Raw genomic sequence first — 453732 nt, 5'->3', positions numbered from 1 at the left:
CTCGTCGATGGTCTCCGTCCAGAGGCTCTTGCCGTCCTTGAGGTCGACCGCGGAGATCTGCGAGCAGGTCTGGTGGTCGCCCTTCTTGTTCCGCTTGCCCTCTTCGTAGGCGACCGCGACGATGCCGTCCTTGGTGACCTCGCGCGATCCCGCGCACGTCTGGCCCTTGAGCGGCAGCGTCCACAGTTCCTTGCCGTCGGCCGGGTTGTATCCGACGATCTCGTTGACGCCCGCCTTGGCGTAGACGTCGTCCGTGAGCCAGGAGCCCTTGACGCTCCATACGTCGTCCTTGGGGACCTCGGGCTGCGGGAGCTGCATGGAGACCGTGGCGTTGGTGCTGGCCGGGACCTTCTCCTTGCCGGGGCCGCTCGGGCCCTGCTCGTCGCCGCCCTTCTTGTCCTCGCCGCCCTTGCCCGTGGGGCCCGCGGAGCTGGCCTCGGTGTCGTCCTTCTTCGTCGAGGCGTAGATGACGCCGCCGCCGACGATCAGGGCGATCGCGACGACCGCACCGATGATGATCTTCATCTGGCCGCTGAGCTTCGAACCGCCGGACCCGCCGGGCGCCGCCTGCGGAGCCATCGGCATCGTGCCGGGCTGCTGGTAGGCGCCGTAGGGGGCCTGCTGCCCGTACGGCTGGGTCGGCTGGCCCGGGTAGCCATAGCCCTGGGGCTGCGTCGGCTGCCCCGGGTAGCCGTAACCCTGCGGCTGCGTCGGCTGGCCCGGGTATCCGTAACCCTGCGGCTGACCCTGCGGCGGCGGGGGCGGTGTCTGGGGCGGCGGACCGGCCGGGGGCTGGCCCGCGGGGGGCGTCGGCGGCTGGGCCGGCGGCGGGGTCTGCGGGTAGCCGTACGACGGGTTCTGCGGCTCGGGAGCCTTGCCGAAGCCCACCGGCGGGGGGTCCTGAGGGGCGCCGAAACCGCCGGGTGGGGGGTCCTGGGGCGCGCCGAACCCGCCCTGCGGGGGTTCGTTGGGCGGCTGGGGCGGCTGGGTCATGACGTCGATTCCTTGGGGACGAGAGATGAACTGAGCGACGAGGGGGGCTGGTTGCCCGACGGAGAAGTCACTTGCCGTAGGCCAGCATCAGCTTCTCCTGGCCCTTCGCGCTGCCCGAGAGCCGCGTGGTCGAGATGTAGAAACGTCCGTCCACGTAGTCGATGTCCTTCGAGAAGAAGCCGCTCTCGATCTCAGCGGTCCCCGCGGGGTTCTTCAGAAGGGTCTTCGGCTTGTGCGAACCCGCGAGCGGGATCGAGACGACCTGGCCGCCCGCGTCGTACGAAGGCGTGACGTAGGCGATGAGGGAGCCGTCCTCGACCTTCATCGGCAGCATCGATTCCTCAAGCGGGGACTTCACGCGCCAGGCCTCCTTGCCGGTGGCCAGGCTGATCGCCACGACCTCGTTGGCACCGGAGGTCGCCTCGGTCGGCAGGTAGAGGTTCTTGTCGTCGGTCGTCGCGCCGAGGCAGCCCTGCAGGCTGCCGCCGAGGAACGTCGAACCGCCGCACTCAGGCGCGAACTTCTCGTCGACGCCGACATTGGAGCGGGTGGCGCTGCTGTTGGGCTTGAGCGTGGTGATCATCCACTGCTTCTTGTCCTCATTGGTGAGGTAGACGATCGTCGGGCTCTCGGAGTAGATCCGCCCGATCCGCCAGCCCTTGTCGAACTTCTTCGTCCACACCGCGTCGCCGGTCTTGGGGTCGATCTGCTGGAGCTCGTCGTGCTCGGTGGGCGAGCTCGCCCCGCAGGAGTAGGCGACGAGCATCTTCTTGCCACCGGTGAAGCCGCTCGGGAAGCAGGTGCCCGGGTCCTTCTTGTCGGCGACGAAGAGCTCCTTGCCGTCGCTCATCCGCAGCGCCGTGCCGGACTGGGAGCGGCCGACCATCACCGTGTCGCCGGTGATGGAGAGGTCGGTGCTGAGGGACATGTCGAAAAGCCCCTCCTCCTTGACCGGCTTCGTCCAGCCCTTACTGCCGTCCGTCAGGTCGACGACCTGGATCTGGTTGCACTTGGAGTCGTCCTTCTGGCCGTCCTTGTACGCGACGACGATCTTGTTGTCCTTGGTGACCTGCGGAGTCGTGCCACAGATCTTCTGCGGGAACTTGATCGTCGGCCAGGCACTGTCGCCCGTCTTGACCTTGGAGGCGCTGATCTCCTTGTACGCCGCCTTGATGACGACGTCTCCCTGGACCCACATGCCGTTGGCGTCGGCGCCGGAGCCGGGCACCTTGGGCGCTTCCTTGTACATGAGCACCTTGGACTCGCCCGGCTGACGGCCCGCGTTGAGGTCCTCCGTCTGCTCGCCCCCGTCGCCCTTGCCGTCGCCCGGGTTGACCGGCGCGGAGTCGCTGGCCTTGGGCTTGTCGCTCTTGTCCGCGACGGGCTTCTTCTTGCCGCCGTCGTCACCGCCGACAACGGCCCAGGCAACGCCGCCGATGACCAGCGCCGCGGCCGCCACGGCCGCCACGATCAGGCCGGGCTTGCCCTTGAAGGGGTTCTTGCCGCCGCCACCGGCCGGCGGGGTACCGGGCATGCCGGGGCCGCCGGGGAACTGCTGCTGCGGGTACCCGTACTGGGGCTGCTGGCCGTAGGGGCCCGGCTGACCCGGCTGCGTGGGCTGGCCATAGGGGCCGGGCTGACCCGGCTGCGTGGGCTGGCCGTAGGGGCCGGGCTGGTTGTACGGTCCCGGCTGGCCGGGCTGCTGCGGGTAGCCGTAACCCGGCTGGGGCGCGGACGGAGTCTGCGGGTAGCCGTAACCGGGCTGCGGTGCGGGCGGCGGAGTCTGCGGGGCTCCCGTCGGCGGGGCCGGTGGCTGGCCGGGCATCTGCGGCGGCTGGCCCGGCGGTTGCGGCGGCCGGCCCGGTGGCTGCGACGCGGATCCCTGCTGTGGATCCTGCGGAGCTCCGAAACCGCCGGCCGGCGGCTGGTTGGGCGGCTGAGTCATCAGCGCTTCCCCCTTCACTGATTTTTCGGCACGCCAAGTGGTGCTCAGGCCGACCTTTCTATCACTTTGAGCCCCTCGCACAACTGACCGGTCCGCCCCCTGTTCCCAAGGGAGGACCGGCCCGTGATGCGTCCGTTACGAGACCTCTACGCGCTCTCCGCCAGCTCCAGCCAGCGCATCTCCAACTCGTCGCGCTCGCTGACGAGTTCACGCAACTCCGCGTCCAATTTGGCCACCTTTCCGAAGTCGGTGGCGTTATCGGCGATTTGAGCGTGGAGCCAGGTTTCCTTCGTGGACATCTTGTCCAGCTGCCGCTCGATCTTCTGGAGTTCCTTCTTCGCGGCGCGGGCGTCGGCGGAGGAGACGGTCTTCTGCGGGGCGGCTGCGGCCGGTTCGGCGGACGCGGGGGCGAGGGGGGCCGCGGGGGCACCTTCCGCCGCCATCCGCTTGCGCCGCTCCAGGTACTCGTCGATGCCGCGCGGCAGCATCCGCATCGTGGCGTCGCCGAGCAGCGCGAACACCTTGTCGGTGGTGCGCTCCAGGAAGAACCGGTCGTGGGAGATCACGACCATCGACCCCGGCCAGCTGTCGAGGACGTCCTCGAGCTGCGTCAGGGTCTCGATGTCGAGGTCGTTCGTCGGCTCGTCGAGGAAGAGGACGTTCGGCTCGTCCATCAGGAGCCGAAGCAGCTGGAGCCGCCGCCGCTCACCACCGGACAGATCACCGACGGGCGTCCACTGCTTCTCCTTGTTGAAGCCGAACGTCTCGCAGAGCTGCCCGGCGGTCATCTCCCGGCCCTTGCCGAGGTCGACCCGCTCGCGCACCTGCTGCACGGCCTGCAACACCCGCAGTGTCGGGGAGAGTTCGGCGACCTCCTGCGAGAGGTAGGCCAGCTTCACGGTCTTGCCGACCACGACGCGCCCCGCCGCGGGCTGTACGTCGCCGTCGGAGCGCTGCGCCTCGGCCATCGCCCGCAGGAGCGAGGTCTTGCCCGCGCCGTTGACGCCGACCAGGCCGATGCGGTCGCCTGGGCCGAGCTGCCAGGTCAGGTGCTTGAGGAGCAGCTTGGGTCCGGCCTGGACGGACACGTCCTCCAGGTCGAAGACGGTCTTGCCGAGCCGGGTCGTGGCGAACTTCATCAGCTCGCTGCTGTCCCGGGGCGGCGGCACGTCGGCGATGAGTTCGTTCGCGGCCTCGATGCGGTAGCGCGGCTTGCTGGTGCGGGCGGGGGCGCCGCGCCGCAGCCAGGCGAGCTCCTTGCGCATCAGGTTCTTGCGCTTGGTCTCCTCGGTGGCCGCGATGCGCTCACGCTCGGCACGCGCGAAGACGTAATCGGAGTAGCCGCCCTCGTACTCGAAGACGGACCCGCCCTGTACGTCCCACATGCGGGTGCACACCTGGTCGAGGAACCAGCGGTCGTGCGTGACGCAGACGAGCGCCGAGCGCCGCGTCCGCAGGTGCCCGGCGAGCCAGGCGATGCCCTCGACGTCGAGGTGGTTGGTGGGCTCGTCGAGCACGATCAGGTCGGGCTCGCCGATGAGCAGCTTCGCCAGGGCGATGCGGCGGCGCTCGCCACCGGAGAGCGGCGCGATGACGGTGTCGAGCCCCTGCGGGAAGCCCGGCATGTCGAGTCCGCCGAACAGGCCGGTCAGCACGTCGCGGATCTTGGCGTTGCCGGCCCACTCGTGGTCGGCGAGGTCACCGATGACCTCGTGCCGGACGGTGGCCTCGGGGTCGAGCGAGTCGTGCTGGGTCAGCACGCCGAGCTGCAGCCCGCCGTTGTGCGTGACCCGCCCGGTGTCGGCCTCCTCCAGCTTGGCGAGCATCCGGATGAGGGTCGTCTTCCCGTCTCCGTTGCGCCCCACGACGCCGATCCGGTCCCCCTCGGACACGCCGAGGGAGACACCGTCGAGCAGGGCACGGGTGCCGTACACCTTGCTGACTGCCTCGACATTGACCAGGTTGACGGCCATTAACGCTCCAGGGAAGGGGATCGATCGGCCTCCAGCGTAGTCGGAGGGAGCGACCACCGGCCCGGCGGCCGGTCAGGGCCCCGGATCAGCCACCCGGCCCGCCGGTGATCAGCGGCGCGCACCCGCGGGGAGCGCGCCCGCGCCCCGGCCCGCCCGCTCGACCAGCAGCCATCCGGCCAGTGCCATCCCCACCGCCACCGGCGCCGTCACGCGCACGGCGACCAGCATCGCCGTACGCCCCTCAAGGAGCCCCCCGAACCCGACCATCGAGAGGCCGAGCACCCCGAAGAGGCAGAGCGTGACCCCCACCGCCGCCGCGGGACCCGAGGCGGCGCCCGCCGCCGGCTGCTCCCGCGCCGCCACGGGCTTTTCGAAGCGGCGGAATGCCGCGACCAGCAGCGCGGTGAGCACCGCGGCCGCCGCCATCCGCAGCGGAACCTGCGCCCACCACGCCCCGGTGGCGGGCTCCGGCAGCGGCACGTCCGCGGCGATCAGCACCCCGTACACCCCGAGCATCGCCGTCAGGTGCCAGAGGAACGCCGTCATCGAGACGCCGTTCGCCGCCACCACGCCCCGCCACACCCGGGGCCGCGCGAGCCACCGCACGGCCGGCGCCCGCAGCAGCTCGACCGCGCCCACCAGCCACATCCCGTGGCAGAGCAGCGCGAAGGTGGGCGGGGCCATGTTCGAGACGCGCTCGCCGGGCATGCCCACCATCGAGAGGGGGTACGGGCCGAGGGCCACCAGGGCCGCGGCCCCCGCGAGCCCCGCCACGGCCATCAGCGCGGGCACCCGCAGCCTGCCGTCCGCCCGCAGGAAGCCGAGCTGATGCACGGCGAGCCACACGAAGGCGAAGTTCAGGAACTCGACGTACGGGACGCCGAAGGCGAAGCGCGCCACGTCCACGGCTCCCGCGGCGAGCACGAGAGCGCCGAACGCGCCCCAGCCGTACCGCTCGTGGAGTGCGAGGAGCGGCGGTGTGAACGCCACCATCGCCAGGTAGATGCCGATGAACCACAGCGGCTGGGCCACGAGCCGCAGCGTCACGTCCAGCAACGCCCCGCCCTCGCCGAGGAGTTGGAGCGCCAGGGCGGCGAAGCCCCACACCCCTATGAAGACCATCGTCGGCCGCAGCAGCCGCTGCAGCCGTGCCCGCAGGAACGCCGAGTAGACCGAGCCGCCGCTCTCCGGTGCCTTCCGGCTCAGGGAGCGGTACGACAGGGCGTGCGAGAAGCCGCCGACGAAGAAGAACACCGGCATGATCTGCAGCGCCCAGGTGAGGAGCTGCAGGCCGGGGACGGCGGCGAGGAGGTTGCCGACCGCGGTGCGGCCGTCGTCCCCGACGGTCACGGTCGCCATCAGCCAGTGGCCGACGACGACCGTGCCGAGTGAGGCGACCCGCAGCAGGTCGATGTACCGGTCACGCCCGGTGGGCGTCTTCTCGGCCAGTTCACGCACGCTTGATGCCATGTACGTACGGTCGCGCGCGCCGCACGGCGCGCGTCAGCGCGCACGTACTCAGATCGGCGCCTGAGTACGCACGCCGCTGAAGCCGCTGAACTGCTGAAGCCGCTAAAGGACCGTCGCGCCCAGGGCCGGGGAGGCCGCCACCCGTGCCGTGCGGCAGGTGCCGGAGGCCGTCAGTGCTTCGGCGACCCGTCGCGCGGACCCGGCGTCCGCGGCGAGGAACGCCGTGGTGGGTCCGGAGCCGGAGACCAGCGCTGCCAGGGCGCCCGCCTCCGTGCCTGCGGCGAGGGTGTCGGCGAGCGAGGGGAAGAGCGAGAGGGCCGCGGGCTGGAGGTCATTGGTGACGGCACCGGCGAGAGCCGCGACGTCACCCTCGCGCAGGGCGTCGAGCAGCGCCGGGGACGCCTCGGGGACGGGGGCGGCCGGGGTCAGCCGGTCGAACTCGCGGTAGACCGCGGGCGTGGAGAGCCCTCCGTCGGCGACGGCGAACACCCAGTGGAAGTCCCCGCCGACCTCAAGCGGCTCCAGCTTCTCGCCGCGCCCCGTGCCGAGCGCCGCCCCGCCCACCAGGCTGAACGGCACGTCGCTGCCCAACTCGGCGCAGATGTCGAGGAGTTCGTCGCGCGAGGCCTCGGTCCCCCACAGCGCGTCGCACGCCACGAGCGCGCCCGCGCCGTCCGCGCTGCCGCCGGCCATGCCGCCCGCGACGGGGATGTCCTTGGCGATGTGGATGTGCACGTCGGCGCTGCGCCCATGACGCTCGGCAAGGAGTTCGGCCGCCCGCGCCGCCAGGTTCGTGCGGTCCAGGGGCACCTGGTCGGCGCCGGGCCCGGAGCAGGTCACGCGCAGCTGCTCGGCGGGCGTCACGGTGACCTCGTCGTACAGCCCCACGGCGAGGAAGACATTGGCGAGGTCATGGAACCCGTCGGGGCGCGCGGCGCCCACGGCGAGCTGCACGTTGACCTTCGCGGGGACCCGTACGGTGACGCTCACGCGCCCGCTCCCTTGTGCTCGGCGATGCGCGCGAACTCCTCCACGGTGAGCCCCTCACCGCGCGCCTGCGGCGAGACCTCCGCGGCGACGAGCGCCGCCTCCGCCGCTGCCGCCGAGCCCGCCCATCCGGCGAGGGCGGCCCGCAGGGTCTTGCGCCGCTGGGCGAAGGCGGCGTCGACGACGGCGAAGACTTCCTTCTTCGTCGCGGTGGTCTTCACGGGTTCGGCGCGCCGCACGAGCGAGACGAGGCCGGAGTCGACGTTCGGCGCGGGCCAGAAGACGTTGCGCCCGATGGAACCGGCGCGCTTCACGTCGGCGTACCAGTTCGCCTTCACGGACGGCACTCCGTACACCTTCGAGCCCGGATCGGCGGCGAGGCGGTCGGCGACCTCGGCCTGCACCATCACGAGCGTGCGCTCGATGCTGGGGAAGGTGTCGAGCATGTGCAGCAGGACCGGCACGGCCACGTTGTACGGCAGGTTGGCGACCAGCGCGGTCGGGGCGGGGCCCGGCAGCTCGCGTACGAGCATGGCGTCGCTGTGCACCAGCGCGAAGGACCCGGCCTTCGCCGGGAGCCGGGCCTCGATGGTCGCGGGGAGCGCCGCCGCCAGCGTGTCGTCGATCTCGACCGCCACGACGCGGTCCGCGGTGTCGAGCAGCGCGAGGGTCAGCGAGCCGAGCCCCGGACCGACCTCGACGACCACGTCCTGCGGGCCGACGTCCGCGGTGCGGACGATGCGGCGGACGGTGTTGGCGTCGATGACGAAATTCTGGCCGCGCTGCTTGGTCGGGCGTACGCCCAGGGCAGCGGCCAGTTCGCGGATGTCGGCGGCGCCGAGGAGGCTGCCGGGCTCAGTGTTGCTCACCGCACCAGGTTACGGGGCCTGGCCCCTGGGCCTTCACCAGTCTGCTGCCGGGTGCCCCGCGGGCGGCCCTGCCCGAACGGGCCTTTCCCGCCCGCCCACCCGATTGCCCCGCAGCACCATCGGTCAGCCCCCCCCTACAACCGCCCCCCACAATGCGGCCACGGGCTAGCCCCCCGTTGCACGTACAGCTTCTTCGCGCGGAACGTCTGTTCGCCCGCGGAAGCATCCTGTGGGCGCCCCGACCCGCCCAGCGCCTGCCACGTCCGCGTGTCGAACTGGTACAGCCCCCCGTACGTCCCCGAAGCGTCCACCGCGTTCGGCCGGCCGCCCGACTCGCAGTGGGCCAGCGAGCCCCAGTTCAGGCCCTCCGCACCCGACACCGATTCCGGACGCTGCTTCGTGCCGACCTTCACGATCTGCGTCTGCGGCTCCCGTACGACCTCGGACCGCACCCGGCGCGGCTTCTGCTTGACGCCGTTGACCGTCCGCAACGCGTACGTCACCCGCCGGGTCCCCTGGTGCCCCTGCCGCTCCACGACCTCCGTACCGGCGAACAGCGAGGCGTCGTGCGTCCGCCGCACCTCGAACGGGATCGGCTCGTCCCGCACCTCCTTGTGCCCGGAGATCCGCATGACGGTGATCGTCTGCCCGTCGCGCGGGAAGCTGCCGGGCGCGACGGAGGTCGTGTCCTGGCCGTTCAGGGTGATCCCGGACTCCTCGATCGCCTCCCGCACCGTCGCCGCGTTCGTACGGAGGGTCCGCTCACGCCCGTCCGCCATGATCGTCACGGTGCGCTCGGTGCGTACGTCGAGGTCGAGGCCGTGCCGTTCGATCCGCTTGCTCCGCGACGCGGACAGGTAGGCACCCTCGGCCCGCACCCCGAGCTGCCGCAGCGCCCCGTCCACCGTGCGCGCCGTCGTCCACACCTCGCGCCGCTGCCCGTCGAGGGTGAGCTTGACCGGCCGGCCGTAGCGGACGGCGATCTCGTCGCCGCTGGCCAGGGCCGTGCCCGCGGTCGGCGCCACGATGTCGTGCGTGCCGAAGTCCACGCCCTCGTCCTCCAGCAGCTCGCCGACGTCGTCCGCGAAGGTGTGCAGGGTGCGGGACTCGCCGTCGACCGTCAGCTGCACGGCCTTGTCGTTGGCGACGAAGGCGGAGGTGCCGCCCGCGAGGAAGGCGACGACCAGCGCCTGCGGCAGCAGCCGCCGCAACGAGTCGGGCCGCTGCGACGAAGCGGTCCGCGACTGCGGCCCGGGCTTCCCCGCCGGCTTGGGCTTCGGCTTCTTGCGCCGGGCGGCCCGCCGCGCCTCGGCCCGCCCCCCGTCGGGCAGGACGGGTCCGGTGGCCTGCCGGGGAAAGTACTCCCCGGTCTCGGTGTCGGCCTCGGGCCCGTACCCGTACTCGGGCCCGAACCCGTCCCCGGCCCCGTACTCGGGCTCGGGCCCGGGCTCCGGCTCATAGGTCGTGCCGCCCCCATAAGACGTCTCGTACTGCGGCGCATGACTCACGACGATGCTCCAGCGTTCTCGTTCTGGTCCGGATCGTCCGGATCGGGCGAGGCGGACCAGAACCTAGCGGAGCAACCATCACTCTCCAAAGCAGCACGACTACTCAGTGTGGTGGTGCTGCCCTGAAGAACGGGGGTATGGGCGTTATCGGTCAGTAATCAAACGCGCGCGCCGTGTTGGCCGAGATCGCCTCGGCCATGGCGTCCTCGCCGATGCCCCGCACCGCGGCCATGGCCCGCAATGTGACCGGAATGAGATACGGCGCGTTAGGCCGTCCGCGGTAGGGAGCGGGCGTGAGGAAGGGCGCGTCGGTCTCCACGAGGACCAGTTCGAGGGGGGCCACGGCCAGCGCGTCCCGCAGACCCTGCGCGTTCTTGAACGTGACGTTGCCCGCGAAGGACATGAAGTAGCCGTGCTCCGCGCAGACTTGGGCCATCGCCGCGTCGCCCGAGTAGCAGTGGAAGACGGTGCGCTCCGGGGCGCCCTCCTCCTTCAGGATCCGCAGCACATCTTCGTGGGCCTCGCGATCGTGGATGACCAGGGCCTTGCCGTGCCGCTTGGCGATCTCGATGTGGGCGCGGAAGGACCGCTCCTGGGCGGACTTGCCCTCGGGCCCGGTGCGGAAGTAGTCGAGCCCGGTCTCGCCCACGCCCTTGACCTGCGGCAGCGCGGCGAGGGCGTCGATCTCGGCGAGCGCGGCGTCCAGCGCCTCGTCGCCGGCGGCGACGCGCGCGCCCTGCCGGGACCAGCCGTCGGGGTCGCCGTGCACGATGCGCGGCGCCTCGTTGGGATGCAGGGCGACGGTGGCGTGCACGCTCCCGTACGCGGCGGCCGTCTCCGCGGCCCAGCGCGAACCGGCCACGTCACAGCCCACCTGCACGACCGTCGTCACCCCCACCGCCGCGGCCTTGGCGAGCCCCTCGTCGACCGTCCCCGACTGCATGTCGAGGTGGGTGTGGGAGTCGGCGACCGCCACCCGAAGGGCTTCGGGCAGCGGCGGCGCGTCGTTCTTTGCGTCGGCGTCTTCAGGAGTGGAAGGCATGCCCCCGATCCTACGAAGGCGGCGTCATCCCGCCTTGCGGTGGTGGAAGGGATGCAGCAGCGCCGACAGATGCCAGTGGTGGTGCTTGGGCTCGGGGGCATCCGCCGCCCCGGCCCCGGACTCGTCCCCCGCCGCTGCCACCGCTCGCGGTGCGTGATGCCGCTGCATCAGGTCGAGCACCGACGACACCTGTCCGGCCCGCATGATCCGTACGACATGCCCGCCGCAGTTCAGGCACGTCGGCCGGGTCAGGGGCGACGGCACGTGCTGGCCGTTCGCCACGTACATCACGAATTCCTTGCCGTCGCCGTCCACGTGATGCTCGATGTCGTACGACTGCTCCCAGCCGTGCCCGCACCGCATACAGGCGAAGGCATAAGACTCGTGAACGGTATGTGTCGCGTTTATCGCGTCGGACGCCGTGGTGTGGTGACCGGTGTCGGCGATCTCACTCATGCCAGCTCCTCTTGTCCGCTGGACAAGCGCTGCCGGACCGGGGATTTCCTCCCGGCCGGAAGCGTGGGGACGGGTGCGTCCCCTTTGACCAGTGGACGCCTTTCCCGGAGCGAGCGCATCAGACCTGTCGACAGTTGAAGCCGATTTGGCCTTTCCATAGCCTTCAGGCCCGGCGCGCGGCCCGCGCTTTGCCTTTTACGATAGTCCTTTGCCCTTCGATGGGTCGGTCCGAGCCGCATTCTTTGCTGCGACCACGGCATCGAATACGTCGCGCTTGGGTAGCCCCGCTTCGGCCGCGACGGCGGCAATGGCCTCCTTGCGCCGCTCCCCCGCCTCCTCGCGCACCCGCACCCTGCGCACCAGCTCGTCCGGGCCCAGGTCACCGGGGCTCTTCTCCGGTGCGCCCTCGACGACGACGGTGATCTCACCGCGTACGCCGTCGGCCGCCCACTCGGCGAGTTCCTTCAGCGAACCGCGCTTGACCTCTTCGTAGGTCTTGGTCAGCTCGCGGCAGACGGCGGCCCTGCGTTCGTCGCCGAACGCCTCGGCCATCGCGACGAGGGTGTCGTCGATCCGGTGCGGTGCCTCGAAGTAGACGAGAGTGCGACGGTCCTCGGCCACCTCGCGCAGCCGCGAGAGCCGCTCGCCCGCCTTGCGCGGCAGGAAGCCCTCGAAGCAGAAGCGGTCCACCGGAAGCCCGGAAAGCGCGAGCGCGGTGAGCACGGCGGACGGCCCCGGCACGGCCGTGACCCGGATGTCCTTCTCCACGGCGGCGGCGACGAGGCGGTACCCGGGGTCGGACACCGACGGCATCCCGGCGTCCGTCACGAGCAGCACCCGCGCCCCGCCGACCAGCGCCTCGACCAGCTCGGGCGTCCGCGCGCTCTCGTTGCCCTCGAAGTACGAGACGACCCTTCCGCCCACCTGCACGCCGAGCGCCTGGGTGAGCCTGCGGAGCCGCCGGGTGTCCTCTGCGGCCACCACGTCGGCGGACTCCAGCTCGGTCGCGAGCCGCGGCGGAGCGTCCGCGACGTCGCCGATGGGAGTACCCGCGAGGACGAGGGTTCCGGGGGACGGGTTTCCGGGGGAATCAGCGCTTCCTGTCACCCGTCCATCCTCGCAGGCGCACGGGTAGGGCCCAGGGACGGGACTCACACAGCCGGGTTCCCTACGATGGCGCGGTGACCAGTACCGCGTCTTCCCCGGACACCCGCCAGGGCCAGGCAGCCGAGGAGCAGCAGCCGTCGTGGCAGCACAGGCTGCGCCGCTTCGGCCATGTGGCGCGCCCCACCCGGCTCACCGACGATGTCCGGGCCCGGCTCATGCCCGCGTACACCGAACCGAGCCCACGGCTGTGGGCGTCGATCGGCATGCCGAAGCGGTCCGCCGATCAACTGGTCAGGTGGTCGGGGTGGATCGGCCCGCTGCTGATCACGCTCGTCGCGGGGATCACCCGGTTCTGGAACCTCGGCAGCCCGAAGGCCGTGATATTCGACGAGACGTACTACGCCAAGGACGCCTGGGCGCTGATCCACCGGGGCTTCGAGGTCAACTGGCCCGAGAAGGTCAACGACAGCGTCCTGGACCAGGGATCGGGCATCACGATCCCCACGGACGCCGCGTACGTCGTGCATCCGCCGGTCGGCAAGTACGTCATCGGCATCGGCGAGTGGATCTTCGGCTTCGATCCCTTCGGCTGGCGCTTCATGACGGCGGTGCTCGGCACCCTGTCGGTCCTGATGCTGTGCCGGATCGGACGGCGGCTGTTCCGCTCGACGTTCCTGGGCTGCCTGGCGGGCGGCCTGCTCGCGGTGGACGGGCTGCACTTCGTGATGAGCCGCACCGCGCTGCTCGACCAGATCCTGATGTTCTTCGTGCTCGCCGCGTTCGGCTGTTTCCTGATCGACCGGGACAAGGCGCGGGAGAAACTCGCGGCCGGTCTGCCGGTGGACGAGGACGGCAGGGTGCGCCCCGACGCGTACGTCGCCGAGACACTGCGCCTGGGGTGGCGGCCCTGGCGCTGGGCGGCCGGCCTCTGTCTGGGGCTCGCCTTCGGGACCAAGTGGAACGGCCTGTACATCATGGTCTTCTTCTGCTTGATGACCGTCCTGTGGGACGTGGGCGGCCGCCGGGTCGCCGGCGCCGAGCGCCCGCACCTCGCGGTCCTGAAGCGGGACGTGTTCCCGGCGTTCGTGTCCACGGTGCCGGTCGCGATCGGCACGTACGTCCTGTCCTGGCTGGGCTGGATCCTCTCCCCGACGGACGGCACGGGCGGCTACTACCGCAACTGGGCGGCGACGGACGGCAAGGGCGGCAGCTGGACGATCCTGCCGGACTGGCTGCGCAGCCTGTGGCACTACGAACACGCGGTCTACGACTTCCATGTGGGGCTCTCGTCGCCGCACACGTACCAGTCGAATCCGTGGAGCTGGATCGTCGACGGCCGCCCCGTCTCGTACTTCTACGAGTCGCCGCTGCCCGGCAAGGACGGCTGTCCCTCCGGCACGGCGGAGAAGTGCGCCCGCGAGGTCCTCGCGCTCGGCACCCCGATGCTGTGGTGGGCGGGCGGCTTCGCGCTGCTCTACGTGCTGTGGCGGTGGGTGTTCCGCAGGGACTGGCGCGCGGGCGCCATCGTGTGCGGGATCGCGGCGGGTTATCTGCCGTGGTTCATGTACCAGGAGCGGACGATCTTCTTCTTCTACGCCGTCGTCTTCGTGCCGTTCCTGTGCCTGGCCGTGGCCATGATGATCGGCGCGATGCTCGGCCCGCAGGGGTCGAGTGAGCGGCGGCGGGTCGTGGGGGCCGCGGCCTCGGGCGTCCTGGTGCTGCTGATCCTGTGGAACTTCATCTGGTTCTGGCCCATTTACACCGGCCAGGCCATTCCGATCGATTCCTGGCGGGCCCGAATGCTCCTCGATACATGGGTCTAGACACCTGGTTGTAGGGCGCACCTTGGACACCTTCGGATAACAGCCCTCTCGCATGTCACTGCCTCCCCTTAAAGTCGGGGCGAGCGACCCTCCTGAATTCATTCGGGAGGGCTCCTGGGGAGGGGACGCGATATGCACAAAGGGGTAAAAGTCACTGTGGTCGGTGGGGTGTTCGCCGTCATGGTCGGGGGCGCGGGGTACGGCGCGTACAACTTGGTGAACGGCGTGACCGGGGGCGGCGGTTCGTCCGCGTCCGGCCCGCGGACGGTGAAGGCGGGGCCGCCGACGAGCGGCGAGATCCGCGGGACGACGGAGAAGTTCTTCGCCTCGTGGGCCGAGGGCGACGCCGAGCGGGCCGGGGGATACACGAACAACGCGGAAGTGGCCTCGAAGCTCCTGACCGGCTTCCGTGAGGACGCCCACCTGACGAAGGTGAAGCTCACGCCGGGCAGGGCCACCGGCGCGACCGTCCCGTTCTCCGTCGAGGCCACGGTGTCGTACAAGGGGAAGACCAAGCCCTTCTCGTACGACTCCGAACTGACCGTCGTCCGCGGCGAGACCACCGGCCGCGCGCTCGTCGACTGGGACCCCTCGGTCGTCCACCCGGACCTGAAGAGGGACGACACCCTGGAGACCGGCGAGGCCGCCGCGCCCCCCATCCAGGCCGTCGACCGGCATGGCAGGGCCCTGGACAAGAAGGACTTCCCCTCGCTCGGCCCGGTCCTCGACCAACTGCGCGCGAAGTACGGCGACCAGGTGGGCGGCACACCCGGTGTCGAGCTCTACGTCCGGCACGCGGACGAGAACGCGGGCACGGAGACGCTCCTCACACTCACCAAGGGCAGGGCGGGCCGGCTGAGGACGACGCTGAGCGCGTCGGCGCAGCGGGCCGCGGAGAAGGCGGTGGCGCGGCACGCGGACTCCTCGGTGGTCGCCGTGCAGCCGAGCTCCGGCGAGGTGCTCGCGGTCGCCAACCACCGGCAGGACCAGTTCAACGCGGCGCTGAACGGCAAGCTGGCCCCCGGCTCGACGATGAAGATCGTCTCGGCGGCGATGCTCATCGACAAGGGCGTGACGAAGGCGAGCGGCCCCGCACCCTGCCCGGACACCGCGGTCTGGCAGGGCCGCCGGATCGTCAATCTGCCGGGCCTGGCACCGGACGAGAACGCGACCCTGTCGGACAGTTTCGCGCGGTCCTGCAACACCGCGTTCGTGAAGCTGGTCGACGAGGACGGCGTCACGGACGAGTCCCTCCCCGAGGAGGCGCGGAACGGCTTCGGCCTGGGCCTCGACTGGAAGGTGGGCGTCCCCACGAACGACGGCTCCGTCCCGGCGTCCGCGGGCGGCGAGCGCGCCGAGAGCATCATCGGCCAGGGCAAGGTGCTGATGAACCCGCTCAACATGGCGTCGGTCACGGCGACCGCGATGACGGGGGCCTTCCGGCAGCCGGTCATCGTGGACCCGTCCCTGGACGACCGGCAGTTGGCCGAGGCGCACGGTCTGCCCTCGTCCACCGTCCGGCAGTTGCGCCAGATGATGAACCGCACGGCGGTCAGCGGCACCGGCGCCCCGGCCATGTCCGGGCTCAGCGGCAGCATCGGCGCGAAGACCGGCTCGGCGGAGGTCTACGGTCAGGACAAGCCCAACAGCTGGTTCACCGGATACCGCGAGGACGTGGCGGCCGCCGCGGTGGTGGAGAAGGGCGGCCACGGGGGCGACGCGGCCGGCCCTATCGTGGCGGCGGTACTTGCCGCAGGCAGTTGAGACTTGTGGTCGGGGCCTTCATGAAAGCCCCTTAGTGTGAGGCCTTCCGGTGCGGAGCTTGGAGGCTCTGGGATCTGCGGAGGATCAGTGGGCAAGCGAGGGCGCGCCAGCGAGCGCAAGGGCATCAAGAACATCTCGGGCATTCCCGGCGCGAAGAGCGTCAAGGTGCACCCGGGTGTGCTCGGCGGCGCCGCCGCCGTGGTCGTGTGCGGCGTGGGCATCGCCGCGTACAGCCTGATCGGCGGCTCGTCCGACGGCGATGGACCGACGGTCGACGAGAAGCCGGTGGCGGCCGGCCCGCCGACGCCCGCCGAGGTCCGTGCCACCACTCGGGACTTCCTCGCCGCGTGGGAGAAGGGCGACGTGTCCGGGGCCGCGACGCTCACGGACGACCGGACGGCGGCGAAGACCGCGCTCACCGCGTACGCCAAGGACTCCCACCTCACGAAGGTGAAGCTGACGCCGGGCAAGCGGGCGGGCGCGAAGGTGCCGTTCTCGGTCACGTCCACGGTCTCGTACGAGGGAAAGAACAAGCCCTTCGCGTACGAGTCCGAGCTGACCGTCGTACGAAGAAAGAACGACGGCAAGACCCTGGTCGGCTGGCAGCCCTCGGTGGTCCACCCGGACCTGAAGGACGGCGACCGCCTGGTCACCGGCGAGGCGGGGGACCCGCCGATCAAGGCGGTGGACCGGGACGGCGGCGAGCTGACGGCGGCGAAGTACCCCTCGCTCGGCACGGTCCTCGACAGCCTGCGCGAGAAGTTCGGCGACAAGGCGGGCGGCACGGCGGGCGTGGAGCTGCGCGTCGTGCGCAAGGACAGCACCAAGGAAGCCGAGAAGTCGGCGACGACGAAGGACGACGCCAAGGCGACGCCCGACAAGACGCTGCTCACGCTCTCCCCCGGCACCCCCGGCACCCTGAAGACGACCTTCGACGCCTCGCTGCAGGCGACGGCGGAGAAGGAGACGGCCAAGCGCGAGCAGGCCGCGGTGGTCCTGGTGAAGCCCAGCACGGGCGAGATCCTCGCGGCGGCCAACTCGAAGCCGGGCGGCTTCAACACGGCGTTCCAGGGCTCGCTGGCCCCCGGCTCGACGATGAAGGTCATCACGTCGTCCCTGCTCCTGGAGAAGAAGCTCGCGGGCGTCGACAAGAAGCACCCCTGCCCGAAGTACGTGACGTACGGCGGCTGGAAGTTCCAGAACGACGACAAGTTCCAGATCAAGGACGGCACGTTCCGCGCGAGCTTCGCCCGGTCCTGCAACACGGCCTTCATCAGCCAGGCCAAGAAGCTGCAGAACGACTCCCTGACCAAGCAGGCGCAGGAGGTCTTCGGACTCGGCCGCGACAACTGGTCGATCGGTGTCCCGACCTTCGACGGCGCGGTCCCGGTGCAGAGCGACGCGCAGATGGGCGCCTCGCTCATCGGCCAGGGCGGGGTCCGCATGAACCCGCTGAACATGGCGTCGGTGGCGGCCACGGTGAAATCGGGCACGTTCAAGCAGCCGTACCTGGTCTCCCCGGACGTCGACAAGCGCACGCTCGCGACGGCGTCCCGCAAGATGTCGGGCGGTACGGCGTCGGCGCTGCGGGAGCTGATGCACTACACGGCGGTGGCGGGCACGGCGGTCGAGCCGATGTCGGGCCTCGGCTCCGACATGGGCGCGAAGACCGGCTCCGCGGAGGTCGACGGCCAGAAGAAGCCCAACGGCTGGTTCACGGCGTACCGCGGCGATCTGGCCGCGGGAGCGGTCGTGCAGGAGGGCGGGCACGGCGGCGACTCGGCGGGCCCGCTGGTCCGCGCGATGTTCCTGGCGGGCCGGTAGCGGGTTCCTCTCACTCTCCTCGCTCCCGCCGGGACCTCTTGTCCGGTATGCGGATACCTGGTCGCGTGCCCCGTACACGGACAGCTAGCGTGCCGGGCATGAGCGCTACAGATTCCCCCGCACACCCCCGATTCGCCGCGGCCCTGACCGAGCTGGGCCTCGCCGAACTGGTCGGTGAGGTCCGCCGCTTCCCGGAGGCGACGCGCACCGCCCAGGAGGCCGCGGCGGCCATCGGCTGCGAGCTGAGCCAGATCTGCAAGTCACTGATCTTCGCGGCGGACGGCGTCCCGGTCCTGGTCCTGATGGACGGCGCCTCGCGGGTCGACCTGGAGCTCGTGCGGTGGGAGCTGTGCGCGGCGAAGGTGACGCGCGCGAAGGCGGACGTCGTCCGGGAGACCACGGGGTACGCGATCGGCGGCGTACCACCCTTCGGCCACGCGACGAAGACGCGGGTCCTTGCGGACCGTTCACTCCTCGACCACGAGGTGGTGTGGGCGGCGGCGGGCACTCCCTACGCGGTCTTCCCCATGGCGCCCAAGGACCTGATCCACCACGCGAACGGCACCGTGGTGAACGTGCGCGAGCTCGCCAAGTGACGCCGCTGGTCGCGGCGGCGGTCCTGCTGGCCGCCGTCACGCACGCGTGCTGGAACGCGATCGCGCACCACATCACCGACAAGCTGGTCGGCTTCACCCTCATATCGGGCGGCGGCCTCCTGATCGGCCTGCTCATCGCCCCGTTCGCGGCGATACCGGCAGCGGAGGCGTGGCCGTACCTGATCGTCTCGGCCGTGATCCACATCGGCTACTACGCCCTGCTCATGAAGTCGTTCAAGCTCGGCGACTTCGGCCAGGCGTATCCGATCGCGCGCGGCACGGCACCGCTGGTGGTCACCGTCCTCGCGGCGGTCTTCGCGGGCGAGATCCCCGACGGCTGGCAGGCCGCCGGTGTCGCGGTCTCCTGCGCGGGCCTGACGGGCCTGGCCCTGTGGGGCATACGCGGATCGGGCCGACGCCCCGACTGGGCGGCGATCGGCGCCGCGCTGGCCACGGGTGTCTCGATCGCGGCGTACACGGTGGTGGACGGCCTCGGCGTCCGCGCCTCCGGCTCCTCCATGGGCTACATCGCGTGGCTGATGATCCTGGAGGGCCTCGCCATCCCGGTGTACGCGGCGTACCGCTGGCGCGGTGAACTGGTGGGCCGGCTGCGCCCGTTCGCGGCGGTGGGCCTGCTCGGCGCGGCCCTCTCCGTGGCCGCGTACGGCCTGGTCCTGTGGGCCCAGACGAAGGCCGACCTCGCCCCCATCTCGGCGCTCCGCGAGTCCTCGATCATCGTGGGCGCCGCGATCGGGGCGGTGTTCTTCAAGGAGAAGTTCGGGGCGCCGAGGCTGGTGGCGGCGGGACTGATGGTGGCGGGGATCGGGTTGATGCTGCACGCGGGGTAGGGCGGCCCCCGACAAGATGTCCTCCATCGCCGGACGGGCTGCGTCTTTCAGCCCCTCCGGGGTTCGAGGCGCCCCTACAACACCCCCTTCACCGCCCGCACAAGCCCCTGGGCCCGCGGATCCGCCGTAACCCCCTTGTTCATCCCGTTCGTCACATACCCGAAGGCCACCCCCGACTCCGGATCGGCGAAGCCGAGCGCCCCGCCCCGCCCGGGGTGACCGAACGAGCCGGGCCCCAGCAGCGGCGACGCACCCCCGTGCAGCATGAAGCCGAGCCCGAAGCGGGTGTTCACGACCAGGACGCGGTCGGGCCCCGAGGACGCCTCGGCGCGCGCCAGCGCCACCGTCGACGGCGTGAACAGCCGCGCGGCGCCTCCCACTTCACCGATCAGCGAGGCGTAGAAGCGGGCCAGACCGCCGGCCGTGGCGACGCCGTTGGACGCCGGGAGGGAAGCCGCCCGGTACGCGGGGTCGTTCTCGTCCGGCTGCGGATCGATCGCCCCGAACGCACGGCTGGTGAGCGAGGCGGGATCCGCGTAGGCCTCCGCCACGTTCCGCTTGGGCCGCACCCTGAGCCCCCCGGCCGCGGCGGGAGCCTCGATCCGGCCCAGCCGCCCCGTCCGGGCCTGCTCCGACTCCGGAAGACCGACCCACAGGTCGAGGCCGAGCGGCCCGGCGATCTCCGCGGCCACGAACTCCCCGAGGGAACGCCCCGTCACCCGCCGCACCAGCTCACCGGTGAGCCAGCCGTAGGTGTGCGCGTGGTATCCGTGGTCCTCGCCCGGCGCCCAGAACGGGGCCTGCGCCGCGACCACCGCCGCGGCGAGATCCGGGTCGAGCGCCTCGGAGGGGGTCAGCGGACGGTCGAGCGCGGGCACCCCGGCCCGGTGCGCGAGCACGTGCCGGACCAGCACCCGCTCCTTGCCGCGCGCCTTGAACTCCGGCCAGCAGGAGCCGACGGGCGCGTCCAGGTCCAGCTCACCGCGCTGGTGCAGGAGGAGCAGGACGGAGGCGGCCACGCCCTTGGTCGCCGAGCGGACGATCTGCGCGGTGCCGTGCTCCCAGGGCTCGCTCCCGGCACCCCCGCCCGCGTCCCGGGTGCCGCCCCACAGGTCGACCACCGGCCGCCCGTCGCGGTACACGGTGACCGCCGCTCCCCGCTCACCGAGCTCGCGGAAGTTACGGAGGAAGGCCTCCCGTACGGGTTCGAAGCCCTCGGCCACTGTTCCGTGCACGTCAACGTCCATGACAAGCCCAACAGCCACTCGCAGCCATGGATTCCCTACCGGTTGACCTTCACTGTCTTCGGATCGAAGCCGAACGGCAGTTCAAGCCGGTGCGCCCCCATCAGGTCCTCGTCGCCGAGCAGCTCCCCCGTCGGCCCGTCCGCGGCGATCACGCCGTCGCTCAGGATCAGCGCCCGGGGGCACAGTTCGAGCGCGTACGGCAGGTCGTGCGTGACCATCAGGACCGTCACGTCCAACGAGCGCAGGATGTCGGCCAGTTCGCGGCGCGAGGCGGGATCCAGGTTCGAGGAGGGTTCATCGAGGACCAGGATCTCCGGCTCCATCGCGAGGACCGTCGCCACCGCGACCCGCCTGCGCTGCCCGAAGGAGAGGTGGTGCGGCGGGCGGTCCGCGAACTCCGCCATGCCGACCTGGGAGAGGGCCTTCTGCACGCGCGCCTCCAGCTCGGGCCCGCGCATCCCGGCCGCCGCGGGGCCGAACGCCACGTCCTCGCGCACCGTCGGCATGAAGAGCTGGTCGTCCGGGTCCTGGAAGACGATGCCGACCCGGCGCCTGATCTCCGCCATGTGCTTCTTGCCGACGGGGAGGCCCGCGACGGTGACCGTGCCCGCGCCGCCCGTCAGGATGCCGTTCAGGTGCAGGACGAGCGTGGTCTTGCCCGCGCCGTTCGGGCCGAGCAGCGCGACCCGCTCGCCGCGGCCGATCGTCATGTCGACGCCGAAGAGCGCTTGGTGCCCGTCGGGGTAGGCGAAGGCGAGGCCGGATACTTCGAGTGAGGGTGCGGAGGTCACAGGGTCCATCCCAACAGACATACGACAAGAGCGGCGCCCGGCAGGGCGAAGGCGTACGTCCACTGTGCACGCGAGGCGGTGACCTCGTCGATCACCGGCATCGAACCGGCGTAGCCCCGGCTGACCATCGCCAGATGCACCCGCTCGCCCCTCTCGTACGAGCGGATGAAGAGCGCGCCGGCGGACTTCGCGAGGACGCCCCACTGCCGGACGCCCCGCGCCTCGAAGCCGCGGGACTCGCGCGCGATCTTCATGCGGCGCATCTCGTCCGCGATCACGTCGCCGTACCGGATCATGAACGAGGCGATCTGGACGAGCAGCGGCGGCAGTTTCAGGCGCTGGAGGCCCAGGAGCAGCGAGCGCAGTTCGGTGGTGGACGCGAGCAGTACGGACGCGGCGACGCCCAGCGTGCCCTTGGCGAGGACGTTCCAGGCGCCCCAGAGGCCGTTCACGCTCAGGGACATGCCGAGCACGTCGACCCGCTCGCCCTCGGCCACGAACGGCATGAGCACCGCGAACGCCACGAACGGGACCTCGATGAGCAGCCGCTTGAGGAGGAACGGGAGGGGGACACGGGAGGCGTACGCCACCGCGCCGAGCAGGAGCGCGTACAGGCCGAACGCCCACATCGCCTCGCGCGGGGTGGAGACCACCACGATCACGAAGCAGAAGACGGCCGCCAGTTTGGTGTGCGGAGGCAGCGCGTGCACCGGTGAGTGCCCGTGCCGGTAGAGCCGGTGGGCGTGGCCCGCGCCCATCAGACGGAGGGGGTGCGGCCCGAAGGGCCTCGGTCGGAGACGGTCGCCGTGGACGCCGGGCCCGCGTCCGCCGTACGACGGCGGCGCAGCGACCAGAAGACCGCCGTGCCCGCGACGACGGTGACGCCGACGCCGATCACGCCGGCGAGGCCGCCGGAGATCCGGGCGTCGGTGATGTCCTTGACGCCGTAGTCGGCGAGCGGGGAGTCGGAGGAGGCGTGCTCCTCGGCCTTCTTGTCGATGCCCTTGTCGTGGGCGACCTTCTCCAGGCCGTCGGGGTCGGCGGAGGCGTAGAAGCTGACGAAGCCCGCGAGGACGAGGGAGGTGACCAGGCCCGCGATCCACACCTTGCGGTGAGAGGGGGCGGCTACGGGGGTGGGGGCCTCGGCTGCGGGGACGTCGACCAGTTCGCCGCCGACGCGGAGCTTGAGCTTCTGGGTCAGGCCGCGGGCGCCGTACACGAGGTCGGGGCGGACGGCGATGACGGCGCCGACGGTGAGGGCGGTGATGGCGGCCTCGCCGATGCCGATGAGGACGTGGACGCCGACCATGGCCGTGGCGACCTTGCCGATGGAGACGTCGGTGGTGCCGCCGAGCGCGTAGATGAACGTGAAGGCGACCGCGGCGGCGGGCACGGAGAGCAGTGCGGCGACGAAGGCCGAGACGGTGATGGAACGGCGGCCCCGCGGGAGCACCTTCACCAGGCCGCGGAAGGTGAGATAGGCCACGACGGTCGTGACGATGGCCATGTCCGTGATGTTCACGCCGAGTGCGGTCAGGCCGCCGTCGGCGAAGAGGACGCCCTGCATCAGCAGGACGACAGAGACGCACAGGACGCCCGTGTAGGGGCCGACGAGTATCGCGGCGAGCGCTCCGCCGAGCAGATGTCCGCTGGTCCCGGCGGCGACGGGGAAGTTCAGCATCTGCACGGCGAAGATGAACGCGGCCACGAGCCCGGCGAGCGGCGCCGTCCGTTCGTCCAGCTCGCGCCGTGCGCCCCGGAGGCTGACGGCGACCGCTCCGGCGGCGATGACCCCGGTGACGGCGGAGACGGGGGCGTTGATGAATCCGTCGGGGACATGCATGCGCGCGCTCCTGGGCAGGACAGGAAGAAGGAAGGCAGAGCGGATCGCTCGTGAACCGTTCAATGATAGTGCTTTGTTGCGAACGGTTTGCAAGAGCGGCGGCTACCCAGTTATCCCGGTCACACCTGGAGCAGGAATCGGAATATATGGGACATTGGAGTGCAGAACGCACGTGACGGTGAGGAGTTAGGCGATGTCCGCAGTAGAGCAGTACGCACGTGCCCACGTCGTCACGGACTCCCCTGACGACCAGCTCACCGTCCCCGCCGTCCTCCGGTACGACCCGGAGGCCGACCCGCTCTCGGTGCGGATCGGCCTCCCTGGTTCCCACGAGTGGACCTTCGCCCGCCAGCTGCTCGAACAGGGCCTGCGAGCCCCGGCCACCAGCGGCGACGTACACATCTGGCCCTGTGGGCGGGTCCAGACGGTCATGGAGTTCCACTCGGCGCAAGGGGTAGCAGTCGTCCAGTTCGACGCGTCAGCCCTGATCCGCTTCCTGCGCCGCACGTACGCGACCGCCCCCGTCCCGCACTGACACGTCACCTCACACGCGAACCGGCTCCCGGTCGGCGTCGGCCGCCCGAGCCGCGCCCTTCTCCGCGTCCGTGCGCAGGCCCTCACCCTCGACATCCACGTTCGGCAGAGCACGGTCCAGCCACCCCGGCAGCCACCACGCCTTCTTGCCCAGCAGCGCCAGCACCGCCGGGACCAGCGCCATACGCACGATGAACGCGTCGAAGAACACCGCGATCGCCAGACCGAAGCCGATCATCTTCACCATCTGCTCGCTGGAGCCGATGCTGTGTCCTCCCGGGGGACACCCCCGGACCCCCCACGCGAACACCGCCGTCACGACCACGGCAGCCACGACGACGGTGGGGAGAAGCGCATACCTCCCGCGCTTCTCCCCACCCCGCTCATCGGCCCTGGCTCAGACCCGGGCAGGCTCCCGATCGGCGTCGGCCGCCTGGGCTGTGGCCTTCTCGGCGTCCGTGCGCAGGCCCTCGCCCTCGACATCCACGTTCGGCAGAGCACGGTCCAGCCACCCCGGCAGCCACCACGCCTTCTTGCCCAGCAGCGCCAGCACCGCCGGGACCAGCGCCATACGCACGATGAACGCGTCGAAGAACACCGCGATCGCGAGACCGAAGCCGATCATCTTCACCATCTGCTCGCTGGAGCCGATGAAGCCCGCGAAGACCGCCATCATGATCACGGCGGCCGCCGAGACCACGCGGGCCCCGTGCCGGAAGCCGGTCACGATCGCCTGGCCGGGGCGCTCCCCGTGGACGTACGCCTCTCGCATGCGCGTCACGAGGAACACCTCGTAGTCCATCGCGAGGCCGAAGACGACGCCCACCATGAAGATCGGCATCATGCTCATGATCGGGCCGGTCTGCTCGACGCCGAAGAGTGAGCCGAGCCAGCCCCACTGGAAGACCGCGACGACCGCGCCCAGGGCCGCGAGGACCGAGAGCAGGAAGCCGAGTGCCGCCTTGAGCGGGACCAGGATCGAGCGGAAGACGACGATCAGGAGGAGGAAGGCGAGGCCGACGACGAGTGCCAGGTAGGGCAGCAGGGCGTCGTTCAGCTTCTCGGAGACGTCGATGTTCATCGCCGTCGTGCCGGTGACCATGACGCTCGCACCGGTGTCGGACTTGATGTCGGCGCCCGCGTCACGGATCGAGTGCACGAGGTTCTCGGTCTCGATGCCGCTGGGCTTCGAGGACGGGACGACGGAGATGATCGCCGTGTCGCCCGCCTTGTTGATCACCGGCGGGGCGACCGAGAGGACGTCGTCCAGCTTGGAGACCGTCGTCCTGATCTCGCCGGCCGCCGCCTTCGGGTCGTCCGAGCCCTTGAGGTCCGCGACCGTCATCAGCGGACCGTTGAAGCCGGGGCCGAATCCGTCGGAGACCAGGTCGTACGCCTTGCGCTGGGTCGTGGACGTCGGCTGGGCGCCGTCGTCCGGGAGGCCCAGTTCGAGCGAGGAGACGGGCAGCGCGGCAGCGCCGAGACCGATGACGCCGATGAGCAGCACGGTGAGCGGGCGGCGCGTGACGAAGCGCGCCCAGCGGGTGCCGAGGTTGTCCTTCGGCGCGGCTCCTTCGGCCGCGGCGGCCTTCGCCTTCCTGCCGCCGCCGAGCACCTTGCTCTTCTCGCCCGTGGGCTTGACCTTCTTGCCCGCGTACCCGAGCAGCGCCGGGATCAGGGTGAGCGCGATGAGCACGGCGATGACCACCGTGCCGGCCGCCGCGAAGCCCATCTTGGTGAGCATCGGGATGTTCACCACGGCGAGGCCGACCAGCGCGATGACCACGGTGAGCCCGGCGAAGACCACGGCCGATCCGGCAGTGCCCACGGCGCGGCCCGCCGCCTCCTCGCGGTCCCGCCCGTCGGCGAGTTCACCGCGGTAGCGGGAGACGATGAAGAGCGCGTAGTCGATGCCGACCGCGAGGCCGATCATCATCGCGAGCGTGGAGGTGGTCGTCCCCAGGTCGAGCGCGCTGGCCAGCGCGGTGATCGAGGAGACGCCGATGCCCACGCCGATCAGCGCGGTGAGCAGCGGCAGACCCGCCGCGATCAGCGAGCCGAAGGTGATGACGAGGACGACCGCCGCGACCGCGATGCCGATGACCTCGGTGGCCCCGGTCTCGGGCATGGCCTGCAGCGCGTCCCCGCCGACCTCGACCGTGAGCCCGGACTCGCGAGCCTGGTCGGTGGTCTTCTCCAGGGCGTCACGGCTCTCGTCGGTCAGCTCCATCGAGGTGACCTTGTACGAGACCGACGCGTACGCCGTGGAGCCGTCCTTGCTGACCGTCTTGGTCCGGAAGGGGCTGTCCGCCCTCGCCACCTCGTCCGAACCGGACTTGAGCGCGGCGACGGTCTTCTCGATGTCGGCCTTGTTGCCCGGGTCGGTGACCTTCTCACCGGCCGGTGCCTTGAAGACGACCTTGGCGCTCGCGCCATCGGCGCTGGCCTCGGGCACCCGCTCTTCGAGCAGGTCGAAGGCCTTCTGGGCCTCCGTCCCCGGAATGGAGAAGGAACTGGATGCGGCGGTGGGCGCGGACGCGGCGCCGACTCCGGCAAGCGTCAGGAGCGCCACCCAGATCAGGGCGACGAAGTGCCGACGCCTGAAGGCGAGTCGGCCTAGTTTGTAGAGGAAAGTGGCCACGAGGGCGTACTCCCGGTCAGGTCGTGGTGTCTACAGGGCAGGGGGGATCAGCCCGACGACGTGAGCGGTCGCGTCAGGTGGAAAGGGTGCTGAGAGGTGGTGCGGTGAGGGGGTTCGGTCAGACGCCGAGAGCGGGGAGGATCACGGCGTCGATGTAGGAACGGAGGAACTCACGGTCGACCGTGCGGTCCTCGATCAGGTCACGGGCGACGAAGCCGCCGACCATCATGTGGATGACGTAGCCGAGGGCGGGGTTGTCCGGGGCCACTTCGCCCCGTTCCACGGCCCTGCGCAGCAGTGCGTTCAGGCCGGTGATCTCCGGCTCGATGAGCAACTGCCGCAGCGCTTGGTGGAGTTCGGGGTTGTCGTGGATGACATGGAACAGGCTCCGCATCAGCGCGGCGTCCCGCTCCATCTGACAGTCGTCCGAACGGTTGGCGGTCTCCATGAGGTCGCCGCGCAGGGAGCCGGTGTCGATGTCCTCGATGGACACCGGCTTGTTGTGCTTCAGCGCCCTGGCGATCAGCTCGGGCTTGCTCCCCCACTGGCGGTAGAGGGTGGCCTTGCTGGATTTGGTGCGGGCCGCGATGGCGTCCATCGTGAGCGCTTCGTACCCGACTTCGCGGAGCAGGTCGAGCACGGCCGCGTAGAGCTCGGCCTCACGCTCGGGCGTGATCCGGCTGCGTCGCACCGTTGCCGCCTCAGCCATGATCCCTCCGCTCCTCGTCGAAACCGTTCCGTACGCCATGACTGTACCCGCGGCCTTAACGAAACGAAACCGTTTCGTACGTGTGCTGCATCACGCGGCGCACTCACCCCCGCCGCTCACCCCCGTTCACCCCCGATCGCCCCCGATCGCCCCCGTGTACGAGCCGCCCGGCCCTCTGTACGAGTTGCCGGGCCCTCCGCACCGGAAAAGCATGGTGAAGTGACCGACGCGCGCGATGAAGCCCATGCTGACCACGCCTACCTGCGATTTCCGCACCTCAGCGGCGACCGTCTCTGTTTCGCGGCCGAGGACGATCTCTGGGTGGCACCGCTGAGCCCGGACGGAGCCCCCGCGGGCCGTGCCTGGCGGGTGACCGTCGACCGGACCAAGGTGAGCCATCCGCGCTTCTCACCGGACGGCCGCCACATCGCGTTCACGACCTGGCGCAGCCTCGACCCGGAGATCCACCTCGCCCCGGTCGACGGCGGCCCGGCCCGGCGGCTCACCTACTGGGGGAGCACGGACACCCGGGTCTGCGGCTGGTCCCCCGACGGCGACATCCTCGCCGTCTCCTCGCACAATCAGCCCTTCTCGTACTTCTGCTGGGCCTACAGCGTGCCGACCGACGGATCACCCGGCGGCAAGCTGCCCTGGGGGCCGGTCTACGACATCGCGGTCAACGACATCGAGGGCGAACGCAAGACGCTTCTCCTGACCGGGAAGCCGCCGCACGAGCCCGCCGCCTGGAAGCGCTATCGGGGCGGGGCCACCGGCCGCCTGTGGCTGCACGGCGAGCAGCTCCTGCCCGACCTCGACGGCCATCTGGACGCCCCGATGTTCGTGGACGGCCGTATCGCGTTCCTCTCCGACCACGAAGGCGTCGGCAACCTGTACTCCTGCCTGCCGGACGGCTCCGACCTGCGACGGCACACCGATCACGACGCCTTCTACGCCCGGCACGCGTCCAGCGACGGCGCCCGCGTCGTCTACCAGTGCGCGGGCGACGTCTGGCTGGTCGACGACCTGTCCGCGGGCGCCGTGCCGCGCCGCCTCGACGTGCGCCTGGGCGGACCGCGCGCCGGGCGGCGGATCTACCAGGTGCCGGCCGCCCAGCACGTCGACTCACTCTCCGTGGACGCGACGGGCCGGGCCAGCGCCGTCGTCGTACGCGGCAGCCTGTACTGGCTGACGCACCGGGACGGGCCCGCCCGCACCATCACGGACACCCCGGGCGTGCGCGTGCGGCTCCCGGAGATGCTCGGCAAGGGCGGACAGGTCGCCTACGTCACCGACGCGGAGGGCGAGGACGCCGTCGAGATCGCCTATCTGCCGCGCGCCAGCGGCGACCGCGCGCCGCGCAGGCTGGCGCAGGGGAAGCTCGGCCGGGTCCTCGAACTGATCTCCGACCCCGAGGGCGAACGGATCGCGATCGCGTCGAACGACGGGCGGCTGCTCCTGATCGACGCGACCGAGGAGTCCGACGGCGAGGTGACGGAGCTGATCCGCTCCCTCAACGGACCGGTGCGCGACCTGGCGTTCTCCCCGGACGGGGCGTGGCTGACCTGGTCGCATCCGGGCATCGGCCGCTCCCTGCGGCAGATCAAGATGGCCCGCATCGAAGGGCCGGGCTGCCGCATCATCGTCGACGTCACCAACGGCCGCTTCGAGGACGAGAACCCGGTCTTCACCAGCGACGGCCGCTATCTGGCCTTCCTGTCCTGGCGCGGCTTCGACCCGGTCTACGACGTGCACACCGGCGACCTGTCCTTCCCCCTCGGCTGCCGCCCCTACCTGGTCCCCCTGTCGTCGGCGACCCCGTCCCCCTTCGCCCTCTCCCCCGACGGCCGCCCGGCGGCGGGCGGCCTCGACCCGGCCGACGGTCTCTCCCCGGCCGGCTCCGCCATCGTGGAGGTGGAGGGCCTGGAGAGCAGGGTGACGCCGTTCCCGGTCTCGGCGTCCAAGTACTCGGCCCTCCACCCCGTGAGCGGCGGCGGCCTCGTCTGGATGCGCTGGCCGATCTCGGGCGCGCTCGGCGAGACGTTCGCCAACCCGTCGGACACCTCGGGGCGCCCCACCCTGGAGTACTTCAACATCTCCAAGGGCAAGAAGTCCGAACTGGTCGACCACCTCGACTGGTTCGCGCTCAGCGGCGACGGCTCGCGGCTCGTGGTGGTCGACGAGGGCGACCTGCGCGCGGTGCCCTCGACGGAGACCGGCGACGGTGACACCACCGTCTGGATCGACCTGCGCCGCATCCTGCACGAGGTCGATCCGGCGGCCGAGTGGCGCCAGTCCTACGACGAGGCGGGCCGCCTCATCCGGGCCTACTTCTGGGAGCCGCACATGTGCGGCATCGACTGGCCCGCGATCCTGGACCAGTACCGGCCGCTGGTGGAACGGGTCGCCTCCCCCGACGAGTTCGCGGACCTGCTCCGCGAGGTCCTCGGCGAGCTGGGCACGTCCCACGCGTACGTCTCGGCGGCCCGCCGCAACGAAGGGCCGCCGCACTACCAGCGGGCGATGGGCCTGCTCGGCGCCAACCTCGTCTGCCGTGACGGCAGTTGGATGATCAAGCGGATCCTGCCCGGCGACTCCTCCGACTCCAAGGCGCGCTCGCCGCTCGCGGGCGCGGGCATCCGGGAGGGCGCGGTCCTCACCCACATCGACGGCCGCCCGGTGGACCCGGTGACGGGCCCCTTCCCGCTGCTCGCCGCTGCGGGCGGCACGACGGTGGAGCTGACGTTCCGGGCGGCCGAGCCAGAGGGCAGGTCGAGGAGGGTGGCGATCGTCCCCCTCATCAACGAACGCCCCCTGCGCTACCAGGACTGGGTGGCCAAACGACGCGACGTCGTACGGGAGTTGAGCGGGGGCAAGTGCGGCTACCTGCACATCCCCGACATGGGCGGCTCCGGCTGGGCGCAGTTCAACCGGGACCTGCGCCTGGAGGTCTCGCGCCCGGCCCTGATCGTGGACGTGCGCGGCAACGCGGGCGGGCACATCAGCGAGCTGGTGGTCGAGAAGCTGACGCGGAAGATCCTCGGCTGGGACCTGACACGCAACGCCCAGCCGGTGTCGTACGCGTCGAACGCACCCCGCGGGCCCGTGGTGGCCCTGGCCGACGAGGCGACGTCGTCGGACGGCGACATGATCACGGCGGCCTTCAAGCTGCTCGGCCTCGGCCCCGTGGTGGGCCAGCGCACGTGGGGCGGCGTGGTGGGGATGACCGGGCGGCACGTCCTGGGCGACGGGACGGTCATCACGGTGCCGATGAACGCGGGGTGGTTCGACGAGTACGGCTGGTCCGTGGAGAACCACGGCGTGGCCCCCGACCTGGAGGTGCTGCGCACGCCGCTGGACTGGGCGGAGGGCCGGCACGCCCAGCTCGACGACGCGGTGGGCGTGGCCCTCGACCTCCTGGAACGGCAGCCCGCGGCGACACCCCCGGGGCTTGAGGACGTACCGGACCGACGGCGACCGAAGCTTCCGCCACGGGGCTGAGGGGGCCTCTTGCCGGGCGGTCGATCCCCCTCCCCGCCGATTCCCCGTTGATCGAAATGCGAGGATTGTGCCCCCATGTAAGTCTGGTCGAGGCCCCTCCAACCTCACCCTCTAGGAGTGAACAAGCATGGGCATCAAGGACCAGTTCCAGGACAAGGCCAACGACCTCGCCGACAAGGCGAAGGGCTCGATGGGCGACAAGAAGGACGAGGCGAGCGAGCGCGCCTCGCAGGCGCAGGACCAGGCCGGCGAGCGCTCCTCGCAGGCCCCGGACCAGGCCCGGGATGCCGCGCAGGAGCAGCAGGACAAGTTCAACCAGGACTACGACGCCTGACACGGCGCCGCGCATGAACGTCTGAGGCCCACCCGGGACGCCGGGTGGGCCTCAGCCTTGTCCGAGCAGTCGGCTACCGCCCGGTACGCGCCTGTTCGTCGGCGGAGCCGCCCGCTCCCACGAGCCCCGTGGACACGGAGCCGAGGCGCGGCTCGAAGCGCCGCATCTCCCGCTGGCCGACCGAGCCGATGACCCCGGGCAGGTAGCCGCGGATGCCCTGCATCCCCCGCAGCCACCACTGCGCGTACACGTGGCTGGACCTGCGCTCGATCCCGGCGACGATCCGGTCCACCGCCGGGCCCAGCGGGTACGTCTTGTTGGACGGCCACGGCAGGCGTTGCCGCAGCTCCCGCATGACGTCGTCCTGGTCCGCGCCCCGCACCATGTCGGTGTCCGTCCAGGACAGGTAACCGACGCCCACCTTCACGCCCTTGTAGCCGACCTCGGCCCGCAGACAGTGCGCGTACGCCTCGACGCCCGACTTCGACGCGCAGTACGCCGTCATCATCGGCGCCGGCGTGATCGCCGCGAGCGAGGCGATCTGCAGCAGATAGCCCCGGCTCTCCATCAGGACCGGCAGGAACGCCCGGCCCGTCACCGCGCTGCCGATGAGGTTGACCTCGATCACCCGGCGCCACGCCTCGGGGTCGGACTCGACGAACGGCCCGCCGTTGGCGACGCCCGCGTTGGCGACGACGATGTCGACCTTCCCGAAGCGCTCCTTGACCTCCTGGGCGACCCGGGCCATCGCGACATGGTCCGTGACGTCCGCGTGCCAGGCCTCGGCCTCGGTGTGCAGCCGCCCCGCGACCTGCTTCAGCTCGTCCGGCTCCAGGCCGACGAGCGCGATCTTCGCGCCCCGCGCCGACAGCTTGCGCGCGAGCAACTCCCCCACACCGCGCGCCGCCCCGGTGACGACCGCGACCTGACCCTCCAGGCTGACCTTGCTCATGCGCTGCTCCCCTCAAGCCCCTGGACCTGCTGCTCGTCCACGCGTACGTACTTCTTCACGAGGTTCCTGATCCCCTCGGTGACCGTCTCCGGTGCCTCGACCGGCGTCATGTGGCCGATGCCCGGCAGCTCGGTGAGGCCGAGCGAGTCCGGCAGCATCCCCGCCAGGCGCCGCGCCAGCACGACGGGCGTCATCCGGTCGGAGGTGCCCGCGATGACCGCGGTCGGCACCGACAACTCCAGTACGCCCGAGTCGAGTTCGAGCTCGTCGAGCACGTGCGACCAGCGGTAGCGCACCACCCTCGGGCAGCCGTGCACGATCCGCGCGCACACCTCGACCCGCTCGGGAGGCGAACCCGGCCCCATCGTCGCGTACTTGAGGACCTTGCGAGCCATCGGCGTCACGGGCCCGAGCGGAGCCTTGGCCCCGAGCACCGACCGCGTCATCCGCGTCCGAACCCGCCCGGCCCGTAGCGGCACCACGGTCGACTCGGCGACGAGCCGCGAACTCCCGGTGCTGCACAGCAGAGCGGCGGCCGTGTGCTCCCGGAACCCCGGTCGCGTACTCGCCGCCATGATCGTCATGCCGCCCATGGAGTGCCCGGCGACCACCGCCTGCTCCCCCGGCTCCAGTGTCGCCGCGAGCACCGCCTCCAGGTCGTCGGCGAGGGCGGTGGTGCTGTAGCCCTCGACACCGTCCGGCGCGACACTGCGCCCGTGGCCCCGCTGGTCGTACGCGATCACCCGGTGGTCTACGGCCAGTTCACGTATCTGCGCCGCCCAGAAGGCGGTCGAGCAGGTCCACCCGTGCGCGAGCACCACCGCGGGCGCGCCCTCGGGTCCGTGCACCTCGGCGTGCAGCCGCGCGCCGTCCGCCGACACGACGGTCAGCTCCCGCGCGGCCACCGGCGGCGCGAACGGCCCGCTCGTCACATGCGTCAGCCTGCTCATGCCTTTGCCTCGGCCTTCTTCGTCGTACGCGACGTGCTCTTGCCCGGCGTGCGGGGCTCCGGCGCCGCGTCCCGCTTCGGGGGCCGCACCACCTCGTACTCGGCGAGATCGACCCGCCGTGTGGCCGCGCGGAACTCGCTCGTGGTGCCCGGCCAGATCGTCGTGTTCACGCCGTTCTCGTCGAGGTACCAGCTGTTGCAGCCGCCGGTGTTCCACACCGTGCGCTTCATCCGCTCCTGCACCTTGTCGTTCCAGGCGTGCACGGCGCTGGCCCGCACGGCGAGCGCGGCCCGGTCGCCGAGAACGTCCAGCTGCCGCATGTAGTCGGCGAGATAGTTCAGCTGCGACTCGATCATCAGGATCATCGAGGAGTTGCCGAGGCCGGTGTTCGGGCCGATGACCGTCATGAAGTTGGGGAAGCCCGCGGCGGTCGCGCCGCGCAGCGACTTCATGCCGTCCTTCCAGGTCTCCATCATCGTCACGCCGTCGGGGCCCACCACGCGGTGGGCGATCGGCATGTCGGTCACATGGAATCCCGTGCCGAAGATGATCGCGTCGACCTCGGTCTCGGTGCCGTCGGCGGCGACGACGGTGTTGCCGCGCACCTCGCTGAGCCCGCTGGCGACGACGTCCACATTGGGCTGCGCGAGCGCCGGGTAGTACGTGTTGGAGAGCAGGATCCGCTTGCACCCGATGCGGTACGAGGGCGTCAGCTTGGCCCGCAGGCCCCGGTCCTTGATGGCGCGGGCGATGTTCCGCTTGGCCAGCTGCTCCACCGCGCCGAGCTCGTTCGGCCGCTTGGTGAACGCCTGGACCTGCAACTCCCGGATGCCCCACAGGATTCCGCGCCGGGCCTGCGTGGTGAACGGCAGCTGGCGGTGCAGCCAGCGCTCGGCCCTGCTGATGGGTCGGTCCATGCGCGGCATCACCCAGGGCGGGGTGCGCTGGAAGAGGGTCAGCCTGCCGACCTCGCGCTGGATCGCGGGCACGATCTGGATGGCGGAGGCGCCGGTGCCGATCATCGCGACGCGCTTGCCGCGCAGGTCGTAGTCGTGGTCCCAGCGCGCGCTGTGGAAGACCTTGCCCTCGAAGGTGTCGAGGCCGGGGATGTCCGGGAGCTTGGGGTCGGAGAGTGGCCCGGTGGCGGAGACGACGACATCGGCGGTCAGGGTGCCGCCACTGGTCTCGATCTCCCACCACAGCTTCTCCGCGTCCCAGCGCATCAGCTTCACCTCGGTGTCGAGGCGGATGTGCGGGCGCAGCCGGAAGGTGTCGGCGACCTGCTCCAGGTACTCCTGGATCTTCTCCTGGCCCGAGAAGGTGCGCGGCCAGTCGGGGTTGGGCGCGAAGGAGAACGAGTACAGGTGCGAGGGCACGTCGCAGGCGCAGCCCGGGTAGCTGTTGTCCCGCCAGGTGCCGCCCACGGCGCTCGCCCGCTCCAGGACGACGAAGTCGGTGATGCCTTCCCGGCGCAGCCGGACCGCGGCACCCAGCCCGCCGAACCCGGACCCGACCACCGCCACCCGCACATGCTCGTGTTCACGCTCCTGCTGGCGCTCGTCCTCGGCCATGCCGCCGCCTCCCGAACTGCTTCACGACTCTGCCAGTGACCACTGGCGCAATTGGGAGAGTAGAACAGCTGCGTACTGATGGGTAGGGGTCTGGCGCATCGAGTTACCGCCGGTAGAACGCACGCCCGATCCAGCAGCACATAGGCTGCTTCCGTGGCAGACACACGCGAGTACCGCATGGAGGAGCTGGCCAGGGCGGCCGGCATCACGGTGCGCACCGTGCGCTTCTACCGGGAGCGCGGCCTGATCCCGCCGCCCCGCCGCGAGGGCCGCATCGCCTGGTACGACGACCATCACCTGGCCAGGCTCCGGACGATCGCCGCGCTTCTGGACCGCGGCCACACCCTGAGCGGCATCGCGGAACTCGCGGAGGCCTTCGAGAACGGCCGCGACGTCGGCGAACTCCTCGGCATCGGCGAACCCAGCGAGGAGACCCCGGTCCGCCTCACCCCCGAGGAACTGGCCGACCGCTTCGCCGGCGAGGTCACCCCCGAGAACTTCGCCGCCGCCCTGGACCTCGGCTACCTCGGCACGGACGGCGAGGAGATCGTCCACGTGAGCCGCCGCCTCCTGGACGTCTCGTCGGCCCTGGTCCGCGAGGGCATCCCGCTCGCGGCGGTCCTGGAGGCGGGCCAGCGGGTACGCGAACACGCGGACGGGCTGGCCGAGTTGTTCATCACGATGATCCGCGCCCACACCGCGGCCGACGCGGACGACGTGAACATCGCACGCCTTCGCCCGCTGGCGAAGAGCGTGGTGGAGGCGGAACTGTCGATGGCCCTGGACCGCCGCCTGGCCTCGGAGAAGCCGGAAGAGACCTGACGGCCTTGCCGACTTGACGACCTGACGGGCCGACAGCCCGACGGCCCGACACCCTCCCTTACCGCGGCAGGAACCACCGCGCCTTGTAGATCCCGCCGTCCACCAGCTTGTACTCGCTCTCCGGCCGATGCACGCTCACCTTGGTCGTCCACCAGGTCTCCTCGAGACCGCTCTCCGGCACGGTGCTGACAACCTGCCCCGTCCGCGGATCGTCGCCGACGGCCTTCACCGACTTCCGGGCGATCTGCTCGTGCCCGGCGAAGTCCTGCTCGAAGGACTCGCGGCCGATGTCGTACTGGAAGACGGACGCGTTCGTCGTCACCCAGAGCCGCCCGGGGCGCCCGGCCACGGGGAAGAGGTCATGGCCGCCCGGGGTCCTGCCCGGCGTCCCGACCGGGAGGCCGCGCGACGACCGGCGCGTCAGCGTGGGCCGGGCCCGCGTGCCGCCCACGGCATAGGTGACCAGCTCGTCGTCGCCGATGGCCCACAGCACCTCGCGCACCCTGTCCCAGTGCAGCCCGTGCGCACCCTTCAGCTCCGCCTCCGCGTACCGCGAGGCATGCGGTCCCTGCGAGGCCGCGTACAGCCTGACCTGCGCACCCGTGCTGCACGCCACCGCGACATTGCCGTCCGGCAGGATCTCCGCGCTGTGCGGATTGAAGAGGTCGTCGCCCGCGCCGATCGCCGCGCCCCAGTAGCGCTTGCCGGAGGGGTAGTGGACGACGGCGGTGAAACCGAAGGACGCGGTGGTCAGGACGAACGTACGGCCCTTGTGTCTGCGCACCTTCGACTCGCTCGGATACACCCAGCTGTCTTCCGGCCGCAGGTCCTCGTACCCCTTGCGCCGCATCGGCGAGAACTCCCACCGCACGACCGACGGATCACCCTGCGGGTCCCAGACCCTGCGGCGCGGATCGAGCACGAGGATCCGCTGCGTCGCCTGCTCGGTGAGGAGCACCGGCGGTGTTCCCCGGGGTACCCCTCCGGCGGCGCCGGCGGGCGACGCGGCGGCCAGCGGAAGACCGGCGCCGATCCCGGCACCCAGAGCCCCGAGCAGCACACCTCGACGAGACGGCCTCGACATACCGGACATGAAGTCTCCCCCACACGGCTGACAGTTGAGACATTGTCAGGTACGCGCTCGCAACATGCCATGGCGCCGCGCGGCATCACATGTCGTAGACCACCGTGACGGGTGCATGGTCCGACCACCGCTGCTCATGCGTGGCCGCCCGCTCGACGAACGCCTTGACCGCGCGCTCCGCGAGCCCCGGCGTCGCCACGTGGTAGTCGATCCGCCAGCCCGTGTCGTTGTCGAAGGCACGCCCCCGGTAGGACCACCAGGAGTAGGGCCCCTCGACATCAGGATGCAGCGCCCGCACCACGTCGACGTACCCGGCGTCCCCCTCGAAGACCTCGCTGAGCCAGGCACGCTCCTCGGGCAGGAAGCCCGAGTTCTTCTTGTTGCCCTTCCAGTTCTTGAGGTCGGCCTCCTGGTGCGCGATGTTCCAGTCTCCGCAGACCACGACCTGGCGCCCCTCGGCGGCGGCCCGCTGCTTGAGCCCCTTCAGGTAGGTGAGGAACTCCCCCATGAAGCGGATCTTCTCGTCCTGCCGCTCCGTACCGACCTCACCCGAGGGCAGATACAGGCTCGCGACCGTGAGACCGGGCAGATCGGCCTCGACGTAGCGCCCGCTGCCGTCGAACTCCTGCGACCCGAATCCGATCTGTACGCGGTCCGGCTCACGGCGCGTATAGAGGGAGACGCCCGCACGCCCCTTGGCGGCGGCCGGCGCGTGCACGACGTGCCAGCCCTCGGGCTCCCGCACTTCTTCCGGGAGCTGCTGGGACTCGGCCCGCACCTCCTGGAGGCAGAGCACGTCGGCCGAGGTCTCGGCCAGCCACTCGACGAAGCCCTTCTTGGCGGCGGCGCGCAGCCCGTTCACATTCACAGAGGTCACAGTGAGCATCCGGGAACGATACCGGCACACTTAAACGGATACCGCCACACCGCCGCATAGAAGTACGATGATTCGCATGAGTATTCAGTCACCGTCGCAGCGGGCCACCATAGAGCTGCGCCCCACCCCCTTCGACCACCCCGACGCGGTCAAGCTCAACGACCGCGTCCAGCTCGAATACGCGGAGCGGTACGGCGACGAGGGCGACGTCACACCCCTCGACCCGGCCATGTTCGCGGCGCCGCGCGGTCTGTATCTCCTCGCCTACGACGAGAACGGCACCCCGCTGGCCACCGGCGGCTGGCGCGGTCACGAGGAGAACGACGAGGGCTACGCGGTCGGCGACGCCGAGATCAAGCGCATGTACGTCACCCCGGAGGCCCGCGGCCTCGGCCTGGCCCGCCTCATCCTGGCGGCCCTGGAGGACCACGCGAGGGCGGCGGGGCGTACGCGCATGGTCCTGGAGACGGGCACGAAGCAGCCGGAGGCCATAGCCCTCTACACGTCGACCGGATACACCCCGGCCCCCGCGAAGTTCGGCCACTACCGCTTCGAGGACCTGAGCCGCTGCTACGTGAAGCCGCTGTAGTTCTCCGGCGCTTCATTCTTGAGGCACAGCAAAGATCCCGCCCAGTTCGATGAACTGGACGGGATCTCATGTGCAGTGGACCTGTGGGGATTTGAACCCCAGACCCCCTCGATGCGAACGAGGTGCGCTACCAGACTGCGCCACAGGCCCTTGCAACGAGTGAAACTCTAGCATCCCGATCCGGGTGCTCGGAAATCCGTTCCTGGCTGGTCACCTGGCTGGTCGGACCTCACTCGTTGGCGGCCCGTGGCCGCTGCCCGTCGTCGTACTGATCGAAGAGCGGCGTACGCCCGCGCTCGCGGGCCCGGCGCGCGGACGCCGCCCGCCGTGCGTCACTGCGACCGCCGACCCCGTCCACGCCGTCGGCGCCTTCCGCGCCCTCGGCGTACTCGGCGTACTCGTCCTCGTCCGCCTCGTCGGCGGTGGGCTCGACGGAGCTCGACCGCGCCGAGCTCCAGGCGTCGGGCGCGCCCAAGTCGACGTCACCGGTGGCCCGCGGGGCGACCGGCGCGGTCACGTACGTCGGCAGGGGCACCGGTACCGGGTCCCAGCTGTCGCCGTGGCCCGGGCGCCGCTGCCGCTCACGCTGCTGGTCCACCCACTCCGCGTGGTCGGTCTGCTCGACCAGGGCGCGGCGGTCGGCGGCGAGTGCGGAGAGGCCGGTCTCCGTCTCGACGGCCGGTCCTTCCTCCGCGTCGTCGACGACCGCGTCCGCGCCGCCCGGCGCACGTCGGCGCGGCTGACGCTCCCGCAGCCGCTGTGCGGCGACCTCGGCCCGGCGCCGGTCCATGGTGTAGGTGAAGCGGCGCCGCTCCTGGCCCCGCAGGTACACGATGTACGCGCTCAGCAGCGCGGCCGGCCCCGCGGGCGCCCAGAGGAACGCGAGTCCGCCGACAGCGGCGACGACCGTGCCGATCGTGAAGGCGATGAACAGCATCACCGTCGTGCGCCGTCGGCGCGCGAGCACCTTCGTGCGCCGGGCGCGCGCGGCGGCTTCCGCCGATGCGGCCCGCTGGGCGGGCGACTGCTGGGGGCGCGCCCCGGACGGGGCCGGGGTCGGGACCGGGGCCTTCGCCTGGGGGTGCGCCTGCGCCGGTGCGTGCGCCTGCGCTTGTGCCTGCGCCTGGGGGTTCAGTTTGGCCTTCACGGAAGGCCTCGCCGGGGGCTTCGCCGCGGGCTGTGCCTGGGACCGTGCCGGGGGCTGCTGCGCCGGGGGCTTGGCCTGCGCCTTGACCTGCGGTTCAGGCCGCTCTTCCGGGCCGCCCTGTCGAAGTGGGGGCGCGACGAAGGCCCGGACGTCCACCGCGCCGGTGGCGTTGTCCGGTTCGCGCGACTCCTCCTCTTCGGGCGAGCGCGCTTGCAGGTCCTTGGCGTACCGGCGCTCCATCCCCGCACGTCCGGACAGGAGCCGGATGGCGGTGCTGAAGCGTTCCGTCGGACGGGCTTCATTGAGCTCGTCCTGCCTACGGAGCCACATCGGCACCAAGTAGGCGGCCCAGGCCCCGACGATGACTGCGTAGATGAGGCCGCTGCTGCTCACGCCTCACACGGTAGAGGGGTTTGCTTGAGGCCATCTGCCAATTGCGCCGGTGTGTCGCACGATCTGGCTGATATCTCGAACTTTTTTTGTGACTGATGCGATCAACAGGCCACCGGGACCGTGAAATTAATGCCTCAGAGGGACCAAGTCGGGCCCCAGACGGTCGATCACCGAATTATTTCAAACACTTATTCTATTTACGCGGTCTTCCGGGGTCGTGCCTGGTGCCAGCGCCGAAGCAACCCTTCCGGTACCTCTTCCGCGGTCAGCGCGAAGACAAGATGATCGCGCCAGGCGCCGTCGATGTGGAGATAGCGTGGACGAAGCCCCTCCTCGCGGAATCCGAGTTTCTCCACGACCCTGCGGCTCGGCCCGTTCTCGGGGCGAATACAGACCTCGATACGGTGCAGCCCGACCGACCGGAAGCAATGGTCGACCGCGAGAGCGACGGCGGTGGGCATCACCCCGCGGCCCGCGACCGACTGGTCGACCCAGTAGCCGACATGGCCCGAGCACATCGATCCCCAGGTGATCCCGGCGACCGTCAACTGCCCGACGAGCCGCCCCTGGTACTCGATCACGAAGGGCAGCATGCGCCCGGCGTGCGCCTCTGCGCGCAGGTGCCGGACCATCTGACGGTACGTCGGCCGGTGCACGATCGGACCGCTGGGCGTGGGCGGCGGGATGGTCGCCTCCCAGGGGCGCAGCCAGTCCCGGTTGCGCCGGTTGACCTCACGCCAGGGCCGCTGGTCGCGCATCTTTATCGGACGGAGGGCGACATCGCCGTCCGTCAGCTCGACGGGCCAGGAAGGGCTGTTCAGCTCGCACCACCAGCGGGTCTGGGATGGTCGCCGCCCCGGAGCTGCTCGACGGCGTGCGTCAGCAGGGGCTCCAGGACGGCGAGGCCGTCCCGTACGCCTCCGGTGGAGCCCGGCAGGTTCACGATGAGCGTGCGCCCGGCGACTCCGGCCAGACCGCGGGACAGCACGGCCGTGGGGATCTTCTCCCTGCCGTACGCACGGATCGCCTCCGGGATGCCGGGCACCTCGTGGTCGATGACGGCGCGGGTGGCCTCGGGGGTGCGGTCGGTGGGCGAGATGCCGGTGCCGCCTGTGGTGAGGATCACGTCGTACCCGGCGTCGGCCCCGGCTCGCAGGGCCTGCTCGACGGGGTCGCCGTCGGGGACGACCTGGGGGCCCTCGACGTCGAAGCCGAGCGCGGCCAGCGCCTCGGCGATGATCGGCCCGCCCCGGTCGGCGTAGACCCCGGCGGCCGCGCGGTTGGAGGCCGTGACGACGAGCGCGCGGTAGGCGGTCATGCGCCGGCTCCTTCGCGGCTCCAGTCCCCCGACTTGCCGCCGGTCTTCTCCTCGACCCGCACGTCCGTGATGACCGCGCCCTTGTCGACGGCCTTGACCATGTCGATCACCGTGAGGGCGGCGACGGTCACCGCGGTGAGTGCCTCCATCTCGACGCCCGTACGGTCCGTCGTCTTCACCGTGGCGAGGATCTCGACGGCGTCATCCGCCACGGAGAGGTCCAGTTTCACCCCGGAGACGGCCAGCGGGTGGCAGAGCGGGATCAGGTCGGGCGTACGTTTGGCGCCCATGATGCCCGCGATCCGCGCGGTGGCCAGGGCGTCGCCCTTGGGGACGCCTTCCCCGCGCAGCAGCTCGATCACGCGGGGCGAGACCAGGACGCGGCCACTGGCGCGGGCGGTGCGCGACGTCACGTCCTTCGCGGATACGTCGACCATGCGGGCGGCGCCCGCTTCATCGATGTGCGTCAGTCCCTGCTGCGTACTCATGTGCTGTGGCGCTCCCGGTCCGGGGCCTCCCGCGGTGCGGCGCGAGGGGGTTTATGTGCGCGACACCGTACCGCGCGAAAGCGCCTTTCAGCCGAGCAGGACCACTTCGACGTCGGTGCCCGGCTCCACCGATGTGGTGTCCTCCGGGACGACGATCAGCGCGTTCGCGTGTGCGAGGGCCGCGACGAGGTGGGAGCCCGCGCCGCCCACGGGCCGCACGCTGCCCGCGTCGGCGTCGTACTGCCCGCGCAGGAACTGGCGCTTGCCCGCGGGGGAGGTCAGTGCCTTGTCGGCGGTGAGCGCCGCGCGTGCCGTGGGCCGGTGGACGTCCGGGAGGCCCATCAGGGCGCGCACCGCGGGACGCACGAAGATCTCGAAGGAGACGTACGACGACACGGGGTTGCCCGGCAGGGCGAGCAGCGGGGTGTGGTCGGGGCCGATGGAGCCGAAGCCCTGCGGCTTGCCCGGCTGCATGGCGAGCTTGCGGAACTCGACGCCGCTGCCCGTCTCGACGCCGTCCTCGGTCTCTCCGACGGAGGAGAGGGCCTCCTTCACGACGTCGTACGCGCCGACGCTGACGCCGCCCGTGGTGACGACGAGGTCGGCCCGGATCAGCTGATCCTCGATGGTGGAGCGCAGCGTCTCGGCGTCGTCGGCGACCGCGCCCACGCGGTAGGCGATCGCTCCGGCGTCCCGGGCCGCTGCGGTCAGGGCGAAGCTGTTGGAGTCGTAGATCTGGCCCTTGGCCAACTCCTCGCCGGGCTGGATCAGTTCGCTGCCGGTGGACATGACGACCACGCGGGGGCGCGGGCGCACCTTCACCGTGCCGCGGCCGATCGCGGCGAGGAGGGCGATCTGCGGGGCGCCGAGGACCGTGCCCGCGGCCAGGGCGCGGTCGCCCGCCTGGACGTCGCTGCCTCGCGCCCGCACATGCGCGCGTGCCTCGGCGGGGCGGTGCACACGGACCTCGCCAAAGGCTCCTTCGGGTGCGGCGCTGTGCGCGCGCATCCCGGAGACGGGGCCTTCACCGAGACCTCCGTCGGTCCACTCCACGGGGACGACGGCCTCGGCGCCGGGCGGCAGGGGTGCGCCGGTCATGATGCGGGCGGCCTGGCCCGCGCCGACCTCCGGCTGCTCGCCCTGGCCGGCGGCCACGTCACCGATGACCGTCAGGACGGCGGGGAATTCCTCGCTCGCGCCCGCGATGTCGGCGACCCGGACCGCGTAACCGTCCATGGAGCTGTTGTCGAAGGGCGGCAGCGAGACGGGCACCGTGACGTCCTCGACGAGTACGCAGCCCTGGGCGTCGAGGAGTTGGAGCTCGATGGGCTCCAGGGGGCGGACGCATCCGAGGATGTCGTCCAGGTGCTCGCTCACCGACCAGACGTGTTCCTGGCCGGTGGCTTCGGTCGTCGCGCTGCTGCTCAAAGTGCTACATCTCCTCGGACACGTAACTGCGAAGCCAGGCCTGGAAGTCCGGGCCCAGGTCTTCACGTTCGCATGCGAGTCTGACAATGGCACGCAGATAGTCGCCCCGGTCACCGGTGTCATAGCGGCGGCCCTTGAAGACGACGCCGTGCACGGGGCCGCCGACCTTCTCGTCGGCCGCGAGCTGCTGGAGGGCGTCAGTGAGCTGGATCTCGCCGCCGCGGCCCGGCTCGGTCTTGCGCAGTATGTCGAAGACGTGCGGGTCCAGGACATACCGGCCGATGATGGCGTAATTGCTGGGGGCGTCCGCCGGGTCGGGCTTCTCGACCAGGCCGGTCACCTTGACGACGTCGCCCTCGTCCGTGGCGTCCACGGCGGCGCAGCCGTACATGTGGATCTGCTCCGGGGCCACCTCCATAAGGGCGATGACGCTGCCGCCGTGCCGCTCCTGGACCTCGACCATGCGGGCGAGCAGCGGGTCACGCGGGTCGATCAGGTCGTCGCCGAGGAGCACGGCGAACGGTTCGTTGCCGACGTGCGGGGCCGCACAGAGGACGGCGTGACCGAGTCCCTTGGGGTCGCCCTGGCGCACGTAGTGCATGGTCGCGAGGTCGCTGGACTCCTGGACCTTCGCCAGTCTCGCCTCGTCGCCCTTCTTCAGAAGGGCCGACTCCAGTTCGTAGTTGCGGTCGAAGTGGTCCTCCAGGGGGCGCTTGTTGCGGCCCGTGATCATGAGGACGTCGTCGAGGCCGGCGGATGCGGCCTCCTCGACCACGTACTGGATCGCCGGCTTGTCGACGACCGGCAGCATCTCCTTGGGAGTGGCCTTGGTGGCCGGCAGGAACCGGGTGCCGAGGCCGGCTGCGGGAATGACAGCCTTGCTGATCCTTGGGGGGTGAGACTCAGTCATGTCCGTAACCATAACCGGTGCGTATGTGCGGAATCTGTGGGTCCGGACATTTTGTTCTCATATGAGCGCACATGGAAGGGTTTGTGAGCACACCATGCAGGAAACCGGTTCCGACCAGCCAACCAAGCGCACATTGCGCGGAGAATTCCTCGCGGTGAGACGCCGGTTGACTAGGGATGACGCGCAGAAGGCCGCCGTGGTTCTCGCCGACCGCGCATTGGAGCTGCCGGAGCTCTCCGGGGCGCGCACGGTCGCCGCGTACGTCTCCGTGGGGAGCGAACCGGGGACGCGCGCGCTCCTGGACGCCCTCCGCGCGCGCGGGACGCGGGTCCTGCTGCCGGTGCTCCTCGCGGACAACGACCTGGACTGGGCGGCCTATGAGGGCGAGGGCTCGCTGGCCCTCGCGCAACACCCGGGAAAGATGGCGCTCTTGGAACCCTCGGGGGCGCGGCTCGGGCCCGACGCGGTCGTGGCGGCGGACGCCGTGCTGCTGCCGGGCCTCGCCGTGGACGCCCGCGGGATGCGGCTCGGGCGCGGCGGCGGGTCGTACGACAGGGTGCTCGCCCGGCTCGGCAGGAGCGGGGCCGATCCGGCGCTCGTGGTGCTCCTGTACGACACGGAAGTCGTCGCACACGTCCCCCAGGAGCCGCACGACAAGCCGGTGCACGCCGTCGTCACCCCGTCCGGAGTACGCCGCTTCCGCTGACCCTCCGCATGCCTCCCCGTACGGCGAAAGGGCCCTCCACGCGCGCGTGGAGGGCCCTTTCACTGTCTCGTGCGGCGACTCAGGGCCGCAGCACCAGGGTGTCGTTCGTGCTCTTCTTCACGGCGCCCTTCGAGAAGGACCACGGCAGCAGCTCACCCTTGACCCACTTGCTGGTCTGGTCGGTGTAGTGCGCGCTGTAGGCGTGCCCCGAAGCGCCGGTGAGGTTGATCCACTTCGACTTGTCGAGGTCGTCGAGGTTCACCACCATGCGCATCGACGGCACCCACTGGACTCCGTAGCCGCCCGCCGCGTTCCAGCCGGTGGCGTTGACCGCCGCCTCGCCGCCGCCCAGCTTGAACGGGCCGCGGTTGAGCATGAACTGCAGCCAGCCGGGGCCTTCGACGCCCAGGGTCTGGTTCTTCAGGGTCAGCCGGTGCAGGCGGCCCCAGCTCCAGGTGTCGACGTCCTTGCCGAGCTTGGCCGTCAGGTCCCAGCGCGCGTCCTCCATGGCCCGGCCGAACAGCTGGTCACGGGTCTTGGTCGCGGCGTCCGTACGGGTCTTCGGCGACTTCCACCAGTCGTTGTCCTCGTCGTCGAGGATCGACCGGATCACTTCGTAGTAGCGGTCGCCGCCGTCGGGCTGCGCGGATTCCGCGTCGCGCTGGCCGCACTCGCGCACCCGCTCGGCCTCGTCGGCGGGACCGGTGTTCCCGGCCGGCTCGACGTTCAGGCACTGGCCCTTGACCCGCAGCTCCTTGGGCAGCTTGTTGCCGATGGAGAGCTTGAGGATGTTGCGCCAGACCGAGTTGAAGTACGCGGCAGCCGCCGAGTCGGGGTCCTGGGTGTAGTCCCAGCCCTCAAGGAGCTTCTGCGCCTCACGGACGTAGCTGTCCTTGACATCGATCTTCAGCAGCTTGGGCACCAGCAGCTTGGCGATCTCGCTGCTGTTGTCCATCTGCATCGTGCGCATGTCCTCGGTGGAGACCTTCCCACCGTTCTTGATCTTCGACTGGATCAGGTCGGTGATGCGCTGGCTGCGCGCCCCGTAGCCCCAGTCCGCCGTGAGCTCGTACGGGTAGTCGGACTTCTCCGGGTCGATCACGGCCTGGTTGGCGGTCACGATGTAGCCGCGCTTCGGGTCGTACTCGTAGGGCAGCGCGGACTGCGGGATGTAGCCGGTCCAGCGGTAGTCGGAGTCCCAGCCGGGCGCGGGCAGCGCGCCGTCGCCCTTGCCGCGGACCGGGATCTTGCCCGGCGCCTGGTAGCCGATGTGGCCGTCGCGGTCCGCGTAGATCAGGTTCTGCGAGGGCACTTCAAAAGAAGCGGCGGCCTTGCGGAAGCCCGTGAAGTCCTTCGCCTTGTTGAGCTCGAAGACGGCGTCCATCGAGTTGCCCGGCTGCAGCGCGGTCCAGCGCAGCGAGACTCCGTAGCCGTCGCCCCGGTCGGGGGCGGCGCTGTCGACGGTGGCCTTCTTGCCGACCTTCACGAGTTCGTCGTCGCGGTCGGACAGCAGGGGGCCGTTGCCGGTCTCCCGGACGGTGATCTTCTTCGACTTGCCGCCGGCGACCTTGATGGTCTCCACGCGCGTCTTGAAGGGCAGCACCTTGTCGTCGTACTCGTAACCGTCGCCCTCGAACTTCTCGAGGTAGAGGTCGGTGACGTCGGCGCCGAGGTTCGTCATGCCCCAGGCGATGTCCTGGTTGTGGCCGATGACCACACCGGGCATGCCGGCGAAGGTGTAGCCGGACACGTCGTACCGGCAGTCCTTGGAGAGCGACCGGCAGTGCAGGCCCATCTGGTACCAGGTGGAGGGCAGCTGCGGCGACAGGTGCGGGTCGTTGGCGAGCAGGGGCTTCCCGGTGATCGTGTGGTCGCCGGAGACCACCCAGGAGTTGGAGCCGATGCCGTTGCCGTTCGGGCCGAGGCCCGCGTCCGGGACGTTGTCCAGGATGTCGGAGAGGCCCGACAGCTGGGACTGCAGGCCGTTGGGGGCCTCCGTGTTGCCCGCGAGGCCCGTGCCCGCCGCGCCGCCGGTCTGTGACTGCGACTGGCTGCCCGCGCTGCCCTTGCCCTCGTACTCCTTGGTGACGCCGTTGTAGGCGCCCTCCTGGACGATGGGCTTGTTCCGGGCGTACGGGTACTTCGGGTACAGGTCCTCGATCTGGGACGGGCCCAGGCGGCTGGTCATCAGGGAGCGGTCGATCTCGTCCTGCATGTTGCCGCGCAGGTCCCAGGCCATGGCCTTGAGCCACGCCACGGAGTCGACCGGGGTCCACTCCTGGGGCTCGTAGTCGTTGGTGAAGCCAAGGGCGGCGTACTCCAGGGAGATGTCCTTGCCGCTCTTGTCCTTCAGGTAGGCGTTGACTCCCTTGGAGTACGCCTGGAGGTACTTCTTCGTCGAGGGCGAGAGCTTGGTGTCGTACTCCTTCTGCGCCACCCGGTGCCAGCCGAGCGTCCGCAGGAACTCATCGGTCTTGACCTGGCTCTTGCCGAACATCTCGGAGAGCCGCCCGGAGGTCGTATGGCGGCGGACGTCCATCTCCCAGAATCGGTCCTGCGCCTGGACGAAGCCCTGCGCCATGAACAGATCGGCGTCGGACTCGGCGTAGATCTGCGGGATTCCGTTGCCGTCGCGCTTCACGTCGACGGGACCGGCGAGGCCGTCGAGTTTGATCGTCCCCTTGGTCTGCGGGAAGGAGGCACGCACCGTACTGACGCTCCAGTACGCCCCGTAGCCGATGCCCGCCACGATGGCCAGGACCAGGACGATCACGAGGAGGCGGGCTCGCCGCCCCTTCTTCTTGCCGGACTTATGACCGGAAGAGGCGGTGGTATTCGAGGGCATCGCTGTCCTTGCTGTCCTTACGCGAGCGGCAGGGCTGGCTGGGCGGTGGTGGGAGCGCTGGAGCAACCATAGGCGCAGGGCACTGCGGCCCCGGACGCGGAGTCAGGAACGTACATCGCGACGCATCGCACGGGAGTTCGAAGGCGTCAAGAAAGCGTTAACAATTAGGTAAGGTAACGAAGTACTTGGCTCACGCGGAGGAAGGAACGGCCCCTGACTGTCCACGATCTCAACCAGCTTCTGCTCATCTGCTCGCTCGTCCTGCTCGTCGCGGTGGCGGCGGTCCGGATCTCGTCGCGCAGTGGGCTGCCCAGCCTGCTTCTCTACCTGGGCATCGGCATTGCCATGGGCCAGGACGGCATCGGCAACGTCACGTTCAACAATGCCGAGTTGACGCAGGTCATCGGCTATGCGGCGCTCGTCGTGATCCTCGCCGAGGGCGGCCTCGGCACGAAGTGGAAAGAGATCAAGCCCGCGTTGCCCGCGGCCGCCGTCCTGTCGCTCGCCGGCATCGCGGTGAGCGTCGGCGTGACGGCCGCCGGCGCCCACTACCTGGTCGGCCTGGAGTGGCGCCAGGCGCTCATCATCGGCGCGGTGGTCTCCTCGACGGACGCGGCGGCGGTCTTCTCCGTGCTGCGGAAGGTTCCGCTGCCCTCGCGCGTGACGGGCATCCTGGAGGCGGAATCGGGCTTCAACGACGCCCCCGTGGTGATCCTGGTCGTGGCCTTCTCCACGGCGGGGCCCGTGGAGCACTGGTACGTCCTCGTCGCCGAGATCGCCCTGGAGCTGGCGATCGGTGCCGCGATCGGCCTCGCGGTGGGCTGGCTCGGCGCCTACGGCCTGCGGCACGTGGCACTGCCCGCCTCGGGTCTCTACCCCATCGCCGTGATGGCCATCGCGGTCGCCGCCTACGCGGCCGGAGCCATGGCGCACGGCAGTGGATTCCTCGCCGTCTACCTCGCGGCGATGGTCCTCGGCAACGCGAAGCTGCCGCACTGGCCCGCCACCCGCGGCTTCGCCGAAGGGCTCGGCTGGATCGCGCAGATCGGCATGTTCGTCCTGCTCGGCCTCCTGGTCACCCCGCACGACCTGCTCGACGACACCTGGCCCGCGATCATCATCGGCTTGATCCTGACCATGGTGGCCAGACCGCTGGGGGTCATCGCCAGCCTGCTGCCGTTCCGCATGCCCTGGCAGGAGAAGGCCCTGATGTCCTGGGCCGGCCTGCGCGGAGCCGTGCCCATCATCCTGGCCACGATCCCGATGGTGAACGGCGTCGACGAGAGCCAGCGGATCTTCAACATCGTCTTCGTCCTGGTCGTCGTGTACACCCTCATCCAGGGCCCCACGCTCCCGTGGCTGGCCCGGAAGCTGAGCCTCGGCGACTCTTCGGGCGCTGCCGACCTGGGCATCGAGTCGGCGCCCCTGGAACGCCTTCGCGGGCACCTGCTCTCGGTGGCGATCCCGAAGGGATCGCGGATGCATGGCGTCGAGGTGGGCGAACTGCGGATGCCCGCGGGGGCGGCGGTCACGCTCGTCGTTCGCAACGGCGAATCATTCGTGCCGCAGCCCACGACGGTGCTGCAGCGCGGCGATGAGCTCCTGGTGGTCGCCACCGACCCGGTGCGCGACGCGGCGGAGCGGCGCCTGCGGGCCGTCGGACAGGGCGGAAAGCTGGCCGGATGGCTGGGAACCACTGGTCACGAGAGTCACGCCCCGGAAGGGCGGGGCAATCGCAGGTGACGGGCGCCTCAATCTCCGCATTCGCAGGGCCAACGGCGTCATTCCCTGTACGATGAAGGCACACTTCTTCTGTACCAACTGATCGAACCAACTCTGTCTGAAGCAGAGCTGGCGCCGACCGTATGGCGGCCGCGTGTCCTCGCAGTGGGCAACCGGCATCTACCGCAGTTCCGCGCAAGAGGACAGCTCTCGGCGCCGCCGCCCTGAAAAGGGGGCCGCGCTACCAGGCGGCAGAAAGGCACGGGCCGTGGCATCCACGGTCACCTCCCGCCCGGGATACGGACAGCTGCTGCGCACCCGCGGCGCCTGGACGTTTCTCCTGCCCGGCTTCGCGGCACGACAGCCCTTCGCGATGCTGACCATCTCCATCGTGCTGCTCGTGCAGCACACCACCGGCTCGTACGGCATCGCCGGTGCCGTGTCGGCCGTCACCGGTGTCTCCATGGCGGTGTTCGCCCCCTTCGGAGGCAAGCTCGCCGACCGGTTCGGCCAGCGCGCCGTACTGGTGCCCGGCGTGCTCATCCACACGGTGTCGGTGCTCTCCCTGACGGTGCTCGCGCTCTCGGACGCCCCCTTGTGGGCGCTCTTCGTCGCGGCGGTGCCCACCGGCGCCTCGCAGCCTCAGATCAGCCCCATGGTGCGGGCCCGCTGGGGCGTCAAGCTCCAGGACACCCCGCTGGCGGGCACGGCGGCCGCCTTCGAGTCGGTCACGGACGAGCTGACGTTCGTCCTCGGCCCGCTCTTCGCGACCGCGCTGTGCACGACCATCGACCCGGCGGCCGGACTCTTCACGGAGGCCGGACTCACGCTGGTGGGCGGTCTCCTGTTCGCCGCACAGAAGAGCACCCAGCCCAAGCCGGCCTCCCGCGAGGAGCACGCGCGCGTGGAGCACGTCTCGGCGCTGCGCATCCCCGGCGTACGCGTCCTGATCGCCACCTTCCTGGGCATCGGCGCGGTCTTCGGCGGCATGCAGGTCTCGCTGGCAGCCTTCACCGAGTCCATCGGCGAACCCGGCCTGAACGGCGTCCTGTACGGCACGTTCGCGGCGGGCAACATGCTCTCCGGGCTCGTCTGCGGCGCCATCGCCTGGAAGATCGCCCCGCAGCGGCGGCTCCTCGTCGGGTACACGGCGCTGACCCTGATGGCCTCCGGGCTGTGGGCCGCGCACTCCGTGGTGCTCCTCGCCGGACTCGGCCTCCTGGTGGGCGTCTGCATCGCGCCCGCGCTGATCACCGGCTACACGCTGGTCGACCGTCTGGTGGACCCGTCCGGCCGGACCGAGGCCTTCACCTGGCTCACCGGCGCCGTCGCGCTCGGCCAGGCCGCCGCCGTCACGGTCGCCGGACAGCTGGAGGACCGCTTCTGGGACGGCGCCGGATTCCTGGTGCCGCTTGGCGGTACGGCGCTGGCCCTCGCGGTGCTCGTCACCCTGCGCTCGCGGCTCGTGCCGCGGTCCGTCGGACGCACCGTGGCACGTGGCGTGGGTCACCGCGAGCCGGTCACGGTGGACTGATCTCGCGGAATACGTCACTATGGACCGTCGTTAGCACTCATCGAGTGAGAGTGCCAGGAGGAAGCAAGTGCCGACGTACCAGTACCAGTGCACCGAATGCGGCGAGGGCCTCGAGGCGGTGCAGAAGTTCACCGATGACGCTTTGACCGTATGCCCCAGCTGCGACGGACGCCTCAAGAAGGTGTTCTCGGCCGTCGGCATCGTCTTCAAGGGCTCCGGCTTCTACCGCAACGACAGCCGCGGCTCGTCGTCGAGCAGCACGCCGTCCACGGCGAACGCGTCGAAGTCGTCGGACTCCAAGTCCTCGGACTCCAAGTCTTCCGCGAGCGCTTCGTCGTCGTCCTCGTCGTCCTCGGACTCGAAGTCGTCCGGCTCCTCCTCGGGGTCGTCGTCCAGCTCCTCGAGCTCGTCGGCCGCCTAGGGCGAACCGCCCCGCGCACGTCTTTCTTCCAGGTCCCCGCCGTCCTTCGACGGCGGGGATCTCGGCGTTCCCGGGCCCGGCTACTGTGCTGGGCATGGTGAATACGGCGAACGCGACGCGGGCCGAGATCGGTGTCATCGGCGGCTCCGGCTTCTACTCCTTCCTCGACAACGTGACCGAACTCCAGGTCGACACCCCGTACGGAGCGCCCAGCGACTCCCTCTTCATCGGTGACATCGCCGGGCGGCGGGTCGCGTTCCTGCCCCGGCACGGCCGCGGACACCATCTGCCGCCGCATCGCATCAACTACCGCGCCAACCTGTGGGCGTTGCGCTCCGTAGGCGTACGGCAGGTGCTCGGCCCGTGTGCGGTGGGCGGGCTCCGGCCCGAGTTCGGGCCGGGGACGCTGCTGGTGCCCGATCAGCTCGTGGACCGCACGAAGACGCGTGCGCAGACGTATTTCGACGGGCTCCCGCTGCCGGACGGGAGCATTCCGAACGTCGTGCACGTGTCGCTTGCCGACCCGTACTGCCCTGCCGGGCGCAGCGCCGCGCTGAAGGCGGCCCGCGGCCGGGAGTGGGAGCCGGTGGACGGCGGGACGCTCGTGGTCATCGAGGGGCCGCGGTTCTCGACCCGGGCCGAATCGGTCTGGCACGCGGCGCAGGGCTGGTCGGTGGTGGGCATGACCGGGCATCCCGAGGCCGTGCTCGCCCGTGAACTGGAGCTCTGCTACACGTCGTTGACGCTGGTCACGGACCTGGACGCGGGTGCGGAGAGCGGCGAGGGCGTCTCGCACGAAGAGGTGCTCCAGGTCTTCGCGGCCAATGTGGACCGGCTGCGGACGGTGCTGTTCGACGCGGTGGCGGGGCTGCCGGCGGAGGGTGAGCGGGACTGTTCGTGTGCGGGGGCGCTGGGCGGGCTTGAGCCGGGGATTCGGCTGCCGTGAGGTGAGGGGGCCAGGGGCCGAGGGGGGGAGGAACTTCCCCTTCGGGTGAGGGAGTTGTCCACAACCGGCGAGTAGTCCACGGGGCTCAGCGGGATTCGGCGGGAGCCCGCATCGTGAGAGCGGAAGGCAAGATCCGCAGCTCTCTCGACCCCGCAGGTGGTGGCCGCCGTGGCGCACGTTCCCTCAGACATCTCCTCCCCTCCTCCTCCCCCACCGTGCCCCGTGCCGCACTTCTCCCCCGTGCGGGTCAGCGGCGGGCACCGCGGCCTGCGAAGACTGCTGCGGCACAGACGGCGGGCCATGGCCGCGGGGCTTGCGGTGACCGCGGCGGCGCTCGTGGCCGCCGGGCCGCGGAGTGCCGAACAGGCGCCGCCGCAGGGGCATCCGGCAGCCGCCGCCGCGCCTTCACGGACCGGGACGGAGCGCCCTCGGGCCGCGGCCCTGGTGACGGCGCCGGTGCGGATCGCGGACGCGGAGACGGTGCGGCTGCTGCACCGGGGCGACCGGGTCGATGTCGTCGCCTCCGACGGCTCCGCGTCGCGGGTGGTGGCCGCCGGGGCGCGGGTGACCGAGGTGCCCGGGCCTCAGGAGGGCGCGGCCGAAAGCGCGGCTGAGCCCGGGGCGTTGGTCGTGCTCTCCGTGCCACGGGCGACGGCGGCACGGCTGGCCGGAGCCGGAGCGGGCATGCGCCTGGCGGTGACGCTGTGCTGACTCACGTGCTGACCCACGTACTCCGTCGCGTACTGACTCGCGTGCCGACTCACGGTGTGTGCGACTGCATCGAATTTCTGTCAAGTCGCTCGTTCGGGTTGCCCAATTGGACAGTCCTACCAGGCCCTACCGTAGTTTGCGAAGCTGTCTGTTTCACGAACTGCATTTGCAACGAAAGGCCTCGTGGTGAGCGAGAAGAACGACCCGAGTCTCTGGGAAGGCTTCAAGGCCTTCCTGATGCGCGGCAATGTCGTCGACCTGGCGGTCGCGGTGGTCATCGGAGCCGCGTTCACGAACATCGTGAACTCCGTGGTGAAGGGTGTCATCAACCCGCTGGTCGGCGCCTTCGGCACGAAGGACCTCGACCACTACAGCTCGTGCCTGAAGGACCCGTGCGTCATGAAGGCGGACGGCACGGTCGAGAGCGGCATCCCGATCATGTGGGGATCGGTCCTCAGCGCGACCCTCAGCTTTGTGATCACCGCGGCCGTCGTCTACTTCCTGATGGTGCTGCCCATGGCCAAGTATCTGGCGAGGCAGGCCGCGCGGAAGGCCGCGAAGGAGGGCACACAGGAGATCATCGAGATCTCGGAGCTGGAGGTCCTCAAGGAGATCCGCGACGCCCTGGTGGCGCAGCGCGGCTCGGGGCACGACGAGCGCTAGCGCGGGTTCAGACGTGGTGGGGCGGCTTCTCGTCGAGGAAACGCGCCAGGTCGGCGGCGCTGTCGCCGCCGACCGGAGGCCGCTCGCCCCACCCGCGGTCCGTGTCGTCCGAAGACTGCTGCGACAGGGGATCGTCGAAGACCAGGGCGCTCTTCGGCTTCTTCGGCGCCTCGGAGTGCTCCGGGGTCTCCGATTCCTCCGGATCACGCGGTTCGGGGGCAGGGGCGGTGCTCATATGTCCAGGGTACGTCCGTGGAGCGTGGCGGCGGCCGTCAGACGGCCGTGAGCCCCTGGGCGGCGAAGATCTCCCTGGCGGCGGCCACCTCGGCGGGGGTGGGCGAGGGGGTGTCGCGCAGGGTGAAGTCCTTGCCGAGGGCGTCCCACTTCGCCTCGCCCAGTTTGTGGAAGGGCAGCACGTCGACGCGCGAGACGTTGCCGAGCGAGGCGGCGAAGCGGGCGACGCCCTCGATGTTCTCCGGGTCGTCGGTGAGACCGGGGACGAGGACGAAGCGCACCCAGACGTCCTTGCCGAGGCCGGCGAGGCGCTCGGCGAAGCCGAGAGTGGGCCGCAGCGGGCGCCCGGTGACCTTCTTGTACGTCTCGCGGTCCCAGGACTTGATGTCGAGGAGCACGAGGTCGACGTCCCGGAGCAGGGCGTCGGTGGCGCGCACGCCGAGGAAGCCCGAGGTGTCCAGGGCGGTGTGCAGGCCGAGCTCGTGCTTGAGGCGGTGCAGCAGTTCGCCGGTGAAGACGGGCTGCAGGAGGGGTTCGCCGCCGCTGACGGTGGCACCGCCGCCCGCCGCCGAGATGAACCTGGTGTACTTGGCGGCCTCCGTGATCATGTCGTCGACGGTGGTCCGCTTCCCGTCACGCATCCGCCAGGTGTCGGGGTTGTGGCAGTACAGGCAGGTCAGCGGGCAGCCCGAGAGGAACGTGACGAAGCGGGTGCCGGGGCCGTCGACGCCGGTGGACAGGTCCCAGGAGTGCAGGGATCCGGTGACGGGGCGCCGGGTGACCGCGGCCGCCGGGGTCGCCGTGTCGAGCAGGACAGCCATGGCAGAACTCCCGAACTACTGGCAGGGCGTGGTGTTCGCGGCGCCCGGAGCCGGAGTGAGGGTCCGGCTCCGGGGCCGCGGATCAGGGGTGGCTCGTGGGGAGCCGGTGGCTCAGAGGGAGCCGTGGAAGGTGCGGTTGATGACGTCGAGCTGCTGGTCGCGGGTCAGGCGGACGAAGTTGACCGCGTAGCCGGAGACCCGGATGGTCAGCTGCGGGTAGTTCTCCGGGTGCTCCATGGCGTCCTGGAGGGTCGCCTTGTCGAGCACGTTGACGTTCATGTGGAAGCCATCGCTCGCCATGTAGCCGTCGAGGACTCCGGAGAGGTTCTGGATCCGCTCCCCGGGGGTGCGGCCCAGGGCGTCGGGCGTGATGGTGTTGGTGAGCGAGATACCGTCCTCGGCGTCGTCGTAGTCGAGCTTGGCGACCGACAGCGCGGAGGCGATGTAGCCGTGCTGGTCACGGCCGTTCATCGGGTTGGCGCCGGGGGCGAACGGCTCGCCCGCGCGGCGGCCGTCGGGGGTGTTGCCGGTCTTCTTGCCGTAGACGACGTTCGAGGTGATCGTCAGGACGGACTGGGTGTGCACCGCGTTCCGGTAGGTCGGGTGCTGCCGGATCTTGCCCATGAAGTCCGAGACGATGCGCCGGGCGATGTGGTCGGCCCGCTCGTCGTTGTTGCCGTAGGCCGGGTAGTCGCCCTCGATCTCGTAGTCGACGGCCAGGCCCGTCTCGTCGCGGATGACCTTGACCTTGGCGTGCTTGATGGCGGAGAGCGAGTCGGCGGCGACGGACAGGCCCGCGATGCCGCACGCCATCGTGCGCAGGATCTCCTGGTCGTGCAGCGCCATCTCGATGCGCTCGTAGGCGTACTTGTCATGCATGTAGTGGATGACGTTCAGCGCGTGGACATAGGTCTTGCCGAGCCAGCCGAGCATCGCGTCGTAGCGCTCGGCGACGGTGTCGTAGTCCAGGTAGTCGCCCTCGATGGGCTCGAAGCCCTCGACGACGCGCTTGCCGGTCTTCTCGTCGCGGCCGCCGTTGATCGCGTAGAGCAGGGCCTTGGCGACGTTGACGCGGGCGCCGAAGAACTGCATCTGCTTGCCGACGGCCATCGCCGACACACAGCAGGCGATCGCGGTGTCATCGCCGTACTTGGGGCGCATCAGGTCGTCGGACTCGAACTGGATGGCCGAGGTGTCGATGGCGACCTTCGCGGCGAAGTCCTTGAAGCCCTGGGGCAGTTCCCGCGCCCAGAAGACCGTGAGGTTCGGCTCGGGGGCCGGGCCCAGGTTGTAGAGGGTCTGCAGGGCACGGAACGTGGTGCGGGAGACCAGCGGGCGGCTGTCCTCGCCGATGCCCGCCATGGACCAGGTGACCCAGGTCGGGTCGCCGGAGAAGCCCTCGTTGTACTCGGGGGTGCGCAGGAAGCGGACGATGCGGAGCTTGATGACGAAGTCGTCGATGAACTCCTGGGCCTCGGCCTCGGTGATGCGGCCGGCCTCGATGTCGCGCTGGAGGTAGATGTCGAGGAAGTTGTCGATGCGGCCGATCGACATGGCCGCGCCGTTCTGCTCCTTCACGGCGGCCAGGTAGGCGAAGTACAGCCACTGGACGGCCTCGCGGCCGGTGGTGGCGGGGGCCGAGATGTCGTAGCCGTACGACATCGCCATGGCCTTCAGCTCGCCCAGGGCCTTGATCTGCTCGGAGGTCTCCTCGCGGGCCCGGATGACGTCCTCGGTGGCCCACTCCTCGCCCAGCCGGTCCCGGTCGGCCTCCTTGGCGGCGATGAGGCGGTCGACTCCGTAGAGCGCGACGCGGCGGTAGTCGCCGATGATGCGGCCGCGGCCGTAGGCGTCGGGCAGGCCGGTGATGATGCCGGAGGAGCGGCAGGCGCGGATCTCGGGCGTGTAGGCGTCGAAGACACCTTCGTTGTGGGTCTTGCGGAGGTGCGTGTAGATGTCCTTGACCTCGGGGTCCGCCGCGTAGCCGTAGGCGTTGAGGGCGCCTTCGACCATCCGCCAGCCGCCGTTGGGCATGATGGCGCGCTTGAGCGGGGCGTCGGTCTGGAGGCCGACGATCAGGTCGCGGTCGGCGTCGATGAAGCCGGGCTTGAAGGCGTCGATGCGGGACGGGGTCTTCACGTCCACGTCGTAGATGCCGCGTTCGATCTCCGCGGGGAACATCGCCAGGAGCTTCTGCCAGACCTGGGTGGTGCGTTCGGTCGGGCCGGCCAGGAAGGAGTCGTCACCCTCGTACGGGGTGTAGTTCTGCTGCACGAAGTCGCGGACGTCGATGGCGTCCCGCCACAGACCGCCCTTGAAGCCGTCCCATGCCTCGCCGTGCACTGTCGTTTCCGCGGGAGTGGCAGTCATCGCAGACACCTTCCGTTTCGCCTTTTCGCTACGTGTCCATTCCACTCCGGTTTGATCGATCAGGGGCTCAGCAATGGTCCCCACTTCAGGGCCCGAGGTCCCTTCCCGCCGCCCCCGGAACCGCACTCACCCACCCTGACCTGCGGTTCCTCTCGGGACTTTGGACCCAAGTTCACTTGTGAACGCATTCACAAGAATTTCCCGGGAATCCCGTGGTACGGGGCCGGGCCCGGCGCGCCGTGGTGCGGGGCCGGGACATGCCAGTGGGCCGGGTGCTCCCACACCCGGCCCACCGTGCCGACGCCGCGAAGGGCGTCAGCTCGGGGATTCCGCGCCCTTGCGGGCGTAGAACCACCAGCAGACCGCGATACAGCTGACGTAGAAGGCCACGAAGCCCCACATCGCGCTGGTGACCGCGAAGTTGGCGAACATCGCCGGGATGAAGAAGAAGCCGTAGGCCGCGATGGCGGAGGTGAAGCCGGTGACGGCACCCGCCTCCATCTCGGACTGCTTCAGCGCCTTCGTGTAGGCGGGGGTTCCCTCCTCAAGGCCCTTCAGGTGCTGGGAGCGGAAGATCACCGGGATCTGGCGGAACGTGGAGCCGTTGCCGATGCCCGAGAAGAAGAACGCGCACAGGAAGCAGGCGAAGAAGCCGTAGAAGTTGCCGTTGTCGCCGCCGGAGGGGAGGAAGTTGATGACTCCGATGATCGAGGCCGCCATGCCGACGAACGAGATGATGGTGACCCTGGCGCCGCCGATCTTGTCGGCGATCCAGCCGCCGGCCCAGCGGGCGAGCGCACCCACGGCCGGGCCCATCCAGGCGTACGTGGCCGCGGAATAGGCCGCGTCGATCGGCGTGAACGTGGTCTTGATGAGCATCGGCAGAGCCGCGGCGAAGCCGATGAAGGAACCGAACGTGCCGACGTAGAGCCAGGTCATCAGCCAGTTGTGCTTGCGCTTGAAGATGATCTTCTGCTGGCTGAAGGGGGTCGACGCGACCTTCAGGTCGTTCTGACCGAACCACGCGACGGCGGCCAGGATCACCAGGACGGGCACCCACAGGAACGCGGCGTTCTGCAGCCAGACCGGCGTGCCGTCCGCCTTGTGCTGGGCCGAGCCCACCGCGAGGACCGAGCTGGTGATGACGATCGGGGTGACCAGCTGGACGACGGAGACACCGAGGTTGCCGAGGCCGCCGTTGATGCCGGTGGCGTTGCCCTTGTCGCGCTTGGGGAAGAAGAAGCCGATGTTGGCGAGGGACGAGGCGAAGTTGGCGCCGCCGACACCACAGAGGGCCGCGATGGCGACCATCACGCCGTACGAGGTGTTCGGGTCCTGCACCGCGATGCCGAGCCAGATAAGCGGGATGACCAGGACGACCGTGGAGAGCGCGGTGAAGCGGCGCTGGCCGATCATCGGGCCGAGGAACGTGTAGAGGACGCGCGCCGTGCCGCCGGTGATGCCGGGGATGGCCGTCAGCCAGAACAGCTGCGAGGTGGAGAAGCCGAAGCCGACGTCCTTCAGGTTGGTCGCCGTGACCGACCACACCTGCCAGACGACGAACGCGACCAGGAGGGCGGGGACGGCGATCCACAGATTGCGGGAGGCGACCTTCTTGCCGACGGACTTCCAGAAGAGCTCGTTCTCCGGCTCCCAGTCGGTGATGGTCTTGCCGGGACGGTACTGAGCGGGGTCGTACGTCGTGCCCGTGGGGGCGGTCCGTACTTCTTGAGTGGCAGGCGATCTCATGTTGGTTCCCAGTTCGCTACCGGTCCCGACCTTGCTCCGGGGCCTGACGTATCCACCGTCCCGTGCGCGGATCTTCGCGAGCAGAGTCATAGGGCATCCGTTGACCAGCCCAAAGGCACCAAGATCAGGGGTCCTTCGGACCCCGTGGGCCGCCTGCCGTACGGCGCGCGGGTATCAGTGCCGACCCGCTGGGCGCCGCAGCCCCATTCGGGGGGAGCCTTCTGCTGTGGTGGCCGCATGACGTCGACACCGGCCCCCGGGCCAACACCAGAGCCGCCGCCCGCCTCCGCCACCCTGCTGCCCCTGCGCGCACGCGGGCGCGAGGAAGCGCACCGGGCCGCGACTCCGCTGGAACTCTTCTTCGACCTCTGCTTCGTCGTGGCGGTCGCGCAGGCCGGGGCCGAGCTCGTGCACGCCGTGGCCGAGGGGCACACGGGTGAGGGCGTGCTCAACTACGCGATGGTGTTCTTCGCCCTGTTCTGGGCGTGGGTCAACTTCTCGTGGTTCGCGTCGGCGTACGACAACGACGACGTGCTCTACCGGGTCGTCACGCTCGTACAGATCGCCGGTGTGCTCGTGTTCGCCGCCGGGGTCTCCAAGGGGTTCGAGGACCACGACTTCCTGCTCATCTGGCTCGGCTACGCGATCATGCGGGTCGCGCTCACCATCCAGTGGCTGCGCGTGGCCAGCTCGGCCACGGGCGCCGAGCGCGGCACGGCGCTGCGGTACGCGGCCGGTGTGCTGGTCTGTCAGATCGGCTGGTCAGGGCTGCTGTTCCTGCCGGAGGGCGGCCGGGCCTGGCTGTTCCTCGGGATGGCGATCGCGGAGATGTGCGTGCCGGTGTTCGCGGAGCGGGCGTACACGACGGCCTGGCATCCGCATCACATCTCCGAGCGGTACGGCCTGTTCACGATCATCGTGCTCGGCGAGACGATCGCGGCGGCGACCGTCGCGGTGAAGTCCGGCATCGACGAGCACGACGCGCTGGGCGAGCTCCTGCCCATCGCGGTGGGCGGCCTGCTGATGGTCTTCGCCGCCTGGTGGATCTACTTCGTCGTGCCCATCCACGGCCGTCTGAGCGGAAACCGCCAGGCCTTCCTCTGGGGATACGGCCACTACTTCATCCTCGGCGCGGCGGCCGCGATCGGTGCCGGGATCGAGGTCGCGGTCGAGGAGGCCGTCGGCAAGGCGCATATCTCCACGTTCGCCGCGTCGGCCGCCGTGACCGTACCGATGGCGCTGTATCTCCTCACCGTCTGGCTGCTGCACTCCCGTTACTACAAGGTGGGCCTCGCCCAGCAACTGGTGCTGCCCGTGAGCGCGCTTGCAACCCTCGCGAGCACGTTCGCCGGGAGCTGGGCGGTCCTGGTCGCGGGGCTCGTGGCGACGGCCACCGTCGCGACCGGCGTGACACTCACCAGCCGGATGGCGCGCCGGGCGGCAGCCAGGTAACTGCCCCGCGTGGTACGCAAGTCGGCATGGCTTCAGCGAGCTCTCCCACCGACCCCGTGACGAACCCCGTCACCCACCCCGTAACCAACTCCCTCACCGACGTCCCCGGCCTTCGCGTGGGTCATGCCACCCGCACCGCGCCCGCTCACGAAGGCCACCTCACCGGCACCACCGTCGTGCTCGCCCCGGCGGGCGGCGCCGTCGCGGCCGTGGATGTGCGCGGCGGCGGCCCCGGCACCCGTGAGACGGACGCGCTCGACCCCCGCAACCTGGTGCAGCGCGTCGAGGCCGTCGTACTGACCGGCGGCAGCGCGTACGGCCTGGACTCCGCGACCGGCGTGATGGCGTGGCTGGAGGAGCAGGGGCGCGGTGTGCGGGTCGGCGCCGATCCGTCCCACGTCGTCCCCGTGGTCCCGGCCGCCTGCGTCTTCGACCTCGGCCGTGGCGGCGACTTCACGGCACGCCCCGACGCCACGACGGGCCGCGCCGCGGTGGAGGCGGCCGCGGGCAGCGAACCGTTCACGCCCGTCGAGGAAGGGAACGTGGGCGCGGGCACCGGCGCCGTGTTCGGGAAGGTCAAGGGCGGCATCGGCAGCGCGAGCGTCAGGCTGGACTCGGGCATCACGGTCGCCGCCCTGGTCGTGGCGAACGCGGCGGGCTCCGGGGTCGACGCGGGGACGGGCGCGCTGTACGGGCGGTACTTCGAGGGGCGGCAGGTGGTCCACCCCGCCCCCGAGGTGCACGAGCGGGCCGCACGCCGCCTGGCCGAAGCCGCCGCCGCCGGGAACGGGCCTCCGCCGCTGAACACCACCCTCGCCGTGGTCGCCACGGACGCCGAACTCACCAAGGCCCAGGCGCAGAAGCTCGCCGGTACGTCGCACGACGGCATGGCGCGCGCCGTACGGCCCGTCCATCTCCTCAACGACGGAGACACCGTCTTCGCCCTCGCGACCGGCGAGCAGCCGCTGCCGGGGGCCGGGCACAACCCCCTCGCCCTGAACGAGATCCTCGCGGCGGGCGCGGACATGGTGACCGCGGCGATCGTCCGGGCGCTCCTGGCCGCGGAGTCCGTCCGGACGCCGGGCGGCAACTTCCCCTCGTACCGGGACCTTTACGGCAAGCAAGCAGGCGAGCAGGCAGACTGACAGAGCAGCCAATCATCCTGATAGAACCCAAAGCGCCTTCTAAGGGAATTACCAGAAAGAACAGCTACAAATAGGCGCACACCAGAGCCTGTTGGGCGGCCGACGGGCCGTGCTCGTGTGCCCGCGCTCACATTAAGCGGAAGGAACCTTTCCGCCAGCAGGCAGCTCTTAACTCGTACTGGATCAGAACGCGCACTTCGCACAAAGATGGAGCAGCCCGTGACAACGTCGCACATAGCCAAGCCCCGGCGGCGCACCCTTCTGGCGGCCACCGCGCTCGCCGCCGTGGGTGCACTCGCCCTCACGGCCTGTGGCGGCGACGCGGACGCCGACGGAGACGGCAAGGACGGCAAGTCCAAGACGCAGGGCGCCGACATCACCATCTCGGCGAAGGACGGCTCGACCGGCGCGTCCATCAACGCCACCGGCGTCAAGGTCAAGGGCGGCAAGCTGACCGAGGTGAAGATGACCCTGGTCTCCACCGGGGCGGCGGTCGACGGCGCGCTCTCCTCCGACGGCACCAGCTGGAAGCCCAAGGCCCAGCTGGAGCGCGGCATGAAGTACAAGATCACGGCCGATGCCAAGGACGCCAAGGGCAAGGAAGCGACCGAGAACTCGATCTTCACCACGGTCTCGAAGGACAACAGCTTCATCGGCAGTTACACGCCCGACGGCGGCACGAAGGTCGGCGTCGGCATGCCGGTCTCCTTCAACTTCGACAAGGCGATCACCGAGAAGCAGTCCGTCCAGTCGCACATCAAGGTGACCTCCGACAGCGGCCAGAAGGTCGTGGGCCACTGGTTCGGCAACCAGCGCCTGGACTTCAGGCCCGAGGAGTACTGGAAGGCCGGCTCCAAGGTCACGATGAAGATCGACCTGGAAGGCGTGAAGGGCGCGGACGGCGCCACCGGCGTGCAGAACAAGACCGTCACCTTCACCATCGGCCGGGCGCAGGTCTCCACGGTCGACGTGAAGGCCAAGAAGATGACGATCGAGCGCGACGGCAAGGTCATCAAGACCATCCCGATCTCCGCGGGCAGCCCGTCGAACCCCACGTACAACGGGAAAATGGTGATCTCCGAGAAGTTCACCCAGACCCGGATGAACGGCGACACGGTCGGCTTCGGCGGTGAGTACGACATCAAGGACGTCCCGCACGCGATGCGCCTGTCGTCCTCCGGCACCTTCATCCACGGCAACTACTGGGGCTCGCCCTCGATCTTCGGCAGCGCCAACACCAGCCACGGCTGCGTCGGACTGCAGGACGCACAGGGCGCGGGCGACTCCAGCACGCCGGGCGCGTGGTTCTACGACAACTCCCTCATCGGGGACATCGTGACGGTCCAGGGTTCCCCCGACGAGACCATCGCGCCGGACAACGGCCTCAACGGCTGGAACATGTCCTGGAGCGAGTGGACGGCGGGCAGTGCGGGCTGATCCCAGCCGCCACTCCTGACCCTCTCACCAGGCCCAACACCGCGAGCCGCACGGGAACTTGCCGTGCGGCTCGCACGTTTTCCGGTTCCCGGGCATGATGTCCGACGCAGGGGCTACGGTATGCACTCACAAGGTGACATGCAGCAACGCCGGGAGAGACCTTGAGCGTTCCGTACGAGTACGAGACGGCGTACGAGCCACAGTCGGCCGAGCAGGAGTCTCCGCACTCTCCGCAGGAGCATCTCGAGCGGCTTCTTCGCCGCGCGATGAACTCCTTCGACCTGCCGGACGAGACGATAGGGCTCCTGGACTCCGCTCTGGCGTACGACAGTTCGCTGCACTCCGCGCACCACAGCGCGGGCCTGCACCGCGAGACCTACCGTCACACGTGGCTCCTCGCCGACGCCGGTGCGCTCACGCTCTGGGAGCTCGTGCACAACACCGGCCCCGGCAGCCACGCCCAGTACGAGCTGTACGCGGACGAGGAGGAGGCCGGCGTCGCCACCTCGCGCCTGCCGCTCCCGCCCGACACCCCCGTCGGCGTCTGCGAGCAGCCCGTCGTGCTCCAGCTCCCACCCCCCGACGAACCCCGTCATACGTACGTCCCGGACGACTCCGCGGACCACGGCCGCCGACTGCTGCGCCGCGCGGAGAACTCGGTGAGCGAGGGACGGCCCGGCGAGGACCTGGAGCGGTTACTGCGCTCGGCGTTCGCGCACCAGATCACCCAGGCCTTCGGCCGCCCCTGCCTGGCGGGCGACGCACGCCTCTGCTTCTCGCTCTACGAGCACGCGTTCCTGCTCTTCGACGGCAGCGAGCTCAGCCTCTGGGAGGTCGAGCACACCGTCACGCCCGACAAGCGGCACCGCTGCGAGGTGTACGCCTCCGAGGAAGCGGCCCGCGCGGCCATGGAGCAGCGCGCGAGGAGCATTCCCCAGCAGCGTATGAAGTAGGACAAATAGGGGCAGATTTCCGCCTCAGGGGCGGCCGTCGCCGAACTGTCGCACGAGGCCCGCGAAGGCGGCCCGCTCGTCCGGCGTCAGTTCGACCGTCTCCGCGCGCGGCGGGCCCGTCTGCGCGGGCAGCGCGCGCAGCGCCTGGGACCGGCGCCAGACGTCCACGTCGACCTGATCGCGCCGCATCACGCGCACCAGGCCCACGGCCCAGACGACGGTCGCCGCGGCAAGTACGGCCACGCCTGCCTGCTGGAGGATCGAGACATTCTGGAACATGCCGCACAGTAGACATCACGACCCGGGCCCAACGACAGGGGGGTTGTGGGACTTACGTCCTGAAGTGACGCATGTCGCACAACCCCCCTCATAGGGGCTGAAGGGGCCGAAGGGGCCGAACACCCGGAGTTCGGGTGGCCGGGCTCAGACCGCCGCCGGCACCCGCTCCTCCGCCGTGGCCTCCTCGGCCCCGGTGGCGCTCTCCGAAGGGGCCGTCTTCCGGGCGCCCTTGAGCAGGATGACCGCCACGGTCGAGACGCCGACACCGGCGACGATCGCCACCAGGTACAGCAGCGGCTGCCCGATGAGCGGCACCACGAAGATGCCGCCGTGCGGGGCCCGCAGCGTGCAGCCGAAGGCCATCGACAGGGCACCGGTGACCGCACCGCCCAGCATCGAGGCGGGGATCACCCGCAGCGGGTCGGCCGCGGCGAACGGGATGGCGCCCTCCGTGATGAAGGAGGCGCCCAGGAACCAGGCCGCCTTGCCGTTCTCGCGCTCGGTCTTGGTGAAGAGACGCCCGCGGACGGTGGTCGCCAGCGCCATGGCCAGCGGCGGGACCATACCGGCCGCCATCACCGCGGCCATGACCTTGAAGCTGCCCTCGGTCGGGTTGGCGAGGCCGCCGACGGCGAAGGCGTACGCGACCTTGTTCAGCGGGCCGCCCAGGTCGAAGCACATCATCAGGCCGAGGATGACGCCGAGGATGATCGCGTTGGCGCCGGACAGGCCCTCCAGCCAGTCCGTGAGCGCGCTCTGCAGCGAGGCGATGGGCTTCCCGATGACGAGGAACATCAGGAAGCCGACGATCGCGGACGAGATCAGCGGGATCACGACCACGGGCATGATGCCCCGCAGCACGGCCGGGATCCGCACGCGCTGGATGCCCATCACGACCGCACCCGCGATCAGGCCCGCCGCCAGGCCGCCCAGGAAGCCCGCGTTGATCGTGACCGCGACGGAGCCGCCGACGAAACCGGGGACAAGTCCTGGCCGGTCGGCCATTCCGTACGCGATGTAGCCCGCGAGGACCGGCACCAGGAAGGCGAAGGCGAGCCCGCCGATCTGGAAGAGGAGCGCGGCCCAGCTGGTGGTGTCCGTCCACACGAAGTGCTCGGCGACGGACGGCGCCTTGTCGATCTTCCAGCCGCCGATGGCGAAGCCCAGTGCGATGAGGAGGCCGCCCGCGGCGACGAACGGGACCATGTAACTGACGGCCTACTATCGCCTAGGTACTTGACCTTCCGATCGGAGGCTAGCAGTGGCTAAGCCGTCTTCCAAGTGGCAGATGCACCCCGACCTTCAACGGGCACTTGCCGAAGGGCGAACCTTCGAGGAGTGGCTTGGAGACCGCAAACCCTGTTGCTCGTACGCCCGGATCACCCAGGACCGGCGCGAAGAGAAGGGTGTCGGCCGACAGCACCGCAACTGCGACGAGTTCGCCGAGCAGCACGGATGCGCGATCGTGTACCGCTACACGGACAACCACATCACAGCCGCAGACCCCGACATCGAACGGCCAGCCTTTTTGCGTCTGGTACGCGATCTACGCGCCCGCAAGGTCGAGGAGGGGCACCCCATCCTCGGCCTATTCGTCGTGGAGGAGGAACGCGTCGTCCGCCTCCCCGAGGACTATCTCAAGCTGCACCGTGCACTCACCGTGGATAAGAACGGGCTGTACGCCATCACGGACACCAAGACTGTCCTCGATGTACACAACGATGCCGAGATGCTGGGGAGTGTCTGATTAACGGTGGATCGCCCATCTATGTCAGGTTGGCTTGATCGCTGGCCTGGAGAAGTGGAACCACCAAGTGACTGACGCAACAACAGAGGCCCCTGAGATGCCTGCGGTCGAGGCCGTGGACACGGTCGACGATCAGCTGATCGGGATGCTGGTGGACCGGGCCCGGTTCGAGGGTCTGCAGTTGACCGGCGAGGGCGGGCTGCTGCAGCAACTCACCAAGCGGGTGCTGGAGTCCGCCCTGGAGGGCGAGATCACCGGCCACCTCGGCTATGAGAAGCACGATCCGGCCGGCCGTGACAGCGGCAACTCCCGCAACGGAACTCGCTCCAAGACTGTGCTCACCGACGTCGGCCCGGTCGAGATATCCGTGCCGCGTGACGTCGAGGGCAGCTTCGAGCCGCAGATCGTCAAGAAGCGGCAGCGACGGCTCACCGGCGTCGACGAGATGGTCTTGTCGCTCTCCGCAAAAGGGCTGACGCACGGCGAGATTTCGGCTCACCTGGCCGAGGTGTACGGCGCGAATGTGTCGAAGCAGACCATCACCACCATCACCGACAAGGTGATGGACGGCATGGCCGAATGGCAGTCTCGTCCGCTCGACCCCGTCTATCCCGTGGTGTTCGTGGACGCTATCAACGTGAAAATCCGCGATGGCCATGTGGCCAACAGGCCCATTTATGTGGCCTTGGCGGTGACCGCCGAAGGGACCCGCGACATTCTCGGGATCTGGGCCGGCGACGGAGGAGAGGGTGCCAAGCACTGGCTTTCCGTCTTCACGGAACTCAAGAACCGCGGAGTGCAGGATGTGCTGATGCTCGTCTGCGACGGGCTCAAGGGCCTGCCGGACGCCGTCGAGACGGTCTGGCCCCGCACGGTAGTTCAGACCTGCATCGTTCACCTTTTGCGCAACAGTTTCCGATACGTGGCCAGGCAGGACTGGGACAAGGTCGCCAAGGCCCTCAAGCCCGTATATACGGCGCCGAACGAAGCCGCAGCCACCGAGAGGTTCCTCGAGTTCAGCGACGCCTGGGGCACCAAGTGCCCGGCAGTCGTGAAGCTGTGGTCCGACGCCTGGGCCGAGTTCGTTCCCTTCCTCTCCTTCGACGTCGAAATCAGGAAGGTGATCTGCAGCACGAATGCCATCGAGAGCGTGAACGCTCGGATCCGCAAGGCCGTTCGCGCCCGCGGGCACTTCCCGAACGAGTCCGCGGCCCTCAAGTGCGTTTACATGGCGTTGATGTCACTCGACCCGACCGGCAAGGGCCGCAAACGCTGGACCATGCGCTGGAAGGCACCCTTGAATGCCTTCCAGATCGCCTTCGAAGGCCGACTCACCCCGGCCGTGAAGTAACCATCCGAACGGGCAAGATCAACCGTTAAATTGACACACCCAGATGCTGCGTGGTCTGCTCACCTCTGCCATGGGTGAACGCGAAGTGGTCAAGGTCAAACGGCGCGTGAGTCGCAACGTCCGGGACCAGGCATTTGAGGGAACGCCGAGCGGGCCACGCCGGTTCGGATGGAAGCCCGCAGACCCGAAGGCGGGCCGCAAGGTCAATGAGAAGCTGGAGCCCGAGGAAGCCAAAGTCTTGCGCGAGGCCGTCGAGTTGGCCCTGAAGGGCAAGCACTGGGCGACCATCGTCAAGCACCTGGACGACAGCGGCTATCTGACTGTGCGTGGCAACAAATGGTCCACGACCCCGGTTCAGTACATGCTCACGAATCCCGCGCTCTGCGGATACCGCATGATCAACGGCGAGTTGGTACACGACCGAAAGACCGGCAAGCCCGTCATCGGTAAGTGGGAGACCGTCTGTACGCCGGAGGAGTGGCGCAGGCTCGTTGCCCGCTGCAACGTCTGGTTCAACCCCGAGGGGGACACGGCGTCGACTCGTTACCGCGAGAAGGTGAAGCGAGAAGGGCGGAAGGACTACCGGGGGATCGCCGAGGCGACCCGCCGGTTCCTTCTGACGAACATCGCGCGATGCGGATACGTCAAGGATGACGGCACGATGTGTCTCGCGAAGATGAAGGGGATGGGCCCTACCGGCACGAACAAGCAGGACCGGTACCGGTGCGGGGACCCACGGTGCAACAAGGTGAGCCGCCGTGCCGATCTCATGGACGATGCCATAAAGCGCATGGTGATCAAGGTTCTTGAGGAGCAGTACTCAGAGCTGGTTCCTCAGGAGCGGTCTTGGTACGGCGAGGAGACGCTTAATGCTCTGCTGGCCAAGCAGCAGGAGATCAAGGACGCGTACAAGGCCGGGGAGATCGGCCTTTCCGAGTACCTGGAGTTCAAGGACGACAATGATGCCCAGGTCGCCGCGTCGCAGAAGGACCGTGACGACTTCTACGCGGAGCAAGCCGCCAAGAACTTCCTCGCCGGGTTCTCTGCGGAACGCTGGGAAAAGGAGTTCGACATGCGGCAGAGGCGCACTGCCATAGCGATCGTGCTGCAAGCCGTCATCGTCCACCCGCTCCCTCAAGGCCGCTCACGGAGCAGCAGGTTCGATGTTGACCTGTTGGAGCCGGTACCGAGGAAGCGCTACTGAAGAAGTTCGCGCAGTTCCTCAAGCTGTCCCTCTCCCAGGCGGGGGACAGCTTTTGCTTGCGCGGTGGCCCATTCCTCGATGCGCTGCGTCACCTGGTCTTCGTCACGGGGCAACAGCCGCTCAGCGTTCAGGGTCGCGACCATCATTGCCAGGGCTCCCCTTCCGTCTTGGCACGTGCCTTCTGCTCTTGGGCTTGCTCGCGTTCGTAGCGGGCGTGAGCAGCTAGGAGTTCTTCGCCGGGGCGGTAGCCGGAGGCGAGGTACTGCCATGAGGAGTCGGTGACGAGAGTGGTGTTCTCCTCGGGAGCGGGGTGGCCGGCACGGATGCGGGCTTGCTCGGTTTGCGCGGTGCGCCAGGCTCGGCGTACGTCGCGCAGAGCGCCGAGGGTGGTGGAGTAGCGGCGGGATTTGGTGGAGAAGTGGCCGCGGAAGCCGAGCATGTGGGCCCACTTCCAGAGCTTGAGCTCAGCGAATTCGGGCAAGTGGCCCAGCGCCCAGGCGGCGCGGATCATCTGGCGGACGTGCTGCTGTACGCGCAGGTCACGCAAGGGTTCGGCTTGTCCGGTGCCGTCGCAGTCCGTGCACAGGTCGTGGAAGCCGTCCGGGCCGCGCACGTGGCCGCGACCTTGGCAGGGGCGGCAGACAAGGGTGCGGTCGACGGTGCCGGAGCCTTCGGCGCTCTTGGTGGCGTACTTGGCGACGTAGGCGGCTACCTTCTGGTCAGTGAGTTCGCCGTCCCCAAGAGCAGCAATCTCGCGCACGTCGATCCGGTCGCCCCAGGTGATCTCGCGTTCGCCGATGGCGTCTGATTCCACGGTGAGCACAGAGCGGCGGGCAGCAGTCTGTACGGCGTGGTCGAGGGCATCGGCAGTGGCCCAGGCGGGGGGCTCGGTGGTGTAGCCGTCGGGGCCGTCGAAGCGGATCACGGCGTGGAAGTGGACCAGGCCGCGCTTTTGGTACTCAGCGACCTTGGCGAACGAGATACGCACGGCGGCGTTCAGCGCCTTCTGTGTCATGCCGAGGTGGGCGGCAAGTGCGCGGCGGAGGTAGGTGGTGAAGCGTGCCCACAGGGACCCTGCATGCGCGTTCCACAGCACCGCGCCCGTGTAGTCGTACGTGGCGGGATTCAGCGGCGTGCCCAACTGCGGGGCATCTTCGGGGTGGTGGGCGCCGCAGCGGCAGGGCAGGGGCTTGCCCGCGTTGGTGGTGGGGCGGTTGTGGACGGGGCCGAAGGAGGGGGCGGTGAGTGTGGCGAACACGCGGGGGTGGGTGCGGACGGTTTCGGGGACGGTCTTGCCGCCTGACAGTCCGGCCTTGATCAGGTGGTAAGTGTCGGCGGCGTAGAGGCGGGAGCAGGCCGGGCAGCGAGAGGAGCGGCGGTTGCCGCACGCGGTCAGGAGCCGTCCGGTGGGTTCATCAGCAGTGGAGTAGGAGCGCAGAACGTTCTTGGTCGTCTTGTCGCTGGTGGTGGTCCAGCCGACGAGGTTGACGGGGCGGGTGCAGCCGCGCAGGTTGCGGACTTGCTCGGTGACGCGGTCGAAGTCGTGGAGGTTGGCCAGTTCGATGAGGTCCCGCACGGCGGGGCTGATCACGTGGCGCAGGTCGAGAGGGCGGGCCATTGTTGCGGGTGTCCCTTCTGGCGCGAGGTGGGGCCGCCGGGCAGCAACGGCAGGTGAGGGCGGTTGCTGCCCGGAGGCATGGCGGACCGAGCCCGGTGGGGCGGGGGGCGAATGGGATTGCCGGGGAGGTCGGCGGAGGGATCAGGCCAACAGAGCGGTGTGCAGGGCGGTAGCCATGGGCAGGCCGACACCGAGGCGTCGCTTGAGCTGGGCCGGGGTGATGCTCTCGCCGTGTTCGGCGCGATGAGCCGAGGCGATCGAGCGGGCTTCGTTGAGAAGCGGCTCAGGGACCTTCGCCGCAGGCACCGGCGCGGGCGTGGCCGGGACGGGCGGAGCCGGAGCGGGAGCCGGAGCAGGTGCCGGTTCCGCATCCACAACGGCGGGGAGCGGTTCCGGTTCCGGCGTCATCTCGGCAGCGGCCGGGGCCGGTTCGCTGATCGAGGCCAGGGCGGGTGTCGTGTCGCTCACGGTGTGGAAGTGGCGCAGGAGCTGCGGGCCGACCGTGCCCCATCCGAGGAGGAGCAAGGGGGCGACCGCGTCTATGGCGGCGCGGCCGTAGTGTCCGGCGGCGATGGGTTCGGCGATGTTGAGGGCCAAGGTCAGCAGTCCGGATACGTGCATCAGCCGCGTGGCTGCTTTCATCTGCTCCGGTGGGACGCCACGCAGGGAGAGGTAGCGCAGGGCCACCAGGAGCCCGACCACCGACAGGTCGACCATGGGGGCGATCAGGGGTGCGATGGGGGCCGGGACGCCAAGCCGCAGGGCCAGCGACCAGACGTTGCCGAAGGAGAAGACGAACGCCAGGGCGGCGATGACGACCATGACCACGGTCACGGTGCGCTGAGTGATCCGGTCCTCAGTCATGAGGGTTCACCTCCTTCCAAAGGGCCAGTCGGTACGGGGTGTTCGAGTCAGGCAGCCTCAGGTTCCTCCCCGAAGAGGTCGGAGAGGTCATCGACCTTGGACAGGCTCAGGCCCGTGTGCGCGATGAGGAGGTCCATGGGGTCGTGAGCGAGGTGGGCGGTGTCGGCGGCGATGCGGGCCGCGTCCGCGTCGGACACATACGGGGTCCGGATGCGGGCGAAGCCGGGCCGGGACTGGTGGCTCATGGACGCGACACCGACATAGGCCGGGTCCTGGAGGTTGATGGGGTTGGCGTCGTCCCAGTTGCGGATGTCCTCCCCCAGCGCAGCCACCGCCGCTTCGGCAGTCTTCTGCGCGAACGACAGACCGACCGGGCACACGTCACGGATGAACGTCGGGATCGCATCCCCCGTGGACTTCTGCGTGGCCAGGATGACCAGGACGCCGACGCTGCGGCCCTTCTTGACGAGGTCCTCAACGAGCCGGGCATTCTCGGCCGCAAGGCGGGCGAGCTTCTTCGTCTCGGGGTCGTTGCCCTTGTACTCGCGGAAGTAGGTGTGGGCTTCGTCGATGATCGCCACCACAAGCGGCCAGGCTGCGGACGGGCCGACATCCCACATGCTCTTGACGCCCAGTACGGACCGGATCGAAGAGGAGCGCGCACGACGCAAGTCCACGAGCCGATTGAACAGCTTGTGGGCGTCCTCCAGGTCGTCACCGACGAAGGCGTACATGCGCTTGACCAGGTCGGCGTAGTCCCCCTCATGAGCCTTTGAGACCTTGCCGTCGAAGCCGACAAACTGAATCGCGGTCGAGGGCGCCCAGTCGCAGACCAGGCGGTTGATGAGAGAGGTCTTGCCGAAGCCGGGCAGGCCAGCCACGGTCACACCCGGAACCTGTGACAGGTCGACCGTCACCGGCTGGGCGTACTCATCCACGCCCAGATCCCAGGTCGCCGCCTTCTCGGGCACCGCGCCCGTGGGCACATGCTCGGTTCGGGTGATGAGTGGGTCCACCCGCACACCCCGAATGATCACCTGGCCGGGGCCGTCCGGCAGGACCGAGACCCGCTCACAGCGCCACGCGTCCGCCAGATACGGGGCAGCCTTCTGGAACTCCTCCAGGCTCACCTTGGGCAGGCAGTTGGCCCGCACCACGACGCCGAACCGGTCCGGCTTCACCTTCAGGGCCGGGATGAGAACCCGCGGTTTCGGTGCCTTGCCGTCCGTGGCCGACAGGGACGCGAGGGCGGTGGGCGTCTTGTCGGTGACCGAGAGTCCGGCCATCGGCGCGAGCCGCTTCCAGGTCCGGCGCACCCGCACGGCTTGGCGGATGCTGGCCCTCATCATCGTGTCGGCCAACGCATAGCGCACTATCCACAGCACCGCCCACAAGGCGATGAGGGCGAGGCCCGCCCCCAGCACGAGAGGGGCGTAGCCGACCACCTCCTCCACTGACATTCACTTCTCCTTTGATTCGTAGAGGAAGGCCGCAACGGCCATTTCGAGTTCGCTCCAGTCCCACACGTTCGTCACCGGCGGGTAGCCGTAGCCGACGAGCAGCGCGGCAATGGAGTTGACGAGGGATTCGCTGAACCGGGGGTCCGGCCCGGAGTGAGGCATCGGGTAGACGCGCTCACCCCAGGGCCGAAGCGATTCCTCGCTCACGCGGCAGCCTTCTTGACCGGCTCGGCCGCAGGCGCCGGAGTGACCAGTTCCAGCGACATGGCCCGGTAGGCGATGCCGTCCATCAGCGACCCGTTGAAGATCCGCGCCCACGGGGTCGCGAACAGCTCCACCGGCCGGACCGGCATGCCGGGCATGAGCCCGTTCGGCAGACCGTCCTTCGGAACCGTGATCTTCAGGGCCTCAGCCCGCTCCTCTTCCATGAGGAACACGGTCACCGTGTAGAGCGGCTGTCCCGTCTCGCGGTCCGTCGCCAGCGTCGTCTTCTCCTGGTCCGTGTACTTCGGCACCGGCAGCGTGCCGACCATGAACGTGGTGGTCTCCAGCAGGCCAACGCGAATACGCGCCATGGGTGTTACTTCCTTCCGTTGAGCACCACCGGGGTGGCGGTGCGGGTTCAACACTGCACTACGACCGACGCCCCCGTCAACCACCTAGCGCACCCATCCCACCGAGCGCGCTAGACCACTGGACTGATGGGTGTGCGACCGATCTAGTGCGGTGGGTGTGCTAGGCGGGCTACCCTCGGCCTATGAGTCTGCCGAGGGATTCCCACACTCCGCCTTACAAGCTGGTCGCCGACGAGATCCGCCAGCAGATCCGATCCGGCCGCATCAAGCCGGGCGAACGCGTCCCGTCCTCACGCGACCTCGAAGCCAAATACGAGATCGCGAACATGACCGCCCGCAGCGCGCTGCGCCTCCTACAGGACGAGGGCCTGATCTACTCCACGCCCGGACGGGGCAATTTCGTCACTGACCCCTTGCCCTCCGAGTCCAGCCCGAAGGCCGGCCAGGCAGAGCAAGAAGGCGAACGACACATGCCCACCCCCGAGTACATGGAACTTTCCGGGCGCCTGGACGCCATAAACGCCAGACTGGACAGCCTGCTAGGCGTCTTCCAGCAGCTTGCCGGGGTCACCGAGAAGCCGAAGAAGAAGTAGCCGCCACTCCCTCGGCCACCTGACGCGCCAACTCCTCCAACCGGACGAGCTTGTCTTCCACTTCCGCCAGACGAGCCGTCATCTCCGCCGCTTCCTGCGCGTTCATTTCCACCCCGTTCATTGCGTGCCGCTCCATCCCTGCGTGCCGCTACTCATGTCGCCAGTACTCCACACAGCCCTTACCGCCCCGCTTACCAAAGCCGCTTCCGCCGCATGACGGTTCGGCCACAGCACCCGTGGTAAGCGACCTTCGAGGCCGTGGCTCCCAATCTGCCGTGCGTGTCGGACACCAGCCCGGACCGATCCCGCCCCACGGGCAACAGCTCGCGGATTTCTCGCGCTGCGGCAGTACGACCCGCTGACGCATCCCGCCTTGCGCATCACGCTTCGCCACCTCCGGTACATCGCGGGCCACACACCCGCAGGGACACCACTAGGTTCCGGAGAAACGCCGGTTTGGGTAACCGGCGATCGTCGGCTATGTTCCCGCCAGCTCACGCCCGACCGCCTCATGCCTGAACCTCCTTCTCGCGGCTCTCTCCTGCTACAGGTAGAAAAACCCGGCCTCCGTGTGACACCTACGCGGCACCAATTTCCGCCAACACACCCCCAAGGCCCCCCAAGGCGCCAGGGCGAATAGCCGGAACTCTCTTCCGGGAACCGGACACCTCCTGCCGCACGCGCGTAGAGGTGCCTTCTCTGCTGAATCCCTTCTCACCCCGGAAGGGGATCGCCAGAGACCCGTTTGTGACGCCGGACCTGAACTTGCCCAGAACATCCCGGTAACGCCCCTTCTGGTCAGTAGCACGACCGCCCGGCGTGATCGATGGGCGCAATGAACCACGGGAACCGGCTGTGCATAACTCTTCGCGATTGGGCGCCCATTGACATCCCTGAGCATCCTGACCCCGTCAGCCTGTGGATAGATCTGGATAACCCGGTGCACAGACTCTGACGAACATGGGCAGTCGCTTACCAACCGGGACTTTCTGCCTCACAAGTCCGAGCAGGGGAGCGCTCGGGCAGAACGAGGCAAGTCGCGCCGGAGCAGCACGCAGGCGACGAAGCCAAAGGCGCCCGGCGGGCGAGCTGTCCAAAGTTTCTTTACTGGATCAAGGCGGCCCGCTGACGCGGGCCGCGCGGCGCGGCGGCCGTGCCGCCGCACGCTCCTGTCTACCGCCCCGCTACGCGACGCCCCCGCCACTCGCGCCGCAAGCCCGAAGAAGCGGGCAGCAGGACCGGGAAAGAACCCTAACCAGATCGCAGCAGAGCAGCACGGCCAGACGCAGCGAGAGCCCCACCGAGGCAGACACGACCAAGCCCAGCACACCCAACACGCCAGGCACAGCAGGAATCCGCGGTGACCACACGCCGTACTCGTCAGGGCCGCGTCAGCAACGCGAAGGCCGGACACAGGCACGGTCCGTGACGCATCGAAGCAGCGTGGCTGAGACCGGCACGGGGTTGCTGGAGACACACGTGACGCGTGCCCGTTCGTCGCCCCCGCCGTCGTGGCTGACTTTCGGTGGCTGAGGCCAGAACTGGGCTCCCACCAATTGAACCGCACCATTGATTCCCTCTGACTCGACTAGTGGGAACCGGAGTTGTAGCCGCGCCCGCCGCAGAGCACGCCGACCACCCCGGTACCATCGGCACCGGGGTCCTGATCAGGGCTTCCGCGACCGGACCACCCGGAATGCTGTCCAGGCTGAGGGGTGGTCCGGTCTCTTGCTGTTCGTGCCCGCCGCTCGCATCAAGGGCGGGGATCGGGTCTTCCGGTCAAGGCCGGATGCAGATGTGGAACCCGTCCCCACCGAGCCCGCAGAACGTGGGGGAACACGTCGATCGGCTTCAGTCGGTGGGGACGGGCGTTCAGAGGAGAGTCGAGCTAGACGCCAGAGTGAAGCCGATGACCAGGCCGCACGATCCGGAGATCATGATGATCAGCAGTGGGCCGGTGAACTGTCCCAACCAGGTGATCGCTTGGCGCATCAGGTTCGCCTCCAAGCCCGCCACGGACGCGTGATGATCTCGCGGTAGGTGTGGTGTGACGGGTTCTTGCCGCAATGCTCGAAGACCCAGTCTTGGGGCTCGGCAAAGTCCTCACTGCCGGGTGACGTCTCACCGTCCACAGCACACTGCATGGCGTACGTCGTCGGCTCTGCGTCAGGTTCTCGGTCAGGTTCGAGCGTCCACGTCTCATGCTGGAGAACGGCCCGGGTACTCACAGCCCCCACCGCCCGTTGGCGACCGACACCTTGGCGCTCAGCTCTTCGGATTGGGTGGGTTGGCGGAGGGCTTCGAGCGGGACTTCCCACTCTCTTCCCCCGCGAGGCGGGCGGAGTTGTACGTGCGGGCCCTCGTGCCCCATGACAACACCCGCCTTGCCGGTGCGGTCATCCACCATGAGCGCACCGACAGCCGGTCGAACCGCGTAGTAGATCACTTGCGCCTCCTCCTTGCCGGGGGAACGAATCGACTCCAGGCCGGAGGGCCCGCGCCACCGGGCCAGCCGCTGGCATCTGTTCGCTCTCCATGCTCGAAGTTTCGCGAGTTCGACAACCACGCAGAAAGGCCCAGCTGATTACCCAACTTGGGTAACATCACCAGTGGTGACACACCGCAACGTTGGGTAGTCCGTGGGAGCTTCACGATGACCGAGCAGGCCCGTGCGCAGGAACTCCCTGCCGGGCTGCTCACCGATCCCGAGATGATTGCTGCGTGCCAGGGACGCGACTTCGCCCAGATCTTCCGGATAGTGAAGGTCAAGGCAGGCATCTACCCATCGATGATCGCCAGGAGATGCGAGCTGACGCCGAGTCGAGTCGGTGAAGTAATGGCCGGGCGCCGCCAGTTGCTCCACATGGACGTGGTCGAGCGCATTGCGGATGGCTTGCGCATCCCAGGGCACATGCTCGGGCTCGCTCGGCGGCTTTGGGAGACACCGGAGACCCTTGGAGTTGCCGAGTCTGAGGTGCCCCAGGAGCCAGAAGCAGATAGGAGCACTCACGCTTCCCTGCCAGGGCCTGATGTCGACAGCATTTTGGCGTTGACCTCCAGGACGAGCCTCAACTCAGCCACGCTCAAAGCGTTTCAATCGTCCATCGAGGACTATTGGCGACGGGATGACCAGCATGGGGGCGAGGCGCTACGGCCGGCCATCGTCGGGCAGCTGCGCTACGTGGTCGGGCTACTGGAAGAGAGCCGACCTGCCACCATTCAGAACGGCCTGTACGGGGTCGCGGCCGAGCTGGCTCGCCTTGCAGGGTGGACGTACTTCGATGCTCGCCAGTACAACCAGGCCCGCGCCTACTTCACGCAGGCATTGCAGCTGGCTAAGGAGAGCGACGACCGTCAGACCATGGCGAACGTCCTTGCCTGCATGAGCTTGCAGGCCACCTATCAGGACAAGCCCGCGGACTCCCTAGCGTTCGTGACCGCCGCCCAAGATCAGGCCCGGCCCGCACTAGGCACCACCCCACGCGTTCTGTCGATGTTGTCCATGCGGGAAGCCTTCGCGCACGCCACTCTCGGCAACAAGAGCTCCACTCACCGGGCCATCGGGGAGGCGCACCGGCACTTCGAGCAAATCCAGGAGAGCGACGTCGACCCTTCGTGGGTGGCCTACTTCAACGAACCGAAGCTCATAGTGGACACCGGTATCGCTCACGGGCAGTTGGGCGAGGCCGCAACTGCGGAACCGCTGATCGCAGATGCGATACGGCGGGAGGACCAAGCTAATCAGCGCGGTCGCGCGTTCCACTCGTTCTGGCTGGCACGCACTCAGTTGGATCAAGGCAAGATTGATCAGGCGTGCGACACGGCCACGCAGGCTTTGGCGCCCGCATCAGCGGTGGCCTCCGAGCGGGTGACGGGGCATCTCAGGGAGTTCTACGACCAGCTGGCTCCGCACAGGCAGGAGCCCGTAGCCCTCTCCTTCGAGGCGCGGCTACGGGCACTCCTACCGCCGGTCAGCGGATCGATTCATCCATGAGCAGGTAGAGGAGGCCGACGAGCGATCCACTGCTCACGATCTCCTTGCGGTCGATCATCCCTCGCACCTCCGAGAGGGGAATCCACTCGATGCGGTCCGACTCGTTCTTCTCGGTCGGAGGCCCCGCGTAGGTGGCGCCGTCAATGCGGAAGACGTGGTGCTGTGAATCAGTGATCCCGTTGGCGGGCTCGGCGTAGATGAGGGACTTGACCGGGCCAGGTTGATAACCCGTCTCTTCCAGCACTTCGCGGGCCGCCGCCTCCTCGGGAGTCTCGCCCTCCTCCACCAGGCCCATGGGCAGCTCCCAGGCCCACGAGTCCGTGATGAAGCGATGCCTCCACATCATCAGGACCTCTTGCCGATCGTTCACCACGGCGGCAACGGCCAGATGCCGAAGGCGAACGACGTGGTACTCCCACCTGCGTCCGTCGGGTTGTTGGACGTCGACCAGACACAGATTCACCCACTTGTTGGTGTAGACCTGACGCTCTCCGTGGGTCTTCCACTCCATACCTGCGGCCCCTCTCGATCGGTCTCCAGGATCTCAGACCGATCGAGGACCGGACGCAAGTTCGGCCTTTTCGCGTCAGACTGACGAGATTCCCCTCCGGCTCACCGACCCGAAGCACGTCATCGCGTACGCGGACAACGAGGCCCGGCAACAGTTCAACGCCTGCAACGCCGCCCGGATCATCAGCACTTATGCCGCAACCTCCCAGGAAAGGACTAAAGCCCTTTCCTTAAGGGCCTAAAGGCTTTTACCTTGCGTAACCTTTTCCAGGGGGATGCAACTGTCGTCCCTATATGGGATGTTGCTGTGGACCACAAGTCGCAGGACCACCGTCACGACTTGAAGAACGCAAAATGGCCCAACGTGTGGGCCTTTCGGGGAGATTTGAAGTGCAAGCCAGTAGAAATGCTCTGACTTCAGGGCCCAACAGGAGGTCCCTACAGCTGCTGTTCGCGGCGGCATTCACCGCTCTCGCAGTGCTGTTTCTCAGCATTGGACCAGCGGCACCCGCGCACGCGGCATCAAAGCGCGTCTGCGCGCCCTCCAAGAAGTGCGTAACGACGAAGAAGTACTGCCCGCCCGGCTCAAAGTGCGGCAAGCGCGTCTTCAAGGAAGTACCTAAGACTCAGTACTGCTCTTCGTCGGTTGGCTGCTTCACTTATAAGGGAAAGAACTACCGGTACACCGGCGGCCCTTCCCTGACCTCGAAGCAACAACAGCAGGTTTGGAAGTGTGCGTCTTCGCTGGGCGTTACGGGGCTTGGCGCGGCCGTTGCGACTGGCCCTGTAGGAGTCACCATCCTTGGCGTTGCCATCTCCCTCTGGGGATGCACGTGATCCAAGGCATCTCGGTCGTCGATCCAGGACTACCAGAGATCCGCCAACTGGCACGACTCTGAGGCAGGCCGCCACCGGCCAACTCTGTTACACAAGTTCGGCTCCATCTGAGCCTGCCGGACGGGTAGCTCTACAAAGGAACCCTGGCAGGAACCACGCGACAGAGGGCCCCTCCCGCAACGGGTGGGGCCCTCTTCCTTCGTGCCGGGTTACTCGCCCAGATCGATGCCCAGTTCATCAGCCAGCTCCCGCAGGACTTCAGCGGGAATCTTCGGTACCTTGGCCGCCTGACGGGTCGCCCAAAGTTCCAACTCTTCATCCATAGCGTCTCTGACCTGCACTTTCTCCAAGTGTCTTGACTCAGGTACCCGACGCCGGACATCAGCCACTTGCGGAGCTTGGTGCCGTAGCCGTCCCCGCTCTCACCCGCGTCGTCCACCGGGCTCGCCTTGGCACCCGAGGTGATCTCGCCGCGGGCGGCCTTCGCCCTGACCTCCGTGATGAGCTCGGCCGGCCTGCTGATGCCTGCCTTCACGCCGACGTCGACCGTGGGCTTTCCGGCGAAGCGGTCCTTGTCCCGTACGGGGACGTCGTGGGCGAAGATGACGCCGTCCGCGGCTTCGATGACCGCCGGGTCGAGGCGGGTGAAGCCTGCTGAGCCCTGGGTCTCCACCGTGACCTCTACGCCCGCCTCGCGGGCGGCGTTTTCCAGGGACTCGGCTGCCATGTAGGTGTGGGCGATGCCTGTGGGGCAGGACGTGACGGCGACGATACGGAACGGCTCCGCCGGGGGTGCGGGGTCTTCCGGTTGCGGGTCCGCCGTTTCTTCTGCCGCGCTGCGCGCGGGTTGTTCCCCGCTCGCCTGCCCGTTGCCCCGGATCAAGTCCGTTGCCGTTTGGGCGTCCTGCGCCGCCCGCAGCGCTGTCGTGAACTCCTCGTCCATCAACTGCCGTGCCAGCGACGAGAGAATCGTCAGGTGTGCGTCGTCGGCGCCCGCCGGAGCCGCGATCAGGAAGATGAGGTCGGCCGGACCGTCCGGCGCCCCGAAGTCGATCCCCTCGGCCGAGCGGCCGAAGGCCAGGGTCGGCTCGGTGACGTGGGCGCTGCGGCAGTGCGGGATGCCGATGCCGCCGTCGAGGCCGGTCGGCATCTGCGCCTCGCGGGCCGCCACGTCGGCGAGGAACCCGTCCAGATCGGTCACCCGGCCCAGGGCCACCATGCGCTCGGCGAGGGCACGGGCCGCCGCTTCCTTGGTTCCTGCGGACCTGTCGATTTCGAGGTCGACCAGTTCCGCGGTGATCATCTCGCTCATCGCGGGCTCCTTCGCACGCGTATCGCCCGGAGGGCGGGGGTGGGGACGGGGGTGGAGAGGGGGGACTGGGTGTGGGTGTGGGTGGGGGTCATGGCGCCGGCTCCGTCAGTACGCGGTCCAGGGGGACCTCCGTCGTGACGGTGACCGCGTCGGGCGCGAGATCCGCGGGGGTCGGCATCGCGCTGCCGGGGAGCTGGACCGCTGCCGCGCCGTGCGCCACGGCCGAGGCGAGGGCGGTGGCGCCGGTGCCGCCCGCGACGAGGAAACCGGCCAGGGAGGAGTCACCGGCGCCGACGTTGCTGCGTACGGCGTCGACCGGTGCGCTGCCGAAGTACGTGCCCGTGTCGTCCACCAGGAGCTGGCCGTCCGCGCCGAGGCTGGCGAGCACGGCCCGCGCGCCCAGCTGCCGCAGCTCTTCGGCCGCCTTGACCGCGTCGCCGACCGTCGCCAGGGGGCGGCCCACCGCTTCGGCGAGCTCCTCCGCGTTCGGCTTGACGACCTCGGGGCGTTCGCCGAGGGCGGCGAGCAGGGCCGGGCCCGAGGTGTCGAGGGCGATCCGGGCGCCGGCGGCGTGCGCGCGGGCCACCAGGTCGGCGTACCAGGAAGGGGCGAGGCCGCGCGGCAGGCTGCCGCAGCACGCGATCCAGTCGGCGCCGGAGGACCGCTCCCGCACGGCGGAGAGCAGCGACTCGGCCTCCGCCCGCGTCAGTTCGGGGCCGGTGGCGTTGATCTTGGTGAGGGTGCCGTCCGGTTCGGCCACCGCGATGTTGGAACGGGTCTGGCCCGCGACCGGGACCGGCGCGACCTCGATGCCCTGCTCGTCGAGGAGCTGGGCGACGAGCGCGCCGGGCGCACCGCCGAGCGGCAGGACGGCGAGCGTCGCCGCACCGGCCGCCGCGACCGCCCTCGATACGTTGACGCCCTTGCCGCCCGGGTCCATCCGGTCACCGGTGGCCCGGATGACCTCACCGCGCTCCAGCGAGGGGACCTCGTAGGTGCGGTCGAGGGAGGGGTTGGGGGTGACGGTGAGGATCATGCGCGTGCGTACCGTTTCTGTGCCGAACTGCTTACCACTGCCCGCGTGCGTGCGGGGGCCGTTCTTGTCCACGCCGTGCGCGTCCCCGCCGCTCATACCCGCACCACCTCCGTGCCGCCCTTCTCGATCTCCGTGGCTTCCGCGGGGGTGAGGCCGGTGTCGGTGATCAGGAGGTCCACGTCCGTGAGGTCGCCGAAGCGGGCGAAGTGTTCCTGGCCGTGCTTCGTGGAGTCCGCGAGGAGCACCACGCGGCGGGCCGCGCCGATCGCCGCGCGCTTGACCGCCGCTTCGGCGAGGTCGGGGGTGGTCAGGCCGGCTTCCGCGGAGAAGCCGTTCGCGGCGACGAAGAGGACGTCGGCGCGGATCTCTCCGTACGCCCGCAGCGCCCACGCGTCGACGGCGGCCCGCGTACGGCTGCGGACGCGGCCCCCGATGAGGTGGAGCTGGATGCCGGGGTGGTCGGCGAGGCGGGCGGCGGTGGGAAGGCCGTGCGTCACGACGGTGAACGTCGCTTCCAGCGGGAGCGAGGCCGCCAGGCGTGCGACGGTCGAGCCCGCGTCCAGGATGACGCTGCCCTCGGCCGGGAGTTCGGCGAGGGCGGCGTGCGCGATGCGGTCCTTCTCGTCGGCCGCCGTGCCCTCCCGCTCGGCGAGGTCGGGCTCGAAGTCGAGGCGTCCCGCCGGTATGGCACCACCGTGCACGCGGCGCACGAGTCCCGCCCGGTCCAGGGCCTTCAGGTCACGCCGGATGGTCTCCGCGGTGACCTTGAACTCCTCGGCGAGCGACAGCACGTCGACCCGCCCGCCGTCCCGCGCGAGCCGCAGAATCTCCTGCTGCCGCTCCGGTGCGTACATGTCCGTTCGCCTCCGAGTAATGCCCGACCCTGTGGTTTCACTCGCAGACTACGACCAGGTTCCCGCAAAGTAAACAAGCTCGGACCTCAAACAGACACAAACGGACTTTCGTCCCGTCGGGAGTGGGCTCCCACGGGCACTAGGGCCCGCCACACCCGTGTCCTACGGCCAGCGGAAGCCCTCCAGGGCCTCGATGCAGCGTTCCGCCAGAGCGGCGGGGCCCGCCTCTCCCCCGGCCGGTTCGTCACCGGCCGCCCAGGTCTCCACCGCCACCCGAACCGCCGCGCTGGCCACACCCGCCACGAGCCGCAGCTCCAGTGAGGCCACCTCTGCCCGTGGCCCTACCTCCGGTCCGTGACCCTCCCTCTCCGCCAGGATCGCGATCAGCGTCTCCTCCGAGTCATGGCAGGCCTCCGACCACACCGCCCGCAGAGCCGCACTCTCCCCCGCCATCCGCAGCAGCGCCCGCACCCACTCCAGCGCCTCGGCGTCCCCGATGGCGAGCCCCGGCGCCGCGTCGCTGTCCGGGACCAGCGCCCGCGCCGCCGCATGCCGCAGCGCGTCCCGCACCGAGAGCCCCGCGGGCGCGCCCCGCACCGCCTCCGCCCACTGCCGCGCGCCCGCGGCGAACAGCGGCGCCACGGCCTCCTCCTTCGTCGCGAAGTAGCGGTAGAAGGTGCGCGGCGCGACGCCCGCCGCTCGGGCGATGTCCTCGGCACGGGTGGCCCGGAGCCCGTTCTCGACGAAGAGCGCGGCGGCGGTGCGCGCGATGTCCAGGCGCGTCTCCGCCTTACGGCGCTCGGTGAGCGAATCAGGCGGACCGAGCGGACCGAGCGGACCGAGCCGATCGGAATGGGGCGAGTTGAGCGAACTTGCGGGCATGCGAGGCAGGTTATGCCAGCAGGCAAAGAGAGAGCCGCCCCGCCATCCCACCACCCCAGCCACCTCCGAGGCACAACATGCCCCTGTGACACAATCTGCCACCAGCATGCAGAGCCAGCAAGACCCAGTGCGTTCAAGAAGGTGGCAAGCCCGGTGCGTCGTCGACAGTTCCTGACCAACTCGGCCGGTCTCACCGGCGCCTCCGTCTCCACCCTCGGACTCGGTCTCAGCGCCTGCTCGCCCGACAGCGACACCACCACCCTCAAAGTCCTCGTCGCCAGCTACGACAAGAGCGTCGGCTCCTCCATCGGCGACCAATGGGGCGGCCTGGTCAGCGCCTTCGAGAAGGCGCACCCCACCGTCAGGATCGCCCTGGAACGCGTCCCCTTCGACAAGCTGGACCGCACGCTCGCCCGCCGGGTGAAGGACGGCGAGGCCCCCGACATCGCCCAGTCGAACGTCTTCGCCCCCTACGCCGAGGACGATCAGCTCTACGGCGCCTCCGAGCTCTTCGACATCCGCACCGAGGCCGACTTCACCCGCTCGTACGCCGAGGCGGGCTCGGTCAAGCACATCCAGTACGGCATCCCGTTCCTCGCCAGCACCCCGCGCCTCTTCTACAACAAGGCCCTCTTCAAGCAGGCCGGCCTCACCGGCGCCCCCACCTCCTGGGGCGAGCTGCGAGCGGCGGCCGTCGCGCTGAAGGGGATCGGCGTGAAGACGCCGTACGGGCTGCAGTTGGGCCCCGAGGCCGCCGAGGACGAGGCCCTGTCCTGGCTGCTCGCGGACGAAGGCGGCTACGCGGGCCTCGCGGCCGGCTACGACTTCAACACCGCGGCCAACGTCCGGACGCTGACCTGGCTGCGGGACGAACTGGTGGCCAAGGGGCTCGCGGGCGCGGACCCGGCGGGGCTCAACAGGACGGCCGCGTACGAGCAGTTCATGCGCGGGCGCATCGGCATGCTGATCGCGCACCCGGTGCTCATGGGAGCCGCCGACAAGGTCAAGTTCCCTTACGCGCATGCCGCGTTCCCGACGCGGAGTGGCGGGGCGGCGGCGCCGGTGGGCCTGAGCGACTGGCTGATGGCGTTCAAGCGGAACGGCCACGGCGAGGCGTGCGGCACGTTCCTCAGCTACCTCTACGGCCGCAAGTCGGCGAAGACGTACGGCGGCGGCCAGGCCGCGCTCCCGGTGACCGGCTCCGCGTCGGCGGCGCTGCGCGCGGACCCGGCCCAGCGCCCGCTGTGGAAGTTCATCGACCAGATGCCGCAGGCGCAGTTCCAGCCGGTCAGCCTGCGCTCGTGGCCGACGGTCCGGGCCGCCATCCGCAAGGAGATCGGAGCCGCCGTCACCAAGGGCGGCGACCCCGGTGCCGTACTCGCCTCCCTGGACACGACGGCGGCCCAGGCAGAGCTCTAGGCTCCACCCGGGCCGCACCCGCCCGCACTTCCCGGGACTCAGGAGGTCAACGCGGGCTCCCGCTCAGGAGATTCACCGGACGACGCGTCGACGACGGCATCCCCACCGCCTGTGCTCCCATCGTCGCCCTCGACATGCCGGCGCGGCTTCGACGGCAGGGCGAACATCAGCAGGAAGATCACGACGAGCACGCCGACGACCCACCACAGCGAGTTCTGGAACGCGCCCACGATCTCCATGGGCACCTCGCTCCGCGCCGCCTTCTCGTCGATCGCGCCGAAGAACACCACGGAGACCAGGCCGAGTCCGAGCGCCGTACCCATCTGCTGAACGGTGTTGAGCAGCCCGGACGCGGACCCGGAGTGCTCACGCGGCACGTCCGACAGGATGGCGTCGGTCAGCGGCGCGACGATGAGGCCCATTCCGGCGCCCATCACGACCAGCGGAAGCGCCATCTGCCAGGACGCGATGCCCGCGCCGTACCGGTCCGCCTCCCAGATGTAGAGCAGCACTCCGGTGGCCATGACGAGCGCGCCGCCCTGCAGCACCTTGCGGCCGAACCGCGGCACGAGCTTCTGCACGGACATGCCGGCCGCCACCGAGACGGCGATCGAGAACGGCACCCCGGTCGTGCCCGCCCGCAGCGCGCTCCAGCCGAGGCCCTCCTGCATGTACAGCGTCCAGACCAGGAAGAAGATGCCCATCGAGACGCCGAACACGGTCTGCACCGCGATGCCCGCCGCGAAGCTCTTCACCTTGAACAGGGACAGCTCCACGAGCGGCGAACCGTCCTTGGCCGCCTTCGCCTTCTCGTACGCGACGAGCGCGCCGAAGACCACGAGTCCGCCCGCCATCATGGCGTAACCCCACAGCGGCCAGTCCAGCTCCCGGCCGCGGGTGAGCGGGTAGAGCACCATCAGCAGGCCGAGCGTGACGAGGACGACGCCGACGAGGTCGAGCTTGAGTGCCTTCGGTGCCTTGGACTCGGTGATGAACTTGCTGCCGAGGATCAGCCCCGCGATGCCGACGGGCAGGTTGATGAGGAAGATCGGGCGCCATTCGAGCCCGAAGAGGTTCCACTGGGTCAGCAGCGCGCCGAGCAGCGGTCCCGACACGGCACCGAGGCCCACGATCATGCCGAAGAGCCCGAAGACCTTGCCCCGCTCGTGCGCCGGGAAGGTGGCGTGCACGATCGACAGGACCTGCGGCACCATCATCGCGGCCATGCCGCCCTGCAGGATCCGGGACGCGACCAGCATCTCCGGGTTGGCGGCGAAGCCGCAGAGGGCGGAGGCGAGCGTGAAGCCGCCGATGCCTATGAGGAACATCCGCTTGCGTCCGTGGATGTCGCCGAGGCGCCCGCCGGTGATGAGCCCGGCCGCGAACGCGAGTGCGTAGCCCGCGGTGATCCACTGGATCTGGCTGTACGTGGCGCCCGCGTCCTGCTGGATGGACGGGATCGCGATGTTGACGATGGTGACGTCGACCAGGTCCATGAAGGCCGCGGTCATCACGATGGCGAGGGCGAACCAGCGGCGCCGGTCGGCGGCAGCCGCTCCGGTCGGTGCTGTGGCGGGGCTGCTGAAAGTCATGAGAGGAATCTAGAAGCCATATAGGCCAGAGCGTGTCCTAGATGCGCGGCATCCTGGAAAACATGACATCAACTTCCGGCACGACTTCGGGCTCGGCGTCGGCTTCGACCTCGGCCTCAGAAAGGTCCGGCCGTTCCGGCGGTTCCGGCGGTTCCGGCGGTACGGACACCCCGGCTCGGCTGCTGCAGTTGCTCTCCCTGCTCCAGACCCCGCGGGAGTGGCCGGGCGGTGAGCTGTCCGACCGGCTCGGGGTCAGCCGTCGCACGGTGCGGCGCGACATCGACCGGCTGCGGGACCTCGGCTATCCGGTGCAGGCGAGCCAGGGGGCGACCGGCGGCTACCGCCTCGTCGCCGGCAAGGCGATGCCTCCGCTCGTCCTGGACGACGAGGAGGCCGTGGCGATCGCGGTGGGGCTGCGGGCCGGGGCGGGCCATGCGGTGGAGGGGGTGGAGGAGGCATCGGTACGGGCCCTGGCGAAGCTGGAGCAGGTGCTTCCGTCCCGGCTGCGGCACCGCGTGCAGACCCTGCAGATCGCCACGACCCCGCTGACCAGCGGGGACGGCGCGAGCATCGCTCCCGAGACGCTGACGGTGATGGCGTCCGCCGCGGCGGGCCAGGAGCGCCTCCGGTTCGCGTACCGCTCCGGTGACGGCACGGAGTCCCGGCGTCTGACGGAGCCGCACCGTCTCGTGTCGACGGGGCGGCGCTGGTATCTGGTGGCGTACGACATCGACCGCGACGACTGGCGCACGTTCCGCGTGGACCGGGTCTCGTCCCCCTTCGCGACCGGCGCGCGCTTCGTCCCCCGGGAGCTGCCGACGGGGGACGCCGCGGAGTTCATCCGCCGGTCGATGTGGCGGGGCCAGCCTTCGTACGCGATCGACGTGACGTTCGAGGCGTCGGCGGAGTCCATCGCGGCGAGGTTCCCGGCGGCCCTGGGCACGCCGGAGTCCCTGACGGCCACGACGTGCCGCCTCCGTGCGACGGTGACGGACTCCGTCGAATGGCTCGCGGTCCGTCTCGCCACGGCGGGCTGCGAGTTCGTGGCCCACGGCCCCCCGGAACTGATCACATGCCTCCAGGACATGGGTTCCCGCCTGAACCGCGCCTCCGCCCCGGCCTAGCGGGGCGGCCGACTCCCCTGCGGAGGCAAGAAAAATGAGCCCCGGTGCCGGGGGGGATGGCACCGGGGCTCAGCTATAGGGAGTCCACTGAAGGCTGGGACCGCGCCGCCTAGGCCGCCGCGTCGAAGCCCGTGTCGCGAGCCAGCTTCTTCAGTTCGAGGAGCGCGTGCTTCTCGATCTGGCGGATCCGCTCACGCGTCAGGCCGTGCTGCTTGCCGACCTCCGTCAGGGTCCGCTCGCGGCCGTCCTCGATGCCGTACCGCATCTTGATGATGGAGGCCGTGCGCTGGTCGAGGCGGCCGATCAGGTCGTCCAGTTCCTCGCTGCGCAGCAGGGTCAGGACGGACTGCTCCGGCGAGACCGCCGAGGTGTCTTCGAGCAGGTCACCGAATTGCGTGTCGCCGTTGTCGTCCACGCCCATGTTGAGCGATACCGGGTCGCGCGCCCAGTCCAGGACGTCCGTGACACGCGACGGCGTGGAGTCGAGCTCCGCGGCGACCTCTTCCGGCTCGGGGTCGCGCCCGTGCTTGCGGTTGAACTCGCGCATGACCCGGCGGATCCGGCCGAGCTCCTCCACCAGGTGGACGGGGAGGCGGATGGTGCGCGACTGGTCGGCTATGGAGCGGGTGATGGCCTGACGGATCCACCACGTGGCGTACGTGGAGAACTTGAAGCCCTTGGCGTAGTCGAACTTCTCGACCGCGCGGACCAGGCCCGCGTTCCCCTCCTGGATCAGGTCCAGGAGCGGCAGACCGCTGCGCGGGTAGCGGCGGGCGACCGCTACGACCAGACGCAGGTTGGACCGGATGAAGACGTCCTTGGCCCGCTCGCCGTCCGCGATCAGGGCTTCGAGCTCCTCGCGGGAGGCGGACTTGGCGGCGGCGGAGTCCTCGACCTCGCCGTCGATTATCTTCCGGGCGTACACACCGGCCTCGATGATCTGGGACAGCTCGACTTCCTTGGCGGCGTCGAGCAGCGGCGTACGCGCGATCTCGTCGAGGTACATGCCGACCAGGTCGCGGTCGGCGATCTCCCCGCCTACGGCGCGAACACTGCGTGCCGCGTCGGTCTCGCCGGTGGAGGCGGACTTACGACGGGCGACGGCACGGGTTGCCATGCGTGCTCCCTTGCGTGTGGAGGTCCTGGTCGGCCCTTTTCACGGGCCTCTGTGGTGGAAACCACACCCTTGCGGGTGCCCTGCTTCCGATGGAAACAACGACTGGAATCCGGACAGAATTCCCAAGCCGCGCATCTATTTTCCTGACGTTGCAGTACCCTGTGCCGCCACAAAGGGAGGCCGGATGCCGTCGGAACGTACAGAGGTGCAGGTCAGGCCGGGCACGGAGGCCGATCTCGGCGCCCTGACCGCTCTCTACAACCACTATGTACGTGAGACGGCGATCACATTCGACACGGCCGTCTTCCTGCCGGAAGAGCGCCGCCCTTGGCTGCTCTCCCATCCTGAAGACGGCCCCCACCGTCTATTGGTTGCCCAGGAGCGGGATTCCGGCCTGATCCTCGGGTACGTCACGAGTTCTCCTTTCCGGGCCAAGCCCGCATACGCCACCTCAGTGGAAGTCAGCGTCTATTGCGCGCCGGATGCCACGGGCCGCGGCATCGGCACCCTGCTCTACAAGGCGCTCTTCGAGGCCCTCGAAGGCGAGGACCTGCACCGCGCCTACGCCGGGATCGCCCAGCCGAACGACGCCTCCGGCCGCCTCCACGAACGTTTCGGCTTCCGGCACGTCGGCACGTACCGCGAGGTGGGCCGCAAGTTCGGCCGCTACTGGGACGTCGCCTGGTACGAGCGTCCCCTCGGCCCCCGGCCCCCAAGCGGGACCTAGGTCCCGCAGGCCCCGGCCTAGGTCCCGACCTAGGACGCAAGGCCGTTACGCCCCTGCTCAGGCCCCGCCTAACGTGCCGCCCATGGACGCCACAGCCGACAGCGCAGCCGACACCCCGACCGACACCACCGGCACCCTCGACGAAGCCCTGCAGCGCCTGCACGCGTCGGGCCCCGAGCGCCTGGGACGCCTCACCAACCACGCGCCGATGGCCGTCGAGGCGCTCGCCGCGCACGGCCGCTCCGGTGCGGTCCACCGCTGGCTCGAGCTGTACGCGCCGAAGTTGGAGGAGTACCCGAGCGCGGTCGAAACAATCACGGACGCCAACTGGCGTGCGGCCCTGGGCGATCCGCGCCGCGCGGCGGACTGGATCGCGTACTTCGCGAGAGAGGTCGGCGAACGCCCCTGGCGCGACGTACTCGCCGCGTGGTGGCCGCTCCTGCTGCCGGGCATGTACGGCGGCTCCACGCACCCCGTGATCCGGGTGGGGCACGCCGTCCGCACCCTCCTCACCACCCCGGAGACCGAGCCCCGCGTCACCGAACTCGCCCACGGCCTCGGCTACTGGGCCGCCCGCCACCACCCCGCCACAGGAATCGCGCTCCTGCCGGGAGGCGCCTCCTCCGCGGCCGGCGCCCTGGATTCCGTGGAGCCGATCGCGGACCGGGCCGACGGCGGTTTCCCCGCAAGGCTGGGCCGGGTCGCGGGCCTGCCCGCGTGGGCGGCCACGGTGACGGACCCCGACGAGGCGCACCGCGGGCTCACCGAGCTGGTGCGCGCGGCCACCCACCGGTACGCCACGCACGGCCACGGCGAGGAGACCATGCTGGTGCACGCCTCGACGGCGCCCAACGCCGTGCTGCGCGCCCTGCCCGCGCTGCCCCGCACCCTGTGGGCGCCGAGCCTGCACGCGGCCTGGACGGCATCGGCCGCCGTGACCGCGATGTACGCCCCGGACGCCCCGGTCGCGTACACCGCACCCGGCACCTTCGCCCCCGAGGAGGTCTTCGAGCGGGCCCTGGCACACGGTGACGAGCACGTCATCAAGTTCGCCGACACGGCACTGGACGTGGGCGACGAGCGCGCCCTGGCGTCGGCCCTGCGCGCGATCGAGATCAGCGAGCCGCTCCAGTAAGCGGTAAGCGAGATCAGCGAGCCGCTCGTCCAGGGCCGCGGCGCGGCGCCGTCAGCCGAACTGCACCGACCTCTTCGCGAGCCCCATCCAGAACCCGTCGATCACACTGCGCTGCCCCACGAGGTCCCCGGCGGCCTCCGCCGCCCCCAGCGTCACGAACAGGGGCGCGAAGTGCTCCGTGCGCGGATGTGCGAGCTCGCCCGCCGGGGACTTGTGCCGGAAGTCGAGGAGTCCGTCCACGTCGCCCGCGTCCAGCGCCTCATGGCCCCACGCGTCGAACTCCACCGACCACGACGGCGTACCGCCCTGGCGCAGTGCCGCCAGGTTGTGCGTGAAGAAGCCGCTGCCGACGATGAGCACGCCCTCGTCCCGCAGCGGCGCGAGCTTGCGGCCGATGTCCATCAGGCGCCCGGGGTCGAGGGTCGGCATGGAGATCTGGAGAACGGGGACGTCCGCGTCCGGATACATCTCGACGAGCGGGACGTACGCTCCGTGGTCGAGCCCGCGATCCGGGATGTCCTGCACCGGCGTACCTGCCCCGCGCAGCAGTTTGCGTACGGAATCGGCCAGTTGAGGGGCGCCCGGCGCTGCGTACGTCACCTGGTAGTAGTGCTCGGGGAAGCCCCAGAAGTCGTAGACCAGCGGCACCGTGTCCGTCGCACCGAGCGCGAGCGGGGCCTCTTCCCAGTGGGCGGAGACCATGAGGATGGCCTTGGGGCGGGGCAGCCCGGCGGACCAGGCACGGAGCTGGCCGGGCCAGAGCGCGTCGTCGGCCAGCGGCGGTGCGCCGTGGCTGAGGTACAGGGCGGGCATGCGCTCCTGGGTTGCGGTCATGGCGGCGCCTCCGAGAACGTGCGAAGAACGATTTACTTTAACTCTCAAGCTCTCGCTCGACGATGACCCTACTCCGACATTGTTTAACTTTCAAGAAAGGGCTGCGTACAGTGGAGTACATGGATACGGCACCCACTTCTCCCCCCGACGGGGAACCGCGCTGGCTCGACGACGACGAACAGCGCACCTGGCTCGCGTACCTGCAAGCCACCACGCTCCTGGAAGATCACCTCGACCGCCAGTTGCAGCGCGACGCCGGCATGCCGCACATCTATTACGGCCTCCTGGTCCAGCTCTCCGTCGCCCCGCGGCGGCGCCTTCGCATGACGGAGCTCGCGAGGAACACCAAGATCACCCGGTCCCGCCTCTCGCACGCCATCGCGCGCCTGGAGAAGAACGGCTGGGTGCGCCGCGAGGACTGCCCCTCCGACAAGCGCGGCCAGTTCGCGATCCTCACCGACGCCGGGTACGAGGTGCTGCGCAGGACCGCGCCCGGCCATGTCACCGCCGTACGCCAGGCCATCTTCGACCGGCTCAGCCCGGAACAGCAGAAGTCCCTCGGCGAGATCATGATGATCGTCGCCGAGGGACTTCAGCCCAAGGAGGCGGGGGCGGACCTGCCCTGGCTCCGCTAGGCCCCCTTACGCGGTACCACTCGTGGTGCTACTCGCCTTTACGCGGTTGCCACTCGCCACGCCAGGTGCACGGTGGGCGCGGTCAGTGCGCGACCACCGGGATCCGCACCTCGTCCTCCACGCCCTCGGCGTCCCCGGAGGAAGCCGGAGTGCCGCTCTGGGCACCGGTGGTGATGAGGGTGAAGGCGATCGCGGCGGCGGCGGCCAGGATGCCGACGGCCCACCAGATCGCGCTGGTGTAGCCCTCGACCATGGCCTGCGCCTGGACCAGCTTCTGGGCCGCGGGAGTCGTCGCGCCCGCCGCGTGGTCCGCGATGTACGCGGTCGTGGCGGAGGCGGCGATGGTGTTCAGGAGAGCGGTGCCGATGGCGCCGCCGACCTGCTGCGAGGTGTTGACCATCGCGGAGGCGACACCGGAGTCACGCGGCTCGACACCGTGCGTGGCCAGGGACATGGCGGGCATGAACGCCGTACCCATGCCGAGGCCGAGCAGCAGCTGCGCGGGCAGGATCAGACCGGCGTACGAGGTGCCGATCTCCAGCTGCGTCAGGAGCAGCATGCCGATCGCCGCGACCACGAAGCCCGGGCCCATGAGGAGCCGCGGCGGGACGCGGGTCATCAGACGGGCGCCGATCTGCGTGGAGCCCGTGATCATGCCGACGATCATCGGCAGGAACGCGAAGCCGGTCTTGACCGGCGAGAAGCCCTTGACGATCTGCAGGTAGTACGTGAGGAAGAGGAACAGGCCGAACATCGCGATGATCGCGAGGCCGAGCGAGAGGTAGACGCCACCGCGGTTGCGCTCGGTCAGGACGCGCAGCGGGAGCAGCGGCGACTTGACCCGCGCCTCGGTGAGGACGAACGCGGCGAGCAGAACGGCGGAGCCGACGAACATGCCGATCGTCAGGGAGTCCGACCAGCCGGCCGACTCGGCGCGCGTGAAGCCGTAGACCAGCGCGACAAGGCCGAGGGTGGAGAGGATGACGCCCGGGATGTCGAGCGGCGAGCGGTTGCGCGCACCGGCCGGCTCACGGATGACGAAGTACGCGCCGAGCGCGGCGATGACCGCGAACGGGATGTTCACGAAGAACGTCCAGCGCCAGTTCAGGTACTCGGTGAGGAAGCCGCCGAGGATCAGGCCCACGGCGCCACCGCCACCGGCGATCGCACCGTAGATGCCGAACGCCTTGGCGCGCTCCTTGGCATCGGTGAACATCACGGCGAGCAGCGAGAGGGCGGCGGGCGCGAGCAGCGCGCCGAACACACCCTGCAGGGCGCGGGCGCCCAGCATCATGGCCTCGCCGGTCGCGGCGCCGCCGAGCGCGGAGGCCGCGGCGAAACCGATCAGGCCGGTCACGAAGGTGCGCTTGCGGCCCCAGAGGTCGGCGATGCGGCCACCGAAGAGCAGCAGACCGCCGAAGGCCAGGGCGTAGGCCGTGATGACCCACTGACGGTTGCCGTCGGAGATGCCCAGGTCCTGCTGTGCGGAGGGCAGCGCGATGTTCACGATGGTCGCGTCGAGGACGACCATGAGCTGCGCGAGCGCGATGAAGATCAGCGCTTTCCAGCGCCTCGGATCTGTTTCTGACATGGGAGTAGCCACCTAGCGATACGAGTGGTGAAAAAGTGACGTAAAGACGTGAAGAAGATGCGTGCCGCGCGCCGTGCAGGCGCGTGCCACGTGCGGTGCGGGTCGAACGGCCCCGGTCGAGGCTCAGCTCTGGCGGAGGTCCTCCAAGGTCGCCGCCTCACCGGGCAGCTCGGAGCGGGCAGGCGTCATCAGGCCGTCCAGGAACAGCTGCAGATGACGGTGGACGAAGCGGTCCATGTTCAGGCACGCGGTGCCGGGCAGCGGCCTGGTGAGCTGTGAGAGGGCGACCATCAGGTCTCCGACGGCGATGTCGGTGCGCAGCTGCCCGGCCGCGCGCGCCCTGTGCATGAGCCCGTCGGTGACGGCTTCGAGCCGCTCACGGGCGTCGACCAGATCCGGATGATCGGGGTCGAAGGCCGCCTGGAGCATCGGGCACAGGGCACCGATCCGCTCGTCGGCGGAAGAATGTACGAACCGGCGCAGGGCGTCGAACGCGGCGCTCTCGTCGGCCTCGGCCGCCTTGAGCGCCGCCTCGGCGTGTGCCGAGACGCGGTCGGTGACCAGCAGGACGACCTGGTGGACCAGTTCGGAACGGTCGGCGAAGTGCCGGTAGACCGTGGCGTTGCCGACGCCGGCCCGGCGCGCGACCTCGTCGAGCGGCACGTCGGGGCCGAACTCGACGAACATCTCGCGTGCGGCGGCGACGATCCGCTCCCGGTTGCGCAGGGCGTCGGCCCGCGGGCGGGGCGTGCGGCGCTGTGCAGCGGTGGCGGTCTCCACGGCGGCTCTCCTCAGGCTGGTGATCGGGCCTCCGGACGGTGCCGGGGCCTCGATTGCGCGATGCGGGGAGTGATTCCCCGTTTCGCTCGGACACAGGTCTAAACGGGGAGACAGTCCCCGGATATTTCCCGTCCCCCGACTTTCTTCATGTGACCCGCATCACACCTAGATGCAAAAGAAACCCACGATCGGTCGCACCCAGCGAGCGCCCGCGCACCCACCGGCACAGGGTGATCGAAAGGGTGCAGCCAGGACCGGCGGCTGCCGCAAGGGGAAGGCCCACGCATGCAGCAGCCGACCTGGCGGCAGATACGCGGAGCACGACGTGGCGCGGCACTGGCCACCTGCGCCGTCCTTGCCCTCACGGTCACCACGTCGGCGAGCACCGGCCGCCTGATGGAGGAGTCCCCCACGGCGGCGGGACCCGTGTCCCTGGCCCGCGCGACGACACTCAGCCCGTGCATGATCAACGGCGCGATGGGCGTCCAGATGTCGGAGGGCATGCCCACCACCGCCGGCTACTCCCGCTCCACGGGCACCGTCCGGGCCCTGAACCTCATGGTCGACTTCTCCGACGCCCCCGGCGAGGGCACCGCGCTCGACCGGCTCGCTGAGTTCTTCCCGCAGACGTCGGACTGGTTCCGCACCAGCTCCTACGGACGGCTCGACTACCGCCCGGAATCCCCCATCCCCGACTGGCTGCGGATGCCCAAGAGCTTCAAGCAGTACGGGATAGAGCGCGGCGCCCCCTTCGACCCCGGCTACCGCGAGCTGGTCAAGGACATCGTGGCGGCGGCCGACCCGGACGTGGATTTCCGGGAGTACGACCTGGTGAACATCCTCATCACGCCGAACGCGGGCCCTTCCGCGCTCGACACGGTCCTGTCGGTGACCTTCGCGGGCAACGCCGAGGCGCCCGTCGCGGACGGCGTCCCGGTCTCCAACGCGTCCTTCGTCTACAGCCGGCAGGACGACGGCTCGGGCAGCTACCGCGAGACCGGCTACCGCGTACTCCCCCACGAGAACGGCCATGTCTTCGGCCTGCCCGACCTCTACACGCAGGAGGGCGGCGGCGCGGTCGGCCACTGGGACATCATGAGCGAGGACTGGGGCGCCAACAACGACCTGCTGGCCTGGCACAAGTGGAAGCTGGGCTGGCTCGGCGACGACCAGATCAGCTGCGCGTCGAACTCCGGCACCACCGAGCACACGCTGAGCCCGCTGCCCACGGAGGGCGGCACCAAGCTCGCCTTCGTGCCGCTGGGCACGCAGTCGGGGTACGCCGTCGAGGTGCGCACCCGCGGCGGCAACGACGAGGCGATCTGCAAGCCGGGCGTCCTCATCTACCGGGTGGACGCGGACGTCGACACGGGCCAGGGCCCTGTCACCGTCTCCGACTCCACGAAGGACAGCGGCGGCTGCACCCGCCAGCCGAACGTCCACGCGGAGCTCTCCGACGCGGCCTACGAGCCCGGCCAGACGTTCACGGACAAGAGGACGGGGGTGCGCATCACGGTGGCGGACGTCGACGAGGAGGGCCGCTACCGGGTGCACGTCACGCGGCCGTAAGCCACCGGGGTCAGCCACCGTTGACCTTGGAGGAACCGGCGCCGGGCACGGTCTGCTGCACCTGGCGCAGGAAGGCGGCGTTGTCCGGGGTCTTGCGCAGGCGCTCGATCAGCGCCTCCAGGTTGCTCTGCGGGTCCCTGCCGTGCAGGGCACGCCGCAGGCCGCGTACGGCGGTCAACTCGTCGGCGGGCACCAGGAGTTCGTCGCGGCGCGTGCCGGAAGGGGTGACGTCGACGGCGGGGAAGACCCGTCGTTCGGCCATGCCGCGGTCGAGACGGAGCTCCATGTTGCCGGTGCCCTTGAGCTCCTCGAAGTAGTAGTCGTCGGCGCGCGATCCGGTCTCCACGAGCACGGTGGCGAGCATGGTCAGGGACCCGCCCTCCTCCGCGAGCCGCGCGGCACCGAAAAGGCGCTTGGGGCCCTGGATGGCGGCGGCGTCGACACCTCCGGAGAGGGTGCGGCCACCGCTGGACGCCGCGTTGTTGTACGCGCGGCAGAGCCGGGTGAGGGAGTCGAAGAGCATGACGACGTCCTTGCCCTCCTCGGTGAGCCGCTTGGCGCGCTCGACGGCGAGTTCGGCCAGGGCGATGTGCTGCTTGGCGGGCTTGTCGAAGGTCGAGGCGAGCACTTCGCCCCGTACGGAACGCTTCATGTCCGTGACCTCCTCGGGCCGTTCGTCGAGCAGGACGACCATGAGGTGGGCCTCGGGGTGGTTCGCGCTGACGGCCGCCGCGATCTGCTGGAGCAGGACGGTCTTGCCGGTGCGGGGCGGCGCGACGATGAGGCCGCGCTGGCCCTTGCCGACCGGCGAGACGAGGTCGATGAGCCGGGTCGCGATGCTGCCGCCGCCGTCGCCCGGCGTCTCCAGACGGAGCCGCTCGCGAGGGTGCAGCGGGGTGAGGTCGCCGAACCGCGCACGCCTGTGCAGGGCTTCGGCGGAGTGTCCGTTGACCCGGTCGGCGCCGGTGAGGGTGCGGGCCTTGCCGCAGACGCCCTCGACCAGGTCGCCCGCGCGCAGGCCGAGCCGGCGGATGAGCGTGGAGGGGACCTGTACGTCGTTCGGGGTGGGGAGGCAATCGCCGGTACGGAGATGGCCGTTGGCGTTGTGACTCACGTCGAGGATGCCGGAGACGGCGACGGCGGGGGCCGCGGCGGCCGTGTTCGCGGAGGTACTGGTGGCCGGGTTGGCGGCCTGGGCGGTGCTCTTGTTACGGGTGATGGTTGCGGTACTCATGATGGGTCCTTTCGCGAGCATGCGAATGAAGGGGCCCGGCGGGACGGTGTGTTCACGTCCCGTGCGTCGGGCGGAGAGAAGAACTGCGGCAGAGGGCTTCGCGAAAGAGACTTCGGGATATGCGGAAGCTGCGAAACCACGGAGCTGCGGGGGCCTCGACGAGGCGGAAGCAAAGAAGATCGGCACCGGCGCCACAGAAAGCGGCGTACACACGTGCTGTACGGAAGGTAGCACAGCTTGCGGGGCGCGGGACGTGACGTGGGTCACCGGGATCGTACCCGGACGGCCGCACCCATCCACATGAAGCGCTCCCTGGTTGTGTGGGCCCCACACATGGGATCCCCGGGCGGCGCGCCCTTACGTTTCCGGCCATGACGAGCCCCACTCCCCGCGGTGACGCCCCCGCAGGACCCGCCGGAACCGACCTCACCGGACGCACCGCCCTGGTCACCGGCGGCGCGAGCGGCATCGGCCGGGCCTGCGCCGTGGCCCTGGCCGACGCCGGCGCCTTCGTCCATGTCGTGGACCAGCACGCCGACGCGGCCAAGGAGGTGGCCGACGGGATCGACGGTGAGGCGCACGCCGTGGACCTCGCCGACCCCGCCGCGCTCGACGCCCTGCCCGCCCGCGTCGACGTCCTCGTCAACAGCGCCGGGCTCCAACACGTCGCCGCCATCGAGGAGTTCCCCCCGGAGCGGTTCGACCTGATCCAGCGCGTCATGGTCACCGCGCCGTTCCTCCTGCTGCGCCGGACACTGCCGCACATGTACGCCCAGGGCTGGGGCCGCGTCGTGAACATCTCCAGCGTCCACGGCCTGCGCGCCAGCCCGTTCAAGTCCGCCTACGTCGCCGCCAAGCACGCCCTGGAGGGCCTGAGCAAGGTCACCGCCCTGGAGGGCGCGGAGCACGGCGTGACCAGCAACTGCCTCTGCCCCGGCTACACCCGCACGCCCCTCGTCGAGGACCAGATCAGCGCGCAGGCCGCCGCCCACGGCATCCCGCCCGAGCAGGTCCTCACCGACGTACTGCTGCGCCGTTCCGCGGCCAAGCGGCTGATCGAGCCCGAGGAGATCGCCGCCGCCGCGCTCTGGCTCTGCGGCCCGCACAGCGGCTTCGTGACCGGCGCCTCGCTCCCCCTGGACGGCGGCTGGACCGCCGGCTGAACCCCCGCTCCCCCAGCGCCATTTACCGCCATTTAGCGCCCTCACCGCACCCCACGTCCCCGTCCGTACCCCACGTCCCCGTCGCGACACGTCCCCATCGAGAAACGGATCACGCCATGGCAGCCGCAACGCCGCGTGCCCAGGGCAGGACCCCGGGCAAGCCAGGTATCGCCCGCATCATCAGCGCCAGCCTCATCGGCACCACCATCGAGTGGTACGACTTCTTCCTCTACGGCTCGGCCGCCGCACTCGTCTTCAACACCCTCTTCTTCCCCGACAGCGACCCCCTGGTCGGCACGCTCCTCTCCTTCCTCACCTACGCCGTCGGCTTCGCCGCCCGCCCCATCGGCGGTGTCGTCTTCGGCCACTTCGGCGACAAGATCGGCCGCAAGAAGCTGCTGGTCCTGAGCCTGATGATGATGGGCGGCGCCACCTTCGCGATGGGTCTGCTGCCCACCCACGCCACGCTCGGCGTCGGCGCCCCGATCCTGCTCACGGTGCTGCGCCTGATCCAGGGCTTCGCGCTCGGCGGCGAGTGGGGCGGCGCCGTCCTGATCGTCTCCGAGCACGGTGACGACAAGAACCGCGGCTTCTGGGCCTCCTGGCCGCAGGCGGGCGCCCCCGGCGGCAACCTCCTGGCCACCGGCGTCCTCGCGCTCCTCGCCGCCGTCCAGTCCGACGAGGCGTTCCTCGCCTGGGGCTGGCGCATCCCGTTCCTGCTCTCCGGGGTGCTCGTGATCATCGGCCTGTGGATACGGGTCTCGGTCTCGGAGTCCCCGCTCTTCCTGGAGGCGCAGGCCCGCGCGGAGGCCCAGGCGGCCGAGGCCGGGGCGGCGGCCAAGCAGGACGCTCCGGTCGTCGAGGTGTTCCGGCACAACTGGCGCGGCGTCCTCACCGCGATCGGCACCCGGCTCGGCGAGAACGTCTCGTACTACATCCTCACGGCGTTCGTCCTCGTCTACGTCACCGTGCACCTGGAACTGCCCAAGAGCACCGCCCTGAACGCCGTACTGATCGGCTCCGCCGTGCACTTCGTGACGATCCCGCTGTGGGGCGCGCTCTCGGACCGGATCGGCCGCAGGCCCGTCACCCTGATCGGCTCCGTCGGGATGGCCGCGTGGGCGTTCGCGTTCTTCGCGCTCGTCGACAGCGAGTCCTTCACGGTGATCACCCTGGCGGTCACGGTCGGGCTGCTCTTCCACGGTGCGATGTACGGGCCGCAGGCCGCCTTCATCTCCGAGATGTTCGACACGAAGGTCCGCTACTCCGGGGCCTCGATGGGCTCGCAGCTCGCGTCCATCATCGGCGGTGCGCTCGCGCCGATCATCGCCGTCGAGCTGCTCAAGGACTACGACTCCGCGACGCCGGTGGCCCTCTACGTCTGCGTGACGGTGGTGATCACGACGCTGACCGTGCTGGTGGCGAAGGAGACCCGGGGCCGCTCGCTCTCCCAGCGGAGCACGGCTCCCGGGGATTCCGCCGCCGCCGTGCCGTCAGCGACAATCTCGACCTGACCCGCGGCGCGCGCCCGCGCAGCGCCCGCAGTACCCCGCTCCCGGAGGCGACCCGTCGCATGTCCAGCTCCACAGACGCGTCCGGCTCCGCGGACGCCGCCCACCGGGAGCAGGCCTGTACCGCCCTGCGTGAACTGCTCGGCCTGCTGGCCGACGACGCTCCGGCCGAGCGGTTCGCCGGTCCCGCCGCCGCGGCCCGCGCGGCCGGGGCGAGCGCCGCCGAGCTCTCCGAGATCGACGAGGCCACGCAGACCGCGCTGCGGGTGCGCCGCACCCTGAACCAGCACCAGCGCAGGGAGGCCGAGCTCACCGCCCTGTTCGACACGGCAGGCGACCTCGCGGCCCTGCGTGACCTGGACGCGGTGCTGCGCGCGATCGTGCACCGGGCCAAGCTGCTCCTGCGTACGGACGTCGCGTACCTCTCCCTGAACGACCCGGCGGCGGGCGACACGTACATGCGCGTGACGGACGGCTCGGTCTCCGCCGCGTTCCAGAACCTGCGGCTCGGCATGGGCGAGGGACTCGGCGGCCTCGTCGCCCAGACCGCCCGCCCCTATGCCACCGGGGATTACGAGGTGGACCCGCGTTTCCAGCACACCACCCCCATCGACAGCGCCGTCCTCGAGGAGGGCCTGCACGCCATCCTCGGTGTGCCGCTGCGGCAGGGCACGCACGTCATCGGGGTGCTGTTCGCCGCCGACCGCACGGCACGCGCCTTCACGCCGGACGAGGGCGCGCTGCTCTCCTCGCTCGCGGACCACGCGGCGATCGCCATCGACAGCGCGCGGCGCATGGAGGAGACGCGGGCCGCGCTCGTCGACCTGAACGCGGCCTCGCAGACCATCCGCGCGCACAGCGAGGCCCTGCGCCGGGCCGAGGACGCGCACGACCGGCTGACCGATCTCGTGCTGCGGGGCGGGGACTTCACCGAGGTCGCCACGGCCATCGGCGCGCTGCTGCGGGGCGGCACGCTGATCCATGACGCGGACGGCACGGAGCTGGCCCGGGTGGTGGACGCGGACGGCACGGAACTGGCAGGGGTGGTGGACGCGGGTGCCGCCGAGCCCCGTACGCCTCCGGCCGAGGCCGTCGCCGCCTCGCGGGCCAGCGGCCGGGCCGTCCCCTTCGACGGAACCTGGGTGTGCGCGGTCCTCGCGGGCCCCGAACTCCTCGGCAGCATCGCCCTCACCGACCGCGCCGACCTGGGCGAGGCCGACCGCCGCCTCTTCGAACGCGCCGGGGTCGTGACGGCACTGCTCCTGCTCCTCCGCCGCTCGGCCGCCGAGGCCGAGGACCGCGTACGCGGTGAACTCCTCGGCGACCTGCTCTCCCTCTCCGGCACCCCGGGCCGCCTCGCCTCGCGCGCCCGCCGCCTGGACGTCGATCTGGCCCTGCCCCACTCGGTGTTCGTCGCCCACAGCGACACGGCCGCACGCCGGCTGCTGCTCTCGTCGGCCGCGCGCGCGGCCCGCGTCCGCCACGGCCTGTCCGGCCTGCACCACGACCACGTGGTCCTGGTGCTCCCGGCCGACGACACCGGCTCCCGGGCCCGCGCGCTGGCCGCCGAGCTCACCCAGGCCGCCGGGGCTCCGGTCACGGTGGGCGCCGCGGGCCCCGCCACCGGACCCGAGGCGCTCGCCCAGGCCCACGCGGAAGCCCTGCGCTGCCTCTCCGCCCTGCGCGCGCTCGGCCACACCGGCCGGGGCGCGGACCTGCCCGACCTCGGCTTCCTCGGCGTACTGCTCGGCGACGACACGAACCTCGACTCCTACGTACGCCGCACGCTGGGCCCGGTGCTCGACTACGACACCAGACGCGGCACCGAACTCGTCCACACCCTGCGGGCCTACTTCGCCTGCGGAATGAGCCAGTCCAAGGCGAAGGACGCCCTCCACGTCCATGTGAACACCGTGGTCCAACGCCTGGACCGGATCGGCCACTTGCTCGGCCCCGACTGGCAGTCCCCGGAACGCTCCCTGGAGATCCAGCTGGCCCTGCGCCTGCACGCCTACACCGGGGCGACCGCGTCTCCCTGATTCTCCTGGTCCTCGGCGGCTTTCGCGTCGGCGGCGGTGGCGGCCGGGATCAGGAAGGTGGCGACGAGCCCGAGGACGACGAAGCCCGCGGCGACATAGCCGCCGAGCGCGACCCCGTCGGTCATCGCCGCGCGCGCCGCGTCGGCGACGGACGCGGTCTCCGGCCGGTCCGCGAGGGGTCCGATGGCGGCTCCCGCGCTGTCGGTGACGGCACCGGTGAGCCGGTCCGCCTGCCCCGCGGGCACTCCCGCGTCGCCGAGCCTGTCGCGCAGGTTGGTGCTGAGGGTGGTGAAGAAGACGGTGGTCAGGGCGGCGATCCCGAGCGCGGAACCGAGCTGGCGGAAGGCGCTCTGAATGCCGGAGCCCTGCCCCGCGCTCTCCTGCGGCACCTCGGCGAGGACCACGTTGGTGACCTGGGCGGTGGCGAACCCGACGCCGATCCCGTACACGAACAGCATCAGCGCGACGGCCCACCAGGAGCTGTCCGGAGCGGCGATCAGCCCGACGCCCGCAAGGCCGAGGACCTCCAGGGCCAGGCCGATGCGCACCTGCCCGAGCGCAGGAACCTTCGCGGCGAGCGGGAAGCTCGCACCCGTCGCGACGAAGCTGCCCACGGCGATGGGCACCAGGGCTAGCCCCGCCTCCAGGGCGCTGTAGCCGAGGGTGAACTGCAGCCACAGCGGGAGCACCGCGACGATGCCGAACTCTCCGAGGCCGATGATCAGGGTCGCGATGTTGCCGTTGCGGAAGGAGGGGATCGAGAACAGCCGTACGTCCATCAGAACGCGTGCGACGTGTGCGGGGTCGCCGCTCCTGCTGAGCGCGATCTGCCGCCGGACGAAGGCGTACAGCGTGACGGCGGAGAGCACGAGGGCGACGAGAACGGGCGAGGGACCGCTCGCCCAGCTGACCCCGAGAACGTCCAGCGGCTCGATGCTGACGATCCAGCCGTACGTACGCCCTTCGACGAGCCCGAAGGCGAGCAGCCCGAGTCCGGCCGCGGAGAGCACCGCACCGGCCACGTCCACCCGCCCCTTGGACCGCGGCGAGGGAGCCATGTACAGCAGCACGCCGGCGGCGACGAGGACGGACAGGGGCACATTGATGCCGAACGCCCAGCGCCACGAGACGTGTTCGGCCAGCCAGCCGCCGAGCAGCGGGCCGAGCGCGGCGGCGGCGCCGATGGTCGACCCCCAGATGGCGAAGGCCTGGCCGCGCGCCTTGCCGGTGAAGGTCGCGTTCAGCAGGGAGAGCGAGGTCGGCAGGATCATCGCCGCGCCCGCGCCCTGCAGGAAGCGGGCCAGGATCAGCAGCCCGCTGCCGGGCGCGAGCCCGGCGAGCACGCTGGTCGCGCCGAAGACGACGACGCCCGCGACGAAGACCCGGCGGGCCCCGAAGAGGTCCGCGAGGCGGCCGGTCAGCAGGAGCAGCGCGGCGAAGACGATCGCGTACGACTCCTGGATCCACTGGGCCTGCACGGAGGTGGCGTCCAGGTCCTCGATGACCGAGGGAACGATCACGTTGACGATCGTGGTGTCGACCACGATCAGGGCGACACCGAGGGCGATGGCGACGAGACCAAGCCATCGGCGGGCGGGGGACGGATCACGCATCTCAATACCTCCATGGTGAAGTAATTCCACGATGAAGGTAAATTGGGGCCGGTAAGTTGTCAAAGCACAGCCCGCCGATGACGGCGAGCACGACAGCCGGCAGAAGAGAGGGCGGCGCGGTGGCGACGGAGGAACCGACACCCGGCGAGGTGACGGCGCAGCGCGAGCGCCTGATGGACGGGCTCAGGGGCTACGGCGAGCGCTACAACGAGCTCAGCCGCCGCTTCGCCGTCTGGCTCGGCCTGCACTCCACGGATGCCGACGCCCTGCTGGAGATCGTCACCGCCGAGGACCGCGGCACCCCGCTCTCCCCGGCCCGCCTCAGCGAACGCATCCTGCTCTCCTCGGGCGCCACGACCGCGCTCCTGAACCGTCTCGAAGGCGCGGGCCACATCGTCCGGACCCGCGAGCACGCCGACCGCCGCGTCGTCACGCTGCACAGCCTGCCCGGCATCCGGGAACGCGCCGACGAGTTCTTCACGCCGCTCGCGGTCCGGATGGACGCGACGATGGCCCAGTACCCGCCCGAACTCCTGGAGTGTTTCGAGACGTTGCTCGCGGATCTGCGGGCGACGATGGACGCGGACCTCGCGGAGCGGGACCGGGCGGCCGGGCCGGGCTGACCCGGCGAGTCCGCGCGGCTCCGGCAACCAATCCGCCCGGTGGTGGCGACTGCCCTGCGCAACGCACACCACTAGGTCAGGGCGGATGAGGCAATGAGAGCGATCGAGCACGAGCAGCGTGAGCCGCACGAGCAGCGCGGACACAAGACCGCGCGGCATCGCAGGCGCCGGCTGAACCTGGCGGTCGGCATCCCGGTGGCCATGGCGGCAGCGGCGGGCCTTGCGTACGGCGGCGGCACGGTTTTCGGGGCCACGGCGGCTCCCGCGGCCTCGGCGGGAGCTGACGCAGCCGGCGCCGCCAACCCCGCCGATGTCGCTGATGCCGCCGATGTCGCCGACGGCTTCGCCTCCGTCAACGCCCTCGGCCAGAACGGGACTTACGGCGGACGCGACGGGAAGACGGTCACCGTCAAGACGCTCGCGGACCTGGAGAAGTACGCGACGGCCTCCGATCCGTACGTCATCGTGGTCGCCGCGACGATCACGATGAACCCCAAGGGCAAGGAGATCAAGGTCGCGTCGGACAAGACGATCGTGGGGTCCGGCACCGCGGGCCAGATCGTCGGGGGCGGCTTCTTCCTGGGCCAGGGCGTACACAACGTGATCATCCGGAACCTCACGATCCGGGACTCGTACGCGGGCACGTGGAACGACAAGGAGCACGACTTCGACGCCATACAGATGGACGGCGCGCACCACGTCTGGATCGACCACAACGACCTGCGGCACATGGCCGACGGCCTGATCGACAGCCGCAAGGACACGACCTACCTGACGGTGTCCTGGAACAAGCTGAGCGACAACAACAAGACCTTCGGCATCGGCTGGACCGAGAACACCACGGCCGACATCACGATCCACCACAACTGGTTCCGCGAGACCGAGCAGCGCAACCCGTCCACCGACAACGTGGCCCACGCGCACCTCTACAACAACTACCTCCAGGACGCCCCCGGCACGGACATCAAGTCGTCCTACGGCAACTACTCGCGCGGCAACACGAGGATGGTCCTGGAGAACAGCTACTTCGAGGGCTTCAACAACCCGGTCACGAAGGACAGTTCGGCCTCGGTCGTGCAGCGCGGCAACGTCTTCGTCGGGACGAGCGGGCGCAACGAGAGCGGCGGCACGGCGTTCGACCCGAAGAGCTTCTACGGCTACACGCTCGACAAGGCGGCGGACGTCCCGGCGAAGGTGAAGGCGGGGGCGGGCCCGCGCGCGAACGTCCGCGCGTCCACGGCGACTTCGGGTACTTCGGCGACTTCAGGGGCTTCGCGGACTTCGGCTGCCGCCACCCTCACCGTGGCGAAGGACGGCAGCGGCCAGTACAGGACGGTTCAGGCGGCGGTCGCCGCCGTACCCGCGAACAACCCGTCACGGGTCACCGTCGCCATCAAGCCGGGGACGTACCGCGAGACGGTCAAGATCCCGTCGAACAAGCCGCATGTCACCCTCCAGGGCACGGGCGGCAGCCGCAAGGACACGGTCATCGTGTACGCCAACGCGGCCGGTACGCCCAAGCCGGACGGTTCCGGCGCCTACGGCACCTCGGGCAGCGCGACCGTCGCCGCGGAGGCGGACGACTTCCAGGCCCGCAACCTGACGATCTCCAACGACTTCGACGAGAAGGCCAACCAGAATCTCGCCGGACACCAGGCGGTGGCGCTGCGCACGGCGGCCGACAAGGTGTTCCTCGACGGCGTGATCGTCGAGGGGGACCAGGACACCCTCCTCCTGGACACGGCGGCCAAGGACAAGCTCGGCCGTGCGTACGTCAGGAACTCGTACGTCGTGGGCAACACCGACTTCATCTTCGGCCGGGCGACGGCCGTGGTGGACCGCTCGGTGATCACCCTCAAGAAGCGCTGGGACGGCAGCTCGCAGGGCTACGTCACCGCGCCGAGCACCGCGCCCGACCGCAAGGGCTTCCTGATCACCGACAGCACGGTCAACGGCGACGTGTCCGCGCGCAGCTTCTACCTGGGCCGCAACTGGCACGCGGGCGGCGACGCGAGCCTCGACCCCCAGACGACGGTACGCAACTCCACCCTCGGCGCGGCGATCAGGACGACTCCGTGGACGGACATGGGCGGCTTCTCCTGGAAGGACGACCGTTTCGCCGAGTACAAGAACACGGGCGCGGGCTCGGGCCCCGCGAGCGGTGACCGCCCGCAGCTGACGGACGCGCAGGCGGCGGGCCAGGAGACCGCCGACTGGCTGGGCAACTGGACCCCGGCTCCCTGAGGGGGGGCGGAGGGCAGGCCGGAAGCCACCCGGGGACCCGGCTTCCGGCTTCCGGCTTCCCGCTTCCCGCTTCCCGCTTCCCGCTTCCCGCTTCCCGCTTCCGGCTTCCGGCTTCCGGCTTCCGGGTGAGACCTCCCCCACAGCACCCCTGACGAACTCCAGCCACCCACGCTCACCCCCTCGCACCCGGACGCAACCCCATCCCACCGCGTCCGCCCCATCCGCTAGTCTGTGGTGGGCCGCTCATAGCAGCAGCCCAGGACCTCGCACGGCGCGCACGGGAGCTCTCACCCAGAGCCCCCACCACGCACCACGCAAGGCCCGCCTTCGTAGCTCAGGGGATAGAGCACCGCTCTCCTAAAGCGGGTGTCGCAGGTTCGAATCCTGCCGGGGGCACAGCGCTAAGGGCCAGTTCAGAGGCTTGATCCTCTTGAGCTGGCCCTTTTGCATGATCGGGGCCGTGCCACGCCGTGCCGCAAGGGCCCCTAGGAGTCCGCCTTGCCCCGCGCCCTGGCTCTTAGGCAGGCTTGAACGCGCGGTGCATGAGGAACACAACAGCCGTCCCGCCATGCCGACTCGGCCCGCACCACCACTCATCGGCCAGCGCATCGACCAGGAGCAGGCCGCGCCCGTGGGCTTCCGTGGCCCGGGGCGAGCGGAGGCGGACATGGGCGGGACAGCCGGGGTTATGCACGTCCACGCGCAGCGTCTCGCCCAAGCGGTACCAGCGCACGCGTACCCGCCAGGGCTCGTCGGCCTCCCCGTAGAGGATGGCGTTGGTGACCAACTCCGAGACCATCAGCTCGCAGTCATCGATGGAGCAGCTGAGCTGATGCGGCTCGGTGAACTTCCGGAACCAGCGGCGAGCGCGTCCGACCGACTCCGGGAGGGGATGGAGGACCATCCCGCCGAGTGGTTGGAGTAGGGCGTCGTCGCCAGAGTCGCCGTTGGTGCGCGTCATTGCGCTTCCCCTTCCGATAAGTGGCTAAGGCCACTCACCGGATAGTGGCATTGGCCACTTCGGGCGGCAAGAGCTTCCGGGGAATCGCCGCCCACCACTCACCCCAACGGGTAACCCTGCTCGAACGCCCAGCGCCCCGGCGGATACACGGCCTCCGCGAACTCCAGTGGACGGTCCTGCAGGTCGTAGACGACATGGTGAACCACCAGTACCGCGGCGGGCGGTTCGAGCCCAAGCTCGTCGCCCTCCTCGCGGGTGGCCAGCCGGGCGCAGACACGATCCTCTCCGTAGCTGCCTCGCCGACCGGTGGTTTCCTCGACGTACAAGACCGTTCCCTCCCGGATCCGCTCGGGCTCCAGGAGCCGGGGCGCCCTGCGGCCCAGCTCGGCCGGGAACCAGGAGGTAGACGTCTCGACGGGCCCGTCTGCCGAGTTGGTCACCCGCCGCCGCTGAACAGCCCCGCGTTCCTTGCCCAGTTCGAGCGCCTCGGCCACGTGACCGGGCGCCTCGGCATACCCGGCCGACGCGATGACCGCGTACTCCCCAGGCCCGTAGATCCGCCCCGTCTGCCGCGCCCGCCCATAGCGCTCGCGAGCCCGCCGGTGCACTTGCTGATCCCGTACGTACGTCCCCGATCCCTGCCGCTTCTCGACAAGACCCTGATGCCGCAGCGCCTCCAGGGCGCGGGCACTGGTCGGCCGGGAGACATTCCAGTCGGCGGCCAGCTGCCGCTCGGACGGCACTTCCTCGCCTGGCCGCAGATCCCCACGCAGGATCTGATCGCGCAGGTACTGGGCGATCTGCAGGTACTTGGGCAAGGCCTCAGCGATCTCGGGCACGCGACATTCCCTTCACCGACTGGCTAATACCAGTGGCCACTATAGGTGCGCACGGAAAGGACGCACCTCTACCCTGTTCTCGTGAAACGGCTCATTGTGGCGGCCGGAGGCGGCGGCGACGCGGTGGCGGCGGTGATGCTGCACGCCGCCCTGTACGGCGACGATGACGAGCCGGCGCTGATCCTGACGTACTCCTGGGACCGCCTGATCATCGACCCGGTCCCGGGCCCGCGCTCCCCCGCCGACTTCACCGGCCTGCGCCAACTCACCCCCCACGTCTGGGCAGTCCCCGGCACCGCAACGCTGAAGCCGCCGCACGCGGCAACCCTCCCCCGCCTCGCGGCCGAACTCCCCCACACCTTCGCCCTGATCGACCCATACGCCGGGGCAACAGGCATCACCCGCCAGCTGTCGGAATTGATCACCCACTTCGCCCCGGAGACGATCGACCTCCTGGACGTGGGCGGCGACATCCTGGCCCACGGCGACGAACCCACCTTGCGCAGCCCGCTGGCCGATGCCCTGACCCTGGCCGCCTGCGCCCACACCGAGGCGCCGGTACGCCTCTTGGTGGCGGGCCCCGGCCTCGACGGCGAGCTCCCCGCAGACGTCCTCCGCCCGCGCCTCGGCCCCCTGCTCACGACCTTCACGCCGGAGCACGCCCAAGCCATCATCCCGATCCTCACCTGGCACCCCTCCGAAGCAACGGCCCTGCTCACCGCCACCGCGCTGGGCGCCCGAGGCTTGTGCGAGATCCGCGACGCCGGACTCCCGGTCCCACTCACCGCCGAGGGCCCCACCGTCCACGAGGTCGACGGGGCGACGGCGTTCGCCGCCAACCGCCTGGCCCAAGCCATCACGGCAACGACCACGCTCGACGAAGCAGAGGAACACTGCCGCACGGTCTGCGGCACCTCAGAGATCAACTACGAACGAGCGAAGGCACGGGGACTGACCCAGCACCAGCGAGTCCCTGCCGTCCCGCACGACCTCCTGACCCAGATCAAGGCCTTCGAGCGGGAAGCCGCCACACGAGGAACCACATACACAACAATCCGCCGCCTCGCAGAGGCCCTGGGACTCACCACCGAAGCCCTCCCGCACCTCACCCAGCTCAACACCACGCGCACCGGCCACCTCCCGGCATCTGTGTGGAAGCTTCACCACAGGTGAGTTGCAGGATGCGCAGGGCAGGACCCCCACGGGCCTGCCCTGCGCGAAGCCCGGCACCCGGGGGCACCGCTCTAACGGGGCTTGGAAGGCCGACAGGGAGAACCATTCGCTGCTTGCGCCTACCAGTGAAAGGCCGGCACGGCGATCACCGCCGATCTGAGAGATTGAACTTTCCCTACACCCATCAAGGCGGCTCGCTCCGCTCCCCGCGCGCGGCCCGGCTCCCCGGGCCGCCGCTCCTGTCTCCGCCCCGCTCCGGCCCGGTCCACCCGGCCGCGCGACAAGAGCTGGCCGCCGACCGAACTCAGAGAATCGGTACATCGCGGCTGGGGCGGTCGGCTCCACGGCTTTACGCAGCCACGTTGGGGCGAGCCTCTAAGATCATGGCCCCAACGTCGTGCTTTAACGGGCAGGTCCACAGACTGTCCGACTCGCCGGAAGCTTAAGGGGCCATGATCACTCGCCCCAAAGCAGCTCCAGCCCAAAGCCGCTCCGCCGACCTACGAATCAGTCGCGCGGCTAGCTTCCAGCTTCTTGAAACCGTGTCTTTCGGAGACCTCTGGCGCGGTGAGAAGAATTGGCAGAGGAATGGTTCGGTCTGACCCGGCGACTTCAAATGAGAGGTTCAGTGTATAACCGTCGGCTTTCGCTACGTTCTCCGGAATTTCTCCATCACTCGAAGTCCAGATCAGTACATCAAATGCCGTCGGACCGTTTGCGATAGCGCCGTCGGCGCGCCATTGAACGCCCGAGTCTCCGGATGAAAGCCGCAGGTCACTTTGAATACCCTTAGTGAATGCGCGGTACATGGTTGTGCCGTTATGGGTTTCCAGTGATCCATGCATTCCGTGGGCGGGGAAGAAGCATGAAGAATTCATACCCTGCTCGATGTACAGCATTGCCGATGCGTGAGCAGTCCACCTCTTTTTCTCCTTGGCCAATACCTCAGAGATGGTCAGTCGCGCGTCAAGCACGGAGAGGTCCGGCAGGGTTGCTGCAGGCACCAGGAGGCGTAGCAGCTCGTGCCTGGTGGCGCTGCGTGTCCGAGTGCCATCGCGAATTGGCACCTCTCGTTCTACTGCCCCTCCGGATGGAACTGTAATTACATATGGCGAGCGATCGGTTTGAAATAGAAGGGAGGTGACGGCACCTGAATCTCCAATGGGGACTACCAGATCCGTCATCTCGGGCGCCACTAGTCCGTCAAACCTTTTGCTCATTTGCGCCCACCATTGCGCCGAGTCTTGCCGTTCCGGGTTGGTGAGGGTGTGCGCCTTTTCGTCCACTCCGATGATCCAGATGATCTCTTCGCCGCGAGCGCCATTTGCATGCCCGGCCAATTGTCTAACTTTGGCCACCTCGGGCCAAGTTGCCTTAAACTCAATGAGGGAGTCCTCGCTGGTTCGGCCGCTTAGTACGTGCTCGACTGCCCTAATGGTGATTAACTCAAGCTGCTGGCGCCTCATGCTGGTGAGCGTAGTGTGCAGGGCTGATCCGTGCCTGAGGTTTCCTGGCCTCTCGCGCTTATCAATGCTGAGTAGCGGAGGGTCTACCTGTCGGGGGACAGCTCAAGTCCCCTCCACTTCGGCGGCCGTGTTGGGGGTCGGAGCCGTCCTGAAGGCGGGGCACGCTTCCGTCTCAGTCTCCGTCTCATTCAGCGCCGTTCACGGCCGTTCAGGCAGGACGGAAGCCGGTAGCAGCTCTCACGGCCGGTCGTCCATGAACGCAGGTGAACGGCCCCGTTCAGAGTCATCGGGGCCACCACCACAGTTGGAAAGCGTGTTGATGGCTGTTGGGCATTACGGAACAACAGAGACGTACAGCAACCACAGCAGTCTCCTGGGCCGTCACCGAACCGCGACCGGGAGCCGGGCAACAGATGCCCCCTGGCAAGGGGCGCGTCGAGCTGCATTCGACTGCCGGGGGCACAGCCTGACCTGGACGAACGGGGCGTATACCCAGTTTGGGAGCTTAGGGCGTGATGCCCATGAGCGGGATCAAAACTGATGGACACGAAGTCACTCCCAACAAAGGAGACATCATGTCCACCACTACAGTTCTGCCCTTCCCCCCAGCCGAGCAGGAGTGCCCCGCCTGGTGCGCCCGCGATGCACACGCGGAGGCAGTCGGGAGCCACGTCAGCATCCCGGTGCGTCTGACCGCCCCTGCAGAAATGAGTCCGAGCCTCGAACCACCCTTGCTGTCCGTGCAGATCGGCCTCGGACACGATGAGGAAGCGCGCGGCGAGCAGCCCCGTCTATGGCTCTCGGCCGTCGACGGTACGGCTGAACTGGACTCCGCTGCCCTGGGAGAGCTCATCGCCGGCGTGGAGAAATTCGCCCTGCGGCTCCGAGGGCTGCGGCACCGGTTCGAGGCTGTCATCCTCGGCGGTGCCGCCGAAGCCGTCGACCTCTACCCGGCCGCCACTCATCCACTTGAACTCGTCGCCCCCTGCCCGCCCTGGTGCCAGTACCGGGACCAGGAGGAGCACAGCGTGACCGGGCTTCTGGCCGATCAGTTCCACGCAACGGAGGAGACCAGCATGGAATTGGCGCTGCATCCGGTGGTCCACAGTAAGTACGGGCAAGAGGCAGAGACGCTCGATCTCGTCATGGAGCACATGCCGCATGATCCGCGTCCTCTGATCGACCTCACCATCGGCACCACCCAGAAGCGGCACCACGTGGAGATGACCTTCGATGAAGCCGACCGACTGCGGTCCTGCCTCAACGAGTTCATCGCGCAGGGACGCGAGTACGCCCGCCCGGAAGCCGTCGCATCTCTGCAAGAACTGGTCGGCTACTGCGGCGTGCGGATCGTGGAGCACCGGAACAACGTGAAGGGCTTCTTCGGTCACGCCGTCGGCGATACGCGGCAAGGCGGGCCGGTCTGGGTGACCGTCCCCAAGGGAGCCGCCGGCCCATATCTGGAAGACCGGGTGAAGCATCTGCTGGCAGACATCCACGAGACACAAGAGGAACTGACCGCCACCGACGGTGCCGAGGTCCGACAGGCGGGCGCGCCGCCTGGCACCTCATGGCTGAGGGGGCAGGCGGCGGCGTGAGCCATTGAGTCAGCCGCCATGGAGGCCAGGGCGTCGTATGCCATGAACCCAGATACGGCGCCCTGGTTCACGTCTGCTTACTCGCGCGCCCCTCGCGCTAGGCGCCGCCGCTCTCACGGGACGTAGTTCAGTCGCCCCTATGCGAGACCCCAACAGTCGCTGAGATCAGCAACCGGTGACCATCCCCATCCCGTACAGATCCAGTCCGAATCCTGCCGGGGGCACCAGTCAGAAGGCCCCGGGCCGATCTTGGTCCGGGGCCTTTGACATCCGCAGTCGACATCAGCGTGCGTGATCACTGAGCGCACAAAAAGAGACGTGCCCACCCCCGACCTCTACGGGGAACGCCCTGAACATCCTCGCCAAGCAGACCCTTACGGCGAGGCCACGATCAATCCCTTTCCCAGCCCCTGCCGGAGCGAGGCTCACGCTCGGTACCGTGGACGCTATCGCCCTCGACGATGGGAATGACGTTGCAGGTCGCCTCGGCCACGCAGGCAGTAACCGCATTCTCCCCCGTGGTAATTGCCCTGCTCACGGGCCTTTTCGCCGCTCGGGCAAGTCGCCGATCAAGCTCAGACAAGATCATGGTTCGCCTGACTGCAGAAATCGCAGCAGTGGAGTCTGTCGCGGAGGGCACAACCGCCAAGTCGGTCCTCACGTCCCAAGTGGACGCGACAGCGCAGAGGTACAGCGAGATGCGTCAGCGCGAAGACTCCTTCAAGCGGGATGCCGTTGGGGTGGGCTTGGGGGTCGTTCTCAGTCTCGGCGGCATCGGCCTAGGCACGTGGGCCGCCCTCCACGGCGGCGCTTACCTGTGGTGGTGGGCACTTGCTGTCCCCGCGATCATCCTTGGTGTACCGGGCTTCTTCCACGAAGTGACGGGCGGGGACAGCAAGAAGGCGTCCACCGACGGGACCTCATCGCCGGGGCCAGGACCAGCTACCAGTTGACATCAGCGGCTGCAGATGGCTGAGAAATTGGGCGTCCAGGCAAGGCCATGACGGCCACCGTGCAGGCAGCCCAAACAAACGTCTGAAGCGGATGTTGACGCTGCGGTCCCTGGCGTCGGTCCCAGCACGGGCTCCCGATCATCGCTGAGATCAACAACCAGCGGCCCCTCCCTTCCCTGTGCGAGCCGCTCCATACGCGCCAGGCTCGACCAGAGCATGGAACGTGCGCAGGTCCCCAGGGCTGATCGCCGAGAAAGCTTCTCGCTCGGATGTCGGAGCATTTCTCATCCCCGCCTCCCCCTCAGGCGATAATCGGGGCATGGCCTCACCGCCCAGCCTCTCCGAGCTCCGCCGAGCCAAGTTTGCCCGGCGGCTGCCTGCCGAGCTCGCGGCACTTGCCGGGCCCGCCCACGGGACCGTGAGCCTGCCGCTACACCTGGCCTGGTCCGGGCTGACCGAGTTCGACCTCGACCAGCCGCGCCTGCGCATGAGCTGCTATCGCATCGTCCTGGCCGAAGGCCTCCACGACGACCTCATCCGGTACCTCGACCAGGACCTGCTCGTCAGCCTGTGGCCAACCCTGCGCACACTGATCAGCCGGGACCTCCGGGACGTCTGGGAAACCGCCTTCCCCGAGCTGGCCCCGCGCACCCGGGCTGTTGCGTGAACCTGACCGAACTGCACCGTCGCCTCCTCGCCGACGTACTGGCCGTAGGCACCCCCTATCCCCTCGCACTCACCGGTGGCTACGCCGTCCAGGCCCACGGCCTGGTCGACCGCCTCAGCCAGGATCTCGACGTCGCCACCGAGAATCCCGAAGGGATGGAGAAGATCGCAGCCACCGTGCGCGCCGGGCTGGAGGAACGCGGCTGGCGGGTGAGGACATTGGAGACCGACCCCCTCTCCGCACGGCTGATCGTCACCGATCCGCACAGCGGCGAGGAGTGCGAGGTCGATGTCCTTAAGGAAGCCCTCTGGCGTCCGCCCGTTCAGACCGAGTACGGGCTTGTCCTCTCCCTCGAAGACGTCGTCGGCACCAAGGTCCGCGCGCTGTCCGACCGCGGTCTCGCCCGTGACCTCATCGACGTCCGGGCAGCCGCAGACCGCTGGAGTCCTCCCGAACTCGAAGAACTCGGGCGCCGCCACGCCCGTGACACCTTTGATCTCACGGATCTCCAGGCACGCCTCGCCGGAGCGGACTGGATCGACGACACAGAATTCGCTGCCTACGGCCTCAGCGAGCAGGCGATCACCGGGCTGCGCCGATGGGCGCAGGAGTGGGCCGACGACATCGCCGAGCGGCTCCTGGAACTGGAAGCCCCGCACGACGAATGACTCGACTTGGGGTTCGACTTGGGGGTTTCTTGCAATCCACTGTTCTGGACAGTCCAGAGCTGGTGACCGGACGTCTCCTGTGACGTGCGGGCCCGAGCCCGGCAGCGGGCTCGGTCGTGCTCAAGGACTGGAGTCCTCGCTCGGGCTCTGGTCGGTTTCGGTTTCGGTTTCGGGCTCGTCCGCTGCGTACGGGTGGACGTAGCGGTCCTTGTTGAAGGGCTTGAACCAGTTGGCGATGCCCATGGGTGTGATGCCGAGGGCCTCGCCCACCTCGCTCTCGTCGATGCCGTCCATCGAGTCGTCGTAGAGCCACTCGTGGTCCATGTCCTCGTACACGAGGGCCGCGAAGCATTCCAGTGCCGAAGAGACGCCCTCGTCCAGGAGGCCGAACGTGTCGAGCGTGACCTCGGCCTCGTGCAGCAGCAGCCTGAGCGCCAGCTCTTCGGCCACGCAGCTCAGCTGCAGGAAACTTCCCTCCGTCAGCCGCGTGGTCAGCGCGATCGCCGTCACCAGGAATCGCCGGGCGAAACGCGCGTCGTACTGCAGGGCGTAGCGCGGGGGCAGCTCGTCCAGGAGCCACATGGGGCCGTCGCATTCGGCGACGTTCGTTCCCTCCCTGTCCAGCGCGTGCGCGTCCTGGAACAGCTCGTCCAGGAGCACGTCGGTGCCCCAGATCAGTGCCCCGGCGGCAAGCTCGGCGTCCTCGGTCGAGGTGGTAGAGACAGTAGAGGTGACCGAGTCCTGATCGGTGGCCTCGCCCCCACCGTCCTCGCCCTCCTCGCCGTCCACGCCCTCCTCGGCGTCGAGCACTCCGAACATCCCCGCGTCGAAAGCCGCCAGCCTCGGGGCCAGGGTTCGGATCTTGGCGCGGATCGCGTCGGTTTCCGCCGCCGTCCCGGTCGCGTCCGTGGATGCCGCTCCCGCGGCCAGCCCCATCAGTCGCGCTCGGCGGGACTCGACGTCATCCGGTGGCGCGTCCGGGCCGTCGGCCGCGTCCAGGCTCTCCTTCGCCAGGTCCGGATGAAGCTCCACCTGGCATCGCTCGACGGTCCAGTCCGAGAGCAGTTCCGTGCGTTCTAGCAGTTCCTCCACCAGTTCGCGTACGGACTCCTCGGCGAACTCCAGCGCCGGGGCGTCCACAAAGACCTTCAGGAGCGCCCCCCCGGGGTACACGCCCACAAATGTGTCGAGGAGTTTGATCTCCATGCCGTCAGGGCCCGCGATCTCCTCGACGGACTCGAAGCCGTCCTCGAGGAGAGCGCCGGCGCCGAACCGCTGCAGCTCATCCATCTCCGCGGTTCCGCCGGCTATCCGGGTGTCCACACTCACTGCGTACGTCACACGACACAGCCTCGCAGGCCAGCCCGCTGATCGCGCCCGCAATGCAGACTTCCCGACGACTTCGCGATGACTTCGCGACCGCATCCCCTTCATCCGGTCGCAGCGGGACCCCATCAAAGTCCACGTACTCCTGAAGGCCCCCAGGCAGACCTCACACATTCAACCTGTGTCGATTGCCCTCCCCCGGGAACACGGGAGAGGAAGTGGTGGCTTCGGGGTGTGGATGCTGGTGTTGGTTCAGGCCCGTCGCCGCTCCATGACTCCCATGATGGTCGGCACACTCCCGCGTCGCCGTCCCTCATGGTTGAGGCGGGCCGGCCGTGGCCAAGGGGAGCCGCCGCGGCCGGGCCCCGCCAGCAATCCAGCAACCGAAGCCGCAACCGCAGCCGCCGCCGCTGCCGCAACCCCAGCCGCAGCCGCTTGGCCGCACTGTTACCGCCCCCTAACACCCTCCCCGCTGTTACGTCCCCCTAATACCTCCCCGGCCAACCCCCCGCCCCGCCACCCCCCTCTCCCCAACCATGGGGACACACACTCAGGGAAAGCCGGTGCGCGCGCCCAAGAACCCCCGCGCCCGCAAGCCACGACGGCGACGCGCTCGCCTCGTCGACTACCCCCGGCACGGCAGACGCGGGCTCCGGCGGTGGCTTCCCTCCTGGCGGCAGGGGCTCGGAGGGATCGCGTTCCTCGTCGGCTCCCTCTGCTGCCTCTTCGCCTTCGTGTACGCCTCCGTCGACATCCCCGACGAGAACGCCGCCGCCCGCCGCGAGGCCAACGTCTACTACTGGGCCGACGGCACCCAGATGGTGAGCACCGGTGAGGTGAACCGGCAGAACGTGCGGCTCTCGGAGATTCCCGACGCCGTCGAGAACGCCGTCATCGCCGCCGAGAACGACACCTTCTACAGCGACTCCGGCGTCTCGCCCAAGGGCCTGGTCCGCGCCGCCGTCAACATGGTCCGCGGCCAGGAGACCCAGGGCGGTTCCACCATCACCCAGCAGTACGTGAAGAACACCTACCTCTCGCAGGACCAGACGGTCACCCGGAAGGTCAAGGAGTTCGTCATCGCGCTGAAGGTGGACCGGAAGAAGAGCAAGCAGGAAATCCTCCAGGGGTACCTCAACACCAGTTGGTTCGGGCGTGGCGCCTACGGAATCGAGGCCGCCGCCCACGCCTACTACGGCATCCCCGCCCGGCAGTTGAACCCCAGCCAAGGCGCCGCCCTCGCCGCCCTGCTCAAGGGCGCCGAGCAGTACGACCCCTCGGTGAGCGCGGTCAACCACCACCGCTCCGAAGCCCGTTGGCAGTGGATCCTCGACCGGCAGGTCAAGGCAGGGCTCATGAAGCCCGAGGTCCGCGAGAAGTTCACCACCTACCCCGAACCCCACAAGGAGTCCCGGACCACCAGCCTCGGCGGGCAGACCGGCTACCTCGTCGACGTCGCGAACAAGTACATCAAGCAGCACACCTCCCTCACCGACAAGGACCTCGCCCGCGGCGGCTACAAGATCCACACCACCTTCGACAAGGGCAAGGTCCAGCGGCTGAAGGGCGCGGTCGAGCGCGTCCTCGACCGCGACATCGACCCGAAGAAGCGCGCCGCCGACAAGGGCGTGCAGGTCGGCGCCGCCTCCGTGCGTCCGTCCGACGGCGCCATCGTCGCCCTGTACGGAGGCGCCGATGCCACCCGGCACTTCACCAACAACGCAGACACCTCCGGCGTCCCCGTCGGATCCGCCTTCAAGCCCTTCGTCCTCGCCTCCGCCCTGGAGAACGGCATCCGAACATCGGGCGGGAAGTCGGGTGGGAAACAGGCGAGTGGGAAGGGTGGGGCTTCCGTTGAGCCTTCCGTTGGGCGCGACGCACCGTGGCAGGCCGTCTCCACCGGGAGCTTCTACGACGACAACGGCTTCCTGCAGGGATCGGGCGTGCCCACCCCCGGCGGCAGCAGCAGCGACATCACCAGCACCGCCGGCCGCGCCACCGCCGGGCCCGACAGCACTCACCCCACCCTGCGCCAAGCCCTGGCGAAAGGCGGCAACGCCACCTACGTACGCCTCGGCAAGGACGTCGGGTGGGAGCGGGTGCGGCGCACCGCCGTCGCCTCCGGGCTGCTCGAAGACAGCATGGCCCGCCTGGAGCGGACCTTTCCCGTCGGTACGTCGACCCCCAGCGCGATCCGCATGGCCGGCGCCTACGGCACCTTCGCCAACCGTGGCCTGCAGCACGACCCGTACTCGGTGACCAAGGTCGCCAAGGACGACGAGACCGTCGAAGCCGAAGGGCTCACGCGTCCCGGCGCCCGCCGCGCGCTGGACCCCGATGTCGCCGACGAGGCCGCCACCGCGATGCGGGGCGTCGGCACCTCGTCCGTCCACCGCCCGGTCGTCGCCGGGCGCACCGGCGACCAGGACCGCCTCCGCTCGGCCTGGTTCACCGCCACCACCGAGGAGTTGTCGACCGCCGTGACGATGTTCCGGACCAGCCCGGACAAGCCTCAGCTCCTGCCCATGTCGGGTGTGGGCGGGGCCAGTTCACAGCACGGGAACGTCTTTCCCGTCCGGATCTGGCGCGACTACGTGAAGGGTCAAGAGTCATGAGCCGTGGTGAGTCGCGCGCGATGGCGGGTCAAGCACCGTAATCAGCCGACTCGGTGGGGGGCGGGCTTTCCCCGTCCCCCACCGGCTGCCATCGTTCCGGCATGTATCCCTATGGGCCACCGCCCGGCCCGCCTCCCCGCATCGACTCGGGGCAACTGCGGCCCCGGCGGCGGTGGTTCGTCATCGCGGGTGTGATGGCGGCGGTCTGTGTGGGCATCGGCATCGTGAGCTTCGTGCTGACGCTGAGCTCGACGATCGACTCCGTCGACGACGACAGGGCGTTCCCGAGCGGGCGGTCCGTCACGCTGCGGTTCGGGCCCGATGACGACGCCGCCATCTACGTACGCAGCCCCTTCGTCGCCCGTGCGCACTGCAAGGTGGTCTCCGGTCCTGCCGGGTCCGCGCCCCGGGTGACCGTCCCCGACGCCACCTTCACCGTGACCAAGGGCAGCGCCGAGTGGGAGCGGGCGTTCGTACTGAAGGCGGACACGGACGCGGACTACCGCGTGCGGTGCGACGACGCGGGCGGCGTCCTCACCTTCGCGCCCGGCGACGACGCCGACCTCGCGTCCTTCGTCGGCGGCATCGTCGTGACCGTCGTCGTGCCGCTCCTCGGACTCCTCGCGGGCTCCGGCATCGCGATCATCGTCGGGGTACGGCGCGGCAGGCACCGCCGGTGGCTGGAGGCCCAGGCGTACTACGGCCACCGGGACGCACCTCCCGGAACGGACGGCGGCAGCGGCAGCGGCAGCGGCAGCGGCAGCGGTTGACCTTGCCCCTGGGGCAGAGCCCATCGTCCCCGTGCCGGGCCAAGGGGCCCGGTGACGGAGGATGCCCCCATGGACGTACACCCGCAGACAGGCGAACCGCTGCTCACCATCGGTGAGTTCGCCGCCCGCGCCCGGCTCTCGCCCAAGGCACTGCGCCTGTACGACCGACTCGGGCTGCTCACCCCCGCGTACGTCGACGCCTCCACCGGCTACCGCCACTACAGCGCGGCGCAGGTGGAACACGCCCGCACCGTCGTCCTGCTGCGCCGCCTCGGCATGCCGCTCGCGGACATCACCGCGACGGTACAGCTCGACGGCGAGGAGGCGGGGCGGGCGGTCGCCGCCTACTGGGCGGACGTCGAGGAGCGGCACGCGGAGCGGCGCACGCTCGTGGGGTACCTCCGTGGACGACTGTCCGGAAGAGGTTCTGGGATGACTGACATGTCTGAGGTGCCTGAGTTGTACGGGAACGAATTCGAGGTCACTACCGTCGACGTGCCGGAGCAGTACGTCATCTGTGAGAGCAGGCATCTGCTCTCCGAGGAGCTGCCCGTCTGGATCGCCGCGTCGACGCGGCGCCTGGAGGAGGCGGCCGAGCGCGAGTGTGGCGGCATCGCGGCCCCGGCGTTCGTGGTCTACCACGCCGAGGTCACCCAGGACAGCGACGGGCCCGCGGAGGCGTGCGTCCCGGTCAGGGACGCGGCGGCGGCACGGGCCTGGGCGCTGAAGGCGGGCCGGCAGCACGGCTCGAACTCCCGCGTGGAACCCGCCCACCGGATCGCCTGCACCCGCATCACCAAGGCCCAGGTCTCCTATCCGCAGATCCTCGGCGCGTTCGAGGCCGTGGAGGCATGGGTGGCCCGGGAAGGCCTGCGGGTCACGGGACCGTGCCGCGAGATCTACTTCGTGGAGTGGGACACGGCCGGTCCCGAGGACCCGGTGTGCGACGTGGCGTTCCCGGTGGCCCCGCGCCAGTGAGCCGGCCCGGCTAGCGCGCGCTCTCGCGCAGTTCCTCGGGGCAGGCGGTGCCGCGCGGCAGCTGGTAGGGCGCGCCCAGGCGGTAGACGCCGGGGCCGGGGGCGATGAGTTCGGTCCACTTGTCGCCCTCGGCGTCCTCCGCGGCCTCCATCAGGCAGCCGTTGAGGTTGTCGAACTCCTTGGGGCGGTCCTCGTCGTCCTCGCGCTGCCGCTTGGACGCGTCGGTCTCGCGCGGGCGCTCGACGCCCTTGCCGTCGGCGTCGACGAGGCTGAGCCACGGCGAGTACGGGATCCGGATCAGGATGCGGCCCGCCTTCTTCACCTCGATCGTCATTCCGCCTGCCTCGGCACGGTCGACGACGGCGGGCGGATCGGCGAGCGGGGTCGGGTCGGTGACCTCGTACAGCTGCCAGTTGGAGTCCACCCACACCTGCTTCAGATACGGCAGGCCCCGCTCCAGCAGCGCGGCCTCGCGCTTGCCGCCGTCGCCGTCGGGCTCGCCCGTGGGCAGCACGATGTAGTGCACGGCCCAGCGCTGGAGCCACTCGTGGTAGTTCGCGGAGTTGAGGGTGTCGTCGTAGAAGAGGGGGTTGCGCTCCATGTCCGCCTGCCGGTTCCAGCCGCGGGCGAGGTTCACGTACGGCGAGAGCGCGGAGGCCTCGCGGTGGCTGCGCGCGGGCACCACCTCGACGCGGCCCTTCTCGGCGCCGACCTCCTGCAGTTCGTTGACGAGCGGCGCCAGCTCACGCGTCCAGGAGGCCTGGGGCGTCGTGTGGATTATGTCGTCGACCGCCTTGAACCCGACCCAGCCGGTGAAGCCGACGAGGGCCAGGACGATCGCATACCACTTGCGGGACTTCGGCACCGCGAACGGCAGCGCGGCCAGCAGCGCGACACCCGCGAAGGACATCGCGAGACGGGAGATGTTGGAGCCGATCTGCGAGCTGATCAGCCAGACGCCGAGCACGAAGGCCGCGTACACGGCGGTGGTGATCCGCACGGTCTTCCACTGCTTCGGCACGAGGAAGAAGACGAGGCCGGAGCAGATCAGGGGCAGCGACGCCGACCCGAACGACATCGGCTGCGTGCCGGAGAACGGGAACAGCCACGCGGAGATGCCCACGACGGCGGCGGGCGCGAGCCCGAGCGCGTACGCACCGGGATAGCGCTTGCTGAGGAACAGCGTGACGGCGACCATGCCCACGAAGAGGCCGGCGACCGGGCTGCCCATGGTCGCGAGCGCGGCGAACGGCGCGGCGACCAGCGCCTTCGCCCACCGCTTGTAGCGCCAGCGGTAGGGCCAGCAGAAGACGGCTGCGACGGCCATGAGCGCGAACATCTGGCCGAGCCCGTACGTCACGCGGCCGGACACCGCGTTGCAGAACAGCGCGAAGACACCCGCGAACGCGGGCCACAGGGGCTGCTTCACGGCGCGGCTGCGGACCAGGATCATCGTGAGCAGGGCGGCGGAGACCGTCCCGGCGATCATCATCGTGGTCCGGACACCGAGCACCGACATCAGATACGGCGAGACGACGCTGTACGACACCGGGTGCATCCCGCCGTACCAGGCGAGGTTGTACGCGGAGTCGGGGTGCCGTCCGACGAACTCGGCCCACGCGTCCTGCGCGGCGAGGTCACCGCCGCTGTTGGCGAAGGTGAAGAACCAGACGACGTGCAGGACCGCAGCGGCGGCGGTCGTGATGGTCACGGGGTTGCGCAGGAACCGGTTCCACTTGGAGTCCGGTGCGGGTGCCGCGGGCTCGGCGCCGCGCTGGGCGGGCAGCCGTATTCGCGCCCCGGTGCGGGTGCCGCCACCGGTGCCGGGCTCAGGATCGGCGTCGTCGGCTCGCGTCGGCTCCGCTGTGGCCACTTGCGGCACTCCCCGTGTCGTTCTGTCCGTCCGGGTGCCGCGCCAGGGGGGTCCGTCCCGGAACACCCCGTCGCTCAGCCCCGGCATACTGCTCTCCCCGAACTTGTGACGCTAGCACGCACGGCACCCCCCGAGGGGGGCGGCCGGACAGGGGGCACGGGCGGCGGCTTGCGCCTCCGCCCGTGCCCCCGCATCCCGTGCGCGTCCTGCTGTGCGCTCGCTGCGCGTTGTGCTCTGCGTTGCGCTGCGCGTTGTGTTGCGTGTTCCGCCGTGCGTGCCTCAGCCGACGCGCTTGAGCTTGGCTCCGAAGCCCGGCTCCGCGAGGTCCTTCTGGAGCGCGACGGGCACCTCGACGGCGCCGTCCTTGCCGTCACCGACGCTCAGCACACCCACTTCGGTGCCGGCCTTCGCCGTGTGCGGGACCGAGCCACCGGCCTTGTCGCCGAGCTTCAGCTTCACCGTCAGGCCCGACCAGCCCGCCGCGGCGACGTCCTTGGTGGCGACGACCGGGGTCGTGCCGCCCAGACCGTCGTCGACCTCGCCGACGACGTCACCCTTCTTCACGATCTTCTTGGAGGTGAGCGCACCCTGGCCCGCCTCGATGAGCTTCTTGGTGACCCCGGTGACCTCGTCGATGTTGGCCGTGCCGTTCTGCCCGTACTGGCCGAGGGCGGCACCGATGATCGTGCGGGTCTCGCCGCCGACCTTCTTCTCCGCGGCGAAGAGGATGTTGCCGCCCGCCGCGGTGGTCGTGCCGGTCTTGATGCCGATGGCGACCGTCGGGACGAGCCCGAAGAAGTTGTTCTGCTTGTCGCCGTTGAGGTCCTTGTAGCTGGGCTGGCGGGAGATCTCGTTGAAGACCGGGTCCTCCATCGCGGCCCGGCCCAGCTTCACCAGGTCCGATGCGGTGGAGACGGTCGTCTTGTCGAGGCCGCTCGGGTCCGTGTAGTGGGTGTTCTTCATGCCGAGTTCCTTGGCGGTCTTGTTCATCTTCGCGACGAACTCGTCCTCGGAATCGCTCTTGGTGTCCCAGCGGGCGAGCAGTTTGGCGACGTTGTTCGCGGACGGCAGCATGACCGCCTGCAGCGCCTCGTACTCGGAGATCTTCTGGCCCTCGGTCACCTTGACGACCGACTCGTTCTCCGCCTTGCCCGTCTCGTAGTGCTTCTGCGCTGCGGCGTCGACCGGGATGTCCGGGCCGTTGTCGCCGCCCTTCTTCAGGGGGTGGTCACGCAGGACGAGGTAGACCGTCATGACCTTGGCGATGCTCGCGATCGGCACGGGCTTCTGGCTGCCGGACGAGCCGAACGTCCCGATGCCGTTGACGTCCATCGCGGCCTGGCCCTGGCTCGGCCACGGAAGGGACGGCTTGTCGCCCTCGAAGGTGACGGTCTCCTTCGCGGTGAGCGTGAGGGTGGGGGTCGGGAGCGGACGCACTGCCTGTACGACCGCAAAGACGACCACCATGAGCAGCACCAGCGGCGTCCAGATCTTCACCCTCCGCACGGCGGTGCGGACCGGGGTCTCCGGCGGCGGCGGGGTGTTGGTCAGCTCGGCGAGGAGGTCGAGCGGGGGCCTGGGCGGAAGAGGCTGCTGGGTGGTGCGCTCGGGCCCTACGTTGGCGGCCTTCTCGGACGTGGACGCCTTTTCTGGCGTGGGCGCCTTGGCTCCGGGGGCCGGCGCGGCCGGGGGCGTCGTGCCGCTCGGCGAGGAGTGGTCCAGCGGCTTGAGCGCGACGAACTTGCTGGTGCGCTCGGCGTCCCCTTCGGACTTTGCAGCGGGCTTTGCTTCGGGCTTTGCGTCAGCCTTGTTCTCGGCCTTGTCCTCAGCCTTGCCCTTGGCTCTGTCCTCGGGCTTCTTGGCCCCGGGCTTGTGGTCGCCCAGCTTGAGCATGGTGGTCGGCTGGTCGACGGCTTTCGGGGGCAACGCCTTGAAGACGGCGGTGGCCTGGTCGACTCCGGCGGAGGGGGGCTCGGGGGTTTTGTCCGAGGCCTTGCCGTCGGTGCCGGCGTCGCTGCCGGAATCGTCGGAGTCAGAGTCGGAGTCGGTGTCGGAATCGTCGGAGTCGGAGTCGGTCTCGGCCTTGGTGCCGTCAGCGGCGTCAGCAGGCTCGGAGCTGTCGGAGCCCTCCGAGGCGGCCTCGTCACGGGACGGCTTGGCGTCGGTGTCACGGGAGCCACGCACGTCATCCGTGACAGCCGCACTCGCGGCCTTGTCACCGTCGCGGGCATCGCCCGCGGCAGCCGAAGAACTGGCTGCACCCGCGGACTCGCCGGTCTCCCGGGAGCCATCCGCGGCACCCGTCGAACCAGCCGCGTCCGCAGGCTCGTCGCCGTCACGGGAGTCACCTGCGACAGCCGTCGAACTGCCCGCGCCCGCGGCCTTGTCACCGTCACGGGAATCGCCCGCGCCCGCAGATTCGTCAGCGTCACGGGAGTCGCTTGCGGCAGCCGTCACAGCCGAAGAGCCGGCGGCGGCATCGGCGCTACGAGAGCCAGCCGCGGCACCCGAGGAACCCGCCGCGCCTTCGGCCTCGCCGGCGTCACGGGAGTCGCCCGCGACACCGTCGACGCTACGAGAGCCACCCGCACCGCCCGAGGAACCAGCCGCACCCGCAGCCTCGTCGCCGTCGCGGAAGTTGCCCCCGGCAGCCCCAGCACCGTCCGCGCCCGCGGACTCGTCAGCGTCACGGGAATCGCCCGCGCCGGCCCCAGACCCGGCCTCGCCCGCAGCAGCGTCGGCGCTACGGGAGCCCTCCGCCTCCTCGGCGTCACGGGAATCGCCCGCATCAGTCGTCGCAGCCGTCGCAGCCGAAGAACCGCCCGTACCCGCCGCCTCGCCGGGCTTGGCGTCCTCGGGCTCGGCGTCAGCCGGGGTCTCGTCCGCCGGGGTGCTGCCCTGCGCAGAAGCGGCGGAAGGTTCCGCCTCCCGGGAGTTCTTCCCGTCATCCGAGGTCGCGTCCTCCCCAGGAGCCGCTCCCTCGCCCTCCGCTGCGGCCTCCGAGGACTCGCTGGCCTCGTCGTCCGCCGAGGCCACCCACGCCGCCACGGCGGCCCGCAGCCGCGCGTCGCCCTTCTCGCCGCTCTCGGAACCCTGCGTGCCCTCAGCACTCCCGGAACCCGCGGCCCCGGCCGCCTTCGACTCCGTCACCGCCTTCGTCGAGAAGACCGCCGTCGCCTGGTCCTCCCGCGCCGCGGGGACCTCGCGGGCCACCGCAAGGCGCGGGTCGCGTTCCTCCGGCGCCGGTGCCGGCACGGACGGTTCTGCCCCAGTCGGGTTCCCCGACGACTTCCGCTGCTTCGACCTGTCGGGGGTCTCGCCCGCCACCGATGCCTCCTCGTACGCCATGCCGCTCGCGTTGCCGTTGCGCCAAAACACGGCCGGACCCGCTGTCCGAACCATGTACCAGTGTCCTGTGTGGGGGCTTAACCCCCGTGGTAGACGAGAACGACATACCTACTGGTTCCCGTACTTACCGGTCACGCACTCTCGACAGACCAATGTGAGAGGGGTCACCCTGTCATTCATCCACGCGGGGAGGCATGGATGGGCAGGAGCCGCAGAACAATTCCGGAGGAGCTTCTGCTGCTCGCTTTGGACCCGGCCACGGGTACCACAGCGCAGCCGCAGTCGCTCGACCTCGGTCTGGCCGGAGCACAGCTAGTGGAGCTGGCGCTGGCCGGACGGATAGCCCCAGACGGGGATCGTATCGCCGTGGTGATGCCACGGCCGACCGGAGATCCGACTCTGGACTCCGCACTGGAACTGCTGCGCAGGCGCGGCAGCCCGGTTCGGGCAGTCCACTGGATTGGCGGGCCCCGACTGGGGCTGCGCCAGATCTACCTCGCGCACCTGGAGCGGTGCGGCATGGTGCATGCCGTATCGGGCCAGATGTGCGGAGTACTGCCGACGACTCGCTACCAGGCGACGGACACGGCAATCAGCCGGGACATCAGGTCCCGACTGGACAGTGCGATCCGCACCGGCGTACCACCGGACCCGCGGACCGCGGCGCTCGCCGCGCTCGCTCACGCAGTGGGACTCGGCAAGCACCTCTACCCCGGCAACGAGGGGCGCTCATCGCGCTCCCGTCTCCGGGACCTGATCAGGCACGACCCGATGGGCGGCCTCGTGGCGCACGCCGTGATGGACGTCCAGAACGGTGTGGCCGCTCAGCCACGCCGCAGCCCGGCCCCAGCGGGACCGGGCGGGCCGGGCGGACCAGCCGTACCAAGTGGACCAGGCGGTGGCCGACAGCCGGCCAGGACCGTGCCGGAACCCGGTGGGGTTCCGATGCAGCCGCGCCGCGGATCCATGGCACGCGCCGTGGCCCACTGAGTCCGGTCAGGGACAGCTGCAAGGACTCACCAAAGCACCCGCAGTACCCGCAGCATCGGCAACAGCAACGCCGCACCGCAGTCCCCCAGACCCGGTTCGGGAGCCGCTGGGCCGCGCGGGGCACTGGCACCGGGACGTCCGGACGACGACACCGGTACCTCCGCCCCGCGCGGCCGCACGCCGTGGCACCGCGCGACCGGGCCGCACCCCTCACACCGTTCCTCATGTCCACCTTCACTCGCATCGGACTGCGCATTGCAGTTCGCACCGCACATCGGCTGTTTCCCAGCGGTGCGCGACGCGTTGGTGGCACTCTGCTGAACAGCAGATACGCAAAGTAGAGGCATGTAGTCGGAGGTGCACGTCCCGTGGCGTCCAATGTCAATCCCACTGTCAGGCGACGCCGGTTGGGCCAGGAGCTCCGCAGGCTCCGCGAGCTCAAAGGCATGACGGCCGAGGAGGTCGCCGAGCGCCTGCTGGTCTCGCAGTCGAAGATCAGCCGCCTCGAGAACGGCCGCCGCTCGATCAGCCAGCGCGACGTGCGCGATCTCTGCGGGGTCTACGAGGTCGAGGACCACCGCATCGTCGACTCGCTCATGCAAATGGCCAAGGACTCCCGCCAGCAGGGCTGGTGGCACTCCTTCGGCGATATTCCGTACAGCGTCTACATCGGCCTGGAGACGGACGCCGCGTCCCTGCGCGTGTACGACCCGCAGGTCGTCCCCGGCCTGCTCCAGACCCGTCCGTACGCGGAGGCGCTCATCACCGGAGCGCTGCCGGAGACCACGCCGACCGACATCGAGAAGCGTGTCCAGGTCCGCGTCCGCCGCCAGGAACGCATCAGCGCGCCGGAGAATCCGCTGCGTCTGTGGACCGTCCTTGACGAGTCCGCGCTGCGCCGCGTGGTCGGCTCCCGGCATCTCATGCGCGACCAGCTGGAGCATCTCGTGGAGCAGTCCCAACTGCCGCACGTGACCGTCCAGGTGATTCCCTTCGAGATGGGCGCACACCCCGGCCTGAACGGCCAGTACGCGATTCTCGAATTCCCGGATGCCGCGGATTCGAGCGTCGTCTACATCGAGGGCGTCACGAGCGACCTCTATCTGGAGAAGGCGAACGACGTCCAGCAGTACAGCGTGATGTACGAACATCTGCGGGCACAGGCCCTGAACGTGGACCAATCACGCCAACTCATCGCAGACATCGCGAAAGAGTACGCACGCTAAGACGTACGCCGCGCAGAAAGCCGTCCCGACCGGGAAAGTGCCGCACGGTACACCTCCACCTCGGCGAGGCGGAAGACCGCACTGGAATATGCCATCCGGTTGAGTGAACACTCTCTTCACTCAGCGATGTTGGCGAGTAGCGTCATTCACGCCATCAAGCAACATCCGTTGGCACAGCCGCTCTTGGCGGTGACCGCAACTCACCAACTGGGCAAAACGGAGTAATCATGGCAATTCATCAGGGCGCTACGAACACGTGGGTCAAGTCCTCGTATTCCACGGGAAACGGCGCATGTGTCGAGGTCAAGTCCCCTCTTTCCACGGCAATTTCGGTCCGGGACTCCAAGGTCACCGAGGGCCCCGTCCTCGCCTTCCCCTCCGACTCATGGCGCGCCTTCGTCTCCGAAGTCGGCCGGGAGACGTCACTTCTCGGCTGATACGCGCCCCGTCGCACCTCAGCACCACAGGAACAGCGAGAGATCAACAATTGCATAAGCAGAACCCGATTGAGCCCTCTCGACTGGCCCGCCGTCCCGGCCGAGGGGGCTCGGCCTTTTCCTCGCACCGGACCAGTCGAGTGAACCGACCGGCGCCATGATCTATCGAAGTTGATCGACGTATGTGTCCGTTCCCGGCACCGTCGGAATGAACGGCGCCAGCAGCTCCACCCTCCCCGCCCCGGACTCCGCCACCGCGTCCGCCCGCCCGGCGAAGTGCTCCTGCCAGCACTCCCGCGGATCGGCCTGCAGGAACCAGAGCAGCGTCAGCCGGGTGTCGACTCCCTCGACCTGCTTCACGTACGTCATCCGGTCCCCCGGCAGCGGGGTCGGCCGGAAGATGGTCACCATCGCGGCGGGCGACCCGGCGAGGGCGCGCGGCAGGTGCTTGGCCCGCAGCCACTCCAGCAACTCCGCACGCCGCTCGCCCGAATCGGCGTCGATGACTTCGAGCACGAGCCCCTGGTAGGGGTGGTCGAGCGCGTGGAAATCGCGGGGCCCGGCCGCCCCGTCCCGGTAGACGGTGGCCTCGTGGTCCTGGAAGGCCGTGAAGACGTGCGTGCGGTCCTGATAGACCCGGCCGTCCCTGTTGAGACGCTTGTTGATGCCGACGGTCCACTTCATGTGCTCGTCGTAGCGGCCCTCGGTGACCCAGTACGTGGAGAGGTAGCAGCCCGCGGTCACGGGCTGGGCGACCGCGGACTTCTCGGGGAGGCGCAGGAGTTGGAGCTCCCGGGTGGCGACCCAGCGGCGGCCCGCGTACATCCAGGGCATCGCCATCGCACCGGCGTAGTAGTGGTCGTCCTCGTACCAGCGGTTGTACGCGTACTCGTGGCCCGGGTGCGGCTCGACCATGGTGATCAGGGCGTGGCCCGGGTGCACGCCGTACGGCCCCACGCCGGCCAGCTCGCCGTAGACCTCGCTGCGGGTGTCGTCGCTCATGCCTCTCCCCATCCTCCCTCTTCCTTCCTCCGGTGGACGCCCATACTCTGACGCCCCGTCAGCAAAACTGCCAGAGCCGGGAGGCGCCCCATGCCGTCGCTCCTCGAAGGAAAGACCGTCGTCGTCTCGGGGGTCGGCGCCGGCCTCGGCCATCAGGTTGCCGCCGCCGTCGTACGGGACGGGGGCCGCGCGGTGCTCGGGGCGCGTACGGAGGCGAACCTCGCCAAGTCGGCCGGGGAGATCGACCCCGAAGGAACGCGCACCGCCTATCTCCCGACCGACATCACGGACGAGACGCAGTGCGAGGCCCTCGCGGGGCTGGCGCGCGACCGGTTCGGCGGGATCGACGCGGTGGTCCACGTGGCCGCCTGGGACAGCTACTTCGGCGGCGTACAGGACGCGGACTTCGCCACCTGGCAGCAGGTCATCGACGTCAATCTGCTCGGCACGCTGCGGATGACGCGGGCCTGCCTGCCCGCGCTCAAGGAGCGGGGCGGCTCGGTGGTGTTCATCGGCACGCAGTCGGCCGTCGCGGCGCCCTCGCAGGTGCGGCAGGCGGCGTACGCGGCCTCGAAGGGGGCGCTGACGTCGGCGATGTACTCCCTCGCGCACGAGGTGGGTCCTGACCGGGTCCGGGTGAACACGGTGCTGCCCGGCTGGATGTGGGGCCCGCCGGTCGAGGCGTACGTCCAGTTCACCGCGCACACCGAAGGGGTGCCGGAGGTGGAGGTACGGGACCGCCTCGCGGCGCGGATGGCGCTTCCGGAGCTGGCGACGGACGGCGACGTGGCGGACGCGGCGGTGTTCCTGGCGTCGGACATGGCGCGGGCGATCACGGGACAGTCGCTCCTGGTGAACGCGGGAGAGCTGATGCGATAGCCATTGCGGCGGCGCGGCTCGGGGAACGAACCACGGCTGTACGGGACTTCGGTTCCGTACAGCCGTTTCTTGCGTTTCCGCGAGGCCTCGACGGCGCCGCGCCACCCCCTCACGTCGATCAAGCATGTGAACACAGGTCAGCAAACAGAACGATTTTACTCGCTCTTGACCTCACGGGCTGTTGTCCGCAGTGTGCCCCCGAACCCACGATGAGCGGGCACTTCAGGCCGCCCAGGTCCGTATGTCACGAAACTGGCGAAGTGCACGGCATTTCAGCGCAGTTCACAAGGCGGACCCCTGGAGGGGGCACATGAACAGTCTCGACTGGGCCGTGCTCATCGGCTACTTCGGCGTGATGGTCGCGATCGGCATCTGGTCGCACAAGCGCGTGGACAACGTCAGCGACTTCTTCACCGCGGGCGGCAAGATGCCCTGGTGGCTCTCCGGCATCTCGCACCACATGTCCGGCTACAGCGCGGTGATGTTCACCGGGTACGCGGGCATCGCGTACACCTACGGCGTCACGTCCTTCATCACCTGGTCGTTCCCGATCGCGCTCGGCATCGCCATCGGCTCGAAGCTCTTCGCGCCCCGCATCAACAGGCTGCGCTCACGGCTGCACGTGGCCTCGCCGCTGGAATACCTCAAGAACCGCTACAACCTCCGGACCCAGCAGGCACTCGCCTGGTCCGGGATGCTCCTGAAGATCGTGGACGTGGCCGCCAAGTGGGCCGCCATCGCCACCCTGCTCTCCGTGTTCACCGGCATCTCGATCAACCAGGGCATCCTGATCACCGGCGTGATCACCGCCATCTACTGCACCATCGGCGGCCTGTGGGCCGACGCCCTCACCGAGCTCGGCCAGTTCATCATCCAACTCCTGGCCGGTGTCGCGATGTTCATCGCCGTGGTGGCCAAGCTCGGCCCGCACGGCGGCTTCTTCGGGGTCTGGGACGAGCCGGAGCTCGCGGGCCACGGCAAACCGCTGGTCGGCCCGTACGGCACGATCTTCCTGCTGGCGTTCCTCTTCATCAAGCTCTTCGAGTACAACGGCGGCATGCTCAACCAGGCCCAGCGCTACATGGCGACCGCGAGCCCGAAGGAGGCCGCGCGCTCGGCCCGGCTCTCGGCGATCCTGTGGCTGGTGTGGCCGGTCATCCTCTTCTTCCCGATGTGGATGTCGCCGCTCCTGGTGAACGCGCAGAAGCCCGACGGCTCCGACTCGTACGCCCTGATGACCGAACAGCTCCTGCCGCACGGCCTGTTGGGCCTGGTCATCGTCGGCTTCTTCTCCCACACGATGGCCATGTGCTCGTCCGACGCGAACGCGATCGCCGCGGTGTTCACCCGGGACGTGGCGCCGGTGATCTCCAAGCAGGCCAGGCGCTGGAACGAACGCTCGGGTCTGCTGGCGGCGCGCCTGACGACCGTCATCTTCCTCGGCCTGTCCATGGCGGTGGCCACGCAGGTCAGCTCGCCGACCTTCAAGGACATCATCACGGTGGTCATCAAGTGGGTGGCGGGCCTGATGGGTCCGATCGCGATCCCGATGATGCTGGGTCTGCTGCGCACGTTCCGCAAGTCGGGACCGACGGCGGCGCTGACCAGCTGGTCGATGGGGCTGCTCGCCTTCTGGCTGGTCAACTACCCGATCAACTGGAACGTCGAGGGCGGGGTGCCCCTGGAGTACCAGGTCTCGATCCCCCTCGCCGTCTCGCTGATCCTCTACATCCTGGTCGGCTATCTGAAGCCGGAGGACACCCCGGAACGGGACGCGATCATCGAGATGATCAACACGGACGGCTCCGCCGGTTCAGCAGCGGTTCCGCCCCCAGCTGAGGATGCTGAGGAAGTAGTTGCCCCACAGAGCCGGTTGCCGTAAACCACCGGCTTCGCCGAGTTCGTCCTCAAGCGCCGGACAGGCTGATATCTGCCTGTCCGGCGTTCGTGCTCACCTCACGCGCGCGGATACCTTGCAAGCCATCCCGGCGACGAAACCGCCGGACCGTGCAGCGCGGGCCCCTGCGTCATCTCCATGGCGAAGTCGTCCGCAAGCTCCAGGATCGTGGCGCGCCCCTCCAGCTCGGTGAGCCAGCCGGGAGGCAGCGCGGTCTCGCCGTGCAGCGCGCCGAGGAGCGCCCCGCACAGGCTGCCCGTGGCGGCCGACGCACCACCGTGGTTCACGGCGAGCCGCAGCCCGTGGCGGATGTCCTCGCCGACGAGTGCGCAGTAGACGGCGGCGGCGAGCGCGCCCTCCGCACCGCCGTCCCCCATCAGCTCCTCCACCCGGGAGGGCGTGGGCATGCCCTGCCGTACGGCACCCAGGGCGTGCTTCAGCGCATCGGTGACGGGCTGGTGGCCGGGCCGGGCGGCCAGCAGCGCGAGCGCCCGCTGGATGGCTCCGTCCAGGGACTCCCCCCGGGCGAGACCGTGCACCAGGACGGTGTGCGCACCGGCCGCGAGGTAGGCGGTGGGGTGCCCGTGCGTCTGTACGGCGCACTCCACGGCCAGTTGCAGGACCAGCTGCGGCTCCCAGCCGACCAGGAGCCCGAAGGGGGCGGATCGCGTGGCGGCCTCGGCGCCCTGCTCGTCCGGGTTCTTGGGGGCTTCCAGCGTGCCCATGGCGTCGTCCCCGAACCCGAGCAGACAGGCGCGGGCCGGCGACCGCCGGGAGTAGAGCCACTCCTCCCGGGCCAGCCAGCCGTCTTCCTTGCGCCGTTCGTCGGGGCCCCAGTCGCTCTGGGTGGCGGCCCACCGCCGGTAGGCGCGGTGCAGGTCGGTCGGCGGATGCCAGGCGCCGGTGTCGCGCCGCACCTGGGCGCGTATGAGTCCGTCGACGGTGAAGAGGGCGAGCTGCGTGGCGGCGGTGACCGCGCCGCGCCGCCCGTGCGCGACAGCGGGCTCGGTAAGCCCCTCGGCCCCATGCGCCTCGCGTATCTCCTCCAGGTCCAGCGCGTCGACGGGCGCTCCCAGGGCATCGCCGACGGCGGCGCCGAGCAGGGTGCCGCGCACCCGGCTGCGGAAGTCCTGCTGCTCGGCGCGGCCCCAGACTCCGGTGGCTGCTGCGGTGCTCACGGCACCTCCTCCCCTGCTCGCCCCCTGCACTTCTGCGCAGCACTGTAATCGACCGGGAACCGTCGGTTCTGGGCCGATGCGATATCTAAGGAGACGCCCTTCAGATCACTTTTGACCGTCCTTCACCAGGGCTTTTCATGGATCTCCGCAGCCCTCCACCACGCCGAACAGTCACCCCATGTACCGCGACCGGAGGTCGTCCCTCGCTGCTGTCACTCTGGCCAGGCGTGGGGCCAGGCGGGGGCTGTTCGTGTCGGGGGCGTCGAGGAGTTCCGTGAGGAAGTCGGTGAGTTCGGCCAGATCGTCCCACTCCACGTCGGGCGGCGCCGCGGCCAGTACGCGCTCCAGGCTCGCGTCGAGGGCCGGCCAGTCGGCCATGGCCGCGCCGGTCACCACCGCCAGGCAGTCGCGGACGGCGGCCGGCACATCGGGCTTGTGCCAGAGGCGGGTCACCTCCTGCCAGAGCGGGCGGGCCGCGGCCGTCCCCTCCGCGCCGCTCACCGCGAGGGCCAGCGCGAACGCCCCGGACCCCGCGTCCCGAGCGCGGAGCGTCAGCGCCGCGTCCCGCGCACGGTCCCACTGCCCCGTCATGCGGAACGCCTTGGCCAGCTCCTCCGCGTCCTCAGGGTTTCCGCCGGTGGTATCGGCCTCCAGCACGACGAGCGCCCGCTCCGGGTGGCCGGACCACATGTGGATCTCGGCGGTCTTGGCGCGCGTCCAGTCCGGGTCCTCGCCGATCTCCGCGTAGCGCGCGAGGTCGGCCAGGGCCTGCTCCCAGCGCCCGGTGGCCTGAGAGGTCAGCACACGGATGATGACCGCCCAGGCGTTGTCCGGCTCCGCCTCGATGGCACGGCCGAGATCCGCCGACGCCTCCTCGTAACGGCCGAGCCTGCGCAGCACGGAGCCGCGCAGGACGCGCGCAAGCCCGTGCTCGGGGTCCATTTCGAGAACCCGGTCCAGACCGGCGCGGGCCTCCTCGTACCGCTTCAGACCGTCCAGTGCCTCGGCCCGCTGGTACAGGACCCATTCGTTGTCCGGCCACAGGACGCTCGCCCGGTCGGCGTCGGCGAACGCCCGGTCGTAGTCCGACAGGAGCCGGTGCACGTTGCACCTGCGCGCCAGCGCCCAGGCGTAGGAGGGGTGGAGATCGATGGAACGGTCCAGGTCGGCCAGCGCCTCCTCCCGCCGCCCGAGGTCGTCCAGCGCGGCCCCGCGGCTCGCGTACGCCGACGCGTACGCATCGTCGAGTGCGATCGCCCGGTCGTACTCCGCGAGAGCTTCCCCGGGCTTGCCCGCGCCCCGCAGGGCGTCACCCCGCTCACAGGCCAGGAAAGCCGACTGCGGCGCCAGCCGGACCGCGAGGTCGAGGTCGGCGATCTGCTCCGCGTACTCCCCGCGCGAACGCCGCACCCGAGCACGGCGCACCAGCGCCCACGAGTACTCCGGATCGAGTTCCACCGCCCGGTCCAGGTCCGCGAGGGCCGCGTCGTCCTGCCCCAGGCCGTGCCGGGCCGCGCCCCGGGACGCCCAGGCGAACGGGTCCGCCGGGCTGACCTCGATCGCCCGGTCCAGGTCACTGATCGCCTCCGCCCACCGGCCGAGAACCCGGCGGTACTCGCCCCGCATGCCCAGGCCGTCCAGGTCGTCCGGCTCGATGGCGAGCGCCAGGCCCAACTCGTCGACGGCGGCGGCGTAGTCGCCCTGCAGGGCACGGGTCACACCCCGGCCGTAGTAGGCCCGCGCCAGCTCCGGATCGAGGCCGATGGCCCGGTCGTACTCGGCCAGCGCCTCCTCGTACGCCCCGCTCTCCCGGAGGTCGCGCCCGCGCAGTATCCGGGCGAACGCCTGCCCCCGCGCGTCGAACCCGGCACGGTCGACAAGGAGCCCCAGGGCGTCGACGCACGCGCCCTCGGTCAGCGCCGCCAGCAGGTCACGCCCCCACCTGCCGGTCGCCGCCGCGTCCGCGTCCTCCCCCGCGTCCACCAGGACCTGCGCCCAGCGCCGGGCCACGACCTCGCCCTCGCCCACGTCGCAGGCGTCCACGACATCCCGCAGGACGGCGGGCAGCGCGCCCCGCTCCCCCGCACACAGCAAGTGGTACGACTCCGCGAGCCGCAGCTCCCGCCACGCCTCGTCCCCCCACAACTCATCCGCGTCGAGACCGGCTTCCGCCTCCGCCCGCCACCCCGCGAACGTCTCCGCCAGCCGGCCGTGCGCCTCCGCCCACCCCCGCGGCGACCGCTTGCGCTGCGACCGCAGCATCGGCGCCCGCACCACGTCGTGGTACTGCACCCGGTCACCCCGGTCGCTCACGAACGGCAGCCCCCGCAGCCACCCGAAGAGGCCCGGCACGTCCGCCTCCGCGCAGATCCCCTCCACCGCCGCCCCGAACACATCCGCGTCGAGGCGTCTCGGCAGCGCGCACGCCAGTGCCGCCGCCCTGCGCACGGGGTCCCGTTCCCACTTCAGGAAGCGCTCCACGGCGGTGGCGCTCGGGTCACCCACGTCGTCCGGGGCGGCGGGCCTGCCCTCGGCGAGAGTGGAGACGAGGACGGGCAGGCCGCCGGAGAGCCGCAGGACCTCCTCCACCACCGGCTCCGCCACCACGCCCTTTCCGGCGAGCAGCCCCCGCGCCTCCAGCTCCGTGAAGGGGCCGAGCGGCACGTCCATCACGAAGTCGCCGTAGCCGCCCCATCGGGCCGTGTCGAAGGGGTGCTGCCCGGCCGTCACGACGATCACGTTGGCGGGCAGCGCTCCATGCCGGTCGGTGAGCATCAGTTCGTGCAGCCAGCCGTCCAGGAACGGCGCCGTCCGCTCGTACGTGTCGAAGAAGAGGACGATCCACGGCACCCCCTTCGCCGCGTCGGCCAGTTCGTTCAGGAGGACCGGGGTCAGGACCCGTTCCGGGGACAGGACGAGCTGTACGTCGTCCTGGCTGCCGAGGCGCGCGCTCAGACCCGCGCGCAACCGGTCGGCCCCCTGCGCCAGTTGGGCCGGGTCCACCGCTCCCGCGAACGCCCCTACTCCCGGCAGAAGACCGAGACCGACCAGGCTCGCGCGGGCGGCCGTCACACTGCCCGCCGATGGAGCGGGCGCAGCCAGGCGCCCCGGCTCCTGGGCCGGGTCGGACATCGCCGCGGCTGCCGCCGACTCGGCCTCGTGGCGACGCTCACGATGAGTCGTCAGAAGCCGGTTGAGGTCCTTGCAGCGCCTGCCCTGCAGGGCGAATTGGGCACTGATCGCCGCCATCACCTCGGGAACGCTCCCGACCGCCTCGTCGACGTACGCGGTCAGGGCGCCGTGTTCGCGCGCCAGTTGCTCCCACTCCCGCACCAACGACGTCTTGCCGACGCCGCCGATCCCATGGACATGGAAGAGGAAGCGGTGCCGGTCGTCACCCGGCGGCACGTCGAAGTTGGCGCGGAAGGCGTCCAGTTCGCCCCGCCGCCCGACGAACCCCGCCCGCCTGCGACGGCGGATCAACTCCTGCATGGACGGCTGCTCCGCCCCGGCCGACGCCACCACCGGCTCCCCCTCCACCCGTGCCCGACTGCCCTGCCCGCTTGCCCTGACCGCTGCCCAACCCGCTGTCCTGCCCCAGTCTTCCACCGTCCCCTGACCTGAGGGCCGAAACCGTGTGGCGGGAAACGGGGGGCAACGTAACGGGAATGTCCGGGCGTCGTAACAAGAAACCTGCGGGGTACAACCACCTACCCGGAACACCTGTCTCCCCTTACGTCACAGCAGTTTCCCCACAGGAGGACCAGTGCGTCGCTCACTCATAGCCGCCGTCGCGGTGACCGCGCTCGCGACCCCGTTCGCCATCGTGGCCACGGCAGGTTCCGCCGCCGCCGCACCCGCCGCGGCGAGCAAGCCCGTGACCGACTTCAACCATGACGGATACGCCGACCTCGCCGTCTCCGCCTACCGTGGCGCCGTCAGCGGCACGTCCGGCGCGGGCTACGTATCGATCGTGTACGGCTCGCCCTCGGGCGCCGACACCGCGCACGCCAAGCAGGTCGACCGCACCACCGCCGGCGTACCCGGCGACCCCGAGGAGGACGGCAGCTTCGGTGCGAGCACCGAGGCGGCCGACCTCGACGGCGACGGATACACCGACCTCGTCGCGAGCAACGGCAACGCCGCCGACGCGGTGCTCTGGGGTTCCGCGGACGGCCTGACCAAGGGTGGCGCGCTGCCGGGCGACTACGTGCAGCAGATCAAGGCCGGCGACTTCAACGGCGACGGCAAGACCGACCTCGTCGCCAACTCCCAGTCCACCATGGAGGTGCGCTACGGCCCCTTCACCCGCGACGGGAAGCCCGCCTCCACCTCGTCCGTCGAGAACGGCGACGACGGCCCCCAGGAGCTGATGGTGGGCGACGTGACCGGCGACGGCGCCGACGACCTCGTCACCGGCCACGCCATGGAGGAGATGCAGCACTCCTCGCGCCTGTGGAAGGGCAGCAAGGACGGCCTCTCCAAGACGTCGACGCCGACCAAGAAGTTCACGACGAACGGCGTCATCGCCGACGTGGACAAGGACGGGTACGGCGACCTCGTGGCCCGCGAGGTCGACGAGGTCTCCGAGATGCAGGTCTACGACGCGGGCGCCGTCCGGGTCGTCTACGGCTCCGCGTCCGGCTTCTCCAGCCGCACCGCGAAGATCACTCAGGACACCGCGGGCGTCCCCGGCGTGGGCGAGCAGGGCGACCCCGACCTGCACGACAGGGGCGACCAGTTCGGCTACTCGCTCTCCGCCGGTGACGTCACGGGCGACGGCTACCCGGACATCGCGGTCGGCGTGCCCGGCGAAGACGTCGACTCCTCCGGGGACACGGGCGCCGTCGTCCTCCTCAAGGGCGGCGCGAACGGCCTGACCGGCACGGGCGCCCAGGCCTTCAACCAGACCACGGCCGGCGTCCCCGGCGTCTCGGAGGGGGACGACTACTTCGGTGAGGAGGTCAAGCTCACCGACGTGAACAAGGACGGCCTCGCCGACCTGACCGTGGGCGTGCCCCAGGAAGACGGCACGACCAAGGACTCCGGTGCCGCCTGGCTGTTCCGCGGTGCCAAGACGGGCCTCACGACGACCGGCATCACGTCGTTCAGCCCGTCCTCGCTGGGCACCCAGGAGGCAGGCGCCCGCTTCGGCGGCGAGCTCTCCTGACCCCACCCCCGGAGGGCTGACCTTTCCCCCGAGTCAGTCAAGCACGGGAAGCAGCTCCGGGAGGTGGCCGTCCGACGCGGCGGCCGCCTCCTGGCGTTCCTGGGGCACCTCGCCGTACAGCGTCGTCCGTGCTTTCGCCGGACGGCCGGCCTCCTCCGCGATCGCGATCAGGTCCTTGACCGAGCGGTACGAGCCGTAACTGGAGCCCGCCATCCGGGAGATGGTCTCCTCCATCAGCGTGCCGCCCAGGTCGTTCGCCCCCGAGCGCAGCATCTCCGCCGCCCCCTCCGTGCCCAGCTTCACCCAGCTCGTCTGGATGTTCGGGATGTACGGGTGGAGCAGCAGCCGTGCCATCGCCACCACCGCGCGGTTGTCGCGGGTGGTCGGGCCCGGGCGCGCGATGCCCGCCAGATAGACCGGCGCGTTCGTGTGGATGAAGGGCAGCGTCACGAACTCCGTGAAGCCCTCGACTCCCTTGGCCAGCGCGTCCTTCTGCATTCCGGCGAGGGTGCGGAAGTGCCCGAGCCAGTGCCTGGGCTGGTCCACGTGCCCGTACATCATCGTGGAGGACGAGCGGATGCCCAGCTCGTGGGCCGTGCTCACCACCTCGATCCACGTCGCCGTCGGCAGCTTGCCCTTGGTCAGGACCCAGCGGACCTCGTCGTCGAGGATCTCCGCCGCCGTGCCGGGGATCGAGTCGAGGCCCGCTTCCTTCGCGGCGCTGAGCCAGTCCCGTATCGAAAGACCGGTCCTGGTCGCGCCGTTCACTACCTCCATCGGCGAGAACGCGTGCACGTGCATGCCCGGCACGCGCTCCTTCACCGCCCGCGCGATGTCGAAGTACGCGGATCCGGGCAGGTCGGGGTGGATGCCGCCCTGCATGCAGACCTCGGTCGCGCCGACCTCCCACGCCTGCGCGGCCCGGTCGGCGACCTGGTCGAGCGAGAGGGTGTAGGCGTCGGCGTCCGTGCGGCGCTGGGCGAAGGCGCAGAAGCGGCACCCGGTGTAGCAGACGTTCGTGAAGTTGATGTTCCGCGTGACGATGTACGTGACGTCGTCGCCGACCACGGACTTGCGCAGGTCGTCCGCGACGGAACACAGCGCGTCCAGTGCCGGACCGTCCGCGTGCAGCAGGGCGAGGGCCTGCTCGTCCGTCAGGCGCGTCGGGTCGTCGGCAGCCGTCTTCAGGGCCGCCCGTACGTCACCGTCGATGCGCGAGGGGACCATGCCGGGCGCCGCCTGCTCGCGCAGGGCCTCCCAGTCGCCGTACACCTCGTCGAAGTCGTCGCGGCGGTCCGACGTGCGGCCGGTGGTGTCGATGGTGCGGTGCAGGTCGGTACGGCCGGACGAGGCGACGTATCCCTCGTCGGGCTCCTGCCAGGGCAGGCCGCTCGGCCGGGCGTCCTCGTTCGCCAGGCCCGTCTCCGGGTCGACGAGCGCGCGCACGTGCGGGAGCAGGCGCGGGTCGAGCCAGGGTTCGCCGCGCTCGATGAACTCGGGGTAGATCGTGAGTCGTTCGCGCAGGCTGAAGCCCGCATCCGCGGTCTTCTCGGCGAGCTCCTCGATGTGCGGCCAGGGGCGCTCGGGGTTCACGTGGTCGGGCGTGAGGGGCGAGACGCCGCCCCAGTCGTCGATGCCCGCGCCGATGAGCAGCGCGTACTCGGCGTCCACCAGGTTCGGCGGCGCCTGGATTCGGGCGCTCGGGCCGAGGATGTGGCGGGAGACCGCGATGCACGCGGCGAGCTCCTCCAGTTCGGCGTCCGGCATGCCGCGCATCGCCGTGTCCGGCTTGGCGCGGAAGTTCTGGACGATGACTTCCTGGATGCCGTGGTACGAACGCTGGGTCGCCCGGAGGCGGAAGAGCGCGTCCGCCCGCTCCTCGTACGTCTCGCCGATCCCGATGAGGACACCGGTGGTGAAGGGGACGTTCGAGCGGCCCGCGTCCTCAAGGACCCGCAGCCTGACCGCGGGCTCCTTGTCGGGCGAGCCGTGGTGCGGGCCGCCCGGCTCGCTCCACAGCCGGGTCGCCGTCGTCTCCAGCATCATGCCCATGGACGGCGCGACGGGCTTGAGCCGCTGGAGGTCGGTCCAGGTCATGACGCCCGGGTTGAGGTGCGGGAGCAGGCCCGTCTCCTCCAGGACGCGGATCGCCATCGCGCGGACGTACGCCAGGGTGTCGTCGTAGCCTTCCGCCTCCAGCCACTCGCGCGCCTCGGGCCAGCGGTCCTCGGGGCGGTCGCCGAGCGTGAACAGGGCTTCCTTGCAGCCCATTTCGGCGCCGCGCCTGGCGATGTCGATGACCTCGTCGGGCGAGAGGAACATGCCGTGCCCGTCGCGGCGCAGCTTGCCGGGGACGGTGACGAAGGTGCAGTAGTGGCACTTGTCGCGGCACAGCCGCGTCAGCGGGATGAAGACCTTCTTCGAGTACGTGATGACGCCGGGCCGCCCCACCGCCGCGAGCCCCGCGTCGCGCACCCGCGCGGCGGACGCGGAGAGGTCCTTCAGGTCGTCGCCGCGCGCCTGGAGCAGCACGGCGGCCTCGGCGGTGTCGAGCGCGACGCCGTCCCTGGCGCGTTTGAGCGCGCGACGCATGGCGTTCGCGGTGGGCCGTGCGGGCGCTTGGGCCGGCCCCTGGGGTGCTGAGTCCTGCGGCGCGCTGTTGGTCATGCGTCCGAGCATACGAGCGACCGCTCAGAGAAACAGCCACAGGTCAGTGCCGGTCTCCGGGGGCGGGTGTGACGTGCACGTATCGCTGGAATCCGTCGAGGACGCGCAGCACCTCCGCCTCCCCGCGCGCCGGGAGCTGCACGACGACCTCGTCCACGCCGAGCTCCGCGTAGTGGGCGAGCTTGCCCTCGGTCGGCTCCACGGCGGAGAGCGCCACGTACAGGCCGGCGGGGTCGCGGCCCGCCTCGGCCCAGGCGGTGCGCAGCGCGGGGAGGGTGTCGCGCAGACCGCCGCCGCCGATGGGCAGCCAGCCGTCGGCGAACTCCGCGATGTGCGCGAAGAGCTTGGGTCCGGCGGCCCCGCCGACGAGGGTGCGCGGGCCGTACAGGGGGCCGTCCTTGCGTGGGCGTGGCGCCCGCACCGGCTTCGGGTGCACGTCGCTGGCGCGCACGCTCCCGAACTCCCCTTCGTACGCCGTCGGGTCCTCGGCCCACAGGGCCCGCATGACCGCCATCCGGTCCCGCACGAGCGCCCTGCGGGTGCGCCACTCGACGCCGTGGTCGGCAGCCTCCTCCTTGTTCCAGCCGTAGCCGATGCCGAGGGTGAACCGGCCGCCGGAGAGGTGGTCCAGGGTCGCGATCTGCTTGGCGAGGTCGATGGGGTCGTGCTGCCCGACGAGCGTGATGTTCGTGCCGAGCCCGAGCCGTCCGGTGACGGCCGCGGCCTGCGCGAGGGCCACGAGGGGGTTGAGCATGCGGGCGCACTCGGGCGGGAGTTCACCGCCGGGGTACGGGGTCTCGCGGGACACCGGGATGTGGGAGTGCTCGGGGAGGTAGAGCGCCGCGAAGCCCCGCTGTTCCAGCTCCTGGGCCAGGCGGACGGGGGTGATGGTCTCGTCGGTGAGGTAGAGGGTGGCGGCAACGCGCATGGGTCGGCCTCCGGTTGGGTCCTCGTCGTACCGCTCCCGCAGGTTCCTCGTACGGGAACGGGGGCTCACTTACTAACCGCCGACGCCACAGGAGTCCATGCCGAGTCCGCACCTCCTGTCGCCGTCCGCCTCCTGTAGTACGCGGCCGTCACCGCGACGAGCAGCGGCGCCCACAGGAGCAGCGGTGCGTAACAGGCCACGAGGACCGCCTGCCGGGCGGCGCTGTCCGTGACTCCGGGGCCCAGATCCGCGAACGCGGCATAGACGAACCAGCCGGTGATCAGGAGGAGCCCTGCGGCCCCGAGCAGCGCCGGGATCACCGCGGCGAGCGGCCGCACCCCGCGCCCGCCGAGCAGCGGTATCCATCCCGGCACGACCTCACCCCAGCCGCGCACCAGGCCCAGCGTCAGCAGGGCGAGGCATTCGGAGACGACGCTGAGCCCCAGGACGTAGACCCTCTCGCCCCAGCCGTCGACGGGCATGTCCGCCACCGGAAGTCCGGCGACCAGGGCGATGCGCCACAGTCCGGAGGGCAGCGTGGCCAGCGGGACGGCGTGGGCGGCGATGACGGCCCACCGGGGGACGTCGGGCAGTGCGCTCATCTTCAGCATGGGAGTCATGCTGGCCGCGGGCGCGGGCCCGCCGCATCGGCGTACGGGCCGATCACGGGCGCCGGGCCTCCGCCGCATGGGGGAGCGAAAAATCCGACCACCTCGCGCGCCCCCCGAACTACCCTGGCGCCGATGAGCAGAAGGCGACGCAAGAAACAGACACAACAGCTGGTCATGGCGGCGGGAATGGGCCACACCACGGTGGTGAAGAGGCTGCTGCGCGCGGGCGCGGACCCGAGGGCCGCCGACCCCGACGGCACGACACCGCTGTACGGCGCGTCCGTCCACGGCACGGCGCCCGCCGTCAGGGCACTCCTCGAAGCGGGCGCAGGCCCCGACGTGGAGAGCGGCCACGGCGACCAGGGCACGCCCCTGTGCGCGGCCGCGTGCTGGGGCCACACCGACGCCGTCCGCGAACTCCTCGCCCATGGCGCGGATCCCAACCTCCGGGAGGATCACGGCACGGGCTCCACTCCCCTGCGCTGGGCGACGCAGTGCGGGCACGAGGAGACGGCGGCCGTGCTGCGGGCCGCGGGCGCGAACGCCTAGGCGCGGGGCGCCGCGTGCCCTAGGATCCGCGGGATCCGGGCAATAGCCGAAGACTTCGGGGGAATCTGGGGGATTCCGTCATGCGACTTCGCTTCGCGACCGTATTGCTGCTGCTCGGGGCCCTGCTGGGCGGAACGGCCGGCACCGGGGTGTACGCGGCCACCCCGCGGACGGCGGCGGTGTCCGCGGCCACCTCGACGACGCACACGACGGGAGCCGTGGCCGCCAGGACGGACACGCGGGCGGCGGACGCTTCGCACTCCAAGCCCCTGACGAAGCCCGAGGCGAAGCCGAAGAAGAAAAAGAAGAAGTCGAAGGGCGGGAAGATCGGCCTGTTCCTCGGGGTCCTGGTCGTCATCGCGATCATCATCATTGCCGTGCTGGCCCTGCGCCGCGTGCGCAAGGCCCGCGGCAGCCACTGAGCACCGACCGGCCCCGCGCCGACACCACCCGCAAGCCCGACACCGCCCGTAGGTCTGTCAATTGCCTTCCCTTGACGGGGAGTTCACGGCTCAATACCAGGGTTGCCCTGCAGTCCCTTCCGACACCCTGGGGAGCCGACACATGTGCGAGGACGAACACCGCCCGGCCAGATCCGCCGACACGCCCCTGAACCGGCGCGGTCTGCTCGTGACGGGAGCCGCCGCCGCGCTTACGTTGAACAGCGTGAGCTTCGCGAGCGCCGCAGGGCGTGACTCCGCAAGTGGCGACGAGACCAGGGTGGTGCGCGGCACGCTGCCCACCGGGTCACCCGACTTCGTGTACCTGCCGGTCGAAGTCCCCGACGGCGTACGCGAGATCCACGTCGCGTACACCTACGAGAAGGTCACCGTCCCGGCGGGCACGCAGGGCAACGCGCTCGACATCGGCGTCTTCGACCAGCGCGGCACCGCCCTCGGCGGCAAGGGCTTCCGGGGCTGGTCGGGCGGCGCGCGCACGGAGTTCTTCATCCGCGCCGACGACGCCACGCCCGGCTACATCCCGGGCCCGGTCAAGGCGGGCACCTGGAACATCGCGCTCGGCCCGTACACCGTCGCACCGCAAGGCCTGCCCTACGAGGTCACGATCACCCTCAGGTTCGGGGCGCCCGGCAAGACGCCCAGGGCCGTCTACCCGCCGGAGCGGGCGAAGGGGCGGGGACGCGCCTGGTACCGCGGGGACTGCCACCTGCACTCCGTGTACTCGGACGGCAAACGCACCCTGGCCGAGATCGCGGCCGCCGCGCGCGCGGCGGGGCTCGACTTCATCAACAGCTCCGAGCACAACACGCACTCCGCGCACGCCCATTGGGCCGATCTGGCGGGCGACGACCTGCTGATCATGCTGGGCGAGGAGGTCACCACCCGCAACGGTCACGTGGTCGCCCTCGGCACGGACCCCGGCACGTTCATCGACTGGCGCTACCGCGCCCGCGACAACCGCTTCGGCAAGTACGCCCGCGAAATCCGGGACGCGGGCGGCCTCGTCGTGCCCGCCCATCCGCACGCCACCTGCGTCGGCTGCAACTGGAAGTTCGGCTTCGGCGAGGCGGACGCGATCGAGGCGTGGAACGGCCCGTACACCCCGGACGACGAGATCGCCCTGGCCGACTGGGACAGCATGCTGGTCGCCTCCGTCCGGGGCCGCAGGCCCTGGATCCCCGCCATGGGCAACAGCGACGCCCACCGCGACCCCGACCCCGTCGGCAGCCCGCAGACGGTGGTCCTCGCGGACGACCTGACGCGGGAGGCCATCCAGGCGGGCATCCGCGCGGGCCACAGCTACATCGCCGAGTCCAAGGACGTATCGCTGAAGTTCACCGCCACCGGCGGCAGGGGAAAGCAGGCGGGCATCGGCGAGCGCCTGTACGTCGAGCAGGATGCCCCGGTGACGGTCCGCCTCGACGTCACGGGCGCCCCGGGCTCCACGATCCGCTTCGTCACGGACCAGGGCGTCCTGTTCACCGGCCCCGCGATCCCGGCTTCCGGGACCGGCACGGCGGAGTGGCGGACCACGCCGTCGTACGCCGCGTACGTGCGGGCGGAGGTCCGCCACGCACCGGTGACACCGGGCCTCCCGGGTCCGCTGACGGCGTTCACGAACCCGATCTTCCTGGGCCGCCACTAGCACCGCCGGGCGGCCGGCCCTCCCCCGGCGTTCTTCCGGGGGGAGGGTCAGTCCTCGACGACCAGGGCCGGGGTGTCCCGCTTCAGGACCTCGCCGCGGAAGAACGCCGGGCTCGTGCGGCCCATCACCAGCATGATCACCACGCCGAGGAGCAGCAGGCCCACGCCGATCACGAAGACCGAGCCGACGCCGAAGACGGAGGAGCCGCTGCCGTAGGCGGGGTTCCACATGTCGATCAGGGTCTTGGCGAAGACGCCGGTCAGGAGGACGCCGCCGAGGGCCGGGAGCAGGGCCTTGAAGACGAAGCCCCGGACCGAGCTGAAGAGCTCGTGGCGGAAGTACCAGACGCAGGCGAAGGCCGTCAGCGCGTAGTAGAAGCAGATCATGAGGCCGAGCGCGTAGATCGTGTCGACCAGGACGTGCTCGGAGACCAGCGTCATGACCGTGTAGAAGACGGCGGTCGCGACACCCGCGGTGACCGTCGCGCGGCCCGGCGTCTTGAAGCGCGGGTGGACGCGTGCGAACGACGCCGGGAGCGCCTCGTACGAGGACATGGCGAGGACCGTGCGGGCCACCGGGATGAACGTGGTCTGGAGGCTCGCGGCGGCCGACGCGAGGACCGCGACGAAGAGCAGGATGCCCAGGGTCGGGCCCATCACGGGGCCCGCGAGGACGGCGAAGACGTTGTCGGAGGTGTCGGGGTTGGCGAGGCCGAGACCCTTGCTTCCCGCGCCCACCACCATCTGCGCGGCGACGGCCGTCGCGAGGTAGGAGCCGACGAGCACGACCATCGCGATGAGCGCGGCGCGGCCGGGCGTCTTGTCGCTGCCGGTCGTCTCCTCGTTGGCGGCCAGGCACGCGTCCCAGCCCCAGTAGATGAAGATCGCGAGCGAGAGGCCCGCGGTGAAGGAGGAGAACGACTTCACGGCGAACGGATTCAGCCACGACCAGGAGAAGTCCTGCGACAGGGGGAACTCGGGGGTGCCGGCCTTCTGGAAGGCCATCACCACGAAGACCGCGAGCACGACGAGCTGCAGCCCCACCAGGGCGTACTGCACACCCTTGGTGGCCGTCATCCCGCGATAGCTGATCGCGGTCGCGGCGGCGATCAGGGCGAGGCAGGTGAGGATGTGGACGGCCTTGTTGTCGTCCAGGGCCGCTATCGAGTCGTTGCCCGTGATCTCGCCCGCCAGGAGCCAGAAATACGAGGTCGCCACGCCCGCCAGGTTCGACAGGACGATGATCGTGGCGATGACCAGGCCCCAGCCGCACATCCAGCCGATCCGCGGGCCGAAGGCCTTGACGGTCCAGGTGAAGGACGTGCCGCAGTCCGGCATGGCCTTGTTGAGCTCGCGGTAGGCGAAGGCCACCAGAAGCATCGGCAGGAAGCCCGCGAGGAAGACCGCGGGCATGGCCAGGCCGACCTCGCCGGCCGTGGAGCCGAGGGTCGACGTCAGGCAGTAGACGGGGGCGACGGTCGAGATGCCGATGACGGCGCTGCCCATGAGGCCGACGGAGTTCCCGCCGAGGCCTTTGGCGCGCACGCCCCCGTCGGGGGCGCCGCTTACCGTGTCTCCGGCCTGGGGCCGTACGTCCAACTGGGTCATGAACAGGACGTTAAGTCCTGCGGTTTCCATATACGGAGGATCAGAATCCGGATCTTCCGTCTTGTAATCGATGGAGAAATCGGGGCAGCTGCCATCGATTGAGTGACCTTCTCGGTCGGTCACCTACTCATCGCGAGGCAAAAGCCAGACCGTCCGGTATGCGGGAACCGCAGCACTGTCCGTTTTGTCAGGGTTCAAAATTTTCCCGCGCCGCCTCCCCCGTGTCACATGCCGGACGGCCCGGCCCCCGCTCTAGCCCGGCCACACGATCGACTGCAGCTCGCTGTACGCGTGCAGCGCGTACGACCCGACGTCCCGGCCCACCCCGCTCTTCTTGAACCCGCCGAACGGCGCCTCCATGTTCCGGCCGATCGTGTTCACGCCGACCCCGCCCGCGCGCAGCCGCCGCGCGACACGGAAGGCGCGGGCCACGTCGCCCGACCAGACGTAGTCGAGGAGGCCGTAGTCGCTGTCGTTGGCCAGCGCGATGCCCTCCTCCTCGTCGTCGAAGGGGACCACCACCACGACCGGGCCGAAGATCTCCTCCCGGACCACCCGCATGTCGTTCGTGCAGTCCGCGAGCAGCGTCGGGGCGACGTAGAAGCCGCGGTCCAGACCGGGGCCCGCCGGGCGCTCACCGCCCGCGACGACCCGCGCGCCCTCCTTCCTGCCCAGCTCCACGTACGACTCGATGCGGTCCCGGTGAGCCGCCGAGATCACCGGGCCGACGACCGTCCCCTTCTCCCGCGGGTCACCGACCTTCATGAAGCCGATGTAGCCCGTCAGCTTCTCGATCAGGGCGTCGTGGACCGCGCGGTGCACGATCACCCGCGTCGGAGCCGTGCAGATCTGGCCGCTGTAGAAGGAGAACGTCGTCCCGATGCCCGCCACCGCCGAGTCCAGGTCCGCGTCCTCGAAGACGAGCGCAGCGCCCTTGCCGCCCAGCTCCATGAGCTGGCGCTTCATGTCCCGGCCGCACACCTCGGCGATCCGCTGCCCCACCGACGTCGAACCGGTGAAGCTCACCATGTCGACGTCCGGCGAGTCGACGGCCGCCTCACCCACCTCGGGACGCGCACCGCTCACCACGTTCACCACTCCCGGCGGCGCCCCTGCCTCCTCAAGGGCCGCCGCCATCCGGTACACCGACAGCGGGTCCTGCGGGGCGGGCTTCACGACGACCGTGTTGCCCATGGCCAGGGCGGGTGCCACCTTGCCCGCCGGGTTGGCCCACGGGTTGTTGTACGAGGTGATGCAGGTGACGACACCCACCGGCTGCCGGACGGTGAGCGCCCCCACGACGCCCGCCCTCCCCATCGGGCCCGCCTCGTTGATCTGCGGCGGCAACGCCGCCTCGACCGGCTCGGCGGCGCCTTTCGCGTACCTCCTGAAGCGCGCCACCGACACCGCGACCTGCATGCCCCGCGCCGTGCCGGTCGTCGCGCCGCTCTCGGCCTGCGCGAGTTCCGCGTACGGGACGAGGTGGCGCTGCATGATCGACGCGGCGCGGTCCAGGACGACGGCCCGTTCCTCGGGGGTCGTGCGCGACCAGGTGGCGAAGGCCTCGCGGGCGGCGCCGGCCGCCGCGTGCACCTGCTCGCGGCTCGCCTCGGGCGCCAGGCCCACGACACCCTCGGTCGCCGGGTTGATCACCTCGTAGTGCCCGCTGTCGGGCTCGACCCACGCACCGCCGATGAACAGCTGCTGCTCCCGCGGCAGTTGGTCGCTCACTTGGTGCTCACCGTCCTGGTGTCACGGCCCGAGCGGAGCACCGTGCCGGGCGTCGCGCCCGTCACCTGGTCCTCGCGGATGACCTCGACCCCGTTGACCCAGACGGCGTTGACGCCGATGGCCTTGGAGTCGAGGCGAGGACTGTCACCGGGCAGGTCGTGCACCAGCGTGGCCTTGCCCGCGTCGATGTGCTCGGGGTCGAAAAGCACGAGGTCGGCGTGGAAACCCTCCTCGATGCGCCCCCGCTCCCGCAGCCCGAAGAGCCGCGCGGGATCGTCGGTGAGCATCTTCACCGCCGCTTCGAGACCGACCAGCTTGCGGCCCCGCAGACAGTCGCCGATGAACCGGGTCGTGTACGGGGCGCCGCACATGCGGTCCAGGTGCGCGCCCGCGTCGGACCCGCCCAGCATGACGTCCTCGTGCTGCCACGCCTCCTGGCGCAGGGCCCACGACTCGGGGTCGTTGTCCGAGGGCATGGGCCACAGGACCGTACGCAGGTCGTCGTTGGCGCAGATCTCGACGAGGCACTGGAAGGGCTCCTGGCCGCGCTCGGCGGCGATGTCGCCCACGACGCGTCCGGTGAGGCCTTCGTTCTCCTTGGAGTACGTGTCCCCGATGACGTAGCGGTCGAAGTGCGTGAGCCGCCGGAAGACCCCGGCCTCCTTGCTCTCGGCGCGCCGCAGCATCTCGCCCCTGACGTCCGGGTCACGCAGCTCGGCGATGCGCTCGGGGACGGGCAGGCCGAGCACGTCTCCCCAGCCGGGGATCAGGTTCAGGGCGCAGAAGGTGCCGAGCGACATGTTCATGGGGGTGAGGATCGGCATCGTCAGGGCGACGATCCGGCCACCGGACTTACGGGCGCGCTCGCTGGCCACCAGCTGGCGCGGGACGCGCTCGGGCACGGCGGAGTCGATGGTGAGGACGTTCCAGTTGAGGGGCCGCCCCGCGGCGGCACTCATCTCGACGAACAACTCGATCTCATCGTCGCTGAACTGATCGAGACACCCGGCGACGATGGCCTCCAGCTGCGTGCCCTCGTGCTCGGCGACGGCCCGGCTGAGCGCGAGCAGCTCGTCGGGCTTCGCGTGCCGGGAGGCCACGGGCTGCCCGTCGCCGTCGGAGTGGGTGGAGGACTGGGTGGTGGAGAGCCCCCAGGCACCGGCATCCATGGCGTCATGGAAGAGCCGCAGCATCTCGTCGAGCTGCTCGGGGGTCGGCTGCCCGCCCACGGCATCCGCGCCCATGACGTACCGCCGCAGCGCGCAATGCCCCACCATGAAACCGGCGTTGACTGCGACGCGCCCGTCCAGGGCATCGAGATACTCCCCGAACGAATTCCAGGACCAGGGCGCACCCTCTTCGAGGGCCACCAGCGACATGCCCTCGACCTTGGACATCATCCGCCGCGTGTAGTCGGCGTCCTCGGGGCGCGCGGGGTTCAACGGGGCAAGCGTGAAGCCGCAGTTGCCGCCCGCGACGGTGGTGACGCCGTGGTTCAGGGACGGGGTCGCGTACGGGTCCCAGAAGAGCTGGGCGTCGTAATGCGTGTGCGGATCGACGAATCCGGGCGCGAGGACGCGCCCCTGGGCGTCTTCGCTGGTCCGCGCGTCCTCACTGACGGTTCCCGGCTCGGCGACGACGGCGATGCGCCCGTCCCGGATGCCCACGTCGGCGTCGTACGCGGGGGCGCCGGTTCCGTCGACTACGGTCGCGCCTTTGATGAGGTGGTCGAGCATGACGGTGGACAGCCCCCTTGATCGGTTTCTATCGGTGCGGAGTTGACCCGTCCAGAGCGGGTGGTGGGTGGGAGACAGCCCGTCCGGCGCTTGAGGACACGCCCGAAGGGCGAAGAGGGTGCCCCGGCTCCCGTCCGGGAAGGGGAAGCCGGGGCAGCTGGGGGTTACTTCAGGAAGAGCCCGACTGCCGCATGCGGGTGGTGCGGTGCACGGGATCCGTGTCGATCTTCGGAATCACATGCTCACCGATCAGCTTGATCGTGTTCTTCGTGTCCTCGGGCGAGATCCCGATCGGAAGACCGAAGCTGAGCTGATCGGCCCCCGCCTGCTCCCACCGCTTGCACTGCGTGAGCACCTCGTCCGGGTCACCGCAGATCATCAGCTCCTCGGCGATGAGCAGCTCGATGATCTCCTCCGTGTACTCGGGCAGCAGCTCGGGCCACTCGGGAATGCCCTCGGGCCGGGGGAAGGTGTCGTGGTAGCGGAAGAGCAGCGACTGCAGATAGTTGAGCCCGCCGCTGACGGCTATCTCCACGGCCTTCTTGTGCGTCTCCGCGCAGATCGCGGTCGAGGTCACCATGACGTTGTCGTTGACGAAGGCACCGACCGGCTCGGCCTCCTTCACGGCCGCCTTGTACGACTCCAGGACCCACTCCATGTCGGAGACCTTCTGCACGCTGAAACCGAGGACCCCGAGCCCCTTCTTGCCGGCCATCGCGTACGAGGGCGGGGACCCGGCGGCGTACCACATGGCCGGGTGCGACTTCCCGTACGGCTTGGGCAGGATCTTGCGGGGCGGCAGCGACCAGTGTTTGCCCTGGAAGCCGACGTACTCGTCCTGGAGCCACATCTTGGGGAACTCGGCGATGGTCTCTTCCCAGAGTTCCTTGGTGTGGTTCATGTCGGTGATGCCCGGCATGAAGCCCAGAATCTCGTGCGACCCGGCACCGCGGCCCGACCCGAACTCGAAGCGGCCTTCGGAGAGATGGTCGAGCATGGCGACCTTCTCGGCGACCTTGACCGGGTGGTTCACCGGGGCGAGCGGGTTGAAGATGCCGGAGCCCAGGTGGATGCGGTCGGTCGCGTGGGCGAGATAGCCGAGGAAGACGTCATTGGCGGAGAGGTGCGAGTACTCCTCCAGGAAGTGGTGCTCGGAGGCCCAGGCGTACTTGAAGCCGGACTTGTCCGCCTGGATGACGTACTCGGTCTCCTCGATGAGTGCCTTGTGCTCGGCTTCGGGGTCGACCTTGGCCCGCTTGGCGGGCACGTATCCCTGTACAAAGAGACCGAATTCCAAGGAGGTTCACCATCCTCGTGAGTATCTGCGAGTTTCTGACGAACCGTCAGATCGTGATGCGTCGACTGTTCCACCGGCCGCGAGGACCGTCAATACCCGGGGGCACGACTACTGACGTTCCGTCAGACAATGCTGACGCCCGCGAGCCACCCGCCGTCGATGACGAACGGCTGCCCGGTGATGTACGCCGAGTCGCCCCCGGTCAGGAAGAGCGCCAGCGCGGCCACCTCCTCGGGCCTGCCGATCCGTCCGAGCGGCACGAGCTTCTTGTAGAGCTCGGCGACGGCCTCCCCCGCCTCGGTGGGGTCGGCGTTCGGGTCCAGCTGCGCGGGATTGGTCATCGGGGTGTCGACGGCCCCCGGGCAGACGGCGTTGACGCGGATGTTCCTGGCGGCGAGCTCCAGCGCGGCGACGCGGGTGAGCCCGAGGATGGCGTGCTTGGTCGCGGCGTACGCGCCGACGTACGCCATGCCCGTCATCGCCGTGTACGAGGCGGTGTTCACGATGGTCCCGCCGCCGGCGGCCCCGATCTCGGGCGCGACGTTGCGGATGCCGAGGAAGCAGCCGATCTGGTTGACCTGGATGATCTGCTGGAACTCTTCGAGCGGGGTGCTGACGAGTTCGTTGAAGCGCAGGATCCCGGCATTGTTGACGAGTCCGTCGATCTTCCCGAAGGCATCCTTGGCGGCGCCGACCGCCGCGACCCAGCCGGCCTCCTGGCCGACGTCCAGGTGCACGTACTTGGCCACGTCGGCGCCGAGTTCCTTGGCGAGGGCCTCGCCCTGGTCGTCGAGCACATCGGCGATGACGACCCGCGCCCCCTCGGCGGCGAAGAGCCGCGCCTCCTGCTCGCCCTGCCCGCGCGCCGCACCGGTGACGATGACGACGCGGCCGTCCAGCTTGCCCATACGAGTCTCCTCAGTCGAGCTGTCAGTTGCGGTGCGGGGTTTGTAAGTTGACGTACTTCCGGGGTCAGTTGAGGTGCGGGGCGACCTCGGCGGCGAACGCGGCCATCTGATCCGTGAGTTCGGTGCGGCCCCGGCTGCGGAACCGCACCTGGATCTGCTGCACGCCCATCGCCCCGTAGGCGCGCAGCGACTCCGCCAGGGCGTCCGGCTTCCCGCTCAGGGTGCGCCGCCCCACCGACCACGTCGGCTCCCCCACATAGAGGGGCTCGGCGATCGCCCCCACGACGGCGGGCTCCGCGACCCCCGCCTCTTCCCTGAGCCGCTTGAGCCTGGCGATCTGCGCGGGCAGCTTGTCGCGCGGGTCGCCCTGCGGCAGCCACCCGTCGCCGCGTACGGCGGCCCTGCGGACGGCGGCGGGCGAGGAACCGCCCACCCAGATGGGCACGTGGGACTGCGCGGGGCGCGGCTGCTGGCCGAGCCCGCCGAAGTCGTAGTGCTCTCCGTGGTGTTCGGGGTACTCCTCGGGGCCGAGGGCAGCCCTGAGTGCGTCGACGGTCTCGTCGAGCACGGGCCCGCGCCGCTCGAAGTCGGCGCCGACGGCGTCGAATTCCTCCTGTACGTGCCCCGCCCCGACCCCCAGGATCAGCCGTCCGCCGCTGAGCCGGTCCAGGGTGGCGTACTGCTTGGCGCCGACCAGCGGATGCCGGAGCCCGACGACGGCGACATGGCTCATCAGCCGTACGTTCTCGGTGATTCCGGCGAGGAAGGAGAGCGTGGCCACCGGGTCGTACCAGACCGTGCTCATGGTGTCGGCGAGCCGCCGCGGGATGGCCACGTGGTCGCAGCTAGCGATGTACGCGAAGCCGCTCCGGTCGGCGGTGCGGGCGATCTCGGCGAGGTCGTCCACGGTGGCGTCCGCCTCCCACGCCTCCGCGTACATGACGCTCTGCGACTGGATCGGGAGCTGCATCCCGTAGACCAGTCGCCCCTGCGGGAAGATGTGCGCCAGCGCGTTGGCAGCCATGGGAACCCAGCCCCTCACCTAGACCTGACGGTTCGTCACAAACGAAGACGGGCCCATCGTCGTAGCTGACGGATCGTCAGGCAAGAGGTCGGCGGCGACTGCCCGAAGGTGCCGGGCCCTCAGCCGGCCGCCGTTGGGCCACCGGCCAGGCACCCGGAAGCGGGGCACCCGCGGCCTCGCAGGTGCCCCGCCCTCGCCCCGCCTTCCCTTACGCCCCGGGCCCCGCCCACAGCCCGTCGCCAGTCAGACCGAGCAGGTCGATGGCGTTGCCCCGCACGATCCGGTCGACCACGTCGGGCGCCAGGTGCCCCATCTGGGACTCACCGACCTCCCGGGACTTGGGCCAGGTGGAGTCGGAGTGCGGATAGTCGGTCTCGTAGAGGACGTTCCCGACGCCGATCGCGTCGAGGTTCCGCAGCCCGAAGGCGTCGTCGAAGAAGCAGCCGTACACGTGCTCGGTGAAGAGCTCGGACGGCGGGCGGTGCACCTTGTCGGCGACCCCGCCCCAGCCGCGGTTCTCCTCCCAGACCACGTCCGCGCGCTCCAGGATGTACGGGATCCACCCGATCTGCCCCTCGGCATACATGATCTTGAGGTTCGGGAAGCGCTCGAACTTGCCGCTCATCAGCCAGTCGACCATCGAGAAACAGCAGTTGGCGAAGGTGATCGTGGATCCCACGGCGGGCGGCGCGTCCGCCGACGTGCTCGGCATCTTGCTGCTCGACCCGATGTGCATGGCGATGACGGTGCCGGTCTCGTCGCAGGCCCGCAGGAAGGGGTCCCACTCGTCGGTGTGGATGGAGGGCAGGCCCAGGTGGGGCGGTATCTCGGAGAAAGCGACGGCGCGCACGCCTCGGGCGGCGTTGCGGCGGACCTCGGCGGCGGCGAGTTCGGCATCCCAGAGCGGAATGAGAGTGAGGGGGATGAGCCGGCCGCGCGCCTCCGGGCCGCACCACTCGTCCACCATCCAGTCGTTGTAGGCGCGCACGCTGAGCAGACCGAGCTCGCGGTCCTTGGCCTCGGTGAACGTCTGCCCGCAGAAGCGGGGGAAGGTGGGGAAGCAGAGGGCGGACTGGACGTGGTTGACGTCCATGTCGGCGAGGCGGTCGGGCACGCTGAAGGACCCCGGGCGCATCTGCTCGTACGTGATGACCTCAAGCTTGATCTCGTCCCGGTCGTAACCGACGGAGGTGTCGAGACGGGTGAGGGGCCGATGCAGGTCCTCGTAGATCCACCAGTCACCTATGGGGCCTTCATCCCCCTTCGCCCCCATGATGGGTGCGAACTTCCCGCCCAGAAACGTCATTTCCTTCAGGGGTGCCCGGACGACGCGCGGCCCGCTGTCCTGGTACTTCGACGGCAGCCGGTCCCGCCAGACATGGGCGGGCTCAACGGTGTGGTCGTCCACCGAGATGATCCTCGGGAACGTCGGCAAGGTCTCAGTGGTCTCCATGTGGTCCACGGTAGCGCCGATCTGACGACCCGTCAGCTCCTCGACGGGCATCGGTACGCGGACTGTCGCGGAAGCCTGTGTGCGTGGACCCTGTGAGAGCCGTCTCCCGGAGCTGACGCATCCGCCATGAACAAGGCAAACTGGCGGGGAGCAAGAGCCAGGCGGAGAACGGAAACAGACAAAGAGCGACAATCGCGGGCAGGGCAGGCCCGCGGCGCATGACCAGGCACGGTGACGGCCGGGTACGTCAGGGCAGCAGGGGGAGCGATGGACGGTGTACCGCGAGTACCGGACCAACGGCGTCCGGCCCCGGGGAACGCCCCCGAGGAACTGAGACCGCACTTCAGCGTGCTCGGCCCCGTACGCGCATGGCACGGCGCCGAGCAGCTCTCCATGGGCTCTCCGCAGCAGCGCGCGCTGCTCGCGGCGCTCCTGCTGCGTGACGGCCGCACGGCGACGGCGCACGAACTGATCGACGCCCTGTGGGGCGAGGAGCCGCCCTCGCAGGCGCTGGCCGCGGTCCGCACGTACGCCTCGCGGCTGCGCAAGGTACTGCCCGCCGGCGTCCTGGTCAGCGAGTCGGGCGGGTACGCGATCGCGGTGGCCGACGGCGCGCTCGACCTGGCGCTCGCCGAGGACCTGTGGGCTGAGGCGGAGAAGGCGCGCGGCGTGGCCGACCTCTGCCAGGCGCGCTCCCTGGCCAACAAGGCGCTGGGCCTCTGGGACGGCGAACCCCTGGCGAACGTCCCCGGGCCGTACGCGGAAACGGAACGCACCCGCCTTGAGGAGTGGCGCCTCCAGCTCCTGGAATCCCGCCTGGACATGGACCTGGAGGCCGGCTGCCACGCCGAAGCCGTCTCGGAGCTCACGGCCCTCACGGCGGCGCACCCCCTCCGCGAACGCCTGCGCGAACTGCTCATGCTGGCGCTGTACCGCAGCGGACGCCAGGCGGAGGCCCTCGCCGTCTACGCGGACACCCGCCGCCTCCTCGCCGACGAACTGGGAGTGGACCCGCGCCCGGGTCTGAAGGAACTCCAGCAGCGCATCCTCCAGGCGGACCCGGCGCTCGCGGGAGCCCCGGCGTCGACCCCGGAACCGGCCGCAGCGGTGGTGCGGCCCGCCCAACTGCCCGCTACCGTCCCGGACTTCACGGGCCGCGCGTCCTTCGTGTCGGAACTGAGCGAGATCCTGTCGGCGGCCGAGGGCCGCGTGATGGCGGTCTCCGCGCTCGCGGGAATCGGCGGCGTGGGCAAGACGACCCTCGCAGTCCACGTGGCACACGTGGCCCGGACGCACTTCCCCGACGGACAGCTCTACGTGGACCTCCAGGGCGCGGGCGCGCGAGCGGCCGAACCGGAAACCGTCCTGGGCGCCTTCCTCCGCGCCCTGGGAACGGCGGACTCGGCGATCCCCGACTCCCTGGAGGAGCGGGCGGCGCTGTACCGCTCGGTGCTCGACGGCCGCAGGGTGCTGGTGGTCCTGGACAACGCGCGCGACGCGGCCCAGGTACGTCCGCTGCTCCCCGGCATGGAGGGCTGCGCGGCACTCGTGACCAGCCGCATCCGCATGGTGGACCTCGCCGGGGCGCACCTCGTCGACCTGGACGTCATGTCCCCCGAGGAGGCCCTCCTCCTCTTCACCCGGATCGTCGGCGAGGAGAGGGTGACGTCGGAGCGCAAGGCCGCGCTCGACGTGGTCGCGGCCTGCGGCTTCCTCCCCCTGGCGATCCGCATCGCCGCCTCCCGCCTGGCGGCCCGTCGTACGTGGACGGTCTCGACCCTCGCCGCGAAGCTGGCGGACGAACGGCGCCGCCTGGACGAACTCCAGGCGGGCGACCTGGCGGTCAAGGCGACGTTCGAACTGGGCTACGGCCAGCTGGAGCCCGCGCAGGCCCGCGCGTTCCGCCTGCTGGGCCTGGCGGACGGCCCGGACCTCTCGCTCGCCGCTGCCGCCGCGGTGCTCGACCTGCCGGCCGAGGAGGCGGAGGACCTGCTCGAATCCCTGGTCGACACGTCCCTGGTCGAATCGGCGGCCCCGGGCCGCTACCGCTACCACGACCTGGTCCGGCTCTACGCGCGTGCGTGCGCCGAGCGGGAACTCCCGGCGGACGAGCGGGAGGCGGCGACGTCACGGCTGCTGGACTTCTATCTGGCCACGGCGGCACGGGTGTACGCGATAGAACGGCCCGGCGACCGGACGGCGGACCACCTGGAGACGACCCCGCAGGTCGGCCTGGAGTTCAGCGACGGCGCCAAGGCGTTCGACTGGCTGCACGCGGAGGCCTCCTGCATCCTGGCCTGCATCCAGCAGTCGCTGAGGCCCGGCAGTCTGCAGCGCGCGGTGGACCTGCTGCTCGCCGCGAAGGACCTGGCCGAGTCCGGCGCGAGTTCGCACCGGTACGAGGTCGCCACCCGCATGGCGCGCGAGGCAGCGGCCGCCGAAGGGAACGCACGCGCCGAGGGGCGGGCCCGGGTCAGCCTGGCGCAGGTGCTCAACAAGTTCGGGCGCTTCGACGACGCCGCCGAGGAACTCGAGTACGCCGCCGCGCTCGCCGAGGAATCCAAGGACCCCTGGACCAGCGGGAACGCCCTCAACGAACAGGGCATCGTCAACAACTGCATCAACAACCCGTCCGCGAGCGAGACATACCTCCTCGAAGCGATCGCCGTCTTCCGGGGCGACGGCAACCGCCACAGCGAGGCCAGCGCGCTGTGCAACCTCTCGCGGGCCCTCCTAGCGATGGGTCGCACTGCGAAGTCCATCGATCTGGCCCGGCAGGGAATGGCCATCTACGGCGACCTCGGCGTCACCTTCCGGCTGGCCAACGCCAAGTACACCCTCGGGCTCGCCCTCAGCCAGGCGGGCCGCCACCCCGAAGCCCTCGACCAGCTTGAGGACGCCCGGCGGATCTTCGAGGTGAACCGCCAGCGCCTGTGGCAGGGAGCGACCCACTACCGCATCGCCCAGGTCCACTTCGCGGCTCTCCGCCCGGCACAGGCGGCTCAGCACGCGGAGCAGGCCCTGAGCACCGGCTGCGTCGGCGGCGACTGGATGCGCGCGAACGTCCTGACGATCCTGGGCAGGGCTCTGGACAACCTCGGGCAGGTCGACCGCGCACGGGCCTGCTGGCGCGAGGCCCTCACCATCCACGAGGCGGCGGGCGCGCCCGAAGCGGCTCAGGTACAGCACCTCCTCAAGCCGGTCGCCGCGGTCTGACCGCCCTCCAGGGGCATTCCCACGGGCGTTCATCGAACGTTTATGGGCGGCTGCCACTCTCATGGAGTCGATCCGTCGCGTCGGGGGGCAGACGGGTCGCAAGGGCCCTTTGGATACAGTGAGCGGCCCAAACGCCCGTTCGGCGACCCTCGGGGGAGTTGCCGAACGGGCGTATCCGATGTCAGGCCCCAGCAATTCCATAGGAGTTGTCACATGAGCGAGATCAACAAGAACGACATCACGACCATGGGCGAGGGCCACACGCCGGCTCCGCCGAAGGACGGCACCGCGACCACGCAGGGCGAGGGCCACACGCCTGCCCCGCCGAAGGACGGCACGGTGACCACGCTGGGTGAGGGCCACACGCCCGCCCCGCCCAAGGACTGACCCAGGACCTATATCCCGACGGGGGACGATCGGCCGCGGTGGCGCGGAGGGGGAGCCACCGCGGCCGATGCATGTCCCGGGGGGCGTTACGGGGTGGAACGGCTGGCGCCGGGCATTACTCGATGGAAGGGCTCGCGCCACGCGGCGCCGAGCGTTAAGGGATGGACCGGCTGGCGCCACGCAGCGCCGAGCGACGGAACCGAGCATTCAGCTGCCCCGTCACTAGGGTCACTTGACGCTGATAGTCCACTAGTCCGCCTCATCAAGGGAGTTGGCATGACTCGCGCCAAGAAGATCCTCGTCATCGTGGCCGTCGCGACCGCCACCGCCGTCGGGGCCGCCGCTCCGGCCCTCGCCGAGGGACACAGCCCGGTACCGCCGGGTGGCGACCACATAGCCGTCAGCCCGCTCGGCGACGGGCATACGCCGACCATGCCGCAGGACTGACCTCAGGCGGGCCACCCGCCACCCCGATGGGGCCGAAGCATCCGCCCGGCCCCATCGCACTGTCCGCGCCCCGCCCTCGGAGGGCGGTCAGTCCGCGAGACGGGCGCCGCGGCGCCAGATGGCGCGGGTGTTGAGGGTGTCGCCGATGTCGCTGGTCGGATCGCCGTCGACCAGCAGGAGGTCGGCGCGGAGCCCCTCGGCGATACGGCCCCGGTCGCCGAGGCGGAAGCGCCGGGCCGTGGTCGCCGTGGCCGCGCGCAGGGCGCGTGCGGGCGTGAGGCCGGCTGCCACCAGGTACTGCAGTTCGTGGTGCAGGCTCGCTCCGTGCGCCAGACCCCCGAAGAACGTCTCGGACATGGACACGTCGGTACCGGCCAGCACGTCGACGCCGGCGGCCTCCAGGGCACGCACGGTGTCGTACACGTCGTCGAGCTTGCCCTGCGGGTAGCGGTTGTAGCTGGACCGCAGGGTCTCGTCCCACTTGCTGTCGAGGCGCGCGGCGACCCGGGGGTCGTCGGCGAGTTCGCTGCCGGTGATCCCCATCATCGAGGCGTTGAGGCTGATGCAGGGAACGACGAACATGCCGGCGTCCTTGATGAGACCGATGATCTCGGCAGTGTGCGGCTGGTCCATGAACACATGCGCGAGACCGTCGATACCGGCCTCGGCGGCCATCCTGGTGGCCTCCACGGTCAGCGCGTGAGCCACGGTGAGAGCCCCGTACTTCTTGGCTTCCGCCACACCGGCGTTCACGGTGGCCTGGTCGAGCATGGGCAGCCCGGGGTGCCCCTCCACGCTGCCGTCATCGATCATGAACTTGATGAAGTCGGACCCCCGGGCCAGCAGCTGAGGCACGAAGGCAGCCGCCTCCTCCGGCGTGCTGGAGAACGGCATCAGGGGCATCACCGGGGGCAGCTCCCACTTCGGCCGGAACCCTTCGGGCATCAGCTCGCTCGGGTGTCCCCCGGGCGGCGTGATACCGAAACCGGCGGAGCGCACGTCGGCAACGGTGTCGTCATCGGTGATGGCCCCCCGGTTCTCCCGGGTGTTCATCCCCTGCATCTCCAGCTCGGTCGTCACCCCGAACCGCAGGGCGAGCGCCAGGGATCCCGGGGCGGAATGAACATGGGCGTCGATGAGCCCCGGCAGCAACGTGGCACCACTGCCGTCAACAATTTCGCTGCCCCGTGGAGCCTCACCACCGACACGGGCGATCCGCCCGCCGTCGATGACCACGGTCTGCACGCCGACGGCCTTCTCCCCGTCGAAGACCCGGGCGTTCGTGATCGCGGTAAGTGCCACAGGAGCCACCTCATGTCCTTGCTCTTTCACATTTACATACCCGATGCTATGCACATACCTATCACCATGCAACTGCACACCCCGCACCCCTACACTCGGACACATGAGCAGCGCGTCTTCCCCCGAGCAGCCGGCCGACGACCCGGCGCTGGACCAGATCGGCCCGGCCCTGTCCCGTCTGCGCCGCCGCGCGCCCGCTTCACCCAAGGACCTCTCGCGCAACCTCGTGCTCAACGTGATCGCCGACGCTCCGGGCGAGACGACCGTCGGCGGCCTCGCCGCCGAGATGGGCGTCGCCCAGCCGGTGGCCAGCCGGACCGTGGCGGCGTGCATCGACGACGGACTGCTGCGCCGCGCGGCATCCCAGGCCGACGGCCGCCGCACCGTGCTGGAACTCACCGAGCACGGCGAGGCCGAACGCGCCCGCTTCGCCGCCGAACAGCGAAAGGCCTTCCAGGAAATCACCGCGACCTGGCCCCCGGAGGACCAGGTCACATTCGCCCGCCTCTTGGTCCGCTACGGCACCGACGCCACGGCTTGGTCCAAAACCCAGCCCCAGAACCGGACTTGACGATGCCGACGGGCGGCGGCCTTGGCCGAGGTCGGCCCGGGCGGCAGTAGCCGATGTCGGTGGGGGGCGGCTGGTTGGCGCGGCCTGCAGGAAACTCCCACGCCCAGCGGGCAGCCAGCACCCCACCCCAGTACGGGCTGACGCCGACGCCCAGGAGTGGACCCAGGGCGGCCGATTGGCGCCACCTGCAAGAAATTCCCACGCCCAGCGGGCAAACAGCGCCCCACCCCGGGACTTTCTTGCACCCCACCCCTCTGCACCCTTCCCAACCCCTCTCCCCCCCACCCCCACCCCCGCCATTCGACCGAGCAGCGCGACTGATGCGATCTCCGTGACGCTCACATCGAAAATCGACGCTCGCACCAGAAGAACCAGTCCGCACCCGGCAGGCAACCCGTCGCCGCCATCCACCCCACCCGCCCCTACGCCCCTCCCCCGGCCGCCCGGTCAACCAGCGTTCCTGAGGTGGAGGTGGGGCAGTCAAGGGTGGAGCGGAGCGGAATCGGCGGAGCCGACGCGACGCAGGAGCGCCCTTTACTGGGCCGCCGAAACCGCCACACTTCCGAGCACCGGGCGGCCCCGGCCACCTCCCGACCCCGGCGCATCGCAGCCCCCGCCCCTCGCGCGGCCCACCGCCGCCCGCACCTTCGCCACGAACGCCTCCGGTGCGCCGAAGACCTCCTCGGCGCCGAAGCGCAGCAGCACTCGGACTTCGGGGCACGACGCGAGGTCGTTGTACCGGGCCAGGTCCCGGCGGTGGGCCTCGCGGGTGCCGTGGTAGGCGTAACCCTCGATCTCGACCACCACGCCCTCCCCCCGGAAGAGGAAGTCCGGGCGCAGCAGGCGGCCCGACGGCGTCAAGATCTCTGCCTGGGTCTCCGGGCACAGCCCCGCATCACGCATCCGGAGCCGCGCGACCGTCTCCGCAGGTGAGCCCGCCCCCGGGTCGGCAAGCGCCAGCCACCGCCGCGCCCTCACCACCCCGGCCGCCCCCGCCACCGGCGGCGCGTCCAACGCCTCGGCCACGGCATCGACACCGCCGATCAACGGTCCCCGCCGACAACGCCCGCCGTACCGGCGGCTGCTCAGCGCCGAGTCGAGCGCCACCAGGGCGTCCTCCCTCGGGCCACCGCGCAGCAGATCCGCCAGCGTACGCACGACCGTCGTCACTCTGAGATCCCCCACCACAGCGGTCCCGCCCGGCGGCAGCGGAAGCCAGTGGACGCGAGCGCCAACCTTGCGACGTGTTCCCAGTGGGTCAGTGAACTCCAGCTCCTCCCGCAGCACTTCGATGTGCCACAGCGCCGCCGCCGACCGGTGGCTCGCCACCAGGCCCGGCATCGTCAACTGCCCGGCCCAGAGACGCACCGCGAGATCGACCGTGCGCCCCGGTTCCGCCCAGCCGCCTCCCGGAATACGCGTCCACCCCTCAGCCGCCAGGCTTCTGGACAGCGCGCTCGCCGACCAACCCGCCTCCCTGGCCCAGCGCGTGAGCAGCACCCCCTCGACAGCCAACTCCCCAAGCCCACCCCGCTCCCCCGCACTCTTCGGCTCCCTCGAACCCCCCATGACCACAGACTGCCGCACACCGGCCTCACGAGTTTCAGCCTGTGGATAACCACGCCCCTGTGGATAACCACGGCTCCCACCGTCCACTCGCAAGGCGCACCGTGGCAGGAAAGGTGGGCTGCTCGTCATTGCGGACATCGGGGTGCGACACAAGACTTGAGACACGGCTCGGAACACGACCACACGACGCCGCACCGCCCACCGCACACCGCACACCGCACACCGCATCCGGGAAGGGACCCCATGCAGATCGCGATCCTCCTCTACGACAAGTTCACCGTCCTCGACGCGATCGGCCCCTTCCAGACCCTCGCCGGGCTGCCCGGCGCCGAAGTCGTCTTCGTCGCCGAGGAGGCCGGTCCCGTACTCGACGACACCCGGAACCTCTCCCTCCTCGCCACCAAGTCCCTCGCCGAGGTGAGCAGCCCGGACATCGTCGTCGTACCCGGGAGCCCCGAGCCCGACCTGGAGAACGAGGCCGTCCTCGACTGGCTGCGGGCCGTCGACGCGACCACCACCTGGACGACATCCGTCTGCACCGGCTCCCTCATCCTCGCGGCCGCGGGCCTCCTCAAGGGCCGCCGCGCCACGTCGCATTGGCTGGCGCTGGAGCAGATCAGGCAGTTCGGTGTCGATTCGACCGGGCAGCGCGTCGTCTTCGACGGGAAGTACGTCACCGGCGCAGGCGTCTCCGCCGGGATCGACATGGGCCTCACCCTCGCCGGGAAGATCGCGGGCGACGAGCACGCGCAGACCGTACAGCTGCTCATCGAGTACGACCCCCAGCCGCCGTACGACGCCGGCTCACCGGAGAAGGCCCCGGCCGCAATCGTGGAGAAGTTCCGGGCGCAGACCGTCTCCTAGCCGCCCTCCGCCCTCAGCCCTCAGCCCTCAGCACAGACCGTGTCCTGGTCGTGTCCCGGGCGGGACTTGCACCTGACACAGTCTCCGCATGGTCACCTCGAAGCAGCGGCGGCGTCTCGGCACGGCATCCGTCCTCCTCATGGGCGCCGCCATCACCTCACTCACCGCCTGCGGCACGTCCCGGCACGACGCCACCGCAGCCTCTCCCACCGCACCCTCCCCCACCTCCTCCCACAGCGGCGCGTCCAGCGGCGCCTCCCCGTACGTGGAACCCGGTGTCGTCGACGGCGCACCCCACAACGGGGAGAGCAACGCCTACCGCCAACCCGGCGACATGTCCCCGGCGGGCGAGGAAGCGGCCCAGGCCGAGGCTGCCCGCATGGCGCCCGTCCTCAAGCGCCTGCACGGCAAGGGGAAATGGGACCCGGAGAGCGTGCGGGCAGCCCTCACCGGTGAGCTCGGGTACGAGGTCGTGGAGTACGGCGGCAAGGGCAAGGTCCTCGGCGGCGAACTCATCGTCCAGGAGATGCGATCGCGCTACGAGAACGGCGAGTACGTCACCCCCGAGGGCACCATGATCGGCCTACGCGTACGCGAGGACGCCTGCGTCACCGCCTTCGTGCAGCCGAGCAACTCTGAGGCGAAGGCCAACGGCCCCTTCATGGAAACCGGATGCATGGAACCGCCCATCGGCCACTGACCTCACGCCACGCAGACACCCAGCCACACGCCACGTCCCGTCACAACACGTCCCGCCACGCCACACAACCTCACACCGCCTTCAGCCACTCCACGAGCAGCCGGTTCACCTCGTAGGCCCGCTCCTGCTGCACCCAGTGCCCGCAGCCTTCGAGGATGTGCGAGGACGCCAGGCCGGGCAGGGTCTCCGGGTACGCCTTGATCGCGTCCGCCAGCCACGTCGTCGACGCGTCCTGGTCGCCGCCGATGAACAGTGACGGCTGGACGATCGGCGCCCCGTCCCACGCCGCAAGGTCCTCCCAGTCACGGTCGACGTTGCGGTAGCGGTTGAGCGCGCCGGTCAGGCCGGTGCGCTCGAACTCGGCCGCGTAGAAGTCGAGATCGGCCTCCGTCAGCCAGGAGGGGAGGGGCTGACCGGCGTGACCGGCCTGACCCTCTCCAGCCGGGAACCGGTCCGACATCCTTCCGCCCGGAGCCACGAAGTGGAGGCTCGGACCGTCGGCCGCCGACGGCATCGTGTCGGCGGAGAGACTCGCGTAGAACCCCGCGAGCCATCCACGCACATCAGGCTCGATCTCCGCCTCCGCCCTGCCCTCCTCCTGGAAGTAGCTGACGTAGAACTCCTCGTCGCCGCCGATCGCCGCGAAGGCGTCGGTCGGCCGGAAGCCGTTCCTCGGAGCGTACGGAACGCTCAGCAGGCCCACCGCGGTGAAGACATCCGGCTTGAGCAGCGCGGAGTTGGCGGCGATGGCCGATCCCCAGTCGTGCCCCACGATCGTCGCGGACTCCTCGCCCAGCGCGCGTACGACCCCGACGTTGTCGGCGACATGCTCCGTCATCCGGTACGCGGCCACCTCACGCGGCTTCGACGAGCGCCCGTAGCCACGCACGTCGATCGCCACCGCACGGAAGCCCGCCTCGGCGAGCACGGGGAGCTGGTGGCGCCACGAGTACCAGGACTCGGGAAAGCCGTGCACCAGGAGAACGAGCGGGCCCGTGCCCTGCTCCACCAGATGGATCCGCCCACCGGGGACGTCCACCAGTCGGTGATGCTGCGGGTAATGCGTCACGTTTCCTCCCGGACCGAAGTCAGAAATCGGAAATCCGGAATCCGGAATCCGGAATCCGGATCCACGGACACGTCCACGGACACGTCCGCGTACACGTACACGTACAGAACAACCGCGTACGCCGTGATCCTGATCCTGTCCCCCCACCTCCCCCACCCGCGAGCAACTTTGCCGATTCGGCAAATGGCTCACCAGTGCAGCGCAGTACAGCGCCCCCCGCAGCCGAAAACCCTTTGGACACCCCCGCGCCCCTCCCCGATAGTGCGGCGCATGAGCTCTCTCGTGCGCCACCTCACGTTCGACTGTTCCGACGCCTATCGTCAGGGCACCTTCTGGGCCGGGGTTCTCGGCGGGAAGATCGCCGACGACGACTTTCCCGGGGATCCCGAAGCCCTCGTCACGGCCGAGGGTGTCACTCTGCTCTTCGTCACCGTGCCCGACGCCAAGTCCGTCAAGAATCGCGTGCACATAGACCTTCAGCCGCAGGACCGCACCCGTGACGAGGAGGTCGAGCGGCTCCTGGAGCTGGGTGCGAAGGTCGTGGGCGATCACCGCAAGCCCAACGGGCGCGGCTGGGTCACTCTCAGCGACCTGGAAGGCAATGAGTTCTGCGTCGAGTGCAGCGCCGCCGAACGCGGCGAGAGTAGTTAGACAGGCGGTGACGGAGAACCAGAGGGAAGCGGACCGCACCTACCCCTTGCTGCACCGCAGTTCCTGTTTCAGGACCTTCCCGCTCGCATTCCTCGGCAGTTCCGTGACGAATTCGATCTCCCTGGGGACCTTGTAGTTCGCCATCTCGCGGCGGGACCAGGCGATCAGGTCGTCGGAGGTGAGGACCGCCCCGGGCCGCCGCACCACGTACGCCTTGCCCACCTCGCCGAGCCGCGGATCCGGGACGCCGATCACCGCCACGTCCGCCACCTGCGGGTGTACGCCGATCAGTTGCTCGATCTCTGCCGGGTAGGCGTTGAAGCCGCCGACTATGAACATGTCCTTGATCCGGTCCGTGATGCGGAGGTTGCCCGCCTCGTCCAGGACGCCGACATCGCCCGTCCGCAGCCAGCCGTCCGGGGTGACCGCCTTCTTCGTCTCCGCCGGGTCCTCGAAGTAGCCCTGCATGACGTTGTGTCCGCGTACGAGGACCTCTCCCGCGTGGCCCGGGGAAAGGTCCTCGCCGCCGGGGCTCACCACTCGTACCTCCGTGTCCGGGATGGCCCGGCCCGAGGTCGACGCGATGACCCGGGCGGCGTCTCCCTGGCGGCACATGGTGACGATGCCGCTGGCCTCGGAGAGGCCGTACGCCGTCAGGACCGTGGCGATGTGCAGTTCGGTGCGCAGGCGCTCGACCAGTTGCAGGGGGACCACCGCCGCGCCCGTCACGACCAGGCGCAGGGCCGTCAGGTCGTGCTGGTCGCGGGCGGGGTGGTCGAGGAGCGACTGGTGCAGGGTGGGCGGGCCCGGGAGGACCGAGATGCGTTCCGCCGCGACGTTGGCCAGGACGGTGTCCACGTTGAAGACCGGCTGCGGGATCATCGTCGCGCCGCGCATCAGGCAGGCGATGATGCCCGCCTTGTAGCCGAAGGTGTGGAAGAAGGGGTTCACGATCAGGTAGCGGTCGCCCTCGCGCAGGCCCGCCAGTTCGCTCCAGATGCTGTAGCAGCGCAAGGTCTGGGCGTGGGTGATGATCGCGCCCTTGGGGCGGCCGGTCGTGCCCGACGTGTAGACGATGTCCGAGGGTGCGGTGCTCTCGACGCCGTCCGCCCTGGCCCGTACGTCCTCGCCCCGTACCCCGTCGCCGCTGGCCATGAAGTCCTTCCACGTGCGGAAGTCCTCCGGGGCGTCGTCGGACAGGACCACCACCTGCTCCAGGTGCGGAAGGCCCGGCAGGGGGCCTTTCCCCTTTCCGTCCGCGGCGGCCCGGCGCAGCGAGGCCACGTACGACGTGCCGAGGAACGTGCCCGTCACGAAGAGCAGCTTCGCCCGGCTGCGTTGCAGTACGTAGGACGCCTCCGCGCCCTTGAAGCGGGTGTTGAGGGGGACCAGGACCGCGCCCGCCGACACCGCGCCGAGCGCCGAGACGATCCAGTCCAGGGTGTTGGGCGCCCAGACGGCCACCCGGTCACCGGAGTTGACGCCGTTCGCCATGCACGCGGCGGCGGCCCGCTCCACGCGTCGGCCGAGCTCGGCGTACGTGACGCGGGTGCGGCCCTCGACGACCGCCTCCCGGTCGCCGTACCGCTCGGCTGCCGCCCGGACCAGTCCCGGGATGCTGCCCCACTCCAGGTCGCCGCGCATCGCAAGCCCCTCCGCCGCAGTAGCTGACTATCCGTCAGATTAGCTGTAACCTGACGCGCTGTCAGCAGTCGGGACGACGTATGGCGAAGCCCTGGGGCCTCGCCGGTGGCGGAGGTGTCTTGCCCATGGCTTCACTCAAAGACGCTACAGCGATAGTCGGGATCGGGCAGACCGCCTTCGCCAAACAACTGCCCGAGGACGAGAAGACGTTGGCGTGCCGGGCGATCGTCGCCGCGCTCGACGACGCGGGCATCGCGCCGTCCGAGGTGGACGCGTTCGCCTCGTACACGATGGAGGAGACGGACGAGGTCGAGGTCGCGAAGGCGATCGGCGCGGGCGACGTGACGTTCTTCAGCAAGGTGGGCTACGGGGGCGGCGGTTCCTGCGCGACCATCGCGCACCTCGCCTCCGCCGTCGCCACCGGGCAGGCGAGCGTCGGCATCGCGTGGCGGTCCCGCAAGCGCGGCAGCGGGCCGCGCCCCTGGAAGAACACGGCGGTCCAACTCCCCACGCCCGCCCAGTGGACGCGCCCCTTCGGGCTGCTCCGCCCGGCCGACGAGATCGGGATGCTGGCCCGCCGCTACATGCACGAGTACGGGGCGACCCGCGACCACCTCTTCAACGTCGCCCTCGCGTGCAGGAACCGGGCGAACCAGAACCCGGCCGCGATGATGTACGAACGCCCGCTGACCCGCGAGATGTACATGTCCTCGCGCTGGATCAGCGAGCCGCTGTGTCTGTTCGACAACTGCCTTGAGACCGACGGCGCGTTGGCGTGCGTCATCGTGTCCGCCGAGCGAGCGCGGGACTGCCGGCAGAGGCCCGTGTACGTCCACTCCGTCGCCCAGGGGCTGCCCGCGCAGCACCACGGGATGGTCAACTACTGGAACGACGACCCGCTGACGGGTCCCGCGTGGACGGCGGCCCGCCAGCTCTGGAAGCAGGCGGACTTCTCGCCGGAGGACGTGGACGTGGCGCAGATCTACGACGCGTTCACCCCGCTCATCCCGCTGTCCCTTGAGGGGTACGGGTTCTGCGGGCGCGGCGAGGGCGGCGCGTTCACCGAGGGCGGCGCACTGGAGAGCGGGGGCCGCCTGCCGATCAACACCGGGGGCGGCGGCCTGAGCGAGGCCTACGTCCACGGCTTCAACCTCATCAACGAGGGCGTGAAGCAGCTGCGGGGCACGAGCACGGCCCAGGTGCCGAACGCGTCGACGTGCCTGGTCACGGCGGGCGAGGGAGTCCCGACGTCGGCGGTACTGCTGCGGGCCCCCTAGGGGCGCGAGGCTGTGACATCCGCGGCTCCGCCGCGTGAGCGCGAGCAACCACGACGCATCCCGCACCCGAAAGAGGCCAGCCACATGGCAGACGCGACAACCTCGACGACCGAGCCCCTGCTGACCCCCACCATCGACACGGACGGCGCCCCCTTCTGGCAGTACGCCGCCCAGGGCGAACTGAGAATCCAAGCCTGCACCGCCTGCGGCGAGCTCCGGTTCCCGCCCAGGCCCTGCTGCCCCCACTGCCAGTCCTTCGACAGCGAGTGGCGCAGGATGAGCGGCCGGGGCCGCATCTGGTCCTACGTCCGCCCGCATCCGCCCCTGCTCCCCGCCTACGCCGCGCAGGCCCCGTACAACGCGATCATCGTCGAGCTGGCCGATGCCCCGCACATCCGTCTCGTCGGCAACCTCGTCGCCGCCCCGGAGGCCGCGCTGAACTCCGTCGATCCCGACCGTCTCCGCATCGGGGCGAAGGTGCAGGTCGCGTTCACCGATGTGGACGGCATCGCGATGCCCCGCTGGCTCCTGGAGCGGCCATGACGGCTGCCGCGAGCGCCCTGCGCACGGAGACCGACAAGGACACGGGCGTCGCGGTCGTCACCCTCGACCGCCCCGCCCGGCACAACGCCATCGACCCCGAGACAGCCGAGCAACTCACCTCCACCTGGCGGGAGTTCCGCTTCGACGACTCCGTACGCGCGATCGTCCTCACCGGCGCCGGGGAGAAGGCGTTCTGCACCGGCATCGACCGCGACACGGACGTCCCGCAGCCCGGCTCCCCGTACTCGATGGACGATCCGCTCCTGACCATCGGACCCAAGGCGAACGACCTGTGGAAGCCGCTCATCGCCGCCGTAAACGGCATGGCGTGCGGCGGCGCCTTCTATCTCCTGGGCGAGGCGGAGTTCATCATCGCCGCCGAGCACGCCACGTTCTTCGACCCGCACACCACCTACGGGATGGTCAGCGCGTACGAGGCGATCCTCATGGCGCAGCGCATGCCGATCGGCGAGGTCGCCAGGATGTCGCTGATGGGCACGGCCGAGCGGATCTCCGCCCGGCGGGCGTACGAGACGGGCCTGGTCTCCGAAGTCACCGCGTCCACCGACCTGTTGACGGCCGCCACCCGTGCGGCCGAGGTCATCGCCGCGTGCCCGACCGAGCCGGTCCAGGGCACCGTGCGAGCGCTCTGGTCGGCGAAGGAGGCTGCCCGCACCCAGGCCCTGGCCCAGGCGCCGCACCTCATCGCGCTCGGCAACCTGCCCCCGGAGCGGCAGGCGGGCCTCTTCACGGGCCGCAGCCCCGGCTTCCGTACGAGGTGAGGCGTGGCGAGGTGAGGGGCGTACCGGGCCCCGGCCGTCGCCTGGCGACGTTCATGCACTCGGCGTAACGTCACGAGTGGACGGCCGCCGTCCGGACCCCTTCCAAAGCTGGCACGACGGCCGTCACGGCGACGACGCCACCAGGGCCCGCGCCTACGACCGAGCCGTGCCGGTCCCCCGCTCGGCGTCCAGCGCGTACACGCACCGGTCCTTGCTGCACGCGTACACGACGCCGTCCCGCACCACCGGCGCCCCGGTGATCTCGCCGCCCGTGGCCAGCTTCCAGCGCAGGCGGCCGTCGTCCGCCTTGAGCGTGTACAGCAGGTGGTCCGTCGACCCGAAGTGGATCCGCCGGTCGGCGACGACGGGTGTGCCGACGACCTCGCCGCCGGCCTGGAAGCGCCATTTCGGCGTGCCCGTCACCGCGTCCAGGGTGTAGAGCCCCTTGCCGCTGCCGACGTGGACGTGCCCGTCGGCGACGAGCACCGGCTCGATCGACGCCCGGGACTCCGTGGCGATGCGCCAGCGGTCACGGCCGTCCGTGGCGTCGAGGGCGTACACGGTGCCGAGGTAGTCGGCCAGGTACACGCCGCCGCCGGTGACGGCGGGGCCCGGCGCGAACGCGGGCGGGCACAGGAAGGCGGCGGGTGCCTCGAAGTGCCAGCGGACATGCCCGCCGACCACGTCGATCGCGAGGACCCGGGTGCCCGCGGACACGTACACGTACCCGTCCTGGGCGGGGGCGAGCCGCACCGGGACGCCGCCGCAGGATGCCGCGTCGCCGACGGGGTACGACCAGCGCTCGTCGCCCGTGCGGGCCTCCAGGGCGCGCAGGCGCGCGTCCTTCCAGACGTAGACCGTGCCGTCGTGGACGACGGGTCCCGCCTCGGGGGTCTCGAAGTCGGTCTGGGCCCCGGTGATCTCCCAGAGCTTCTCGCCGTTCGCGGCCTCCCAGGCCTGTACGCCGCCGCCGCGCGTCCCGGTGACGACGGTGCCGCGGTCAGCCTGCAGGGAGTACACCCAGGCATCGGTGTTCAGACGCCACAGGTCGGTGCCGTCGGCGCCGTCGAGGGCGTAGAGCGTGGGGCCGTCCGAGGCGTGGATGCGTCCGTCGGCGACGCCCATGGACCAGGCGACGTCCCGGGTCTTGAAGCTGCGGCGGCCCGTGCCGACGTCCAGGGCGTGCACCTCGAAGGACGTGACGTACACGAGGTTCCCCGCGACGGCGGGCGTACCCCAGACGTCGTTCGACATCCGGAAGCGCCACGGCCGCCAGGCGGCCCCCGCGTCCGGCGCGGCGGCGGGGGCGGGCACCACGGGGTCGGCGCCGTTCGTCACGGCCCTGGACCGCGACCAGGAGGCGGCGAGCCCGGTGTCGACGGGCACCGAGCTGACGGCGGCGCGTGCGTCGGCCACCCGGGGGCCGGGTCCGATCGGCACCTTCGCCCCCGCGAGGTGCACGGGCCCGGCGTCCGGCACGGCCCCGAAGGGGGGCGGCTGCGTCGGCGGGGCCGGCGGTGCGTGCCGCGGAGGGGGTGGGGCGACGGCGGGGGCGCCGCCTCGGCCGCCGCTGCGGCCCGATGAGGCGAGCGCGGCCCGCGCGGGCGGACGCCCGCCTCGGCGGGCCTCGATGAGCGCGACGGCCCGCTCCGGGAGCCAGGCGGACGCCGTGCCGCTGTCGCCGTCCTCGCTCTCCGAGGCGAAGAGGTGCGGGGCGAGCTGGGCCTGGAGGTCGGCGGGGCTGGGCCGCAGCACCGCCTCCATCTGCATGCAGGTCTCGATGAGCGGACGGAGCTCGTCCGGGAGTCCTGCCAGGTCAGGACCCTCGCGCAGCAGCATGAAGACGGTCTCGACGGGGTTCGCCCCGTGGAAGGGCGCGTGCCCGGTGGCGGCGAAGACGAGCATCGAGCCGAGCGAGAAGACGTCGCTGGCGCCGGTGACGCTGCGCGAGTCCTTCGCCTGCTCGGGCGACATGTAGGCGGGCGTGCCGACGGCGACGTTCGTCATGGTCAGACGGGTGTTGGAGACGCCGGACGCGATGCCGAAGTCGATCACACGCGGGCCGTCCTCCACCACGAGGACGTTCGACGGCTTGAGGTCACGGTGGACGAGGCCCGCGCCGTGGATGGACTCCAGGGCCTCGGCGACGCCGGCCGCGAGCCAGCGCACGGCCTGGGTGGGCAGCGGCCCGTGTTCATTCACTATTTCTTCGAGCGAGGGGGCGGGCACATAGGCGGTGGCCAGCCACGGCACGGCCGCGCGCGGGTCGGCGTCCACGACGGCGGCCGTGTAGAAACCGGACACGGCCCGTGCCGCCTCGACCTCGCGCGTGAAGCGGACGCGGAACAGCTGGTCCTCGGCGAGCTCGGTCCTGACCGTCTTGATCGCCACGCGCCGCCCTGACGCGGAGCGCGCGAGGTAGACAAGGCCCATGCCACCGGCTCCGAGCCGGCCGAGCACCTCGAACGGACCGATCCGCCTCGGATCGTGCTGCGTCAGCTGATCCACCACTTGCCCTGCCACCTCCCCGTACGCGGGCGCCGTATGAGCGGCCCCGTGCAGCGTCTCACCACCGAGCCGCTACGGCGGCACGCACCCTGATTCTTCCTGTCCGGGGCGGCGGTTGCGAACCCGGGGCGGGATCGGGGTGTTGTGGGACAAAGGAGACGCAAGGAGAAGGAGATATGTGAGCGAAAGTTGATTCGAACGTGTGACCTATTCAATATCGGCTCCCGAGCGGCGCGCGGACAGGACGCGGATACGAGAGGAATACGGCCCACAACCCCATTTGCACTCGGCCGAATCGCGCTCCGATCACCCCTCGGTAAGCTGACGGCATGACAGGACAGGTACGTACCGTCGACGGCCGCGTGGCCGGTCGGCGCGGTCAGGCGACGCGTCAGAAGCTGCTCGACTGCCTCAGCGAGATGCTCAGCTCCTCGCCCTACCGGGACGTCAAAGTCATCGACGTCGCCCGGAAGGCGGGGACTTCACCCGCGACCTTCTATCAGTACTTCCCCGACGTCGAGGGCGCCGTCCTCGAGATCGCCGAGCAAATGGCGGCCGAGGGAGCCGAGTTGACCCAGCTCCTCGACGGCCGTTCATGGGTCGGCAAGGCGGGGTGGCAGACCGCACAGGAGCTGGTCGACGGCTTCCTCGACTTCTGGCGCAAGAACGACGCGATCCTCCGGGTCGTCGATCTGGGCGCCGCGGAGGGCGACAAGCGCTTCTACAAGCTCCGCATGAAGATCCTGAACTCGGTCAACAACTCCCTTACGGACACGGTCAAGGAGCTCCAGTCCAAGGGGAAGGTCGACAAGGACGTCAACCCCGCGGCGATGGCGGGCTCCCTCGTGGCGATGCTCGCCGCGGTCGCCTCGCACCAGCGGGGCTTCCAGACCTGGGGCGTCAAGCAGACCGAACTGAAGCCGAACCTCGCACTGTTGGTGCATCTGGGCGTAACAGGCAAGAAGCCGACGAAGTAGGGCATCCAGTACGTCATCCGGTACGTCTCTTCTGACGCTCCTCAAGTCCTGTCACCGCAGCGGCGGATCACTGATGGACGGTGATCCGCCGCTGTGCTACCCGGACAGGCCCGTCACGGCGACCGGTTCGCCCGGCTGCTCCGTGCGTCTACTCCGTGCGCCGCTCCAGGCGGAACAGCCGGATCTCCCGGTCCACGCGGGACTGGTACGTCGCGTACGGCGGCCAGAACTTCAGCACCGCCTCCCAAGCCGCCTTCCGTTCCTCCCCCGCCAACAGCCGTGCCCTGACCGGGATGTCCGCACCCCGCCAGCTCACGTCGGCATCCGGATGGGCGATGAGGTTGCCGGTCCAGGCGGGATGCCCCGGGCGGCCGAAATTGGAGCCGATCAGAATCCAACTCCCCGCGTCCTCCGGCATGCAGGCCAAGGGAGTGCGCCGGGGAAGCCCGCTCTTGGCGCCGCGCACGGTCAGGATCACCCCCGGCAGCATCTTCGCGCTGAGCAGCACCTTGCCGCGCGTGAGGCGGTGCACCGTGCGGTCCATCGCGGGGATGAAGTGCGGGGCGATCTTCGCGAAGGTCCGGGTGGACGACACCTTCTGCATCAGGCGCACACCGGGGGCCATCAGACGGCCACCGTCGCCGTCGGCTGTGCGGGCGTGAACAGGTCGGCGCGTTCCGCCGCGCGGGCCCGCAGTAGGTGCCCGGGGCCGAACAGGAGTTCGTCGCTCGACGCCCGCTTGAAGTACAGATGCGCCTCGTGCTCCCAGGTGAACCCGATGCCGCCGTGCAGCTGCACGGCCTCCGACGCGGCGGTCCGCAGCGCGTCGAGGGACTGCGCGAGCGCGAGCCCTCCCACCTGCTCGGAGCCGTCCCCGGTCGCCCACGCCGCGTAGTACGCCGCCGACCGCGCGGCCTGCACCTGTACGTACACGTCCGCGAGGCGGTGCTTGACCGCCTGGAAGGAGCCGATCGGCCGCCCGAACTGCTCGCGCTGCTTGACGTATTCGACGGTCCGCTCAAGGGCCCGGTCCGCCGCGCCCACGGCCTCCGCGGCGAGCACGGTCGCGGCGACGTCACCGACGGCGGCGAGCGCGCCCGGCACGTCCGCGTCGTCGGCGGTGCCGAGCAACTCGGCTTCCACGTCGCGCAGTTCGACCCGGGCCTGCGGGCGGGTCTCGTCGAGGGATGTCTGCCGGGCCCGCACGAGTCCGGCGGCCCCCTCGCGTACGAGATAGAGGAGCGTACGGGAACGGGCGAAGCCCCCGGTGTGCGCGGCCACCAGGAGCAGCCCCGCGCTGTGCCCGTCGAGGACCTGCTCGGCCTGGCCGTAGAGCCGCCAGACGCCGTCCGCGAGCTTGGCCTGCACGCCGCCCGCACGGCCTCCGCCGGACCAGTCGCCGAGGTTGTCGCCGACCAGGCCGAGCGCGGTGGCGAGCCCGGTGCCGGGCACGGCGAGCGCCGCGGTGAGACCGCCCGTCGCGATGCGGGGCAGCAGCTCCGACCGCTGCCCGTCGGTGCCCAGGCGCTGGAGGAGCGGGGCGACGAGCGCGGCGGTGGCGAAGAGGGGTGAGGGGGCGAGGGCGCGGCCGAGCTCCTCGCTGCCGAGGGCGAGCTCCGCCGAGCCGCACCCCACTCCCCCGTACGCCTCGGGGACGGCGATGCCGGGCAGGCCGAGCTGTTCGGCGAGCGCGGACCAGAGGGCGGAGTCGTGTCCGGCGGGGGTGCGGACCGCGGCCTTCACCTCGTCCGGCCCGCAGCGTTTGGTGACGAGCTCACGAAGGGTGCGGCGGATTTCTTCCTGCTCCGCGGTGAAGGCGGCGTCCATCGGCGGGCTCCTCCCCCGGGTCGCGGCCTGGTTCCTCGGCGTCGTGCACGAGGGCGGGGCGACCCGGATCTGACGGGCCGTCATGCTAAGACGGCACCCGCGAGATGCACAGGCCCGCGACGCCACGTAACACCCTGCCGGGAGCCGCTATATCTGATGTACCGTCAGATTCATGCCAACTACCCATTCCTCCAACCCTGGTGAGACGGTGGCCCGCCCGCGCAAGGTGGCCGTCGTCGGCATATCCCTCTCCGACTGCGGGCGCGTGGACGAGGCCACGCCCTACGCCCTGCACGCCCAGGCGGCCCGCCGCGCCCTGGCCGACTCGGGCCTGGGCCGCGAGGTCATCGACGGCGTCGCGTCGGCGGGCCTGGGCACGCTCGCCCCGGTCGAGGTCGCCGAATACCTCGGCCTGAAGCCGCGCTGGGTCGACTCCACCTCCGTCGGCGGCTCCACCTGGGAGGTCATGGCGGCGCACGCGGCGGACGCGATCGCGGCGGGCCGCGCCAACGCCGTCCTCCTCGTCTACGGATCGACGGCCCGTGCGGACATCAAGGCGAGACGGCGCACGTCGAACCTCTCCTTCGGCGCGCGCGGCCCCCTCCAGTTCGAGGTCCCCTACGGCCACTCCCTGATCTCCAAGTACGCGATGGCCGCGCGCCGCCACATGCACGAGTACGGCACGACGCTCGAACAGCTCGCCTCCGTGGCGGTCCAGGCACGGGCGAACGCCGCGACCAACCCGGACGCGATGTACCGCGACCCGATCACGGTCGACGAGGTCCTCGACGGCCCGATGATCGCGGACCCGTTCACCAAGCTGCACTGCTGCATACGTTCCGACGGCGGCTGCGCGGTGCTCCTGGCGGCGGAGGAGTACGTGGCCGACTGCGCCTCCACCCCCGTCTGGGTGCTCGGCACCGGCGAGCACGTCTCGCACACGACGATGTCGGAGTGGGAGGACTTCACGGTCTCCCCGGCGGCGGTGAGCGGCCGCCTCGCGTTCGAACGGGCCGGGGTGCGTCCACAGGACGTGGACGTCGCCGAGATCTACGACGCCTTCACCTACATGACCCTGGTGACGCTGGAGGACCTGGGTTTCTGCGCGAAGGGCGAGGGCGGCGCGTTCGTGGAGAAGGGCCGCCTGCTGCGGGACGGCGAACTCCCGACCAACACGGACGGCGGCGGCCTGTCGGCCCAACACCCCGGCATGCGGGGCCTGTTCCTGCTGGTGGAAGCGGTACGGCAACTGCGGGGCGAGGCAGGCGATGGCCGCCAGGTACGGAAGGCGGGAGGAAGGCTGCCGGAGGTGGCGGTGGCATCGGGGACGGGCGGGTGGTTCTGCTCGTCGGGGACGGTGGTGCTGGGGCGGGGGTGAGGGGGCGGGGGCGAGGGGGCGGGGGCAAGGGGGCGGGGGCAAGGGGGCGGGGGCGAGGGGGCCCTCTGCCTGAGGTCGTGGGGGTGGGGGCTCGCGTAGATTCGGTGGATGGACGACTCCGACACCCGGCCCGATGACACCGCCCACGGCCGTGCCCTCCTCCGTTCCCTCCGTGTCTGGGACACCGAGCTGCCCCCGTTCGACCTGGAGGGCGCCCCCGACGCCCCGCTGGCCCTCTTCTGGCAGTGGTTCGTGGACGTCGCCGAGGCGGGTCAGGTGGAGCCGCACACCATGAGCCTGGCGACGGTCGACGAGGCGGGCCGACCGGACCTGCGCACGCTGATGCTCCACGACGCGGACGAGGCCGGCTGGCACTTCGGTTCGCACTCCGGCAGCGCGAAGGGTCGCCAGCTCGCGGGGAACCCGGAGGCCGCGCTCGGTTTCTACTGGCCCGTGCAGGGCCGCCAGGTCCGGGTGCGGGGCCGGGTCACGACGGCGAGCGCCACCGAGAGCCGCGCCGATCTCGCCCGCCGTTCGCCCGGGGCACTGGCGTCGGCGCTGGTCGGCAGGCAGAGCGAGGTGCTGCCGTCGTACGGGGACCTGGTGGCCGCGAGCCAGGCGGCCTGGGAGCACGCGCAGGCGGACCCGGACGCCCCGGCGCCGAGCTGGACCCTGTACGTGCTCGAACCGGCGGAGGTCGAGTTCTTCCAGGGCGAGGCGCGGCGCAGGCACGTGCGGCTGCGGTACGTGCGGGGGACGGACGGCGGCTGGGCCAAGGAGCTGCTGTGGCCGTGAGGACCCGCGTCACCGGCCGGGTACGGGCCACCCGCCGGGTACGGGCCACCGGACTGCGAGCCGCGCAGGTCAGCGCGTGAAGCTGTACTGCGTGAAGTCCCGCACCGGGCGGAACCCCAGCCGCTGATACAGCTCGTTGCTCGTGGGGTTGCCGACGTCCGTGAAGAGCAGCACCTCGGCCGCGCCCGCCGCAAGCGCGGCACGGCTCACCGCCGTGGTGACCGCGCCCGCGTAGCCCCGCCCGCGCAGGTGGGCCGGGGTGTAGACGGGGGCGACCCGGACCTGGCCCGCGACCTGGCGGGTGTTGCCCGCCATGGCGACGGGGGTGCCGTCGGGAGCCTCCCAGAGGGTGACGCCTCCGTAGGAGATGCGGGCGTCGGCCCACTCGCCGGCGTCCATCCCGGCCTTCTCCCCGATGGCCTCGTGGAACTCGCCGTGCCAGCGCGCGAGCAGCGCCCGGTCGGCGTCGGTGGCGACGCGCGCGCTGCCCTCCGGGGAGGGATCGGGCGGGGTGAGGGTGCCGAGGCGGTACAGCCGCTGGGGGAAGCTGACGGCGGCGTCGGCTTTCGTCCGCCGCTCCCAGGCCGCAGAGAACGCTGCTGCCGTGGCGCTCTCGGCCCCGACCCCGGCAGGTTCCAGACCCGCGTCGGCGAGAACCTCGGCGAGCTCGTCGGCGGCGGCCTCGTCCGCGAGCGGACTCAGGGCTAGGAAGTGCGGCGGGGTCCACAGGAACGCACCGCTCACGGAAGCCTCCCGTGGCCCCCGCGCTCCGTCACCGCCGGTGCGGATCCCGAAGAGGGGGTCGCTCTCCCCGTACACATGGAGCCCTCGCGTCCGCAGCATGTCGGTGACGCTGAGCAGCGCGGTGTGCGGGGCGGGCGCCGAGCGCAGGAAGGCACCCGCGCGGGAGAGGAACTCGTCGAGGTCGGAGGTCAACTGCCAGCGAGGGTACGGAGAGGAGGGCGGAGAGGAAGCCATGGGCCATGCTCCCCCGCACCACACCTTCAACAGAAGCGAATTACGGGGCGGGGCGGAGAGGGGCGGGGTGCAGGGCAGTAGAGCGACAGGCCGCAGGCCGCAGGCCGCAGGGCAGTAGGGCAGTAGGGCGGCGCCCTCACCGCACCCGCCGGAACACCGGCACCACCACACCCCCCTTGTCCTCCCCCTCCTCGCGGAACGCGACCTCCAGCGCCATCCCGATCCGGAGTTCGTGCTCGCTCTCCTCACGGTCGACGATCTCCGTCATCATGCGCGGACCTTCGGCGAGGTCGACGACCGCGGCGACGTACGGGACGCGGGAGCCAAACGGCGGCAGGTCGTTCCGGTGCACCACGGACCAGGTGTAGAGCGTGGCGTGGCCGCTCGCCCGCTCCCAGGTGACGTCCTCGCTCCAGCAGTAGGGGCAGAACTCGCGCGGGTAGTGGTGCGCCTTGCCGCACCCGCCGCAGCGGCGGATCAGGAGGTTTCCCTCGGCCGCCGCGTCCCAGTAGGGGCGGGTGAAGGCGTCCGGCTCGGGGAGGTCGAAACGCGGGGCCAGAGGTGCGGCCGAGGATGCGGTCGGGGGCGTGGCCGAGGCCTTGGTGCTCACAGAAACAGTCCCATCGCCTTGAACTCCCAGCCTCGCAAAGGACACTGACAGCACGTCACTCAAACTCCTGACGGTACGTCAGTTCAGCGCACGCCCGACACGTACGCAAGAGGCAGTGCGCGGGGGACGCGAGAGGCGTGCACGCAAGAGGCGCACCCAAGAATCGTGCGCGAGAGACATACGCATGAGGGCGTACGGCACACACACCCACCGACGTGGCACGAAACCCACGGACAGAGGGTGCGTCGCGCATACCCGTGATCAATTCGCAACCGGTTTGGGGCTTGACCGTCCCCCATCAAGTGACCACGTGATTACTCTCAGGTTCATGGCCGACACCACTCCCCCACAAGCGCCACAGCAAGACCGCCCTGTGTACGTCGTCGGCGGCGGACCCGGCGGGCTCTCCGTCGCGGCTGCGCTGCGTGCCCGCGGCGTCCGTGCGGTCGTGCTGGAGAAGTCCGACCGCGTCGGCGCCTCCTGGCGCACGCACTACGACCGCCTGCACCTGCACACCACGCGCCGCCTCTCCGCGCTGCCCGGACTCGCGATACCGCGCTCCTTCGGGCGCTGGGTGTCACGTGACAACGTGGTCCGCTACCTGGAGAAGTACGCCGAGTTCCACGAGCTGGAGATCGTCACCGGCGTCGAGGTGTCCCGCCTGGAGCGCTCCGCCGACGGCACCGGCTGGCTGCTGCACGCCAGCGGCGGACGCGAGCTGACGGGCAGCGCGGTGGTGATCGCCACCGGGTACAACCACACGCCCCACCTGCCGGACTGGCCCGGCCGCGACACGTACTCGGGCGAACTCGTGCACGCGAGCGCCTACCGCGACCCGCGCCCCTACGAGGGCAAGGACGTCCTGGTCGTGGGCGTCGGCAACACCGGCGCCGAGATAGCCGTCGACCTCGTCGCGGGCGGCGCGGCCCGCGTCCGCCTCGCGGTGCGCACTGCGCCGCACATCGTGCGCCGCTCCACGGCGGGCTGGCCCGCGCAGCGCACGGGCATCCTGTGCCGCAGGCTGCCCGTCGCGCTCGTGGACCGGCTCGCGGGCCCGATCGCCAAGGTCAGCGTCCCCGATCTGTCCGCGCAGGGGCTGCCCCGCCCCGACACCGGCCTGTACTCCCGGGTCAAGGAGGGTGCGATCCCGGTCCAGGACGTGGGCCTGATCGACGCGGTGCGCAAGGGCAAGGTCGAACCGGTCGCGGCCGTCGACTCCTTCGAGGACGGCAAGGTCGTCCTGGCCGACGGCACCCGGATCGTCCCCGAGGCGGTCATCGCGGCCACGGGCTACCGCCGCGCCCTGGAGCCGCTCATCGGCGGCCTCGGCGTACTCGACGCGCAGGGCAGCCCGCTCGTCCGCGGCGCCCGCACCTCGAAGTCGGCCCCCGGCCTCTACTTCACCGGGTTCACGAACCCCATCAGCGGGATGCTGCGCGAGATGGCACTGGACGCCGAGAAGATCGCGAAGGCGGTGGCGAGAACGGCGAGAACACTGAGCACCAGCCGCTGACAAGCCAAGCACCACGGGCCCCGCACACCTTCGCAGGGGCACCCCAGAGGTCGGCACCCCCGCCTCCGGTGGCCGGTACTGCCCCCTCCCGGCGGCCCCGCCCACCGGGAGGGGAGTAGCCCCCCGGGGCACCTGGGTACGGCTAAAGGGCGCGACCCCGCTCCAGGCTTTGCGTGCAGCACTGTTCCTGACACAGCGTCAGTTCAGTAATCTGACTATGCGTCAGTTGAGTTGCTGTCACACAGGAGCGGGCGGACCGATGCTTGGATCGACTTACGGCACCTTCACCACCGACCCCCGCCGCGCGCGTGTTGTGGCCTGCGGCGAAGCCCCGGCACCCGCCGTCCATGGACAGGCCGCCACGGCGGACGACCTGGACGTCAGCGGACGACCCCTGCACGCCGACATACCGGACCTCGACCGGTTCTTCCGCCCCGAGTCCGTCGCCGTCATCGGCGCGTCGGACGCCGAGGGGCGGCCCAACACCGGCATCACGCGTCAGCTCATGGACTGGGCCGAGCGGGGCGGCGCCCGGCTGCACCCCGTGCACCCCACCCGGCAGTCCGTCTTCGGCACCCCCTGCTTCCCCTCCGTCGCGGACCTGCCGGAACAGGTCGATCTGGCCGTACTTCTCGTCAGTGACCCCCTTCCCGTGATCGAGGAACTCGCCGAGTCCAAGGTGAAGTTCGCCGTCGCCTTCGCCTCCGGCTTCGCGGAGACGGGCGAGGAGGGCGCGGCGGCCCAGGCCCGGCTGGCCGCCGCCGTGGAACGCTCCGGCCTGCGGCTGCTCGGGCCCAACACCAACCTCAACGCCTTCGAGAAGTTCCGCGACGACCTCGAAGGACCGGCGATCGCGCTGATCACCCAGTCCGGCCACCAGGGGCGCCCCGTCTTCACGATGCAGGAGATCGGCGTACGCCTCTCGCACTGGGCGCCCACCGGCAACGAAGCCGACCTGGAGACCTCCGACTTCATCTCCTACTTCGCCGAGCGCCCCGAGGTCGGCGCCATCGCCTGTTACGTAGAGGGCCTCAAGGACGGCCGCTCCTTCCTGCTCGCCGCCGACCGCGCCGCCCAGCGCGGCGTGCCCGTCGTCGCCGTCAAGGTCGGCCGCACCGAGACCGGCGCCCGGATGGCCGCCTCACATACCGGCAAGCTCACCGGCGCCGACACGGTGGTCGACGCGGCGATGCGGCAGTTCGGCGTGATCCGCGTGGACGGGCTCGACGAACTCCAGGACACGTCCGCCCTGTTGGCGCGCGCGAGGCCGCCGCGGGCCGAGGGCGTCGTCGTGTATTCGATCTCGGGCGGCACGGGCGCGCATTTCTCGGACCTGGCGACCGAGGCGGGGCTCCGGCTTCCCGCCCTCTCCGACGCCAAGCAGGCGGAGCTGCACCAGTGGATACCCGACTACCTGAACGTCGCCAACCCCGTCGACAACGGCGGGCACCCGGTGGGCGACTGGCGCGGCCGGAAGATCATCGACGCGATCCTGGACGATCCGGAGGTGGGGGTGCTGATCTGCCCCATCACCGGCCCCTTCCCGCCGATGAGCGACAAGCTGGCGCAGGACCTGGTGGACGCGGCGGAGCAGACGGACAAGCTGGTGTGCGTGGTGTGGGGCTCGCCCGTCGGCACCGAGGAGGCCTACCGCACGACGCTGCTCGGCTCGTCGCGCGTCGCCACCTTCCGCACCTTCGGCAACTGCATCACGGCGGTGCGGGCCTATCTGGACCACCACCGGTTCACGACCCGCTACCGCTCCCCCTTCGCCGACGCCCCGCGCACGGCCTCGCCGTCCTTCCGCAAGGCGCAGGCCCTGATGCGGCCCGGCCAGCAGCTGAGCGAGCACGCGGCGAAGCAGCTGCTGCGCGCGTACGGGATTCGCGTACCGCGCGAGCAGTTGGTGACCAGCGCGGCGGCGGCCGTGCGGGCGGCGGGGCTCGTCGGCTACCCGGTGGTGATGAAGGCGTCCGGCGCGCGGCTTGCCCACAAGAGTGATCTCGGCCTTGTGAAGGTCGGGCTGACGTCGGCCAGCCAGGTGCGGGACGCCTATCGCGAACTGACCGACATCGCCCGCTACGAAGGGATCGCCCTGGACGGCGTACTCGTCTGCCAGATGGTGGAGCGGGGCGTCGAGATGGTGGTGGGCGTGACGCAGGACGAGCTGTTCGGACCGACGGTGACCGTCGGGCTCGGGGGTGTGCTCGTCGAGGTCCTGCGGGACGTGGCCGTACGGGTGCCGCCCTTCGGGGAGGACCAGGCGCTCGCGATGCTCTCCGAGCTGCGCGGGCGGCCGTTGCTCGACGGGGTCCGAGGGGGGCCGCCGGTCGACGTCGACGCTCTCGTCGAGGTGGTGCTCCGGGTCCAGCGGATGGCTCTCGAACTCGGCGACGACCTGGCGGAGCTGGACATCAATCCCCTGATGGTGCTCCCAAGGGGGCAGGGGGCGGTCGCGCTGGACGCCTTGGCCGTCTGCCGGTGAGCGGCGCCCCAGGACACCGCTGGGCGCCGATCTCCTCCCGCACGCCCACCCGCACAACCACCCGCGCACCCCGCGCCACGCGAACACGCCGCGCCGAAACCCGCGCCGAAACGGAGCCCGTCCGCTCATGACCACTCCCCCCGACAGGCCAGTTGCCTCCCTCGACTCATTGGTACTCCACGCCACTGACAACGGCGTCTCGTGGATCACGCTCAACCGCCCCGAAGCCATGAACGCCGTCACCTGGGACCAGCGCGAACGCGTCATCTCGCTGCTCGCCGAAGCCTCCGCCGACCCCACCGTCCGGGCCGTGGTGATCACCGCGACCGGCAAGGGTTTCTGCGCGGGCGCGGATCTGCGCGGGGCGCCGAGCACCGGGGAGCGCGTGCCCGGCGACGTGGCCCGCACCATCAGGCTGGGCGCCCAGCGGCTCATCGCCGCCGTCCTGGACTGCGAGAAGCCGGTGATCGCCGCGGTGAACGGGACCGCGGCCGGGATCGGCGCGCATCTCGCGTTCGCCTGCGATCTCGTCATCGCCACCGAACAGGCCAAGTTCATCGAGGTGTTCGTACGACGGGGCCTGGTGCCCGACGGCGGCGGCGCCTATCTGCTGCCGCGCCTCATCGGCCCGCAACGCGCCAAGGAGCTGATGTTCTTCGGCGACTCCGTGCCGGCCGCGGACGCCGAACGGCTCGGGCTCGTCAATCGCGTCGTACCGGCCGGCGAACTGGAGAAGACGGCCCGCGCCTGGGCGGAACGCCTCGCGACGGGGCCGACCCGCGCCATCGCCATGACCAAGCAACTGGTCAACGCGTCCCTCGGATCCGACCGCGCGACGGCCTTCGCGGCCGAGGCCGCCGCCCAGGAGATCAACATGACGACGGCGGACGCGAACGAGGGCGTGGCCAGCTTCGTGGAACGGCGTTCACCTTCGTACGAAGGCCGCTGAGAGGCCCGCGCGAACGGACGCGCACCCGTATCCGCACGCACCCGGCGCGATGCTACGCCTGCACGGGCCTTCCTATCTGACGACCCGTCAGCTTCAATGGTCGGTGTGATGGGACATGCAGGGATGGCGGCCACCGTCGTCCGATACCTCAGGTCGGTCGGCGCGCCGACCACCACCGGCCCGGTCGAAGCCCTTCCCCGCCCGCAGTTACGGGCGGTCGGCGACGACGAGCGGGCTCCCCTTGACGCGGGCGAGTTCCGGCGCGTCCTCGGGAACTTCGCCACCGGCGTGACCGTGATCACCGCGCCGGCGTCCGAAGGCGAGGCAGGCCCGGCCGGATTCGCCTGCCAGTCCTTCTCCTCGCTCTCCCTCGCCCCGCCCCTGGTCTCCTTCATGGTCGCGCGTACGTCGACGACGTGGCCGCGCATCGCGCGCGCGGGCGTCTTCTGCGTCAACGTCCTGGGCGCCGACCAGGGCGCACTGTGCCGCGGCTTCGCGGTGAGCGGAGCCGACAAGTTCGCGGGAGTGGTCTACGACGCCGCTCCCGTCACCGGCTCGCCCCGCCTGGCCGGCGTACCGGCCTGGATCGACTGCACGATCCAGGCGGTGCACACCGGGGGCGACCACCTGATCGTGGTCGGCCGGGTGGACGCCCTGGGCGCCACCGACGACGGCGAACCGCTCCTCTTCCACCGGGGCGAGTTCGGCAGGTTCGACACCCCGGCCACGTAAACGGCGGCCCCACGACGTGAACGGCAGCCCCGCTACGTGAGCGCGGGCGGTCGCACGGCCGTCTCCGCGCCGCCGCCGGCCCGCCGGATGACCAGGGCCATCAGCGCAGCCGCCGCGCACAGCGCCCCCGAGGCGATCCACATCACGTCGTACGACCCGAACGTGTCCCGCACGACACCCCCGATGACGGCCACGAGCGCGGCCCCCACCTGGTGCGACGCGAGCACCCAGCCGAAGACGATGGCGCTGTCCTCGCCGTACTGCTCCCGGCACAGGGCCAGGGTCGGCGGCACGGTGGCCACCCAGTCGAGTCCGTAGAAGACGATGAAGAAGACCATCGGCGGGTGCACGGCCGAGTCGAGCAGCAGCGGCAGGAAGAGCAGCGAGACGCCGCGCAGCGCGTAGTACACGGCAAGGAGCCGCCGCGCGTCGAAGCGGTCCGTGAACCAGCCGGACGCGATCGTCCCCACCACGTCGAAGACGCCGATGACGGCGAGGAGCGACGCGGCCGCCGTGATCGGCATGCCGTGGTCGTGCGCGGCGGGCACGAAGTGCGTCTGGATCAGTCCGTTCGTCGAGGCGCCGCAGATGGCGAAGGTCCCGGCGAGCAGCCAGAAGGGCCCGGTGCGGGCCGCCTTGAACAGCACGGTCACCGCACGCCGCGCCGCCCCCGTGGCGGGCGGGGGCTTCTCCACGAACTCCTCGGACCCGTACGGCTTCAGGCCGACGTCCGCGGGGTGGTCGCGCAGCAGCAGCCATACGAACGGGACGACGGCGAGCGCGGTCAGGGCGACGGTCACCGCGGCGGGCCGCCACTTGTACGCCTCCACCATCCAGGAGAGCAGCGGCAGGAAGATCAGCTGTCCGGACGCGGAGGCCGCCGTCAGGATGCCGGTGACGAGTCCGCGCCGCGTGGTGAACCAGCGGTTGGTGACGGTGGCGGCGAAGGCGAGCGCCATCGACCCCGAGCCGAGCCCGACGAGCAGCCCCCAGCACAGCAGGAGCTGCCAGGCGGACTGCATCCAGACGGTGAGTCCGGAGCCGAGCGCGATCACGACGAGCGCGACGGCGACGACCCGCCGGATGCCGAAGCGGTCCATCAGGGCGGCGGCGAACGGCGCGGTGAGCCCGTACAGCGCGAGGTTGATGGAGACCGCGAGGCCGATCGTGCCGCGCGACCAGTGGAACTCCGCGTGCAGCGGATCGATGAGCAGGCCCGGCAGGGAGCGGAACGCGGCGGCACCGATGATCGTCACGAAGGTGACGGCGGCGACGAACCAGGCCCGGTGGATGCGGCGGCGCCGGACCGGCGCCTCCCGGGGCGGCTCGACCGGCTGATTCACGTCTGTCTGGGTCACGGCACCCAGAATCCGGATCCGGCCGCCTCCGAACGAGTGGCCGGAGGGACAGCATTAGCTAGAATCGGGCCATGGCCTCAACGACCGGCGATTCCGGAGTGCCCGGCACCCCCGGGCCGACCGCCACCGCCCGTCACCGCGTGGTGGTCCTGGCCCTGGACGGTGTCATCCCCTTCGAGTTGGGCATCCCGCAGCGGATCTTCGGCCGGGCGCGAACCGCTGACGCCGAGCCCCTCTACGAGGTCGTGACCGCGTCCGTCCGCCCGCCGGGCCCGGTGCGCACGGACGCCGACTACTCGATCCTCGTCGAGAACGGCCCGGACTGTCTGGCCACCGCCGACACGGTGGTGATCCCGGCTTCGTACGAACTGGGTCCGGTCTACGAGGAAGGCCGCCTGACCGAGGAACTAGCCTCGGCCCTGGCCCACATCACACCGGGCACGCGCATGATCTCCATCTGCACGGGTGGTTACGTCCTCGCCGCCGCGGGCTACCTCGACGGCCGCACGGCGACGACGCACTGGTCGTCGGCGGAGCACTTCCAGCGCGTCTTCCCGCGGATCACGGTGGATCCCGAGGTCCTCTTCATCGACGACGGCGACGTCCTCACCTCGGCGGGTGTGGCGGCCGGCCTCGACCTCTGCCTCCATGTCGTACGCAGCGATCACGGATCGGTGGTAGCCAATGACGTGGCCCGCCGTACGGTGGTGCCCCCGCACCGGGACGGGGGCCAGGCCCAGTACATCCAACGCCCGGTCCCTGAACCGCAGTTGGCCACGACGACCGCCGCGCGGGCGTGGGCCCTCGCCCGCCTCCACGAGCCGATCCAGCTCCGCGACATGGCGGACCAGGAGTCCATGTCCGTACGCACGTTCACGCGGCGCTTCCGGGAGGAGGTGGGGATCAGCCCCGGCCAGTGGCTCGCGCAGCAGCGGGTGGAGCGGGCGCGGCACCTCCTGGAGTCCAGCGATCTTTCCGTGGACCGGGTGGCGCGGGATGCGGGCTTCGGTACGGCACAGTCCATGCGGGGTCACTTGCAGGCGGCCCTGGGTGTAACCCCGACCGCCTACCGCCGCACTTTCCGCGCCGGCGCGTGTCTCTCTTGAACGGTGGGGCGCCGTGGGCCCGCAGCCACCCTGAACGAACAAGCCTTTCCCGCCCACCCACCCGATTGCCCCGCAGCACCATCGATCAGCCAACGACCGGCCGCAGTCGGCAGCGCTCGCGAGGGGACGTGGCGGTATGTCCGCCCGGAGCACGGCTCGCGGCACTCCAGCCCCGAAGCACCCCAGCGGCCACCGCACGATAGCGAGGACGGACATACCGGCACGGCCCCGCACCCCAAGGGCGCGGCCTCGCACCCCAAGGCGGACCGCACCGCACCGCACCCCGCACCCCGCACCCACCCGCACCAGCGGGCCCGCTCAGAACGTCAGAACCCCCCGAGCCACCCGCCCCGCCTCCGCATCCCCCACAGCCTTCGCGAAGTCCTCCACCGGATACGTCTCCGTGACGAGCTCGTCCAGCAGAAGGCGCCCCGCCAGATAAAGCTCCGCGTACAGCGCGAAGTCCCGCTGCGGACGTGCCGAGCCATAGCGGCAGCCCAGGATCGACTTGTCCAGGAACAACGACGACACCAGGAACGACGCCTCGGCCGTGGCCGGCGGCACCCCCAGCAGGATCGCCTGCCCATGCCGGTCCAGGAGATCGACCGCCTGCCGGATCAGCTCGACCCGGCCCACGCACTCGAAGACGTGGTCCGCCCCCGTGGGCAGCAGCTCCTTCACGCCCTCCGCCTCCGCCGACGAGAAGAAGTGCGTGGCACCGAACTGCCGTGCCACGCTCTCCTTATCGGGGTTCGCGTCGACCGCCACGATCCGCGTCGCCCCGCCGATCCTCGCCCCCTGCAGCACGTTCAGGCCGATGCCACCGGTACCGATCACCACCACGCTGTCCCCGCGGTCCACCTTGGCCCGGTTCAGCGCGGCCCCGACCCCGGTCACCACCCCGCACCCGATCAACGCCGCCGACGTCAGCGGGATGCTCTCCGGGATCTTCACGGCCTGCACGGCCTTCACCACCGTGCGTTCCGCGAACGCGGAGTTCGCCGCGAACTGGTAGATCGGCTCGCCGCCCCGCGAGAACGGCTGGTCCGGCATCCCGATGGCGCGCCGGCACATGGTCGGCCGCCCCCGGTTGCACTCCCCGCACGTCCCGCAGCTGGCGATGGTCGAGAGCGCCACATGATCACCGGCCGCCACATGGGTCACCCCCGCACCGACCGCCTCCACCACCCCCGCTCCTTCGTGCCCGAGCACCACCGGCGAGGGGAAGGGAATGGTCCCGTCGATCACCGAGAGGTCACTGTGGCACAGCCCGGCCGCCGCGACGGCGACCAGCACCTCCCCCGGCCCCGGATCCCGTACGTCGAGGTCGTCGACGACCTCCACCCTCGAACCCTCGGCCTTGCTCCTGTCGAAAACGACACCCCTCATCGCGCCTCCCTCGGCAGGCCGAGCACGCGCTCGGCGATGATGTTGCGCTGAATCTCGTCCGAGCCGCCGTAGATGGTGTCGGCCCGCGTGAAGAGGAAGAGCCTTTGCAGGGCATCGAGTTCGTACGGTTCGCTCTCGCTCCAGTCCCCTGGACCGACCGCCCCCGCAGCCCCCCGTACCGCCATCGCCAGCTCGCCGAGCCGCTGATGCCACCCGCCCCAGAGCAGCTTGGCCACACTGGGAGCGCCCGCGCCGACCCCGGAGTCGGCCCGGGAGCCGCCCGAACTCCCCAACGTACGCAGGGCGTTCCACCGCATGACCCGTAGCTCCGCCCACTGCCGCACGAGGCGGTCCCGCAGCACGGGATCGTCGACGGCCCCGCTGTCGACGGCCTCCCGTACGACGCTCCCCAGCTCCTCGGCGAACCCGATCTGCTGGACGAGCGTGGACACGCCCCGTTCGAAGCCGAGGAGGCCCATGGCGACGCGCCACCCGTTTCCGGCACCGCCGACCACGTGCGCGGCGCGCGCGACCGCACCGTCGAAGAAGACTTCGTTGAACTCGCTCGTACCCGTCAACTGCCGTATGGGACGCACCTCGACGCGTCCGGGCTGATCCATCGGGACCAGCAGGAACGAGATCCCCCGGTGGCCGGTGGACCCCGCCTCCGTCCGCGCGAGGACGAAGCACCAGTCCGCCTCGTGGGCGAGCGAGGTCCAGATCTTCTGCCCGGTGACGCGGTACACGTCGCCGTCCCGCACCGCCACCGTCCGCAGCCCCGCCAGGTCCGACCCGGCGCCCGGCTCGCTGTACCCCTGGCACCACAGGGCCTCCCCGCGCGCGATGGGCGGCAGGAACTCGTCCTGCTGCTCCTGCGTGCCGTAAGCGAGGAGGGTCGGGGCCAGCAGGTTCTCGCCGATGTGCCCATAGCGCCCGGGAGCCCGCACGCGCGCGTACTCCTCGGCCCAGACGACTTGCTGGGTCAACGAGGCCAGCCGATTCCCATACACCCCCAAAACCCCAGCACCTGCACCTACACCTGCACCTGCACCGGCCCCTGCACCAGCACCCGCACCCGCACCCGCACCCGCACCCCACCCAAGCCCAATCCACCCACCCCTCCCCAACTCCCGGTCCCAGGCCCGCCTTTCCTCCGCCCCCTCGTGCTCACTCCCGGGGCCACCCCGCCCCGCCGCCCCGGCGAACACCCCCGTCAGGTGTTCGGTGAGCCACGCGCGGGCCTCCGCGCGGAACTCCTCGTCCTCCGGGCCGAATCCGAACTCCACCGCCCGGCCTACGCGTTCGGCCGGTCTTTGGCGGCGGCGGCCTTCGCCATCGCCTCCAGCTGGGCCAGCATCGGCATCGGGTCGACCCCCACCGTCCCCGGCAGGAAGTCGGCGATCTTCTCCGGGGTCCAGCCGCCCTCGACATACCCGGCCCGCAGCTCACGCGGCTGTGCCCAGACGGCGATCTTCGGGCCCGCGACCGTATAGACCTGCCCGGTGATCTTCTCCTCCCGGGCCCGCTCGCTCAGCAGATACGTGACCAGCGCGGCCACGTCCTCCGGCTCCCCGATCTCCTTCAGCTCCATGGGCACATTGGCGGACATGCGCGTGCGCGCGACGGGCGCCACCGCGTTCGCCGTCACCCCGTACTTGTTCAGGCCGAGCGCGGCGCTCCGCACCAGCGAGATGATCCCGCCCTTGGCGGCGCTGTAGTTGGCCTGCGCGACGGACCCCTGGTGGTTGCCGCTGGTGAAGCCGATCAGTGTGCCCGTCCCCTGCTTCCGCATGACCGCCGAAGCGGCCCTGAAGACGGTGAACGTGCCCTTGAGGTGGGTGGCGACCACCGGGTCCCACTCCTCCTCGGACATGTTGAAGAGCATCCGTTCGCGCAGGATCCCGGCCACGCACACCACACCGTCGATGCGCCCGTACTCGGCGAGCGCGACGTCCACGATCCGCTGCCCGCCCGCCATGGTGGAGATGTCGTCGGCGACGGCGACGGCCTCGCCGCCCGCCGCCTGGATCTCCTTGACCACGCCGTCGGCTATCTCACTGGTCGGTTCCGCCCCCTCCATGGAGACGCCGTAGTCATTCACGATGACCCTGGCACCCTCGGCCGCGGCGGCGAGCGCGACCGCCCTGCCGATGCCGCGTCCGGCGCCGGTGACGGCCACCACCTTGCCTGCCAAGAAGTTCCCCACGTCCGGCCCCTTCCCGCGGTTTCTGACGGACCGTTAGATTCTATGACCCGTCAGATACCGGAAGACAAGCCCTGCGGAGGACCCATGTCAGACTCGGCACCCACAGGTCCCACCGATTCGACCCCGGCGTCCGCCCTGCCGCCCGAGTTCCACGACATCGCCAAACGCGTGAACAACTGGGGCCGTTGGGGCTCCGACGACGAGATCGGCACCCTCAACCTCATCACCGACGAGGTCGTACGCGAGGCCGCCGCCACCATTCGCACCGGCAGGCGCATTCCACTCGCACTGCCGCTCAAGGAGGACGGCGTCCAGACCGGCCTGATACCCGGCCGGATCAACCCCCTCCACACGATGGTGCAGATCAACCAGGAGCTCTTCGGCCCCGGCACGGTCGCCACCAGCGACGACGCCGTCACGATGGGCCTCCAGACAGCCACCCACTGGGACGCGCTCACCCACGCCTCGCACTCGGGAAAGATCTACAACGGCCGCCCCGCCGACTCCATCACCGCCCACACCGGCGCGCGGTTCAGCGGCATCGACAAGGTGCCGCACCTCGTCTCGCGCGGCGTACTGCTCGACGTCGCCCGCGCCAAGGGCGTGGACCGGCTGCCCGGCGATCACGCGGTGACGCCCGAAGACCTGGCGGAGGCAGCGGAGTTCGCCGGGATCACCGTCCGCGCCGGCGACATCGTCCTCGTACGCACCGGCCAGATCCAGACCTACCTGGCGGGCGACAAGCACGCGTACGGATATCCGTCCCCCGGCCTCTCGGTCCACACCCCGGAGTGGTTCCACGCTCGCGATGTCGCGGCGGTCGCCAACGACACGCTCACCTTCGAGATCTTCCCGCCCGAGATCGAGAACCTCTGGCTGCCCGTGCACGCGCTCGACCTGGTCGAGATGGGGATGCTGCAGGGCCAGAACTGGAATCTCGAAAAGTTGTCCACAGCCTGTGCAGAAGTTTCCCGCTACAGCTTCCTGCTCTCCGCGATGCCCGAACCGTTCATCGGCGGTACGGGGACACCCGTCGCGCCCGTAGCGGTGCTGTGAGCCTTCGGATGGCGGCGGCCCGGCTCCCGCCCCGAGCGCGTCGCCGCGCGCGCCGCCATCCGGCTCCGGCGCACTGGTCCTGCTCTCCGGCCACGAAGGGACCGACGCCGACGGCGACCCACATCTCGCCGAGGACCGGGTCACAGACCACCGTCCCTCGACGTCCCCTCGCGGCGAATCGCTGCACACAAGCGTGATCAATCGGACACGGTACGTCAACACCCGTCCGGTGATTAATGAATTATGCCGCTTATGCTCCGGCCGCGCATGGCCGCGCATCGTGGCACGCGACGGCGCATGCGGGCGCCCGGCACCGCCAAGGGACCTGCCATGAGTGCGGCCATGAGCACCGTCATGAGCACCGCCACGCAGTGCTCAGACCGCTTCGTACGCGACGTCCTCGTAGGTCGCCCCGTCGAACGCGACCGCCTCGACGCCCGGCTCGCACCGGTCCACCTCGCACCAGATGCTCTTTCCCGCGCCTTCGGTCTGCCAGCCCCAGCGGTCCGCGAGGCCGTCGACGAGCTCAAGGCCCCGGCCGTTGGTCGCGTCGCCGTCCGCGTGCCGCTGCTTCGGGGGACGTGCGCTGGCATCGGCCACCTCGACCCTGACCGTGCCCGGCCCGGCATCGGCGGCCTCCTCTGGCACTTCCGGGACGTCCGGGAGCCGCATGCGCAGCACGGCCGGACAGCCCGTGTGCACCACCGCGTTGGTGACCAGCTCCGAGATCAGCAGGATCAGCGTCTCGGCCAGTGGCTCGTCGACCCCTATCCCGGAACCGGCGAGCCGTGAGCGCGCCCACCTTCGGGCCCGCCCCACCTCGGCCGGGTCCGGCCTGACCTCCAGCTGAACTTGAAGCACCTGCACCGCTCACACCATCCGAACCGGCGGACACATCGCCTCGCGACTCCACAGGGTCACGGAACGTGATCCCCTTGAGAGACAGCATGGTTGACGTTCAGTCACCCCAACAAGCGCTTCAGGCATATTCCAGCGCGAAGGAGTACGCGTGCGGCATACTGTGCGACGCGCACTGCGGGGGGTCGAACAGGCGGGCATACAGCCCCTTCCTGCACTGCGAACGGCACGCATTGCCGGGCCCGGCGCCGCCTCAGTGGCAACACCGGCATGGCTCGACCTCAGAACCACTCGCATCTCACACAAGGTACCGGAGCCGAAGCCCGACTCCATGCCGTGACGAGTCACGCATAGGACACAACCCGATATCGACGCTCAGTAGCCTCCCCCCACTTCGGGAGCTCCACAAGTCGATCACTCTCCGCACACCGGCCCCACGACGATCCCGTGGCCCCACGAGCCCCACAGCCGCCCAAGCCGTCAGAGTGCCGCCGCGAGCTCCTCCTCCGCCCGGGCCGCGGACTGCCCGAGGCCGGCACGCACCCAGGCCCGCTTCAGATGCAGATGTACGTCGGCCTCCCAGGTGAACCCCATTCCGCCGTGCACCTGGAGGCAGTCCCGCGCGTTCCTCACCGCCGCCTCGTCGGCGAGCAGCTTGGCCCCGGCGATCTCCAGTACGTCACCGGTGACGGCCGCGGCATACACGGCGACACGGGCGACCTCGGCCCGGACGAGCATCTGCGCGCAGAGGTGCTTGACGGCCTGGAACGCCCCGATGGGCTGGCCGAATTGGGTACGTTCCCGGGCGTATTGGACAGCCATCTCACAGGTTCGCGCGGCGCTGCCGAGCTGCTCGGCGGCGAGCAGGAGATCCGCCTCCGCCCCGCCCTCGCTCCCCTCACGCGACGAAGGCGCAGACGAAGGCGTAGACGCAGACACCCGATGCAGCGGCGTCAGCGGGTCGACCGACCGCAACGGAACCGCCCCCGAGACGTCACCCTGCGCGACATCCGCCGCGTCGAGCCAGGGGACGAGCCCCCCGTACGGGGCCGTCACCACGGTCACGCCCTGTGCCGCGCCGGCGACGTCGCGTGCGGCGAGGAACGTGGCCACCAGCGGCCCGGGAAGCAGCACCCGCCCCGCCTCCTCGAAGGCAAGCACGGCCTCCGGAAGCGCGAGGCCGACCCCGCCCTGCGCCTCCGGCACCCGCAGCGAGAAGAACCCGGCGTCCCCGAGCTCCCGCCAGAGGTTCCGGTCCAGGGAGGGCACCTCCGAGCCCGACGCGTCCCCGGGACCCACCGCTGCCCGTAAGGCTTCTCCGCCGAAGCGCCCCTCCAGCAGTTCACGCACTCCGCTCTTCAACGCCTGCTGATCTTCAGTGAGTTGGAAGTCCACGTGCTCCCTCACCGCCCCTTCGGGAGGCCGAGTATCCGCTCGGCCACGATGTTCTGCTGGATCTGCGAGGTCCCGGCGGCGATCGTGTAGGAGAGAGAGGAGAGGCGGTCCAGGGTCCACTCGTGGTCCAGGTCGAGGGCGCCCGCCCCGAGTACCTCGCCGGCCGCCTCGTACAGCTCCTGGCGTGCGTGCGAGTAGCGGAGCTTGAAGACGGACCCGCCGATTCCCGGCACCCCGGTCCCCGCCCGCTGCGACTCGCTGACGTTCCACTGCGTGAGCCGCCACAGCGCCCCGAACTCCGCGCCCAGCCTGCCGAGCCTGCGGCGCAGCACCGCGTCGTCCCAGCGGCCGTTCTTGCGGGCCTCGCGGGCCAGCTCGCCGAGGACCCGGCGGCAGGCGACGACCTCCCCCACGAAGGCCGTGCCCCGCTCGTACGAGAGCGTCACCATGGTCACGCGCCAGCCGTCGTTCTCCGCGCCGACGCGGTTGGCGACCGGGACCCGCACCTCGTCGAGGAACATCTCGGCGAACTCGGTGGAGCCCGCGAGCGTGCGCAGCGGGCGGACCGTGATGCCGGGTGCGTCCATCGGCATCGCGAGCCATGTGATGCCGCGGTGCTTGGGCACGTCCTCGCTCACCGGGGTCGTCCGCACGAGGAGCTCGCACCAGTCGGCGACCTCCGCGTGCGAGGTCCAGATCTTGGATCCGCTCACCACGTAGTCGTCGCCGTCGCGCCACGCGCGCGTGCGCAGTGACGCGAGGTCGGAGCCCGCGTCCGGTTCGCTGAAGCCCTGGCACCACACCTCGTCGCCGCGCAGCACGGGCGGCAGCCAGCGGGCCCGCTGTCCGGGGGTTCCTTCGGAGGCGATGGTGGGGCCCGCGTGCAGCAGGCCCACGAAGTTCGCCCCTACGTAGGGTGCGCCCGCCTTCTCGGTCTCCTCCAGGAAGATGAGGTGCTGGGTGGGGGTGGCGCCCCGCCCTCCCGCGTCGACGGGCCAGTGCAGGCCCGCGTATCCGGCGTCGTACAGCCTGCGCTGCCACCCCATGTCGTACGCGCGGCGCCCCGGCCAGTCCAACGGGTCCGGGCGCGCCGGCAGTTGGGGGAGGGTGCGGGCCAGCCACTCGCGCAGGCCCGCCCGGAAGGATTCCTCCTCCTGCGTGTAGGTGAGGTCCACGTCGCCCCCTCCGGTCATCCCTCCGGCCCCTCCGGACTATCTGATGACCCGTCAGAACGCAGGCTAGCTTCGCACCTCTGGACCGACAAGGCGGTGAGCCTTACGCTCTCGGCACGATCTGACTGCCCGTCAGTTCAGTCGGTCCGTCAGCCGGACTCCGGTCGCGAGGGGATCACATGAGCACCTCAGGGAACGCGGGGATCGAGACCGCGTACACACTCGGCGCCTCCCGCACCCTCTGGGAGCTCATCGAGCGGCGCGCCGCGCTCACCCCGGACACGGCCGTGCTGCTCCAGGCGGCCACCGACCCCGCCGACGACCGGCGGCTCACCTTCGGCGAACTGCGCGACCGCTGCGAGCGCGTGGCCGCGGGCCTCTACGAAATGGGCGTGCGCCCCGGCACGGTGGTGGCCTGGCAACTGCCCACCCGCATCGAGACCGCCCTGCTCTCCTTCGCGCTCGCCCGTATCGGCGCGGTCCAGTCGCCGGTCATCCCCTTCTACCGCGATCGCGAAGTCGGCTTCGCGCTGCGGGAGTCGAAGGCCGAGTTCTTCGCCGTGCCGGGGGTGTGGCGCGGCTTCGACCACACGGAGATGGCCGAGCGCCTCGGCGCACGGGGCATATTCAAGGCGTACGCGTACGAGGACCTGCCCGACGGCGATCCGTCCGTCCTGCCCCCGCCGCCCTCCGACGGCACGTCGGTGCGCTGGATCTACTGGACGTCGGGCACGACGTCCGACCCCAAGGGCGTACTGCACACGGACCGTTCGCTGATCGCGGGCGGCTCGTGCCTGGCGCACGCGCTGCACCTCTCCGCGGACGACGTCGGCTCGATGGCGTTCCCCTTCGCGCACATCGCGGGGCCCGACTACACGGTGATGCTGCTCCTGTACGGCTTCCCGGCGGTGATGTTCGAGACGTTCGCGCTGCCGGACGCGCTGGACGGCTACCGGCGGCACGGCGTGACCGTGGCGGGCGGATCGACCGCGTTCTACTCGATGTTCCTCGCCGAGCAGCGCAAGCTGGCGCCCGGCGAGAAGCTCATCCCCACCCTGCGCCTCCTCGCGGGCGGCGGTGCGCCGAAGCCGCCGGAGATCTATCACGCCGTCGTACGCGAGATGGGCTGCCAGCTCACCCACGGGTACGGCATGACCGAGGTGCCGATGATCACCATGGGCGCCCCGGACGACACCGCGGAGAACCTGGCGACGACGGAGGGAATGCCCCCCGATGGCATGGAGATCCGGGTCACGGACGCCGAGGGCAAGGAGGTGCCCGCAGGGGTCGACGGCGAGGTGCGGCTGCGCGGGGAGGCCGTCTGCCAGGGGTACCTGGACCCCGAGCAGAGCGCGGGGGTCTTCGACGCGGACGGCTTCCTGATCACGGGCGACCTGGGCCACGTACGGCCGACGGGGCACCTGGTCCTCACCGGCCGGGCCAAGGACATCATCATCCGCAAGGGCGAGAACATCTCCGCCAAGGAGATCGAGGACCTGCTGCACCGGCATCCGGCCGTCGGGGACGCGGCGGTGATCGGCCTCCCGGACCCCGAACGGGGCGAGCGGGTCTGCGCGGTGATCGAGCAGCGGCCGGGCGACCATGACGCGCTGACCCTGGAGTCCATGACCGGCTATCTCCGCGGGGAAGGACTCTCCACGTACAAGCTGCCGGAACAACTGGAGCTGGTGGAGGCCCTCCCCCGCAACGAGACGCTGCGCAAGGTGCTCAAGTACAAGCTGCGGGAGCGGTTCACGCGGAGCTAGCGCTCACCGCGCGGCTCACTCGGGGACGGTGAAGTACGCCGCGAACGCCGCGACGATCTCGTCCTCCGTCACCCGTCCGTCCCCGTCGGTGTCGAGCGAGCTGCCCGCGGTGCCCGCGATGTCCTCCGGAACACCAAGTGCCTTGAGCACGCGCGCCAGTTCCTGGGGGCTGACCGCACCGTCCCCGTCGCCGTCCGCGACGGCGATCACGGCGTCCAGGAACGGCCGCGCGATCTCGGCGAACCGGGCCGGGTTGTCGCGCAGCCGCTTCACGGCGCCGCCCACGAACTCCGGCTTGGTGATCCGCTGGTCGCCGTCACGGTCGGCGATCCCGGCCATGCCCTGCCAGAAGGCCTCGGCCCCGATGTAGAGCGCCTGCCCCTTCCCGGAGCGTGCCGTGGCGCCGAACTCGCTGAGCAGGGCGGCGGCCGCCGTGCTGAAGTCCTCACGGGAGATGTAGCCGTTGCCGTCCTGGTCGAAGGTGGCGAAACGGGCCGCGATCTTACGCTCGTACTCGGCACTGTCCATGGTGTTCGGGCCGCCTCACTTCTGCGGTTGGGTGCGTGTGCACAGGGGGTTCCCTGGGTGTCTCTGGCAGCGAGCGTACGTCTTCGGCGACCGCCCGGAGGCGGGAAGCCGACGCTTGTGCCAAGACCGGGACAAGAGAGGTTGTACCAGGAACCGGCTCCCGGTGATCTTTTGGGTCGCCCTTGACCCCGCCGGCTCCGCACGGCCCCGCTCCCGCCCGTCCGCGGCGCCCATCTGCCCCTGGCGCGTGGCGAGATCGGCGGCGCGGTCGGCGGCGCGGGACGGCCGGGTCACGCGGAGAGCGGAATGGCCTCCTCGTCCACCGCGGCCGCCACGTCCGGGAAGACCTCGAAGAGGCGGCGTACGCCGAGGGCGGCGAGGACGCGGTTCACGTGGGATCCGTCCTCGGCGCCCTTCGCGGGCAGTATCAGGCGCAGCCTGCCCTGACAGGAGCGGAACAGACGGCGCGTCGCGATCAGCACGCCGACGCCGCTGGAGTCGCAGAACAGGACATCCGAGAGGTCGAGGACGAGGCTGTGCCGGCCGTCGGCCACGGCGTCGTGCACGCGCTGGCGCACGACGGGCGAGGTCACCAGGTCCATCTCGCCGGACACCCGCAGCACGGCCCAGCCGTCCTGCTCGTCCACGGCCACCTGCAGCGTCACTCGCACGCCTCTCGCTCGCTGATACCGCTCGCTCGTAGCTCGCCGATGCGGAAGCCTTCCCTACGCTTCCTACGTCGCGGCTGCCCCAGCTCCTCTCCATGAAACACCAGCAACGCAGCTCCCTATCATCCGAGGCCGGGAGCAGACGCACTTTGCCTCAAAGGCAATGCGTTGTCGGTGGTGGCGACTACATTCGATGGAGGGTTTCGGTCGGGACGGGGATCGGGACGCGCACGGAACGGCACGCGCAGAGGGGGCCGCATGGCGAAGGACGCGCCGCGCCGCTGGGACCGCCGCATGCAGCAGCGACTGACGCACGGGGAGGCTGCGGCGCTCGGCGAGCTGTACGACCGCTTCGCCTCACTCGTGCACGGCCTCGCCCACCGCGTGCTCGGCGACGAGGACGCCGCCGACCGCATCACCCGCGAGGTCTTCGCCCACATCTGGGAGAACCCCGACGCGTACGACCCCAAGCAAGGCCCCCTGCGCTCCTGGGTCGCCCAGCTCACCCACCAGCGGGCCGTCCGGCGGCTGCGCCAGACCGAGTCCGCCGCCCTGGCCCGCGGCGGCGAGGGCACCACGGAGGACCTGGAGCGCAGGGTCCGCCGCGCATCGGCCGCCGCCCGCGCGGACTACATCGTCACAGCCATGCCCGCTCCGCTGCGCGCCGCCCTGGAGCTGGCCTACTTCCAGCGGCGGGACTACCGCCAGACGGCTGCCGACCTCGGCGTGACGGAGGACGAGGCGCGCCGCCGCCTCCGCCTCGGCCTGCAGCTGCTCTCCACCGCGAACGACGCGGCGGGACCGGCGGAGCCGCACCCCGCACCGGGCGCGCGTCCCGGTTACGGGAGAGCGCTGTGAACGGGCCCGACCGGCAGGAACCGTTCGAGGAACCGGACAGGGACCGCTCTGAGGCTGGGCCTGGGCCTGGGACTGGGCCTGAGACCGGCGACGGTGCGGGCGGCCTGAGTGGTCCCGGCGGCCCCGGTGAGCAGCCGGATGCCCGGCGGCCGCCTCGCATACCGCTGCCCCGCACCTCCATAGAGGACAGCGGGCAACCCTTGCCCGACCCTCCGCTCGCCCTCGACCACCGCGTCCTGAAGTCCCTGCTCGGGGCATGGGCGCTCGCCGCCTGCTCGGTCGAGGAGGCCATCGCCGTCGAGGAGCACCTGGGCCACTGCGGCCCCTGCGCGGAAGAGGCGCTGCGGCTGCGCGACGCGGTGGGCCTGCTGCACCAGGAGGAGAGCCTCGACCTCGACCCGGGCCTGCGCAACCGCGTCATCGAGAACTGCCTGGGACGGCGCCCGCCCCGTATCCCGGTGCCCGAGTGGGCCATTCCGTACGACGCGGAGACCGCCCGGCTCGACGCCCTCCTGCGCGACATCGGCGACTCGGAGTGGCACGCCCCGGTGCGCCTGCGCTGGTTCGACGAGGACAGTCCGGTCAGCCGCAAGACGACGGTGGCCGGGGTGATCGCCCACCTCCTCGCCGTGGACGGCCTGGTCGCGCTGGCCCTCGGCCTCGACGACCCGCTGGGCAGGGAGGCACCGCCGCAGGCCGACCCGGGCCGGCGCACCGAGGCGTACTGGCGCGCCTCGTACTTCCCTCCCACCCGCGCGGTGCGCGGCCCCTGGCGCGAGCAGACCCACGAGCTGATCCGCACGGTGTCCTTCACGGCGGGCGGCACGCAGGGCTCCGGCTCCGGCGGCCTCACCGTTCCGTACAGCGCCCCGGACGAGCACGGCCGCCGCGTCGAACTGCCGCTGCGGGACTCGATGCTGGACCGCGCCTTCGAGTGCTGGATCCACGCGGGCGACATCGCGGAGGCGGTGGACTATCCCTACGAACCGCCGTCGCCGCGCCATCTGCACCGCATGATCGACCTCGCCGCCCGGATGCTCCCCGGCACGATCGCCGAGCGCCGCCGCGCGGGGCTCGCCGCCCCGTCGCAGGGCCTGGTGGCGGCGGGCGCCCCGGGCCGGAGCCTGCGCCTTGAGGTCGAGGGCATGGGCGGCGGCGAATGGTTCATCCCGCTGGACTCCCCCGGCGCCGACGCGTCGCCGGACCGTGAGGTGGCCCATGTAGCGCTGGACGGCGTCGAGTTCTGCCGCCTTGCCGCGGGCCACGTGTCTCCGGAGGAGGCCGCGGCGGGGCAGGTCGGCGACCGCCAAGCGATCAGGGACGTGCTGTTCGCGGCGGCGTCACTGAGCCGGATGTGAGCTGTTCGCGGGCCCGGAGGGCCCGGAGGGCCCGGAGGGCCCACTTCAGGCGCTTCAGGCGCTTCAGGCGAAGACGACCGTGCGGTGGCCGTTCAGCAGGATCCTGCGCTCGGCGTGCCACTTCACGGCCCGCGCGAGTGCCTGGCACTCCACGTCACGGCCGATCGCGACGAGCTGGTTCGGCGTGACGTCGTGGCCGACCCGCTCGACCTCCTGCTCGATGATCGGGCCCTCGTCGAGGTCCGCCGTCACATAGTGCGCGGTCGCACCGATCAGCTTCACACCACGCGCGTGCGCCTGGTGGTACGGCTTCGCACCCTTGAAGCTCGGCAGGAACGAGTGGTGGATGTTGATGATCCGGCCGCTGAGCTGCTTGCAGAAGTCGTCCGAGAGGACCTGCATGTAGCGGGCGAGGACGACGAGCTCCACGTTCTCCGCGCGCACGAGCTCCAGGATCTGCGCCTCGGCCTGCGCCTTGTTCTCCTTCGTCACCGGAATGTGGTGGAAGGGGATGTCGTACGAGGCGGCCAGCTCGGCGAAGTCCCTGTGGTTCGAGACGACCGCGGCGATCTCGACCGGCAGCGCGCCGATCCGCGAGCGGAACAGCAGGTCGTTCAGGCAGTGCCCGAACTTCGACACGAGGAGGACGATGCGCATCTTGTCGTCGGCGCGGTTCAGCTGCCAGTCCATGTGGAAGGAGTCGCCGATCGCCGCGAAGCTCGCCCGCAGCTTCTCCACCGTCACCGGCGGCTCCGCCGAGAAGTGGACGCGCATGAAGAAGAGTCCGGTGTCGTGGTCGCCGAACTGCTGACTGTCCTCGATGTTGCAGCCGGTCATGAAGAGATAACTCGACACGGCGTGCACGATGCCCTGCTTGTCCGGGCAGGAGAGGGTCAGGACGTACTGCTCAGCGGGGTCGGCGGACGCGGCGACGGACGGCTCATTCATGCCCCTAAGGTTCCCACAACCGGCACCCGCCGCGGTCCGCCGTTCCGCGGGTCGGGACCGGTCGGCAGGAAGGCGTCCGGCAAGGCGTCCGGCAGGACGGCGGGCAGGGCCTAGTGCGGCGTCCACGAACGTTCGCCGGGGCGGCGGGAGTTGGCGGGGATGGCTCTGTTGGCCTCACTCTTGATGGTGACGTAGTCGTTGTTGAGGGTGAGGTCGGGATGGTCGAGCCGGTCAGGGCAAGGCGGTTGAGTGATGACGAGGGACAGAGGCTGCAGCGGATCGTCCGGCGGGGCCGGCATGAGTCGGTGCGGGTCCGCCGGGCTTTGATCGTCATGGCGTCGGCGTCGGGGACTTCGGTGACAGCGATCGCCCGGCTCGTCGCCGCGCATGAGGACACCGTCCGCGACGTCATCCACGCATTCAACGAGAAAGGTCTGGCCTCACTGGACCCTCAGTGGGCGGGAGGCCGTCCCCGCCTGATCAGCGATGAAGACCGGGGAATCATCATCGCGACGGCCACGGCCCGCCCCGTGACACTGGGGCAACCCTTCACCCACTGGAGTCTTCGCAAGCTCGCCGACCACCTGGCACACAACCGGGGCCGCACGGTCACGATCGGCCGGGAACGGCTGCGACAGATCCTGCACGAGCACGGCATCTCCTTCCAGCGCACCCGCACCTGGAAGGAGTCCAAAGATCCCGACAAGGACACCAAACTGGACCGCATCGAGCACGTGACCAGGGATTTCCTCGACCGGTGCTTCGCCTTCGACCAGTTCGGGCCGCTGTCGATCCGCCCCTGCCACGGCTCCTCATGGGCCCGGCAGAACAAGCCGGCCCGCCTGCCGGCCACCTATCACCGCACCCACGGCATCCGTTACTTCCACGGCTGCTATTCCCTGGGCGACGACCAGCTGTGGGGCGTGACCCGGCGCCGCAAGGGCGGCGACCACAGCCTCGCGGCACTGAAGTCGATCCGTGCCGCACGGCCCGACGGCGCACCCGTCTACGTGATCATGGACAACCTGTCGGCGAACAAGACCCCGGCCATCCGGACATGGGCCGCCAGGAACAGGGTCGAGTTATGCCTGACACCGACCAGCGCGTCGTGGGCCAACCCGATCGAGGCCCAGTTCGGCCCCTTACGGAACTTCGTCATGGCAGGCTCCCACCACCCCAACCACACCGTGCTGGCCCGCAAACTGCAGGACTACCTGCGATGGCGCAACGCGAACGCCCGCCACCCCGACATCCTGACCGCCCAACGCCGCGAACGCGCCAAAGTCCGCAGCGAACGCCGACAACGCTGGGGACGACCACGACCTCAAGCCGCCTGACCAACCCCGGCCAACGTTCGTGGCCACCGCACTAGCTCGCCGACCGCGTCATGATGCGCAGCACCTCGAGCGTCTGCGGCGGCGCGTCCGGATCCTCCCCGTCGCTGACGGAGAGCCGCACGTGCGCTTCGCGCGCCGCACGGACCGCGTCCGGCCATCCCGGGTGATCGAGATAGGCGGACACCAGCGCGTCCGGCCCCACCTCGTGCATGATCCGCAGGACCCGCAGCACCGCCGCGTCGGCCAGGGCCGCCTCCTCCGCGTCACGGAAGATCGTCCCGACGTACTTCTCGGCGGACCAGTTGTCGAGCCACGTGTCCTCGACCAGGCGGTACACGGCGTCGGTCACGTCCCCGTACTCCTCGCGCCCCGCGAGCCAGCACTCACGCTGGAACCCCGGGTCGGAGAGCATGTGGAGCGCCGAGCGCACGTTGCTTCGCCACCGCCACCACGGCATGTCGTTCGTTGGCATGCCGCCCATGGTGCTTGAGCGACGGCCACGACGGGAAGAGTTCTCCGAACCTTGCACGGTCATCGATCGTACGTTCCCCCTCGGCGCAGCCGAATCGGCCCCTGTCATTCACCTTCTTGTCACCATGCGTTGAGAGTGCGTCACTCCTTGGTTGGCACTGCGACGGAATCGTGCATGACCATGCCCGTCTCGCGACGCACCCTGCTCCCCCGCCCCTCCAAGACCGCAGCACTCGGCGCGGCCGCCCTGGTGGCGGCGTGTGCGTCCCTGACCGCCGCGTGCGGGGTCATCCCTGGTTCCACGGGGGGATCCAGGGAGGACCCCGTGACCGTCATGACCTGGGCCCCGGAGAAGACCAAGGCGACGAACAAGCCCGGCATCCCCGCGATGGCGCAGGCCTACGCGCGCTGGGTCAACGCCAACGGCGGCCTCGACGGCCGCGAGCTCAAAGTCATCACCTGCAACGACCACAACGACCCGGTGGGCGCCGCCGACTGCGCCCGCAAGGCCGTCGACAGGAAGGTCGCGGCCGTCGTCGGCTCCTACAGCCAGCACGGCCGGTCCTTCCTCTCCCCCCTCGAAGTCGCCGGCATCCCCTACATCGGCGGGTACGGCGTCACCGACGAGGAGTTCAGCAGCCCCCTGTCGTATCCCGTCAACGGCGGCGAACCGGCGCTCATGGCGGGCAACGGCCGCCAGCTCGCCGCCCGCTGCGAGCGCGTCTCCCTCGTACGCCCGGACACCATCGCCGGGGACGATCTCCCGGGGCTCCTGGACGCGGGTCTCACGGAGGGCCACCGCAGGTCCTCCGCCGACATTCGGGCGCCCGAGGACGGCACCGACTTCACGTCGCAGGCCGAGCAGGCACTGGAGCGCGCGGGCACCGGCGGCTGCGTGACGGCGGCGCTCGGCGAGCGCACGGACACGTTCTACGACTCCTACCGGCGCACCGAGGACGCGTACCCGCCCGCGAAGATCTCCTCCGTGCTCGGCAGCGTCGACCAGTCCCTCGTCGACCGCACGGGCGGCGGCAACGGCCCGTACGAAGGCGCCTATCTCACCGGCTGGTACCCCGCCGCCAGCGATCCCCGCTGGGGCGAGATGCGCGAGGTCATCCGTAGGCAGGCCTTCGGCGACAACCGGGTCGACCCGACGGACGCGGGCGTGCAGACGACGTGGATCGCCTACACCGTCCTGAAGCAGGCCGTCGAGTCGCTCGACGGCGGCGAGGTCTCGTCACGGACGCTGCGGCGGGCACTCGACGACGGTCTGGAGGTGCGGACGGGCGGGCTCACGCCCACCCTGAGCTGGCGCTTCAAGGACATGCTCGCGGCGAGCGACTTCCCGCGCCTGGTCAACGCCGACGTCACGTTCCAGATGGTGCGCGACGGCCGTCTGGTGCCGGCGCGCAAGGGGTTCGTGAACGTCTCGAAGACGCTGGAGCAGGTGCGGTGACGGTGGCCCTAGAGCTGTGACTTGTCGCGGGTGGTGAGCCCGTACTGCTTGGCGATGGCGTTCCACAACCCGGCGGCTTCCTGCTTGGCCGTGGTCGCCTCGCCGCTCGACTTGTTGGCGGCGACCGCCTGCGGCGTGATGCGGGCGTGGCCCTTCTTGCAGCCCTTCTTGCCCGCGACCTGGCCCGCCCACGCGGCGTAGTGGTTGTCGGCCGCGGCGGACGCCTTCCAGGCCTTGGTGAGGGACGCGGTCAGTTGGGCGTTGGCCGGGAGCTTGTCCACGGAGAGCCCCGAGAGGCGCGTGACCAGGCCGTTGCGCTGCTTGGCCGCGTTGCGCAGATCGGTGGCCGACTTGGCGAGGTCGGCGCACTTTCCCACGTTGCGTACGGCGCCGATCACCGAGTCACGGCTGTTGTTGCTGTCGGCGAGGAGCTTGTCCAGGGCGACGGCCTGCTCCTTGGCCGGGTCGACGGAGGGCGAGGGCTTCTCGTCGCTCGGCGCGGAGTCGGAGACGGTCTTGGGGCTGTCCTTCTCGTCGTCACCGCCACTGCTGAGGAGGGCACCGGCGCCGACGCCGATCAGCGCGATGACGACACCGATGGCCGCGAAGAGCGGCACCTTCGACCCGGTGCGGCCCCCGCCGCCGTTCCCGCGGGCCGGGGCGGCTGCCGCGGCGCGGCGTGCGGCACGGCCCCCGCCGTCGCCGTGGGCGGCGGGCTGCGGTGGCTCGAAGCGGGGCATCTGCTGGGTCGACGCGGGGCCTTCGGGCTCCGCCTGTTCGGTACGGAAGAGGCTGTCGAACTCGGCCGGCGGCTGCCGGTCGCCCGGGGCGCCGGGCCGTATCCCGAAGGGTGCCTTGCCGGGCTCGGCGGGCACGGGGGCGATGAACTGCGTGGGCTCGTTGTCGGAACCGGCCGCCGGGGGCATCGGCGCACCCGGCATGGGCGAGCGTCCCAGGAACTGCGTGGCGTCGCCCGCGGGTGCCTCGGGAGGCAGGGCACCGGGGGCGACCGGGGGTATGTACTGCGTGGCGCCTTCGTCGACGCCTGCGCCTGCGGCGGGCGTCGCGGGTATGTACTGCGTCGCGTCCGCGTCACCCGCGGCGGCGGGCGGCAACGGCGCGAGGCCTCCGGCGATGGGCGGCAAGGGCGCTCCGGCACCGGTACCGGTACCGGTGTTGCCGGGGGGCAGCTGCCCCGCCTGAGCGGCGGGCGGCAGCTGACCTGCCTGACCGGCCTGCGGAAGCGGCTGACCCTGCTGGCCGTGCTGGCCGTGCTGACCGTGCTGACTCGGATAAGCGGTGTCGGCGGGCTGCCCCGCGTGGGCTCCGCCCGCCTGATGTCTCGCGTGGGCGCCACCCGCGGGCTGCCCCGCGTGCGCCCCGCCCGGACCCTGCCCCGCGTACGGCTTGTCGGCGGCGGGCTGCCCTGCGTGCTGGCCGGCGTGCTGGCCGCCCTGAGCGTGGCTCGCGTGCTGACCGCCCTGCCCGTGACCCGCGTACGTCCCGGCTTGAGGGTGGCCGCCCTGCGGCTGCTGGCCGCCGTGCGGCGCGCCCTGTGCCTGGCCCCCGTACGCGGCGTCAGGAGCCTGCCCGCCGTACGGGCCGCCCTGCGGCTGGCCTCCGTAGCCTCCGTGGCCCCCGTAAGAACCGTCCGCGGGCTGGCCCCCGTAGGAACCGCCCTGCGGGTGGTCCTCATGGTGCTGTGCGCCCTCGGCGGGCAGCGGGGTGCCCGCTCCGTACGACTGCTGCTGGCCGGGCGCGGGGGCCCATGCCTGGCCCGAGCCGGGCGGCGGCGGGTCCGCGGGGGCCGGACCCCACGGCTGGCCCCAGGGGCTGCCGCCCGCGGGAGCCACGTGGTCGCCGGTGGTGCCGGGCATGAAGGGTTCGCTTCCGTCGGCGGGCAGCACGATGCCTTCGTGCGCGTGCCGGTCCGCGGAATGCGGATCGGAGGAAGCGGCGCCCTGCCCGCTCTGCTGCGTCACCGGGACTCCTACGAGTGGGGGACCTACGGAACCGTCGGCTCACGCTACCGGGTCGCCACAGCCGTCTGCCACGCAGCTCAAACCTCCGGCGCCGTATCAATCGCCGAAGTAACAAAAGCTCTCCGCGAAACGCTGATTACGTCACCAGGGCGGATCGATCGCGTACGGGAGTTGGCCGTTCACGGTGCGGAAAGGGCGGGGACGGGCCACGTTCACCGGTGCGCGACACATGTCACAAACCCTTCACGCGCCCGGTCCCGCACTCCTTCACGCCGCCTGGATGTCCATCCGCGCCCCGAACTCCCTTACCACCGGCTCCTCGCGGTACGGCGCGAGCCGCTGCTGGAAGTCCTCCAGATACTCGGCGCCGCGGTTCGACCGCAGCGTTCCCAGCAGTTCGACCGCCTTCGTGCCCGTGTGGCACGCCTGCTCGATGTCCCGTCGCTGCACCTGCGCCGTGGCGAGCAGGACGAGGCCGATCGCCCGCCGCCGCGCCCGGGTCTCCGGATGCCCGGCGAGGGACTCCTCGGCACTGCGCGCCGCCGCGTCCGCCTGGCCCAAGTCACGGTGACAATGCGCCAATTCATCGGCCAGATACGCATGGTCGAAGTGCCGGATCCACACCGGGTCGTCGCCCGAACCCGCTTCCCCGGACGCCCGGTCCATCGCCTCGACCGCACGGCCCGCGACGACCTGGGTCGACCGCCCGTCCCCGAGCAGCGCGTGCCCCCTCGCCTCGGCGGCGTAGAACATGGCCTCCGCGCGCGGGGTGACCCGCCCGCGCGTCCCCTCCTGGGCCGCCCGCGCCAACTGCGCGATCTCCCGCGGGTTTCCGAGCTGGGCCGCGAGATGGCTCATGGACGCGGCCAGTACGTAACCGCCGTACCCGCGGTCGCCCGCCGCCTGTGCGAGGCGCAGCGCCTGGATGTAGTAGCGCTGGGCCAGGCCGGGCTGGCCCGTGTCCACCGCCATGTACCCGGCGAGCTCCGTCAACCGCGCGACGGCGGCGAACAGTTCGCGCCCGACCGCCTCGCGGTACGACCCGGCGAGCAGCCCGGACACCACGCTGTTCAGGTAGTGCACGACGACCGGCCGCACATGCCCGCTGCCGTACTGGTGGTCGAGCTGCGTCAGCGCCTCCGTCATGGCCCGCACCGCCGCCACGTCGGAGAGCCCGACCCGCGGCCCGGCCATCCGGCCGACCTGCGCGTCCGGTGACGAGATCAGCCAGTCGCGGCTCGGCTCGACGAGCGCGGAAGCGGCGACGGACGAGCCGGACAGGAAGTCCCGCCGCCCCACGTCGCTGCGCCACAGCTCGCAGACCTGCTCGATGGCGCCGAGCACGGTGGGCGAGAACTGCAGTCCGACGCCGGAGGCGAGGTTCTTGCCGTTCGCCATGCCGATCTCGTCGATCGTGACCGTCCGGCCCAGCTTGCGGCCGAGGGCCTCCGCGATGATGCCGGGCGCCCTGCCGCGTGGCTGCTGACCGCGCAGCCACCGGGCGACCGACGTCTTGTCGTAGCGCAGATCGAGACCGTGCTCCGCGCCGCACATGTTGACCCGGCGGGCCAGGCCCGCGTTCGAGCAACCCGCTTCCTGAATGAGTGCCTGCAGCCTTTCATTGGGCTGCCGCGCGACGAGCGGCCTTGCGGCCATGGCGTACCCCCTGATGTGCACCGTGGTTCATCTGGACGGAGGGGCCGGAATCGGCCACCCCAGATGATCAATGCCCTTGGAACAAACGGAAGATGCACCACAAACGGACGATAAGTCAGTAACCGGGCTTCTTCGGAGTGCCCCAGACCTGGCTACCCGCACATGGAACCCATTCCCCATGCGCGCCCCCGGCCGTGCACCCATGCGCCCCACATGCAGGATCGATGCTCCGCCCCCGCGCACGCGACAGCCGTAACCGTAGGTGTCGGGCGGAGTTGAGAAGTCCGTGGAAGAGACCATGGGAGTCACGTCAGCCGCGCACATCCCGAAGCAGCGCGGAGAATCCTTGCTGGACACGGCCGTGCGATACGCGGAAGAGCGCCACTGGGACGTGTTCCCGGGGACGTGGCTCGAGTCCGTCGAGGGGGCCGAAATCTGCTCGTGCGGTGACGCCGAGTGCACGGCGCCCGGTTCGCACCCGGCGCGCGAGGACTGGGCGACACAGGCGACGGGCAGCGCGACCGTCGCCAGGCGGCTGTGGTCCAAGCAGCCGAAGTCCTCGATCCTGCTGCCGACAGGCCGTACCTTCGACGCGATCGACGTGCCCGAGACCGCCGGGTTCCTCGCGCTCGCCCGCATGGAGCGGATGGAGCTGACGCTCGGACCCGTGACCTGTACGCCCGACCGCCGGATGCAGTTCTTCGTCCTTCCCGGCGCCACCGCGAAGGTCCCTGACCTGGTACGCAAGCTCGGCTGGCCGCCCGCCGCGATCGACCTGATCTCGCTCGGCGAGGGGGCGTACGTGGCCGCTCCCCCGACCCGCTTCGGCGCATCGGGCGCCGTGCAGTGGGCCTGCCGCCCCACCGCGGCGAACCGCTGGCTCCCCGACGCGGAGGAGATCATCTCGCCGCTCGCCTACGCGTGCGGGCGCGAGGCGCGGCGCTAGGGGCTCTCCCTGTGGGGCCGCGCGCCCCCGACCCCCCTTCCTGAACCGCCGGAGGGGCTGGCTTCCTGAACCGCCGGAGGGGTTGGACATATCAGCCCGTCCGGCGTGGGAGGACGAACTCGGCGAAGCCGGTGACGACGGTGCCCAAGACGTATCGTGCACAGTCCAGAGACGGGGCGACGAAGGGCGGCACCGTGACCGAGGCAGCACCGGCGGCAGCACCTGGGCCCGCCCCCGCGGCGGTACGGGTGCAAGGGCTGTGGAAGGCCTTCGGGCAGCAGATCGCCGTCGCCGGGATCGACCTCACGCTCCCCGCGGGCAAGTTCATCGGCCTCGTCGGCCCGAACGGCGCCGGCAAGACCACCACCCTCTCCATGGTGACCGGCCTCCTCCGGCCCGACCAGGGCACCGTCGAGGTCGTCGGCCACGACGTCTGGACCGACCCCGTCCAGGTCAAGGCCCGCATCGGCGTACTGCCGGAAGGCCTGCGCCTCTTCGAACGCCTCTCCGGACGCGAACTCCTCGCCTACACCGGCCGGCTGCGCGGACTCCCCGGCGACGAGGTCGACAAGAGAGCGACCCAGCTCCTCGACGTACTCGACCTCGCGGGCGCCCAGCACAAACTCGTCGTCGACTACTCGACCGGCATGCGCAAGAAGATCGGCCTCGCCGCGGCCCTGCTCCACAACCCCGAAGTCCTCTTCCTCGACGAACCCTTCGAGGGCGTCGACCCGGTCTCCGCACAGACCATCCGCGGCGTCCTGGAGCGCTACACCGCCTCCGGGGCCACCGTCGTCTTCTCCTCGCACGTCATGGAACTCGTCGAGTCCCTCTGCGACTGGGTCGCCGTGATGGCCGCGGGCCGCATCCGCGCCCAGGGCACTCTCGCCGAGGTCCGCGGCGCCGCACCCTCGCTCCAGCAGGCGTTCCTCGAACTCGTCGGCGCGGGCGGGCGCGACACCGGATCGCACCTCGACTGGCTGGGCGGCGGCACCCGATGAGCACGGCACCCACGGCCGCGCCCGCCCCCTCCATCACCCCCGTCTTCGTACGGCTGAAGCTCTCGCTCCTGCGCAACGGCCTGCACCAGTCGTCCGGCCGCCGCGCCGCCTACATCGCGTCCGTCGCCGCCGCACTCCTCGTCGCCGCACTCCAGCTCCTCGGCCTGATCGCCCTGCGCGGCAACGAACACGCCGCCACCGTCTCCGTCCTGCTCACCGCGGTGCTCGCGCTCGGCTGGGCGGTGATGCCGCTGTTCTTCCCCAGCGGCGACGAGACCCTCGACCCCACCCGCCTGGTGATGCTGCCGCTGCGCCCCAGGCCCCTGGTCCGCGCGCTCCTCGTAGCGTCCCTCGTCGGCATCGGCCCGCTCTTCACCCTCTGCCTCGCGCTCGGCTCGGTCATCTCGCTGGCGCACGGCGCGGCAGCAGCGATCACGGGCGTCCTCGCCATCACCCTCACCCTGCTCACCTGCGTGGCCCTCGCACGCACGGTCGCCGCCGCCAACATCCGCCTGCTCACCAGCCGCAAGGGACGCGACCTCGCCGTCCTGAGCGGCCTGGTCATCGCGGTCGGCGCGCAGGTCGTCAACTTCGGCGCGCAGAAGCTCGGTTCGTCGGGCCTGTCCCAGCTCGACCCGGCGGCGGACGTCGTCCGCTGGATCCCGCCCTCCTCAGCGATCGCCGCCGTCGACTCCGTGAGCGAGGGCTCGTACGCCACCGGGGCCGTCCAACTCGCGCTGAGCGCCGCCGCTCTCGCCGCGCTCCTCGCCCTCTGGCAGCGCAGCCTGACCCACCTGATGACGACCCCGGACGGCTCGACGCTCGCGGCGGCGGAACCCACCAAGGCGCGCGGGGCGCGCGGCCCCGGCCGCCTGCTCCCCGGCGGACGCACCGGCACGGTCATGGAGCGCAGCCTGCGCTACGTGTGGCGCGACCCGAAGACGAAGGCCGCCTGGGTGACGTCCCTGGCCATCGGGCTCATCGTGCCGCTCTTCAACGCCCTCCAAGGAACCGGCTCGATCTACTTCGCCTGCTTCGCGGCCGGAATGCTCGGCGTCCTCATGTACAACCAGTTCGGCCAGGACACCTCGGCGTTCTGGATGGTCGCGATGACGATCTCCTCGACGCACGACGCGTACATCGAGATCCGCGCCCGCGCCCTGGCCCTCCTCGCGATCACCCTCCCGTACGCGACGCTGGTCACGGTCATCACGGCGGCGGTGCTCGGCGACTGGGCGGGCCTCCCGGAGGGACTCGGCCTCTCCTTCGCCCTGCTCGGCGCGATGCTGGCCACCGGGGCCTGGTCATCGGCCCGCTTCCCCTACTCGATCCCGCAGGAGGGCTACAAGAACGTGGCCCCCGGGCAGGCGGGCCTGGCCTGGATCTCGATCTTCGGCGGGATGGTCGCGGCGGCCCTGCTCTGCGCCCCGGTGCTCGCCTTCACCATCTGGCTGCACGTCTCGGGCGCGAGCTCCTGGTCCTGGGTGCTGCTGCCGCTGGGCGGGGCCTACGGAGCGGTGATCACGTACTGCGGCCTACGCCTCGCGGCACCGAGGGTGGCACGACGCCTGCCGGAGATCCTGTCGGCGGTCAGCAGGGGCTGAGGTCGAGCGTTCGCCCGCCCTGGAACCACCCCGAACCCCCGCGGCACGCAGACGACCCGCGAGCCGTGGTTCCCGCCGTACGAGACGGCGGGAAGCCGGCCGGACGTACCGGCGGCTCGCGGGTCGGGTGACTGCTGGGATTGGGCCGGCTGCACGCACATCACACGTGCTGGTCCGGCGCCGAAATCGAGTTGCGACGACGGGCCACTAGCCCGCAGTCACCTCACGCGTCCGGTTTCCATACATCTGCCGAACCACCTCCTCTCCGTGATGACTCACAGACTAGGAACCGGCTCCGCCCGGCTCAACCGGTTTTTCGAGCGAATGGTGAGAACGGAGATTCGGACCCGCCCTTTCCAGGTGCCCGCCCGCTTGGCGCCGGGGCCGGAGGGAACTTCGGGCCGGACCGCGACGTTCATGCGGGGCAATGATTTCGTCGAACTTCTGGGAAGTACCTGTGGGCTGCGTCACGTTCGAGTTCAATGATCTGACGTGCGGTATACGCGGAACTCGCAGAACATGCAGCTCATGAGGACACGGCCTGCAGGGGGTGCCAGGTGAGTGCTTCCCGGCGCAGCGGAACCACCGACGAGCTGGGGCCTGAAGAACCCGAGCCCGGTGGGGCCGAATTGCTCGCGGCATTGCTGGACGGGATGGACGCCGCCTTGTGCGCGTTCGACGCCGATGGGGTGGTGACGCACTGGAATCGTGAGGCCGAGCGGATTCTCGGGTGGTCGGCGGCGGAGGCCGTCGGGCGGCAGGGGTTCGCGGGGTGGGCCGTGCGGACGGCCGACGCCGAGGAGGTCGAGGCGCGGCTGATGTCCTCCATGGAGGCTCATGGGCGGCAGGTGCACGAGTTCGCGCTCCTGACGAAGGACGGCGGGCGGGTGCTGGTGCGGACGCAGTCCGCGGCCGTGCGGGGCGGGGACGGTAAGCCCTCCGGGGTGTACTGCGCGTTCAGCGAGGTCCATGCGCAGATCGACCTGGAGCGTTCCATCGCGTTGAGCGAGGCCCTGTTCGAGAACGCGTCGTGGGGTGTGGTGCTCGTCGACGCGGATCTGCGGCCCGCCGTGGCGAACGAACATGCCGCGCGGTCCCTGGGGATGGGGCGTACGGCGTTGTTGGGGCGGCCGCTCGGGGAGTTGCTCGGGCAGGGTGTGGAGGAGCTGGAGAGCGCGCTGAGCCATGTGCTCGCCGAGGGGGCGCCGCCCGCGCCCGCCGAGATGTGGGTGTCCGTGCGGGCCACGGAGAGCGGTGAGCCGGAGCGGCGTTGCTGGCGCAGCGGCTTTCTGCGGCTGGCGTCGCCGCTCGCGGAGGAGCCGGTGCCGCTGGGGGTCGCCTGGCTCTTCCTGGACGTGACGGAGGCCAAGCGGACGGAGCAGGAGGCAGCGCAACTGCGGTTCCGTTCGCAGCAGTTGCACCGGGCGGCGCGGGCCGCGGGTGAGTGCGAGGATCCGACGGAGGCGGCGACGGTCCAGCTGGACTTCGCCCTGGCCGGTTTCGCCGACCATGCGTTGATCGACCTGGTGTCGGGGACGGTGGGGGAGGAAGAGCCGGTTCGGCTCATTCGGGTCGCCGCGACGCCTGCCGGTGCTCCCGGTCCGTGTCTGCCGGTGGCCAAGGCGGGGCTGCCCGTCCGCTATCTGGAGGGCCACCCGGCCCCGCAGTGCGTGGACCGGGTGGGTTCCGTACGGGCCAGTGCGGGCACCGCGCCGTCCGACCGCGCCCGGGAGTGGGCGGCGGCCAGGCAGTGGCCGGAGGATTCCGTCCACGCGTTGTGCACGGTGTTGCGCAGCCGGGGGCGGACGTTGGGGGTGGTGACGTTCCTGCGGGGCGCGAGCCGCACCCAGTTCGAACGGGCGGACGCGACGTACGCGGAGAGCGTCTCGGCGAGGGTTGCGGCCTCGCTTGATCTGGCGGGTGTGCTGGGTTCGGGGTGAGGTCTCCGGGCCCCTGCGGGGTGCGCTGGGCGGGTCCGCCGCGGGGCCCCCGGGTGGGCCTGCTGGGTGCGTTCTCTGCGGGTGGGCCGGGTGTCCTCAAGGCCGCCGCTTCGCGGGGGGGGCCGGGTGTGCCCTCTGCGAGCGCGGGGGTCTTCGAGGCCGCCGCTTCGCGGCGGATCTTTCCCGCCCGCCCACCCGAAACCCCGTGGTGCCATCGGGATGCTCCTGCTCAGCCGTTGTCCCGCCGGGTGATCGGGCGGGTGGGCGGGAAAATCGCCGCGAGGCGGCGGCAAGGTGCCGCGACCGGCGGAGACCCGCGGCTCGGCTTGGACCGGCAGGGGCCCGCGGCTCGGCACGAACCGGCAGGGGTCCAGGATCGGGCGCGAACCGGCGAGGCCCCCGGGCTCAGCCCGGCGGCGACCCAAGCCCCCCCCGCCCCCTAAGCCGCATGCAGCGCCAGCGTCGGGGAGAGGCGCGCCGCCCGTACCGCCGGATACAGCCCCGCCACCGTCCCGATCGCCAGGGTCGCGCCGAAGCCGCCGGTCACTGCCCAGAGGGGGACTACCCAAGGCAGGCCTCCCGACCAGGCGTACGCCGCCGTCGCTGCCGCGCCGAGGGCGATTCCCGCGAGGCCGCCCAGGCCCGACAGCATCAGGGACTCCGTCACGAACTGGATGCGGATCTGTCCCTTCGTGGCGCCCATGGAGCGGCGCAGGCCGATCTCGTAGCGGCGTTCCAGGACCGAGATGATCATGGTGTTGGCGACTCCGACCCCTCCCACCAGGAGGGCGATCCCGCCGAGGCCCAGGAGCAGCGTGGAGAACGCGCCTTCCGTCGCCGCCTTCGCCTTGAGTGCCGATGACGGGTCGGAGACCTGGACGTTCCGGGGGTTCTCCGGGTCGATCGACGCGGCGAGCAGGCTGCGGACCTCGTGCACGGAGGCGTCGGTCGACCGCTCGTACACCGAGGTGGGGCGGCCGTCGAAGCCGAGCTCGCTCTTGGCCGCGTCCCAGCCCACGAGGGCCGAGCGCTCCACGTCGGGCGAGAGCGGCAGCGGGTCGAGGATGCCGACGACCGTGAAGTAGCGGTCGTCCACCCAGACTTGCTGGCCCGGACGGGTGATGCCGAGGCGGTCGGCCGCCACGTGGCCCAGGACGATCGAGGGGTAGCGGCTGTTGGCCGCGTTGAACCACGTGCCGTGGCCCATCTCGCCGCGCAGCACCTTCAGGAGACCTTCGGTCGCCGCCTTGACGCCGATGCCGCCCGTCTCGTCCTCGGGGATCTTCTCGGTGCGCCGCACGGTGTTCTCCAGGTCGCCGGTCGCGCCGACGTCCTGGACCCCCTTCACCCGGGAGACGCGGCCCGCCGCGTCGCGCGGGAGCACGACCTTCTCCCCGGAGAACATGGGCTCCCCTGGAGCGGCCACCAGCATGTTCGTCCCCAATTCGTCCAGCTCACGCATGAGTTGGGCCTTGCTGGACGACGAGATGCCGACGACCGCGATCATCGTGGCGATCCCGATGGCGATGCCGAGCGCGGAGAGCACGACCCGTACGGGCCGGCTGCGCAGTCCCGCCGAGCCGACGTGGAGGACGTCCCGCGGTCCGAGCCGCGCCGCCTTCAACCGACCCCGCGCAGTGTGCTTCGTGCGGATCATCGTGCGAGCACCTCCGCACCAGGTCCGGCGGCTCGCACATCGGCCACTACCTGCCCGTCCCGGATCCGCACCTGGCGCGGCAGCCGGTCCGCGATCTCCGTGTCGTGGGTGATGACGGCGATGGTCGCGCCATCCGCGTTGAGGTCGTGCAGGAGTTCCATGACCGCCTCGCCGGACGCCGAGTCCAGCGCCCCGGTCGGTTCGTCGGCGAGGAGCAGGTCCGGCGCCCCGACCACCGCGCGGGCGATGGCGACGCGCTGCTTCTGGCCGCCGGAGAGTTCGTGCGGGCGGTGTTTCATGCGGTCCGCGAGGCCGACCCGGTCCAAGGCCTCCGCCGCCCGCGCCCGGCGTTCCGCGCGCGAGAGCCCCGAGTACAGGAGCCCCTCGGCGACGTTGTCGCGCGCGCTGATCCCCGGCACCAGGTGGAACGCCTGGAAGACGAAGCCGATGTGCCGGGCGCGCAGCGCGCAGAGGCTGCGGTCGGCGAGCGTCGCGACGTCGTGCCCCGCGATCGCCACCGAGCCCTCCGAAGGCCGATCCAGGGTGCCGATGATGTGCAGCAGCGTCGATTTGCCGGACCCGGAAGGGCCGACGATGGCGAGGAGTTCCCCCTCCTGGACCGTGAGGTCCACGCCGCGCAGGGCGGCGACCCCGCCCGGGTACTCCTTGGTGACCCCGCCCAACTCCACGACGGCGCTCATATCTTGGGCACCCCGACCTTCGTGCCGTCCTGCAGGCCGCCGCCGGTGACCTCGACGCGTCCCTGGCCGAACATGCCGAGCTCGACCTTCACCTGGCGGGCGCGGCCGTTCTCGACGACCTGGACGCCGTAGCCGCCGCCGGGCAGTGCGAGGAGGGCGTTGACGGGGACGGAGAGGACGTCCTCGCGGGTCTCGCCGGTGAGGTTGACGATGACCGGGGACTGGTCGAAGCCGTCGACCTTGCCGGGGTCGTCGAAGGAGACCGTCACCGGGATCTTGGGGGTCTTGTCGGCGGGGTCGTCGCCCGGTTTGGCGGTCTTGCCGACGGAGGCGATCTTGCCCTTGGCGGTCGTGCCGTCCGGCAGGTCGACGGTGACCTTGGTGCCCGCCTTGGCGAGCTTCCCCTCGGCGACGTCGAGCTGGAAACGTACGACGCGCTCGGACCCCGTCGTACCGAGCACCGGTCTGCCCGGCGCGACCTGGTCGCCGACGGCCGACTCGGTGGACTTCACGCGGACGCCGCCGGGCGAGAAGGCGATCTGGTCGGGACCGACGCGGCCCGTCTGCTTCTGCTCGTGCGCCTTCTGCCACTGCTTGACGGCGGCGGCGGTGCCCGCCGTGTACGCGTCGTCGACGGCGAGCCCGGCCCCGTACCCGAGCGCCTGGAGGTTCTCCTCCAACTGCCGTACGTCGTTGCCCTCGTCGCCGGTCTTGAGCGTGCGGTACATGGGTTCGGTGCCGTACATGAGGCGTACGGGGACGCCGTTGACCTCGTACAGGCGTCCGCCGCGCTCGATGGTGGAGCCGCTGCCCGCGGACCAGGTGAGGGTGCCGGCGGTGCCCGCATTGATCTTGCGTTCCTTGGCGTAGCCGAGGGTGCCGTCGGTCTGGGTGCCGCTGCTGAGGTCGCCGCGCTCGACGGGGGCGGTGGCGGGCGGGAGCCCGGAGTCCTGGTGCGTGGAGGTGTCCTTGCCGTTGTCCGCGAGGGCGGTGACGGCGACGCCGCCGCCGGTGATCGCGAGCAGGGCCACGACGGTGGCGACGACGGCGGTGCGGCGCCTCACGCGACGATGTCCTTGCACGCCTTGGCGGCCTTCTCCATCTTCTTGACCTCGGCGCCCTCGGGCATCTTCTGGGCTTCCATCGCACCGCCGTCGAACTTCGGGTCGGGCATGTCATAGCCGTTCTCGCGCATGCACCGGGCGTACTTGAGCATCTTGTCCTTGTCGGCCTGCGAGACCGATCCGCCGCTCCCCATGCCGCTCTTGCCGGTGCAGGCCTTCATGGCGGCCTCCATCTTTTCCTTGCTCATGTCGCCGCCGATGGTGATGCCGCGGGTGTCCTCGCCGGACTTGGGCTCGGCCACCTTGACGCCGTGCTTGCGCAGGCACTCGCGCTCCTTGAAGGCGGCGTCGGCCTGCTTGCCCTTGCCGCCGTCGGCCTTGCCCTGGCTGCTGCTGTCGTCTCCGCCGGAGGAGCAGGCTCCGGCGAACAGGGCGAGCGCGGCGAATCCTGATGCGATGGCCGCCGAGCGCGTACGAGTCCTCATGGCAGTCCTCATGGCTTCCCCTTCACTGGTCTGCACTGATCACGTCGGCGCGGCAGCGCGCCGACGCGCACAGGCTGGCGGGAAGGGAAGTTTCGTTTCTCTCAACGGAGACGCTTACACCGACGAAAGGTGCACTTCAGGTACACAGGGCCGCATGCGCGTACTGCTGGTGGAGGACGAGGAATTCCTGGCCGAGATGATCGCCGTCGGGCTGCGCCGCGACGCGCTGGCGGTCGATGTCGCGGCCGACGGCCTGACGGCACTGCGCAAACTCCAGCTCGGCGAGTACGACGTGGTCGTCCTGGACCGGGATCTGCCGGGCCTGCACGGCGACGAGGTGTGCCGCAGGGTGGTGAGCCAGCGGCTGCTCACCCGCGTCCTGATGCTGACGGCGTCGGGCACGGTCCGGGACCGGGTCGCGGGCCTCGGCCTGGGCGCCGACGACTATCTGACGAAACCGTTCGCGTACGACGAGCTCCTGGCCCGCGTCCTGGCGCTCGGCCGCCGCACGCGCCCCGCGCTGCCGCCCGTCATCGAACGCGCGGGCCTGGTCCTGGACACCGCCCGCCGCCAGGCGAGCCGCGACGGCCGTCATCTGGCGCTCTCCCGCAAGGAGTTCGCGGTGCTTGAGGCGCTGCTGCGGGCGGAGGGCGCGGTGGTCAGCGGCGACGACCTGATCGAACAGGTCTGGGAGGAGGACACGAGCTACCGCACGAACGCGGTCCGCGTCACCCTCTCCAAGCTGCGGACGAAGCTGGGCGATCCGCCGGTGGTGGAGACCGTCCCGGGCGCGGGTTACCGGATCCCGGGCTGGTCGGCGTGAGGCGCTTCGGCAGGGGCTTCGGCCTCAGGGGTCTCAGAGGCCTCAGGGATCGCAGGGGCCTCCACGGCCTCAGCAGCGAACGCGGCCGTCTCACCGCCCTCTACGGCGGCATGCTCCTCCTGGCGGGCGCGCTGCTCACCGGGCTCGTCTACTTCCTGGTGCGGCAGGGGCTGTACTCCTCGATCAGTTCCGCCGTCACGACGGCCGTGCCCGCGAGCAGGCTCGGCCCGCCCTGGCGGATTCCCGTCCAGGCCGATACCACCTCGGTCCCGCGGGCGGTGCCCTCGGGCACCGCCCTGCCCACCGAGGTCACGCGGGGCCTCGCCGTCACGAAGATCAGCGATGTCGCCGAGCAGGCGGCGCTCAGCAGGCTGCTGACCGTCTCCGTAGTGGTGCTGTTCGTGTACGCGGCGCTCTCCATCGTCCTCGCCTGGTGGATGGCGGGCCGCGTGCTGCACCCGGTGAGCGTCATCACCGGTACCGCGCGGCGCCTGTCGGGCGAGAACCTGCACGAGCGGATCGCCCTCGACGCACCGCCGGGCGAGCTGAAGCAGCTGGCCGACACCTTCGACGAGATGCTCGGGCGGATAGAACAGCTGGTCAGCGCGCAGCAGCGGTTCGCCGCCAATGCGGCGCACGAGCTGCGCACCCCGCTCGCCGTGCAGCGGGCCGCCGCCGAGATCGGTCTCGCGGGTGAGCCCGACGCGGCACAGGTGGCCCGCATCCGTACGAAGCTGATCTCCGTCGCCGAGGACAGTGAGCATCTGATCGAGGGGCTGCTCCTGCTCGCCACGACGGAGCGCGGTCTGGAGCGGCGCGAGCCCGTCGCCGTGGACGTCATCGCGGACGCGGTGACGGAGGGTCTCGCGGACGAGGCGGCGCGCCTCGACGTCACCCTCTCCCTGCGTGCCGAGCCGCTCACCGTCCACGGTGACGGGGTGCTCGTGGACCGCCTGGTGCACAACCTGGTGGCGAACGCCGTGCATTACAACGTCAAGGGCGGCCGGGTCGAGGTGCGCACCGGCCCGGACGGCGTCGAGGTCACCAACACCGGGCCCGCAGTGCCGCCCGGAACGGTCCCGCGCCTCTTCGAGCCCTTCCGGCGCCTCGGGGAACGTACGCACGCGCGCGGGGAGGGCGCGGGGCTCGGTCTGTCCATCGTCGCCGCCATCGCCCGCGCACACGGCGCTCGGGCGACCGCGCAGGCGAACGGGGAGGGAGGAGGGCTCACGGTGCGGGTGCGCTTCCCCACGGGCCCGCAGGAGGCTCAGCGGCGGTAGGAGATCCGGTTGCCGCACGGCTCTCAGCGGCGGTAGAAGATCCGGTCGCCGTACTGCTCGAACACGCGGCCGTTCCACTCGTGGCCGCCGTCCACGTTCCCCGACCGCAGGAGCGGCGGCTCGACCCCGCGCGCGGCGAGCTGCTCGACGGCGGTCGCCATCATGGCCTGCATGATCGCGTTGGTGACGACGCTGGAGGCGGGCCCGAAGGGGGCGTCGACCGTGTCGAGGCTGAGCTCGGCGTCACCGAGGGCGATCTTGGAGTCGATCACGACGTCGCAGTGGTCCTTCAGGAAGGTGCCGGACACGTGTCGCGACTTCGTCTCCGTCGCGTACGCCACCGATGTCACACCGATGACCTTCAGGCCCAGCGCGCGGGCGTTCATCGCCATCTCCACGGGCAGCGAGTTCCGCCCGGAGAGCGAGATGATCACGAGTACGTCGCCGGGGCGGGCCGGTGAGGAGTCCAGGACGGCGCCCGCGAGCCCGTCGACGCGCTCCAGGGCCGAGCCGAGCGTGGCGGGCATGACGTCGATGCCGACGACCCCGGGGACGGCGAGGAGGTTCATCAGGGCGAGGCCGCCCGCGCGGTAGACGACGTCCTGTGCGGCGAGCGAGGAGTGTCCCGCGCCGAAGGCGAAGAGCCTGCCGCCGGCCTCGACGGCGTCGGCGAGCAGCGTGCCCGCCGCGTCGACGTTGCCGCCCTCCTCGTCACGCACCCGCCCGAGCAGTCCGATCGCGGCGTCGATGTACTGACCGGCCAGCTTGCTCTCGCTCTTCGAGCCCATGCGCCGAGGAACCTTTCCGGGTACGTATGTGTTCTGTTACGTATGCGTCTGTACGCATGTCCTGCACGTATGCCCTGCACGCTTTTCCTGTGTGCCGCGGATCACGTTGCGGTCTGGACCAGTGCCCTGTCAATACGGCCCGAGCACCCCGTCAAGGCCGCCCCGACCGGGTTTTCCCCTGGCGCGACCCGGTTGTCAGCGGTATGCGTCAGACTTGAGGGCAGGGCCGGCCGCACGAGCGAGATCTGAGGGGCACCCATGTCGGGGCTTATTGACACCACTGAGATGTATTTGCGCACCATCCTCGAGCTGGAGGAGGAAGGTGTGGTCCCCATGCGCGCCCGGATCGCCGAGCGTCTCGACCAGAGCGGGCCGACGGTGAGCCAGACGGTCGCGCGCATGGAGCGTGACGGCCTGGTGGCCGTCGCGAGCGACCGTCACCTGGAGCTGACCGAGGAGGGCCGCAGGCTCGCGACCCGCGTGATGCGCAAGCACCGCCTGGCGGAGTGCCTGCTCGTCGACGTGATCGGCCTGGAGTGGGAGCAGGTCCACGCCGAGGCGTGTCGCTGGGAGCACGTGATGAGCGAGGCGGTGGAGCGCCGCGTCCTGGAGCTCCTGCGCCACCCCACCGAGTCTCCGTACGGCAACCCGATCCCGGGCCTCGAGGAGCTGGGCGAGAAGGACGGGGCCGACCCGTTCCTGGACGAGGGCATGGTCTCCCTGGTCGACCTCGACCCCGGCACGGAGGGCAAGACCGTCGTGGTGCGCCGGATCGGCGAGCCGATCCAGACGGACGCGCAGCTGATGTACACGCTGCGGCGCGCGGGTGTGCAGCCCGGCTCCGTGGTGAGCGTGACGGAGTCCGCGGGCGGCGTGCTCGTGGGCAGCAGCGGTGAGGCCGCCGAGCTGGACACGGAGGTCGCCTCGCACGTCTTCGTCGCCAAGCGCTGAGGACCCCCGGGAGCTGTTACCGGGAGTTCGGGTCAACTGGCGGTAATCGTTGGGCAGTTGTGAAGACCTCAGGATCGTATGGGGTCCAAGATTCAGTGTGCCGAATCGCAGCGCCCGGACGTTTTGCGTGCGAGGCTGTCGCGAGAGGCATATGACCTGAGGGCTCTTGACCGGGTCGCCACCGGTCTGGCTGCCACGGCCGTGGGAGGGGGCAGGAAGATGTGCCCATCTGGCGAGCGGGAGCGCGTTCGCGAGCGGTGCGGATCAGCGCGTCCTTCGTGCGCGGAGGCGTACGCAGAGGTGCATGCAGAGGCGTACGCAAAGGTGCAGGCAGAGGGCCCCGGCGCCCTTGAGCGCCGGGGCCTGTCCTCCCCTGTTCTGACCCGGAGCCCCGAGCTCCCAGGGTCATCCCCTTCGGACCGTTTTCCCCGAGCGGCCCGCCCCCCGTTGAAGATCTCCCCTCGGCAGCGGCGGCCAATCCTTGAGCGTGGTCACTCGAATGAGGGGTGTTGCCGGCGATCTGGCCGCTTTCGAAAAGGGGTTCGATAGCGTGCGGGGGTGCGTGACAGAACCAGGCGTTCAGCCCGAGAGGATTCAAGGGGGGTGCCAGGAACCATGGTGCGGCGCATTGACGTGACAGGCGCGGGTGGCGTACGCCTCGCCGCCTGGGAGTTCGCCGATCCTCCCAAAACCAGGGAGACCGACGGGTCACCCGGCGGCGTGCTCTTACTGCACGGCCTGATGGGCCGTGCGTCCCACTGGGCGGGTACCGCCCGCTGGCTCGCCGAGCGACATCGCGCGGTCGCACTCGACCAGCGCGCGCACGGACAGAGCGACAAGCCCCCCGAGGGCCCCTTCACCCGCGAGGCCTACGTGGACGACGCCGAGGCCGCGCTCGTCCAGCTCGGCCTCGCCCCCGCCGTTCTCATCGGCCACTCCATGGGCGCGCTCACCGCCTGGCAGCTCGCCGCGAAGCGCCCCGACCTCGTCCGCGCCCTGATCATCTGCGACATGCGGGCCTCCGCGCTCGGTGCCGCGTCGCAGCGCGAGTGGGAGGACTGGTTCAAGGCCTGGCCCGTGCCCTTCGCCACTCTCGCCGACGTACGGAAGTGGTTCGGCGAGGACGATCCCTGGGTCGAGCGGACCAACCCCTCCCGCGGCGAGTTCTTCGCCGAGGTGATGACCGAGGGCCCGGACGGCTGGCGCCCCGTCTTCGACCGCGACCAGATGCTGAAGTCCCGCGAGACGTGGGTGTACGACGCCCACTGGGAGGATCTGGCCCAGGTCCAGTGCCCCGCCCTGGTCGTCCGCGGCCTGGACGGCGAGCTGGGCCGCGCCGAGTCCCAGGAGATGGTCCGCGTGCTGCCCCGCGGGGAGTACGCGGAGGTGGCCGACGCCGGGCACCTGGTGCACTACGACCAGCCGGAGGCCTGGCGCGAGGCCATCCAGCCGTTCCTGGACGGGGTCCTGACGGGGTAGGCCGCGGCCCACCCCGGGCAGAGCGGAGCGGGACCCGGCCTCACGGGCTGAGGCGCTCCACGGTCCAGCCCGGAGCGGCCGTGGCACTATCCTGCTCCGTCCGTACGTAACGCAGCCGGTCGTGCAGGCGGTTCGCCCTGCCCTGCCAGAATTCCACGCTCCGCGGATCGACCCGGAAGCCGCCCCAGTGCGGGGGCGCGGGCACCTGCTCGCCCTCCGGGTAACGCGCCTCCAAGTCGGCGTATGCGCGGTCCAGTTCATCGCGCGTGGCGATGACCGAGGACTGGGCGCTGGCCCAGGCGCCGAGCTGGGAGCCGTGCGGGCGGGTGCGGAAGTACGCCACCGTCTCCTCCCGGGCGACGCGCTCCGCCGTGCCCGTGACGATGACCTGGCGTGCCATCGGGTGCCAGGGGAAGAGCAGCGCGATGTTCGGGTTGGCGGCCAGTTCACGGGCCTTGCGGGACTCGTAGTTGGTGAAGAAGACGAAGCCGCGCTCGTCGTACCCCTTCAGCAGGACCGTGCGTGAGCTGGGGCGGCCCGCCTCGTCGACCGTCGAGACGACCATGGCGTTCGGCTCGTGCAGCAGGCCCGCCTCGGTCGCGGAGAGCGCCTGCGCGAACCACAGTGCGAACAGCTCGCCCGGCGTGGCGGGCGCCTCCGTCTCGATGAGTCCGTCGACGCCGTAGTGGGCACGTATGGCGGCGGGATCGGACCCGGGAGAGGCGGGTGCGGCGGATGATGAGGCTGATGCGGAGGCGGCGGCTCGATCGGTCACGCCGTCATCTTGCCGTATACGAAGGGCTGTCCGACGGGCTGTCGTCCACCACGGGGAGGTGACGTGTGGCACTGAGTGCCGCAGACCATCGCCAAGGGTGGCACCAGGGGATATCGTGCGGCTGCCGAATCGGTTGGGTGACCACCAGCCGCACGGGGCATCACCGGGGTGACCGATCCGGACCGCGAGTCGAATACCGGAAGCCGTCAGCGCACCGGCAGACCGCGGAACCGGACCGATAATGCCCACTTCTGACACATGGTCACGAGCTGTCTGTCACCACCATCTGTCGTACACATCACGAGGAGCCGCCTGATGTCCGACTTCGTACCCGGACTTGAGGGAGTCATCGCGTTCGAGACGGAGATCGCCGAACCGGATAAGGAAGGCGGCGCGCTTCGCTATCGCGGCGTCGACATCGAGGATCTGGTCGGCCACGTCTCCTTCGGCAACGTCTGGGGCCTGCTCGTCGACGGCGCCTTCAACCCCGGCCTGCCGCCGGCCGAGCCGTTCCCCATCCCGGTGCACTCCGGCGACATCCGCGTCGACGTCCAGTCCGCCCTCGCGATGCTCGCCCCCGTGTGGGGCCTGAAGCCGCTCCTGGACATCAGCGAGCAGGAAGCCCGCGACGACCTCGCGCGGGCCGCCGTCATGGCGCTCTCGTACGTCGCCCAGTCCGCCCGCGGCCAGGGTCTGCCGATGGTGCCGCAGCGCGAGATCGACAAGGCGGACACGGTCGTGGAGCGCTTCATGAAGCGCTGGCGCGGCGAGCCCGACCCCAAGCACGTCCAGGCCGTCGACGCGTACTGGACGTCGGCCGCCGAGCACGGCATGAACGCCTCCACGTTCACGGCCCGCGTCATCTCCTCGACGGGCGCGGACGTCGCGGCGGCACTCTCGGGCGCCGTGGGTGCCATGTCGGGCCCCCTGCACGGCGGTGCGCCCTCCCGTGTCCTCGGCATGATCGAGGAGATCGAGCGGACCGGCGACGCGGCCGCGTACGTGCGGCAGGCGCTGGACAAGGGCGAGCGGCTGATGGGCTTCGGCCACCGGGTGTACCGGGCCGAGGACCCCCGCGCCAGGGTCCTGCGCCGCACGGCACGCGAGCTGGGCGCTCCCCGCTTCGAGGTGGCCCAGGCGCTGGAGAAGGCCGCGCTCGACGAGCTGCACGCCCGCCGCCCCGACCGGGTCCTGGCGACGAACGTCGAGTTCTGGGCCGCGATCGTCCTCGACTTCGCCGAGGTGCCCGCGCACATGTTCACGTCGATGTTCACGTGCGCGAGGACGGCCGGCTGGTCGGCGCACATCCTTGAGCAGAAGCGCACGGGGCGGCTGGTCCGCCCCTCGGCCAGGTACGTGGGTCCCGGCACGCGGGACCCACGGGAGGTCGAGGGGTACGGGGACATCGCGAGGTAGGGCGGTCGGCCACGACCTCGGACGCCGGGCGGGCCGGACCGCGGCCCGCCCGGCGTCCGGGGCAGACCCCGCTCAGGACAGCGCCACGTCCAGCAGCCGCGCCCACTCCCCCACCACGCGCTCCCGCCGGGCCTTGTCGTCCGTCAGCAGGTTCGCCAGGCCCAGGCCCCGCGCCATGTCCAGGAGCCCCTGGACGGTCTCCCTGACGCCCGGCCGGGACTCGTCGGCGTCCAGGAGCTGTACCGCGATCCGGTGCGTCTCACGGCCCACCCGCGCCTCCAGCTCCGTCACCCGGGAGCCGAGCTGGGGCTCGTTCGACGCCGCCACCCACAGATGCAGCGCCGCCCGGAAGAGCGGACCCGTGTAGAGATCGACCAGGGCGGCCACCACCGAGACCCGGTCCTGCGCGGGCAGCTCCCGCAGCGCGGTGGACCGCTGCTCGGCCACGTACTCCACCGCCGCCGTGAACAGGTCCTCCCGCGTCGGGAAGTGATGCTGGGCGGCGCCCCGCGAGACCCCGGCCCGCTCGGCGACCACGGAGACCGTGGACCCCGCCCAGCCGCTCTCGGCGAGGCACGCCACCGCGGCCTCTAGGAGCCGCTGCCGCGTGGCACGGCTGCGGTCCTGCTTGGGCGAGCGGTCGGCCGCGGTCACAGCACCCATGGGCACTCCCGTCGTTCGAGGAACGCACCCATCCCCTCGCGCGCCTCCTCGGAGCCGAAGAGCCGCGCGGACAGGGCGATGAGCGAGTCCGTGTGGTGGTCGAATGCGTCGAGCACCCTAGCCGTGAGCAGCTTCTTCGTCTCGGCCAGGGCCTGCGGCGCCGCCTTGCGCAACCCGTCGGCCAGGGGCGCGAGCTCGGCGTCCACGTCGTCCCCCGCCGCCGTCACCAGACCGATCCGCGCCGCCTCCGCCCCGCCGAAGCGCTCCCCGGTGAGGAAGTAGCGTGACGCGGCGCTCGGGTCGAGGCGGGCGAGCAGCGGCATGGAGATGACCGCGGGCGCCACCCCGATCCGTACCTCGGTGAGCGCGAACGAAGCCCCCGGCCCCGCCACCGCCATGTCGCACACGCCGAGCAGCCCGAGCCCGCCCGCCCGCACATGCCCGTCCACCCGTGCGACCACCGGCTTCGGCAGCTCCACGATCTGCCGGAGCAGTCCCACGAGGACGGCCGGGTCCGGCGGCTCCCGCAGATCGGCGCCCGAGCAGAACGTGGAGCCGGTGTGCGTGAGGACGACCGCGCGTACGCCGGGGTCCTTGCCGCAGGTGTCGAGTGCCCCGGCGAGTTCCCGCAGCAGCCCGGCCGAGATCGCGTTGCGGTTGGCGGGGTTGTCCAGGGTGAGCGTGACGATGCCGCGCTCCGGGGGCGTGTGCACGAGTGCCATGCGTTCTCCAGCGGTTGGCGGGCGGGGCGGGCGGTGTCCCGTCGGGATCAGTACGACTGGTCAGTACGACTGATCAGTACGACTTGGGCAGGCCGAGCGTCTGGTGCGAGACGTAGTTCAGGATCATCTCCCTGCTCACCGGGGCGATCCGCGCCACCCTCGACGCCACGATCAGCGACGCGAGGCCGAACTCCTTCGTCAGGCCGTTGCCGCCGAGCGTGTGCACGGACTGGTCGACGGTCTTCACACAGGCGTCGGCCGCCGCGAGCTTGGCCATGTTGGCGGCCTCGCCCGCGCCCATGTCGTCGCCCTCGTCGTAGAGCCTGGCGGCCTTCTGCATCATCAGGCGGGCCAGCTCGATGTCGATGTGGGACTGCGCGAGAGGGTGCGCGATCGCCTGGTGGGCGCCGATCGGGCTCTTCCAGACGCTGCGTTCCTTGGCGTATCCGACGGCCCGGGAGAGGGCGTAACGCGCCATGCCGATCGAGAACGCCGCGGTCATGATCCGCTCGGGGTTGAGTCCCGCGAAGAGCTGGAGCAGCCCGGCGTCCTCGTCGCCCACCAGGGCTTCCGGGGGCAGCCGTACGTCGTCCAGGGTCAGCTCGAACTGCTTCTCCGGCGCCTGGAGTTCCATCTCGATCTGCCGCCGCTGGAAGCCCTCCGTGTCGCGCGGGACGATGAAGAGGCAGGGCTTGAGGCTGCCGGTCCGCGCGTCCTCCGTACGGCCGACTATGAGCGTGGCGTCGGCGATGTCGACGCCGGAGATGAAGACCTTGCGGCCGGTCAGGAGCCAGTCGCCGCTCGCCTCGTCCTTGCGGGCGGTGGTGGTGATCCGGTGGGAGTTGGAGCCCGCGTCGGGCTCGGTGATGCCGAACGCCATGGTGCGGCTGCCGTCGGCGAGACCGGGCAGCCAGGCCGCCTTCTGCTCGTCGGTGCCGAAGCGGGCGATGACGGTGCCGCAGATCGCGGGCGAGACGACCATCATCAGGAGGGGGCACCCGGCGGCACCCAACTCCTCCAGGACGATGGACAGTTCGGCTATCCCGCCGCCCCCGCCGCCGTACTCCTCGGGCAGGTTCACGCCGAGGTAGCCGAGCTTGGCGGCGTCGGCCCACAGCGCGTCGGGGTGGCCCTCGTCCCGGACGACGCGGGTGAGGTAGTCGCGGCCGTAACGCCTGCCGAGTGCGGCGACGGCCGCGCGCAGTGCCTGGTGCTCTTCGGTTTCGAGGACGGTGCTCATACGGATTGCTCCTCCTGTACGGCGGCTACGACTGCGAGCAGCGCCCCGACCTCGACCTGGCGGCCGGGCGCGGCGTGCAGGGCGGTGAGCGTGCCGGAGGCGGGAGCGGAGATGCGGTGCTCCATCTTCATGGCCTCCAGCCAGATGAGGGGCTGCCCGGCGGTGACCCGCGCCCCCTCGGTGAGCCCGTCGGCCAGGCGCACGACGGTGCCCGGCATCGGGGCGAGCAGGGACCCCGGCTCCTGCCGGGCGGTGGGTTCGGGGAGCAGCGGGAGCGCGGTGAGGGCGGTGTTACCGACGTACACGCGCTCGTCGCCGTACCGGCTCACGGCGAACTTCCTTCGTACGCCGTCGACTTCGAGCACGACGAGCTGACCCGAAACGGAGAGCACGCGCACCCCGTCCGCGCTCAGCCCCTCCCGCGTGTGCCGGTAGCGCACCTCGTGTTCGGTGCCGTCCGGCTCGCTCCGGAAGAGCTTGACCTGCGGCTGCGACGCGAGGTTGCGCCAGCCGCCGAACCGCGAGCGCCCGTGCGCGTCGGCGAGGGCGGCGGCCAGCGGTGCGTGCGGGTCCGGGGCGGGGGCCGCGAGCTCGGTGACGTACCGGTCGTAGAAGCCCGTGTCCATGCGGGCCTCTACGAACTCCGGATGCCGCAGGGACCGTACGAGCAGCTCCCTGTTGGTGACGGGCCCGTGGACGACCGCGCGCTCCAGCGCACCCGCGAGGGTGCGCAGGGCCTCCGCCCGCGTGGGGGCGTACGCGACAGCCTTGGCCAGCATCGGGTCGTAGTGCACGCCGATCGTGTCGCCGTCCACGTACCCGGTGTCGAGCCGCACGCCCGGCACGGAGAGCCGGTGCAGGGTGCCGGTCTGCGGGGCCCACCCGGCCGCCGGGTCCTCGGCGTAGAGGCGGGCCTCGACGGCGTGGCCGCGCGCGGGCGGGGGTTCCTCCGCGAGCCGTGTGCCCTGCGCGACCTGGATCTGCAGCGCCACGAGGTCGATGTCGAACACGGCCTCCGTGACCGGGTGTTCGACCTGGAGCCGGGTGTTCATCTCCAGGAAGTGCGCCCGGTCGCCGTCGACCAGGAACTCCACCGTGCCCGCCCCGCGATACCCGGTCACGCGCGCCGCACGCACGGCCTGCGCGTGCAGCTCGGCGACGAGCGCGCCGGCCAGACCGGGCGCCGGGGACTCCTCGATGACCTTCTGGTGTCTGCGCTGGAGGGTGCAGTCCCGCGTGCCGAGCGCCCAGACGGTGTCGTACGCGTCGGCCATGATCTGCACCTCGACGTGCCGGCCGCCCTCCAGGTAGGGCTCGACGAAGACCTCGCCGTCCCCGAAGGCGCTGGCGGCCTCCGCGCGTGCAGCCTCCAACTCACCCTTCAGCTCGCCCAGTACCCGTACGACGCGCATGCCACGTCCGCCGCCGCCGGACGCCGCCTTCACCAGGACCGGCAGATCGGCCTGGGTGACGTCCTCCAGGCCCAGCGGCGCGATGCCCATGAGTTCCTTGGCGCGCGTCTTGGAGGCCATGGACTCGATCGCCTCCGGCGGCGGCCCGATCCACACGAGCCCGGCGTCCAGGACGGCACGCGCGAAGTCCGCGTTCTCGGAGAGGAAGCCGTAGCCGGGATGGACGGCGTCCGCGCCGGCCGCCTGCGCCGCCTTCACGACGAGCTCGCCGCGCAGATACGTGTCGGCGGGCGCCGTGCCCGGCAGCCGCACGGCGGATTCGGCCTCGCGGACGTGCAGGGCGTCCGCGTCGGCGTCGGAGTACACCGCCACCGTGGCGATGCCCAGGTCGCGGCAGGTGCGGAAGACGCGGCAGGCGATCTCGCCCCGGTTGGCGACGAGTACGGAGTTGATCACCGTGGGGTTGGTTGGGTTGGTTGGGTTGGTTGGGTTGGCGGGGTTGGCGGGGTTGTCAGAGCTGGTGTGGTTCATGGGGTTCGTCATGGAGGTCCTCACATCCGGAAGACGCCGAAGCCACCGCGCGCGCCCTCGTAAGGGGCGGTGTGGATCGCGGACAGGCACAGGCCGAGGACCGTGCGGGTGTCACGGGGGTCGATGACGCCGTCGTCGTAGAGCCGCCCGGAGAGGAACATCGGCAGCGACTCCGACTCGATCTGCTGCTCCACCATCGCGCGCAGGCCCGCGTCGGCGTCGTCGTCGTAGGGCTGGCCCTTCGCGGCGGCGGAGGCGCGGGCCACGATCGAGAGCACGCCGGCGAGCTGCTGCGGGCCCATCACGGCCGACTTGGCGCTGGGCCAGGCGAAGAGGAAGCGCGGGTCATAGGCGCGCCCGCACATGCCGTAGTGCCCGGCTCCGTACGAGGCGCCCATGAGCACGCTGAGGTGCGGCACGCGCGAGTTCGACACCGCGTTGATCATCATCGCGCCGTGCTTGATGATGCCGCCCTGCTCGTACTCCTTGCCGACCATGTAGCCGGTGGTGTTGTGCAGGAAGAGCAGCGGGATGTCGCGCTGGTTGGCCAACTGGATGAACTGGGCGGCCTTCTGGGACTCCTCGCTGAAGAGCACGCCCTGCGCGTTGGCGAGGATGCCGATGGGATAGCCGTGCAGCGAGGCCCACCCAGTGGTGAGACTCGTCCCGTAGAGCGGCTTGAACTCGTCGAAGTCGGAGGCGTCGACGATGCGCGCGATGACCTCGTGCGGGTCGAAGGGCACCTTGAGGTCGCCGGGCACGATGCCGAGCAGCTCGTCCGGGTCGTACTTGGGCGGCTCGACGACGGCGACCGGATCCGCGTACGCCTTGCGCCAGTTGAGCCGTTTCACGACCCGGCGGGCCTGCCTCAGGGCGTCGCGCTCGTCCTCGGCGAGGTAGTCCGCGAGGCCGGAGGTGCGGGCGTGCATCTCGGCGCCGCCGAGCGACTCGTCGTCGCTCTCCTCGCCGGTGGCCATCTTCACGAGCGGCGGCCCGCCGAGGAAGACCTTGGCGCGCTCCTTGACCATGATCACGTGGTCGCTCATGCCGGGGACGTACGCCCCGCCCGCCGTGGAGTTGCCGAACACGACCGCCACGGTCGGGATACCGGCGGCGGACGACTGGGTGAGGTGTTTGAAGAGGGCGCCGCCCGGGATGAAGATCTCCTTCTGCGACGGCAGATCGGCGCCGCCCGACTCCACGAGGTGGAGGGACGGCAGCCGGTTGGCGTGCCCGATCTCGTGCGCGCGGAAGGCCTTCTTCAGGGTCCAGGGGTTGCTGGCACCGCCGCGCACGGTCGGGTCGTTGGCGGTGATCAGGCACTCCACGCCCTCGACGACGCCGATGCCGGTGACCATGGAGGCGCCGACGGGGTAGTCGCTCCCCCAGGCGGCGAGCGGCGACAGTTCGAGGAACGGCGTGTCCGGGTCGAGGAGTAGCTCGATGCGCTCCCGGGCGAGGAGCTTGCCGCGCTTGCGGTGCCGGGCGACGTACTTCTCGCCGCCGCCCTCAAGGGCCTTGGCCTGCTCGGCGTCGAGCTCGGCGAGCTTGGCCAGCATGGCCTCGCGGTGCTCGGCGTACTCGGCGCTCGCGGGGTCGAGCGCGGACGCGAGGACGGTCACGGGTGTACCTCCGTCGGTTCGGTCGTCGGTTCCGGTTCGGACGCGGGTTCGGTCGCTTCGAGCAGTGCGGCCGGTATGTCCAGGTGGCGGGCGCGCAGCCACTCGCCGAGGCCCTTGGCCTGCGGGTCGAAGCGGGCCTGGGAGGCGACGCCCGCGCCGAGGATTCCCCCGACGACGAAGTTCAGCGCCCGCAGGTTCGGCAGGACGTAACGCACGACCGTCAACTCCGCCGCTTCCGGGACGAGTTCGCGGAACCGCTCGACGGTCAGTTCGTGGGCGAGCCACCGCCAGGCGTCGTCCGTCCGCACCCAGACGCCGACGTTCGCGTCCCCGCCCTTGTCGCCGCTGCGGGCCCCGGCGACGAGGCCGAGGGGGGCGCGGCGGGTGGGGCCGCCCGGCGGGAGCGGTGCGGGCAGAGGCGGCTGGTCGAGGTCTTCGAGTACGCGGCTGCCGCCGGGAGCCTGGACCGGGAGGCGCTCGCCGCCGGGCAGGACGGCCACGTGGTCGACGGTGCCGCGTGCGACGTACGCCGCTTCGAAGACTCCGTAGGGGGCGCCCTTGCCAGGGGGTGCCGTGACGTGGAATCCGGGGTAGCTGCCGAGGGCGAGCTCGATCGCGGCGCCGCTCAGGGCGCGGCCGACGGGGTCCTGCTGCGGGTCGCGTACGACGAGGTGCAGGAGGGCGGAGGCGGCCTCCTCGCTCGGGGCGTCGGGGCTGTCGGTGCGGGCGAGTTCCCAACGCACCTCTTGTGGGCGCGACTTGGAGCGTGCGAGCGCGTCCTCGATCTGGGCGCGGACGAGTCCGGCCTTGGCCTCCACGTCCAACCCGGTGAGGACGAAGACGACTTCGTTGCGGAAGCCGCCGAGCCGGTTCAGGCCGACCTTGAGATCCGGCGGCGGTGCCTCTCCGCGTACGCCGGAGACGCGGACCCGGTCGGGCCCCTCCTGCGTGAGGGTGACCGTGTCGAGCCGGGCGGTGACGTCGGGCCCCGCGTACCGGGCGCCGGAGGTCTCGTACAGGAGCTGTGCGGTGACCGTGCCGACGTCGACGAATCCGCCCGTGCCGTCATGCTTCGTGATGACGCTGGAGCCGTCCTCGTGGATCTCGGCGAGCGGGAAGCCGGGCCGCAGCAGTTCTCGCGCCGAACGCTCCCCGAAGAAGGCGTAGTTGCCGCCGGTGGCCTGCGTCCCGCATTCGAGGACGTGCCCGGCGACGACGGCACCGGCGAGCCGGTCATGGTCGCCCTCGCCCCACCCGAAGTGCGCCGCGGCGGGCCCGGTGACGAGGGCGGCGTCGGTCACGCGCCCCGTGACGACGACATCGGCCCCGGCGCGCAGGCAGGCGGCGATTCCGGTGCCGCCGAGGTAGGCGTTGGCGGTGAGGGCGTCCGGGAAGCGGCTCCCGAGGTCGTCCCCCTCCACGTGCGCGACCTGCACGCCAATCCCGAGTCGGCCTGCCAACTCCCGTACGGCGTCGGCGAGTCCACCGGGGTTGAGCCCGCCCGCATTGGCGACGATCTTGACGCCCCGCTCCTGGGCGAGCCCCAGGCACTCCTCCAACTGGCGCAGGAAGGTCTTCGCATAGCCGCGCGCGGGGTCCTTGAGGCGGTCGCGGCCGAGGATGAGCATGGTCAGCTCGGCGAGGTAGTCGCCGGTGAGGACGTCGAGGGGACCGCCGGTGAGCATCTCGCGCATGGCATCGAAGCGGTCGCCGTAGAAGCCGGAGGCGTTGCCTATGCGGAGGGGCGGGGTGGAGAGAGGGACGGTTCGGGGATTGGACGGCGGGGCGGTCATCGCCCGCCCTCCCTGGCCGGGCGCCCCGGCCCCGGTGGTCCCGCGAAGGCCTGGGCGATGTCCAGCCACCGCTCGGCGTCGGCGCCTTCCGCGCGCACTGCGAGATCGTCCCGGTGCGCGCGCTGCGTGACGAGGAGGCAGAAGTCGAGCGCGGGCCCGGTCACGCGCTGGCCGGCGTCCTCGGGGCCGCTGGCCCACAGTTCGCCGGAGGGCAGCCGGAGCTCGACGCGGAAGGGGGCGTCCGGCGCGCTCAGCCCCCGTACGCCGAACGAGAAGTCCCGGGCCCGGACGCCGATGTGGGCGACGTGCCGCAGCCGGTCCGTCGGCTCCCTCACGACTCCCAGCGCGTCGGCGACGTCCTGGCCGTGGGCCCAGGTTTCCATCAGCCGGGCGGTCGCCATGGAGGTGGCCGACATCGGCGGCCCGTACCAGGGGAAGCGGGTGCCGCGCGGGGCGGCCGTCAGGGCCTTGTGCAGGGCGTCGCGCCCGGCGCGCCACTGGGAGAGCAGCTCACCCGGCGGCAGCGCGGCGCCCTCGTCGGCACCGTCGTCGACGAACGAATCGGGAGCCGCGAGGGCCTCCTCGACGAGCCGCCCGAAGGCCTCGCCGTCGGTGACGGCGGTCAGCGCGGCGCGGTCGGTCCAGGCGAGATGGGCGATCTGATGGGCGACGGTCCAGCGGTCGGCGGGGGTTGGCAGCGCCCAGCGGCTGCCGCTCAACCCCTTTACCAGGTGGTCGAGTTCCTCGCTCTCACGGCGCAGATCGTCGAGTACGGGCACAGCTTCGGACACGGCGCTCCCCTCGGGGCACGAATGGGGCCTCCCCTGCTCGAACGAAGTTGAGAGTTCGGGGAAGTGCCCCGGAGCATGGCAGCGCCCGGAGAAACAAGCAAGCGTGCTTGCATTACTTTCCGGACGACTCCGGAACGGAAGCGGCGGCGCCGAGCCCCTCGGCTTCTCCCTCTGCCCGCTCCGCCCGCCCCTCTGCCCGCCCGGCACCCTCCGTGGAAAGGAGCACGGCCTCGGGGGCGGCCCCCGACACGACGTCGCCGGACTTGCGGGCCCGGCCGCGGCCGACCTGGGTCCGCACGGCGCCCATGCTGGCGGCGATGACCAGGGAGATGGCCATGGCCTCGTTCACGGAGAGGGCCTGGTTCAGCACGAGGAATCCGGCGATGGCCGCGATGGCCGGTTCCAGGCTCATCATGATCGCGAAGGTGGAGGCGGGAAGCCTGCGCAGGGCGAGCAGCTCGAGGGTGTACGGCAGCACGGAGGACATCACCGCGACGGCCGCGCCGAGCCCGAGCACCTCGGGCCTGACCAGCTTCTCCCCGGACTCGACGAGGCCGAGCGGCAGGAAGAGGACGGCCGCGACGACCATCGCGAGGGCGAGCCCGTCGGCCTGCGGGAAGCGACGCCCCGTACGGGCGCTGAACATGATGTACGTGGCCCACATGGCACCGGCGCCAAGGGCGTAGGCGACACCAACAGGATCGAGCCCACTGAACCCGCCCCCACCCCCCAGCAAGAAGACACCGCAGAGGGCGAGCCCGGCCCAGATCAGATTGACCGCACGCCGCGACGCGAAGACGGAGAGGGCCAGCGGCCCGAGCACCTCCAGCGTGACGGCGGGGCCCATGGGGATGCGGGCGACGGACTGATAGAAGAGCCCGTTCATCCCGGCCATGGCCACACCGAAGGCGATGACGGTCCCCCAGTCGGCGCGCGAGTGCCCGCGCACCTTGGGCCTGCACACGATCATCAGCACCATGGCGGCGAAGGCGAGCCGCAGGGTCACGATGCCGAGGGCTCCGGCCTTGGGCATCACGCTCACGGCGATGGCCCCGCCGAACTGGACGGAGACGCCGCCCGCGAGCACAAGCCCGACGGGCCCGAGGGCGCCCCACCGCCCACCGGGTGCCGCCTCCTGACCACTCCTCGACGCGTCCACAGCCAACCCTTCCGCTTCTCCGACCCGATCCAGTCCACTCACCTGAACTACTCCGTCCAAGGTAATAGACCACGACAGGATTGTGGAGCCCTTTCACTGCTGTACGCAAACCGGGTCCACATTGCGGGTGCGGGCGGATGGGGCGGCAACTGCGGACCATTGCCGCGGGGCGGTGGCCGCAAGGCCTTGACGCCGGGCGTTTCCCGCAGGGCAGTGCCCGCGGGGCTGCACCCGCAGGACCGTGGCCGTGGCGCTCTGGCCGCCGGGCCACGCCGCTGGGCGGTGGCCGCGGGACCGTCACCGCCGGACCGTCACCGCCGGGCCGTCACCGCCGGGCCTCGACCGCAGGGCCCGAACCAGCCACCGGGCCGCCGCCACCGCAGCCCGTCCCGGCAGGGCACGGCGCCCCGCAGCCCAGAAGCCCCGCACCGAAGCCGTCCCCTCCTCAGCCCTCTCCCCTCAGCCCCTCAGCCAACACCTCCGCCAAATGCCGCCCCCGCACCCCGCCCCCCAGCTGCTCCAGCTGCGTCCGGCAGGAGAAGCCGTCCGCCAGGACCAGTGCGCCGCCCTCCGCCTCCGGCACGGAACCCCGTACCGCCGGCAGCAGTTGTTCCTCCGCGCACGCCACCGATACCTCGTAATGCCCCGCCTCGAAGCCGAAGTTGCCCGCGAGGCCGCAGCAGCCGCCGCTCAACTCGCCCACCAGGCCCGCCTTCTCCCGCAGGCGGCGCTCAGCCGCATCGCCGAGCACCGCATGCTGGTGGCAGTGGGTCTGGCCCACCACCGGGCGCCCGATGCGCGGTGGCGTCCACTCCGGGGCCAGTTCCTCCAGGGCCTGCGCGAACGTCCTTACGCGCCCCGCGAGTTCCCTCGCCCGCGCGTCCTCCCCCAGCAGCTCCACCAGGTCCGTCTTGAGCGCCGCCGCGCAGCTCGGTTCGAGGACCACGAGCAGCGCCCCCGAGTCGAGGAGCGGCGCCATCCGATCCACTGTGCGCCGCATCACCGCACGGGCCCGGTCCAACTGGCCCGTGGAGACGTACGTGAGGCCGCAGCAGACATCCCCCGGCGGCACCACGGGCCGCAGCCCCGCGTCCTCCAGGACCCGCACCGCCGCCCGGCCCACCGCCGGGGACAGGTGCTCCGTGAACGTGTCCGGCCACAGCACGACCGAGGGGCCGCGAGAAGCCCCCGCGGCCCCCCGCGCCCGGAACCACCTGCGGAACGACTCCCCCGCCAACCGCGGGATCTCCCGCTCCTGCGCGATCCCGCCCGCCCGCTTCGCCAGCGACGCCAGCACCCCCACCCGGGCCAGCGCGTTGGCCACCCCCGCCGTCCGCGTCCGCGAGGCAAGCCGCAGCCACACCGGCAGCCAGCCCATCGCGTAGTGCGCCGCGGGGCGCCTGCGGCCCTCGTAGTGGTGGTGCAGGAACTCCGCCTTGTACGTGGCCATGTCCACGCCCACCGGACAGTCCGACCGGCAGCCCTTGCAGGACAGGCACAGGTCGAGCGCGTCCTTGACCTCCTCCGAGCGCCAGCCGTCCGTGACGACCTCGCCCGCGAGCATCTCGTGCAGGAGCCGGGCCCGGCCTCGCGTGGAGTGCTCCTCCTCGCCCGTCGCCCGGAAGGACGGGCACATCACCCCACCTCCCGAACCAGCCGAAGCCGTACGGCACTTCGCGACTCCCACGCACCTGCGCACCGCCGCCGAGAAGTCCCCGCCGTCGTGCGGGTAGCCGAACGCCACGTCCACCGGCTCCCGCGGCAGCGGGGCGAAACGCAGGTTCGAGTCGAGCGGCGCGGGGCGCACCAGCATCCCCGGGTTCAGGAGATCCGCCGGGTCCCACACCCCCTTCACGCGCTCGAACAGCCGGACGAGGCCGGCCCCGTACATCTTCGGCAGCAGTTCGGCCCGAGCCTGGCCGTCCCCGTGCTCGCCCGAGAGGGAGCCCCCGTGCGCGACCACGACCTCCGCCAGGTCCTCCGAGAAGCGCCTGAAGCGCCGCACACCCGTATCGCTCATCAGGTCGAAGTCGATGCGTACGTGAATGCAGCCGTCCCCGAAGTGCCCGTACGGAGTCCCGCGCAGCCCGTGTTCGGTGAGCAGCCCCCGGAAGTCCCGCAGATACGCCCCGAGCCGTGCGGGCGGCACCGCGCAGTCCTCCCACCCGGGCCACGCCTCGCTGCCGTCCGGCATCCGCGTCGCCGTCCCGCTGGCGTCCTCGCGGACCCGCCACAGCGCGCGCTGCCCGACCGGGTCCGTCACGACCACCGAGTCCACCGTGTCCGCGGAGACCGCCCGCGCGATCGCCTCGGCACGCGCGCGTGCCTCGCCCTCGTCCGCGCCGCCCGTCTCCACGAACAGCCAGGCACCGCCCTTGGGCAGCCCTTCGGAGCCCCGTACGAGGTCGGCGGCCATGCCCTCCACCGTCAGCGGCCCGTGCGGAAGCAGCCCGGCGGCCGCTTCCGCCGCCGCGCTCTCGTCGGCGTAACCGAGCACCGCGAGCGCACGCGCGCGTGGCGAATCGACGAGGCGTACGACCGCCTCCGTCACCACGCCGAGGGTGCCCTCCGAGCCGCAGAAGGCGCGGGCCAGATCCACCCCGCGCTCGGGGAGCAGGGCGTCGAGCGCATAGCCGGAGATACGGCGCGGCAGCTCCGGGAAGCCGGTGCGCAGCAGCTCCAACTCGCCGTCAAGGAGCGCCCGGAGGCCGTCGGGGGCGCCGGACCAGCCCTGGCCGAGCGCGAGCCGGGCGCCCGCGCCGCTCACGACCGAGAGCGAGGAGACGTTGTCGGCGGTCGTGCCCCAGGCGACCGAGTGGGACCCGCAGGAGTTGTTGCCGATCATGCCGCCGAGGGTGCAGCGGTTGTGGGTGGACGGGTCCGGGCCGAAGGTGAGGCCGTGCGGAGCCGCGGCGCCCCGCAGCTCGTCGCAGATCACGCCCGGCTGGACGACCGCGGTCCGTGACTCGGCGTCCAGGGACACGATCCGGTTCATGTGCCGGGTGAAGTCGAGGACGAGCCCCGTGCCGGTCGCCTGCCCGGCGATGGACGTACCGGCGCCGCGGGCCACGACCGGCACCCCGCGCTCCCGGCACACGGCGAGCGCCGCCGCCACGTCGTCCGCGTCGCGCGGGGCGAGGACGCCGAGCGGCACGCGGCGGTAGTTGGACGCGTCCATGGTGTTCAGGGCCCGTGCGGTGACGGAGAAGTCCACCTCCCCCCGCACCGCTGCCCGCAGTTCCCTTTCCACGCCTCCGAGATCACTCATGCCCATATCCATGCCCTCAGGATGCCTCCGCGAAGTCCCTCACCGGCCACGACCGGGCGCCCCGCCCGCACCGGCCGTCCGCGTTCCGGAGCCCCGCGGTGTCCACGCGCCGTACGGGACGGTCTCACCCGACGGACACTCCTGAGACGGCCCGGGCGGAGCCGTTAGGCTCACCCCGTGGCTGAGATCCAGATTCCCGCTGACATCAAGCCCGCCGACGGACGTTTCGGCGCGGGCCCCTCCAAGGTGCGCACGGAGGCGCTGGACGCGCTCGCCGCCACCGGTACCTCTCTGCTCGGCACCTCCCACCGCCAGGCCCCGGTCAAGAACCTGGTCGGCAAGGTGCGCGAGGGTGTGCGCGACCTCTTCTCCCTCCCCGAGGGGTACGAGGTGATCCTGGGCAACGGCGGCTCCACCGCCTTCTGGGACGTCGCGACGCACGGCCTGATCGAGAACAAGTCGCAGCACCTGAGCTTCGGCGAGTTCTCCTCCAAGTTCGCCAAGGCATCGAAGCTCGCCCCGTGGCTGGCCGAGCCCACCGTGATCACGAGTGAGCCCGGCACGCACCCGGACCCGAAGGCCGAGGCGGGCGTCGACGTCTACGGCTTCACCCACAACGAGACCTCGACCGGTGTCGCGGCCCCCGTCAAGCGGGTGGCCGGCGCGGACGAGGGTTCACTCGTCCTGGTGGACGCCACCTCCGGCGCGGGCGGCCTGCCGGTCGACATCGCCGAGACGGACGTCTACTACTTCGCCCCGCAGAAGTCCTTCGCGTCGGACGGCGGCCTGTGGATCGCCGCGTTCTCCCCGGCGGCCATCGAGCGTGCCGAGCGCGTCCACGCGAGCGGCCGGCACGTCCCGGAGTTCTTCAGCCTTCCCACGGCGATCGACAACTCCCGCAAGAACCAGACGTACAACACCCCGGCGCTCGCCACGCTCTTCCTGCTCGGCGAGCAGCTGGACTGGATGAACGGCCAGGGCGGTCTGGACTTCACCACCGGCCGCACGGCCGCCTCCTCGCGCACCCTGTACGGGTGGGCGGAGGAGTCCAAGTACGCGACGCCGTTCGTCACGGACCCGGCCAAGCGCTCGCAGGTCATCGGCACGATCGACTTCGCGGACGAGATCGACGCTGCCGCTGTTGCCAAGGCTCTGCGGGCCAACGGCATCGTGGACACGGAGCCGTACCGGAAGCTCGGCCGCAATCAGCTGCGCGTGGCGATGTTCCCGGCGATCGACCCGGCGGATGTCGAGGCGCTGACGAAGTGCATCGACTACGTCATCGACAAGCTTTAAGTACCCGGCGTTTCTACGAAGAGGGGGCGTCCGGCAGGTATCACCTGCCGGACGCCCCCTCTTCGTCGACAGAGCTCAGCCCCTCATCTGCGGGTGCTTCGTGGCTGGTCGCGCAGTTCCCCGCGCCCCTGATCCGTCACCTGCTCAGCTGCTTGAACTTCCGCACCGCCAGCGGCAGGAACAGGAGCGAGATCGCCACCGGCCACACCACCGCCATCAGCACCGCGTTCTGCTCGACCCAGCTCGCCCCGCCCGCCCCGGGGTTGCCGAACAGCTCGCGGGCCGCCGTGCCCGTGGAGGAGACCGGGTTCCAGGCGGCGATCGGTGCCAGCCAGTCCGGCATCAGGGAGGGCGCGACGAAGACGCTGGAGATCATGGTGAGCGGGAAGGCGACCGCGTAGAGCCCGCCCGCCGCTTCCGGCGTGGGCACCACGAGCCCCAGGAACACGCCCACCCAGATCAGGCTGAACCGAAGGAACAGCAGCAGCCCGAAGGCCGCCAGGGTCTGTACGGCGCCCACGCCAGGACGCCAGCCGATCGCGAGGGCGGTGAGCGCGAGGATCGTCAGCTCGGCGCAGGCCACGATCAGGTCGGCGAGTCCGCGCCCGGCGGCCACCGCGGAGGGCGCCATCGGCATCGAACGGAACCGGTCGATGACGCCCTTGCTGGAGTCCGTGACCACCGCCATCGCGGTGTTCATGAAGCCGAAGGCCATGGTCATCACGAACATGCCGGGCATCAGGAACTGCTTGTAGTCGCCGTCCTCGCCGCCGCCGGGCACCTTCATCGCCTCGCCGAAGACGAATCCGTACAGGAGCACGGAGATGATCGGGAAGCCGAGCTGCCAGGCGATGTTGGCGGGCTGGCGCTGGAAGTGCGTGAGGTAGCGGCGGGTGACGTTCCAGGTGTCGGCGAGTGCCCAGTAGAGGCGTCCGTGCGGCGGCCGGGTGTCCGTGGCATCCGCGGTCAGTACGGCGCTCATGCCGCGACCCCCGTCTTCTCGTCGATGTCGCTGTCGCTGTCGCTGTCACTGCCGATACCGGCCTCGTTCTCCGTGCGGTGGCCCGTCAGCCGCAGGAACACGTCGTCGAGGCTCGGCCTGCGCAGGCCGATGTCCTCCACGGCGATCCCCTGGTCCTGCAAGGTCCGCGCGACGTCCGTCAGTGCGCCGACCCGGTCGGTCACGGCCGCCTGGACGCGCCGCTCCAGGTCGACGGACTCGGGGACGCCCTGCGCGACCCGGGCGACCGCCCGCACGGCCGCCGGCAGGTCGGCGGCCTCGCGCACCACGACCTCCAGACAGCTGCCGCCCACCGTGTTCTTCAGGCCGTCCGGGGTGTCGTCGGCGATGGCCCGGCCCTGGTCGATGACGGTGATCCGGGACGCCAGCTTGTCGGCTTCCTCCAAATACTGGGTGGTGAGCAGGACGGTCGTGCCGTCCGCGACCAACTTCCTTACGGTGTCCCAGACTTCGAGGCGGCCACGCGGGTCGAGCCCGGTGGTCGGCTCGTCCAGGAAGAGGACCTCGGGCGAGAGGATCATCGAGGCAGCGAGGTCGAGCCTGCGCCGCATGCCGCCGCTGTACTGGCCCGCGCCCTTGCCCGCCGCGTCCACCAGATCGAACTGTTCCAGCAGCTCCTGGGCGCGCCGCGCGGCCCGCTTGCCGCCCAGGTGGAAGAGGCGGCCGAACATCTCCAGGTTCTGCCGACCGGTGAGGACCTCGTCGACCGCCGCGTACTGGCCGGTCAGACCGATGCGGCCGCGTACGGCATCGGGCCTGCGCACCACGTCGGCGCCCGCGACCTCGGCGTGCCCGCCGTCGAGCCGCACCAGCGTCGAAAGGATGCGCACGGCGGTGGTCTTGCCCGCACCGTTCGGGCCGAGCAGTCCGTGCACCGTGCCGCGCTCCACGCGCAGATCGAAGGCGTCCAGGGCCTTCTTCTCGCCGTAGCGCTTGTCGAGCCCCTCGGCCCGTACCGCGTATGCGTTCGTCTCGCTCACTGCCCCTCCAGCGCTTCTCGTCCCGACCGTCCCCGGAGGTACTGACCGCTCCGGCACCCCTCTGGGTACGCCGTACTCAATGGAGAGTACACCGTACCCAGTTCTGTGGGTACACCGTACCCAATTACTGTCCGGACGATTAGGCTGAGCGGCATGACGAGCACGAACGGCGGCGACACCCAGCGCACCGGAAGCGACATCGCCCGCAGCCTGGAGCTGCTCTGGGACGAGGGCGAACGCCCCACGCGGGGCCCCAAGCCCGGACTCACCCTGGACCGGATCGTCACCGAGGCGGTGCGCCTCGCGGATGCCGAGGGGCTCACGGCGGTCTCGATGCGCCGCCTGTCCACGGAGCTCGGCACCGGCACGATGTCCCTGTACCGCTACGTCCCGGGCAAGAGCGAGCTGCTCGACCTGATGCTGGACCGGGTGTTCATGCCGGGCCCGGACGCCGAGCCCCCGACCGGCGGCTGGCGCGATGCCGTGGAGGCGTACGCCCGGGAGACCCTCGTCCTCTACCGCGCGCACCCCTGGCTGCTCCAGGTGAACCAGGCACGGCCGGTGCTCGGCCCCGGCTCGGTCGGCGGCCTCGAACGGACCCTGTCCGGCATCAAGTCGATGGGCCTGACCGACCCCGAGCTGATCGGCGTGATCGTCATGGTCGAGGGGTACGTCACCGGGGTCGCCCGCACCCAGGCGCACGAGACGGAGGCCGTCAAGAAGACCGGCCTGACGGACGAGGCGTTCTGGGAGGCGCAGACACCGGCCCTCGGGCGGATCATGACCAGCGGCCGCTACCCCCACCTCGCCGGGCTCTCCGAGGACGCGTTCGGCTCGCATTTCGACCATTTCGAGTTCGGCCTGCAGCGCCTGCTCGACGGCCTCGACGTGCTGGTGGCGCGACGCGAGGCAGGGGGCGGCGCCCCGGCGTGAGCGCCCCCCGCCCCCGCCCCGCTACTTCCGCCGGAACACCCGCTTCAGCCCGAAGAAGGCGGCGAGCACGACCGCGACGGCCAGGGCGCCCGTCTTGACGTCACCCCCGAGCCCGAAGCCCTCACCGCTCCCGCCACCGGCCGAACTCCCTCCGCCGGAGGACGAGTTGTGGCCGCCGCCCGCGCCTTCGACCTCGACGGGCTCGACGTCGCCCTGCTGGCCCTCGGTGCCGTAGAGGAGGGTCGTCCCGTCCAGGGTGTACGTCACGGACTCGCCCTGCCGCTGCAACGGGACGCTCAGCCGTCCCTCGCGCTTGGGCATCGCGCCCTCGCCCTTCCAGGTGTACGAGACACCACCGAGGTACCCGCGCAGGGCGAGCTGTTTGCCGTCGGGCGAGAAGGCGCCGTCCGTGGTCCAGAGCCCGGTGGTGCCCAGACGCTTGAAGACGTTGACCCCGGAGGAGGACATCCGCGCGGGCCCTTCGTACAGGGCGCCGCCCTCCTCCTTCTTGTCGGCGATGTAGATGCGGCCGGTCTTGGGGTGCACCATCATCGCCTCGGCGTCGCGCGCCCCGTCCGCGTACTTCACCGTGTACTGGGTGGCGCGGACGGTCCGGTCGCCCAGCTTCTTCGGCTCGGGCAGCTTGTAGATCCACACGTGGGACCAGGTGCCGCCGAGGTTGTCGCCGATGTCGCCGACGTAGATGTTGCCGTCGCTGCCGACCGAGACGGCCTCCACGTCGCGGGGTTTGCCGACCCCGGTCATGGTGACCGTGGCGACGGTCTTGCCCGTCTTGCCGTCCACCGCGTAGAGCAGCGCCCCGTTCTTGTCCTGGTCGTTGTGCGTCCAGTAGACGCCGGGGTGGGCGCGGGACGCGGCGAGGCCGCTGGACTCGATGATGCGGGGGTCCTTCATGGTGAACCCGTCGTGGCCGTCGTCGGCGGCGGCGGGGCCCGTGGCGGCGGCGAGAAGGAGCAGGGCCCCGGCACCGACGGCGGCGACGACACCGCTGGCACCCGTCGAAGAACGCTGTGAACGCATGGGCCAAGCCTGCCACCCCCGCGCCGGGGGGCGGACGTTCGCCGGGTGTTGAGCCTCACATCGCAGGCCGGGGCGTTGATCCGCGATGATGAGCGGATGCTCAGGTTCATGTTCGTCGGCGACTCGATGACGATCGGCAGCGCGGGGGAACACACCTGGCGCTACCGGATGTGGCAGCACCTGCGGGCCTCGCTCGGCGAACAGGACTTCGCCGTGGTGGGCCCGCGCCGCGCGCTGCACGACAAGGCCACCGGCGAACCCGTCTCGTACGCCTATGCCGGCGGCGACCCGGACTTTCCGCGCGAGCACTTGGCGGGCTGGGGCGAGGGCTGGCTGCACATGGCGCCGCAGATGGCCGACGCGGTGCGGCAGGACCGGCCCGACGTACTGCTGATCTCGCTGGGCCTGATCGACCTGGGCTTCTACACGAACGCGGAACAGACGGCGGAGAACGTGCGCCGCTGCGTCGCGGCGGCGCGGTCTGCGAACCCGCACATCCGCCTCGTCCTGCTCCCCGTGATCCCGAACATCCGGGCCAGGACGGACGCCCCGTTCGCCGCGGAGGTGGCCCGCTTCAACGTCCTGCTCGCCAAGGCGGTGGCGGACCTGGACACGGGGGCGTCCCCGCTGCTCCTTGCCTCGACGCCGCCGTCGTACGACATCGACTGCGACACGTACGACGGGACGCACCCCAACGCGAGCGGTGAGCACAAGCTGGCGGCGGCGTTCGCGGACGCGATGCACCAGGCGTGGGGCGTGGGGGCGCCGTACGAAACCACGCCCCCGGCCCTGCACGAGCTGACCGAGCTGACTGCCTGACCGGCCTGACCGAGCTGTCGGCTACCGGCTGAAGTTGGCCTTCAGGGCCTTGAGCCCGGCGATGTCCCACTTCGTGTACTGCCCGGCGTACTTCTTGCCGCGGGTCACGCTGCCGCCCTTGCCCATGGCGTGACCGCCGTTGGGCGAGCACATCACCGGCAGGTCCTTGCTGCTGTTGGTGGCGCACTCGTACGGGTCGGCGGTCCGGTTGGCGTCCGAGCCGTCCGTGTTGGCGTGGTCGAGCCCGATCGAGTGCCCGAGCTCATGGCTGATGAGGTTCCGCAGGCGGTACGGGTCGATCTTCCACGAGCCGTTCCAGTACTCGCTGTCCATCCATATCCACCCACCCCAGGCGCTCTGGTTGCCGCTGGCCGAGCAGGGGTGGGCCTGGGAGTAGCCCGGCTTGTTGCCGGGGGTGAAGGGCCGGTACTTCATGCCGACGGCTATGACATGCCGCTCGGCGGTGGAACAGGCCGTGACTTCCTTCTGATACCCACTGGCGAGCGTGAACTTGGTCCCGGTGACCGAGGTGAGCTGGGCGGCGCTCTTCTTCAACTGCGCGCGCAGCTGGGCCTCGGCGGTCCTGGCCTGGGCCGCGGTGAGCTTGCTGCCCGCGCCCGGCTTGACGATCTTGATCACGTACGGATCGGGGCTGAGTGACTCGATCCCCCGCCCGGACAGGATCCGCCATCCGGTGCCCTTGTAGACATCCCCCGCGGCATAGGCCGGATTGCTCAGCGCGACGAGCCCCGCGGCAGCGGCGACCACGCCCACAGAGCGCACGATCTTCTTCTTGACGGTCATGCCGAGATCCTCACCCACCCCACCAACAACTCCCCAACGTCCCTTCGTGCAGGGCCCCGGGCCCTCTAAGGTCGCGCGGCGTCACGCGGCGCGTAGCCCTTTGGCCTGTGAGGTCGGACGGAAGGCTGATGTCTGGCTGGGATACGTGGCGGCGGTGGCGCTGTTCGTCCACTGGTGGGCGGGGCACGAGTCCCGCCGCGGGACGAGGACCTCCACGGGCGCTGTTCGCGGTGGGCGTGTGGCTGGTGACGGTCGCGGGGGCGTACGCGATGGAGCGGGCGGGGCGCCCGGGGCCGGTGGAGGCGGCACTGCGGCGGGTCATGTACCGGGCGCGCCCCACACGGCCGACTGCCGCCGGCCCCTCCCCCCGCGCCACCGGCGGCCCCGTCACGTAGCCCGCGTCAGCCGGTTCGCCAGCGTCGACATCGTGTACGTACCGATGCCCATCACGACCTCCAGGGCGTTCCGCTCCGTATGACCGGCCGCAAGGAACTTCTTCAGCTCCTCGTCCCCGACGCCACCGGCGGTCGCCAGCACCTCCAGCGTGAACTGCCGTACCGCGTCCAGCCGTTCATCGCTCAGCGCACGCCCCTCGCGCAACGCGGCGATCAGGTCGGTGTCCGCTCCGAGCTTGCGCAGCTTCGCGGTGTGCATGGTCACGCAGATGTGGCAGTCGTTGCGTACGGCGACGGTCATGATGACAACTTCGCGGGCCACCGGATCCAGCGTCGTCCGCTCGAAGGCCGCGCTCAACTCCAGGAAGCCGTTGAGCAGTTCGGGTGACTCGGCGAGCCGCGCCACCGCGTTAGGCGTCTTCCCGAAGGCGGCGGCCGTGCGCTCCATCGCGGCGCGGGACTCGGCGGGCGCGGTTTCCACGGTGTGCTCGGCGAACAAGAGGTACCCCCTACGATGGACAACGTGGTTGACGAAAAAAAGGTAAACCAGGTTGTCGATCCCCGCAAGGGTGTTCCGACGGAGGAGTCGGAGAAGAGCAGGGAAGCAGATCGCGACGGACGCGGCTTCGAGCTGCCGCTGCTCCTCTTCGCCGGGTTCCGCACCCTGATCGACCGGCTGCACGCCGAGCTGGCCCGCCAGGGCCACCCGGACCTGCGCCCGGCCCACGGCTTCGCGATGCAGGCGATCGGCGCGCGGGGCACGAGCGCCAGCGAGGTCGGCCGCAGGCTCGGCGTCTCCAAGCAGGCCGCGGGCAAGACGATCGACCGCCTCATCACCCTCGGCTACGCGGAACGCACCGACGACCCGTCCGACGCCCGCCGCAAGCTGATCCGCCTCACCCCGCACGGCATCGACGCCCTGCGCCGCTCGGCGGCGGTCTTCGACGAACTGCACGCGGAGTGGGCCGGTCAGCTCGGCGCGGGACGCCTGCGCACGATGGAGGACGACCTGCGCACGGTCGTACCGCCGGACGCGTTCCGGCTGGACGCGGCGGGCTGGCTGGGCGGCTCGTGACCTTGTTCCCGTGCGTACCGTTGCGCTGCGCGGCTGCAGACAATCGATCGGCGGCCGGGGAGGAGCGCCCCAGTGACAGCGGACCAACCGCTGGGACATCACGCTGGGCGTCGTCGAGCAGCTGAGGACCAAATATCCGCGTCAGCGTGTGCTCTCCGACGTCCGTATCGACTACCCCGGCGACCTCAACGGCCTCCGCAGCGACGTGGCACTGGTCGCGGAGAAGGCCGAGCGCACGAATACACCCAGCCCAAGGACGGCGGCTACCACGTCGAGACGAACGTGGACTTCGGGGAAGAGGTCGACCTGACCCACACCTTCCTCGGCCTCACCTTCGACACCGCCGACTTCGCCCGCGACCGACCGCCCCACCGGCCCCGCACCCTTGCCTAGAGCGCACTTCAAGCCGTTGGCTGGGTTCCCATGGAGTACACGCAGCTGGGACGCACAGGACTCAAGGTCAGTCGACTCGTGCTCGGGACCATGAACTTCGGGCCGCTCACGAACGAACCCGACAGTCACGCGATCATGGATGCCGCGCTCGACGCGGGCATCAACTACTTCGACACCGCCAATGTCTACGGGTGGGACGAGAACAAGGGCCGCACCGAGGAGATCCTCGGCACCTGGTTCACGCAGGGCGGCGAGCGGCGCGACAAGGTCGTCCTCGCCACCAAGATGTACGGGAACATGGCCCTCGACGGAAAGCCGGCGTGGCCCAACCACGACCTGCTCTCGGCGGTGAACATACGCCGGTCCGTGGAGGCCTCGCTCAAGCGGCTGCAGACCGACTACATCGACATCTACCAGTTCCACCACATCGACCGCCGCACTCCCTTCGAGGAGATCTGGCAGGCGATCGACACCCTCATCACCCAGGGCAAGATCCTCTACGCCGGGTCGTCGAACTTCCCCGGATACAAGATCGCCCAGGCCAATGAGATCGCCGCGCGGCGCGGCAGCTACGGCCTCGTCAGCGAGCAGTGCCTCTACAACCTCGCCGAGCGCAGCGCCGAGATGGAGGTCATCCCGGCCGCCCAGGACTACGGCCTGGGCGTCATCCCGTGGTCGCCGCTGCACAGCGGACTGCTCGGCGGCGTCCTGAAGAAGGAGGGCGAGGGCAAGCGGCGCGCCGCCGGACGGGCCGCCCAGGAGCTCGCGAAGCCCGAGCGGCGCGCGCAGGTCCAGGCGTACGAGGACCTGCTCGACAAGCACGGCCTCGCCCCGGGCGAAGTGGCGCTGGCCTGGCTGCTCACGCGGCCCGGCATCACCGGCCCGATCGTCGGTCCGCGCACCGCCGAGCAGCTCACCAGCGCGCTGCGCGCCGTCGAGCTGAAACTCTCGGACGAGCTGGTCGACGCCCTGGACGAGATCTTCCCGGGTCCTGGCCCGTCGCCGGAGTCCTTCGCCTGGTAGCGGCTCCCGCGACGGATCACGCGGCCGCGGTCATCGCCTCAGCGATCACTGGCCGACCGCGGCCGCCACCGCCACGACGACGAACATCAGCACGAGCACACCGGCCATGATCCGGTTCCTGGTTTTCGGGTCCACGTAGTCGAGGTTAACCGGCTCCGCCCAGTGGCCATCGACCGACCACCTCATAGCGGGGCCGCTCCCCCGGCACCCCGCTCACGGGCAGATTGCTCCGTACGAGGGTCAGCTCGGCCACGGTCCACTCCGCGCCCCCGAACTCGGCGAGGCCGTCGGCGTACGCGCGCAGGGACGGCTCCCCGTGGCCGCGGGCCAGCGTCAGGTGCGGACGGTAGTGGCGGTGCTCCTCCATGGTGATGCCGGACCTGCGGGCCGCGGCGTCCGCCCGCCCGGCGAGAAGGCGCAGGGCGTCCACGTCACCGCGGGCCCCGGCCCACAGGGCGCGGTCGCCGAAGTGGCCGCCGCCGTGCAGGGCAAGCGGGAAGGGGGTCGTGCGCTTGGCCGCGCGGGACAGTCGCTCGGACAGCTCGGGGACGATGCCATCCTCGACCTCGGCCATGAACGCCAGCGTGAAGTGCCAGCTCTCGCGGCGCGTCCAGCGCAGGGCTTCGGCGCCCGGCAGGGCCTTCAACTTGTCCGCCGCTTCGGCCAGTTCATCCGCCGCTTCGGGGGGCGGCAACACCGCCGCGAAGAGTCTCATGGGGGTGAGTCTGGCCTCTTGCGGTTCTTTCGGGCTGAATATTTCAGCCCGTCCGGCGTTTGAGGACGAACTCGGCGAAGCCGGTGATCTACGGCCACTGTTGGCGGCGAAGCCGGTTTCGGGAAGGGGCGGGGTTGGGGAAGGCATCCCGCATGGACAGCCACATAACCATCCGCCCCGCCGGCCCCGACGACATCCCCACCGTCCTCGCCCTCTTCGACGAGGCCGTCGCCTGGCTCGTCTCCCAGGGACGCACCGGACAGTGGGGCGACAAGCCCTGGTCGGCCAACCCGAAGACCATCGCCCTGGTCGAGAAGTACCTCACCACCGGCTCCGCCTGGATCGCGGAGATCGGGGGCCAGCCGGTGGGCACGCTCACCCTGACCGACGGCCCGGGGTCGTACATCGCGCCGGTGGAGGAACCGGAGCGCTACATCCACCTGCTGGCATCGCGGCACGGCACGGGCGCGGGCGCCACCCTCCTCGCGCACGCGGCGGAAGAGACCCGGAGGGAGGGGATCTCCCTGCTCCGGGTCGACTGCTACGCGGGCGACGACGGCAAGCTCGTCGCGTTCTACGAGCGCAACGGCTTCACGCGGACCGAGGCCTTCCGCGCCCAGGAAGGCACCTGGCCGGGCCAGATCCTGGCCCGGCGCGTCTGATCCGGAGGGCCGCAGTGCCGGAGTGCCGGAGTGCCGAAGTGCCGAAGTGCCGCAGTACGGACCACGGACGGACTACGCCGCCGTGGCCATCTCCCGCGGCACGAACTGCACGTGCTGCTGCCCGCGCCGCAGATCCACCTTGAGCCGCAGGTTCGCGGCGCGGGCCAGCATCAGGCCGACGCCGACCGCGGCCACGGCGCAGATGAGGCCCCCGACGGCCATGCTGAGGCGCACTCCGTACGCGTCGGCGAGCCAGCCGAAGAGCGGGCCGCCCAGGGGGGTGCCGCCGGTGAAGACCATCATGAACAGCGACATGACCCGGCCCCGCATCTCCGGGTCGGTGGCCATCTGGACCGAGGAGTTGGCGGTGACGTTCACCGTCAGGCCCAGGATGCCGATCGGGACGATCAGCGCGACGAACATCCACAGCTCGGGCGCGAACGCGGCCACGATCTGCAGGACGCCGAAGGCGATCGCGGCCCCGGCGAGCAGCCGCAGGCGTGAGGTGCCGCGGCGGGCGGCGAGCAGCGCACCTGCCAGCGAGCCGATCGCCATCAGGGTGTTGAACAGCCCGTACATCCCCACGCCGCCGTGGAAGATGTCGTCCGCGAAGGCGCTCAGCCAGATCGGGAAGTTGAACCCGAAGGTGCCGACGAAGCCGACGAGGACGATCGGCCAGATCAGCTCGGGGTGCTTGGAGACGTAGTTCAGGCCTTCCTTCAGCTGTCCCTTGCCGCGCGGCTTGCGCGGGGTGGGGTGCAGCTCGCGGCTGCGCATCAGCATCAGGCCGGTGAGCGGCGCCAGGAAGGACAGGCCGTTGGCGAGGAACGCCCAGCCGGGGCCGACGGCCGCGGTGAGACCACTCGCCACGGCGGGGCCGATGAGGCGGGCGGACTGGAAGTTCGCCGAGTTCAGCGAGACGGCGTTGCGGACCTGGTCGGGTCCCACCATCTCGGACACGAAGGACTGCCGGGTCGGGTTGTCGACGACCGTGACGAGGCCGGTGAAGAAGGCCGCGAGGTAGACGTGCCAGACCTGGACGTTGCCGCTCAGGGTGAGCGCCGCCAGGAACAGGCCGCTGATGCTCATCGCGCCCTGGGTGCAGAAAAGCAGCTTCCGCTTGGCGAAGCGGTCGGCGATGACGCCGCCGTACAGACCGAACAGGAGCATCGGCAGGAACTGCATCGCGGTGGTGATGCCGACCGCGGCGGAGGAGCCGGTGAGGCTCAGGACCAGCCAGTCCTGGGTGATGCGCGCCATCCACGTGCCGGTGTTGGAGACAACGGCGCCGGAGGCGAAGAGCCGGTAGTTGCGTATCTTCAGCGAGCTGAACATCGACGACTTGGCGGCAGGGGACTTGTCGAGGGTGGTTGGTGCGGGGGCGGAGTCTGCTCCGGATCCCGTACTCAAAGGCGATTCGCCTCCTTGGCGTCGTACGGCACTGTCACATGCAGGCCGAGGGGCTTTTGGGTTGTGCTGTTCCTACAGGTGCGCGAGCTTCTCCAGGACGGGCGCGGCGGCGCGCAGGCGCTCCCACTCGTCCTCGTCGAGGTGCTCGGCGAGGCCGGCCAGCCAGACGTTCCGCTTGCGGCGGCTCTCCTCGAGCATGGCCTCGGCCGTCTCCGTCTGGGTCACCACCTTCTGGCGGCGGTCCTCGGGGTGCGGCTCCAGCCGGACGAGACCCTTGGCTTCGAGCAGCGCGACGATGCGGGTCATCGACGGCGGCTGCACGTGTTCCTTGCGGGCCAGCTCACCGGGGGTGGCGTGGCCGCAGCGGGCGAGGGTGCCGAGCACCGACATCTCGGTCGGGCTCAGCGACTCGTCGACCCGCTGGTGCTTGAGTCGACGGGACAGGCGCATCACGGCGGAGCGCAGGGAGTTCACGGCGGCGGCGTCGTCACCATGGGAGAGGTCCGGCATGTTCGTTAGAGTAACTCATTACTCTAGCTAAAGACCACCTGGATTCCCGCATCTCGGGTCACAGAACCCTTTAGTCACCCATATGAGTGAGGTGGCTTCGGAAAGTGAGACACGGCCCGCGGCGTGGCGGCGACCCTGTCACCCATGGGATCGACAGTGCTCAGCCTGCGGATAGACGGTGAGCTGCTCGACCGGCTCAAGCAGCACGCCGCCAAGAGGGGAATGAGCGTCCAGGACTACGTCGCCGGGACACTCATCCGCAATGACTTCGACGAGCGCTTCCAGAGCGCCGTCGAGGAGACGGAAAAGTTCTACGGGGCGGCCTGATGGCCGCCCCGTAGGCACTGACGCGAAACCCGCTCTCGCCGTTACGTGAGGCCCAGGGCCGGCATCAGGTAGTAGAAGGCGAAGACGGCCGAGACGACGTACATCGCGATCGGCACCTCACGGCCGCGGCCCGATGCGAGGCGCAGCACGGTGAAGCTGATGAAGCCGATGCCGATGCCGTTCGTGATCGAGTACGTGAACGGCATCATCATCATCGTCAGGAACGCCGGGATCGCGATGGTGAAGTCGGCCCAGTCGATCTGGGTGATCGAGCCGGACAGGATCAGGAAGCCGACCGCGAGCAGCGCGGGCGTGGCCGCCTGGGACGGCACCATCGTGGCGATGGGCGTGAGGAAGAGCGCCACCGCGAAGAGACCGCCGGTGACGATGTTGGCGAAGCCCGTACGGGCGCCTTCGCCGACGCCCGCCGTGGACTCCACGAAGCAGGTGGTGGCCGAGGAGGACGAGGCGCCGCCCGCGGCGACCGCGATGCCGTCGACGAACAGGACCTTGTTCATGCCGGGCATGTTGCCCTTGGAGTCGGTCAGCTTGGCCTCGTCGCCGATGCCCATGATCGTGCCCATGGCGTCGAAGAAGCAGGACAGCAGCACGGTGAAGACGAAGAGGATGCCGGTCAGCAGGCCGACCTTCTCGAAGCCGCCGAACAGGCTGAACTGACCGACCAGACCGAAGTCGGGCGTCGCGACCGGGTTGCCGGGCCACTCGGGCGTCGTCAGGCCCCAGGACGGGACGTCCGCGACCGCGTTGATGATCATCGCGACGATCGTCATGACGACGATGCTGATGAGGATCGCGCCGGGCACCTTGCGCACGAGCAGGCAGAGCGTGAGCAGCGCGCCGAGCACGAAGACGAGGACGGGCCAGCCGTTGAGGTGGCCGTCGCCGCCGAGCTGCAGCGGGACCGTGGTGTGCGCGGCGTCCGGGATGCGCGAGACGAAGCCCGCGTCGACGAGGCCGATCAGCATGATGAAGAGGCCGATACCGATCGCGATGCCCTTGCGCAGGCCGAGCGGCACCGCGCTCATCACGCGCTCCCGCAGGCCGGTCGCCACGAGGAGCATCACGACGAAGCCCGCCAGGACGACCATGCCCATCGCGTCGGGCCACGACATGCGGGGCGCGAGCTGGAGGGCGACCACGGTGTTCACGCCGAGACCGGCGGCGAGCGCGATCGGGACGTTGCCGATGACGCCCATGAGCAGCGTGGTGAAGGCGGCGACCAGGGCGGTCGCGGTCACCAGCTGGCCGTTGTCGAGCTGGTGCCCGTACATGTCCTTCGCGCTGCCCAGGATGATCGGGTTCAGCACGATGATGTAGGCCATCGCGAAGAAGGTGGCGAAGCCGCCGCGGACCTCTCGGACGAGCGTCGAGCCCCGTTCGGTGATCTTGAAGTAGCCGTCGATGCCACCTTGCGGGGGCTTCGGCGGCTCTTTGCTGGCGTCGACCGGAGCTGTGGCCGAGGAAGGCATGCGGGACCTCGTGAACTCAGAGAAGGGGAAGATCGTTAAGCGGCGAGTAATGATCGATTTGTTTGTTCTTACGAAAACAACCAGCCATTAACGAGCCGTTTCAGTATGAATACATGAGGGGGAATTCGCTATCTCCGCGCGTAGACCCTTGTGGTTCCAAGGCGCGGCGGCCCCCTCGGGGGCCCGCCCCGGCTACTCGTAAACTGTGCCCATGGAGAAGTGGACCCCCAAGCACGACGCGCCGGAGCCCCTGGAGGGCCCCGTCGTCGCCACGATCACGGGGGGCACGATCCTCTGGTTCGTCCTCTTCCTGGTGCAGCTGCCGTTCTACGGCTGGTTCGACGACCGCGACGCCACCTGGTGGGTGTGGACCTGCCTGGCCGGCGCGGGCCTCGGCCTGATCGGCATCTGGTACGTGCGGGGCCGCGACGCGGCGATCAAGCGGGACGCGGAGCGCAAGGCGGCGACGGCCGCGGAGTAACCCGTCCCCGGGTGGGCTACCCCGCACCCCGGGCGGTCGCGCGTACAACCACGGGACTGTCCGTGTCCTACCGTGGTCGGATCTTTGGGCCGCTCAAGGGGTGAACCCCCCATACCGCCCGTACCGTCGATGCCATGACGCATATCGACGCGGGCGCCGAGCTCGATCCGGTCCACCCGGCGGCACCGCCCGCCGGACGCGCGACGGGTCTGACGGCCGCCGAGGTCGCCGAGCGGGTCGCGCGCGGCGAGGTCAACGACGTACCCGTCCGCAGTTCCCGGTCCACCGCCGAGATCGTCCGGGCGAACGTCTTCACCCGCTTCAACGCGATCATCGGCGTGCTCTGGGTGATCATGCTCTTCGTCGCGCCGATCCAGGACTCCCTCTTCGGCTTCGTCATCATCGCCAACACGGGCATCGGCATCATCCAGGAGCTGCGCGCCAAGAAGACCCTGGACGGGCTCGCGGTCATCGGCGAGGCCAAACCCACCGTGCGGCGCGACGGCAGGGCCGCCGAGATCTCCACCTCCGAGATCGTCCTCGGCGACCTCGTGGAGCTCGGCCCCGGCGACAAGATCGTCGTGGACGGCGAGGCCGTCGAGACCGAGAGCCTGGAGGTCGACGAGTCGCTCCTGACCGGTGAGGCCGACCCGGTCATCAAGAAGCCCGGCGACCGGATGATGTCGGGCTCCTTCGTGGTCGCGGGCGGCGGCGCGTTCACCGCGACGAAGGTCGGCCGCGAGGCGTACGCGGCACAGCTCGCCGAGGAGGCGAGCCGCTTCACGCTCGTCCACTCCGAGCTGCGCAACGGCATCTCCACGATCCTCAAGTACGTGACGTGGCTGATGATCCCGACCTCGATCGGCCTCGTCATCAGCCAGCTCGTCGTCAAGGACGACAACTTCAAGGAGTCCATCGCCTACACCGTGGGCGGCATCGTCCCCATGATCCCGGAGGGGCTCGTGCTCCTCACGTCGGTCGCCTTCGCGATCGGCGTGATCCGCCTGGGCCGCCAGCAGTGCCTCGTCCAGGAACTCCCCGCGATCGAGGGGCTCGCCCGCGTCGACACCGTCTGCCTCGACAAGACCGGCACCCTCACCGAGGGCGGCATGGACGTCACCGAGCTGCGCCCCCTCGGCGGCACGGACGAGGCGTACGTACGCAAGGTCCTCGGCGCCCTGGGCGAGTCCGACCCGCGGCCGAACGCGTCGCTCCAGGCGATCATCGACTCCTATCCCGACAGCGAGGAGTGGCGCTGCACGGAGTCGCTGCCCTTCTCCTCGGCCCGCAAGTACAGCGGCGCATCCTTCAGCGAGGGCGACGGCGACAACTCGACGTGGCTGCTCGGCGCCCCGGACGTGCTCCTGCCCGACGGCGACCCGTCCCTCGCCGAGATCGAGGACCTCAACCAGCAAGGCCTGCGCGTCCTGCTCCTGGCCCGCGCCGCCGGTGAACTCGACGACCCGGACGTGGCCGCAGGGGCCGACGCCACCGCCCTGGTCGTCCTGGAGCAGCGGCTGCGCCCGGACGCCGCCGACACCCTGCGGTACTTCGAGGAGCAGGACGTCAGCGCCAAGGTCATCTCCGGCGACAACGCGGTCTCGGTGGGCGCGGTGGCGGGCAAGCTGGGCCTGCCGGGCGCGGAGAACACCGTGGACGCGCGCAAGCTCCCCACCGAACAGGGCGAGATGGCCGAGGCCCTGGACGCCAACTCCGTCTTCGGCCGGGTCACCCCGCAGCAGAAGCGCGACATGGTGGGCGCCCTGCAGTCACGCGGGCACACGGTCGCGATGACGGGCGACGGCGTGAACGACGTCCTCGCCCTGAAGGACGCCGACATCGGCGTCTCGATGGGCTCGGGCTCGGAGGCGACGCGGGCGGTCGCCCAGATCGTCCTCCTGAACAACAGCTTCGCGACGCTGCCCTCGGTGGTCGCGGAGGGCCGCCGGGTCATCGGCAACATCACGCGGGTAGCGACGCTGTTCCTGGTGAAGACGGTCTACTCGGTGATCATCGCGCTGCTGGTGGTCTGCTCGCAGGTGGAGTACTTGTTCCTGCCGCGCCACTTGACGCTGCTCTCGACATTGACGATCGGCGTCCCGGCGTTCTTCCTCGCTCTGGCGCCCAACAAGGAGCGGGCGAAGCCCCACTTCGTACGAAGGGTCATGCGGTACGCGATCCCGGGCGGCGTCGTCGCGGGCATCGCCACCTTCTGCACATACCTCCTGGCACGGCACCACTACGCGGGCGCGGGAGCGCGGGAAGCCGAGACCAGCGCGGCCACGCTGGCGCTGTTCCTGATCGCCATGTGGGTCCTCGCGATCATCGCCCGCCCCTACACGTGGTGGCGGCTCGGGCTGATCGGCGCGATGGGTCTCGGCTTCCTGCTGGTGCTGACCGTGCCGTGGCTCCAGGACTTCTTCCAGCTGAAGCTGGTGGGCACGACGATGCCGTGGGCGGCGGTCGCGATCGCGGCGGTGGCCTCACTGGTCATCGAGGTCATCTACCGCTGGGTGGACCGCCGCTTTCCGGCGTAGCCGGTTACTGCTCGGGTGTTAGTTGACGTCGACGAAGTCGCTGGTCGAGGTCACGGCCGGGGTGGTGGAGGTACCGGCGAAGACGTAGCGGAAGTAGCCGTCCGCGGAGGCCTTCACGGTCGTCTTCAGGTTGCCCTTGGAGTCGGACGTGACGGTCTTGAGGGTGGAGTAGGAGGTCGCACCCTTCTTCTTGTACTGGAGCTTCACGGGCTGCTGGGTGTAGCCCGCGTACTTCGAGGTGTCCCAGTTGGCGCGGGTCAGGGCGCCGGTGACCGTGAGGGTCTTGCCCTTCTTGATGGGCTCGGGGGAGGCGTTGGTGGTGAGGCGGGCGTAGCGCTGGACGTTGGCGTCCGACTTGTACGCCTCGTTCGTGGCCGAGTCCCCGTCGTTCGCGCCCGCGACGGCGTAGACCTTCCAGCCCGACCCGGCCAGGCCGTTGTAGAGGTCCGCCTTCGGGTCGGCGACGACCGTGACGGTGCAGGTCGAGGTGGTGGCGTTGACGACCGTGCACTTGCCGTCGAAGTCGTCCGGCGCCAGGACGCCGTCAGCGGTGTCGACGCTGCCGCCGTGGTAGAGGAAGGCGCTGCCGGCGCCTATGCCCTCAGGGTCGGTGGCCGTGACGGCCACACTGAACGTCACCTTGTTGCTGGTGCCGACCACGACGTCCTTGCCGCCGTTGACGGTGACCTTCGTGATCTCGGTGTCGCCCTCGTTCGCACCCGGCACGGCCTGCTCGGCCTTCGCGGCGAGACGGGGGGTGGACGACGGGCCGTCGGCGGCCTGGGCGGCCGGCACGACGAGTGCGGACAGAGCCAGGGTGCCGGTCAGTGCGGCCACGGTGGCACGAATGCGCATGTGTTTCCCCAGTTGGGAAGGGGGCTCCGCGGTGCATTGGGGGCTGTCACGCGGGTCCCGGTGATCTAGGAGTCTGTTGACTCGCAAGATCAGACTCACGACCTGGGCGCCTGGTTGTACGCCAAGTGAAGATTTCGTGACCGGTTCCTGGCGTACGAGATCCCGCCGCCTGCCGGGAGGGCCCCAAAGGGGCGCGAGGAACGGCGCGCCAAGCCCCCACACACCCGCAGACGAGACGACTCAGGCGGGATCCGGGCCCGGAAGGGGCGCGAGGAACTGCGCGCTCAGCCACAACGCCCCCGCAGACGAACCAGCGGCCCAGGCCCCAGGGGCGCGAGGAACTGCGCGGCCAACCCCCACGCACCCGCAGACGCAGACGAACCCGCACCCGCACCCGCACCCGCACCCGCCTCAGTCGAACCAGCGGTCCCGCTCAAGCTCATCCGTCCGGGAAGGATCCTCCAGCAGCGCCGCCACCTCGAAGCGCCGCGGCCACTGCCCCGCCGCCCAGGCGAGCCCGGCGGCCACGCCCTCCAGGGTGGCGGCGTGGACCGTGCCGTCCGGCGTCCTGCGCCAGTCCAGCTCGACGTCCCCGGCGAACAGCTCCTCGTACTCGGTGTACGTCCGAGGGGTCGAGGGACCGAGCAGGATCCGCACCGCTTCCGGCACCGGATGCACCTCGCCCTCCCCCGCGGGCTCCACCGCAGCCGTCTCGCTCAGCCTCCGCACCTGGAACAGCTCGGCCAGGTCCCCCGCCCTGCGGGGCTCCACCGGAAGCAGCGCCACTCCCCCGGCCAGCGGCAGCAGGTCGGGCGCGTCGGCGACGACCGCGTCCGCCACGTCGACCACCACGACCTCACCGTCCACCACGGCCCGCACCTCGTCCGGCAACGTCACCTGCTCCGGGTCCAGATCGGCCAGAGCCCCGTACAGCGCGTGCAGTTGGGCCGCCGAAACGGTCCTCCCCGGGTCCGCGAGCCGGTCGAGCAGCTCGGCCGCGCCACCCGGCTCCGACAGCAGGGCGGCGACCGACGTGCGGACGCCGAGCGCGCGAAGCACCTGCTCGTCGTCGAACCCCGATGCATCGGCGGCGTCGTACAGCCCTTCGAGCAACGGGTCGCCGCCCGAGGCCCGGAGACCGGCCGGACGCCGACCGCCGAGCACTGGATTCCCGCGCAGCCACCACGCCGTGTACGACCGGACGCTCTCCGTCGTGCCGTCCGGCAGCAAAATCCGCAGCGGCTGTGTCAGCGCGTCCCGCAGCGGCGGGCGCGAGAGCATGGCCAGGGCCTGCGGCCAGCAGTCCTCGTCGACCAGATCCAGGTCCCGTACGGCGGTGATCTCGGTCGCGACGGGCGGCACCGGAGTCTCGGGCAGCCGGTCGAGCACGTCCTCGCACCACACGTCGACGGCGTCCAGCAGACCCGCGTCGTCGGGCTCCGCGAAGTCACCCTCGCGCGGCTCCAGTTCATCGGGGTCGAGTACGACGTCCGTGGCGCGGACCAGGGCGAACGTGGCGAGGACACCGCAGGCGGCCAACGGCTGCTCGCCCCAGCGCTCGGCCAGCTCGGCGTCCACCGTGGCGAGTTCGTCCTCGCGCATGACCTGGGCGAAGGGGCTGCCGGGATAGACGAGTTCGCCGGCCGGAGCGAGCTCGCCGTCCTCGTCGTCGGGGAGGGCGAGCGCACCGAGCCAGGGCTCGTCGCCGGGCGCCAGGTTCGCGTCACGGACGAGCGCGAGCACGATGTCCGCGAGCTCCTCGGCGTCGAGCGCGTCCTCGTCCCACGTGTCGTCGTCGAGGGACGCGGCGACGGCGGCGCGGACCTGCGGGGTCGTCAGGACGGCGCGGGGCGTGGCGGGCAGGGCGCCGAGCTTCTCCAGGAGGGGATGCACGGCGTCGGGGTGCGCGACCTTCAGGCCGAGGCGGACGAGGGCCGCCGGGTCGCTGTCGTCGCCGATGACGGGCAGGAGCACCTGGCGGGGCCCGATGGTGGTGCGCCCTCCCCCAGAGCCGAAAGCCTGGGAGGTGCCTCCGGCCAGGGGCACGGGAAGCCCGGTGAGGCGCTCAGGGTCGACCCCGGCGAGGGTGTCGTACAGCCGGTGCCACCAGCCGGGCTCCCGCTCAAGCCCCGCCAGCCGGTCGATCGCCTCGGTCAGCGGCACGCGGGCGACACCGAGAGTGCGCAGCTCGGCACGCCGCTCAAGGCCGGCGGGCAGCAGGCTCGGCAGGACATCGGCGAGCACCCGTACGGTGTCGGCGCCCGCGCCCTCCACGACCTCCGCGTCACGCGGACGCAGCGCGACGGGAACCTCCCACTCGGGTACGTCGGGGTCCTCTTGGGGGACGGCCTCCACCGCGGGCGGCAGGAAGGCGGTGCGCGGCAGCCGGTCGAGGATGGCCTGGCGCAGCGCGCCGTCGAGCTCGCTCTTGCCGAGCGGGCCGGGGACAAGGCTGATGATGCCTTCGCCGACGGGCCGCCAGTCGGCGAGGAGTTCGGCGTACGCCTCGGCCGCGCGCTGCACGAGGAAGTCGGTGAGGGGCCCGGGCGCCGCGTGCCGCCGGGTCGTGTCGAGCGGGAACGAGGCGATGAGCAGGGCGGGCACGCCCAGCGGCTCGTCACTCGGGGTGGGCGCGTGCAGGACGGGAGCGCTGCGGGGAGCTTGCGGGGCGCCATCGTGGTCGGTGGGGACGGCCCAGGTGACGGACCAGTGGGGCCGCAGCCGCTCCTCGACGGGCCGGTCGGCGAGGAGGCCCTGCTCCAGGGAGCCCTGCCGGCTGACGGTGCGCCAGCGGGTGGCGCCGTCACGGCTGTCCTCGATGTCCACGTACCCGGGTTCGGCGGTACGGCGGAGGATGCGGACCGGGCTGTCGCCGACCTGGACGAGAACCTCCTCCAGCCCCGGAAGGGCAAGAAGAAGAGCGTCATCGATGTCACCGAGCAGCCGCAGGACGAGGTCCTCGGCGGCGGCGTCGCGCAGGGGCAGGATGACGACGGTGTCGTACCCCTCCGGGGCGGTCCCTTCGGCGGCGAAGGGGAGCCGCAGCAGCGGCACGTGCCCGTCGCGCCGCCGGACCTCGTCCCCGAGCCCCGGGCTGAACCGGGCGGTGTCGGCGGCGAGTTCACGGGCCTCGCTCAGGGACCAGCGGACCCCGCCGGTACGCCCCACGACGGCGGGCTCGTCCGAGACGGCGAGCACGGCGGCGAAGCCGACGCCGAAGCGGCCGACGGCGCCGTTGTTCTGCTCCTCCCGCTTGGCGGAGGCGCGGAGGGTGGAGAGGGATTCGACGCCGGTGGCGTCGAGGGGGGCGCCGTTGTTGGCGGCGGCGAGCACGCCGTCCCGGAGGGTGAGGGAGAGCCGCCCGGGGGCGCCTGCCCTCGCTGCCGCATCAGCGGCGTTCTGCGCGAGCTCGACGATCAATCGGTCCCGGTAGCCGCCGAGGGCCAGGTCCTCCTCGGCGTTGGCGTCCTCCCGGAACCGGGCCGGGCTGGCCGCCCAGGCATCCAGGACACCCCGCCTGAGCCGTGCCGTGCCGAACGGGTCAGTACCCTCGGCCGCCGGCCGCACGGTCTTGCTCACGGTGTCGTCTCCCTCGCTTGGTTCGCGGGGCGAACGGTATCGCGTCCCGCGCTCCCTCCGACGGCCGGTGGGCGCGCGACTGGCCGGGGGCCGCCTGCCGCCGGGAGACTTTCGCTAGGACCGCGTGGCCCTCCCGCACTCGTCCTCGGAGGGATCGTCCCGCCCGACCGGCACGCTGCGGTCGTACGGGTCCATCTCCGTGCCGGTCCCCTCCGCCCGGCGGTCCTTGCCGAAGGGCGGGGTGAGGTAGCCGGTGGGGGCGCCGCAGCCGCCGTTGGTCATGTCGAATTTGTTCGAGACGATCGAGAACGTCCCCGGCTCGGTGATCACCTTTCCGGGATCGTCCCAGCTCATGACCAACTCGCGCCGGACGATGGTGCGCACGATCTCGTCGTCGTCGCCTCCCGCGCCCGCGTCCGCGCGGGTGACCGGGTAGACGTAGGTGACGTCGGCGGTCACCTGGAGCGCGCCGCGCTTGCCCTCCCGGTAGGTGAGCAGGCCCCGGGTCTTCACGATGTCGCCGACCAGGTGGGTGCGGGAGGGCCGGAAGCGGCTGAAGAGGAGGAGGGGGTCGTTCTTCTCGCTCGGGCTCCGGAAAGCGGTCTTCAGAATGCTCTGTACGTCTTCCTGGTGGGGGTTGATCAGTGCGATCGCCTTCTCGGGACGCTCGCCCCGCAGCACCCCCCGGTCCAGGCTGGACGTGACGAGGAAGTCCCGGCTGCGGTCGAGGGCGCGCTCGACCTCGGCCTCGCTCATCCAGCCGACGGCCCTGGCCTTGGGCACGGTGATCCCGGCCGCTCCGTTCGCCCACCTCGCGGCCGGTGAACCGCGGAACGGTTCGTCCTTGGTGGGCCGTTGGGCCGCTTCCGAGGGGGGCGGCTCGGTGGGGCGGGCGGTCTCGCCGCCCATCGACGGGGAGTCGGCCTCATCACCGGCGAACAGGTCCACGACCCGTCCCGGGGCGAGCGCCGCGACCAGCAGGGCCAGCGAGGCCAGCAGCCCGACGACGTACCAACCCGTGCGGCGCTTGGGCCTCTTGGGCTGTGCGGGCGTGTAGCTGCGCCAGCCGTCCTGGCCGGCGCGGACGGACTCCGCGCGCAGCCGCTCCGTTACTTCGCGGGCGCGTGCCGAGGGTTCCTTGGGCGCGTTGGGGGTGCCTGCCGCGGACTCGCGCAGGAACCTCTCCCACTCCTCGTCGGACGTGGACGAACCACCCGACTCCGTACCCGCAGCCATTCCCCAACCCCCGGCACTCATCAGACAGCGCCCCTCTCCCCAGAGCCGCGCCCGCATAATGCCACAGAGGCCTGTCAGCCAGCCCGACCGCTGCGGGCGCCTCGCCTCGCCTCTGCCCTGCCCCGCCTCGCGCGTCGCGCATCGCGCACTCCCGCAGGGGCCTCTCCCACCCACCCACCCGATTACCCCGCAGCACGGACGCTTGCGTAGGGACAGCTAGGCGCGGTGCACCTCTCGCCCACCCGGTGCGGGGCAAACGGGCGGGGAGGCGGGAAAAACCTGCAGGGCAATCGGGCGGGTGGGAGGGAAAGATCCGCGCGAAGCGCGGGCCGGAGAGACCATCGAGCCGCAGGCAGAAGACAAGCGCACGCCAGCCACGGCAACCCCCACACCACGGGGCAATCGGGCGGGTGGGTGGGAGAGATCCGCGCGGAGCGCGGGCTAGGAAGAGACCCCCCGGCCGGAGGCAGAAGACTGGCCCCCAGCCCCGGGGAGACCCCGCAGCACCCCCTCAGGAGTGCCCGAGATCCTCCGCCGCCCCCTCCAACGGCACCGACCCCGAGTCGGGCGCGGGCCTCAGCGGGAGGACGTCGACGCGGGTCTCGTCGAGGACGGGCGCGGCGGGCCGCGACGGTTTGGGCATCACGGCAGCCTCGGAGTGCCCCCCACAGCCGTACGCGAGGGACACCACGTGCCCGTCCGCAGGACCGAACTCATTCGCGCACACCCCGAACGCCTGCCCGAGCGATCCGCCGATCGGGGCAAGGAAGCCACAGCTGACGCAGGACGCGGGCGCGGCCTGCGCCATCGCCGTCTTCGCGCCGTGCGACTCCTCCCAGCGGTCGGCCGCGGCATGCAGGCCGTAGCGGGAGAGGACCCGCGCCCGGCGCATGCCGAGCTCGTCCGCGAGCGCCGCGATGGAGCCACGCGCGGGCGCCGCCGGCAGCTCGGCGGGCGACCCCACCGTCACTTCCACGTCCTCGGCCTCGACCAGCTCCGCCATCTGCTCCGAGAACACGGAGTTCGGCGGCGGCTCCTCCTCGCCCGAGTAACCGGGCTCCAGACGCAGGTCCTCCGCGTCCGTGGGGAGCAGGTCCCCCGGGCCCATGTCGCCGGGCCGGAGCCGCTCGCTCCACGGCACCCACTCGGGGGCGAGCAGCGCGTCGGGACCCGGCAGCAGCACCGTCTCGTCGAGCGTGACCACCTTCCCGCGGGAGGCGCGGGCGACCGTCACGGCCCAGCGCCAGCCCCGGTAGCCGAAGTCCTTGCACTCGAACAGGTGCGTGACCACGCGGTCGCCCTCGACCACGACATCGACGTGCTCGCCGACCACACCGGGCGCGGCGGCATCCTCGGCCGCGTCACGGGCCAGTCCCACCGCCTCGGCGCACAGGCGGTCGGGAGTACGCGGGGTACGCGGGGTACGGCTTCGCGTTGTCGCTGCGCTCACAGGTATCGCTTCTCCATTACGCCGTCTCACGAGTGCGCCACCCATACGCGGGAGTGCGGACGGAGCGGACCTGGGGGCCGCGTCGACGTCCGCGCCCGAACGTCCTCGGGCGCACCTACGTCATCCATTCTGCGGGATGACCGAGAGGCGCGCGGCCAAGAACAACCGCCGCAGGCGCGCTACGCACGCTACCTTCTCCCGGCGCCTGGGCCTACACCGGCGTGCGGCAGCCCTCCCGCGCCAGTCGGAGCGTTTCGCCGCTTCGCGGCGTTTCTCCCACCCACCCACCCGTACATCGCGCCATTAGGGGGCACTATGGCGAGGTGGCAGCCGCAAGGTCGTCGTCCCGGGGAACAGGCGGGCGGGGCCCGGTACTGAGCCGGGCCGCCCGTCGGGTCGGCCGCGCCCTGCACCTGCCGTTCACCGGCACGGCCCGCGGCATCCGCAAGGCCACGCACGCGCACGGCGCGGGCGAGTCGGGGCTCGGCAAACTCATCGAACTGCACGCCGTGAACGGCGCGGGCGACGTCATGATCACCATCGCGCTCGCCTCGACGGTCTTCTTTTCCGTGCCGACGGACGAGGCCCGCGGCCGTGTCGCCCTCTATCTCGCCATCACCATGGCGCCCTTCACCCTCCTCGCCCCCGTCATCGGCCCCCTCCTGGACCGCCTCCCGCACGGCCGCCGGTACGCGATGGCCGCGGCGATGCTGGCCCGCGCCCTCCTCGCCCTGCTCCTTTCCGAAGCGGTGATCACGGGGAGCCTGGAGCTCTATCCCGCCGCGCTCGGCGTCCTGGTCGCGTCCAAGGCGTACGGGGTCGTCCGCAGCGCCGTGGTGCCCAGACTGCTGCCCAAGGGGTTCTCCCTGGTCAAGGCCAACTCAAGAGTCACGCTCGGTGGACTGCTGGCCACCGGGATCGCGGCCCCGATCGGCGCGGGGCTGCAGGCGCTCGGACCACGCTGGCCCCTCTACGGCGCCTTCGTGATCTTCATCGTCGGGATGCTCCTCTCCCTCTCGCTGCCGCCCAAGGTCGACTCGGCGAAGGGCGAGCACAAGGCGCTGCTCGCGTCCGACGAGGAGCATCTGCATCTGCACGCGCGCGCCGAGGCCGCGACGGACACGTCCAAGAAGCGGCGCCTGGGACTGCGTACGGTCGGGCCCGCCGTCACGCACGCCCTCACCGCGAACGCCGCGCTGCGCTGTCTCTCCGGCTTCCTCATCTTCTTCCTCGCCTTCCTGCTGCGCGAGGAACCGCTCGGCGGCCAGAGCGCCGCGGTGTCCCTGGGCATAGTGGGCGTCGCCGCCGGAGCGGGGAACGCGCTCGGCACGGCCGTCGGCGCCGGCCTGAGATCGCGGGCGCCGGAGGTCATCATCGTGACCGTCGTCGCCGTCGTCCTCGGCGTGGCGATCACCGCGGCGGTGTTCTTCGGCGCGGTGGGCGTCGCCTGCCTCGGCGCGGTGGCGGGCTTCGCGCAGGCCATGTCGAAGCTGTCCCTGGACGCGCTGATCCAGCGGGACGTGCCGGAAGAGGTGCGGACCTCCGCCTTCGCCCGCTCGGAGACCATCCTTCAGGTGGCGTGGGTGGTGGGCGGCGGAATCGGCATGGCCCTGCCGCTGAACGGGTCACTGGGGTTCTCGGTGGCCTCGGCGATCGTCGCCGTCGGCTGGCTGTCGACCGTGCGGGGCCTGCTCTCCGCGGCCCGGCACGGCGGGCAGCGCCGCCATCGGGTGGCGTGAGCCCGGCAAATCAACGGGTGCGGCACGCCGCGACCCCCACGTGGCGGGACGGCACGGGGCGCCCGATAGCCTTCGCCCATGACCTCCCTGCTCCGCGGCGGAGCCGCACACGTTCACAGCTCGGCGCGCCGCCGCCGTTCCGTGGCCGCCATTGGCGCTGTCTCCGCCGGACTCCTCGTCCTGTCGGCCTGCGACAAGCCGACGCCCCTCGCCACCGTCACGGTCGGCAGCGACTCGGTGAACACCGAGGCCTCCTGCTACAACGACGGCAAGGAGCTCAAGGAGTCCCAGATCCAGAGCTGCCTCAAGGAAACCGACGTCAAGTCCATCAAGGTCGACCCCGACGAGAAGGTCCGCTTCGGCGTCGACCCCGAGGTCGCCGAGAAGGGCTGGACGCTCCTGATGAACGGTCAGGCGCTCACCGAGGCCAGCAAGAAGACGTACGTCGTCATCCCCGGCAGCGTCTTCTTCAACCAGCAGTACGGCGGTGGCAAGAACTCCACCACCGTCAGCCTGCTGGAAGGCGGCAAGGGCACCTCGGCCAAGGCGACCGGCCTGTGGTCGTTCAAGCTCGAGAAGGACTCCTGACCGCCTCCGCGTCCCCGATGCACCCCCTGCGGCTGCTCGTGGCCACCGCCGTCCCGGCCGAACGGGACGCGGTGGCCGACCGGCTGCCCCCGTACGCCGACGCGGTGGCCGTCGGTGTCGGACCCGCCGCCGCCGCGGCGCACACGGCGGCCGCCCTCGCGCGCGCCCCGTACGACCTGGTGGTCTCCGCCGGGATCGGCGGCGGCTTCCTGCCCGACGCGCCCATCGGCTCCCTCGTGTTCGCCGACGAGATCACCGTCGCCGATCTGGGCGCCGAGACGCCCGACGGTTTCCTGCCGGTCACCGAACTCGGGTTCGGTGCCGTCACCCACCGGCCCCCGGGTTCCCTCGTACGGGATCTGGCCGCCGCCTGCGAAGGCACCTCCGCCACCGTCCGCACCGGCACCGTCCTGACCGTCTCCACCGTGACCGGCTCCGCCGAGCGCGCCGCCGAGCTGCGGCGCCGCCATCCGCGGGCTCTCGCGGAGGCGATGGAGGGATTCGGGGTGGCCGAGGCGGCCGCCGCGTACGCCCTGCCCGTCCTGGAGATACGCGCGGTCTCCAACGCCGTCGGGCCGCGCGACCGCGCCGCCTGGCGGATCGGCGAGGCGCTGGGCGCGCTGGGAAACGCGTTCGGGAAATTCGCGCCCGTACTGGAGAGTTGGAACCGGCATGACTGAAACGCCCGCGCAGGACGCGCACCCCACCCCGAACCCGCTGCGGATCGCCTACTCGCCCTGCCCGAACGACACGTTCGTCTTCGACGCCTGGGCCCACGGCCGGGTGCCCGGCGCGCCCGCGCTCGACGTGACGTTCGCCGACATCGACATCACCAACGGCATGGCGGAGCGCGGCGAGTTCGACATCCTCAAGGTGTCGTACGCCGTCCTGCCCTACGTCCTTGACGAGTACGCGCTGCTGCCGTGCGGCGGTGCGCTCGGCCGTGGCTGCGGGCCACTGGTCCTCACCCGGGAGGCCGGAACCGACCTGACGGGCAAGACCGTCGCGGTGCCGAGCGAGAAGTCCACGGCGTACCTGCTGTTCCGGCTCTGGGCGGCGGACACGCTGGCCGACGGCGTGGGCGAGATCGTCGTGCTGCCCTTCGACCAGATCATGCCCGCGGTGCGGGACGGCAAGGTCGACGCGGGGCTCGTCATCCACGAGGCGCGTTTCACCTATCAGAACTACGGGCTCAACTGCCTTGCCGACATGGGCGAGCACTGGGAGCGGACGACGGGTCTGCCGATCCCGCTGGGCGCGATCATCGCCAAGCGGAGCCTCGGCACGGAGCGCCTGGAGCAGCTCGCGGACGCCGTCCGTACGTCGGTGCGGATGGCCTGGGACGACCCCGAGGCCTCGCGGCCCTACGTACAGGAGCACGCGCAGGAGATGGACCCGGCCGTCGCCGACCAGCACATCGGCCTGTACGTGAACGAGTTCACGGCCGACCTGGGCGAGAACGGCCATGCCGCGATCCGCGGGCTGCTGACGCGGGCCGCGGCGGAGGGGCTCGTACCGCCCCTTCCGCCGGGTGCGCTCGACTTCGGCTGAGTCCCTACACGTCCAGTTGGTCCGCCACCGCCCGGAGCAGGCCGGCGATCTTCGCGCCCGACGCCTTGTCGGGGTAGCGCCCCTTCTCCAGCATCGGCGTGATGTTCTCGAGCAGCGTCGTCAAGTCCTGGACGATCGACGCCAGTTCGTCGGGCTTGCGCCGCTGCGCGGCGGCAACGGACGGCGTCGGGTCGAGGATCGTCACCGACAGGGCCTGGTCACCGCGCTGACCGGCGACGACGCCGAACTCGACGCGCTGGCCGGGCTTGAGTGTGTCGACACTGTCGGGCAGTACGGAGGAGTGCACGAAGACGTCGCCGCCGTCATCGCGGGAGAGGAAGCCGAAGCCCTTCTCGCTGTTGAACCACTTGACCTTGCCGGTAGGCACCTGAAGTCCTCGTCCTCGTACTTGTCGTCGTACGCGTCTATGCCGCGGAAAACGGCTCTGGATAGCACTACAGCGGGTCGCCCGACCCGCCGCCACCAAGACTATGGGTCCGGGGGCCGGTGACAAGACGTCCCCGGATTCTTCCTTCGCGCTGGGAACTACCCTGGTCGGGTGCGTGACAAAACCCAAGCGAATTCCGCCGGACCGGGCGATGGCCTGGTCCGGACCGGAGCAGTCATCTTCTTCGTCGGAGCCGTGGCCACTCTGGTCACGGTGGCCCCGCTGTTCCTCGGCACCGACCCGTTCCCGTCCATCGCGTACGCGGTGTGCATGCTGATGGGCGTCGGGTTCCTCGTCGCCGTGGCGGGAGTGCTGCGCGGTATCGCCGTTCAGCGCCGCCAGGCCAGGTCGGCGACTACTTAGCGGCGGCGCCTTCCACATACGCGGCGAGCCAGGCGGGGAACTCCGTCAGGTCGGTGAGCACGGCATCCGCTCCCGCCGCGCGCAGTTCCGCTGCGTCGCACGGCCCGGTGGCCACCGCCACGGAGAGCGCGCCCGCCGTACGCGCGCCGCGTACATCACCGGTGTGGTCCCCGACGTACACCGCCGCGTCGTGCTCGCGCAGTGCCTCCGCCTTCGCCTCGGCCCACAGCCAGCCGATCACCGCGTCCGCCTCGATGCCGAGGTGCGCCAGGTGGAGCTTCGCGTTCGGCTCGTGCTTGGCGGTCACCACGATCGCCCGGCCGCCGTGGGAGCGCACGGCCGCGACCGCCTCGCGGGCACCGGCCATCGCGAGCGCGGGGGCGATGGCGTATGTGGGATAGATCTCACGGTAGCGGTCGGCCATCTCCTGGATCCGCTCCTCGGGGAACCAGTGGCGCAGCTCCTGCTCCAGCGGCGGGCCGAGCCGGGAGATCGCGAGATCGGCGTCTATGTAGGTTCCGGTCTCGGCGGTCAGGGCCAGGAAGGCCTCCTTGATGCCGGGCCGGGAGTCGATCAGGGTCATGTCGAGGTCGAAGCCGACTGTCAGAGCGCGTGAGGTCATGAGGCCATTGTGCCGAGGCCCGACGGCCGGGAACGGGGCCGAAGGGCCCGCCCTTAGACTTAGCCGAGCCTTACCTCACGGGTGCTCCGCGCCTTCTCGAATCCTCCGAAACGAGCTCAGCCGATGCGTGTGCCAGCCAGACGCGCTGTCGCGATGACGGCGGCCGTCCTGGCCCTGCTGCTCGCGGTCCTGCTCAGTCTCTCCGTCGGCGCCCGCGCGATCGCGCCGTCCGCCGTCATCGACGCCCTGCTGCACGGCGGGCACAGCGACGCCGCCGAAGTCGTCCGCGAGATGCGGGTGCCGCGCACGCTCATCGGCCTGATGGTCGGCGCCGCGCTCGCCCTGGCCGGCACGGTCCTGCAGGGCATCACCCGCAACCCCATCGCCGACCCCGGCATCCTCGGCGTCAGCCAGGGCGCGTCGGTGGGCGTGGTCATGGCGATCGCGTTCGCGGGCGTGCACACACTGACCGGATACGTCTGGTACGCCTTCGTCGGCGCGGGCCTCGCGTCCGTCGCGGTGTACGCGATCGCCGCGAGCGGACGGGGCGGTGCGACCCCCGTGAAGCTCGCCCTCGGCGGCGCCGCGATCAACGCGCTCCTGGTCTCCCTGACCACCGCGGTCCTCACCACCAGGGCATCGGCCCTGGACGAGTTCCGCTTCTGGCAGGTGGGCTCGCTCTCCGGGCGCGACGCGGAGATCGTCGGGCAGATCTGGCCGTTCCTGCTTGTGGGGCTGGTTCTTGTGCTGTCCGTGGCCCGCGGCCTCGATGCGCTCGCCCTCGGCGAGGACGTGGCCAAGGGCCTCGGGCAGAAGGTCGCGACCGTACGGATCGTCGGCGGTCTCGGGGCGACCGTGCTGACCGGCGCGGGGGTGGCGGCGGCCGGACCCATCGCGTTCATCGGGCTCGCGGTCCCGCACATCGCCCGCGCGATCGTGGGCAGCGGGCATCGCTGGGTGCTGCCCATGGCCGCCGTCATCGGGCCCGTCATGCTGCTCGTCTCCGACACCGTGGGGCGCGTGGTCTTCCCGCCGAGCGAGGTGCCTGCCGGGGTGATGACCGCGCTCATCGGGGTGCCGTTCCTGGTGACGCTGGTGCGCCGGAAGGCGGTCGCGGCATGAGCGCCCAGCCGATCGCTGCGGGGCGCATACGCCCCGCCGGGTACTCGGTACTGCGGCTCCGCGGGGCCGCGTTCCTGGTGCACCGCAGGGCAGCCGTGGTCGCCGTGCTCCTCGCGCTGCTCCTGGCGGCGAGCTGCCTCGCGTACCTCTGCATGGGCGAGGCCTTCGTCGCACCCGGCGAGGTCCTGAAGGTCCTGACGGGGCAGCCCTCCCCCGACGAGCTGGTCGTGGGAACGCTGCGCGAACCCCGCATGGTCGTCGGCCTCCTCGTCGGCGCCGCCTTCGGTGTCGCGGGCGGCCTCATCCAGACCGTCGCCCGCAACCCCCTGGCCAGCCCCGACATCATCGGCATCAGCCAGGGCGCGAGCGCCCTGACGGTGGGGGCGATGACCCTCGGGGTCACCTCGGCGACCGTCCTGCCCTATCTCTCCGTGATCGGCGGCGTCGCGGCCGCCGCCCTCGTGTACGTCTTCGCCTGGCGCGGCGGCCTGCACGCCACCCGCTTCGTGCTCATCGGCATCGGCTTCGCGATCGCCCTGCGCTCCGTCACCACGCTGTTCATGACCAAGGGCGACTATCTCGTCGCCCAGCAGGCGCAGATCTGGATGACGGGCTCCCTCAACGGCCGCGGCTGGACGGAGGCCGCGCCCCTGGGGTGGGCCCTGCTCGTCCTGCTGCCGTTCGTGTTCTGGGCCGCCCGCGCCCAGCGCTCGGTGACCATGGACGACGACACGGCGACCGCGCTCGGGGTGCGCCTGGGGCACGTACGCCTCGGTCTCGTACTGCTCGGCGTGGTCCTCGCCTCCGTGGCGACCGGCGCCGCCGGGCCCGTCGACTTCGTGGCGCTGCTCGCCCCGCAGATCGCCCGCCGCCTCACCCGCACCGCGCAGATCCCGCTGTTCTGCTCGGCGCTGCTCGGCGCGCTGATCATGGTCCTGGCCGACCTGCTCGCCCGGCGTCTCTTCTCGCCCACCGAGCTGCCGGTCGGCGTCCTCACGGCGGCCGTCGGAGCCCCGTACCTGATCTGGCTCATCGTCCGAAGTCACGGCGCCCGCAGCCGTTCCGTCCGCAATGGAGGCACCTCGTGACCGCCGCCCGCCTCAGCGCCCGCGAGCTGACCCTCGCCTACGAGGACCGCGAGGTCGTGCACGAGCTCGACCTCGCGGTGCCCGACGGCAAGGTCACGGTCATCGTCGGCCCCAACGCGTGCGGGAAGTCGACCACTCTGCGCGCGCTCGGCCGCCTCCTCAAGCCCAAGCGCGGCGCGGTCCTGCTCGACGGCGAAGCGCTCGCCAAGCTGCCGACCAAGAAGATCGCCCAGCAGATCGGGCTGCTCCCGCAGACGCCCGTCGCACCCGAGGCGATCACCGTCGCCGACCTGGTCGCGCGCGGCCGTCAGCCGCATCAGCACTGGTGGCAGCAGTGGTCCGAGGAGGACGAGAGGGCGGTGCGGGAGGCGATGGAACGCACCGACGTCGCCACGCTCGCCGAGCGGTCCGTGGACGAGCTGTCGGGCGGTCAGCGCCAGCGGGTGTGGATCGCGATGGCGCTCGCGCAGGAGACCGAGCTGCTGCTCCTGGACGAGCCGACGACGTATCTCGACATCGCGCACCAGGTCGAGGTGCTCGACCTGGTGCGCCAGCTGAACCATGACCGCGGCCGGACCGTGGTCGTCGTGCTGCACGACCTCAACCAGGCCGCCCGGTACGCCGATCACCTCGTCGCCATGAGGACGGGCCGGATCGTCGCCGAGGGCGCGCCCGCCGACGTCGTCACCGAGGATCTGGTCCGCGATGTGTTCGGTCTGGAGTGTGTGGTGGTACCGGATCCGGTGACGGGCTCGCCCCTGGTCGTCCCCGGGGCTCCGTGGGCCGCCGATGCGCGCCCGCAGCCCTCGTCCGAACGAGAGGTGACCCCCAAGCCATGACCACCAGGAGCACCAGGAGCACTGGGCGCAATGGGTCCGCAAGGACCGGCTTCACTGCCCTCGCCCTGAGCGGCGCGCTCGCGCTCTCGCTCTCGGCCTGCGGAACGTCGGACTCCGATGATCAGAAGGCCGGTTCGGGCAGCACACACGTCATCAAGACCGCGATGGGGGACGTGAAGGTCCCGGTGGCTCCCAAGCGTGTCGTGGTCCTCGACACGGCCGAACTGGACTCCGCGATCACGCTGGGCGTGAAGCCGGTCGGCGCCACGCACGTCGAGGCGGCGTCGGGCTTCCCGGGCTACCTGCCCAAGGACAAGGTCAGCGGCATCAAGGACGTCGGCGAGATGCTGAACCCGAACATGGAGGCCATCGCTGCCCTCAAGCCGGACGTCATCCTCACCAGCAAGATCCGGCACGGGGCGAAGTACGAGCAGCTCAAGCAGATCGCGCCGACCGTGATGACGGAGAACACGGGCTACCCCTGGAAGGAGAACTTCCAGGTGCACGCCGACGCGCTGGGCAAGAGGGCGGAGGCGAAGAAGGCCGTCGCCGCGTACGACGCACACGCCGAGCAGGTGACCACCGCGGTCGGCGGCCCGGCGGAGGCCAAGGCGACGGAGGTCAACGTCGTGCGGTTCGTGGAGGGCGCGGACATCCGCGTCTACGGCGAGAAGACGTACATCGCCACGCTCCTCAAGGACGTGGGTCTGGGCCGCCCCGCGATCGCCGCCAAGGCCAAGGACGGCTTCTCGTACGACGTGTCGCCCGAGAAGATCGACCTCGCCGACGCGGATGTCATCTTCCGCGCCACGTACGGCGATCCGAAGAAATCCAAGCAGACGCAGACCGTCGGCAGCAGCCTGTGGAAGAACATGGACGCGGTGAAGAAGGGCGATGTCCACACCGTCGACGACGAACTGTGGATCCAGGGCATCGGCTACACGGCGGCGAACAGGATCCTGGACGAGATGCAGAAGGCGCTGGCGCGCTGACCCCTCACGGCCGTTGCCGCTGGGACCTCCACACGAGGTAGAGCGCGGAGGCGATGGCCGCGCCGCGCACCACCCACGGCCAGGTCTCGGCCATCGCGTCGCTCATGTGGCCGTCGCGGACGGGATCGCCCCAGCGGCCTTCGTTCCTGCCCCACAGCCAGGTGATCCCGGCCGCCACGGCCAGCCCCGGCAGACCCATGACGGCCCACTTCGCCTCGGCGCGGCTGAGCCTGCGCGAGGCGTAGGCGAGGAGCCAGCCACCGCCCAGGGCAAGCCAGTTGCCGAGGATGGCGCCGACGGTGAGGAGGGCTGCGGCGAGCAGGAGGAGGGGGTTGGTGAAGCGGGGGGTGGCGGGGGCGAGGGCTGCGGGCCGCCTTAGCCGAAGCCGCCGGGGAGCCTCTACGTGTTCCTCGCCGACTTCCTCGCCGTCTTCTTCCTCTTCCTCTCCCTCTTCTTCCTCTTCCACCGGGTCGGGGCGCTTCTTGGGCGGGGGCTTGAGGATCTCCGGGATTTCTACGCCGCCGGTGAAGCCCGGCACGCTGTCGGCGAGGCCGAAGGGGCTGCTGTCCACTCGCCACCAGTCGGGCTCGGAGCCGCTCTCGCCGAGTTCGTCCGTGCCCGCGAGGTGCGGCGGGGAGGGTACGTCCTCCTGGGGCGGCTCCGGTTCCTCCGCCGCCGGGCGGGGGCGGGGGCGGGGGCGGGGCACCACTCGGCGCAGGCGCTTGGGGCGTGGTTCCTTCGGCTCCGGTGTGCGCTGGGTGGGGACGGCGGGGCTGGGGGTGGCCGTCTCCGCCACGTCACCGGTGCCGGTGCCGGTGCCGGTGCCGGTGCCTGCGGCTTCCACCAGGTCCTCGGGGGAGCCGAGGCGGTCGAGGATGCGGCGTATCGCGGCCGGGCTGTCGACCGTGGCCTTGGCCCGGCTCCGGTCGATCTCGTTCCGCAGGCCGGAGACCAGGCGCATGCGGGTGCCTGACGGCAGCTGCTGTTGCTGGGCCAGGTCGCCGACGCGGCTCAGATAGTCGAAGACGAGCTGATCGCTCTCGATCCCCACGAAGTCCCCTCCGGGGCGGCCCCGTTGACGCACCGCCCTTTGTACCCGGTCCCCCGACGTTACCGCGTCCCCCGCCACCCGGGGGCCCGGCACCTCATTCCCCCTGCCCTTGCCCCGCAGCCTCCACCTGGACGAACAAGCTTTCCCGCCCACCCACCCGATTGCCCGGCAGCACCATCGATCAGCCAACGACCGGCCGCAGCCGGCGACGCTCGCAAGGGGAGGTGCCGATATGTCCGCCCGGAGCACGGCTCCCGGCACCCCAGCCCCGAAGCACCCCAGCGGCCACCGCACGATAGCGAGGACGGACATACCGGCACGTCCCCGCACCCACAGACGATGGGCCCCGCAGCCACGCACGCACCCGCAGCCGGCGACGCACGCAAGGGGACGTGCCGGTACGTCCGCCCGGAGCACGGCTCCCGGCACCCCAGCCCCGAAGCACCCCAGCGGCCACCGGACGATAGCGAGGACGGACATACCGGCACGGCACCGCACCCCAAGACGGAGCCAACCCGCAGCCCGCACGCACCCGCCGCCGGCACGGTTCGCGGTGTGGCACCGCGCCCCCAGACGGAGCGGACCCGCCCCCGTCGCGGCCCCCCGCCACAGGCACAGCCCCCAGGAACGCCCGGCCCCGCACCCCAACCCGCTACCGTGAGCCTGATGAGCACCGACGAGCAGCCCCAGCGCCCAGCGGACACCCCCCGGTCCCTCGCCGAGGCACTCCGCTCCCGTGACGACGCGTCCCTCGGCGCGCTGCTCCACGCCCGCCCCGATCTCCTCACGCCGGTCCCGAACGACCTCACCCAGCTCGCCACGCGCGCGGCGACCCGCGCATCCGTGGTCCGCGCCCTGGAGCGGCTCGACCGGTTCGCCCAGCAAGTGGCCGAGGCGCTCGCCGTGGCCCCGGAACCCGCCACGTACGAAGAGCTGCACGCCCTCGTCGCCGGCGACGAGGGCGGCGAGGGCGGTAACGCCACCGTCGATGCCGCGCTCGGCCGCGCCCTCGCCGCCCTGCGCGAGCAGGCCCTCGTCTGGGGCGCCGACGACCGCCTCCGCCTGGTCCGCACCGCCCGCGAACTCCTCGCCCCCGCCCCGCAGTACCCCTCCCCCACCGGCCTGGGCCCGACCGTCGCCGAGGCCACCGCGGGCATGTCCCCGAACCGTATGCAGGACATCGTGGCGGCGGCGGGGCTGCCGTCCACGCACGACGCGGTCTCCGCGGTGCGCTCGCTCACCGAACTGTTCACGGACCGCACCCGGATGTCCGCGCTCCTCGACGAAGCCCCCGCCGAGTCCGTCGAGGTGCTCTCGCGGCTCGTCTGGGGCCCGCCGTACGGCCAGGTCACCGCCGACCCGGCGCGCCACCTGCGCTGGCTCCTGGACCGCGGGCTCCTGCTCCCCACCGCGCCCGGCACCGTCGTACTCCCCCGCGAAGCGGCCCTGCACCTGCGCGCGGGCCGCGCCCACCGGGTGCTCGAACCGGCACCGCCCGCCATCGAGGTGCTGCGCGAACACCGTCCACAGGCTGTGGACGCGGCGGCGGCGAGCCAGGCGTACATGGCGCTCGACACGGTCGAGGAGCTCTTGAAGGACTGGGACGAGGGCGGCCCCACCGTGCTGCGCGCGGGCGGCCTCAGCGTGCGCGACCTGAAGCGGACCGCGGTCGCCCTGGACCTGCCCGAGCCGGTCGCGGCGTTCTGGGTCGAACTGGCCTACGCGGCGGGCCTCGTGGCATCGGACGGCGAGGCGGACGAGCGGTACGCGGCGACCCCCGCGTACGACGACTGGCAGGAGCTGCCCGCCGCCGAGCGCTGGTCGGTCCTCGCCACGGCCTGGCTGACGGCGACCCGCACGGCGGGCCTGATCGGCGGCCGTGACGGCAAGGACCGCACGCTCTCGGCGCTCGGCCCGCACCTGGACCGCTCGTCGGCGCCGGAGATCCGGCACCGCGTGCTCACACTCCTCACGACCCTGCCGGACGGCGCGAGCCCGACGCCCGAGTCGATCCTCGCGCGCCTGCGGTGGGAGCGCCCGCCGCGCGGCTCGGTAGGCGGCGGCACGTCCCCCCACTCCTCGCCCGGCGGGCCCGGCAGCAGCACCGCACCCATGGAGCTGCGCGCCAGGATCGCCCAATGGACGCTGAACGAGAGCGAGTTGCTGGGCATCACGGGGCGCGGCGCACTGTCCGCGCACGGACGGGCCCTGCTCGGCTCCGAGAGCGGATCGGGCGAAGAGACCTCGGCGGGGGTGGCGGCGAACCCGGGCACCTCCCAGACCGGCACCTCCCAGACCGGCGCCCACACCCTCCCCACCCCCCGGGCTCCCCACCCCTCCCCCTCCGAACTCGCCGCCCAGGGCGCGAGAGCCGCCAGACTCCTCGCGCCCCTGCTCCCCGAGCCCCTGGACCACGTACTGCTGCAGGCCGACCTCACGGCCGTGGCCCCCGGCCCGCTGGAGCGTCCGCTCGCCGAGACGCTGTCCGTGCTCGCCGACGTCGAGTCGAAGGGCGGTGCGACCGTGTACCGGTTCACGCCCGGTTCCGTGCGGCGGGCGCTCGACGCGGGGAAGTCCGCGTCCGACCTGCACGCCTTCCTGGCCTCGCACTCCCGTACGCCGGTTCCGCAGCCCCTCGCGTACCTCATCGACGACGTGGCCCGTAAGCACGGCCACCTGCGGATCGGCGCCGCGTCCGCGTACGTGCGCTGCGACGACGAGGCGCTCCTGAACGAGATCCTGGCCGACAAGCGCTCCCAGGGCCTGCGGCTGCGCCGCCTCGCGCCCACCGTGCTCGCCGCGCAGGCCGACCCCGGGGCGCTCCTCGAAGGCCTGCGCGGGATGGGCTTCGCACCCGCCGCGGAGAGCGCCGAGGGCGACGTACTGATCACGCGGGCGCACGCCCACCGCTCGCCGCCCCGCACCGCTCCCGAGCCGGTCCACGACGGCCCGCCGCTGGCCGACACCACACTGATCGGCGCGGCCGTACGCGCCATCCGCGCCGGCGACCTGGCCTCGACCATGCCCCGCAAGGCGACCCCGGAGAAGGGCGACGCGCTGCCCCGCACCACGGCGGCGGAGACCCTCGCCACGATGCAGGCCGCGGTCCTGACCGGCGAGGCGGTGTGGATCGGCTACGTCAACGCGGAGGGCGCGGCCAGCCAGCGGGTGATCGCCCCGATCCGGGTGGAGGGCGGCTTCGTCACGGCGTACGACCACACGGCGGACGAGGTGAAGACGTATCCGCTGCACCGGGTCACGGGAGTGGCGGAGCTGGCGGACGACTGACGAACGAGCCCGGCGGAACGTGAGCAGAAACGCAGGCCGGACCGTATCGGCGCGCCATGCGGCACACTGGAGGTTTGGCTTACCGAAAGGGTGCGCGCGTGAATGGTCCCCTGATCGTCCAGTCGGACAAGACTCTCCTGCTGGAGGTCGACCACGAGCAGGCCGAGGCCTGCCGCCGTGTCATCGCGCCGTTCGCGGAGCTGGAGCGTGCCCCCGAGCACATCCACACCTACCGCGTGACGCCGCTCGGCCTGTGGAACGCCCGTGCCGCGGGGCACGACGCCGAGCAGGTCGTGGACGCGCTTGTGGAGTTCTCCCGCTATCCCGTGCCGCACGCGCTGCTCGTGGACATCGCCGAGACGATGGCCCGATACGGCAGGCTCACCCTCTCGAAGCACCCCACGCACGGCCTTGTCCTGACCACCACCGACCGGCCGGTCCTGGAAGAGATCCTGCGGTCCAAGAAGGTGCAGCCGCTCGTCGGTGAGCGCCTCGACGCGGACACCGTCGCCGTACACCAGTCCGAGCGCGGCCAGATCAAGCAGACGCTCCTCAAGCTGGGCTGGCCCGCCGAGGACCTCGCCGGGTACGTCGACGGCGAGGCGCACCGCATCGACCTCGCGGAGGACGGCTGGGCGCTGCGGCCGTATCAGAAGCAGGCGGTCGAGGGGTTCTGGCACGGCGGCAGCGGTGTGGTCGTGCTGCCCTGTGGAGCCGGAAAGACGCTGGTCGGAGCCGGTGCCATGGCCGAGGCCAAGGCGACGACGCTCATCCTGGTGACCAACACGGTCTCGGCCCGGCAGTGGAAGCACGAGCTGATCAAGCGGACGTCGCTGACCGAGGAGGAGATCGGCGAGTACAGCGGTACGCGCAAGGAGATCCGCCCGGTCACCATCGCCACGTATCAAGTCCTGACGACGAAGCGCAAGGGCGTCTACCCGCACCTCGAACTCTTCGACTCCCGGGACTGGGGCCTCGTCATCTACGACGAGGTGCACCTGCTGCCCGCCCCCGTCTTCAAGTTCACCGCCGACCTCCAGGCCCGGCGGCGGCTCGGCCTGACGGCCACGCTGGTACGGGAGGACGGCCGCGAGTCGGACGTCTTTTCGTTGATCGGCCCGAAGCGGTTCGACGCTCCGTGGAAGGAGATCGAGGCGCAGGGGTACATCGCGCCCGCGGACTGTGTGGAGGTGCGGGTCAACCTCACGGACTCGGAGCGGCTCGCGTACGCGACGGCCGAGGCCGAGGAGAAGTACCGCTTCTGCGCCACGACGGCCACGAAGCGCAAGGTGACGGAAGCTCTCGTCAAGAAGCACGCGGGCGAGCAGACGCTGGTCATCGGCCAGTACATCGACCAGCTCGACGAGCTGGGCGAGCATCTGGACGCGCCGGTCATCAAGGGCGAGACGACGAACGCGCAGCGCGAGAAGCTGTTCGGGGCGTTCCGGGAGGGCGAGATCTCCGTCCTCGTCGTCTCGAAGGTCGCGAACTTCTCGATCGACCTGCCCGAGGCTACGGTCGCGATCCAGGTGTCCGGGACGTTCGGCTCCCGGCAGGAGGAGGCGCAGCGGCTCGGTCGTGTGCTGCGTCCGAAGGCCGACGGTCATGAGGCCCGCTTCTACTCCGTCGTGGCTCGGGACACCATCGACCAGGACTTCGCGGCACACCGGCAGCGGTTCCTCGCGGAGCAGGGGTACGCGTACCGGATCGTGGACGCGGACGAGCTGCTGGCCGACAACTGAGGACCAGGGCTACGGCGAGCAGCGGGTAGGGCGAGGCCAACGGCTGCTGCCACTGGGGCAGCAGCAGGTCGAGGTCACCCTGGTGCGGGACGAGCCACAGGGTGCGGGCCGTGAAGAGGGTCGCCACCGCCGCGGTCAGGCGGGGGCGGCCCTCCGCCATGAGCAGGGCCAGGAGCGGTACGCACCAGATCCAGTGGTGGGACCAGCTGATGGGCGAGGCGAGGAGCGCGGTGGCGGCGGCCAGGAGGATGCCGCGGGGTTCGCTGGGCGTGCGGGCGGCCAGCCACAGTCCGGTGCCGGCGACGAGGGCCGCGGGCACGGCCCACAGCAGCCCCGGGTGGGGGTCGTGGGCGACGCGGGCGACGAGCCCCTGAAGCGACTGGTTGTCGACGATCCACGCCTTGCCGACGCGGCCCGTCTCGAAGATCCGGTGCGTCCAGAAGTCGGCGCTGGCGGCGGGCAGCGCGAGCGCGCCGAGCGCGACGGTGCCGGTGAGGGCGGCGGTGGCGGTGAGCCCTTCGCGTACGCGCCCGGTGACGAAGAGATACGCGATGAAGACCGCCGGGGTGAGCTTGATCCCGGCGGCGACCCCGATGCCGAACCCCTTGCCCACGGCGCCCGGGGCCCTGGTCAGGTCCCAGAGGATGAGGCAGGCGAGGGCGAGGTTGATCTGCCCGAAGAGAACGGTCTGGAAGACGGGCTCCAGCCACAGGGCGAGGGAGGTGCCCGCGAGGAGGGGGGTGATGCGGGTGGGGAGCCCTGCGAGGCGACAGGAGAGGTGGACGAGGAGCGCGAGGAGGACGAGGTTCCCCACGATGAAGGCGAGCTTGAGGGCGGGGAGGGGGAGCCAGGTGGTGGGTACGAAGAGGAGGGCGGCGAACGGCGGATAGGTGGCCGGAAGCTCCCACCGGGTCACGGTGAACCCATACAACTCACTCCCGCTCACGACGGCGGCGCCTTCGGCCCGATAGACGAGGGCGTCGGCCATGGGAATGCGCTGCACGAAACAGAGGGCGGCGAAGGCGCCGAGGGAGAGACCTAGCAGCACAACGGCCGCACGCACAGGCCTCTTAACGCAACGTGACAAGCCGATGACAGAAGGTTCCTCCACGGCGGCGACCCTAGTGGATCTCGGGAATGCCCGGCCGCGGGTTCCCACCCCGCTGCACGAATCACCCACCCACCCCAGCTGCGCACGCTCCCGCCGCCCCACCCGCGAGATCCCTCCTCCCCCCTCGGCACCGCGGGGCAATCGGGTGGGTGGGAAAAGCTTGTTCGTTCGCGGGGGATGCGGGGTGAACGGGTGGGTGGGTGGGGAGCCCCGTTATCTTCTTCGCGGTTCCGCAATGGGACCGCTGGCCTCCGGGCCCGGCATGACTGTTGCCCCCTGTCGAACCGATGACCTGGGGGGTGGTGTCACCGGGCCCGAGAGGCGCCGTTGGAGACGCTGATGAGAGGTCCGACCACCGCCTGGCCTGGCGCAATGCCCGGCCGTTCGCGGGCGGCAGGTCTGCATAACGTGGATGCGCGCATACGACGCCAACGCCCTGGCCAGCACCGCACGAACCTCGTTAGGGAGGATGGGTTGGACAACATCGACGACGTGGGCGTCTTCCTGGGTCTGGACGTCGGCAAGAGCGCCCATCACGGGCACGGCCTCACCCCGGCCGGGAAGAAGGTCTTCGACAAGCAGCTGCCCAACAGCGAGCCGAAACTGCGGGCCGTCTTCGACAAGCTGACCGCCAAGTTCGACACCGTCCTGGTGATCGTGGACCAGCCCGCCTCCATCGGCGCCCTGCCCCTGACCGTCGCCCGGGACGCCGGCTGCAAGGTCGCCTACCTGCCCGGTCTGTCGATGCGACGCATCGCCGACCTCTACCCCGGCGAGGCGAAAACCGACGCCAAGGACGCCGCGGTGATCGCGGACGCGGCCCGGACCATGCCACACACCCTGCGCTCGTTGGAACTGACCGACGAGATCACCGCCGAGCTGACCGTGCTGGTGGGCTTCGATCAGGACCTGGCGGCCGAGGCGACCCGCACCTCCAACCGGATACGCGGCCTGCTCACCCAGTTCCACCCCAGCCTGGAGCGCGTCCTTGGCCCGCGCCTGGACCACCAGGCCGTGACCTGGCTGCTGGAACGCTACGGGTCCCCGGCCGCGTTGCGGAAAGCCGGCCGCCGCAGGCTCGTTGAGGTGATCCGGCCCAAGGCTCCGCGCATGGCCCAGCGGCTGATCGACGAGGTCTTCGACGCGCTCGACGAGCAGACCGTCGTGGTCCCGGGCACCGGCACCCTCGACGTCGTGATCCCCTCCCTGGCCCGTTCGCTCACGGCTGTCCACGAGCAACGACGAGCTCTGGAAGCGCAGATCGGACAGCTGCTGGAGGCTCACCCTCTTTCCGCGGTCCTGACCTCGATTCCGGGGGTCGCGGTCAGGACCGCCGCCACCTTGCTGGTCACCGTCGGCGACGGCACCGGCTTCCCCACCGCCGCCCACCTGGCCTCCTACGCCGGCCTCGCCCCCACGACCAAGTCATCCGGGACATCGATCCACGGCGAACACGCCCCCCGAGGCGGCAACCGGCAACTCAAACGGGCGATGTTCCTGTCCGCGTTCGCCGCCCTGCACGATCCCGCCTCCCGCGCCTACTACGACAAATGCCGGGCCAGAGGAAAGACCCACACACAAGCCCTCCTCCGGCTCGCCCGGCAACGGATCAACGTGCTGTTCGCGATGCTCCGCGACGGCACCTTCTACGAACCCCGCACCCCACGCCTCGCTTGACGAAAGACATAGAGGCACCCCCCGGGAGGGGATCCCGGCCCCGGGGAAAAGTGGTGGCCCCGCCCCAGGGCGGGGCATAGGATGCCCGGTCTGCCCGCGTGCCTCGCGCCCGCCGCTGACCGGACGGCAACCGGCAGCCCAGACCCGCACCCCGCCGGAGGCAACCGTGCACGCCCACCCCGACCCCCTCTCCCGAGAGCGGAACCACCTCGCCGCATCCCGCTCGGCCCTCCGAGCCATGCGCGAGGACGCCGAGGCGCTCGACATCCGCGACGTCACCGCGAACTGGGTCAACGCCGCCGTCCTGCAGAGCCAGATCGACGAGCGGATCAAGTCCCTCGCCGACCTCTCCCACACCCCGCTCTTCTTCGGACGGCTCGACTACCTCCACGCCCCCGGCGCCGACCAGGCCGAAGGCGCCGAGGGCGAGCAGTTCTACATCGGGCGCCGGCACGTCCACGACGCCGACGGCGACCCCATGGTCATCGACTGGCGAGCCCCCGTCTCGCAGCCCTTCTACCGCGCCTCCAAGAAGGCGCCGATGGACATCGCCCTGCGGCGCCGGTTCGGATACACGGGCGGCGACCTCACCGCGTACGAGGACGAGCACCTCAGTGACGCCGACGAGGTCGAGCGGACCAGCAAGCTGCTCCAGCAGGAGATCGAGCGGCCCCGCGTCGGCCCCATGCGCGACATCGTTGCCACGATCCAGCCCGAGCAGGACGAGATCGTACGGAGCGGCCTCGGGGGGTCCGTGTGCGTGCAGGGCGGGCCCGGGACCGGCAAGACCGCCGTCGGCCTGCACCGTGTCGCCTACCTCCTGTACGCCCACCGCGAGCGCCTCGCCCGGACCGGCACCCTGGTCATCGGGCCCAACAAGTCCTTCCTCCACTACATCGAGCAAGTGCTGCCCGCTCTGGGCGAGTTGGAGGTCAAGCAGGCCACCGTCGACGACCTCGTCGCCCATGTGGAGGTGCGCGGAGCCGACGAGGCCGCCGCCGCCGTCGTGAAGGGCGACGCCCGCATGGCCGACGTCCTGAGGAAGGCCCTGCGGTCGCATGTGACCATGCCCGAGGAGCCCGTGGTCGTGGTGCGCGGGTCCCGGCGCTGGCGCATCCCCGCGTATGAAGTGGAGGAGATCGTCGGCGAGTTGCTCGCTCGCGACATCCGGTACGGGGCCGCCCGCGACGCCCTGCCGCAGCGCCTCGCGCACGCCGTGCTCGTACGGATGGAACAGGCGGGCGAGGCCCCGGACGACCGCGTCCAGGATGCCGTCGCCCGTAACCCCGCGGTGAAGGCCGCCGTCAAGGCAGCGTGGCCGCCCGTCGATCCCGCCAAGCTCGTCCTGCGGCTGCTCTCCGACGCCGAGTTCCTTGCCGTGCACGCCGAGGGGATCCTCGATCACGAGGAGCAGAAGCTGATCCTGTGGGCGAAGCCCGCGCGGAGCGTCAAGGCCGTCAAGTGGTCGGCCGCCGACGCCGTGTTGATCGACGAGGCCACTGATCTCGTCGCCCGGACCCCTTCACTCGGGCACGTCGTCCTCGACGAGGCCCAGGATCTCTCCCCGATGCAGTACCGCGCCGTCGGGCGGCGCTGCACCACCGGTTCCGCCACCGTCCTCGGCGACCTCGCCCAGGGCACCACCCCCTGGGCCACCCGGAGTTGGGAGCAGGCCCTGGAGCATCTGGGGAAGGGGGAAGCGGTCGTGGAGGAACTCACCGCCGGTTTCCGTGTGCCCCGGGAAGTCATCGCGTTCGCCTCCCGGCTGCTTCCCTCCATCGCGCCCGGTCTCGCCGAGGTGAAGTCCGTCCGTGAGTCGGCGGGTTCACTCGTGGTGCACCGCGTGCAGGACGCCAGTACCGCATCCCTCGACACCGCTTCCCTAGAAGCCTGCGTCGAGTCGCTGCGCCACGAAGGTTCCATCGGGCTCATCGCCGCCGACGCCCGCATCCCCGCGCTCGCCGGAGCACTCGACGCCGCCGGGCTGACGTACCTCTCGCCCGGCGAGGAGACCACCCCCGACACCCGGCTCACGCTCGTGCCCGCCTCCCTCGCCAAGGGACTTGAGTACGACTACGTGGTCCTCCACGAGCCCGCCGCCGTGGTCGACGGCGAGCCCGACGAACGGACCGGCCTGCGGCGGCTGTACGTCGCCCTGACCCGTGCCGTCTCGGGACTCACCGTCGTGCACGCGGCGGACCTGCCGGAGCAGATCGCCCCCTAGCCGAGGGAGGCGAAGGAGTCGAGGGAGACACGCGGGACGCGGGTCATGACCCGCTCTTCCCGGAGCCCTCCGCCGACGCACCGGCGGACGGCAGGTGCGTGACGATCAGCACGATGCCGGCGAGCGTCACGACCCGCGTGGCCGCGTCCAGGCCGTTCCAGTCCTCCGACTGCCACATGGCGAACCATTCGCCGCCGATCCCGATGAACCCCGCCCCGAACAGGACGAGGAGCATCAGCAGGCCGATCGTGCCCGCCCGACGGGCCCGGTCATGGCCCTGGGAGCGGCGCAGGGCACCGATCCACAGGCCCGTCGCCGTGAGGAGGACCAGGGCCGCCAGGGTCTCCCAGACGATGATCCCGACGTACGCGGCGTCCTGGAGCGCGGTGGATCCCACCGCGCGCCACATCAGGTCGTCGTCCTTGAAGGTGGTGTCCATGGCCAGGACATGGCGTACGAACTGCTGGTTGGAGTCGAAGTCGGTGATGTTCCCGAAGGCGACGAGTGTGATGTAGAGCGCCACCGTCCCGGTGAGCAGCGTCGCGGCGACGGGCAGTGCCCCCGCCGCGAGCATCCGCTCGGCAGGACGCGTCTTGGCTGCTGGTTTCGGCATGAAGTCCCCCTTGCTGTCCGCCCAGTTGTATCGCGCCCCGCGAGAGCGCGATCAGCCACCCCGCGGGAACGCGACTGGGCGCCACGCGGGAACGCGGTCAAGCACCCCGCCCGCAACGGGAGCAAGTACCCCCGCGCGCAAGGGGATCAGGCGTCCAGCGCCACGCGCCACGCGCGCACCGCGTCCGCGGACACCGGCGCCGACCAGCCGTCGGGCCGCGACGCCCCGCCGATGTGGAACGCGTCGACGCCCGCCGCCTTGAGCCGCGGCAGGTGGTCGAGGCGGAGGCCGCCGCCGACCAGGATCTGCTGCTCGTAGCCCGGTTCGCCGGACCGCGCCGCTTCGTCGAGCAGCGTGGGCAGGCCCTCGTCCACACCCTCCGCCGCACCCGCGGTGAGGTAGGTGTCGAGGCCGGGCAGGTCCGCGAGCTGCTTGCGCAGGGCGTCGCGGGCGGGGGCCCTGTCGATGGCCCGGTGGAACGTCCAGCGGCAGCCGTCGAGCGCTCCCACCACGGCCTCGACCGCGGCCAGGTCTGGGCCGCCCGTCTCGTCGAGGAAGCCGAGCACGAACTCGTCGGCGCCCGCGCTCCTGAGCTCGCGCGCGCGGCGTACGAGAGTGTCGACGTCCCCGGCGGCGAAGCCGTCCGCGAGGCGCAGCATCACGCGCAGGGAGATGTCCACGGCGGCGCGGATCTCGGCAAAGGTCTCGCGGGACGGGGTCAGTCCGTCCGCGGCCATGTCGGTGACCAGTTCGAGGCGGTCCGCGCCTCCGGCCTGGGCGGCGACGGCGTCCTCGGCGTCGAGGGCGATCACCTCCAGGACTGCACGCTTGCTCATGGATGTCTTCCTTCGGGTCCGGGGCCGCGGGGACCGGCGGCGCGGGGGTGGGCGGCGCGGAAGCCTCGGAAGCCACCACACACAGGTCTAGTCCAATTACCCAGCCTACGCGCAGATCACCCCGGCGCGACCCAAGCGCACCGGGGTGATCGTAAAGACATGTACACGTCGATCTTGCCGAGGGTTGGCACGATCACCCACCAAGCGTTCAGCTCAGCGGCTTGAACCCCCTCAGGCGCAGGCTGTTGCCGACCACGAAGACCGAGGAGAACGCCATCGCGGCGCCCGCGATCATCGGGTTCAGGAGGCCGGCCGCGGCCAGCGGCAGGGCGCCCACGTTGTAGGCGAAGGCCCAGAACAGGTTCGACTTGATCGTGCCGAGGGTGCGGCGCGAGAGGCGGATGGCGTCGGCCGCCGCACGCAGGTCTCCTCGTACGAGGGTCAGGTCGCCCGCCTCGATCGCGGCGTCCGTGCCCGTGCCCATCGCCAGGCCCAGGTCGGCCTGGGCGAGCGCCGCCGCGTCGTTCACGCCGTCGCCGACCATAGCCACGCTGCGGCCCTCCGCCTGGAGGCGCTTGACCACGTCGACCTTCTCCTGCGGCATGACCTCCGCGACGACGTCCTCGGGGGCGATGCCCACCTCGGCGGCCACCGACGCCGCGACCGCCTTGTTGTCGCCGGTCAGGAGGATGGGCGTGAGGCCCAGGGCGCGGAGGCGGCGGATCGCTTCCGGGCTCGTCTCCTTGACCGCGTCCGCGACCTCCAGGATGGCCCGCGCCTCCCCGTCCCAGGCGACCGCGATGGCCGTACGCCCGGCCGCCTCGGCGTCGGCCTTCGCCCGCTCCAGTCCGACGGGCAGCCGTATCGCCCACTCGGCGAGCAGCGCCTCACGACCGACCAGGACCGCGTGCCCCTCGACGATGCCCTGGACGCCGAGCCCCGCCACGTTCGCGAAGTCCTCGGGGGCGGGCAGCGCGCCGACCCGCTCGGCCGCCCCCGCGGCCACTGCCTGCGCGATGGGGTGCTCGGAGGAGTGCTCCAAGGCGCCCGCAAGACGCAGGACTTCACCCTCGTCGACGCCCTCCGCCACACGCGTGGCGAGCAGGGTCATCCTGCCGGTGGTGACGGTGCCGGTCTTGTCCAGGACGATCGTGTCGACCTTGCGGGTCGTCTCCAGGACCTCCGGGCCCTTGATCAGGATGCCGAGCTGGGCGCCGCGTCCGGTGCCGACCATGAGGGCGGTCGGCGTCGCGAGCCCCAGGGCGCAGGGGCAGGCGATGATCAGTACGGCGACGGCGGCGGTGAAGGCCGCCGTCAGACCGGACCCGTTGCCGAGCCAGAAGCCGAGGGTGGCGACGGCGAGGGCGATGACGACCGGCACGAAGACGGCCGAGATCCGGTCGGCGAGGCGCTGGGCGGCGGCCTTGCCGTTCTGCGCGTCCTCGACGAGCTTGGCCATGCGGGCGAGCTGGGTGTCGGCGCCGACGCGCGTCGCCTCGACGACGAGGCGCCCGCCCACGTTCAGGGTGGCACCGGTGACGGAGTCCCCCTTGGCGACCTCGACCGGCACGGACTCGCCGGTGAGCATGGAGGCATCGACGGCGGAGGCGCCCTCGACGACCTTGCCGTCGGTGGCGATCTTCTCGCCGGGCCGTACGAGGAAGCGGTCACCGACCTTCAAGTCCCCCACGGGGATGGTCTCTTCACGACCGCCGTCCCGCAGGACGGTGACGTCCTTGGCACCGAGCTGGAGCAGCGCCTTCAGGGCGGCGCCCGCCTTGCGCTTGGAGCGGGCCTCGAAGTACCGCCCGGCCAGGATGAAGGCGGTGACGCCCGCCGCGGCCTCCAGGTAGATGTTCCCGGCGCCGTCCGTGCGGGAGATGGTCAGTTCGAAGGGGTGCGTCATGCCGGGCGTACCGGCCGTACCGAAGAAGAGTGCCCACAGCGACCAGACGAACGCGGCCGACGTGCCGACCGAGATCAGCGTGTCCATCGTCGCCGCGCCGTGCCGCGCGTTCGTGTACGCGGCCTTGTGGAAGGGCCAGGCGGCGTACGTGACGACCGGCGCGGCCAGCGTCAGGGACAGCCACTGCCAGTACTCGAACTGCAGGGCCGGGACCATCGCCATCGCGATGACGGGCACGGAGAGCAGGACAGCGGTGATCAGCCGCTCGCGCAGGGGCCGGAGTTCGTCGGCGGCCCGCTGCTCCTCATCCTCGTCGGCGGGGGCCGGATCGGTGCGGGCCGGGGCGGGCTCCTGCGCGGTGTAGCCGGTGGCCTCGACGGTCGCGATCAGGTCCTGTACGGCGATGTCCTGGCCGCGGTAGCTGACCTTGGCCTTCTCGGTGGCGTAGTTGACGGTCGCCTCCACGCCGTCCATGCGGTTCAGCTTCTTCTCGATGCGGGCGGCGCAGGAGGCGCAGGTCATGCCACCGATGGCGAGTTCGACCTCGGCCACCTCGGTGGTGCCTGGAGGGGGAGTGGTGGACATGTCTGCGGACTCCTCGCTTGGGGGTACCCGGGGTGGGTACCGCTGACAAGATCTATATATACCCCTGGGGGGTAATGGCCGCAAGGTCCGCCCCGCCTTGACTTCATACCCCTAGGGGGTATCGTCAGAACCCATGAGAAGCCGCCACCCGGCGCACGCCGCCCCCTCACTCGCCTCTCGGGAGCCGTCATGAACACCGGATTGAAGATCACCGCCTTCACCGCAGCCGTCGCCGCGACGTTCGGCACCGCGTACGGGGTCGGCCGGGGTGTCGACCCCGTGGCCGCGGAGAAGAAGCCCGCGAGCGAGCACGGCGGGCACGAGGACGGGGGCGGGGGCGGGGGCGAGCAGGAGACCCCGACGGAGACAGCGCCACCCGGCGGGCTGCAGATCTCGGAGCGCGGCTACACGCTCGCCCTGAAGACCCCCCGCATCGACGCCGAGAAGCGCGAGGAGCTGCGGTTCGCCTTGGTCAGGGGCGGCAAGGGCAAGAACGTCACGGCGTACGAGAGGCAGCACGGCAAGGAGCTGCACCTGATCGTCGCGTCACGCGACCTGACGACCTACCGCCACCTGCACCCGACGCGCGCGGCGGACGGCACGTGGTCGACGCCGGTCGAGCTGCCGCGTGCGGGCGGCTACCGCGTCTTCGCCGACTTCAAGCCCACGGGCGCGAAGGAGGGCCTGACGCTGGGGGCGGACCTCGCGGTGGCGGGGGAGCACGAGCCGAGGGCGCTGCCGGAGCCGAACAGGAAGACGTCGGTCGACGGCTACGAGGTGAGCCTCAAGGGCGAGCTTAAGCCGGGCAAGTCGAGTGCTCTGACCTTGGACGTGGAGAGGAACGGCCGGCCGGTGACCGACCTCCAGCCCTACCTCGGCTCGTACGGCCACCTGGTCGCCCTGCGGTCCGGTGACCTCGCCTACCTCCACGTGCATCCCACCGGTGAGCCCGGCGACGGCAGGACGAAGCCGGGCCCCGGGGTCTCCTTCGCGGCGACCGCGCCGAGTGAGGGGACGTACCGCCTGTTCCTCGACTTCAAGCACGAGGGACAGGTACGGACGGCAGCATTCACCGTCCAGACCGGCACCACCGCCGGGGCCGGGGCCGAGGCCGGGGAACCCCCCGAGTCCCACGACGCGGGCCACGCACACTGAGGGGGACGGGACGCTGCGAACTCTCCTACGGGCGCGTGGTGGCTGGCCGCGCAGTTCCCCGCGCCCCCTAAAGGGGCAACCCCAAGCGGCCCCCGCAAGGGGCGCGAGGAACGGCGCGAGCAACCACGACGCACCCGCAGACAACGCCTCGTCAGGGGCGCGGGGAACGGCCCGACCAGCCACAACCCACCCGCAGACGTACCCAGCACCCAGTACCCAGACAGCCCCACCCCGCAAAAGGCGAGACCCCCGGTAGGGAAACGGAACCCTCAAGTAAAGATCGGCAGCTCCGCCTCCCGCACCCCCGCCAGCTCATAGCGAGTCCCCGCCAGGGGACGCCCCGTATAAAGCCGAATCAAAGTCGCCGCATCGCCGATGTACCGGGCCGGAGGCCGGGACCCATCACTCACCCCCAGGACAAGCGGCTCATCCAGCCCCTCCACATCCGCATGCAGCGCCGGCGCCCCCGAGACCCTCCCGCTGTACTCCCCCAGCAACACCAACGCGTCCCCCAGCCCCGCCCCGCCATACGCCCCCGGCAACCCCCACGCCTCCCGCACATCCCCCGCGTGCACCCACTCCCCCAGCGCCACCCCGTCAAGCCGCCCCTTCGCCTTCGTGATGAACGGCCCCGCCTCCGTCATCCCGCGCTCCAGCTCGTCCACCACACGGGAGTTGGACCAGTCGGCACGCTCGGCGATGTCGCGGTCGTTGGCCTCCGGGGAGTACACCCCCTCCTCAAAGCGGCTCTCGACCACCCGCATCAGCGCGGAGCCGCAGTGCGCGAGCACATGCCGCACCGTCCATCCCGGACAACAGGTCCGTACCTCGAACGCGGAATCGTCCGCATCCCTCAACAGCGGTATGAGCAGGTCACGTTCAGTCCGGAGCAGCCGCCCCGGCCGCTCGGCGTCGTACGTCTCTTCGGTCCTCGTGGTCGTCATGTCGGCAGCCAACCGCCTCGTGCCGCACATGGCAACGGGGCACGGCCAGGTGACACCCAGGTGACACCCCACCCGGGCACCCCGGCGTTTAAGGTCACCCCATGCCCCATGACGACCCCATGCCCAACCGCGACAAGGAACTCCGCGCCCGCTGGCACGCGACCCTGCTCCGCGCGAGCGAGGGAACCCCCGACCCCGCGCCCTACGCGGACAACCTGCTCGCGCGCTGGGCCGAGCCTCAGCGGAGGTATCACACCACCGCCCACCTCACGGCGGTCCTCGACCACATCGACGTACTGGAGGACCACGCCGACGACCCCGAGCTGGTGCGGCTCGCGGCATGGTTCCACGACGCGGTGTACGCGCCGGACCGCTCCGAGAACGAGGAGCGCAGCGCCCGACTCGCCGAACGCGCCCTCCAGGAGGCCGGGTTGGCGCCCGCCGACACTGCGGAAGTGGCCCGTCTCGTACGGCTCACCGTCAGCCACGACCCCGCCGACGGCGACCACAACGGCGAGGCGCTGTGCGACGCCGACCTGGCGATCCTGGCCGCGGCCCCGGACGCCTACGCCGCGTACGCCGCCGCTGTCCGCGAGGAGTACTCCTTCGTGCCCGACGAGGACTTCCGCGCGGGCCGGGCCGCCGTGCTCCGGCAGCTCGTCGCGCTGCCCCGACTGTTCCGCACGCCGTACGGGGCGGCCGAGTGGGAGGGCCCCGCGCGGGAGAACCTCGCGACGGAAATGAAGCTGCTGGGCCCCTGAGGCTCCCGTACGCTCGGCGCATGATGGCGATGGGCGGGGACCAGGTCGAGGAAGCCGTGGCGCATGCGGCGAAGGTGCTGCGCGCGGCGGTGGGGCTCGACTGGAGCGTCAAGGCGGGTGGCCTCGAATGGAGTTGCCTGGAGACGGCCGAGCACATCGCGTGCGATTTCGTCTCGTACGCGGGGCAGTTGACGGGCCGGGCGACCGACGGATGGGTCCCCTTCGAGATCGCCTTCGACGAGGGCTCGGGTCCCGACGACGCGATCCGCGTCATCGAGTCGACCGGCGGCCTGCTCTCCGCGGTGGTGCGGACCACGCCGCCGGGGGTCCGGGCCTACCACCCGTACCCGCACGGCAGCGCGAACGCGGTGGGCTTCGCCGCGATGGGGATCGCGGAAGCACTGCTCCACACGTACGACATCGCGCAGGCCCTCGGCGTGGACGCGGAGCCGCCCGCCGCGCTGTGCGAGGCGGTGCTCGCCTGGCTCTTCCCGCAGGTCCAGCCCGCGCGGACGTCCGCCGACCAGTGGGCGACGCTGCTCTGGGCCACGGGGCGCGGGACGCTGCCGGGGCGCCCCCGGCTCGACTCCTGGCGCTGGCACAACTCCCTCTCGATCCCCGCCGGACGGGTCGTCCTGCGGGAGGTGCCCCCCGCCGCGGCGGCCGATCTCGCCGCGGGCGGCGCAGGGGGCTTCGCCTGGATCGAGGACGGGCCCTCCGACGGGACGCGCAGGGCCGCGGAGATGGTGATGAAGGCGTACGCGTCCGGGGTGCACCGGCCCGAGTGGGGCCTGTTCGCCCTGGTGCGCGCGGAGGACGAGACCGCGGTCGGCGGCATGGGCTTCCACGGCCCGCCGGACGAGGAGGGCGTGGCGGAGGTCGGCTACGACCTGGCGGTCGCCGCGCGGGGCCAGGGCTACGCCTCGGAAGCCCTCGACGCCCTCTCCACCCTGGCCCTGTCCCGCCCGGGGGTCACGTCCTTGCTGGCCGTGATCGACCCCGCGAACACTCCGTCGCAGGCGGTGGTCACCAGAGCGGGCTACGTCCGCATCTCGGACCGGGAAAACACGAGAGCGTACGCCCGCCGCCCCTAGCCGCTTCCCCCGATTCCCCAGCCCCCTAACGGGCCACCCCCAGCACAAAAGCCACCCCGGCCACCCACTGCGCAAAATTCCCACCCCCGGGCCCTCGCAGCACGAAGCCCAACCGGCCACCCGGCCGCCCGCAGCACGAAAGCCGACCCGGCACTCCACAGCGCAGGAGCCCACGCGCAACCCCGGCCCCCAGCCGCCTCGCCCCAAACCCCAGCCGCCCCCACCCCCCGGGAATGCCCCCAGCCGCCCCAACGTTCATGACTGTTATGCCGATACCTGACCCAGAGGCCCCCGCCCCCAAGGCTCCCCAGGCCTCCAAGGCCCCCCGGCCAGGGAAAAGCATGCCCGTAGCCGTGTACATCCTCGGCCTTGCCGTCTTCGCGCTCGGTACCAGTGAGTTCATGCTCTCGGGGCTCCTGCCCCCTATCGCGGACGACATGGACGTCTCCATCCCCCGCGCGGGCCTCCTCATCTCCGCCTTCGCCATCGGCATGGTCGTCGGTGCGCCGCTCCTCGCGGTGGCCACCCTGCGGCTGCCCCGCCGTACGACCCTCATCGCGCTCATCACCGTCTTCGGGCTCGGCCAGGTCGCCGGTGCGCTCGCGCCCACGTACGAGATCCTCTTCGCGTCCCGCGTCGTCAGCGCCTTCGCCTGCGCGGGGTTCTGGGCGGTCGGCGCCGCCGTCGCCATCGCGATGGTGCCGGTGAACCAACGTGCCCGCGCCATGGCCGTGATGATCGGCGGCCTCTCCATCGCGAACGTCCTCGGCGTCCCCGCGGGCGCCTTCCTCGGCGACAACTTCGGCTGGCGGTCCGCCTTCTGGGCGGTCGGCGCCGCCTCCGCGATCGCCCTCGTCGGCGTACTGACCCTCATCCCCCGCATCCCGCTCCCCGCCGAGAAGCCGCGCCTCAAGCAGGAGCTCGCCATCTACCGCGACCGGCAGGTCTGGCTCTCCATCGCCATCACCGCGCTCGCCGCGGGCGGCGTCTTCTGCGCCTTCTCGTACCTCTCCCCGCTCCTGACGGACGTCGCGGGCCTCGACAAGGGCTGGGTCCCGACCGTCCTCGGCCTCTTCGGGGCGGGCGCGCTGCTCGGCACGGCGATCGGCGGCCGATTCGCCGACGCCCACCTCTTCGGCGTCATGCTGAGCGGCGCCGCGGCCTCGACGGTCTTCCTAGTGGCCCTCGCGCTCTTCTCCGGTACGGCGGCCGTGGCGATCGCCCTGTCCTTTCTCCTCGGCGTCTCCGCCTTCTACACCGCCCCGGCCCTCAACGCCCGTATGTTCAACGTCGCCGGAGCCGCCCCCACCCTCGCGGGAGCGACCACGACAGCCGCGTTCAACCTCGGCAACACGGGCGGCCCCTGGCTCGGCGGCACGGTGATCGACCTCGACCTCGGGTACGCCTCCACCGCCTGGGCGGGCGCCGCCATGACGGCGGTGGCCATCGCCGCCGTCACGGTCTCACTGCGCCTGCACCGCAAAACCCCGAGCCGCGTCGTCACGACCTCCGGACCCGAAGCCGCCGGACCCGAAGCCTCCGCCCCCGAAGCCGCCAGCCAGGCACCCTCACTCCAGGGGCCGTAGGAACCGGCGCTCGTAACGCCGGATGCACCCCGTCCGGCGCGCCAGCTCAAAGGCTTCCTGGCACTCGGGATCCGTCGCACTGTCGATGCGGTACTGCTCGTACGCGGCGAGGCTCGGGAAGGAGAACAGGGCGTACGCGATGTCGCTGTCGCCCTCGCTGGGCAGGAAGTAGCCGTGGTGGTCGCCGCCGAAACGGTTGACCAGGCCGACCCAGCGGCGCCCGTACTCCTCGAAGTCGGCGACGCGGTCGGGGTCGGGATCGATCTCGTACTTCAGGTGAACGGTGATCATGGCGGCACCTTAGACACTCACCACGTACCGCGTTACGCAGGCCGCCCCTTGGGCCTCCGCAACCCCGCCTCCGTAAGCCTGCGCACCAGTTCCTTGGAGCCGATCTCGACCGCGCCCGCACGCACCGCGTCCTCGTAGCGGTGCGAGGGCAGGTCGTAGTGATCGCGCTCGAAGGCGCGCCTGGGGGCGCCGATGCCCGCCGCGAACGCGTGCAGTTCCTCGTACGAGATGTCGCTGACCAGGTGCGACCACAGGCGGCCGTGCCCCGGCCACGTCGGCGGGTCTATGTAGACCGTCACGTCAGGCCGCCCACCGGCGCCACGACGACGCCCGCCTTGCCGCACACCCAGTGCGGGTCGGGGCCCAACTCCGGTTCCACGTCCAGGGCGTGCGGGTCGCCCGAGCCGCAGACCGGGCAGATCGGCCAGCGGCCGTACCGCTCCAGGAGCGCGTCCTGGACGTCCTGGGCGACGAGCCCCGCGACGTACTCGACGCCCTCGGGCCACTGCTCGACCCACCAGCGGCGGTGCGCCACCGACTCCTCGACCAGCGAGACGACCTCGGCCTGGGCGACCTCGCGGGCCACCAGGTCGGCGAGGACAAGTGCACGAGCGGCGTGCAGCGCCTGCTCCAGAGGGTCGATCGCGTCCATGCAGCCATTGTCCACCCCACACGCAACCCGCAGGGCAACCCGGCGAGCACCCCAAGATCCACCGCCCCCGAAACCGCCACCCGGAACCAGAACCGGGACCAAAGGGGTCTTGACCCGTCCGCCCTCCGAAAATATCTTTCAAGCGTGACCAATGACGTGAAGGAAATTTTCGCGGGCGTCGCGCCCCCCGCCCCAGCGGCCCTCGCGGCCAAGGTGCGGACCCTCGCGCCGTCCATGACCCGCTCCATGCAGCTGGTCGCCGAAGCCGTCGCCGGCGACCCCGCGGGCTGTGCGGCCCTCACGGTCACCGGCCTCGCCGAGCTCACCGGCACCAGCGAGGCCACGGTGGTCCGCACCGCCCGCCTCCTCGGCTACCCCGGCTACCGCGACCTGCGGCTCGCCCTCGCCGGACTCGCCGCCCAGCAGCAGTCGGGCCGCGCGCCCGCCGTCACCGCCGACATCGCCGTCGACGACCCGATCGCGGACGTCGTGGCGAAGCTGGCGTACGACGAGCAGCAGACCCTCGCCGACACCGCGGGCGGCCTCGACACCGTCCAGCTCGGCGCCGCCGTCGCCGCCCTGGCCGTCGCGCCCCGCACCGAGATCTACGGCGTCGCCGCCTCCGGCCTCGTCGCCCAGGACCTCGCGCAGAAGCTGCTGCGCATCGGCCACATCGCCCATGCGCACTCCGACCCGCACCTGGCCGTCACGAACGCCGTCACCCTGCACTCCAAGGACGTGGCGATCGCGATCACGCACTCCGGGTCGACCGGTGACGTCATAGAGCCGCTGCGGGTCGCCTTCGAGCGCGGGGCCACGACCATCGCGATCACCGGACGGCCCGGCAGTCCCGTCTCGCAGTACGCGGATCACATCCTGACCACCTCCACCGCGCGCGAGAGCGAGCTCAGGCCCGCCGCGATGTCCTCCCGGACCAGCCAACTGCTCGTCGTGGACTGCCTGTTCGTGGGCGTCGCCCAGCGGACGTACGAGACGGCGGCCCCCCGACTCGCTGCCTCGTACGAAGCGCTCGCGCACCGCCACAGCCCGCGCGGCGGCAGCCGCTGAAACCCGGGCCCGCCCCCCAGCACGCACCGCACCCCCCACCACCCGCCCCCCCCGCCGCACACGAAAGAGCCGCACCTCATGACCTCCACCACCGACGCCGACGCCACCCCCTCCCCCGCCCCCGGTGGCGGCGAGACGTACGGCGAACTCCGCGCCCAGCTGGACACGCTCACCACGGAGGCGTTCCGGCCCGAGCTCTCCGAGATCGACCGGCAGCCCACGCTGGAGATCGCGAAGATCATGAACGGTGAGGACGCCACCGTGCCCGCGGCCGTCGCCGAGCAGCTCCCGGCGATCGCCGCAGCCATCGACGGCACCGCCGAGCGCATGGCCCGCGGCGGACGGCTCATCTACGCGGGCGCGGGCACCGCCGGGCGCCTCGGGGTGCTCGACGCCTCCGAGTGCCCGCCCACCTTCAACACCGACCCGGCCGAGGTCGTCGGCCTCATCGCGGGCGGCCCGAGCGCCATGGTCACGGCGGTCGAGGGCGCGGAGGACAGCAAGGAGCTGGCGGCCGAGGACCTGGACGGGCTCCGGCTCACCGCGGACGACGTGGTCGTCGGCGTCTCCGCGTCGGGCCGCACCCCGTACGCGATCGGCGCGGTCGAGCACGCGCGGGCCCGGTACGGCGCGCTGACCATCGGTCTGTCCTGCAACGCGGACAGCGGTCTCGCGGCAGCCGCCGACCACGGCATCGAGGTCGTCGTCGGCCCCGAACTCCTCACCGGCTCCACCCGGTTGAAGGCGGGCACCGCCCAGAAGCTCGTCCTGAACATGCTGTCGACGATCACGATGATCCGGCTCGGCAAGACCTACGGAAACCTGATGGTGGACGTACGCGCGTCGAACGAGAAGCTGCGCGCCCGCTCGCGGCGGATCGTCTCCCTGGCCACCGGTGCCTCCGACGAGGAGATCGAGACGGCCCTCGCCGCCACCGACGGGGAGGTGAAGAACGCCATCCTCACCATCCTCGGCGGAGTCGACGGCCCCACGGCCGCCGACCTGCTCGTCGCCTCGGACGGCCACCTCAGGGCCGCCCTCGACACCTCGCGCACGAACCGCACCACCAGCACCACAAGCACCACAAGCACCACCTGACCCACCTGACCCACCTGACCCACCTCTCCCAGCCGCTGGAAGAACAGCGCCACCCGCACGCACAGCAAGGCACCCCGCACATGGCAACTGACAAGAACCGCGCCACAGCCGCCGCGATCCTCCCCCTCGTCGGCGGCGCCCAGAACATCACGTCCATCGCCCACTGCATGACGCGCCTGCGTCTGAACCTCGCCGACCGCTCCCTCGTCGACGACGAGGCCCTGAAGGCGCTGCCCGCCGTGATGGGCGTGGTCGAGGACGACACGTACCAGATCGTGCTCGGCCCGGGGACGGTCGCCCGCGTCACCCCCGAGTTCGAGGCGCTGGTGGAGGAGGGCAGGTCGGCGGCTCCGGCAGTGGCCCCTGCGGCGGCCCCCGAGCACGTCCTGACCGCCGAGGAGTTGGCAGATCAGGGAGCGGCGATCAGGGCGGCCCGCAAGGAGAAGAACGCCACCCCGTTCAAGCTCTTCCTGCGGCGCATCGCGAACATCTTCGTGCCGCTGATCCCGGCCCTCATCGGCTGCGGCATCATCGCGGGCATCAACGGCCTGTTGATCAACCTGGAGTGGCTGCCGGGCATCACCCCGGCGCTCGCGGCGATCGCCTCCGGGTTCATGGCGCTGATCGCGGTGTTCGTGGGCTTCAACACGGCCAAGGAGTTCGGCGGTACGCCGATCCTGGGCGGCGCGGTCGCGGCGATCATCGTCTTCCCGGGCGTAGCGAACATCGAGGCGTTCGGTCAGAAGCTGTCTCCCGGCCAGGGCGGCGTGCTGGGCGCCCTCGGCGCCGCGGTCCTCGCCACGTACATCGAGAAGTGGTGCCGGAAGTGGGTTCCGGAGGCCCTGGACGTTTTGGTCACCCCGACCATCACCGTCCTCCTCTCGGGCCTGGTCACGATCTTCGGCCTGATGTTCCTGGCGGGCGAGGTCTCCACGGGCATCGGCACGGCGGCGAACTGGCTCCTGGACAACACCGGCGCCTTCGCGGGCCTGGTCCTCGGCGGTCTCTTCCTGCCCCTCGTGATGCTGGGCCTGCACCAGGCCCTGATCCCCATCCACACCACGCTCATCGAGCAGCAGGGCTTCACCGTCCTGCTCCCCATCCTGGCGATGGCGGGCGCGGGCCAGGTCGGCTGCGCGATCGCGGTCTACAAGCGCCTGAAGAACAACACCTCGATCCGTACGACGATCAAGTCCGCGCTCCCCGCGGGCTTCCTCGGCGTGGGTGAGCCCCTCATCTACGGCGTCTCGCTCCCCCTCGGCCGCCCCTTCGTCACGGCGTGCGTGGGCGGCGCGGCGGGCGGCGCGTTCATCGGCTTCTTCTCGATGATCGGCGAGAAGGTCGGCTCCACGGCGATCGGCCCGTCGGGCTGGGCCCTGTTCCCCCTCCTCGACGGCAACAAGGGCCTGGGCCTGACGATCGCGATCTACGGCGGCGGCCTGCTGGTCGGCTATGTCGTGGGCTTCGTCGCGACGTACTTCTTCGGCTTCAGCAAGCAGATGCTGACGGAACTCAACGTCGACACGACCGCCCATGAGCAGGTCGTCGCGGGCTCCCCCGCCCCGACCACGTCCGAGGGCCCGGCCAAGTCGCCGGCCGCGGTCTAGCCGGGAAAATCGGCGGTATCGACGGTCGCCGCGAACGGATCCGGCAGCTTGAGGCTCTCCCCGAACGGCACCCGCTCGGCGTGCTCAGCTCCCTCGCCCTGACTTTGGACGCCGCTCGCGGCGCGTTGTCCGTGAACGCCCCCGGAATTGTCCGTGATCCGTAACGGACTCAACCCCGGTGCATCCCCTTCCCCCTTTTCCTCGTCATGCCAGGTGGCCGCGCGGGACCGGGGCGCGGTGAGGGACGGGACGCAAAGGGGCGGACATGGCACGGCACAGCGGCGGGCGTGGCTGGTACGGCAAGATGATCGGGGCGGCGCTCGGGGTGACGATGCTCGCCACCGGCGCGGGCGTGTGGAGCGCACAGGCGGGCACCTCGGACGACGCACCGGCAGCCAAGAAGCCGAGCGCCGTCAAGCCCGTCGCGGCGACCATCGCGCACTCCTCGGATAAGGGGAAGCGCGGCGTCAACCTCACCATCGACGACGGCCCCGACCCCGTCTGGACCCCTCAAGTACTCGCCGTGCTCAAGGAGTACGACGTGAAGGCCACGTTCTGCATGGTGGGCACGCAGGCCGAGGCGCACCCGGACATGGTGAAGAAGGTCGTCGCCGCCGGGCACCGCCTGTGCGACCACTCCGTCTCGCACAACACCGCCATGGACAAGGACACCCACGCCTACCAGTCGAAGCAGATAGTCGACGCCGAGCGCATGATCACCAAGGCGTCCGGGGGCGTACGGCCGATGTACTACCGCGCCCCCGGCGGGGCGTTCACCCCCTACAGCCGCAAGCTCGCCGCTTCCCACGGCATGCGCCCGCTGGGCTGGAACGTGGACACCAAGGACTTCGAGCGTCCGGGCACGGACGCCATCGTCGCCACGGTCCAGCGAGAACTGCCCAACGGGCCGACCCTCCTCTTCCACGACGCCGGCGGCGACCGCACCCAGACCGTCGAGTCCCTGCGCCGCCTCATTCCCCAGCTCAAGCAGCAGGGTTACGAGTTCGGCTTCCCGGTCCGCTGATCCCTGCCTCCGGCCCCGTCCCCGGCCCCGCGTTCACGGCAGCCGCCGCTCCCGGTTGAGCCGCCTCACCTTCTCCCGCAGCACTTCGCCCGGCGGGGCCTGCCCGAGGGACTCCGGCGGGCAGTCCCACTCCCGGCCCCCGCCGAGCGGCCTGAGATGCACGAGCCCGCCCTCGCACCCCATCACCTGCCCGACGCTGCCGTCCCGGTAGTCGACGGCGTACGTCCCCGCCTCCGGCACACTCGGGTCGCCGTTCACCTCGCCCCACTCTCAAGAACGGCGGCCAGCCGCAGCGCCGTGTCGAGGTTGCAGCGCCCCAACTCCACCAGCGGCAGGGCTCCTTCCGCCGCCGCCGTCAGCGGGTCCATCCGCAGCGACGGCAGCGTGACGCCGACTTCTTCGAGCCCCGATCTCAACTGCCGCACGGCCTCCTCCGCCGCCCGCACCCGTTCCTCCGCCGTCAGCGCCATGACCTCCGCCTTTCACACTGGGTATTGCGTTTCATCACCCAGCGTGTCCGGCGCTGCGTACCCTGAGAAGCAACCACGTCCCAACAAACGGCCTTGTTGGATGAGGAGTTGCCCGTGACGCGCCCCAAGGACCTCGACCCCTCCTCGAACCCCCGCGCCCTCCTCGGATGCGAACTGCGCCACGCCCGCGAACGGAAGGGGATCAGCCAGGAGGCCCTCGGCGCGCCCCTGTTCGTCAGCGGCTCCTTCATCGGCCAACTGGAGGCCGGCACGCGCCGGATGCACCTGGAGTACGCCCAGCACTTCGACGAGGTCCTCGATACGGGGGGCTTCTTCGCCCGCAACTGCAAGGCGGTCGCCAAGTCGAAGTATCCGGATCACTTCGCTGAGGCGGCTGAGGCTGAGGCGGTCGCGACGGCCATCAAGCAGTACGCGGCCTTGCTGATCCCGGGATTGCTTCAGACGAAGGCGTACGCGACAGAGGTGTTCCGCGCCTACCACCCGACGGCGACGGACGACGTGATCGACGCCCAGGTGGAGGTGCGGCTCGAACGTGCCCGTCTCCTCGACGACCCAACAACGCCGTTGTTGTGGGTGATTGTTGACGAGGCGGCCCTCAGACGGGCGGTCGGCGGCGGTGCTGTGATGACGGAGGCGCTTCGCCACATGGCGGGCCTCGCGCGTGAACACCGGATCATCATGCAGGTGCTGCCGTTCGGCGCTGGGGCGCACGCGGCGATGGCCGGAACTCTGAGGCTCATGGAGTTCACCGACGCACCCCCGCTCTGCTTCGTTGAAGGGCCGGACATGGGAAGGCTCCTCGACGATCCAGTCACAGTCGCTCGTCACACCCTGATGCTCAATCTCCTCCAGGCCACAGCCCTCCCCCCACGGGAGTCACTGGCCCTGATCGAGTCGGTAGCGCAGGATTACGAGTATGGAGAACTGCACCCGTGAGTACGAGTACGACCTGAGCACGGCGGTCTGGCACAAGTCGAGCTACAGCGGCGGCAGCGGTAGTGACTGCCTGGAGATGGCCCACTGGCGCAAGTCCACCCACAGCGACGCCAGCAGCGGCGACTGCCTCGAAGTAGCCGACGGGCACCCGCACCTCGTCCCCGTCCGCGACTCCAAGAACCCCACCGGCCCGAAGCTCGTGTTCCGGTCCACGGCCTGGTCCGCTTTCCTCGCGGATCTCAAGGCCAACTGACTCCGGGGCTCAAGCGACCAGCGCCGAGCCCCCTTTTCAAGGAACGGGAGGCGGGCCTCAACCCGCCCTCCCTCCCTTGGAGTTGGCGGACACGATCACTTTCGGAAGGCGACTTGCCACGCAGCGTGACAACGCTCTAGCGTGCCCGAATAACGAACGACCCCCGCCAGGTGCTGACAACACCTCCGGGGGTCTGCCCAACAAGATCGAAGGAAAAGTTCGATCCATATGGATGCCATCCAGCTTAGTGCTGCCGTGCGCCCGACGCACGCGACTCCCCACCCCCTCGCCAATCCGGGCTACGGAAAGCGTTCGGCACCCGAACAACTCCCCCGTACGAACCACGACTTCCGCCATCTCCCGCCCCGCGAGGCGGCCATCGCCGCCATCCTCGACCGGCTCCCCGACGGTGCGGACATCTCCGTAAAGACCCTGGCCAAGCACCTCCCGTACGGCCAGTGCGCCCTCCGTACCGCCCTCAACAGGATTCAGGCGGCAGGGCACTTGCGTCGCGGCAGGGAACACGTGCACGGGGCGGGCAGCGCCCGCTGGGTCACTCGAACGTGGTTCTCCCGGACCGCGCGGGACGACGCGTGGTGGGCGGCCTTCACGCGTGGCGACGTGCCGGATGCGGACCCGGAGAGACCCCGGCATCCCACCCGCAGCCGCGCATTCATCCTCCTCGCGGCTCTCGGCCGCACGGCTCCCGCCCTGTCCCTCTCGTACGCGGACTGCATCGCCCTGGAACCGCAGGTCTCCGAGTGGTTCACGCGCGGCGCCACGGAGCCGGACGTACTCCACGCCCTGACCGCAGGGCTCCCCACCCCCGTCCACAGCCCGGCGGCCCTCATCCGCAACCGCCTCACGACGAAGCTCCCTCCGGAACCGACCCCCCGCCCCGCCCTCCGTGTCCTGGAGTGCGGCAGATGCGGAACACCCGGCCGCCCCGAAGCCCTGCCCGGCGGCCTGTGCGGCCCGTGCCGGGGCGAACCCGCCCCACGCCGCGAGGCGCTCCTGCCACCCGCAACGGTCCACTCCCACGCGGCAGCGGCACGCGCCGCCGCCCGTCGCCCCCAGGAAAGGACACACGTATGACCGCCCCAACGGTCCGACGGCATACGGCCGGGGCACGGTGGGAGGGAGGAGGCACCACCATGACCCCTGGCACCGATGAACGCCCGCAGATGTCCGTCGAGGACTTCGAGGAGCTCGCCCGCGTGGCCCCCGAGAGTCACGCTTGAACTCATCAACGGAAAGCTAGAGGTCAAGCACGTGCCGGACGGCGACCACGGCGAGATCATCATGTGGGTGCTCCGTCAGTGCATGATGCAGCGCCCCGAACTCGCCCTGTACGTGGAACAGGGACTGCGGGTCGACACGTACCGGAAGGGTTGCATCAGACCGGACGGCACCCTGGCCCCCGTCGGCTACTTCGCCGGACAAGGCGAATGGGCTTCTCCCAACGGCGTGCTGGTGGCCGTCGAGGTGACCTCCCGCGACCGGGACACCGATCGCCGCGACCGCCAGGACAGGCCGCGCGCCTACGCCTACGTCGGCATCCCCGTCTACCTGCTCATCGACCGCGAAAAGCACTCCGTCGTCGTGTACAGCTCGCCGGAGAACGGCATCTACCAGAGCCGCCGGCCCTACCGCTACGGCTCCGCTGTCCACATCCCCGCCCCCGTGGCCCTCACCCTCGAAACCGAAAGGCTCAAGGACTACGTCGACTGACCCCAGGCGGGTCCCGTCGCCTTCGGGACATACTTCCGCGCCCCGCGTCGGCCAAAGCTGACCGAGTCGAGCACCACCCCGGCACACCCGTCACAGCCGCGCATCCCCTACCCAGGCCCGGCGGCTCCCGCCCCCGTACGGCACGGGCGAAAGCGGCCAACTGCCCGTTGTCCGAAAGGCCCCCGCCCGCCCGGTGAATCACGGTTGCCGTCTTTCGGCGCCTACCGCGCGTATCGAGGATGGCACCTGCCGTCATCGAAGACGCACAACCGGAGGGGACCCTTCATGACCGAGTTCAACGAGCCGAACGAGCCCGACGAACAGCAGATCGCGGAGGCTCTCGGGGCCGCGGCCAACATCACGCTGGCGCCCGGCCCGAGGGAGGCCAGGGAAGCCCCCGCCGCCGCGCCCGAGCCGGACCAGGAGTGGACGCTGCCGGAGGGCAGGGCCTGGGTGTATCTCGCGGACCCCGGGCGCGGGCTCACCAAGCCGGTGATCCTGGGCGACGGCTTCAACAGCGGGCCGAGCGACCTGGACTTCTCGTGGGAGATCCTTGAGCGGGGCCCGTACCCGTTCCTCACCGAGCTGCGGCAGCGCGGTTACGACGTCATCCTGCTCGGCTTCGACGAGCGCAGCGCCTCGATCCTGGACAACGCCAGGGCCGCACGGTCGGCGATCCAGGAGGCGATCGCGCGGCGCGTCGGCAACCACCCGCTGACCGTCGGCGGCTTCAGCATGGGCGGCCTGGTCACGCGGTACGCGCTCGCCAAGATGGAGCACGACAACGTCGACCACCAGACCGAGCTGTACTTCTCCTTCGACAGCCCGCACCGCGGCGCCTGGATCCCGATCGCGCTGCAGTCGTTCGCGCACTACATCCGGCGGCTCAACGCGGCCTTCTCGAACCAGATGAACAGCCCGGCGGCGCGCCAGCTCCTGTGGCAGCACATCTCCGAGTGGGACGACTCCCCCGAGACCGACAAGGAGCGCATCGAGTTCCTCGCCGAGCTGGAGCGGGTCGGCGGCTGGCCCAGGCGCCCGAAGAAGATCGGCGTCGCCAACGGCGTGCGCACCGGCGTGGCCAACGGCATCGACCCCGGCGTACGGGCGTTCCGCGGCAAGGGCCTCGGCATCACCGGCACCCACCTCTACACGCAGCCCGCGGGCGAGGAGAAGCTCGTCGCCCAGCTCCGCGTGGTGACCCTGCGCAAGCCGCAGATCCGCACCTCGGGCATGCCCGAGATCGACGGTGCGCCCGGCGGCACCCTGGAGGGCTTCGGCATCCTCGCCGACGAGCTGAACAAGATCCCCGCGATCATCGGCCTCGGCTCGGAGGCGGAGACCCGCGAGCACTGCTTCGTCCCCTCGGTGAGCGCGGTCGCCCTGCGCGACATCGACACCCACGAGAAGCTGCACGACCCGTTCCCGGAGGACTCCGGGGACAGCGAGCTCGACGAGTACCTCTGCGCCTCCCACAACGAGGGCCACACCCTGGTCACGGAAGAACTCTGCACCTGGATCCTGGACCGCCTGCCCTAGACCGCACCGGGAAACGCCCGAGGGCGGCACCCCTTCGTGAGAAGGAGTGCCGCCCTCGGTTCGCGTGGAGCGATGAACCGCTGATCAGCCAGAGGCGGATCAGAAGTCCATGTCACCGCCCGGCATGCCGCCGCCGGCCGGGGCAGCGCCCGCCTTCTCCGGCTTGTCGGCGATGACGGCCTCGGTGGTGAGGAACAGCGCGGCGATGGACGCGGCGTTCTGCAGGGCAGAGCGCGTGACCTTCGCCGGGTCGAGGATGCCCTCGGCGATCATGTCGACGTACTCACCGGTCGCGGCGTTCAGGCCGTGGCCGATGGGCAGGTTGCGGACCTTCTCGACGATGACGCCACCCTCAAGGCCGGCGTTGACCGCGATCTGCTTCAGCGGGGCCTCGAGGGCCAGCTTCACAGCGGCGGCACCGGTGGCCTCGTCACCTTCGAGCTCAAGCTTCTCGAAGACAGCGGCTGCCTGGATGAGGGCCACGCCACCACCGGCGACGATGCCCTCTTCGACGGCGGCCTTCGCGTTGCGAACGGCGTCCTCGATGCGGTGCTTGCGCTCCTTGAGCTCCACCTCGGTCGCGGCACCGGCCTTGATGACCGCAACACCGCCGGCGAGCTTCGCCAGGCGCTCCTGCAGCTTCTCGCGGTCGTAGTCGCTGTCCGAGTTCTCGATCTCGGCGCGGATCTGGTTGACGCGACCCTGGACCTGGTCGCTCTCACCGGAGCCGTCGACGATCGTGGTCTCGTCCTTGGTGATGACGACCTTGCGGGCGCGGCCGAGCAGGTCGAGACCGGCGTTCTCCAGCTTGAGGCCGACCTCCTCGGAGATGACGGTGCCACCGGTGAGGATGGCGATGTCGCCGAGCATGGCCTTGCGGCGGTCACCGAAGCCCGGGGCCTTGACGGCGACGGACTTGAAGGTGCCACGGATCTTGTTGACGACCAGGGTCGACAGGGCCTCGCCCTCGACGTCCTCGGCGATGATCAGCAGCGGCTTGCCGGACTGCATGACCTTCTCGAGGAGCGGAAGGAGGTCCTTCACGTTCGAGATCTTCGAGTTCACGATCAGGATGTACGGGTCGTCGAGCGACGCCTCCATACGCTCCATGTCCGTGGCGAAGTACGCCGAGATGTAGCCCTTGTCGAAGCGCATGCCCTCGGTGAGCTCAAGCTCAAGACCGAAGGTCTGCGACTCCTCGACGGTGATGACGCCTTCCTTGCCGACCTTGTCCATCGCCTCGGCGATGAGCTCGCCGATCTGGGTGTCGGCGGCGGAGATGGAGGCCGTAGAAGCGATCTGCTCCTTGGTCTCCACGTCCTTGGCCTGCTCAAGGAGTGCGCCCGAGACGGCCTCGACGGCCTTCTCGATGCCACGCTTGAGGGCCATGGGGTTGGCACCGGCGGCTACGTTGCGAAGGCCCTCGCGGACCAGCGCCTGCGCCAGGACGGTCGCGGTCGTCGTGCCGTCACCGGCGACGTCGTCCGTCTTCTTCGCGACCTCCTTGACCAGCTCGGCGCCGATCTTCTCGTACGGGTCCTCGAGCTCGATCTCCTTGGCGATGGAAACACCATCGTTGGTGATCGTGGGGGCACCCCACTTCTTCTCGAGGACGACGTTGCGACCCTTGGGGCCCAGGGTCACCTTGACGGCGTCGGCGAGCTGGTTCATGCCGCGCTCGAGGCCGCGCCGTGCCTCCTCGTCGAACGCGATGATCTTGGCCATGTGAAGTGGTCCTCCCGGACAGGGGTGGCATGCTTCCGGATCGCGCCAGCGCCCGCGACGGACGGCCTGCAAGCCTTGTGGTTCCTTGCCCCACCCGGCCTGCGGGCCTCACCGACCCGATCCAAGTTCTGTCACTCTCACTCGGAGAGTGCTAAGCCCAATGATTAGCACTCGACCCCTACGAGTGCAAGCGCCTCTCGCGGATCCCAGACGTACGAGGGGCGCACGCACGGGGGGCCCGTACCCCTGTCGGGTACGGGCCCCTCATGACTCTCTAAGTCACTGGCCGATCGCGCCGAGATCAGACGGCGAGCTTGACCATGTCCGCCTGCGGACCCTTCTGGCCCTGCGAGATCTCGAACTCCACTCGCTGACCTTCTTCAAGGGTGCGGTAGCCGTCCATCTGAATCGCGCTGTAGTGGACGAAAACATCCGCACCACCGTCGACCGCGATGAAGCCGTACCCCTTCTCCGCGTTGAACCACTTGACGGTGCCCTGAGCCATGCCTAACTCCCCTATTACTGGCCCTTGCACGGACCCGCACTTCGCGGACCCGGGTCAGACCTCACCCCCCCAATGGGTTGTGGAGGCGTGCGCCGGAACGCGTCGACCGCGGCTGAATGTATCTGTCCAACTGCCCTCTGCAACAGGTCAATCGGACGAGAATTCTGGGCACGCCTGATCGGTAATATGCGAATAATTCGCCGGAGTTCAGGGCAAGTCGGGCCAGGCAAATGCCACGAGAGGGGCAAATGGGCGGGGCACTTTGGCTACTTCTTGTCGCCCTCGGGGCGACTTCGTATATGCGCTCGGCACAAACAGGGAAGCTCGCTTCCCAACTGTACCGCGCTCAACCACATGGAATTGCCCCCTCCGCTTCTCTCGCGGAGGGGGCAATGGAGATTACGCAGGGTATTTCTTTAAAGGATCAACCACCGGCGACGGCGGGAATGATGGAGACCCCGGCGCCGTCCGGCGTCGCCGTCTCCAGGCCCTGCTCGAAGCGGACGTCGTCGTCGTTCACGTAGACGTTCACGAAGCGCCGCAGCTTGCCCTGGTCGTCCAGGACACGGGCCGCGATACCGGCGTGGTTCTTCTCCAGATCGGCGATGACCTCGGAGAGATTCGCACCCTCCGCGGCGACCTCGGACTGACCGCCGGTGTAGGTGCGAAGGATGGTGGGGATGCGAACCTTGACACTCATGATTTCACCTCGGGTGTGTGGGGCCCCTTCAGGGGCGCGGGGAACTGCGCGAGGACGGACCACGACCGCCCGTCGAGGACGGCGGTCAGGCCCTACGGCGGCTAGTCGGCGAGCCCGGCGGCGCGGAACGCGTCCAGGCTGGGCCGAATCGTGGCAGTCGCCTGAGACGTCTCGGCAACAGCGTCAAGAGTCTTGAGCCCGTCACCGGTGTTCAACACAACCGTGGTCAAGGTCGGGTCGATGAGGCCCGCGTCGATCAGCTTCTTGGTGACACCGACCGTCACCCCGCCCGCGGTCTCCGCGAAGATGCCCTCGGTCCGAGCGAGCAGCTTGATCGCGTCGACGACCTGCTCGTCGTTCACGTCCTCCACCGCACCGCCCGTGCGACGCGCGATGTCCAGGACGTACGGCCCGTCGGCGGGGTTGCCGATGGCCAGCGACTTGGCGATGGTGTCCGGCTTCTGGGGGCGCACGACGTCGTGACCGGCCTTGAAGGCGGTCGACACCGGCGAACAGCCCTCGGCCTGAGCACCGAAGATCTTGTACGGCTTGTCCTCGACGAGCCCCAGCTCGATGAGCTCCTTGAGACCCTTGTCGATCTTCGTGAGCTGCGAGCCGGAGGCGATCGGGATGACCAGCTGGTCGGGCAGCCGCCAGCCGAGCTGCTCGCAGATCTCGTACGCGAGGGTCTTGGAGCCCTCGCCGTAGTACGGCCGGAGGTTCACGTTCACGAAGCCCCAGCCCTCGCCCAGCGGGTCGCCGATGAGCTCGGAGCAGAAGCGGTTCACGTCGTCGTAGTTGCCCTCGATGCCGACGAGCTCGCCGCCGTATACCGCGGCCATGACGACCTTGCCCTGCTCCAGGTCGTGCGGGATGAACACACAGGAGCGGAAGCCGGCGCGGGCGGCGGCGGCGCCGACGGCGCCCGCGAGGTTGCCGGTGGAGGAGCAGGAGAGGGTGGTGAAGCCGAAGGCGCGCGCCGCCTCGATGGCCTGCGCGACGACGCGGTCCTTGAAGGAGTGCGTCGGGTTGCCGGAGTCGTCCTTGACGAACAACTTGCCCTGCTCGACGCCGAGTTCACGCGCGAGGTTGTCGGCCTTGACCAGCTTGGTCCAGCCGGGGTTGATGTTCGGCTTCTCGGCGACGTTCGCCGGGACGGGCAGCAGGGGCGCGTAGCGCCAGATGTTGTCGGGGCCGGACTCGATCTGCTTCCGGAGTGCCTCGGGGTCACCGGTCGGCAGGTCGTACGCGACTTCGAGCGGGCCGAAACAGGCCTCGCAGGCGAAGATCGGGCCCAGCGCGTAGAGCTCGCCGCACTCGCGGCAAGAGAGGCCGGACGCGGGGCCGAGGTCCACGGAACCCGTGGTGGAGGGGGTGGTGTCGTTCGTTGCGACAGTCTGCGCAGCCATGGAGGCGAGGCCCTTTCTCCTCATCTTCCTCGCGACGCATTTCGCCGCGAGACGGAATTGGCACCTTCCCCACCGAGACCTCGCGTGCGCGGTCGGCGGGATGGTTGCCGGGGCTTCAACGGGCCGTATCCCTCTGCCCCTCTGGATGAGCGGTATGGCGCCGGGCTTCAGGGGCCCGGGGCATTTGTTACGCGATGACCCCCGACATGCGATGGTCATCCGCGTTGTTCAAGACTGTAACCGACGGCCTGGACCCTTGAGATAGTCGTCCGAACCGCGAGATGGATCACATGCAGGCCACACACAGGAGGAGCCACCCGTGCTGGAAGAGGCCGAGCGCTGGCTGACCAGGCGTTCCTGGTCCGTTGCCGACCGTCCGCTCAGCGCGCTGCTCGACGCCAAGCGGGCGTCGGGAGCCTCGGTGAGCGTCGTCCTGCCCGCGCTCGACGAGGAGGGGACGGTCGGTGAGATCGTCGCCGAGATCCGCCGCGAGCTGGTCGAGCGGACTCCCCTCGTCGACGAGCTCGTGGTGATCGACTCCGGCTCGCGGGACCGCACGGCCGAGGTCGCGCGGCAGGCGGGTGCGCGGGTCGTGCACCGGGACGAGATCCTGCCGCGCATCCCGGCGGTGCCCGGCAAGGGTGAGGTCCTGTGGCGCTCGCTCCTGGTGACCGGCGGTGACATCGTCGCGTTCGTCGACGCGGACCTGCGGGAGTTCTCGGCGGACTTCGTCACCGGCATCGTGGGCCCGCTCCTGACCGAGCCCGACGTGCACTTCGTGAAGGCGATGTACGACCGCCCCCTGGGCGAGAAGGCAGGTCAGGGCGGCCGGGTCACGGAGCTGATGGCGCGCCCGCTGCTCAACATGCACTGGCCGCAGCTCGCGGGGTTCGTCCAGCCGCTGGGCGGCGAGTACGCGGCGCGCAGGTCCCTCCTGGAGCGGCTGCCGTTCCCCGTCGGTTACGGAGTGGAGCTGGGCCTGCTCGTCGACGCGCTGCACACGGTGGGCCTGGACGCGCTCGCGCAGGTCGACGTCGGTGTGCGCAAGCACCGGCACCAGGACGGGCAGGCGCTGGGGCGGATGGCGGCGGCGATCTACCGGACGGCACAGCTGCGGCTCGCGCGCGGCCATCTCGTACGCCCCGAGCTCACCCAGTTCGAACGGGGCGAGCGCGGGTTCGAGCCGCGGACCCATTCGGTGGACACGGAGGAGCGCCCGCCGATGTCCGGCATCGCGGAGTACACGGCCCGCCGCGTGGCGTAACCACCCAGAACCGGGCATTTTGTCTACATTCCCCACTTATGTGGCTCAGACAAGTTATGTGGCTCAGACAAGTAATGGGAAGCGCGCGACGCGTCGGTGCCGTGGCCATGACGACGGCCGCCCTCACGGCAGGAGCACTCGGAGCGGCCACCGCGCCCGCCGCCGCGGAATCGCCGTACGACGACATCAGGGCCACCGGCACCATGGTCATGGAGGCGCCGGCACAGCCCGTTCCGGGGCATCAGCGGGCCGGGACCGTGAGCCGCGAGGGCACGCCGGGGGAACTGGCCGACACGGGCGGCGAGTCGGACACCATGCTGTACGCGGGCCTGGCGATCTCCCTGTTCACCCTGGGCGTTCTGGCGGTGGCGGCGGCGCGGAGCAGACGCGACCAGCGATGAGCGCCCGTACGTTTGAGCCCATCCCGGAAGGGCTAGGTTCGCCACATGGTCTCCGAGCACGCCTCCGCCCAGATCCTCGTCGCGTCCAACCGCGGCCCCGTCACGTACACCCTGGAGGAGAACGGGGAGCTGACGGCCAAGCGGGGCGGCGGCGGACTCGTCTCCGGGCTCAGCGCGATCGGCGAGTCCGACGGGGAGTCCGCGCTGTGGGTCTGCGCGGCGCTGGGCGACGGTGACCGCGAGGCGGTGCGGCGCGGGGTCGGCGAGCCCGGGGTGCGGATGCTCGACATCGACGCGGGTTCGCACGAGGGCGTGCACGCCGACGCATACAACGGGATCGCGAACTCGGTGCTGTGGTTCGTCCACCACATGCTCTACCAGACGCCGCTGGAACCGGCCTTCGGCGCGGAGTTCCGGGCACAGTGGGCGGCGTACGAGACCTACAACCGGGCCTTCGCCGAGGCGCTCGCGGAGAGTGCCGGTGCGGACGCGGCGGTCCTCGTCCAGGACTACCACCTGGCCCTGGTGCCGGGCATGCTGCGGGAGCTCCGCCCCGACCTGCGCATCGGCCACTTCTCGCACACGCCGTGGGCGCCGGTGGACTACTTCCGGATGCTGCCGGACGACATCGCGGAGCAGCTGCTGCGGGGCATCCTCGGCGCCGACCGGGCCGCGTTCCTGACGGGCCGGTGGGCGGACGCGTTCACGGAGTGCTGCGTCGCCGTCCTCGGCGGTACGTCCGGCACGCGGATCGGAGTGCACGGGCTCGGGGCCGACGCGGACTTCCTGCGGGAGCGGTCGCGGCGGGACGACGTGGAGGAGCGGCTGGTCGCGCTGCGGGAGCAGATCGGGGGTTCCGGCAACCGGAAGGTGATCGTCCGGGTGGACCGGACGGAACTGTCGAAGAACATCGTCCGGGGACTGCTGGCTTACCGGCAGCTGCTGGAGGATCGCCCCGAGTGGCACGAGCGGGTGGTGCACGTCGCCTTCGCGTACCCCTCCCGGCAGGATCTCGCGGTGTACCGCGACTACACGGCGGAGGTGCAGCGGGTCGCCGACGAAATCAACTCCCGCTTCGGTGTGGCCGGCTGGACGCCGGTGGTGTTGCACGTGAAGGACGACTTCGCGCGCTCGCTCGCGGCATATCGCCTGGCAGACGTGGCCCTGGTGAACCCCATCCGGGACGGCATGAACCTGGTCGCCAAGGAGGTGCCGGTCGTCTCCGACGAGGGGTGCGTACTGGTTCTCTCGCGAGAGGCGGGGGCGTACGAGGAGCTGGGCGACGACGCGCTCGTCGTGAACCCGTACGACGTGACGGGCACTGCTTCGGCGCTGCACGCGGCGCTGTCGATGCCGACGGAGGAGCGAGCGGAACGAACAAAGCGGCTCGCGGCGGCGGCGACGGCTCTGCCCCCGGCCCAGTGGTTCCTGGACCAGCTGCGGGCGCTGAGGGCCTGATCGTTCGAGTGGCGGACCTCCCAGCCCCGCGACCTCACCGGCGTCAACGCCGACCCGCGGACCCGGGCGCCCCCGGTGACGTACGGCTGAAGCCCGGCTCACCGGCCCGCGGGCAGGGGACCGCCGTGGACGACGGGACCACCCGCGACTACTTCGGGAACCCCCTCCCCGACCCGCCCAGCCTCGGTGCCGATCAGGGCAGTTGAGCGGCGAGGGAGCCCAGGAGCCCCACCACGCCCCGCGGGCCGTCCACCACCAGGTCGGCCCGCTCGGCGAGCTCCGCCACCTCCGCGCTGCCGCTGCACACGAGCAGGCCCCGCACCTGGTCCGAGCGGAGCTTCTCGACGGCCGCGAAGGCGGGCAGGTCACCCAGGTCGTCGCCCGCGTACAGGACGGTCTCGGCGCCCACTTCGCGTACGTAGTCGGCCAGGGCCACGCCCTTGTCCATGCCGGGGGGCCTCAACTCCAGGACCAGACGGCCCGGTTCGACGATCAGGCCGTGCCGGGACGCCAGCTCGGCGAGCGGCTCGCGCAGCGCCTCGAAGGCGGCCTGCGGATCGGCCGCGCGCCGCGTGTGCACCGCGACCGCGCGGCCCTTCTCCTCTATCCACGTGCCGCGCCAGGCGCCCATCCCGTCCAGGAAGCCCGGCAGTTCGGCGCGCACGGACGCCACCCCGGGGTGCGGCTCGGCCGCGTGCACGGTGGAGGAGACGGCGTCCCAGCGCTCGGCGCCGTAATGCCCGAGCACGACGAGGTGTTCGAGGCCGGGGACGCCCGCGAGGCCGCCGTAGCGCACCGCCACGCCCGCCGGGCGGCCCGTGACGACGGCGACGGACCGCACCTTCGGCGCGAGCGCGGCGAGGGCCGGGACGGCGCCGGGGTGGGCGCGGGCCTGCTCGGGGTCGGCCACGATCGGGGCGAGCGTGCCGTCGAAGTCGAGCGCGATCACGGCTTTCCCGGGCCCCGCGAGGAGCGCGGCCAGACCTTCGCGTCCGGCGGGGGTCACGGGCTCGGGCAGCTCGGGAAAGTACACAGGGTCACCCATGGGACCGACCCTACGCTCAACGCTCCCCGCGCCGGGACTCCCTGACCCGCCGAAGGCGGTTCACGGTGACCGGATCGTGCGCGAGGGCGCGGGGATCGTCGAGCAGGGCGTTCAGGAGCTGGTAGTAGCGGACCGGGACCAGGCCGAGCTGCTCGCGCACGGCCCGCTCCTTGGCGCCGGGACCGGCCACCCAGTCCCGGCGCTCCAGGGCGAGGATCGCGCGGTCGCGCTCGGAGAGGCCGGTGTCGGGGAACACGTCGTCCGGGGCGTCGGCCCGAGCGTTGTCAGTGGCATCGTCCTGGGCATCGGTCATGCCGGCCACGCTATTCCGAGTTCTCCTCGGTGACCGCCTTGGCCTGGATCTGGCTGAGGATCGACGCCGGATTGCCGTTCGTGTCCACGGCCTTGCCGATGTACTTCTTGACCTGGACGGAGACCTGCGCCCAGGACGTCTTGCCGACCGGGTACAGCTGCGAGGTGGGCAGCTCGTCCAGGAACTCGGCGAGCGCCTTGTCGTTCTTGTTGCCCGTCATCTGCTCGGCGGCGGAGTTCGTCACCGGCAGCAGGTCGTACTCGCGCGAGAAGTCCAGGACGTTCTTCGTGCTGTAGGCGAAGTCGAGGAACTTACCGATCTCCTCGCGGTTGCCGCGCTGCTTGAACGCCATCATCCAGTCGGCGACGCCCATCGTGGCCTGCGTGTGGCCGTTCACCCCGGGCATCGGCACCATGCCGTACTTCACGCCCTTCTTCGCGGCCATCTGCATCAGCGTGGGGTGGCCGTTGAGCATGCCCACGTCGCCGCGCGTGAAGGCGGCGAAGGCCTCGGCGCGGTCGAGCTTGGCGGGCGGCGTGGCGCCCGTCAGGCCCTTGCCGACGAGCTCGTCCTTCAGCCAGGTGAAGGTCTTCACGTTCTGCGCGGAGTCGATGTCGTACGTGCCGACGTTGTCGGTGTAGCCGCCGCCACCGCTGAGCAGCCACTGCATCGTCTCGGCCTGCGCCTCTTCCGTGCCGAGCGGCAGGGCGTAGGGGATCTTCACGCCGCGCGCCTTGAGCGCCTTGGCGTCGGCCGCGAGGTCGCTCCAGCTCTGCGGCGGGGTGAGGCCGGCGTCCTTGAAGATCTTCTGGTTGTAGAAGAGCAGGCGCGTGGAGGAGGCGAACGGCATGCCGTACTGGACGCGCTTGACCTCGCCCGCCTCGGAGAGCGGGGCCATGAAGTCGGCCTGGGTGGAGATGGAGACGAGGTCCTCGGTGCGGTACAGCTTGTCGGCCGCGGCGTAGTCGGCGTACGCGCCGATCTGGGCCATGTCGGGGGCGTCGCCCGCCTTGACCATTTCCTTGACCTTGCGGTCCACGTCGGTCCACGAGTAGACGCTGACGTCGACCTTGATGCCGGGGTTCGCGGCCTCGAACTTCTTGGCGAGCTTGTCCCAGTACTTCTGGGAGCTGTTGGCCTTGGAGTCTCCGTAGTCGGCGGCCACCAGCTTGAGGGTGACGTCGCCGGAGTCGCCCGGACCGCCGCAGCCGGCGAGTACCGCCGCCATGCCCAGTGCGGCTATCGCCGCGGTCAGTCCTGTCGCGCGCCGCTGCACAGCTGTTCCCACCCTCGATGATCTACGTGAACTGCGATTTTCCCTCGCGTATGGACACGAGGTCTACACCACCTCAGTATCGCTTGTGCAACGGCGTACCAATGACGTCCCACCGGCAAGGAGCCTTGACGCATGTCGCTCACCGCAGCAGAGATCGCAACCCAGCCCGCCTGCTGGCACCGGGCGGCCGAGGCCGCCGCCACCTTCGACGGACTGCCGAAGCCGGGCGAGCGGGTGGCCGTCACCGGGTGCGGGACGTCATGGTTCATGGCCATCGCGTACGCGGCGCTGCGGGAGGCGGCGGGGCAGGGCGAGACGGACGCGTTCGCGTCGTCGGAGTTTCCTGCGGGCCGCCGGTACGACCGGGTGGTCGCCATCACCCGCTCCGGCACGACGACGGAGGTCCTCGAACTCCTCGGCGAGCTGAAGGGCGTCGTCCCGACCACGGCCCTGACCGCCGACCCGAAGACTCCGGTGATGGACGCGGCCGACTCGGTGGCGGTCCTGGACTGGGCGGACGAGAAGTCGGTCGTCCAGACCCGCTTCGCCACGACCGCGCTCGCCTTCCTGCGGGCGGGGCTCGGTGACATCCCCGGCGTGAAGCCGGTCGCCGAGGCGGCGGCCGACGCGGAGCTCGCGGTGACGGAGCCGCTGCCGGCCACGGTGGTGGCCGCGGAGCAGTGGACGTTCCTGGGCCGGGGCTGGACGTACGGCCTTGCTCTCGAAGCCGCGCTGAAGATGCGGGAGGCGGCGGGCGCCTGGACGGAGTCGTACCCGGCGATGGAGTACCGCCACGGGCCCATCTCCATCACCGGCCCCGGCCGGGTGGCTTGGATGTTCGGCGTACTTCCCGAGGGTCTTGCCGGTGATGTCGCCCGGGTGGGCGGCGAACTGGTCGCCCACGAGGACACGGACCCCCTCGCGGACCTGATCCGCGCCCAGCGCCTCGCGGTGGCCCTGGCGGAATCCCGCGGCTACGACCCGGACCGCCCCCGAAACCTGACGCGAAGCGTCATCCTGAGCTGACCGGCTGCGCGGGGCGGGGCCACTGGACGCCGCGTACTGGTCCGGCACTCAACGCCACGCCCTGGCCCACCGCTGCGCGGCAGGTCGTCCCGTTCGTCCACCGGAGCACCCCGGGGTAATCGGGTGGGTGGGCGGGAAACATCCGCCGCGAAGCGGTGGGCCTGTGAGGACGTAGCGGACGGTCGCTCAGCGGCGCGCCATGAGCCACCGCTTCGCGGCAGGTCGTCCCGTTCGTTCACCGGAGCACCCCGGGGTAATCGGGTGGGTGGGCGGGAAACATCCGCCGCGAAGCGGTGGGCCTGTGAGGTTGGAGCCGGTCGAGACCGGTGCGGAGCACGTGGGCACCGCCAGGGGCGGGCGACCCCGCGCCCCGCCCCGGCGCGACACAAGGGGCACCCCACCCCGAAAGGGGACCTTTGGCCGGGGGCAAACACCCGGAGTGGACTAGACCTCTCGCGGGGGACGCGCGAGACTGTCCCCCGTGAGACATGTCATCGCCCTCGATGTGGGCGGCACCGGAATGAAGGCCGCCCTGGTCGGAGCGGACGGCACGCTCCTGCACGAGGCGCGGCGGCCCACCGGCCGGGAGCGCGGACCCGACGCCGTGGTCGAGTCGATCCTCGACTTCGCCGCCGACCTCCGTGCCCACGGCATCAGGGAGCTCGGAGAACCCGCCGCAGCGGCGGGCGTCGCGATCCCCGGGATCGTCGACACCGCGCGCGGCACAGCGGTCTACGCCTCGAACCTCGGCTGGCGCGACGTCCCCATGCGCGACCTCCTGAGCCGCAGGCTGCAAGGCGTACCCGTGGCCCTGGGCCACGACGTCCGCACCGGCGGCCTCGCCGAGGGCAGGATCGGCGCGGGCAAGGGCGCCGACCGCTTCCTCTTCGTACCCCTGGGCACGGGCATCGCGGGAGCCATCGGCATCGGCGGCGGCATCGAGCCCGGCGCCCACGGCTCGGCGGGCGAGATCGGGCACATCATCGTGCGCCCCGGCGGCCCGCCCTGCGGCTGCGGCCAGCGCGGCTGCCTGGAGCGGCTCGCCTCCGCGTCCGCGGTGAGCGAGGCCTGGGCGGCGGCAAGCGGCGACCCGGAGGCGGACGCCGCGGACTGCGCCAAGGCCGTGGAGTCGGGAGACCCGCGGGCCCAGCAGGTCTGGCAGAACGCCGTCGACGCGCTCGCGGACGGCCTCATCACGGCCCTCACCCTCCTGGACCCGCACACTCTGATCATCGGTGGCGGTCTCGCCGAGGCCGGGGAAACCTTGTTCACACCCCTGCGGGCGGCCATGACGGAACGCATCGTCACGTTCCAGACCCAGCCCCTCATCGTCCCGGCGGCCCTCGGGGACACCGCGGGCTGCCTGGGCGCGGGCCTGCTCGCCTGGGATCTCCTCGACGGACCCGACGGACCCGCCACCGCCCCCACCGATCCCACCAATCCCCCGGAGGTAACCGCCTGATGGCCACTAGCAAAATCCTCGCCGGTGCCCAGGTGGTCCTGCCCACCGGGACCGTTTCCGACGGCCGAGTGATCGTCGACGGCACCCGCATTGCCGGGAGCCCTCCCGGCGACGCCGAGACCATCGACCTCGCCCCGGACCACTGGGTGGTCCCCGGCTTCGTAGACATCCACAATCACGGCGGCGGCGGCGCGTCCTTCACCTCCGGCACCGTCGAGGACGTACTCAAGGGCGTCCACACGCACCGCCTGCACGGCACGACCACCGTCATCGCCTCCACCGTCACCGGCGAGATGGACTTCCTCGCCCAGCGGGCCGGGGTGCTCTCGGAGCTGGCCGAGCAGGGCGACATCGCGGGCATCCACTTCGAGGGGCCCTTCATCTCGCCGTGCCGCAAGGGCGCGCACAGCGAGGCGCTGCTGCGCGACCCCGACCCCGCCGACGTCCGCAAGCTGATGGACGCGGCCCGCGGCCAGGCGAAGATGTTCACGCTCGCCACCGAGATGCCGGGCGGCATCGACTCCGTACGGCTCCTCGCCGAGCACGGCGTGATCGCGGCCATCGGCCACACGGACGCGACGTACGAGCAGACGCAGGAGGCGATCGACGCGGGCGCCACCGTCGCGACGCACCTCTACAACGCGATGCCCGGCCTCGGGCACCGCGAGCCCGGACCGATCGCCGCCCTTCTGGAGGACGAGCGGATCACGGTCGAGCTGATCAACGACGGGACGCATCTGCACCCCGCCGCGTTCGAGCTGGCCTTCCACCACGCGGGCGCCGCCCGCACCGCGCTCATCACGGACGCGATGGACGCGGCGGGCTTCGGCGACGGCCGGTACATGCTCGGCCCGCTGGAGGTCGAGGTGAAGGACAGCGTCGCGCGCCTCGTCGAGGGCGGCTCGATCGCGGGCTCGACCCTCACCCTGGACCGCGCGTTCAAGCGCTCGGTGACCGTCGACGGGCTGCCGGTCGGCGACGTCGTGCGCGCCATCTCCGCCAACCCGGCCAGGCTGCTCGGGATGTACGACCGGGTCGGTTCGCTGGAGCCCGGCAAGGATGCCGACCTGGTGGTCCTGGACGCGGAGTTCGCCCTGGTGGGCGTCATGCGCAAGGGTGAATGGGTGATTGCGCCCAATTAGGCGTAACTCGGGCGATTTCACCACCCGTTGAAAAGGCAACAAAGTGAAGGCGGTTGGCCCGGACCTCTGGGCCAACCGCCTTCTCTTTGGCATGATCAGCCCCGAAAGAGACCGACAACAAGCGCGTTCTCCAGAGAGCTCGGGGGTGGGTGCCACGTGATCCTCACGGTGACGCTGAACGCCGCCCTGGACATCACCTACCGGGTCCCCGCCCTCGTCCCGCACGCCTCGCACCGCGTCACCGAGGTCATCGAACGGCCCGGCGGCAAGGGCCTGAACGTCGCCCGCGTCCTCGCGGCCCTCGGCCACGACGTGACGGTGACGGGCTTCGCGGGCGGCGACACGGGCCGCGTCCTGCGTGAACGCCTCGCGCCCGAGCCCCGCGTCACGGACGCGCTCGTGCCCGTCGAGGGCGCCACCCGCCGCACGCTCGCCGTCGTCGACGCGGCGACCGGCGACACCACACAGCTGAACGAACCGGGCCCGACGGTCTCGCCCGCCGAATGGGCCGCGTTCCAGGAGTCGTACGAGGAGTTGCTGCGCGAGGGCGCCGCGGCGGTCGCCCTGTGCGGAAGCCTGCCGCCGGGCGTCCCGGTCGGCGCGTACGCGACGCTCGTCCGCGCCGCGCGCGCCGCCAAGGTCCCCGTCCTCCTGGACACCAGCGGGGAGGCGCTGCGCCGCGGCGTCGCCGCCCGCCCCGACATCGTCAAGCCGAACGCCGACGAACTGGCCGAGCTGACCGGCTCCCACGAGCCCGCCCAGGCGGCCCGTGATGCCCGCCGCAGGGGCGCGCACGCGGTGGTGGCGTCCCTGGGCGCCGAGGGCCTGCGTGCCGTCACTCCTGAGGGCACCTGGCAGGCGGCGCCGCCCACCCGCGTGCGCGGCAACCCGACGGGCGCCGGTGACTCGGCGGTGGCGGGCCTGCTCTCCGCCCTGGTGGAGGAACTCCCGTGGCCCCAGCGGCTCGCACGGGCCGTGGCGTTGTCCGCGGCGACCGTGGCGGCCCCGGTGGCGGGCGAGTTCGTGCCCTCGACGTACGAAGACCTGCTCGCGCGGGTCGCGGTGACCGGGGAGGCCACCGCGGCGTGAGACCACGCGTCACCGCGCGGGCGACGCACAACGGGCCGTGCCGGCCCAGGAATTGGGGACATTCATCGTGCCACTCGTATCGACCGGCGACCTGGTATCCGACGCGCGCGCGGCGGGGCGCGGCGTCGCCGCGTTCAACGTGATCACGCTGGAGCACGCGGAGGCGATCGCCGCGGGCGCGGAGCAGGCGGGCTCCCCCGCGATCCTCCAGATCTCCGAGAACGCCGTGAAGTTCCACGGCGGCAACCTGTCCGCGATCGCGGCGGCGGCAGCAGCGGTGGCCCGCACCTCGTCGGCCCCGCTCTCCCTGCACCTGGACCACGTCATGGACCCCGAACTCCTGCGGGCCGCGCACCCCGAGGGCTTCAGCTCGGTGATGTTCGACGCGTCGAAGATGACGTACGACGAGAACGTCAAGGCGACCGCGGACGCGGTGCGCTGGGGCCACGAGCGGGGCATCTGGATCGAGGCCGAGCTGGGCAAGGTGGGCGGCAAGGAGGGCGAGGCCCCACTGGACGCGCACGCGCCGGGCGTACGGACGGATCCCGCGGAGGCGGCGGCCTACGTGGCCGACACGGGCGTCGACGCGCTCGCCGTGGCGGTCGGCTCCTCCCACGCGATGACGTCCCGCACGGCATCCCTGGACCACGAGTTGATAGCGGCCCTGAAGACAGCCGTCCCCGTGCCGCTGGTCCTGCACGGCTCAAGTGGCGTACCGGACGCGGAGATCCGGGCAGCGGTGGCATCCGGCATGGTCAAGATCAACGTGGGCACGGCCCTCAACACGGCGTTCACGGGAGCGGTCCGTGAATACCTCGCCGCCCACGAGACGGGCGTCGACCCCCGGAAATACCTCGCCCCGGCTCGCGAGGCGATGGCCGGGACGGTGGCGGGGTTCCTGGGGCTGTTGAAGCAGCCCCAGGAGTAGCCCCGGGAGAGCGTGGAGGGGTCAGCCGTTGCTGCCCTCCACGAGCCACATCTTGTCGATGTTCGCCCCGGTCGTCCCGCACAGGTCGCTCTGGGCGCAGGTGAGAGTGATCGAGTTGGTGCCCTTGGTGAGCTGGACCACCGACCAGGTGTCGGTCCAGCCCTTCTCCCAGTCCCCTTCGTCCGCGTGGGCGAAGTTCTTCATGTTCAGGGGACGGGTCTGCTTCTTGCCGTTCACGAGGATGGTGGCGTTCGAGTCCTTGCCGGGGACGCCGTAGTTCACGTGGAGGCTGTACGAGCCGCCCTTGGGAATGCCGTTGACGGTCCACGTCACCTGGGCCCCGACCTTGTCGAACCCGGAGACGTAGACACCGCCATCGGCCTTCGCGCCGTCTATGTCCGAAGCCGTGGTCGTGCCGCCCTCCAGCTTGAGCGCCTTCGCGTCCGTCTTCGGGAGCTCGGCCGGCTTCTCGGGCTTCTTCGTCGGCTTCTCGCTCGGCTTGACCGTCTCGCCCTGGGTGGCGCCGGAGCCCGCTTCCTTCTTCTCGCCGTCGTCACCGTCGCCGGACAGCATCGCGGCCGTGATCCCGATGGCGACCACCGCGACGACCGCGATCGCGGCGATCAGGAGGCCCTTGGTGTTGGGGCCGCCGCTGCGACCGCCGGAGCCCCTGGACGCCGGGGTGTACTGCGGGGCGGGGGCTCCGCCGGGCTGGGTCTCCGGGGCGGCGTAGTGCGCGTTCGGCTGGCCATAGGCCTGCTGCTGCGGGGGCACCTGCTGGCCGTACGTGGGCGCGCCCTGCGTGCCGTAGGTGTTGGGCCGGCGGTCGCCGACCGCACGCACGTGGTTGTACGAGGAGCGTGGACCCGGGTACCCGTAGCCGCCCCCGCCGCTGGGCGGGGTGGCGCCGGCCGCCTGTCCGTCTTCGTAGAGATAGCCGAACGGATCGTCGTCGCCCTCCGGCGGGTTCGGCGTGTGTTCGCCGTTATTGCCGGGCGTCATTCCCTGGTCACTCCCTCATGTCGCTGACCGGGGGAGCCTACCCGCTCCGGGTAGGCCCAAGGGGTGGCGTTCGCCTCATCCGGCCCGCCTGTGCTGCTTGGCACGGGACCGTTTCTCCACGTACATCCGCTGGTCAGCGGAGTGCAAGACCTCGTCTGCCGACATCCCGCAGTGCGCCCAGCCGATACCGAAACTGGCACCTACCCGGACCGCCCGGCCGTCCACCCGGATCGGCGGGATGATCGCGTTGCGCAGCCGGACCGCGAGGTCCTGCGCGTCGGCGCGGCAGAGCCCGTCGGCGAGGACGACGAATTCGTCGCCGCCGAGCCGCGCGACGGTGTCCCCGTCGCGGACGCCGCTGGTCAGCCGCCTCGCCACCTCGATGAGAACCGCGTCACCCGTGTGGTGCCCGAAGCGGTCGTTGATCGACTTGAAGCCGTCGAGGTCGCAGAAGAGCACGGCCAGGCCCTTGGTGCCGTCGTCCGTGTCCCCGTGCCCCTCGGGGGGCGCGACCGTGTGCACGTGGTGGTCGAAGCCGTCGGCGCCCTGCTGGAGGGCGTGCGCGTTGTTCGAGCCGTAGTCGAAGCTGTGCTGGCCGTCCGCGTCGTACACGCCGTCGTACGCCGCGTCCAGCGAGTCCACCGCGCTCGGCTGGCCCGCGTGCGGCCTGCGACAGAGCCGGGCGCTGAGGCGGGAGCGCAGCTCCGCGGAGTTCGGCAGGCCGGTGAGGGAGTCGTGCGACGCGCGGTGGGCGAGCTGGAGCTCGCGGCGCTTGCGCTCCTCTATGTCCTCGACGTGGGTGAGGAGGAAGCGCGGCCCGTCGGCGGCGTCGGCGACGACGGAGTTGCGCAGGGACACCCAGACGTACGTCCCGTCACGCCGCGCCAGGCGCAGCTCGGCCCGGCCGCCCTCGGCGGAGGTCCGCAGGAGCGTGCCGATGTCCTCGGGGTGGACCAGGTCGGAGAACGAGTAGCGGCGCATCGCGGAGGCGGGGCGCCCAAGGAGGCGGCACAGCGCGTCGTTCGTGCGCAGGATGCGGCCGTGCTGGTCACCGCCCATCTCGGCGATGGCCATGCCGGAGGGCGCGTACTCGAAGGCCTGGCGGAAGGATTCCTCGCTGGCCCGCAGCGCCTGCTGCTCGCGCTCCAGGCGGACCAGGGCGCGCTGCATGTTGGCGCGGAGGCGGGCGTTGCTGATCGCGATGGCGGCCTGGAAGGCGTACATCTGCAGGGCCTCGCGGCCCCAGGCGCCGGGCCTTCGGCCGTTGCGCGGGCGGTCCACGGAGATCACACCGAGCAGTTCGCCGCCGGCCGCGCCCGTCGCGTACATCGGGGCGAAGAGGCGGTCCGCCGGGTGCCACTCGTCCTCGAAGCGGGGCTCGGGGCCGTCGGTGTACCACTGCGGGACGTCGTCCTCGTCCAGGACCCAGCCCTCGGTGTACGAGATGAACCTCAGGGCGCCCCAGGGCTCGCCCATGGCGAGCCGCTTCTCCCAGGCCTCGCGGGAGCCGACCCGGCCGGTGATGAGGGCCTCGGCGGCGGTGTTGCCCGCGAAGGCGGCGACGACGAGATCGCCGTCCGGGCGCACGAGATTGACGCACGCCAGTTCATAGCCAAGGCCGTTGACCACGCCGTCGGCGACGGTCTGCAGCGTGTCCGCCAGGCTCCGGGCCGTGTTGAGATCCGCCACCACCTGATGCAGCTGCCGCAGGGTCGCAAGACGGACGTACGGCTCCGACTCGGTCTCCATTGCTCGCTCTCCCCGAGACCTCGACAGCAACTCCAGGATTCGCAGCGCCCTTGTGTTCCCTCAGTACCTGAGTTCTCTCAGTGTCTGATTGCCACCGTCACTGAATCACAGCGAGCAGCTCACCCGGTACACAGGGTCAACAAAATATGGGTCCTGTGACTCAAGTCACAGATGGGAAGCCTTCGTTGGTCCAGTCCACTTGCCCGGCACGGGCCCAGCGAGGGCACCGCCGGCCGCATCGGCCATCGGTCCTAGGCCCGGTCTCGGCCCAGGGCCCGATGTGGCGGCCCGAGTGGCGAGGTTAGCGTCACCCCTGTGGTTCCCGTACAGAAGACATCTCCCGGCAGCGCTTTCGCGACTCCCGCCGCCCCGCGCTCCCCCTCCCCCGGCGCCCCGCCCCTCGACGGGCATCCTGTGGGGGTGAGCAACGAAGAGTTCCGCACCGCCATGTCCCGGCTCGCCGCGGGCGTGGTCCTGGTGACCGCCTGCGAGCCGTCGCTGGACGCGGACGATCCGCAGGCGCCGGTCGGCGAGGACGTCGGCATGACCGCGACGGCCTTCCTTTCCGTGTCCCTCGACCCGCCTCTTGTGCTGGTCAGCCTGCGCGAGGGCTCCCGGATGGACGATTTGCTCGCCGAACAGCCGCTGTGGGGCGTCTCGGTGCTCTCCGAGAGCCAGCGTCACATCGCGGGCCGGTTCGCGATGAAGGGCAGGATCAGCGACCGGCTGCTCTTCGAGGACATTCCCTACACCCGGGGAGAGACGTCCGGGGCTCCGCTGATCGGCGGCGCGCTCTCGACGCTGGAGTGCCGGACCGAACAGACGGTGACAGCGGGTGATCACACCCTCGTCATCGGGCGAGTACTTTCGGCTGCCCTGCCGAGCGCCGACGGGGGCCCGCTGATGTATTTCAAGGGGAAGTACCGACAGCTCGGCTGATGGTTTCACGTTGAACGACATTTGCTGCCGCACGTTTGCCCGCCGGCCGATACGGCAGCCGGGGCTCGGCCCCCGGGCGTGACAGCGGGGCTCAGCCCCAGCCCTCTCCCGCGCGGCCACGCTTGGTCTGGCTGCGCTGCTTCTTCTCGCGCAGCCGCCGCTCGTTGATTCCCCGGGGGATCTTCGTGGCGCGGCGGGGGCGCGGCGGCGGTGCGGTGGCCTCGGCGAGCAGCGCGGCGAGGCGGGTGGCCGCCATCTCGCGGTTGCGCCACTGGGAACGGTGCTCGGAGGCCCGCACGCTGACGACGCCGCCGACGAGGCGGTTCGCGAGCCGCTCCAGGGCGCGCTCCTTCCACACCGGAGGCAGCGCCTCGGTGTTGGCCAGGTCGAACCTCAGCTCCACCTGCGAATCGCTGGTGTTGACGTGCTGACCGCCCGGCCCGGAGGACCTCGAGAAGCGCCACATGAGCTCGGCCTCGGGCAGGGAGACGGAGCCGCGGATGACATAGGGACCGGACATGGGTCCCATGGTCCCGCGTCTGTCCGGTCCACGTCACCCGCATTTACGGCGCGAGGGGCGGGAGGGGCGGGAGAGGTGAGTAAAGAAAGTAAAAGGAGCTGGAACCTCTGGGACCCCGGTCGACGTTCATAGAGGTGACGGTAGCTTCGTCCACAGTACGAAGCCCGTTCGTACGCAACGAGGGAAGGGACTCCCAACAATGGCAGTAAGCCTGTCCAAGGGTGGCAACGTCTCGCTCACCAAGGAGGCTCCGGGCCTGACCGCCGTCACCGTGGGCCTCGGCTGGGACGTCCGCACCACCACTGGCACCGACTTCGACCTGGACGCCTCGGCCATCGCGGTGAACCCGCAGGGCAAGGTCTTCTCGGACGGCCACTTCGTCTTCTTCAACAACAAGGCGACGCCGGACCAGACCATCGTGCACACCGGTGACAACGTCACGGGCCAGGGCGAGGGCGACGACGAGCAGATCAACGTCAACCTGGCCGGCCTCCCGGCCGACATCGACAAGATCGTCTTCCCGGTCTCGATCTACGACGCCGAGAACCGCTCGCAGAACTTCGGCCAGGTGCGGAACGCCTTCATCCGCATCATCAACCAGGCCGGTGGCACCGAGATCGCCCGCTATGACCTGAGCGAGGACGCCGCCACCGAGACCGCCATGGTCTTCGGCGAGCTGTACCGCAGCGGCGCGGAGTGGAAGTTCCGCGCGGTCGGCCAGGGCTACGCCTCGGGCCTCGTCGGCATCGCGCAGGACTTCGGCGTCAACGTCTGAGGTTCCTAGGCCAGTTGGCAGGCCGGTTCACGAGGGCCCCCGGCGGAATCTCCGCCGGGGGCCTCGTCGTGTCCGGCCCCACGGGTCGTTGCTTCCGCGCGGCGGCGGCAGCAGGATCGGCGGCACCACCCACCACTTGAGGGAGTGTGAGGGCCATGGCGACCGTGGTGCTGGTCGGGACGCTCGACACGAAGGGCACGGAGTACGCCTGGCTGCGCGAGCGGCTCAGGGAGTACGGCAGCGACACCCTGCTCATCGACACCGGCATACTGCCCCCGCCCGATACGGCGCCCACCCCCGACGTGCCGGCCGACGCCGTGGCCCGCGCGGCCGGGCACGACCTGGCGAAGCTGCGCGGTACGGGCGAGCGGGGCGCGGCCGTGGCGGCGATGGCGGACGGCGTGACCGAGGTGGTGCTGGACCTGCACCGGCAGGGGAAAGTGCACGCGGTGCTCGCCGCCGGGGGCAGCGGCGGCTCGTCGATCGCCGCGCAGGCGATGCGCGCGCTGCCGATCGGGGTGCCGAAGCTGCTCGTGAGCACGATGGCGGGCGGCGACGTGGCGCCGTACGTGGGCAGCAGCGACATCACCCTGATGTACAGCGTCGTGGACATCTCCGGCATCAACGCGGTCTCCCGGCAGGTCCTCGGGAACGCGGCGGCGGCAGCCGCGGGCATGGCACGCCGCTTCGAGCGCAACCACGACGAACTGGCGGGCCGTGGCCGCAAGGTGATCGCCGCGACCATGTTCGGCGTGACGACACCCGCGATCGACGCGGCCCGCGCCCGCCTCGACGCCCTCGGCTACGAGGTGCTGGTCTTCCACGCCACGGGCGCGGGCGGCCGTGCGGTGGAGAAGCTGGCGTCCGACGGCCTCCTGGACGGCGTACTGGACCTGACGACCACCGAACTGGCCGACGAGCTGGTCGGCGGTGTCCTCTCGGCGGGCCCCGAGCGTCTCACCGCGGCGGGCCGCGCGGGCATCCCGCAGGTGGTCGCCCCCGGCGCCCTCGACATGGTCAACTTCGGCCCGGCGGCGACGGTCCCGCCCCGCTTCGCGGACCGCACGCTCCTCGTCCACAACCCCACGGTCACCCTGATGCGCACGACGGCCGAGGAGATGGCCGCACTCGGCACCACCCTCGGCCACCGTCTCGCCGCCGCGCGCGGCCCCGCCGAGTTCTTCTGGCCGCTGCGCGGGGTGTCGGCGGTGGACGTGGAGGGCGGCCCGTTCGAGGACGGGGCGGCGGACGCGGCCTGCCTGGACGCGCTGCGGACGACGGTGCGGGGCAGCGGCGTACGACTGCATGAACTGGACGCGCACATCAACGACGCGTCGTTCGCGGAGGCGATGGCGGACCGCCTGGACGAACTGATCCGCGCACGCACGCTGAAGCAGACGCCCTGACACCCCGACTCGCTCGCGCAAGGAGCACCCCATGAAGACGCAGATCACCCGCAAGGAAGCACTCGCGCGCCTCAACGCCCAGGTGGCGAGCGGCAATCCGGTCATCGGGGCGGGCGCGGGCACGGGCCTCTCCGCCAAGTGCGCGGAGGAGGGCGGCGTCGACCTCCTGATCATCTACAACTCGGGCCGCTACCGGATGGCGGGCCGCGGCTCCCTCGCCGGACTGCTCCCGTACGGCGACGCGAACGCGATCGTGGTGGACATGGCCAGGGAGGTGCTGCCGGTCGTGCGCGATACCCCGGTCCTCGCCGGGGTGTGCGGCACGGACCCGTTCCGGGACATGGGCCGCTTCCTCGACGAGCTGAAGGGGATGGGCTTCACCGGCGTACAGAACTTCCCGACGGTCGGCCTGTACGACGGCACGTTCCGCACCAACCTCGAAGAGACCGGCATGGGGTACGGCCTGGAGGTCGACATGATCCGCGAGGCCCACGCCCGCGACCTCCTGACGACCCCGTACGTCTTCGACCCCGGCCAGGCGGCCGACATGGCGCGAGCCGGGGCGGACGTCCTGGTCCCCCACGTGGGCCTGACGACGAAGGGCGCGATCGGCGCGGGCACGGCCCTGACCCTGGACCAGGCGGCGACGGCGGTCCAGGAGATGCACGACGCGGCCAAGCGCGTGAACCCCGACATCCTCGTCCTGTGCCACGGCGGGCCCATCGCCGAACCGGAGGACGCGGCGCACGTCCTGTCCCGCACCACGGGCATCGTCGGCTTCTTCGGGGCGTCGTCGATCGAACGCCTCCCCACGGAGCGGGCGATCGTGGACCGGACCCGCGCCTTCAAGTCGTTGAAGAACCCGGGCTGAGCTGCACTAGCCTGCGCCGCATGATCCTCGAACCGCTCACCCCCGCGGAGGACGGCGCGCTCCCCGGCGAGCTGCTCACCGAGCTCACCGCCCTGTACGCGTCGAACCGCACGTTCCACGCGCTCTCCGGGGACTTTCCCGACCCCGACGACATCCGCCCCGAGCAGGTCGCCGCCGCGCTCGCGGACGAGCTGGCCGAGCCGGGGGCGGAGGTGCTCGTCGCCCGGTCCGAGGGGCGGGTCGTCGGGGTCGGCATCACACTGGACCGCCACCCTGACCCGGCCGACCCCGACCCGTGGATCGGCCTGCTCATGGTCGACGCCCGGCAGCAACGCGGCGGCCACGGGCGGGAGTTCGCGACCCGGATCGAGGAGCGTTTCCGGGCGGCGGGACGCGACGGGGTGCGGCTCGCGGTGCTCGAAGGGAACGACGCGGGGCTCGCCTTCTGGAGCGCGCTCGGCTACGAGGTCATCGACCACCGCCGCGACCTCCGGGCGGACCGCCCGTGCGCGGTGCTCCGCAAGCCGCTGCCGCGTGCGTGACGCCCAGGAGTGCGGGACTACGGGCGCTTCGGCTTTCCGTCCCCGTACAGCCACGGCCCCCAGATCGCCCGGACCTTCTTCCTCGCCGCGTCGCTGCCCGCGTGCTTCTCCACGTACCGCGTGAAGTCCTCGGTGTCCGCGTTGCCGTGCCGGTGGGCCTTCGTCCAGCCCTGCACGATGTCGTAGAAGGTGTCATCGCCCACCGCCTGGCGGATCTTGTGGATGACCATGCCGCCCCGCTCGTACACCGGGCTGTCCGAGATGGTCGCGGCGGACGGCGCCTTCGCGGGCGGGAAGGCCCAGACGGCGTCGTTGTCCTCCTTGTCCTCGAAGTAGTCGCCCGCGTAGATCTGGTCGAAGACCTCCTGCACGCTGTCGCCGTCGTGGTCCTCCTCCCAGAGCCACTCGGCGTACGTCGCGAAGCCCTCGTTCAGCCACATGTCCCGCCAGGACTTGGGCGTCACGGAGTTGCCGAACCACTGGTGGGCCAGCTCGTGGACGACGAGTTCGGTGCTGGGGGCGCCCGGGTAAGTCGGGCGGGTCTGGGTCTCCAGGGCGTACCCCGCGTCCTCCTCGCCGCCGACGATCGCGCCGGCCGACGAGAAGGGGTAGGGGCCGAAGTTCAGCTCCTGCCACTCCAGGATCTCGGGGATCCGCTTGAGCGCCTTGGCACTGCCCTTGACCTCCGACGGCTGCACCGCCGTGAGCACCGGGATGCCGGACTTCGTCGTCGACTTCGTCACCTTGAACGGCCCGATCGCGACCGTGGCGAGATAGCTCGCCATCGGCTCCGCGCTGTGCCAGGCGAAGGTGGTGCGGCCGTTCTTGGTCGACTCGCGGGTCAACTCACCGTTCGAGATGGCCTTCAGGCCCTGGGGAACGGTGATCCTTATGTCGTACGAGGCCTTGTCCGAGGGGTGATTGTTCCCGGGGAACCACGCCATCGAGCCGGTCGGCTCGCCCAGCGCGAGGGCGCCCTCCTCCGTCCGCAGCCACCCTTCCTCGGAGTCGTCCGCGTCGGTGATGGTCTCGGGGTTGCCGGAGTAGCGGACGATCGTGCGGAACGTCTCGCCCTTGTCGAGGTCGTCCGCGGGCCGGACCGTCAGCTCCTGCCCGTCGCGGTGGAAGGAGGCGTCCTTCCCCTCGACGGTCACGCCCTTCACCTCCAGGCCCTTGAGGTCGAGGTTGAAGGCGCTGAGGTCCTGGGTCGCGCGCGCCGTGACCTCGGCCGTGGCGGTGAGGTGCCGCGCGTCGGGGTCGTACCCGAGGGTCAGGTCGTAGTGCGCGACGTCGTAACCGCCGTTGCCCAGCTGCGAGAAGTACGGGTCACGCACGCCGTCGGCCCCGGGCGTGCCGTGCACTCCGGAGCCGCTGCAGGCGGTGAGGACGAGGGCGGTGAGGGCGGCGGCCGATGTGCCGCGCAGCGCCATGGATCGTGGGTGCACGCCTGGATCTTATGCGGCATATGTTCGGTGGGGCCATCGCGGCTTCCGGGGCGCCCCGGCCGGGGCCCGGTGTCTACAGGACGGCGATGCCCAACGGGCGCTCCCCGGCCGCGAGTCGGCGGGTGTCGCCGCTCTTCAGGTCGATGACGGTGATCCCGTTCCAGAATCCGTCGCGGGTGAAGCCGCCGGTGACGTAGGCGGTGCCGCCGTCCCCGGAGACCGCGACGTCCTCGTGCGGGCCCTCCAGCGGGAAGACCTTCTCCTTGCCGTCCTTGGTACGCATGGTCAGCGAGGGCCCCTCGTCCTCCGAGGGGTCGATGGGCCCCGTACCGACGGCGAACAGCGTGCCGTCCTCCGTGACCTGCGCCCCGTGCTGATGGGTGTTGGCCGTCATCGGCTCGATGCCGGACTCACCGGTGCGCGGGTCGAGCACGACGAGCTTCTCGCCCTCGAAGGGAAGCAGGAGCTTGCCGTCCGAGGGACGTACGGCGGCGTAGTGCGGCTTCAGCCAGGAGCCGAGGCCGCCTTCGGTGCCGTAAGGGGCGACCTCGATGCGCCGGGGCTTGAGCGAGTCGGCGCGTACGACCGTCACGTCGAAGGAGTCGTGGTCGGTCGCGTAGACCTCGCCGCCGTCCTTCGACACGTCCACGTCGAAGGGGCGCCGGCCCACCGGAACGGTCTCCGTGACCTCGCGCTTCTCGGTGTCGATGACCTCCAGCGTCCCCTTGCCGTCCGGGACGTTGACGCCGACGTAGGCGCGCTCGCCGTCCGGGGAGAGGGCGATGCCCATGCCGCCGCCGCGGTACTCGCCGGTCGTCGCGGGGCCGCTGTCGGTCTCGTACGGGATGCGGTCGACGCGTTCGCGGGTGCGGGTGTCGACGACCGCCACGGCGTCGGCGGTGGCGACCCAGGCACGGCCGTCCTCTCCCACGGCAAGGCCGTAGGGGGCCTTGCCGACCTTCACGGACTCGATGGGCCCGCGCTCGGGGTCGACGAAGGTGACGGTGTCCGCCCCGAAGTCGGCCACCAGGAGGGTGCCTTCGGGGGTGCGGTGATCGGCGGGGAGGGTGGCTGTGGCGGAGGCGGTGGTGGTGCGGGAGGGCTCGGCGCCGGCTTCGGTGGCGTTCCCGGTTCCGTCCCCGGTGCCGCAGCCCGCGAGGAGCGCGGCGGCCAGGAGGGCGGTCCCCGCGGAGAGCGCGACCCGGGAGGTGCGTATCGCCCGGGGTGCGCGTGCCGCGCGTGCCGTCCGTGCCGTCCGTGCCGCGTTCATGCGGCGGCTCGGAGCAGCCCGGTGATCTCGTCGAAGCCGCGGCGCTCCGCGTGTGCGAGAGGGGTGACGCCGTCCCGGTCGGCGAGGCCGGGCGTCGCGCCCGCGGCGAGCAGCAGCTCGACGATCTCCTGGTGCGCGAGACCGCCGTCGCCGAGGATCACGGCCTCCAACAGGGCGGTCCAGCCCAGGTCGTTGACGTGGTCGACGTCGATGTCGGTCACGCGCAGGACTTCCCGTACGTACGCGACGTGTCCGCGCTCCGACGCGGGGATCACGGAGATCCCGCCGAAGCGGTTGCGGAGCTTCAGGTCGGGCCCCGCGGGAAGCAGGACGTGCAGCATGGCGACGCTGCCGGTCACGCCGGTGGCCAGCCAGGGGCTGTCGGCGCGGTGGTCCTGGGCGTCGACGTCGGCGCCCGCGGCCACCAGGATCCGTGCGGCCTCGACGTGGTCGCCGAGTACGGCGAGCAGCAGAGGGGTGCGCAATTCGTTGTCGCGGGCCTCGACGCGTGCTCCCGCGTCGAGGGCGGCTCTCACGTCACCGGCGTTCCCGGACCGTGCGGCGTCGAGCAGCCGCAGGTCCTCGGGGGTCCTCGTCATGTTCGTCCTCCACGTCGTCGTACGGACCGGGAACAGCCTCGGCATCATGAGATCAGGTGACTTCGGCAGATCGGTGACTCAGCGGCCCAGCGATTCGCCGGCTCGCTGATTCACCGGCCCGGCAGCTTCAGCGACTTCAGCGGCTTCAGCGGCCGAGCGCCGCGACGCCCGCCTTCGCGAACTTCTCGTCCAGGTCGCCGCTCGGGGCGCCCGCGACACCGATGCCCGCGATGGGCGCGTCCTTGGCGGTGACCGGCGCGCCGCCCGCGAGGAACAGGGTGCCGGGGATGTCCTTCAGGTTCGGGGCCTGCTCCAGGCGCTTGGTCAGCTCGGAGGTCGGCGCGTTCCAGGAGACGGCGGTGTACGCCTTCTTCACGGCGGACTCGGGGGACTGCGGGCCGGCACCGTCGCCGCGCAGCTCGACGATGGTGTTGCCGTTGCGGTCGACGACGGCGACGGAGACGCGCTGGTTCTCCTTCTTCGCGGCGTCGAGGGTGGCCTGGGCGGCCTTGGTCGCGGCGGCGACGTTCAGGTGCGTCGACTGCGTGAGGTTCTTGTCGGCCGCGTCGGCGGCGACGGCGGCCTTGGGGGCGGCGGCCGGGGACTCGGCACTCGCGGAGACGGCACCGAAGGTACCGGCGCCGAGGACGGCGGCGGTGGCGGCGACGGTCAGGACGCGGGTACGGCGGGAGAGCTTCTGCACGGGGTGCTCCTCGGGTGAAGGTGGGGCTCGGAAGAAGAGGTGATCGGGGGCGATCGGGGAGGTTGTTTTCCCTGCCACCAATCCTCCGGCCGCATACGGCCCGCCCCCCTCGGCGTACCGGCTGGGAGCGGCGCGCGACTCGGCCGACACGAGGGTCAACCGATCGGTTGACCCCGCCGTGGCCCCACCGGGCCACAATGAGGTTGTTTGCCCAGTTCAGCGGCCACACGAGATGACACCAGGAGAGGGAGGCGCCCCGGTGGGACAGCGCACCTCGGCGGGACAGCGCATGCCGGGCCCCGACCTCCGTATGCCGGACCCCGACGCCCGCTGGCTCGCGGCGGTCATGCACGCGGCGTTCTACCTGCTCCTGGGCGCATCGCTGGCCCGCTTCCTGCTGCGCCACCCCGGCGGCGCACGCGTCCCGTGGATCATCGCGCTCTCGGTGGTCCTGGCCGTGCTCTACGCCCTGCCGCCCCTCACCGCGTCCCTGCGGGCACAACGTTCCGCGCCCCACCAGCCCGGCCACTCGTCCGGCTACTCCTCCGGATACTCGCCCGGCCTCGTACCGCCCGGGGCCCGCCCCAACCCCCGCCGCCTCACCTGGCTCGCCCTGGTCGTCGGGGTCTGGCTGGTCCTCGTCGTCCTCGCGCCGAGCTTCGCGTGGTGCGCGGTGCCGCTCTTCTTCGCCGGCCTGCGGACCCTGCCACCGCGCCCGGCCCTGGTCCTGGTGGCCGTCCTGACGGGCTGCGTCATAGCGTCACAGCTGCGGCTCGCGGGCCGCTACGACCCGGACTCGCTCCTCGCGCCACCCGCCGTCTCGGCGATCGCGACGGCGGTCTTCGTCCACATGCGGCGTCAGGCGGTCCGCCAGCGCGAACTGATCGACGACCTCATCCGCACCCGCCGCGAACTGGCCGCCACCGAGCGCCGCGAAGGCACCCTCGCCGAGCGCCAGCGCATCTCCATGGAGATCCACGACACCCTCGCGCAGGGCCTGTCCAGCCAGCAGATGCTGCTCCAGGCCGCCGACCGCGTCTGGGACGCGGACCCGGCCAAGGCCCGCGCCCACGTCCGTACCGCCGAGTCGATCACCGAACTCGGCCTCACCGAGGCCCGCCGGTTCGTGCACGACCTGGCACCCGCCGACCTCGCCGACGGCGGCGGCCTGGACGAGGCGCTGCGCACGCTGGCCGCGCGCACCGCGCAGGACACGGGCCTCACGGTCCGCTTCCACTCCGAGGGCACGCCCGCACCGCTCCCCGACCGGACGCAGTCCGCACTCCTGCGCATCGCCCAGGGCGCGCTCGCCAACGTGACGGAGCACGCCGACGCGACGACGGCGGCACTGACGCTCACGCACCTGGACGACCAGGTGGTACTCGACATCGCGGACGACGGCCGCGGCTTCACGCCCACCGACCGGCCGCCCGCGTCCGACCGGCGGGGGCACGGCCTGCCCGCGATCCGCGCCCGCGTGCGGCAGCTCGGCGGCACACTGACGATCGAGTCGGCACCGGGAGAGGGCACGGTCCTCTCGGTCGCGACCCCCCTCTCCCTCCAAGAAACTCCCCCCTCCCCCCAGGAGACCTCATGACGGCCTCAACCCCCACGGTCCGCCTCCTGGTCTGCGACGACCACATCGTCGTACGGGCCGGACTGCTGGCCCTGCTGGGCAGCGCGCCGGACATCGAGGTGGTCGGGGAGGCGGGCACCGGCGAGGAGGCGATCGCGCTCGCCGCGAAGCTGGCGCCGGACGTGGTCCTGATGGACCTGCAGCTGGGCGAGGGGATGGACGGGGTGGAGGCGACCCGCCGCATCACGGCGTCCGCCGATCCGGCGCCCCACATCCTGGTCCTGACGACGTACGACACGGACGCCGACATCACCCGCGCCATCGAGGCGGGAGCGACGGGCTACCTCCTGAAGGCCGAGCGCCCCGAGGAGCTCTTCGCCGCGATCCACGCCGCCGCGCAGGGCCGCACCACGCTCTCCCCGCCGGTCGCGTCCCGCGTGATGGCCCGCATGCGCAAGCCGCTGCCCACGCTCACCGACCGCGAGCTCGACATCCTCGCGCAGCTCTCCCAGGGCCTCGGGAACCGCGACATCGCCCGCGCGCTGTTCATCAGCGAGGCCACGGTGAAGACGCACCTGGGCAGGATCTACGACAAGCTCGGGGTCGACACGCGGGCGGGAGCGGTGGCGGTGGCGAAGGAGCAGCGTCTGCTGCCGTGACGCACCCCTTCCGCTCGCCGTGACACCATCTCCTACGTGCTCGACATCGGCTACGCCCTCTCCCACCGCTTTCCCGACCCCGTGCAGTTCGACTACCGCCGCGCTGACGTCCACGCGCTGCGGCACGACCTGTTCTGCGGGGACGTGTATCTCGCGGACACGAAGGCGGACCGGGAGCTGTCCACAGCCTGGGGATGGGTTCCCGTGCTGGACTTCGCCTGGGCGCTGTGCGACATCGTGGAGCAGCTGGACCAGGACCCGCGGGGCAGCCGTGCCTCTCGCCCCCAGTACGCCGAGCTCGACTTCACGGAGTCGACGGACCGCATGCTGTTCACCCGCCGCTTCGGGTGGGTGGACATCGAGGCGGACTGGATGCGGGAGGACGAGCCTCCGCTGACGTTCTCCCACGCGGAGCTGCGCCGCGAGGCACGGGACTTTCTCCAGGACGTCCTGGCGGACCTCACGGACCTCCACGAGCCCCTGGCCGAGAACCCCACAATCTGGACCCTGCAGTCCAAGTTCCCCCGCATCTAACCCTCCGGGAGGCCGCCCCCGCACCTCCCAAAGCCGGACGCTAGTCCACCCGTACCCCCACCTGCGCAGCGAACGCCGGCGCCAGATCCATCAGCTGGGTCGCACTGATCACCGCCCCCGCCAGGCAGTCGATCCCCCGAAGAATGTCCACCTCCGCCGCCTCCCGCAGGTCGACGTCCTTCATGCGGGCCCCACTGAAATCCGCCCCCTTCAGCACGCAGCCCACGAACTCCACCCGCTCGAGCGCCGCCTGCCCGAAGTCCGGCTCCACCAGCACGCAGCCCTCGAAGACGACGTCCTTCAACCGCGCCTTCCGCAGGTTCAGATAGTCGATCTTCCCGCCCCGCACGACCACCCGCTCCAGCACACTCCCGTGCAGCTGAACACCCCCGAGCCGGGCGTCCACCATCTCCACGTCCCGCAGCGAAGCCTCCACCAGCTCGGTGCCGACGCCCCGCAGCTCCGTCAGCACGGAGTCCACGAACCGCGCCCGGCTCAGCCGGGTCTCCGTCACCCCGCAGTCCGTCACCGCGCAGTCCAGGAACAGTGCTCCCCCACCGTCCTGCCCCGCAAGATCAAGCCCCCTGAACTCCACCCCGTCGTAGTCCCCGTCAGGCTCCAGCTCACCCCCGCCGAGCCCCGACTCCCCGAACTCCCGCAGCGCGGGCAACCGCACCTCGGGCCGCCGAGCCCTCTTCACCCCTGCAGCGTCCCTCTGCCGATCCCTCTGTCCCATCCACCCATCGTGCACCCACCCACTGACAACGCCCCCCGCACGCCCACGCCCCCACGCCCCGATGTCACATCCCGGCCACCCCCATCCGTCGTACCGAGTGAGAGCAGCCAACGGCACCACACCGGCCCACGACAGGAGCCCACCCCATGCCTCCCACCCGCAAGAACTCCACCCGCAACAACTCCACCCGCACCCCCACCCCCCTCACCGTCATCGGCGGCGGCCTGGCCGGCCTCACCGCGGCCATCACCGCCGCGGAATCCGGTGCCCGCGTCACCCTCCACGAGTCCCACCACACCCTCGGCGGCCGAGCCCGCACCGCCGAAGGCACGTACCGCACGAACGAAGGCCCGCACGCCCTCTACAACGGCGGCCCCCACTGGACCTGGCTCAAGCAGCGCGACCTCATCGGCCCCCTCGCCCCCCTCCCGCCCGTCGAAGGCACCCGCCTCCGCCTCCACCACCGGGGCAGGCTCCGCCGCACCCCACCTCTCGCGATGCTGAAGCTCCTGCGCCGCAAGCCCGAACAGGCGCCCGTGGACGCGGACTTCATGAGCTGGGCAACCGGCGAGGTCGGCGAGGAAGGCGCACGCGCCGCCGCGCACTACATCGCCGTGGCGACGTTCCACCACGACCCCGGCTCCCTCTCCGCCAGGTTCGTGCAGGAGCGCCTGCGCCGCGCCACGAAGCTCCCCCCGGAGGCGCACTACCCGCGCGGCGGCTGGGCCTCGGTCATCGACCGCATGGCGACACTCGCCTGGAACCTGGGCGTACGCGTGGAGACCCTGTCCCCCGTCGACACCGCCGACGCCCTCGCCGCGCTCTCCGCCAAGGGCCCGGTCGTCGTCGCCACTTCCCTCCCCGCGGCCCGCCAGCTCCTCCAGGACGACAGCCTCCAATGGGAAAGCGCCCGCACCACCCTCGTGGACGTGGCCCTCACCACCCGCAAGGGCGACCTCTTCGCCCTCTCCGACCTGGACGGCACCGGCTGGATCGAGCGGTTCACCGCCCAGGACCGCAGCCTCGCCCCCGCAGGACAGGACCTGATCCAGGGTCAGATCCCGCTCTCCCCCGCGGAGTCCAAGTCGGACGGCGCGGCCCGCGCCGACCACCTGCTCGACCTCGGCTTCCCCGGCTGGCGCGACCGCCTGGTCTGGCGCCGCGACGCCGTGTCCAACGGCCGCACCGGCGCGGTGGATCTGCCCGGCACCACCTGGCGCGACCGCCCGGCGATCGACCGCGGTTCCGGCATCTACCTGGCCGGCGACCAGGTCGCGGCGCCCGGCCTGCTCTCCGAGGTCTCCTTCAACAGCGCACTGGAGGCGGTGACGCTCGCACTGACCTCCACAAGGCTTGACCTCAAGTCCGCTTGAGGTAAGAGGCTGACACTCACGGAACAGCCACAGCCCCGCCCCCAAAGAGGCCCCCGAGCCGAGGAGCAAGCCCCATGCACGCCATCCGCCTGCACACCTTCGGCCCCGCCGAGCACCTCACGTACGAGGAGATCCCGGACCCGGCACCGGCCCCCGGCCAGGTCCGCATCGCGGTGACCGCGGCAGGCGTGCACCTCCTGGACACCGCGATCCGCGCCGGAATCCAGGGCCCCCTCCCCGAGCTTCCCGAACTCCCCACGATCCCGGGCCGCGAGGTGGCAGGAACGGTCGACGCCGTCGGCGAGGGAGTCGACGCGAGCCTGCTCGGCAAGCGCGTGGTCGCCCACATCGGCTTCGCCCCCGGCGGCTACGCCGAACTCGCCGTCACGGAGGCGTCCCGCCTGCACGAAATTCCCGACGGCATGGACGACGCGGAGGCCGTGGCCCTGATCGGAACGGGCCGTACGACGATGGGAATCCTGCAGTTCGCCGAGCTGACCCCCGACTCCGTGGCCGTCGTCCTCGCGGCGGCGGGCGGCATCGGCACGCTCCTGGTCCAGTACGCCAAGCACGCGGGCGCCACGGTGATCGGCCTGGCGGGCGGCCCGGCGAAGACGGCCCAGGTCACCGCGAACGGCGCCGACCTCGCCGTCGACTACACCAACCCGGACTGGCCGGACGAGGTCCGCACGTACCTCTCGAAGCTCGGCAGCACCGGCGAATCCGGTGGCGGCCACGGCGTACCCGGCGCCACCGTCGTCTTCGACGGAGTGGGCGGCGAGCCGGGCCGCGCCGCCGTGGACCTCCTCGCCACGGGCGGCACGCACCTCGTCTTCGGCTGGTCGGGCAAGGGCCCGCACGACGGCGAACCCCTGACGTTCACCGACGAGCAACTGGCGGCCCGCGGCATCACCCAGACCAACGTGCTCGGCCCGGCGATGATGCGAAAGGCGGGCGACGACAGCGTGGGCGGCGGCAGGGGCGACGCCAACCCCATCCGCACCCTGGAGCTCGCGGCGCTGGCCGAAGCGGCGAAGGGCCACTTCACCCCGGCCGTCCAGCGCTACCCCCTGGCACGGGCGGCAGCCGCCCACACCGACCTGGAGAACCGCCGCACCACGGGCAAGGTGGTGCTCATCCCCTAGCTCTGCCAGTGCCGCCTCTCAGACAGCCCCGAGCCCGGCCAACGCCCCGTCAGTCAGCCGGTACACGGTCCACTCGTCCTGCGGCAGCGCACCCAGCGACCGGTAGAAGTTGATCGACGGCTCGTTCCAGTCGAGCACGGACCACTCAAGGCGCTCGTAACCCCGCTCCACACAGATCCGCGCGAGCTCGGTCAGCAGCGCCTTGCCGTGCCCGCCGCCGCGCGCCTCGGGCCGTACGTACAGGTCCTCCAGGTAGATCCCGTGCACTCCGCGCCACGTGGAGAAGTTCAGGAACCACAGCGAGAACCCGACGACAGCTCCCGATGCGTCGTCCTCGGCGATGTGCGCGAACGCGGCAGGACGCTCGCCGAAGAGCGCCTCACGCAGCTGCTCCTCGGTGGCCCTGGCCTCGTCGAGCGCCTTCTCGTACTCGGCGAGGTCGCGGACCATGGCGTGGATGACGGGAACGTCGGCAGGCGTGGCGGTACGAATCATGGCCGCAGAGTACGACGCCCCTCACCCCACCCCCAACAGCCTTTCCCCACCACCAGCGCACCTCACCTCACCACCCCCAACAGCCGCCGCGCGACCTCCAGATCCTCCTCGTCCAGCGGCCGCCCGTCCTCGATCTCCCACAGGGCGTTCTGCAGCACCCGCCCCAGCGTCCACGCACGGGCCCGCTCCCGGTCGAGCCCGAGCACCTCGCTCATCGCGTCGAACCGCCACAGCACGTCGTCCGCGTCGAAGCGGTTGTTGAGCGCGGGCCAGAGGTCGAACCCGGGGTCCCCGGCCAGCGGCTTCGGATCGATGGCGAGCCACGGCTCGCGCTCGGCCGCCAGGACGTTCTCGAAGTGCAGGTCCCAGTGCAGCAGCCGGTCACCCGGCTCCCCGATCACCTCGCGCACGGCGCCCCCGCACCGCTCCACGAGCGCCCGCTCGACCGGGTCCGGGACCGCCTTCAGGGCCTCCGGCAGATCGTCGAGCATCTCCCCCGCGATGTCCGCGAGCCGCCGCACGCCCGCGGGCGCGGGAACGGAGGTGAGCCGGGCGAGCAGCTCGGCGATGATCAGGATCGCCTTGTGGGTGTCCTCCATCGTCGACAACATCCGCCCGGAGTCGAGACGTTCGAGCAGCATCGTGCCCGTGCCCGCGTCGTGATCAAGCAGCCGCACCGCCCCGTCGCCGCCCCACACCCGAAGCCCGACCGGCTCCCCCTCGGTCTCCTCGTCGAGGACCTGGAACTTGACCGCGGCAGGGGTACCGTCCCGCCGCACCACCGGCAGCACGAGCGCGGCCATGCCGTGCATCGAGGGCCCGTCGACCGTCAGCTCCCACCGCTCGACGAACTCCGCCACGCGCGCGGGCAGCGCCGCGATGAAGGCACGGCCCGGCTCCCCCGCGTACGCGTACTGCGACTCGATCAGTCCGTCCGGAATACGAATGTCGATCACGCGCGCGACGCTACCGGCGTGGGTGAATCGCCGCATGGGGATTATTCGCGACACAAGGGGCGCAAAGACCACAAGAGCCGCAAGGCGCACCAGGTCCGCCACGCAAGCCGCCCACACCTATCTCCGCAGCGCCCCGGGAACGTACATCTGGCTCGCGGCCCTCTTCGTCACGACCGTCGCGATGCACCACATGTCACCGGAGTTCGAGAAGGAGTTCCTGCTCCAGCGCTCCACGAACATCCACGAGCTGACGCAGAACCCCGTCCGGGTCCTGGTCGCCAGCGCGTTCTGGATCGACGGCGGCACCTGGCTGTCGTACGCCGTGCTCTACACCCTCTTCCACTCCACCGCCGAACGCTGGCTCGGCACGGCCCGCTGGCTCGCGGTGGCCGCGGGCGCGCACGTCATGGCCACGCTCATCAGCGAGGGCGTCCTCGCGCTCGCGATCCGCCACGGCGCGGCCCCGACATCCTCCGTCAACACCCTTGACGTCGGCGCGAGTTACGCCCTCGCGGGAGTGATCGCGGTCCTCACCTACTGGGTGCCGAGCCCCTGGAGATACGCGTACCTCCTGATCGTCCTGGCCGTGTACGGCACTCCGCTGATCACCGGCAGGACCTTCACCGACCTGGGCCACTTCACATCGGTCCTGATCGGCCTGGCCTGCTACCCGCTGACCCGAAGCGCCGTACGCCCGGCACCAAAGAGCTGGAAGCTCAGGAGACCCCCGAGGACCTGAACCCCTCAGCTCCCAGAAGCCCTGAACCCCTCAGATCCCCGAGGCCTTGAGCTCCTTGGCGAACGCGTCCTGATCGAAGAGCGCATCACTCCCCGCCTTCTTCCCGTCGATCACGACGGTCGGCGTGCCCTGCATGCCGTCATCGGTGAAGGCCCGCATGGCCTCACCGACCCACTTCTTGTACGTGCCCTTCTGCACCGCCTTGTCGAACTCGGCGCCCCGCAGCCCGTCCACCTTGTCGGCGATCTTCAGCAGGAAGGCGGGCGTGAAGGCGTCCTCGGTCTCGGTCTCGGGCTGGTTGGCGAAGACCGCGGCGTGGAACTGCGGGAACTTGCCCGCCTCCACCGAGGCCCGCAGCGCGTTCGCCGCGTTCACCGAGCCGCTGCCGCCGAGGTTGTTGTCAAGGAACGAGGCGAGCGTGTACTCGACCTTCACCCTGCCCTCGGCCACCGGCTTCACCAGGGCCTGCGCGCCCGTCTCCTCGAACTTCTTGCAGATCGGGCAGCGCGCGTCCTCATACAGCTTGACCGTGTGCCCGGCCTTCGGGTCGCCGACCGTGATCACGCCGCCCTTGACCGTGGCGGGCGTCCGCGCGAGCGCGTCGGTGCCGGCCGGCGGCTGCTTCGCCTCGGGACCGCCGGTGGACGCGGACTCCGAGGCCGACGCCGAGGCCTTGTCGTCGCTCCCGCCCGTGAGGTCCTCGGGCCCGCAGGCGGCTGCGCCCCCGGCGACGAGTGCGGTGGCTGCCACCGCGGCGACGATGCGCCCGGCCTTGCGTACGGCCATTTGAACAGTCCTCCATGATCTCGGCACCTGACGCTTCGGCATCGCCACGTGCCGGATCAACGTATCGGAACGCCCTCCCCCACACCCCTCCCCAAAGCCCCCACCAGCGCAGTAACGTCCCGCACATGAGCAGCACGATCAACGGCGGCATCTCGTACTGGTACGCGGATCACGGCACCCCGGCCCCCCGCGAACCCCTGCCGGGCGACGAGAGTGCCGACGTCTGCATAGTCGGCGGCGGCTACACGGGCCTGTGGACCGCGTACTACCTGAAGAAGGCCGCCCCCTTCCTCCGCATCACCGTCCTGGAGCAGAAGTTCTGCGGCTACGGAGCCTCCGGCCGCAACGGCGGCTGGCTCTACAACGGCATCGCGGGCCGCGACCGCTACGCCCGCCTGCACGGCAAGGACGCGGCGGTCCGCCTCCAGGAGGCGATGAACGACACGGTCACCGAGGTGATCGAGACGGCGAAGGCCGAAGGGATCGACGCGGACATCCACCACGGCGGCGTACTCGAAGTGGCGTACACCCCGGCCCAGTTGGCGCGCCTGAAGGAGTTCCACGCCACGGAGCTCGCGTACGGCGAGAAGGACCGCACCCTGCACGGCGCCCGCGAGACGGCCGACCGGGTGCGCGTCTCCGGCGCCGTCGGCTCCACCTGGACCCCGCACGGCGCACGCCTGCACCCGGTGAAACTGGTGAAGGGCCTGGCGACGGCGGTAGAGGCACTCGGCGTGACGATCCACGAGTCAACGCCCGTCACGGAGATCAAGCCGAAGCACGCCATCACCCCGTACGGCACGGTCCGCGCCCCCTACATCCTGCGCTGCACGGAGGGCTTCACGGCATCGCTCAAGGGCCAACGCCGCACGTGGCTCCCCATGAACTCCTCAATGATCGCGACGGCGCCCCTGACTCCCACCCAATGGGAATCGATCGGCTGGGAGGGCCGCGAGACGCTCGGCGACATGGCGCACGCGTACATGTACGCGCAGCGCACCGCGGACGGCCGTATCGCACTGGGCGGCAGAGGAGTCCCGTACCGCTACGGCTCAAAAACGGACAACGACGGCCGCACCCAACCAGCCACGATCGAGGCCTTGCACGAAATCCTGACCCGCTTCTTCCCCCAGCTGGCCGGAGTCGAGGTGGCCCACGCCTGGTCGGGCGTGCTCGGCGTCCCCCGCGACTGGTGCGCCACGGTCACCCTGGACCGCGCGACGGGCCTCGGCTGGGCGGGCGGCTACGTCGGCTCGGGCGTCGCCACCGCCAACCTCGCGGCCCGCACCCTGCGCGACCTGGTCCAACAGGACTCGGGCCAAGCGGGCCCCACGGACCTGACAACGCTCCCCTGGGTCAACCACAAGGTCCGCAAGTGGGAACCAGAACCGTTCCGCTGGCTGGGAGTCCACGGCATGTACGCGACGTACAACGCGGCCGACCACCGCGAACTGACCACCAACACGGCCACTTCGTCCCGCATGGCCCAGTGGGCGGACAAGGTGGCGGGCCGCCACTGAGCATTCAGTAGCCCCTCCGGCACGGGTTGTCACACCCGTGTGTCACGATCACCCGATCATTCACTGGTCACCCACGGGTGAATCACTGATCATTCACAAAGCCTGGGGGGGCTCAATGCCTGAACCACGTCCTTCTGCGAGACCCGCGCGATCTGCGAGACCCGCGGCTTCTGCCGCGCTCTTTCTCGCCCTGGCCGCACTGCTGTCCCTGCTCGTACCGTCCGCTCTGCCGGTGACGACCGCCCACGCCGCCGAACCGGAGTGCGCACCGCTGGCTCTCGCGCCGTTCGGCGATCCGGGCGCCGCGCTCGGCAAGACCACCGTCGCACCCGACGCGACGACCTGTTTCACCTTCACCACCACCGAGACCGGCATCCACCTGGTCTCGTTCGACGACTCCAGCAACGAAGCACACACCGAGGTCTACCGCGGTGACACCCGGGTCGACTGCTACGACACCGAGTACCGCACCGACGGCTGGTGCGACCTCTCCGAGAACGGCACCTACACCCTGAAGGTCGCCAACGGCGGCTGGGAGGACGCCGACGTCGCGGTCACCGTCGTACCGCTCGGAAGCGACCGCGGCTGCGCCCCGAAGAGCGGCACCGACTGGGGCCAGCAGACGCCGACGCGTACGTCGGCCAGTCCCGCCGAGATCGACTGCCAGCCCTTCGACGCCGAGCCCGGCGACCGCATCCGGCTCACCCGCGGCACCAAGGCCTACGGCGAGTCCATCGCCTGGATCACCGACGCCACCGGCGCCCGGATCTGCCCCCACTTCCCCGAGGACGGCGAGGACAGCTGCGTCCTGCCCGGCAAGGGCCCCTACCGTGCGCTCTCCCGCGTCACGTACGCGGAGAAGGGCTTCCCCGCCGAGTACGGGGTCGCGGCACGCCGCCTGAACGACCCGCAGGGCTGCCCGTCCTCCCCGGTCCGTTCCTACGGCCCGCTGACCGCACCGGACTTCACCACGACACCCTGCTTCACGGTCACCGCGGACAAGGCGGGCAAGTACCGCATCGACTCCATCGACAAGGACGGCGACACCGGCCCGGTCCGCGTACACGACCGCTCCGGCAAGACCGTCTGCCGCAACACCGAGCAGCCCTGCCGGCTGCCCGCCGCGGGCACCTACACCGCCTATCTCGACGGCTCGTCCCCCTTCCACGACACCGCTCGCGGCCTGATCGTCCTCGACCGGGCCTCCGACAACGGCTGTGTGAAGAGCGAAATAGGCGCCCACAAGGGTGAGTTCAGCTCGGCAGGACAGTACGACTGCCTGATCCTCCCCGCACCCAAGGACTCCCGCATCGCGGCGCTCACCCCGCTCAACGCCTCCGGGGTCGACGCCGACGTGGAGATCCTCGACAGCGAAGGCAACGAACAGTGCGCGGCGGAGCAGCTCGCCGCAGGCGACTGCGCGCTCACCGGTGCCGCGCCCTACCGCGCCCTCGTCCACGCCGACGGCAGCCCCCGCACCGGCCCGTACACGGTCGCCGTCCACCGCACGGACGCGGCGAACGACTGCCCCGTCCTGCCCGCGGGCAGCTTCGCCGCCGACGGGGCCAAGGCCTCCTTCTCCACCGGGGAGGGCGTCTTCTCGCGCTGCCTGACCATCCCGGCGGACGCACACACCTCGGCCGAGGCCCTGCAGCTCCTCGCCGCCTCCGGTGACGCGCCCGCCAAGTTCTCCGTGCTCGACTCCGCCGGCAAGCGCGTCTGCGACCGCACTGCCACCACCAACGGCTGGTCGCTCTGCGCGCTGACGCCGGGCAAGGCCCACACCGTCCTGGTCACCGGCCGCGACCAGCCGGCCGACTACACCCTGACGCGGCGCGACGTGACGTCGACGGCGTCGTCCGCGGGCTGCACCAAGACTCCGGCGGGCAAGGTCGGCGGCCCCTCGGTGAAGGGCACGTACGGCGCTCCCGGCTCCCTGCGCTGCCACCAGGTCACCACCGCGTCCGCCGACGACGTCCTGCACCTCGACGTGCGGGACGCCCTAGGCACCGCCAACATCACGGTCCTGGGTGACGACGGCAAGACCGACTGCACCCCGCGCAACCGGGCCTGCGCGGCCACCGGAAGCACCACCCACCAAGTCCTCGTCCAGGTGCCGGCCAACCTCAAGGCGGCGCCCGAGTACCGCCTCGACGCCCTGCGGGTCGCAACGGCCGAAGGCCCGGCCGCCGAGTGCACCAAAGTCCCCTCGATCGCCTACGGGTACGGGCCGATCACCGGCACCCTCGACGAGTCCCGTACAGCGGTGTGCGCGGTCCTGCCCACTGTCGACGGCGACCACTTCGACGCCGAGATCACCGACACGACCGGGGCCGGGACCACGGCGGTCCCCGCGCTCTACAACAACGCGTGGACCAACGGCTGCACCCTGACGATCCCTGACGGCTACGTCTGCGGGGTGAACGAATCGTCCTCCAACCCGACCAGGCCTTCCGTCCTGGTGCTCGGCCTCCCGGAGAAGGCCGCCAGCACGTCCTACCGCGCCACGCTCAAGTGCACGTTCACCCGCTGCGGCGGCGAGAAGGTGTCCATCACCGGCGTGACCCCGGCCAAGGCCCCCGGCGGCACCAAGCCCACGCTCACCGTGACGGGCACCGCCATCAACCCCGACGCGACGGTCCGGCTGACGCAGTCGGGCAGGACCCTCACCGCGAAGACGGATTCGATCTCCGCCGACAACCGCACGCTGAAGGCGACGCTCGACCTGACGGACGTCCCCGCGGGCACCTGGAACGTCAGCGTCATCGCAGGTGGGGAATACCAACGCGGCACCTTCACCGTGACCGAGCCGACGCCGCGCAACACCACCGCCCCCAAGGTGACGGGCACGGCTGCCGTCAGCTCCAAGCTCACCGCCGACACGGGCAGTTGGACGGCCGCCCCGTCGTCGTACACCTACCAGTGGAAGGCGGACGGCACGGCGATCGAGGGCGCCACGGCCTCGGCCTACAAGGTCCCGGCGGCCCAGCTGAACAAGAAGCTGACCGTCACGGTCACCGCCCACAAGGCGGGCGCCGAGGACGCCACCGCGACGTCCACGGCTGTCACGGTCGCCAAGGGCGCCGCGCCCAAGGCGACGGAGAAGCCGGCGATCAGCGGCACCGCCAAGCTCGGCAAGGTCCTCAAGGCCGCGAAGGGCACCTGGTCGCCCGCACCCGGCTCGTACTCCTACCAGTGGTACGCGAGCGGAACGAAGATCACCGGCGCGAGCAAGTCCTCGCTGACCCTGAAGTCCGCCCAGCGCGGCAAGAAGGTCACGGTCAAGGTGACGGCACACCGCACCGGCCACCACGACGGAACGTCGACGAGCAAGGCGACAGGCACCATCGCCTCCTAGCCGGCAGCACCGCACCGACGGAAACCGCGAAGGCCCAGGTCACCTCTACGGTGACCTGGGCCTTCGCCTTGCCGGAGCCCCCTGTCGGATTCGAACCGACGACCTACGCATTACAAGTGCGTTGCTCTGGCCATCTGAGCTAAGGAGGCGTGCACTGACGTGCCCGTGCAGTGTAACCAACACCGCCCGTGCCCCCGTCGAAAATTTCCTCGAAGGTCACCGGCGCAGGACTACTGACAGACGCGTCCCCCCCGGGGTACCGTCCGAGCAGTTCACTCAGGTGGACTACACCACTCCTCTCTTTACAACGGATCGTCCGGCACGTTCCTGCCGGTGAAGGGGGCCCTCACCATGGCCACTGTTTCGTTCGACAAGGCGACCCGCATCTACCCGGGTGGCGACAAGCCCGCCGTCGACCAGCTGCAGCTCGATGTCGCGGACGGCGAGTTCCTCGTCCTCGTCGGTCCCTCCGGCTGCGGAAAGTCCACCTCCCTGCGCATGCTCGCGGGCCTGGAGGACGTGAACGCCGGCGCCATCCGCATCGGCGAGCGTGACGTCACGCACCTGCCGCCCAAGGACCGGGACATCGCCATGGTGTTCCAGAACTACGCGCTCTACCCGCACATGACGGTCGCCGACAACATGGGCTTCGCCCTGAAGATCGCGGGCGTCAACAAGGCCGAGATCCGCCAGAAGGTCGAGGACGCGGCGAAGATCCTCGACCTCACCGAGTACCTCGGCCGCAAGCCGAAGGCCCTCTCCGGTGGTCAGCGCCAGCGTGTGGCCATGGGACGCGCCATCGTGCGTGAGCCGCAGGTCTTCCTCATGGACGAGCCGCTGTCGAACCTCGACGCCAAGCTGCGCGTCTCGACGCGTACGCAGATCGCCAGCCTCCAGCGGCGCCTCGGCATCACCACCGTGTACGTCACCCACGACCAGGTCGAGGCCATGACCATGGGCGACCGGGTGGCCGTACTGAAGGACGGTCTGCTCCAGCAGGTCGACTCGCCGCGCAATATGTACGACCGCCCGGCCAACCTCTTCGTCGCCGGCTTCATCGGCTCCCCCGCGATGAACCTCGTCGAGGTCCCGATCACCGACGGCGGCGTGAAGTTCGGCAACTCCGTGGTGCCGGTCAACCGCGAGGCGCTGTCCGCCGCGGCCGACAAGGGCGACCGCACGGTCACGGTCGGCGTCCGCCCGGAGCACTTCGACATCGTCGAGCAGGACGGCAGCACCGCGAAGTCCCTCTCGAAGGAGACCGAGGACGCCCCGGCGGGCCTCGCCGTCTCCGTGAACGTCGTCGAGGAGCTCGGTGCCGACGGTTACGTCTACGGCTCCGCGGAGGTCGGCGGTGAGCACAAGGACCTCGTGGTCCGCGTGAACGGCCGCCGGGTCCCGGAGAAGGGCACGCAGCTGCACGTCGTGCCGCGGCCGGGCGAGATCCACGTGTTCTCGACGTCGACGGGCGAGCGCCTCTCCGACTGAGGTCCGAGTTACAACCGCCCCACCAGCGAACGCGCAGGGCCCCGCACCGAGGTGCGGGGCCCTGCGCGTTCGCCCACGTTGTCGACAAATACCCCGGCAGACCGGTCATTTCGCCAGGCGCCCGTCAACTTTGCTCCAGAAAAACCTGAATCTCCGTCGCTCGACCGAGTGACTAAATGTCGCCAAATCATCACCGACCGCTACGCTCACTCGCGTGACGCACTCCGCCAACTACACCCAGAAGCCGCGCCGAGCCCACCGAGGCCCCGCCCGACGCATCGGCCGCACGCTCGCCCTCGTCCTGCCCGTGATGCTGGTGCTCTCCGGGACCCTCGCGGTCACCAGCGTCAACTGGTCCGGGAATTCCTCGGATTCGATGCTCACCGCATCCGCCGACGATCTTTCCGTACCGGCCAAGTCCCGCGCACCGCAGGACCTTCTGCGCGACCGGCTTCTCCTGGAGCTCCAGGAGAAGAACCCGGGCGTCGCGCTCACCCACCTCCAGCAGGAGGTGAACCGCCACCCGTCGCTCGCCAAGCACTGCGTCTCCATCGCCCGTGCCCTGGGCCGCGCGGCCGTCCGGGCGTACGGACCGACACGCGCCCAGTCGTACGCCCGCCCGGTCTGTGACACGTCCTTCGCGACGGGCGTCGCCGCCGCCCACCAGAACGGCTGATCCGGCCGGCACGTAGGGTTCCGGCATGACCGGCGACCCTCACGCTCACAGGCCCACGCAGGCCGTCGTCCTGGCCGGTGGCCAGGGCTCGCGCCTCCGTCCGTACACCGATGACCGGCCCAAGCCGATGGTCGAGATCCCTGGCACGGGGACCCCGATCATCGGCCATCAGCTTTCCTGGCTGGCGGCCGAGGGCGTGACGGACGCGGTCGTCTCCTGCGGCCATCTCGCCGAAGTGCTCCAGGAGTGGCTGGAGTCGGCCGATCTCCCCCTGAACGTCACCACGGTGGTCGAGAACGAACCCCTGGGCCGCGGCGGCGGCCTGAAGTACGCCGCCCGCCACCTCCCGCACGCGGACCGCCCCTGGTACGCGACGAACGGCGACATCTGGACCCGTTTCTCGCTGCGCGACATGGCGGCCTTCCACGCCGAGCGCGACGCCACCGCGACCCTCGCCCTGGCCCGGCCCCGCATCCCGTGGGGCGCCGTCGAGACGGACGCGTTCGGCCACATCACGGACTTCATCGAGTCCCCGCCGTCCCCGTATCTGATCAACGCGGGCGTGTACGTCTTCTCCGCCTCCTTCGCCGCGCTCCTGCCGGACCGCGGCGACCACGAGCGCACCACGTTCCCGCGCCTGGCCCGCGAGAAGAGCCTGGCGGGCTTCCCGCTGCCGCAGGGCGCGTACTGGCGCGCCATCGACACCGCGAAGGACCTCACCGAGGCCGCCAAGGAGCTGGCCGCGCAGACCGGTTGAGGTCTCCTCCCCGCGCCTCCAAGAACATCCCGCATGTCCCGCGTACGTCGACGGGGCCCCGCACAGTGACTGTGCGGGGCCCCTTTCGCGTACGGGTGGAGAGCCGGGTCAGCCGCCGCCGAGCAGGCCGCCCACGAGGCGGTCGTTGCGGCCGCCGCCACCACTCGAGTTGCCGCCGCTCGTGCCGCTCTCGGGCGCTCCGCCGCCGCTGCTGCCGCCGCTGGACGTGGGTCCCGCGGTGGCCGACGACGGAGGCTGCTGGGGCGAGGACTGCTGGGGCGGTGCCTGGCCGGCGGTGCCCTGCGTCTGGCTGGGCTGCCCCTGGCCGGTGCCGGTGCCCGCGGTGGCGGACTCGGGGGCCGCGCCCGGAGTGGTCGCCGTGGCGCCCTGCGTGGGGCTCGCGGAACTCCCCTGCGTCGGCGCCCCGGAGGCCGTGGGCCCCTGCGACTGGCCCTGACGGTGCCGCTGCTTTCCGGGCTCCTGCGGGAGCGGTGAGCCGGGCAGTTCGTTGCGCGGGGCCTCGCCGGGTCCCGGCACGGTCACGCGGTCGGCGTCCCGGACGGCGCCGCCGAGCATCGAACCGATCAGCAGCGTGAGCCCGACCACGAGCCCGCCGACGAGCCCGCCGCGCCGCAGCACACGGCGCCGCAGCTCCCAGATGTCCACCCGGGGTCCGAGCGTCCGCCAGGCCTCTCCGGCGAGGCGCCCGTCGACGGAGTAGACGGGTGCGCCGGCGATGATCAGCGGCGACCATGCGGCCAGATAGATGATGTCCGGCGCGTCGTAGGCGGGGACGGTCTTCCAGCTGACGGTGACGATGAGCGCGGCGGACAGGAGCACGCCGATGCTGGCCGCGACCCGCTGCCAGAGCCCGAGCACCGTGAGCACGCCGACGATGATCTGCAGGAAGGCGATGAAGAGTCCCGCACCCACCGGGTGCGAGAGGGCGAAGTCCCGCAGCGGCTCGGCGAGCGCCCAGGGGTGCAGCGAGTTGAGCCACTTGACCATGGAGCCGCGGTCGCCGCCGTCGAAGTACACGGGGTCGCAGAGCTTGCCCATGCCGGCGTAGATGGAGATGAATCCGAGGAAGACGCGCAGCGGGAGCAGCACGACGCCGAGGTTCATGCGGCGGCCTGGGTAATAGGCGTGCCGGACGGGGTCGGCCCCGTGCCGCTTCACGGCCTGGCGGCCGTCCTCGTCGTCGAGGCCGTCGTCGAAGTCGTCTTCCGCGTAGGGGAGTCGTTCGTCGAGGTCGCTCTCCGGCATCGGCATGCGCGGGATGAGGCGGGTCTCGGGATCGGGGTTTCTGGGGCCGATGACGGCAGGCGTGGCCTGCGTGCTCTCCAGGTCGTCCTCGATGCGGGGGATGACCTGCGTGGCGCCCCCGTCGTCGTAGGAGGTGCCGCCGCCTTCGGCCGAATGGCGCACGCCGGTTCCGCGCACCGCCTGGAGCAGTCCGGTGGCTCCGGGGTCGCCCGGTTCGGACTTCCCGCTCCAGACGACGGGCGTGCGGCGCCGTGCGGCGGAGCCGGCTGCGGGGATGCGCACGGAGTTGTCGGCAGTGCTCAAGTGCCGTGCGATTCGCGGGGATTGGGTCCGCTGCGCGGTGGGGAGCTGCACGCGGAAGCTCGCGTGGTTCACGATGACCTGGGCCGGGTCGCTCGGCACCTTCACCATGCTCAGCGCGGGAGCTTCGTCGAACCCTGACGAGCTTCCCCCCGTGGGATTGCGGGGCGTTCTGGTGTCCACACTCATCTAACCGAGTGATGTGTGTTTAGGACACTGCCTTGACCGCGGGGAAATGTCCGGACCGCGTCAAGATCTCCCAGCGGCGTCGGCCGGCCCGCGGAATCCGGGCCGGCCGACGTCCGGGGTGCTGCCTAGCGACGGCGGCGGGACGCCTCGTAGAGCACGACGCCCGCGGCGACACCGGCGTTCAGGGACTCCGTGCCGCCCGGCATGGGGATCCGGACGCGGTAGTCGCATGTCTCGCCGACGAGCCGCGAGAGGCCCTTGCCCTCGCTGCCGATGACGATGACCACGGGACCGGACAGCGCCTTGAGGTCGCCGACCTCGTGGTCGCCGTCCGCCGCGAGGCCGACGATCGCGAGCCCGGCCTTCTTGTACGCCTCAAGGACGCGGGTCAGGTTCGTGGCGCGGGCCACGGGCGTGCGCGCCGCGGCACCGGCGGCCGTCTTCCAGGCGCCCGCGGTCATGCCGGCGGCGCGGCGCTCGGGGACGACGACGCCGTGCCCGCCGAAGGCGGAGGCGGAACGCACCACGGCGCCGAGGTTCCGCGGGTCCGTCACGCCGTCGAGGGCGACGATCAGCGGGTCCTCGCCCTGGTCGTACGCGGCGGCCGCGAGCTCCTCGGGGTGCGCGTACTCGTAGGGCGGCACCTGGAGCACGAGCCCCTGGTGGTTGAGCCCGTTGGTCATGCGGTCCAGCTCGGGGCGCGGGGCCTCCATGAGGTGGATGCCGCCGCGCTCACCGGCGAGCTGCAGCGCCTCGCGGACGCGCTCGTCGTTGTCGATGAACTGCTGGACGTAGAGCATCGAGGCGGGCACGCCCTCGCGCAGCGCCTCGACGACCGAGTTACGGCCGACGACCATCTCGGAGGTGCCCTTGCCGCGGCCCTTCACGGGGCTGGGGCGGCGACCGCCGGGTCCGCCGGCCTTCTTGGCGGCGGCGTTGGCGATGCGGTTCTTCTTGTGTCCCTTGCGCGCCTCGGCGGGCGGCGTCGGGCCCTTGCCCTCAAGGCCGCGGCGCCGATTTCCACCGCTGCCGACCTGCGCGCCCTTCTTGCCGGACATGCGGCGGTTGTTAGCGGCCATGACCTACCTGTCTCTGTGTTGCGTGCGGCCGTCCGCCTGCTGCGTGCCGGCCCACTGCGTGACTGCGTACGTATATGAAGTGTGCCGCCCGGGTCGCCGGGCGGCACATCGCGAGGTCAGACGCTCAGCGCGGGCCGAGAGTCCACCGCGGTCCGGTCGGGCCGTCCTCGATGACGAGGCCCGACTGGTTGAGCTGGTCGCGGATGGCGTCGGCGGTGGCCCAGTCCTTGCGGCCACGCGCCGCCTCCCGCTGCTGGAGCACGAGGCGTACGAGGGTGTCGACGACCCCGTGGAGGTCGTCCCCGCGGTCGCTCTCGCCGGCCCAGTGCGGGTCGAGCGGGTCGAGGCCGAGGACGCCGAGCATGGCCCGCACCTCGGCGAGGCGCTCCACCGCGGCTTCCTTGTCGTCGGCGGCCAGGGCGGAGTTCCCCTGGCGGACCGTCGTGTGCACGATGGCGAGGGCCTGCGGGACGCCCAGGTCGTCGTCCATCGCGTCGGCGAAGGCGGGCGGCACGTCGGCGGCGGGCTCCACGGCGCCGCCCGCCTTCTCCATCACGCGCTGCACGAAGCCCTCGATCCGCGCGAAGGCGGACTCCGCCTCGCGCAGGGCCTCCTCGCTGTACTCGATCATCGAGCGGTAGTGCGGGGTGCCCAGGTAGTAGCGCAGGACGATCGGGCGCCACTTCTTGACCATCTCGGACACGAGGACCGAGTTGCCGAGCGACTTCGACATCTTCTCGCCGCTCATGGTGACCCAGCCGTTGTGCACCCAGTACCGCGCGAACGCGTCGCCGAAGGCCTTGGCCTGCGCGATCTCGTTCTCGTGGTGCGGGAAGATCAGGTCGATGCCACCGCCGTGGATGTCGAACTCACGGCCGAGGTACTTGTGGGCCATCGCCGAGCACTCCAGGTGCCAGCCCGGACGGCCGCGGCCCCAGGGGGTCTCCCAGGAGGGCTCACCCTCCTTGGCGGTCTTCCACATGGCGAAGTCGCGGGAGTCGCGCTTGCCGGTCTCGCCCTCGCTCTCCGGCTGCAGCAGGTTGTCCAGCTCCTGGTTGGACAGCTGCAGATAGCCGGGGAAGGACTTCACGTCGAAGTAGACGTTGCCGTCGGACTCGTACGCGTGACCGCGCTCGATCAGGCCGCGCATCATCTCGACCATCTCGGTGATGTGGCCGGTGGCGCGCGGTTCGTAGGTGGGCGGCAGGCAGCCGAGGACGTCGTAGCCGTCGTTGAAGGCCCGCTCGTTCTCGTACCCGATCGACCACCACGGGCGGCCCTGCTCGGCCGACTTCCGGATGATCTTGTCGTCGATGTCCGTGACGTTGCGGATGAACGTGACGTCGTAGCCGCGGTGGGCGAACCAGCGGCGCATGATGTCGAAGTTCAGGCCCGACCGGATGTGCCCGATGTGCGGGGCCGCCTGCACCGTCGCGCCGCACAGGTAGATCGAGACACAACCGTCGATGAGCGGGCTGAAGTCTCGGATCTGCCGGGCGCTGGTGTCGTACAGGCGAATCGTCACCACTCCAGGGTAGTGGGCGCAGGACAGTGCCCTGCGACCTCCTGGGCCAACAGGGCACGGAACTGTGACATGCGCGGGTCCGGGAAGGACCCGAAAAGGACGCGGGGGGGCCTCAGAGGCGGCCGACGACCTTGCGCGGGGTGACGCGGACGACGACGCGGGTCCCGTCCTCGGCGGAGGACTTGTTGAACTCCGCGTACTTGAGGCCGGTGTACTTCAGCGCCAGCTCGTCGATGAGCTCCTGCCCGCCCTCGGTGGTCAGCGTCGCCTCGCCGCGGATCTCGGCGTACGTGTACGGCGCGTCGAAGGGCTGGAGCAGCACCGTCACGCGCGGGTCGCGGCGGATGTTCTTCTCCTTGCGGCGGCCGAGCGTGGTGGAGAAGAGCAGGTCGTCGCCGTCCCGCTTCACCCAGACCGGTGAGATCTGGGGGCTGCCGTCGGGCTGGATCGTGGCGACGGAGATGAAGACGGGGGTGTCGAGCAGGGCCTTGAGCTTGTCGGACAGTTCGGCGGCCATTACGGATGCCTCTCTCTCGTACGTCGATGGCTGACGTGGGGCTGCGCTGTCGAGCGGTGCTGTCGAGCTGCGCGGTGGAGCCGCTGTAGGGGTGCGTTCCCTGTATTGCTCAACGCACCCCGCCCCACCGGCATTTCATCGGCCGGCAGCAGGCCGTCAGCCGGTCCGCACGACCAGTGCCGTGGCGATCGCGGCGAGGCCCTCGGCGCGGCCGGTGAGGCCGAGCCCGTCCGTCGTCGTGCCGGACACGGCGACCGGGGCGCCCGCGGCGGCGCTCAGCGTCTTCTGCGCCTCGTCGCGCCGCTTGCCGACCTTGGGGCGTACGCCGATGACCTGGACGGCGATGTTGCCGATCTCGAAGCCTTCGGCGCGCACGATCCTGGCGGCCTCGGCGAGCAGCGTCACACCGGAGGCGCCGGACCACTCGGGCCTGCTGGTGCCGAAGTGCGCGCCGAGGTCGCCGACGCCGGCGGCGGAGAACAGGGCGTCGCAGGCTGCGTGCGCGGCGACGTCGCCGTCCGAGTGCCCGGCGAGGCCCGCGCTCTCGCCCTCCCAGAGGAGCCCGGCACACCACAGCTCGCGCCCTTCCTCGAAGGCGTGCACGTCGGTGCCGATGCCGACCTGCGGGAGCGTGACCCGCGGCTGGTGCTCAGAAGCCATCGTTGGCCCTCCTGCGGGCGAGTACGGCCTCGGCCAGGACGAGGTCGAGGGGCCGCGTGACCTTGAAGGCTTCCTCGTGGCCGGGCACGACGACGACCTGGAGGCCGAGCTGCTCGACCATGCTGGCGTCGTCCGTGACGTTGTCGGTGACCGTCGCGTGGGCGCGGACGAGGGTGTCGCGCTCGAAGCCCTGCGGGGTCTGCACGGCGCGCAGGCGGGACCGCTCGGGCGTGGCGACCACGGGCTCGGGCGTGCCGGGCGCCGCAGGCTCGACCTGCTTGACGGTGTCGGTCAGGGGCAGCGCGGGGACGACGGCGGGGGCGCCGTCGCGTACGGCCTCGATGACGCCGTCGACGGTGTCGACGGGCACCAGCGGGCGGGCCGCGTCGTGCACCAGGACGACGCCGATGCCGTCCGGCAGGGCGTCGAGGCCGAGCTTCACGGATTCCTGGCGGGTCTCGCCGCCGGGGACCACGACGAAGTCGGTGCGCTCGGGCAGTGCGTGGTCGGCCAGGAGGGACTTGACCTCGGCGGCGCCCTCCGGCGGGGCCACGACGACGACGAGCGAGACGGCGCGGGAGGCGGCCATGGCCCGTACGGCGTGGATGAGCATGGGCGTGCCGTTCAGCGCGCGGAGCGCCTTGGGGGCGCCCGGGCCGAGCCGTACGCCGCGTCCGGCGGCGGGGATCACGACCGCGGTGCGGGATTCCTCAGACATCGCTTCCGTTCAGGTTTGTGTGCTCGGGAGGGCTGGGTATGGCCTTGGGGGAGTGCCGGGCGCGAGCCTTTGACCGGACCCTTCCGTGACATCTGGTCGAGCCAGCTGCTCGCCCGGCACGCACACCTGACAGCACTGATGACAGCACCGAGCACGACGTGAGTAGGACGTAAGAATGTAGGGATCGCGTCTGGGTACGAACATGCCGCAGCGCCCGGCGACACCATTGAGGGTCAGCGGGCACCGCGGCATTCATGGCGCCAAGACGTATGCGTTACGTCAGGACGCGATCAGGACGCGAGGACCTCGTCGAGCAGGGCCTCGGCCTTGTCTTCGTTCGTGTTCTCCGCGAGGGCGAGCTCGCTCACCAGGATCTGACGAGCCTTGGCGAGCATGCGCTTCTCACCCGCGGACAGTCCGCGCTCACGCTCACGACGCCACAGGTCACGCACGACTTCCGCGACCTTGATGACATCGCCCGAAGCGAGCTTCTCGAGATTTGCCTTGTAGCGACGGGACCAGTTCGTCGGCTCTTCGGCGTACGGCGCGCGCAGTACTTCGAAGACCCGGTCGAGCCCGTCCTGACCGACCACATCACGCACGCCGACGAACTCCGCATTGTCCGCAGGCACACGTACCGTCAAGTCGCCCTGAGCGACCTTCAGCACCAAGTAGGTCTTGTCCACGCCTTTGATCTGGCGAGTCTCAATGGCCTCGATCAGCGCGGCCCCGTGATGGGGATAGACCACGGTGTCGCCAACCTTGAACGTCATGTGACAGGTACCCCTTCCGTGGCTATCCATCCTAACACGAGAATCGCCTCTTCTGAATGGCGTTTTCGCAGGTCAGGGCATATCTCGGGGCTTGACAACAGCAACAGGAACGTGCTGCGAAGGGCTTCCGGAGCGGGGTATTCGCAGGTGGGAGCGGCTCTCCGGGGAAGCGGAAACGCGCCCGTTACACCCCCTTCGAGAGCGCTCCACGAGGCTGAACGTCCCGGTTTGCCGGGTTCCGAACGGTGAACTTCCGCTACTCCGTTCGGTGACCGGAGAGACACGCGAGCCCGCGTTCGACGTAAATCCGGAATTGATCAAGCGCCCCCGGTGATCAATTTCCCGGACTTCCCCGGACCACCATGCATTCCTTACCGGAAATCCGCGGGACGGGCCGTGATGACTCTTGACGGCACTTAAGTGAATGGTGAACGAGAGGCCAATGGCGCGGGCGTGACGGCCGGGGCGTGTGCGTCGGAAGACGAGCCGCGGGAGAGAGGCTCACCACCCGTAGGGGCGGGTCGGGTGCGGTGGCGCGGGAACGGCTCGGTAACCTGAGCCCGCTGACACACGCTTAGGACGGCTTTACGGCCGTCCCACCCTCCCCTACCGCTCTCGTTCAAGGAGTTGCCGCCGCCGTGAGCCGCAGCCTTCGACGTGGCGCCATTGCCGCCACCGCCATCGCGTTCTCGCTCGCGTCGCTCGCCGCGTGCGGCGCCGGTAACAACGCCCAGACGCACGAGATCAAGCCGGACAACGCCGCGACCGCCGTCGGCGACATCAAGATCCAGAACGCCATGGTGATCACCCAGCCCGACCTGAAGTCGACGGGCCCCGCGGTGATCGCCGCCACGATCTTCAACAACGGCAGTTCCGACCAGACCCTGGACGGGATCAAGGTCAACGGAACCGGCAAGACGGCGAAGATCACGCCGGCCAAGGACGACAAGACCTCCAAGCGGGGCGGTCCGCTGACCATCCCCGCCGGCGGCTCCGTCATCATCGGCGGCAAGGACAACGCGACCGCCGTCCTGCCCAGCAGCCGCGAGGCCGTCAAGGACGGCAACGCGCAGCCGGTCACCTTCGCCTTCAGCAAGACCGGCGACGTGAAGATGAAGACCTTCGTCGTGCCGGCCGAGAGCTACTTCAAGAAGTGGGGCCCGGTCGAGGTTCCCGAGGCTCCGGACTCGAAGCCGTCGACGAAGCCCACCGGAGTGGCGAGCGGTGAGCCCCACGACGGCGCCTCCGACCCCGCGGCCGAGGGCGGCCCCGCCAGCCCCTCGGACAAGCCGTCGGGCAACGCTTCCGACGCGGCCACGGACCCGTCCGGCGCCGCTTCGGAGAACGCGGGCACCCAGCACTGACGCTGTCGCGTCGCGGACAGAAAGAGGGCGGGAACCCGGTGCCGGGTTCCCGCCCTTTCACGTGCCTGCTGGAAGCTCACGCGCCCACTGAGGGGTCGTCTACGGCTCGAACTTGTAGCCGAGGCCGCGCACCGTCACCAGGTAGCGCGGGGCCCCCGGGTCGGGCTCGATCTTGGCGCGCAGGCGCTTGACGTGGACGTCGAGGGTCTTGGTGTCCCCCACGTAGTCCGCGCCCCAGACGCGGTCGATGAGCTGCATGCGGGTCAGGACGCGGCCCGCGTTGCGCAGGAGCATCTCCAGGAGGTCGAACTCCTTGAGGGGCAGGTCGACCTTGGAGCCGGAGACCGTGACGACGTGGCGGTCCACGTCCATGCGGACCGGGCCCGCCTCCAGGGCCTGCGGTGCGACCTCCTCGGGCTCGCCGCGGCGGCGCAGGACCGCACGGATGCGGGCCACGAGTTCGCGCGAGGAGAAGGGCTTGGTGACGTAGTCGTCGGCTCCTATTTCGAGGCCGACCACCTTGTCGATCTCGCTGTCCTTGGCGGTGACCATGATCACCGGGACGTTGGAGCGGCTGCGCAGCTGGCGGCAGACCTCCGTGCCGGGCAGGCCCGGCAGCATCAGGTCGAGCAGGACGAGGTCGGCGCCGTTGCGCTCGAACTCGTCGAGTCCGTCGGGCCCGGTGGCCGCGATGGCGACCTCGAAGCCCTCTTTGCGGAGCATGTAGGACAGGGCGTCGCTGAAGGATTCCTCGTCCTCGACGACGAGCACTCGGGTCACGGAAGGACCTCCGGGGCAGGAATGGGTTCGTACGCAGTGATCTCGTCGGGCCGTGCGGTGCCGGCTTCACTGCCGTCTCCGCCGTGACCGGGTCCGCGGTCGCGGGTCGCGGCTGCTTCGGGCAGCCGCAGGGTGAAGGTGGAGCCCTGTCCCTCGGAGCTCCACACGGTGACCTCCCCGCCGTGCGAGGCGGCCACGTGTTTGACGATGGCGAGGCCGAGGCCGGTGCCGCCGGTGGCCCGGGAGCGGGCCGGGTCCACGCGGTAGAAGCGCTCGAAGATGCGCTCCTTGTCCTTGTCCGAGATGCCGATCCCCTGGTCGGTGACCGCCACCTCGATGAAGTCTCCGCCCGGTGCGTTGACCCGGCGGGCGGCGATGCCCACCCGGGTGCGTGCGGGCGAGTAGTTCACGGCGTTCTCGACGAGGTTGCCGAGGGCCGCCGCGAGCTGGCCGCGGTTGCCCCATATCTGCAGGTCGGCGGTGCCGCCCGCGGCCATGGTGATCTGCTTGTGCGAGGCCTGGTGACGGCTGCGGTCGATCGCCTCCGCCACCAGTTCGTCGACACGGACGGGTTCGGCGTCCTCAAGGGGGTCGTCGTTCTGGACCCGGGAGAGGTCGATGAGCTCCTGGACGAGGCTGGTCAGGCGGGTCGCCTCGATCTGCATGCGGCCCGCGAAGCGCTCGACGGCCTCGGGGTCGTCCGAGGCGTCCATGACGGCCTCGGAGAGCAGGGAGAGCGCCCCTACCGGGGTCTTGAGCTCATGGCTCACGTTCGCGACGAAGTCGCGTCGTACGGCCTCGATGCGGCGGGCCTCGGTGAGGTCCTCCACGAGGAGCAGGACCAGGCGGGAGCCGAGGGGCGCCACGCGGGCGGAGACGGCCAGGGCCTCGCCCCGGCCGGTGCCGCGGCGTGGCAGGTCGAGCTCGACCTGGCGTATCTCGCCGTCGCGGCGGGTGTCGCGCGCCATCTGGAGCATGGGCTCCACGGCGAGCTTGCCGCCGCGGACCAGGCCGAGGGCGTACGCGGCCGAGCTGGCCTTGACGACGCTGTCCGCCTCGTCGAGTACGACGGCCGACGAGCGGAGCACGGAGAGAACCGTGTCGACGCCCGGCGGCAGTACGGGGTCTGTGTGCAGGGAGGTCCGGGTGGGGCGTTTCAGGTCGCGCTCGCTCCAGCGGAACGCCAGCATGGCGATGACACCGGTGCACACCCCGGCGATCGCTGCCGCTGCGGCGACCGCCGCGTTCACGTCCATGCCCCCAGGTTATGCGCCGGACGAGCGCCTGCCCCAGCCATCCGGGTGCCCGCTCGAACACTCGTCGCCCAGAGTTCACCGAGGGGACGGTGTTGGTTCACTTCGGCCGAACGGGTTGCCCGGGCCCGTGCGGGTGCGGCTCCGGGTGGCGCACCACGCGTCGCCCACAGTTCACCTCGGTGACAGGGGCGGTTCATTCGGGATGTCGGAAACGGACGCGTGGGACCCGCACCGTGGGAGCGTGGGGGTCACCCCCCGGGACGTACTAGAGAGGGACATCCACATGCGGGACGCGTACCACGAGGAACTTGACTCGATCGGCGAAGGCCTGGTCGAGATGGCCCGCCTCGTCGGGTCCGCGATCGGGCGCGCCACCACGGCCATGCTCGACGCCGACCTGAAGATGGCGGAGAGCGTGATCGCCGCCGACCAGAAGGTCGACGATCTGCAGCACGAGCTGGAGGCGCGCGCGATAGCCCTCCTCGCACGGCAGCAGCCGGTCGCCACCGACCTGCGCATCGTCGTCACCTCGCTGCGGATGAGCGCCGACCTGGAGCGCTCGGGCGACCTCGCCCAGCACGTCGGCAAGCTGACCCGCCTGCGCTTCCCGGCGTCGGCCGTTCCGCAGGATCTGCACGCGACGATCCTGGAGATGGGGCAGCTCGCGCAGCGGCTGATGGCCAAGGCCGCGGAGGTCATCATCACGAAGGACGTCGACCTGGCGCTCCAGCTGGAGCAGGACGACGACGAGATGGACCTGCTGCACCGGACGCTCTTCCAGCACCTGATGGACGACCGCTGGAAGCACGGCATCGAGACGGCCGTGGACGTGACGCTGCTCGGCCGCTACTACGAGCGGTTCGCGGACCACGCCGTATCGGTCGCGAAGCGGGTCGTCTACCTGGTGACCGGCGAGCACGCGGACGAGATGCAGCAGACGGGGACGCCGGTGGAGGGCGCCTGAGCCTGTTCCGTACGCAAGGAATGTGCCCCGCACCGGTGGTGCGGGGCACATTCCTGTTCTGGGCGGGCTCTGGGTACGTCAGCCGCAGCCGCCACCGCACTGGCACGGTCCGCCCGACTGGCAGCCGCAGCTGCAGCCCGGGCCGCAGCTGCAGGAGCCAAGGAGCACGAGCGCGGGCAGGCCCGGCGTGGCGGCCGCCTGCACGGGGACGGGTTCGGTCATGGGGGACTCGGCCATGGGTCTCCTCCTCGAAGGCGTACTGCCTGATGCCCCTTCCATGCCCACAGGAAGGGGCGCACCAACGGCGCACACGCGCGTGCGGCGGACCCGTCGCGTCGGGAGACCACCCACGCAACTCCCTCCACAACCTCCACTCAAATGCCTTACTGTGATGGCGCTGTAACGGATGGTTCGAAGCTCAGGTTCCTGACCTGGGTTCTTCTTATGTGGGGGGTCACATACCGTGCGTACGCGCACCATCGCGACCGCGACAGCACTCGCGGTCCTCTTCAGTTCGGCGGCCCTGGTCGCGGTGGCGTCCGGACCCGCCGCAGCGGACTCGGCGAAACTCCTGGACGTGAAGTCGGCGGCCGACGTACTCGTGGACGGGGCGCACCAGCGCGTCTACGTCTCCGACCCGGTCGAGGGCAAGATCGTCGTCACGGACTACACGGGCGCCGTCAAGGCGACCCTGGACGGGCTGCCGGACGTCGACGGCCTGGCGCTCTCGCCCGACTCCGGCCAGGTGTACGCGGCGGTCGCCGGGCTCGACCGGATCGTCTCCGTGGACACGTCCTCGTACACCCAGAGCGCCAGCTACAAGCTCGACGGCGCGGAGAGGCCGCGCACGCTGGCGATGGCGAGCGGCAAGTTGTGGTTCGGCTACGGGCCCGATACCGAGGGGGGCATCGGCTCGCTCGACCTCTCCGGCGGTGGGCCGGTCGTCGCGCTCGGCCAGGACGGCGACGCGAGTTTCTCCGCCGCGCCCGAACTGGGGTCCGACCCGGACTCGGGGATCCTCGTGGCCGGTGAGAAGGAGACGAGCAACGACTCCCTGACGGTGTACGACGTGTCGGGGCCGAAGCCGGAGCTGCGCGTCACCAAGTCGGTGGAGGGCGGCTTCTTCGACGACATCGCGGTCTCCCCCGACGGGACCCAGATCGTCACGGCGAGCGGCTCCCCGTACTACCACCCGGTGTACTCCACGGAGGATCTCTCCCCGCTGGGCCGCTACAACTCGGGGAGCTACGGCTCCGCCGTGGACATCGCCCCGGACGGCACCGTGGCGGCGGGCACCTTCTCCTGGTACGGGCCCGACGTGCACATCTACCAGCAGGGCAAGTGGTCCAAGGTGCGGGAGTACGAGTTCCCGAACACCAGTGGCAGCAGCGGCGGCGACACCCTGGTCGACGGCGGCCTCGCCTGGGCCCCGGACGGCAGCCGCCTCTTCGCGGTCTCCGACAACGGCAACGGCGCGTTCTCGCTGCGGGTGCTGACCGAGCCGGGCAAGTCGCTGCCCGCGCTCACGGTCGCCGCGCCCGAGGAGGCGACGCGGGCCAGGTCCCTCACCGTCACCGGCACGCTCACGGACACGGCGCCGCTGCCCGCCGGGACCGAACTGTCCGTGACGCGCACGGACATCGAGTCCCCCGACGGCAAGAAGCTGCCCGCGGTGAAGACCGGGGCGGACGGTTCCTTCTCCCTCACCGACACCCCGCCCGCGGGCGGCAAGGTGACGTACAAGGTCGCCTACGCGGGCGACTCCACGCACGCCGCGGCCTCCGCGTCGGACACGGTGGAGGTCTCGCGGAGCACGCCGAAACTGACCCTGAACAAGAACGGCAACGTCTACTCCTACGGCGCGGACGTCTCCTTCACGGCGCACCTCGGCACCACGTACAAGAACCGCACCGTCGAGATCTGGGCCGATCCCTACGGCTCCGACAAGCCCGACAAGCTCGTCAAGAAGGGCGTCGTGAACGCCCGCGGGGACCTGTCGGCCACCGTCGACATGAAGCGCGACACGAAGCTCACCGCGGTCTTCGCGGGCGACGCCCGTTACGCGTCCAAGAAGGCCACGTCGACGGCGTACGCCAAGGTGAAGGTCTCCACCTCCGTCTCCAAGCACTACAAGACGGGCACGATCGGCTCCACGAAGTACTACTACTTCCACAAGAACACCGACCCGGTCCTGACCACGACGATGTCGTACTACAAGGGCCGCGAGCACCGTTTCGAGCTGCAGGTGCGTGTGGACGGCACGTGGCGGTCCGGGGGCGCGAACGAGTACTACCGGCTCAACGCCGACGGCACGTCCACCGTGCGCCTGGAGGCTCCCGGCCAGTCGGGCGTCAGGGCCCGTATCCGCGCGTCGTACGTCAACGGGACCTCGGGCGACAACGTGAACTCGACGACGCACGGGGCCTGGAGGTACCTGAACTTCACGCGGTAGAGCGGGCGGCAGGGACGGTCGCCGTCTCTGCCGTCAGCGCCGTCTCCTCGGCGGGCAGCCCCCTCATCAGCGACCAGTAGCCGACGGCGGCGACCGTGCCGATGACCGCGCAGGTGCCCCAGAGCCACTGGGCTCCGAAGCGGTCGATGACGAAGCCGGACATCAGCGGGGCGACGAGCGCGGCGACGGCCCAGGACAGGGTGTACATACCCTGGTAGCGGCCCCTGCCGTGGAGCGGGGAGAGCCGTACGACGAGGCCGGTCTGCGTCGGGGCGTTCACGATCTCGGCGAGGGTCCAGACGCACACGGTGAGGGCGAAGACGCCGATGGACCCGGCGAAGGCGGTGAGCCCGAAGCCGTAGCCCGCGAGCAGGGCGGAGATGATCAACAGCCGCTGCGGGTCCCGGTGTTCGATGAAGCGCGTGACGGGAATCTGCAGAGCGACGATCAGCACTCCGTTGACGGCGATGGCCACCCCGTAGTCGGCGGCGGTGAATCCGGCCTCGCCCATGGCGACGGGCAGTCCCACGGAGCCCTGCTGGAAGATCAGCGCGATGAGGAAGGACAGGCCGACGACGCCCATGAAGCGTCCGTCGCGCAGAACGGTCCCGAGGCCGACGTCCGGTTCCGACGCCTTCTCCAGGGCGGTCCGCACGGGCCTGGACTCCGGCAGCTTCGCGAAGACGACGATGGCGCAGACCATGGTCATGGCGGCTTCGATGAGGAATCCGGCGAGGTAGCTGAACTCGGCGATGAAGCCGGCGCCCGCGGACGAGATCGCGAAGCCGAGGTTGATGGCCCAGTAGTTGAGGGAGAAGGCCCGCACCCGGTCCTCGGGGCGGACGATGTCGGCCATCATCGCCTGGACGGCGGGCCGGGAGGCGTTGCTGGCCATGCCGACGAGGAAGGCGACGGCGGCGATGGCCAGGGGGTCCTTCATGAAGCCGAGGAGGGTGACGGAGAGGGCGGTGGAGGCCTGGGCGATGAGGAGGGTGGGGCGCCGCCCGAGCCGGTCGGTCATGACGCCCGCGCCGAGCGAGGAGACGACGCCGCCGAGTCCGTGCAGGGCGGCGACCAGACCGGCGTAGGTCGCGGAGTAGCCGCGGTCGAGGGTCAGATAGAGCGCCATGAAGGTGGCCACGAAGGCGCCGAGGCGGTTGACCAGGGTGCTGGTCCACAGCCACCAGAACTCGCGGGGAAGACCGGAGACGGACTCCTTGGCGGCACGTCTCAGGGCGGCGAGTGGCATCGGGGTCCCCCACAGGATCAGGCAAGTATGTAAGTGTCGCCAGCGACAAGCGAACATTACGACCGACGATCCGGGAAGAGCCAGTGGATTAGCAGAACCCGTCAACTGTGGCCCGGCCCGTCGACGTGCTGTCCGGGCTACGGGCGGACGCGCGGGGCACCCGGCGGTTCGATTACGCTCAGGGGCATGGCCGACGCACCGTACAAGCTGATCCTCCTCCGTCACGGCGAGAGCGAGTGGAACGCGAAGAACCTGTTCACCGGCTGGGTGGACGTCAATCTCAACGAGAAGGGCGAGAAGGAGGCGGTCCGCGGCGGTGAGCTGCTCAAGGACGCCGGTCTGCTCCCCGACGTGGTCCACACGTCGCTCCAGAAGCGCGCGATCCGCACGGCCCAGCTGGCGCTGGAGTCCGCCGACCGCCACTGGATCCCGGTCCACCGCAGTTGGCGCCTGAACGAGCGCCACTACGGAGCCCTTCAGGGCAAGGACAAGGCGCAGACGCTCGCCGAGTTCGGCGAGGAGCAGTTCATGCTCTGGCGCCGCTCGTACGACACCCCGCCGCCGGCGCTGGACCGCGAGGCGGAGTACTCGCAGTTCTCCGACCCCCGCTACGCGACGCTCCCGCCGGAGCTGCGCCCGCAGACGGAGTGCCTCAAGGACGTCGTCGTCCGCATGCTCCCGTACTGGTTCGACGGCATCGTCCCCGACCTCCTCACGGGCAAGACGGTCCTGGTGGCGGCCCACGGCAACTCGCTGCGCGCCCTGGTCAAGCACCTGGACGGCATCTCGGACGAGGACATCGCGGGCCTGAACATCCCGACGGGCATCCCGCTGGCCTACGAACTGGACGCGGACTTCAAGCCCGTGAAGCGGGGCGGCACGTACCTGGACCCGGACGCGGCCGCGGCGGCGATCGAGGCGGTCAAGAACCAGGGCAAGAAGAAGTAGGCACAGGCACCACGGCTGACGCCGACGTGCTTCGGGCCCCCTGCCTGCGGGTCATCCGCCGGCAGGGGGCTCTTGTCATGGGGTGCCCGCGTCTGTGATGCCCTCGGCGAGTTCTCCCACCGCGTTCAGGATCCACTGGCCGAAGGCCGTCGGGGCGATCAGGACGCCGAAGACCAGGACTATGACCACCGTCAGCTGTTCGTCGGTTCGTTTGCGGGCCTGTGTGCGTCTCCGTAGGCGCACGATGATGATGACCGCCAGCAGAACCGCAAGGTTGATCGTCAGTACCACTGGCCAGTCCCCCCATCAGGCAAGAACGTCCCAGCTCTCTTGTGTAGACCGAACCGCGTGATGGGGGCACCCAGTTGGGTGGGGTTGGCGGCAAAGCGTCTGTTCGGGGCCGGATCGGTGGACTTGTCAGGGGCGCAGGTCCCGTTGTGCCTCGTGCAGGTTTCGGGGGTGCACCTTGTTCGTCGTCCCATAGAGCTCGATGCGGGAGTGCAGGTCTCCGGAGAAGTCCGGTACGTCGATCTGGTCGAACTCGCGGACCTCGTTGATGCCCACCGTGGCGCTGTAGGGGGCCAGGCCGTCGATCTTCGTCAGGCCCGCCCGCTCGTTGGTGACGCGGATGTTCCAGTGCGTGAAGCGGGCGCCGAAGAGCGGGCCCGCGCTCGCGTCTCCCCCGTGGCGGCCGTTGTTCTCGATCGTGATGTCCGTGCGGACGTTCGCGAACGGCATGCCCCTGTGGCTGTCGAACGTGCCCATCCGCATGGTGCCCCGCGACCAGACGTTGTAGGAGGACAGACCCTCCACGTTGATGCCGTGGAGCTGGGTGCCCGACGGCGCCGGGACCGTGCGCTCGTCGATCGTGAAGTCCTCCACGAGGTTGTCGTGCGAGCCCTCCCGGCAGAAGTACGGGTGGTGTGCGCCCCGGCCGGCGACCCGCGTGCGGCGCAGGGTGCACGCCGATGCGCTGACCAGGCCGAAGCCGTTGTCCACGTGGCGCACCACGATGTCGTCCGCCCAACAGTCGTACGCACACTGGAACGTGACCCCGTTGTACCCCTTGTCCAGGAGGTGCGGGGATTGCGGCGTCTCCACCGCCGCCAGGGTGAGCCCTTCGACTCCCGCGCCCGTCAGCGCCTTTACGTGTGTCGTCAGGCGCGGGTCCCATTCCGGGCGTACGTCCAAGGGGAGGGGGCGTTCCAGGGTGATCGTGCCCCGCATTGTGCTCTTCGCCGCGCTCTTCTTTACTGACGTGATGCGTACCGGCCACTCGTACGGGACGTACGACGTCAGTTTCGTCTTGTCGTCCCACGTGTACGCCTCGGCGCCCGCGCCGCCGCCCGCCATGTGCTCCAGGAGCGTGTGGTCCGCGTCATCCGCCAGGCGTAGGAGCACCAGGTCGCCCTTGTGGAGGTGCGTGGTGTCCCGCACCTCCAGGGTGCGGTCGCCCCGGGTCGCGGGGTGCACGGGCGTGAGGGTCCGCCACTCGTCCCGCTTGTTGCCCGTCCAGCCCTCGAAGGGCCAGGCCTTCGCCTTGATGGCCGTCGTCAGCGACTCCCAACGGGGCTGCGGGCAGAGCCAGATGAGGCCGCCCGCCCAGGACCAGCTGGACTTGTCGCCGCCGTAGCGGGAGCCGTACGGGCCGATCAGTTCCGTGAGGTTCTTCGTCGCGCGGAGGGTGGTGCGCGAACTGCCCGCACCCCTCAGCACCACGTTGTCGTGCGCGATGCGGATGATGCCGTCGATGCGGTACTCGCCGGGCGGGACGACGACCGTGCCGCCGCCCCTCCTTCCGGCTTCGGCCAGGGCCCGGTTGATCGCCGGGGCCGCGTCCCGCGTGCCGTCCGGCACCGCTCCGTAGTCCCTGACGTTCACGACCACCTTGCGGCGCGGCAGACGGCGGGTGCCGGAGAAGGCGCCCGCGCGGGCTATGTAGGGGACTTGGGGGTGCGTGTACGGGGTGGCCCTGAACTCCCGCCAGAGGGCGGGGGTCTCGGTTTCAGCGGGGACGGGCTTCGCCCACGCCGTCCCGCCGGTCGCGGCCACCGCCGCCACGGCTATCGCCCCGCCGAGTACGCCACGTCTGCTGGGGTGTTCCATGCCCGCCGCCACCTTCCATGGATGTGAACGCCATTCATGTCTGCGATGGGCGTGAGCATGCCACGGCCATCCACGGCGGGGAAGGTGTCCTGCATGGCCCGCTTGAGGCTGCGGTCTCCGTGCCGCAGTCCTGGTGCCGCCGGGTCAGTCCTGCGGCTGAGTCAGGTGGGTGAACGCGTCCAGGTTCCGCGTGGACTCGCCCCGCGATACCCGCCACGCGTACTCCTTGCGGATCGCCGAGGCGAATCCCAGCTCCAGGAGCGTGTTGAAGGAGCCGTCCGCGTTCTCCAGGACGGAGCCGAGCAGGCGGTCGAGCTCCTCCGGGGTGACCGCCGAGAGCGGGAGCTTGCCGGTGAGGTAGATGTCGCCGAGGGAATCGATCGCGTAACTCACGCCGTACAGGCGGAGGTTCCGCTCAAGGAGCCAGCGGTGCACCGCGTCGTGGTTCTCGTCGGGGTGCCGGATCACGAACGCCGTCAGCGACAGCGCGTGCTTGCCGATCCTCAGCGAGAGCGTCGTCGACAACTTGCGGGTGCCCGGGAGCGTCACCACGTACGAGCCGCTCTGCGGGCTCTCCCACTCCAGTTCCGCCTCGTCCAGCGTCCGCTCGATGATCGCGATCGCCGCTGCGTCAGCCTGATCAGCCATGATGCGAGCGTACGCGACGCCTGTGCTCATGCACGGCCGCCGTGTACACGTCCGCCGTGGCCGACGCGGCCGTGTCCCAGCCGAAGGACTGCGCGTGCTGCGCGGCAGCGGCGCCCATGCGGTCCACCAGGTGCGGGTTCTCGGCGAATTCGCGCAGCACGCGCGCGTAGTGGGCCGGTTCGTGGCCGTCGACCAGGAAGCCCGTCACCCCGTCGCGTACGGCGACCGGCAGACCGCCCACCGACGCCGCGAGGACCGGGGTGCCCGCCGCCTGCGCCTCTATGGCCACCAGGCCGAACGACTCGCTGTACGACGGCATCACCAGGACCGAGGCCGCCCGGAACCAGTCCGCCAGCTGCTCCTGGCCCACCGGCGGCTGGAAGCGGACCACGTCCGCGATGCCCAGCCTGGCGGCCAGCTTCTGCAGTCCCTCCGGCTTCGCGAGGCCGCTGCCGCTCGGGCCGCCCACCACGGGGACGACGATGTTCGAGCGGAGCTCGGGGCGCTGGTCCAGGAGGACCGCGACCGCGCGCAGCAGCACGTCCGGCGCCTTCAGGGGCTGGATACGGCCCGCGAAGAGCGGGACCAGGGCGTCCTGCGGGAGGCCGAGGCGATGGCGGGCCGCCGCGCGGCCGTCGGCGGGGCGGAAGCGGTCGAGGTTCACGCCGGGGTGGACGACGGCGACCTTGCCCGCGTCCGCTTCGTAGTGGCGTACGAGCTCGTCGGCCTCTTCGGAGGTGTTGGCGATCAGCCGGTCGGCCGCCCGCACGATCTGCGTCTCGCCGATCACGCGCGCCGCGGGCTCCGGGGTGTCACCCTCCGCGAGCGCCGCGTTCTTGACCTTCGCCATCGTGTGCATGGCGTGCACGAGCGGCACGCCCCAGCGCTCGGCGGCGAGCCAGCCGACGTGCCCGCTGAGCCAGTAGTGGGAGTGGACCAGGTCGTAGTGGCCGGGGCGGTGGCCCGCCCATGCCTGCATCACACCGTGCGTGAAGGCACAGAGCTGGGCGGGCAGCTCCTCCTTCGCCAGGCCTTCGTACGGCCCCGCGTCCACGTGGCGCACGAGGACGCCCGGAGCGAGCTCGACGGCCGGCGGCAGCGCGCCCGTCGTCGAACGCGTGAAGATCTCGACCTCGATGTTGATGGCCGCGAGCCGCTTGGCCAGCTCCACGATGTAGACGTTCATGCCGCCCGCGTCGCCCGTGCCGGGCTGGTGCAGCGGGGACGTGTGCACGCTGAGCATGGCCACCCGGCGGGGGCGGCGGTGCGTGCCGGGGAGCCGGAGCCTGCTGGGCGCTGCCGGCGAGCGACGGCCGAGCCTGGTCACGTATTGGCTCACGTGGCGGTCCTCCTTGTGCGCGCGCGGGCATGTCTCAAGGGAGGGCGTGCACGGTCCTCCAGAGGGGGAACATCGGAAGAGTCAACTCCATTTCCGCTTTGCCAAATCATTACCGGGCGGGGCTCAACCCGATCACCGGACGAGGCCCAACCCGATCACCGGACGAGATGCGGCCCGGTGATCGGACGAGGCGCGGCCCTCGCCGCGGCGCATACCCTTCCCCTTATGGCCTCCCGCACCCCTTCCCGCCCCGTGGGAACGGTGACGCGCGGGACCACGAACCCCAATCGCCTGCGCCGCATGGACCGCTGGATCGCCGCCACGCACGGCGCCGAGCTGCGGCGATCCACCGATCCCGTCGCCGTCGACCTCGGTTACGGGGCCGCCCCCTGGACGGCCGTCGAGCTGCTCGCGCGGCTCAGGACCGCCGCCCCGCACACGCGCGTGGTCGGCGTCGAGATCGATCCGGCGCGGGTCGCCGCCGCGAAGCCGTACGAGCGGGAGGGGCTCTCCTTCCGACACGGCGGCTTCGAGGTCCCGCTGCCGGGCGGGCCCGCGCTGATCCGGGCCGCGAACGTGCTCCGGCAGTACGACGAGGAACAGGTCGCCGCCGTGTGGGAACGGTTGTGCGAGCGGCTGGCACCCGGCGGACTGCTCGTGGAGGGGACGTGCGACGAGATCGGGCGGCGGCACGTCTGGGTCGCGCTCGGGCCCGAGGGGCCGCGCACGGTGACGTTCGCGACCCGCCTCGGATCGCTCGACCGCCCTTCGGACCTCGCCGAGCGCCTGCCCAAGGCGCTGATCCACCGGAACGTGCCGGGCGAGCCGGTGCACGCCTTCCTGCGCGACTTCGACCGGGCCTGGGCCGCCGCCGCTCCCTACGCCTCGTACGGCGCCCGGCAGCGGTGGATCAGGTCGGTGCGGGCCCTGGCCTCCGACTGGCCGGTGACGGACCGCCCCGCACGCTGGCGGCAGGGTGAAGTGACCCTGCCGTGGGAAGCGTTGGCGCCGCGCCGGAGCTGAGAGACACGGCGCCGGGGCCACGAGACAGCCGGCCGGGGGTGAACGCGCGGGATGCCCCCGGGTGAATGCGCGAGGCACTGACGGGTGAACTCCGCGCGCGGCGGGCCGCGGAGGGAACGATCTACCAGTGCCGTTCGTCACATGGGGCGGGTGGGGATCGGAGTTGCCGTTGCGCTCTGTCGTATTGCGCGTCGGCATGGCACCATCCCCGGGGCAACCGTAAGTTACTGACGGTAAATCAGCTTGGGGGAGGCGGACGTGACCGGCAAGCGGAGTTCGACTGTGGCTGGCCTGGCGCTGATCTGCGCGGCAGCGGTGCTGAGCACACCGGGCGCGGCCTACGCGAGTCCTGCGAAGCCAACGCCCGGCACGAACAAGTCCCTTGAGGACGTGCGCAAGGAGATCGAGAAGCTCTACCACGACGCGGGCGTCGCCACGGACGCGTACAACGCGGCGGAGGAGAAGAGCGAGAAGCAGTCCAAGCACATCGTGAAGCTCGCCCGTTCCATCACCGAGGGCCAGCGGAAGCTGGACAGGCTCAAGTCCCGCGCGGGCGCCGCCGCCCGCGCCCAGTACCGCAGCGGCGGGGTGTCCTCCGAGGCCCGGCTGATGCTGAGCGACGACCCCCAGGAGTTCCTGGACCGCGCCGGACGCATGCGGGAGGGCCACAAGGCCACCAAGGGCATGCTGACGGAGATGGAGCGGACGCAGGAAGACCTGCGGATCTACGCCAAGGACGCCACCGCCCAGTGGAAGAAGCTGGAGTCCAACCGCAAGGCGAAGGCCGAGTCGAAGAAGAAGATCAAGAAGAAGATCGCGGCCGCCGAGGAGATGGAGTCGAAGCTCGAGAAGAAGGAGCGCGAGCGGCTCCGGAAGCTCGAGGAGGAGGCCCAGCTCAAGAAGCAGTCGGCGTGGGTGAGTTCGGGCGTCCTGAAGGACATCGACGGCAAGGCGACCGGACCGGGCAAGAAGGCCGTCGAGTTCGCCACCGCGCAGCTCGGCAAGCCGTACGTGTGGGGCGCCGAGGGCCCGTCCTCGTACGACTGCTCCGGACTCACGTCCAAGGCCTGGGCCGCCGCCGGCAAGGGAATTCCGCGTACGTCACAGGAGCAGTGGAAGCAGCTCCCGCACATCGACATCAAGAACATGCGCCCCGGCGACCTGATCATTTATCACGCGGACGCCAGCCATGTCGGGATGTACGTGGGTGACGGCGCGATCGTGCACGCGCCGCGGCCGGGACGCGATGTCACCGTCGCGGGCGCGGGATCGATGCAGATCCTCGGGGTCGTGCGGCCCGACAAGTAGGCGCTCCAGGCGGAACCAGGGGGCCGGCGGGCACGAGCCCGGCCCCCTGGATCCGCGCTGTGCCCCAGGTCATGTGACCCACCGCACCCTCGGCCCGCCTCTCAACCCTCACGGCGTGATGTTCGTCATCCCTGTCGGGGGCTGTCGTGCCCAATTGCGGTCCTTGATGCGGCATATGACGGTGGCTGTTTGCCGTGCGCCATTCCAATCGGGCCTCGGCTAACGCTATGGTCCCCGTCGGTGGAGCGTTCGACCGTCGATCCACCATGCCCTCGGGGGGAGGGAAGGAACCCAAGCCATGCCCGTACCCATACCGCGGCAGAGGGCGATCCCGGCCGCGGAAGGCGGTCAGGCTCACGCTCTGCCGACGCCGTCGCCCGCACCCGTGCGGGCCACCGAACCCGTACCCACTCCCGTGGGGCACCTGCCGACGTCCAGCGACACGGACCAGCAGGCGACCGGCCCCGGCCTCAGCCTCCTGGTGATCGAGGACGACCCGGTGGGCTCCCTGAGCGTCCCCCGGATGCTCGACGCCGCGGGCAAGCCCATCCGTATCCGCACCGCCCGCAACCTCACCGAGGCCGAGCGGCTGCTCACCGACGACGTGCACTGCATCCTGCTCGACCTGGCCCTGACCGGCCCGGCCTCCGCCGCGGAGGACGACGGGGACGAGCTCGCCACGCTCAAGCACGTCCTGCGCCTCGCACCCCGGCACGCCGTCCTCGCGCTCACCGCGAGCGGCGACACCGAGGGCGGCGCCGAGGCCGTGCGGGTCGGCGCCCAGGACTATCTCTTCCGTGACGAGCTGGACGGGCGGCTCCTCAGCCGCGCCATCCGGTACGCCGTGGAGCGCAAGCGCGCGGACGCCGCCCAGCGCCAGCTGACGGAGTCGCGCCTGCGGGCCCAGGAGAACGCCCGCCTGGAGCGCGGGCTGCTGCCGACGCCGCTCCTGGACGGCTCACCGCTGCGGTTCGCCGCGCGCTACCGCCCGGGGCGTTCGCGGGCGCTGCTCGGCGGCGACTTCTACGACACGGTGCGCACCCCCGACGGCTCGGTGCACGTCATGATCGGCGATGTCTGCGGCCACGGCCCGGACGAGGCGGCGCTCGGTGTCGAGCTGCGCATCGCCTGGCGGACGCTGACCTTCGCGGGCCTGTGCGGCGACGAGCTGCTCAGCACGCTGCAGAAGGTCCTGGAGCACGAGCGGGCCGACGACGAGATCTTCGCGACGCTCTGCACGGTCGACATCGCACCCGACGGCCGCCGGGCCGGGCTCTGCCTGGCGGGACACCCGTCACCGCTGATCGCCCGCGACGGCCACCTCGCCGAGCTGCTGCCCTACGAGAACAACGGCCCGGCGCTCGGGCTCCTGCCGAACGCCCGCTGGCCGCGCCGCCAGGTGGAGCTCGGCGGCAAGTGGAGCCTGATGCTCTACACGGACGGCCTGATCGAGGGACGCATCGGCGAGGGCAACCAGCGCCTCGGCCAGGACGGCATGGTGGCGATGCTCCGCCGCCAGATCGCGGCGGGCCTGCGGGGCGACGAGCTCCTGGAGGCCGCGGTGAACGAGGTGCGTGAGCTCAACGGCGGGGATCTGACCGACGATGTCGCCGTGCTGCTCCTGGACCGCGACCGGGAACGCTAGCCGCGCCGGGAGCAGCTGCGGGGCCCCTCAGCGGGGGCCGTCCCTCAGTGGCTACCGGCCGCCGTTGTACGGCCCGTACGGACCGTCGCTGCTGGAGCCGCGGCGCCCGCCGCCGCCCCCGCCGGTGATCTGCCGGATCGCGGGGCGCACGTCGACCATGTAGACGATGGTCGCGACGAGCCCGATGATCGGCAGGAACGACAGGATGTTGAAGATCAGGTTCACGATGAAGGCGAGGCCAAGGATGATCAGCCAGAACGGCTTGGTCTTCTTGTCCGCCGCGCGATAGGCGTCCTCACGCCGGACGGCCGCGTCGACGAGCGCGAAGCCGCTGAAGACGATCAGCGCCAACGACAGCAGCCACATGAAGTTCGCGAACCCCTGCATCAGCACTACGTCCACCACCAGTCTCGGCTCTTCTTGAAGCCATACACATCGTCGAAGCTCTTGAGTACGCGGACACCGTACCCGCTACCGGGAGAACGGGCCGGGCACTTCGAGAGTGCCCGGCCCGCTCGCACGACAAGCGCCGTACCTGCCCCGCCTGCCTACTTGGCGGGGGGCGTGGTCTTCTTCGCCGCCGGCTTGCGGGCCGGGGCCTTCTTGGCGGCGGGCTTCTTCGCCGTGGCGGCGGCGGCCTTCGGCTCGGCGGACTCCGACGTCTCCGAGTCGGCGGAGGCCGGCTTCTCCTCGGCGTCGGGCTCGACGGCCACGGCGAGCTCGGTGATCTCCTCGGCGGCCTCACCGCGCCAGGTCCGCACGGCCAGCTCGCCGTGCTCGGCGACCTCTTCGTACTTCTCGCGCGCCTTCACGGCGTACTCGGCGGCGACACCGACCGAGCTGAGGGCAAGGCCCTGAGCGCTCTCGCTCAGCTTCTTCAGGTCCGTGTCGAGTGTGCCGAACAGCTCGGCGAACCTGGTCTGGATGGTCTCCTGCGCCTCCTTGGCGCGGGCGACGGCCTTGTCCTGGACGGCCTTGGTGTCGGTGTTGCGCACGGCGTCGATACGGGCCGGCGCCTCGGCGATGAGCTGCTCGATGGCGCCCGGCACCTTCTTCGCCTGCTGGAACGCCAGGTCGGCGGTGCCGACGACGAAGTAGGCGGGGGTGGTGTCGGTGAGGGTGTTGCGCAGGTCGTCCTTGATGGCCATGGCGATGGTCCTCCCGGATTCGCGTCAGCTGGGTCAGCTTGAGGGGTGGTCCTTGGTGCCGGCATCACTGCCGTCGGCCGTGCGGGGGCCGTCAGCGGTGGCGTCCACGTCATCTGCGTACGAGGACTCGTCCGTGAACGCCGAGTCGTCGGCGTACTCCGAGACCTCGAAGCCGTTCTCTTTTCTGAACGACTCGTAGATCTGCAACAGAACCTGCTTCTGCCGCTCGTTGATGGAGGGGTCGGCGAGGATGACGGCGCGCGTCTCCAGCTCGTCCCGCTCCTTCTCGTCGAGGATCCCGGCCCGGACATACAACGTCTCGGCGGAGATCCGCAGCGCCTTGGCCACCTGTTGCAGCACTTCGGCACTCGGCTTGCGCAGGCCGCGCTCGATCTGGCTCAGATACGGATTGGACACCCCGGCGGCGTCGGCGAGCTGCCTGAGCGAGAGCTGCGCGTTGCGCCGCTGCTCACGCAGATACTCACCGAGATTGCCGACGTTGAGTGATGCCATGCGTCGATACTGCACGCCCCTTGCTAACTATTGCAAGCGACTGCTTGCAAAAGTGCGCCACGCCACTGATCGCGTGCGGCGGGGCACTGGCGTGTCGAGTGGCACCCGGTGGCGCCAGTCGACGCCAGAGCGCGCCATTCAGTGTCAGCCGAGGCCACTCCCCCTGAGCCGCAGATGAAGTACCGCAGGAATTTGGGCGAGTTGGCGCCAAGTAGAGCCACCCGCTGACCTGCTCATTTACGGAGCGCGGCCGATGCTCGACACCCACAACGCCACCCATGACGCCAATAATGACTCGACATGGCACCACCCGTGTGCCACGATGGCACCACTTCAACGGAGCACGGCAAACGGTCGGATCACCGATCAGAAGGAGCAACCACCATGTCTCTCGCCCTCACCCCCCAGGACAAGGCCACCCTCCGCACCGCCGCCTACGGCGCCGTCTCGCTCCTTGCCGCCGCCGACGCCGCAGGTTCGCCCCACAAGGCCGCCACCCACGGCAGCATCGCGCTGGCCTCGGCGACCGGCCCGGTCGGTCACGTGCTCGCCGCGAAGAGCAAGGACATCAAGCTCCCCGGCAAGTCCGTCGCGGAGCTCGCCGACCACGTCCTGCCGGCCCTGACCGAGGCGATGGACCTGCTCACCAAGCAGGACCCCAACGAGGCCGACAACTTCCGCGGCACCGTCGTCGTCGCCCTCGCGGCGGCCGCCCGGCCGCACCGGGGTGCGCCCAGCCCCGCCATCGCCGAGATGACCCGCAAGATCACCAAGGCCCTCGACGCCGCCTGAGCGACGAGTTCACGGGCCCGCCCGAGTCAGTCAAAGAAGAGGAAGAAGAGGAGGGGGTCGGATCATGCAGACAGCACCGTCAGCACATGCAGCGCAGTCAGCACATGCACATGCTGCGCAGGCAGCACGGTCGGCGCGGACTCCGCAGCCGGCGGCACCCGGCGCCTTCACCGCCTTCGCCCGCTTCGTGCTCTGCGGCGGCGGGGTCGGGGTCGCCTCCAGCTTCGCCGTGGCGGCCCTCGCCTCCTGGCTCCCCTGGGCCCTGGCCAACGCCCTGATCACCGTGGTCTCCACGCTCCTGGCCACCGAGTTGCACGCCCGCTTCACCTTCGGTGCGGGCGGGCGTGCGACCGGGCGCCAGCACGCGCAGTCCGCCGGGTCCGCGGCGGCCGCGTACGCGGTGACCTGCCTGGCCATGCTGGTCCTCCAGCAACTGGTGGCGGTGCCCGGCGCGGTGCTCGAACAGGTCGTCTACCTCTCCGCATCCGCGCTCGCCGGTGTCGCTCGGTTCGCCGTGCTGCGCCTGGTCGTCTTCGCCCGGAACCGCGCGCAGGGCACGGCCACCGTCTCCCCCGGCCCCACTGCCACCGCGCTCACCGCTCACCCCGTGCACGCGACCGTCGCCCCCGCCGCCCTCTGCCCCGCGGCCTGACCCCTCTGCCCCTCTCCCCCGCGTTACCGGCCCCGATCCCCGGCGGTCGGTAACGTTGCTCGTGTGTCTGTGTCTCTCTCCGACCTGGTCCGCCTGCGCCAGGCCCGCGACCGGATGGACCGCGACTACGCGGAGCCCCTGGACGTCCCGGCGCTGGCCCGGGCCGCCCTCATGTCACCGGGGCACTTCTCGCGCAGCTTCCGCGCCGCCTACGGCGAGACGCCGTACAGCTATCTCATGACCCGCCGGATCGAGCGCGCCAAGGCACTGCTGCGGCGCGGGGACCTGTCGGTGACGGATGTCTGCATGGCGGTCGGGTGTACGTCGCTCGGTTCCTTCAGCTCACGGTTCACCGAGCTGGTCGGCGAGAGCCCGAGCGCCTACCGCGCCCGCGACCACGGCGACAGCGCCGCCATCCCGGCCTGCGTCACCAAGATCCAGACCCGGCCGGTCAGGAACGGAGAAGCGAAACCCGACGCGGGTCCGTAGCGTCGTACGCATGGAAATCAACCTGGCTCAGTGCTTCATCGCCGTCGACGACCACGACAAGGCACTCGCCTTCTACCGCGACGTGCTCGGTTTCGAGGTGCGCAACGACGTCGGTTTCGAGGGGATGCGCTGGGTGACCGTCGCGTCGCCCTCGCAGCCGGACGTGGAGATCGTCCTGGAGCCCCCGCTCGCCGACCCGAACGCCTCGGCCGCCGACCGCCAGGCCGTGGCCGAGCTGATGGCCAAGGGCATGCTGCGCGGCGTCATCTTCCGCACCAGCGACGTCGACGCGGTGTTCGAGCGGATCCGCGCAGCGGGCGGCGACGTGCTGCAGGAGCCGATGGACCAGCCGTACGGCGTCCGCGACTGCGCCTTCCGCGACCCGGCCGGGAACATGCTGCGGTTCAACCAGCCGCGCGAGAAGTAGAACGAGCCCCGGGTGGCGGGCATGGGGGCGTGGGGACGGGAGTTACGCCAGCCACGCCCCGTCCCGCATGAGGACCCTGCCGTTCAGCTCGTGCTCGCCGCGCCAGGCGCGCACCGTCCGCGGCGTCACGCGCAGATACACGTAGGAGCCGTCCGCCTTGCGCGGGTCCCAGCCGAACTTGGCGGCGAACCCGTCCGCGGCGTCCTGCGGGACCTCCCGCGCCGGGAAGCACTCCGCCTCGCCCTGCACGAGCACCACATCGGAGGTGTCCGGCAGGGAGAGGCGCACCCGGGGTTCCTTCCGCGCGTTGCGGACCGTCACCGAGGACTCGCCGGTGCACATCCACAGCGCCCGTCCGTCCCACCGGAACCACAGGGGCAGTTGGTGCGGCCCGTGCTCCGGGTGGGCCGTCGACAGCCAGATGTCCCGCTCCCGGTCGAGGCGCTCCAGCGTCTCGCGCCTGCGCTCCGGGCCCTCACGTCGAACGATCTCCGTGTTCCGCATGATCACGGACCCTAGCCAGTGCGCCCGCGACGCGCATGGGGCGCTGGACCTACTACCGGCGACCGACAACCCCCGCGCCCGCACCAAACGCCCGCCGGTAGTCCCCCGGTGACACCCCCACCTGCTTGAGGAAATGGTGCCGGAGGTTGTTCGCCGTACCGAGGCCGCTCAGTTCGGCGATCTTGTCGATCGGGGCGGACGTCGATTCGAGGAGGCTCTGGGCACGGGCCAGGCGCTGGTTGAGCAGCCACTGGAGCGGGGTCGTGCCGGTGGCCGCCTGGAGCCGCCGGTAGAGGGTGCGCGGGCTCATCGACGCGCGGCGGGCCAGGTCGTCGACCGTCAGGGGGCGGTCGAGGCGGGCACGCGCCCAGTCGAGTACGGGGCCCAGGCCCTCGTCGTCCGTCGCGGGGACGGAGAGGTCGATGAACTGGGCCTGGCCACCCGGGCGGTGCGCGGGGACGACCATGCGGCGGGCCAGTTGGTTGGCCACGTGCGCGCCCAGGTCGCGGCGGACCAGATGCAGGCACAGGTCGAGGCCCGCGCTCACGCCCGCGCTGGTCAGGACGTCGCCGTCGTCCACGTACAGGACGGAGTCGTCGACCTCCACCTTCGGGTAGCGGGCCGCCAGTTGGGCCGTGTGCATCCAGTGCGCGGTGGCCCTGCGGCCGTCGAGCAGCCCCGCCTCGGCGAGCGCGAAGGCGCCGGTGCACAGGGAGACCATGCGGGCACCCGCGTCGTACGCGCGACGCAGCGCCGCCGCCAGGCCTTCGGGCAGCGGGCGCCCCTCCTCCACGCAGGCGTCCGGCACGGACGTGACGATGACCGTGTCCGCCCCGACGATGTCGTCGAGGCCGTACGGGGTACGCACCATGAGGCCGGAGCGGGAGTCAAAGCCGCCCTCGCCCCCACCCGCGTGCGCGTTGCACAGCCGGAGGTCGTACCAGTGGTCCGACAGATCGGGCTGCGGCTTTCCGAACACCGTGCAGGGGATGCTCAGTTCGTACAGATCCCAGGACGGGATCGCTATCTCCTCGGTCACGACCAGGGCCACGGAACCAGCGCTCATGCGCCGAGCGTAAGCCGCGCCGGGACGTGGCAGGAATTTGGTGGCCACCGTCACCCCTGTCACTGTCCGGTGCCGCCGCCCGCTGCGAGCGTGGTCCACATGAACGCAGAGAACACTCACGCAGAGAACACGACCGGCAAAACCCCCGTCACCGTCATCGGGCTCGGCAACATGGGCGCCGCCCTCGCCGCCACCCTCCTGGCGAGCGGCCACCCCACCACCGTCTGGAACCGCTCCCCCGCCAAGGCCGCGCCCCTCGTCGCCCGGGGTGCCCGCCTGGCCGCCACCCCCGAAGAGGCCGTCGCCGCAAGCCCGTTGATCATCGCCTGCGTCCTCGACGACACCGCCCTGCACGCCGTCCTGGACCCCGTCGCCGCGTCGGCCCGCTCCGCAGCACCCGCCGGGCCACTCGCCGGAAAAGCCCTGGTCAACGTCACCTCCGGCTCCCCGGAGCAGGCCGAAGCGGCAGCCAAATGGGCCGGTTCGCTGGGCCTCGGCTACCTCGACGGGGCGATCATGACCACGCCGCCGGGTGTCGGCAGCCCCGAGATGATGTTCCTCTACAGCGGCTCGGCCGAGGTGTTCGAGACGTACCGCCCCGCCCTCGCCGCACTGGGCGACCCGCTGTACCTGGGCGCGGAGACGGGCCGCGCCTCGCTCTACGACGCCGCCCTGCTCGGCCTCATGTGGTCCACGTTCACCGGCTGGCTGCACGGCACGGCCCTGGTCGGCGCGGAGGCTACCCGGGCCACGGACTTCACTCCCGTCGCCGTCCGCTGGATGCGGCACGCGGTCGCCGGGTTCCTGGAGACCTACGCGCCCCAGGTGGACGCGGGGCACTATCCGGGCGACGACGCCACCGTCGACGTACAGATCGCGGCGATCGGGCACCTCATCCACGCGGCGGCCGACCGCGGTGTCGACAACGCGCTGCCGGAACTCCTGAAGGCCACCATGGAGCGGACGAGTGCCGCCGGGCACGGCTCCGACAGCTACGCGAGCGTGATCGAGGTCCTTCGAGGGGAGCACCGGGACCCGGTTCGAGTGTGACCATTCAGCAACAACATCGGATAGATCCGTAAATCCGTGCGCATGATGAGGCGTCATTGCCAACTGGTTTCGCGGGTCTTGGGGGACCGGATGAACAAGCCGCTGCGTCACATAGCCGTCTTCTGCGGGATACTCACGCTCGCCCTGCTCCTGCGGGCGAACTGGGTGCAGTTCGTCGACGGCGAGTCGCTCGCGAAGGACGACAAGAACCGGCGCGTCCAGATCGAGGCCTTCTCCCACCCCCGGGGCGACATCATCGTCGGCGGCAAGCCGATCACCGGCTCCAAGGAAGTCAGCGGCACCGACTTCAAGTACCAGCGGGTCTTCAAGGAGGGCCCCATGTACGCGCCGGTCACCGGCTATTTCTCGCAGGCCCAGGGCGCGACCTTCCTGGAGGGCGTCGAGAACGACGTGCTCAGCGGCGACGACGACCGCCTCTTCATCCGCCGCACCCTGGACATGCTGACCGGCGAGAAGCGCCAGGGCGGCGACGTCATCACGACCATCGACCCCAAGGCCCAGAAGGCCGCCTACCAGGGCCTGGTGGACCTCGACGCCCGGGGCGCGGTCGTCGCGCTCGACCCGCGCTCCGGGAAGGTGCTCGCGATGGCGAGCACCCCCTCGTACGACCCCTCGGTCTTCGCCGGGATCTCGGCGAAGGAGGGCAAGGAGTTCACGCAGCTCAGGAAGGACAAGGACAAGCCGCTCTCCAACCGGGCGCTCCGTGAGATCTACCCGCCCGGATCCACCTTCAAGATCCTCACCGCGGCGGCCGCCCTGGAGCACGGCGCGATCGACGACATCGACGAGCCCACCGGCGCCAAGGCCCCCTACAAACTGCCGCTCAGCTCGACGACGATCGGCAACGACGTGCCGGGCGCCCCCTGCAACAAGGCCTCCCTGAAGGTCGGCATGCAGTGGTCGTGCAACAACGTCTTCCTCGACGCCGCGCTCAAGGTCGGCGACGACGACATGCGCGAGACGGCGGAGAAGTTCGGCTTCAACAAGCAGCAGTTCGTCCCCGTGCGCTCGTCCGCGAGCAGTTACCCGGACGGCCTCGACAAGCCGCAGACCGCCCTGACCGGCATGGGCCAGGGCAGTGTGACCAGTACGCCGCTGCAGATGGCGATGGTCGCGGCGGGCATCGCCAACGACGGCAAGGTGATGAAGCCGTACATGGTGGAGGAGCTGCGCGGCCCCGACCTCTCGACGATCGAGAAGGGGAAGCCGGAGGAGCTCAGCCAGGCCGTCTCCGAGGACACCGCGGGCAAGGTGCAGGAGATGATGGAGAACACCGTCGATAAGGGCACGGCGAACAAGGCGCAGATCGACGGCGTCACGGTCGGCGGCAAGACCGGCACCGCCCAGCACGGCTCGAACGTCAACGACGAACGGCCGTACGCCTGGTTCGTCTCGTACGCCAAGCAGGACGACGGTTCGTCGCCGGTGGCGGTCGCGGTGTTCGTGGACCCGAAGGACATGAACATCCCGCGCTCGGAGATCGCCGGCGGCAAGCTGGGGGCGCCGATCGCGAAGGCGGTCATGGAAGCGGTACTCGCCGACTGACCCCGTCAGCACGACAGAGCCCGCCCTCAGCCCTCCAGGAGTTGTCCCGCAAGACGTTCGATGCGGGCGTGCCAGGCGGCGAGCGCCTCGTCCGTGGCCGCCACGCTGTCGAAGGGACCGCTCTGCGTGAGGACGAGCCGGGTGCCGTAGCCCGTTCCCTCGCCGAACTCCCAGCGCACCTCACCCTTGGGATGCACGGCGTACGTGAGGGACACCGGCGCCCGCAGCGCGGTGACCGGGCCCGCGGACACGCCGTCCGCGAGGAACCCGTCGGGCGCGGTGTCCCCCTCCAACGGCACCTCGCCCGAGCAGAGTTCGGCCCACACCGCGTCGGCGGACCGCACCAGCTGCCGCTCGAAACGGATGCCGTCGTCGGTGACCTGCCCGTGGCCCAGGTCGAACTGCTCCAGGTACGCCTCGTGCAGCTCGCCCGCGTCCCGGCTCACCTCGGCCTGCCCGCCGTCGAGGAACTGGCCCAGCGCCGAGACGCACAGCTGCCAGCCCGCGGCGAAGCTCGGGGCGCCGAAGCGGTCGCCGAAGGTGTGGACGAGGGTCAGGAGCGAGCCGCGGCCGTCGGGGCCGTCCGGGGCGATCTCCCAGCGCAGGTGGTCGTCGCCCCAGGTGAAGGCGAAGAGGCGGGGCTCGTCCGCGTCGGTGACCTCGCCGGTCATGCCGGGGCCCTCGTCGCCGGGGAAGTGGAAGCCCATCGCGCCACCGGGCCGCAGCTCCAGGGTCACCTCGGAGGGGAACCACTGGGCGAGGTGCTCGGGCCGGGTGATCGCGGCCCAGACCGTGGCGGGCGGGTGCGCGAGGCGGCGCTCCATCCGCAGGACGTTCCGGCCGCCGCCGGCGGGGGTGAGCGTGTCGGAGTGCGGGTTCATGAGGAGTCACCGTCCATGTTCATCAGGACTCAGCGTCCATGGTCATCGTCATCAGGACTCACCGTCCATGACGTCGAGGTGCCGTTCGAGGGCGTCGAGCCGGTCCGCCCAGAGGTGCCGGTAGTGCGCGAGCCATGCGTCGAGCTCGGCGAGGGGCTCGGGCCGCAGCTCGTACCAGCGGCGCTGCGCGTCCTGCCGCACCCGCACGAGCCCCGCGTCGCGCAGGACCCGCAGGTGCTTGGACGTGCCGGGCTGGCTCAGGCCGACCCGCTCGGTGATCTCGCCGACCAGATGGGGGCGCTCCAGCAGCAGATCGAGGATCTTCCGGCGGCTCGGCTCGGCGAGTACGTCGAACGGTATGGGCATATCCCGAACATACCTCTGCGGATATATAACCGCAACGGCATCTAAGTGAAGGCGGGGGAGCTTCACCCTTCCCAGGGCAGCGGCCTGCTGTGCAGCACGTCGAGTCGGGACACCGCCCTGGTCAGGACCACGTAGAGGCGGCTGGGCCCGCGGCGTTCCGCCTCCGCGATGGCCGCGGGCTCGACGGCCACGACATGGTCGTACTCCAGCCCCTTCGCCATGGACGCCGGCAGCACCGTCACGCGTGCGCCCAGGTCGTCCGGGCCCGCGCTCTCGATGCCCGCCGCGGTGAGGGCCTCGCGCAGGCGGGCGGTGTCCGCGTCGGCGGCGATGACGCCGACCGAGCCCTCGCGGACCAGCGCGGCCCGCACCGCGTCGACGGTGGCCGCGCCCACGTCCCGCACCTCCCGGATCCTCAACTCCCCGTCCACACGCAGCGACCGAGCGGGCGGTACGTCGACGTCGAGCGAGGCGAGGACGCGGTTGGCGAGGCCCACGACCGCCTTCGGGACACGGAAGCCGATGGTCAGCGGGGTGACGGAGGCGTCGGGTTTGCCGAGGTGGGCGAGGAGTTCGGGCCAGCCGCGGGCGGCCCACGGGGTGGTCCCCTGGGCGAGGTCCCCGAGAACCGTGAGCGAGCCGAAGTCGGCACGGCGGGCGATCGCGCGGGCCTCCATCGGGGAGAGGTCCTGCGCCTCGTCGACGACGATGTGGCCGTAGCCGCCGGGGCGTTCGAGCAGCCCGGCGATCTCGTCGAGCAGAACGAGATCCGCGGCGGACCACTTCGCCGACTTGTACGAGCGCGGGGGACTGGCCCAGCGGATCGCCCGCTGCTCGTCGGCGTCGAGGATGCCGTCGGCCGCGGCGGCCAGCGCCTCCGGGTCGGCGAGCAGGGCGGCGAGCACCTCGCCGGGCCGCGCCTTGGGCCAGGCCTCGTCGACGAACGCCGAGACGGAGCGGGCGCGGGAGATCTTCTGCAGCCAGGCGTTGTTCACGGCCCCGGCGCGGCGCTCGGCCTGCTCCTGGATGTGCCGGACGGCACGGGTGCGCACGCGCTCGCGCCCGACGGCGTACGGGGGTTCCTCGGCGCGGGCATCCGCGATGATCCGCTCCAGGTCGCCGAGCGGGACTCGCCAGGTGTACGAACCGTCCGGCACCGCAATGGAGTTGGCGGGCGGTGCGACGCGCGAGTAGAGCGCGCGGCGCAGGACCTCCGCCATACGGGCGTCGTGCTTGACGCTCGCCGCGGCCTCGCTGTCCTGGGCGCGTACGGGCGCGGTGGCCCTGGCGATCTCGTCGGCGACGGTGGACTGCCGTACGCCGGTCTCGCCGAGGGAGGGGAGCACCTCGGCGATGTAGCGGAGGAAGGTGCGGTTGGGGCCGAGGATGAGGAGTCCGGCGCGCTGCACGCGCTGGGGGTGGGTGTAGAGGAGATACGCGGCGCGGTGCAGGCCGACGGCCGTCTTGCCGGTGCCGGGGGCGCCCTGGACGCAGACGGATGCGGTGAGTTCACCGCGGACGAGGTCGTCCTGCTCGGGCTGGATGGTGGCGGCGATGTCGCGCATGGGGCCGACGCGGGGGCGCTCGATCTCTCCGGCGAGGATGCGGCTGCCGTGCGGGGGTGGCGGGGCCGGGGTCGTGGGCTCGTCCGGCGCGATCGAGACCTCCGGTCCGCCGGGGGTGTGCGACGTGCCGCCGGTGAGGGTGTCCGGCTTGGCGGCGGCCAGCGGCTCGTCCTCCAGGCCCGTGAGGTCGGCGGAGTCGCCCTTGCTGCCGGGGGCCCAGCCGAAGCGGCGGCGGACGGCGACACCTTGGGGGTCGCGGGATCCCGCCTGGTAGAAGGCGCGGGAAACGGGGGCGCGCCAGTCGACGACGAGGGGCGGGGCGGAGGGGTGTTCGCTGATGCGGAGGCGGCCGATGTGGTAGCTCTGCCCGCGGTGTTCACCGGCTTCGGCGGCCTCGGGACCGTCGGCGGCGAAGGAGAGACGGCCGAAGAAGAGGGGAGCCTCGGGAAGTTCGCGCATCGCTTTGGCGTGGCTGCGGAACTGGTAGCCGAGGACTTCGGCGTCGGCGCCGGACGCGGAGACATCGGCTCCGCTGACGACCTGCTCCTCGGCGCCGTCGACCATGCCGGTGAGGGCGGCGCGGCAGGTGTCGTGGAAGCGGCGTTCTTGGGCCAGGGCTTCGTCGGGTCGCGTCATACGACCGAGAATAATGTAACCGAGTTAAATTTGTCGCCAAGTTAAATTCGTTACCGCGACTCAGCGATGCGATACTCTCCCGCCATGACGGACGAAAAAGCGGGCGGCGACCCCGGCTCCGACCCCACCCCTGGCCCCACCCCCGGCCTGCGCGAGCGCAAGCGGCAGCGGATGTACCAGGCGGTCTCCGACGCGGCGATCGCCCTCTTCCTGGAGAAGGGCTTCGAGAAGGTGCCGGTCGCTGAGGTCGCGGCAGCCGCCGACATCTCGAAGCCGACCCTGTTCCGGTACTTCCCGGCCAAGGAGGACCTCGTACTCCACCGGTTCGCGGACCACGTGGACGAGGCCGCGCGGGTGGTGGCCGGGCGCCCCCCGAAGCGCTCCCCCCTGGACACCCTGCAGCGCCACTTCCTCGACGGCCTGGAGCGCCAGGACCCGGTGACCGGCCTGTGCGACAACGTCCACGTACTCGCCTTCCACCGCCTGCTGTACGGGACGCCGTCCCTGGTGGCACGGCTGTACGGGTACCAGGAGCGGTCGGAGAAAGCGCTGGGCGAGGCGTTGAGCGAGGCGTCCAGGAAGGCACCGAACGGGTCGGCGTCGGAGGAGGCGTCGGACGAGGAAGCGCTCGCCGCGCGCCTGGCCGCCGGCCAGATCATCGCCGTACAGCGCATCCTCGCCCTGGAGAACTGGCGCCGGATCGACGCGGGCGAGAGCGCGGAAGCGGTGTGGCCGGACGCGGTGGTGGCGGCGAACCGGGCCTTCGGCCAGCTGCGGTCGGGGCTGGAGCAGTACGCGTAGGAGACACCGCAGACGTCACCGATCCCCGATCAACACCGCCACCCCGTCCAGCACCCGACCGATCCCGAACTCGAACTCCGTGTCCTCGGCGTCCGCGACGTCGAGTACGCCCGTCGCGAGCGTCCGCCGCAGCGCCGGGAAGCGTTCGGGGGCGATCGAGGTGAGGGCGTCGATGGTGCGTGCGTACTGCCGCATCACCTCGTCGGGCTCCTTGCCCCCCGCCCTCATGGCCGTGTCCAGATCGGCCATGAAGACGACCTCGTTCCGCACGAACCCGCCCACCAGCATGAGCACGGAGAGCTTCTGGCCCTCCTCTAGCCCGCTGCCGTCGAGCGCCGCGAGCCCCTGCTCCATCCACTCCAGGGAGTGGGGGGACACGGGCGGCGAGGTGATGGGGATGCGTACGAGCCACAGGTTGCGCCGGAAGACCTCGCGCTGGGCCCGCGCCCACCACTCCAGCCGCGCCCGCCACCCCGTGATCGCCGCGGGCATCTCGGGCGGGAAGCCGGTCGCCGCGTCCTGCATGAGGACGTAGAGCTCGTCCCTGGCGGAGACGTACCGGTAGAGGGACATCGGCGAGGCGCCGAGCGCCTTGGCGACCCGCCCCATGGTGACCGCGCCGATGCCTTCCGCGGCCGCGATGGCGATGCCCGCGTCGACGATGCGATCGAGGCTCAGGCCGGGCTTGGGCCCCTTCGAGGGCCGCTCGCGCAGCCCCCAGGCGGTTTCGAGGCTCGCGGAAAGCCCCGAGCCCCCCACGCCTTCGCCCTCGTCCCGCGCACCCTCACCAGTTGCCTCGTCCGCCGCCATGGCCCGCCGTCGCCTCCTCCTCCTGAGCTGCCGTGCTTGACGCACATCGTAGTTCTGCGTAACCCTTACTCGGTAACGCGTAGACCATACGCAGTAAAGGAGTCCCGCATGCCCCCACCACCCCCAGCCGCCACTCCGGCCATCGAGGCGACAGCCCTCACCAAGACCTACGGCCGATCCGGCGGCCGAGGCGCCACCCCCGTACTCCGCGGCATCGACCTCCACGTCCCGCCCGGCACCGTCTTCGCGCTCCTGGGCCCGAACGGCGCAGGCAAGACCACAGCCGTCCGCATCCTCACCACGCTCACCACCCCCGACACGGGCACGGCACGGGTGGCGGGCCATGACATCCGTACGGGGCGTCGCGAGGTCCGTCGCGCGATCAGCCTCACCGGTCAGTTCGCGGCGGTCGACGAGACGCAGACGGGCGCGGAGAACCTCCGCATGATGGCGAGGCTCGTGGGCCTGCCCCGCGCCGCGGCCCGCGCACGGGCAGCCGAACTGCTGACCCGTTTCGACCTCACGGAAGCGGCCGACCGCCTGGTCCGCACGTACTCGGGAGGGATGCGCCGCCGCGTCGATCTGGCGGCGGGCCTGGTGGGCGACCCGGAGGTGATCTTCCTGGACGAGCCGACGACGGGCCTGGACCCGCGCAGCCGCCAGGAGATGTGGGAGGTGGTGCGCGACCTCACGGCACACGGCACGACGGTCTTCCTGACGACCCAGTACCTGGAGGAGGCAGACCAACTGGCCGACCACATCGCGGTGTTGCACGAGGGAATGATCGCGGCGGAGGGCTCGCCGCAGGCCCTCAAGTCCCTGGTGTCCGGCCACCGCCTGGAGGCGTCGCTCACCACCCACGAGGCCTACCTGCGCCTGTCCGGCCGGGCCACGCACCACTCCCCCGAGACCCTGACGCTCGGCTTCCCGACGGACGGCACGGCAGCGGACGTACGCACCCTGCTGGACGACCTGGACCCGGACCGCACGGATTTCGCGACGTTCACGCTCCGCACGGCGACGCTGGACGACGTCTTCCTGAGCCTCACGGACCCACGGAGCAAGCCCCCGACCACGGCCCCCTCACACACCCCGGGGATGACCCATGTCTGAAGCGCTGATCATGACCGGCCGGGCGATCCGCATCAGCCGCCGCAACGTGGACGCCCTGATCACGGCGATGGCGCTCCCGGTGATGCTGCTCCTGATCTTCGTCTACTTCTTCGGCGGCGCGATCAGGACGGACACCTCCTCGTACGTCACGTACGTGGTCCCCGGGGTCCTGCTCCTCTGCGCCGGCTTCGGCTCGGCGAACACGGCGGTGGCGGTGACGGAGGATCTGAAGGGCGGCATCATCGACCGCTTCCGTTCCCTGGACATCGGCGGCCCGCAGATCCTGACGGGCCACGTCTTCGCCTCGGTGGCCCGCAACGTGATCGCGACGACCCTGGTCCTGGCCCTGGCCTTCGCGATCGGCTTCCGCCCAACGGCGACCCTGCCCGGCTGGCTCGCGGCGGCAGGGGTCCTCCTCGCCTTCATCCTGGCGCTGTCCTGGCTCTCGGCAACGGTGGGCCTGCTGGCCAAGTCCCCGGAGGCGGCGGGCGGCTTCACCTTCTTCGTGAGCTTCCTCCCCTACCCGAGCAGCGCCTTCGTCCCCACCTCCACCATGCCCGGCTGGCTCCGCCCCATCGCCGACAACCAACCGGTGACGCAGGTCATCGAATCCCTCCGCGGCCTGCTCCTCGCCCAGCCGGTGGGCAGCACACCCTGGGTGGCCCTGACCTGGTGCGCGGGAATCCTGGCGGCTTCGGCGGCGGCGTCGGGGGCGCTGTTCAGGAGGCGGACGGCGTGAGGGGGCGGGTCACCGGCGCCACGAAGGTGTGGCCGCCAGACTCCACACCCCCTCGAAGTGGCTGATCTGTGTCGCGACAGCCGTCTCGGCGGCTGCCGTCCCCTCCTTGCGGGAACGGACGGCAAGGTCCGTGTTGTAGCCCTTGGGGTCGTAGACCTCGCAGTCGGGATCCTGCAAGGACATGGTGGCGACCACGTCGTAGAGGCCGCACAGCACCAGTTCCTTGTTGAAGATGCACACTTTGTCCCGCGGATCCCCGTTGTACAGGCGGTACTCGCAGTGCACCAGCACCCTGCCGTCGGCGGTCAACCGGTCGGCGAGCCTGGACAGAATCTGGTCGTACTCCCGGCACTTGGCCTCGAGCCGTGCACGGAATTCGGGGTAGTCGACGGGTTTCCCGTCGGGGCCGACGCGCGAGGGCACGGCCATCTCACGCCCGAAGTCCGGTATCAGCATCCTGACCGACACCCGCTTTGTCGGCCCCGGGTCGTCCAGAAGGCTCTCCAGCCGGTGATACAGCTCGTTGTAGAGCGTCTCGCCCGTATAGCCGAGGAAGCAGATCTCCACCTTCCTGGAGTGGAAGGCCTCGCCCACGAGACTGCCCAGGTCCCGGGAGTTGACCAGGCCCCTGTCGGGCGGCCGGGTCGAGACGGCGAGTTCCTGCACCGCGTTGTACAGCACATATCCGACCAGGCTGAGCAGCGCTCCCCCCCAGAAACACCTGCCCCGCGATCGCGTCTCCGACCGGCTTCACGAACTGCGCGGTCAGCCCGGTCACAAAGATGCCGAGCAGCAGGACACGGGTGGCCGCCGACTCGTACCGGGCCCGGTATCGACGAAGCCATCCGGTGAAGCCACCGCCCGCTGCACCACTCGCTGCCCCTGGCAAGAGCCCTCCCCCGAGCGTGCCTCTACGGCGCCGCTCTCATTCCTCCATGCTGGCCGTGCGGGAGCGCCCGGGCAAGATAGGGATTGGCCGTCGGGCTGGGGCGGAGCCCCAGCGATGCCTGCGCCGTGGCCAGTGTCATCGCATACGAGTCCACGGCCCGCTGCACGTTGGGGGCGTCCAGGTCGGCCCCGGTGACGAGTCGGTCCAGGTCCACGTAGGCGGACCGAACCACCTCGATCCAGCGGTACACCTTCCATTCCTCCTGCCACCCTGCAGTGCACGCCTCCGGCAGGCGGGCGACCCAGCGGCCGAACATGCGCTGTCTGATCTCGGGGCGGGTCGGGGTGAGATGCATGTGGCGGACCAGGTCGTACAGCGGATCACCGATCATCGCCATCTCCCAGTCGATGACGGTGAGCGGTCCGTCGTCACCGTCACGGCGTACGAGATTCCAGGGGTTGAGATCTCCGTGCAGCAAGGCGGGCCGGCGTGGTGTCAGCCGGTGACGGATCAAGATCTCCCAGAGCCGGTAGCCGTCCGGCAGACCGAGCTCCCTTGCCAGCTTCTGCGATTCCTTGGGGAGATACATGACCAGCCGCGCCAGTTCGTCGCAGAGCCACCGGTAGAAATCCGTCTTGCCGACCGTCGGGTCCAGCTGTTGGGTGTCGATCCGGGCCAACGCACCCAACTGATCGACCAGATGGTCGGCTTCGGCGGGGCGTAATCCGTCCACGGGGTGGTCCGGCGGCAGGTCTCCGGCACCTGACCCCTCGTAGGAATGGATCGCGAACCCGTCCTTCAAGTGACTTGCCCCCAGCGCCAGTACGCGGGGGGCCCGCACCGGCTCTCCCGAATCCTCGATGGCCCGCAGCACCGCGTGCTCACTGAGGATGCTGCGCTCGCGCCGCTCGGCCGAGGTCAGCTTCCGCCGGATCACGACCGGGAAGGTGATGCCGTCCACCCGGACCACGGTGTTGAGGTGGGCCGTCCCCTTGTAGACGCGGGAGGCCGGGGCGGCCCCTTCGGCGATCAGCGCTTCGAGCACGGCGGACCGGGGGAACGCGGGATGCTCCGGCACGCGCTCGTTCGGCTCCCAGGAGATCGGGGTCGCCTGCCGGATTCCCTCGGCCCGCCCCCCGAGCCGGGCAGCCCACCAGCGGAACAGCACCCGCTGGATCTCCTCCGCGTCCGGCACGCCCTGCAACTGCAGCGGAACGGCCGCGGCTTCCAGCGCCTTGCGCACGGCGTAGGTCGCCTCGTCGAGGCTCTTCTGGTCCGGCGAACTCCCCAGCGACCGGGCGGCGCGCATGACGTCCGGGTAGACGGACTGCGCGCGCTCGAAGGCCACATAGTGGTCGAGGTCCCGGCCCAGGCCGTTGACCGCCCTGGGCCTGAGGCGCTCCATCGCCTCCGCCCAGGCCGCGATCACCTCATCCCACTGATGGTCCGGGTATCGCATGCGGACGAGGTGCGTGGCCAGGTCGTGCAGGGGATCGCCGTACGTTGCCAGCTCCCAGTCCACGCAGATCAGCGGCGGATCACCTCCGTAGGAGAAGATCACGTTGTCGCGGTGCAGGTCTGTGTGGAGCAGGCTGTAGGGGCGGCGGGCCATGTTCGGCGCGCGCTCCGCCAGCCTGAGCAGCGCGTCGTCCGGAATGCCGAGTGCCGCGAAAAGCCCGCCGAACTCCGTCCAATTGGGCTGGCGGATCTGACGCTCCGCGAGATGCGCGAGAGTCCGCAGGAACGTGGGCCCGCCTTTGTCCATGCGGGGCCAGTCGGCCGGGAGCGGGGGCAGGGCCTCCCTGCGCACCTGGGTCATCTGCGCGAGCAGCGTCGCCAGGGCCTTGATCAGCAAGGAGTCGACCGGTTTGCCGTTCTGGCAGATGCTGGAGAACGGCACGCCTTCCACATAGCTGTGCACCGCGGAGTCGCCGCGCTTGGCCAGGCATTCCGGCACGTGGGGCAGCACGCCCTTGATGGCCCGCAGGATCTCCGACTCGTCCTGCCAGGTCCGGATGACGACCGGCAGCGCATCCTGGCGCCGCAGCCGCACGGTGACGGGCCGCCCCGGGTAGCGGTCGACCAGCCGGGCCATGGACTGCGTCAGCGGAAGCACGTAGTTCTGGTTGTGGTGGCCCCCGCTGACCGTCCCGTGCCGCAAGGCGTGCTCGACGAATCCGTCGTACACGTCGTGCACGTCGAGTGCTTCGTTCTCGTCGGCGGACCCCGTGAGGGGAGGGCCGGAAGGCGCCAGGGAAGGAGGACCGGGCACAGGAATGCCCACGGGCTGCTCCTGAATAGCTGAATAGTCACGCGAGGGAGGTGAAAGTGATGCACACCCTAGTGGCGCGCGAGACACCGGACGACGCGAGACCGGTAAACGATGGGCTCAAAGAGGGAGGCGCCACTCCTGAGGGACGTGGCGTTCGACGAATTTCCGCTTGGTGCCGATTCGCTCACGACTTCGCGAGAAGCGTCCAGCACGAGTCGAACCAGGCCTGCATGCTGGAGACGAAGAGGGCTCCCTGCGATTCGGGGTCCTCCTCGCGCACGTAGTGCGTGAGGGCCGAGCCCAGACCGAGCACGTCCAGGGCGTCGATCTCCTCGCCGTCATCCAGCTGGATGCGGCGCTCGATCACCTCGTACGGGCCGTGCAGCGCCTCCGTGCCGTTCAGTACGTAGAGCTTGAACGCCGGCGTCAGCGGCACTCTGCGCACCTCCACGTCCACCTCCGCCACCAGGCCCTCGGTGTGCAGGTCCCGCAGCGCGTTGCGCAGCGACGCCGTGTGCCGCCGGGTGATGTCGCGCAGGCGCAGCTGCGGACGCGGGTCGGCCGGGTCGTCCTTGGCGCGGGGGTAGGGGAGGTCGAGATCCTCGGAGGGCAGCAGGATGCGGACCGCGATGCGCTCCGGCTCGATCGCCCGGACCCGTATGCGTTCCGCCTGTACACGGATGTGGGCGTCCAGCGACTCGGAGGTCAGGGTGAAGACGTCCAGGGTGACCCGGGAGGCCTCGAAGGCCGCACCGATGATCGGCCCGAGCGAGACACGGCCGGTGCTGCCGCCCGCTCTCCCGCCCCCGGCACTCATGTGGGCCAGCTGCGCCTTCACCACCCGCGACCCGCTCCCCTGCTTGGAACGGACGAGGCCCTCGCTGATGAGTTCCCTCAGCACCCGCTGGATGGTGTCCCTGGAGACGTCGAATTCGCGCGCGAGCTCGCGCTGGGGGGGGAGCAGGCTGTCCAGGGGGTACGTGCCGTCGACCAAGCGGGAGTGCAGCGCGTCCGAGACCCGCCGGAACTCGCTGCCGCCGCCTTCACCGGACCGCTCACCGACCACACGGCGACCGTACCTCTGCCGCACCTCTGACAAACCGCTTCCAGTCACATTGGTTGCACGGCAGGGCGGTTGGTTAAGGGATCAGTCGGCCAGGGCACACCAATCTCAAGTCAACCAGTCCAATTGGACGGAAAGTTGATCGCTTCGCTGGTCCGCCCGGCGAACGAAGAGGGGTGGGGGTCCCATGGTCTTCTTCCAGTTGCTCGCGGCCGCAATCGGCTTCGGCATCGAGCAGTTGCTCCAGTCGCGGTACGGCACTCCGGGGCTTCTGGCCCTGAGCCTGCTCGCGATCGGCATACACGCGCGCAACAGGGCCTGCGTCTCGCTGTCCGTCCTGGTCTTCATGCTCCTGATGGCACAGGCCTGAGCACCCGGCGTTCAGGCCTTGTCGCGCAACACCCGCAGTACCGGCTCCAGCGAGCTCACCACACAAGCCGCCCCTGCGTCCTTGAGCAGCTTCGCCTTGCGCTCGTTACGCGCGTAGCCCAGGAAGGCCACTCCTGCCTCCTCCGCCGCCTGGTAGTCCGTGGGGGCATCGCCGATCATCAGCGCGGCCGAGGGCTTCGCGCCCATCGCGTTGAGGGCGCGGTTGAGGCAGTGCGGGTTCGGCTTGAGGAGATGCAGGTCCTGGGTGCGGCCGTAGATGTGCGGGGCGAAGCAATGGCTCAGGCCACGGCCTTCGAGATAGCGGGAGACCGCCCGCGGTGAGTTGTTGGTGGTGACGGCCAGACGGGAGCCCATGGCGTGCCACGTCATGATGAGGGGGTCCGCGTACTGGGTGGGCCATGCCGACGCCACCGCCGTCAGTTCCTGATGGGTGAGCCGCTCTTCGAGCTCGCCCACCAGATCGCTGCCGGGGTGTCTGCGGTCGACCGCCCGCAGGACGGCATGGGGGTCGGGCTGCGCCCGCTCCTCCGGGGTCAGCAGACCGCGCAGGCCCCGCTCCTCGAGCCAGCGGACCTGATCACTCGCGATCCGCTCGGCCGAGTGGCCGGCGAACAGCCGGCAGATGGGTCCGTCGAAGTCGAAGAGGACAAAGCGGGCTCGCTTGATCAGTTCCCGCAGCTTTTCGGTCTCTTCTGCCATCCACTCAGTCTGCGTCGCGTCAGGAGTCACTAAGAGAGTGTCAACTCCGTCGCGATCGTTGCCCAGAGCGCGTCGAACCATTTCTGGGACTCCTCCACGAACGCGGCGTCCCGGGGGGCCGCGTTCTTCTCGAAGGAGAACAGGGGCGACTTCAGCCCGGACACGTCGAACGCCTCCATCTCAGCGCTGCCGAAGTCCAGCATGCTGCGCTCGATCGTGTAGTAGGCCAGGAGCGCCTCCTGCTGGTTCAGCAGATACAGCTTCACCGGCGGCGTGAACGGCAGCGCGCGGAACGAGACGTCCACGTCGATGCCGTGCGAGGCCCGCAGCGCGCGCAGGTTGTGGCGCAGGACCTGGCCCTGGGCGTTGCGCTGGGCCAGCCACCGCTGGTGCACGCGGCCCTCGTCGTCCTGCCCTCCGGTCGGTCGGGGGAAGGCAAGCGTGATGTCGCTGCTGGGCAGCAGGATGCGTACGGCGATCGACTCGGGCCTGATACGGCCCTCGTGGATGAGACGCACCGGCTCTCCGAGCGCGATCATCAGCGTCTCCGCCGTATACGACACCACATCGATCCGCACCTGCGGCTCCGAGAACGCGCCCGACAGGCGGGGGGCCAGGCCCACCATCGACGCCTGGGGCTCCACGCCCGCCGATGCCGGTGGCTCCGCCGCGATGCGTGGGGGGCTGCCCTTGCTCACGTTGGCCAGGAGTCCGTCGCCCTGCAGTGTCTTCAACGCCTGCCGCACCGTCCCCCGCTCCACGCCGAACTCCTCCGCGAGCACCGCCTGGGTGGGGAGGCGGTCGCCCGGCTTGAGGTCACCGGAGCGGATGCGGTCGCGGAGGGCGTCTGCGATGTCCTGGGGAGTGAGTTTTCTGCTGCCGTTCACTGCAACGTTCTCCTGGGTCACGACCAGACGATACAACTGCCCACCATCTCCGGGCAGTTGTCTTGAAGTTGTTTATGTAGTGGGACCAAGTGGGGACAACTCAAGTGAAGTTGGTTGCCAACTCATCCGAGATGGCAGAAGGGGGAACCATCATGGCCGTCCTCGCCCTCCTCGCAGCGACATGCGCCATCACCTTCGAGCAGTTCGTGCAGTGGCAGTACGGAACCACCGGCATCGTCGGACTGCTGCTCCTGACCGTCGGGATCAAGGCGAAGAGCCCCACCTGCAGCTCCATCGGCGCCGTCGTCCTCGCGCTGATGATGACCGGCCCCGCCATCTAGCACCCTCGGGTCAGGGGCTGGAGCTAGCCCCGCGCCAGCTCCAGGTCCTGACTGATCGTTCCCCAGAGCGCGTTGAACCAAAGATGGGACTGCTCCACGAACGTCGTGTCCCGCAGTCCGTCGCCCTGCTGGAAGGGAAAGAGCATCGACTGCGCGCCCTGGGCGTCGTACATCTCCAGGTACTCGTGGTCGATCTGTTCGCTCTGCTTGGTCAGCGTGTAGTACGCGAAGAGCGCCTCGGAGCCGTTGAGGAGATACAGCTTCACCGGCGGCGTGAACGGCAGTGCGCGGAACGAGACGTCCACGTCGATGCCGTGCGAGGCCCGCAGCGCGAGCAGATTGTGGCGGAGCACCTGCCCCTGCGCGTTCCGCTGGTCGAGCCAGCGCCTGTGCACCTGGCCGTCCTCGTCGTCCCCGCTGTCCACCGGCGCCGGAAAGGCGAGATCGATGCTGCGGCTCGGCAGCATCACCCGGACGTCGACCTTGGCCGGTTTGCGCTGTCCGGCGTGAATCTGACGGAGCGGTTCCCCGATCGCCATCGTGAGCGAGATGGAGGTCAGACAGAGCGCGTCGATCTCCACGTGGGGGGCCTCGAACGCCGCGGCGATGCGCGGGGCGAGGCCGACCATGGTGGGCTGCGGCTGTACGCCGCCGGGCCCGGACAGCGCCTGCTTCGAGCCGACGGCGACCGTGGCGGGGCTCCCCTTGGACACGTTCGCCAGCAGGTTCTCACCCCGGAGCGTGCGCAGCGCCTCGCGTATCGCGCCGCGCTCGACGCCGAACTCGTCGGCCAGCTCGGCCTGGGTCGGCATGCGCTGCCCCGGGCGCAGCGTCCCGGACCTGATCCGGTCGCGCAGCTCGTCGGCCACCTCGTGATGCGACCTTGGCGGCCTCTTCATCCCGTTGACGGGGGCAGGTTCCGGGCTCACAACCAAACAGTACAACTTCGCGCCATCTTTGGGGAGTTGCTCGGAAGCTGGTTATAAATCGAGCCATCACGGAGATAACTCAGGTGGAGTTGGTAGCCAACTTAGGCAACCTGGTAGGAGCCCTTAGGGGGTTGGCCCCAGTGGTTGCTCATCGGATGGCTGTCGACCAGAGGGGACGGGGCTCGGCGCCCCGTCCCGAAAGGGGGAACGTCATGCCGCTCATCGCCATCGCCATCGCCGCCCTCGCCATTGGATTCGAGCAGCTCATCCAGTGGAAGTACGGGCCGCTGGGCATCGTCGCCTTCGTGCTGCTGACCGTGGGCATCAAGGCCAAGAACACCAAAATCAGCGGCGTCGGGGCTGCGCTCCTCGTCCTGCTGCTCGCCCAGTCGGGCTGACAGACGGCCTAGCTGGGCTGACAGAGCTGGTTGACCGGGCTCCCATCCGGAGGGGAGCCGGGAGTCCGGTCAACCATCGGTCCGCGGCCGGCGCGCTCCCACGGACCGGAAAGGGCCTAGAACGCCGCCCGGATCCCGCCCACCTCGACGGCACCGCCCAGCAGGGGCGCGCTGCCGACCCGGGCGAGCACGTCGCCCTCCACGCCCGCCAGGCTCAGCACCCGGGCCAGGACGGGGCCAAGGGCCCGTATCCCGCCGTCGTCGACCTTGAAGGCGAGGGCGCGGCCGTCCGGCAGGGCGAACGCCTGCACCGCCTCGGCGCCCATCTTGGAGAGAGCACCCGGGATCTCCCGCATCAGCCAGGTGTCGGGACGGCGCGTGCCGGCCACGTACTCGGGGTGGGCCCGCATCGCGTCCGCGACCCGGCGCTCCGCCGTCCCCTCGGGGGCGAGGACGAAGTGCCGGAAGGCGCGCGCGAGGCCGGTCAGGGAGATCGCCATCAGGGGGGCTCCGCAGCCGTCCGTGCCGACGGCCGCCACCCGCTCCCCCGCGGCTTCCTCGACGACCTTCAGGACGAGCTGCTGGAGGGGGTGCCGCGGGTCCAGGTAGGAGTCCGCGGGCCAGCCGTTCAGGTCGCAGACCGCCAGCATCGCCGCGTGCTTGCCGGAGCAGTTCATCGTTACCCGGTCACGAACGGCACCCGCTGCCAGATACGTCTCGGCCTCGACCGCGTCGAGCGGGAGGTCCGGCGGGCACTGCAGGTCCGCCGCCGTCAGGCCGTGCTCGGCCAGCATCTTCTGGACGAGGTCCCGGTGGAACCCCTCCCCGGAGTGGCTCGCCGCGGCGAGCGCGAGCCGCTCGCCCGACAGCTCCAGACCCGCCCGCAGCACCGCCGCAGCCTGCATCGGCTTGTTCGCGGACCGCGGGAAGACGGGGGCCGTCACGTCCCCCATCGCCAGCTCCACGCTGCCGTCGGCCGCGAGCAGCACCAGGCTTCCCCTGTGGCGGCCCTCGACGAAGCCGGAACGTACGACCTCGGCGAGGACCGGGGGTATGACGGGGGTGGCGACGGACTCGGCGGACGTGGAGGTCATCTTCGGCCTTCCGGGGCGGAGGTGGCGTGACGGCCGCCCGCGGAAGCCGGGATCACCGGGTCACGCGAGCAGGTCGTCTACTTGTGCTTCACCTTCACGGTACCTGCGGGCGATCTCCGCACTGCAATCGTCCGCCGTGCGCTGCAGCTGCTGGCGGCGCCGGGAAACCTGCTGTTCGTAGCGGGTGAGGCGCCCCATGGCCGTGTGCAGCTCGTCGTCCGTGCGGGCTTCCAGGTCGGAGAGCTCGACCTCGGCGAGCATCTCCGTCGCCAGGAGGCCGTACTCCGCGCTGTGCGGCGTGCCCAGCGTCACATGCCGGGCCGACGAGCGGTGCCGGGCGGGCCCGTCCATGAGGATCTCCGAGAGGCGGTCCACGACCGGCCCCTCCGGGCCCGTGCCCTCAGGACCCGGCGCCGCCGGGTCCCTGCGGCGCGCGACCTCGGCCCGCAGGATGTCGATCCGCCCCTGCAGCAGGCGCCGGACATAGCTCAGGTCCGCCTCGTTCTGCTGCGCGTCCCTGCGCAGCTCGCGCAGCTCCCGCAGGAGCAGCGCGGCGAGGTCGTACCCGGGCTGCCCGGACAGCACCGCACTGGCCGTGCGCTGCGTGGGCGGGCGTGGCACGTTCGTACGTCGCGCAGCGCTCATGCGGGTCAGCGACACAGATCCGAGCGGCTGTCCCGTACTTGGTGTGCTCATGTGGCTCTACCGTCCCCTCGACCGGCGCGGTACACCGCGTGTGTGCATGGTGCCACCCTCGGTGGCCGCTATGTGAGCGAGTGCCCCCAATCGGCCCCAGATGGGGGGTTCAGGCCAACCTCCCGGGCGGCGCATCCGGCGCAAGTCGGCCGTACGGACGCAGGGCGTACCGGCCGTATGGAGCACGGCATGATGGGCCGTATGCGTGCTGTGGTGCAGAGGGTGGACGGGGCGAGCGTCGTCGTCGAGGGCGAGAACGGCCCCGAGACGGTCGGCGAGATCAATGGCGAGGGCCTGTGCGTCCTGGTGGGGGTGACCCATGAGGACACCAAGGAGAAGGCAGCTCAACTGGCCAGAAAACTCTGGTCCGTTCGGATGCTGGCCGACGAGAAGTCCTGCTCGGACATCGACGCGCCGCTGCTGGTCGTCAGTCAGTTCACGCTGTACGGCGACGCCCGGAAGGGCCGCAGGCCCACCTGGAACGCCGCCGCACCCGGCGATGTCGCCGAGCCCCTGGTCGACGAGGTCGTCGCCCAACTGCGTTCGCTGGGCGCGACGGTGGCCTGTGGCCGCTTCGGCGCGAAGATGCGGGTGTCACTGACGAACGACGGGCCGTTCACGGTGCTGCTGGAGATGTGAGGCCCGACCGCCCGCGCTACGGCTCGACCACGACCTCCTGCGCCGCCGCCGTGCCGCCCGCGCTCAGCGCCGCGTCCAGCGGCACGTTCCGCTTCACCAGCGCGAGCGCGATCGGCCCCAGCTCGTGGTGGCGTACCGCCGTGGTGATGAAGCCCAGCTTCCGGCCCTCATCGCCCTCCGAGGCCAGGCGCAGCTCCGTGCCGGCCGCCGGCAGATGCACCTCGCTCCCGTCCAGGTGCAGGAAGACCAGGCGGCGGGGCGGCTTGCCCAGGTTCTGGACGCGGGCGACCGTCTCCTGGCCTCGGTAGCAGCCCTTCTGCAGGTGCACGGCCGTGCCGATCCAGCCCAGCTCGTGCGGGATCGTGCGGTGGTCCGTCTCGAAGCCGAGCCGCGGCCGGTGCGCCTCCACGCGCAGCGCCTCGTGGGCGAGGATGCCGATCGCGGGGCCGCTCTCCTCGGCGTACGACTCCAGGGACGCACGCGGCAGGAAGAGATCCCGGCCCTGCGCCGTCTCGCGTACGACGACGCCTTCCGGTACCGCGGCGATCGAACCGGCCGGGAGGTAGACGACCGCGAACTCGTCCGTGCGGTCGGCGACTTCGACCCGGTTGAAGAACTTCATGCTCTCCAGATAGGCGACAAGCGCGTCCTGCGTGCCGGGCTCGACGTGCGCCCACACCGTCTCGCCGTCGTCGACGAGATAGAGGGCGTGCTCGATGTGGCCGTTCGCGGAGAGGATCAGCGCCTCGGTGGCCCGGCCGACGGGCAGCTCGGTCACGTGCTGCGTGAGCAGCAGGTGCAGCCAGCTCAGCCGGTCGGGTCCGGAGACGGTGACGACGCCGCGGTGCGAGAGGTCGACGAAACCGGTGCCGTCGGCGAGGGCGCGCTGTTCACGGAACAGATCGCCGTAGTGGGCGGCGACGCCTTCGTCCACGCCCTCGGCGGGGACGGCGCCGGGCAGGGACAGGAGGGGGCTCTTCATGTTCACCCACACTACGACCCGGCGACGGGCGTTCTTATTCCTTCTTGCCCGAGCAGTCCTCGCAGCGCCCGAAGATCGCGAAGTGCTTCAGGTCCGTGTCGAAACCGAAGGTGTCCCGCAGCTTCGCGGTGAACTCCGCGGCCACCGAGACATCCGCCTCGATCACGTTCGTGCAGTCCCTGCACACCAGGTGAAGGTGGTGGTGGCGGTCCGCGAGGTGGTACGTCGGCGCCCCGTGCCCCAGGTGCGCGTGGCTGACCAGGCCCAGCTCCTCCAGGAGCTCCAGCGTGCGGTACACCGTGGAAATGTTGACCCCCGACGCCGTCTTCCGCACTTCGCAGAGGATGTCGTCGGGGGTCGCGTGCTCAAGGGTGTCGACGGCTTCGAGGACAAGCTGGCGCTGCGGCGTCAGCCGGTAGCCGCGCTGTCGCAGGTCGCTCTTCCAGTCGGAGTCGGTGCTTGCCACACCCGCAGTGTAGGCCCACCGGCCATATGACCTACTTGAAGAACGCGATGCCGTCGTCCGGCAGGTCGCCCAGGCCGCGCGCCATCTCGGCGACGTCCTCGGGCGAGACGACCTTCTTCAGCTGCGCCGACATGTACGGCCGCAGGGGCACCTCGGGGGTCTGCTTCTCGCCGACCCACATCAGGTCGCCCTTCACATACCCGTAGAGACGCTTGCCGCCGGTGTACGGGCCGGAGGCCGCCGTACGGGCGACCGCGTCCGTGACCAGGTCGATCTGCGGCTTCTGGTCGGCGAGCTCGCCGTACCAGACCTCGACGACGCCGTCGTCGCGCACCATCACGGTCTCGACCTTGCGGTCCTTGTCGATGCGCCAGAAGCCCGACTCGGACTCCAGCGGCTTGACCTTGTTGCCCTCGGCGTCGAGCACCCACGTGTGCGAGTGGTACTCGATGAAGTCCCGCCCGTCATGGGAGAAGGACACTTCCTGGCCGAAGTTCGCCTTCTCGGCGCCGGGGAAGTCGGTGACGCCCGCGCCGGCCCAGTTGCCGAGGAGCCAAACGAGGGGCACGAGGTCGGGGTGCAGGTCGGACGGAATCTCGATCATGGGATGCTCAGGCGATCTCTAGGTGGCGTACGGGACGTACGGGGCTCAGCGCTGACCCTGGTACAGCTTCTTCACGGACAGTCCGGCGAACGCGAGTACGCCGACGCAGACCAGAACCAGCAGGGCGGAGAAGAAGGCCTCAAGCACGGGGTGCTCCTCGGTGAGCTATGGGGTGAGCTAGTGGGGCAGGTATCAGAGCCGCTCCCACTGTAGTCGTGCGCGGCCCGCACCTCTCTGCGAGGTGGCCTTACGGGTGGCTTCCCGCGTGGCCTTACGATGCGGCCATGGCGAAGAAGCTCGTGATCAAGGTGACCGCCGGGGCCGACGCCCCCGAGCGCTGCTCGCAGGCGTTCACGGTGGCGGCCGTGGCCGTGGCCAGCGGTGTGGAGGTCTCGCTCTGGCTGACCGGTGAGTCGGCATGGTTCGCGCTGCCGGGCCGCGCGGCGGAGTTCGACCTTCCGCACGCGGCGCCGCTCCCCGACCTGATCGACTCGATCGTGGCCGCGGGCCGGATCACGCTCTGCACACAGTGCGCGGCGCGCCGCGATATCACCGAGAAGGACGTCATCGACGGGGTGCGGATCGCCGGCGCCCAGGTGTTCGTGCAGGAGGCCATGACGGACGGCACCCAGGCGCTCGTGTACTGAGCCACCCGGTCGTACGCTGGATTCATGTTCGCGCGACGCCGCCATGCGTACTTCGCCATGATGGGCACGTGCATCGCCCTCTTCGTCCTGGCGTGGGGCGTCGTGCGGCTCTGGTCCATCCCCGTCGCCGTCGGCATGTGCGTCGTGGCGATGGTGATCCCGCCGCTGGCCGCCATCGTGGCGAACCGCCGCGGCCCGGAGGACCGCTGGTGGGACGACCCCTCGGGAGACCCGAAGTCCGACGAGTGGTGGGACGAGCTGGACGGCAAGCACCGCCGCTAGCCCCCCGCTGATCACAAGCGCCCGCTGATCACGAGCCGAAGGACCGCACCCCGTACCAGTGGCGTCCAACCCCCTGGGGTGCGGCCCTCCAGCCGTCAGTGACCGCTGTCGTCAGATCAAACGGCGATCGCGACCTCGGCGAGGCCGCCCGTCTGGGCCACGACCGTGCGGTCGGCCGTGCCGCCCGGGATCAGGGCGCGCAGCGTCCACGTGCCCTCGGCCGCGTAGAAGCGGAACTGGCCGGTCGCCGAGGTCGGGACCTCGGCGGTGAACTCGCCGGTCGAGTCGAGCAGGCGCACGTAGCCGCTGACGGGCTCGCCGTCGCGGGTCACCTGGCCCTGGATGGTGGTCTCGCCGGGCTTGATCGTCGAGGCGTCGGGTCCGCCGGCCTTCGCTCCACACATATGCGTTCGTCCTTAACTGGTCAGGTCACTGCTGGCTTCGGGGAGGGTTACTTGTTGGCGCCGAGCTCGATCGGCACGCCGACGAGGGAGCCGTACTCGGTCCAGGAGCCGTCGTAGTTCTTGACGTTGGTCTGGCCGAGCAGCTCGTGCAGGACGAACCAGGTCAGGGCCGAACGCTCACCGATGCGGCAGTACGCGATGGTGTCCTTGGCGAGGTCGACCTGCTCGTCCTCGTAGAGGGCCTTGAGCTCGTCGTCCGACTTGAAGGTGCCGTCGTCGTTGGCGTTCTTCGACCACGGGATGTTGCGCGCGGACGGGACGTGGCCCGGACGCTGCGACTGCTCCTGCGGCAGGTGCGCGGGGGCGAGCAGCTTGCCGCTGAACTCGTCGGGCGAGCGCACGTCGACCAGGTTCTGCGCACCGATCGCCTTGACGACGTCGTCGCGGAAGGCGCGGATCGAGGTGTCCTGGGGCTTGGCCTTGTAGTCGGTGGCGGGGCGGCTGGGGACCTCGGAGCCGTCGACCAGGTCACGGGAGTCGAGCTCCCACTTCTTGCGGCCGCCGTCGAGGAGCTTCACGTCCTGGTGGCCGTAGAGCTTGAAGTACCAGAAGGCGTAGGACGCGAACCAGTTGTTGTTGCCGCCGTAGAGGACGACGGTGGTGTCGTTCGCGATGCCCTTGGCCGAGAGGAGCTTCTCGAAGCCCTCCTGGTCGACGAAGTCGCGGCGGACCGGGTCCTGGAGGTCGTCGGTCCAGTCGATGCGGATCGCGTTCTTGATGTGGTTCTTGTCGTACGCGGAGGTGTCTTCGTCGACCTCGACGATGGCAACCTTCGGGTCGTCGATGTGGGCCTCGACCCAGTCGGCGTCTACCAGGACGTCGCTGCGGCTCATACTTCTTCTCCTCCGGGGCAGTTACGGCGGGGCTGCGGTGCTGTGCGAGGGGATGCCGCGTACGGGCTGTGATTGCGCGGGTGCGTCGAGTCGCTGCGTACGCGGCACGGGGTGGCCCTGACGGTGTCAACGGGCCTGGGGGATGCGGAAGTCGGAGCTCCCGCTCAGAAGGTGCGACAGAGCATGGCGGCGACGCGGCACAGGTCTACTGCCCGCCGCTTCGTGAGGTCCGCCTGTCGCTGCATGCGTCCGATCGTAAGGACGCAAGGGCGGCCGTGTCACCGGGGTGTCGGATGGTGAGACGCGATCATCCACAATGTGGGATTGGTTGAAGAAAGAAGCCGCCCGCGCGGGGGCGAGGGGCCGTGTTCACCCTCGCCGTATCCATCGCGCGGACGGCTCTGTCTCGTACTGCGGAACCTCGTACCGCCAAGCGGCTGTACGCGGCGTTCGCGGCGTACCCCGGCGGTCTCAGCCCGCGAGCTTCACGTTCGTGCCCTTGACCGAGATGTCCACGCCGTCCCGCGCCGGCTCCACCGAGTCGATCTTGATGCCGCCCGGCAGCCCGGTGACCTTCTCCTCGAAGTCGGTCACATCACGGACGAGTCCCTCGGGGAGCGGGATCGAGACACCCATGACCTCGAACTTCTTCGGGATCTCGTCGGCGTTCACCTTGATCGTGTCGCCCTCGACCCGGACCGAGCTCAGCACGTGCACCGGCTTGGGCAGCTTCGCGCCGCCCTTGCTCACCTCGACCTCGACCTTGACCTTGTTGCCGCCGCCGTCCGAGAGCCCGACGACCTTGCCGGTGGCACCCAGCGGCAGCTGGACCGGCTCGCCCTGCGCCTCCTTGAGCAGCTCGTCGTACGAGATCCGGGCGGTGCCGGTGGCCGTGTCCGCGGTGGCGGAGCTGTAGTCGCCGGAGAACTCGACGCCCTTCATCCGGGCGTTCAGATCGGCGATGCGGATCTTGTCGGAGCCGGAGGTGGCGTCGTAGTCCTTGATCCCGATCTCGACGTCGTCGAGCGTGCCGCCCGCGACCTGGGTCAGGAAGGGAAAGCCCTTGATGGAGACGTCGGGCTTGTCGGCGAGCCCCTCGCTGGTACGCAGCTTCTCCGCCGCCTCGTCCTCGGCGAAGTTCACCGCGAGGCGGTCGGCGCCCACGAAGAGGCCCCCCAGGATCACGAGGACGATCAGAAGTATTCGTACGGAGCGCTTCATGTCCGGTGTTCCCCCACCTTGATCCCCCGTCTGACTGTCGTTGCCGCGAGCCTAAAGGACAGGTCCCCGGCGGGAGAGCCCGGCCGGGGACCTGTCGATCAGCTGTGACGATCAGCTGTGACGATCAGCGAGTGCCGGTCAGCCCATGGCACGACCGAGCACGTAGACGGCCGGGGCCGCGGCGGCGAGCGGCAGGGCGACACCCGCCGTCATGTGCACGAAGCGGGACGGGTAGTCGTAACTGGCGACCCGGTGGCCGATCAGCGCGCAGACACCGGCCCCCAGGCCGAGCAGCGCGCCCTTGCTGCCGAAGTCCGTCGCACCGCCGACGGCGATACCGGCTCCGGCGGCGGCGAGCAGCGCGACGACGACCGAAGCGGGCGTCGGCAGGGGCAGCGCGCGGGCGATCACGGCGACCGCGACGGCGATGCCGCCCACCGTCGCGGCGTCCTCGGACGCCGCGAGGAACCCGGTGGCGATGATCGCGAGCGCTGCGGAGGCGACGGTCGCCATCAGCCCTGCCATCCGCTCGTCGGCGGAGGCACGGCTGCGCAGCTGGAGGACGAGGACGAGCAGCACCCAGACGCCGAGGGTGCCCAGGATCGCGGCGGGCGCGTTCTCCTTGCCGGTGACCAGGAGTGCGATGTCGGCGGCGACACCGCCCATGAAGGCGAGCGCGATGCCCTGCCGGGCGGGCCACATCCCGTTGAGCCGGAACCACCCGGCGGCGGTGACGGCCTGCAGCAGGATCAGCGGCACGAGCAGGGCGTACTGCCCGATCGCCGCGGTCCCGGCGAGCAGCAGCCCCAGGACCGCGGTCAGCGCGGCGGGCTGGATCCCGGGCTCTATGACCGGCGAGCGCCCCTCGGCCCGAGCGCGCTGGGCGTCGGTGACCCGGGGGTTGCCGGTGGTGGTGGCGGGGCCGTAGGTGGCGGAGTCGGCGGCGGGCTCGGGCGCGGGCGCGGGCGCGCTTTCCGCCATGGGCAGGTGTCCCGCGGTGCGGGACGGTTCAGGCTGAGCGGTCTGGGCGGGCGTCGAGTCGTACGACTGCGGCGGCAGGTAGGCCGTCTCCGTCACGTCCACCGCAGGTGAGGGCTGGATCTGCGTGTCCCAGGTCTGCCCCTCCCACTGCTGGGTGTACGAGTCCTGAGGGGCATACGGCTGCTGCTGCGGGTACGACTGCTGCACGTACGGCTGCTGTTGCTGTTGCTGTTGCTGGGCAGCGAGGTACTGCTGCTGGGCGTACTGCTCGCCGGAGTAGGCCTGCTGCTGCTCCGGCGGATAGCCCTGCTGCTGCTCGGGCGGATAGACCTGCGGCTCGGCAGGCGGATACTCCCCCCGGTAGGGGTCGTAGTCCCCGTACGCCTCATATCGCGGATCGCTCATAGCGCTGCTCACCCTCCTGCGAACGGCGGGAGCACCTCGACCGTGCCGCCCTCGGCCAGCCGTACCGTCTCATGCCCGCGGGTACCCACGGGGTCACCGTCGATGAGGAACGAGCATCGCCGCAGTACCTGGACCAGCTCACCGGGGTGTCGCTCGCGCGCCGCGTCCAACGCCTCGGCCAGCGTCGAGGCGGCGTACGGCTCCTCCGCGACGCCTGCGGCTGCTTTGGCCGCGGCCCAGTAACGAATGGTGCCGTTCACCATGGCAGCTCCTCTCTCTCGGCGGTTGCCGACGTCCATGATGCCGTGGCCCACTCGGCGATCCGACCGAGCAGGGCGTCGTCCGCCGCGTTCTCCGCGTGCCCCATGCCCGCCTCCAGCCACAGCTCCGCCCCGCCCCGCGCGGCGGCGGCCAGCATCCGGGGGTGGTCCACGGGGAAGTACGGGTCCCGGTCCCCGTGCACGATCAGCAGCGGCGTCGGCGCGATCAGCGGGACCGACTCCACCGGCGAGAGCGGCACCGGGTCCCACTCGTGCGGGTGGATTCGCGTGTGCAGGCCGAGGCGGCCCACCACGCGCCCCAGGGGCCGCGTCACCACCCAGTGCAGCCGCCGCATCGGCGCCGTCCCCCGGTAGAACCAACGGGCAGGAGCACTCACCGCGACCACCGCGTCAACGCGCGCTTCCGTGCGCCCCCCATGCGCGGTACCCGCGAGCGCCGCGTGCCGGAGCACCACGGAACCGCCCATCGAGAAGCCGACGGTCACCACGCGTGCATGCCCCTTGGACCGCGCCCACTCCACCGCGGCCGCCAGATCGAGCACTTCGCGGTCGCCGACCGTGGAGAGCCCGCCGGACCCGCCATGCCCCCGGAAGGAGAACGTGATCACGGCCGCACGCTGCGCGAAGACGCCCGCGGCGCGGCGCACGTGCGGCCGGTCGATGCCGCCCGTGAAGCCGTGCGCGAGCACGATCACGAGCTCGCCCGCCGGGTCCGGACCGGGTTCGTACTCCGCCTCGATCGGGACTCCGTCCTGCGTACGGAGCGTTACGCGGCGTTGAACGCGGGGCGGAGTGCGAGTGATCGGCGGCACAGAAGTTCCCGCCTCGTGGCCTGCCGGACCGGAAGTCATGTGGGCTATTCTCCTTGGCAGAGGATCCGGGCAGCGAAGCCCCCGGGTCCTTTCGTGCTTTCAGGCGCGTTGTCCACGACAGCGCGCAGAGGCCCAGGGCGCGGGCCTCGGAACCACGGAAGCAACAGTACGAAGCAGTGCCGTAAACGTCCTCGCAGGGACCGAGGAGGAACCGACGTTATGGGCGAGCGAAACGTGCACGACCGTAGGACGACCCAGGCAGGTGGGCGGCGATGAGTTCTCTGCTGCTCCTCACCAATGCTCTTCAGCCGTCGACGGAGGTGCTCCCCGCTCTCGGCCTGCTGCTGCACAACGTGCGGGTGGCCCCCGCCGAAGGCCCGGCCCTCGTCGACACCCCTGGTGCCGACGTCATTCTGATCGACGGCCGCCGTGACCTCCCGCAGGTCCGCAGCCTCTGCCAGCTCCTTCGCTCCACGGGGCCCGGCTGTCCGCTCGTGCTCGTCGTCACGGAGGGCGGCCTCGCGGCCGTCACCGCCGACTGGGGCATCGACGACGTACTTCTCGACACCGCGGGCCCGGCCGAGGTCGAGGCGCGGCTCCGGCTCGCGATGGGCCGCCAGCAGATCACCTCCGACGACTCCCCCATGGAGATCCGCAACGGCGATCTCTCCGTGGACGAGGCGACGTACAGCGCGAAGCTGAAGGGCCGGGTCCTGGACCTGACCTTCAAGGAGTTCGAACTGATCAAGTACCTGGCACAGCACCCCGGACGCGTCTTCACCCGTGCCCAGCTGCTCCAGGAGGTCTGGGGCTACGACTACTTCGGCGGCACGCGGACGGTCGACGTCCACGTGCGGCGGCTGCGCGCGAAGCTCGGCGTCGAGCACGAGTCGCTGATCGGCACCGTCCGCAATGTCGGCTATCGCTTCGTGACCCCTGAAAAGGTCGAACGTGCGACCGACGAAGCCAAGGCGAAGGCGGCCACTCCGCCCGCCGAGGGCGAGCACCGGGCGATCCCGACGCGGCAGCCGGCACCCGCCGCGCCCGCGCCGGAGTCCGCCCCCGACTCCGCTCCGAAGGAAGCTGCCGTACGCCCTGCCCAGCGGTAGTTCCATCCGCGTAGACTCCGCGCGTGGCCAAGGTGACTCGGGATGACGTGGCGCGACTTGCGGGTACTTCCACCGCCGTCGTCAGCTATGTCATCAACAACGGACCCCGGCCGGTTGCCCCGGCCACGCGCGAGCGTGTACTCGCCGCGATCAAAGAGCTGGGGTACCGGCCCGACCGGGTCGCCCAGGCCATGGCGTCGCGGCGGACCGACCTCATAGGCATGATCGTGCCCGACGCGCGGCAGCCGTTCTTCGCGGAGATGACGCACGCCGTGGAACAGGCGGCCTCCGAGCGCGGAAAAATGGTGCTCGTCGGCAACACGGACTACGTGGACGAGCGCGAGGCCCACTATCTGCGGGCCTTCCTCGGCATGCGGGTCTCCGGGCTCATCCTCGTCAGCCACGGTCTGACGGATTCGGCCGCCGCCGAGATCGACGCGTGGGACGCGCGGGTCGTGCTGCTTCACGAGCGGCCCGAGGCGATCGACGACGTCGCCGTCGTCACGGACGACCTCGGCGGCGCGCAGCTCGCCACCCGGCACCTCCTCGAACACGGCCATGAGTACGTGGCGTGCGTCGGCGGCACCGCCGAGACCCCGACCGTCGGCGACCCCGTCTCCGACCACGTCGAGGGCTGGCGGCGGGCCATGCAGGAGGCCGGGCGCTCGGTGGAGGGGCGGCTCTTCGAAGCCCCGTACAACCGCTATGACGCGTATCAGATGGCGCTTGAGCTGCTGGCGAGGCCGGACCGGCCGACGGCGATCTTCTGCTCCACCGACGACCAGGCGATCGGCATCCTGCGGGCCGCGCGGGAGCTGCGGATCGATGTGCCGGACCAGCTCGCCGTCGCCGGCTTCGACGACGTGAAGGAGGCGGGTCTGACGGATCCGCCCCTGACGACGGTGGCCTCGGACCGGCCCGCCATGGCGCGCGCCGCGGTCGATCTCGTCCTGGACGACGGCCTCCGGGTCGCCGGTTCGCGCCGGGAGCGGCTGAAGCTGTTCCCGTCCCGCCTCGTGGTCCGGCAGTCCTGCGGCTGCAGCTGAGTCACCGCCCCCGGGCGGGCTTTATATGGGGCATACGAGGTTCTACCGGTGTTCTCAGGGCGTACTCAGCCGCCTCTCATGAACGCCGAGCAGCCTAGAACCCATGACCGAGACCTTCCGCCACAGCGGCGAGTACCCCCAGCAGCAGTCGTCAGCGCCTGTGCACCATGGCGGTACGCAGGGCGCGTACCCGCCCCCGCCCGCTTTCGCACCGGAAGAGCCGCCGAAGCCTCCGCGCCGGCGGGCCAAGGGCCCCCTCGCTCTCCTCGCCGCCGTGGCCATCGCGGCGGCGGCCGTCGGCGGCGGCACCGCGTACGCCTTCCAGGAGCTGACCGGCAAGGACGGCACGTCGGGCAGCGCCATCAACACGAACGTCGTGCCCACCAGCAAGAAGGGCACCGTCTCCGGCGTCGCCGAGGCGGTCAGCCCCAGCATCGTGGAGATCAGCGCGAAGTCCAGTGCCGGTGAGGCCACCGGCTCCGGCGTGATCGTCACGGAGGACGGCGAGATCGTCACCAACAACCACGTGATCTCCGGCGCCTCCTCCGTCAAGGTGAGGACGAACGACGGCAAGACGTACACCGCCAAGGTCGTCGGCACCGACAGCAAGAAGGACCTGGCGCTGATCAAGCTCCAGGGCGCCTCCGGGCTCAAGCCCGCGAGCCTCGGCAACTCCGACAACGTGAAGATCGGCGACGACGTCGTGGCGATCGGCTCCCCCGAGGGCCTGACCGGCACCGTCACCAGCGGCATCATCTCCGCCCTCGACCGCGACGTCACCGTCTCGACGGACGAGGACCAGGGCCGGCAGCAACAGCAGGGCGGCGGCAACTGGCCCTTCGAGTACGGCGGCGAGCAGTTCAACGGCGACACCGGGTCGTCGAAGACCACGTACAAGGCCCTGCAGACCGACGCCTCGCTCAACCCCGGGAACTCCGGCGGCGCCCTCATCGACATGAACGGCAACATCATCGGCATCAACTCCGCGATGTACTCGCCCAGTTCGTCTTCACAGAGCGGCGCGCAGGCGAGCTCGTCCGGCAGTGTCGGCCTCGGTTTCGCCATACCGATCAACACGGTCAAGGCCGACCTCGACACCCTGCGGGCCGGCTCCACCAACTGACCCCGACCACTCCCCCGGAGCACCTGGAGGCCGCCATGCCCGGACCCCTGATCACCGTCAACCGCGCTCGGCACGCGCTCGCCGTCACCATCGGCTGGGGCAGCCTGCCCGACACCGATCCGGCGGGGCTCGGCCTCCCCCTCGCCGTGGCCGGGGAACTGCACGGTGCCACCGCGGCCCGCGCCCCCGAAGTGGCCACGGCCCAGGCGCCGTCCCGGCCCGCCGCACGCCGCAAGCCCCGCGCCCGCGTGCGAGGCTGATACCGGCCCCGTCCGGCCCGCACTCCGACGCGCGACCGGACCCGTACTCGAGGAAGTCACAAGCCGATGAGCCCCGCCGAAGGCGAGCAGCAGCAGCGCATCCTGATCGTCGACGACGAGCCCGCCGTGCGGGAGGCGCTGCAGCGCAGTCTCGCCTTCGAGGGCTACGGCACGGAGGTCGCCGTCGACGGCGCCGACGCCCTGGAGAAGGCCGCCGCCTACCGCCCCGACCTCGTCGTCCTCGACATCCAGATGCCCCGCATGGACGGCCTCACCGCCGCCCGCAGGCTCCGGGCGACGGGCTCCCTGACGCCCATCCTGATGCTCACCGCGCGGGACACGGTCGGCGACCGCGTCACGGGCCTGGACGCCGGCGCCGACGACTACCTGGTCAAGCCGTTCGAACTGGACGAACTCTTCGCCCGCATCAGGGCTTTGCTGCGCCGCAGTTCGTACGCCGCCGGGGCGGGCCGGGCGGCGGAGGGCGACACGCTCGCCTTCGCCGACCTGCGGATGGACCTCGCGACGCGCGAGGTCACCCGCGGGGCGCGCACGGTGGAGCTGACCCGCACGGAATTCACCTTGCTGGAAATGTTCCTCGCGCATCCCCGTCAGGTCCTCACGCGGGAGCAGATCCTGAAGGCGGTCTGGGGCTTCGACTTCGAGCCGTCCTCCAACTCCCTGGACGTGTACGTGATGTACCTGCGCCGCAAGACGGAGGCGGGGGGCGAGCCTCGCCTCGTGCATACGGTGCGGGGGGTCGGCTATGTGCTGCGGCCCGGTTCGGGCGGGGGCGGCGAGTGAAGAGGCTGATCCTCCGGTACCGGGACATGCCGCTCCGCTCGCGCCTGGCGCTGCTCGTGACCTGCGCGGTGGCCCTGGCCGTGGCCGCCGTCGCGGTCTCGTGCTGGCTCCTGACCCGCGCACAGCTGCGGGACCAGATGGACGACTCGCTGCGCAGCCTCAACGTAGGCCGCGGCTATCTCCTGGAGACCACGGCCAACTGCCGTGACACGGGCACCTCCCCGAACGGCGAGACGGCCCCCGGCACCACCACCGTCTTCGTGCAGGTCATCGACCCGGACGGCACCCGCTGCGTGGGGCGTGGCTCCACACCCGTGGTGGTCACGGAGTCGGACCTGCAGGTGGCGCGGCACGCCCGCACCCCCACCCTGCGCGACGGCAGGACCGAGAGCGGCGCCTCGGTGCGCGTACTGACGCAGTTGGACCCGGACACCGGTCTGGCCGTGTCCCTGTCCCGGCCCCTCTCCGAGATCGACACCCCCCTGAACAAGCTCGCCCTGCTGCTCGCCGCGGTGGCGGGGGTCGGCGTCATCGGAGCCGGCGCCGCCGGCCTCTGGGTGGCCCGCACCGGCCTTCGCCCGGTCGACGAGCTGACCGCGGCCGTCGAGCACGTGGCCCGCACCGAGGACCTCGACCTCCGCATCCCCGCCGAGGGCGACGACGAGATCGCCAGGCTCTCCCGCTCCTTCAACTCCATGACCGCGTCGCTCGCCTCATCGCGCGACCTCCAGCAGCAGCTCATCGCCGACGCGGGCCACGAGCTGCGCACCCCCCTCACCTCACTGCGCACGAACATCGAGCTGCTCGCCCGCAGCGAGGAGACCGGACGCGCCATCCCGCCGGACGACCGCAAGGCCCTGCTCGCCTCCGTCACGGCGCAGATGACCGAACTGGCGGCACTGATCGGCGACTTGCAGGAGCTGTCCCGCACCGACACCGAGCAGGGCGGAAAGGTGCAGGTCGTCCCCCTGCACGACATCGTGGACGCCGCCCTGGAGCGCGCACGCCTGCGCGGACCCGAGCTGACCTTCGAGGCGGACCTCGCCCCCTGGTTCGTACGCGCCGAGCCCCCGGCCCTGGAGCGGGCCATCGTGAACATCCTGGACAACGCGGTGAAGTTCGGGCCCTCCGGCTCCACCGTCGAGGTGGCCCTGAAGGACGGCTCCCTGACCGTCCGCGATCACGGCCCCGGCATCCCCACCGACGAACTCCCGCACGTCTTCGACCGCTTCTGGCGTTCCCCGTCGGCCCGCAGCCTCCCCGGATCGGGCCTCGGCCTGTCCATCGTGGCCCGCACCGTGCACCAGGCGGGCGGCGAGGTGGCGCTCCGGCCCGCCGAGGGCGGCGGAACCGTGGCGACGGTCCGCCTGCCGGGAGCGCCGACCCCGCCGCCCGCCACCGCCTAGCCCCTACGGGTGGACCGCTACTTGCCGATCCCCAGCCCCGTACCGCTGAGCCGTACCCGGATCCCGTCCTTCTGCACGCTCACGTCCTGCAGCCAGACGTTCCCCTTGCCCGGCAGCTTCGGCAGCTGGAAGGCGAGCGTGAGGCGGTCGGCGAGGACGGGGCGGGTGAGCTGGGAGAGGCCCTTGAGCAGCGCCGGGTCCAGGCCCAGCTTCTTCAGGAGCTCGGGGTGGCCCATCGCGACGTCGATGAGGTTCAGGCCCATCACGTCGTTGATGAAGCGCGGCGAGCCGACGAGGTCGTGCAGCTTGCTGTCGCTCTTCAGGGCGCCGCTGATCACGGAGTCCGGGACGTCGAGCCGCTCGACGATCGACGGCACGGAGAGCAGCGCCTTCGCCTTGGCGGTCTCCTCGGCGAGACGGTCCGCGGAGTCCTTGCTGAGGTGCAGGCCCTCGGACTCGCGGGTGCCGGGCCGGTAGGTCGCCAGGTCGCCGATCTGCAGGCTCATCCTGCCGATGTCGGTGGAGATGCCGCGGTCGCCGTTGCGCTCGATGCGGGCGTCGGCGCGCAGCTTCAGGTCGTGGCCCGCGACGGGCAGCGTGCCGCGCGCGAGGACCTGGTCATGGCCGTGGCCGCTGAACGTGACCTGGGACGCGCCCAGTTCACGGTTCAGGTCGTCGAAGGAGAGCAGCACCTCGCCCTCCATCTCGCGGATGAGGGCGCCCTTGATGTCGGTGGGCCCGTCGCCGGTGATCGTCACGTCCGTGGCGGTGGCGGAGACCTGGGCGAGCGAGATCCGGTCGGCCGCGACGTCCGGGACGGTGACCTTGACCTTGTCCACGCGCTGGTCGAGGACCTGGGTCAGGAAGGGGAAGCCCTCGATGTCGACCTCGGGAGCGGCGCTCAGGTGCATGGAGTCCTTGAGCTTCTCCGCGGCCTCGTGCTCGGCGTAGAGCAGGGCCCAGCGGTCACCGAGCGCGAGGAAGGCGGCGACGACCACGAGGGCGACGACGGCCTTCGCGGCGAGCGGGAGCCCGGCGAACCGGTTGCGGCGGCGGCTGCGGCTGCGGCCCCGGCTGCCGCGCCGGTGGTTCGGGGGCTGCCACGGGGCGTCCGACTTGTCGGCTTCATCCGCTTCGTCACCCGTGTCGTGGAGGAACTCCTCCAGCGGGTTCGGAGCGAGAGCGCCGAGCTCGTCGTACGGATTGAGCGGAGCGGTGGTCTCTACCGCCTCGGGAGCTGCTTCTGGGGGAACCGATTCGGCGTGCCAACCATCAGACGGATAGGCCTGGTTGTGATCGGGCGGAAGCGTGGCTATGCGGTGGGGGGAACGCATCAGCTGATTTCACCATACGTTCACACCCCACCCCAAGCCTTGCGCCCGGTAACCACCGATTTCGGCCGCCTTCTGAGCGCGACTGTTAACGCGTCATTCACTTCACGACGGTGATCCTGTCCGCCTTCGGCGGTGCGATCGGCTTGTCCGCCGAGGAGTTGGCGGTCAGGTACTCGTTGAACGCCTTCAGGTCATCGCTGCCGACCAGCGGCTTCGTGCCCTTGCCGAGCTCGGCGAAGCCGTCGCCGCCGCCCGCGAGGAAGGAGTTCATGGCCACACGGTACGTGGCGTTCGGGTCGAGTGCCTTGCCGTCCAGCTTGATCGAGTCGGTGACGACGCGGTCGGCTCCGGACTTCGTCATGTCGAGCGTGTACGTCAGGCCGTCCGAGACCTGCAGGATCTTCGGGGATGCCGCGTTCGACCCGCTCACCTGCTGCTTCAGCCCGGTGATCACCTGCGCGCCGGTCAGATCGACGAGATTGACCGTGTTGCTGAACGGCTGCACGGTGAAGCCCTCGCCGTACGTCACCACCCCGTCACCCTCGCTGCCGCTCGCCTTCTGGACGAGGTCGGAACGGATGCCGCCGGGGTTCATCAGCGCCAGATCCGTCTCCGGGTCGAGCGCCTTGCCGTGCGCGAGCTGCGCGTCCGCGATCAGGTCGCCGAGCGGCGCCTCGGGGGTGGTGGCGCCACGGCCCGGGATGTCGCCGGAGATGAACCCGACGGGCTGGTTGGCGACCGGCGCGGCCAGCTTGTCCCAGCGCGCGATGAGCGAGGTCATGTCGGGCGCCTTCGCCTGCTCTCGGCTGACGACGTGGTTCGCCGACTTCGCCGACTTCACGGACGTACGGACGATGTCCTTCGTCCTGCGGTCGTACGTGAGCGTCGTGTCCGTGTAGAGCTTCCCGAAGGACGAGGCCGACGTGACCATGCGGGCCTTGCCCGACGGGTCGGGGATGCTGCACACGTACGCGGCGTGCGTGTGCCCGGTGACCAGGGCGTCGACCTTGGGCGTGATGCCCTTGGCGATGGTGGTGATCGGGCCGGAGATGCCGTCGCCCGCGCCCGGGGAGTCACAGTCGTAGTTGTACGCCTGGCTCGCGGGGGCGCCGCCCTCGTGGATGAGCGTGACGATCGACTTCACGCCCTGCTTGTCGAGGATCTTGGCGTACTTGTCGACCGTCTCGATCTCGTCGTGGAACTTGAGCCCCTTGACGCCGTCCGCCGAGACGATGTCCGGCGTCCCTTCCAGCGTCACGCCGATGAAGCCGACCTTGACGCCCTTGTGCTTCCACACCCAGTACGGCTTGAGGATGGGCTTGTCCGTCTTCTCGTCGGTCACGTTCGCCGCGAGGTAGGGGTAGTCGGCCCCCTTGAACTCCTTGCCCTTCTCGAAGCAGCCGTCCTTGGGGTGACAGCCGCCCTTCTGCATGCGGGCCAGCTCCTTGGCACCCTCGTCGAACTCGTGGTTCCCGACGCTGGTGACGTCGAGGCCCAGCTTGTTCATGGCCTCGACGGTCGGCTCGTCGTGGAAGAGGCCCGACAGGAGCGGGCTCGCGCCGATGAGGTCACCGGCGGCCGCCGTGACGCTGTACGGCTTCCCCTTGCGGGCCGTACGGAGCGACGTGGCGAGGTACTCGGCACCGCCCGCGTCGATCTTCTTCTCGGTCCCGTCGGGCTGCTTCTCCGTCACCTGGCCCGAGGAGCCCGCGGGCGGCTGCAGATTGCCGTGGAAGTCGTTGAAGGACAGCAGCTGCACGTCGACGGTCCGCTTCTTGCCGGCCGCACCCGCCTCTCCCGCCGTGTCCTGCCCGGCACTCGCGGGCAGCGCGGCGGCCAGCGCACCGATCGTGGCGAGACCGGCCGCGGCGGCGAGCACGCGGGTGGCGCGGCGTCTGGGCCGACGCGGCTGAGGTGTGGCTGGCACGGGGTCCCCCTGGGAGAGGTATGAGACGACTGAGGGCGTGAAACTCCGCGCAGCCTAAGGTCAACGCGCGTAGCGCGACAGGGGGTTACGGGTTACGAGGTGGTTGCCGCCAGGGGCGTTGCGGACACTTCGGGCAAGCGTGACGGTGCGGAGAGACGCAGAGGGGCGCGGTGGGATGCAGGTGCGCGCACGCCGTCGTGCCCTGGCCCGCGGTCCGCGAGTACGCCCGTGATCTGCTGCTCGACCGGCCGTCGCCGTACCCTCGACTCCATGACTGACGAGCAGCAGCCTCCCGCCACCCTGCGGCAGATCGACACGGTCGCCGCCCTCACCTCCGACCAGGCCGACGCCGTGCTCGGGCTCATCGCGGAAGCGGCCCGCTCGGACGGCCAGCAGGCCGTGTCCGAGCAGGGGCGGCTCCAGCTGCGGGGCGGGGCCCGGTCGGGGGTGCGGCATCTGCTGCTCGGGCTCGGCGACGAGCTCGTCGGGTACGCGCAGCTGGAGGACACCGACCCCATCGAGGCGCCCGCCGCCGAGCTGGTCGTGCATCCCGCGCACCGCGGTCGCGGACACGGCAGGGCGCTCGGCACCGCGCTGCTCGCCGAGTCCGGCCGACGGCTGCGGATCTGGGCGCACGGCGGGCACTCGGCGGCCCGCCACCTCGCCCAGGTTCTCGGGCTCACCCTCTTCCGTGAACTGCGGCAGATGCGGCGCTCGTTGGCGGACCTGAACCTGCCCGAACCGGTACTTCCGGCAGGCGTCTCCGTTCGCGCCTTCGTCCCCGGCCAGGACGACGCGGCCTGGCTCGCGGTGAACGCCGACGCCTTCGCCCACCACCCCGAGCAGGGCTCCCTCACCCAGCGCGACCTGGACGACCGCGAGGCCGAGCCGTGGTTCGACCCGGCGGGCTTCTTCCTGGCCGAGAAGGACGGCGAGCTGGTCGGCTTCCACTGGACCAAGGTGCACGCGGACGAGGGCCTCGGCGAGGTGTACGTCCTGGGGGTGCGGTCCGGCGCGCAGGGCGGCGGCCTCGGCAAGGCGCTCACGACCATCGGCCTGAACCACCTGGCGGGGGCGGGCCTGCCGACCGCGATGCTGTACGTGGACGCGGACAACAAGGCGGCGGTGAGCGTCTACGAACGGCTCGGGTTCGTCACGCACGAGACGGATCTGATGTACCGGACGGAGTCCTGATCGACTTACGGAAGACAGGAAGGGCGCGGTGTTCCCCGGGGGAACACCGCGCCCTTCCTGCTGTCCGGGCCCTCTCGCCTACTTCGGCTCGATCGGCTCCAGGCACATGCTGTACTGCACCCGGCCGCGCCGGGTCTGCTCGTAGCGGGACTGGCCCGGCTCGCACTCGGTTTCGTACTTGCTCGTGACCTTGTACTCCGCCGTCGCCTCGGAGCAGCCGACGGTCTCCATGTCCGGGCTGCTCTGCGACCCCTTGTTCTGTACGCAGTCACCGACCTCGGCAGCCGCGGGCGACTTGGCGGCCTCGCTGCCGGGGCCGGTGGTGTTGCCGCGGCTGGAGTACCACCAGACGCCCGCGATGACACCTGCGATGAGCAGGACCACCACCTTCATCAGCGGTGACTGCCGGTTGAAGGAGCCACCGCCACCGCCACGCGGGCGCTGAGGCTGAGGCGGGTGGGGCTGCTGGGGCTGAGGCGGTGCGAACTGCTGCTGCCCGTAGGGCTGCTGGCCGTACGGCTGCCCGTACTGCTGTTGTTGCTGCCCATACGGCTGCTGAGGCTGCTGGTAGCCGCCCTGGGGCGGCGGAGGCATGGACAAGGTAAGTCCCCCGACTTTCCATACATGTTCACGTCAATGCTGAGCGGCAGACGTTACAAGATCGACCGCCCCCTTGACGGCACCGACCCCCTTGCACCACCCTTTCACTACTCAATTAGTGAAAGGGTGGTGCAAGGCATGGTCGAGTTCCGTATCGACCGGCGCAGCGGCGTCGCCACCTACCTCCAGATCGTCCAGCAGACGCAACAGGCACTGCGCCTGGGCCTGTTGGAGCCGGGCGACAAGCTGCCCACGGCCCGTGAGGTCGTCGAGGCGACGGCGATCAACCCGAACACAGTCCTGAAGGCCTATCGCGAGCTGGAACGCGAGGGCCTGGTCGAGGCCCGCCGCGGGCTCGGCACCTTCGTGCGGAAGTCACTGGGCTCGACGCCCGCCGACTCCCCGCTGCGGGGCGAGTTGAGCCGGTGGGCCTCCCGTGCCCGTGCATCCGGTCTGGAGAGGGACGACGTGGCGGCGCTGTTCAGCGCCGTACTCGAAGAGCAGTTCACCAAGGGGGACCACGCATGACCGACACCGCCATCGAGGCGGCCTCGCTCGCCAAGAGTTACGGGCGGCGGGGCCACGCCCTGCGCGACTGTTCCTTCCGGCTGCCCGCCGGCAGGATCTGTGCGGTCGTCGGGCCCAACGGCGCGGGCAAGTCGACGCTGCTGGCCCTCGCGGCCGGACTGATGCGGCCCGGCGGGGGCTCGCTCACCGTGCTCGGCACCGACCCGGCCGCCACGCGCGAACGCCTCGCGTACGTCGCCCAGGACAAGCCGCTCTATCCGCAGCTCAGCATCGAGGACACCCTGCGGCTCGGCGCCGAGCTGAACCCCGGGCGCTGGGACGCCGCGCTCGCCGAACGCGTCGTAGGGGAAGGGGGGTTGGACCCGAAGGCACGGGTGCGCACACTCTCCGGCGGCCAGCGCACCCGGGTCGCGCTCGCGCTCGCCCTCGGCAAGCGGGCCGAACTCCTGCTCCTGGACGAGCCGATGGCCGACCTCGACCCGCTCGCCCGGCATCAGCTGATGGGGACGCTGATGGCCGAGGCCGCCGAGCACGGGACCACCGTGGTGATGTCCTCGCACATCGTGAGCGAACTGGCCGACGCCTGCGACCACTTGCTGCTCGTGTCCGGTGGCCGCGTACGCCTCGGCGGCGGCATCGACGATCTCGTGGCCGCGCATGCCCTGGTCACCGGGCGCCGACCCGTCGAGGAGCTCGCCCCGCACGCGGTCGTCGAATCCCGCGCCACCGGGCGGGGCCTGACCGCGCTGATACGGCCCGAAGGCCCGGTCGGCGACGGCTGGGAAGTCGAAGAACCTTCCCTGGAGGAACTGTTGCTCGCCCATCTCCGCTCCCCCGACGCACCGGCTCTGCTGACACCGAGCACGGCACCCGCCGAGCGCGAGGTGACGACATGAGCTCCCCTCTGCTGCGCGGCCCGCGCTGGGCCGACGTCCGGGTGCACCGCAGCGCACTGCGCACAGGCCTCGGTCTCGTCGTGCTCGCCGCCGCGCTGACGGGCCTTCTCCGCTGGGCGAACCACGCCTACCCCGAGCCGACCGGACCCTGCACCTCCGACGGCTCCTGCGAGACGTTCCTCGGCTTCTCCAGCGCCCGGACACTGCTGTACGAGTTCCTGAAGGACTACTCCCTGGGGATGCTCCTGATCCCCGTCCTGATCGGCGCCTTCGTCGCGGGCCCGGTCATCGCCCGCGAGATGGAGTCGGGCACCCACAAGCTCGCCTGGACGCAGTCGGTGTCGCCCGCTCGCTGGCTGATGTCGAAGCTGACGGTGTTCGCCGTGACGAGCGTGGCGGGCGGGCTCGCACTGATGGCGGTCTTCTGGGCCGGCCGGTCCGGCATCGGGGCCGTGTGGAACCTGAGCTGGGCGGACCGCGGCGTCTACGAGTCCATCGGCCCGGTCCTCGTCGCGTACTGCCTCTTCGCCGTCATGGTCGGCGCACTCGCCGGTCTCCTTGTACGTCGCACGCTGGTGGCGCTGGCCGCCGGGGGCCTCGTCACCGGACTCGTACTGCTGGTCATGGGCAATGTGCGGTGGCAGCTGTTCCCGGTGAAGACGCTCTCCGGGCCCGCATCGGGCACGTCCACGAGCTACACGATGCATGACGTCCCCGTGGACTCCCTCATCATCGACATGGGGGTCCACAACGCCGCCGGTGAACGGTTCGTGGCCGGGCAATGCTCGCCGGACCAGATGGCCCACTTCCCCTGCCCCTCCGACACCAAGGTCACCGGCTGGTACGCCGACGTGCACCCCCATTCCCACTTCTGGTACGTCCAGTTCATCGAGACCGGCATCATCCTCGTGCTCGCCACGGCGGCGGCGTACGCGGCATTCCGGGTGCTGCGGCGCCGCGCCGCCTGAGTTGCGCAAGGCCCCCGGCCATGTAGACGCCCGGGGGCCTCCCGCACATGTCCCGCACGTCATGTCGCCGTAACCGGTGATTCAGACTGGCTTGCGACCCTCGCTCAATGCAGCCTGCCGTGCCCGACCCTCCCCCCACGAACGGGAAGCTTCGTCTCACCCCGGCACTCTCCGACGCGCCCATCGGGGTCCCCGCGCGGAAGAATGGGGCCATGAGCCAGCCCAGCACGCAAGGTCAGTCCCACCCGTCTCCCACCACCGCCCTTGACGGAGACCCTTCGGGCCACGGCACCATCACACACGCCCAGCCCTCCGTCGGCTCCATCGCCGCGCACCGCCCGCACACGCTGTCGGCCGCGGTGTCGGACCTCGACCCCGACATCGACGCGGATCTCGACGCGTACGACGAGGACGGCCAGGTAGGACACGACGGCCAGGAGCTTCCGCAGGGCCGTTTCCTGGACCGGGAGCGCAGCTGGCTCGCCTTCAACGAGCGGGTGCTCGAGCTCGCCGAGGATCCGAACACGCCCCTCCTCGAACGGGCCAATTTCCTGGCGATCTTCGCCTCGAACCTGGACGAGTTCTTCATGGTCCGGGTGGCAGGCCTGAAGCGGCGCATCGCCACGGGCGTCGCCACCCGTTCGGCCTCAGGTCTGCAGCCCCGTGAAGTCCTGGAGCTGATCTGGAACCGCTCCCGGGAGCTCATGGCCCGGCACGCCGCCTGTTACCAGGAAGATGTCGCCCCCGGCCTCGCCGACGAGGGCATCCACCTGGTCCGCTGGAACGAGCTGACGGAGAAGGAGCAGTCCCGCCTCTTCACGCTCTTCCGGCAGCAGATCTTCCCCGTCCTGACCCCCCTCGCGGTCGACCCGGCGCACCCCTTCCCGTACATCTCGGGGCTCTCGCTCAACCTCGCCGTGGTCGTCCGCAACCCGGTCTCTGGACACACCCACTTCGCTCGCGTGAAGGTTCCACCGCTCCTCTCCCGCTTCCTTGAGGCCTCCCCGCAGCGCTACGTCCCCATCGAGGACGTCATCGCCGCTCCCGCGCACCTCGCGGAGCTGTTCCCGGGCATGGAGATCCAGGAGCACCACATGTTCCGGCTCACCCGGAACGAGGATCTTGAGGTCGAGGAGGACGACGCCGAGAACCTCCTCCAGGCCCTGGAGAAGGAGCTCATGCGGCGCCGCTTCGGGCCGCCGGTGCGCCTTGAGGTCGAGGAGTCCATCGACCGCAACGTCCTTGACCTCCTCGTGCGCGAGCTGAAGATCAGCGAGGCCGAGATCTACCCGCTGCCGGGCCCGCTCGACCTGACCGGGCTCTTCGGCATCGCGTCCCTGGACCGGCCCGAGCTGAAGTACCCGAAGTTCATCGCGGGCACGCACCGCGACCTCGCCGAGGTGGAGTCCGCGTCCGCGCCCGACATCTTCGCTGCCCTTCGCGAACGCGACGTACTCCTTCACCACCCGTACGACTCGTTCTCCACGTCCGTGCAGGCCTTCCTGGAGCAGGCCGCGGCCGACCCGGACGTCCTCGCGATCAAGCAGACGCTGTACCGGACGTCCGGCGACTCCCCCATAGTCGACGCCCTGATCGACGCCGCGGAGTCGGGCAAGCAGGTGCTCGTCCTGGTCGAGATCAAGGCGCGCTTCGACGAGCAGGCGAACATCAAGTGGGCGCGGAAGCTGGAGGAGTCGGGCTGCCACGTCGTCTACGGCCTGGTCGGCCTCAAGACGCACTGCAAGCTGTCGCTCGTCGTCCGCCAGGAGGGCGACACCCTGGTCCGCTACTCGCACGTCGGTACGGGCAACTACCACCCCAAGACGGCCCGGCTCTACGAGGACCTGGGGCTGCTCACCGCCAAGCAGGAGGTCGGCGCGGACCTGTCCGACCTCTTCAACCGGCTCTCGGGCTACTCCCGACGGGAGACCTACCGCCGTCTCCTCGTCGCCCCCAAGTCCCTGCGCGACGGGCTCGTCTCGCGCATCGACAAGGAAATCCAGCACCACCGGGCGGGCCGCCCCGCCTACGTGCGCATCAAGGTCAACTCGATGGTCGACGAGGCGATCGTGGACTCGCTCTACCGCGCCTCGCAGGCAGGCGTGCCGGTCGACGTGTGGGTGCGCGGGATCTGTGCGGTGCGGCCCGGCGTCGCGGGGCTCTCGGAGACCATCCGGGTCCGTTCCGTGCTCGGCCGCTTCCTGGAGCACTCCCGCGTCTTCGCCTTCGGCAACGCGGGCGAGCCGGAGGTGTGGATCGGCAGCGCCGACATGATGCACCGCAACCTCGACCGCCGTATCGAGGCACTGGTCAGGGTCACCGACCCGGCCCACCGGGCGACGCTCAACCGGCTCCTGGAGACCGGCATGTCGGACACCACCGCCTCCTGGCACCTGGGCGCGGACGGCAACTGGACCCGGCACGCCCTGGATCCGGAGGGCCAGCCCCTGCGGAACGTACAGGAGATGCTCATTGACGCCCGGAGGCGCCGGCGTGGCACAGCTAAACCATGAGACGACGACAGGCGATGTCCTGTCGGCCTATCTGCAGGGCCAGGCCACGGAGTTCCTGCGCTCGCTGCGGCTGCACCGCGAGTCGTCGACGGACGCGCAGGGCGCCGAGGTGTCCCTGGAGGCGGCCCAGGCCCTGCGCCGGGCGGCCCGCCGCATCGGCGGCACCCTGCACACCTTCCGTCCGCTCCTGGACCAGGAGTGGGCGTCAGGCCTGCGTCCCGAACTGGCCTGGCTGTCCGGCACGTTGGCCCGGGAGCACGCGTTCGGGGCGCGCCTGGAGCGGCTCCTCGACGCCTTGCACCGCTTGTCGGGCACGCCCACGGTCCCGGCACCGGCAGCCGTCCCCGCTGCGGGCAGGCGGTCCGCGGGGCGATGGGGGTCCCCCCGCTCGAACGGAGCTGAGGGTGGGGGAGGGTGGGCGCAGCCCCCGGTGCCGGGCGCCGATGAACCCGGCGGGACCCCAAGGGGCCTGACGGTAGGCGCAGCCAAAGCAGCGGCGCTCCTGGAGCGCCAGCTGACCCTCGCCCGCACGCGCGCCCACTCCGCCGCCCTCCAGGCCTTCGGCTCCTCCCGCTTCCACGCGGTCGCGGACAACGTCGCCGTACTGGCCAGCGAGGTGCCCCTCAGGAGCAACACCCCGGAGGACCTGAAGCCGCTCGCGGCGCGGGCCGAGGAAGACCTCGCCGAAGCGGTCGCCGCGCTCCCCCTGGGGCAGGCGGGCCACCCGTACAACGCGGAAGCGCTGACGCACGGCCTCGCCGCCGATGCCGCGCCCGAGGCGCAGGACGCCCCCTGGCTGAAGACCCGCGCCCTCCTGCGCCTGCACAGGTACGCCCAGGAGGTCCTCACCGCGGGCCCCGGCGCCGACCTCCGCCTCGCGGACGCGGGCCACGCCCTGGACCGCCACCGCGAGGCCGCGGACGCCGCATCGGCCGCGGCGTCGGCCGCCCGCACCCCCCGCATCGCCCCGGCGACCGCGTACGCCCTCGGTGTCCTGCACGCCGACCAGCGCCACGAGGTGGAAGCGGCCCGCTTCGCGTTCCACCAGGCCTGGCTCCGGGAGACGGAGGCGGTGAGCACCCGGTGACGCGCCCGGCGGGCGGAGTCGTCCTGGCCGCGGGCTGCGTCCTGTGGCGCCGCTCCCCGTTCGACGGCGAGCTGGAGATCTGCCTGGTCCACCGCCCCAAGTACGACGACTGGTCGCACCCCAAGGGCAAGCTGAAGCGAGCCGAGAGCCCCCTCGACGGCGCCCTGCGCGAGGTCGAGGAGGAGACAGGCCACCGCTGCGCCCCCGGCGCCCGGCTCCCCACGGCCCGCTATCTGGCCCAGGGCCGCCCCAAAGAGGTGAGCTACTGGGCCGCGGAGGCGACCGAAGGGCACTTCACGCCCAACGCCGAAGTGGACCGCATCATCTGGCTGCCGCCCGCCGCGGCCCGCAACCGGCTCACGCAACCCCGTGACCAGCAGCTTGTCGACGCCCTGCTCAGCGTCCTCAACCCGGCGTAACAGATCGGCTACGTTCCGTAGCGCATTGCCTAACCAGGCCGACCGCCGAGGTTCACCCGCCGTTCACTCATGCCCATCGGCCGCTTCACCTGCCCTGCCTAATTTCAGCCTTACAACACAACGTAGGACCGCAGGACAGAACGACCGCAGTACTGCACGACGAAGACCTCGCACGCCGCCGGCAAAGGGCAGGCGGCTCCCGGAAGGAAGACCCGACAGTGAAGCTTCAGCGCAAGAACCGGCTCCGCGCCCTCTCCCTCGGCGCCATCGCCGTCTCCGGCGCCCTGGCCCTCACGGCGTGCGGCTCCGATGACACGAGCGGCGGCGACGGTGGCACCGGCAAGGAGACCAACGCCAACGCCAACATCAAGTGCGATGACGCCAAGGGTCAGCTCGCGGCCTCCGGTTCGTCCGCGCAGAAGAACGCGATCGACGCCTGGCGCAAGGTCTACTCGACCACCTGCAAGGACGTTCAGCTGAACTACAACCCGACGGGTTCGGGCGCCGGCATCACCGCGTTCATGCAGGGCCAGACCGCCTTCGCGGGCTCCGACTCGGCGCTCAAGCCCGAGGAGATCGCGGCGTCGAAGAAGGTCTGCAAGAACAGCCAGGCCATCGACCTGCCGATGGTCGGCGGCCCGATCGCCGTCGGTTACAACGTGCCCGGTGTGGACAACCTCGTCCTGGACGCCGAGACCCTCGCCAAGATCTTCGACGGCAAGATCAAGACCTGGGACGACAAGGCGATCAAGAAGCTGAACCCCGACGCCAAGCTGCCCAGCACCAAGATCCAGGCGTTCCACCGCTCGGACGAGTCCGGCACCACGGACAACTTCACCAAGTACCTCAAGGGCGCGGCCCCGTCCGCCTGGGCGCACGAGCCCGGCAAGTCCTGGGTCGCCAAGGGCGGCCAGTCCGCCAACGGCTCCTCCGGTGTCGCGGGCCAGGTCAAGCAGACCGCCGGCGCCATCTCGTACTTCGAGCTCTCGTACGCCTCCGACGGCATCAGCACGGTCGACCTGCAGACCGAGGCCAAGGAGCCGGTGAAGGCCACCGTCGACAACGCCTCCAAGGCCATCTCCGAGGCCAAGGTCGTCGGCAAGGGCAAGGACCTCGCCCTGGAGCTGAACTACAAGCCCACCGCCGAGGGCGCCTACCCGATCACCCTGGTGACGTACGAGGTCCTCTGCGAGAAGGGCAACAAGGCCGAGACCCTGGCCGCGACCAAGTCCTTCCTGACCTACATCGCCAGCGAGGACGGCCAGAACGTCCTCAAGGAGAACGACTACGCGCCGATCCCGGCCGAGATCATCTCCAAGGTCCGCACGACCGTCGCGGGCCTGAGCTAGCTGAACCGAGTGCGGCCGGCCCGGCGAACCAGGGCCGGCCGCACCGTCCGGTGCACCGCCGCCAGGAGCAACTCCCGCCGCCAGAGCGGCTGCCTGCTCCGCAGACCGGAGAACCTCATGGATATACCAAGCAGTACGACAGCACCCCCACCCCTCAACGACGTGAAGCCCTCGGGCATCACCCCCAAGAGCCCCCGCCGCAGCGCCACCCGCCCCGGTGACCGGATCTTCCTCGGTCTCTCGCGCGGCTCCGGCATCGCGCTGCTGGCGATCATGGCCGCCATCGCGGCCTTCCTGACCTACCGTGCGGCCCTCGCGCTCTCGGAGAACACGGGCAGCTTCCTCACCACCTTCGAGTGGGACCCGGCCGGTGCGACCACCGGCGGCAAGCCGTACTTCGGCATCGCGGTCCTGGTCTTCGGCACCGTGGTGAGCTCGATCATCGCCCTGGTGATCGCCGTCCCCGTGGCCATCGGCATCGCGCTGTTCATCTCGCACTACGCACCGCGCAAGCTGGCCACCCCCATCGCCTTCGTGATCGACCTGCTGGCCGCCGTGCCGTCGATCGTCTACGGCCTCTGGGGCGCCCTCGTGGTCGCGCCCAACCTGACGGGCCTCTACAGCTGGCTCGACGACTACTTCGGCTGGACCGGCGTCTTCGAGTACCAGGGCGGCGCCCCGCGCTCCCTGATGACGGTGGGCATCCTGCTCGCGATCATGATCCTGCCGATCATCACGAACGTCAGCCGTGAGGTCTTCCTGCAGGTCCCGAAGATGCACGAGGAGGCCGCGCTCGCGCTCGGCGCCACGCGCTGGGAGACCATCCGCATGTCGGTGCTCCCCTTCGCCCGCTCGGGCGTCATCTCCGCCTCGATGCTGGGCCTGGGCCGCGCGCTCGGCGAGACGATCGCCGTCGCCACCGTGCTCTCCCCGAGCTTCGTGATCAACGCCTCCGTGCTCGACTTCGGCGGCGGCACGTTCGCGCAGAACATCGCCAGCAAGTTCAACGAGGCGACCGAGTACGGCCGTGACGCGCTCATCGCCTCCGGTCTGGTCCTCTTCATCATCACGCTGCTGGTCAACGGCGCGGCCCGCTTGATCATCGCGCGCCGCAAGGAGTACTCGGGGGCCAACGCATGAGCGCCACCATCGTCAAGCCCACGAGCCTGCGGGGCGCCCGACTCCCGCGCTGGACACCGGCCGTCGTCGCACTCGGCTCCGCCGCCGTCGCCATCGGCATCGGCGCGGGGGCCGGCCTGGACAGCCGCATCCAGTGGGGCCTGATCGCGGCCATCCTCTACGTCGGCGCCTCGTACGCCCTCGCGGTCGCCGTCGAGGGCGGACGCCAGGCCAAGGACCGCCTCGCCACCTCGATGGTGTGGGTGATGTTCCTGCTGGCCGTCGTCCCGCTGGCCTCGCTGATCTACGAGACCGTCCAGCGCGGCTCGAACGTCTTCAACGGCTACTTCCTGACCCACTCCATGGGTGTGGTCGCGGACGACGAGCCCGGTGGCGGCATCTATCACGCGATCATCGGCACCCTGGAGCAGGTGCTCCTGGCCTCCGCGATCGCCGTGCCGATCGGCCTGCTCACCGCGATCTACCTCGTCGAGTACGGGCGCGGGAAGCTCTCCAAGGTCGTCACGTTCTTCGTGGACGTCATGACCGGCATCCCGTCGATCGTCGCGGGCCTGTTCGTCCTCAGCTTCTGGATCCTGATCCTGGGCTTCGACTTCTCCGGCTGGGCCGGCGCCATGGCGCTCGCCATCCTGATGATGCCGGTGGTCGTGCGCTCCACGGAGGAGATGCTCAAGCTCGTCCCGAACGAGCTGCGGGAGGCGTCACTCGCCCTCGGCATCCCGAAGTGGCGGACCATCCTCAAGGTGGTCCTGCCCACCGCGATCGGCGGCATCACCACCGGCGTCATGCTCGCGGTCGCCCGTATCGCGGGCGAGACCGCACCGGTGCTGCTCCTGGTCTGGGTCAACCCCATGATCAACACGAACCCGTTCGAAGGCTCGCAGGCCTCGCTGCCGCTGTACATCTACCAGCAGTACGCGGCAGGCAACCAGGCCGGTTACGACCGCGCCTGGGCGGCGGCGCTCGCCCTCATCGGCTTCATCATGATCCTCAACATGGCGGCACGCGGCGTAGCCCGCTGGAAGGCCCCCAAGACAGGTCGCTGACGCGGCCACCTCAGCGACCTCTCTGTAACCCCCTGAAGGCAGTGATCCCCATGGCCAAGCGAATCGACGTATCGGGCCTGACCGCTTACTACAGCTCCCACAAGGCCATCGAGGACATCTCGATGACCGTGGAGCCCCGCTCCGTGACGGCCTTCATCGGCCCCTCCGGCTGCGGCAAGTCCACCTTCCTGCGCACCCTCAACCGCATGCACGAGGTCACCACCGGTGGCCGCGTCGAGGGCAAGGTGCTCCTGGACGACGAGGACCTCTACGGTCCCGGTGTCGACCCGGTCGCCGTGCGCCGCACCATCGGCATGGTGTTCCAGCGCCCCAACCCGTTCCCGACGATGTCGATCTTCGACAACGTGGCGGCGGGCCTGAAGCTGAACGGCTCGTACAAGAAGAGCGAGCTGAACAACATCGTCGAGAAGTCCCTCAAGGGCGCCAACCTCTGGAACGAGGTCAAGGACCGCCTGAACAAGCCCGGCTCCGGCCTCTCCGGCGGCCAGCAGCAGCGCCTCTGCATCGCGCGGGCCATCGCGGTCGAGCCCCAGGTGCTCCTGATGGACGAGCCCTGCTCGGCCCTCGACCCGATCTCGACGCTCGCGATCGAGGACCTGATCGGCGAGCTGAAGGAGCGCTTCACGATCGTCATCGTGACGCACAACATGCAGCAGGCGGCGCGCGTCTCGGACCGCACGGCCTTCTTCAACCTCGCGGCGGTCGGCCAGCCCGGCAAGCTCGTCGAGATCGACGAGACGGAGCGGATCTTCTCCAACCCGTCCGTGCAGGCGACCGAGGACTACATCTCGGGCCGCTTCGGCTAGGCCCACGAAAGACCCCTCGCGGCGCTGCATGGCGGTGCCGCCGCGAGGACGAGAAGGGCCCGCCCCTGGCTCCCGGGGGCGGGCCCGTTTCCGTGCCCCGAAGGGGCGCGGGCGATGGCACATGCGGCTCCGCCGCGCGGGCGCGACCAGCCGAAGCGGGCCCGCAGCCGAAGAACTACAAGAACGCCAGGTTCACGATCCAGAAACTCAGCGCAGCGACAATCGCGGCTGCCGGCATCGTGATGAACCAGCCGAGGATGATGTTCTTGGCGACACCCCAGCGCACCGCGTTCACACGCTTGGTCGCGCCCACACCCATGATCGCGGAAGTGATCACGTGCGTGGTGGAGATCGGCGCGTGGAACATGAAGGCGGTGGTGAACATGATGCCCGCACCCGTCGTCTCCGCGGCGAATCCCTGCGGCGGGTCCAGCTCGATGATCTTGCGGCCGAGCGTACGCATGATGCGCCAGCCACCCGCGTACGTACCCGCGGAGAGCATCAGCGCACAGGCGATCTTGACCCAGATCGGAATGGGCGCGTCAGCGCTCTGCACATCGGAGATGACCAGGGCCATCACCACGATGCCCATGGTCTTCTGCGCGTCCTGCAGACCGTGACCCAGCGCCATGCCGGCCGCGGACACCGTCTGCGCGATACGGAATCCGCGCTTGGCCTTGTGCGGGTTGGACTTCCGGAACATCCACATGATCGCGCACATCACCAGATAACCGGCGACGAGTCCGACGATGGGCGAGATGAACATCGGAATGACGACCTTGTCGAGCACTCCGGACCAGATCACCCCGATTCCACCGGCGAGCGCGGCTCCGACCATTCCACCGAAGAGCGCGTGGGAGGAGGACGAAGGAAGCCCGAAGTACCAGGTGACGAGGTTCCACACGATGGCGCCCACCAGGGCGGCAAAGAGGATCCACATTCCCTTGTTGCCCTCGGGCGTCTCGATCAGGCCCTTACTGACCGTCTTGGCGACCCCGCTGCCCATGAAGGCGCCGGCGAGGTTCATGACGGCGGCCATCGCGAGTGCCGCGCGAGGCGTCAGCGCACGGGTGGAGACGGAAGTGGCGATGGCGTTCGCAGAGTCGTGAAAGCCATTCGTGTACGTAAATCCGAGCGCGACGCCAATGGTCACGATCAAAGCAAAGGTGTCCATGGAGAGGCCTCAGGACTCCTTGACCGCGATGGTCTCCACCGTGTTCGCGACGTGCTCGAACGCGTCGGCCGCCTCTTCGAGCACGTCGACGATCTGCTTCAGCTTCAGCACCTCTATGGCGTCGTACTTGCCGTTGAAGAGCTGCGCGAGAAGCTTGCGGTGAATCTGGTCGGCCTGGTTCTCCAGACGGTTGACCTCGATCCAGTACTCGGTGAGGTTGTCCATCGTCCGCAGATTCGGCATGGCCTCGGCCGTGAGCTCGGCGGCTCGCGACAGGACCTCGATCTGCTGCTCGACTCCCTTGGGGAGTTCCTCGACCTGGTAAAGGACGACCAGGTCGACGGCCTCCTCCATGAAGTCCATGATGTCGTCGAGGCAGGACGCCAGGTTGTAGATGTCCTCGCGGTCGAAAGGCGTGATGAAGGAGGAGTTCAGCTGGTGGAAGATCGCATGGGTAGCGTCATCTCCAGCGTGCTCCGCGGCCCGCATACGCTCTGCGATCTCGGCTCGGGCGGAGGCGTCAGCCCCGAGCAGTTCCATCAGGAGCTTCGAGCCCGTGACAATGTTGTCCGCGGATGCGGCGAACATGTCGTAGAAGCTCGTCTCCCTGGGGGTCAGACGAAAGCGCACGTGGGGTCCTCGGGGTGCTTTGGATTCGGTCAGGCTGATGCTAGGCGCATCATCCGGCCACGGCTAACCGGCCAGACCCCAGTGTCGCCCATCAGGCACAGTGATCAGCACACCCCCCGAGCAATCGAGTATTCTATACCCACTAGGGGTATGGGAAGCCAGTTGAGTCCGTGACTTTTCCTATGACTGCCCAGCAGAGTGACTGTCCAAGCAGGAGGACGCGATGACGACCACCGAGCCGGCCGGTGTGGCCATGAACACCGAAGCGCCCTCCGAGCCCGGCGGCCACGACCAGGGTGTCCACGGCTACCACAAGCAGAAGGACGAGCACCTCAAGCGGCTGCGCCGCATCGAGGGCCAGATCCGCGGCCTCCAGCGCATGGTCGAGGAGGACGTCTACTGCATCGACATACTCACCCAGGTCTCCGCCGGCACGAAGGCCCTGCAGTCCTTCGCCCTCCAGCTCCTGGAGGAGCACCTGCGGCACTGCGTGGCGGACGCGGCGGTCAAGGGCGGCGACGAGATCGACGCGAAGGTCGAAGAGGCGACGAAGGCCATCGCCCGGATGATGCGGACCTGAGACGCGGATCTGAGATGTGGGCCTGAGACGCGGCCGGGGCCCGGGACTAGTCCCGGTTGTCGCCCAGCCGCTCCACCTCGGTGGAGACGTTCTCAGCGGAGACGTTCAGGACCTCGTCGATGCGGTCGGGACTCAGCCGCTCCTCCCCGGCGGCGGACGCCGCGATGATGAGTTCGCCGCACAGCTCGATCTCGGCAAGGGCGACGTGGTCCTGAACAGTCGTACCGCGCACCGGAGCCACGTTCATCACCTCTTCCTGACCTTGCTTCCCGCCGGTACCGACTTCCTAGAGTAGGGAGCGGCCTACACACCGCGCATGGCACGGACGGACCATTTCCACACCCCCGGGCGCGACTAGCCGCGTACCCCTACTTCTCGCTACGTCTCGCTACTTCTCGGCGATCTTCCCCGCGAAGATGTCCTCGCTCGCCGGCAGCCGCACGTCCACCCGCACCCCGAAGTCGAACAGCAGCGTCGTCGACGCCACCTCCGCGTTCGCGACGCTGAAGTGCTGCCGGAGCTTCCGCAGCCGCCCCTGCTCGTCGAGGTACGCGTCGAACGGCACCCCGCCCTTGCTGAACCCTTTCGCCGCCGCCCCCAGGGCCCGCCGCTGCCCCTCGGAAGCCTCCTTCGCGGCGCGCGGCAGGTCGGCGATCCCTCGGTAGTGCCGCACCTCCACGCCCGCGACCGCCGTCTCCCCCACGTACGAGGCCTTGCGCACGCCCCGCAGCAGCTCCGCCGCGGCGAGCGGGTCGGTGGCCCCGCCCGTGACCAGGTTGCCGTCCGAGAGCGACGCCGTGTCGATCCGCACCCACTTGTCGGAGGGCACCCCGGCCCCCCGGTTCTTCATGTAGAGCGCGCCGCTCGCCATCAGCTCGGTGATGGGACGGTGCTCCACTTCCCCGGCGGGATCCCTCGGCAGCACCACCACGAACCGCCCCACCTGCCGCCCGAAGTCGTACGAGCCGTGCCCACGGATGGTCACACGGGTCCCGCCGCTGGCCATCTCCATGGACGTACGCGCCTTGGAACTCCCCGCGCGGACAAGGGCGTCGGCGGAGTCCCGCACCACGTCGACGGCGTCCTGGGAGGCCCCGCGCCCGTCGTCGGCCGCGGCTCCGCCCCCCGAACAGCCCGTGGCGACGGCCATGAGACCCACCGCCGCGGCCGTGGCGACCGCTCCGCCCGTGCGCCTGTGCTGGTGACCCATCGCCCGACTACCCCCAAGCCTTCCCGCGAGGTGCTGTAGCCCCCTGTCGTTCCGTGTAACGACCGGTACGTTGACCCGTCACGCGTAAGAGCGTTCACCCGGCGTGGGTACGGTGGAGCCGTGGCCGAGGAGCAACAGGACGAACCCCACCGCACGACGACGGTCGAGCAGGGCCGCTTCTGCGCCGCCAGGTGCAGTTGCGGCTGGCGCGGCCCGGCCCGCAGAGCGCGCAGCAAGGCCAGGACGGACGCGGAGTCCCACGCGTCGTCGATCCGGTAGAACAATCCGGTAGAACTCCCCTTTGCCTCTCACCGGTCACCGCTCATCGGAACCCATGGGTCCCGTACGCCGTCTCGTACTCCGGGAAGCACGGCGAGAAGCAACGGGAGGGGCGTCATGGAACGGCGTACGTTCATCGGCACCGCGGCGGCGGCAACGGCGGCCTTCGCGACGGCGGGCTGCAGCGGCTCCGGCGGAAGCGGCACCGGGAGCGGCGGAGGCACGGCCTCCGGGAGCGCGGGCGCCTCGCGCTCCGGCACCCCGATCCGTACGTCGAGCGCCGCGGCGTCCGCCGCGGCGAACCTCACCGCCCTCGCCAAGGACCTGGACGGCACCCTGGTCAAGCCGGGCGAGGCGAAGTGGGCAGCAGCGCGTCAGCTCTACAACACGCGCTACGACAGCCTGAAGCCGACGGCGGTCGCGTACGTGGCGAACCCCGACGACATACGCACGACCCTGGCGTACGCCCGCGCCCACCACGTCCCGGTCTCCATACGCAACGGCGGCCACTCCTACGGGGGTTGGTCGTCCGGCACGGGGCGCCTGATCGTCGACGTGTCGAAGCTGAACAAGACGCGCGCCAGTGGTTCGACGGCCACGATCGGCGCGGGCGCGAAGCTCATCGACGTCTACCGCGCGCTGGCGGCGAAGGGCGTGACGATCCCGGCGGGTTCCTGCCCGACCGTCGGCATCTCGGGCCTGACGCTGGGCGGCGGCCATGGAGTGGTGTCCCGGGCGTACGGCCTGACCTGCGACAGCCTCACGTCGGCGACGCTGATCACGGCGGACGGCAAGCAGCTGACGGCGAGCAAGAGCGAGAACAAGGACCTGTTCTGGGCGCTGCGCGGCGCGGGAAACGGGAACTTCGGTGTGGTGACGGAGCTCCAGTTCCGCACGCACGCGGCCCCGCAGGGCGTCTCGGCCTACATGAGCTGGCCCTGGTCGAAGGCGGCCGCCGTCATCAAGGCGTGGCAGGAGTGGGGCCCCGACCAGCCGGACGAGATCTGGTCGTCGGCGCACCTGGCGAACACCCCGGGCGGTACGCCCACCGTGTCGGTCGCCTGCTTCTCCCTCGGGACGTACGGGGAGCTCCAGAACGCGGTGGACCGTCTGGCCGACAAGATCGGCGCCCCGGCGCGCAGCGTGTCGTTGAAGCGGCGCTCGTACGAGGAGTCGATGGAGGTGTACGCGGGCTGCTCGTCGTTCGCGTCGGACGCCCAGTGCCACCTGCCCGGCGCGACGCCGGGACGGAACGCGCAGGGGGCCCTGAACCGCGAGACGTACGCGGCGAGTTCGGACTTCTTCGACCGCTCGCTCTCGGCGGCGGGCATCCGTGCACTGATGTCGCAGGTGGAGAACGTGACGGGCGCGAGCGGGGGCAGCATCGCGCTGACCGCCCTCGGCGGTGCGATCAACCGCGTCGACCCGACGGCCACGGCCTTCGTCCACCGCCGCTCACGGATGCTGGCGCAGTACATCGCGTCATGGCGCCCCGGCACCTCCGGAAAGCCGGCCCAGGCATGGCTGAAAACGGCTCATGGAGCGATGACCCGGTACGCATCCGGAGCGGCCTACCAGAACTACGCGGACCCCACCCTGACCAACTGGCGTGAGGCGTACTACGGTTCGGCGGCCGGCCGCCTGAAGAAGCTGAAGAAGCAGTACGACCCGAAGCGCTTCTTCGACTTCCAGCAGGCGCTGTAGCCGCGGGGGCTCCGGGCCCGTCCGGCACTTGAGGGGGAAGGGGCGGGACCGGGCGGGACTGGGGGCGGAAGAGGCCATACCCCATATGGCGGCCACCGCAACCCGATCAGCCCCACCCGACACGCCCTCGGGTGGCCCACTTCCCGGGACCCCGCTGCCCTGGGGGTATGAGACCCCGAATAGGCAAGACCGCAGCGACCACAGCCGCCCTCCTGGCGCTTGCCGCCCCCGCGGCCCAGGCGGCCACCACATCAGAAGCCGACCACCCGGCCGCGGGCCCCCTCACCGCGGCCTCAGCAGGAGTGACCGCGGCGGCAGCAGGCGCAGGCTGGTGGCTGCTGAAGCGCCGCCGCGAGGAGCACGGAGACACGGACCGGGAGGGCGGAAGCCGAACCGCTACGCGGCGAGGTCCCGCTCGTCCGGCCCGGAGGCAGCAGGCTGAGCCAGCTCCGCCACAGCCTCCCCTTCCGTCCCCTCAGCCCCCAGAGCCCCGCGGCTCCGCTTCGCCCACACCAGCCAGCCACCCCGCCCGGTCCGGCCAACAGCCTTGGCCACAGGCGTGAGCAGGGCCATGGCCAGCGGCGAGAGCAGCAGTGCGACAGCCGTCCCGAGCGCGAATCCGCCCACGACGTCCGTCGGATAGTGCACGCCCATAAAGACCCGGCAGAAGCCTTCGAGCAAGGCGAGAGCGATGCCGACGAGACCGAACTTCCGGTTGGCCACGAATAGCCCGACACCAAGAGCCATCGCGAGCGTCGCGTGATCACTCACGAAGGAGAAGTCGGTCTTTCCGTGCACGAGGAGCTCAAGTCCGTCGTGATCCTTGAAAGGCCTGCGCCGCTCCACGAATCCCCGGATCGGCACATTCACCAGGACGGCGATCGAGGCCGCCAAGGGCGCCCAGACAACAGCGGCGACAGAGGAAGCGGCGTCATCCAGAGCGCCGCGCTTTCGCTGCCCCCACCAGCACCAGACGACCAGCAGAACAAGTGCGAGCAGCAGCCCGTACTCACCGACGAATGCGATCGACTTCGCCAGCCAGTCCGGCGAATCCTCAGCCAGACCATTGATGTCGTAGAGCAGGCTGACGTCGGGGTTCGACCCTGTTGTGTCGAGTCCAGCCATGGTGCTGCGGCCCCTTGTCTCCTCGCCTCGGACGCACCTTGCCGTGCGCCCTTCCATCAACCCCCGTGGTCAGTACTGCTTGCTGCGTGGTCAATGCCGCTCGCTACTGGGTGGTCGCGCTCCCCGGTGACTTCAGTGAAAGGAACGCACGGCCCCCTTCACTACGTTCCGCTCTCCACCGAATGATCACGCAGACGTTACCGAAGAGAGACTCATCACCGCAGCTCAGAGAAGTGTACTGACGGAGAGTTCAAGCCACATCACGCGCCGATCGCACCTTCCCGATAGCCCCGTCCCGGAGCCCTCAGGCCGCGGACAGCTTGTCGGGCACGGCATTCGCCCCGTCCTCGGTGACACGGGTCGCGCCAAAATAATCCGGTGTGTCGATCGGGTCGAAACGGATCACCGCACCGGCCCGCGGGGCGTTAATCATGTAGCCCCCGCCCACGTAGATCCCGACATGCCGGATGGCGCGGGAATTGGTGAGGTCGTCCGAGAAGAACACCAGGTCGCCCGGGAGCAGTTCGTCCCGTTTCGGATGTGGTCCGGCGTTGTACTGGTCGTTCGCGACGCGCGGCAGATCGATGTCCACACTTCGATAGGCGGCGAGCGTAAGCCCGGAACAGTCGAATCGCCCGCCCTGCTCGGCGGTTCCGTTGCCGCCCCACAGATACAATGTGCCGAGCTTCTTCTGCGCGTAGTAGATGGCTCCCGCCGCCTGCTGCGAGGGCTGCACCCTGCTGGTGGGCCGGGCGAAGCTCTTCTCCAGGTCCGTGATGGTCTTCACGTAATTCTGGGTCTCGCTGTAAGGCGGTACGCCGCCGTACTTGATGACGGCATAGGCGCCCGCGTTGTACGCGGCGAGCATGTTCTTCGTCGGGCTGCCCGGCGCGTCCTTCACATAGCTCGCGAGTTTGCAGTCGTACGAAGCGGCGGAGGGAATGGCGTCCTTCGGGTCCCAGACGTCGCGGTCGCCGTCACCGTCTCCGTCGACCCCGTGCGTGGCCCAGGTCCCCGGGATGAATTGCGCTATCCCCTGAGCGGCGGCCGGGCTCTTCGCGTTCGGGTTGAACCCGCTCTCCTGGTACAGCTGGGCGGCGAGCAGGGCGGGGTTGATCGCCTTGCAGAGGTTGCCCCACTTCTGGACGAGCGGCTGGTAGGTGGCGGGCACGGCGCCCTTCGCGAGCCCGACGTTGCCCTGACCGCCCCCGTTGGCGATGCCTCCGGCGGTCATGTACGTCCCCACGACGAGCAGCGCGATGAAGCTCATCGCCCCACCGATGCCGACGGCCGCGACCAGCCACGCCTTACGCACCGTCAACCACCCCTCACCACGCGGGAGTCCACCGCGCCTCAGTGTAGAGGGGTGACCTGTGCCTTCGGGGGATCACCGCCCAGCTCCGTCCGGGGCAGTTTGCGGCGCGCGCGGCGCGGAGGGGGGACGGCAGGCGATACTCCCTCCACCATCCACCCCCTGCACCCCGAGGAACCGGCCACCCCATGCCCGAAGACGTGCCCACAGACCTCGACTGGATCCGCGCCGCCCCCGAGGGGGAGGAGGGCCCGGGCCCCTGGATCGAATTCGCGTACGGCCCGGACGACGCCGTCCACCTACGGGAAACCAGCGACCCGGAGAACATCGTGACCACGACCAGGCAGAAGTGGGACGCCTTCGTACTGGGCGTCCAGGCAGGCGAGTTCGACCACTTCGTGGAGGGCGTGGAGGGCGTGGAGGGCGTTCAGAGCGGGGAGGACATGCAGGGCGGGGAAGGTGGGGAGGCCGACTAGCTCTGCACGAACTCGTCGGTCAGCACGCACCCGTCGACCGACGCGGGCGCGGTCGACACATCTACCTGCGGCTTGAAGTTCGGGTTGCAGTTCAGGACCAGAAGCCCGGAGGCCGAGAGGTCCCGGATGGTGTCGTCGTCCGGCGCGATGACGGCGAAGTCCTTGCCGACGGCGAACCCGCCGTGCACGCCCGCGAGTTCGTTCGTCTTCATCCGCTCGGCGATGTCAGCCTTGTAGGCGGTCTGGAACCGCGTCATGTCGCTGGTCTTGAAGACCCGGATCCAGCCGTCCCCGCTGTCGTCGCACGTACCGCGGAACTGCACGCCCCAGGACGCGTCGAACTGCTCGTCCATGGGGTAGTAGCGATCGTCGGCCGGATCGATGCTGTACCGCTCACACGTGGTGAAGCGCTGGAGGTACTCACCGGCGGCCATGACGGTGTCCGCCTGGGGCAGGTTCTCCAGCATCCACTTCTGCCGGACCCCGGGTCCACCGCTGGTACCCCCGTTACGGGCGGGAGCAGCGGCATCCGATCCCTCACCCGAGTCCGAGCCGGGAGCGGCCCCGGTCTTGGAGTCAGAGTCAGAGTCAGAGTCAGAGCCGGCACCCGCAGCAGCGCCGGCGATGACCCCAGCCTCAGCCCCAGCCCCTACGCCCGACGATCCCTCGTCATCACCGTCCTGGCACCCGCTCACCGTGAGGACGAGGGCCGCGGTCGCGGCAACCGCAGCGGCCTGCCTGGAGCGCATACGCGTACGCATGATGGTGTGATCCGTTCCCCCGCCGAGTAGTGACGCCGGGACCCTAGATCACCTGCATGTCCATGATCAAACCATCCCTCACGCGTCCCACCCCGCCGTCCCAGGCAAGGCACGTTCTAGCAGGTCAGACCCCTTCAACCATCCCAGCGTCCCAGATGCTCCAGAGTTCCTTGCCCTGGCCAGGGCCCCCCCTTTTAGCTGTGATCACCACAGACAAGCACGACTCCGGGGGATCCCATGAAGCACACCCGCAAGGCCGTCGCAGCAGTCATCGGCCTCGTCGCCGCCCTCTCGCTCACCGCCTGCAACGGCGACGACACAGCGTCGTCGGAGACACCGCCCTCGTCCTCACCCGCGGCATCGGCAGACAAGGGCAGCGAAAGCACCCAGGACGCAACAGCAGGCACGGACGCCAACAAAGACGACACAGACACAGACGCCAGCACGGACACGGGCACGGGCACCAACACCAAGACCGGCATCTGCCGCACCGACGAGCTCGAAGTGGACGCCACGGACAACACGACCGACAAGACGGAAGGCGTCGTGACCGTCGTCTTCAAGAACGGCGGCGGTCGCGACTGCACCATCAAGGGCTTCGCCGGGGTCGACCTGACGGCGTCCACGGGCGACACCCTCTCCGTGAACCGCAACGGCGAGCAGCCCGTGCCCGGGGTCCTGAAGGACGGCGAATCCGCCGCGTTCAACATCACGTTCCCGTACAACAACTCGGGCGGCTCCGGCGTGCGCATCACCAGCCTCGTCGTCACGCCCCCGAACGAGACCAAGCACGTCACCCTCGACTGGCCCGCGGGCACGCTCCCGGTCACCGACGGCGAGAGCCAGGTCAAGCTGGAGATCAGCCCGGTGGGCAAGGTCAGCGACTCCCCGGCCGGCTGAAACCCCCGCCGCCGCCCCCGCCACCTGCTCACACGGTGCGCGGCCGTACGACCTTGAAGCTGAACCCGTACGTGCCGATCGACTCGGCCACCCCCATGAACAGATACGCGGCGTGCTCCTGCCCGCGCGCGGTCGCGATGCCTCCCAGGTCCAACTGGGAGGCATCGGTCCATCCCAGATCACCGAGCAACCGCCGAGTGGTCCGTTTCGCGACGGCGTCATCCCCGGAGAGAAAGATGGTCCCCGCCTCCGCCAGGCTCCCCGGGTCCGTCATCACGACGGAGTCGACGGTGGCGAGCGTCTTGACGACATGCGTCCGAGGGAACGCGGCCTGGATCTCCTCGCCGAGGCTGTAGTTGGGATGGGAGAGCTCCATGCGCTCGGTGAAACCGACACCGATGTCGACCAGCACCTTCCCGGCCAGGGCAGCAGCGCCGATCTCGTTCAGGACGTCCATCGACGCGGTACCGGGCGTGGCATTGACGAGCACCTCACCATGCCCGGCAGCGTCCTCAAGCCCCACTACAACAAACCCCTCCAACTCCCCCTCGGCTCCCCTCACCTCGGGGAATCGCGACCCCAACACGACATCGTGCCCAGCAGCCCGCCACCCACCAGCAAGCGCACGAGCAACATTCCCGGTCCCAAGCAGTCCGATTCGCATGAATAAGAAGCTAAGGACCACCCCCCGAAAACAAATCCGCCAAAGGCCCCACCCTCACTGCCCCCCTCGACGTACTCCAATAGCCCGAGGCCGACACCAAGACCGGCTAGGCCTCGGTCGTCAGGAGGCCGGGCTGGAGTTTTTGGTCAGGTGGTAGTCGAGTGTGCCGCGTACGTCGTCCAGGGTGCGGCGGCCGTGCAGTACGTCTCCGAAGGGGCCGACCGCTGCGGCCACCAGCAGGTCCGCCTTTCGCTGTGCGTCCAGGCCCGGGGCCGTCTGTCCGCTCTCCTGGGCCGTGGCGATGAAACCGGCGACCAGTTCCTCCAAGGGGTGGTCCTCGCTCAGGAAGACCGACGCGATGGCGGGATCGGTGAGGCTGCGGGCGTTCGCGGAGAACACCCGCAAGGCCATGGCCTGTTGGGCGTCCAGCGGCAGGAACTCGTCGAGCATCGCGCCGAGTACGCCGCGCAGGTTCGCGGGGCCGTGATGGACGCGGTTCCTGGCCAGGCGTTCGTTCTCGCGGTGGAGCATGTTCAGGGCGGCTACGAGCAGTTGGTGCTTGCTGCCGAAGTGGTACTGGACCACCCGTAGCGGCACCCCCGCCTCCGCCGCGATCTCCCGCATGCTCGCCGCGTCCAGGCCCCGTTCGGCCGCGACGCGCCACACCGCCTCCGCGATCTGGCGGCGCCTGCGCGACCGCGCGTCGGACGTGGGCTCGGGGCGTTCGGGCGCCGGGACCGGGGGCCGCTTCCGCTGCCGGTAGGCCCTCGCCTGGCAGCTCCGGGAGCAGTAGAGAGCGGGGCGACCGCGCTTGCCCGCAACGCTGATTCAACCGGCCTCCTCGGCTGGCTCTCCGGCGGCTTCGCGGTCCTCCTGGTCGCCTGCGTCGTCGCGCTCGCCGCAGGCGTGACCCTGACCGTCTGGAGCCATTCCCGGGCGAAGGCCCTCGGCCGCCGCAGCTGACGTCGGGGCGCGAAGGCGTCCCGGGCGGTTGACTGGTGTCCAACATTCGTCGATCGTTGGGGAATTGAGCGCAAATCAAGGCGCTGCGTTGTGACGGCTGGGGGGAGCCGAACATGCAACCTGGGGATGACCACGGCACGGGAGCTGGGCCCGACGACGCGGTTCCTGGCAGAGGGACCGGCGACGCCGTCCCGGGGAGCGGGGAACGCGAGGGCCGCGGCGCCGGTCCTGGCGGGGAGCAACGCCCGGCGCCGTACGCGACACCGGATGCGGCGCCGCCGTCCGGTCAGGGGGCTGACGAGAGCCACGGCCCCGGCGAGAGCCGCGGCCCCGATGAGAGCCCTCGCCCCACCCCCGCGGCAGGCCCCGCCGCGAACCCAGGCCCAGGCGGCCCACCGCCCCACGCCCCCCACGGAGGCCAGTTCGGGCCACCGCCCCCGGCACCGCCAACCCCACCGCAGCCCCACGCCTCACCCCTGCCCCCACCCCTGCCACCCACAGCCCCACCCACAGCCCCACCCGCACCACCCCTCTACGGCCCACCCGCGCCCGCACCCCTCCCCCCACCCGCACCCGACGCCCTCCGCGCCCTCTCCGCCGGCCTCCTCAACCTCACCGGCCTCGGCCTCGGCTACGTCCTCCTGAAGCGCTGGTTCCTGGCCGCGATCTGCTGGGCCGCGACCGCCGGGCTCCTCTTCGTGGCGTTTCCCGCCGAGGTCGACGGCGTCCCCGGCGGCGTACTCATCGGGTTCGTGGCCTTCCTGCTCCTCGCGGCGGCCGACGGGGCCCGCCGCGCCCTGCGCACCCATCAGCACTGGCCGCTCCGCGCGCCGCTCGCCGTCGGGCTCGGCCTCGTCCTGCTCGCCGTCCCGGCCGGCGGCGTCATCGCGTACGACGCCGCGCGCGACGACGCCGTCGAGGAGATGCTGCTCGACCGGCTCGACAAGGCCGACAAGATCGTGGCGGCCGCCGACGGCCGCGCCTTCGACTCCGCCGAGGACGACTACCGGGACGCCCTCGACATCTATCGCGACCTCGGCGACGACCACGCGGGGTCGAAAGCCGCCCAGCGCGTGCCGGACAGCCTCGCCGCGTACTACAAGTCCGTCGCCGCCCCTTACGACGAGCGCAAGTACTGCGAGGCCACGGAGCCCCTCAGGTACCTCCGCACCCTCCGCGGCTCCCTCGGCAAGGACCGCCTCGGCACCCTCGCCACCTGGCCCGACGACCGCCTCGCCACCTCCCTCTACGAATGCGGCGCCCAGGGACTCGGCACCGCCACGCCCACCGCGGGAGGCAGCGGAAGCGGCAGCGGCAGCAAGGGCGGCGAGCTCGGTGAGCTCCTGCGCACGTTCCCCGACTCCGAGCAGGCCGGGAAGGTCGAGCCCGCCATCAAGAAGGCCATCGACGCACGCTCCGCCGACCTGAAGGGCTCCGAGCCCTGCCGCGCCACCGAAGAACTCCGCGGCATCGGCTCCACCGCCAAGGCCCTCCCCGGCGACGCGGGCAGCAGCCTCTCCGGTGACGCGTCGAGCGCGGTCGAGTCCGGGGTGTACGCGTGCGGCGTGGACGAGTTCAAGGACGGGAAGTTCAGCGAGGCGGCCAAGACCCTCAAAGACTTCGCCGGGACCTACAAGAGCAACGGCAAGCGCGACCGCGCCCGGGACATCGCCATCGCCGCCGAGATCGCCGAAGCCCGCCCGGCGGCGGGCCGCAGCCTGCCGCCGGCCAAGTCACCGGGCGGCGCGAAGCTCACGTACGTCATCGAGAACGGCGGCCCAGGCCCGCTGGAGGTCCTCTACACCGGCCCCACCACCGGGACCCTCAAGCTCACCTCGTGCCTCGGCTGCAAGACGTACACCAGCAAGGCCCAGGGCAAGAAGGCCTGCCTGGCGGGCGACGGGTACCCGAAGAAGACCCTCCACCTGCCCCCGGGCGACTACCACTTCCTCTACAAGCGCGACGCGAGCACCGTGGGAGGCGTCCGCAACAACTCCGAGAGCAGCAAGGTCCAGCCCGGCTACCGCTACACCGACTGCTCGTATGTGGTGACGGGCGGCGGTCTCGGCGACCTCGACGGGCTGGACGGACTGGACGGACTTGATGACGTGGCCTACCTCAATGGCCCCGACGGGCGTCCATGACCCATGATGTGAGTCTCCGTCACCGGATCCGGTCAGAATGAGACCTGGTCAGAGGGCTCGCCGGGCCGTCATTGCCCGGCGTCACTCACCGTGATACACAGAGTGACCATACGTTTCAGCCAACGAATGACGCCAAGTCGACATGCACTGGCCCATTTGTCGGCGAGAATGAGCTGTCCTCTGTACTGCGGTAGACAGAGGTGACAGAACAACCCACTAGGGGCGGTGAGTTACACATGCTTATGGCAGCCGAAAAGGGCGACATCACCACCATCATCGGCGGGATCGCCCCCGACTGGGGTCCCTTCGGGAGCCTGGGCAACGAGGCACGGGTGATGATCGAGGTCGTGATGGCGATCGCCATCCTCCTCTGTCTCGGCATTGCGATCTGGGGCGCGGCGAAGCAGCGCATCGGCGCGACGGCGCTGCGCGACACCTTCAGCGCGGAACAGGGCAAGGGCCTGATCATCGCGGGCCTGACCGGCGTCTTCATCATCGGATCGCTCGGCACGGTCTTCACCATCGTGTACGGCATGGCGGTCTAGCCCCGCCAACCACTTACGTCCCCCACGTCCCCCACGTCCCCTTACCCCCATGTCCCCCTCCCCCTGTCCCCCTTCGACCCACCCATCCGTCGTGCCCACCGGCTGAGGTTGCAACTCCCTGATGTCGAGTCACCACACCGCGCCCGCGCGGGAACCAGCACGGCTACCGTCGTACGTGGCGGTTCACCGAGAGGTTGAGGGGGCGTACGCGGCATGAGTCTCGGCAACGAGCGGAACGACGGCCTCTACGGCGGCTCGGGCGAGACCCGGACGCGGCTCCCCGAGGGTGAGGGGGGCGGCCAGGACGGGTACGGAGGAGGGCGCAGATCCAGCCGTTCTTCGTCACGGAGCCTCGTGACGGTGGTCGGTGTGGTGGTGCTGCTCATCGCGGCCATCGCCTTCGCCAACCGCGGCGACAGCGGGGACGAGTCCTCTGCGGGGGACAGTGGCGGGAAGAAGGCGGGGGCGGGCCCCACCGCCGCCTCCGGCACGAAGCCGGTGGACGGCAAGACATCGGGGATCCCCTCCGGGTTCGCGAAGAGCGAGCAGGGGGCGCAGTCCGCTGCCGCGAACTATGCGGTGGCGCTTGGCTCGGCGGACATGTTCAACAAGGCCAAGCGGGACAGCATCCTCCAGGTGGTCATGGCGCCGTCCAGCGTGAACACGTTCAAGACACGGCTCGACAAGGCGTACACAGCTGCCTTCTTCAAGAGCGTGGGCCTGAACGCGGACAGCACGACCCCGAAGGGCTACCAGTTCGTCTCGCGCACGGTCCCGATCGGAACCAAGGTCACCAGCTACGCGGGCAACAAAGCGACGGTGGAGGTCTGGTGCAGCGGCCTGCTCGGCCTGGCCGGTGAGCGGTCCACCAAGCCCGTGACCAACAGCTGGTTCACCATGACCATGAAGCTGGGATGGACGGGCGACGACTGGAAGGCCGTCACGCACTCCCAGAAGGAAGGTCCGTCCCCTGTCCCGGGCGACGACCGCGCCTCCGGATCTGACGAGATCAGCAAGGCAGTCGAAGGGTACGGAGGGTTCACCTATGCCCGGTAGCCGTCACGTAAGCAAGCTCGCTGCTGCCGTCGCTGCCGTGCAGACCACAGCGGTGCTCTTCGCAACGCGCGCCTTTGCCGCACCGGAAGACGACCCCTGCGACCTGATCCACGGCCCCGCCAAAAAATACTGCGAAAAAGGCGAAAGCGGCGGAGGCGGCGGCAGCGAAGGCAAGTACCCCACCGATGCCCCCCTGGACCCCACCGCCGACCCCCTCTCCTCCCTGGCAAAGGGCTGCGCGGAAGCCGCGTCCTGGACCGTCGACAAGCTCTCCGAAGCCGTGAAGAAGACCGCCGAGGTCGACTTCACGAACCCCAGCTTCCTCAAGCAGTACGCGGTCGTCTTCGCCGCGTCGTCCATCCTGACCCTGCTCCTCTGGCTGCTCGCCGTCGCCAAACGCGCAGTGCGAGGCGTCCCCCTCACCACCGCGCTCTCCGAAGCCATCGGGTTCCTGTGGCTGACGGTCCTCGCCTCCGCCTTCACGCCGCTGATCCTCTACACGGTCGTCTCGGCGGCCGACGGCGTGACGGACGTCATCGCGAAGGCGACCGGTGGCCAGACGGACAACTTCTTCGGGACGTTCTCCAGCGCCCTGAAGAAGGGTGACGGCATCGGCGGCGGCCCGATCATGCTGATCGTCGTCTCCCTCGTGTCGATCCTCGCGGCCGGCGTCCTCTGGCTCGAGCTCGTCCTCCGGGCCGCCCTGCTCTACGTGGGCGCCCTGCTCGGCACCGTCGTGTACGCGGGCCTCGTCGACAAGAACCTGTGGACGCACGTCCGCCGCTGGGCGGGGATCATGATCGCGGTGATCCTGGTGAAACCGATCATCGCCATCGTCCTCGGCCTCGCCGGGGCGCTGTCCGCCGACGACGGACCCGACGCCTTCTCGGCGGTCGTCTCCGGCCTCTCGATCATCCTGCTCGCCATCTTCGCGAGCGCCATGATCTACCGCTTCGTCCCCGGCTTCGGCGACGAGATCGCCAACTCCCGGAACAACCGCATCTCCCAGGGTGCCGAGAGCCGCGCCGCGGCCGTCATCACCTCCCCCGCTTCCCTCGTCTCCCAGGGCATCAAGACCCACAGCTCCCGTGGCGGCGGCAGCAGTCAGCCGCGGCCCGCCAACCCGGCCAGCGGCGGCGTCGCCGCCCACAGCAGCCGCCCCAGCGGAGGCGGCGGTTCATCGAACGGCGGCGGATCCGTCCCCTCCGCCGCACCCCCGCCCCGGGGCAGCGCGACCAGCACTCCGCACGCGCGCAACCGCGGCTCAGGAAATGGCTCCACAGGCACCAATCGCTCGGGAGGTGAAGGGCGTTCATGACCACCCAGTCCCACGTGTCCCATCCGGTCGCGCCCCGCCGCACATATCTGATCGGCCGTGCGCGGCCGAACGCGATCGTCGGCAAGAACCGGGAGACCGGTGAGATCGCGCTGATCATCGTCGGAGCCTTCATCGGGATGATGTGCGGGCTCCTCGTCCCCGTCCTCTCCTTGCGCATCGTGCTCCTCATGGGCTTCCCCATGCTGGCGATCGCCGCGGTCTACGTCCCCTACAAGGGCCGCACGTTCTACAAGTGGTTCGAGATCAACCGCAGCTACAAGCGCTCCCTGAAGCGCGGCACCGCCTACCGCTCCGCCACCCCCGAGGCGGGCGTCCACCTGGACGGCAGGGAGATCGAGGTCGGCCCGCCGCCCGGGATCGGCCGCATCAACTGGCTGGCCGCGCCCTTCGGTCCCGACGAGATCGCCGTGCTGCTGCACGCCGACCGCCGGACCGTCACCGCCGCCATCGAGATCGAGGGTCCCGGCGTCGGGCTCCGCGACTCCGAGGACCAGGAGGCGCTCGTCGACCGGTTCGGGACGCTGCTCAAGCACGTCGCGAACGGCGACGGGTTCGTGACGCGGCTCCAGATGCTGGCGCGCACCCTCCCGGCCGACCCGGACGCCCACGCCAAGGACGTCAGCGTACGAGGCGACGACCGGGCCCTGCCCTGGCTGCAGCAGTCGTACGAGCAGCTCCAGTCGATGGTCTCCACCAGCAGCGAGCAGCACCGCGCGTACCTCGTGGCCTGCATGCACTACTCCCGCGAGCTGGCCGGCGAGGCCCAGGCCATGGCCCGCGCCAGCCGTCCGCACGGCGGCCGGAAGCTCGACAAGGACGCCGGGCTCGCGGTCGTCATGGCGCGCGAGCTGACCGACATCTGCTCGCGGCTCCAGGAAGCGGACATCCGCGTACGGCAGCCGCTCGGGCAGGGCCGCCTCTCCTCGCTCGTGCACTCGATGTACGACCCGGACCACCCCATCGACCACATCCAGGCGATGACGAAGCGCAACGCCTGGCCCGCCGAGCTCGACGCCATGGAGCCCACCTACCTCCAGGCCAAGACCCGCGAGTCCTCCACCCGCGCCCCCTGGTGCCATGCCACGGCCTGGGTGAAGGAGTGGCCGATGACCCCCGTCGGCGTCAACTTCCTCGCCCCGCTGCTCGTCCACACCCCGGACGTGATCCGCACGGTCGCGGTGACCATGGACCTCGAACCCACCGAGGTCGCCATCGAGCGCATGCTGACGGAGAAGACGAACGACGAGGCGGAGGCGAGCCGCCAGGCCAAGCTGAACCGCACGGTCGACCCGCGTGACATCGCATCGAACTCCCGTCTGGACCAGCGCGGTGAGGACCTCGCGAGCGGCGCGGCCGGCGTCAACCTCGTCGGTTACATCACCGTCTCGTCCCGTTCCCCCGAAGCCCTCGCCCGCGACAAGCGCACCATCCGGGCCTCGGCCGGGAAGTCGTATCTGAAGCTGGAGTGGTGCGACCGCGAGCACCACAGGGCCTTCGTCAATACGCTGCCGTTCGCGACCGGCATCCGACGCTAGAGGCGAGGGCTGCCAACATGCGGGATCCGCTGACCATCCTCACCGATGCCTTCACGTCCTTCCTCTTCGGGAAGGTCGAGACGACCAGGCTCCCCGTGCGTACGTCGACGGGGCAGGCCCAGGCCGTCTATCTGCCGACGGCCGCCCCCGGCCTCGGCGACTCGGGCGTGATCATCGGGCGCGAGGTGTACTCCGGCAAGGGATACATCTACGACCCCTTCCAGCTCTACGGCCAGCAGCTCCCGGCCCCCCACTGGCTGGTGCTCGGCGAGTCGGGCAACGGCAAGTCGGCCCTGGAGAAGACGTACGTCCTGCGGCAGCTGCGCTTCAAGGACCGCCAGGTCGTCGTCCTCGACGCACAGGGCGAGGACGGGGTGGGCGAATGGAACCTCATCGCCCAGGAGCTGGGGATAACCCCCATCCGGCTCGACCCGACCGCCGCCCTGGACATGGGCATCCGCCTCAACCCCCTCGACCCCGCGATCACCACGACGGGCCAGCTCGCGCTGCTCCGGACGATCATCGAGGTCGCGATGGGCCACGGCCTCGACGAGCGCTCGGGCTTCGCGCTCAAGGTCGCCCACGCGTACGTGAACGAGACGATCGTGGAGCGCCAGCCGGTCCTCACGGACATCGTGGAGCAGCTGCGCCACCCGGAGCCGGAATCGGCCGAAGCCATGAACGTCGCCATAGACGACGTACGGGCGTGGGGTCTGGACGTCGCGCTGGTCCTGGACCGCCTGGTCGACGGTGACCTGCGGGGCATGTTCGACGGCCCGACGACGGTGGGCATCGACCTCGACGCGCCCCTGATCGTCTTCGACCTCTCGCACATCGACCGCAACTCGATCGCGATGCCGATCCTGATGGCGATCGTGGGCGTCTGGCTCGAACACACGTGGATCAGGCCGGACCGCAAGAAGCGCATCTTCCTGGTGGAAGAGGCCTGGCACATCATCAACTCGCCCTTCGTGGCGCAGCTCTTCCAGCGGCTGCTCAAGTTCGGCCGACGGCTCGGCCTGTCCTTCGTGGCCGTCGTCCACCACCTGAGCGACGTCGTGGACGGCGCGGCGGCCAAGGAAGCCGCCGCGATCCTCAAGATGGCCTCCACGAGGACCATCTACGCCCAGAAGGCGGACGAGGCCAGAGCGACGGGCCGGGTACTCGGACTGCCCCGGTGGGCCGTGGAGATCATCCCGACCCTCACGCCCGGCATCGCGGTCTGGGATGTGAACGGCAACGTCCAGGTGGTCAAACACCTGATCACGGAGACCGAACGCCCTCTGGTCTTCACCGACCGCGCCATGACGGAATCGTCGGCGGACCAACTGGTCGGAGACGACGCGCTGCGGGCGGCCGAGCTGGAGGCGGAGGAGCGGGCGGCCTACATGGAGCAGCAGATGAACGGTCCTTCGTCGTCGCGTTCCGGGGTGGCATGAGCGATGGGATACCGGGGCCCTGAGCCCGAGTACCGCGAGCGGGGCGGGCGCCGCGAGTCACGGGAGCGAGGCATCCCCGACGGTCTCCTCGTGGGCGGCCTCGCCTTCGTGCTCGGCCTGACCGTTCTCGTGTGGTCGGCGACGGGCCTCGCGGGTCTGTTCTCGCACGGCTCCTGGCCCGACCACGTCACCTTCGGCAATACGCCGGTGGCGATGCGGCACCTGGTCCAGCAGCCGCACGACATCGCGGGCGCGTGGCCGGCCACCCCGGCCTCCCAGCTCACGGGGTACGGGCTGTTCTGGGGGCTGCTGATCGGGCAGCTGATGGTGCTTGTCGTCCTGACCATCTTCGTCATGGGGACGGTCACGCGGTGGCGGGCGGTGCGCAGGGCCCGGCGTCTGCCGCAGCAGGGCCGGGAACAGGAGCGGGGGCAGCAGCAGCCGGAGCAGCAGGCGCGGGAGCAGGCGCCTCTGGCCGCCCCGGCTCCCGCGCCTGCTGCTCCGGCTCCCGTGGTGGACAACGCCGCCCCGCCTCCCGAGCCCGCTCCCGTGGAGGCGAGCACCCTCGTATCCGCTCCCGCTCCCGCCGGGGAACCCTCCGCGGAGCCGCCGCCGAGCTTCGCGAAGGCCGCCGTCCCCACCCCCCGTACGCCCTTGGTGCTGGGCCCCCGGGAAACCCGTAGACCCCTGGCGGCCGAGGCCATCAGAGACGCCGAGGGCGCGGCCCTGGTCCTCACCTCGGACCCCACCCTGTGGGAAGAGACCAAGGACGCCCGCGCGAAGCTCGGCCCGGTCCTCGTCTACGACCCCTCACACCTCTGCGACACCCCGGCCAGGATGCACTGGTCGCCCACCAGCGACTGCGGGGACAAGGCGATGGCCGCGCAGCGAGCCACCGCCCTGCTGGCCGCCATAAGACCGAGCGCCAGACTGGACAGCAGCGTCGCCGACACCGCGGAGACCCTCCTGCGCAGCTTCCTGCACGCGGCAGCGGTGGACGGCCGCCCCGTCAAGCACGTACACCGCTGGGCCCAGGGAACAGGGGTCCAGGACGCCGTACGGATCCTCCGCACCCACCAGAAGGCCTCATCGGGGGCCGCGGGCGAACTGGAGGCCGCGCTCACGGCGTACCCGGAACGCCGCGACATGGCGCAGGAGTTGACCGCACGCGCGCTCTCCTCCCTCTTCACCCTGAACGTACGGGAATCCTGCACCCCCAACCGAACCGATGCCCTCACACTGGATTCCTTCATCGATGAAGGGGGCACGCTTTTTGTGGTGGGTGAAGCCATCGAGGACCCCAAATCGCCCAAGGGGCCGGGCGCGATGCCCCTCCTCACGGCACTCGCCTCAAGCGTGGTCGAGCACGGCCGGCGCATGGCCGAACGGTCATCCTCCGGTCGGCTCGACCCACCAATGACGCTGGTCCTCGACGACGTGGCCGCCGTGGCCCCGCTCCCCCAGCTCCCGGAGCTCCTGTCCACCGGCGCGGACCGCGGCCTGCCCACCCTGGCCCTCCTCCGCTCCCGCGAACAGGCCCGCACCCGCTGGCCGCACGCGGAACTCCCCGGCTGAGCCACCGACGCCGACCGGCACCCCTCAGGGTCACCGTCCTACCCCGGTACTACCCGCACCCGCCCACGTCCCGCCCCTGGTCCGACGCCCCGCGCCCCCGCGGACACCAGCATCAGAAGCATGATTCGGGCATACGAACTCACCAAGCGCTACGGCGAGAAGACCGTCGTGGAGGACCTGAGCTTCACCGTCCACCCCGGCACGGTCACCGGCTTCCTCGGCCCCAACGGCGCGGGCAAGTCGACCACCATGCGCATGCTCCTCGGCCTGGACGCCCCGACCCGTGGGCGCTCCACCATCGGCGACCGGACGTACGCGACGCACACCGCGCCCCTGCACGAGGTGGGCGCGCTCCTCGAAGCGCGGTCCGTGCACCCGGGCCGCACCGCCTTCCACCACCTGATGGCCCTGGCCCACACGCACGGCATCCCGCGCCGCCGCGTCGAGGAGGTCCTGGACCTCGTGGGCATCCACGAGGTGGCCCGCAAGCGCGTGAAGGGCTTCTCGCTCGGCATGGGCCAGCGCCTCGGCATCGCCGCCGCGCTCCTCGGCGACCCGGCCGCGGTCATCCTCGACGAACCGGTCAACGGCCTCGACCCCGAGGGCGTCCTGTGGATCCGCAACCTCCTCAAGTCCCTTGCCGCAGAGGGCCGTACGATCCTGGTCTCCTCGCACCTCATGAGCGAAATGGCACTGACCGCGGAGCACCTGATCATCATCGGCCGCGGCAGGCTCCTCGCGGACACGACGGTCGAGCAGTTCGTACGCGAGTCCGGCACCGGCTCCGTCAAGGTCGTCACCCCCGAGGCGGGCCTCCTCGGCGAGCTGCTCGCCGCACCCGGCGTACAGATCACGAGTGACGAGCCGGGCGTCCTCGACGTACGCGGCACGGACGGTGAACACATCGGCCGCACGGCGGCGCAGCACGGCATCCCCGTCTTCGAACTGACCCCGCACACCGCTTCCTTGGAGCAGGCCTTCATGGACCTGACGCGGGACTCGGTCGAGTACGTCGCGTCGGTGGCCCCGTCCGCAGGAGTGCCGGAAGGAGCAGCGGCATGAGCACCGCGACCGCCGTTCCCGCCCCCTACCGCCTGACCTCCCGCGGAATCCTCCGCTCCGAGTGGCACAAGCTGTGGACGCTCCGCTCCACCTGGATCATGCTCGGCGTGGCGAGCGTCTGCACCGTCATCCTCGGCATGATCCTCGGCGCCACCTACACGTCCAGCCCCGGTGAGGAGATCGACCCGGTCACCTACGCCCTGCTCGGCACCCAGATCGGCCAGGTCTCGATCGCGGTCCTCGCCATCCTGATCACCGCGGGCGAGTACTCGACGGGCATGGTGCGGGCCACGATGACCGCGGTGCCGCGCCGGCTGCCGGTGCTCTGGTCCAAGGCCGCCGTGTTCACCACGGTGGCGCTCGGAACGCTCCTGGTCACCAACTACCTCGCGTTCCCGCTGGCCCAGATGTTCCTCGGGGGCACGGACCTGGAGGCGTCACTCGGCGACCCCGGCATCGCGCGCGCACTCGCCGGATCCGCCGCCGGGACCACCCTCATCGGCGTCATCGTGCTCGGCCTCGGCTCGGCCCTGCGCAGCATTCCGGGGGCGATCGGCGCGTACGTCGGGGGCCTGATCCTCCTGCCGCAGCTCGCCACGATGATCCCGAACGACACCGTGCAGGACCTCCTGGACTACTTCCCGCTCCCGGCAGCCGAGTCCCTCGCCGCCCTGCACACGACATCCGGCGAACTCTCCCCCGGCGCGGGGCTCGTGGCGCTGTGCGCGTGGGCGGTGGCATCCCTCGCGGCAGCGGCCTACCTCCTGAAGCGACGCGACGTATGAGCGTGGGGCGTACGAGGATGAATCCGTGACCCCTCGGAACTCCCCCCAGGGCGCCCCGGACCACGACTGGACCGCGGGCGCCCAGCCGCTGACCCGGTATGTCGAGCGCGGCGTCCAGTGGGTGCGCGCCTTCGACCGGCGGCGACCGCTGGTCTGGGACCTCCTGCTCACCGGGTTCTTCGTGGTCGTCAACTCCATCGACGTCTGGTCCGGCGGCTGGCGCAACATCGCGCCGAACGACAAGGTCGACCTCTGGATCATCGGCACGATGACGCTGGCCTTCTCGGTGCCGCTCCTGTGGCGCCGCCGCCACCCCCTGGCCGTCTACGGCGTCATGGTCCTGGCGATGCTGGTCAACAACTGGACCGGCGCGATGCTCCAGGCCTCGCTCATCCTGCTCGTCGTCCTCTTCAACATCGCGACGCGGCTGCCCGCACGCACACTGGCCTGGTCGTACGGACTGCTCGCGGTGCCGCTCGTGGTCGGCCACCTCCGCCATCCGCAGGGCGGCTGGGACCAGCAGGTGATCCCGACGATGATGAGCTTCGCGATCGTCGCCCTGATGGGCATCGCGTTCCGCACCCGCCAGGAGTACATGGCCTCGCTCGTGCAGCGCGCCAAGCAGCTCGAAGTCGAACGCGACCAGCAGGCACAGCTGGCCACCAATGCCGAACGCACGCGTATCGCCCGGGAGATGCACGACATCATCGGCCACAATCTCTCGGTCATCACGACCCTCGCGGACGGCGGCTCGTACGCCGCCGCCAAGTCCCCGGAGCGCGCCGCCCAGGCCCTCACGGCCATCGGCGCCACCAGCCGCCAGGCCCTGACGGAGCTGCGCCGGCTCCTGGACGTCCTGCGGGAGGAGGCCCCCGAGACCGCCGCCCTCGCTCCCCAGCCGTCGCTCACCGACCTGGACCAACTCATCGACGGGGTACGGGCCGCGGGCCTTCCGGTACGCAGCACGGTGCACGGCCACCCGGACTCCCTCCCGGCGGGCCGTCAGCTCACGCTCTACCGCGTGGTGCAGGAGGCCCTCACGAACACGCTCAAGCACGGGGGCCCGGGGGCGACGGCCACCGTGGAGGTCACGTACGGCGATGACGGGGTGCGGGTGAGAGTGACGGACACGGGAGTGGGCGGCAGCCGCTTCGGGTCCTCCGGCCGCGGTCTCACGTCCCCCGGTCGGGGCCTCACGTCCTCCGGTCGCGGTCTCACGGGAATGCGCGAGCGAACGGCCTTGTACGGCGGGACACTTGAGGCAGGCCCGCTCCCGCACCCGCAGGTCGGCTGGCACGTCGAACTCCGCCTCCCCAAGGAACCCGCCCAGTGACCACAGTCCTCATCGTCGACGACCAGCCGATGCAACGCTTCGGCTTCCGCATGCTCCTGGAGAGCCAGGACGACATGAAGGTGGTGGGCGAGGCGGGCAACGGCAGCGAAGCCGTCCGCATGACGGCCGAACTCCACCCGGACGTCGCCCTGATGGACATCCGCATGCCGGGCCTCGACGGCATCGAGGCCACCCGCCGCATCGTGGCGGCGGGCGACCGCACCCGCGTCCTGATCCTCACCACGTTCGACCTCGACGAGTACGCGTACGCGGGCCTGCGCGCAGGAGCCTCGGGGTTCCTCATCAAGGACGCGCTGCCGGAGGAGCTCCTCTCCGGCATCCGCGCGGTCGCCACGGGAGACGCAGTCGTCGCCCCGAGCCTGACCCGCCGCCTGCTCGACGCGTATGCCGACCGCCTGCCGGCACATTCCGGCGACGACACCGCACCTCACCGGGACCCACGCCTGGCCTCGCTGACGGATCGGGAGCGGGAAATCCTGACGGTCATCGGGCAGGGCTGGACGAACGCGGAGATCGCGGGTCGTCTGCACCTCGCGGAGTCGACGGTGAAAACGCATGTGGGTCGCATCCTCGCGAAGACGGGGGCGAGGGACCGGGTGCAGGCGGTCATTCTGGCGTACGACACGAAATTGGTGAGGCCGGAGTAATTGCCTTTGCGGGCATCAGGCCAATTGCTCGCGGGAAAGGCACCCTAAACGCAGGAAACCCCCGCACCCAGAGGGTGCGGGGGTTTCCCGTTAATAATAGTTCGGCGGCGTCCTACTCTCCCACAGGGTCCCCCCTGCAGTACCATCGGCGCTGTGAGGCTTAGCTTCCGGGTTCGGAATGTAACCGGGCGTTTCCCTCACGCTATGACCACCGAAACACTATGAAACTGTCAACCGCACCGTAGTCGTGGCCCGACATACGGGGTTGTTCGTGGTTTCAGAACCAACACAGTGGACGCGAGCAACTGAGGACAAGCCCTCGGCCTATTAGTACCAGTCACCTCCACCCGTTACCGGGCTTCCAGATCTGGCCTATCAACCCAGTCGTCTACTGGGAGCCTTAACCCCTCAAAGGGGGTGGGAATACTCATCTCGAAGCAGGCTTCCCGCTTAGATGCTTTCAGCGGTTATCCTTTCCGAACGTAGCCAACCAGCCATGCCCTTGGCAGGACAACTGGCACACCAGAGGTTCGTCCGTCCCGGTCCTCTCGTACTAGGGACAGCCCTTCTCAATATTCCTACGCGCACAGCGGATAGGGACCGAACTGTCTCACGACGTTCTAAACCCAGCTCGCGTACCGCTTTAATGGGCGAACAGCCCAACCCTTGGGACCGACTCCAGCCCCAGGATGCGACGAGCCGACATCGAGGTGCCAAACCATCCCGTCGATATGGACTCTTGGGGAAGATCAGCCTGTTATCCCCGGGGTACCTTTTATCCGTTGAGCGACGGCGCTTCCACAAGCCACCGCCGGATCACTAGTCCCGACTTTCGTCCCTGCTCGACCCGTCGGTCTCACAGTCAAGCTCCCTTGTGCACTTACACTCAACACCTGATTACCAACCAGGCTGAGGGAACCTTTGGGCGCCTCCGTTACTCTTTGGGAGGCAACCGCCCCAGTTAAACTACCCATCAGACACTGTCCCTGATCCGGATCACGGACCCAGGTTAGACATCCAGCACGACCAGAGTGGTATTTCAACGTTGACTCCACGAACACTGGCGTGCCCGCTTCAAAGTCTCCCACCTATCCTACACAAGCCGAACCGAACACCAATATCAAACTGTAGTAAAGGTCCCGGGGTCTTTCCGTCCTGCTGCGCGAAACGAGCATCTTTACTCGTAGTGCAATTTCACCGGGCCTATGGTTGAGACAGTCGAGAAGTCGTTACGCCATTCGTGCAGGTCGGAACTTACCCGACAAGGAATTTCGCTACCTTAGGATGGTTATAGTTACCACCGCCGTTTACTGGCGCTTAAGTTCTCAGCTTCGCACACCCGAAAGTGCACTAACCGGTCCCCTTAACGTTCCAGCACCGGGCAGGCGTCAGTCCGTATACATCGCCTTACGGCTTCGCACGGACCTGTGTTTTTAGTAAACAGTCGCTTCTCGCTGGTCTCTGCGGCCACCCCCAGCTCACGGAGTAAATCCGATCACCGGTGATGGCCCCCCTTCTCCCGAAGTTACGGGGGCATTTTGCCGAGTTCCTTAACCATAGTTCACCCGAACGCCTCGGTATTCTCTACCTGACCACCTGAGTCGGTTTAGGGTACGGGCCGCCATGAAACTCGCTAGAGGCTTTTCTCGACAGCATAGGATCATCCACTTCACCACAATCGGCTCGGCATCAGGTCTCAGGCTTAATGCGTGACGGATTTACCTATCACACGCCCTACACCCTTACCCCGGGACTACCACCGCCCGGGCTGGACTACCTTCCTGCGTCACCCCATCACTCACCTACTACCACCTTGGACCGGCGGCTCCACCACTTCCCTTTGCCCGAAGGCTCCAGGACGGCTTCACGGCCTTAGCATCAATGGGCTCGATGTTTGACGCTTCACAGCGGGTACCGGAATATCAACCGGTTATCCATCGACTACGCCTGTCGGCCTCGCCTTAGGTCCCGACTTACCCTGGGCAGATCAGCTTGACCCAGGAACCCTTAGTCAATCGGCGCACACGTTTCTCACGTATGTATCGCTACTCATGCCTGCATTCTCACTCGTGAACCGTCCACCACTAGCTTCCGCTGCAGCTTCACCCGGCACACGACGCTCCCCTACCCATCACAGCACCCGTTGGGGCTTATTACTGCAATGACACGACTTCGGCGGTACGCTTGAGCCCCGCT

General features: G+C 70.4%; 405 protein-coding genes, 3 tRNA genes, 2 rRNA genes, 6 pseudogenes and 1 riboswitch (2 of these 417 cut by a window edge). Of the genes and pseudogenes, 202 read left to right on the top strand and 214 right to left on the bottom strand.

What is annotated here, in order from left to right; genetic code table 11:
• The 10 genes from OG302_RS24640 to rsmI all read right to left on the bottom strand — a co-directional run.
• On the bottom strand, window positions 1–993 hold the 5' portion of the coding sequence (locus tag OG302_RS24640; RefSeq protein ID WP_371528763.1) for a PQQ-binding-like beta-propeller repeat protein. 897 nt of this gene lie to the left of the window's left edge; only the first 993 of its 1890 coding nucleotides appear in the window; its start codon is at window positions 991–993; its stop codon lies off the left edge, out of view.
• Between the two features lie 67 nt (window positions 994–1060).
• Window positions 1061–2938: a PQQ-binding-like beta-propeller repeat protein gene (locus OG302_RS24635; protein ID WP_371528762.1), complete on the bottom strand. Its 1878-nt coding sequence runs from the start codon at window positions 2936–2938 to the stop codon at window positions 1061–1063.
• Between the two features lie 146 nt (window positions 2939–3084).
• Window positions 3085–4911: an ABC-F family ATP-binding cassette domain-containing protein gene (locus OG302_RS24630; RefSeq protein ID WP_371528761.1), complete on the bottom strand. Its 1827-nt coding sequence runs from the start codon at window positions 4909–4911 to the stop codon at window positions 3085–3087.
• 108 nt (window positions 4912–5019) lie between these two features.
• A complete protein-coding gene (locus tag OG302_RS24625) occupies window positions 5020–6381 on the bottom strand; it encodes an acyltransferase (protein WP_371528760.1) in 1362 nt (453 codons plus the stop codon).
• Window positions 6382–6483: 102 nt separating this feature from the next.
• Entirely contained in the window at window positions 6484–7371 is an 888-nt protein-coding gene (locus OG302_RS24620) for a 4-(cytidine 5'-diphospho)-2-C-methyl-D-erythritol kinase (protein WP_371528759.1), read from the bottom strand.
• On the bottom strand, window positions 7368–8237 hold the full coding sequence (gene rsmA / locus OG302_RS24615) for a 16S rRNA (adenine(1518)-N(6)/adenine(1519)-N(6))-dimethyltransferase RsmA (RefSeq protein ID WP_371528758.1): 870 nt from the start codon (window positions 8235–8237) through the stop codon (window positions 7368–7370). The genes OG302_RS24620 and rsmA overlap by 4 nt, the downstream gene beginning before the upstream one ends.
• 134 nt (window positions 8238–8371) lie before the next feature.
• Complete coding sequence (locus OG302_RS24610) at window positions 8372–9745, bottom strand: ubiquitin-like domain-containing protein (RefSeq protein WP_371528757.1); 1374 nt, start codon at window positions 9743–9745, stop codon at window positions 8372–8374.
• Between the two features lie 151 nt (window positions 9746–9896).
• Window positions 9897–10787 (bottom strand): TatD family hydrolase, encoded by an 891-nt coding sequence (locus tag OG302_RS24605; RefSeq protein WP_371528756.1) that lies wholly within the window; start codon window positions 10785–10787, stop codon window positions 9897–9899.
• A gap of 24 nt (window positions 10788–10811) precedes the next feature.
• A complete protein-coding gene (locus tag OG302_RS24600) occupies window positions 10812–11243 on the bottom strand; it encodes a hypothetical protein (RefSeq protein WP_371528755.1) in 432 nt (143 codons plus the stop codon).
• Window positions 11244–11438: 195 nt separating this feature from the next.
• Window positions 11439–12350, bottom strand: coding sequence for a 16S rRNA (cytidine(1402)-2'-O)-methyltransferase (rsmI, locus tag OG302_RS24595; RefSeq protein WP_371528754.1), 912 nt, complete (start codon window positions 12348–12350; stop codon window positions 11439–11441).
• Between the two features lie 74 nt (window positions 12351–12424).
• Here rsmI and OG302_RS24590 point away from each other — a divergent pair, with 74 nt between their 5' ends.
• From OG302_RS24590 to OG302_RS24570, 5 genes are all read left to right on the top strand, one after another.
• The gene (locus tag OG302_RS24590; RefSeq protein ID WP_371528753.1) at window positions 12425–14173 is read left to right on the top strand and encodes a dolichyl-phosphate-mannose--protein mannosyltransferase; all 1749 of its coding nucleotides are present in this window, start codon (window positions 12425–12427) and stop codon (window positions 14171–14173) included.
• A gap of 132 nt (window positions 14174–14305) precedes the next feature.
• Window positions 14306–15937, top strand: coding sequence for a penicillin-binding transpeptidase domain-containing protein (locus OG302_RS24585; protein WP_371528752.1), 1632 nt, complete (start codon window positions 14306–14308; stop codon window positions 15935–15937).
• Between the two features lie 87 nt (window positions 15938–16024).
• On the top strand, window positions 16025–17761 hold the full coding sequence (locus tag OG302_RS24580; RefSeq protein WP_371528751.1) for a penicillin-binding transpeptidase domain-containing protein: 1737 nt from the start codon (window positions 16025–16027) through the stop codon (window positions 17759–17761).
• Window positions 17762–17859: 98 nt separating this feature from the next.
• Entirely contained in the window at window positions 17860–18357 is a 498-nt protein-coding gene (locus OG302_RS24575; protein ID WP_361832490.1) for a YbaK/EbsC family protein, read from the top strand.
• On the top strand, window positions 18354–19205 hold the full coding sequence (locus OG302_RS24570) for an EamA family transporter (protein ID WP_371528750.1): 852 nt from the start codon (window positions 18354–18356) through the stop codon (window positions 19203–19205). Before OG302_RS24575 ends, OG302_RS24570 begins: the two co-directional genes overlap by 4 nt.
• 74 nt (window positions 19206–19279) lie before the next feature.
• Here the strand turns inward: OG302_RS24570 and OG302_RS24565 are convergent, their stop codons facing one another.
• From OG302_RS24565 to OG302_RS24550, 4 genes are read right to left on the bottom strand one after another with little or no spacing between them, the layout of a single operon-like run.
• Window positions 19280–20452, bottom strand: coding sequence for a serine hydrolase domain-containing protein (locus OG302_RS24565; RefSeq protein WP_371528749.1), 1173 nt, complete (start codon window positions 20450–20452; stop codon window positions 19280–19282).
• A 35-nt stretch (window positions 20453–20487) separates the two neighbouring features.
• A complete protein-coding gene (locus tag OG302_RS24560) occupies window positions 20488–21252 on the bottom strand; it encodes an energy-coupling factor ABC transporter ATP-binding protein (RefSeq protein WP_371528748.1) in 765 nt (254 codons plus the stop codon).
• On the bottom strand, window positions 21240–22001 hold the full coding sequence (gene cbiQ, locus OG302_RS24555) for a cobalt ECF transporter T component CbiQ (protein ID WP_371528747.1): 762 nt from the start codon (window positions 21999–22001) through the stop codon (window positions 21240–21242). The genes OG302_RS24560 and cbiQ overlap by 13 nt, the downstream gene beginning before the upstream one ends.
• On the bottom strand, window positions 22001–23086 hold the full coding sequence (locus OG302_RS24550) for an energy-coupling factor ABC transporter permease (protein WP_371528746.1): 1086 nt from the start codon (window positions 23084–23086) through the stop codon (window positions 22001–22003). Before OG302_RS24550 ends, cbiQ begins: the two co-directional genes overlap by 1 nt.
• A 193-nt stretch (window positions 23087–23279) precedes the next feature.
• Here OG302_RS24550 and OG302_RS24545 point away from each other — a divergent pair, with 193 nt between their 5' ends.
• On the top strand, window positions 23280–23621 hold the full coding sequence (locus OG302_RS24545) for an SsgA family sporulation/cell division regulator (protein ID WP_361832478.1): 342 nt from the start codon (window positions 23280–23282) through the stop codon (window positions 23619–23621).
• A 9-nt stretch (window positions 23622–23630) separates the two neighbouring features.
• Here OG302_RS24545 and OG302_RS24540 read toward each other — a convergent pair.
• The 3 genes and pseudogenes from OG302_RS24540 to OG302_RS24530 form a co-directional block, all read right to left on the bottom strand.
• Window positions 23631–23960 (bottom strand): annotated as a pseudogene (locus OG302_RS24540) (MMPL family transporter); the annotation flags it as partial.
• Window positions 23961–24017: 57 nt separating this feature from the next.
• The gene (locus OG302_RS24535; RefSeq protein WP_371528745.1) at window positions 24018–26261 is read right to left on the bottom strand and encodes an MMPL family transporter; all 2244 of its coding nucleotides are present in this window, start codon (window positions 26259–26261) and stop codon (window positions 24018–24020) included.
• Window positions 26262–26379: 118 nt separating this feature from the next.
• Window positions 26380–26952 (bottom strand): TetR/AcrR family transcriptional regulator, encoded by a 573-nt coding sequence (locus OG302_RS24530; protein ID WP_371750217.1) that lies wholly within the window; start codon window positions 26950–26952, stop codon window positions 26380–26382.
• A gap of 237 nt (window positions 26953–27189) precedes the next feature.
• Here OG302_RS24530 and OG302_RS24525 point away from each other — a divergent pair, with 237 nt between their 5' ends.
• Together OG302_RS24525 and OG302_RS24520 are read left to right on the top strand one after the other, a co-directional pair.
• On the top strand, window positions 27190–30468 hold the full coding sequence (locus OG302_RS24525) for a S41 family peptidase (protein WP_371528744.1): 3279 nt from the start codon (window positions 27190–27192) through the stop codon (window positions 30466–30468).
• 127 nt (window positions 30469–30595) lie between these two features.
• Window positions 30596–30802 (top strand): hypothetical protein, encoded by a 207-nt coding sequence (locus OG302_RS24520; protein WP_371528743.1) that lies wholly within the window; start codon window positions 30596–30598, stop codon window positions 30800–30802.
• Window positions 30803–30875: 73 nt separating this feature from the next.
• Here the strand turns inward: OG302_RS24520 and OG302_RS24515 are convergent, their stop codons facing one another.
• From OG302_RS24515 to OG302_RS24505, 3 genes are read right to left on the bottom strand one after another with little or no spacing between them, the layout of a single operon-like run.
• The gene (locus OG302_RS24515) at window positions 30876–31754 is read right to left on the bottom strand and encodes an SDR family oxidoreductase (RefSeq protein ID WP_371528742.1); all 879 of its coding nucleotides are present in this window, start codon (window positions 31752–31754) and stop codon (window positions 30876–30878) included.
• The gene (locus OG302_RS24510) at window positions 31751–32704 is read right to left on the bottom strand and encodes an alpha/beta fold hydrolase (protein ID WP_371528741.1); all 954 of its coding nucleotides are present in this window, start codon (window positions 32702–32704) and stop codon (window positions 31751–31753) included. Before OG302_RS24510 ends, OG302_RS24515 begins: the two co-directional genes overlap by 4 nt.
• Entirely contained in the window at window positions 32701–34275 is a 1575-nt protein-coding gene (locus tag OG302_RS24505) for a flavin-containing monooxygenase (protein ID WP_371528740.1), read from the bottom strand. Before OG302_RS24505 ends, OG302_RS24510 begins: the two co-directional genes overlap by 4 nt.
• A gap of 153 nt (window positions 34276–34428) precedes the next feature.
• On the opposite strand from OG302_RS24505, the gene OG302_RS24500 reads away from it, so the two are divergent.
• Entirely contained in the window at window positions 34429–35097 is a 669-nt protein-coding gene (locus OG302_RS24500; protein ID WP_371528739.1) for a MerR family transcriptional regulator, read from the top strand.
• Between the two features lie 58 nt (window positions 35098–35155).
• Here the strand turns inward: OG302_RS24500 and OG302_RS24495 are convergent, their stop codons facing one another.
• A complete protein-coding gene (locus OG302_RS24495; protein WP_371528738.1) occupies window positions 35156–36190 on the bottom strand; it encodes a DUF6528 family protein in 1035 nt (344 codons plus the stop codon).
• Window positions 36191–36266: 76 nt separating this feature from the next.
• Entirely contained in the window at window positions 36267–37067 is an 801-nt protein-coding gene (locus tag OG302_RS24490) for an exodeoxyribonuclease III (RefSeq protein WP_371528737.1), read from the bottom strand.
• A gap of 67 nt (window positions 37068–37134) precedes the next feature.
• On the opposite strand from OG302_RS24490, the gene OG302_RS24485 reads away from it, so the two are divergent.
• Window positions 37135–37647, top strand: coding sequence for a GNAT family N-acetyltransferase (locus tag OG302_RS24485; RefSeq protein ID WP_371528736.1), 513 nt, complete (start codon window positions 37135–37137; stop codon window positions 37645–37647).
• A gap of 76 nt (window positions 37648–37723) precedes the next feature.
• On the opposite strand, the gene OG302_RS24480 is transcribed toward OG302_RS24485, so the two are convergent.
• The 7 genes from OG302_RS24480 to galU all read right to left on the bottom strand — a co-directional run bounded on the left by OG302_RS24480 (window position 37724) and on the right by galU (window position 43331).
• Window positions 37724–37797: transfer RNA gene (locus OG302_RS24480), tRNA-Ala, on the bottom strand.
• 79 nt (window positions 37798–37876) lie between these two features.
• A complete protein-coding gene (glpR, locus tag OG302_RS24475) occupies window positions 37877–39187 on the bottom strand; it encodes a gephyrin-like molybdotransferase receptor GlpR (RefSeq protein ID WP_371528735.1) in 1311 nt (436 codons plus the stop codon).
• A 197-nt stretch (window positions 39188–39384) separates the two neighbouring features.
• Entirely contained in the window at window positions 39385–40008 is a 624-nt protein-coding gene (locus tag OG302_RS24470) for a GNAT family N-acetyltransferase (RefSeq protein ID WP_283779166.1), read from the bottom strand.
• Window positions 40005–40505: a molybdenum cofactor biosynthesis protein B gene (locus tag OG302_RS24465; protein ID WP_371528734.1), complete on the bottom strand. Its 501-nt coding sequence runs from the start codon at window positions 40503–40505 to the stop codon at window positions 40005–40007. Before OG302_RS24465 ends, OG302_RS24470 begins: the two co-directional genes overlap by 4 nt.
• Window positions 40502–40993 (bottom strand): cyclic pyranopterin monophosphate synthase MoaC, encoded by a 492-nt coding sequence (gene moaC / locus OG302_RS24460; RefSeq protein WP_371528733.1) that lies wholly within the window; start codon window positions 40991–40993, stop codon window positions 40502–40504. The genes OG302_RS24465 and moaC overlap by 4 nt, the downstream gene beginning before the upstream one ends.
• Window positions 40994–41080: 87 nt before the next feature.
• A complete protein-coding gene (gene glp, locus OG302_RS24455) occupies window positions 41081–42421 on the bottom strand; it encodes a gephyrin-like molybdotransferase Glp (protein WP_371528732.1) in 1341 nt (446 codons plus the stop codon).
• 4 nt (window positions 42422–42425) lie between these two features.
• Window positions 42426–43331, bottom strand: coding sequence for a UTP--glucose-1-phosphate uridylyltransferase GalU (gene galU, locus OG302_RS24450; RefSeq protein WP_361832447.1), 906 nt, complete (start codon window positions 43329–43331; stop codon window positions 42426–42428).
• A gap of 94 nt (window positions 43332–43425) precedes the next feature.
• Between galU and OG302_RS24445 the strand changes: the two genes are divergently transcribed.
• On the top strand, window positions 43426–44037 hold the full coding sequence (locus OG302_RS24445) for a 5-formyltetrahydrofolate cyclo-ligase (protein WP_371528731.1): 612 nt from the start codon (window positions 43426–43428) through the stop codon (window positions 44035–44037).
• 79 nt (window positions 44038–44116) lie between these two features.
• On the opposite strand, the gene OG302_RS24440 is transcribed toward OG302_RS24445, so the two are convergent.
• A complete protein-coding gene (locus OG302_RS24440; protein WP_371528730.1) occupies window positions 44117–46882 on the bottom strand; it encodes a penicillin acylase family protein in 2766 nt (921 codons plus the stop codon).
• 213 nt (window positions 46883–47095) lie between these two features.
• Here OG302_RS24440 and OG302_RS24435 point away from each other — a divergent pair, with 213 nt between their 5' ends.
• From OG302_RS24435 to mscL, 6 genes are all read left to right on the top strand, one after another.
• On the top strand, window positions 47096–48625 hold the full coding sequence (locus OG302_RS24435; protein WP_371750216.1) for a potassium/proton antiporter: 1530 nt from the start codon (window positions 47096–47098) through the stop codon (window positions 48623–48625).
• Between the two features lie 247 nt (window positions 48626–48872).
• Entirely contained in the window at window positions 48873–50138 is a 1266-nt protein-coding gene (locus OG302_RS24430; RefSeq protein ID WP_361832439.1) for an MFS transporter, read from the top strand.
• Between the two features lie 67 nt (window positions 50139–50205).
• Window positions 50206–50559, top strand: a complete 354-nt coding sequence (locus tag OG302_RS24425; RefSeq protein ID WP_371528729.1) for an FmdB family zinc ribbon protein — start codon at window positions 50206–50208, stop codon at window positions 50557–50559.
• 94 nt (window positions 50560–50653) lie between these two features.
• Window positions 50654–51505, top strand: a complete 852-nt coding sequence (locus OG302_RS24420) for an S-methyl-5'-thioadenosine phosphorylase (protein WP_371528728.1) — start codon at window positions 50654–50656, stop codon at window positions 51503–51505.
• Window positions 51506–51727: 222 nt separating this feature from the next.
• Complete coding sequence (locus OG302_RS24415; RefSeq protein ID WP_371528727.1) at window positions 51728–52216, top strand: hypothetical protein; 489 nt, start codon at window positions 51728–51730, stop codon at window positions 52214–52216.
• A gap of 186 nt (window positions 52217–52402) precedes the next feature.
• Entirely contained in the window at window positions 52403–52879 is a 477-nt protein-coding gene (gene mscL, locus OG302_RS24410) for a large conductance mechanosensitive channel protein MscL (RefSeq protein WP_371528726.1), read from the top strand.
• Window positions 52880–52886: 7 nt separating this feature from the next.
• Here mscL and OG302_RS24405 read toward each other — a convergent pair whose 3' ends face one another.
• The 4 genes from OG302_RS24405 to OG302_RS24390 all read right to left on the bottom strand — a co-directional run bounded on the left by OG302_RS24405 (window position 52887) and on the right by OG302_RS24390 (window position 58053).
• The gene (locus tag OG302_RS24405; protein WP_371528725.1) at window positions 52887–53114 is read right to left on the bottom strand and encodes a hypothetical protein; all 228 of its coding nucleotides are present in this window, start codon (window positions 53112–53114) and stop codon (window positions 52887–52889) included.
• A 37-nt stretch (window positions 53115–53151) separates the two neighbouring features.
• Window positions 53152–53934 carry a pyruvate formate-lyase-activating protein gene (pflA, locus tag OG302_RS24400; RefSeq protein ID WP_371528724.1) on the bottom strand — a complete coding sequence of 261 codons (783 nt, stop codon included), beginning with the start codon at window positions 53932–53934 and terminating at the stop codon, window positions 53152–53154.
• 111 nt (window positions 53935–54045) lie between these two features.
• Window positions 54046–56304, bottom strand: a complete 2259-nt coding sequence (pflB, locus tag OG302_RS24395; RefSeq protein ID WP_371528723.1) for a formate C-acetyltransferase — start codon at window positions 56302–56304, stop codon at window positions 54046–54048.
• 315 nt (window positions 56305–56619) lie between these two features.
• Complete coding sequence (locus tag OG302_RS24390; RefSeq protein ID WP_371528722.1) at window positions 56620–58053, bottom strand: NarK family nitrate/nitrite MFS transporter; 1434 nt, start codon at window positions 58051–58053, stop codon at window positions 56620–56622.
• Between the two features lie 237 nt (window positions 58054–58290).
• Here OG302_RS24390 and OG302_RS24385 point away from each other — a divergent pair, with 237 nt between their 5' ends.
• The 4 genes from OG302_RS24385 to OG302_RS24370 all read left to right on the top strand — a co-directional run bounded on the left by OG302_RS24385 (window position 58291) and on the right by OG302_RS24370 (window position 63040).
• Complete coding sequence (locus OG302_RS24385; RefSeq protein WP_371528721.1) at window positions 58291–59505, top strand: low temperature requirement protein A; 1215 nt, start codon at window positions 58291–58293, stop codon at window positions 59503–59505.
• Between the two features lie 26 nt (window positions 59506–59531).
• Entirely contained in the window at window positions 59532–60650 is a 1119-nt protein-coding gene (locus tag OG302_RS24380) for a P1 family peptidase (protein WP_371528720.1), read from the top strand.
• A gap of 207 nt (window positions 60651–60857) precedes the next feature.
• The gene (locus tag OG302_RS24375) at window positions 60858–62087 is read left to right on the top strand and encodes an Ig-like domain-containing protein (RefSeq protein ID WP_371528719.1); all 1230 of its coding nucleotides are present in this window, start codon (window positions 60858–60860) and stop codon (window positions 62085–62087) included.
• Window positions 62088–62248: 161 nt separating this feature from the next.
• Window positions 62249–63040: a DUF6227 family protein gene (locus OG302_RS24370; RefSeq protein ID WP_371528718.1), complete on the top strand. Its 792-nt coding sequence runs from the start codon at window positions 62249–62251 to the stop codon at window positions 63038–63040.
• Window positions 63041–63064: 24 nt separating this feature from the next.
• On the opposite strand, the gene OG302_RS24365 is transcribed toward OG302_RS24370, so the two are convergent.
• Both OG302_RS24365 and OG302_RS24360 read right to left on the bottom strand, forming a co-directional pair.
• Window positions 63065–63319 (bottom strand): hypothetical protein, encoded by a 255-nt coding sequence (locus tag OG302_RS24365; RefSeq protein ID WP_371528717.1) that lies wholly within the window; start codon window positions 63317–63319, stop codon window positions 63065–63067.
• A 144-nt stretch (window positions 63320–63463) separates the two neighbouring features.
• Window positions 63464–64534: pseudogene (locus tag OG302_RS24360) on the bottom strand (PTS fructose transporter subunit IIC); the annotation flags it as partial.
• 73 nt (window positions 64535–64607) lie between these two features.
• Here OG302_RS24360 and OG302_RS24355 point away from each other — a divergent pair.
• The 3 genes from OG302_RS24355 (at window position 64608) to OG302_RS24345 (ending at window position 67621) form a co-directional block, all read left to right on the top strand.
• Window positions 64608–65066: a recombinase family protein gene (locus tag OG302_RS24355; RefSeq protein WP_371528716.1), complete on the top strand. Its 459-nt coding sequence runs from the start codon at window positions 64608–64610 to the stop codon at window positions 65064–65066.
• Between the two features lie 97 nt (window positions 65067–65163).
• Window positions 65164–66417, top strand: coding sequence for an IS256 family transposase (locus tag OG302_RS24350; protein ID WP_371524805.1), 1254 nt, complete (start codon window positions 65164–65166; stop codon window positions 66415–66417).
• Window positions 66418–66460: 43 nt separating this feature from the next.
• Window positions 66461–67621: a recombinase family protein gene (locus tag OG302_RS24345; protein WP_371528715.1), complete on the top strand. Its 1161-nt coding sequence runs from the start codon at window positions 66461–66463 to the stop codon at window positions 67619–67621.
• On the opposite strand, the gene OG302_RS24340 is transcribed toward OG302_RS24345, so the two are convergent.
• From OG302_RS24340 to OG302_RS24315, 6 genes are all read right to left on the bottom strand, one after another.
• Window positions 67615–67767 (bottom strand): hypothetical protein, encoded by a 153-nt coding sequence (locus tag OG302_RS24340; protein WP_371528714.1) that lies wholly within the window; start codon window positions 67765–67767, stop codon window positions 67615–67617. The genes OG302_RS24345 and OG302_RS24340 overlap by 7 nt on opposite strands.
• Window positions 67764–69239: a replication initiator gene (locus OG302_RS24335; protein ID WP_371528713.1), complete on the bottom strand. Its 1476-nt coding sequence runs from the start codon at window positions 69237–69239 to the stop codon at window positions 67764–67766. The genes OG302_RS24340 and OG302_RS24335 overlap by 4 nt, the downstream gene beginning before the upstream one ends.
• Window positions 69240–69380: 141 nt before the next feature.
• Window positions 69381–70103: a DUF2637 domain-containing protein gene (locus OG302_RS24330; RefSeq protein ID WP_371528712.1), complete on the bottom strand. Its 723-nt coding sequence runs from the start codon at window positions 70101–70103 to the stop codon at window positions 69381–69383.
• 47 nt (window positions 70104–70150) lie between these two features.
• Window positions 70151–71563: an FtsK/SpoIIIE domain-containing protein gene (locus tag OG302_RS24325; RefSeq protein WP_371528711.1), complete on the bottom strand. Its 1413-nt coding sequence runs from the start codon at window positions 71561–71563 to the stop codon at window positions 70151–70153.
• Entirely contained in the window at window positions 71564–71770 is a 207-nt protein-coding gene (locus tag OG302_RS24320) for a hypothetical protein (RefSeq protein ID WP_371528710.1), read from the bottom strand.
• Window positions 71767–72138 (bottom strand): hypothetical protein, encoded by a 372-nt coding sequence (locus tag OG302_RS24315; protein WP_371528709.1) that lies wholly within the window; start codon window positions 72136–72138, stop codon window positions 71767–71769. The genes OG302_RS24320 and OG302_RS24315 overlap by 4 nt, the downstream gene beginning before the upstream one ends.
• Before the next feature lie 182 nt (window positions 72139–72320).
• On the opposite strand from OG302_RS24315, the gene OG302_RS24310 reads away from it, so the two are divergent.
• A complete protein-coding gene (locus OG302_RS24310) occupies window positions 72321–72731 on the top strand; it encodes a GntR family transcriptional regulator (protein ID WP_371528708.1) in 411 nt (136 codons plus the stop codon).
• Window positions 72732–74722: 1991 nt separating this feature from the next.
• On the opposite strand, the gene OG302_RS24305 is transcribed toward OG302_RS24310, so the two are convergent.
• Both OG302_RS24305 and OG302_RS24300 read right to left on the bottom strand, forming a co-directional pair.
• Window positions 74723–74968, bottom strand: a complete 246-nt coding sequence (locus OG302_RS24305) for a hypothetical protein (protein WP_371528707.1) — start codon at window positions 74966–74968, stop codon at window positions 74723–74725.
• Complete coding sequence (locus OG302_RS24300; protein ID WP_371750215.1) at window positions 74956–75138, bottom strand: hypothetical protein; 183 nt, start codon at window positions 75136–75138, stop codon at window positions 74956–74958. Before OG302_RS24300 ends, OG302_RS24305 begins: the two co-directional genes overlap by 13 nt.
• Before the next feature lie 246 nt (window positions 75139–75384).
• Here OG302_RS24300 and OG302_RS24295 point away from each other — a divergent pair, with 246 nt between their 5' ends.
• A complete protein-coding gene (locus OG302_RS24295) occupies window positions 75385–76725 on the top strand; it encodes a helix-turn-helix domain-containing protein (protein ID WP_371528706.1) in 1341 nt (446 codons plus the stop codon).
• On the opposite strand, the gene OG302_RS24290 is transcribed toward OG302_RS24295, so the two are convergent.
• From OG302_RS24290 to OG302_RS24270, 5 genes and pseudogenes are all read right to left on the bottom strand, one after another.
• Window positions 76703–77236, bottom strand: a complete 534-nt coding sequence (locus tag OG302_RS24290) for an NUDIX hydrolase (RefSeq protein WP_371528705.1) — start codon at window positions 77234–77236, stop codon at window positions 76703–76705. The two genes, OG302_RS24295 and OG302_RS24290, sit on opposite strands and share 23 nt — an antisense overlap.
• A 1197-nt stretch (window positions 77237–78433) precedes the next feature.
• Window positions 78434–79384, bottom strand: a pseudogene (locus tag OG302_RS24285) (fructose PTS transporter subunit IIA); the annotation flags it as partial.
• An 88-nt stretch (window positions 79385–79472) separates the two neighbouring features.
• Entirely contained in the window at window positions 79473–80420 is a 948-nt protein-coding gene (pfkB, locus tag OG302_RS24280; protein ID WP_371750214.1) for a 1-phosphofructokinase, read from the bottom strand.
• A 92-nt stretch (window positions 80421–80512) separates the two neighbouring features.
• A complete protein-coding gene (locus OG302_RS24275) occupies window positions 80513–81274 on the bottom strand; it encodes a DeoR/GlpR family DNA-binding transcription regulator (RefSeq protein WP_371528704.1) in 762 nt (253 codons plus the stop codon).
• A 162-nt stretch (window positions 81275–81436) separates the two neighbouring features.
• Window positions 81437–82156 carry a TetR/AcrR family transcriptional regulator gene (locus OG302_RS24270; RefSeq protein ID WP_371528703.1) on the bottom strand — a complete coding sequence of 240 codons (720 nt, stop codon included), beginning with the start codon at window positions 82154–82156 and terminating at the stop codon, window positions 81437–81439.
• 153 nt (window positions 82157–82309) lie between these two features.
• Between OG302_RS24270 and OG302_RS24265 the strand changes: the two genes are divergently transcribed.
• Window positions 82310–83575 (top strand): extracellular solute-binding protein, encoded by a 1266-nt coding sequence (locus OG302_RS24265; RefSeq protein ID WP_371528702.1) that lies wholly within the window; start codon window positions 82310–82312, stop codon window positions 83573–83575.
• Between the two features lie 38 nt (window positions 83576–83613).
• Here OG302_RS24265 and OG302_RS24260 read toward each other — a convergent pair whose 3' ends face one another.
• Window positions 83614–85167 (bottom strand): MFS transporter, encoded by a 1554-nt coding sequence (locus OG302_RS24260; RefSeq protein ID WP_371528701.1) that lies wholly within the window; start codon window positions 85165–85167, stop codon window positions 83614–83616.
• Between the two features lie 62 nt (window positions 85168–85229).
• Between OG302_RS24260 and OG302_RS24255 the strand changes: the two genes are divergently transcribed.
• A complete protein-coding gene (locus tag OG302_RS24255) occupies window positions 85230–86291 on the top strand; it encodes a helix-turn-helix transcriptional regulator (RefSeq protein WP_371528700.1) in 1062 nt (353 codons plus the stop codon).
• Window positions 86292–86400: 109 nt separating this feature from the next.
• On the opposite strand, the gene OG302_RS24250 is transcribed toward OG302_RS24255, so the two are convergent.
• A complete protein-coding gene (locus OG302_RS24250) occupies window positions 86401–87408 on the bottom strand; it encodes an RNA polymerase sigma factor RpoD/SigA (protein ID WP_371528699.1) in 1008 nt (335 codons plus the stop codon).
• Between the two features lie 184 nt (window positions 87409–87592).
• On the opposite strand from OG302_RS24250, the gene OG302_RS24245 reads away from it, so the two are divergent.
• Together OG302_RS24245 and OG302_RS24240 are read left to right on the top strand one after the other, a co-directional pair.
• Window positions 87593–88135: an N-acetyltransferase family protein gene (locus tag OG302_RS24245; protein WP_361832401.1), complete on the top strand. Its 543-nt coding sequence runs from the start codon at window positions 87593–87595 to the stop codon at window positions 88133–88135.
• A gap of 82 nt (window positions 88136–88217) precedes the next feature.
• Window positions 88218–89270 (top strand): questin oxidase family protein, encoded by a 1053-nt coding sequence (locus tag OG302_RS24240; RefSeq protein ID WP_371528698.1) that lies wholly within the window; start codon window positions 88218–88220, stop codon window positions 89268–89270.
• Window positions 89271–89321: 51 nt separating this feature from the next.
• On the opposite strand, the gene OG302_RS24235 is transcribed toward OG302_RS24240, so the two are convergent.
• Window positions 89322–90104, bottom strand: a complete 783-nt coding sequence (locus OG302_RS24235) for a dioxygenase (protein ID WP_371528697.1) — start codon at window positions 90102–90104, stop codon at window positions 89322–89324.
• 119 nt (window positions 90105–90223) lie between these two features.
• Here OG302_RS24235 and OG302_RS24230 point away from each other — a divergent pair, with 119 nt between their 5' ends.
• A complete protein-coding gene (locus tag OG302_RS24230) occupies window positions 90224–90739 on the top strand; it encodes a MarR family winged helix-turn-helix transcriptional regulator (RefSeq protein ID WP_371528696.1) in 516 nt (171 codons plus the stop codon).
• Window positions 90740–90821: 82 nt separating this feature from the next.
• Here OG302_RS24230 and OG302_RS24225 read toward each other — a convergent pair whose 3' ends face one another.
• Both OG302_RS24225 and OG302_RS24220 read right to left on the bottom strand, forming a co-directional pair.
• Window positions 90822–92330 (bottom strand): MFS transporter, encoded by a 1509-nt coding sequence (locus OG302_RS24225; protein WP_371528695.1) that lies wholly within the window; start codon window positions 92328–92330, stop codon window positions 90822–90824.
• A 123-nt stretch (window positions 92331–92453) separates the two neighbouring features.
• Window positions 92454–93110: a TetR/AcrR family transcriptional regulator gene (locus tag OG302_RS24220; protein ID WP_371528694.1), complete on the bottom strand. Its 657-nt coding sequence runs from the start codon at window positions 93108–93110 to the stop codon at window positions 92454–92456.
• A 285-nt stretch (window positions 93111–93395) separates the two neighbouring features.
• On the opposite strand from OG302_RS24220, the gene OG302_RS24215 reads away from it, so the two are divergent.
• Complete coding sequence (locus OG302_RS24215) at window positions 93396–94679, top strand: M6 family metalloprotease domain-containing protein (protein WP_371528693.1); 1284 nt, start codon at window positions 93396–93398, stop codon at window positions 94677–94679.
• Between the two features lie 10 nt (window positions 94680–94689).
• Here OG302_RS24215 and rho read toward each other — a convergent pair whose 3' ends face one another.
• Window positions 94690–95913, bottom strand: a complete 1224-nt coding sequence (gene rho, locus OG302_RS24210) for a transcription termination factor Rho (protein ID WP_371528692.1) — start codon at window positions 95911–95913, stop codon at window positions 94690–94692.
• Between the two features lie 371 nt (window positions 95914–96284).
• On the opposite strand from rho, the gene OG302_RS24205 reads away from it, so the two are divergent.
• The 3 genes from OG302_RS24205 (at window position 96285) to OG302_RS24195 (ending at window position 100626) form a co-directional block, all read left to right on the top strand.
• A complete protein-coding gene (locus tag OG302_RS24205) occupies window positions 96285–97076 on the top strand; it encodes a 3-hydroxybutyrate dehydrogenase (protein WP_371528691.1) in 792 nt (263 codons plus the stop codon).
• Between the two features lie 116 nt (window positions 97077–97192).
• On the top strand, window positions 97193–98590 hold the full coding sequence (locus OG302_RS24200) for an MFS transporter (RefSeq protein ID WP_371528690.1): 1398 nt from the start codon (window positions 97193–97195) through the stop codon (window positions 98588–98590).
• 59 nt (window positions 98591–98649) lie between these two features.
• Entirely contained in the window at window positions 98650–100626 is a 1977-nt protein-coding gene (locus tag OG302_RS24195) for a helix-turn-helix domain-containing protein (RefSeq protein WP_371528689.1), read from the top strand.
• On the opposite strand, the gene OG302_RS24190 is transcribed toward OG302_RS24195, so the two are convergent.
• A complete protein-coding gene (locus tag OG302_RS24190; RefSeq protein WP_371528688.1) occupies window positions 100599–102239 on the bottom strand; it encodes a DHA2 family efflux MFS transporter permease subunit in 1641 nt (546 codons plus the stop codon). The genes OG302_RS24195 and OG302_RS24190 overlap by 28 nt on opposite strands.
• A 77-nt stretch (window positions 102240–102316) precedes the next feature.
• Here OG302_RS24190 and OG302_RS24185 point away from each other — a divergent pair, with 77 nt between their 5' ends.
• The 3 genes from OG302_RS24185 (at window position 102317) to OG302_RS24175 (ending at window position 105502) form a co-directional block, all read left to right on the top strand.
• Window positions 102317–102862: a MarR family winged helix-turn-helix transcriptional regulator gene (locus OG302_RS24185; protein ID WP_371528687.1), complete on the top strand. Its 546-nt coding sequence runs from the start codon at window positions 102317–102319 to the stop codon at window positions 102860–102862.
• A gap of 93 nt (window positions 102863–102955) precedes the next feature.
• Entirely contained in the window at window positions 102956–105106 is a 2151-nt protein-coding gene (locus OG302_RS24180) for a pectinesterase family protein (protein WP_371528686.1), read from the top strand.
• A gap of 323 nt (window positions 105107–105429) precedes the next feature.
• Window positions 105430–105502, top strand: a tRNA-Arg gene (locus tag OG302_RS24175).
• A gap of 121 nt (window positions 105503–105623) precedes the next feature.
• Here the strand turns inward: OG302_RS24175 and OG302_RS24170 are convergent.
• Both OG302_RS24170 and OG302_RS24165 read right to left on the bottom strand, forming a co-directional pair.
• Window positions 105624–106067 carry an ATP-binding protein gene (locus OG302_RS24170; RefSeq protein ID WP_371528685.1) on the bottom strand — a complete coding sequence of 148 codons (444 nt, stop codon included), beginning with the start codon at window positions 106065–106067 and terminating at the stop codon, window positions 105624–105626.
• A gap of 98 nt (window positions 106068–106165) precedes the next feature.
• Complete coding sequence (locus OG302_RS24165) at window positions 106166–106906, bottom strand: GntR family transcriptional regulator (RefSeq protein ID WP_371528684.1); 741 nt, start codon at window positions 106904–106906, stop codon at window positions 106166–106168.
• An 81-nt stretch (window positions 106907–106987) separates the two neighbouring features.
• Here OG302_RS24165 and OG302_RS24160 point away from each other — a divergent pair, with 81 nt between their 5' ends.
• On the top strand, window positions 106988–108079 hold the full coding sequence (locus OG302_RS24160; protein ID WP_371528683.1) for a DUF1152 domain-containing protein: 1092 nt from the start codon (window positions 106988–106990) through the stop codon (window positions 108077–108079).
• A gap of 500 nt (window positions 108080–108579) precedes the next feature.
• On the opposite strand, the gene OG302_RS24155 is transcribed toward OG302_RS24160, so the two are convergent.
• The gene (locus tag OG302_RS24155) at window positions 108580–109545 is read right to left on the bottom strand and encodes a hypothetical protein (protein WP_371528682.1); all 966 of its coding nucleotides are present in this window, start codon (window positions 109543–109545) and stop codon (window positions 108580–108582) included.
• A gap of 575 nt (window positions 109546–110120) precedes the next feature.
• Between OG302_RS24155 and OG302_RS24150 the strand changes: the two genes are divergently transcribed.
• From OG302_RS24150 to OG302_RS24140, 3 genes are all read left to right on the top strand, one after another.
• Window positions 110121–111143: a hypothetical protein gene (locus tag OG302_RS24150; RefSeq protein ID WP_371528681.1), complete on the top strand. Its 1023-nt coding sequence runs from the start codon at window positions 110121–110123 to the stop codon at window positions 111141–111143.
• A gap of 1272 nt (window positions 111144–112415) precedes the next feature.
• The gene (locus tag OG302_RS24145) at window positions 112416–112763 is read left to right on the top strand and encodes a transcriptional regulator (protein WP_371528680.1); all 348 of its coding nucleotides are present in this window, start codon (window positions 112416–112418) and stop codon (window positions 112761–112763) included.
• Window positions 112760–113431, top strand: coding sequence for a nucleotidyl transferase AbiEii/AbiGii toxin family protein (locus OG302_RS24140; RefSeq protein ID WP_371528679.1), 672 nt, complete (start codon window positions 112760–112762; stop codon window positions 113429–113431). The genes OG302_RS24145 and OG302_RS24140 overlap by 4 nt, the downstream gene beginning before the upstream one ends.
• 120 nt (window positions 113432–113551) lie before the next feature.
• Here OG302_RS24140 and OG302_RS24135 read toward each other — a convergent pair whose 3' ends face one another.
• Complete coding sequence (locus OG302_RS24135) at window positions 113552–114772, bottom strand: hypothetical protein (protein WP_371528678.1); 1221 nt, start codon at window positions 114770–114772, stop codon at window positions 113552–113554.
• A 548-nt stretch (window positions 114773–115320) separates the two neighbouring features.
• Between OG302_RS24135 and OG302_RS24130 the strand changes: the two genes are divergently transcribed.
• The 3 genes from OG302_RS24130 to OG302_RS24120 all read left to right on the top strand — a co-directional run bounded on the left by OG302_RS24130 (window position 115321) and on the right by OG302_RS24120 (window position 119120).
• Window positions 115321–117372, top strand: a complete 2052-nt coding sequence (locus OG302_RS24130) for a transglycosylase domain-containing protein (RefSeq protein WP_371528677.1) — start codon at window positions 115321–115323, stop codon at window positions 117370–117372.
• Window positions 117373–117473: 101 nt separating this feature from the next.
• Window positions 117474–118142 (top strand): hypothetical protein, encoded by a 669-nt coding sequence (locus tag OG302_RS24125; RefSeq protein ID WP_371528676.1) that lies wholly within the window; start codon window positions 117474–117476, stop codon window positions 118140–118142.
• Window positions 118143–118211: 69 nt separating this feature from the next.
• On the top strand, window positions 118212–119120 hold the full coding sequence (locus tag OG302_RS24120; protein ID WP_371528675.1) for a MerR family transcriptional regulator: 909 nt from the start codon (window positions 118212–118214) through the stop codon (window positions 119118–119120).
• 10 nt (window positions 119121–119130) lie between these two features.
• Here OG302_RS24120 and OG302_RS24115 read toward each other — a convergent pair whose 3' ends face one another.
• On the bottom strand, window positions 119131–120993 hold the full coding sequence (locus tag OG302_RS24115) for an MFS transporter (RefSeq protein WP_371528674.1): 1863 nt from the start codon (window positions 120991–120993) through the stop codon (window positions 119131–119133).
• Window positions 120994–121272: 279 nt separating this feature from the next.
• Window positions 121273–124395 (bottom strand): D-alanyl-D-alanine carboxypeptidase, encoded by a 3123-nt coding sequence (locus OG302_RS24110; RefSeq protein ID WP_371528673.1) that lies wholly within the window; start codon window positions 124393–124395, stop codon window positions 121273–121275.
• Window positions 124396–124539: 144 nt separating this feature from the next.
• Between OG302_RS24110 and OG302_RS24105 the strand changes: the two genes are divergently transcribed.
• From OG302_RS24105 to OG302_RS24095, 3 genes are all read left to right on the top strand, one after another.
• Window positions 124540–125331 (top strand): GPP34 family phosphoprotein, encoded by a 792-nt coding sequence (locus tag OG302_RS24105; RefSeq protein WP_371528672.1) that lies wholly within the window; start codon window positions 124540–124542, stop codon window positions 125329–125331.
• Between the two features lie 368 nt (window positions 125332–125699).
• Window positions 125700–126557 (top strand): helix-turn-helix transcriptional regulator, encoded by an 858-nt coding sequence (locus OG302_RS24100; protein ID WP_160505605.1) that lies wholly within the window; start codon window positions 125700–125702, stop codon window positions 126555–126557.
• 227 nt (window positions 126558–126784) lie between these two features.
• Window positions 126785–126994: a DUF397 domain-containing protein gene (locus OG302_RS24095; RefSeq protein WP_361832343.1), complete on the top strand. Its 210-nt coding sequence runs from the start codon at window positions 126785–126787 to the stop codon at window positions 126992–126994.
• Window positions 126995–127156: 162 nt separating this feature from the next.
• On the opposite strand, the gene OG302_RS24090 is transcribed toward OG302_RS24095, so the two are convergent.
• Complete coding sequence (locus tag OG302_RS24090) at window positions 127157–127996, bottom strand: hypothetical protein (protein ID WP_371528671.1); 840 nt, start codon at window positions 127994–127996, stop codon at window positions 127157–127159.
• Window positions 127997–128086: 90 nt separating this feature from the next.
• Between OG302_RS24090 and OG302_RS24085 the strand changes: the two genes are divergently transcribed.
• A complete protein-coding gene (locus OG302_RS24085; protein WP_371528670.1) occupies window positions 128087–128875 on the top strand; it encodes an SDR family oxidoreductase in 789 nt (262 codons plus the stop codon).
• A 310-nt stretch (window positions 128876–129185) separates the two neighbouring features.
• Window positions 129186–130757 carry a sodium:solute symporter family protein gene (locus OG302_RS24080; RefSeq protein WP_371528669.1) on the top strand — a complete coding sequence of 524 codons (1572 nt, stop codon included), beginning with the start codon at window positions 129186–129188 and terminating at the stop codon, window positions 130755–130757.
• Between the two features lie 74 nt (window positions 130758–130831).
• Here the strand turns inward: OG302_RS24080 and OG302_RS24075 are convergent, their stop codons facing one another.
• Window positions 130832–131950, bottom strand: coding sequence for an ADP-ribosylglycohydrolase family protein (locus OG302_RS24075; RefSeq protein WP_371528668.1), 1119 nt, complete (start codon window positions 131948–131950; stop codon window positions 130832–130834).
• 171 nt (window positions 131951–132121) lie between these two features.
• Window positions 132122–135472 carry a tetratricopeptide repeat protein gene (locus tag OG302_RS24070; RefSeq protein ID WP_371528667.1) on the bottom strand — a complete coding sequence of 1117 codons (3351 nt, stop codon included), beginning with the start codon at window positions 135470–135472 and terminating at the stop codon, window positions 132122–132124.
• A gap of 244 nt (window positions 135473–135716) precedes the next feature.
• On the opposite strand from OG302_RS24070, the gene OG302_RS24065 reads away from it, so the two are divergent.
• Window positions 135717–137120 (top strand): FG-GAP-like repeat-containing protein, encoded by a 1404-nt coding sequence (locus OG302_RS24065; RefSeq protein ID WP_371528666.1) that lies wholly within the window; start codon window positions 135717–135719, stop codon window positions 137118–137120.
• 33 nt (window positions 137121–137153) lie between these two features.
• On the opposite strand, the gene OG302_RS24060 is transcribed toward OG302_RS24065, so the two are convergent.
• The 3 genes from OG302_RS24060 to OG302_RS24050 all read right to left on the bottom strand — a co-directional run bounded on the left by OG302_RS24060 (window position 137154) and on the right by OG302_RS24050 (window position 141326).
• The gene (locus tag OG302_RS24060; protein WP_371528665.1) at window positions 137154–139787 is read right to left on the bottom strand and encodes a bifunctional FO biosynthesis protein CofGH; all 2634 of its coding nucleotides are present in this window, start codon (window positions 139785–139787) and stop codon (window positions 137154–137156) included.
• Window positions 139788–139830: 43 nt separating this feature from the next.
• A complete protein-coding gene (locus tag OG302_RS24055) occupies window positions 139831–140715 on the bottom strand; it encodes a TIGR03619 family F420-dependent LLM class oxidoreductase (RefSeq protein ID WP_371528664.1) in 885 nt (294 codons plus the stop codon).
• 65 nt (window positions 140716–140780) lie between these two features.
• Complete coding sequence (locus OG302_RS24050; protein ID WP_371528663.1) at window positions 140781–141326, bottom strand: hypothetical protein; 546 nt, start codon at window positions 141324–141326, stop codon at window positions 140781–140783.
• A 132-nt stretch (window positions 141327–141458) separates the two neighbouring features.
• On the opposite strand from OG302_RS24050, the gene OG302_RS24045 reads away from it, so the two are divergent.
• From OG302_RS24045 to OG302_RS24035, 3 genes are all read left to right on the top strand, one after another.
• Entirely contained in the window at window positions 141459–141875 is a 417-nt protein-coding gene (locus OG302_RS24045; RefSeq protein ID WP_371528662.1) for an ankyrin repeat domain-containing protein, read from the top strand.
• Window positions 141876–141955: 80 nt separating this feature from the next.
• A complete protein-coding gene (locus tag OG302_RS24040) occupies window positions 141956–142297 on the top strand; it encodes a hypothetical protein (protein ID WP_371528661.1) in 342 nt (113 codons plus the stop codon).
• A 142-nt stretch (window positions 142298–142439) separates the two neighbouring features.
• A complete protein-coding gene (locus OG302_RS24035; RefSeq protein WP_371528660.1) occupies window positions 142440–143981 on the top strand; it encodes a CehA/McbA family metallohydrolase in 1542 nt (513 codons plus the stop codon).
• A gap of 47 nt (window positions 143982–144028) precedes the next feature.
• Here the strand turns inward: OG302_RS24035 and OG302_RS24030 are convergent, their stop codons facing one another.
• From OG302_RS24030 to OG302_RS24000, 7 genes are all read right to left on the bottom strand, one after another.
• Complete coding sequence (locus tag OG302_RS24030) at window positions 144029–145588, bottom strand: APC family permease (protein ID WP_371528659.1); 1560 nt, start codon at window positions 145586–145588, stop codon at window positions 144029–144031.
• Window positions 145589–145840: 252 nt separating this feature from the next.
• Window positions 145841–147319 (bottom strand): aldehyde dehydrogenase family protein, encoded by a 1479-nt coding sequence (locus tag OG302_RS24025; RefSeq protein ID WP_371528658.1) that lies wholly within the window; start codon window positions 147317–147319, stop codon window positions 145841–145843.
• Complete coding sequence (locus OG302_RS24020; RefSeq protein ID WP_371528657.1) at window positions 147316–149055, bottom strand: amidohydrolase family protein; 1740 nt, start codon at window positions 149053–149055, stop codon at window positions 147316–147318. Before OG302_RS24020 ends, OG302_RS24025 begins: the two co-directional genes overlap by 4 nt.
• Window positions 149056–149224: 169 nt before the next feature.
• Window positions 149225–150352: an LLM class flavin-dependent oxidoreductase gene (locus OG302_RS24015; RefSeq protein WP_371528656.1), complete on the bottom strand. Its 1128-nt coding sequence runs from the start codon at window positions 150350–150352 to the stop codon at window positions 149225–149227.
• A 122-nt stretch (window positions 150353–150474) separates the two neighbouring features.
• The gene (locus OG302_RS24010; protein ID WP_371528655.1) at window positions 150475–151260 is read right to left on the bottom strand and encodes an SDR family NAD(P)-dependent oxidoreductase; all 786 of its coding nucleotides are present in this window, start codon (window positions 151258–151260) and stop codon (window positions 150475–150477) included.
• Between the two features lie 64 nt (window positions 151261–151324).
• Window positions 151325–152284 (bottom strand): LLM class F420-dependent oxidoreductase, encoded by a 960-nt coding sequence (locus OG302_RS24005; RefSeq protein ID WP_371528654.1) that lies wholly within the window; start codon window positions 152282–152284, stop codon window positions 151325–151327.
• A gap of 208 nt (window positions 152285–152492) precedes the next feature.
• Window positions 152493–153719, bottom strand: a complete 1227-nt coding sequence (locus OG302_RS24000) for an amidohydrolase family protein (protein ID WP_371750213.1) — start codon at window positions 153717–153719, stop codon at window positions 152493–152495.
• Between the two features lie 285 nt (window positions 153720–154004).
• On the opposite strand from OG302_RS24000, the gene OG302_RS23995 reads away from it, so the two are divergent.
• From OG302_RS23995 to OG302_RS23985, 3 genes are all read left to right on the top strand, one after another.
• A complete protein-coding gene (locus OG302_RS23995) occupies window positions 154005–156953 on the top strand; it encodes a BTAD domain-containing putative transcriptional regulator (protein WP_371528653.1) in 2949 nt (982 codons plus the stop codon).
• 213 nt (window positions 156954–157166) lie between these two features.
• Complete coding sequence (locus tag OG302_RS23990; protein ID WP_371528652.1) at window positions 157167–157340, top strand: sigma-like protein; 174 nt, start codon at window positions 157167–157169, stop codon at window positions 157338–157340.
• A gap of 276 nt (window positions 157341–157616) precedes the next feature.
• Entirely contained in the window at window positions 157617–157787 is a 171-nt protein-coding gene (locus OG302_RS23985; RefSeq protein WP_361832306.1) for a hypothetical protein, read from the top strand.
• 87 nt (window positions 157788–157874) lie between these two features.
• On the opposite strand, the gene OG302_RS23980 is transcribed toward OG302_RS23985, so the two are convergent.
• The gene (locus OG302_RS23980) at window positions 157875–159089 is read right to left on the bottom strand and encodes an amidohydrolase family protein (RefSeq protein WP_371528651.1); all 1215 of its coding nucleotides are present in this window, start codon (window positions 159087–159089) and stop codon (window positions 157875–157877) included.
• 103 nt (window positions 159090–159192) lie between these two features.
• Here OG302_RS23980 and OG302_RS23975 point away from each other — a divergent pair, with 103 nt between their 5' ends.
• Window positions 159193–159660 (top strand): MarR family winged helix-turn-helix transcriptional regulator, encoded by a 468-nt coding sequence (locus tag OG302_RS23975; RefSeq protein WP_371528650.1) that lies wholly within the window; start codon window positions 159193–159195, stop codon window positions 159658–159660.
• A gap of 534 nt (window positions 159661–160194) precedes the next feature.
• Here the strand turns inward: OG302_RS23975 and OG302_RS23970 are convergent.
• The gene (locus OG302_RS23970; RefSeq protein ID WP_371528649.1) at window positions 160195–161229 is read right to left on the bottom strand and encodes an endonuclease domain-containing protein; all 1035 of its coding nucleotides are present in this window, start codon (window positions 161227–161229) and stop codon (window positions 160195–160197) included.
• A gap of 243 nt (window positions 161230–161472) precedes the next feature.
• Between OG302_RS23970 and OG302_RS23965 the strand changes: the two genes are divergently transcribed.
• Both OG302_RS23965 and OG302_RS23960 read left to right on the top strand, forming a co-directional pair.
• The gene (locus tag OG302_RS23965) at window positions 161473–162093 is read left to right on the top strand and encodes a DJ-1/PfpI family protein (protein WP_371528648.1); all 621 of its coding nucleotides are present in this window, start codon (window positions 161473–161475) and stop codon (window positions 162091–162093) included.
• Between the two features lie 88 nt (window positions 162094–162181).
• Window positions 162182–162793, top strand: coding sequence for a hypothetical protein (locus OG302_RS23960; RefSeq protein ID WP_371528647.1), 612 nt, complete (start codon window positions 162182–162184; stop codon window positions 162791–162793).
• A 70-nt stretch (window positions 162794–162863) separates the two neighbouring features.
• Here the strand turns inward: OG302_RS23960 and OG302_RS23955 are convergent, their stop codons facing one another.
• The gene (locus OG302_RS23955; protein WP_371528646.1) at window positions 162864–163862 is read right to left on the bottom strand and encodes an alpha/beta fold hydrolase; all 999 of its coding nucleotides are present in this window, start codon (window positions 163860–163862) and stop codon (window positions 162864–162866) included.
• 270 nt (window positions 163863–164132) lie between these two features.
• On the opposite strand from OG302_RS23955, the gene OG302_RS23950 reads away from it, so the two are divergent.
• Window positions 164133–164513, top strand: a complete 381-nt coding sequence (locus OG302_RS23950; protein WP_371528645.1) for a VOC family protein — start codon at window positions 164133–164135, stop codon at window positions 164511–164513.
• Window positions 164514–164552: 39 nt separating this feature from the next.
• Here OG302_RS23950 and OG302_RS23945 read toward each other — a convergent pair whose 3' ends face one another.
• Entirely contained in the window at window positions 164553–166157 is a 1605-nt protein-coding gene (locus OG302_RS23945) for a FadD3 family acyl-CoA ligase (RefSeq protein WP_371528644.1), read from the bottom strand.
• A 125-nt stretch (window positions 166158–166282) separates the two neighbouring features.
• On the opposite strand from OG302_RS23945, the gene OG302_RS23940 reads away from it, so the two are divergent.
• From OG302_RS23940 to OG302_RS23930, 3 genes are all read left to right on the top strand, one after another.
• A complete protein-coding gene (locus OG302_RS23940; RefSeq protein ID WP_371528643.1) occupies window positions 166283–167434 on the top strand; it encodes a lipid-transfer protein in 1152 nt (383 codons plus the stop codon).
• 84 nt (window positions 167435–167518) lie between these two features.
• Window positions 167519–167977: a Zn-ribbon domain-containing OB-fold protein gene (locus tag OG302_RS23935; protein WP_371528642.1), complete on the top strand. Its 459-nt coding sequence runs from the start codon at window positions 167519–167521 to the stop codon at window positions 167975–167977.
• Window positions 167974–168759 carry an enoyl-CoA hydratase/isomerase family protein gene (locus OG302_RS23930; protein WP_371528641.1) on the top strand — a complete coding sequence of 262 codons (786 nt, stop codon included), beginning with the start codon at window positions 167974–167976 and terminating at the stop codon, window positions 168757–168759. The genes OG302_RS23935 and OG302_RS23930 overlap by 4 nt, the downstream gene beginning before the upstream one ends.
• A 153-nt stretch (window positions 168760–168912) precedes the next feature.
• Here OG302_RS23930 and OG302_RS23925 read toward each other — a convergent pair whose 3' ends face one another.
• Window positions 168913–171270: a PQQ-binding-like beta-propeller repeat protein gene (locus OG302_RS23925; protein WP_371528640.1), complete on the bottom strand. Its 2358-nt coding sequence runs from the start codon at window positions 171268–171270 to the stop codon at window positions 168913–168915.
• Window positions 171271–171596: 326 nt separating this feature from the next.
• Here OG302_RS23925 and OG302_RS23920 point away from each other — a divergent pair, with 326 nt between their 5' ends.
• A complete protein-coding gene (locus tag OG302_RS23920) occupies window positions 171597–172244 on the top strand; it encodes a TetR family transcriptional regulator (RefSeq protein ID WP_371528639.1) in 648 nt (215 codons plus the stop codon).
• A 148-nt stretch (window positions 172245–172392) separates the two neighbouring features.
• Here the strand turns inward: OG302_RS23920 and OG302_RS23915 are convergent, their stop codons facing one another.
• Both OG302_RS23915 and OG302_RS23910 read right to left on the bottom strand, forming a co-directional pair.
• Window positions 172393–172869: a nitroreductase family deazaflavin-dependent oxidoreductase gene (locus tag OG302_RS23915; protein WP_371528638.1), complete on the bottom strand. Its 477-nt coding sequence runs from the start codon at window positions 172867–172869 to the stop codon at window positions 172393–172395.
• A complete protein-coding gene (locus tag OG302_RS23910) occupies window positions 172869–174071 on the bottom strand; it encodes an acyl-CoA dehydrogenase family protein (protein ID WP_371528637.1) in 1203 nt (400 codons plus the stop codon). The genes OG302_RS23915 and OG302_RS23910 overlap by 1 nt, the downstream gene beginning before the upstream one ends.
• 172 nt (window positions 174072–174243) lie before the next feature.
• On the opposite strand from OG302_RS23910, the gene OG302_RS23905 reads away from it, so the two are divergent.
• The gene (locus OG302_RS23905) at window positions 174244–175449 is read left to right on the top strand and encodes an acetyl-CoA acetyltransferase (protein ID WP_371528636.1); all 1206 of its coding nucleotides are present in this window, start codon (window positions 174244–174246) and stop codon (window positions 175447–175449) included.
• Between the two features lie 108 nt (window positions 175450–175557).
• A complete protein-coding gene (locus OG302_RS23900) occupies window positions 175558–176244 on the top strand; it encodes a pyridoxal 5'-phosphate synthase (protein WP_371528635.1) in 687 nt (228 codons plus the stop codon).
• A gap of 69 nt (window positions 176245–176313) precedes the next feature.
• Here the strand turns inward: OG302_RS23900 and OG302_RS23895 are convergent, their stop codons facing one another.
• Together OG302_RS23895 and OG302_RS23890 are read right to left on the bottom strand one after the other, a co-directional pair.
• Entirely contained in the window at window positions 176314–177222 is a 909-nt protein-coding gene (locus OG302_RS23895) for a GNAT family N-acetyltransferase (RefSeq protein ID WP_371528634.1), read from the bottom strand.
• Between the two features lie 136 nt (window positions 177223–177358).
• Window positions 177359–177832, bottom strand: a complete 474-nt coding sequence (locus OG302_RS23890; protein ID WP_371528633.1) for a Zn-ribbon domain-containing OB-fold protein — start codon at window positions 177830–177832, stop codon at window positions 177359–177361.
• Window positions 177833–178160: 328 nt separating this feature from the next.
• Between OG302_RS23890 and OG302_RS23885 the strand changes: the two genes are divergently transcribed.
• The 4 genes from OG302_RS23885 (at window position 178161) to OG302_RS23870 (ending at window position 183511) form a co-directional block, all read left to right on the top strand.
• On the top strand, window positions 178161–179345 hold the full coding sequence (locus OG302_RS23885; RefSeq protein WP_371528632.1) for a flavin-containing monooxygenase: 1185 nt from the start codon (window positions 178161–178163) through the stop codon (window positions 179343–179345).
• Between the two features lie 259 nt (window positions 179346–179604).
• Window positions 179605–181830 carry an acetate--CoA ligase family protein gene (locus OG302_RS23880; protein ID WP_371528630.1) on the top strand — a complete coding sequence of 742 codons (2226 nt, stop codon included), beginning with the start codon at window positions 179605–179607 and terminating at the stop codon, window positions 181828–181830.
• Window positions 181831–181957: 127 nt separating this feature from the next.
• The gene (locus OG302_RS23875) at window positions 181958–182779 is read left to right on the top strand and encodes an enoyl-CoA hydratase/isomerase family protein (RefSeq protein ID WP_371528629.1); all 822 of its coding nucleotides are present in this window, start codon (window positions 181958–181960) and stop codon (window positions 182777–182779) included.
• Between the two features lie 108 nt (window positions 182780–182887).
• Complete coding sequence (locus OG302_RS23870) at window positions 182888–183511, top strand: flavin reductase family protein (RefSeq protein WP_371528628.1); 624 nt, start codon at window positions 182888–182890, stop codon at window positions 183509–183511.
• Between the two features lie 32 nt (window positions 183512–183543).
• Here the strand turns inward: OG302_RS23870 and OG302_RS23865 are convergent, their stop codons facing one another.
• Window positions 183544–184869, bottom strand: coding sequence for an MFS transporter (locus OG302_RS23865; RefSeq protein WP_371528627.1), 1326 nt, complete (start codon window positions 184867–184869; stop codon window positions 183544–183546).
• 71 nt (window positions 184870–184940) lie between these two features.
• Between OG302_RS23865 and OG302_RS23860 the strand changes: the two genes are divergently transcribed.
• The gene (locus tag OG302_RS23860; RefSeq protein ID WP_371528626.1) at window positions 184941–185975 is read left to right on the top strand and encodes a GlxA family transcriptional regulator; all 1035 of its coding nucleotides are present in this window, start codon (window positions 184941–184943) and stop codon (window positions 185973–185975) included.
• A gap of 318 nt (window positions 185976–186293) precedes the next feature.
• Here OG302_RS23860 and OG302_RS23855 read toward each other — a convergent pair whose 3' ends face one another.
• Genes OG302_RS23855 through OG302_RS23845 form a run of 3 tightly spaced genes read right to left on the bottom strand, consistent with a single transcriptional unit; the run spans window position 186294 to window position 189570 of the window.
• On the bottom strand, window positions 186294–187364 hold the full coding sequence (locus OG302_RS23855) for a Zn-dependent alcohol dehydrogenase (RefSeq protein ID WP_371528625.1): 1071 nt from the start codon (window positions 187362–187364) through the stop codon (window positions 186294–186296).
• Window positions 187361–188650 (bottom strand): acyl-CoA dehydrogenase family protein, encoded by a 1290-nt coding sequence (locus OG302_RS23850; RefSeq protein WP_371528624.1) that lies wholly within the window; start codon window positions 188648–188650, stop codon window positions 187361–187363. The genes OG302_RS23855 and OG302_RS23850 overlap by 4 nt, the downstream gene beginning before the upstream one ends.
• Before the next feature lie 8 nt (window positions 188651–188658).
• Window positions 188659–189570 (bottom strand): SDR family NAD(P)-dependent oxidoreductase, encoded by a 912-nt coding sequence (locus tag OG302_RS23845; RefSeq protein ID WP_371528623.1) that lies wholly within the window; start codon window positions 189568–189570, stop codon window positions 188659–188661.
• 84 nt (window positions 189571–189654) lie between these two features.
• Between OG302_RS23845 and OG302_RS23840 the strand changes: the two genes are divergently transcribed.
• Window positions 189655–190626 (top strand): cyclase family protein, encoded by a 972-nt coding sequence (locus tag OG302_RS23840; protein WP_371528622.1) that lies wholly within the window; start codon window positions 189655–189657, stop codon window positions 190624–190626.
• A gap of 375 nt (window positions 190627–191001) precedes the next feature.
• On the opposite strand, the gene OG302_RS23835 is transcribed toward OG302_RS23840, so the two are convergent.
• The 3 genes from OG302_RS23835 to OG302_RS23825 all read right to left on the bottom strand — a co-directional run bounded on the left by OG302_RS23835 (window position 191002) and on the right by OG302_RS23825 (window position 194054).
• Window positions 191002–191493: an ATP-binding protein gene (locus tag OG302_RS23835; protein WP_371528621.1), complete on the bottom strand. Its 492-nt coding sequence runs from the start codon at window positions 191491–191493 to the stop codon at window positions 191002–191004.
• 471 nt (window positions 191494–191964) lie between these two features.
• Window positions 191965–192879, bottom strand: a complete 915-nt coding sequence (locus tag OG302_RS23830) for an acyl-CoA dehydrogenase family protein (protein ID WP_371750212.1) — start codon at window positions 192877–192879, stop codon at window positions 191965–191967.
• 8 nt (window positions 192880–192887) lie between these two features.
• Window positions 192888–194054, bottom strand: coding sequence for an acyl-CoA dehydrogenase (locus OG302_RS23825; protein WP_371750211.1), 1167 nt, complete (start codon window positions 194052–194054; stop codon window positions 192888–192890).
• Between the two features lie 176 nt (window positions 194055–194230).
• Here OG302_RS23825 and OG302_RS23820 point away from each other — a divergent pair, with 176 nt between their 5' ends.
• Window positions 194231–195817 carry an AMP-binding protein gene (locus tag OG302_RS23820; protein WP_371528620.1) on the top strand — a complete coding sequence of 529 codons (1587 nt, stop codon included), beginning with the start codon at window positions 194231–194233 and terminating at the stop codon, window positions 195815–195817.
• A gap of 15 nt (window positions 195818–195832) precedes the next feature.
• On the opposite strand, the gene OG302_RS23815 is transcribed toward OG302_RS23820, so the two are convergent.
• Both OG302_RS23815 and OG302_RS23810 read right to left on the bottom strand, forming a co-directional pair.
• Window positions 195833–196345, bottom strand: coding sequence for an EF-hand domain-containing protein (locus tag OG302_RS23815; protein ID WP_371528619.1), 513 nt, complete (start codon window positions 196343–196345; stop codon window positions 195833–195835).
• Window positions 196346–196635: 290 nt separating this feature from the next.
• The gene (locus tag OG302_RS23810; RefSeq protein ID WP_371528618.1) at window positions 196636–197010 is read right to left on the bottom strand and encodes an STAS domain-containing protein; all 375 of its coding nucleotides are present in this window, start codon (window positions 197008–197010) and stop codon (window positions 196636–196638) included.
• A 261-nt stretch (window positions 197011–197271) separates the two neighbouring features.
• On the opposite strand from OG302_RS23810, the gene OG302_RS23805 reads away from it, so the two are divergent.
• Both OG302_RS23805 and OG302_RS23800 read left to right on the top strand, forming a co-directional pair.
• Window positions 197272–197871, top strand: a complete 600-nt coding sequence (locus OG302_RS23805; RefSeq protein ID WP_371528617.1) for a sigma-70 family RNA polymerase sigma factor — start codon at window positions 197272–197274, stop codon at window positions 197869–197871.
• Window positions 197868–199229 (top strand): MDMPI N domain containing protein, encoded by a 1362-nt coding sequence (locus OG302_RS23800; protein ID WP_371528616.1) that lies wholly within the window; start codon window positions 197868–197870, stop codon window positions 199227–199229. The genes OG302_RS23805 and OG302_RS23800 overlap by 4 nt, the downstream gene beginning before the upstream one ends.
• 63 nt (window positions 199230–199292) lie before the next feature.
• Here OG302_RS23800 and purU read toward each other — a convergent pair whose 3' ends face one another.
• Together purU and OG302_RS23790 are read right to left on the bottom strand one after the other, a co-directional pair.
• Complete coding sequence (gene purU / locus OG302_RS23795; protein ID WP_371528615.1) at window positions 199293–200177, bottom strand: formyltetrahydrofolate deformylase; 885 nt, start codon at window positions 200175–200177, stop codon at window positions 199293–199295.
• 110 nt (window positions 200178–200287) lie between these two features.
• Window positions 200288–200476: a hypothetical protein gene (locus OG302_RS23790; RefSeq protein WP_371750392.1), complete on the bottom strand. Its 189-nt coding sequence runs from the start codon at window positions 200474–200476 to the stop codon at window positions 200288–200290.
• Here OG302_RS23790 and OG302_RS23785 point away from each other — a divergent pair.
• Window positions 200396–201514: an IS630 family transposase gene (locus OG302_RS23785; protein WP_371528614.1), complete on the top strand. Its 1119-nt coding sequence runs from the start codon at window positions 200396–200398 to the stop codon at window positions 201512–201514. The genes OG302_RS23790 and OG302_RS23785 overlap by 81 nt on opposite strands.
• A gap of 31 nt (window positions 201515–201545) precedes the next feature.
• Here OG302_RS23785 and OG302_RS23780 read toward each other — a convergent pair whose 3' ends face one another.
• Window positions 201546–202049, bottom strand: a complete 504-nt coding sequence (locus OG302_RS23780; RefSeq protein WP_371528613.1) for a hypothetical protein — start codon at window positions 202047–202049, stop codon at window positions 201546–201548.
• A gap of 117 nt (window positions 202050–202166) precedes the next feature.
• Between OG302_RS23780 and OG302_RS23775 the strand changes: the two genes are divergently transcribed.
• A complete protein-coding gene (locus OG302_RS23775) occupies window positions 202167–203441 on the top strand; it encodes an ABC transporter substrate-binding protein (RefSeq protein ID WP_371750210.1) in 1275 nt (424 codons plus the stop codon).
• An 8-nt stretch (window positions 203442–203449) separates the two neighbouring features.
• Here the strand turns inward: OG302_RS23775 and OG302_RS23770 are convergent, their stop codons facing one another.
• Together OG302_RS23770 and OG302_RS23765 are read right to left on the bottom strand one after the other, a co-directional pair.
• The gene (locus OG302_RS23770) at window positions 203450–205423 is read right to left on the bottom strand and encodes a hypothetical protein (protein WP_371528612.1); all 1974 of its coding nucleotides are present in this window, start codon (window positions 205421–205423) and stop codon (window positions 203450–203452) included.
• Between the two features lie 267 nt (window positions 205424–205690).
• Window positions 205691–207079: a transcriptional regulator gene (locus tag OG302_RS23765; protein ID WP_371528611.1), complete on the bottom strand. Its 1389-nt coding sequence runs from the start codon at window positions 207077–207079 to the stop codon at window positions 205691–205693.
• A gap of 298 nt (window positions 207080–207377) precedes the next feature.
• On the opposite strand from OG302_RS23765, the gene OG302_RS23760 reads away from it, so the two are divergent.
• The 4 genes from OG302_RS23760 to OG302_RS23745 all read left to right on the top strand — a co-directional run bounded on the left by OG302_RS23760 (window position 207378) and on the right by OG302_RS23745 (window position 212570).
• Window positions 207378–208025 (top strand): bifunctional DNA primase/polymerase, encoded by a 648-nt coding sequence (locus tag OG302_RS23760; RefSeq protein ID WP_371528610.1) that lies wholly within the window; start codon window positions 207378–207380, stop codon window positions 208023–208025.
• A gap of 194 nt (window positions 208026–208219) precedes the next feature.
• Window positions 208220–209026, top strand: coding sequence for an ABC transporter ATP-binding protein (locus tag OG302_RS23755; RefSeq protein ID WP_371528609.1), 807 nt, complete (start codon window positions 208220–208222; stop codon window positions 209024–209026).
• The gene (locus OG302_RS23750; protein WP_371528608.1) at window positions 209023–210630 is read left to right on the top strand and encodes a transporter; all 1608 of its coding nucleotides are present in this window, start codon (window positions 209023–209025) and stop codon (window positions 210628–210630) included. The genes OG302_RS23755 and OG302_RS23750 overlap by 4 nt, the downstream gene beginning before the upstream one ends.
• Window positions 210631–211187: 557 nt before the next feature.
• A complete protein-coding gene (locus OG302_RS23745) occupies window positions 211188–212570 on the top strand; it encodes a PAS domain-containing protein (RefSeq protein WP_371528607.1) in 1383 nt (460 codons plus the stop codon).
• A gap of 439 nt (window positions 212571–213009) precedes the next feature.
• On the opposite strand, the gene OG302_RS23740 is transcribed toward OG302_RS23745, so the two are convergent.
• Genes OG302_RS23740 through OG302_RS23725 form a run of 4 tightly spaced genes read right to left on the bottom strand, consistent with a single transcriptional unit; the run spans window position 213010 to window position 216477 of the window.
• The gene (locus tag OG302_RS23740; protein ID WP_371528606.1) at window positions 213010–214227 is read right to left on the bottom strand and encodes an ABC transporter permease; all 1218 of its coding nucleotides are present in this window, start codon (window positions 214225–214227) and stop codon (window positions 213010–213012) included.
• Window positions 214224–214928 (bottom strand): ABC transporter ATP-binding protein, encoded by a 705-nt coding sequence (locus OG302_RS23735; protein WP_371528605.1) that lies wholly within the window; start codon window positions 214926–214928, stop codon window positions 214224–214226. The genes OG302_RS23740 and OG302_RS23735 overlap by 4 nt, the downstream gene beginning before the upstream one ends.
• A complete protein-coding gene (locus OG302_RS23730) occupies window positions 214925–215992 on the bottom strand; it encodes a peptidoglycan-binding protein (RefSeq protein ID WP_371528604.1) in 1068 nt (355 codons plus the stop codon). Before OG302_RS23730 ends, OG302_RS23735 begins: the two co-directional genes overlap by 4 nt.
• Window positions 215989–216477 carry a hypothetical protein gene (locus OG302_RS23725; RefSeq protein ID WP_371528603.1) on the bottom strand — a complete coding sequence of 163 codons (489 nt, stop codon included), beginning with the start codon at window positions 216475–216477 and terminating at the stop codon, window positions 215989–215991. The genes OG302_RS23730 and OG302_RS23725 overlap by 4 nt, the downstream gene beginning before the upstream one ends.
• 154 nt (window positions 216478–216631) lie before the next feature.
• Between OG302_RS23725 and OG302_RS23720 the strand changes: the two genes are divergently transcribed.
• Complete coding sequence (locus tag OG302_RS23720) at window positions 216632–217300, top strand: response regulator transcription factor (RefSeq protein WP_371528602.1); 669 nt, start codon at window positions 216632–216634, stop codon at window positions 217298–217300.
• Between the two features lie 110 nt (window positions 217301–217410).
• Window positions 217411–218580, top strand: coding sequence for a sensor histidine kinase (locus tag OG302_RS23715; protein ID WP_371750209.1), 1170 nt, complete (start codon window positions 217411–217413; stop codon window positions 218578–218580).
• 23 nt (window positions 218581–218603) lie between these two features.
• Here the strand turns inward: OG302_RS23715 and OG302_RS23710 are convergent, their stop codons facing one another.
• The gene (locus OG302_RS23710) at window positions 218604–219368 is read right to left on the bottom strand and encodes an SIS domain-containing protein (protein ID WP_361832212.1); all 765 of its coding nucleotides are present in this window, start codon (window positions 219366–219368) and stop codon (window positions 218604–218606) included.
• A 258-nt stretch (window positions 219369–219626) separates the two neighbouring features.
• Between OG302_RS23710 and OG302_RS23705 the strand changes: the two genes are divergently transcribed.
• Together OG302_RS23705 and OG302_RS23700 are read left to right on the top strand one after the other, a co-directional pair.
• Window positions 219627–220319, top strand: a complete 693-nt coding sequence (locus OG302_RS23705) for a metal-dependent transcriptional regulator (protein WP_361832210.1) — start codon at window positions 219627–219629, stop codon at window positions 220317–220319.
• A 615-nt stretch (window positions 220320–220934) separates the two neighbouring features.
• Entirely contained in the window at window positions 220935–221798 is an 864-nt protein-coding gene (locus OG302_RS23700; RefSeq protein WP_371528601.1) for an alpha/beta fold hydrolase, read from the top strand.
• Between the two features lie 40 nt (window positions 221799–221838).
• On the opposite strand, the gene pdxH is transcribed toward OG302_RS23700, so the two are convergent.
• The gene (gene pdxH / locus OG302_RS23695; RefSeq protein WP_371528600.1) at window positions 221839–222573 is read right to left on the bottom strand and encodes a pyridoxamine 5'-phosphate oxidase; all 735 of its coding nucleotides are present in this window, start codon (window positions 222571–222573) and stop codon (window positions 221839–221841) included.
• Window positions 222574–222888: 315 nt separating this feature from the next.
• Here pdxH and OG302_RS23690 point away from each other — a divergent pair, with 315 nt between their 5' ends.
• Window positions 222889–223989, top strand: coding sequence for a citrate synthase 2 (locus OG302_RS23690; RefSeq protein WP_371528599.1), 1101 nt, complete (start codon window positions 222889–222891; stop codon window positions 223987–223989).
• A 175-nt stretch (window positions 223990–224164) separates the two neighbouring features.
• Window positions 224165–224356 (top strand): CxxxxCH/CxxCH domain-containing protein, encoded by a 192-nt coding sequence (locus OG302_RS23685; RefSeq protein WP_371750208.1) that lies wholly within the window; start codon window positions 224165–224167, stop codon window positions 224354–224356.
• A 101-nt stretch (window positions 224357–224457) separates the two neighbouring features.
• Here the strand turns inward: OG302_RS23685 and OG302_RS23680 are convergent.
• The 9 genes and pseudogenes from OG302_RS23680 to OG302_RS23640 all read right to left on the bottom strand — a co-directional run.
• Window positions 224458–224652, bottom strand: a pseudogene (locus OG302_RS23680) (TetR family transcriptional regulator); the annotation flags it as partial.
• A complete protein-coding gene (locus tag OG302_RS23675; RefSeq protein ID WP_371528598.1) occupies window positions 224640–225374 on the bottom strand; it encodes an enoyl-CoA hydratase family protein in 735 nt (244 codons plus the stop codon). The gene OG302_RS23675 and the pseudogene OG302_RS23680, both read right to left, overlap by 13 nt.
• A gap of 73 nt (window positions 225375–225447) precedes the next feature.
• A complete protein-coding gene (locus tag OG302_RS23670) occupies window positions 225448–226614 on the bottom strand; it encodes an acyl-CoA dehydrogenase family protein (protein WP_371528597.1) in 1167 nt (388 codons plus the stop codon).
• Window positions 226611–228482, bottom strand: a complete 1872-nt coding sequence (locus OG302_RS23665) for a biotin carboxylase N-terminal domain-containing protein (RefSeq protein ID WP_371750207.1) — start codon at window positions 228480–228482, stop codon at window positions 226611–226613. The genes OG302_RS23670 and OG302_RS23665 overlap by 4 nt, the downstream gene beginning before the upstream one ends.
• 95 nt (window positions 228483–228577) lie before the next feature.
• On the bottom strand, window positions 228578–230179 hold the full coding sequence (locus tag OG302_RS23660; RefSeq protein ID WP_371528596.1) for an acyl-CoA carboxylase subunit beta: 1602 nt from the start codon (window positions 230177–230179) through the stop codon (window positions 228578–228580).
• Window positions 230176–231972: an acyclic terpene utilization AtuA family protein gene (locus OG302_RS23655; protein WP_371528595.1), complete on the bottom strand. Its 1797-nt coding sequence runs from the start codon at window positions 231970–231972 to the stop codon at window positions 230176–230178. Before OG302_RS23655 ends, OG302_RS23660 begins: the two co-directional genes overlap by 4 nt.
• The gene (locus OG302_RS23650) at window positions 231969–232763 is read right to left on the bottom strand and encodes a TIGR03084 family metal-binding protein (protein ID WP_371528594.1); all 795 of its coding nucleotides are present in this window, start codon (window positions 232761–232763) and stop codon (window positions 231969–231971) included. Before OG302_RS23650 ends, OG302_RS23655 begins: the two co-directional genes overlap by 4 nt.
• A 112-nt stretch (window positions 232764–232875) precedes the next feature.
• A complete protein-coding gene (locus OG302_RS23645; protein ID WP_371750206.1) occupies window positions 232876–233928 on the bottom strand; it encodes a DMT family transporter in 1053 nt (350 codons plus the stop codon).
• A 439-nt stretch (window positions 233929–234367) separates the two neighbouring features.
• Window positions 234368–237190 carry an FAD-binding and (Fe-S)-binding domain-containing protein gene (locus tag OG302_RS23640; protein ID WP_371528593.1) on the bottom strand — a complete coding sequence of 941 codons (2823 nt, stop codon included), beginning with the start codon at window positions 237188–237190 and terminating at the stop codon, window positions 234368–234370.
• Window positions 237191–237367: 177 nt separating this feature from the next.
• On the opposite strand from OG302_RS23640, the gene serC reads away from it, so the two are divergent.
• Window positions 237368–238486 carry a phosphoserine transaminase gene (serC, locus tag OG302_RS23635; protein WP_371528592.1) on the top strand — a complete coding sequence of 373 codons (1119 nt, stop codon included), beginning with the start codon at window positions 237368–237370 and terminating at the stop codon, window positions 238484–238486.
• A gap of 136 nt (window positions 238487–238622) precedes the next feature.
• On the opposite strand, the gene OG302_RS23630 is transcribed toward serC, so the two are convergent.
• Entirely contained in the window at window positions 238623–239468 is an 846-nt protein-coding gene (locus OG302_RS23630) for an ABC transporter permease (protein WP_371528591.1), read from the bottom strand.
• On the bottom strand, window positions 239465–240487 hold the full coding sequence (locus tag OG302_RS23625; RefSeq protein ID WP_371528590.1) for an ATP-binding cassette domain-containing protein: 1023 nt from the start codon (window positions 240485–240487) through the stop codon (window positions 239465–239467). Before OG302_RS23625 ends, OG302_RS23630 begins: the two co-directional genes overlap by 4 nt.
• A 153-nt stretch (window positions 240488–240640) precedes the next feature.
• Between OG302_RS23625 and OG302_RS23620 the strand changes: the two genes are divergently transcribed.
• Window positions 240641–241420, top strand: a complete 780-nt coding sequence (locus OG302_RS23620) for a TetR/AcrR family transcriptional regulator (protein ID WP_371528589.1) — start codon at window positions 240641–240643, stop codon at window positions 241418–241420.
• 21 nt (window positions 241421–241441) lie between these two features.
• On the opposite strand, the gene OG302_RS23615 is transcribed toward OG302_RS23620, so the two are convergent.
• Entirely contained in the window at window positions 241442–242461 is a 1020-nt protein-coding gene (locus tag OG302_RS23615) for a WD40 repeat domain-containing protein (RefSeq protein WP_371528588.1), read from the bottom strand.
• 96 nt (window positions 242462–242557) lie between these two features.
• Between OG302_RS23615 and OG302_RS23610 the strand changes: the two genes are divergently transcribed.
• Entirely contained in the window at window positions 242558–243280 is a 723-nt protein-coding gene (locus OG302_RS23610; RefSeq protein WP_371528587.1) for an SGNH/GDSL hydrolase family protein, read from the top strand.
• A gap of 21 nt (window positions 243281–243301) precedes the next feature.
• On the opposite strand, the gene OG302_RS23605 is transcribed toward OG302_RS23610, so the two are convergent.
• The gene (locus OG302_RS23605; RefSeq protein ID WP_371528586.1) at window positions 243302–244084 is read right to left on the bottom strand and encodes a hypothetical protein; all 783 of its coding nucleotides are present in this window, start codon (window positions 244082–244084) and stop codon (window positions 243302–243304) included.
• Window positions 244085–244471: 387 nt separating this feature from the next.
• Window positions 244472–244978 carry a carboxymuconolactone decarboxylase family protein gene (locus tag OG302_RS23600; protein ID WP_371528585.1) on the bottom strand — a complete coding sequence of 169 codons (507 nt, stop codon included), beginning with the start codon at window positions 244976–244978 and terminating at the stop codon, window positions 244472–244474.
• A gap of 15 nt (window positions 244979–244993) precedes the next feature.
• Between OG302_RS23600 and OG302_RS23595 the strand changes: the two genes are divergently transcribed.
• Window positions 244994–245554 (top strand): MarR family winged helix-turn-helix transcriptional regulator, encoded by a 561-nt coding sequence (locus tag OG302_RS23595; protein WP_371528584.1) that lies wholly within the window; start codon window positions 244994–244996, stop codon window positions 245552–245554.
• Between the two features lie 423 nt (window positions 245555–245977).
• Window positions 245978–246970 carry an aldo/keto reductase gene (locus OG302_RS23590; RefSeq protein WP_361832167.1) on the top strand — a complete coding sequence of 331 codons (993 nt, stop codon included), beginning with the start codon at window positions 245978–245980 and terminating at the stop codon, window positions 246968–246970.
• Window positions 246971–247115: 145 nt separating this feature from the next.
• Here the strand turns inward: OG302_RS23590 and thpR are convergent, their stop codons facing one another.
• Entirely contained in the window at window positions 247116–247685 is a 570-nt protein-coding gene (gene thpR / locus OG302_RS23585; RefSeq protein WP_371528583.1) for an RNA 2',3'-cyclic phosphodiesterase, read from the bottom strand.
• Window positions 247686–247837: 152 nt separating this feature from the next.
• On the opposite strand from thpR, the gene OG302_RS23580 reads away from it, so the two are divergent.
• Entirely contained in the window at window positions 247838–248347 is a 510-nt protein-coding gene (locus tag OG302_RS23580) for a GNAT family N-acetyltransferase (RefSeq protein WP_371528582.1), read from the top strand.
• A 72-nt stretch (window positions 248348–248419) separates the two neighbouring features.
• Here the strand turns inward: OG302_RS23580 and OG302_RS23575 are convergent, their stop codons facing one another.
• Entirely contained in the window at window positions 248420–249757 is a 1338-nt protein-coding gene (locus OG302_RS23575; protein WP_371528581.1) for an MFS transporter, read from the bottom strand.
• A gap of 72 nt (window positions 249758–249829) precedes the next feature.
• On the bottom strand, window positions 249830–250267 hold the full coding sequence (locus OG302_RS23570; protein ID WP_361832159.1) for a MarR family transcriptional regulator: 438 nt from the start codon (window positions 250265–250267) through the stop codon (window positions 249830–249832).
• Between the two features lie 144 nt (window positions 250268–250411).
• Here OG302_RS23570 and OG302_RS23565 point away from each other — a divergent pair, with 144 nt between their 5' ends.
• Entirely contained in the window at window positions 250412–250594 is a 183-nt protein-coding gene (locus OG302_RS23565; protein WP_361832157.1) for a ribbon-helix-helix protein, CopG family, read from the top strand.
• A gap of 41 nt (window positions 250595–250635) precedes the next feature.
• On the opposite strand, the gene OG302_RS23560 is transcribed toward OG302_RS23565, so the two are convergent.
• Window positions 250636–252084 (bottom strand): NCS2 family permease, encoded by a 1449-nt coding sequence (locus OG302_RS23560; protein ID WP_371528580.1) that lies wholly within the window; start codon window positions 252082–252084, stop codon window positions 250636–250638.
• 211 nt (window positions 252085–252295) lie between these two features.
• On the opposite strand from OG302_RS23560, the gene OG302_RS23555 reads away from it, so the two are divergent.
• Entirely contained in the window at window positions 252296–252565 is a 270-nt protein-coding gene (locus tag OG302_RS23555) for a DUF2530 domain-containing protein (protein WP_361832153.1), read from the top strand.
• Window positions 252566–252699: 134 nt separating this feature from the next.
• A complete protein-coding gene (locus OG302_RS23550) occupies window positions 252700–255102 on the top strand; it encodes an HAD-IC family P-type ATPase (RefSeq protein ID WP_371528579.1) in 2403 nt (800 codons plus the stop codon).
• Window positions 255103–255120: 18 nt separating this feature from the next.
• On the opposite strand, the gene OG302_RS23545 is transcribed toward OG302_RS23550, so the two are convergent.
• From OG302_RS23545 to OG302_RS23530, 4 genes are all read right to left on the bottom strand, one after another.
• Window positions 255121–255957, bottom strand: coding sequence for a calcium-binding protein (locus tag OG302_RS23545; protein WP_371528578.1), 837 nt, complete (start codon window positions 255955–255957; stop codon window positions 255121–255123).
• A gap of 411 nt (window positions 255958–256368) precedes the next feature.
• Complete coding sequence (locus OG302_RS23540; RefSeq protein WP_371528577.1) at window positions 256369–259536, bottom strand: sacsin N-terminal ATP-binding-like domain-containing protein; 3168 nt, start codon at window positions 259534–259536, stop codon at window positions 256369–256371.
• Between the two features lie 114 nt (window positions 259537–259650).
• A complete protein-coding gene (locus OG302_RS23535) occupies window positions 259651–260772 on the bottom strand; it encodes a hypothetical protein (protein WP_371528576.1) in 1122 nt (373 codons plus the stop codon).
• Window positions 260773–261283: 511 nt separating this feature from the next.
• Complete coding sequence (locus tag OG302_RS23530) at window positions 261284–262222, bottom strand: DUF3027 domain-containing protein (protein WP_371528575.1); 939 nt, start codon at window positions 262220–262222, stop codon at window positions 261284–261286.
• 323 nt (window positions 262223–262545) lie between these two features.
• Between OG302_RS23530 and OG302_RS23525 the strand changes: the two genes are divergently transcribed.
• The 4 genes from OG302_RS23525 (at window position 262546) to OG302_RS23510 (ending at window position 266100) form a co-directional block, all read left to right on the top strand.
• Entirely contained in the window at window positions 262546–263961 is a 1416-nt protein-coding gene (locus tag OG302_RS23525) for an MFS transporter (protein ID WP_371528574.1), read from the top strand.
• Window positions 263962–264039: 78 nt separating this feature from the next.
• Window positions 264040–264549: a DUF2771 domain-containing protein gene (locus tag OG302_RS23520; protein WP_371528573.1), complete on the top strand. Its 510-nt coding sequence runs from the start codon at window positions 264040–264042 to the stop codon at window positions 264547–264549.
• Window positions 264550–264566: 17 nt separating this feature from the next.
• Window positions 264567–265229, top strand: a complete 663-nt coding sequence (locus tag OG302_RS23515; RefSeq protein ID WP_371750205.1) for a futalosine hydrolase — start codon at window positions 264567–264569, stop codon at window positions 265227–265229.
• Window positions 265222–266100, top strand: coding sequence for a 1,4-dihydroxy-6-naphthoate synthase (locus OG302_RS23510; protein WP_371528572.1), 879 nt, complete (start codon window positions 265222–265224; stop codon window positions 266098–266100). Before OG302_RS23515 ends, OG302_RS23510 begins: the two co-directional genes overlap by 8 nt.
• 4 nt (window positions 266101–266104) lie before the next feature.
• Here OG302_RS23510 and OG302_RS23505 read toward each other — a convergent pair whose 3' ends face one another.
• On the bottom strand, window positions 266105–266488 hold the full coding sequence (locus OG302_RS23505; RefSeq protein ID WP_361832133.1) for a cold-shock protein: 384 nt from the start codon (window positions 266486–266488) through the stop codon (window positions 266105–266107).
• A gap of 171 nt (window positions 266489–266659) precedes the next feature.
• On the opposite strand from OG302_RS23505, the gene OG302_RS23500 reads away from it, so the two are divergent.
• Window positions 266660–266911 carry a hypothetical protein gene (locus tag OG302_RS23500; RefSeq protein ID WP_371528571.1) on the top strand — a complete coding sequence of 84 codons (252 nt, stop codon included), beginning with the start codon at window positions 266660–266662 and terminating at the stop codon, window positions 266909–266911.
• Here the strand turns inward: OG302_RS23500 and OG302_RS23495 are convergent.
• Entirely contained in the window at window positions 266904–267533 is a 630-nt protein-coding gene (locus tag OG302_RS23495; RefSeq protein WP_371528570.1) for an HAD family hydrolase, read from the bottom strand. The two genes, OG302_RS23500 and OG302_RS23495, sit on opposite strands and share 8 nt — an antisense overlap.
• Before the next feature lie 123 nt (window positions 267534–267656).
• Here OG302_RS23495 and OG302_RS23490 point away from each other — a divergent pair, with 123 nt between their 5' ends.
• Genes OG302_RS23490 through OG302_RS23475 form a run of 4 tightly spaced genes read left to right on the top strand, consistent with a single transcriptional unit; the run spans window position 267657 to window position 271574 of the window.
• Window positions 267657–268655, top strand: coding sequence for a FecCD family ABC transporter permease (locus OG302_RS23490; protein WP_371528569.1), 999 nt, complete (start codon window positions 267657–267659; stop codon window positions 268653–268655).
• On the top strand, window positions 268652–269743 hold the full coding sequence (locus tag OG302_RS23485) for a FecCD family ABC transporter permease (RefSeq protein ID WP_371528568.1): 1092 nt from the start codon (window positions 268652–268654) through the stop codon (window positions 269741–269743). The genes OG302_RS23490 and OG302_RS23485 overlap by 4 nt, the downstream gene beginning before the upstream one ends.
• Window positions 269740–270582 carry an ABC transporter ATP-binding protein gene (locus tag OG302_RS23480; protein ID WP_371528567.1) on the top strand — a complete coding sequence of 281 codons (843 nt, stop codon included), beginning with the start codon at window positions 269740–269742 and terminating at the stop codon, window positions 270580–270582. Before OG302_RS23485 ends, OG302_RS23480 begins: the two co-directional genes overlap by 4 nt.
• Window positions 270579–271574 (top strand): ABC transporter substrate-binding protein, encoded by a 996-nt coding sequence (locus OG302_RS23475; RefSeq protein WP_371528566.1) that lies wholly within the window; start codon window positions 270579–270581, stop codon window positions 271572–271574. Before OG302_RS23480 ends, OG302_RS23475 begins: the two co-directional genes overlap by 4 nt.
• A 4-nt stretch (window positions 271575–271578) precedes the next feature.
• Here the strand turns inward: OG302_RS23475 and OG302_RS23470 are convergent, their stop codons facing one another.
• Window positions 271579–272625: a hypothetical protein gene (locus OG302_RS23470; protein ID WP_371528565.1), complete on the bottom strand. Its 1047-nt coding sequence runs from the start codon at window positions 272623–272625 to the stop codon at window positions 271579–271581.
• Window positions 272626–273291: 666 nt separating this feature from the next.
• On the opposite strand from OG302_RS23470, the gene OG302_RS23465 reads away from it, so the two are divergent.
• Window positions 273292–275913, top strand: a complete 2622-nt coding sequence (locus OG302_RS23465) for a helicase-associated domain-containing protein (RefSeq protein WP_371528564.1) — start codon at window positions 273292–273294, stop codon at window positions 275911–275913.
• A gap of 98 nt (window positions 275914–276011) precedes the next feature.
• Window positions 276012–277655 carry a DNA repair helicase XPB gene (locus OG302_RS23460; RefSeq protein WP_371528563.1) on the top strand — a complete coding sequence of 548 codons (1644 nt, stop codon included), beginning with the start codon at window positions 276012–276014 and terminating at the stop codon, window positions 277653–277655.
• On the opposite strand, the pseudogene OG302_RS23455 reads toward OG302_RS23460, so the two are convergent.
• Window positions 277558–278718, bottom strand: a pseudogene (locus OG302_RS23455) (glycosyltransferase 87 family protein); the annotation flags it as partial. The gene OG302_RS23460 and the pseudogene OG302_RS23455 overlap by 98 nt on opposite strands.
• Window positions 278719–279240: 522 nt before the next feature.
• Between OG302_RS23455 and OG302_RS23450 the strand changes: the two are divergent.
• Window positions 279241–280443 (top strand): IS110 family transposase, encoded by a 1203-nt coding sequence (locus tag OG302_RS23450; protein WP_371527472.1) that lies wholly within the window; start codon window positions 279241–279243, stop codon window positions 280441–280443.
• A 166-nt stretch (window positions 280444–280609) separates the two neighbouring features.
• On the top strand, window positions 280610–282667 hold the full coding sequence (locus OG302_RS23445) for an AAA family ATPase (protein ID WP_371528562.1): 2058 nt from the start codon (window positions 280610–280612) through the stop codon (window positions 282665–282667).
• A gap of 43 nt (window positions 282668–282710) precedes the next feature.
• On the opposite strand, the gene OG302_RS23440 is transcribed toward OG302_RS23445, so the two are convergent.
• The 3 genes from OG302_RS23440 to OG302_RS23430 all read right to left on the bottom strand — a co-directional run bounded on the left by OG302_RS23440 (window position 282711) and on the right by OG302_RS23430 (window position 286607).
• Window positions 282711–283280 carry a DUF2165 domain-containing protein gene (locus OG302_RS23440; protein WP_371528561.1) on the bottom strand — a complete coding sequence of 190 codons (570 nt, stop codon included), beginning with the start codon at window positions 283278–283280 and terminating at the stop codon, window positions 282711–282713.
• Window positions 283281–283426: 146 nt separating this feature from the next.
• Complete coding sequence (locus tag OG302_RS23435) at window positions 283427–284116, bottom strand: copper homeostasis protein CutC (protein WP_371528560.1); 690 nt, start codon at window positions 284114–284116, stop codon at window positions 283427–283429.
• A 208-nt stretch (window positions 284117–284324) separates the two neighbouring features.
• The gene (locus OG302_RS23430; RefSeq protein ID WP_371528559.1) at window positions 284325–286607 is read right to left on the bottom strand and encodes a heavy metal translocating P-type ATPase; all 2283 of its coding nucleotides are present in this window, start codon (window positions 286605–286607) and stop codon (window positions 284325–284327) included.
• A gap of 189 nt (window positions 286608–286796) precedes the next feature.
• On the opposite strand from OG302_RS23430, the gene OG302_RS23425 reads away from it, so the two are divergent.
• Window positions 286797–287762, top strand: a complete 966-nt coding sequence (locus OG302_RS23425) for a hypothetical protein (RefSeq protein WP_371528558.1) — start codon at window positions 286797–286799, stop codon at window positions 287760–287762.
• Between the two features lie 269 nt (window positions 287763–288031).
• On the opposite strand, the gene OG302_RS23420 is transcribed toward OG302_RS23425, so the two are convergent.
• A complete protein-coding gene (locus OG302_RS23420; protein WP_371528557.1) occupies window positions 288032–288706 on the bottom strand; it encodes a maleylpyruvate isomerase family mycothiol-dependent enzyme in 675 nt (224 codons plus the stop codon).
• Window positions 288707–288807: 101 nt separating this feature from the next.
• On the opposite strand from OG302_RS23420, the gene OG302_RS23415 reads away from it, so the two are divergent.
• The 3 genes from OG302_RS23415 (at window position 288808) to OG302_RS23405 (ending at window position 292147) form a co-directional block, all read left to right on the top strand.
• Window positions 288808–289467, top strand: a complete 660-nt coding sequence (locus OG302_RS23415; protein ID WP_371528556.1) for a hypothetical protein — start codon at window positions 288808–288810, stop codon at window positions 289465–289467.
• A gap of 20 nt (window positions 289468–289487) precedes the next feature.
• A complete protein-coding gene (locus tag OG302_RS23410) occupies window positions 289488–290561 on the top strand; it encodes a GNAT family N-acetyltransferase (protein WP_371528555.1) in 1074 nt (357 codons plus the stop codon).
• 341 nt (window positions 290562–290902) lie between these two features.
• A complete protein-coding gene (locus OG302_RS23405) occupies window positions 290903–292147 on the top strand; it encodes a Cmx/CmrA family chloramphenicol efflux MFS transporter (RefSeq protein WP_371528554.1) in 1245 nt (414 codons plus the stop codon).
• Here OG302_RS23405 and OG302_RS23400 read toward each other — a convergent pair.
• Genes OG302_RS23400 through OG302_RS23390 form a run of 3 tightly spaced genes read right to left on the bottom strand, consistent with a single transcriptional unit; the run spans window position 292130 to window position 293090 of the window.
• Entirely contained in the window at window positions 292130–292438 is a 309-nt protein-coding gene (locus tag OG302_RS23400; RefSeq protein ID WP_371528553.1) for an NIPSNAP family protein, read from the bottom strand. The two genes, OG302_RS23405 and OG302_RS23400, sit on opposite strands and share 18 nt — an antisense overlap.
• Before the next feature lie 32 nt (window positions 292439–292470).
• Complete coding sequence (locus OG302_RS23395) at window positions 292471–292737, bottom strand: DUF4031 domain-containing protein (RefSeq protein WP_371528552.1); 267 nt, start codon at window positions 292735–292737, stop codon at window positions 292471–292473.
• On the bottom strand, window positions 292734–293090 hold the full coding sequence (locus tag OG302_RS23390) for a hypothetical protein (RefSeq protein WP_371528551.1): 357 nt from the start codon (window positions 293088–293090) through the stop codon (window positions 292734–292736). Before OG302_RS23390 ends, OG302_RS23395 begins: the two co-directional genes overlap by 4 nt.
• Window positions 293091–293234: 144 nt before the next feature.
• On the opposite strand from OG302_RS23390, the gene OG302_RS23385 reads away from it, so the two are divergent.
• The 4 genes from OG302_RS23385 to OG302_RS23370 all read left to right on the top strand — a co-directional run bounded on the left by OG302_RS23385 (window position 293235) and on the right by OG302_RS23370 (window position 297887).
• Window positions 293235–294158, top strand: a complete 924-nt coding sequence (locus OG302_RS23385; RefSeq protein WP_371528550.1) for a MurR/RpiR family transcriptional regulator — start codon at window positions 293235–293237, stop codon at window positions 294156–294158.
• A gap of 78 nt (window positions 294159–294236) precedes the next feature.
• A complete protein-coding gene (gene murQ / locus OG302_RS23380) occupies window positions 294237–295256 on the top strand; it encodes an N-acetylmuramic acid 6-phosphate etherase (RefSeq protein ID WP_371528549.1) in 1020 nt (339 codons plus the stop codon).
• Window positions 295257–295336: 80 nt separating this feature from the next.
• Window positions 295337–296863, top strand: a complete 1527-nt coding sequence (locus OG302_RS23375) for a PTS transporter subunit EIIC (RefSeq protein WP_371528548.1) — start codon at window positions 295337–295339, stop codon at window positions 296861–296863.
• A 265-nt stretch (window positions 296864–297128) separates the two neighbouring features.
• A complete protein-coding gene (locus tag OG302_RS23370; RefSeq protein WP_371528547.1) occupies window positions 297129–297887 on the top strand; it encodes a polysaccharide deacetylase family protein in 759 nt (252 codons plus the stop codon).
• A 33-nt stretch (window positions 297888–297920) separates the two neighbouring features.
• Here OG302_RS23370 and OG302_RS23365 read toward each other — a convergent pair whose 3' ends face one another.
• Window positions 297921–298145, bottom strand: a complete 225-nt coding sequence (locus tag OG302_RS23365) for a hypothetical protein (protein ID WP_371528546.1) — start codon at window positions 298143–298145, stop codon at window positions 297921–297923.
• A complete protein-coding gene (locus tag OG302_RS23360; protein ID WP_361832081.1) occupies window positions 298142–298357 on the bottom strand; it encodes a hypothetical protein in 216 nt (71 codons plus the stop codon). Before OG302_RS23360 ends, OG302_RS23365 begins: the two co-directional genes overlap by 4 nt.
• Before the next feature lie 114 nt (window positions 298358–298471).
• Between OG302_RS23360 and OG302_RS23355 the strand changes: the two genes are divergently transcribed.
• The 5 genes from OG302_RS23355 (at window position 298472) to OG302_RS23335 (ending at window position 302837) form a co-directional block, all read left to right on the top strand.
• Window positions 298472–299314 (top strand): helix-turn-helix domain-containing protein, encoded by an 843-nt coding sequence (locus OG302_RS23355; protein ID WP_371528545.1) that lies wholly within the window; start codon window positions 298472–298474, stop codon window positions 299312–299314.
• Entirely contained in the window at window positions 299295–299567 is a 273-nt protein-coding gene (locus tag OG302_RS23350; RefSeq protein ID WP_371528544.1) for a DUF397 domain-containing protein, read from the top strand. The genes OG302_RS23355 and OG302_RS23350 overlap by 20 nt, the downstream gene beginning before the upstream one ends.
• Window positions 299568–299795: 228 nt before the next feature.
• Window positions 299796–300662, top strand: coding sequence for a hypothetical protein (locus OG302_RS23345; RefSeq protein WP_371528543.1), 867 nt, complete (start codon window positions 299796–299798; stop codon window positions 300660–300662).
• Between the two features lie 177 nt (window positions 300663–300839).
• The gene (locus OG302_RS23340; protein ID WP_371528542.1) at window positions 300840–301298 is read left to right on the top strand and encodes a Uma2 family endonuclease; all 459 of its coding nucleotides are present in this window, start codon (window positions 300840–300842) and stop codon (window positions 301296–301298) included.
• A gap of 285 nt (window positions 301299–301583) precedes the next feature.
• Window positions 301584–302837 (top strand): esterase/lipase family protein, encoded by a 1254-nt coding sequence (locus tag OG302_RS23335; RefSeq protein ID WP_371528541.1) that lies wholly within the window; start codon window positions 301584–301586, stop codon window positions 302835–302837.
• A 99-nt stretch (window positions 302838–302936) separates the two neighbouring features.
• Here the strand turns inward: OG302_RS23335 and groL are convergent, their stop codons facing one another.
• The 4 genes from groL to thrC form a co-directional block, all read right to left on the bottom strand.
• On the bottom strand, window positions 302937–304562 hold the full coding sequence (gene groL / locus OG302_RS23330; protein ID WP_160505762.1) for a chaperonin GroEL: 1626 nt from the start codon (window positions 304560–304562) through the stop codon (window positions 302937–302939).
• A gap of 301 nt (window positions 304563–304863) precedes the next feature.
• A complete protein-coding gene (locus OG302_RS23325; RefSeq protein WP_005315736.1) occupies window positions 304864–305067 on the bottom strand; it encodes a cold-shock protein in 204 nt (67 codons plus the stop codon).
• Between the two features lie 424 nt (window positions 305068–305491).
• On the bottom strand, window positions 305492–305767 hold the full coding sequence (locus OG302_RS23320) for a MoaD/ThiS family protein (RefSeq protein WP_190083788.1): 276 nt from the start codon (window positions 305765–305767) through the stop codon (window positions 305492–305494).
• Window positions 305768–305868: 101 nt separating this feature from the next.
• Window positions 305869–307176 carry a threonine synthase gene (thrC, locus tag OG302_RS23315; protein WP_371528540.1) on the bottom strand — a complete coding sequence of 436 codons (1308 nt, stop codon included), beginning with the start codon at window positions 307174–307176 and terminating at the stop codon, window positions 305869–305871.
• Window positions 307177–307193: 17 nt separating this feature from the next.
• Window positions 307194–307328, bottom strand: a riboswitch (SAM riboswitch).
• Window positions 307329–307495: 167 nt separating this feature from the next.
• Between thrC and OG302_RS23310 the strand changes: the two genes are divergently transcribed.
• From OG302_RS23310 to OG302_RS23300, 3 genes are all read left to right on the top strand, one after another.
• A complete protein-coding gene (locus OG302_RS23310; RefSeq protein ID WP_371528539.1) occupies window positions 307496–308440 on the top strand; it encodes a glucosyl-3-phosphoglycerate synthase in 945 nt (314 codons plus the stop codon).
• Window positions 308441–308547: 107 nt separating this feature from the next.
• On the top strand, window positions 308548–308841 hold the full coding sequence (locus OG302_RS23305; RefSeq protein ID WP_371528538.1) for a hypothetical protein: 294 nt from the start codon (window positions 308548–308550) through the stop codon (window positions 308839–308841).
• A 45-nt stretch (window positions 308842–308886) separates the two neighbouring features.
• Window positions 308887–310299, top strand: coding sequence for a trehalose-6-phosphate synthase (locus OG302_RS23300; RefSeq protein ID WP_371528537.1), 1413 nt, complete (start codon window positions 308887–308889; stop codon window positions 310297–310299).
• 193 nt (window positions 310300–310492) lie between these two features.
• Here OG302_RS23300 and otsB read toward each other — a convergent pair whose 3' ends face one another.
• The 3 genes from otsB to OG302_RS23285 are packed head-to-tail and all read right to left on the bottom strand — an operon-like array spanning window position 310493 to window position 312885.
• Window positions 310493–311344 carry a trehalose-phosphatase gene (gene otsB / locus OG302_RS23295; protein WP_371528536.1) on the bottom strand — a complete coding sequence of 284 codons (852 nt, stop codon included), beginning with the start codon at window positions 311342–311344 and terminating at the stop codon, window positions 310493–310495.
• 16 nt (window positions 311345–311360) lie between these two features.
• Window positions 311361–311657, bottom strand: a complete 297-nt coding sequence (locus OG302_RS23290) for a DUF3263 domain-containing protein (protein WP_371528535.1) — start codon at window positions 311655–311657, stop codon at window positions 311361–311363.
• 10 nt (window positions 311658–311667) lie between these two features.
• Complete coding sequence (locus tag OG302_RS23285; protein WP_371750204.1) at window positions 311668–312885, bottom strand: ABC transporter substrate-binding protein; 1218 nt, start codon at window positions 312883–312885, stop codon at window positions 311668–311670.
• A gap of 180 nt (window positions 312886–313065) precedes the next feature.
• Between OG302_RS23285 and OG302_RS23280 the strand changes: the two genes are divergently transcribed.
• The 5 genes from OG302_RS23280 to OG302_RS23260 all read left to right on the top strand — a co-directional run bounded on the left by OG302_RS23280 (window position 313066) and on the right by OG302_RS23260 (window position 318580).
• On the top strand, window positions 313066–313959 hold the full coding sequence (locus tag OG302_RS23280) for an SIS domain-containing protein (RefSeq protein WP_371528534.1): 894 nt from the start codon (window positions 313066–313068) through the stop codon (window positions 313957–313959).
• Window positions 313960–314440: 481 nt separating this feature from the next.
• The gene (locus OG302_RS23275) at window positions 314441–315421 is read left to right on the top strand and encodes an ROK family protein (RefSeq protein ID WP_371528533.1); all 981 of its coding nucleotides are present in this window, start codon (window positions 314441–314443) and stop codon (window positions 315419–315421) included.
• Window positions 315421–316563: an N-acetylglucosamine-6-phosphate deacetylase gene (gene nagA / locus OG302_RS23270; protein WP_371528532.1), complete on the top strand. Its 1143-nt coding sequence runs from the start codon at window positions 315421–315423 to the stop codon at window positions 316561–316563. The genes OG302_RS23275 and nagA overlap by 1 nt, the downstream gene beginning before the upstream one ends.
• Window positions 316564–316719: 156 nt before the next feature.
• Window positions 316720–317652, top strand: a complete 933-nt coding sequence (locus tag OG302_RS23265) for a 1-phosphofructokinase family hexose kinase (RefSeq protein ID WP_371528531.1) — start codon at window positions 316720–316722, stop codon at window positions 317650–317652.
• Window positions 317653–317719: 67 nt separating this feature from the next.
• Window positions 317720–318580: a ketose-bisphosphate aldolase gene (locus OG302_RS23260; protein WP_371528530.1), complete on the top strand. Its 861-nt coding sequence runs from the start codon at window positions 317720–317722 to the stop codon at window positions 318578–318580.
• A gap of 21 nt (window positions 318581–318601) precedes the next feature.
• Here OG302_RS23260 and OG302_RS23255 read toward each other — a convergent pair whose 3' ends face one another.
• A complete protein-coding gene (locus tag OG302_RS23255; RefSeq protein WP_371528529.1) occupies window positions 318602–319582 on the bottom strand; it encodes a carbohydrate-binding protein in 981 nt (326 codons plus the stop codon).
• A gap of 75 nt (window positions 319583–319657) precedes the next feature.
• Window positions 319658–321331, bottom strand: coding sequence for a diguanylate cyclase CdgB (gene cdgB / locus OG302_RS23250; RefSeq protein ID WP_371528528.1), 1674 nt, complete (start codon window positions 321329–321331; stop codon window positions 319658–319660).
• A 447-nt stretch (window positions 321332–321778) separates the two neighbouring features.
• Between cdgB and OG302_RS23245 the strand changes: the two genes are divergently transcribed.
• A complete protein-coding gene (locus tag OG302_RS23245) occupies window positions 321779–322270 on the top strand; it encodes a flavin reductase family protein (RefSeq protein WP_371750203.1) in 492 nt (163 codons plus the stop codon).
• 91 nt (window positions 322271–322361) lie between these two features.
• Here OG302_RS23245 and arfB read toward each other — a convergent pair whose 3' ends face one another.
• Window positions 322362–322799 carry an alternative ribosome rescue aminoacyl-tRNA hydrolase ArfB gene (gene arfB / locus OG302_RS23240; protein WP_371528527.1) on the bottom strand — a complete coding sequence of 146 codons (438 nt, stop codon included), beginning with the start codon at window positions 322797–322799 and terminating at the stop codon, window positions 322362–322364.
• A gap of 190 nt (window positions 322800–322989) precedes the next feature.
• Between arfB and OG302_RS23235 the strand changes: the two genes are divergently transcribed.
• The 4 genes and pseudogenes from OG302_RS23235 to OG302_RS23220 form a co-directional block, all read left to right on the top strand.
• Window positions 322990–323565 carry a TerD family protein gene (locus tag OG302_RS23235; protein ID WP_361832040.1) on the top strand — a complete coding sequence of 192 codons (576 nt, stop codon included), beginning with the start codon at window positions 322990–322992 and terminating at the stop codon, window positions 323563–323565.
• Window positions 323566–323720: 155 nt separating this feature from the next.
• Window positions 323721–324971 (top strand): Tm-1-like ATP-binding domain-containing protein, encoded by a 1251-nt coding sequence (locus tag OG302_RS23230; protein ID WP_371528526.1) that lies wholly within the window; start codon window positions 323721–323723, stop codon window positions 324969–324971.
• Window positions 324972–325002: 31 nt separating this feature from the next.
• Complete coding sequence (locus tag OG302_RS23225; RefSeq protein ID WP_371528525.1) at window positions 325003–325842, top strand: phosphoenolpyruvate hydrolase family protein; 840 nt, start codon at window positions 325003–325005, stop codon at window positions 325840–325842.
• 20 nt (window positions 325843–325862) lie between these two features.
• Window positions 325863–326372, top strand: a pseudogene (locus tag OG302_RS23220) (N-acetyltransferase family protein); the annotation flags it as partial.
• A gap of 29 nt (window positions 326373–326401) precedes the next feature.
• Here OG302_RS23220 and OG302_RS23215 read toward each other — a convergent pair.
• From OG302_RS23215 to OG302_RS23200, 4 genes are all read right to left on the bottom strand, one after another.
• On the bottom strand, window positions 326402–327814 hold the full coding sequence (locus OG302_RS23215; protein WP_371750202.1) for a M1 family metallopeptidase: 1413 nt from the start codon (window positions 327812–327814) through the stop codon (window positions 326402–326404).
• An 88-nt stretch (window positions 327815–327902) separates the two neighbouring features.
• The gene (locus OG302_RS23210; protein ID WP_371528524.1) at window positions 327903–329099 is read right to left on the bottom strand and encodes a hypothetical protein; all 1197 of its coding nucleotides are present in this window, start codon (window positions 329097–329099) and stop codon (window positions 327903–327905) included.
• Entirely contained in the window at window positions 329096–329698 is a 603-nt protein-coding gene (locus tag OG302_RS23205) for an ankyrin repeat domain-containing protein (protein WP_371528523.1), read from the bottom strand. The genes OG302_RS23210 and OG302_RS23205 overlap by 4 nt, the downstream gene beginning before the upstream one ends.
• A gap of 145 nt (window positions 329699–329843) precedes the next feature.
• Entirely contained in the window at window positions 329844–330401 is a 558-nt protein-coding gene (locus OG302_RS23200; protein WP_371528522.1) for a heme-binding protein, read from the bottom strand.
• A 289-nt stretch (window positions 330402–330690) separates the two neighbouring features.
• On the opposite strand from OG302_RS23200, the gene OG302_RS23195 reads away from it, so the two are divergent.
• Genes OG302_RS23195 through OG302_RS23185 form a run of 3 tightly spaced genes read left to right on the top strand, consistent with a single transcriptional unit; the run spans window position 330691 to window position 333170 of the window.
• Entirely contained in the window at window positions 330691–331998 is a 1308-nt protein-coding gene (locus tag OG302_RS23195; RefSeq protein WP_371750201.1) for a sensor histidine kinase, read from the top strand.
• The gene (locus tag OG302_RS23190; RefSeq protein WP_371528521.1) at window positions 331995–332636 is read left to right on the top strand and encodes a response regulator; all 642 of its coding nucleotides are present in this window, start codon (window positions 331995–331997) and stop codon (window positions 332634–332636) included. The genes OG302_RS23195 and OG302_RS23190 overlap by 4 nt, the downstream gene beginning before the upstream one ends.
• 36 nt (window positions 332637–332672) lie before the next feature.
• Entirely contained in the window at window positions 332673–333170 is a 498-nt protein-coding gene (locus tag OG302_RS23185) for a hypothetical protein (protein ID WP_371528520.1), read from the top strand.
• Between the two features lie 40 nt (window positions 333171–333210).
• On the opposite strand, the gene OG302_RS23180 is transcribed toward OG302_RS23185, so the two are convergent.
• A complete protein-coding gene (locus OG302_RS23180) occupies window positions 333211–333906 on the bottom strand; it encodes a pentapeptide repeat-containing protein (protein ID WP_371528519.1) in 696 nt (231 codons plus the stop codon).
• A gap of 146 nt (window positions 333907–334052) precedes the next feature.
• On the opposite strand from OG302_RS23180, the gene OG302_RS23175 reads away from it, so the two are divergent.
• Together OG302_RS23175 and OG302_RS23170 are read left to right on the top strand one after the other, a co-directional pair.
• Window positions 334053–335279 (top strand): NAD(P)-binding protein, encoded by a 1227-nt coding sequence (locus tag OG302_RS23175; protein WP_371528518.1) that lies wholly within the window; start codon window positions 334053–334055, stop codon window positions 335277–335279.
• Between the two features lie 74 nt (window positions 335280–335353).
• Window positions 335354–336424 carry a zinc-binding dehydrogenase gene (locus tag OG302_RS23170; RefSeq protein ID WP_371528517.1) on the top strand — a complete coding sequence of 357 codons (1071 nt, stop codon included), beginning with the start codon at window positions 335354–335356 and terminating at the stop codon, window positions 336422–336424.
• Window positions 336425–336442: 18 nt separating this feature from the next.
• Here the strand turns inward: OG302_RS23170 and OG302_RS23165 are convergent, their stop codons facing one another.
• Window positions 336443–336919 (bottom strand): GNAT family N-acetyltransferase, encoded by a 477-nt coding sequence (locus OG302_RS23165; protein WP_361832016.1) that lies wholly within the window; start codon window positions 336917–336919, stop codon window positions 336443–336445.
• A gap of 62 nt (window positions 336920–336981) precedes the next feature.
• Complete coding sequence (locus OG302_RS23160) at window positions 336982–337911, bottom strand: aminoglycoside phosphotransferase family protein (protein ID WP_371528516.1); 930 nt, start codon at window positions 337909–337911, stop codon at window positions 336982–336984.
• On the opposite strand from OG302_RS23160, the gene OG302_RS23155 reads away from it, so the two are divergent.
• On the top strand, window positions 337910–338614 hold the full coding sequence (locus OG302_RS23155) for a rhomboid-like protein (protein ID WP_371528515.1): 705 nt from the start codon (window positions 337910–337912) through the stop codon (window positions 338612–338614). The two genes, OG302_RS23160 and OG302_RS23155, sit on opposite strands and share 2 nt — an antisense overlap.
• Before the next feature lie 30 nt (window positions 338615–338644).
• On the opposite strand, the gene OG302_RS23150 is transcribed toward OG302_RS23155, so the two are convergent.
• Window positions 338645–339400 (bottom strand): DsbA family protein, encoded by a 756-nt coding sequence (locus tag OG302_RS23150; protein WP_371528514.1) that lies wholly within the window; start codon window positions 339398–339400, stop codon window positions 338645–338647.
• 125 nt (window positions 339401–339525) lie between these two features.
• On the opposite strand from OG302_RS23150, the gene OG302_RS23145 reads away from it, so the two are divergent.
• Both OG302_RS23145 and OG302_RS23140 read left to right on the top strand, forming a co-directional pair.
• Window positions 339526–340920, top strand: coding sequence for an NAD(P)/FAD-dependent oxidoreductase (locus OG302_RS23145; protein ID WP_371528513.1), 1395 nt, complete (start codon window positions 339526–339528; stop codon window positions 340918–340920).
• Between the two features lie 232 nt (window positions 340921–341152).
• Window positions 341153–344278, top strand: coding sequence for a Tat pathway signal protein (locus OG302_RS23140; protein ID WP_371528512.1), 3126 nt, complete (start codon window positions 341153–341155; stop codon window positions 344276–344278).
• Window positions 344279–344353: 75 nt separating this feature from the next.
• Here the strand turns inward: OG302_RS23140 and OG302_RS23135 are convergent.
• Window positions 344354–344427, bottom strand: a tRNA-Thr gene (locus OG302_RS23135).
• A gap of 202 nt (window positions 344428–344629) precedes the next feature.
• On the opposite strand from OG302_RS23135, the gene OG302_RS23130 reads away from it, so the two are divergent.
• The 3 genes from OG302_RS23130 to OG302_RS23120 all read left to right on the top strand — a co-directional run bounded on the left by OG302_RS23130 (window position 344630) and on the right by OG302_RS23120 (window position 347199).
• Window positions 344630–345766 carry an ABC transporter ATP-binding protein gene (locus tag OG302_RS23130; RefSeq protein ID WP_371528511.1) on the top strand — a complete coding sequence of 379 codons (1137 nt, stop codon included), beginning with the start codon at window positions 344630–344632 and terminating at the stop codon, window positions 345764–345766.
• 214 nt (window positions 345767–345980) lie between these two features.
• Complete coding sequence (locus OG302_RS23125) at window positions 345981–346442, top strand: hypothetical protein (RefSeq protein WP_371528510.1); 462 nt, start codon at window positions 345981–345983, stop codon at window positions 346440–346442.
• Between the two features lie 25 nt (window positions 346443–346467).
• A complete protein-coding gene (locus OG302_RS23120; protein WP_351168495.1) occupies window positions 346468–347199 on the top strand; it encodes a nucleotidyltransferase family protein in 732 nt (243 codons plus the stop codon).
• A gap of 108 nt (window positions 347200–347307) precedes the next feature.
• On the opposite strand, the gene OG302_RS23115 is transcribed toward OG302_RS23120, so the two are convergent.
• From OG302_RS23115 to OG302_RS23085, 7 genes are all read right to left on the bottom strand, one after another.
• On the bottom strand, window positions 347308–348954 hold the full coding sequence (locus tag OG302_RS23115) for a DoxX family protein (RefSeq protein ID WP_371528509.1): 1647 nt from the start codon (window positions 348952–348954) through the stop codon (window positions 347308–347310).
• 125 nt (window positions 348955–349079) lie between these two features.
• Window positions 349080–350033 carry a 23S rRNA (guanosine(2251)-2'-O)-methyltransferase RlmB gene (rlmB, locus tag OG302_RS23110; RefSeq protein WP_371528508.1) on the bottom strand — a complete coding sequence of 318 codons (954 nt, stop codon included), beginning with the start codon at window positions 350031–350033 and terminating at the stop codon, window positions 349080–349082.
• 124 nt (window positions 350034–350157) lie between these two features.
• Entirely contained in the window at window positions 350158–351558 is a 1401-nt protein-coding gene (gene cysS, locus OG302_RS23105; RefSeq protein ID WP_371528507.1) for a cysteine--tRNA ligase, read from the bottom strand.
• A 112-nt stretch (window positions 351559–351670) separates the two neighbouring features.
• Entirely contained in the window at window positions 351671–352075 is a 405-nt protein-coding gene (locus OG302_RS23100; protein WP_361831992.1) for a PPOX class F420-dependent oxidoreductase, read from the bottom strand.
• A gap of 156 nt (window positions 352076–352231) precedes the next feature.
• Window positions 352232–352735: a 2-C-methyl-D-erythritol 2,4-cyclodiphosphate synthase gene (gene ispF, locus OG302_RS23095; RefSeq protein WP_371528506.1), complete on the bottom strand. Its 504-nt coding sequence runs from the start codon at window positions 352733–352735 to the stop codon at window positions 352232–352234.
• Window positions 352725–353453: a 2-C-methyl-D-erythritol 4-phosphate cytidylyltransferase gene (ispD, locus tag OG302_RS23090; protein ID WP_371528505.1), complete on the bottom strand. Its 729-nt coding sequence runs from the start codon at window positions 353451–353453 to the stop codon at window positions 352725–352727. The genes ispF and ispD overlap by 11 nt, the downstream gene beginning before the upstream one ends.
• A 290-nt stretch (window positions 353454–353743) precedes the next feature.
• A complete protein-coding gene (locus tag OG302_RS23085; RefSeq protein WP_003953493.1) occupies window positions 353744–354226 on the bottom strand; it encodes a CarD family transcriptional regulator in 483 nt (160 codons plus the stop codon).
• 638 nt (window positions 354227–354864) lie between these two features.
• Here OG302_RS23085 and OG302_RS23080 point away from each other — a divergent pair.
• Window positions 354865–355590 carry a DUF461 domain-containing protein gene (locus OG302_RS23080; RefSeq protein ID WP_371528504.1) on the top strand — a complete coding sequence of 242 codons (726 nt, stop codon included), beginning with the start codon at window positions 354865–354867 and terminating at the stop codon, window positions 355588–355590.
• 99 nt (window positions 355591–355689) lie between these two features.
• On the opposite strand, the gene OG302_RS23075 is transcribed toward OG302_RS23080, so the two are convergent.
• The gene (locus OG302_RS23075; RefSeq protein WP_030362171.1) at window positions 355690–356370 is read right to left on the bottom strand and encodes a response regulator transcription factor; all 681 of its coding nucleotides are present in this window, start codon (window positions 356368–356370) and stop codon (window positions 355690–355692) included.
• Window positions 356367–357626, bottom strand: a complete 1260-nt coding sequence (locus tag OG302_RS23070; RefSeq protein WP_361831984.1) for an ATP-binding protein — start codon at window positions 357624–357626, stop codon at window positions 356367–356369. The genes OG302_RS23075 and OG302_RS23070 overlap by 4 nt, the downstream gene beginning before the upstream one ends.
• Window positions 357627–357909: 283 nt before the next feature.
• Between OG302_RS23070 and phoU the strand changes: the two genes are divergently transcribed.
• Complete coding sequence (gene phoU, locus OG302_RS23065; RefSeq protein WP_160510362.1) at window positions 357910–358590, top strand: phosphate signaling complex protein PhoU; 681 nt, start codon at window positions 357910–357912, stop codon at window positions 358588–358590.
• Between the two features lie 78 nt (window positions 358591–358668).
• On the opposite strand, the gene OG302_RS23060 is transcribed toward phoU, so the two are convergent.
• Window positions 358669–358827, bottom strand: coding sequence for a hypothetical protein (locus OG302_RS23060; protein ID WP_371528503.1), 159 nt, complete (start codon window positions 358825–358827; stop codon window positions 358669–358671).
• Window positions 358828–359053: 226 nt separating this feature from the next.
• Between OG302_RS23060 and OG302_RS23055 the strand changes: the two genes are divergently transcribed.
• On the top strand, window positions 359054–361042 hold the full coding sequence (locus OG302_RS23055) for a WD40 repeat domain-containing protein (protein WP_371528502.1): 1989 nt from the start codon (window positions 359054–359056) through the stop codon (window positions 361040–361042).
• Here OG302_RS23055 and OG302_RS23050 read toward each other — a convergent pair.
• Window positions 361032–362291, bottom strand: coding sequence for an MDR family MFS transporter (locus OG302_RS23050; protein WP_371528501.1), 1260 nt, complete (start codon window positions 362289–362291; stop codon window positions 361032–361034). The genes OG302_RS23055 and OG302_RS23050 overlap by 11 nt on opposite strands.
• A 186-nt stretch (window positions 362292–362477) precedes the next feature.
• Here OG302_RS23050 and OG302_RS23045 point away from each other — a divergent pair, with 186 nt between their 5' ends.
• On the top strand, window positions 362478–363239 hold the full coding sequence (locus OG302_RS23045) for a phosphoglyceromutase (protein WP_371528500.1): 762 nt from the start codon (window positions 362478–362480) through the stop codon (window positions 363237–363239).
• A gap of 75 nt (window positions 363240–363314) precedes the next feature.
• On the opposite strand, the gene OG302_RS23040 is transcribed toward OG302_RS23045, so the two are convergent.
• The 4 genes from OG302_RS23040 to mshA form a co-directional block, all read right to left on the bottom strand.
• Window positions 363315–363530 (bottom strand): hypothetical protein, encoded by a 216-nt coding sequence (locus tag OG302_RS23040; RefSeq protein ID WP_361831970.1) that lies wholly within the window; start codon window positions 363528–363530, stop codon window positions 363315–363317.
• A 126-nt stretch (window positions 363531–363656) separates the two neighbouring features.
• On the bottom strand, window positions 363657–365345 hold the full coding sequence (locus tag OG302_RS23035) for a glycoside hydrolase family 55 protein (protein ID WP_371528499.1): 1689 nt from the start codon (window positions 365343–365345) through the stop codon (window positions 363657–363659).
• 144 nt (window positions 365346–365489) lie between these two features.
• On the bottom strand, window positions 365490–365993 hold the full coding sequence (locus OG302_RS23030; protein ID WP_371528498.1) for a YbjN domain-containing protein: 504 nt from the start codon (window positions 365991–365993) through the stop codon (window positions 365490–365492).
• Window positions 365986–367332 carry a D-inositol-3-phosphate glycosyltransferase gene (gene mshA / locus OG302_RS23025; protein WP_371528497.1) on the bottom strand — a complete coding sequence of 449 codons (1347 nt, stop codon included), beginning with the start codon at window positions 367330–367332 and terminating at the stop codon, window positions 365986–365988. Before mshA ends, OG302_RS23030 begins: the two co-directional genes overlap by 8 nt.
• Window positions 367333–367557: 225 nt before the next feature.
• Here mshA and OG302_RS23020 point away from each other — a divergent pair, with 225 nt between their 5' ends.
• From OG302_RS23020 to OG302_RS23010, 3 genes are all read left to right on the top strand, one after another.
• Window positions 367558–368355 carry a trans-aconitate 2-methyltransferase gene (locus OG302_RS23020; protein ID WP_371528496.1) on the top strand — a complete coding sequence of 266 codons (798 nt, stop codon included), beginning with the start codon at window positions 367558–367560 and terminating at the stop codon, window positions 368353–368355.
• A gap of 258 nt (window positions 368356–368613) precedes the next feature.
• Window positions 368614–369663, top strand: a complete 1050-nt coding sequence (locus tag OG302_RS23015; protein WP_371528495.1) for an NlpC/P60 family protein — start codon at window positions 368614–368616, stop codon at window positions 369661–369663.
• 298 nt (window positions 369664–369961) lie between these two features.
• A complete protein-coding gene (locus tag OG302_RS23010; protein WP_371528494.1) occupies window positions 369962–371308 on the top strand; it encodes a PP2C family protein-serine/threonine phosphatase in 1347 nt (448 codons plus the stop codon).
• Window positions 371309–371359: 51 nt separating this feature from the next.
• Here the strand turns inward: OG302_RS23010 and OG302_RS23005 are convergent, their stop codons facing one another.
• From OG302_RS23005 to OG302_RS22995, 3 genes are all read right to left on the bottom strand, one after another.
• Window positions 371360–371695 carry a DUF2516 family protein gene (locus tag OG302_RS23005; protein ID WP_371750200.1) on the bottom strand — a complete coding sequence of 112 codons (336 nt, stop codon included), beginning with the start codon at window positions 371693–371695 and terminating at the stop codon, window positions 371360–371362.
• A 161-nt stretch (window positions 371696–371856) separates the two neighbouring features.
• Window positions 371857–372456, bottom strand: coding sequence for a hypothetical protein (locus OG302_RS23000; RefSeq protein ID WP_371528493.1), 600 nt, complete (start codon window positions 372454–372456; stop codon window positions 371857–371859).
• A 33-nt stretch (window positions 372457–372489) separates the two neighbouring features.
• Entirely contained in the window at window positions 372490–372969 is a 480-nt protein-coding gene (locus OG302_RS22995; RefSeq protein ID WP_371528492.1) for a helix-turn-helix domain-containing protein, read from the bottom strand.
• Window positions 372970–373353: 384 nt separating this feature from the next.
• Here OG302_RS22995 and OG302_RS22990 point away from each other — a divergent pair, with 384 nt between their 5' ends.
• The 4 genes from OG302_RS22990 (at window position 373354) to OG302_RS22975 (ending at window position 375329) form a co-directional block, all read left to right on the top strand.
• Window positions 373354–373761, top strand: a complete 408-nt coding sequence (locus OG302_RS22990) for a hypothetical protein (RefSeq protein WP_371528491.1) — start codon at window positions 373354–373356, stop codon at window positions 373759–373761.
• Window positions 373762–373825: 64 nt separating this feature from the next.
• Entirely contained in the window at window positions 373826–374413 is a 588-nt protein-coding gene (locus tag OG302_RS22985) for a hypothetical protein (protein ID WP_371528490.1), read from the top strand.
• 69 nt (window positions 374414–374482) lie between these two features.
• Window positions 374483–374902 carry a helix-turn-helix transcriptional regulator gene (locus OG302_RS22980; RefSeq protein WP_371750199.1) on the top strand — a complete coding sequence of 140 codons (420 nt, stop codon included), beginning with the start codon at window positions 374483–374485 and terminating at the stop codon, window positions 374900–374902.
• A 10-nt stretch (window positions 374903–374912) separates the two neighbouring features.
• A complete protein-coding gene (locus tag OG302_RS22975) occupies window positions 374913–375329 on the top strand; it encodes a VOC family protein (RefSeq protein ID WP_371528489.1) in 417 nt (138 codons plus the stop codon).
• 42 nt (window positions 375330–375371) lie between these two features.
• On the opposite strand, the gene OG302_RS22970 is transcribed toward OG302_RS22975, so the two are convergent.
• Window positions 375372–375833: a pyridoxamine 5'-phosphate oxidase family protein gene (locus OG302_RS22970; protein WP_371528488.1), complete on the bottom strand. Its 462-nt coding sequence runs from the start codon at window positions 375831–375833 to the stop codon at window positions 375372–375374.
• A 52-nt stretch (window positions 375834–375885) separates the two neighbouring features.
• Window positions 375886–376899: a GlxA family transcriptional regulator gene (locus tag OG302_RS22965; RefSeq protein WP_371528487.1), complete on the bottom strand. Its 1014-nt coding sequence runs from the start codon at window positions 376897–376899 to the stop codon at window positions 375886–375888.
• 99 nt (window positions 376900–376998) lie between these two features.
• Here OG302_RS22965 and OG302_RS22960 point away from each other — a divergent pair, with 99 nt between their 5' ends.
• The gene (locus OG302_RS22960) at window positions 376999–377949 is read left to right on the top strand and encodes an NAD(P)-dependent oxidoreductase (protein WP_371528486.1); all 951 of its coding nucleotides are present in this window, start codon (window positions 376999–377001) and stop codon (window positions 377947–377949) included.
• Window positions 377950–378039: 90 nt separating this feature from the next.
• Window positions 378040–379515 (top strand): peptidoglycan D,D-transpeptidase FtsI family protein, encoded by a 1476-nt coding sequence (locus tag OG302_RS22955; RefSeq protein WP_371528485.1) that lies wholly within the window; start codon window positions 378040–378042, stop codon window positions 379513–379515.
• 26 nt (window positions 379516–379541) lie between these two features.
• Here the strand turns inward: OG302_RS22955 and OG302_RS22950 are convergent, their stop codons facing one another.
• From OG302_RS22950 to OG302_RS22940, 3 genes are all read right to left on the bottom strand, one after another.
• A complete protein-coding gene (locus OG302_RS22950) occupies window positions 379542–380396 on the bottom strand; it encodes an SRPBCC family protein (protein ID WP_371528484.1) in 855 nt (284 codons plus the stop codon).
• A gap of 51 nt (window positions 380397–380447) precedes the next feature.
• Window positions 380448–380762: an ArsR/SmtB family transcription factor gene (locus tag OG302_RS22945; protein ID WP_371528483.1), complete on the bottom strand. Its 315-nt coding sequence runs from the start codon at window positions 380760–380762 to the stop codon at window positions 380448–380450.
• 62 nt (window positions 380763–380824) lie between these two features.
• Window positions 380825–382963 (bottom strand): AAA family ATPase, encoded by a 2139-nt coding sequence (locus tag OG302_RS22940; protein ID WP_371528482.1) that lies wholly within the window; start codon window positions 382961–382963, stop codon window positions 380825–380827.
• Window positions 382964–383047: 84 nt separating this feature from the next.
• Here OG302_RS22940 and OG302_RS22935 point away from each other — a divergent pair, with 84 nt between their 5' ends.
• Complete coding sequence (locus OG302_RS22935) at window positions 383048–383764, top strand: TetR/AcrR family transcriptional regulator (protein WP_371528481.1); 717 nt, start codon at window positions 383048–383050, stop codon at window positions 383762–383764.
• A 15-nt stretch (window positions 383765–383779) separates the two neighbouring features.
• Here the strand turns inward: OG302_RS22935 and OG302_RS22930 are convergent, their stop codons facing one another.
• A complete protein-coding gene (locus OG302_RS22930) occupies window positions 383780–384574 on the bottom strand; it encodes a TetR/AcrR family transcriptional regulator C-terminal domain-containing protein (RefSeq protein ID WP_371528480.1) in 795 nt (264 codons plus the stop codon).
• A gap of 108 nt (window positions 384575–384682) precedes the next feature.
• Between OG302_RS22930 and OG302_RS22925 the strand changes: the two genes are divergently transcribed.
• Window positions 384683–385687, top strand: coding sequence for an ABC transporter ATP-binding protein (locus OG302_RS22925; protein ID WP_371528479.1), 1005 nt, complete (start codon window positions 384683–384685; stop codon window positions 385685–385687).
• Window positions 385680–386426: an ABC transporter permease gene (locus OG302_RS22920; protein ID WP_371528478.1), complete on the top strand. Its 747-nt coding sequence runs from the start codon at window positions 385680–385682 to the stop codon at window positions 386424–386426. Before OG302_RS22925 ends, OG302_RS22920 begins: the two co-directional genes overlap by 8 nt.
• A gap of 9 nt (window positions 386427–386435) precedes the next feature.
• On the opposite strand, the gene OG302_RS22915 is transcribed toward OG302_RS22920, so the two are convergent.
• From OG302_RS22915 to OG302_RS22905, 3 genes are all read right to left on the bottom strand, one after another.
• Complete coding sequence (locus tag OG302_RS22915) at window positions 386436–387107, bottom strand: hypothetical protein (RefSeq protein ID WP_371528477.1); 672 nt, start codon at window positions 387105–387107, stop codon at window positions 386436–386438.
• A gap of 230 nt (window positions 387108–387337) precedes the next feature.
• Window positions 387338–389599 (bottom strand): phosphotransferase family protein, encoded by a 2262-nt coding sequence (locus OG302_RS22910; protein ID WP_371528476.1) that lies wholly within the window; start codon window positions 389597–389599, stop codon window positions 387338–387340.
• A gap of 172 nt (window positions 389600–389771) precedes the next feature.
• Window positions 389772–390653, bottom strand: a complete 882-nt coding sequence (locus OG302_RS22905) for a winged helix-turn-helix domain-containing protein (RefSeq protein ID WP_371528475.1) — start codon at window positions 390651–390653, stop codon at window positions 389772–389774.
• Window positions 390654–390837: 184 nt separating this feature from the next.
• Between OG302_RS22905 and OG302_RS22900 the strand changes: the two genes are divergently transcribed.
• Window positions 390838–391020 carry a hypothetical protein gene (locus OG302_RS22900; RefSeq protein WP_371528474.1) on the top strand — a complete coding sequence of 61 codons (183 nt, stop codon included), beginning with the start codon at window positions 390838–390840 and terminating at the stop codon, window positions 391018–391020.
• 11 nt (window positions 391021–391031) lie between these two features.
• Here OG302_RS22900 and OG302_RS22895 read toward each other — a convergent pair whose 3' ends face one another.
• Together OG302_RS22895 and OG302_RS22890 are read right to left on the bottom strand one after the other, a co-directional pair.
• Entirely contained in the window at window positions 391032–391820 is a 789-nt protein-coding gene (locus OG302_RS22895) for an HAD family hydrolase (RefSeq protein WP_371528473.1), read from the bottom strand.
• Window positions 391769–392653, bottom strand: coding sequence for a GntR family transcriptional regulator (locus tag OG302_RS22890; RefSeq protein ID WP_371750198.1), 885 nt, complete (start codon window positions 392651–392653; stop codon window positions 391769–391771). The genes OG302_RS22895 and OG302_RS22890 overlap by 52 nt, the downstream gene beginning before the upstream one ends.
• Before the next feature lie 125 nt (window positions 392654–392778).
• Here OG302_RS22890 and OG302_RS22885 point away from each other — a divergent pair, with 125 nt between their 5' ends.
• Entirely contained in the window at window positions 392779–392967 is a 189-nt protein-coding gene (locus OG302_RS22885) for a hypothetical protein (protein WP_361831921.1), read from the top strand.
• Between the two features lie 23 nt (window positions 392968–392990).
• On the opposite strand, the gene OG302_RS22880 is transcribed toward OG302_RS22885, so the two are convergent.
• On the bottom strand, window positions 392991–393866 hold the full coding sequence (locus OG302_RS22880) for a FadR/GntR family transcriptional regulator (protein WP_371750197.1): 876 nt from the start codon (window positions 393864–393866) through the stop codon (window positions 392991–392993).
• Window positions 393867–394108: 242 nt separating this feature from the next.
• Between OG302_RS22880 and OG302_RS22875 the strand changes: the two genes are divergently transcribed.
• A complete protein-coding gene (locus OG302_RS22875) occupies window positions 394109–394294 on the top strand; it encodes a hypothetical protein (RefSeq protein ID WP_361831918.1) in 186 nt (61 codons plus the stop codon).
• A gap of 116 nt (window positions 394295–394410) precedes the next feature.
• Here the strand turns inward: OG302_RS22875 and OG302_RS22870 are convergent, their stop codons facing one another.
• Complete coding sequence (locus tag OG302_RS22870; RefSeq protein ID WP_371528472.1) at window positions 394411–395388, bottom strand: asparaginase; 978 nt, start codon at window positions 395386–395388, stop codon at window positions 394411–394413.
• 60 nt (window positions 395389–395448) lie between these two features.
• Window positions 395449–396084 (bottom strand): ABC transporter substrate-binding protein, encoded by a 636-nt coding sequence (locus OG302_RS22865; RefSeq protein WP_371528471.1) that lies wholly within the window; start codon window positions 396082–396084, stop codon window positions 395449–395451.
• A 201-nt stretch (window positions 396085–396285) separates the two neighbouring features.
• Here OG302_RS22865 and dtd point away from each other — a divergent pair, with 201 nt between their 5' ends.
• Window positions 396286–396723, top strand: a complete 438-nt coding sequence (dtd, locus tag OG302_RS22860) for a D-aminoacyl-tRNA deacylase (protein ID WP_361831912.1) — start codon at window positions 396286–396288, stop codon at window positions 396721–396723.
• A 16-nt stretch (window positions 396724–396739) separates the two neighbouring features.
• On the opposite strand, the gene OG302_RS22855 is transcribed toward dtd, so the two are convergent.
• The 3 genes from OG302_RS22855 to OG302_RS22845 are packed head-to-tail and all read right to left on the bottom strand — an operon-like array spanning window position 396740 to window position 398775.
• The gene (locus OG302_RS22855; RefSeq protein ID WP_371528470.1) at window positions 396740–397705 is read right to left on the bottom strand and encodes a folate-binding protein YgfZ; all 966 of its coding nucleotides are present in this window, start codon (window positions 397703–397705) and stop codon (window positions 396740–396742) included.
• Window positions 397706–397739: 34 nt separating this feature from the next.
• Complete coding sequence (locus OG302_RS22850; RefSeq protein ID WP_361831908.1) at window positions 397740–398171, bottom strand: transcriptional repressor; 432 nt, start codon at window positions 398169–398171, stop codon at window positions 397740–397742.
• 31 nt (window positions 398172–398202) lie between these two features.
• The gene (locus OG302_RS22845) at window positions 398203–398775 is read right to left on the bottom strand and encodes an FABP family protein (protein ID WP_249589121.1); all 573 of its coding nucleotides are present in this window, start codon (window positions 398773–398775) and stop codon (window positions 398203–398205) included.
• Between the two features lie 284 nt (window positions 398776–399059).
• On the opposite strand from OG302_RS22845, the gene OG302_RS22840 reads away from it, so the two are divergent.
• Both OG302_RS22840 and OG302_RS22835 read left to right on the top strand, forming a co-directional pair.
• The gene (locus OG302_RS22840; RefSeq protein WP_371528469.1) at window positions 399060–399422 is read left to right on the top strand and encodes a DsrE family protein; all 363 of its coding nucleotides are present in this window, start codon (window positions 399060–399062) and stop codon (window positions 399420–399422) included.
• 24 nt (window positions 399423–399446) lie between these two features.
• The gene (locus OG302_RS22835) at window positions 399447–399704 is read left to right on the top strand and encodes a DUF3099 domain-containing protein (RefSeq protein ID WP_371528468.1); all 258 of its coding nucleotides are present in this window, start codon (window positions 399447–399449) and stop codon (window positions 399702–399704) included.
• Between the two features lie 116 nt (window positions 399705–399820).
• Here the strand turns inward: OG302_RS22835 and OG302_RS22830 are convergent, their stop codons facing one another.
• The 7 genes from OG302_RS22830 to OG302_RS22800 all read right to left on the bottom strand — a co-directional run bounded on the left by OG302_RS22830 (window position 399821) and on the right by OG302_RS22800 (window position 404740).
• On the bottom strand, window positions 399821–400108 hold the full coding sequence (locus tag OG302_RS22830) for a DUF1416 domain-containing protein (protein WP_160505842.1): 288 nt from the start codon (window positions 400106–400108) through the stop codon (window positions 399821–399823).
• 47 nt (window positions 400109–400155) lie between these two features.
• On the bottom strand, window positions 400156–401001 hold the full coding sequence (locus OG302_RS22825; RefSeq protein ID WP_361831902.1) for a sulfurtransferase: 846 nt from the start codon (window positions 400999–401001) through the stop codon (window positions 400156–400158).
• Window positions 401002–401165: 164 nt separating this feature from the next.
• Window positions 401166–401246 (bottom strand): putative leader peptide, encoded by an 81-nt coding sequence (locus OG302_RS22820; protein WP_351007875.1) that lies wholly within the window; start codon window positions 401244–401246, stop codon window positions 401166–401168.
• A gap of 226 nt (window positions 401247–401472) precedes the next feature.
• Window positions 401473–402222, bottom strand: a complete 750-nt coding sequence (locus OG302_RS22815) for a DUF2993 domain-containing protein (RefSeq protein ID WP_371528467.1) — start codon at window positions 402220–402222, stop codon at window positions 401473–401475.
• A 138-nt stretch (window positions 402223–402360) separates the two neighbouring features.
• A complete protein-coding gene (locus tag OG302_RS22810) occupies window positions 402361–403608 on the bottom strand; it encodes a hypothetical protein (protein ID WP_371528466.1) in 1248 nt (415 codons plus the stop codon).
• An 8-nt stretch (window positions 403609–403616) separates the two neighbouring features.
• Window positions 403617–403871: a MoaD/ThiS family protein gene (locus tag OG302_RS22805; protein ID WP_361831896.1), complete on the bottom strand. Its 255-nt coding sequence runs from the start codon at window positions 403869–403871 to the stop codon at window positions 403617–403619.
• A complete protein-coding gene (locus OG302_RS22800) occupies window positions 403865–404740 on the bottom strand; it encodes an alpha/beta hydrolase (RefSeq protein WP_371528465.1) in 876 nt (291 codons plus the stop codon). Before OG302_RS22800 ends, OG302_RS22805 begins: the two co-directional genes overlap by 7 nt.
• A 233-nt stretch (window positions 404741–404973) precedes the next feature.
• Here OG302_RS22800 and OG302_RS22795 point away from each other — a divergent pair, with 233 nt between their 5' ends.
• The 6 genes from OG302_RS22795 (at window position 404974) to OG302_RS22770 (ending at window position 410449) form a co-directional block, all read left to right on the top strand.
• On the top strand, window positions 404974–405810 hold the full coding sequence (locus OG302_RS22795; protein WP_371528464.1) for a response regulator transcription factor: 837 nt from the start codon (window positions 404974–404976) through the stop codon (window positions 405808–405810).
• 23 nt (window positions 405811–405833) lie between these two features.
• Entirely contained in the window at window positions 405834–406856 is a 1023-nt protein-coding gene (locus OG302_RS22790) for a LacI family DNA-binding transcriptional regulator (protein WP_371528463.1), read from the top strand.
• Window positions 406857–406959: 103 nt separating this feature from the next.
• Window positions 406960–407979 carry a S1C family serine protease gene (locus OG302_RS22785; RefSeq protein WP_371528462.1) on the top strand — a complete coding sequence of 340 codons (1020 nt, stop codon included), beginning with the start codon at window positions 406960–406962 and terminating at the stop codon, window positions 407977–407979.
• A 35-nt stretch (window positions 407980–408014) separates the two neighbouring features.
• A complete protein-coding gene (locus OG302_RS22780; protein WP_371528461.1) occupies window positions 408015–408239 on the top strand; it encodes a hypothetical protein in 225 nt (74 codons plus the stop codon).
• A 66-nt stretch (window positions 408240–408305) separates the two neighbouring features.
• The gene (locus OG302_RS22775; RefSeq protein WP_371528460.1) at window positions 408306–409043 is read left to right on the top strand and encodes a response regulator transcription factor; all 738 of its coding nucleotides are present in this window, start codon (window positions 408306–408308) and stop codon (window positions 409041–409043) included.
• 26 nt (window positions 409044–409069) lie between these two features.
• Entirely contained in the window at window positions 409070–410449 is a 1380-nt protein-coding gene (locus OG302_RS22770) for a sensor histidine kinase (RefSeq protein ID WP_371750196.1), read from the top strand.
• 17 nt (window positions 410450–410466) lie between these two features.
• On the opposite strand, the gene OG302_RS22765 is transcribed toward OG302_RS22770, so the two are convergent.
• Together OG302_RS22765 and OG302_RS22760 are read right to left on the bottom strand one after the other, a co-directional pair.
• Window positions 410467–411783 carry a DUF2993 domain-containing protein gene (locus OG302_RS22765; RefSeq protein WP_371528459.1) on the bottom strand — a complete coding sequence of 439 codons (1317 nt, stop codon included), beginning with the start codon at window positions 411781–411783 and terminating at the stop codon, window positions 410467–410469.
• A 97-nt stretch (window positions 411784–411880) separates the two neighbouring features.
• Entirely contained in the window at window positions 411881–413710 is a 1830-nt protein-coding gene (locus OG302_RS22760) for a bifunctional UDP-sugar hydrolase/5'-nucleotidase (protein ID WP_371528458.1), read from the bottom strand.
• Window positions 413711–413980: 270 nt separating this feature from the next.
• Between OG302_RS22760 and mshD the strand changes: the two genes are divergently transcribed.
• Complete coding sequence (gene mshD / locus OG302_RS22755) at window positions 413981–414904, top strand: mycothiol synthase (protein WP_371528457.1); 924 nt, start codon at window positions 413981–413983, stop codon at window positions 414902–414904.
• 78 nt (window positions 414905–414982) lie between these two features.
• Here the strand turns inward: mshD and OG302_RS22750 are convergent, their stop codons facing one another.
• Window positions 414983–415498 carry a hypothetical protein gene (locus OG302_RS22750; protein ID WP_371528456.1) on the bottom strand — a complete coding sequence of 172 codons (516 nt, stop codon included), beginning with the start codon at window positions 415496–415498 and terminating at the stop codon, window positions 414983–414985.
• Window positions 415499–415642: 144 nt separating this feature from the next.
• On the opposite strand from OG302_RS22750, the gene OG302_RS22745 reads away from it, so the two are divergent.
• The 10 genes from OG302_RS22745 (at window position 415643) to pstB (ending at window position 426277) form a co-directional block, all read left to right on the top strand.
• Window positions 415643–416032, top strand: a complete 390-nt coding sequence (locus OG302_RS22745) for a GntR family transcriptional regulator (protein ID WP_371528455.1) — start codon at window positions 415643–415645, stop codon at window positions 416030–416032.
• The gene (locus OG302_RS22740) at window positions 416029–416928 is read left to right on the top strand and encodes an ABC transporter ATP-binding protein (RefSeq protein WP_371528454.1); all 900 of its coding nucleotides are present in this window, start codon (window positions 416029–416031) and stop codon (window positions 416926–416928) included. The genes OG302_RS22745 and OG302_RS22740 overlap by 4 nt, the downstream gene beginning before the upstream one ends.
• A complete protein-coding gene (locus tag OG302_RS22735) occupies window positions 416925–417896 on the top strand; it encodes an ABC transporter permease (protein ID WP_371528453.1) in 972 nt (323 codons plus the stop codon). The genes OG302_RS22740 and OG302_RS22735 overlap by 4 nt, the downstream gene beginning before the upstream one ends.
• A 107-nt stretch (window positions 417897–418003) precedes the next feature.
• On the top strand, window positions 418004–420409 hold the full coding sequence (locus tag OG302_RS22730; protein ID WP_371528452.1) for an RNA degradosome polyphosphate kinase: 2406 nt from the start codon (window positions 418004–418006) through the stop codon (window positions 420407–420409).
• Window positions 420390–421496, top strand: coding sequence for a CHAD domain-containing protein (locus OG302_RS22725; RefSeq protein ID WP_371528451.1), 1107 nt, complete (start codon window positions 420390–420392; stop codon window positions 421494–421496). Before OG302_RS22730 ends, OG302_RS22725 begins: the two co-directional genes overlap by 20 nt.
• Window positions 421493–421915, top strand: coding sequence for an NUDIX hydrolase (locus OG302_RS22720; RefSeq protein WP_371528450.1), 423 nt, complete (start codon window positions 421493–421495; stop codon window positions 421913–421915). Before OG302_RS22725 ends, OG302_RS22720 begins: the two co-directional genes overlap by 4 nt.
• 218 nt (window positions 421916–422133) lie before the next feature.
• Entirely contained in the window at window positions 422134–423264 is a 1131-nt protein-coding gene (gene pstS, locus OG302_RS22715; RefSeq protein ID WP_371528449.1) for a phosphate ABC transporter substrate-binding protein PstS, read from the top strand.
• Window positions 423265–423381: 117 nt separating this feature from the next.
• Complete coding sequence (pstC, locus tag OG302_RS22710) at window positions 423382–424404, top strand: phosphate ABC transporter permease subunit PstC (protein WP_371528448.1); 1023 nt, start codon at window positions 423382–423384, stop codon at window positions 424402–424404.
• A complete protein-coding gene (gene pstA / locus OG302_RS22705; protein ID WP_361831857.1) occupies window positions 424401–425450 on the top strand; it encodes a phosphate ABC transporter permease PstA in 1050 nt (349 codons plus the stop codon). The genes pstC and pstA overlap by 4 nt, the downstream gene beginning before the upstream one ends.
• A 50-nt stretch (window positions 425451–425500) precedes the next feature.
• Window positions 425501–426277 (top strand): phosphate ABC transporter ATP-binding protein PstB, encoded by a 777-nt coding sequence (gene pstB, locus OG302_RS22700; RefSeq protein ID WP_361831855.1) that lies wholly within the window; start codon window positions 425501–425503, stop codon window positions 426275–426277.
• Window positions 426278–426452: 175 nt separating this feature from the next.
• Here the strand turns inward: pstB and OG302_RS22695 are convergent, their stop codons facing one another.
• Both OG302_RS22695 and OG302_RS22690 read right to left on the bottom strand, forming a co-directional pair.
• Window positions 426453–427451 carry an inorganic phosphate transporter gene (locus OG302_RS22695; protein WP_361831854.1) on the bottom strand — a complete coding sequence of 333 codons (999 nt, stop codon included), beginning with the start codon at window positions 427449–427451 and terminating at the stop codon, window positions 426453–426455.
• 9 nt (window positions 427452–427460) lie between these two features.
• Entirely contained in the window at window positions 427461–428081 is a 621-nt protein-coding gene (locus tag OG302_RS22690) for a DUF47 domain-containing protein (RefSeq protein WP_249589094.1), read from the bottom strand.
• 223 nt (window positions 428082–428304) lie between these two features.
• Here OG302_RS22690 and OG302_RS22685 point away from each other — a divergent pair, with 223 nt between their 5' ends.
• The gene (locus OG302_RS22685; protein ID WP_160505880.1) at window positions 428305–428661 is read left to right on the top strand and encodes a metal-sensitive transcriptional regulator; all 357 of its coding nucleotides are present in this window, start codon (window positions 428305–428307) and stop codon (window positions 428659–428661) included.
• Window positions 428662–428707: 46 nt separating this feature from the next.
• Here the strand turns inward: OG302_RS22685 and OG302_RS22680 are convergent, their stop codons facing one another.
• The gene (locus OG302_RS22680) at window positions 428708–428908 is read right to left on the bottom strand and encodes a hypothetical protein (RefSeq protein ID WP_371528447.1); all 201 of its coding nucleotides are present in this window, start codon (window positions 428906–428908) and stop codon (window positions 428708–428710) included.
• Window positions 428909–429049: 141 nt separating this feature from the next.
• Window positions 429050–429871: a hypothetical protein gene (locus OG302_RS22675; RefSeq protein ID WP_371528446.1), complete on the bottom strand. Its 822-nt coding sequence runs from the start codon at window positions 429869–429871 to the stop codon at window positions 429050–429052.
• A gap of 120 nt (window positions 429872–429991) precedes the next feature.
• Here OG302_RS22675 and OG302_RS22670 point away from each other — a divergent pair, with 120 nt between their 5' ends.
• Entirely contained in the window at window positions 429992–430150 is a 159-nt protein-coding gene (locus tag OG302_RS22670; RefSeq protein ID WP_371528445.1) for a hypothetical protein, read from the top strand.
• A 117-nt stretch (window positions 430151–430267) separates the two neighbouring features.
• The gene (locus OG302_RS22665) at window positions 430268–431854 is read left to right on the top strand and encodes an FAD-binding oxidoreductase (RefSeq protein ID WP_371528444.1); all 1587 of its coding nucleotides are present in this window, start codon (window positions 430268–430270) and stop codon (window positions 431852–431854) included.
• A gap of 396 nt (window positions 431855–432250) precedes the next feature.
• Here the strand turns inward: OG302_RS22665 and OG302_RS22660 are convergent, their stop codons facing one another.
• Both OG302_RS22660 and OG302_RS22655 read right to left on the bottom strand, forming a co-directional pair.
• The gene (locus OG302_RS22660; RefSeq protein ID WP_371528443.1) at window positions 432251–432979 is read right to left on the bottom strand and encodes a phosphatase PAP2 family protein; all 729 of its coding nucleotides are present in this window, start codon (window positions 432977–432979) and stop codon (window positions 432251–432253) included.
• Window positions 432980–433283: 304 nt separating this feature from the next.
• The gene (locus OG302_RS22655; protein WP_371528442.1) at window positions 433284–434294 is read right to left on the bottom strand and encodes an NlpC/P60 family protein; all 1011 of its coding nucleotides are present in this window, start codon (window positions 434292–434294) and stop codon (window positions 433284–433286) included.
• A 185-nt stretch (window positions 434295–434479) separates the two neighbouring features.
• Here OG302_RS22655 and OG302_RS22650 point away from each other — a divergent pair, with 185 nt between their 5' ends.
• Window positions 434480–434767 (top strand): DUF397 domain-containing protein, encoded by a 288-nt coding sequence (locus tag OG302_RS22650; protein ID WP_371528441.1) that lies wholly within the window; start codon window positions 434480–434482, stop codon window positions 434765–434767.
• On the opposite strand, the gene OG302_RS22645 is transcribed toward OG302_RS22650, so the two are convergent.
• Entirely contained in the window at window positions 434764–435234 is a 471-nt protein-coding gene (locus tag OG302_RS22645; protein ID WP_371528440.1) for a hypothetical protein, read from the bottom strand. The genes OG302_RS22650 and OG302_RS22645 overlap by 4 nt on opposite strands.
• Window positions 435235–435765: 531 nt before the next feature.
• Here OG302_RS22645 and OG302_RS22640 point away from each other — a divergent pair.
• Complete coding sequence (locus OG302_RS22640; protein ID WP_371528439.1) at window positions 435766–436428, top strand: DUF4232 domain-containing protein; 663 nt, start codon at window positions 435766–435768, stop codon at window positions 436426–436428.
• Window positions 436429–436456: 28 nt separating this feature from the next.
• Here the strand turns inward: OG302_RS22640 and OG302_RS22635 are convergent, their stop codons facing one another.
• Together OG302_RS22635 and OG302_RS22630 are read right to left on the bottom strand one after the other, a co-directional pair.
• Complete coding sequence (locus OG302_RS22635; protein WP_371528438.1) at window positions 436457–437092, bottom strand: NADPH-dependent F420 reductase; 636 nt, start codon at window positions 437090–437092, stop codon at window positions 436457–436459.
• A gap of 120 nt (window positions 437093–437212) precedes the next feature.
• Window positions 437213–437758: a TetR/AcrR family transcriptional regulator gene (locus OG302_RS22630; RefSeq protein WP_371528437.1), complete on the bottom strand. Its 546-nt coding sequence runs from the start codon at window positions 437756–437758 to the stop codon at window positions 437213–437215.
• A gap of 995 nt (window positions 437759–438753) precedes the next feature.
• On the opposite strand from OG302_RS22630, the gene OG302_RS22625 reads away from it, so the two are divergent.
• From OG302_RS22625 to OG302_RS22575, 11 genes are all read left to right on the top strand, one after another.
• Entirely contained in the window at window positions 438754–440199 is a 1446-nt protein-coding gene (locus OG302_RS22625; protein ID WP_371528436.1) for a hypothetical protein, read from the top strand.
• 236 nt (window positions 440200–440435) lie between these two features.
• Window positions 440436–440744, top strand: coding sequence for a hypothetical protein (locus OG302_RS22620; RefSeq protein WP_160505898.1), 309 nt, complete (start codon window positions 440436–440438; stop codon window positions 440742–440744).
• A gap of 213 nt (window positions 440745–440957) precedes the next feature.
• Entirely contained in the window at window positions 440958–441800 is an 843-nt protein-coding gene (locus OG302_RS22615) for a hypothetical protein (RefSeq protein WP_371528435.1), read from the top strand.
• A complete protein-coding gene (locus OG302_RS22610; protein ID WP_371528434.1) occupies window positions 441790–443118 on the top strand; it encodes a hypothetical protein in 1329 nt (442 codons plus the stop codon). The genes OG302_RS22615 and OG302_RS22610 overlap by 11 nt, the downstream gene beginning before the upstream one ends.
• A complete protein-coding gene (locus tag OG302_RS22605) occupies window positions 443115–444674 on the top strand; it encodes an SCO6880 family protein (RefSeq protein WP_371528433.1) in 1560 nt (519 codons plus the stop codon). Before OG302_RS22610 ends, OG302_RS22605 begins: the two co-directional genes overlap by 4 nt.
• Before the next feature lie 17 nt (window positions 444675–444691).
• On the top strand, window positions 444692–446113 hold the full coding sequence (locus OG302_RS22600; protein WP_371528432.1) for an ATP-binding protein: 1422 nt from the start codon (window positions 444692–444694) through the stop codon (window positions 446111–446113).
• Between the two features lie 3 nt (window positions 446114–446116).
• Complete coding sequence (locus OG302_RS22595) at window positions 446117–447688, top strand: type IV secretory system conjugative DNA transfer family protein (protein WP_371528431.1); 1572 nt, start codon at window positions 446117–446119, stop codon at window positions 447686–447688.
• A 120-nt stretch (window positions 447689–447808) separates the two neighbouring features.
• Entirely contained in the window at window positions 447809–448750 is a 942-nt protein-coding gene (locus OG302_RS22590; RefSeq protein ID WP_371528430.1) for an ATP-binding cassette domain-containing protein, read from the top strand.
• Window positions 448747–449535 (top strand): ABC transporter permease, encoded by a 789-nt coding sequence (locus OG302_RS22585; protein WP_371528429.1) that lies wholly within the window; start codon window positions 448747–448749, stop codon window positions 449533–449535. Before OG302_RS22590 ends, OG302_RS22585 begins: the two co-directional genes overlap by 4 nt.
• Before the next feature lie 25 nt (window positions 449536–449560).
• On the top strand, window positions 449561–450868 hold the full coding sequence (locus tag OG302_RS22580) for a sensor histidine kinase (protein WP_371528428.1): 1308 nt from the start codon (window positions 449561–449563) through the stop codon (window positions 450866–450868).
• Window positions 450865–451536, top strand: coding sequence for a response regulator (locus tag OG302_RS22575; protein WP_371528427.1), 672 nt, complete (start codon window positions 450865–450867; stop codon window positions 451534–451536). Before OG302_RS22580 ends, OG302_RS22575 begins: the two co-directional genes overlap by 4 nt.
• Window positions 451537–451635: 99 nt before the next feature.
• Here the strand turns inward: OG302_RS22575 and rrf are convergent.
• Window positions 451636–451752 (bottom strand): 5S ribosomal RNA (gene rrf / locus OG302_RS22570).
• Between the two features lie 91 nt (window positions 451753–451843).
• Window positions 451844–453732: ribosomal RNA gene (locus tag OG302_RS22565) — 23S ribosomal RNA — on the bottom strand; it runs 1237 nt beyond the window's last position.

The organism is Streptomyces sp. NBC_01283 (assembly GCF_041435335.1).
Lineage (GTDB): Bacteria > Actinomycetota > Actinomycetes > Streptomycetales > Streptomycetaceae > Streptomyces.
Note: the sequence above shows the minus strand (reverse complement) of the source record. Positions and strands in the feature narration are given on the sequence as shown.

Bases quoted from the DNA above. Each gene is read 5' to 3' on its own strand.
- OG302_RS23970 (WP_371528649.1), bottom strand. From the start codon at position 161,229: ATGGGGGGTTCGAGGGAGCCGAAGAGTGCGGGGGAGCGGGGTGGGCTT.
- OG302_RS22730 (WP_371528452.1), top strand. From the start codon at position 418,004: ATGCAGCCTGCCGTGCCCGACCCTCCCCCCACGAACGGGAAGCTTCGT.
- OG302_RS23400 (WP_371528553.1), bottom strand. From the start codon at position 292,438: ATGATCACCGTTCACCTGAAGTACGAGATCGATCCCGACCCCGACCGC.
- rlmB (WP_371528508.1), bottom strand. From the start codon at position 350,033: ATGGCCGCTAACAACCGCCGCATGTCCGGCAAGAAGGGCGCGCAGGTC.
- OG302_RS23580 (WP_371528582.1), top strand. From the start codon at position 247,838: ATGGACAGCCACATAACCATCCGCCCCGCCGGCCCCGACGACATCCCC.
- OG302_RS23725 (WP_371528603.1), bottom strand. From the start codon at position 216,477: ATGAGGACTCGTACGCGCTCGGCGGCCATCGCATCAGGATTCGCCGCG.
- OG302_RS23875 (WP_371528629.1), top strand. From the start codon at position 181,958: ATGACCACTCCCCCCGACAGGCCAGTTGCCTCCCTCGACTCATTGGTA.
- OG302_RS22920 (WP_371528478.1), top strand. From the start codon at position 385,680: ATGTCTGAAGCGCTGATCATGACCGGCCGGGCGATCCGCATCAGCCGC.
- OG302_RS24105 (WP_371528672.1), top strand. From the start codon at position 124,540: ATGGGCAGGAGCCGCAGAACAATTCCGGAGGAGCTTCTGCTGCTCGCT.
- OG302_RS22990 (WP_371528491.1), top strand. From the start codon at position 373,354: ATGTCTCTCGCCCTCACCCCCCAGGACAAGGCCACCCTCCGCACCGCC.
- OG302_RS22735 (WP_371528453.1), top strand. From the start codon at position 416,925: ATGAGCTCCCCTCTGCTGCGCGGCCCGCGCTGGGCCGACGTCCGGGTG.
- OG302_RS23900 (WP_371528635.1), top strand. From the start codon at position 175,558: ATGGACGACTCCGACACCCGGCCCGATGACACCGCCCACGGCCGTGCC.
- OG302_RS23060 (WP_371528503.1), bottom strand. From the start codon at position 358,827: ATGGCCGAGTCCCCCATGACCGAACCCGTCCCCGTGCAGGCGGCCGCC.
- OG302_RS24300 (WP_371750215.1), bottom strand. From the start codon at position 75,138: ATGGTGGATGACCGCACCGGCAAGGCGGGTGTTGTCATGGGGCACGAG.
- pflB (WP_371528723.1), bottom strand. From the start codon at position 56,304: ATGACTGCCACTCCCGCGGAAACGACAGTGCACGGCGAGGCATGGGAC.
- OG302_RS24060 (WP_371528665.1), bottom strand. From the start codon at position 139,787: ATGACCAACAGCGCGCCGCAGGACTCAGCACCCCAGGGGCCGGCCCAA.
- OG302_RS24635 (WP_371528762.1), bottom strand. From the start codon at position 2,938: ATGACTCAGCCGCCCAACCAGCCGCCGGCCGGCGGTTTCGGAGCTCCG.
- OG302_RS23920 (WP_371528639.1), top strand. From the start codon at position 171,597: ATGACAGGACAGGTACGTACCGTCGACGGCCGCGTGGCCGGTCGGCGC.
- OG302_RS23985 (WP_361832306.1), top strand. From the start codon at position 157,617: ATGACTCGCGCCAAGAAGATCCTCGTCATCGTGGCCGTCGCGACCGCC.
- OG302_RS23145 (WP_371528513.1), top strand. From the start codon at position 339,526: ATGAGCAGCACGATCAACGGCGGCATCTCGTACTGGTACGCGGATCAC.
- OG302_RS23670 (WP_371528597.1), bottom strand. From the start codon at position 226,614: ATGAGCACCGTCCTCGAAACCGAAGAGCACCAGGCACTGCGCGCGGCC.
- OG302_RS23515 (WP_371750205.1), top strand. From the start codon at position 264,567: ATGCACCCCCTGCGGCTGCTCGTGGCCACCGCCGTCCCGGCCGAACGG.
- cdgB (WP_371528528.1), bottom strand. From the start codon at position 321,331: ATGGAGACCGAGTCGGAGCCGTACGTCCGTCTTGCGACCCTGCGGCAG.
- OG302_RS23050 (WP_371528501.1), bottom strand. From the start codon at position 362,291: ATGCCACTCGCCGCCCTGAGACGTGCCGCCAAGGAGTCCGTCTCCGGT.
- OG302_RS23215 (WP_371750202.1), bottom strand. From the start codon at position 327,814: ATGGCGCTGCGCGGCACATCGGCCGCCGCCCTCACCGCCCTCGTCCTC.
- OG302_RS22620 (WP_160505898.1), top strand. From the start codon at position 440,436: ATGCTTATGGCAGCCGAAAAGGGCGACATCACCACCATCATCGGCGGG.
- OG302_RS23870 (WP_371528628.1), top strand. From the start codon at position 182,888: ATGGGACATGCAGGGATGGCGGCCACCGTCGTCCGATACCTCAGGTCG.
- OG302_RS23150 (WP_371528514.1), bottom strand. From the start codon at position 339,400: ATGGCCGTACGCAAGGCCGGGCGCATCGTCGCCGCGGTGGCAGCCACC.
- OG302_RS22775 (WP_371528460.1), top strand. From the start codon at position 408,306: ATGAGCCCCGCCGAAGGCGAGCAGCAGCAGCGCATCCTGATCGTCGAC.
- OG302_RS22985 (WP_371528490.1), top strand. From the start codon at position 373,826: ATGCAGACAGCACCGTCAGCACATGCAGCGCAGTCAGCACATGCACAT.
- OG302_RS23430 (WP_371528559.1), bottom strand. From the start codon at position 286,607: ATGTCCACCACTCCCCCTCCAGGCACCACCGAGGTGGCCGAGGTCGAA.
- OG302_RS23405 (WP_371528554.1), top strand. From the start codon at position 290,903: ATGCCCGTAGCCGTGTACATCCTCGGCCTTGCCGTCTTCGCGCTCGGT.
- OG302_RS22610 (WP_371528434.1), top strand. From the start codon at position 441,790: ATGCCCGGTAGCCGTCACGTAAGCAAGCTCGCTGCTGCCGTCGCTGCC.
- OG302_RS23465 (WP_371528564.1), top strand. From the start codon at position 273,292: ATGAGCACCGACGAGCAGCCCCAGCGCCCAGCGGACACCCCCCGGTCC.
- OG302_RS23655 (WP_371528595.1), bottom strand. From the start codon at position 231,972: ATGACCGCCCCGCCGTCCAATCCCCGAACCGTCCCTCTCTCCACCCCG.
- OG302_RS24380 (WP_371528720.1), top strand. From the start codon at position 59,532: ATGGCTTCAGCGAGCTCTCCCACCGACCCCGTGACGAACCCCGTCACC.
- OG302_RS24030 (WP_371528659.1), bottom strand. From the start codon at position 145,588: ATGACCCAGTTGGACGTACGGCCCCAGGCCGGAGACACGGTAAGCGGC.
- OG302_RS24120 (WP_371528675.1), top strand. From the start codon at position 118,212: ATGGACGTACACCCGCAGACAGGCGAACCGCTGCTCACCATCGGTGAG.
- OG302_RS22820 (WP_351007875.1), bottom strand. From the start codon at position 401,246: ATGCAGCGACAGGCGGACCTCACGAAGCGGCGGGCAGTAGACCTGTGC.
- OG302_RS23180 (WP_371528519.1), bottom strand. From the start codon at position 333,906: ATGGGACAGAGGGATCGGCAGAGGGACGCTGCAGGGGTGAAGAGGGCT.
- OG302_RS24505 (WP_371528740.1), bottom strand. From the start codon at position 34,275: ATGGCCGAGGACGAGCGCCAGCAGGAGCGTGAACACGAGCATGTGCGG.
- OG302_RS24080 (WP_371528669.1), top strand. From the start codon at position 129,186: ATGAACAGTCTCGACTGGGCCGTGCTCATCGGCTACTTCGGCGTGATG.
- OG302_RS23610 (WP_371528587.1), top strand. From the start codon at position 242,558: ATGCTCAGGTTCATGTTCGTCGGCGACTCGATGACGATCGGCAGCGCG.
- OG302_RS23550 (WP_371528579.1), top strand. From the start codon at position 252,700: ATGACGCATATCGACGCGGGCGCCGAGCTCGATCCGGTCCACCCGGCG.
- murQ (WP_371528549.1), top strand. From the start codon at position 294,237: ATGACCTCCACCACCGACGCCGACGCCACCCCCTCCCCCGCCCCCGGT.
- OG302_RS22595 (WP_371528431.1), top strand. From the start codon at position 446,117: ATGGGATACCGGGGCCCTGAGCCCGAGTACCGCGAGCGGGGCGGGCGC.
- OG302_RS24510 (WP_371528741.1), bottom strand. From the start codon at position 32,704: ATGAGCAGGCTGACGCATGTGACGAGCGGGCCGTTCGCGCCGCCGGTG.
- moaC (WP_371528733.1), bottom strand. From the start codon at position 40,993: ATGAGTACGCAGCAGGGACTGACGCACATCGATGAAGCGGGCGCCGCC.
- OG302_RS23210 (WP_371528524.1), bottom strand. From the start codon at position 329,099: ATGAACGCGGCACGGACGGCACGGACGGCACGCGCGGCACGCGCACCC.
- OG302_RS23345 (WP_371528543.1), top strand. From the start codon at position 299,796: ATGGATGCCATCCAGCTTAGTGCTGCCGTGCGCCCGACGCACGCGACT.
- OG302_RS22810 (WP_371528466.1), bottom strand. From the start codon at position 403,608: ATGAGCGATCCGCGATATGAGGCGTACGGGGACTACGACCCCTACCGG.
- OG302_RS22845 (WP_249589121.1), bottom strand. From the start codon at position 398,775: ATGATCGAGATTCCGTCCGACCTGCACCCCGACCTCGTGCCCCTCGTT.
- OG302_RS22770 (WP_371750196.1), top strand. From the start codon at position 409,070: ATGCCGCTCCGCTCGCGCCTGGCGCTGCTCGTGACCTGCGCGGTGGCC.
- OG302_RS23535 (WP_371528576.1), bottom strand. From the start codon at position 260,772: ATGGCTGCGGGTACGGAGTCGGGTGGTTCGTCCACGTCCGACGAGGAG.
- OG302_RS24045 (WP_371528662.1), top strand. From the start codon at position 141,459: ATGAGCAGAAGGCGACGCAAGAAACAGACACAACAGCTGGTCATGGCG.
- OG302_RS24225 (WP_371528695.1), bottom strand. From the start codon at position 92,330: ATGTCAGAAACAGATCCGAGGCGCTGGAAAGCGCTGATCTTCATCGCG.
- OG302_RS22750 (WP_371528456.1), bottom strand. From the start codon at position 415,498: ATGCCTCCGCCGCCCCAGGGCGGCTACCAGCAGCCTCAGCAGCCGTAT.
- OG302_RS23320 (WP_190083788.1), bottom strand. From the start codon at position 305,767: ATGAGTGTCAAGGTTCGCATCCCCACCATCCTTCGCACCTACACCGGC.
- OG302_RS23520 (WP_371528573.1), top strand. From the start codon at position 264,040: ATGACCTCCCTGCTCCGCGGCGGAGCCGCACACGTTCACAGCTCGGCG.
- OG302_RS23715 (WP_371750209.1), top strand. From the start codon at position 217,411: ATGCTCCTCCTGGCGGGCGCGCTGCTCACCGGGCTCGTCTACTTCCTG.
- OG302_RS24310 (WP_371528708.1), top strand. From the start codon at position 72,321: ATGAGTCTGCCGAGGGATTCCCACACTCCGCCTTACAAGCTGGTCGCC.
- OG302_RS24270 (WP_371528703.1), bottom strand. From the start codon at position 82,156: ATGCCCGCAAGTTCGCTCAACTCGCCCCATTCCGATCGGCTCGGTCCG.
- OG302_RS22660 (WP_371528443.1), bottom strand. From the start codon at position 432,979: ATGGCTGGACTCGACACAACAGGGTCGAACCCCGACGTCAGCCTGCTC.
- OG302_RS24340 (WP_371528714.1), bottom strand. From the start codon at position 67,767: ATGATGGTCGCGACCCTGAACGCTGAGCGGCTGTTGCCCCGTGACGAA.
- OG302_RS23360 (WP_361832081.1), bottom strand. From the start codon at position 298,357: ATGGCGCTGACGGCGGAGGAACGGGTGCGGGCGGCGGAGGAGGCCGTG.
- OG302_RS23910 (WP_371528637.1), bottom strand. From the start codon at position 174,071: ATGGACGCCGCCTTCACCGCGGAGCAGGAAGAAATCCGCCGCACCCTT.
- OG302_RS23225 (WP_371528525.1), top strand. From the start codon at position 325,003: ATGAAGACGCAGATCACCCGCAAGGAAGCACTCGCGCGCCTCAACGCC.
- OG302_RS22680 (WP_371528447.1), bottom strand. From the start codon at position 428,908: ATGAACGTGGCTCCGGTGCGCGGTACGACTGTTCAGGACCACGTCGCC.
- OG302_RS23780 (WP_371528613.1), bottom strand. From the start codon at position 202,049: ATGACCGTGCAAGGTTCGGAGAACTCTTCCCGTCGTGGCCGTCGCTCA.
- OG302_RS23160 (WP_371528516.1), bottom strand. From the start codon at position 337,911: ATGCGGCGATTCACCCACGCCGGTAGCGTCGCGCGCGTGATCGACATT.
- OG302_RS23020 (WP_371528496.1), top strand. From the start codon at position 367,558: ATGGCCTCCCGCACCCCTTCCCGCCCCGTGGGAACGGTGACGCGCGGG.
- OG302_RS23820 (WP_371528620.1), top strand. From the start codon at position 194,231: ATGAGCACCTCAGGGAACGCGGGGATCGAGACCGCGTACACACTCGGC.
- OG302_RS23130 (WP_371528511.1), top strand. From the start codon at position 344,630: ATGGCCACTGTTTCGTTCGACAAGGCGACCCGCATCTACCCGGGTGGC.
- OG302_RS23350 (WP_371528544.1), top strand. From the start codon at position 299,295: ATGGAGAACTGCACCCGTGAGTACGAGTACGACCTGAGCACGGCGGTC.
- OG302_RS22935 (WP_371528481.1), top strand. From the start codon at position 383,048: ATGACGGACGAAAAAGCGGGCGGCGACCCCGGCTCCGACCCCACCCCT.
- OG302_RS23975 (WP_371528650.1), top strand. From the start codon at position 159,193: ATGAGCAGCGCGTCTTCCCCCGAGCAGCCGGCCGACGACCCGGCGCTG.
- OG302_RS24095 (WP_361832343.1), top strand. From the start codon at position 126,785: ATGGCAATTCATCAGGGCGCTACGAACACGTGGGTCAAGTCCTCGTAT.
- OG302_RS22995 (WP_371528492.1), bottom strand. From the start codon at position 372,969: ATGGCATCACTCAACGTCGGCAATCTCGGTGAGTATCTGCGTGAGCAG.
- OG302_RS22885 (WP_361831921.1), top strand. From the start codon at position 392,779: ATGGCCGTCCTCGCCCTCCTCGCAGCGACATGCGCCATCACCTTCGAG.
- OG302_RS23235 (WP_361832040.1), top strand. From the start codon at position 322,990: ATGGCAGTAAGCCTGTCCAAGGGTGGCAACGTCTCGCTCACCAAGGAG.
- OG302_RS24605 (WP_371528756.1), bottom strand. From the start codon at position 10,787: ATGCCTTCCACTCCTGAAGACGCCGACGCAAAGAACGACGCGCCGCCG.
- OG302_RS22675 (WP_371528446.1), bottom strand. From the start codon at position 429,871: ATGGGTCACCAGCACAGGCGCACGGGCGGAGCGGTCGCCACGGCCGCG.
- OG302_RS22800 (WP_371528465.1), bottom strand. From the start codon at position 404,740: ATGACTTCCGGTCCGGCAGGCCACGAGGCGGGAACTTCTGTGCCGCCG.
- OG302_RS24375 (WP_371528719.1), top strand. From the start codon at position 60,858: ATGGAGCAGCCCGTGACAACGTCGCACATAGCCAAGCCCCGGCGGCGC.
- OG302_RS24440 (WP_371528730.1), bottom strand. From the start codon at position 46,882: ATGCCCTCGAATACCACCGCCTCTTCCGGTCATAAGTCCGGCAAGAAG.
- OG302_RS24010 (WP_371528655.1), bottom strand. From the start codon at position 151,260: ATGGGCAAGCTGGACGGCCGCGTCGTCATCGTCACCGGTGCGGCGCGC.
- OG302_RS24325 (WP_371528711.1), bottom strand. From the start codon at position 71,563: ATGTCAGTGGAGGAGGTGGTCGGCTACGCCCCTCTCGTGCTGGGGGCG.
- OG302_RS24245 (WP_361832401.1), top strand. From the start codon at position 87,593: ATGCCGTCGGAACGTACAGAGGTGCAGGTCAGGCCGGGCACGGAGGCC.
- OG302_RS22945 (WP_371528483.1), bottom strand. From the start codon at position 380,762: ATGCCCATACCGTTCGACGTACTCGCCGAGCCGAGCCGCCGGAAGATC.
- OG302_RS24260 (WP_371528701.1), bottom strand. From the start codon at position 85,167: ATGACTTTCAGCAGCCCCGCCACAGCACCGACCGGAGCGGCTGCCGCC.
- OG302_RS24050 (WP_371528663.1), bottom strand. From the start codon at position 141,326: ATGCTGAAGATGAGCGCACTGCCCGACGTCCCCCGGTGGGCCGTCATC.
- OG302_RS22855 (WP_371528470.1), bottom strand. From the start codon at position 397,705: ATGAAGAGCCCCCTCCTGTCCCTGCCCGGCGCCGTCCCCGCCGAGGGC.
- OG302_RS23995 (WP_371528653.1), top strand. From the start codon at position 154,005: ATGGACGGTGTACCGCGAGTACCGGACCAACGGCGTCCGGCCCCGGGG.
- OG302_RS23640 (WP_371528593.1), bottom strand. From the start codon at position 237,190: ATGAGTGATCTCGGAGGCGTGGAAAGGGAACTGCGGGCAGCGGTGCGG.
- OG302_RS23775 (WP_371750210.1), top strand. From the start codon at position 202,167: ATGCCCGTCTCGCGACGCACCCTGCTCCCCCGCCCCTCCAAGACCGCA.
- OG302_RS23555 (WP_361832153.1), top strand. From the start codon at position 252,296: ATGGAGAAGTGGACCCCCAAGCACGACGCGCCGGAGCCCCTGGAGGGC.
- OG302_RS24035 (WP_371528660.1), top strand. From the start codon at position 142,440: ATGTGCGAGGACGAACACCGCCCGGCCAGATCCGCCGACACGCCCCTG.
- OG302_RS24550 (WP_371528746.1), bottom strand. From the start codon at position 23,086: ATGCATGTCCCCGACGGATTCATCAACGCCCCCGTCTCCGCCGTCACC.
- OG302_RS23245 (WP_371750203.1), top strand. From the start codon at position 321,779: ATGTCCCGGCTCGCCGCGGGCGTGGTCCTGGTGACCGCCTGCGAGCCG.
- OG302_RS23735 (WP_371528605.1), bottom strand. From the start codon at position 214,928: ATGAGCGCCGTCGTGGAGTTGGGCGGGGTCACCAAGGAGTACCCGGGC.
- OG302_RS24230 (WP_371528696.1), top strand. From the start codon at position 90,224: ATGGATACGGCACCCACTTCTCCCCCCGACGGGGAACCGCGCTGGCTC.
- OG302_RS24180 (WP_371528686.1), top strand. From the start codon at position 102,956: ATGAGAGCGATCGAGCACGAGCAGCGTGAGCCGCACGAGCAGCGCGGA.
- OG302_RS24190 (WP_371528688.1), bottom strand. From the start codon at position 102,239: ATGCGTGATCCGTCCCCCGCCCGCCGATGGCTTGGTCTCGTCGCCATC.
- OG302_RS22925 (WP_371528479.1), top strand. From the start codon at position 384,683: ATGCCCCCACCACCCCCAGCCGCCACTCCGGCCATCGAGGCGACAGCC.
- OG302_RS23790 (WP_371750392.1), bottom strand. From the start codon at position 200,476: ATGCCGGCCCCGCCGGACGATCCGCTGCAGCCTCTGTCCCTCGTCATC.
- OG302_RS24020 (WP_371528657.1), bottom strand. From the start codon at position 149,055: ATGCTCGACCACCTCATCAAAGGCGCGACCGTAGTCGACGGAACCGGC.
- mshD (WP_371528457.1), top strand. From the start codon at position 413,981: ATGACTGACGAGCAGCAGCCTCCCGCCACCCTGCGGCAGATCGACACG.
- OG302_RS22870 (WP_371528472.1), bottom strand. From the start codon at position 395,388: ATGACCTCCACGTCCGCCGAGTCCGTCGCCACCCCCGTCATACCCCCG.
- OG302_RS23615 (WP_371528588.1), bottom strand. From the start codon at position 242,461: ATGCGTTCACAGCGTTCTTCGACGGGTGCCAGCGGTGTCGTCGCCGCC.
- OG302_RS23415 (WP_371528556.1), top strand. From the start codon at position 288,808: ATGCCCCATGACGACCCCATGCCCAACCGCGACAAGGAACTCCGCGCC.
- OG302_RS23720 (WP_371528602.1), top strand. From the start codon at position 216,632: ATGCGCGTACTGCTGGTGGAGGACGAGGAATTCCTGGCCGAGATGATC.
- OG302_RS23690 (WP_371528599.1), top strand. From the start codon at position 222,889: ATGTCCGACTTCGTACCCGGACTTGAGGGAGTCATCGCGTTCGAGACG.
- OG302_RS23565 (WP_361832157.1), top strand. From the start codon at position 250,412: ATGGGATCGACAGTGCTCAGCCTGCGGATAGACGGTGAGCTGCTCGAC.
- OG302_RS23035 (WP_371528499.1), bottom strand. From the start codon at position 365,345: ATGGAACACCCCAGCAGACGTGGCGTACTCGGCGGGGCGATAGCCGTG.
- OG302_RS24625 (WP_371528760.1), bottom strand. From the start codon at position 6,381: ATGGCATCAAGCGTGCGTGAACTGGCCGAGAAGACGCCCACCGGGCGT.
- OG302_RS22585 (WP_371528429.1), top strand. From the start codon at position 448,747: ATGAGCACCGCGACCGCCGTTCCCGCCCCCTACCGCCTGACCTCCCGC.
- OG302_RS23030 (WP_371528498.1), bottom strand. From the start codon at position 365,993: ATGGCTGATCAGGCTGACGCAGCGGCGATCGCGATCATCGAGCGGACG.
- OG302_RS22955 (WP_371528485.1), top strand. From the start codon at position 378,040: ATGAACAAGCCGCTGCGTCACATAGCCGTCTTCTGCGGGATACTCACG.
- OG302_RS24215 (WP_371528693.1), top strand. From the start codon at position 93,396: ATGCAGCAGCCGACCTGGCGGCAGATACGCGGAGCACGACGTGGCGCG.
- OG302_RS24155 (WP_371528682.1), bottom strand. From the start codon at position 109,545: ATGAGGCGCCAGCAGCTTGAGTTAATCACCATTAGGGCAGTCGAGCAC.
- OG302_RS23085 (WP_003953493.1), bottom strand. From the start codon at position 354,226: ATGACGTTCAAGGTTGGCGACACCGTGGTCTATCCCCATCACGGGGCC.
- OG302_RS24170 (WP_371528685.1), bottom strand. From the start codon at position 106,067: ATGACGCGCACCAACGGCGACTCTGGCGACGACGCCCTACTCCAACCA.
- OG302_RS23325 (WP_005315736.1), bottom strand. From the start codon at position 305,067: ATGGCTCAGGGCACCGTCAAGTGGTTCAACGCGGAGAAGGGGTACGGC.
- OG302_RS23840 (WP_371528622.1), top strand. From the start codon at position 189,655: ATGTCAGACTCGGCACCCACAGGTCCCACCGATTCGACCCCGGCGTCC.
- OG302_RS24585 (WP_371528752.1), top strand. From the start codon at position 14,306: ATGCACAAAGGGGTAAAAGTCACTGTGGTCGGTGGGGTGTTCGCCGTC.
- OG302_RS22825 (WP_361831902.1), bottom strand. From the start codon at position 401,001: ATGAGCCGCAGCGACGTCCTGGTAGACGCCGACTGGGTCGAGGCCCAC.
- OG302_RS24150 (WP_371528681.1), top strand. From the start codon at position 110,121: ATGTCCACCACTACAGTTCTGCCCTTCCCCCCAGCCGAGCAGGAGTGC.
- OG302_RS23700 (WP_371528601.1), top strand. From the start codon at position 220,935: ATGGTGCGGCGCATTGACGTGACAGGCGCGGGTGGCGTACGCCTCGCC.
- OG302_RS22805 (WP_361831896.1), bottom strand. From the start codon at position 403,871: ATGGTGAACGGCACCATTCGTTACTGGGCCGCGGCCAAAGCAGCCGCA.
- OG302_RS24355 (WP_371528716.1), top strand. From the start codon at position 64,608: ATGCACCCCGACCTTCAACGGGCACTTGCCGAAGGGCGAACCTTCGAG.
- OG302_RS23560 (WP_371528580.1), bottom strand. From the start codon at position 252,084: ATGCCTTCCTCGGCCACAGCTCCGGTCGACGCCAGCAAAGAGCCGCCG.
- OG302_RS24185 (WP_371528687.1), top strand. From the start codon at position 102,317: ATGACGGCGAGCACGACAGCCGGCAGAAGAGAGGGCGGCGCGGTGGCG.
- OG302_RS24515 (WP_371528742.1), bottom strand. From the start codon at position 31,754: ATGAGCAAGGTCAGCCTGGAGGGTCAGGTCGCGGTCGTCACCGGGGCG.
- OG302_RS23495 (WP_371528570.1), bottom strand. From the start codon at position 267,533: ATGACCTCACGCGCTCTGACAGTCGGCTTCGACCTCGACATGACCCTG.
- OG302_RS23285 (WP_371750204.1), bottom strand. From the start codon at position 312,885: ATGGCGGCGGTACTCGCCGGCTGCGGCGGTCCGGGCGACTCCGGCGAC.
- phoU (WP_160510362.1), top strand. From the start codon at position 357,910: ATGCGGGACGCGTACCACGAGGAACTTGACTCGATCGGCGAAGGCCTG.
- OG302_RS23785 (WP_371528614.1), top strand. From the start codon at position 200,396: ATGGTCGAGCCGGTCAGGGCAAGGCGGTTGAGTGATGACGAGGGACAG.
- OG302_RS23685 (WP_371750208.1), top strand. From the start codon at position 224,165: ATGTCCAGGAGCCCCTGGACGGTCTCCCTGACGCCCGGCCGGGACTCG.
- OG302_RS24250 (WP_371528699.1), bottom strand. From the start codon at position 87,408: ATGGCAACCCGTGCCGTCGCCCGTCGTAAGTCCGCCTCCACCGGCGAG.
- OG302_RS23435 (WP_371528560.1), bottom strand. From the start codon at position 284,116: ATGAGCAAGCGTGCAGTCCTGGAGGTGATCGCCCTCGACGCCGAGGAC.
- OG302_RS23895 (WP_371528634.1), bottom strand. From the start codon at position 177,222: ATGGCTTCCTCTCCGCCCTCCTCTCCGTACCCTCGCTGGCAGTTGACC.
- OG302_RS22615 (WP_371528435.1), top strand. From the start codon at position 440,958: ATGAGTCTCGGCAACGAGCGGAACGACGGCCTCTACGGCGGCTCGGGC.
- OG302_RS23375 (WP_371528548.1), top strand. From the start codon at position 295,337: ATGGCAACTGACAAGAACCGCGCCACAGCCGCCGCGATCCTCCCCCTC.
- OG302_RS24345 (WP_371528715.1), top strand. From the start codon at position 66,461: ATGCTGCGTGGTCTGCTCACCTCTGCCATGGGTGAACGCGAAGTGGTC.
- OG302_RS24255 (WP_371528700.1), top strand. From the start codon at position 85,230: ATGACATCAACTTCCGGCACGACTTCGGGCTCGGCGTCGGCTTCGACC.
- rho (WP_371528692.1), bottom strand. From the start codon at position 95,913: ATGAGTACCGCAACCATCACCCGTAACAAGAGCACCGCCCAGGCCGCC.
- OG302_RS23940 (WP_371528643.1), top strand. From the start codon at position 166,283: ATGGCTTCACTCAAAGACGCTACAGCGATAGTCGGGATCGGGCAGACC.
- OG302_RS22830 (WP_160505842.1), bottom strand. From the start codon at position 400,108: ATGTGTGGAGCGAAGGCCGGCGGACCCGACGCCTCGACGATCAAGCCC.
- OG302_RS23280 (WP_371528534.1), top strand. From the start codon at position 313,066: ATGTCGCTCACCGCAGCAGAGATCGCAACCCAGCCCGCCTGCTGGCAC.
- OG302_RS23490 (WP_371528569.1), top strand. From the start codon at position 267,657: ATGCGTGTGCCAGCCAGACGCGCTGTCGCGATGACGGCGGCCGTCCTG.
- OG302_RS23855 (WP_371528625.1), bottom strand. From the start codon at position 187,364: ATGAGGGGTGTCGTTTTCGACAGGAGCAAGGCCGAGGGTTCGAGGGTG.
- OG302_RS24485 (WP_371528736.1), top strand. From the start codon at position 37,135: ATGAGTATTCAGTCACCGTCGCAGCGGGCCACCATAGAGCTGCGCCCC.
- OG302_RS23590 (WP_361832167.1), top strand. From the start codon at position 245,978: ATGGAGTACACGCAGCTGGGACGCACAGGACTCAAGGTCAGTCGACTC.
- OG302_RS22900 (WP_371528474.1), top strand. From the start codon at position 390,838: ATGGTCTTCTTCCAGTTGCTCGCGGCCGCAATCGGCTTCGGCATCGAG.
- OG302_RS24085 (WP_371528670.1), top strand. From the start codon at position 128,087: ATGCCGTCGCTCCTCGAAGGAAAGACCGTCGTCGTCTCGGGGGTCGGC.
- OG302_RS22965 (WP_371528487.1), bottom strand. From the start codon at position 376,899: ATGAGCGCTGGTTCCGTGGCCCTGGTCGTGACCGAGGAGATAGCGATC.
- OG302_RS24365 (WP_371528717.1), bottom strand. From the start codon at position 63,319: ATGTTCCAGAATGTCTCGATCCTCCAGCAGGCAGGCGTGGCCGTACTT.
- OG302_RS24055 (WP_371528664.1), bottom strand. From the start codon at position 140,715: ATGCGCGTTGCCGCCACCCTCTACCTCACCGACGAGACCATCACCCCC.
- OG302_RS24330 (WP_371528712.1), bottom strand. From the start codon at position 70,103: ATGACTGAGGACCGGATCACTCAGCGCACCGTGACCGTGGTCATGGTC.
- OG302_RS23595 (WP_371528584.1), top strand. From the start codon at position 244,994: ATGGACAACGTGGTTGACGAAAAAAAGGTAAACCAGGTTGTCGATCCC.
- OG302_RS23860 (WP_371528626.1), top strand. From the start codon at position 184,941: ATGGCCTCAACGACCGGCGATTCCGGAGTGCCCGGCACCCCCGGGCCG.
- dtd (WP_361831912.1), top strand. From the start codon at position 396,286: ATGCGTGCTGTGGTGCAGAGGGTGGACGGGGCGAGCGTCGTCGTCGAG.
- OG302_RS23965 (WP_371528648.1), top strand. From the start codon at position 161,473: ATGCAGATCGCGATCCTCCTCTACGACAAGTTCACCGTCCTCGACGCG.
- OG302_RS23915 (WP_371528638.1), bottom strand. From the start codon at position 172,869: ATGGCCCCCGGTGTGCGCCTGATGCAGAAGGTGTCGTCCACCCGGACC.
- OG302_RS22865 (WP_371528471.1), bottom strand. From the start codon at position 396,084: ATGAGCACACCAAGTACGGGACAGCCGCTCGGATCTGTGTCGCTGACC.
- OG302_RS22665 (WP_371528444.1), top strand. From the start codon at position 430,268: ATGGAACGGCGTACGTTCATCGGCACCGCGGCGGCGGCAACGGCGGCC.
- OG302_RS24405 (WP_371528725.1), bottom strand. From the start codon at position 53,114: ATGAGCACCGCCCCTGCCCCCGAACCGCGTGATCCGGAGGAATCGGAG.
- OG302_RS23885 (WP_371528632.1), top strand. From the start codon at position 178,161: ATGGCCGACACCACTCCCCCACAAGCGCCACAGCAAGACCGCCCTGTG.
- OG302_RS24315 (WP_371528709.1), bottom strand. From the start codon at position 72,138: ATGGCGCGTATTCGCGTTGGCCTGCTGGAGACCACCACGTTCATGGTC.
- OG302_RS22930 (WP_371528480.1), bottom strand. From the start codon at position 384,574: ATGGCGGCGGACGAGGCAACTGGTGAGGGTGCGCGGGACGAGGGCGAA.
- OG302_RS23510 (WP_371528572.1), top strand. From the start codon at position 265,222: ATGACTGAAACGCCCGCGCAGGACGCGCACCCCACCCCGAACCCGCTG.
- OG302_RS23420 (WP_371528557.1), bottom strand. From the start codon at position 288,706: ATGACGACCACGAGGACCGAAGAGACGTACGACGCCGAGCGGCCGGGG.
- OG302_RS23960 (WP_371528647.1), top strand. From the start codon at position 162,182: ATGGTCACCTCGAAGCAGCGGCGGCGTCTCGGCACGGCATCCGTCCTC.
- OG302_RS22765 (WP_371528459.1), bottom strand. From the start codon at position 411,783: ATGCGTTCCCCCCACCGCATAGCCACGCTTCCGCCCGATCACAACCAG.
- OG302_RS23005 (WP_371750200.1), bottom strand. From the start codon at position 371,695: ATGCAGGGGTTCGCGAACTTCATGTGGCTGCTGTCGTTGGCGCTGATC.
- pstC (WP_371528448.1), top strand. From the start codon at position 423,382: ATGGATATACCAAGCAGTACGACAGCACCCCCACCCCTCAACGACGTG.
- OG302_RS23070 (WP_361831984.1), bottom strand. From the start codon at position 357,626: ATGGACGTGAACGCGGCGGTCGCCGCAGCGGCAGCGATCGCCGGGGTG.
- OG302_RS23675 (WP_371528598.1), bottom strand. From the start codon at position 225,374: ATGGCACTCGTGCACACGCCCCCGGAGCGCGGCATCGTCACGCTCACC.
- OG302_RS23045 (WP_371528500.1), top strand. From the start codon at position 362,478: ATGGCCGACGCACCGTACAAGCTGATCCTCCTCCGTCACGGCGAGAGC.
- pfkB (WP_371750214.1), bottom strand. From the start codon at position 80,420: ATGATCCTCACCGTCACCCCCAACCCCTCCCTCGACCGCACCTACGAG.
- ispF (WP_371528506.1), bottom strand. From the start codon at position 352,735: ATGGCTTCTGAGCACCAGCCGCGGGTCACGCTCCCGCAGGTCGGCATC.
- OG302_RS23305 (WP_371528538.1), top strand. From the start codon at position 308,548: ATGACGACGGCCGCCCTCACGGCAGGAGCACTCGGAGCGGCCACCGCG.
- OG302_RS23545 (WP_371528578.1), bottom strand. From the start codon at position 255,957: ATGCGCATTCGTGCCACCGTGGCCGCACTGACCGGCACCCTGGCTCTG.
- OG302_RS23765 (WP_371528611.1), bottom strand. From the start codon at position 207,079: ATGGCCGCAAGGCCGCTCGTCGCGCGGCAGCCCAATGAAAGGCTGCAG.
- purU (WP_371528615.1), bottom strand. From the start codon at position 200,177: ATGAATGAGCCGTCCGTCGCCGCGTCCGCCGACCCCGCTGAGCAGTAC.
- OG302_RS24335 (WP_371528713.1), bottom strand. From the start codon at position 69,239: ATGGCCCGCCCTCTCGACCTGCGCCACGTGATCAGCCCCGCCGTGCGG.
- OG302_RS23935 (WP_371528642.1), top strand. From the start codon at position 167,519: ATGGCAGACGCGACAACCTCGACGACCGAGCCCCTGCTGACCCCCACC.
- otsB (WP_371528536.1), bottom strand. From the start codon at position 311,344: ATGGGTGACCCTGTGTACTTTCCCGAGCTGCCCGAGCCCGTGACCCCC.
- galU (WP_361832447.1), bottom strand. From the start codon at position 43,331: ATGACTGAGTCTCACCCCCCAAGGATCAGCAAGGCTGTCATTCCCGCA.
- ispD (WP_371528505.1), bottom strand. From the start codon at position 353,453: ATGTCTGAGGAATCCCGCACCGCGGTCGTGATCCCCGCCGCCGGACGC.
- OG302_RS24145 (WP_371528680.1), top strand. From the start codon at position 112,416: ATGGCCTCACCGCCCAGCCTCTCCGAGCTCCGCCGAGCCAAGTTTGCC.
- OG302_RS23230 (WP_371528526.1), top strand. From the start codon at position 323,721: ATGGCGACCGTGGTGCTGGTCGGGACGCTCGACACGAAGGGCACGGAG.
- OG302_RS23390 (WP_371528551.1), bottom strand. From the start codon at position 293,090: ATGGACGCGATCGACCCTCTGGAGCAGGCGCTGCACGCCGCTCGTGCA.
- cbiQ (WP_371528747.1), bottom strand. From the start codon at position 22,001: ATGGGCGCGGGCCACGCCCACCGGCTCTACCGGCACGGGCACTCACCG.
- OG302_RS22740 (WP_371528454.1), top strand. From the start codon at position 416,029: ATGACCGACACCGCCATCGAGGCGGCCTCGCTCGCCAAGAGTTACGGG.
- OG302_RS22815 (WP_371528467.1), bottom strand. From the start codon at position 402,222: ATGAAGCGCTCCGTACGAATACTTCTGATCGTCCTCGTGATCCTGGGG.
- OG302_RS22970 (WP_371528488.1), bottom strand. From the start codon at position 375,833: ATGCGGAACACGGAGATCGTTCGACGTGAGGGCCCGGAGCGCAGGCGC.
- OG302_RS24490 (WP_371528737.1), bottom strand. From the start codon at position 37,067: ATGCTCACTGTGACCTCTGTGAATGTGAACGGGCTGCGCGCCGCCGCC.
- OG302_RS24465 (WP_371528734.1), bottom strand. From the start codon at position 40,505: ATGACCGCCTACCGCGCGCTCGTCGTCACGGCCTCCAACCGCGCGGCC.
- OG302_RS23165 (WP_361832016.1), bottom strand. From the start codon at position 336,919: ATGATTCGTACCGCCACGCCTGCCGACGTTCCCGTCATCCACGCCATG.
- OG302_RS22785 (WP_371528462.1), top strand. From the start codon at position 406,960: ATGACCGAGACCTTCCGCCACAGCGGCGAGTACCCCCAGCAGCAGTCG.
- pflA (WP_371528724.1), bottom strand. From the start codon at position 53,934: ATGGCTGTCCTGCTCGACACGGCGACCCCGGCGGCCGCGGTCACCCGG.
- OG302_RS23335 (WP_371528541.1), top strand. From the start codon at position 301,584: ATGACCGAGTTCAACGAGCCGAACGAGCCCGACGAACAGCAGATCGCG.
- OG302_RS23205 (WP_371528523.1), bottom strand. From the start codon at position 329,698: ATGACGAGGACCCCCGAGGACCTGCGGCTGCTCGACGCCGCACGGTCC.
- OG302_RS24420 (WP_371528728.1), top strand. From the start codon at position 50,654: ATGGTGAATACGGCGAACGCGACGCGGGCCGAGATCGGTGTCATCGGC.
- OG302_RS23740 (WP_371528606.1), bottom strand. From the start codon at position 214,227: ATGATCCGCACGAAGCACACTGCGCGGGGTCGGTTGAAGGCGGCGCGG.
- OG302_RS23805 (WP_371528617.1), top strand. From the start codon at position 197,272: ATGGCGAAGGACGCGCCGCGCCGCTGGGACCGCCGCATGCAGCAGCGA.
- OG302_RS24235 (WP_371528697.1), bottom strand. From the start codon at position 90,104: ATGACCGCAACCCAGGAGCGCATGCCCGCCCTGTACCTCAGCCACGGC.
- OG302_RS24385 (WP_371528721.1), top strand. From the start codon at position 58,291: ATGACGTCGACACCGGCCCCCGGGCCAACACCAGAGCCGCCGCCCGCC.
- OG302_RS22605 (WP_371528433.1), top strand. From the start codon at position 443,115: ATGACCACCCAGTCCCACGTGTCCCATCCGGTCGCGCCCCGCCGCACA.
- OG302_RS23010 (WP_371528494.1), top strand. From the start codon at position 369,962: ATGCCCGTACCCATACCGCGGCAGAGGGCGATCCCGGCCGCGGAAGGC.
- OG302_RS23605 (WP_371528586.1), bottom strand. From the start codon at position 244,084: ATGACCGTCAAGAAGAAGATCGTGCGCTCTGTGGGCGTGGTCGCCGCT.
- OG302_RS24125 (WP_371528676.1), top strand. From the start codon at position 117,474: ATGTATCCCTATGGGCCACCGCCCGGCCCGCCTCCCCGCATCGACTCG.
- groL (WP_160505762.1), bottom strand. From the start codon at position 304,562: ATGGCCAAGATCATCGCGTTCGACGAGGAGGCACGGCGCGGCCTCGAG.
- OG302_RS23290 (WP_371528535.1), bottom strand. From the start codon at position 311,657: ATGACCGATGCCCAGGACGATGCCACTGACAACGCTCGGGCCGACGCC.
- OG302_RS23815 (WP_371528619.1), bottom strand. From the start codon at position 196,345: ATGGACAGTGCCGAGTACGAGCGTAAGATCGCGGCCCGTTTCGCCACC.
- OG302_RS23410 (WP_371528555.1), top strand. From the start codon at position 289,488: ATGATGGCGATGGGCGGGGACCAGGTCGAGGAAGCCGTGGCGCATGCG.
- OG302_RS23000 (WP_371528493.1), bottom strand. From the start codon at position 372,456: ATGGCCATCAAGGACGACCTGCGCAACACCCTCACCGACACCACCCCC.
- OG302_RS22600 (WP_371528432.1), top strand. From the start codon at position 444,692: ATGCGGGATCCGCTGACCATCCTCACCGATGCCTTCACGTCCTTCCTC.
- OG302_RS24110 (WP_371528673.1), bottom strand. From the start codon at position 124,395: ATGGTTCGGACAGCGGGTCCGGCCGTGTTTTGGCGCAACGGCAACGCG.
- OG302_RS23370 (WP_371528547.1), top strand. From the start codon at position 297,129: ATGGCACGGCACAGCGGCGGGCGTGGCTGGTACGGCAAGATGATCGGG.
- OG302_RS23100 (WP_361831992.1), bottom strand. From the start codon at position 352,075: ATGGCCGCCGAACTGTCCGACAAGCTCAAGGCCCTGCTCGACACCCCC.
- OG302_RS23485 (WP_371528568.1), top strand. From the start codon at position 268,652: ATGAGCGCCCAGCCGATCGCTGCGGGGCGCATACGCCCCGCCGGGTAC.
- OG302_RS24290 (WP_371528705.1), bottom strand. From the start codon at position 77,236: ATGGAGTGGAAGACCCACGGAGAGCGTCAGGTCTACACCAACAAGTGG.
- OG302_RS24390 (WP_371528722.1), bottom strand. From the start codon at position 58,053: ATGAGATCGCCTGCCACTCAAGAAGTACGGACCGCCCCCACGGGCACG.
- OG302_RS22635 (WP_371528438.1), bottom strand. From the start codon at position 437,092: ATGCGAATCGGACTGCTTGGGACCGGGAATGTTGCTCGTGCGCTTGCT.
- OG302_RS22975 (WP_371528489.1), top strand. From the start codon at position 374,913: ATGGAAATCAACCTGGCTCAGTGCTTCATCGCCGTCGACGACCACGAC.
- OG302_RS22875 (WP_361831918.1), top strand. From the start codon at position 394,109: ATGCCGCTCATCGCCATCGCCATCGCCGCCCTCGCCATTGGATTCGAG.
- OG302_RS22645 (WP_371528440.1), bottom strand. From the start codon at position 435,234: ATGCTGGAGAACCTGCCCCAGGCGGACACCGTCATGGCCGCCGGTGAG.
- OG302_RS24005 (WP_371528654.1), bottom strand. From the start codon at position 152,284: ATGGCTGCCAACGCGCTGGCGCACATCTTCCCGCAGGGGCGACTGGTC.
- OG302_RS23300 (WP_371528537.1), top strand. From the start codon at position 308,887: ATGGTCTCCGAGCACGCCTCCGCCCAGATCCTCGTCGCGTCCAACCGC.
- OG302_RS23475 (WP_371528566.1), top strand. From the start codon at position 270,579: ATGACCACCAGGAGCACCAGGAGCACTGGGCGCAATGGGTCCGCAAGG.
- OG302_RS22640 (WP_371528439.1), top strand. From the start codon at position 435,766: ATGAAGCACACCCGCAAGGCCGTCGCAGCAGTCATCGGCCTCGTCGCC.
- OG302_RS24195 (WP_371528689.1), top strand. From the start codon at position 98,650: ATGTCCAGCTCCACAGACGCGTCCGGCTCCGCGGACGCCGCCCACCGG.
- thpR (WP_371528583.1), bottom strand. From the start codon at position 247,685: ATGAGACTCTTCGCGGCGGTGTTGCCGCCCCCCGAAGCGGCGGATGAA.
- OG302_RS24200 (WP_371528690.1), top strand. From the start codon at position 97,193: ATGGCAGCCGCAACGCCGCGTGCCCAGGGCAGGACCCCGGGCAAGCCA.
- OG302_RS22685 (WP_160505880.1), top strand. From the start codon at position 428,305: ATGACGACCACCGAGCCGGCCGGTGTGGCCATGAACACCGAAGCGCCC.
- OG302_RS22695 (WP_361831854.1), bottom strand. From the start codon at position 427,451: ATGGACACCTTTGCTTTGATCGTGACCATTGGCGTCGCGCTCGGATTT.
- OG302_RS23425 (WP_371528558.1), top strand. From the start codon at position 286,797: ATGAACACCGGATTGAAGATCACCGCCTTCACCGCAGCCGTCGCCGCG.
- OG302_RS24575 (WP_361832490.1), top strand. From the start codon at position 17,860: ATGAGCGCTACAGATTCCCCCGCACACCCCCGATTCGCCGCGGCCCTG.
- OG302_RS22590 (WP_371528430.1), top strand. From the start codon at position 447,809: ATGATTCGGGCATACGAACTCACCAAGCGCTACGGCGAGAAGACCGTC.
- OG302_RS24040 (WP_371528661.1), top strand. From the start codon at position 141,956: ATGCGACTTCGCTTCGCGACCGTATTGCTGCTGCTCGGGGCCCTGCTG.
- OG302_RS24240 (WP_371528698.1), top strand. From the start codon at position 88,218: ATGGACGCCACAGCCGACAGCGCAGCCGACACCCCGACCGACACCACC.
- OG302_RS23115 (WP_371528509.1), bottom strand. From the start codon at position 348,954: ATGAGTGTGGACACCAGAACGCCCCGCAATCCCACGGGGGGAAGCTCG.
- OG302_RS22840 (WP_371528469.1), top strand. From the start codon at position 399,060: ATGGCGAAGAAGCTCGTGATCAAGGTGACCGCCGGGGCCGACGCCCCC.
- OG302_RS23195 (WP_371750201.1), top strand. From the start codon at position 330,691: ATGCCGGGCCCCGACCTCCGTATGCCGGACCCCGACGCCCGCTGGCTC.
- OG302_RS22795 (WP_371528464.1), top strand. From the start codon at position 404,974: ATGAGTTCTCTGCTGCTCCTCACCAATGCTCTTCAGCCGTCGACGGAG.
- OG302_RS24630 (WP_371528761.1), bottom strand. From the start codon at position 4,911: ATGGCCGTCAACCTGGTCAATGTCGAGGCAGTCAGCAAGGTGTACGGC.
- pstA (WP_361831857.1), top strand. From the start codon at position 424,401: ATGAGCGCCACCATCGTCAAGCCCACGAGCCTGCGGGGCGCCCGACTC.
- OG302_RS22650 (WP_371528441.1), top strand. From the start codon at position 434,480: ATGCCCGAAGACGTGCCCACAGACCTCGACTGGATCCGCGCCGCCCCC.
- arfB (WP_371528527.1), bottom strand. From the start codon at position 322,799: ATGGGACCCATGTCCGGTCCCTATGTCATCCGCGGCTCCGTCTCCCTG.
- OG302_RS24600 (WP_371528755.1), bottom strand. From the start codon at position 11,243: ATGAGTGAGATCGCCGACACCGGTCACCACACCACGGCGTCCGACGCG.
- OG302_RS24520 (WP_371528743.1), top strand. From the start codon at position 30,596: ATGGGCATCAAGGACCAGTTCCAGGACAAGGCCAACGACCTCGCCGAC.
- OG302_RS23620 (WP_371528589.1), top strand. From the start codon at position 240,641: ATGACGAGCACGAACGGCGGCGACACCCAGCGCACCGGAAGCGACATC.
- OG302_RS22960 (WP_371528486.1), top strand. From the start codon at position 376,999: ATGAACGCAGAGAACACTCACGCAGAGAACACGACCGGCAAAACCCCC.
- OG302_RS24445 (WP_371528731.1), top strand. From the start codon at position 43,426: ATGCAGGAAACCGGTTCCGACCAGCCAACCAAGCGCACATTGCGCGGA.
- OG302_RS24205 (WP_371528691.1), top strand. From the start codon at position 96,285: ATGACGAGCCCCACTCCCCGCGGTGACGCCCCCGCAGGACCCGCCGGA.
- OG302_RS23990 (WP_371528652.1), top strand. From the start codon at position 157,167: ATGAGCGAGATCAACAAGAACGACATCACGACCATGGGCGAGGGCCAC.
- OG302_RS22940 (WP_371528482.1), bottom strand. From the start codon at position 382,963: ATGACGCGACCCGACGAAGCCCTGGCCCAAGAACGCCGCTTCCACGAC.
- OG302_RS22950 (WP_371528484.1), bottom strand. From the start codon at position 380,396: ATGAACCCGCACTCCGACACGCTCACCCCCGCCGGCGGCGGCCGGAAC.
- OG302_RS24295 (WP_371528706.1), top strand. From the start codon at position 75,385: ATGACCGAGCAGGCCCGTGCGCAGGAACTCCCTGCCGGGCTGCTCACC.
- OG302_RS24545 (WP_361832478.1), top strand. From the start codon at position 23,280: ATGTCCGCAGTAGAGCAGTACGCACGTGCCCACGTCGTCACGGACTCC.
- OG302_RS22895 (WP_371528473.1), bottom strand. From the start codon at position 391,820: ATGGTTCGACGCGCTCTGGGCAACGATCGCGACGGAGTTGACACTCTC.
- OG302_RS22745 (WP_371528455.1), top strand. From the start codon at position 415,643: ATGGTCGAGTTCCGTATCGACCGGCGCAGCGGCGTCGCCACCTACCTC.
- OG302_RS22880 (WP_371750197.1), bottom strand. From the start codon at position 393,866: ATGAAGAGGCCGCCAAGGTCGCATCACGAGGTGGCCGACGAGCTGCGC.
- OG302_RS22835 (WP_371528468.1), top strand. From the start codon at position 399,447: ATGTTCGCGCGACGCCGCCATGCGTACTTCGCCATGATGGGCACGTGC.
- nagA (WP_371528532.1), top strand. From the start codon at position 315,421: ATGGCCACTAGCAAAATCCTCGCCGGTGCCCAGGTGGTCCTGCCCACC.
- OG302_RS23170 (WP_371528517.1), top strand. From the start codon at position 335,354: ATGCACGCCATCCGCCTGCACACCTTCGGCCCCGCCGAGCACCTCACG.
- OG302_RS23905 (WP_371528636.1), top strand. From the start codon at position 174,244: ATGCCAACTACCCATTCCTCCAACCCTGGTGAGACGGTGGCCCGCCCG.
- OG302_RS23570 (WP_361832159.1), bottom strand. From the start codon at position 250,267: ATGCCGGACCTCTCCCATGGTGACGACGCCGCCGCCGTGAACTCCCTG.
- OG302_RS23950 (WP_371528645.1), top strand. From the start codon at position 164,133: ATGAGCTCTCTCGTGCGCCACCTCACGTTCGACTGTTCCGACGCCTAT.
- OG302_RS23930 (WP_371528641.1), top strand. From the start codon at position 167,974: ATGACGGCTGCCGCGAGCGCCCTGCGCACGGAGACCGACAAGGACACG.
- OG302_RS23155 (WP_371528515.1), top strand. From the start codon at position 337,910: ATGGGGATTATTCGCGACACAAGGGGCGCAAAGACCACAAGAGCCGCA.
- OG302_RS23710 (WP_361832212.1), bottom strand. From the start codon at position 219,368: ATGGGCTCGAAGAGCGAGAGCAAGCTGGCCGGTCAGTACATCGACGCC.
- thrC (WP_371528540.1), bottom strand. From the start codon at position 307,176: ATGGCTGCGCAGACTGTCGCAACGAACGACACCACCCCCTCCACCACG.
- OG302_RS23630 (WP_371528591.1), bottom strand. From the start codon at position 239,468: ATGAGCGCCGTACTGACCGCGGATGCCACGGACACCCGGCCGCCGCAC.
- OG302_RS24350 (WP_371524805.1), top strand. From the start codon at position 65,164: ATGCCTGCGGTCGAGGCCGTGGACACGGTCGACGATCAGCTGATCGGG.
- pstB (WP_361831855.1), top strand. From the start codon at position 425,501: ATGGCCAAGCGAATCGACGTATCGGGCCTGACCGCTTACTACAGCTCC.
- OG302_RS22780 (WP_371528461.1), top strand. From the start codon at position 408,015: ATGCCCGGACCCCTGATCACCGTCAACCGCGCTCGGCACGCGCTCGCC.
- OG302_RS23880 (WP_371528630.1), top strand. From the start codon at position 179,605: ATGCTTGGATCGACTTACGGCACCTTCACCACCGACCCCCGCCGCGCG.
- OG302_RS24560 (WP_371528748.1), bottom strand. From the start codon at position 21,252: ATGGACCCTGTGACCTCCGCACCCTCACTCGAAGTATCCGGCCTCGCC.
- OG302_RS24275 (WP_371528704.1), bottom strand. From the start codon at position 81,274: ATGTACGCACCGGAGCGGCAGCAGGAGATTCTGCGGCTCGCGCGGGAC.
- OG302_RS23255 (WP_371528529.1), bottom strand. From the start codon at position 319,582: ATGACGCCCGGCAATAACGGCGAACACACGCCGAACCCGCCGGAGGGC.
- OG302_RS23705 (WP_361832210.1), top strand. From the start codon at position 219,627: ATGTCGGGGCTTATTGACACCACTGAGATGTATTTGCGCACCATCCTC.
- OG302_RS23175 (WP_371528518.1), top strand. From the start codon at position 334,053: ATGCCTCCCACCCGCAAGAACTCCACCCGCAACAACTCCACCCGCACC.
- OG302_RS23120 (WP_351168495.1), top strand. From the start codon at position 346,468: ATGACCGGCGACCCTCACGCTCACAGGCCCACGCAGGCCGTCGTCCTG.
- OG302_RS23760 (WP_371528610.1), top strand. From the start codon at position 207,378: ATGGGAGTCACGTCAGCCGCGCACATCCCGAAGCAGCGCGGAGAATCC.
- OG302_RS24090 (WP_371528671.1), bottom strand. From the start codon at position 127,996: ATGAGCGACGACACCCGCAGCGAGGTCTACGGCGAGCTGGCCGGCGTG.
- OG302_RS24565 (WP_371528749.1), bottom strand. From the start codon at position 20,452: ATGGACGTTGACGTGCACGGAACAGTGGCCGAGGGCTTCGAACCCGTA.
- OG302_RS23750 (WP_371528608.1), top strand. From the start codon at position 209,023: ATGAGCACGGCACCCACGGCCGCGCCCGCCCCCTCCATCACCCCCGTC.
- OG302_RS23190 (WP_371528521.1), top strand. From the start codon at position 331,995: ATGACGGCCTCAACCCCCACGGTCCGCCTCCTGGTCTGCGACGACCAC.
- OG302_RS24495 (WP_371528738.1), bottom strand. From the start codon at position 36,190: ATGTCCGGTATGTCGAGGCCGTCTCGTCGAGGTGTGCTGCTCGGGGCT.
- OG302_RS23945 (WP_371528644.1), bottom strand. From the start codon at position 166,157: ATGCGCGGCGACCTGGAGTGGGGCAGCATCCCGGGACTGGTCCGGGCG.
- OG302_RS23440 (WP_371528561.1), bottom strand. From the start codon at position 283,280: ATGCCGAAACCAGCAGCCAAGACGCGTCCTGCCGAGCGGATGCTCGCG.